General features: G+C 68.7%; 435 protein-coding genes, 3 pseudogenes and 1 riboswitch (2 of these 439 only partly in view). Of the genes and pseudogenes, 273 read left to right on the forward strand and 165 right to left on the reverse strand.

The features are described from left to right. From JNB_RS13250 to JNB_RS13260, 3 genes are all read left to right on the forward strand, one after another. Positions 1-2,192, forward strand: partial view of a transglutaminase-like domain-containing protein gene (locus JNB_RS13250; RefSeq protein ID WP_085942701.1) — the 3' portion only. Its footprint begins 220 nt before the window's first position; only the last 2,192 of its 2,412 coding nucleotides appear in the window; its start codon lies beyond the left edge, outside the window; its stop codon occupies positions 2,190-2,192. Continuing rightward, positions 2,189-8,542: an Ig-like domain-containing protein gene (locus tag JNB_RS13255; RefSeq protein ID WP_148232425.1), complete on the forward strand. Its 6,354-nt coding sequence runs from the start codon at positions 2,189-2,191 to the stop codon at positions 8,540-8,542. The genes JNB_RS13250 and JNB_RS13255 overlap by 4 nt, the downstream gene beginning before the upstream one ends. A gap of 111 nt (positions 8,543-8,653) precedes the next feature. Then, a complete protein-coding gene (locus JNB_RS13260) occupies positions 8,654-14,986 on the forward strand; it encodes an Ig-like domain-containing protein (protein WP_148232426.1) in 6,333 nt (2,110 codons plus the stop codon). Positions 14,987-15,010: 24 nt separating this feature from the next. Here JNB_RS13260 and JNB_RS13265 read toward each other — a convergent pair whose 3' ends face one another. Continuing rightward, on the reverse strand, positions 15,011-15,226 hold the full coding sequence (locus JNB_RS13265; protein WP_009777001.1) for a biotin/lipoyl-binding carrier protein: 216 nt from the start codon (positions 15,224-15,226) through the stop codon (positions 15,011-15,013). Between the two features lie 205 nt (positions 15,227-15,431). Here JNB_RS13265 and JNB_RS13270 point away from each other — a divergent pair, with 205 nt between their 5' ends. Continuing rightward, positions 15,432-16,286 (forward strand): hypothetical protein, encoded by an 855-nt coding sequence (locus JNB_RS13270; protein ID WP_009777002.1) that lies wholly within the window; start codon positions 15,432-15,434, stop codon positions 16,284-16,286. 17 nt (positions 16,287-16,303) lie between these two features. After that, a complete protein-coding gene (locus JNB_RS20580) occupies positions 16,304-17,014 on the forward strand; it encodes a zinc ribbon domain-containing protein (RefSeq protein ID WP_050766621.1) in 711 nt (236 codons plus the stop codon). Positions 17,015-17,128: 114 nt separating this feature from the next. Here JNB_RS20580 and JNB_RS13285 read toward each other — a convergent pair whose 3' ends face one another. From JNB_RS13285 to JNB_RS13295, 3 genes are all read right to left on the reverse strand, one after another. Next, on the reverse strand, positions 17,129-18,220 hold the full coding sequence (locus JNB_RS13285) for an inositol-3-phosphate synthase (protein ID WP_009777003.1): 1,092 nt from the start codon (positions 18,218-18,220) through the stop codon (positions 17,129-17,131). 88 nt (positions 18,221-18,308) lie between these two features. After that, complete coding sequence (locus tag JNB_RS13290; RefSeq protein ID WP_009777004.1) at positions 18,309-18,887, reverse strand: PadR family transcriptional regulator; 579 nt, start codon at positions 18,885-18,887, stop codon at positions 18,309-18,311. Positions 18,888-19,115: 228 nt separating this feature from the next. After that, positions 19,116-19,805 carry an alpha/beta fold hydrolase gene (locus JNB_RS13295; protein ID WP_040884828.1) on the reverse strand — a complete coding sequence of 230 codons (690 nt, stop codon included), beginning with the start codon at positions 19,803-19,805 and terminating at the stop codon, positions 19,116-19,118. A 108-nt stretch (positions 19,806-19,913) separates the two neighbouring features. Here JNB_RS13295 and JNB_RS13300 point away from each other — a divergent pair, with 108 nt between their 5' ends. From JNB_RS13300 to JNB_RS13360, 13 genes are all read left to right on the forward strand, one after another. Beyond that, complete coding sequence (locus JNB_RS13300) at positions 19,914-20,912, forward strand: YafY family protein (protein ID WP_009777006.1); 999 nt, start codon at positions 19,914-19,916, stop codon at positions 20,910-20,912. A 121-nt stretch (positions 20,913-21,033) separates the two neighbouring features. After that, a complete protein-coding gene (locus JNB_RS13305) occupies positions 21,034-23,259 on the forward strand; it encodes a transglycosylase domain-containing protein (RefSeq protein WP_009777007.1) in 2,226 nt (741 codons plus the stop codon). Between the two features lie 45 nt (positions 23,260-23,304). Further along, entirely contained in the window at positions 23,305-24,522 is a 1,218-nt protein-coding gene (locus tag JNB_RS13310; RefSeq protein WP_009777008.1) for a putative transmembrane protein, read from the forward strand. Positions 24,523-24,660: 138 nt separating this feature from the next. Continuing rightward, entirely contained in the window at positions 24,661-24,948 is a 288-nt protein-coding gene (rpsF, locus tag JNB_RS13315; RefSeq protein ID WP_009777009.1) for a 30S ribosomal protein S6, read from the forward strand. Positions 24,949-25,067: 119 nt separating this feature from the next. After that, entirely contained in the window at positions 25,068-25,685 is a 618-nt protein-coding gene (locus JNB_RS13320) for a single-stranded DNA-binding protein (protein ID WP_009777010.1), read from the forward strand. A 94-nt stretch (positions 25,686-25,779) separates the two neighbouring features. Beyond that, complete coding sequence (gene rpsR, locus JNB_RS13325; protein WP_035904052.1) at positions 25,780-26,016, forward strand: 30S ribosomal protein S18; 237 nt, start codon at positions 25,780-25,782, stop codon at positions 26,014-26,016. 32 nt (positions 26,017-26,048) lie between these two features. After that, positions 26,049-26,495, forward strand: a complete 447-nt coding sequence (gene rplI / locus JNB_RS13330; protein WP_009777012.1) for a 50S ribosomal protein L9 — start codon at positions 26,049-26,051, stop codon at positions 26,493-26,495. Positions 26,496-26,712: 217 nt separating this feature from the next. Beyond that, positions 26,713-27,423 carry an HAD family phosphatase gene (locus JNB_RS13335; protein ID WP_009777013.1) on the forward strand — a complete coding sequence of 237 codons (711 nt, stop codon included), beginning with the start codon at positions 26,713-26,715 and terminating at the stop codon, positions 27,421-27,423. 5 nt (positions 27,424-27,428) lie between these two features. Continuing rightward, positions 27,429-29,951 (forward strand): glycoside hydrolase family 65 protein, encoded by a 2,523-nt coding sequence (locus tag JNB_RS13340; protein WP_040884833.1) that lies wholly within the window; start codon positions 27,429-27,431, stop codon positions 29,949-29,951. A gap of 122 nt (positions 29,952-30,073) precedes the next feature. Further along, entirely contained in the window at positions 30,074-31,465 is a 1,392-nt protein-coding gene (gene radA, locus JNB_RS13345) for a DNA repair protein RadA (protein ID WP_009777015.1), read from the forward strand. A 185-nt stretch (positions 31,466-31,650) separates the two neighbouring features. Then, positions 31,651-32,703 carry a DNA integrity scanning diadenylate cyclase DisA gene (disA, locus tag JNB_RS13350; RefSeq protein WP_040884835.1) on the forward strand — a complete coding sequence of 351 codons (1,053 nt, stop codon included), beginning with the start codon at positions 31,651-31,653 and terminating at the stop codon, positions 32,701-32,703. A 17-nt stretch (positions 32,704-32,720) separates the two neighbouring features. Continuing rightward, entirely contained in the window at positions 32,721-33,635 is a 915-nt protein-coding gene (locus JNB_RS13355; RefSeq protein WP_009777017.1) for an A/G-specific adenine glycosylase, read from the forward strand. Continuing rightward, entirely contained in the window at positions 33,632-35,182 is a 1,551-nt protein-coding gene (locus JNB_RS13360; protein WP_009777018.1) for an MFS transporter, read from the forward strand. Before JNB_RS13355 ends, JNB_RS13360 begins: the two co-directional genes overlap by 4 nt. Before the next feature lie 55 nt (positions 35,183-35,237). Here the strand turns inward: JNB_RS13360 and JNB_RS13365 are convergent, their stop codons facing one another. Next, complete coding sequence (locus JNB_RS13365; protein WP_040883806.1) at positions 35,238-35,768, reverse strand: amino-acid N-acetyltransferase; 531 nt, start codon at positions 35,766-35,768, stop codon at positions 35,238-35,240. Positions 35,769-35,867: 99 nt separating this feature from the next. Then, positions 35,868-37,277: an LVIVD repeat-containing protein gene (locus JNB_RS13370; protein ID WP_009777020.1), complete on the reverse strand. Its 1,410-nt coding sequence runs from the start codon at positions 37,275-37,277 to the stop codon at positions 35,868-35,870. A 175-nt stretch (positions 37,278-37,452) separates the two neighbouring features. Here JNB_RS13370 and JNB_RS13375 point away from each other — a divergent pair, with 175 nt between their 5' ends. Continuing rightward, the gene (locus JNB_RS13375; RefSeq protein ID WP_009777021.1) at positions 37,453-38,133 is read left to right on the forward strand and encodes a DUF305 domain-containing protein; all 681 of its coding nucleotides are present in this window, start codon (positions 37,453-37,455) and stop codon (positions 38,131-38,133) included. 98 nt (positions 38,134-38,231) lie between these two features. Here the strand turns inward: JNB_RS13375 and JNB_RS13380 are convergent, their stop codons facing one another. Then, entirely contained in the window at positions 38,232-40,778 is a 2,547-nt protein-coding gene (locus tag JNB_RS13380) for an ATP-dependent Clp protease ATP-binding subunit (protein ID WP_009777022.1), read from the reverse strand. A gap of 209 nt (positions 40,779-40,987) precedes the next feature. Then, positions 40,988-41,725: a hypothetical protein gene (locus JNB_RS20585; protein ID WP_148232428.1), complete on the reverse strand. Its 738-nt coding sequence runs from the start codon at positions 41,723-41,725 to the stop codon at positions 40,988-40,990. 222 nt (positions 41,726-41,947) lie between these two features. Here JNB_RS20585 and JNB_RS20590 point away from each other — a divergent pair, with 222 nt between their 5' ends. The 5 genes from JNB_RS20590 to JNB_RS20600 all read left to right on the forward strand — a co-directional run bounded on the left by JNB_RS20590 (position 41,948) and on the right by JNB_RS20600 (position 45,670). Next, complete coding sequence (locus JNB_RS20590; RefSeq protein ID WP_009777024.1) at positions 41,948-42,691, forward strand: TetR/AcrR family transcriptional regulator; 744 nt, start codon at positions 41,948-41,950, stop codon at positions 42,689-42,691. A gap of 134 nt (positions 42,692-42,825) precedes the next feature. Continuing rightward, positions 42,826-43,335 carry a hypothetical protein gene (locus JNB_RS13395; protein ID WP_009777025.1) on the forward strand — a complete coding sequence of 170 codons (510 nt, stop codon included), beginning with the start codon at positions 42,826-42,828 and terminating at the stop codon, positions 43,333-43,335. Positions 43,336-43,518: 183 nt separating this feature from the next. Beyond that, positions 43,519-44,562 carry a glycosyltransferase family 2 protein gene (locus JNB_RS13400; RefSeq protein ID WP_009777026.1) on the forward strand — a complete coding sequence of 348 codons (1,044 nt, stop codon included), beginning with the start codon at positions 43,519-43,521 and terminating at the stop codon, positions 44,560-44,562. 8 nt (positions 44,563-44,570) lie between these two features. Continuing rightward, positions 44,571-44,795, forward strand: coding sequence for a hypothetical protein (locus tag JNB_RS20595; RefSeq protein WP_009777027.1), 225 nt, complete (start codon positions 44,571-44,573; stop codon positions 44,793-44,795). After that, a complete protein-coding gene (locus JNB_RS20600; RefSeq protein ID WP_009777028.1) occupies positions 44,792-45,670 on the forward strand; it encodes a polysaccharide deacetylase family protein in 879 nt (292 codons plus the stop codon). The genes JNB_RS20595 and JNB_RS20600 overlap by 4 nt, the downstream gene beginning before the upstream one ends. A gap of 71 nt (positions 45,671-45,741) precedes the next feature. Here the strand turns inward: JNB_RS20600 and JNB_RS13415 are convergent, their stop codons facing one another. Further along, complete coding sequence (locus tag JNB_RS13415) at positions 45,742-46,578, reverse strand: Fpg/Nei family DNA glycosylase (RefSeq protein WP_040883809.1); 837 nt, start codon at positions 46,576-46,578, stop codon at positions 45,742-45,744. Positions 46,579-47,062: 484 nt separating this feature from the next. Here JNB_RS13415 and JNB_RS22175 point away from each other — a divergent pair, with 484 nt between their 5' ends. Beyond that, a complete protein-coding gene (locus JNB_RS22175; protein ID WP_009777031.1) occupies positions 47,063-47,188 on the forward strand; it encodes a hypothetical protein in 126 nt (41 codons plus the stop codon). Positions 47,189-47,341: 153 nt separating this feature from the next. On the opposite strand, the gene JNB_RS13425 is transcribed toward JNB_RS22175, so the two are convergent. From JNB_RS13425 to JNB_RS13435, 3 genes are all read right to left on the reverse strand, one after another. Beyond that, a complete protein-coding gene (locus JNB_RS13425; RefSeq protein WP_009777032.1) occupies positions 47,342-48,226 on the reverse strand; it encodes a Ku protein in 885 nt (294 codons plus the stop codon). 116 nt (positions 48,227-48,342) lie between these two features. Continuing rightward, complete coding sequence (locus tag JNB_RS13430) at positions 48,343-53,658, reverse strand: ExeM/NucH family extracellular endonuclease (RefSeq protein ID WP_009777033.1); 5,316 nt, start codon at positions 53,656-53,658, stop codon at positions 48,343-48,345. A 232-nt stretch (positions 53,659-53,890) separates the two neighbouring features. Then, complete coding sequence (locus JNB_RS13435) at positions 53,891-55,150, reverse strand: low temperature requirement protein A (protein WP_040883811.1); 1,260 nt, start codon at positions 55,148-55,150, stop codon at positions 53,891-53,893. Positions 55,151-55,194: 44 nt separating this feature from the next. On the opposite strand from JNB_RS13435, the gene ligD (JNB_RS13440) reads away from it, so the two are divergent. The 3 genes from ligD (JNB_RS13440) to JNB_RS13450 all read left to right on the forward strand — a co-directional run bounded on the left by ligD (JNB_RS13440) (position 55,195) and on the right by JNB_RS13450 (position 57,343). Beyond that, positions 55,195-56,136 carry a non-homologous end-joining DNA ligase gene (ligD, locus tag JNB_RS13440; RefSeq protein WP_040883813.1) on the forward strand — a complete coding sequence of 314 codons (942 nt, stop codon included), beginning with the start codon at positions 55,195-55,197 and terminating at the stop codon, positions 56,134-56,136. After that, the gene (gene ligD, locus JNB_RS13445) at positions 56,129-57,010 is read left to right on the forward strand and encodes a non-homologous end-joining DNA ligase (RefSeq protein WP_009777036.1); all 882 of its coding nucleotides are present in this window, start codon (positions 56,129-56,131) and stop codon (positions 57,008-57,010) included. Before ligD (JNB_RS13440) ends, ligD (JNB_RS13445) begins: the two co-directional genes overlap by 8 nt. 75 nt (positions 57,011-57,085) lie before the next feature. Continuing rightward, positions 57,086-57,343 carry a hypothetical protein gene (locus JNB_RS13450; RefSeq protein WP_009777037.1) on the forward strand — a complete coding sequence of 86 codons (258 nt, stop codon included), beginning with the start codon at positions 57,086-57,088 and terminating at the stop codon, positions 57,341-57,343. Here JNB_RS13450 and JNB_RS13455 read toward each other — a convergent pair. From JNB_RS13455 to JNB_RS13480, 6 genes are all read right to left on the reverse strand, one after another. Then, complete coding sequence (locus JNB_RS13455; RefSeq protein WP_009777038.1) at positions 57,325-57,747, reverse strand: hypothetical protein; 423 nt, start codon at positions 57,745-57,747, stop codon at positions 57,325-57,327. The genes JNB_RS13450 and JNB_RS13455 overlap by 19 nt on opposite strands. 48 nt (positions 57,748-57,795) lie before the next feature. After that, complete coding sequence (locus JNB_RS13460) at positions 57,796-58,251, reverse strand: (2Fe-2S)-binding protein (RefSeq protein WP_009777039.1); 456 nt, start codon at positions 58,249-58,251, stop codon at positions 57,796-57,798. Between the two features lie 203 nt (positions 58,252-58,454). Continuing rightward, the gene (locus tag JNB_RS13465; RefSeq protein ID WP_040883814.1) at positions 58,455-58,778 is read right to left on the reverse strand and encodes an Lsr2 family protein; all 324 of its coding nucleotides are present in this window, start codon (positions 58,776-58,778) and stop codon (positions 58,455-58,457) included. A 47-nt stretch (positions 58,779-58,825) separates the two neighbouring features. Further along, entirely contained in the window at positions 58,826-58,996 is a 171-nt protein-coding gene (locus tag JNB_RS13470) for a hypothetical protein (protein ID WP_009777041.1), read from the reverse strand. Then, positions 58,993-60,522 carry a lysine--tRNA ligase gene (lysS, locus tag JNB_RS13475; RefSeq protein ID WP_009777042.1) on the reverse strand — a complete coding sequence of 510 codons (1,530 nt, stop codon included), beginning with the start codon at positions 60,520-60,522 and terminating at the stop codon, positions 58,993-58,995. The genes JNB_RS13470 and lysS overlap by 4 nt, the downstream gene beginning before the upstream one ends. A 43-nt stretch (positions 60,523-60,565) precedes the next feature. Next, complete coding sequence (locus tag JNB_RS13480; protein ID WP_202795232.1) at positions 60,566-61,087, reverse strand: OsmC family protein; 522 nt, start codon at positions 61,085-61,087, stop codon at positions 60,566-60,568. 289 nt (positions 61,088-61,376) lie between these two features. Here JNB_RS13480 and JNB_RS13485 point away from each other — a divergent pair, with 289 nt between their 5' ends. Then, positions 61,377-62,552 carry an IS30 family transposase gene (locus tag JNB_RS13485; RefSeq protein WP_085942696.1) on the forward strand — a complete coding sequence of 392 codons (1,176 nt, stop codon included), beginning with the start codon at positions 61,377-61,379 and terminating at the stop codon, positions 62,550-62,552. Positions 62,553-62,705: 153 nt separating this feature from the next. Here the strand turns inward: JNB_RS13485 and JNB_RS13490 are convergent, their stop codons facing one another. Then, positions 62,706-63,446: a GntR family transcriptional regulator gene (locus JNB_RS13490; protein ID WP_009777044.1), complete on the reverse strand. Its 741-nt coding sequence runs from the start codon at positions 63,444-63,446 to the stop codon at positions 62,706-62,708. Positions 63,447-63,535: 89 nt separating this feature from the next. Here JNB_RS13490 and JNB_RS13495 point away from each other — a divergent pair, with 89 nt between their 5' ends. The 8 genes from JNB_RS13495 (at position 63,536) to JNB_RS13530 (ending at position 72,896) form a co-directional block, all read left to right on the forward strand. Continuing rightward, the gene (locus JNB_RS13495) at positions 63,536-64,573 is read left to right on the forward strand and encodes a Gfo/Idh/MocA family oxidoreductase (protein ID WP_009777045.1); all 1,038 of its coding nucleotides are present in this window, start codon (positions 63,536-63,538) and stop codon (positions 64,571-64,573) included. Further along, positions 64,570-65,484 carry a TIM barrel protein gene (locus tag JNB_RS13500; RefSeq protein WP_009777046.1) on the forward strand — a complete coding sequence of 305 codons (915 nt, stop codon included), beginning with the start codon at positions 64,570-64,572 and terminating at the stop codon, positions 65,482-65,484. Before JNB_RS13495 ends, JNB_RS13500 begins: the two co-directional genes overlap by 4 nt. Next, positions 65,484-66,458 carry a 5-dehydro-2-deoxygluconokinase gene (gene iolC, locus JNB_RS13505; RefSeq protein WP_009777047.1) on the forward strand — a complete coding sequence of 325 codons (975 nt, stop codon included), beginning with the start codon at positions 65,484-65,486 and terminating at the stop codon, positions 66,456-66,458. The genes JNB_RS13500 and iolC overlap by 1 nt, the downstream gene beginning before the upstream one ends. Beyond that, the gene (locus JNB_RS13510; protein ID WP_009777048.1) at positions 66,458-67,336 is read left to right on the forward strand and encodes a hypothetical protein; all 879 of its coding nucleotides are present in this window, start codon (positions 66,458-66,460) and stop codon (positions 67,334-67,336) included. Before iolC ends, JNB_RS13510 begins: the two co-directional genes overlap by 1 nt. Positions 67,337-67,569: 233 nt before the next feature. Further along, entirely contained in the window at positions 67,570-68,397 is an 828-nt protein-coding gene (iolB, locus tag JNB_RS13515; protein WP_009777049.1) for a 5-deoxy-glucuronate isomerase, read from the forward strand. Further along, positions 68,390-70,333: a 3D-(3,5/4)-trihydroxycyclohexane-1,2-dione acylhydrolase (decyclizing) gene (iolD, locus tag JNB_RS13520; protein ID WP_009777050.1), complete on the forward strand. Its 1,944-nt coding sequence runs from the start codon at positions 68,390-68,392 to the stop codon at positions 70,331-70,333. Before iolB ends, iolD begins: the two co-directional genes overlap by 8 nt. Beyond that, a complete protein-coding gene (locus JNB_RS13525; RefSeq protein WP_009777051.1) occupies positions 70,330-71,397 on the forward strand; it encodes a Gfo/Idh/MocA family protein in 1,068 nt (355 codons plus the stop codon). Before iolD ends, JNB_RS13525 begins: the two co-directional genes overlap by 4 nt. After that, positions 71,394-72,896 (forward strand): CoA-acylating methylmalonate-semialdehyde dehydrogenase, encoded by a 1,503-nt coding sequence (locus JNB_RS13530; RefSeq protein ID WP_009777052.1) that lies wholly within the window; start codon positions 71,394-71,396, stop codon positions 72,894-72,896. The genes JNB_RS13525 and JNB_RS13530 overlap by 4 nt, the downstream gene beginning before the upstream one ends. Positions 72,897-72,914: 18 nt before the next feature. Here the strand turns inward: JNB_RS13530 and JNB_RS13535 are convergent, their stop codons facing one another. From JNB_RS13535 to JNB_RS13575, 9 genes are all read right to left on the reverse strand, one after another. Beyond that, positions 72,915-73,421, reverse strand: a complete 507-nt coding sequence (locus JNB_RS13535; RefSeq protein WP_009777053.1) for a DUF427 domain-containing protein — start codon at positions 73,419-73,421, stop codon at positions 72,915-72,917. Between the two features lie 76 nt (positions 73,422-73,497). Further along, the gene (locus tag JNB_RS13540; protein ID WP_009777054.1) at positions 73,498-74,688 is read right to left on the reverse strand and encodes a Gfo/Idh/MocA family protein; all 1,191 of its coding nucleotides are present in this window, start codon (positions 74,686-74,688) and stop codon (positions 73,498-73,500) included. 78 nt (positions 74,689-74,766) lie between these two features. After that, positions 74,767-75,783, reverse strand: a complete 1,017-nt coding sequence (locus tag JNB_RS13545) for a LacI family DNA-binding transcriptional regulator (RefSeq protein WP_040883819.1) — start codon at positions 75,781-75,783, stop codon at positions 74,767-74,769. A gap of 112 nt (positions 75,784-75,895) precedes the next feature. Next, a complete protein-coding gene (locus tag JNB_RS13550; RefSeq protein WP_009777056.1) occupies positions 75,896-77,554 on the reverse strand; it encodes an extracellular solute-binding protein in 1,659 nt (552 codons plus the stop codon). Between the two features lie 64 nt (positions 77,555-77,618). Beyond that, a complete protein-coding gene (locus JNB_RS13555; protein ID WP_009777057.1) occupies positions 77,619-78,542 on the reverse strand; it encodes a carbohydrate ABC transporter permease in 924 nt (307 codons plus the stop codon). A 7-nt stretch (positions 78,543-78,549) separates the two neighbouring features. Then, positions 78,550-79,596, reverse strand: a complete 1,047-nt coding sequence (locus JNB_RS13560) for a sugar ABC transporter permease (RefSeq protein WP_009777058.1) — start codon at positions 79,594-79,596, stop codon at positions 78,550-78,552. Between the two features lie 270 nt (positions 79,597-79,866). Then, entirely contained in the window at positions 79,867-81,201 is a 1,335-nt protein-coding gene (locus JNB_RS13565) for an acyl-CoA desaturase (RefSeq protein WP_009777059.1), read from the reverse strand. A 26-nt stretch (positions 81,202-81,227) separates the two neighbouring features. Continuing rightward, on the reverse strand, positions 81,228-82,337 hold the full coding sequence (locus JNB_RS13570; RefSeq protein WP_009777060.1) for a ferredoxin reductase: 1,110 nt from the start codon (positions 82,335-82,337) through the stop codon (positions 81,228-81,230). Positions 82,338-82,394: 57 nt separating this feature from the next. Next, positions 82,395-83,291: an alpha/beta fold hydrolase gene (locus tag JNB_RS13575; protein ID WP_040883821.1), complete on the reverse strand. Its 897-nt coding sequence runs from the start codon at positions 83,289-83,291 to the stop codon at positions 82,395-82,397. Between the two features lie 95 nt (positions 83,292-83,386). Here JNB_RS13575 and JNB_RS13580 point away from each other — a divergent pair, with 95 nt between their 5' ends. Then, positions 83,387-83,716, forward strand: coding sequence for a hypothetical protein (locus JNB_RS13580; RefSeq protein WP_148232433.1), 330 nt, complete (start codon positions 83,387-83,389; stop codon positions 83,714-83,716). A gap of 106 nt (positions 83,717-83,822) precedes the next feature. Here the strand turns inward: JNB_RS13580 and JNB_RS13585 are convergent, their stop codons facing one another. From JNB_RS13585 to JNB_RS13615, 7 genes are all read right to left on the reverse strand, one after another. Next, entirely contained in the window at positions 83,823-85,454 is a 1,632-nt protein-coding gene (locus JNB_RS13585; protein WP_009777063.1) for an ABC transporter ATP-binding protein, read from the reverse strand. A gap of 1 nt (position 85,455) precedes the next feature. Beyond that, positions 85,456-86,445 carry an ABC transporter permease gene (locus JNB_RS13590; protein ID WP_040883823.1) on the reverse strand — a complete coding sequence of 330 codons (990 nt, stop codon included), beginning with the start codon at positions 86,443-86,445 and terminating at the stop codon, positions 85,456-85,458. 1 nt (position 86,446) lies between these two features. Beyond that, positions 86,447-87,640: an ABC transporter permease gene (locus tag JNB_RS13595; RefSeq protein WP_009777065.1), complete on the reverse strand. Its 1,194-nt coding sequence runs from the start codon at positions 87,638-87,640 to the stop codon at positions 86,447-86,449. 170 nt (positions 87,641-87,810) lie between these two features. Then, a complete protein-coding gene (locus tag JNB_RS13600) occupies positions 87,811-88,860 on the reverse strand; it encodes a BMP family ABC transporter substrate-binding protein (protein WP_009777066.1) in 1,050 nt (349 codons plus the stop codon). A 180-nt stretch (positions 88,861-89,040) separates the two neighbouring features. Next, positions 89,041-89,490 (reverse strand): cupin domain-containing protein, encoded by a 450-nt coding sequence (locus JNB_RS13605; RefSeq protein WP_009777067.1) that lies wholly within the window; start codon positions 89,488-89,490, stop codon positions 89,041-89,043. Between the two features lie 3 nt (positions 89,491-89,493). Continuing rightward, entirely contained in the window at positions 89,494-90,831 is a 1,338-nt protein-coding gene (locus JNB_RS13610; RefSeq protein WP_009777068.1) for an amidohydrolase family protein, read from the reverse strand. Next, on the reverse strand, positions 90,828-91,637 hold the full coding sequence (locus tag JNB_RS13615) for an S-methyl-5'-thioinosine phosphorylase (RefSeq protein ID WP_148232434.1): 810 nt from the start codon (positions 91,635-91,637) through the stop codon (positions 90,828-90,830). The genes JNB_RS13610 and JNB_RS13615 overlap by 4 nt, the downstream gene beginning before the upstream one ends. Positions 91,638-91,673: 36 nt before the next feature. On the opposite strand from JNB_RS13615, the gene JNB_RS13620 reads away from it, so the two are divergent. Next, positions 91,674-93,245 (forward strand): gamma-glutamyltransferase, encoded by a 1,572-nt coding sequence (locus JNB_RS13620; RefSeq protein WP_040883825.1) that lies wholly within the window; start codon positions 91,674-91,676, stop codon positions 93,243-93,245. A 19-nt stretch (positions 93,246-93,264) separates the two neighbouring features. Here JNB_RS13620 and JNB_RS13625 read toward each other — a convergent pair whose 3' ends face one another. After that, a complete protein-coding gene (locus tag JNB_RS13625; RefSeq protein ID WP_009777071.1) occupies positions 93,265-94,626 on the reverse strand; it encodes an MATE family efflux transporter in 1,362 nt (453 codons plus the stop codon). A gap of 61 nt (positions 94,627-94,687) precedes the next feature. Between JNB_RS13625 and JNB_RS13630 the strand changes: the two genes are divergently transcribed. Then, positions 94,688-96,415 (forward strand): Coagulation factor 5/8 type domain-containing protein, encoded by a 1,728-nt coding sequence (locus tag JNB_RS13630; protein WP_083784488.1) that lies wholly within the window; start codon positions 94,688-94,690, stop codon positions 96,413-96,415. Here the strand turns inward: JNB_RS13630 and JNB_RS20605 are convergent. Together JNB_RS20605 and JNB_RS13640 are read right to left on the reverse strand one after the other, a co-directional pair. Next, positions 96,412-96,741, reverse strand: a complete 330-nt coding sequence (locus JNB_RS20605; RefSeq protein WP_050766623.1) for a DUF202 domain-containing protein — start codon at positions 96,739-96,741, stop codon at positions 96,412-96,414. The genes JNB_RS13630 and JNB_RS20605 overlap by 4 nt on opposite strands. Positions 96,742-96,743: 2 nt before the next feature. Next, positions 96,744-97,097 (reverse strand): YidH family protein, encoded by a 354-nt coding sequence (locus JNB_RS13640; RefSeq protein WP_040883827.1) that lies wholly within the window; start codon positions 97,095-97,097, stop codon positions 96,744-96,746. A 69-nt stretch (positions 97,098-97,166) separates the two neighbouring features. Here JNB_RS13640 and JNB_RS13645 point away from each other — a divergent pair, with 69 nt between their 5' ends. Then, a complete protein-coding gene (locus tag JNB_RS13645; protein WP_009777075.1) occupies positions 97,167-97,442 on the forward strand; it encodes a DUF2277 domain-containing protein in 276 nt (91 codons plus the stop codon). Here JNB_RS13645 and JNB_RS13650 read toward each other — a convergent pair. Further along, positions 97,439-98,224, reverse strand: coding sequence for a thioesterase family protein (locus JNB_RS13650; protein WP_009777076.1), 786 nt, complete (start codon positions 98,222-98,224; stop codon positions 97,439-97,441). The genes JNB_RS13645 and JNB_RS13650 overlap by 4 nt on opposite strands. A 415-nt stretch (positions 98,225-98,639) precedes the next feature. Here JNB_RS13650 and dnaB point away from each other — a divergent pair, with 415 nt between their 5' ends. The 5 genes from dnaB to JNB_RS13675 all read left to right on the forward strand — a co-directional run bounded on the left by dnaB (position 98,640) and on the right by JNB_RS13675 (position 102,045). After that, entirely contained in the window at positions 98,640-100,013 is a 1,374-nt protein-coding gene (gene dnaB / locus JNB_RS13655) for a replicative DNA helicase (protein ID WP_009777077.1), read from the forward strand. Positions 100,014-100,224: 211 nt separating this feature from the next. Next, on the forward strand, positions 100,225-100,902 hold the full coding sequence (locus JNB_RS13660) for a hypothetical protein (RefSeq protein ID WP_148232435.1): 678 nt from the start codon (positions 100,225-100,227) through the stop codon (positions 100,900-100,902). A gap of 146 nt (positions 100,903-101,048) precedes the next feature. Beyond that, positions 101,049-101,321, forward strand: a complete 273-nt coding sequence (locus tag JNB_RS13665; RefSeq protein ID WP_009777079.1) for a hypothetical protein — start codon at positions 101,049-101,051, stop codon at positions 101,319-101,321. After that, positions 101,318-101,662, forward strand: coding sequence for a hypothetical protein (locus tag JNB_RS13670; RefSeq protein ID WP_009777080.1), 345 nt, complete (start codon positions 101,318-101,320; stop codon positions 101,660-101,662). Before JNB_RS13665 ends, JNB_RS13670 begins: the two co-directional genes overlap by 4 nt. Next, a complete protein-coding gene (locus tag JNB_RS13675) occupies positions 101,659-102,045 on the forward strand; it encodes a hypothetical protein (RefSeq protein WP_009777081.1) in 387 nt (128 codons plus the stop codon). Before JNB_RS13670 ends, JNB_RS13675 begins: the two co-directional genes overlap by 4 nt. A 436-nt stretch (positions 102,046-102,481) precedes the next feature. On the opposite strand, the gene JNB_RS13680 is transcribed toward JNB_RS13675, so the two are convergent. From JNB_RS13680 to JNB_RS13715, 8 genes are all read right to left on the reverse strand, one after another. Further along, a complete protein-coding gene (locus tag JNB_RS13680; RefSeq protein ID WP_009777083.1) occupies positions 102,482-102,814 on the reverse strand; it encodes a LuxR family transcriptional regulator in 333 nt (110 codons plus the stop codon). 93 nt (positions 102,815-102,907) lie between these two features. After that, positions 102,908-103,636: a respiratory nitrate reductase subunit gamma gene (gene narI, locus JNB_RS13685; protein ID WP_009777084.1), complete on the reverse strand. Its 729-nt coding sequence runs from the start codon at positions 103,634-103,636 to the stop codon at positions 102,908-102,910. Continuing rightward, the gene (narJ, locus tag JNB_RS13690) at positions 103,633-104,358 is read right to left on the reverse strand and encodes a nitrate reductase molybdenum cofactor assembly chaperone (RefSeq protein ID WP_009777085.1); all 726 of its coding nucleotides are present in this window, start codon (positions 104,356-104,358) and stop codon (positions 103,633-103,635) included. The genes narI and narJ overlap by 4 nt, the downstream gene beginning before the upstream one ends. Next, positions 104,355-106,004, reverse strand: coding sequence for a nitrate reductase subunit beta (gene narH, locus JNB_RS13695; RefSeq protein WP_009777086.1), 1,650 nt, complete (start codon positions 106,002-106,004; stop codon positions 104,355-104,357). The genes narJ and narH overlap by 4 nt, the downstream gene beginning before the upstream one ends. Beyond that, positions 106,004-109,735: a nitrate reductase subunit alpha gene (locus tag JNB_RS13700; protein ID WP_009777087.1), complete on the reverse strand. Its 3,732-nt coding sequence runs from the start codon at positions 109,733-109,735 to the stop codon at positions 106,004-106,006. Before JNB_RS13700 ends, narH begins: the two co-directional genes overlap by 1 nt. A gap of 20 nt (positions 109,736-109,755) precedes the next feature. After that, positions 109,756-111,063 carry a NarK/NasA family nitrate transporter gene (locus JNB_RS13705; RefSeq protein ID WP_148232436.1) on the reverse strand — a complete coding sequence of 436 codons (1,308 nt, stop codon included), beginning with the start codon at positions 111,061-111,063 and terminating at the stop codon, positions 109,756-109,758. Between the two features lie 306 nt (positions 111,064-111,369). Then, positions 111,370-111,885: an FMN-binding protein gene (locus JNB_RS13710; RefSeq protein WP_009777089.1), complete on the reverse strand. Its 516-nt coding sequence runs from the start codon at positions 111,883-111,885 to the stop codon at positions 111,370-111,372. Beyond that, on the reverse strand, positions 111,882-113,348 hold the full coding sequence (locus JNB_RS13715) for a ferric reductase-like transmembrane domain-containing protein (RefSeq protein ID WP_009777090.1): 1,467 nt from the start codon (positions 113,346-113,348) through the stop codon (positions 111,882-111,884). Before JNB_RS13715 ends, JNB_RS13710 begins: the two co-directional genes overlap by 4 nt. A gap of 61 nt (positions 113,349-113,409) precedes the next feature. On the opposite strand from JNB_RS13715, the gene JNB_RS13720 reads away from it, so the two are divergent. From JNB_RS13720 to eda, 7 genes are all read left to right on the forward strand, one after another. Next, the gene (locus JNB_RS13720; protein WP_009777091.1) at positions 113,410-114,087 is read left to right on the forward strand and encodes a response regulator transcription factor; all 678 of its coding nucleotides are present in this window, start codon (positions 113,410-113,412) and stop codon (positions 114,085-114,087) included. After that, complete coding sequence (locus tag JNB_RS13725) at positions 114,084-115,292, forward strand: cell wall metabolism sensor histidine kinase WalK (RefSeq protein WP_083784489.1); 1,209 nt, start codon at positions 114,084-114,086, stop codon at positions 115,290-115,292. Before JNB_RS13720 ends, JNB_RS13725 begins: the two co-directional genes overlap by 4 nt. Positions 115,293-115,346: 54 nt before the next feature. Further along, positions 115,347-116,294, forward strand: a complete 948-nt coding sequence (locus JNB_RS13730; RefSeq protein WP_009777093.1) for an aldo/keto reductase — start codon at positions 115,347-115,349, stop codon at positions 116,292-116,294. A 45-nt stretch (positions 116,295-116,339) separates the two neighbouring features. Continuing rightward, positions 116,340-117,662: an AAA family ATPase gene (locus tag JNB_RS13735; RefSeq protein ID WP_009777094.1), complete on the forward strand. Its 1,323-nt coding sequence runs from the start codon at positions 116,340-116,342 to the stop codon at positions 117,660-117,662. A gap of 276 nt (positions 117,663-117,938) precedes the next feature. Continuing rightward, a complete protein-coding gene (locus tag JNB_RS13740) occupies positions 117,939-118,433 on the forward strand; it encodes a M23 family metallopeptidase (protein WP_009777095.1) in 495 nt (164 codons plus the stop codon). Between the two features lie 232 nt (positions 118,434-118,665). Then, a complete protein-coding gene (gene edd, locus JNB_RS13745; protein ID WP_009777096.1) occupies positions 118,666-120,552 on the forward strand; it encodes a phosphogluconate dehydratase in 1,887 nt (628 codons plus the stop codon). Beyond that, positions 120,549-121,235 (forward strand): bifunctional 4-hydroxy-2-oxoglutarate aldolase/2-dehydro-3-deoxy-phosphogluconate aldolase, encoded by a 687-nt coding sequence (gene eda / locus JNB_RS13750; protein ID WP_009777097.1) that lies wholly within the window; start codon positions 120,549-120,551, stop codon positions 121,233-121,235. Before edd ends, eda begins: the two co-directional genes overlap by 4 nt. Before the next feature lie 41 nt (positions 121,236-121,276). Here eda and JNB_RS13755 read toward each other — a convergent pair whose 3' ends face one another. The 3 genes from JNB_RS13755 to JNB_RS13765 are packed head-to-tail and all read right to left on the reverse strand — an operon-like array spanning position 121,277 to position 123,233. Beyond that, the gene (locus tag JNB_RS13755) at positions 121,277-121,765 is read right to left on the reverse strand and encodes a hypothetical protein (RefSeq protein ID WP_148232438.1); all 489 of its coding nucleotides are present in this window, start codon (positions 121,763-121,765) and stop codon (positions 121,277-121,279) included. Positions 121,766-121,823: 58 nt separating this feature from the next. Continuing rightward, positions 121,824-122,399: a GNAT family N-acetyltransferase gene (locus tag JNB_RS13760; protein WP_009777099.1), complete on the reverse strand. Its 576-nt coding sequence runs from the start codon at positions 122,397-122,399 to the stop codon at positions 121,824-121,826. Positions 122,400-122,411: 12 nt separating this feature from the next. Next, positions 122,412-123,233, reverse strand: coding sequence for an SDR family NAD(P)-dependent oxidoreductase (locus tag JNB_RS13765; RefSeq protein WP_009777100.1), 822 nt, complete (start codon positions 123,231-123,233; stop codon positions 122,412-122,414). A 63-nt stretch (positions 123,234-123,296) separates the two neighbouring features. Here JNB_RS13765 and JNB_RS13770 point away from each other — a divergent pair, with 63 nt between their 5' ends. The 8 genes and pseudogenes from JNB_RS13770 to ppsA all read left to right on the forward strand — a co-directional run bounded on the left by JNB_RS13770 (position 123,297) and on the right by ppsA (position 131,130). Beyond that, positions 123,297-123,812 (forward strand): putative immunity protein, encoded by a 516-nt coding sequence (locus JNB_RS13770; RefSeq protein ID WP_040884874.1) that lies wholly within the window; start codon positions 123,297-123,299, stop codon positions 123,810-123,812. 131 nt (positions 123,813-123,943) lie between these two features. After that, positions 123,944-124,216 (forward strand): annotated as a pseudogene (locus tag JNB_RS22300) (alcohol dehydrogenase catalytic domain-containing protein); the annotation flags it as partial. A gap of 154 nt (positions 124,217-124,370) precedes the next feature. Continuing rightward, a complete protein-coding gene (locus JNB_RS22305) occupies positions 124,371-124,547 on the forward strand; it encodes a zinc-binding dehydrogenase (protein ID WP_083784588.1) in 177 nt (58 codons plus the stop codon). Between the two features lie 253 nt (positions 124,548-124,800). Next, positions 124,801-125,571 (forward strand): (Fe-S)-binding protein, encoded by a 771-nt coding sequence (locus tag JNB_RS13780; protein WP_009777103.1) that lies wholly within the window; start codon positions 124,801-124,803, stop codon positions 125,569-125,571. Positions 125,572-125,650: 79 nt separating this feature from the next. Then, complete coding sequence (locus JNB_RS13785; protein ID WP_009777104.1) at positions 125,651-127,168, forward strand: LutB/LldF family L-lactate oxidation iron-sulfur protein; 1,518 nt, start codon at positions 125,651-125,653, stop codon at positions 127,166-127,168. Continuing rightward, positions 127,165-127,869 (forward strand): lactate utilization protein C, encoded by a 705-nt coding sequence (locus JNB_RS13790; protein ID WP_009777105.1) that lies wholly within the window; start codon positions 127,165-127,167, stop codon positions 127,867-127,869. Before JNB_RS13785 ends, JNB_RS13790 begins: the two co-directional genes overlap by 4 nt. Continuing rightward, entirely contained in the window at positions 127,866-128,693 is an 828-nt protein-coding gene (locus JNB_RS13795; protein WP_009777106.1) for a pyruvate, water dikinase regulatory protein, read from the forward strand. Before JNB_RS13790 ends, JNB_RS13795 begins: the two co-directional genes overlap by 4 nt. Before the next feature lie 37 nt (positions 128,694-128,730). Then, positions 128,731-131,130, forward strand: coding sequence for a phosphoenolpyruvate synthase (gene ppsA, locus JNB_RS13800; RefSeq protein ID WP_009777107.1), 2,400 nt, complete (start codon positions 128,731-128,733; stop codon positions 131,128-131,130). 88 nt (positions 131,131-131,218) lie between these two features. Here ppsA and JNB_RS13805 read toward each other — a convergent pair whose 3' ends face one another. Then, entirely contained in the window at positions 131,219-132,334 is a 1,116-nt protein-coding gene (locus JNB_RS13805) for an epoxide hydrolase family protein (protein ID WP_009777108.1), read from the reverse strand. Positions 132,335-132,415: 81 nt separating this feature from the next. On the opposite strand from JNB_RS13805, the gene JNB_RS13810 reads away from it, so the two are divergent. After that, entirely contained in the window at positions 132,416-133,390 is a 975-nt protein-coding gene (locus JNB_RS13810; protein WP_009777109.1) for a YafY family protein, read from the forward strand. Here the strand turns inward: JNB_RS13810 and JNB_RS13815 are convergent. Continuing rightward, entirely contained in the window at positions 133,377-135,575 is a 2,199-nt protein-coding gene (locus JNB_RS13815) for a CHAT domain-containing protein (RefSeq protein WP_009777110.1), read from the reverse strand. The two genes, JNB_RS13810 and JNB_RS13815, sit on opposite strands and share 14 nt — an antisense overlap. A gap of 125 nt (positions 135,576-135,700) precedes the next feature. On the opposite strand from JNB_RS13815, the gene JNB_RS13820 reads away from it, so the two are divergent. The 4 genes from JNB_RS13820 (at position 135,701) to JNB_RS13835 (ending at position 141,319) form a co-directional block, all read left to right on the forward strand. Further along, a complete protein-coding gene (locus tag JNB_RS13820) occupies positions 135,701-138,172 on the forward strand; it encodes a CHAT domain-containing protein (RefSeq protein WP_009777111.1) in 2,472 nt (823 codons plus the stop codon). A gap of 32 nt (positions 138,173-138,204) precedes the next feature. Further along, entirely contained in the window at positions 138,205-139,719 is a 1,515-nt protein-coding gene (locus JNB_RS13825) for a triacylglycerol lipase (protein ID WP_009777112.1), read from the forward strand. Between the two features lie 28 nt (positions 139,720-139,747). Next, positions 139,748-140,590, forward strand: a complete 843-nt coding sequence (locus JNB_RS13830; RefSeq protein WP_009777113.1) for a helix-turn-helix domain-containing protein — start codon at positions 139,748-139,750, stop codon at positions 140,588-140,590. A 90-nt stretch (positions 140,591-140,680) separates the two neighbouring features. After that, positions 140,681-141,319 carry a dihydrofolate reductase family protein gene (locus JNB_RS13835; protein WP_040883831.1) on the forward strand — a complete coding sequence of 213 codons (639 nt, stop codon included), beginning with the start codon at positions 140,681-140,683 and terminating at the stop codon, positions 141,317-141,319. A 55-nt stretch (positions 141,320-141,374) separates the two neighbouring features. On the opposite strand, the gene JNB_RS13840 is transcribed toward JNB_RS13835, so the two are convergent. Continuing rightward, the gene (locus JNB_RS13840) at positions 141,375-142,238 is read right to left on the reverse strand and encodes an alpha/beta fold hydrolase (protein WP_009777115.1); all 864 of its coding nucleotides are present in this window, start codon (positions 142,236-142,238) and stop codon (positions 141,375-141,377) included. Between the two features lie 83 nt (positions 142,239-142,321). Then, positions 142,322-144,424 carry a hypothetical protein gene (locus JNB_RS13845; RefSeq protein ID WP_148232439.1) on the reverse strand — a complete coding sequence of 701 codons (2,103 nt, stop codon included), beginning with the start codon at positions 144,422-144,424 and terminating at the stop codon, positions 142,322-142,324. A 155-nt stretch (positions 144,425-144,579) separates the two neighbouring features. Between JNB_RS13845 and JNB_RS13850 the strand changes: the two genes are divergently transcribed. From JNB_RS13850 to JNB_RS13860, 3 genes are all read left to right on the forward strand, one after another. Next, a complete protein-coding gene (locus JNB_RS13850) occupies positions 144,580-145,209 on the forward strand; it encodes a DUF1345 domain-containing protein (RefSeq protein ID WP_009777117.1) in 630 nt (209 codons plus the stop codon). Positions 145,210-145,241: 32 nt separating this feature from the next. Next, the gene (locus JNB_RS13855; RefSeq protein WP_009777118.1) at positions 145,242-145,781 is read left to right on the forward strand and encodes a glycine cleavage system protein R; all 540 of its coding nucleotides are present in this window, start codon (positions 145,242-145,244) and stop codon (positions 145,779-145,781) included. Between the two features lie 199 nt (positions 145,782-145,980). Continuing rightward, positions 145,981-146,658, forward strand: a complete 678-nt coding sequence (locus tag JNB_RS13860) for an FMN-dependent NADH-azoreductase (protein WP_009777119.1) — start codon at positions 145,981-145,983, stop codon at positions 146,656-146,658. Between the two features lie 92 nt (positions 146,659-146,750). Here JNB_RS13860 and JNB_RS13865 read toward each other — a convergent pair whose 3' ends face one another. Further along, on the reverse strand, positions 146,751-146,954 hold the full coding sequence (locus JNB_RS13865) for a cold-shock protein (protein ID WP_009777120.1): 204 nt from the start codon (positions 146,952-146,954) through the stop codon (positions 146,751-146,753). A 302-nt stretch (positions 146,955-147,256) separates the two neighbouring features. Between JNB_RS13865 and JNB_RS13870 the strand changes: the two genes are divergently transcribed. The 3 genes from JNB_RS13870 (at position 147,257) to JNB_RS13880 (ending at position 149,378) form a co-directional block, all read left to right on the forward strand. Continuing rightward, positions 147,257-147,622, forward strand: a complete 366-nt coding sequence (locus JNB_RS13870) for a helix-turn-helix transcriptional regulator (RefSeq protein WP_009777121.1) — start codon at positions 147,257-147,259, stop codon at positions 147,620-147,622. 2 nt (positions 147,623-147,624) lie between these two features. Continuing rightward, entirely contained in the window at positions 147,625-148,284 is a 660-nt protein-coding gene (locus JNB_RS13875) for an SRPBCC domain-containing protein (RefSeq protein WP_009777122.1), read from the forward strand. Positions 148,285-148,376: 92 nt separating this feature from the next. Then, positions 148,377-149,378, forward strand: coding sequence for a formylglycine-generating enzyme family protein (locus JNB_RS13880; RefSeq protein ID WP_009777123.1), 1,002 nt, complete (start codon positions 148,377-148,379; stop codon positions 149,376-149,378). On the opposite strand, the gene JNB_RS13885 is transcribed toward JNB_RS13880, so the two are convergent. Beyond that, entirely contained in the window at positions 149,339-150,046 is a 708-nt protein-coding gene (locus JNB_RS13885) for a GntR family transcriptional regulator (RefSeq protein WP_009777124.1), read from the reverse strand. The genes JNB_RS13880 and JNB_RS13885 overlap by 40 nt on opposite strands. A 126-nt stretch (positions 150,047-150,172) precedes the next feature. Between JNB_RS13885 and JNB_RS13890 the strand changes: the two genes are divergently transcribed. The 10 genes from JNB_RS13890 to idi all read left to right on the forward strand — a co-directional run bounded on the left by JNB_RS13890 (position 150,173) and on the right by idi (position 159,087). Then, on the forward strand, positions 150,173-151,561 hold the full coding sequence (locus JNB_RS13890) for an MFS transporter (protein ID WP_009777125.1): 1,389 nt from the start codon (positions 150,173-150,175) through the stop codon (positions 151,559-151,561). Further along, entirely contained in the window at positions 151,558-152,331 is a 774-nt protein-coding gene (locus JNB_RS13895; RefSeq protein ID WP_009777126.1) for a LamB/YcsF family protein, read from the forward strand. The genes JNB_RS13890 and JNB_RS13895 overlap by 4 nt, the downstream gene beginning before the upstream one ends. Beyond that, positions 152,328-152,945 carry an allophanate hydrolase subunit 1 gene (locus tag JNB_RS13900; protein WP_040883832.1) on the forward strand — a complete coding sequence of 206 codons (618 nt, stop codon included), beginning with the start codon at positions 152,328-152,330 and terminating at the stop codon, positions 152,943-152,945. Before JNB_RS13895 ends, JNB_RS13900 begins: the two co-directional genes overlap by 4 nt. Beyond that, positions 152,942-153,799, forward strand: coding sequence for a biotin-dependent carboxyltransferase family protein (locus JNB_RS13905; protein WP_009777128.1), 858 nt, complete (start codon positions 152,942-152,944; stop codon positions 153,797-153,799). The genes JNB_RS13900 and JNB_RS13905 overlap by 4 nt, the downstream gene beginning before the upstream one ends. 72 nt (positions 153,800-153,871) lie before the next feature. Continuing rightward, positions 153,872-154,705 carry a UbiA family prenyltransferase gene (locus tag JNB_RS13910; protein WP_009777129.1) on the forward strand — a complete coding sequence of 278 codons (834 nt, stop codon included), beginning with the start codon at positions 153,872-153,874 and terminating at the stop codon, positions 154,703-154,705. Further along, positions 154,702-155,886, forward strand: coding sequence for an NAD(P)/FAD-dependent oxidoreductase (locus JNB_RS13915; RefSeq protein ID WP_009777130.1), 1,185 nt, complete (start codon positions 154,702-154,704; stop codon positions 155,884-155,886). The genes JNB_RS13910 and JNB_RS13915 overlap by 4 nt, the downstream gene beginning before the upstream one ends. 1 nt (position 155,887) lies before the next feature. After that, positions 155,888-156,958, forward strand: coding sequence for a type III polyketide synthase (locus JNB_RS13920; RefSeq protein WP_009777131.1), 1,071 nt, complete (start codon positions 155,888-155,890; stop codon positions 156,956-156,958). Beyond that, a complete protein-coding gene (locus JNB_RS13925) occupies positions 156,958-157,515 on the forward strand; it encodes an isoprenylcysteine carboxyl methyltransferase family protein (protein ID WP_009777132.1) in 558 nt (185 codons plus the stop codon). Before JNB_RS13920 ends, JNB_RS13925 begins: the two co-directional genes overlap by 1 nt. Next, on the forward strand, positions 157,508-158,530 hold the full coding sequence (locus JNB_RS13930) for an NAD(P)/FAD-dependent oxidoreductase (RefSeq protein WP_009777133.1): 1,023 nt from the start codon (positions 157,508-157,510) through the stop codon (positions 158,528-158,530). The genes JNB_RS13925 and JNB_RS13930 overlap by 8 nt, the downstream gene beginning before the upstream one ends. After that, entirely contained in the window at positions 158,527-159,087 is a 561-nt protein-coding gene (gene idi, locus JNB_RS13935) for an isopentenyl-diphosphate Delta-isomerase (RefSeq protein ID WP_009777134.1), read from the forward strand. Before JNB_RS13930 ends, idi begins: the two co-directional genes overlap by 4 nt. 7 nt (positions 159,088-159,094) lie before the next feature. Here the strand turns inward: idi and JNB_RS13940 are convergent, their stop codons facing one another. Then, entirely contained in the window at positions 159,095-159,709 is a 615-nt protein-coding gene (locus JNB_RS13940; RefSeq protein WP_009777135.1) for a DUF1989 domain-containing protein, read from the reverse strand. Next, positions 159,706-160,419, reverse strand: a complete 714-nt coding sequence (gene gntA, locus JNB_RS13945) for a guanitoxin biosynthesis heme-dependent pre-guanitoxin N-hydroxylase GntA (RefSeq protein WP_009777136.1) — start codon at positions 160,417-160,419, stop codon at positions 159,706-159,708. Before gntA ends, JNB_RS13940 begins: the two co-directional genes overlap by 4 nt. A 110-nt stretch (positions 160,420-160,529) precedes the next feature. Between gntA and JNB_RS13950 the strand changes: the two genes are divergently transcribed. From JNB_RS13950 to JNB_RS13990, 9 genes are read left to right on the forward strand one after another with little or no spacing between them, the layout of a single operon-like run. After that, positions 160,530-161,072: a hypothetical protein gene (locus JNB_RS13950; RefSeq protein ID WP_009777137.1), complete on the forward strand. Its 543-nt coding sequence runs from the start codon at positions 160,530-160,532 to the stop codon at positions 161,070-161,072. Continuing rightward, positions 161,069-161,449 carry a hypothetical protein gene (locus JNB_RS13955; RefSeq protein WP_009777138.1) on the forward strand — a complete coding sequence of 127 codons (381 nt, stop codon included), beginning with the start codon at positions 161,069-161,071 and terminating at the stop codon, positions 161,447-161,449. Before JNB_RS13950 ends, JNB_RS13955 begins: the two co-directional genes overlap by 4 nt. Positions 161,450-161,479: 30 nt before the next feature. Further along, positions 161,480-162,568 carry a hypothetical protein gene (locus tag JNB_RS13960; protein ID WP_009777139.1) on the forward strand — a complete coding sequence of 363 codons (1,089 nt, stop codon included), beginning with the start codon at positions 161,480-161,482 and terminating at the stop codon, positions 162,566-162,568. Then, on the forward strand, positions 162,565-163,983 hold the full coding sequence (locus JNB_RS13965) for a bifunctional PIG-L family deacetylase/class I SAM-dependent methyltransferase (protein ID WP_009777140.1): 1,419 nt from the start codon (positions 162,565-162,567) through the stop codon (positions 163,981-163,983). Before JNB_RS13960 ends, JNB_RS13965 begins: the two co-directional genes overlap by 4 nt. Further along, a complete protein-coding gene (locus tag JNB_RS13970) occupies positions 163,983-164,678 on the forward strand; it encodes a glycosyltransferase family 2 protein (RefSeq protein WP_009777141.1) in 696 nt (231 codons plus the stop codon). The genes JNB_RS13965 and JNB_RS13970 overlap by 1 nt, the downstream gene beginning before the upstream one ends. After that, a complete protein-coding gene (locus tag JNB_RS13975; RefSeq protein ID WP_009777142.1) occupies positions 164,679-165,764 on the forward strand; it encodes a glycosyltransferase in 1,086 nt (361 codons plus the stop codon). Continuing rightward, positions 165,761-166,819: a glycosyltransferase gene (locus tag JNB_RS13980; protein WP_009777143.1), complete on the forward strand. Its 1,059-nt coding sequence runs from the start codon at positions 165,761-165,763 to the stop codon at positions 166,817-166,819. The genes JNB_RS13975 and JNB_RS13980 overlap by 4 nt, the downstream gene beginning before the upstream one ends. Then, the gene (locus JNB_RS13985) at positions 166,812-167,678 is read left to right on the forward strand and encodes a glycosyltransferase family 2 protein (RefSeq protein ID WP_009777144.1); all 867 of its coding nucleotides are present in this window, start codon (positions 166,812-166,814) and stop codon (positions 167,676-167,678) included. Before JNB_RS13980 ends, JNB_RS13985 begins: the two co-directional genes overlap by 8 nt. A gap of 5 nt (positions 167,679-167,683) precedes the next feature. Then, on the forward strand, positions 167,684-168,412 hold the full coding sequence (locus JNB_RS13990; RefSeq protein WP_148232441.1) for a response regulator transcription factor: 729 nt from the start codon (positions 167,684-167,686) through the stop codon (positions 168,410-168,412). A gap of 93 nt (positions 168,413-168,505) precedes the next feature. Here JNB_RS13990 and JNB_RS13995 read toward each other — a convergent pair whose 3' ends face one another. Then, entirely contained in the window at positions 168,506-170,623 is a 2,118-nt protein-coding gene (locus tag JNB_RS13995) for a catalase (RefSeq protein WP_009777146.1), read from the reverse strand. A 206-nt stretch (positions 170,624-170,829) separates the two neighbouring features. Here JNB_RS13995 and JNB_RS14000 point away from each other — a divergent pair, with 206 nt between their 5' ends. From JNB_RS14000 to JNB_RS14020, 5 genes are all read left to right on the forward strand, one after another. Then, on the forward strand, positions 170,830-171,723 hold the full coding sequence (locus JNB_RS14000) for an Fpg/Nei family DNA glycosylase (protein ID WP_009777147.1): 894 nt from the start codon (positions 170,830-170,832) through the stop codon (positions 171,721-171,723). Beyond that, positions 171,723-172,229: a 2'-5' RNA ligase family protein gene (locus JNB_RS14005; RefSeq protein WP_009777148.1), complete on the forward strand. Its 507-nt coding sequence runs from the start codon at positions 171,723-171,725 to the stop codon at positions 172,227-172,229. The genes JNB_RS14000 and JNB_RS14005 overlap by 1 nt, the downstream gene beginning before the upstream one ends. Before the next feature lie 87 nt (positions 172,230-172,316). Beyond that, positions 172,317-172,763: an SRPBCC family protein gene (locus JNB_RS14010; protein WP_040883834.1), complete on the forward strand. Its 447-nt coding sequence runs from the start codon at positions 172,317-172,319 to the stop codon at positions 172,761-172,763. Then, positions 172,760-173,227: a PPOX class F420-dependent oxidoreductase gene (locus tag JNB_RS20610; protein WP_009777150.1), complete on the forward strand. Its 468-nt coding sequence runs from the start codon at positions 172,760-172,762 to the stop codon at positions 173,225-173,227. Before JNB_RS14010 ends, JNB_RS20610 begins: the two co-directional genes overlap by 4 nt. Then, entirely contained in the window at positions 173,220-173,708 is a 489-nt protein-coding gene (locus JNB_RS14020; RefSeq protein WP_009777151.1) for a pyridoxamine 5'-phosphate oxidase family protein, read from the forward strand. Before JNB_RS20610 ends, JNB_RS14020 begins: the two co-directional genes overlap by 8 nt. A gap of 10 nt (positions 173,709-173,718) precedes the next feature. Here the strand turns inward: JNB_RS14020 and JNB_RS14025 are convergent, their stop codons facing one another. Both JNB_RS14025 and JNB_RS14030 read right to left on the reverse strand, forming a co-directional pair. After that, a complete protein-coding gene (locus JNB_RS14025) occupies positions 173,719-174,240 on the reverse strand; it encodes an SRPBCC family protein (RefSeq protein WP_009777152.1) in 522 nt (173 codons plus the stop codon). Next, on the reverse strand, positions 174,237-174,641 hold the full coding sequence (locus JNB_RS14030) for a helix-turn-helix transcriptional regulator (protein ID WP_009777153.1): 405 nt from the start codon (positions 174,639-174,641) through the stop codon (positions 174,237-174,239). Before JNB_RS14030 ends, JNB_RS14025 begins: the two co-directional genes overlap by 4 nt. A gap of 136 nt (positions 174,642-174,777) precedes the next feature. Here JNB_RS14030 and JNB_RS14035 point away from each other — a divergent pair, with 136 nt between their 5' ends. The 4 genes from JNB_RS14035 (at position 174,778) to JNB_RS14050 (ending at position 178,033) form a co-directional block, all read left to right on the forward strand. Then, positions 174,778-175,317, forward strand: coding sequence for a dihydrofolate reductase family protein (locus tag JNB_RS14035; RefSeq protein ID WP_040883836.1), 540 nt, complete (start codon positions 174,778-174,780; stop codon positions 175,315-175,317). An 85-nt stretch (positions 175,318-175,402) separates the two neighbouring features. Next, on the forward strand, positions 175,403-175,759 hold the full coding sequence (locus JNB_RS14040) for a YciI family protein (protein ID WP_009777155.1): 357 nt from the start codon (positions 175,403-175,405) through the stop codon (positions 175,757-175,759). Positions 175,760-175,768: 9 nt separating this feature from the next. Next, positions 175,769-177,031, forward strand: coding sequence for an RNA polymerase sigma factor (locus tag JNB_RS14045; RefSeq protein ID WP_009777156.1), 1,263 nt, complete (start codon positions 175,769-175,771; stop codon positions 177,029-177,031). A gap of 36 nt (positions 177,032-177,067) precedes the next feature. Then, complete coding sequence (locus tag JNB_RS14050; protein WP_040883839.1) at positions 177,068-178,033, forward strand: hypothetical protein; 966 nt, start codon at positions 177,068-177,070, stop codon at positions 178,031-178,033. Here JNB_RS14050 and JNB_RS14055 read toward each other — a convergent pair. Continuing rightward, positions 178,005-178,460: a pyridoxamine 5'-phosphate oxidase gene (locus tag JNB_RS14055; protein WP_009777158.1), complete on the reverse strand. Its 456-nt coding sequence runs from the start codon at positions 178,458-178,460 to the stop codon at positions 178,005-178,007. The genes JNB_RS14050 and JNB_RS14055 overlap by 29 nt on opposite strands. Positions 178,461-178,656: 196 nt before the next feature. Between JNB_RS14055 and JNB_RS20615 the strand changes: the two genes are divergently transcribed. The 4 genes from JNB_RS20615 to JNB_RS14075 all read left to right on the forward strand — a co-directional run bounded on the left by JNB_RS20615 (position 178,657) and on the right by JNB_RS14075 (position 181,626). Further along, on the forward strand, positions 178,657-180,324 hold the full coding sequence (locus tag JNB_RS20615; RefSeq protein ID WP_009777159.1) for an HNH endonuclease signature motif containing protein: 1,668 nt from the start codon (positions 178,657-178,659) through the stop codon (positions 180,322-180,324). Positions 180,325-180,401: 77 nt separating this feature from the next. Then, a complete protein-coding gene (locus JNB_RS14065; protein WP_009777160.1) occupies positions 180,402-180,779 on the forward strand; it encodes a DUF1304 domain-containing protein in 378 nt (125 codons plus the stop codon). Positions 180,780-180,823: 44 nt separating this feature from the next. Continuing rightward, the gene (locus JNB_RS14070; protein WP_009777161.1) at positions 180,824-181,192 is read left to right on the forward strand and encodes a UBP-type zinc finger domain-containing protein; all 369 of its coding nucleotides are present in this window, start codon (positions 180,824-180,826) and stop codon (positions 181,190-181,192) included. A gap of 20 nt (positions 181,193-181,212) precedes the next feature. Beyond that, positions 181,213-181,626, forward strand: coding sequence for a PPOX class F420-dependent oxidoreductase (locus JNB_RS14075; protein WP_009777162.1), 414 nt, complete (start codon positions 181,213-181,215; stop codon positions 181,624-181,626). Here JNB_RS14075 and JNB_RS14080 read toward each other — a convergent pair. Genes JNB_RS14080 through JNB_RS14100 form a run of 5 tightly spaced genes read right to left on the reverse strand, consistent with a single transcriptional unit; the run spans position 181,598 to position 185,148 of the window. After that, positions 181,598-182,083 carry an SRPBCC family protein gene (locus JNB_RS14080; RefSeq protein WP_009777163.1) on the reverse strand — a complete coding sequence of 162 codons (486 nt, stop codon included), beginning with the start codon at positions 182,081-182,083 and terminating at the stop codon, positions 181,598-181,600. The two genes, JNB_RS14075 and JNB_RS14080, sit on opposite strands and share 29 nt — an antisense overlap. 2 nt (positions 182,084-182,085) lie before the next feature. Further along, positions 182,086-182,499: a hypothetical protein gene (locus tag JNB_RS21685; protein ID WP_148232442.1), complete on the reverse strand. Its 414-nt coding sequence runs from the start codon at positions 182,497-182,499 to the stop codon at positions 182,086-182,088. Beyond that, positions 182,496-182,801 carry a hypothetical protein gene (locus JNB_RS14090; protein WP_009777165.1) on the reverse strand — a complete coding sequence of 102 codons (306 nt, stop codon included), beginning with the start codon at positions 182,799-182,801 and terminating at the stop codon, positions 182,496-182,498. Before JNB_RS14090 ends, JNB_RS21685 begins: the two co-directional genes overlap by 4 nt. After that, the gene (locus tag JNB_RS14095) at positions 182,798-184,345 is read right to left on the reverse strand and encodes a radical SAM protein (RefSeq protein ID WP_009777166.1); all 1,548 of its coding nucleotides are present in this window, start codon (positions 184,343-184,345) and stop codon (positions 182,798-182,800) included. The genes JNB_RS14090 and JNB_RS14095 overlap by 4 nt, the downstream gene beginning before the upstream one ends. A 20-nt stretch (positions 184,346-184,365) precedes the next feature. Next, the gene (locus tag JNB_RS14100; protein WP_009777167.1) at positions 184,366-185,148 is read right to left on the reverse strand and encodes a prolipoprotein diacylglyceryl transferase; all 783 of its coding nucleotides are present in this window, start codon (positions 185,146-185,148) and stop codon (positions 184,366-184,368) included. 190 nt (positions 185,149-185,338) lie between these two features. Here JNB_RS14100 and JNB_RS14105 point away from each other — a divergent pair, with 190 nt between their 5' ends. Beyond that, positions 185,339-187,363 (forward strand): phosphocholine-specific phospholipase C, encoded by a 2,025-nt coding sequence (locus tag JNB_RS14105; RefSeq protein ID WP_009777168.1) that lies wholly within the window; start codon positions 185,339-185,341, stop codon positions 187,361-187,363. A 126-nt stretch (positions 187,364-187,489) separates the two neighbouring features. Beyond that, complete coding sequence (locus tag JNB_RS14110) at positions 187,490-189,439, forward strand: amino acid transporter (RefSeq protein ID WP_040883841.1); 1,950 nt, start codon at positions 187,490-187,492, stop codon at positions 189,437-189,439. Between the two features lie 82 nt (positions 189,440-189,521). Here JNB_RS14110 and JNB_RS22230 read toward each other — a convergent pair whose 3' ends face one another. Both JNB_RS22230 and JNB_RS21565 read right to left on the reverse strand, forming a co-directional pair. After that, the gene (locus tag JNB_RS22230) at positions 189,522-192,440 is read right to left on the reverse strand and encodes a helix-turn-helix transcriptional regulator (RefSeq protein ID WP_009777170.1); all 2,919 of its coding nucleotides are present in this window, start codon (positions 192,438-192,440) and stop codon (positions 189,522-189,524) included. 65 nt (positions 192,441-192,505) lie between these two features. Then, on the reverse strand, positions 192,506-192,658 hold the full coding sequence (locus JNB_RS21565; RefSeq protein WP_009777171.1) for a hypothetical protein: 153 nt from the start codon (positions 192,656-192,658) through the stop codon (positions 192,506-192,508). 305 nt (positions 192,659-192,963) lie between these two features. Between JNB_RS21565 and JNB_RS14120 the strand changes: the two genes are divergently transcribed. The 12 genes from JNB_RS14120 to JNB_RS14175 all read left to right on the forward strand — a co-directional run bounded on the left by JNB_RS14120 (position 192,964) and on the right by JNB_RS14175 (position 202,594). Continuing rightward, positions 192,964-193,500 (forward strand): TasA family protein, encoded by a 537-nt coding sequence (locus tag JNB_RS14120; protein WP_009777172.1) that lies wholly within the window; start codon positions 192,964-192,966, stop codon positions 193,498-193,500. A 14-nt stretch (positions 193,501-193,514) separates the two neighbouring features. Next, positions 193,515-194,075 (forward strand): signal peptidase I, encoded by a 561-nt coding sequence (locus tag JNB_RS14125; protein ID WP_237700660.1) that lies wholly within the window; start codon positions 193,515-193,517, stop codon positions 194,073-194,075. 86 nt (positions 194,076-194,161) lie between these two features. Further along, entirely contained in the window at positions 194,162-195,970 is a 1,809-nt protein-coding gene (locus JNB_RS14130; protein ID WP_009777174.1) for an Ig-like domain-containing protein, read from the forward strand. Continuing rightward, on the forward strand, positions 195,970-196,335 hold the full coding sequence (locus tag JNB_RS14135) for a hypothetical protein (protein ID WP_009777175.1): 366 nt from the start codon (positions 195,970-195,972) through the stop codon (positions 196,333-196,335). Before JNB_RS14130 ends, JNB_RS14135 begins: the two co-directional genes overlap by 1 nt. Positions 196,336-196,384: 49 nt before the next feature. Continuing rightward, entirely contained in the window at positions 196,385-197,125 is a 741-nt protein-coding gene (locus tag JNB_RS14140) for a response regulator transcription factor (RefSeq protein ID WP_009777176.1), read from the forward strand. Then, positions 197,118-198,458 carry a HAMP domain-containing sensor histidine kinase gene (locus JNB_RS14145; protein ID WP_009777177.1) on the forward strand — a complete coding sequence of 447 codons (1,341 nt, stop codon included), beginning with the start codon at positions 197,118-197,120 and terminating at the stop codon, positions 198,456-198,458. Before JNB_RS14140 ends, JNB_RS14145 begins: the two co-directional genes overlap by 8 nt. Further along, entirely contained in the window at positions 198,458-199,009 is a 552-nt protein-coding gene (locus tag JNB_RS14150; protein ID WP_009777178.1) for a dienelactone hydrolase family protein, read from the forward strand. Before JNB_RS14145 ends, JNB_RS14150 begins: the two co-directional genes overlap by 1 nt. A gap of 26 nt (positions 199,010-199,035) precedes the next feature. Beyond that, positions 199,036-199,602, forward strand: coding sequence for an NADPH-dependent FMN reductase (locus JNB_RS14155; protein WP_009777179.1), 567 nt, complete (start codon positions 199,036-199,038; stop codon positions 199,600-199,602). 4 nt (positions 199,603-199,606) lie between these two features. Further along, complete coding sequence (locus JNB_RS14160; protein WP_009777180.1) at positions 199,607-201,091, forward strand: LLM class flavin-dependent oxidoreductase; 1,485 nt, start codon at positions 199,607-199,609, stop codon at positions 201,089-201,091. Next, a complete protein-coding gene (locus JNB_RS14165; protein ID WP_009777181.1) occupies positions 201,060-201,764 on the forward strand; it encodes a DUF2461 domain-containing protein in 705 nt (234 codons plus the stop codon). Before JNB_RS14160 ends, JNB_RS14165 begins: the two co-directional genes overlap by 32 nt. Further along, entirely contained in the window at positions 201,764-202,177 is a 414-nt protein-coding gene (locus JNB_RS14170; protein WP_009777182.1) for an MmcQ/YjbR family DNA-binding protein, read from the forward strand. Before JNB_RS14165 ends, JNB_RS14170 begins: the two co-directional genes overlap by 1 nt. Positions 202,178-202,189: 12 nt before the next feature. Beyond that, positions 202,190-202,594, forward strand: coding sequence for a DUF6855 family protein (locus tag JNB_RS14175; protein ID WP_009777183.1), 405 nt, complete (start codon positions 202,190-202,192; stop codon positions 202,592-202,594). Between the two features lie 17 nt (positions 202,595-202,611). Here JNB_RS14175 and kynA read toward each other — a convergent pair whose 3' ends face one another. Together kynA and JNB_RS14185 are read right to left on the reverse strand one after the other, a co-directional pair. After that, positions 202,612-203,412 (reverse strand): tryptophan 2,3-dioxygenase, encoded by an 801-nt coding sequence (kynA, locus tag JNB_RS14180; protein ID WP_202795281.1) that lies wholly within the window; start codon positions 203,410-203,412, stop codon positions 202,612-202,614. Positions 203,413-203,501: 89 nt separating this feature from the next. Continuing rightward, positions 203,502-204,698, reverse strand: a complete 1,197-nt coding sequence (locus JNB_RS14185) for a thiolase family protein (protein WP_009777185.1) — start codon at positions 204,696-204,698, stop codon at positions 203,502-203,504. A gap of 71 nt (positions 204,699-204,769) precedes the next feature. On the opposite strand from JNB_RS14185, the gene JNB_RS14190 reads away from it, so the two are divergent. Beyond that, entirely contained in the window at positions 204,770-205,438 is a 669-nt protein-coding gene (locus JNB_RS14190) for a sirohydrochlorin chelatase (RefSeq protein ID WP_009777186.1), read from the forward strand. On the opposite strand, the gene JNB_RS14195 is transcribed toward JNB_RS14190, so the two are convergent. Both JNB_RS14195 and JNB_RS14200 read right to left on the reverse strand, forming a co-directional pair. Next, positions 205,425-206,513, reverse strand: a complete 1,089-nt coding sequence (locus JNB_RS14195; RefSeq protein WP_148232443.1) for a GNAT family N-acetyltransferase — start codon at positions 206,511-206,513, stop codon at positions 205,425-205,427. The genes JNB_RS14190 and JNB_RS14195 overlap by 14 nt on opposite strands. Next, positions 206,510-207,310 (reverse strand): HAD-IIA family hydrolase, encoded by an 801-nt coding sequence (locus JNB_RS14200; protein WP_009777188.1) that lies wholly within the window; start codon positions 207,308-207,310, stop codon positions 206,510-206,512. The genes JNB_RS14195 and JNB_RS14200 overlap by 4 nt, the downstream gene beginning before the upstream one ends. 58 nt (positions 207,311-207,368) lie before the next feature. Between JNB_RS14200 and fumC the strand changes: the two genes are divergently transcribed. Continuing rightward, on the forward strand, positions 207,369-208,787 hold the full coding sequence (gene fumC, locus JNB_RS14205) for a class II fumarate hydratase (protein ID WP_009777189.1): 1,419 nt from the start codon (positions 207,369-207,371) through the stop codon (positions 208,785-208,787). A 277-nt stretch (positions 208,788-209,064) separates the two neighbouring features. On the opposite strand, the gene JNB_RS14210 is transcribed toward fumC, so the two are convergent. The 3 genes from JNB_RS14210 to JNB_RS20620 all read right to left on the reverse strand — a co-directional run bounded on the left by JNB_RS14210 (position 209,065) and on the right by JNB_RS20620 (position 210,999). Beyond that, positions 209,065-209,769: a LuxR C-terminal-related transcriptional regulator gene (locus tag JNB_RS14210; RefSeq protein WP_148232444.1), complete on the reverse strand. Its 705-nt coding sequence runs from the start codon at positions 209,767-209,769 to the stop codon at positions 209,065-209,067. A 15-nt stretch (positions 209,770-209,784) separates the two neighbouring features. Next, a complete protein-coding gene (locus JNB_RS14215; RefSeq protein ID WP_009777191.1) occupies positions 209,785-210,489 on the reverse strand; it encodes a response regulator transcription factor in 705 nt (234 codons plus the stop codon). A gap of 84 nt (positions 210,490-210,573) precedes the next feature. Continuing rightward, positions 210,574-210,999 carry a DUF5990 family protein gene (locus tag JNB_RS20620; protein ID WP_009777192.1) on the reverse strand — a complete coding sequence of 142 codons (426 nt, stop codon included), beginning with the start codon at positions 210,997-210,999 and terminating at the stop codon, positions 210,574-210,576. 62 nt (positions 211,000-211,061) lie between these two features. Here JNB_RS20620 and JNB_RS14225 point away from each other — a divergent pair, with 62 nt between their 5' ends. After that, positions 211,062-212,879: an alpha-amylase family glycosyl hydrolase gene (locus JNB_RS14225; protein ID WP_009777193.1), complete on the forward strand. Its 1,818-nt coding sequence runs from the start codon at positions 211,062-211,064 to the stop codon at positions 212,877-212,879. Between the two features lie 125 nt (positions 212,880-213,004). Here the strand turns inward: JNB_RS14225 and JNB_RS14230 are convergent, their stop codons facing one another. After that, a complete protein-coding gene (locus tag JNB_RS14230; protein WP_009777194.1) occupies positions 213,005-214,375 on the reverse strand; it encodes an aspartate aminotransferase family protein in 1,371 nt (456 codons plus the stop codon). Positions 214,376-214,647: 272 nt separating this feature from the next. On the opposite strand from JNB_RS14230, the gene trxA reads away from it, so the two are divergent. Together trxA and JNB_RS14240 are read left to right on the forward strand one after the other, a co-directional pair. After that, positions 214,648-215,034, forward strand: coding sequence for a thioredoxin (trxA, locus tag JNB_RS14235; protein ID WP_009777195.1), 387 nt, complete (start codon positions 214,648-214,650; stop codon positions 215,032-215,034). A 27-nt stretch (positions 215,035-215,061) separates the two neighbouring features. Continuing rightward, positions 215,062-215,997, forward strand: a complete 936-nt coding sequence (locus JNB_RS14240) for an SGNH/GDSL hydrolase family protein (protein WP_009777196.1) — start codon at positions 215,062-215,064, stop codon at positions 215,995-215,997. Positions 215,998-216,066: 69 nt separating this feature from the next. On the opposite strand, the gene JNB_RS21570 is transcribed toward JNB_RS14240, so the two are convergent. Next, a complete protein-coding gene (locus JNB_RS21570; protein WP_009777197.1) occupies positions 216,067-216,237 on the reverse strand; it encodes a hypothetical protein in 171 nt (56 codons plus the stop codon). 82 nt (positions 216,238-216,319) lie between these two features. Between JNB_RS21570 and JNB_RS14245 the strand changes: the two genes are divergently transcribed. From JNB_RS14245 to JNB_RS14260, 4 genes are read left to right on the forward strand one after another with little or no spacing between them, the layout of a single operon-like run. Beyond that, positions 216,320-217,231: a LysR family transcriptional regulator gene (locus JNB_RS14245; protein WP_009777198.1), complete on the forward strand. Its 912-nt coding sequence runs from the start codon at positions 216,320-216,322 to the stop codon at positions 217,229-217,231. 59 nt (positions 217,232-217,290) lie between these two features. Continuing rightward, positions 217,291-217,629, forward strand: a complete 339-nt coding sequence (locus tag JNB_RS14250) for a PadR family transcriptional regulator (protein ID WP_009777199.1) — start codon at positions 217,291-217,293, stop codon at positions 217,627-217,629. Continuing rightward, positions 217,626-218,600 carry a permease prefix domain 1-containing protein gene (locus JNB_RS14255; RefSeq protein ID WP_009777200.1) on the forward strand — a complete coding sequence of 325 codons (975 nt, stop codon included), beginning with the start codon at positions 217,626-217,628 and terminating at the stop codon, positions 218,598-218,600. Before JNB_RS14250 ends, JNB_RS14255 begins: the two co-directional genes overlap by 4 nt. Before the next feature lie 21 nt (positions 218,601-218,621). After that, positions 218,622-219,593, forward strand: coding sequence for a phosphotransferase (locus tag JNB_RS14260; protein ID WP_148232445.1), 972 nt, complete (start codon positions 218,622-218,624; stop codon positions 219,591-219,593). Here the strand turns inward: JNB_RS14260 and JNB_RS14265 are convergent. Both JNB_RS14265 and JNB_RS14270 read right to left on the reverse strand, forming a co-directional pair. Then, the gene (locus JNB_RS14265; RefSeq protein ID WP_009777202.1) at positions 219,569-219,919 is read right to left on the reverse strand and encodes a DUF952 domain-containing protein; all 351 of its coding nucleotides are present in this window, start codon (positions 219,917-219,919) and stop codon (positions 219,569-219,571) included. The genes JNB_RS14260 and JNB_RS14265 overlap by 25 nt on opposite strands. Then, on the reverse strand, positions 219,916-220,311 hold the full coding sequence (locus JNB_RS14270) for a PPOX class F420-dependent oxidoreductase (protein WP_009777203.1): 396 nt from the start codon (positions 220,309-220,311) through the stop codon (positions 219,916-219,918). The genes JNB_RS14265 and JNB_RS14270 overlap by 4 nt, the downstream gene beginning before the upstream one ends. 36 nt (positions 220,312-220,347) lie before the next feature. Between JNB_RS14270 and JNB_RS14275 the strand changes: the two genes are divergently transcribed. After that, a complete protein-coding gene (locus JNB_RS14275) occupies positions 220,348-220,824 on the forward strand; it encodes a GNAT family N-acetyltransferase (RefSeq protein WP_009777204.1) in 477 nt (158 codons plus the stop codon). A gap of 90 nt (positions 220,825-220,914) precedes the next feature. On the opposite strand, the gene JNB_RS14280 is transcribed toward JNB_RS14275, so the two are convergent. Next, on the reverse strand, positions 220,915-222,138 hold the full coding sequence (locus JNB_RS14280) for an endonuclease (RefSeq protein ID WP_009777205.1): 1,224 nt from the start codon (positions 222,136-222,138) through the stop codon (positions 220,915-220,917). Between the two features lie 180 nt (positions 222,139-222,318). Between JNB_RS14280 and JNB_RS14285 the strand changes: the two genes are divergently transcribed. The 4 genes from JNB_RS14285 to JNB_RS14300 all read left to right on the forward strand — a co-directional run bounded on the left by JNB_RS14285 (position 222,319) and on the right by JNB_RS14300 (position 225,750). Further along, positions 222,319-223,248 (forward strand): ABC transporter ATP-binding protein, encoded by a 930-nt coding sequence (locus JNB_RS14285; RefSeq protein ID WP_009777206.1) that lies wholly within the window; start codon positions 222,319-222,321, stop codon positions 223,246-223,248. Beyond that, positions 223,245-224,078 (forward strand): ABC transporter permease, encoded by an 834-nt coding sequence (locus JNB_RS14290; RefSeq protein WP_009777207.1) that lies wholly within the window; start codon positions 223,245-223,247, stop codon positions 224,076-224,078. Before JNB_RS14285 ends, JNB_RS14290 begins: the two co-directional genes overlap by 4 nt. Positions 224,079-224,254: 176 nt before the next feature. After that, the gene (locus JNB_RS14295; RefSeq protein ID WP_009777208.1) at positions 224,255-224,860 is read left to right on the forward strand and encodes a carboxymuconolactone decarboxylase family protein; all 606 of its coding nucleotides are present in this window, start codon (positions 224,255-224,257) and stop codon (positions 224,858-224,860) included. Then, positions 224,857-225,750, forward strand: a complete 894-nt coding sequence (locus tag JNB_RS14300) for an RNA polymerase sigma-70 factor (protein WP_009777209.1) — start codon at positions 224,857-224,859, stop codon at positions 225,748-225,750. Before JNB_RS14295 ends, JNB_RS14300 begins: the two co-directional genes overlap by 4 nt. Positions 225,751-225,810: 60 nt before the next feature. Here the strand turns inward: JNB_RS14300 and JNB_RS14305 are convergent, their stop codons facing one another. After that, the gene (locus JNB_RS14305) at positions 225,811-227,883 is read right to left on the reverse strand and encodes an NAD(+) synthase (protein ID WP_009777210.1); all 2,073 of its coding nucleotides are present in this window, start codon (positions 227,881-227,883) and stop codon (positions 225,811-225,813) included. A gap of 83 nt (positions 227,884-227,966) precedes the next feature. Here JNB_RS14305 and JNB_RS20625 point away from each other — a divergent pair, with 83 nt between their 5' ends. Genes JNB_RS20625 through JNB_RS14320 form a run of 3 tightly spaced genes read left to right on the forward strand, consistent with a single transcriptional unit; the run spans position 227,967 to position 229,729 of the window. Then, positions 227,967-228,257, forward strand: coding sequence for a type II toxin-antitoxin system Phd/YefM family antitoxin (locus JNB_RS20625; RefSeq protein WP_009777211.1), 291 nt, complete (start codon positions 227,967-227,969; stop codon positions 228,255-228,257). Then, positions 228,254-228,661: a type II toxin-antitoxin system VapC family toxin gene (locus tag JNB_RS14315; RefSeq protein WP_040884905.1), complete on the forward strand. Its 408-nt coding sequence runs from the start codon at positions 228,254-228,256 to the stop codon at positions 228,659-228,661. The genes JNB_RS20625 and JNB_RS14315 overlap by 4 nt, the downstream gene beginning before the upstream one ends. A gap of 24 nt (positions 228,662-228,685) precedes the next feature. After that, positions 228,686-229,729, forward strand: a complete 1,044-nt coding sequence (locus JNB_RS14320) for a DNA polymerase IV (protein ID WP_009777213.1) — start codon at positions 228,686-228,688, stop codon at positions 229,727-229,729. Positions 229,730-229,738: 9 nt separating this feature from the next. Here JNB_RS14320 and JNB_RS14325 read toward each other — a convergent pair whose 3' ends face one another. Continuing rightward, positions 229,739-230,404, reverse strand: a complete 666-nt coding sequence (locus tag JNB_RS14325) for a hypothetical protein (protein ID WP_009777214.1) — start codon at positions 230,402-230,404, stop codon at positions 229,739-229,741. A 131-nt stretch (positions 230,405-230,535) separates the two neighbouring features. Between JNB_RS14325 and JNB_RS14330 the strand changes: the two genes are divergently transcribed. Further along, positions 230,536-231,570, forward strand: a complete 1,035-nt coding sequence (locus JNB_RS14330) for a helix-turn-helix transcriptional regulator (RefSeq protein ID WP_158306144.1) — start codon at positions 230,536-230,538, stop codon at positions 231,568-231,570. 6 nt (positions 231,571-231,576) lie between these two features. Here the strand turns inward: JNB_RS14330 and JNB_RS14335 are convergent, their stop codons facing one another. After that, a complete protein-coding gene (locus tag JNB_RS14335) occupies positions 231,577-232,158 on the reverse strand; it encodes a TetR/AcrR family transcriptional regulator (RefSeq protein WP_009777216.1) in 582 nt (193 codons plus the stop codon). Between the two features lie 79 nt (positions 232,159-232,237). On the opposite strand from JNB_RS14335, the gene JNB_RS14340 reads away from it, so the two are divergent. Together JNB_RS14340 and JNB_RS14345 are read left to right on the forward strand one after the other, a co-directional pair. After that, positions 232,238-234,217, forward strand: coding sequence for a YhgE/Pip family protein (locus JNB_RS14340; protein WP_009777217.1), 1,980 nt, complete (start codon positions 232,238-232,240; stop codon positions 234,215-234,217). Next, positions 234,214-235,395, forward strand: a complete 1,182-nt coding sequence (locus tag JNB_RS14345) for a DUF4185 domain-containing protein (protein ID WP_009777218.1) — start codon at positions 234,214-234,216, stop codon at positions 235,393-235,395. The genes JNB_RS14340 and JNB_RS14345 overlap by 4 nt, the downstream gene beginning before the upstream one ends. 88 nt (positions 235,396-235,483) lie before the next feature. Here the strand turns inward: JNB_RS14345 and JNB_RS14350 are convergent, their stop codons facing one another. Beyond that, positions 235,484-236,449, reverse strand: a complete 966-nt coding sequence (locus JNB_RS14350; RefSeq protein ID WP_009777219.1) for an NADPH:quinone oxidoreductase family protein — start codon at positions 236,447-236,449, stop codon at positions 235,484-235,486. A 206-nt stretch (positions 236,450-236,655) separates the two neighbouring features. Here JNB_RS14350 and JNB_RS14355 point away from each other — a divergent pair, with 206 nt between their 5' ends. The 10 genes and pseudogenes from JNB_RS14355 (at position 236,656) to JNB_RS14400 (ending at position 247,451) form a co-directional block, all read left to right on the forward strand. Next, positions 236,656-237,597 (forward strand): ArgP/LysG family DNA-binding transcriptional regulator, encoded by a 942-nt coding sequence (locus JNB_RS14355; RefSeq protein WP_009777220.1) that lies wholly within the window; start codon positions 236,656-236,658, stop codon positions 237,595-237,597. 25 nt (positions 237,598-237,622) lie between these two features. Beyond that, a complete protein-coding gene (locus tag JNB_RS14360) occupies positions 237,623-238,804 on the forward strand; it encodes an MFS transporter (protein ID WP_009777221.1) in 1,182 nt (393 codons plus the stop codon). A 4-nt stretch (positions 238,805-238,808) separates the two neighbouring features. Beyond that, positions 238,809-239,681, forward strand: a complete 873-nt coding sequence (locus JNB_RS14365) for a cobalamin-binding protein (RefSeq protein ID WP_009777222.1) — start codon at positions 238,809-238,811, stop codon at positions 239,679-239,681. Then, positions 239,678-240,490, forward strand: a complete 813-nt coding sequence (locus JNB_RS14370; RefSeq protein ID WP_009777223.1) for a crotonase/enoyl-CoA hydratase family protein — start codon at positions 239,678-239,680, stop codon at positions 240,488-240,490. Before JNB_RS14365 ends, JNB_RS14370 begins: the two co-directional genes overlap by 4 nt. Before the next feature lie 3 nt (positions 240,491-240,493). Beyond that, positions 240,494-242,626 carry a molybdopterin-dependent oxidoreductase gene (locus JNB_RS14375; protein ID WP_009777224.1) on the forward strand — a complete coding sequence of 711 codons (2,133 nt, stop codon included), beginning with the start codon at positions 240,494-240,496 and terminating at the stop codon, positions 242,624-242,626. A 207-nt stretch (positions 242,627-242,833) separates the two neighbouring features. Beyond that, positions 242,834-244,102 carry an acyl-CoA dehydrogenase family protein gene (locus JNB_RS14380; RefSeq protein WP_009777225.1) on the forward strand — a complete coding sequence of 423 codons (1,269 nt, stop codon included), beginning with the start codon at positions 242,834-242,836 and terminating at the stop codon, positions 244,100-244,102. Beyond that, the gene (locus JNB_RS14385; protein ID WP_009777226.1) at positions 244,099-244,890 is read left to right on the forward strand and encodes an SDR family NAD(P)-dependent oxidoreductase; all 792 of its coding nucleotides are present in this window, start codon (positions 244,099-244,101) and stop codon (positions 244,888-244,890) included. The genes JNB_RS14380 and JNB_RS14385 overlap by 4 nt, the downstream gene beginning before the upstream one ends. Beyond that, positions 244,883-245,995: pseudogene (locus JNB_RS14390) on the forward strand (phosphotransferase family protein). Before JNB_RS14385 ends, JNB_RS14390 begins: the two are co-directional and overlap by 8 nt. Beyond that, a complete protein-coding gene (locus JNB_RS14395; RefSeq protein ID WP_009777229.1) occupies positions 245,992-246,681 on the forward strand; it encodes a histidine phosphatase family protein in 690 nt (229 codons plus the stop codon). The pseudogene JNB_RS14390 and the gene JNB_RS14395 overlap by 4 nt, the downstream one beginning before the upstream one ends. A gap of 14 nt (positions 246,682-246,695) precedes the next feature. After that, complete coding sequence (locus tag JNB_RS14400; RefSeq protein ID WP_009777230.1) at positions 246,696-247,451, forward strand: SDR family oxidoreductase; 756 nt, start codon at positions 246,696-246,698, stop codon at positions 247,449-247,451. Here JNB_RS14400 and JNB_RS14405 read toward each other — a convergent pair. Further along, positions 247,444-248,109: a class I SAM-dependent methyltransferase gene (locus JNB_RS14405; RefSeq protein ID WP_237700661.1), complete on the reverse strand. Its 666-nt coding sequence runs from the start codon at positions 248,107-248,109 to the stop codon at positions 247,444-247,446. The genes JNB_RS14400 and JNB_RS14405 overlap by 8 nt on opposite strands. A gap of 29 nt (positions 248,110-248,138) precedes the next feature. On the opposite strand from JNB_RS14405, the gene JNB_RS14410 reads away from it, so the two are divergent. Next, the gene (locus JNB_RS14410; RefSeq protein WP_009777232.1) at positions 248,139-248,441 is read left to right on the forward strand and encodes a hypothetical protein; all 303 of its coding nucleotides are present in this window, start codon (positions 248,139-248,141) and stop codon (positions 248,439-248,441) included. Between the two features lie 8 nt (positions 248,442-248,449). Here JNB_RS14410 and JNB_RS14415 read toward each other — a convergent pair whose 3' ends face one another. The 5 genes from JNB_RS14415 to JNB_RS14435 all read right to left on the reverse strand — a co-directional run bounded on the left by JNB_RS14415 (position 248,450) and on the right by JNB_RS14435 (position 252,468). Further along, entirely contained in the window at positions 248,450-249,460 is a 1,011-nt protein-coding gene (locus JNB_RS14415; RefSeq protein WP_009777233.1) for an aldo/keto reductase, read from the reverse strand. A gap of 73 nt (positions 249,461-249,533) precedes the next feature. Further along, positions 249,534-249,932, reverse strand: a complete 399-nt coding sequence (locus tag JNB_RS14420; protein ID WP_050766625.1) for a MerR family transcriptional regulator — start codon at positions 249,930-249,932, stop codon at positions 249,534-249,536. 42 nt (positions 249,933-249,974) lie between these two features. Next, entirely contained in the window at positions 249,975-250,481 is a 507-nt protein-coding gene (locus JNB_RS14425) for a GNAT family N-acetyltransferase (protein ID WP_009777235.1), read from the reverse strand. Then, positions 250,478-251,197 (reverse strand): lysoplasmalogenase family protein, encoded by a 720-nt coding sequence (locus JNB_RS14430; RefSeq protein ID WP_009777236.1) that lies wholly within the window; start codon positions 251,195-251,197, stop codon positions 250,478-250,480. Before JNB_RS14430 ends, JNB_RS14425 begins: the two co-directional genes overlap by 4 nt. Beyond that, positions 251,194-252,468, reverse strand: coding sequence for a trans-acting enoyl reductase family protein (locus JNB_RS14435; protein ID WP_009777237.1), 1,275 nt, complete (start codon positions 252,466-252,468; stop codon positions 251,194-251,196). The genes JNB_RS14430 and JNB_RS14435 overlap by 4 nt, the downstream gene beginning before the upstream one ends. Positions 252,469-252,630: 162 nt before the next feature. On the opposite strand from JNB_RS14435, the gene JNB_RS14440 reads away from it, so the two are divergent. The 3 genes from JNB_RS14440 to JNB_RS14450 are packed head-to-tail and all read left to right on the forward strand — an operon-like array spanning position 252,631 to position 255,276. Next, entirely contained in the window at positions 252,631-252,891 is a 261-nt protein-coding gene (locus JNB_RS14440) for a hypothetical protein (protein ID WP_009777238.1), read from the forward strand. Further along, positions 252,888-254,159 (forward strand): cupin domain-containing protein, encoded by a 1,272-nt coding sequence (locus tag JNB_RS14445; protein ID WP_237700662.1) that lies wholly within the window; start codon positions 252,888-252,890, stop codon positions 254,157-254,159. Before JNB_RS14440 ends, JNB_RS14445 begins: the two co-directional genes overlap by 4 nt. A 58-nt stretch (positions 254,160-254,217) precedes the next feature. Further along, a complete protein-coding gene (locus JNB_RS14450; protein WP_009777240.1) occupies positions 254,218-255,276 on the forward strand; it encodes an NAD(P)-dependent oxidoreductase in 1,059 nt (352 codons plus the stop codon). Here the strand turns inward: JNB_RS14450 and JNB_RS14455 are convergent. Continuing rightward, entirely contained in the window at positions 255,269-256,411 is a 1,143-nt protein-coding gene (locus tag JNB_RS14455) for a cell wall metabolism sensor histidine kinase WalK (protein WP_009777241.1), read from the reverse strand. The genes JNB_RS14450 and JNB_RS14455 overlap by 8 nt on opposite strands. Beyond that, the gene (locus JNB_RS14460) at positions 256,408-257,172 is read right to left on the reverse strand and encodes a response regulator transcription factor (RefSeq protein ID WP_009777242.1); all 765 of its coding nucleotides are present in this window, start codon (positions 257,170-257,172) and stop codon (positions 256,408-256,410) included. Before JNB_RS14460 ends, JNB_RS14455 begins: the two co-directional genes overlap by 4 nt. A 62-nt stretch (positions 257,173-257,234) precedes the next feature. Here JNB_RS14460 and JNB_RS14465 point away from each other — a divergent pair, with 62 nt between their 5' ends. Beyond that, complete coding sequence (locus tag JNB_RS14465) at positions 257,235-257,912, forward strand: glycosyltransferase family 2 protein (protein ID WP_009777243.1); 678 nt, start codon at positions 257,235-257,237, stop codon at positions 257,910-257,912. Beyond that, positions 257,909-259,213: a TIGR04282 family arsenosugar biosynthesis glycosyltransferase gene (locus tag JNB_RS21735; RefSeq protein ID WP_009777244.1), complete on the forward strand. Its 1,305-nt coding sequence runs from the start codon at positions 257,909-257,911 to the stop codon at positions 259,211-259,213. The genes JNB_RS14465 and JNB_RS21735 overlap by 4 nt, the downstream gene beginning before the upstream one ends. 62 nt (positions 259,214-259,275) lie before the next feature. On the opposite strand, the gene JNB_RS14475 is transcribed toward JNB_RS21735, so the two are convergent. After that, positions 259,276-259,614 carry a hypothetical protein gene (locus JNB_RS14475; RefSeq protein WP_009777245.1) on the reverse strand — a complete coding sequence of 113 codons (339 nt, stop codon included), beginning with the start codon at positions 259,612-259,614 and terminating at the stop codon, positions 259,276-259,278. Next, positions 259,611-260,759 carry a molybdopterin-dependent oxidoreductase gene (locus JNB_RS14480; RefSeq protein ID WP_009777246.1) on the reverse strand — a complete coding sequence of 383 codons (1,149 nt, stop codon included), beginning with the start codon at positions 260,757-260,759 and terminating at the stop codon, positions 259,611-259,613. The genes JNB_RS14475 and JNB_RS14480 overlap by 4 nt, the downstream gene beginning before the upstream one ends. 122 nt (positions 260,760-260,881) lie before the next feature. On the opposite strand from JNB_RS14480, the gene JNB_RS14485 reads away from it, so the two are divergent. After that, positions 260,882-262,321 carry a glycosyltransferase 87 family protein gene (locus JNB_RS14485; RefSeq protein ID WP_009777247.1) on the forward strand — a complete coding sequence of 480 codons (1,440 nt, stop codon included), beginning with the start codon at positions 260,882-260,884 and terminating at the stop codon, positions 262,319-262,321. On the opposite strand, the gene JNB_RS14490 is transcribed toward JNB_RS14485, so the two are convergent. After that, positions 262,302-263,945 carry an ABC-F family ATP-binding cassette domain-containing protein gene (locus JNB_RS14490; protein WP_040884927.1) on the reverse strand — a complete coding sequence of 548 codons (1,644 nt, stop codon included), beginning with the start codon at positions 263,943-263,945 and terminating at the stop codon, positions 262,302-262,304. The genes JNB_RS14485 and JNB_RS14490 overlap by 20 nt on opposite strands. Positions 263,946-263,954: 9 nt before the next feature. Beyond that, complete coding sequence (gene xylB / locus JNB_RS14495) at positions 263,955-265,382, reverse strand: xylulokinase (RefSeq protein ID WP_009777249.1); 1,428 nt, start codon at positions 265,380-265,382, stop codon at positions 263,955-263,957. A 162-nt stretch (positions 265,383-265,544) separates the two neighbouring features. On the opposite strand from xylB, the gene JNB_RS14500 reads away from it, so the two are divergent. Next, positions 265,545-267,257, forward strand: a complete 1,713-nt coding sequence (locus JNB_RS14500; protein ID WP_009777250.1) for a hypothetical protein — start codon at positions 265,545-265,547, stop codon at positions 267,255-267,257. On the opposite strand, the gene JNB_RS14505 is transcribed toward JNB_RS14500, so the two are convergent. From JNB_RS14505 to JNB_RS14530, 6 genes are read right to left on the reverse strand one after another with little or no spacing between them, the layout of a single operon-like run. Beyond that, positions 267,258-268,307 carry a zinc-binding dehydrogenase gene (locus tag JNB_RS14505; protein ID WP_009777251.1) on the reverse strand — a complete coding sequence of 350 codons (1,050 nt, stop codon included), beginning with the start codon at positions 268,305-268,307 and terminating at the stop codon, positions 267,258-267,260. Next, entirely contained in the window at positions 268,307-269,374 is a 1,068-nt protein-coding gene (locus JNB_RS14510; RefSeq protein WP_009777252.1) for an NAD(P)-dependent alcohol dehydrogenase, read from the reverse strand. Before JNB_RS14510 ends, JNB_RS14505 begins: the two co-directional genes overlap by 1 nt. Further along, entirely contained in the window at positions 269,371-270,867 is a 1,497-nt protein-coding gene (locus JNB_RS14515) for a mannitol dehydrogenase family protein (RefSeq protein ID WP_009777253.1), read from the reverse strand. Before JNB_RS14515 ends, JNB_RS14510 begins: the two co-directional genes overlap by 4 nt. Continuing rightward, on the reverse strand, positions 270,864-271,763 hold the full coding sequence (locus JNB_RS14520) for a carbohydrate ABC transporter permease (RefSeq protein ID WP_083784496.1): 900 nt from the start codon (positions 271,761-271,763) through the stop codon (positions 270,864-270,866). The genes JNB_RS14515 and JNB_RS14520 overlap by 4 nt, the downstream gene beginning before the upstream one ends. Then, complete coding sequence (locus JNB_RS14525) at positions 271,763-272,719, reverse strand: carbohydrate ABC transporter permease (protein ID WP_009777255.1); 957 nt, start codon at positions 272,717-272,719, stop codon at positions 271,763-271,765. Before JNB_RS14525 ends, JNB_RS14520 begins: the two co-directional genes overlap by 1 nt. 32 nt (positions 272,720-272,751) lie before the next feature. Next, a complete protein-coding gene (locus JNB_RS14530) occupies positions 272,752-274,161 on the reverse strand; it encodes a sugar ABC transporter substrate-binding protein (protein ID WP_083784497.1) in 1,410 nt (469 codons plus the stop codon). A 174-nt stretch (positions 274,162-274,335) separates the two neighbouring features. On the opposite strand from JNB_RS14530, the gene JNB_RS14535 reads away from it, so the two are divergent. Next, positions 274,336-275,274, forward strand: a complete 939-nt coding sequence (locus JNB_RS14535; protein ID WP_158306145.1) for a sugar-binding transcriptional regulator — start codon at positions 274,336-274,338, stop codon at positions 275,272-275,274. A gap of 43 nt (positions 275,275-275,317) precedes the next feature. Here JNB_RS14535 and JNB_RS14540 read toward each other — a convergent pair whose 3' ends face one another. Further along, positions 275,318-276,262, reverse strand: a complete 945-nt coding sequence (locus JNB_RS14540; protein ID WP_040884932.1) for a hypothetical protein — start codon at positions 276,260-276,262, stop codon at positions 275,318-275,320. A gap of 139 nt (positions 276,263-276,401) precedes the next feature. Here JNB_RS14540 and JNB_RS14545 point away from each other — a divergent pair, with 139 nt between their 5' ends. The 4 genes from JNB_RS14545 to JNB_RS14560 are packed head-to-tail and all read left to right on the forward strand — an operon-like array spanning position 276,402 to position 280,196. Next, positions 276,402-277,124: a TetR/AcrR family transcriptional regulator gene (locus tag JNB_RS14545; RefSeq protein WP_040884934.1), complete on the forward strand. Its 723-nt coding sequence runs from the start codon at positions 276,402-276,404 to the stop codon at positions 277,122-277,124. 10 nt (positions 277,125-277,134) lie between these two features. Continuing rightward, entirely contained in the window at positions 277,135-278,031 is an 897-nt protein-coding gene (locus JNB_RS14550; RefSeq protein WP_009777260.1) for a sucrase ferredoxin, read from the forward strand. 45 nt (positions 278,032-278,076) lie between these two features. Beyond that, positions 278,077-279,801 carry an AMP-binding protein gene (locus JNB_RS14555; RefSeq protein WP_009777261.1) on the forward strand — a complete coding sequence of 575 codons (1,725 nt, stop codon included), beginning with the start codon at positions 278,077-278,079 and terminating at the stop codon, positions 279,799-279,801. A gap of 5 nt (positions 279,802-279,806) precedes the next feature. After that, positions 279,807-280,196: a nuclear transport factor 2 family protein gene (locus JNB_RS14560; protein ID WP_009777262.1), complete on the forward strand. Its 390-nt coding sequence runs from the start codon at positions 279,807-279,809 to the stop codon at positions 280,194-280,196. A gap of 28 nt (positions 280,197-280,224) precedes the next feature. Here the strand turns inward: JNB_RS14560 and JNB_RS14565 are convergent, their stop codons facing one another. Then, positions 280,225-282,393, reverse strand: coding sequence for a DUF998 domain-containing protein (locus JNB_RS14565; protein WP_009777263.1), 2,169 nt, complete (start codon positions 282,391-282,393; stop codon positions 280,225-280,227). A gap of 22 nt (positions 282,394-282,415) precedes the next feature. On the opposite strand from JNB_RS14565, the gene JNB_RS14575 reads away from it, so the two are divergent. Further along, positions 282,416-283,093 (forward strand): HAD-IA family hydrolase, encoded by a 678-nt coding sequence (locus JNB_RS14575; protein WP_009777264.1) that lies wholly within the window; start codon positions 282,416-282,418, stop codon positions 283,091-283,093. A gap of 77 nt (positions 283,094-283,170) precedes the next feature. Here JNB_RS14575 and JNB_RS14580 read toward each other — a convergent pair whose 3' ends face one another. Beyond that, on the reverse strand, positions 283,171-283,947 hold the full coding sequence (locus tag JNB_RS14580; RefSeq protein WP_009777265.1) for a peptidylprolyl isomerase: 777 nt from the start codon (positions 283,945-283,947) through the stop codon (positions 283,171-283,173). 137 nt (positions 283,948-284,084) lie between these two features. On the opposite strand from JNB_RS14580, the gene JNB_RS14585 reads away from it, so the two are divergent. Next, complete coding sequence (locus JNB_RS14585; RefSeq protein WP_009777266.1) at positions 284,085-285,737, forward strand: FAD-binding dehydrogenase; 1,653 nt, start codon at positions 284,085-284,087, stop codon at positions 285,735-285,737. A gap of 103 nt (positions 285,738-285,840) precedes the next feature. Here JNB_RS14585 and JNB_RS14590 read toward each other — a convergent pair whose 3' ends face one another. The 8 genes from JNB_RS14590 to JNB_RS14625 all read right to left on the reverse strand — a co-directional run bounded on the left by JNB_RS14590 (position 285,841) and on the right by JNB_RS14625 (position 294,743). Next, entirely contained in the window at positions 285,841-286,776 is a 936-nt protein-coding gene (locus tag JNB_RS14590) for an acyl-ACP desaturase (RefSeq protein ID WP_009777267.1), read from the reverse strand. A 63-nt stretch (positions 286,777-286,839) separates the two neighbouring features. After that, a complete protein-coding gene (locus JNB_RS14595) occupies positions 286,840-287,919 on the reverse strand; it encodes a hypothetical protein (RefSeq protein ID WP_050766627.1) in 1,080 nt (359 codons plus the stop codon). 37 nt (positions 287,920-287,956) lie between these two features. Continuing rightward, positions 287,957-288,595 (reverse strand): bacterial proteasome activator family protein, encoded by a 639-nt coding sequence (locus JNB_RS14600; RefSeq protein WP_009777269.1) that lies wholly within the window; start codon positions 288,593-288,595, stop codon positions 287,957-287,959. Positions 288,596-288,619: 24 nt separating this feature from the next. Further along, on the reverse strand, positions 288,620-289,195 hold the full coding sequence (locus JNB_RS14605; protein WP_009777270.1) for a TIGR03086 family metal-binding protein: 576 nt from the start codon (positions 289,193-289,195) through the stop codon (positions 288,620-288,622). A gap of 29 nt (positions 289,196-289,224) precedes the next feature. Beyond that, a complete protein-coding gene (locus tag JNB_RS14610) occupies positions 289,225-292,089 on the reverse strand; it encodes an ABC transporter permease (RefSeq protein WP_009777271.1) in 2,865 nt (954 codons plus the stop codon). After that, on the reverse strand, positions 292,086-292,817 hold the full coding sequence (locus JNB_RS14615) for an ABC transporter ATP-binding protein (protein WP_009777272.1): 732 nt from the start codon (positions 292,815-292,817) through the stop codon (positions 292,086-292,088). Before JNB_RS14615 ends, JNB_RS14610 begins: the two co-directional genes overlap by 4 nt. Further along, positions 292,814-293,527 carry a PadR family transcriptional regulator gene (locus tag JNB_RS14620; protein WP_009777273.1) on the reverse strand — a complete coding sequence of 238 codons (714 nt, stop codon included), beginning with the start codon at positions 293,525-293,527 and terminating at the stop codon, positions 292,814-292,816. Before JNB_RS14620 ends, JNB_RS14615 begins: the two co-directional genes overlap by 4 nt. A gap of 235 nt (positions 293,528-293,762) precedes the next feature. Beyond that, positions 293,763-294,743, reverse strand: coding sequence for an NAD(P)H-quinone oxidoreductase (locus JNB_RS14625; RefSeq protein ID WP_009777274.1), 981 nt, complete (start codon positions 294,741-294,743; stop codon positions 293,763-293,765). Between the two features lie 104 nt (positions 294,744-294,847). Here JNB_RS14625 and JNB_RS14630 point away from each other — a divergent pair, with 104 nt between their 5' ends. Further along, positions 294,848-295,468, forward strand: coding sequence for a DUF305 domain-containing protein (locus JNB_RS14630; protein WP_009777275.1), 621 nt, complete (start codon positions 294,848-294,850; stop codon positions 295,466-295,468). A 219-nt stretch (positions 295,469-295,687) separates the two neighbouring features. On the opposite strand, the gene JNB_RS14635 is transcribed toward JNB_RS14630, so the two are convergent. Then, positions 295,688-296,575 (reverse strand): helix-turn-helix transcriptional regulator, encoded by an 888-nt coding sequence (locus JNB_RS14635; protein ID WP_009777276.1) that lies wholly within the window; start codon positions 296,573-296,575, stop codon positions 295,688-295,690. Between the two features lie 110 nt (positions 296,576-296,685). On the opposite strand from JNB_RS14635, the gene JNB_RS14640 reads away from it, so the two are divergent. From JNB_RS14640 to JNB_RS14650, 3 genes are read left to right on the forward strand one after another with little or no spacing between them, the layout of a single operon-like run. Beyond that, a complete protein-coding gene (locus JNB_RS14640; RefSeq protein WP_040884947.1) occupies positions 296,686-297,732 on the forward strand; it encodes an alcohol dehydrogenase catalytic domain-containing protein in 1,047 nt (348 codons plus the stop codon). After that, on the forward strand, positions 297,729-299,183 hold the full coding sequence (locus JNB_RS14645; protein ID WP_009777278.1) for an MFS transporter: 1,455 nt from the start codon (positions 297,729-297,731) through the stop codon (positions 299,181-299,183). The genes JNB_RS14640 and JNB_RS14645 overlap by 4 nt, the downstream gene beginning before the upstream one ends. Next, on the forward strand, positions 299,180-299,821 hold the full coding sequence (locus JNB_RS14650) for a flavodoxin (RefSeq protein ID WP_237700663.1): 642 nt from the start codon (positions 299,180-299,182) through the stop codon (positions 299,819-299,821). Before JNB_RS14645 ends, JNB_RS14650 begins: the two co-directional genes overlap by 4 nt. Positions 299,822-299,854: 33 nt before the next feature. On the opposite strand, the gene JNB_RS14655 is transcribed toward JNB_RS14650, so the two are convergent. Next, positions 299,855-300,232 (reverse strand): DUF2255 family protein, encoded by a 378-nt coding sequence (locus JNB_RS14655; protein WP_009777280.1) that lies wholly within the window; start codon positions 300,230-300,232, stop codon positions 299,855-299,857. Between the two features lie 125 nt (positions 300,233-300,357). On the opposite strand from JNB_RS14655, the gene JNB_RS14660 reads away from it, so the two are divergent. The 4 genes from JNB_RS14660 to JNB_RS21010 all read left to right on the forward strand — a co-directional run bounded on the left by JNB_RS14660 (position 300,358) and on the right by JNB_RS21010 (position 304,779). Continuing rightward, on the forward strand, positions 300,358-301,242 hold the full coding sequence (locus JNB_RS14660) for an aldo/keto reductase (RefSeq protein ID WP_009777281.1): 885 nt from the start codon (positions 300,358-300,360) through the stop codon (positions 301,240-301,242). 27 nt (positions 301,243-301,269) lie between these two features. Further along, the gene (locus JNB_RS14665; RefSeq protein ID WP_009777282.1) at positions 301,270-301,686 is read left to right on the forward strand and encodes a cupin domain-containing protein; all 417 of its coding nucleotides are present in this window, start codon (positions 301,270-301,272) and stop codon (positions 301,684-301,686) included. 292 nt (positions 301,687-301,978) lie between these two features. Beyond that, complete coding sequence (locus JNB_RS21005) at positions 301,979-303,544, forward strand: DUF262 domain-containing protein (RefSeq protein WP_009777284.1); 1,566 nt, start codon at positions 301,979-301,981, stop codon at positions 303,542-303,544. Next, on the forward strand, positions 303,541-304,779 hold the full coding sequence (locus JNB_RS21010; protein WP_083784499.1) for a type II toxin-antitoxin system HipA family toxin: 1,239 nt from the start codon (positions 303,541-303,543) through the stop codon (positions 304,777-304,779). Before JNB_RS21005 ends, JNB_RS21010 begins: the two co-directional genes overlap by 4 nt. Here the strand turns inward: JNB_RS21010 and JNB_RS14675 are convergent. From JNB_RS14675 to JNB_RS14695, 5 genes are all read right to left on the reverse strand, one after another. After that, the gene (locus JNB_RS14675) at positions 304,736-305,524 is read right to left on the reverse strand and encodes a DUF6069 family protein (protein ID WP_009777286.1); all 789 of its coding nucleotides are present in this window, start codon (positions 305,522-305,524) and stop codon (positions 304,736-304,738) included. The two genes, JNB_RS21010 and JNB_RS14675, sit on opposite strands and share 44 nt — an antisense overlap. A gap of 5 nt (positions 305,525-305,529) precedes the next feature. Then, positions 305,530-306,552 carry an RNA polymerase subunit sigma-70 gene (locus JNB_RS14680; RefSeq protein ID WP_040884951.1) on the reverse strand — a complete coding sequence of 341 codons (1,023 nt, stop codon included), beginning with the start codon at positions 306,550-306,552 and terminating at the stop codon, positions 305,530-305,532. A gap of 82 nt (positions 306,553-306,634) precedes the next feature. After that, complete coding sequence (locus JNB_RS14685) at positions 306,635-307,570, reverse strand: aminoglycoside phosphotransferase family protein (RefSeq protein ID WP_040883853.1); 936 nt, start codon at positions 307,568-307,570, stop codon at positions 306,635-306,637. A 345-nt stretch (positions 307,571-307,915) separates the two neighbouring features. Beyond that, the gene (locus JNB_RS14690; RefSeq protein WP_009777290.1) at positions 307,916-308,440 is read right to left on the reverse strand and encodes a helix-turn-helix domain-containing protein; all 525 of its coding nucleotides are present in this window, start codon (positions 308,438-308,440) and stop codon (positions 307,916-307,918) included. Positions 308,441-308,488: 48 nt separating this feature from the next. After that, the gene (locus JNB_RS14695) at positions 308,489-309,073 is read right to left on the reverse strand and encodes a molybdenum cofactor guanylyltransferase (protein ID WP_040883856.1); all 585 of its coding nucleotides are present in this window, start codon (positions 309,071-309,073) and stop codon (positions 308,489-308,491) included. Positions 309,074-309,142: 69 nt separating this feature from the next. Between JNB_RS14695 and JNB_RS14700 the strand changes: the two genes are divergently transcribed. The 8 genes from JNB_RS14700 to JNB_RS14735 all read left to right on the forward strand — a co-directional run bounded on the left by JNB_RS14700 (position 309,143) and on the right by JNB_RS14735 (position 317,086). Then, entirely contained in the window at positions 309,143-310,621 is a 1,479-nt protein-coding gene (locus tag JNB_RS14700; RefSeq protein WP_009777292.1) for a PhoX family phosphatase, read from the forward strand. Positions 310,622-310,742: 121 nt separating this feature from the next. Next, entirely contained in the window at positions 310,743-311,114 is a 372-nt protein-coding gene (locus tag JNB_RS14705; protein WP_148232448.1) for a hypothetical protein, read from the forward strand. Positions 311,115-311,204: 90 nt separating this feature from the next. Then, the gene (locus tag JNB_RS14710; RefSeq protein ID WP_009777294.1) at positions 311,205-311,672 is read left to right on the forward strand and encodes an SRPBCC family protein; all 468 of its coding nucleotides are present in this window, start codon (positions 311,205-311,207) and stop codon (positions 311,670-311,672) included. 27 nt (positions 311,673-311,699) lie between these two features. After that, on the forward strand, positions 311,700-312,743 hold the full coding sequence (locus JNB_RS14715; RefSeq protein ID WP_009777295.1) for a DUF695 domain-containing protein: 1,044 nt from the start codon (positions 311,700-311,702) through the stop codon (positions 312,741-312,743). Positions 312,744-312,955: 212 nt separating this feature from the next. Continuing rightward, the gene (locus tag JNB_RS14720; protein WP_009777296.1) at positions 312,956-313,456 is read left to right on the forward strand and encodes a pyridoxamine 5'-phosphate oxidase family protein; all 501 of its coding nucleotides are present in this window, start codon (positions 312,956-312,958) and stop codon (positions 313,454-313,456) included. A gap of 139 nt (positions 313,457-313,595) precedes the next feature. Then, positions 313,596-314,921: an MFS transporter gene (locus JNB_RS14725; protein WP_009777297.1), complete on the forward strand. Its 1,326-nt coding sequence runs from the start codon at positions 313,596-313,598 to the stop codon at positions 314,919-314,921. A gap of 106 nt (positions 314,922-315,027) precedes the next feature. Next, positions 315,028-316,515: an MFS transporter gene (locus tag JNB_RS14730; RefSeq protein ID WP_009777298.1), complete on the forward strand. Its 1,488-nt coding sequence runs from the start codon at positions 315,028-315,030 to the stop codon at positions 316,513-316,515. A gap of 10 nt (positions 316,516-316,525) precedes the next feature. Beyond that, on the forward strand, positions 316,526-317,086 hold the full coding sequence (locus JNB_RS14735) for a universal stress protein (RefSeq protein ID WP_009777299.1): 561 nt from the start codon (positions 316,526-316,528) through the stop codon (positions 317,084-317,086). Positions 317,087-317,185: 99 nt separating this feature from the next. Here the strand turns inward: JNB_RS14735 and JNB_RS14740 are convergent, their stop codons facing one another. After that, on the reverse strand, positions 317,186-317,965 hold the full coding sequence (locus JNB_RS14740; RefSeq protein WP_009777300.1) for an IclR family transcriptional regulator: 780 nt from the start codon (positions 317,963-317,965) through the stop codon (positions 317,186-317,188). After that, positions 317,966-318,403, reverse strand: coding sequence for a MarR family winged helix-turn-helix transcriptional regulator (locus JNB_RS14745; protein WP_009777301.1), 438 nt, complete (start codon positions 318,401-318,403; stop codon positions 317,966-317,968). Positions 318,404-318,570: 167 nt separating this feature from the next. Between JNB_RS14745 and JNB_RS14750 the strand changes: the two genes are divergently transcribed. Beyond that, the gene (locus JNB_RS14750) at positions 318,571-320,394 is read left to right on the forward strand and encodes an ABC transporter ATP-binding protein (RefSeq protein WP_009777302.1); all 1,824 of its coding nucleotides are present in this window, start codon (positions 318,571-318,573) and stop codon (positions 320,392-320,394) included. Between the two features lie 69 nt (positions 320,395-320,463). On the opposite strand, the gene JNB_RS14755 is transcribed toward JNB_RS14750, so the two are convergent. From JNB_RS14755 to JNB_RS20630, 3 genes are all read right to left on the reverse strand, one after another. Beyond that, a complete protein-coding gene (locus tag JNB_RS14755) occupies positions 320,464-320,733 on the reverse strand; it encodes a hypothetical protein (RefSeq protein ID WP_009777303.1) in 270 nt (89 codons plus the stop codon). Positions 320,734-320,819: 86 nt separating this feature from the next. Next, positions 320,820-323,387 carry an MMPL family transporter gene (locus JNB_RS14760; protein ID WP_009777304.1) on the reverse strand — a complete coding sequence of 856 codons (2,568 nt, stop codon included), beginning with the start codon at positions 323,385-323,387 and terminating at the stop codon, positions 320,820-320,822. Positions 323,388-323,389: 2 nt separating this feature from the next. Beyond that, positions 323,390-324,043, reverse strand: a complete 654-nt coding sequence (locus JNB_RS20630; RefSeq protein ID WP_050766628.1) for a TetR/AcrR family transcriptional regulator — start codon at positions 324,041-324,043, stop codon at positions 323,390-323,392. Between the two features lie 231 nt (positions 324,044-324,274). Between JNB_RS20630 and JNB_RS14770 the strand changes: the two genes are divergently transcribed. From JNB_RS14770 to JNB_RS22315, 5 genes and pseudogenes are all read left to right on the forward strand, one after another. Next, positions 324,275-324,556: a helix-turn-helix transcriptional regulator gene (locus JNB_RS14770; protein WP_009777306.1), complete on the forward strand. Its 282-nt coding sequence runs from the start codon at positions 324,275-324,277 to the stop codon at positions 324,554-324,556. Positions 324,557-324,570: 14 nt separating this feature from the next. Continuing rightward, a pseudogene (locus tag JNB_RS22310) lies at positions 324,571-324,804 on the forward strand (HipA N-terminal domain-containing protein); the annotation flags it as partial. Between the two features lie 210 nt (positions 324,805-325,014). Further along, positions 325,015-325,887, forward strand: a complete 873-nt coding sequence (locus tag JNB_RS14775; RefSeq protein ID WP_237700665.1) for a type II toxin-antitoxin system HipA family toxin — start codon at positions 325,015-325,017, stop codon at positions 325,885-325,887. An 87-nt stretch (positions 325,888-325,974) separates the two neighbouring features. Then, positions 325,975-326,514: a DUF1990 family protein gene (locus JNB_RS14780; RefSeq protein WP_009777308.1), complete on the forward strand. Its 540-nt coding sequence runs from the start codon at positions 325,975-325,977 to the stop codon at positions 326,512-326,514. Positions 326,515-327,367: 853 nt separating this feature from the next. Then, positions 327,368-328,312, forward strand: coding sequence for a cold-shock protein (locus JNB_RS22315; protein ID WP_009777310.1), 945 nt, complete (start codon positions 327,368-327,370; stop codon positions 328,310-328,312). A 241-nt stretch (positions 328,313-328,553) separates the two neighbouring features. On the opposite strand, the gene JNB_RS14795 is transcribed toward JNB_RS22315, so the two are convergent. The 3 genes from JNB_RS14795 to JNB_RS14805 all read right to left on the reverse strand — a co-directional run bounded on the left by JNB_RS14795 (position 328,554) and on the right by JNB_RS14805 (position 331,283). Then, positions 328,554-328,856, reverse strand: a complete 303-nt coding sequence (locus JNB_RS14795) for a hypothetical protein (protein ID WP_237700666.1) — start codon at positions 328,854-328,856, stop codon at positions 328,554-328,556. A 76-nt stretch (positions 328,857-328,932) separates the two neighbouring features. Beyond that, positions 328,933-329,616, reverse strand: a complete 684-nt coding sequence (locus JNB_RS14800) for a response regulator (protein WP_009777313.1) — start codon at positions 329,614-329,616, stop codon at positions 328,933-328,935. Continuing rightward, entirely contained in the window at positions 329,613-331,283 is a 1,671-nt protein-coding gene (locus JNB_RS14805) for an ATP-binding protein (protein ID WP_237700667.1), read from the reverse strand. The genes JNB_RS14800 and JNB_RS14805 overlap by 4 nt, the downstream gene beginning before the upstream one ends. 115 nt (positions 331,284-331,398) lie before the next feature. Here JNB_RS14805 and JNB_RS14810 point away from each other — a divergent pair, with 115 nt between their 5' ends. From JNB_RS14810 to JNB_RS14855, 10 genes are all read left to right on the forward strand, one after another. Then, a complete protein-coding gene (locus tag JNB_RS14810) occupies positions 331,399-332,415 on the forward strand; it encodes a tripartite tricarboxylate transporter substrate binding protein (protein WP_009777315.1) in 1,017 nt (338 codons plus the stop codon). Continuing rightward, positions 332,412-332,927 carry a tripartite tricarboxylate transporter TctB family protein gene (locus JNB_RS14815; protein WP_009777316.1) on the forward strand — a complete coding sequence of 172 codons (516 nt, stop codon included), beginning with the start codon at positions 332,412-332,414 and terminating at the stop codon, positions 332,925-332,927. The genes JNB_RS14810 and JNB_RS14815 overlap by 4 nt, the downstream gene beginning before the upstream one ends. Beyond that, positions 332,927-334,522, forward strand: coding sequence for a tripartite tricarboxylate transporter permease (locus JNB_RS14820; RefSeq protein WP_009777317.1), 1,596 nt, complete (start codon positions 332,927-332,929; stop codon positions 334,520-334,522). The genes JNB_RS14815 and JNB_RS14820 overlap by 1 nt, the downstream gene beginning before the upstream one ends. A 1-nt stretch (position 334,523) precedes the next feature. Beyond that, positions 334,524-334,922: a universal stress protein gene (locus JNB_RS14825; RefSeq protein ID WP_009777318.1), complete on the forward strand. Its 399-nt coding sequence runs from the start codon at positions 334,524-334,526 to the stop codon at positions 334,920-334,922. After that, positions 334,919-335,389, forward strand: coding sequence for a ribonuclease E activity regulator RraA (rraA, locus tag JNB_RS14830; RefSeq protein WP_009777319.1), 471 nt, complete (start codon positions 334,919-334,921; stop codon positions 335,387-335,389). The genes JNB_RS14825 and rraA overlap by 4 nt, the downstream gene beginning before the upstream one ends. A gap of 57 nt (positions 335,390-335,446) precedes the next feature. Further along, positions 335,447-336,844, forward strand: a complete 1,398-nt coding sequence (locus JNB_RS14835; RefSeq protein ID WP_009777320.1) for a D-alanyl-D-alanine carboxypeptidase/D-alanyl-D-alanine-endopeptidase — start codon at positions 335,447-335,449, stop codon at positions 336,842-336,844. A gap of 81 nt (positions 336,845-336,925) precedes the next feature. Then, complete coding sequence (hutH, locus tag JNB_RS14840; protein ID WP_009777321.1) at positions 336,926-338,491, forward strand: histidine ammonia-lyase; 1,566 nt, start codon at positions 336,926-336,928, stop codon at positions 338,489-338,491. 37 nt (positions 338,492-338,528) lie between these two features. Further along, a complete protein-coding gene (hutU, locus tag JNB_RS14845) occupies positions 338,529-340,187 on the forward strand; it encodes a urocanate hydratase (RefSeq protein ID WP_040883861.1) in 1,659 nt (552 codons plus the stop codon). 197 nt (positions 340,188-340,384) lie between these two features. After that, on the forward strand, positions 340,385-341,272 hold the full coding sequence (locus tag JNB_RS14850) for a S1 family peptidase (protein WP_009777323.1): 888 nt from the start codon (positions 340,385-340,387) through the stop codon (positions 341,270-341,272). Positions 341,273-341,380: 108 nt separating this feature from the next. Beyond that, the gene (locus JNB_RS14855; protein ID WP_009777324.1) at positions 341,381-343,438 is read left to right on the forward strand and encodes an elongation factor G-like protein EF-G2; all 2,058 of its coding nucleotides are present in this window, start codon (positions 341,381-341,383) and stop codon (positions 343,436-343,438) included. A gap of 21 nt (positions 343,439-343,459) precedes the next feature. Here JNB_RS14855 and JNB_RS14860 read toward each other — a convergent pair whose 3' ends face one another. Then, positions 343,460-343,948, reverse strand: a complete 489-nt coding sequence (locus tag JNB_RS14860; RefSeq protein WP_009777325.1) for an aminoacyl-tRNA deacylase — start codon at positions 343,946-343,948, stop codon at positions 343,460-343,462. 164 nt (positions 343,949-344,112) lie between these two features. On the opposite strand from JNB_RS14860, the gene JNB_RS14865 reads away from it, so the two are divergent. The 3 genes from JNB_RS14865 to hutI all read left to right on the forward strand — a co-directional run bounded on the left by JNB_RS14865 (position 344,113) and on the right by hutI (position 347,863). Next, entirely contained in the window at positions 344,113-345,312 is a 1,200-nt protein-coding gene (locus JNB_RS14865) for an allantoate amidohydrolase (RefSeq protein ID WP_009777327.1), read from the forward strand. Further along, a complete protein-coding gene (locus tag JNB_RS14870; protein ID WP_009777328.1) occupies positions 345,309-346,631 on the forward strand; it encodes a formimidoylglutamate deiminase in 1,323 nt (440 codons plus the stop codon). The genes JNB_RS14865 and JNB_RS14870 overlap by 4 nt, the downstream gene beginning before the upstream one ends. A gap of 80 nt (positions 346,632-346,711) precedes the next feature. Next, entirely contained in the window at positions 346,712-347,863 is a 1,152-nt protein-coding gene (gene hutI / locus JNB_RS14875) for an imidazolonepropionase (RefSeq protein ID WP_009777329.1), read from the forward strand. Between the two features lie 22 nt (positions 347,864-347,885). On the opposite strand, the gene JNB_RS14880 is transcribed toward hutI, so the two are convergent. Next, entirely contained in the window at positions 347,886-348,164 is a 279-nt protein-coding gene (locus JNB_RS14880; protein WP_040883863.1) for a DUF4235 domain-containing protein, read from the reverse strand. An 87-nt stretch (positions 348,165-348,251) separates the two neighbouring features. Next, positions 348,252-348,355, forward strand: a riboswitch (TPP riboswitch). A gap of 87 nt (positions 348,356-348,442) precedes the next feature. Between JNB_RS14880 and JNB_RS14885 the strand changes: the two genes are divergently transcribed. The 4 genes from JNB_RS14885 (at position 348,443) to JNB_RS14900 (ending at position 355,246) form a co-directional block, all read left to right on the forward strand. Continuing rightward, the gene (locus tag JNB_RS14885) at positions 348,443-349,114 is read left to right on the forward strand and encodes an ECF transporter S component (protein ID WP_009777331.1); all 672 of its coding nucleotides are present in this window, start codon (positions 348,443-348,445) and stop codon (positions 349,112-349,114) included. Positions 349,115-349,166: 52 nt separating this feature from the next. After that, positions 349,167-351,347, forward strand: a complete 2,181-nt coding sequence (locus JNB_RS14890; RefSeq protein ID WP_009777332.1) for an ATP-binding cassette domain-containing protein — start codon at positions 349,167-349,169, stop codon at positions 351,345-351,347. Between the two features lie 117 nt (positions 351,348-351,464). Next, on the forward strand, positions 351,465-352,682 hold the full coding sequence (locus tag JNB_RS14895) for an MFS transporter (RefSeq protein ID WP_009777333.1): 1,218 nt from the start codon (positions 351,465-351,467) through the stop codon (positions 352,680-352,682). Positions 352,683-352,810: 128 nt separating this feature from the next. Beyond that, on the forward strand, positions 352,811-355,246 hold the full coding sequence (locus tag JNB_RS14900) for a GH92 family glycosyl hydrolase (RefSeq protein ID WP_009777334.1): 2,436 nt from the start codon (positions 352,811-352,813) through the stop codon (positions 355,244-355,246). Between the two features lie 80 nt (positions 355,247-355,326). Here JNB_RS14900 and JNB_RS14905 read toward each other — a convergent pair whose 3' ends face one another. Further along, complete coding sequence (locus tag JNB_RS14905) at positions 355,327-355,908, reverse strand: L,D-transpeptidase family protein (protein ID WP_009777335.1); 582 nt, start codon at positions 355,906-355,908, stop codon at positions 355,327-355,329. Between the two features lie 70 nt (positions 355,909-355,978). Between JNB_RS14905 and JNB_RS21575 the strand changes: the two genes are divergently transcribed. The 3 genes from JNB_RS21575 (at position 355,979) to JNB_RS14920 (ending at position 358,880) form a co-directional block, all read left to right on the forward strand. Next, the gene (locus JNB_RS21575) at positions 355,979-356,311 is read left to right on the forward strand and encodes a hypothetical protein (RefSeq protein WP_158306146.1); all 333 of its coding nucleotides are present in this window, start codon (positions 355,979-355,981) and stop codon (positions 356,309-356,311) included. Between the two features lie 166 nt (positions 356,312-356,477). Continuing rightward, positions 356,478-358,001: a multicopper oxidase family protein gene (locus tag JNB_RS14915; RefSeq protein WP_009777337.1), complete on the forward strand. Its 1,524-nt coding sequence runs from the start codon at positions 356,478-356,480 to the stop codon at positions 357,999-358,001. 24 nt (positions 358,002-358,025) lie between these two features. Next, the gene (locus JNB_RS14920) at positions 358,026-358,880 is read left to right on the forward strand and encodes an alpha/beta fold hydrolase (protein ID WP_009777338.1); all 855 of its coding nucleotides are present in this window, start codon (positions 358,026-358,028) and stop codon (positions 358,878-358,880) included. 116 nt (positions 358,881-358,996) lie between these two features. Here the strand turns inward: JNB_RS14920 and JNB_RS14925 are convergent, their stop codons facing one another. Beyond that, positions 358,997-359,518 carry a MarR family winged helix-turn-helix transcriptional regulator gene (locus JNB_RS14925; protein ID WP_009777339.1) on the reverse strand — a complete coding sequence of 174 codons (522 nt, stop codon included), beginning with the start codon at positions 359,516-359,518 and terminating at the stop codon, positions 358,997-358,999. Between the two features lie 56 nt (positions 359,519-359,574). On the opposite strand from JNB_RS14925, the gene JNB_RS14930 reads away from it, so the two are divergent. Next, a complete protein-coding gene (locus JNB_RS14930) occupies positions 359,575-360,825 on the forward strand; it encodes an MFS transporter (protein ID WP_009777340.1) in 1,251 nt (416 codons plus the stop codon). On the opposite strand, the gene JNB_RS14935 is transcribed toward JNB_RS14930, so the two are convergent. Genes JNB_RS14935 through JNB_RS14945 form a run of 3 tightly spaced genes read right to left on the reverse strand, consistent with a single transcriptional unit; the run spans position 360,812 to position 363,570 of the window. Beyond that, positions 360,812-361,906: an SLC13 family permease gene (locus tag JNB_RS14935; RefSeq protein ID WP_009777341.1), complete on the reverse strand. Its 1,095-nt coding sequence runs from the start codon at positions 361,904-361,906 to the stop codon at positions 360,812-360,814. The two genes, JNB_RS14930 and JNB_RS14935, sit on opposite strands and share 14 nt — an antisense overlap. Then, positions 361,903-363,114 (reverse strand): L-2-hydroxyglutarate oxidase, encoded by a 1,212-nt coding sequence (gene lhgO / locus JNB_RS14940; protein ID WP_040884972.1) that lies wholly within the window; start codon positions 363,112-363,114, stop codon positions 361,903-361,905. The genes JNB_RS14935 and lhgO overlap by 4 nt, the downstream gene beginning before the upstream one ends. 27 nt (positions 363,115-363,141) lie before the next feature. Continuing rightward, positions 363,142-363,570, reverse strand: coding sequence for a MerR family transcriptional regulator (locus tag JNB_RS14945; protein ID WP_009777343.1), 429 nt, complete (start codon positions 363,568-363,570; stop codon positions 363,142-363,144). Positions 363,571-363,640: 70 nt separating this feature from the next. Between JNB_RS14945 and JNB_RS14950 the strand changes: the two genes are divergently transcribed. Then, positions 363,641-364,756, forward strand: a complete 1,116-nt coding sequence (locus JNB_RS14950; protein ID WP_009777344.1) for a DNA polymerase IV — start codon at positions 363,641-363,643, stop codon at positions 364,754-364,756. On the opposite strand, the gene JNB_RS14955 is transcribed toward JNB_RS14950, so the two are convergent. Further along, positions 364,690-366,003, reverse strand: coding sequence for an MFS transporter (locus JNB_RS14955; RefSeq protein WP_009777345.1), 1,314 nt, complete (start codon positions 366,001-366,003; stop codon positions 364,690-364,692). The two genes, JNB_RS14950 and JNB_RS14955, sit on opposite strands and share 67 nt — an antisense overlap. A gap of 110 nt (positions 366,004-366,113) precedes the next feature. Between JNB_RS14955 and JNB_RS14960 the strand changes: the two genes are divergently transcribed. The 3 genes from JNB_RS14960 to JNB_RS14970 are packed head-to-tail and all read left to right on the forward strand — an operon-like array spanning position 366,114 to position 369,115. Then, positions 366,114-367,016: an NAD(P)/FAD-dependent oxidoreductase gene (locus JNB_RS14960; protein ID WP_040884976.1), complete on the forward strand. Its 903-nt coding sequence runs from the start codon at positions 366,114-366,116 to the stop codon at positions 367,014-367,016. 42 nt (positions 367,017-367,058) lie between these two features. After that, positions 367,059-367,760 carry an alpha/beta fold hydrolase gene (locus JNB_RS14965; protein ID WP_040883866.1) on the forward strand — a complete coding sequence of 234 codons (702 nt, stop codon included), beginning with the start codon at positions 367,059-367,061 and terminating at the stop codon, positions 367,758-367,760. Positions 367,761-367,819: 59 nt separating this feature from the next. Beyond that, positions 367,820-369,115, forward strand: coding sequence for a hypothetical protein (locus tag JNB_RS14970; RefSeq protein ID WP_148232451.1), 1,296 nt, complete (start codon positions 367,820-367,822; stop codon positions 369,113-369,115). Here JNB_RS14970 and JNB_RS14975 read toward each other — a convergent pair. Genes JNB_RS14975 through JNB_RS14990 form a run of 4 tightly spaced genes read right to left on the reverse strand, consistent with a single transcriptional unit; the run spans position 369,093 to position 371,486 of the window. Next, complete coding sequence (locus JNB_RS14975) at positions 369,093-369,770, reverse strand: hypothetical protein (protein WP_009777349.1); 678 nt, start codon at positions 369,768-369,770, stop codon at positions 369,093-369,095. The two genes, JNB_RS14970 and JNB_RS14975, sit on opposite strands and share 23 nt — an antisense overlap. Then, positions 369,767-370,369, reverse strand: coding sequence for a hypothetical protein (locus JNB_RS14980; RefSeq protein ID WP_009777350.1), 603 nt, complete (start codon positions 370,367-370,369; stop codon positions 369,767-369,769). The genes JNB_RS14975 and JNB_RS14980 overlap by 4 nt, the downstream gene beginning before the upstream one ends. Continuing rightward, positions 370,366-370,989: a hypothetical protein gene (locus tag JNB_RS14985; RefSeq protein WP_009777351.1), complete on the reverse strand. Its 624-nt coding sequence runs from the start codon at positions 370,987-370,989 to the stop codon at positions 370,366-370,368. Before JNB_RS14985 ends, JNB_RS14980 begins: the two co-directional genes overlap by 4 nt. Before the next feature lie 59 nt (positions 370,990-371,048). Further along, on the reverse strand, positions 371,049-371,486 hold the full coding sequence (locus JNB_RS14990) for a MarR family winged helix-turn-helix transcriptional regulator (protein WP_009777352.1): 438 nt from the start codon (positions 371,484-371,486) through the stop codon (positions 371,049-371,051). A gap of 98 nt (positions 371,487-371,584) precedes the next feature. Here JNB_RS14990 and JNB_RS14995 point away from each other — a divergent pair, with 98 nt between their 5' ends. Further along, a complete protein-coding gene (locus JNB_RS14995) occupies positions 371,585-372,604 on the forward strand; it encodes an NADP-dependent oxidoreductase (protein WP_009777353.1) in 1,020 nt (339 codons plus the stop codon). Between the two features lie 128 nt (positions 372,605-372,732). Beyond that, a complete protein-coding gene (locus JNB_RS15000; protein WP_009777354.1) occupies positions 372,733-373,356 on the forward strand; it encodes a TetR/AcrR family transcriptional regulator in 624 nt (207 codons plus the stop codon). Positions 373,357-373,452: 96 nt separating this feature from the next. Here JNB_RS15000 and JNB_RS15005 read toward each other — a convergent pair whose 3' ends face one another. From JNB_RS15005 to JNB_RS15015, 3 genes are all read right to left on the reverse strand, one after another. Then, entirely contained in the window at positions 373,453-374,562 is a 1,110-nt protein-coding gene (locus JNB_RS15005; RefSeq protein ID WP_009777355.1) for a beta-propeller fold lactonase family protein, read from the reverse strand. 148 nt (positions 374,563-374,710) lie between these two features. Continuing rightward, on the reverse strand, positions 374,711-375,151 hold the full coding sequence (locus tag JNB_RS15010) for a hypothetical protein (RefSeq protein ID WP_009777356.1): 441 nt from the start codon (positions 375,149-375,151) through the stop codon (positions 374,711-374,713). After that, complete coding sequence (locus JNB_RS15015; RefSeq protein WP_009777357.1) at positions 375,148-375,588, reverse strand: cupredoxin domain-containing protein; 441 nt, start codon at positions 375,586-375,588, stop codon at positions 375,148-375,150. The genes JNB_RS15010 and JNB_RS15015 overlap by 4 nt, the downstream gene beginning before the upstream one ends. Positions 375,589-375,799: 211 nt before the next feature. Here JNB_RS15015 and JNB_RS15020 point away from each other — a divergent pair, with 211 nt between their 5' ends. Both JNB_RS15020 and JNB_RS15025 read left to right on the forward strand, forming a co-directional pair. Then, the gene (locus tag JNB_RS15020) at positions 375,800-376,570 is read left to right on the forward strand and encodes a CHRD domain-containing protein (RefSeq protein WP_009777358.1); all 771 of its coding nucleotides are present in this window, start codon (positions 375,800-375,802) and stop codon (positions 376,568-376,570) included. After that, positions 376,570-377,277, forward strand: coding sequence for a class F sortase (locus tag JNB_RS15025; protein ID WP_009777359.1), 708 nt, complete (start codon positions 376,570-376,572; stop codon positions 377,275-377,277). The genes JNB_RS15020 and JNB_RS15025 overlap by 1 nt, the downstream gene beginning before the upstream one ends. Before the next feature lie 26 nt (positions 377,278-377,303). Here JNB_RS15025 and JNB_RS15030 read toward each other — a convergent pair whose 3' ends face one another. Next, the gene (locus tag JNB_RS15030; protein ID WP_148232452.1) at positions 377,304-378,773 is read right to left on the reverse strand and encodes an MFS transporter; all 1,470 of its coding nucleotides are present in this window, start codon (positions 378,771-378,773) and stop codon (positions 377,304-377,306) included. A gap of 103 nt (positions 378,774-378,876) precedes the next feature. Here JNB_RS15030 and JNB_RS15035 point away from each other — a divergent pair, with 103 nt between their 5' ends. The 10 genes from JNB_RS15035 to JNB_RS15080 all read left to right on the forward strand — a co-directional run bounded on the left by JNB_RS15035 (position 378,877) and on the right by JNB_RS15080 (position 389,507). Continuing rightward, entirely contained in the window at positions 378,877-379,740 is an 864-nt protein-coding gene (locus tag JNB_RS15035) for a helix-turn-helix transcriptional regulator (RefSeq protein WP_009777361.1), read from the forward strand. A 266-nt stretch (positions 379,741-380,006) separates the two neighbouring features. Continuing rightward, entirely contained in the window at positions 380,007-381,917 is a 1,911-nt protein-coding gene (dnaK, locus tag JNB_RS15040; protein ID WP_009777362.1) for a molecular chaperone DnaK, read from the forward strand. 11 nt (positions 381,918-381,928) lie between these two features. Next, positions 381,929-382,576, forward strand: a complete 648-nt coding sequence (grpE, locus tag JNB_RS15045) for a nucleotide exchange factor GrpE (RefSeq protein ID WP_009777363.1) — start codon at positions 381,929-381,931, stop codon at positions 382,574-382,576. 37 nt (positions 382,577-382,613) lie between these two features. Then, the gene (locus tag JNB_RS15050; RefSeq protein ID WP_009777364.1) at positions 382,614-383,660 is read left to right on the forward strand and encodes a DnaJ C-terminal domain-containing protein; all 1,047 of its coding nucleotides are present in this window, start codon (positions 382,614-382,616) and stop codon (positions 383,658-383,660) included. 2 nt (positions 383,661-383,662) lie between these two features. Further along, positions 383,663-384,121, forward strand: a complete 459-nt coding sequence (locus JNB_RS15055) for a heat shock protein transcriptional repressor HspR (RefSeq protein WP_009777365.1) — start codon at positions 383,663-383,665, stop codon at positions 384,119-384,121. A 43-nt stretch (positions 384,122-384,164) separates the two neighbouring features. Then, the gene (locus tag JNB_RS15060; protein ID WP_009777366.1) at positions 384,165-384,926 is read left to right on the forward strand and encodes a GntR family transcriptional regulator; all 762 of its coding nucleotides are present in this window, start codon (positions 384,165-384,167) and stop codon (positions 384,924-384,926) included. An 18-nt stretch (positions 384,927-384,944) separates the two neighbouring features. Beyond that, positions 384,945-385,211, forward strand: coding sequence for a hypothetical protein (locus JNB_RS15065; protein WP_009777367.1), 267 nt, complete (start codon positions 384,945-384,947; stop codon positions 385,209-385,211). Between the two features lie 293 nt (positions 385,212-385,504). Next, the gene (gene mmsA / locus JNB_RS15070) at positions 385,505-387,037 is read left to right on the forward strand and encodes a multiple monosaccharide ABC transporter ATP-binding protein (RefSeq protein WP_050766722.1); all 1,533 of its coding nucleotides are present in this window, start codon (positions 385,505-385,507) and stop codon (positions 387,035-387,037) included. Continuing rightward, on the forward strand, positions 387,034-388,326 hold the full coding sequence (gene mmsB, locus JNB_RS15075) for a multiple monosaccharide ABC transporter permease (protein WP_009777369.1): 1,293 nt from the start codon (positions 387,034-387,036) through the stop codon (positions 388,324-388,326). Before mmsA ends, mmsB begins: the two co-directional genes overlap by 4 nt. 74 nt (positions 388,327-388,400) lie before the next feature. Continuing rightward, positions 388,401-389,507, forward strand: coding sequence for a sugar-binding protein (locus tag JNB_RS15080; protein ID WP_009777370.1), 1,107 nt, complete (start codon positions 388,401-388,403; stop codon positions 389,505-389,507). Between the two features lie 111 nt (positions 389,508-389,618). Here JNB_RS15080 and JNB_RS15085 read toward each other — a convergent pair whose 3' ends face one another. Continuing rightward, complete coding sequence (locus JNB_RS15085; protein ID WP_009777371.1) at positions 389,619-390,368, reverse strand: FadR/GntR family transcriptional regulator; 750 nt, start codon at positions 390,366-390,368, stop codon at positions 389,619-389,621. A gap of 81 nt (positions 390,369-390,449) precedes the next feature. Between JNB_RS15085 and JNB_RS15090 the strand changes: the two genes are divergently transcribed. From JNB_RS15090 to JNB_RS15125, 8 genes are all read left to right on the forward strand, one after another. Then, the gene (locus JNB_RS15090; RefSeq protein ID WP_009777372.1) at positions 390,450-391,802 is read left to right on the forward strand and encodes a sugar ABC transporter substrate-binding protein; all 1,353 of its coding nucleotides are present in this window, start codon (positions 390,450-390,452) and stop codon (positions 391,800-391,802) included. A gap of 120 nt (positions 391,803-391,922) precedes the next feature. Next, a complete protein-coding gene (locus JNB_RS15095) occupies positions 391,923-392,840 on the forward strand; it encodes a carbohydrate ABC transporter permease (protein WP_050766630.1) in 918 nt (305 codons plus the stop codon). Further along, the gene (locus JNB_RS15100; protein WP_009777374.1) at positions 392,840-393,655 is read left to right on the forward strand and encodes a carbohydrate ABC transporter permease; all 816 of its coding nucleotides are present in this window, start codon (positions 392,840-392,842) and stop codon (positions 393,653-393,655) included. Before JNB_RS15095 ends, JNB_RS15100 begins: the two co-directional genes overlap by 1 nt. A gap of 6 nt (positions 393,656-393,661) precedes the next feature. Then, positions 393,662-394,813: a galactonate dehydratase gene (gene dgoD / locus JNB_RS15105; protein ID WP_009777375.1), complete on the forward strand. Its 1,152-nt coding sequence runs from the start codon at positions 393,662-393,664 to the stop codon at positions 394,811-394,813. Next, a complete protein-coding gene (locus JNB_RS15110) occupies positions 394,813-395,457 on the forward strand; it encodes a bifunctional 4-hydroxy-2-oxoglutarate aldolase/2-dehydro-3-deoxy-phosphogluconate aldolase (RefSeq protein WP_040884985.1) in 645 nt (214 codons plus the stop codon). Before dgoD ends, JNB_RS15110 begins: the two co-directional genes overlap by 1 nt. Then, positions 395,454-396,398 carry a sugar kinase gene (locus JNB_RS15115; RefSeq protein ID WP_009777377.1) on the forward strand — a complete coding sequence of 315 codons (945 nt, stop codon included), beginning with the start codon at positions 395,454-395,456 and terminating at the stop codon, positions 396,396-396,398. The genes JNB_RS15110 and JNB_RS15115 overlap by 4 nt, the downstream gene beginning before the upstream one ends. A 64-nt stretch (positions 396,399-396,462) precedes the next feature. Beyond that, entirely contained in the window at positions 396,463-397,692 is a 1,230-nt protein-coding gene (gene manD, locus JNB_RS15120) for a D-mannonate dehydratase ManD (protein WP_009777378.1), read from the forward strand. After that, entirely contained in the window at positions 397,682-398,215 is a 534-nt protein-coding gene (locus JNB_RS15125; RefSeq protein WP_009777379.1) for a gluconokinase, read from the forward strand. The genes manD and JNB_RS15125 overlap by 11 nt, the downstream gene beginning before the upstream one ends. 11 nt (positions 398,216-398,226) lie before the next feature. Here the strand turns inward: JNB_RS15125 and JNB_RS15130 are convergent, their stop codons facing one another. After that, positions 398,227-399,075: an SGNH/GDSL hydrolase family protein gene (locus JNB_RS15130; RefSeq protein WP_009777380.1), complete on the reverse strand. Its 849-nt coding sequence runs from the start codon at positions 399,073-399,075 to the stop codon at positions 398,227-398,229. Between the two features lie 132 nt (positions 399,076-399,207). Here JNB_RS15130 and JNB_RS15135 point away from each other — a divergent pair, with 132 nt between their 5' ends. The 7 genes from JNB_RS15135 to JNB_RS15165 all read left to right on the forward strand — a co-directional run bounded on the left by JNB_RS15135 (position 399,208) and on the right by JNB_RS15165 (position 408,782). Further along, on the forward strand, positions 399,208-400,023 hold the full coding sequence (locus JNB_RS15135) for an SGNH/GDSL hydrolase family protein (RefSeq protein ID WP_009777381.1): 816 nt from the start codon (positions 399,208-399,210) through the stop codon (positions 400,021-400,023). Between the two features lie 30 nt (positions 400,024-400,053). Continuing rightward, positions 400,054-401,583 carry an LCP family protein gene (locus JNB_RS15140; protein ID WP_009777382.1) on the forward strand — a complete coding sequence of 510 codons (1,530 nt, stop codon included), beginning with the start codon at positions 400,054-400,056 and terminating at the stop codon, positions 401,581-401,583. 95 nt (positions 401,584-401,678) lie between these two features. Beyond that, positions 401,679-404,246, forward strand: a complete 2,568-nt coding sequence (gene clpB / locus JNB_RS15145) for an ATP-dependent chaperone ClpB (RefSeq protein ID WP_009777383.1) — start codon at positions 401,679-401,681, stop codon at positions 404,244-404,246. A gap of 133 nt (positions 404,247-404,379) precedes the next feature. Further along, complete coding sequence (locus JNB_RS15150) at positions 404,380-405,324, forward strand: tachylectin-related carbohydrate-binding protein (protein WP_009777384.1); 945 nt, start codon at positions 404,380-404,382, stop codon at positions 405,322-405,324. A 446-nt stretch (positions 405,325-405,770) separates the two neighbouring features. Further along, on the forward strand, positions 405,771-406,418 hold the full coding sequence (locus JNB_RS15155) for a hypothetical protein (protein ID WP_009777385.1): 648 nt from the start codon (positions 405,771-405,773) through the stop codon (positions 406,416-406,418). A 41-nt stretch (positions 406,419-406,459) separates the two neighbouring features. Continuing rightward, positions 406,460-407,158 (forward strand): LppX_LprAFG lipoprotein, encoded by a 699-nt coding sequence (locus JNB_RS15160; protein ID WP_040883871.1) that lies wholly within the window; start codon positions 406,460-406,462, stop codon positions 407,156-407,158. Continuing rightward, positions 407,139-408,782 (forward strand): MFS transporter, encoded by a 1,644-nt coding sequence (locus JNB_RS15165; RefSeq protein ID WP_040883873.1) that lies wholly within the window; start codon positions 407,139-407,141, stop codon positions 408,780-408,782. Before JNB_RS15160 ends, JNB_RS15165 begins: the two co-directional genes overlap by 20 nt. A 78-nt stretch (positions 408,783-408,860) precedes the next feature. On the opposite strand, the gene JNB_RS15170 is transcribed toward JNB_RS15165, so the two are convergent. Together JNB_RS15170 and JNB_RS20635 are read right to left on the reverse strand one after the other, a co-directional pair. Further along, positions 408,861-409,400, reverse strand: a complete 540-nt coding sequence (locus tag JNB_RS15170; RefSeq protein WP_148232455.1) for a hypothetical protein — start codon at positions 409,398-409,400, stop codon at positions 408,861-408,863. Then, complete coding sequence (locus JNB_RS20635; RefSeq protein WP_009777389.1) at positions 409,397-409,921, reverse strand: superoxide dismutase family protein; 525 nt, start codon at positions 409,919-409,921, stop codon at positions 409,397-409,399. Before JNB_RS20635 ends, JNB_RS15170 begins: the two co-directional genes overlap by 4 nt. Before the next feature lie 145 nt (positions 409,922-410,066). On the opposite strand from JNB_RS20635, the gene JNB_RS15180 reads away from it, so the two are divergent. Genes JNB_RS15180 through JNB_RS15190 form a run of 3 tightly spaced genes read left to right on the forward strand, consistent with a single transcriptional unit; the run spans position 410,067 to position 413,099 of the window. Beyond that, entirely contained in the window at positions 410,067-410,597 is a 531-nt protein-coding gene (locus JNB_RS15180; protein WP_009777390.1) for an RNA polymerase sigma factor, read from the forward strand. Then, entirely contained in the window at positions 410,594-411,226 is a 633-nt protein-coding gene (locus JNB_RS15185) for a hypothetical protein (RefSeq protein WP_009777391.1), read from the forward strand. Before JNB_RS15180 ends, JNB_RS15185 begins: the two co-directional genes overlap by 4 nt. A 28-nt stretch (positions 411,227-411,254) precedes the next feature. After that, on the forward strand, positions 411,255-413,099 hold the full coding sequence (locus tag JNB_RS15190) for a hypothetical protein (protein WP_009777392.1): 1,845 nt from the start codon (positions 411,255-411,257) through the stop codon (positions 413,097-413,099). A 1-nt stretch (position 413,100) separates the two neighbouring features. On the opposite strand, the gene JNB_RS15195 is transcribed toward JNB_RS15190, so the two are convergent. After that, the gene (locus tag JNB_RS15195; protein WP_009777393.1) at positions 413,101-413,976 is read right to left on the reverse strand and encodes an alpha/beta fold hydrolase; all 876 of its coding nucleotides are present in this window, start codon (positions 413,974-413,976) and stop codon (positions 413,101-413,103) included. 1 nt (position 413,977) lies between these two features. Continuing rightward, the gene (locus tag JNB_RS15200; protein ID WP_040884997.1) at positions 413,978-414,763 is read right to left on the reverse strand and encodes an exodeoxyribonuclease III; all 786 of its coding nucleotides are present in this window, start codon (positions 414,761-414,763) and stop codon (positions 413,978-413,980) included. A 46-nt stretch (positions 414,764-414,809) separates the two neighbouring features. Between JNB_RS15200 and JNB_RS15205 the strand changes: the two genes are divergently transcribed. From JNB_RS15205 to JNB_RS15220, 4 genes are all read left to right on the forward strand, one after another. After that, on the forward strand, positions 414,810-415,580 hold the full coding sequence (locus JNB_RS15205; RefSeq protein WP_009777395.1) for an SDR family oxidoreductase: 771 nt from the start codon (positions 414,810-414,812) through the stop codon (positions 415,578-415,580). Positions 415,581-415,615: 35 nt separating this feature from the next. Next, on the forward strand, positions 415,616-416,170 hold the full coding sequence (gene pyrE, locus JNB_RS15210; protein ID WP_009777396.1) for an orotate phosphoribosyltransferase: 555 nt from the start codon (positions 415,616-415,618) through the stop codon (positions 416,168-416,170). Between the two features lie 81 nt (positions 416,171-416,251). Beyond that, positions 416,252-417,004, forward strand: coding sequence for a LemA family protein (locus tag JNB_RS15215; protein ID WP_009777397.1), 753 nt, complete (start codon positions 416,252-416,254; stop codon positions 417,002-417,004). Between the two features lie 7 nt (positions 417,005-417,011). Next, positions 417,012-417,440, forward strand: coding sequence for an FHA domain-containing protein (locus tag JNB_RS15220; protein ID WP_009777398.1), 429 nt, complete (start codon positions 417,012-417,014; stop codon positions 417,438-417,440). A gap of 68 nt (positions 417,441-417,508) precedes the next feature. Here JNB_RS15220 and JNB_RS15225 read toward each other — a convergent pair whose 3' ends face one another. Together JNB_RS15225 and JNB_RS20640 are read right to left on the reverse strand one after the other, a co-directional pair. Then, complete coding sequence (locus JNB_RS15225) at positions 417,509-417,949, reverse strand: META domain-containing protein (protein WP_158306147.1); 441 nt, start codon at positions 417,947-417,949, stop codon at positions 417,509-417,511. 73 nt (positions 417,950-418,022) lie between these two features. Then, complete coding sequence (locus JNB_RS20640; protein WP_009777400.1) at positions 418,023-418,580, reverse strand: helix-turn-helix transcriptional regulator; 558 nt, start codon at positions 418,578-418,580, stop codon at positions 418,023-418,025. Positions 418,581-418,633: 53 nt separating this feature from the next. Here JNB_RS20640 and JNB_RS15235 point away from each other — a divergent pair, with 53 nt between their 5' ends. From JNB_RS15235 to JNB_RS15255, 5 genes are all read left to right on the forward strand, one after another. Then, positions 418,634-420,031, forward strand: a complete 1,398-nt coding sequence (locus JNB_RS15235) for an MFS transporter (RefSeq protein WP_009777401.1) — start codon at positions 418,634-418,636, stop codon at positions 420,029-420,031. Positions 420,032-420,265: 234 nt separating this feature from the next. Beyond that, the gene (locus tag JNB_RS15240; RefSeq protein ID WP_009777402.1) at positions 420,266-421,135 is read left to right on the forward strand and encodes an ABC transporter ATP-binding protein; all 870 of its coding nucleotides are present in this window, start codon (positions 420,266-420,268) and stop codon (positions 421,133-421,135) included. Further along, entirely contained in the window at positions 421,132-421,929 is a 798-nt protein-coding gene (locus JNB_RS15245) for an ABC transporter permease (protein WP_009777403.1), read from the forward strand. Before JNB_RS15240 ends, JNB_RS15245 begins: the two co-directional genes overlap by 4 nt. Positions 421,930-421,936: 7 nt before the next feature. Then, positions 421,937-423,151, forward strand: a complete 1,215-nt coding sequence (locus JNB_RS15250; protein WP_009777404.1) for a sensor histidine kinase — start codon at positions 421,937-421,939, stop codon at positions 423,149-423,151. After that, a complete protein-coding gene (locus JNB_RS15255; RefSeq protein WP_009777405.1) occupies positions 423,148-423,780 on the forward strand; it encodes a response regulator transcription factor in 633 nt (210 codons plus the stop codon). Before JNB_RS15250 ends, JNB_RS15255 begins: the two co-directional genes overlap by 4 nt. A 9-nt stretch (positions 423,781-423,789) precedes the next feature. Here JNB_RS15255 and JNB_RS15260 read toward each other — a convergent pair whose 3' ends face one another. Beyond that, positions 423,790-424,524, reverse strand: a complete 735-nt coding sequence (locus tag JNB_RS15260; RefSeq protein ID WP_009777406.1) for an AIM24 family protein — start codon at positions 424,522-424,524, stop codon at positions 423,790-423,792. Between the two features lie 131 nt (positions 424,525-424,655). Here JNB_RS15260 and JNB_RS15265 point away from each other — a divergent pair, with 131 nt between their 5' ends. Beyond that, complete coding sequence (locus tag JNB_RS15265; protein WP_040883877.1) at positions 424,656-425,141, forward strand: hypothetical protein; 486 nt, start codon at positions 424,656-424,658, stop codon at positions 425,139-425,141. A 6-nt stretch (positions 425,142-425,147) separates the two neighbouring features. Here the strand turns inward: JNB_RS15265 and JNB_RS15270 are convergent, their stop codons facing one another. Beyond that, on the reverse strand, positions 425,148-425,777 hold the full coding sequence (locus JNB_RS15270; RefSeq protein WP_050766631.1) for a DedA family protein: 630 nt from the start codon (positions 425,775-425,777) through the stop codon (positions 425,148-425,150). A gap of 49 nt (positions 425,778-425,826) precedes the next feature. Further along, positions 425,827-426,375 carry a DinB family protein gene (locus tag JNB_RS15275; RefSeq protein ID WP_148232457.1) on the reverse strand — a complete coding sequence of 183 codons (549 nt, stop codon included), beginning with the start codon at positions 426,373-426,375 and terminating at the stop codon, positions 425,827-425,829. Here JNB_RS15275 and JNB_RS15280 point away from each other — a divergent pair. Together JNB_RS15280 and JNB_RS15285 are read left to right on the forward strand one after the other, a co-directional pair. Continuing rightward, positions 426,374-427,036: a TrmH family RNA methyltransferase gene (locus JNB_RS15280; RefSeq protein ID WP_050766632.1), complete on the forward strand. Its 663-nt coding sequence runs from the start codon at positions 426,374-426,376 to the stop codon at positions 427,034-427,036. The genes JNB_RS15275 and JNB_RS15280 overlap by 2 nt on opposite strands. Before the next feature lie 54 nt (positions 427,037-427,090). Then, positions 427,091-429,094, forward strand: coding sequence for an ATPase AAA (locus JNB_RS15285; protein ID WP_009777411.1), 2,004 nt, complete (start codon positions 427,091-427,093; stop codon positions 429,092-429,094). A 127-nt stretch (positions 429,095-429,221) separates the two neighbouring features. Here the strand turns inward: JNB_RS15285 and JNB_RS21985 are convergent, their stop codons facing one another. After that, positions 429,222-429,482, reverse strand: coding sequence for a hypothetical protein (locus JNB_RS21985; RefSeq protein ID WP_237700669.1), 261 nt, complete (start codon positions 429,480-429,482; stop codon positions 429,222-429,224). Between the two features lie 46 nt (positions 429,483-429,528). Between JNB_RS21985 and JNB_RS21990 the strand changes: the two genes are divergently transcribed. After that, positions 429,529-430,089: a DUF222 domain-containing protein gene (locus tag JNB_RS21990; RefSeq protein ID WP_237700670.1), complete on the forward strand. Its 561-nt coding sequence runs from the start codon at positions 429,529-429,531 to the stop codon at positions 430,087-430,089. A 13-nt stretch (positions 430,090-430,102) separates the two neighbouring features. Here JNB_RS21990 and JNB_RS21995 read toward each other — a convergent pair whose 3' ends face one another. Further along, positions 430,103-430,348, reverse strand: coding sequence for a hypothetical protein (locus tag JNB_RS21995; RefSeq protein ID WP_237700671.1), 246 nt, complete (start codon positions 430,346-430,348; stop codon positions 430,103-430,105). A gap of 60 nt (positions 430,349-430,408) precedes the next feature. Here JNB_RS21995 and JNB_RS22000 point away from each other — a divergent pair, with 60 nt between their 5' ends. From JNB_RS22000 to JNB_RS15345, 10 genes are all read left to right on the forward strand, one after another. Further along, complete coding sequence (locus JNB_RS22000) at positions 430,409-430,924, forward strand: HNH endonuclease signature motif containing protein (RefSeq protein WP_237700672.1); 516 nt, start codon at positions 430,409-430,411, stop codon at positions 430,922-430,924. A gap of 100 nt (positions 430,925-431,024) precedes the next feature. Beyond that, entirely contained in the window at positions 431,025-431,375 is a 351-nt protein-coding gene (locus JNB_RS15305) for a YciI family protein (protein WP_009777415.1), read from the forward strand. Positions 431,376-431,390: 15 nt separating this feature from the next. Next, the gene (locus JNB_RS15310) at positions 431,391-431,756 is read left to right on the forward strand and encodes a YciI family protein (RefSeq protein WP_009777416.1); all 366 of its coding nucleotides are present in this window, start codon (positions 431,391-431,393) and stop codon (positions 431,754-431,756) included. Then, positions 431,753-432,115, forward strand: coding sequence for a YciI family protein (locus JNB_RS15315; protein WP_009777417.1), 363 nt, complete (start codon positions 431,753-431,755; stop codon positions 432,113-432,115). The genes JNB_RS15310 and JNB_RS15315 overlap by 4 nt, the downstream gene beginning before the upstream one ends. Further along, positions 432,112-433,368, forward strand: a complete 1,257-nt coding sequence (locus JNB_RS15320; RefSeq protein ID WP_009777418.1) for an RNA polymerase sigma factor — start codon at positions 432,112-432,114, stop codon at positions 433,366-433,368. Before JNB_RS15315 ends, JNB_RS15320 begins: the two co-directional genes overlap by 4 nt. A gap of 128 nt (positions 433,369-433,496) precedes the next feature. Continuing rightward, on the forward strand, positions 433,497-433,691 hold the full coding sequence (locus tag JNB_RS21580; protein ID WP_009777419.1) for an alpha/beta fold hydrolase: 195 nt from the start codon (positions 433,497-433,499) through the stop codon (positions 433,689-433,691). A 92-nt stretch (positions 433,692-433,783) separates the two neighbouring features. Further along, complete coding sequence (fbaA, locus tag JNB_RS15330) at positions 433,784-434,815, forward strand: class II fructose-bisphosphate aldolase (RefSeq protein WP_009777420.1); 1,032 nt, start codon at positions 433,784-433,786, stop codon at positions 434,813-434,815. A 9-nt stretch (positions 434,816-434,824) separates the two neighbouring features. Next, entirely contained in the window at positions 434,825-435,229 is a 405-nt protein-coding gene (locus tag JNB_RS15335) for a DUF3151 domain-containing protein (RefSeq protein WP_009777421.1), read from the forward strand. Between the two features lie 245 nt (positions 435,230-435,474). After that, positions 435,475-436,260, forward strand: a complete 786-nt coding sequence (locus JNB_RS15340; RefSeq protein ID WP_009777422.1) for a transcriptional regulator — start codon at positions 435,475-435,477, stop codon at positions 436,258-436,260. 133 nt (positions 436,261-436,393) lie between these two features. Continuing rightward, positions 436,394-437,695 carry an adenylosuccinate synthase gene (locus JNB_RS15345; protein WP_009777423.1) on the forward strand — a complete coding sequence of 434 codons (1,302 nt, stop codon included), beginning with the start codon at positions 436,394-436,396 and terminating at the stop codon, positions 437,693-437,695. Between the two features lie 78 nt (positions 437,696-437,773). Here the strand turns inward: JNB_RS15345 and JNB_RS15350 are convergent, their stop codons facing one another. After that, positions 437,774-439,993, reverse strand: a complete 2,220-nt coding sequence (locus JNB_RS15350) for an AAA family ATPase (protein WP_009777424.1) — start codon at positions 439,991-439,993, stop codon at positions 437,774-437,776. 118 nt (positions 439,994-440,111) lie between these two features. Then, positions 440,112-441,104: a helix-turn-helix transcriptional regulator gene (locus JNB_RS15355; RefSeq protein WP_009777425.1), complete on the reverse strand. Its 993-nt coding sequence runs from the start codon at positions 441,102-441,104 to the stop codon at positions 440,112-440,114. A 308-nt stretch (positions 441,105-441,412) separates the two neighbouring features. Between JNB_RS15355 and purD the strand changes: the two genes are divergently transcribed. Together purD and JNB_RS15365 are read left to right on the forward strand one after the other, a co-directional pair. After that, entirely contained in the window at positions 441,413-442,693 is a 1,281-nt protein-coding gene (purD, locus tag JNB_RS15360) for a phosphoribosylamine--glycine ligase (protein WP_009777426.1), read from the forward strand. Positions 442,694-442,901: 208 nt separating this feature from the next. Then, positions 442,902-443,369 (forward strand): hypothetical protein, encoded by a 468-nt coding sequence (locus JNB_RS15365; RefSeq protein ID WP_148232458.1) that lies wholly within the window; start codon positions 442,902-442,904, stop codon positions 443,367-443,369. An 84-nt stretch (positions 443,370-443,453) separates the two neighbouring features. Here JNB_RS15365 and JNB_RS15370 read toward each other — a convergent pair whose 3' ends face one another. Next, positions 443,454-444,383: an LLM class F420-dependent oxidoreductase gene (locus JNB_RS15370; protein ID WP_009777429.1), complete on the reverse strand. Its 930-nt coding sequence runs from the start codon at positions 444,381-444,383 to the stop codon at positions 443,454-443,456. 45 nt (positions 444,384-444,428) lie between these two features. On the opposite strand from JNB_RS15370, the gene JNB_RS15375 reads away from it, so the two are divergent. Further along, on the forward strand, positions 444,429-444,872 hold the full coding sequence (locus JNB_RS15375; RefSeq protein ID WP_009777430.1) for a VOC family protein: 444 nt from the start codon (positions 444,429-444,431) through the stop codon (positions 444,870-444,872). 18 nt (positions 444,873-444,890) lie between these two features. Here the strand turns inward: JNB_RS15375 and JNB_RS15380 are convergent, their stop codons facing one another. The 4 genes from JNB_RS15380 to JNB_RS15395 form a co-directional block, all read right to left on the reverse strand. Then, the gene (locus JNB_RS15380; protein WP_009777431.1) at positions 444,891-445,496 is read right to left on the reverse strand and encodes an energy-coupling factor transporter transmembrane protein EcfT; all 606 of its coding nucleotides are present in this window, start codon (positions 445,494-445,496) and stop codon (positions 444,891-444,893) included. After that, complete coding sequence (locus JNB_RS15385) at positions 445,496-446,191, reverse strand: energy-coupling factor ABC transporter ATP-binding protein (protein ID WP_009777432.1); 696 nt, start codon at positions 446,189-446,191, stop codon at positions 445,496-445,498. Before JNB_RS15385 ends, JNB_RS15380 begins: the two co-directional genes overlap by 1 nt. Positions 446,192-446,198: 7 nt before the next feature. After that, on the reverse strand, positions 446,199-446,786 hold the full coding sequence (locus JNB_RS15390) for a biotin transporter BioY (RefSeq protein WP_009777433.1): 588 nt from the start codon (positions 446,784-446,786) through the stop codon (positions 446,199-446,201). Positions 446,787-446,847: 61 nt separating this feature from the next. Continuing rightward, positions 446,848-448,272 carry an MFS transporter gene (locus tag JNB_RS15395; RefSeq protein ID WP_050766724.1) on the reverse strand — a complete coding sequence of 475 codons (1,425 nt, stop codon included), beginning with the start codon at positions 448,270-448,272 and terminating at the stop codon, positions 446,848-446,850. 54 nt (positions 448,273-448,326) lie between these two features. Here JNB_RS15395 and soxR point away from each other — a divergent pair, with 54 nt between their 5' ends. From soxR to purL, 5 genes are all read left to right on the forward strand, one after another. After that, entirely contained in the window at positions 448,327-448,779 is a 453-nt protein-coding gene (gene soxR, locus JNB_RS15400) for a redox-sensitive transcriptional activator SoxR (protein ID WP_009777435.1), read from the forward strand. A 34-nt stretch (positions 448,780-448,813) separates the two neighbouring features. Beyond that, a complete protein-coding gene (locus tag JNB_RS15405; RefSeq protein WP_040885014.1) occupies positions 448,814-449,704 on the forward strand; it encodes a phosphoribosylaminoimidazolesuccinocarboxamide synthase in 891 nt (296 codons plus the stop codon). Positions 449,705-449,811: 107 nt separating this feature from the next. Beyond that, positions 449,812-450,477, forward strand: coding sequence for a bifunctional 2-polyprenyl-6-hydroxyphenol methylase/3-demethylubiquinol 3-O-methyltransferase UbiG (locus JNB_RS15410; RefSeq protein WP_050766633.1), 666 nt, complete (start codon positions 449,812-449,814; stop codon positions 450,475-450,477). A 41-nt stretch (positions 450,478-450,518) separates the two neighbouring features. Continuing rightward, a complete protein-coding gene (locus JNB_RS15415) occupies positions 450,519-450,749 on the forward strand; it encodes a hypothetical protein (RefSeq protein WP_009777438.1) in 231 nt (76 codons plus the stop codon). A gap of 86 nt (positions 450,750-450,835) precedes the next feature. Next, positions 450,836-453,876 carry the 5' portion of a phosphoribosylformylglycinamidine synthase gene (gene purL / locus JNB_RS15420; RefSeq protein WP_040885019.1) on the forward strand. Its footprint extends 862 nt past the window's final position, so only the first 3,041 of its 3,903 coding nucleotides appear in the window; it begins with the start codon at positions 450,836-450,838; its stop codon lies off the right edge, out of view.

A 453,876-nucleotide genomic window follows, 5' to 3' on the forward strand; every position in this document is an offset into this window, starting at 1 on the left:
CGCTCGTCGCCCACGTCGCCCTCATCCGGTCCTGGCCCCTGATCGTCACGGCGCTCGTCCTCGTCGCGATCCACTTCGTCCTCGGTGGGCCCGTGGCCGTGCGCGGCGACCTGCTCGGGGGAGTGGTGCCGACGCTCCAGACCTTCCGCGACCTTGCCGTGGCACCGGTGACCGGGTGGAAGGAATGGCTCACCCTGCTCCCGCCGGTCGACGCCCGCGGCCCTCTCGTGGCGCTGCCCTGGCTCACCGGTCTGCTCGGGTCGGCCATCACCTACGGCGTCGCCCGCCGGTTCGCGAGCGTCGGTGCCGCGGCCGTGGCTCCGGTCGTCCTGCTCATCGGCAGCATCGCCCTCGGCACGCAGCAACCCGCAGCCAAGCTCGTCCAGGGCGTGCTCTTCGCGCTGGTCCTCATCCTCTGGCTCGTCGCCCGGGCGGCGCGCACCCGCGCGGCCATGCAGAACGGCGCCGGCCGCCAGGCCCGCACCATCACCGGCGTCGTCCTGCTCACCGTCGCGGCCCTCGCGGGTTCGTTGCTCGGACAGTTCCTGCCCGGCACCGACGAAGGGTCCGCGCGCGCCGTCGTGCGCAACGAGCTGACCCCTCCCTACGACGTCGCGCAGTTCACGAGCCCGCTCTCGGGTTTCCGCCAGTACACCGAGCCCAACTCCTCGAAGCTCTTCGACACCGAGATCCTCAAGGTCACGGGCCTTCCTGCTGGCGCGCCCGTGCGGTTCGCCACCCTGGACAACTACGACGGCCTCGTCTGGGGTGCCGCCGACCGCGCGATGGACGGCACGCCGTTCCAGCAGGTCGGGTCCCGCATCGCAGCGCGTTCCACCGGCGAGAAGGTGACGGCGACGGTGACCGTCCCGGAGGGCGGGTATGCCGGTGCGTGGCTTCCCGTGGCCGGCTCCACCACCGGGGTGCGTTTCACCGGGGCCCGCGGCGACGACCTCGCCGACGCCCTCTGGCTCAACACCGCCACCGAGACCGCGGTCGTCCCGGCGCTCGTGCAGCCCGGCGACAGCTACACCTTCGACGCGATCCTCGACCCCAAGAACTGGTCGACCAAGCTCCCCGCCGAGCTCGACGTCGCCGGCGGCGGCCAGATCAGCGAGGACACGACGTTCCTCGACGCCAAGCTCGACGCGTGGACCGGTCAGGCCAGCGGTTCGTGGGAGAAGTTCGTGGCGGTTGCCAAGACCATGACGCAGGACGGCGCCTACACCGACGGTGGCACGCCGAACTCCTACGAGAAGGTCTACCTCCCCGGCCACGGCCTCGGCCGCCTCGGCCGGTTCGTGGGCTCGACGCAGCTCGCGGGCAACGACGAGCAGTACGCCTCCACCCTGGCCCTCGTCGGCAACCGCCTCGGCATCCCGAGCCGCGTCGTCATGGGCGCCATCCCCGAAGCCGGGGGCACGATCAAGGGCAAGGACGTCCACGCCTGGGTCGAGGTCCAGGAGAGCAACGGCACGTGGCACGCGCTGCTGCCGACGACGTTCCTCCCCGACCGCAACAAGAAGCCCAATGAGCAGCAGCTCAAGTCCGAGGAGCAGAAGGTTGGCGCCCAGGTTCCTCCTCCGGCAGGCGTGAACCCGCCGTCCGTGCTCCAGGGGCCGGACCAGGCCCAGAACGCCACGGACATCAAGAAGAAGAAGCGCAACCCGCTCGACTTCGGGGCGTGGCCGCTCTGGCTCAAGATCCTCGTGCTCGCACTGGTGCTGCCGATCCTCCTGGCGCTCGCGGCATACACCGTCATTCGCTGGCTCAAGGCCCGTCGCCGTCGCAAGCACGCGACGACCGGACCGACTCCCTCGCGGGTGGCATGGGTGTGGCGTGACCTCGTCACCGACGCGCGGAGCCTGGGCATCGCGGTGCCCAAGGGTGCGACCCGCCTCGAGCAGGCGACCACCTTCCCCGAGAACGTCGCTGCCGAGCCCATTGCGACCGGTGCCAACCTCGCGGTCTTCGGACCGGGCGACCCTGAGCCCGAGATGGCGACGAACCTCCTCGACGACGCCGACAGCGTGCGCAAGGAGCTGCGCGGGTCGGTGTCGACGTGGCGCCGACTGCGTTCCGACATCAGCATCCGACCGCTCCTCGAGCGGGACGGCTCGCCCCGCCCCAAGCGAGGTCTCCCCAGCCTGCCGACGCTGCGCCGTGCCCGCGGAGCCGAAGGGGCGTTGTGAGTCTGTTCCGCCGCTCTTCCCGCAGCACCCCGGCGACGCGATCCTCACGTCGGGAGCGCAGCCGTGCGCGCATCGCGTCGACCGCGGTGGTCGTCATCGCCGCGTCGACGATGGGCTACGCCGCTGTGACGTCGCAGGGCGCGACGGTGCACGAGGCTGATGTCGGTGACGGTGGGGTGTGGATCACCTCGGACGTGCAGGCGAAGTTCGGTCGGCTCAACAAGGCCGCAGCCCAGCTCGACGCGGGGGTCGCTGCCGATGTGGCGCCCGGTTCGGGCCTTGACGTGTTGCAGGACGGGTCGGCGGTCATCGCGTGGTCCAAGGCCACGGCGCAGCTGCAGCCGATCGACGTGCGGACGGCGCAGTTCCGCGAGGAGGTGGCGACGGCTCCGGCTTCCCCGCCGCGCGAACCAGGGCGCATCTCGCCCACGCTCGTGGACCTGCGTGGGGGCACGATCGCGGCTGTCGACCCAAAGTCCGGCAAGGTCTGGGCGCAGCGCCTCGACGCCCGCAAGGGCGTGGAGAACCTCTCTGGTCTGGGCACAGGTGCCAAGCCGTTGGCCACCGTAGGGGCCAACGCCGTCCTGGCCGTCGGTGAGGACGGCGCGATCCATGTTGCGTCCGGTGCCAAGGGGACGGTCACGACGATCCGCCCGTCGGGCCGGGCCTTCGCCAAACCCGTTACCGAGCCCAGTGGAGCCAAGGGGAACCTGCTGCAGGTCACGGCCCTCGGATCCACGTGGGCGGTCTATGACCCCGGGCACGACGCCGTCCACAGCAGCGGTCACACCGACGGTGTCGCTGCCGGGATCGCTTCTGCCGAGGGCGAATCGGCGTATGCCGCAGTGCAACTTCCCGGGCCGAAAGCCAGTGCCGTGGCCGTCTCGGGTGGCAACGGCCTGAGGATGGTGCCTCTCGGTGGTGGCAACGGCACCGGTGGCATCGAGGTTTCCGAGCAGATGAACCGCAGTGGCACCGTGCCGCTGCCAGCGCACCCGGTGGTGCTGGCTGGCTGTGTCCACGGTGCGTGGTCCGAGCCCGGCAAGGTCTTCTACGGCGCCAACTGTGGTCGTGAGCTGCCGGTGCCCACGGGCACCATCGGCAATGTCAGCGAGACACCCCTGCGCGACGGTGTGGCGTTCCGCGTCAACCGCGGCGTGATCGTCCTCAACGACCTCGACAACGGCTCGGCCTGGGATGTCCAGAGCGACAAGCAGAAGATCGACAACTGGGACGCCCTCATCCCGCCGCCGCAGCGCGACGAGGACAACAAGAAGAAGGACAAGAACCTTGTCGACGACGCGGTGGCCCAGCAGCCGCCGACGGCCAAGCCCGACAACCTCACGGTCCGGGCAGGGCGCACGAGCAAGCTGCACGTCCTCGACAACGACACCGACGCCGCTGGATCCGTGCTGGCAATAGATCCCCGCGATGTCAGCGCCACCTCGAACCCCGACATCCGCCCCTCCGTCTCCGCCGACGGGCAGAGCATCGATGTCACGGTGCCGGCAGGCACCGACACGCCGTTCCAGTTCACCTATCTCGTGGGCAACGGCAAGGTGAAGGCCAAGGCGCGCGCGGCCGTCAAGGTGAGCATCGCCCCCGAGACGACGAACAATGCGCCCTTCGTGCGCGAGGGGCAGGCCAAGCTGGCGAAGACGGCATACCCCGTCCTGGCCGGCAAACGTCTGGCGGTTCCGGTGATCGCCGACTGGCGTGACCCCGAGTCCGATCCGGTCATCGCGACCGTCGAGGGTGACTCGTTGAGCATCGATGGGCAGGGGCGCCTCGCGTACCTCGCTCCGCCCACCCCCGGCAAGGCCCAGATCGCCTACGTTGCCGAGGACGGTCGTGGCGGTCGCACCAAGGGCGCCGTGTCGGTCGACGTCATCGCCCTCACCGAGACCCGGGCCCGACCGCCGGTGACCCAGCCCGACGTGATCCGCGGCGTCGTGGGGAAGTCACTGCAGATCGAGCCGCTCGGCAACGACATCGCCGGCGCCGACCCGGGCGACCCGGACGACAAGATGCACCTGGCCGGTGAGGTTCGGGCGGCTGGCGCACTCACCGTCGACACCAACCTCGACACCAACGTCGTCACGGTCACTCCTTCCGGTGCGGGCACCTTTGAGCTCTCGTATGCCGCCCAGGTCGGCGGCGGTGTCACTCCCGGTCGCATCCGCGTCGACGTCATCGAAGCGGCCGACCCTGAGGCGCCACCAGTCGCGGTGGGAGACACGGCGACCCTGCGCGACCAGTCGCCGACGCTCGTTGACCCGCTCGCCAACGACTACAGCCCTCGCGCGGACGTCCTCGTGACGCAGGGCGCCACGGCCGCGACGAGCGACGACTCGTGGCTGCAGGCCTCCATCTACCAGGGACGCTGGATCCGTGTCGTCGCGCTGGAGCCGGCCGGATCGGCGCCCGACGCCATCCGGCGCGGGACCATTCGCTACACCGTGAGCGACGGGTCGAAGTCGGCGACCGGTGAACTCACCGTCACCCAGAAGCCTTCTCTCGACCTCAATCCCGTGGTGGAGGACGACACGGCCATCGTGCGTGAAGGGGACACCGTCGCCGTCTCCGTCCTCGACAACGACACGATGGCCGACGGCATCCCCCTGAAGATCGACCCCAACAGCGTCAAGGTCCTCGGCAAGGGCGTCCAGCAGACGGCGTTCGCGTCGGGCAACGTCGTCCGGTTCGTGCCGTGGGCCACCAAGCTCACGGCCGAACAACCCGTCACGGTTGAATATGCGGCCTATCCCGAGGGTATGCCGGAGCGGGCCCAGACCGGTCGGGTCGCCATCCGCGTCCGACCGCTCCCGACCAGGGGGAACCCCAACCAGGTGCCGGTCGCGCGCAGCTTCTCGTCCTCGGTGACTGCCGGTGACCCGCTCACCATCACCGTGCCGACCTCAGGGGTCGACCCCGACGGTGACACGGTCGGCGTGACCGGTGTGGTCGGCACGAACGGCGGCCCGGTCAACCTCACCCTTGGTCGGGTGGTGTCGACCGGCCCGTCGACGATCCGCTACGAGTCCTTCCCGACCGCGTCGGGCACGGAGGTCATCAACTATGAGGTCATCGACCGGTTCGGCGGCGTAAGCCGCGCGTTCGTGCGTATCGGCGTCGTGGCGCCTGGCGACGCCCAGCCGCCCGTGGCCATCGACGACACGGTGACGGCCGCGCCCGGCAAGACCGTCACGGTCCCGATCACTGCCAACGACCTCATCGCCCGCGGCGACTCGGTCGAGCTCGAGTACGACAAGCTCAACCCCAGCTCCGAGAAGGGCCAGTGGAAGGTCGACCCTGACGACCAGACCGTGGCCACGAAGGTCCCGGACGAAGGCGCGCCGGTCCATGACTTCATCTACGGCATCACCAACGGTCTGTTCGACCCCTCGCGGGCCAGCCTGCTCGTGCGTGGGCAGAAGGACTACCTCAACCCCCCGACCGCCATCGATGATGTCGCCAAGCCCAAGCCGGGCGAGGCCTCCACGGTGGTGGACGTGTTGGCGAACGACACCGACGTCGACTCCGACCCCACGACCCTCAAGGTCGTCGAGGTGCTGTCGCCGAACGCGAAGATCGTCGGCTCCAAGGTTCAGGTGTCGATCCTCGACCACCCCTACACCGCGCCCTACGTCATCGAGGACGAGGACGGCGCGAGAGCCATGGCCGTCATCCATGTTCCACGTGGAACGGGTGGCACGCCCTTCGTCGTCGAGGGTGCCCTCATCGAGATGGACAAGGACGCGACCAGGACGGTCCAGCTCGGTGACTACGTGAAGTCACCTCAGTCACGCACCTTGGGCATCACCTCCGCGAGCACCATCTCCGCCGCTCCGGGCAAGAACCTCCGCCTGACCGCTGACTCCGACGGCACGCTGAACCTCACGTCGTCGGGTGGCTACGTCGGCCCCGCCTCGGTGATGTTCGAGGTGACCGACCAGATGAGTGATGACCAGAAGGACGTCCACACGGCATACGTCTCGGTTCCGGTCCAGATCGGACCGAAGGTTCCGCTCCTGCGCTGCCCGACCACGGCCGTGACCGTGCTGGCCGGCGGACTTCCTCGCGCTCTCGACATTCCCACCCTGTGTCGGGCCTGGCTCCCCGTCGGGATGACGATGGATGACATCGTCTTCACCTCCGACTGGGAACGCGAGCCGGCCGATGTCGAGCTCAAGCGCAGTGGTGACGGCGAACGCGTCGTCACGGTGAGTGCGGGGTCGGGTGCGCGCTCAGGCAAGGGCGTCCTGCGGGTGGGCGTCCGAGGGTCCGACGTGACTGCCGTCGTCAATGTGACCGTCCTCGGCAACAGCGAGCAGGCCAACGCCACGGATCCCTACGCCAACCAGCCTCCCCCTCGACTGCGACCGATCACGATCAACGGTCTCCAGGAAGGTGAGAGCCAGCAGGTCGACCTCCGCTCCTACCTCGACTCGCCCCTCAAGGACGCGAAGTGTTCGGTGGACGCGGCCTCGGTGACGAGCGGCCGGAGCCTCACGGTCACCCGCAGCGGATGCTCGATCACCGTGTCGGCCGGACCCAAGCCGAGTCCCACGGGTCGCGTGGCGATCAGTGTGAGCGATGCTCCGGGACGCATGGCCAATGGCGCGGTCAGCGTGACGATGCTCGGTCGCCCCGATCCTCCGACTTCTGTTGCGGCACAGGCGGATCGTGATGCTGGTGGCCGCGCGCGGGTGAGCTGGTCTGCCCCGGCCTACGACGGTGGCGCCCCGATCCGGAAGTACACCGTGAAGTGGGCTGGCGGGTCCCTCGACTGCACGGCTTCGCCCTGCACCGTTGATGGCCTGACGAACGGCAAGGACTACTTCTTCACCGTCACCGCGACCAACGTCGTCGGTGAAGGGGACCCCGGTGGCCCGAGCACCGCCGCCCGGCCTGACACCAAGCCGGGACCCGTCAACGGGGTGACGATGGCCAGCCGCGGCGACGGTTCGTTGACGATCACCTGGACCCCACCCGAGAACAAGGGCTCGGCCGTGTCCAAGTACGTCCTCCGGCTGGTGCCCACCGGCGGTGGCACGCCTCGCACGGCCGAGGTCGCTGCGCCGGGGACGTCGACGACGGTGACCGGGCTCAACAACATGAGCGAGTACTCCGTGGCAGCCCAGGCCTACAACGAGGCCGGCCCCGGTCCGTTCGGCACGGCGACGACGATGCAGTCGGCGGGCACCCCACCCGCGCCGGCGGGGTTCAAGGCCACACCTGATGGACCCGGTGCCAACAAGGACCTCGCGGCGATCTCGTTGACCTGGAACACGACCAGCCCCAACGGTCCGCCGCTGAAGAACTACACGGTCAAGCGCCGCGTCAACGGTGGCGCGTGGGCCCTGCTCAAGACGGTGCCGGCCTCGTCGACCCAGGCCACCGACCAGGTCCAGTACGACGGCCGGGTCTACGACTACGTCGTCACGGCCACCAACGGCGCCGACCTCGAGTCGCCCAACAGCGCCGTGCAGTCGTTCACCTCGATCGGCATCCCATCCAACCCTTCGGTGACGGCATCGACCCCTTCGAACAACGAGAAGGTCCGCCTCGTCGTCAACCTCGGCCAGCCTCGAGCTGGAGGTTTCACGGCAGTTCGATGGCAGTCCTCTGACGGCCCATCGGGCACGTTCTCCTGCGGCAGCTGCCCCGCTGGCGGACAGGTCACCATCACGACGAGTGTCCTGCGGACCGTGGACCAGTCGTTCACCGTGACGACCGACAACGGGACGCACTCGTCCAACCCGGCGCGCAGCAACTCGGTCCAGCCCTACGGCGCCACGCCCCGACCCAACCCCAACGGCGGGTCGACGTCGGGAAAGAACGTCACCTTCAACTGGACGCTTCCCACGAATGGCCGACCCATCACCCGGGTCAGGGTCACCGGCGCGGCATCGCACGACGGCGGGCCCATCACCTCCATCTCGGCGAGCGGCAACTACTCGCAGAACCTCACCATCTCCATCACCGCCTGGTCGGAAGGTGGCCAGTCCCCGACGCTGGACATGACCAGAACGACCGACAACCCGCCGCAGCCCCAGGTGACGAACCTTCGCTATGGCACGAACTATGTCGATCCCGGTGGTACGGGATCGTGCCGCTACTCCCCGGGTTGTCCGCGGGTCAGATTCGACTACTCCCAGTTCCCGTCGGGCTCAGGCTCCTACACCTGTGAGGACCAACAGGGTTCCATCGGCCCGTACTCGTTCACGAGCACGGGCAGCGGGACGGTCGAGGGATGGTGCATCTACGCCAGGAACAGCAACAACCGGATCCGGATCGTCGCGACCGTGAATGGCCAGACCGGCGCGTCAGATTGGGTGAACTGGTAGCCATGGCTGGATTCGCGGGGAGTTCTCCCCATGCCCAGACGGTGGAGCTCGTGGGATGCTTCACTGGATCAGAAGGGGATGCTCACCCGCGCGGGTGAGTGAGGTCAGCACATGAAACGCACTTCACGTCGGGTGGCGGGGTCGCCGCGGGGGCGCCGGGGGATTGCTTCCATCGGTGTCGTCGCCGTGGCGGCGTCGATGCTCACGTATGCCGCCGTGACCAGCCAGGGCTCGACCGTTCACGAGGCCGACGTGGGCGATGGCGGAGTGTGGGTCTCCTCGTCGGCGCAGGCGAAGTTCGCGCGACTGAACACCCAGGCCCGTCAGCTCGACGCCGGCGTCTCGACCGCTCTCGCGGACGGCTCCAAGGTCGACATCCTCCAGGACGGTGCCGCCGTCGTCGGCGTCGCAACCGGCAACACCTTGCTGCCGATCGACGTCCGGACGGCCACCTCCGGAGAGTCCGGTGCGTCGGCCCCCGTGCGGCCCTCGAGTGACGCGCCGACGTTCTCCCCGCCGACCGTGGACCTGCGGGGCGGCACGATCGCCACGGTTGACCCCAAGACCGGCAAGGTGTGGGCCCAGCGCGTCGACACCAAGGACGGCATCGAGTCGCTGCAGGACATCACGACGACGGCCAAGCCCTTGGCCACCATCGGCGGCAACGCCTCGGTCGCGGTCGACCTGTCCGGCAACGTCATTGCGGCATCGGGCAAGACCGGTCGCGTCGTGACGATCGCACCGCGCGGCAAGGCCATGGCCAAGCCCGTGACCGTGACCACGAGCGTGCGGGCCCCCCTTCTCGACATCACTGCGGTCGGCGACACGTGGGTCCTCTACGACCCCACCAAGGACGAGCTCCACGTCGAAGGACGTGACGAGCCGATCAGTGCCGGTGCAGCGCTCGGTGCGGGTGCGGCATACGCGGCACTCCAGCAACCCGGCCCGGAATCCGACTCGGTGATCATCGCCAACATCGCCGCTGCCCGCCCCGTCAAGCTCAGTGGCGGCGCCGGAGTCGGTGGCGTCGAGGTCCAGGAGCAGGGCAACCGTTCGGTCGACCCGCCCCTCGTGACGCGTCCTGTCGTCCTACGCGGGTGCGTTCATGCTGCGTGGGCCGAAACGGGCAACGTCTTCTATGGCGCGAACTGCGGCCGCAGCACCCCCGTCGCGGCGGGCACCCTCGCCGGTGGCGGAAAGGGCGTCGTCCGTGACGGCGTCGCGCTCCGCGTCAACCGCGGCAACATCGTCCTCAACCACCTCGACACGGGTGACGTGTGGGACCTCGACTCGACGAAGCAGAAGATTGACAACTGGGATGCGCTGATCCCGCCGACCAAGAAGGACGACGACAACGACAAGAAGGACGAGAACGTCGTTGACGACCAACAGGTGAGTCAGCCGCCCAAGGCCATCGACGACCCGCTGCGGGTCCGCCCCGGTCGCACGAGCAAGATCCACCCGCTCGACAACGACACCGACGCCAAGGGTTCCATCCTGGCGATCGACCCCAAGGACCTCACCGCGCCGAGCGCGACGGATGTCACGGCCACGGTGTCGAGCGACGGCCAGACCGTCGACGTCAATGTGCCGCCCAACCCGTCGGCGTCGACGATCACGCTCTCCTACAAGGTGAGCAACGGCAAGGCCAAGGAGAAGTCCGGCGCCAAGATCATCCTCACCGTCGTCGGCGACGACATCAACACTCCGCCGAAGCTGCGTGAGGGCCAGGCCGAGCTCGCCAAGACGACCTATCCGGTGGTCTCCGGTGGACGTGTCGCAGCGTCCGTCCTCGGCGACTGGCGGGACGGGGAGAACGATCCGCTCACCGTCGACGGCATCGACCCCAAGACGGTCATCGACGGGCAGAACCGGGTCGGGATCACCGCGCCCAACGAGGCCGGCCCGGCGAGCGTCGAGTACGCCATCAACGACGGACGCCAGAGCACCAAGGGCAAGGTCGACCTCACCGTCCTCGACCTCTCGGACCCCAAGGCGGTGCCGCCCAAGACCCAGCCCGACGTCGTGCGCGCCGTCCTGGGCAAGCCGGTCCAGCTCGAGCCCCTCGGCAACGACATCCCCGGTGCCGACCCCGGCGATCCCGACGCGCGCCTGCGGCTCGCCGGCGAGGTCGCACCGTCCGGCCCTCTCGACGTCGACACCAACCTCACCACCGGCGTGGTCACGATCACCCCGAACGGGCTCGGGACAACCGAACTGGCGTATGCCGCCCAGTCCGGCGGGACGGTGGCTCCCGGTCGCATTCGGATCGACACCGTCGAGCCCGCGGACCCCGAAGCCCCGCCCGTGGCCGTTCCCGACGGTGCGACGCTGCGTGACCAGTCGCCGACGATGGTCGACGTCCTCGCCAACGACTACAGCCCGCGCGCGGACGTCGTCGTCACCCAGAGCGCCACGGTCAGCGGCGACAACACCTGGCTGCGACCGACGATCTATCAGGGTCGATGGGTGCGCATCGAGGCCCTCGAGCCGTCGCCCATCAGCGGCGAGGGAAGTCGCCAGGGCACGGTCGAGTACACGATCAGCGACGGCAGCAAGCGCACGACAGGACGGATCAACGTCGTCCAGCGTCCACCGCTTCCGGGCGCGTCCCCGACCGTCGAGGACGACCGTGCCAACGTGCGTGAGGGCGACAGCGTCTCGGTCGGCGTTCTCGACAACGACACCATGGCCGACGGCATCCCCCTGGTCCTCGACCCGGGCAGCGTCAAGGTCATCGGCGGTGGCGAGGCGCGGGCGTTCGCGTCGGGCAACCTCATCCGCTACGTGCCGGAGTTCAAGGCCCTGGTTGCGCCCAAGGACGTCGTCATCGAATACGCGGCGTATGCCGAGGGCTCACCCGAGCGCGCGAAGACCGGCCGGTTGACGGTCACCGTCAACCCCCTCCCGACCAAGGCGACGCCCAACCAGGCGCCGATCGCCCGCAGCTTCTCAGGGTCCGTGACCGCCGGCGAATCCGTCACCCTGACCATCCCGTCGACAGGGGTCGACCCCGACGGTGACACGGTGACGATGCGCGGCATCGTCGGCAAGGACGCCGACGCTCTCGACCTCAAGTTCGGTCGCGTCGTCTCGATCGGTCCGTCGACCATTCGCTACGAGGGTTATCCGAACGCTGCCGGGACCGAGCTCATCCGCTACGAGGTGCAGGACCGCTTCGGCGCCACGAGCCAGGCGTTCGTGCGGGTGGGTGTGGTGCGCCCCGGCGACCCGCAGCCGCCGGTCGCCGTCGAGGACGAGGTCGTCGCGGCACCGGGCAAGAAGGTCACCGCCCACGTCCTGCGCAACGACCTCATCGCCCGCGGCGACGCCGTGCGCATGGAATACAAGGACCTCAACCCCAGCGACGTCCAGCGGCAGTGGACCGTCAACGAGGACGAGGACTCGATCTCGACGATCGCGCCCGAGCCGACCGCACCGACGCACGAGTTCGTCTACGGCATCGACAACGGCATCTTCGACCCGTCGCGCACGACCGTCCTCGTGCGTGGGGTCAAGGGCTACATCAACCCGCCCATCGCGCAGGACGACGTCGCCAAGGCCACGCCGGGCGAGACGACCTCGCTCGTCGACGTCCTCGCCAACGACACGGACATCGACTCCGACCCGGCCACCCTCAAGATCGTCGAGGTCCTCTCACCCCAGGGCAAGATCGAGAACGGCAAGGTCCGCGTCACCCTGCTCGACCACCCGCAGACCGTTCCCTACGTCATCGAGGACGACGACGAGGCCCGCGCCCTGGCCCTCATCTACGTGCCCGCGGGCGACAACGGTGTCCCGTTCGTCGTCGAGGGCACGCTCATCGAGATGGACAAGGACTCGACCACGTCGGTCAAGCTCGCCGACCACGTGAAGTCCCCGCGTGGCAAGGCCATCAGCATCACTGCCGCGGCCACGGTGTCGGCGTCGCCCGGCGAGTCCGTGTCCGCCCAGGCCAATGGTCGCGCCGAGGTCACCCTGACGTCCCGCGGCGGCTACATCGGCCCCGGCGCCCTGATGCTCGAGGTCAGCGACGCGGAGAACGCGAACGACAAGGACGCGCGGACGGCATACGTGTCGATTCCGATCCAGGTGGGACCCAAGGTCCCGCTCCTGCGGTGCCCCGACGCGGCCCTCGTCCTCGCCGCCGGTGGACGTGCGCGCGAAGTCGACATCCCCACCTACTGCCGTGCCTGGCTGCCCGTCGGCATGAACCTCGACGAGGTGAAGTTCGAGGCGAAGTGGGACCCGCAGGCCAAGGGTGCCAACCTCGAGCAGGCCGAGACCGGTGGTCGACTCGTCAGCCTCAGCGCCGGTGAGCGCGCCCCGAGCGGCACCGGTTCGGTGACCGTGACGTCGAAGGGTATGCCGCCCGTCAAGTTCGCCGTTCGTGTCCTGGGCCGTGAGTCGGACGCTGACGCAGCGGCAGCTGCTGCGGCCGCCGGCAAGGATGCGGCCGCCGCCGCTCTGGGCCCGCCGCGCCTGCGACCCATCAAGGTCGACGGCCTCAACGAGGGCGAGTCGGAGTCGGTGGACGTGAGTCGCTACCTCGACTCTCCGCTCGAGAAGCCGTCCTGCTCCATCATGGCCGCCGCGCTCGAGAGCGGCACCGGCATCGAGGTCTCGCGCAGTGGGTGCACCCTGACGTTGAAGGCGACGAAGCAGCCGAGCCCCACCGCCACGATCTCGCTGCTCGTGTCCGACGGTCCGGGTCGCCAGGCCGCGGGTCGCGTCACCGTGACGATGCGCGGCATACCCACCGCGCCAACCAACGTGAGTGCCGTGGCCGACCGCATCGCCGGCGGCCAGGCTCGCGTGTCCTGGGTTGCGCCGAACTATGACGGTGGCGTCACCATCTCCAACTACAAGATCAGGTGGAGCGGTGGCAGCACCGGGACCCTCGACTGTTCCGCCTCTCCGTGCACCGTGACGGGCCTGAAGAACGGTCTGGACTACACGTTCACCGTCATCGCGACCAACGCGGTCGGCGACAGCCCCCCGAGCGCGGGGAGCAACACGGTCCGGCCCGACACCAAGCCCGAAGCCACCTCTGGTGTGCGGATGGTGTCTCGCGGTGACGGGACGCTCAACATCGCCTGGTCGCCCGCCCCCAACAAGGGCTCGCCGATCACCAAGTACATCGTTCGCCTCATCCCGACGAGCTCGGGTTCTGCGCCACGCACTGTTCAGGCAGCCGGTGGGGCGACGAACACCACGGCCAGCGGACTCACGAACAACACGCCCTACTCCGTCGCGGTCCAGGCGTGGAACGGCGCGGGTGCCGGACCCTTCGGGCCCGCGGTGGAGATGCAGTCCGCGGGCATCCCGCCGGCGGTCACCGGCGTCAACGGTGCGACCCGAGGACCGGGAGCGGGCTACGACTCCGAGTCGGTCACGGTCTCCTGGAACCAGCAGACCAACCCCAACGGTCCGCCGCTGAAGGGCTACACGATCTATCGCAACGGGGCCCGGATCGGCAACGTCGGTGCCCAGACGCGCACCTTCGCCGACACCATCCCCTACGACGGCAACCGTTACAGCTACACCGTCACGGCCACGAATGGCGCCGACCTCGAGTCGCCCCAGGGCAACCCCTGGACCTACACGTCCATCGGAGTGCCGAGCAACCCGTCGGTGAGTGCCGAGACGCCGGATGCGGACAAGTCGGTCGTCATCCACGTCGCCGTCGGCCAGCCGCGCGCGGGTGCCTTCCAGTCCATTCAATGGCGCGGTGGCGGCAGATCAGGGACGCACGCGTGTGGCTGCACCCCGGGGACCACGGTGACGTTCAAGGTGGCGAACATGGGCATCGACCCCCTGACGATCAAGGCCAAGACCGTCAACACCGGCGGTCGCGAGTCCGCCGAGGGTGAGAGTGGCAGTGTCACCCCCTATGGCGACACCCTCACCCCGACGGGCCTCAGCGCTTCGGTGAGCGGACGGACCATCACGTGGCGCTGGGACCTCCGGACCAACGGACGCCCCATCGACGACGTGCAGGTCAGCATCGATGGCGGTGGGTGGCGCGCCCCCGACAACCGGCAGAGTCACGCCCAGACCTTCGACTGGTCCGAGTCCCACCAGCTCAGGGTTCGCGCACACGCCACACCCACCGGATGGAGCGACCCGGTCGGCCCGCGCGCCGCGACGACCGAGGACCAGCCACGCAAGCTCACCAACGTGCACACCAAGGCTGGGTGCTCGGGACCGAGCGGTCAGCCCTGTGTCGCCTTCTCGGTGACCGGGTTCACTCCCGGCTCCTACACGGTGACGTTCAACCACAGTTCGGTGGGCGGAAACTTCACCAGCGCGACGCCACTCAACGTGGGCGGCGGGGGGAACGGCTCGTGGAACGGCGAGTACTACGTGAACAAGTACGGCACGGACCTTGCCATCACCTTCAACGGACCAGGAGCCGCGTTCACTCTCCACACGAAGTGGTAGCGGCCGCGTCGGGCCCGAGGCGGGTCACTCGATGATGGCGAGGATGTCGCCCTCCTGGACGACATCACCGACCTCGACCTTGACCTCGGTGACGGTTCCTGCCTGCTCGGTGAGGACGGGGATCTCCATCTTCATCGACTCGAGGAGCGCGATCTCGGCGCCCACCTCGACGGTGTCGCCCGCGTGGACGGCGATGGTGAGGACATTGGCGACGAGGTCTGAGACGACGTGGTGCGGCATACCCGCGACCGTATCCATTACGCGCCAGTAACCCCGCCTTGGCGCATCCCAGCCCACGAGCGAACCTCGTGGAGGTGGTGGGCGCCCGTTAGTGTTGAAGGCCGGAGCGTCCCAGAAAGTTCTTCGACCCCCCAACGCATCGTTGCTTTCCGGGCTCGCTCTGAACGGGCACCGCAAGGTGCCACCCCTGCCTGAAGGACACGCCATGCATTGCCGCTCCTGCGGAGTCGACCTGCCTCGCGACGCCGTCTACTGCCTGCGGTGTGGCGCGCGCGTCGAGCTCGGATCCGTCCTCGGCGTCGGCACTGACCTGCCCCCCGTGCCCCCGCGCAACCAGCCTGCACCCGCCCCGGAACCCGTCGACGAGCCACTCGCCGATCCGGTCACCGAGTCACGGTCCGCGCCGGCACGAGCTCACGAACCAACGCCCCCGGAAGACCTCACCAAGACCGCGGAGCTGCCGCGACCCCAGGCGCCGCCGGTTGCGCCGCCACCAGCACCATCAGCGCAGTCGTCCCCGCCGCAGGCCCCACCCGCTCAGCCGGCGACCGGCACCACCACCGGTGGATCCGGACACTCACGCACCAGCATCATGGCGATGGTGGCGACCTTCGTCCTGTTGACCATCATCGGGACCTTCGCGCTGACCCGCATCTTCGGCTCCGACGACCCCGAGCCCACCGCCGTGGCTCCCCCGGTCACCAGCGAAGAGGGTGACCCCTCGCCGTCGGCCTCGGCCGCTGAGCCCAGTGCCTCGACCACGCCAGAGGCACCGCCGAGCCCGAAGACGAGCGCTGCCTCCATCCCCGCCGGCGCACGCCAGTGCTCCACGAGCGGAAGCGACTCCGTCGCCACGGCGTATGCCGCGACCGAACGGACGTCCTGCGAGTTCGCCGCCGCTGTGCGTGAGGCCTACCGCAAGGCCGGCACCCCCGACGGTGCGACGACGTTGCGCGCCTTCAGCCCGGTGACGAAGAAGTGGTACTCGCTGTCCTGCGACGGCGGGGCGCCGGTGCGTTGCACCTCGACGACGAACGCCGTCGTCCTCCTTGCCCCCTGATTCAGGAGAACGCAGACATGCACTGCGGATCGTGTGGAGCCGATCTGATCCCGGACGCGCGCTTCTGCACGCGCTGCGGCGCCAGGGTCGAGCTCGGCTCGCTCCTCGGTGTCGGCACGGACCTTCCGCCGGTGCCCGCCCAACCTCCCGTGGCGACTGAGCCCCAGCCGGTCGCGCCGACCGAGGGCCACCACGGTCCCGGCGGCAACTTCACGCCGGGTCGCATCGCCGCCATGGTCGCGACCTTCGTCGTGCTCACCATCCTCGGAACGTTCGTCCTGAGTCAGCTCTTCGGCTCCGACGTGGCTGACGCACCGAACTCTGCCGCCACCTCCGCGAGCACCAGCGCGGGCCCGGACACCGCGAGCCCGTCAGGTGAGCCGTCGCCCGAGCCGAGCCCTTCGGAGTCGAGCACGCCAGAGCCGAGCACCCCAGAGCCGAGCGCGTCACCCACCTCGACCACGGCGTTACCCGCGGGTGCCCGGCGATGTTCCCAGGGCGGCAACGATCCGGTCGCGACGGCATACTCCGGCAACAAGGACACGTCCTGCGCGTTCAGCAACGCGGTCCGCAAGGCCTACCGCGAGGCGGGCGCGGCGACCGACCCCAAGCCGTTCCGCACCTACAGCACCGTGACCAAGCGCTGGTACGACGTCACCTGTGACACGGCCAGCCCGGTCCGGTGCCAGAGCGCCGACGGTGCCGCCGTGGTGTTTCTTGGTCCCTAGATCGGGTCAAGACCCATGAAGAGACCCCCCGGAAGTTCCCTTCCAGGGGGTCTCTCGTTGTGATCAAAGCACAAGCGCGCTGCGTCTAGTGTGAGCGCTTCCTCGCTTCGCTCGTCACCGCTCTTCGGTACCAGCGATGAACGCCTCGAGCTTCTCGCGACCGAGGTCGTCGGGACGCTGCTCCGGCGGGGACTTCATCAGGTAGGACGAGGCGGACAGCAGGGCGCCACCGACGCCGCGGTCCTTGGCGATCTTCGCCGCACGGATGGCGTCGATGATGATGCCGGCCGAGTTGGGGGAGTCCCAGACCTCGAGCTTGTACTCCAGGTTCAACGGCACGTCACCGAAGGCGCGACCCTCGAGGCGGACGTAGGCCCACTTGCGGTCATCGAGCCACGCGACGTAGTCCGACGGGCCGATGTGCACGTTGCGGCTGTCGGTCAGACCCGCGAGCGAACCGGTGAGGTTCGACGTGACTGCCTGCGTCTTGGAGACCTTCTTGGACTCGAGGCGCTCGCGCTCGAGCATGTTCTTGAAGTCCATGTTGCCGCCGACGTTGAGCTGGTACGTGCGGTCGAGCGTGACACCACGGTCTTCGAACAGCTTGGCCATGACGCGGTGCGTGATGGTCGCGCCGACCTGGCTCTTGATGTCGTCACCGATGACGGGGACGCCGGCGTCCTCGAACTTCTTGGCCCACACGGGGTCGGAGGCGATGAAGACGGGGAGGGCGTTGACGAAGGCGACCTTCGCGTCGATGGCGCACTGGGCGTAGAACTTGTCGGCCTGCTCCGAACCCACCGGGAGGTAGGAGACGAGCACGTCGACCTTGGCGTCCTTGAGGGCCTGGACGACGTCGACCGGCTCGGCGCCCGAGAGCTCGATGGTCTGGGCGTAGTACTTGCCGATGCCATCGAGGGTGTGACCGCGCTGGACCTCGACACCCGTGGTGGGGACGTCCGCGATCTTGATCGTGTTGTTCTCCGAGGCGTTGATCGCCTCGGACAGGTCCTTGCCGACCTTCTTGTCGTCGACGTCGAACGCTGCGACGAACTCGACGTCGTTGACGTGGTAGTCGCCGAACGTGACGTGCATGAGGCCGGGCACCGACGCGGTGGCGTCAGCATCCTTGTAGTACTCGACTCCCTGGACGAGCGAGCTCGCACAGTTGCCGACGCCAACGATGGCGACGCGAATCGAACCCATGATGGTGTTCTCCTTCTTCTTGTGTGTGCCGTCAATCGGCGTATGCCGTGTGGCTCGGTTGGTCTTGCGGGGCAGGTCCGTCAGCCGGTCAGGGTTGCGGGCCGGGGTCTGTGGGGTGGCGCCGCTCGGCGTCGATGAGCTCGGTGAGCCACCGGACCTCGCGTTCGGTGCTCTCCTCGCCGTGGCGCTGGAGGGCGGCGGTCCAGGAGTCCAGGCGCTCGCGGCTGCGGCTGGAGTTGGCGCGGACCGTCTCGAGCTGCTCCTCGACGCGGGAGCGGCGGCCTTCGAGGATGCGGAGCCGGACGTCGGCCTCGGTGCGGCCGAAGAAGGCCAGGCGCACGCCGAACCCGTCGTCCTCGTAGGCCGCGGTGTCGATCCGGCGGGCGGCGTCCTCGAAGGTCTCCTTGCCGGCGGCCGTGATCTCGTAGACGATCCGGTTGCGACCGGCCGACTTGGCGGCCGACACGGGCTTGCCGGTCGAGGTCGACTGGGCGATGAGGCCGCGGTCGAGGAGTCCGGACAGCGCCGGGTAGAGCGTCCCGTAGGACAACGCCCGGAAAGCGCCCAGTGCTTCATTGAGGCGGCTGCGCAGCTGGTAGCCGTGCGCCGGACCCTCGTGGAGCAGCCCGAGGAGAGCGAAGTCGAGCAGCTCGGAACGCTTGCTCATATCTCCACCTCCTGCTGCTGCCGCCTCCCCTCAGCGGAACCAGGGGTGACAAACTCGGACCTTGTCAGCAGGACTGTACCCGACAGTTATATCGGCGCGATACATCGTGGGGACGCGGCGCCCACCACAATCGTCCAATAGGGCACGAATGGCGGCAGGAGCCAGAACCATTCGTGCCCTATTGGACGATTTGTGTCGGGGGGAGGGGCGGGTCGGGCAGGGGTGGGGTCAGGTGGTGGTGGGGGCTGCTGCAGCCAGGAGCTGGGCGAGCGCTGCGGGCTGGGTGAACATCGGCCAGTGGCCGGAGTCGATGTCGACCAGCTCCAGCTTCTCGAGCTTCGCGAGCTCCGGGGTGTCACCGCCGTCGATCCACTCCTTTGCCTGCGCCGGCGAGAACTCCGGGCAGATCAGCACCCCCGGAACGGTGAATCGCCGCTCGTCCTGCAGGTGCACGACCCCTCGGGTCACGCCCACCGGCACGGGAACCATGTCATCGGCGATGGAGGCCTTGAGCTCGTCGTCGATGTCGTCCGAGTCCGGTCCTGCGAACTTCTCCCACCCCGGGAACCCCATGAGTCCGTCGACCGGCTCGAAGAAGTCGGCATGGGTCGCGCCGTCCTCCTCGGGGAACCCACCGATGAACACGACCGATGCGACCTTGTCGGGCCGGGCGTCGGCGGCGAGCCAGGCAAGGCTGCAGGCGGCCGAATGGCCGACGACGACGGCAGGCTCGGGAGCTGCGTCGACCGCGGCGAGCACCGCTGCCACCTGGTCCTCGAGCGTCGCGCTCGCGTCGCCATCGCCCTGACCGGGCAGTGACACGGGCACCGCGGTGTGGCCCAGCGCGGTGAGTTCCGGCGCGACGGCGTCCCACGCCGATGAGGTGAGCCAGAGTCCGCCGATGAGGACGATGTGCATGGTCAGGTCTCCTTGGGTCGGGGAAGTGTCGTGCTCGGTCCGACCACCGTAGGTCGCGTTGCGGACGAAACACTTCCGGTATGCCGTCCGGCGTGCCATCGTTTCGTCGTGCCCTTCGATTCCGCCACGTCCGCAGAGTTGAGCCCCACCGCCCGCGCCCTGCTCACCCTCGAGGTGCTGCAGAACCGGCCCGGGGTCACGGCCGGCGAGCTGGCTCGCCGGTTGGGGGTGACCGAACGCGCGACGCGACGACACATCGCGATCCTGCGTGAGGCCGGCATACCCGTCGAGTCGATGCGCGGACCGCACGGCGGCTACACGTTGGGTCGCGGCGCGGCCCTCGCCCCCGTCGTCTTCACCGAGACCGAAGCGCTCAGCCTCGTCATGGCCGTCATCGACAGCCACCCCAGTGCCGCGAGCGCGACCGGCGCCGACGGTGAGGCCGACGCGGTGGGCTCCGCGCTCGACAAAGTCGTCCGGGCCCTGCCCCGGGCCGCCGGTCGAGAAGCCGCCGCCTTGCGCGAGCACGCCTGCGCCACACCGGATCGCTACCCGAGGCGGCCGGACCCGGCCACGACGAGCGCCCTCGTGGCCGCGAGCGCCGACCGCCACCAGGTGCGCATCACCTACGGCAGCGAGTCCGGCAAGACCTGGGAGGACGTCACCGATCCGTGGGCGGTCGTCGTCCGGCACACCCGCTGGTACCTCCTGTGTCGCTCGCACCGGGCCGACGCCGTGCGCACCTATCGGATCGACCGGATCCGCGAGGTCGTCGACCTCGACGAGAGCTTCACGCCGCCGGCCGACCTCGACCCCGTCAGCTCCCTCGAGGAGCACCTCGGGATCGGCTGGGAGTTCGAGACGCGGGTCGTGTTCGACGTGTCTCTCACGGAGGCACAGCGGTGGGTGCACCCGGCCATGGGAGTCCTCGAACGGCATACCGACGGCTGTGTTCTCGTGGGCAGCACGAGCAACCCGACGATGTACGCCAGGGAGTGGCTGGCCCGCATTCCGCTGCCCCTGCGGGTCGAGGGCGGGCCGGAACTGGTCGACGCCATGAGGTTGGTTGCCGCGCAGTTGCAGGCCGCTGTGGCCCCCACCACCTGAGCGTGGGGGCGCGACTTCCTGAATGTGGCACTCAGGTTCGGGGCGTCATACTGGATCAGGCGCCCCCTGCCCAGTGGGTGGTGTGCGCCCTTGTCCGCATCGTCTGCCCCGAAAGTTCTTCATGAGCAACGCACCCCGCTCGCGCGCCGAGGCCCGCCGTCTCAATGAGGCCTCCCCACGCCGGTCGAGCAAGGGCGCCCGCAGGGCGTGGCCGCGCCGGATCCTCTACACGCTGATCGGCCTGTTCGTCCTCGGTGTCGCCGGTGTCGGGGTCGCCTACACCCTGACCGACGTGCCCAAGCCCAACGATCTCGCGGTGGCGCAGACCAACGTCTTCTACTACGCCGACGGCAAGACCGAGATCGGTCGCATCTCCGACCAGAACCGCGAGAACGTCGAGCTCAAGCAGATCCCGTTGCCGGTGCAGCACGCGATGATCGCCGCGGAGGACCGCAACTTCTACAAGAACAACGGCATCTCACCGACCGGCATCGCTCGCGCCGTGTGGGTTGCGGTCAAGGGTGGTGCGGCGACGCAGGGTGGCTCGACGATCACCCAGCAGTACGTCAAGAACTACTTCCTCAGCCAGGACCGCACGCTGTCGCGCAAGGCCCGCGAGATCCTCATCTCGGTCAAGATCGACGGGCAGCAGTCCAAGGACGAGATCCTCCAGAACTACTTCAACACCATCTACTACGGGCGCGGCGCCTACGGCATCCAGACCGCCGCGAAGGCCTACTTCGGCAAGGACGTCTCCAAGCTGACCCCGGCCGAGGGCGCCTTCCTCGCCGCCGCGATCCGTGGCCCCTCGTTCTACGACCCGCGCCTGGGTGCGGATCAGAAGAAGAACGCCCAGAACCGGTCGGCCTACATCCTCGACGCGATGGTGACGGAGGGCTGGCTGACGCCGGAGCAGCGTGCCGCCGCGACCTTCCCCACCGACAAGGAGTTCATCCCCTACAAGGCGCCGTCGGCCACCGGCACCAAGGGCTACGTCATGGAGCTGGTCAAGTCCGAGTTGGCCAAGAAGCTCAAGCTGACCGAGGCGGATCTCTCCCGTGGCGGGCTGCGGGTCGTCACGACGATCGACAAGAAGAAGCAGGACGCCGCCGAGGAGGCGGTCAAGGACCGCATCCCCAAGGAGTCCAAGGACCTCCACGTCGGCCTCGCGTCGATCAAGCCCGGCGACGGCGCCGTGGAGGCGCTCTACGGTGGCGCGGACTATGCCAAGAACCAGTTCAACACCGCGACCGACGCCACGATGCAGGCCGGGTCGACGTTCAAGGTCTTCGCCCTCATCGCCGCCCTCCAAAGTGGTGACCTGAGCATCCGCAACTCGTTCAACGGATCCAGCCCGCAGTACTTCGAGAAGTTCTCGAACCCCGGTGGGGCGACCGACTTCAACCGGCGCGGTGGGGTGAAGAACTTCAACAACACGGACTGGGGTCGGATCACGGTTCCCACGGCCACGGCGAACTCGGTCAACACCGTCTACGCCCAGATCAACATCCTCGCCGGCCCCAAGAACACGGCGGCCGCTGCGACCAAGGCTGGCGTCACGGCCAAGCTCGATGTCAACTACGCCAACGTGCTCGGCACCGACAACGTCAAGGTCATCGACATGGCCAATGCCTACGCGACGCTCGCGGCCAAGGGCAGGAAGGCGACTCCGTACTACGTGAAGTCCGTGACGTCCACCGACGGCTCGTTCAACTACAAGGCCAAGCCCGTCACGACCGAGGTCTTCGACCCCAAGCTCGTGTCGGACGTCGTCTACTGCATGCAGCAGGTCATCGAGCGGGGCAGCGGCGAGTACGCCGGAGGCCGCCTCGACCGTGAGGCAGCGGGCAAGACCGGCACCTCGAGCGACAACTACTCCGCGTGGTTCGACGGCTTCACGCCGCAGCTCGCGACCGCCGTCGGGATGTACAAGGGTGACGGCAAGCAGGTCGAGGCGAACCAGATGAACGACGTCCCCGGCTATGGCGCCATCACGGGCGCCACGATCCCGGTGCGCATCTGGACCGACTTCATGACCTCGGCGACCGAGGGCATGGAGAAGCTGAAGTTCCCGGAGCCGTCCTACATCAACAAGAACGCCGCCCCCAAGCAGACGCAGAAGCCGTCGAACACGGGCGGCAACACCGGTGGCAACACGGGCAGCACCCCGCGGCCGACGACCCAGGCACCGTCGTCGACCACGCCGCCGCCCACGCCCACGCCGACTCCCAGCCCCACGGAAACGACGAAGACTCCGAAGCCGACGAAGTCGCCGAGGCCGACGGTGCCGTTACCGACCTTGACTCCGCAGACCGCGCCAGCGGGCACCAACGAGCAAACCGGCTGACCCGTGGCCGTTCCCGCTGCAGTTCGTCAACGGGATCGGCCTCGCTTGGCCGACGCGAGCCTTGCCCCGGTCGCGCTCCTGGCGATGCTGCCGGTTCTTGCATCCCTGTGGAAGCAGGGGCCGTGCCTCCAACAGGGTTGGGGTGGAACGGAGCCGTTCTGGCGGTTCTGCTACTCCGACCTGGCCGTCGGGGTCCAGACGGCCGACGCGGAACGCGGGATCACGGCATACCTGTCGGGTGACGTCCCTCTCGACCAACCGCCGCTGACGGGTTCGGTCGTCTCGCTCATCGCGGGACTCGGGCCGGGCACCGGTGCTCTCGCGACCCAACGGTGGGTTCTTGGTGTGTGGGCCGTCCTGGCACTCGTGGCGCTGGTCCTCATGGCGTGGTGGGTCCGGACGACGCCCGACCATCGCGGGGACGCCCTCCAGGTCGCCCTCGCCCCGGTCGCGGCCCTGACGATCCTGCTGTCACCCGACCTGCTCGGAGTCGTCCTCGCGACCGGCGGGCTGTGGGCGTGGAGCCGGCGACATCCCGCCCTGGCCGGTGCCCTGCTCGGAGCCGGGCTCATGGCGCGGACCTATCCCGCCTTGCTGCTCCTCGTCGTCGCCGTCCAGGCGTGGCGCACCGGACGAGAGCGCGAGCTGCCCCGGTTCGGTGGGGCGGCACTCGCGGCCGCCGCCGTCATCGCCCTGCCGTTCCTCATCCTGTCGCCGGGGACGATCACCCGGTCCTGGTCCGCGTGGTTCGACGCACCTGCCGGTCTGGGGTCGGTCTGGTACCTCCCGACCCTCGCGGGTAGCCCGTGGCCGGCGTCCGTCCTCACCGCCGTGGCGGTGCTCGGCGTCCTCGTCGCCGTCGTGCTCGCTGCCCTGCTCGTCCTCGGCGCTCCGTGGGCCCCGCGCCTGGGAGCCGTGGCCCTGCTCGCGGTTGCCGTGGTCCTCATCAGCGGCAAGTCGTTCCCCGTCCAGACCTCCCTGTGGCTCGTGCCGCTCGTGGCGCTCGCCGGGTTGCGCTGGCGCGACCACCTCGTGTGGGCGCTTGCGGAGGCGGTGCACTTCATGGCGGTCTGGCTCTATCTGAGCGGCCTGCAGAACCCCGACAAGTCCCTTCCACCCGGGTGGTATGCCGTGGCGCTCCTCCTGCGCGTCGGGGCCGTCGGCTTCCTGGCCGTGCGTGCGTGGCAGACCGCCACCGGGCCCGGCGACGACACCGATGACCTGGAGACGTCCGAGCGGCAGGCGTTCGACGCGCTGATTTAGTTGTATGCCGTCCAGCCCGGTACCCTTGCCCAGTTACCAGTGCCCTGTGGACAACTCCACAGCCGTGTCGGTAGCGATGCATACCCTCCTGTCACGGAGAGACCGTGACCGTTCAGACCGAAGGAGGCGGGTTAACGCATGCGTCAGTACGAACTCATGGTCATCCTCGACCCAGAACTCGACGACCGCACGGTTCAGCCGTCGCTCGACAAGTTCCTCACCGTCATCACCAAGGACGGTGGCACCGTCGACAACGTCGACATCTGGGGCCGCCGTCGCCTGGCCTACGAGATCAAGAAGAAGGCCGAGGGCATCTACGCCATCGTCGACTTCACCTCGGAGCCGGCAACCGCCAAGGAGCTGGACCGTCAGCTCGGGCTCAACGAGTCGATCATGCGGACCAAGCTCCTGCGCCCCGGCGCCTGAGCCTCGTCTTCACCGACTCAACAGCGCAACCCAGCGACTCGTCGCTGACCCAGCTGCACGGCATACCTGAATTGCCCGTACCGCGTCACACTGCACCCAGACCAAAGGGGATCTGATCCATGGCAGGCGAGACCGTCATCACGATTGTCGGGAACCTCACCGGTGACCCCGAGCTGCGCTTCACTCCGTCCGGCGCTGCCGTCGCGAACTTCACCGTGGCCTCCACGCCGCGCACGTTCGACCGTCAGTCCAACGAGTGGAAGGACGGCGAAACGCTGTTCATGCGTTGCTCGGTCTGGCGTGACGCGGCGGAGAACGTCGCCGAGTCCCTTGCCCGGGGCACGCGCGTCATCGTCACCGGCCGTCTGAAGTCTCGTTCTTACGACACCAAGGAAGGCGAGAAGCGCACAGTCATCGAACTGGACGTCGACGAAGTCGGCCCCTCGATGAAGTACGCGACCGCCAAGGTCAACAAGACCACCCGCGGCGGAAGCGGCGGCGGTTTTGGTGGTGGCGACGGCGGCTCAGGTGGCGCTGGCGGTCAGGACCCGTGGGCCACCGGTGGCACCGCACCTCAGGGTGGGGCTTCGCAGGGTCAGGGTCAGGGCGGTTGGGGTGCACCCGGTGGCGGTCAGCCCGCAGCCGGTCAGCCCGCACCGCAGGGTCAGCCGGGTCAGCAAGGTGGAGCTCAGGGTGGGTGGGGCAACGCCCCGTCCTACGACGAGCCCCCCTTCTGAGCCGAAACGCTCTGCACCACACTCAGATTCACACCATCCCTGGGAGACCAGGGCTCATCCGCTGAGTCATCTCAGCGAAAAGGAGAGCACCACGATGGCTAAGCCAGTTGTGCGCAAGCCCAAGAAGAAGGCCAACCCGCTCAAGGCGGCGAAGGTCGAGAACATTGACTACAAGGACACTGCGCTGCTGCGCAAGTTCATCTCCGACCGCGGCAAGATCCGCGCTCGTCGGGTGACCGGCGTGTCCGTCCAGGAGCAGCGTCTGATCGCCAACGCGGTCAAGAACGCCCGTGAGATGGCGCTCCTTCCCTACTCCAGCTCGTCCCGCTGACGCGCGACCCAGCCCAGAAGGAGAGCTGAACAATGAAGGTGATTCTCACGCACGAGGTCTCGAGCCTCGGCACCGCCGGTGACATCGTCGAGGTCAAGGACGGCTACGCCCGCAACTTCCTCTTCCGTCGCGGTCTCGCGACGCAGTGGACCAAGGGTGGACAGAAGCAGGTCGACTCGATCGCCAAGGGCCGCGAGGTCCGCGAGGTCAAGTCGCTCGAGGAGGCCCAGTCGATCAAGGGCAACCTGGAGTCCAAGGCCGTGACCGTCCCCGCGCACGCCGGCAAGGAGGGACGTCTCTTCGGTGCCGTCTCGTCCGCCGACATCGCCGCCGCGGTCAAGGCAGCCATTGGCACCGACCTCGACAAGCGCAAGATCGAGGTTCCGACCCCGATCAAGTCCACGGGTACCCACGAGGCCCTCGTGCGTCTGCACCCCGAGGTGCAGGCCAAGGTCTCGCTCAACGTCGTCGCTGGCTGACACAGCCCCTGACTGACTGAGCACCAGCAGCGCCCGATCCCCGCGAGGGGGTCGGGCGCTGCTGCGTGCTCGGGGCACGAGTCGGGGCCTGTGTGACGAGTCGCCACCTCGCGGCACCCCGACTCGTCACAGAACCCCCGACTGGTCGCGTTGCGCGGCCACCCGGCGGGTGGTCACGATTCACTGCGCATGCCACTGCGCCTCTACGCTCTCGGACATGAACTGGGACGACTACGCGGCTGCGCTCTTTGACCTCGACGGGGTCGTCACTCCGACGGCGGAGGTCCACATGCGGGCCTGGTCGGCGATGTTCAACGAGTTCCTCACGGCGCGGGGTGTCACCGAGCCCTACACGGACGAGGACTACTTCGCCCACGTCGACGGCAAGCCGCGCTATGAGGGCGTCGCGGCCTTCCTCGCCTCGCGCGACATCGAGCTGCCGCAGGGTGACCCGTCCGATCCCACCTCGGCCGACACCGTCTGTGGTCTCGGCAACCGCAAGAACGACGCCTTCAACGAGGTGCTCGAGTCCGATGGTGTCGAGGCCTACCCCGGCTCGGTGCGCCTGCTCGAGGCGCTCGCCGCCCGCAACTTCCCGATGGCGATCGTGTCGTCGTCCAAGAACGCCCCCGCCGTCCTCAAGGCTGCTGGCGTCGACCACTTCTTCCCGTTCGTCATGCACGGTGGCCTCGCAGCCGAGCGCGGCATCGCCGGGAAGCCGGCTCCTGACACCTTTGTCGCAGCAGCCGAGGCCCTTGGGGTGACGCCCGCACAGTCGGTCGTTCTCGAGGACGCGCTCAGCGGCGTGCAGGCCGGCGCTGCAGGCGGCTTCGGCCTCGTCATCGGTGTCGACCGAGGCGCGGGCTCCGCGGCCCTCACCGACGCCGGCGCCACGCTCGTCGTCACGGACCTCGAGGAGCTGCTGTGAACGCGATGCCGCTCGACATCAATGACGACCCGCTGGACCGCAGCCGGTTCCCGCTCGACGAGTGGGCCCTGACCGAGACCCGCTTCAACGCCGACGACCTCGGTGTCACCGAGTCGCTGTTCAGCGTCGGCAACGGCTACCTCGGACTGCGCGGCAACTACGAGGAGAGCCGCGACGCCCACGTGGACGGTTCCTACATCAACGGTTTCCACGAGACCTGGCCGATCACCCACGCCGAAGAGGCCTACGGCTTCGCCCGGGTCGGTCAGACCATCGTCAACATTCCCGACGCCAAAGTCATCCGCCTCTACGTCAACGACGAGCCGCTCCAGCTCTCGACCGCGGACCTCCTCGACTACAACCGCACGCTCGACTTCCGCACCGGCGTCCTGTCTCGCACCCTCCTGTGGCGCACGCCGAGTGGGACGCGGGTCGAGGTCAAGAGCACCCGCATGGTCTCGCTCAGCCAGCGCCACCTTGCCGTGATGACGTTCGAGGTCACCCTGCTCGACGGCAACGGTCCCGTGCAGATCTCCTCGCAGGTCCTCAACCGTCAGGACCTCCCCAAGGAGGGCCCCGAAGCCAAGAAGGGTGGCATCGCCGACCCGCGCAAGGCCGAGGCCTTCCGTGGACGCGTCCTCCTGCCCAAGGTCAGCGAGGGCGATCTCGAGACCGGTCGGCTGTGGTTGGGCTACCAGTGCGCCGACAGCGGCATGACCCTCGGACTCGTCACCGACCACACCCTCGAGACCGCGAACCCCTACCGCGCCACCGTCCACACCGACGACGACTCGGTCAAGATGATCTACCGCATCCAGGCGCAGCAGGGCACGCCCATCACGCTGACCAAGCTCGTCTCGGCGCACACGGCCGACAGCGTCCCGCCGCGTGAGCTCCTCGACCGGTGCGAGCGCACCCTCGACCGGGTCACGGAGGAGGGTCTGCAGCACCAGTACGCCGAGCAGCGCTCCTGGCTCGACGGCTTCTGGCAGCGCGCCGACATCGAGATCCCGGGCCACCCCGCGATCCAGCAGGCGACGCGCTGGAACCTCCTGGCGCTCGCCCAGGCGTCCGCGCGCGCCGAGACCTACGGCATCCCCGCGAAGGGAGTGACCGGCTCCGGCTACGGCGGTCACTACTTCTGGGACACCGAGATCTACGTGATGCCGTTCCTCACCTACACGATGCCGTATGCCGCCCGCAACGCCATGCGCTTTCGTCTCTCGTTGCTCGACTCGGCTCGGACCCGTGCGGGTGAGCTCTCGCAGAAGGGTGCGCTCTTCCCGTGGCGCACCATCAACGGCCACGAGGCCTCGGCGTACTACGCAGCCGGCACCGCGCAGTACCACATCGATGCCGACATCGCGTATGCCCTGAGCCAGTACGTCGGGGCCACCGGGGACACCGAGTTCCTCGACCGTGAGGCCGTCGACATCTTCGTGGAGACCGCGCGCCTGTGGGCCGACCTCGGGTTCTGGCGCATGCACCCGAACAAGGAGCGGACCTTCCACATCCATGGCGTGACCGGCCCGGATGAGTACACAGCGGTCGTCAACGACAACCTCTACACGAACGTCCTGGCCCGCTTCAACCTGCGGCGAGCCGTCGAGGCGGTGGAGGCGCTCGCGGAAGGCGACCCTGCGGCATACGCCCAAATGGTCCGAAGGACCGATCTGGAAGCCGACGAGATCACCGAGTGGAGCGACTGCGCCAAGGGCATGTTCATCCCGTTCGACGAGCACCTGGGCATCCACCCGCAGGACGACCACTTCCTCGAACGGGAGATGTGGGACCTCGCGAACACGCCGTCGTCGGTGCGGCCGCTGCTGCTGCACCACCACCCGCTCGTGATCTATCGCTTCCAGGTGCTCAAGCAGGCCGACGTCGTGCTGGCCCTCTTCCTGCAGGGGGAGGACTTCACGCCGGAGGAGAAGCTCGCGGACTTCGAGTACTACGACCCGATCACCACGGGCGACTCGACGCTGTCGGCGGTCGTGCAGTCGATCATCGCGGCGGAGGTGGGCTACCAGGACCTGGCCTACCGCTACTTCCTGGCGGCGCTCTTCGTCGACCTCGCCGACCGTCACTCCAACACCGCCGACGGCGTGCACGTCGCCTCGACCGGTGGCGTGTGGAGCGCGTTGGTGTCGGGCTTCGGTGGGTTCCGTGACCTCGGCAGCGACGAGCACGAGGGTCAGTTCACGATCGACCCGCGGCTGCCGGTTGGGTGGGAGTCCCTGACCTATCGGTTGTGCCTGCGTGGGACTCGCGTGCGGGTCACCGTGCGGGCGAACGCGCTCGAGCTCGTCATCGAGGACGGCGACGAACCGCTGACGTTCTCGGTGCGAGGCACGTCGATCACGGTGACGGCGGCTGAGCCGGTGACGGTGGCGCTGGCCGATCAGGGGCCGCGCATCGCCGGGTCGCCGAAGGCTCCGAGCGAGATCGTCCGCGAGGACGGCACCGTGATCTCGAGCGTCGTTCCGACCGGAGACACCCGGCGTATGCCGGTTCCCACCGGCCACTGAGTCCTCCCACGATCGACTTCGTGCCCCTGACGGACACGCTGATGGGGCCTTCGGCCGTGAGACCGCGTCCGTCAGGGGCACGAAGTCGAGGTGTGTCAGGGGGGTCGTTTAGGTTGGCGCGCATGGCAGCGAAGACGACCCGCCCGGCATACCGGTGCACCGAGTGTGGGTGGACAACGGTCAAGTGGGTCGGTCGTTGCGGTGAGTGCCAGGCCTGGGGCTCCGTGGCAGAGGTCGGTGCCGTCGCGGCCCGGACGGCGGCGGCGAAGTCGGTCGAGCGACCGGCCGTGCCCATCGGCGAGGTCGACGTCAGTCGGGCCGAAGCCCGGGGGACCGGCGTGCCCGAGTTCGACCGAGTCCTCGGTGGTGGGCTCGTGCCCGGTGCCGTCGTGCTCGTCGCGGGCGAACCCGGCATTGGCAAGTCGACGTTGCTCCTGGACGTGGCGGGGCGCGCTGCTCGTGGTGGCGAGCCTGGTCAGGAGCGACGCGTCCTCTACGTCAGTGGCGAGGAGTCGGCCGCCCAGGTGCGCAGCCGGGCCGAACGCATCGAGGCGATGGCCCGCACCCTCTTCCTCGCGTCCGAGACCGACCTCGCGACCGTGCTCGGCCAGATCGACCAGGTCGAGCCCGAGCTCGTCATCGTCGACTCCGTCCAGACGATCAGCAGCGCAGAGGTGGAGGGAGCGGCTGGCAACGTCTCGCAGGTGCGGGAGGTGGCCGCGAGTCTCATCGCGGTGGCCAAGGCGCGCGGCATCGCGGTGCTGCTCGTCGGACACGTCACCAAGGACGGCTCCATCGCGGGACCGCGCGTCCTCGAGCACCTCGTCGACGTCGTCGTGCAGTTCGAGGGCGACCGGCACAGCCGGCTCCGGCTCGTGCGCGCGGTGAAGAACCGCTACGGCCCCACCGACGAGGTCGGTTGTTTCGACCTGTCCGACATCGGCATCACCGGGCTCGCCGACCCCAGTGGGTTGTTCCTGTCCAACCGCACCGCGGCCGTGCCCGGCACCTGCGTCACGGTGACCCTGGAAGGCCGGCGCCCGCTCGTCACCGAGGTCCAGGCGCTCGTCGACCAGACCGAGATGCCCAACCCGCGCCGCGCCACCAGTGGGCTCGACTCCTCGCGCGTCGGCATGATCCTCGCCGTGCTGGGGACCCGGGCCAAGGCGCCCATCGGCCGCAAGGACGTGTTCGTCTCGACCGTGGGTGGCGTGCGCATCACCGAGCCCGCCGCCGACCTCGCCCTGACGCTCGCGCTCGCGAGTGCCATCAACGACCAGCCCCTGCCCGTCGGCACGGTGGCGTTTGGCGAGGTGGGTCTCGCGGGTGAACTGCGGCCCGTCACCGGGGCGCATCGCCGCCTGGCCGAGGCGTCGCGACTGGGCTTCACGACGGCGATCGTGCCGCCCGGGGTCCTGGGCGGTGGGCCCGTGCCCGACGGGCTGCGCGTCATCGAGGTCTCGACGGTCCTCGAGGCCGTGACCATGACCGTCGTGCCTGTCGTCGCCCGCTGACCGGCGCCAACCGCTGACCCAGCCACAAGGTGACCTGGCTGTGATTTGGTCACGCAACCGGACGGCATACCCGCGCCGTTAGACTCGCCCAAAGCACCGGAGCACCTTGCCTGTGCTTCGGGGACGCCAAGTGCAACGAGATCGAAGGGACACACGTGGCCACGCCGCTGGTGGATGACGAGCTGATGCGGACGACGCTCGCTGCCGTCGCGCCCGGGACCGAGCTGCGCGACGGACTCGAGCGCATCCTGCGTGGCCGCACCGGAGCCCTCATCGTGCTCGGAACCGACAAGGTCATCGACGAGATCGCGACGGGTGGCTTCCCGCTGGACGTCGAGTTCTCCGCGACCAGGTTGCGCGAGCTGGCCAAGATGGACGGCGCCATCGTGTGCGACCGCGACGTCACCAAGATCCTGCGGGCCGCCACCCAGCTGGTCCCCGACTCGAGCATCGAGACGAGTGAGTCCGGCACCCGACACCGCACCGCCGAGCGCGTCGCCAAGCAGACCGGCTTCCCCGTCGTCTCGGTGAGCCAGTCCATGCGCATCGTCGCCCTCTACGTCGGGGGCAACCGCTTCGTCGTCGAGGACTCCAGCGCCATCCTGTCGCGCGGCAACCAGGCCCTGCAGACCCTCGAGCGCTACAAGCAGCGACTCGACGAGGTCACGGGAACCCTGTCAGCCCTCGAGATCGAGGACCTCGTCACCGTCCGCGACGTGGCCAACGTCCTCCAGCGCCTCGAGATGGTGCGGCGGATCAAGGACGAGATCGGCGACTACGTCCTGCAACTCGGCACCGACGGTCGCCTCCTCAGCCTTCAGCTCGAAGAGCTGACCGGCGGCCTGTCCGACGACCTCGGGCTCGTCATCCGCGACTACCTCCACGAGTCGCGCGGCGAGCACGACCTCGACCAGGCCATCGCCAACCTCACCGGCATCGACGCCACCGAGCTGCTCGACCCGGCCGCCGGCGCCAAGGCGTTGGGCTTCACCGTCGTCGGCGACGCGCTCGACTCGTCGGTGAGCCCGCTCGGTTTCCGCATGCTGAGCAAGGTGCCGCGTCTGCCGGGAGCCATCGTCGACCGTCTCGTCGAGCACTTCGGCAGCCTCCAGAAGCTCCTCGCTGCCGGCGTCGACGACCTCATGGGTGTCGAGGGTGTCGGCGAAGGCCGCGCCCGACTCGTGCGCGAAGGCCTGTCGCGTCTTGCCGAGAGCAGCATCCTCGAGCGCTACGTCTGACGTAGGCCCTGATCATCGTGAGCGTCTCGCTCCCGTCCGCCGTCGACGTGCAGTCCCTGCACGAGGCCGTTTTCGACTGGTATGCCGTGCACTCCCGTCCGCTTCCGTGGCGCGACCCGTCGTGCTCGCCGTGGGGTGTGCTCCTGTCCGAGGTGATGGCGCAACAGACGCCGCTGGCCCGGGTCGAACCTGCGTGGCACGAGTGGATGTCGCGTTGGCCGACGCCGGCCGACCTGGCGCGCGAGTCTCCGGGTGAGGTCGTGCGGGCGTGGGGGCGGTTGGGCTACCCGCGACGAGCCCTGAGGCTGCGCGAGGCAGCGGTCGCGATCGTCGAGCGGCACGGCGGTGCGGTGCCGCGCGACCAGGGCCAGCTGCTGGCCCTGCCCGGCATCGGCGACTACACGGCAGCAGCGGTCGCCGCGTTCGCGTTCGGCGACCGGTCGGTCGTCGTCGACACCAACGTGCGTCGGGTGGAGGCCCGCATCGTCTCCGGACTGGCGCAGGCGGCGCCGTCGCTGACCCGGGCCGAGGTCGACCTGGCCCGCGACCTGCTGCCGGTCGTTGATCAGGACGCAGCAGTGTGGAACGTTGCAGTCATGGAGCTCGGTGCCCTCGTCTGCACGGCTCGGGCCCCTCGGTGTGAGGAGTGTCCGGTCCGCTCACGGTGCGCGTGGAACGTGGCTGGGCGGCCGGCGTACGACGGTCCGGTCCGTCGAGGGCAGAGGTGGCACGGCACCGATCGGCAGGTTCGCGGCATCATCGTGCAGGCACTGCGTGAGGTCCCAGCTGCGTTGGGGCGGGGCGATCTTGCCCCCGGTCAGGACGCGCAACAGGTCGACCGCTGCCTCGCGGGGCTGATCGAGGACGGTCTCATCGAGCCCCTCAGCGATGACCGGTTCGCCCTGCCGGGTCATGCGGAGGTGACGCGATGAGTGCTCACGACGAGCCGACCGAGCCGTTGCCCACGGCCGATCCGACCGAGCCCATCCGGCACTCACCGGAGGTCGGCGGTGCGAGTCGCCGAACGCCGCCCGACCCCTACGGCGTACGCGCCGGGGCCACGAAGGTGTTCAAGGTGCTCGGCCGCGGAACGGTGGGTGGCGCCCGGGTCGCGAGTCGAGGAAGTCGTGCCGGCACCCAGAAGGCCCGCTCCTACGTCCAGTCCGCCGGCGCTGGTGAGAGCGGCCTGGCTCGCCTCGTCGAGCTGCACTTCGTCAACATCTGCGGCGACGCCGCCTTGACCGTCAGCCTCGCGGGCACGATCTTCGCCATCCCCACCGACGAGGCCCGCGCCCAGGTGGCGCAGTTCCTCCTGCTCACGATGGCGCCCTTCGCGCTGCTGGCGCCCTTCCTCGGACCACTGCTCGATCGCTTCAGTCATGGACGGCGTTGGGCCATCGGCACGACCCTGGCCCTGCGCGCCTTCCTCTGCTGGGTGCTCGCCGGTGCCGTGGCGACCGGCTCGGTGTGGCTCTTCCCTGCAGCCCTGGGGTGCCTCGTCGCCTCCAAGGCTTACGGGGTCACGCGGTCGGCCGCGATCCCACGCCTGCTCCCACCCGGGTTCACGCTCGTCAGCGCCAACTCCCGCATGGCTCTCGCTGGCGTGGCGGCCATGGCGGTTGGCGGCGGGCTTGCGGGGGCGGTGTCGCGCATCGGTCCCGACTGGTCGTTGCGGTTGGCGTTCGCCGTCTATGTGGTCGGCACCGTGCTCGCCATCCGACTCCCCAGTCGTGTGGACTCCTCGGTGGGCGAGTTCGACATCGAGGACACCACCCCCGCTCCGGGCTCCGACGTCGTGGCCCGCACGGACAGCCGCGAGTGGCCTTCGGCGCAGAGCGCGCGTCCGTCCGGGGCACGAAGTCGCCTCGGGATCGGGGCACGACTGCGGGCTCGCATCCTGGCGTTGCCGGTCGCCGTGCGGGCCACCCTCGTCAGCGCCATGGGCGCGCGACTGCTCACCGGGTTCCTCACCCTCTTCATGGCCTTCCTCATGCGCGAACACCCCATCCCCGGCTACAGCGGCACGTTGGTCCTCGCCCTGGTGGTCGGCGCCGCAGGTGCCGGCAATGCGCTCGGCACCGTCGTCGGCAATGCAGCCAGGAAGTTGCGACCCGACCGCCTCGTGGCCACCGCGCTCGTCGTCATCGTGGTCGCGGCCCTCGCGACGGCCTTGGCCTACTCGCTGCTGACCCTGCTCATCCTCGGACTGTCGGCGGGACTGTGCGCCCAGGTCATCAAGCTCAGCACCGACGCGATCATCCAGCGCGACGTCGCCGAGAACGTCCGGACCCAGATGTTCGGGTGGTCCGAGACGGTGCTGCAGATCGCCTGGGTCATCGGCGGTGGGCTCGGCATCGCACTGCCCCTCATCCCGCAGCTCGGCTTCGGGGTCATCAGCGGCCTGCTCGTCGTGGTGCTGCTGATCTCGATCCAGGTCCGGCGCACCGGGCCACGACCTCGGGACACCTTCGTCCAATAGGACACGAATGGCTGGACGGACCGGTGACCATTCGCGTCCTATTGGACGATTTTGGTCAGAGGACGCGGAGCATCCTCGTGTTGCCCAGGGTGTTGGGCTTGACCCGCTCGAGGTCGAGGAACTCCGCGACACCTTCGTCATAGGACCGCAGCAGCTCGGCGTAGACCTCGGGCTCGACGGCCTGTCCTTCGATCGGCGCGAACCCGTGACGCTCGAAGAACGCGGTCTCGAAGGTCAGGCAGAACAGCCGGTCCACCCCGAGATCCCGCGCTCGCGAGATGAGCTGCGTGAGGATCTTCGTCCCGACGCCGTGCCCCAGCGCGGACGACGCCACGGCAAGCGTGCGGATCTCGGCGAGGTCCTCCCAGAGGACGTGCACCGCGCCGCACCCGATGACCTCGCCGTCACGCTCGGCGACGACGAAGTCCCCGATGGCCTCGTAGTACGCCACCGACTCCTTCTGCAGGAGGACGCGCTGCGCAGCGAGGGGCGCGACGAGCGCGCGCATCGGGCGCACGTCGGCGGTGCGGGCAGAACGGATGAGTATGCCGTCGGACTCGGTTAGGCGCTCAGGTGCGGTAGGCATGGGACCCAGTATCCCGGCATACGCAAGAACCGGCCGCCCGTGCACGAAGCACGGACGGCCGGTCCTCTGAGCGTCCCGACTGACGCTCCGGTCCTCGAGTCAGCGGGTCTGGTAGACCGGCTGACTCTGCGGGTTGAGCTCGTTCATCTTCACGTCCGCAGCCTTCTTGAGGCTGGGGTCGGTGATCTTGAGGACGTCGAAGCCCTTGCCGAGGTCGGAGCTGTAGACGTGACCGTTGTAGTAGTACGACGACCAGGTGCCGCCGCCACCTCCGCCGGCCCCACCGTTGGGGCCGCGCTCGAAGTAGCCGATCTCGCGCGGGTTCTCGGAGTCGGTGAAGTCCCAGAAGGACGTCCCACCCATGTACCAGGACTGGACCATGACGTCACGTCCGTTGACGGGGATGAGCGAGCCGTTGTGAGCGACGCAGTTCTCGCTGTCGAACTGGTGGCGCTGGATCTTGTAGTACGACTTGAAGGTCAGCTGGTTGTCGGACGACAGGTCGAAGATCGCGTTCGCGCCACGGTTGGGGCCGACCGTCGTGTTGCAGGTCGCCCGACCGCCGCCGCCGAGCTCGTCGGTGAAGACGACCTTGGTGCCCTTGTTGTTGAACGTCGCCGAGTGCCAGAACGCGAAGTTCGTCGTGTCCTGAACGGTCTCGATCACCTTGGGCGCAACCGGGTTGGAGATGTCGAAGATGACACCGTCACCCATGCAGGCACCGGCCGCGATCTTCTTGGACGGGTAGGCCGTGATGTCGTGGCAGCCGGTCGTCGCCGAGTAGCTGTCACCGGACGGCTGCGTGCCGCCGGGGTTGCCACCATCGGGGAAGAGGTTGGGCTCGGCCACGACCTTGGCGGCGGTGGGGTTGGCCTTGGGGACCTCGATGATGCTGATCGAGTCGTGCGGCGGCTGGCAGTCGGGGTACTCCGCGCGCGGGGAGTAGGAGGACACGTAGATGTAGTCGGTGTCCTTCCCTCCGGGGACGAGCGTGTTGGTGTGCGATCCGCACGATGTCTCGACCGCCTTGAGGTACTTCGGGTTCGTCGGGTCGGACACGTCAAAGATCTTGATGCCCTCCCAGGACGCCTTCTCCGTCACCGGCGCCGCCGTCGAGGCGCACGACGTGTCGCTGCGTGAGGAGTCGGTCGACAGGTAGAGCAGATTGCCCGAGATGGTGATGTCGTTCTGCGAACCGGGGCAGCTCACGGTCGCCAGCTTCGTCGGCGAGGCGGGCTTGGTGACGTCGTAGATGACGAAGCCGTTGTAGTTGCCGACGAAGGCCTTGTTGCCCGAGAAGGCGATGTCGGAGCCGGTGGCACCAGCCAGTGGCCCGGCATGGGGGGTGTTGAACAGGTGCTGGACGTTGGCGCTGCGGCCGATCTGGTCGGCGGCCAGCTGCGTGCCGGACAGACCGACACCATCTCCGGCCTGGGCCACGGCAGCGCCGGTGCCCGTCGCGGCGAGGGCGGCGACGGCCGCCACCCCCAGGGAGCGCAGGATCCTCATGATTCCTCCTCCATGACGCAACCCCCGCGGCTGCGTCCAAGTGAATGTGCGGTGCCGACAACCCTTGCGCATAAGTTCCGAAGGTGGGGTAAAGGTTTGGTAAGAAGTGCCTACTCACGAGTTCTGTCCGATGGCAGGACAGCAGCATTCACGAGACGCAACTACAGTGCGGCACATGGCTTTTCGTCCCCACCCCCGTCATGTCGCCACCGTCGCGGTCGTTCTCGCGCTCGGGCTGAGCGGGTGCAGCGGGGGCGATGAACCCCTTCCGGCTCAGACCGGGCCCACCGCGAGCGGACCCGTGATCCAGCCCGGCAATCCCGGTGAACCCAACGCCACCCTGACCGGCACCGCGGCCGCGCCGGTGCGGACGCCGACCACCCGCCCGGGTGACGCGAAGTTCTATCAGGACATGATCGTCCACCACGCGCAGGCGATCGTCATGGTCGAGACGGTGTTGCCGCGCCTGTCCGATCCACAGGTGAAGGCGCTGGCCGACCGCATGGCCGCCGAGCAGAAGCCCGAGATCCTGGCCATGAAGACCTGGCTCGAGACGAACAAGCAAGAGGTCCCGCCCCAGGCCACCAACCCCCGGCTCGGTGACCACGACCATGGCGGTATGCCGGGCATGGCCTCCCCGGCCCAGCTGACTGCTCTCGGCAAGGCCTCCGGGGTGGAGGCCGACCGGTTGTTCCTCACCCTCATGACCGCGCACCACCAGGGCGCTCTCACGATGGTCGGTGAGCACGGCAAGGCTGCGTCGGACGAGTTCGTCAGCGAGATGGCCGACGACATCAACGTGAGTCAGTCCAAGCAGATCCAACAGATGCAGACGATGCTCGCCCGCCTCAGCTGACGCGAATACGGCTGCGGGACAACGCAAAGGCGGGGTATGCCGGGAACGTGCGTTCCGGCATACCCCGCCTGTGTCGTCTGGCTGGGTGAGACCTGTGGCTACTCGCCGGAGGCGGCTGAGGGCTCACTGCCGACGGAACCACTGGTGGCAGCAGCGACGACGGGGACGTCGACGATCTCGGCCTTGCGGGCACCCGCGAAGGTGAACGTGTCGTCCTTGCCCTCGCCGGTCGCGTCGACCGCGACGATCTCGCCGGCCTTGAGCTCGCCGAACAGGATCTTCTCGGACAGCACGTCCTCGATCTCGCGCTGGATGGTGCGACGCAACGGTCGCGCACCGAGCACGGGGTCGTAGCCGCGCTTGGCAAGCAGCGTCTTGGCCGCGGGCGTGAGCTCCATGCCCATGTCCTTGTCCTTGAGGCGCTTGTCGAGCTTGGCGATCTCGAGGTCGACGATCTGGATGATCTCGTCCTGCGTGAGCTGCGGGAAGACGATCGTGTCGTCGACGCGGTTGAGGAACTCGGGGCGGAAGTGCTGCTTGAGCTCGTCCACCACCTTGGCCTTCATCCGGTCGTAGTCCGAGCGCGTCTCCGGGCCGGCCGAGAAGCCGAGGGAGGCCTTGGAGATGTCACGCGTACCGAGGTTGGTCGTCATGATGATGACGGTGTTCTTGAAGTCGACGACCCGACCCTGGGAGTCGGTGAGGCGACCGTCCTCGAGAACCTGCAACAGGGAGTTGAAGATCTCGGGGTGGGCCTTCTCGACCTCGTCGAACAGGACGACCGAGAACGGCTTGCGCCGGACCTTCTCGGTGAGCTGGCCACCCTCTTCGTAGCCGACGTAGCCGGGAGGTGAACCGAAAAGCCTTGAGACAGTGTGCTTTTCGGAGTACTCCGACATGTCGAGCTGGATGAGGCTGTCCTCGTCACCGAAGAGGAAGGCCGCGAGCGTCTTGGCGAGCTCGGTCTTACCCACACCGGTCGGGCCGGCGAAGATGAACGAGCCACCGGGACGACGCGGGTCCTTCAGGCCGGCGCGCGTGCGACGGATCGCCTGCGAGAGAGCCTTGATGGCGTCGTCCATGCCGACGACGCGCTTGTGCAGCTCGTCCTCCATGTGGAGCAGTCGGCTCGACTCCTCCTCGGTCAGCTTGAAGACCGGGATGCCGGTGCTCGCCGCCAGAACCTCGGCGATGAGCTCCTCGTCGACCTCGGCGACGACGTCGAGGTCACCGCTCTTCCACTCCGTCTCGCGCTGGGACTTCTCGTTGCGCAGGTTCTTCTCGTCGTCGCGCAGACGCGCGGCCTTCTCGAAGTCCTGCCCGTCGATCGCCGACTCCTTCTCGCGCACGACGGCCTGGATCTTCTCGTCGAACTCGCGCAGGTCCGGCGGTGCGGTCATGCGACGGATGCGCAATCGGGCGCCGGCCTCGTCGATGAGGTCGATGGCCTTGTCCGGCAGGAAGCGGTCGTTGATGTAGCGGTCGGCCATGTTGGCGGCCGCGACGAGCGCACTGTCGGTGATCGAGACGCGGTGGTGCGCCTCGTAGCGGTCGCGCAGACCCTTGAGGATCTCGATGGTGTGGGCCAGCGTCGGCTCGGCCACCTGGATCGGCTGGAAGCGGCGCTCGAGGGCGGCGTCCTTCTCGATGTGCTTGCGGTACTCGTCCAGGGTCGTCGCACCGACGACCTGGAGCTCGCCACGAGCCAGCATCGGCTTGAGGATGGACGCAGCGTCGATCGCGCCTTCGGCCGCACCGGCACCGACGAGGGTGTGGATCTCGTCGATGAACAGCACGATGTCGCCGCGGGTGCGGATCTCCTTGAGGACCTTCTTGAGGCGCTCCTCGAAGTCACCGCGGTAGCGGCTGCCGGCCACGAGCGCGCCGAGGTCGAGCGTGTAGAGCTGCTTGTCCTTGAGCGTCTCGGGAACCTCGCCGCGCACGATGTCCTGGGCGAGGCCCTCGACGACGGCGGTCTTGCCGACGCCGGGCTCACCGATGAGCACCGGGTTGTTCTTGGTGCGTCGGGACAGCACCTGCATGACCCGCTCGATCTCCTTCTCACGCCCGATGACCGGGTCGAGCTTGCCCTCGCGGGCAGCCACGGTGAGGTTGCGACCGAACTGGTCGAGCACGAGCGAACCGGCGGGGGTGCCCTCGGCGGGGCCGCCCTGACCGACTCCGGCCGCGGCGCCCTCCTTGCCACCCTGGTAGCCCGAGATGAGCTGGATGACCTGCTGGCGAACGCGACCGAGGTCGGCGCCGAGCTTGACGAGGACCTGGGCGGCAACGCCCTCGCCCTCGCGGATGAGGCCGAGCAGGATGTGCTCGGTGCCGATGTAGTTGTGGCCGAGCTGAAGGGCCTCGCGCAGCGAGAGCTCGAGAACCTTCTTGGCGCGGGGCGTGAACGGGATGTGACCGGTCGGGGCCTGCTGGCCCTGGCCGATGATCTCCTGCACCTGCTCGCGAACGGCGTCGAGAGAGATCCCCAGGCTCTCGAGGGCCTTGCTGGCAACACCCTCACCCTCGTGGATGAGGCCGAGCAGGATGTGCTCGGTGCCGATGTAGTTGTGGTTGAGGAGGCGCGCCTCTTCCTGGGCGAGGACGACCACCCGGCGGGCGCGGTCTGTGAACCGTTCGAACATGGTGCTGGCTCCTGACTATTCGAGTCACCTCGATGCTATCCCCGCTCCCTGTATGCCGTGGTGGCCTGTTCACATGGACCGTCACGAAATGAGGAAGGGCGAGGTGTGTCAAGGCGTCCAACGCGGCATACGCGCGCGGTGTTCCTTGACGTGAGCGCAGCCGACTCATGTTCGCTCAGGGCGGACTTTTTGCCGGGTATGCCGGGTGCTCAGCTGTCGGCGCCGGTCCGCTCACCCTTGAGGATCCGCAGGGTCTCCTTGCTGTCCTTGGACGCCATCACGGTGACCACGTCGCCCTTGGCCAGGGTGGACACCTTGTTCTTGAGGCGATCACGGCTGTCGGCACCGATCGTGTAGGTCGCGGTGAAGCCGTCCGTGCTCTTCACGGTGAGCTTGTCGGCGGTCACCTCCGTCACTTCGCCTCGCTGGAAGAGGATCGCCGTCGTGGCCGTGCCTTCGCCGGGGATCACGGCCTCACCGTGCAGCGAGCCACCGGCCCCGGGGAGCCCCAGGTTGGGGAGGTCGCCCGCGCCCGGCGGTGCCTGACGTGGTGCCTGGTCGCGCGGGAGCTGCTCGGGCCCCCGCTGGCCGGGTCCCATCTGGTCGGGCATGGGCATCTGACGCGAGTCCCCGGCCCAGGGCCCACGGCGCTCGTCGCCGAAGTGGCGGGCGAAGGCGCCGATCACGAGGCCCACCGACAGCACGGCGATCAGGCCCAGGCTCGCGCCCGCAACGATGACGGCGAGCTTGCCGCCAGTGGTCGACATGGCCTCGCCCCAGAGCGAGCGTCGAGCTGCAGCTGGAACCGCGCCTGCCCACTGCTGCGTCGGTACGGGTCCCTGGGGAGGGGCCGCCGGAGTGGCTGGCGCTGGCGAGATCGACTGCTCAGGGCTGGGTGGGGTCTGCGGGCTCGCTGGGGTGCCCGGTTCGTCAGGGGTCTGGCTCATGGAAGGTCCTTCCGCTCGGGGTCAGGATGGCCCTGCAACCTGTGACTCCGCCGAAAGTTCCCTCCGAAAGGGATGCGCGGGACCACGGCTTTGCCATCCCGATGGATGGCTGTCGAGGGGCCAGCACCCGAGTACCCTTGCCGCCAAGAGTGACCGAGGCGCGCGAGGTCATGACCCAGTGCCAACACGTCCGGTGGACCACTCTGATGGAGGAATTCGGCGATGGTGAGTGAGCAAGGGTCTGCTCCTGCCGGGGTCGCCAGACGCGAACGACAGCGACTCAGGGTCCTTGAGGAGATCAAAGCGGCCGCTTTCGGCGAGCTGCGCGAGCGTGGGACCGCAGGCGTCACCATGCGAGCAGTGGCCCGGGCCATCGAGATCACCCCGTCCGGGCTCTATCGCTACGTCGACGGCCACGACGCCCTGCTCGGACTGCTGGCCTCCGATGCGTTGGGAGATCTCGCGGACCGGATCGAGTCGGCACAGGCCGGTGTCGCGCAGGACACCCATGCCACGCGGTGGTTCGTCGGTTGCCTTGCCATGCGCCAGTGGTCGCTGGAACACCCGGCCGAGTACGGCCTCATCTTCGACACGGAGGCGACTCGGGGACGACCCAGGATTGTTGCCCAGAGCGGCAACCGAGCCTTCCTCGCCTTCCGCAGCGTCTGTGCCGACGCGCTCGCGGATCGTGAGATCGAGCCAGACCGGACCTTGCTCGGCGAGCTGGGAACGAGGGTGGGGGACGACCCGGTCAGTGCCGCCGACCTGCTGGCAGCGACCGGCATCGCCTGCCTCGTGGGCCACTTGTCGATCGAGATCGGTGGTCGGATCGGTTCACCGCTGACCACGCAGGAGCGGTATCCGATCTTCGTGCGCGCGGTGATGCGACTCCTGGGCTTCACTGCCGAGGAACTCCCGGACGTGAATCCACCCAGGGGTGAATCGCAACACGTTCGTGGCTTATAGCCGACCGCTTTACGCCTGTCTAGATACTCACCAGTAAAAGTTTCTCCATTTTTCAACGATGACGACCGTTCTTGGGTACCGTCGAGAACGAGATGGGGGAACGAACCGTAGACGCGACCACGCCCGACTCCCGTATGAGGGAGGTCGGCGAGCTTGCTGGTCCCCTCGACGCGGACACGGCCCTGCGCGAGCTGACGCAGGCCGCGCTGTTCGAGCGCCAGGTCGTGCGGCTCGTCCAGGAGGTGCTCAACACTCTCGACGGCATGCTCGACGCACCGATCGAGGCGCGGCTGACCGTCGTGGCAGACCGTGCGTCGGAGTGTGTGGGTGCTGCGGCGTCGTCGGTCAGGCGAGTGCGCGATGAGACGCTGCGGCCCTGTGTCGCTGAGGCGGCCGAAGGCTCCGCATTTCGGGTGACTCTCGCCACAGGCGACCCCGTCGAGCGGGCCGCTCTCCGTGCCACCGGTTTCACCAGCGCTGTGGTGGCCGGCGGCTACGACCCGGACGCACGCCAATGGTTGGTCGAACTCTTCGGCGATGAATTCTCTTGCGAGACACCGCTTTTCACGGCAATCCTGTTCGCCCTCACGCAGGCCGCCCTCGGTTTCCCCCGGGCCGTCGCGCCCGCTCGCTCAATGGCCTGAGTGCTCCACCGACTGGTCGCGGGGCGAGGTCAACCCACACCTGGTTGATTTATCAACTTGACGCGCCTTGTCGAATGCGAACACTGTTCTCATATGAGACACCCCTTAACTGTGGGTGGCGACGCAGCAGGTTCGGGGAATGACATCGTGCGACAGAGGGGTCGCTCGGACGATGGGCACGTAGTGGTCGCCTTCGTTCCGGCACACAACGAGGCAGACCAGATCCAGAGCACCATCGCCTCCCTCCAGTCCCAGACCAGGCCGCCCGAGCTCATCGTCGTGGCCGCCGACAACTGCACCGACAGCACGGTGGAGCTTGCGGCCATGCCCGGCGTCGTCGTCTTCGAGACCGTCGACAACGCCGCCCGCAAGGCCGGCGCCCTCAACCAGGCGTGGCAGAAGTTCGCGATCGGCTCCACCCACATCCTCACGATGGACGCCGACACCTCCCTGACGCCCAGCGCGATCGAGAACATGCTGCACGCCTTCGCGTTCCGCACCCGAGTCGCGCGCCGCGGCCGCCCCTTGGGTGCTGCCTGCGCGCGCTACTGGGCCAAGGACGGCTCCGGCTTGGCCTGGAGGTTGCAGCGACTCGAGTACGCCCGCTACGACGACTCCCGCGAGATGCGCGGCTGGGCCGTCCAGGTCGCCTCGGGTGCCGCCACGCTCTACCGGTCCGACGCCCTCGACGACGTCGTGCGCGACAGCGAGCGCGATGTCCCGTGGGACAGCGCCAGCCTCATCGAGGACTACGGACTCACCCTCGACCTCAAGACCGCCGGGTATGCCGTGAGCGCGGCACCGGGTGCCCAGGTCCTCACGGACACACCGGCCACCTTCGGTGACCTCTGGCAGCAGCGTCTTCGCTGGGGCCGGGGCGGCATCGACGAGTGCCGCAAGCGCGGGTGGATCCCGGCAACGCGACGGGACATCGCGGCATACGGACTCTTTGGTCTGTCGTCGTTCATGCGGTTGCTCTGGGTCTTCTATGTCATCGCGCTGTTCAAGCTCGGCATGGGACTCACGTATTCACTCATCGGGATGATACCGCTCGTGCTCATGTGGCTCGACCGCGTCACCTCGGCCTGGCGGGTGCCCGGACGCACCTGGCAGGACGTCACTCTCAGCGCGACCATGCTCGTCGAGGACTTCTACGGACTGTTCCTCGAGGCCTGCACGGCGACCGCGTTGGTCCACAGCGTTCGACGCACATCACAGGCTTGGTAGGGGAAAGCATGTACTTCAACAGTTCCGGCAGTCACACGATGCAGGCGGCGACGTTGACGTCGGGGACGCTCGCGATGAGCGCCTTCGCTTTCGCGCACGCAGCACTGCTCTTCTTCGCGCTCGCGTTCGCCGGCTTCGTCGTCTTCCGCCTCGTGCGGCGTTCGCAGGTCGTCGGCACTCGCCGGCTCGCAGCGCGACGCTTGCCCGGTCGAGTTCTCGAGGAGGCCCGATGACCGGCAAGCGTCTGCTCGGTGCACTCGCGGCCGGAAGCGCCGTCGTCGTGGCGTTCGGCCTCGGCGGCGGCTTCTCGGCGTCCTCGTCGTGGGCCGGTGGCAAGCACGACCCCGATGCGGGTGGCCAGACCCAGACCCAGAGCCAGGCTCAGGCACAGGCACAGGCCAAGACTCAGCCCCAGGCCAAGGCGTCCCCGGTCGCCACCGTGGCGCCGGGATCGATGGGACTCATCGCCCTGACCTTTGATGACGGTCCTTCGGAGATCACGCCCCAGCTGCTCGAGGTCCTCAAGAAGAAGAACGTCAAGGCGACGTTCTTCCTCCAGGGCGACCATGTCGCGGCCCATCCCGAACTGGTGCGCCGGATCCACGACGAGGGTCACGTCATCGGCAACCACAGCTGGTCGCACCGACCGTTCGATGGCCTGAGCGACGCCGAGGCCCTGCGCGAGATCACCCGCACCAACGAGGCGATCCGCAAGATCACCGGAGTCACCCCCGAGCTCTTCCGCTACCCCCAGGGTGTCGAGAGCGAGTCGGGCAACAGGGCCATCCGCTCGCTCGGCATGTGGGGTGGTGTCCTGTGGCACTGGGAGACCGACGCGGGCGACTACAGCTGCCCCGGTGCCGACGGCGTGCAGCGCTACCTCAACGACAACGCCACGGACCAGGCGTTGCTGCTCCTCCATGACGGCAACGAGGTCGTGGACTGTGCGCAGAACCAGCCGAAGTACCTGCCGAGGGCGATCGACTCGTTGCGTGAGCGCGGCTTCGAGTTCGGTGTCGTCGCCAGCGCCGGCGGGCCGAGCTGGGTCAACCAGTACTCCTGGGTGAGGGTCATCCCCGCCGACGCGACGGTACCAAGCCGCCGCTGACACCCTGACACCCTGACGTCCGCGCGGATGGTCGAGAAGGTGACCATCCGCGCGGACGCAAAGGCAGGGGCTCACCCGCGGCGCTGGCAGTTGCCGCACCAGAAGAGGTTGCGGCCGGCCATGATCTGCGTCTTGATCTTCGAGCCGCAGACGTGGCACGCCTCACCCTGGCGCTTGTAGACGTAGGAGTCGCGCGTCGTCATCCGTACGTCCTCGCCGGCCTCGAGGGCCTGCGCGACGGCGTCGACCTGTTCGTGGATCGTGACGATCTTGCTCGTGGCGACACCGATGGGGAGGAGGGTCACGAGGTCCTCCCAGATGGCTCGCCAGGTCTTGCGCTGCAGCTTGTTGCCGGGCCGAAAAGGGTTGACCCGCAACCGAAACAGCACTTCCGAGCGATAGACGTTGCCCACGCCGGCGAGCACGGCCTGGTCCATGAGGAGTTCGGCGATCGGCTTGCTCGACCGCTGGATCCGCTTCCATGCCAGGTCGGGGTCAGAGCGAACATCGCTGGGGCGCAACGGATCTGGCCCGAGTCGCGCCAGGATCTCATCCACCTTCTCCGGCGTCACCACGTCGCACACCATCGGGCCACGCAGGTCGGCGACGTGGTCGGAGGTCGCGAAGCGGCACCGGACCTGACCGACAACCGGCACCTCACCGGCATACGACGTCGTGTCGATCGTGAAGGTGCCGATGAGACCAAGGTGAACCCACAGGATCCGGTCGCCGGCGAACTCGACGAACAGGTGCTTGCCCCACGACGTCGCCTCGAGCACCTCGTGCCCGGACAGCAGGGCAGCGCCGCCGCCGAACTTCCCCTGCGGGCTCGACACCGTCGGGGAGGTGCCGCGGAACGCGATGTCGAGGTCGCGGGCGAGCGCATGGAGAGTGTGGCCTTCGGGCATGGCCCCATCATCGGCCACCCTGTGAGCGTTCGTGTATCGGCCTCGACTGCTGCGCGCCTCACCACGGGCGCCTCCGTCGACTCCGATACGCGAACACTCCTAGACTCCGCCACATGGCAGCCACCGAGACCCGACTGCTGCTGCTCGGCACCGTGATGCTCTTCGAGCCGGTGAACGGGTACCAGCTGCGGCGCGAGCTCGTGTCCTGGCAGGTCTAGGACTGGGCGCACGTGAACCCCGGGTCGATCTATTCGGGCCTGACGACGCTGACCAAGCAGGGCAACCTCGAGCGACACGATCTCGTCGACGGCACGCGCGACGTCGCGGTCTACACCAGCACGACCCAAGGGCGGGAGGAGTTCGCCCGACTGTGGCGTTCGGCCGTCGAGACTGTCGACGTCCTCTCGCCGCTGCCCTTCCACACGGCGATGGCGCTCATGCCGCTGGTGGGGCGCGAAACCGTGCGCGGTGGGTCACCGACGCGGTGCGCACCTCCTTCTCGGGGGACTTCGCGCACGATCCGATGCTCTACGGCACCCTCTGGGCGGCGGTGCTCTTCGTCGCGGCGCTCTGGTGGGGGACGGCCACCTTCCGCAAGGAGAACGCCTGACCACCCAGCCACGTTGGGACGGAGAAGAACGCCGGGTATGCCGTCACACGGCATACCCGGCGTTCTTGCGTTTGGCTCCACCGCGGCACCTACTGCACAGGAAGGTGCGCGATCGCCCCGCTCACTGTGCAGTAGCGCGATCGGAAGCTGTGGTCAGGAGGCCTTCTTGGCAGCCTTTTTCGCGGTGGTCTTCTTTGCTGCGGCCTTCTTGGCCGGCTTGGCCTCGGTCTTCTTGGCGGCCGGCTTCGACGGCGCCTCGCCGCGGGAGGCCTTGGCCTTCTCGACCGACTTGGCCAGGGCCGCGAGCAGGTCGACGACCTCACCGGACTCCTCGGCCTCGGCGGCGGGGGCCTGGACCTCTCCGCCCTCGACCTTGGCCTTGACGAGCGACTGCAGCGCGATGGCGTAGTCGTCCTCGTAGTCGTCGGCCTCGAAGTCCCCGGCGAGCTGCTCGATGAGGAGCTTGGCCATCGCCATCTCCTTGTCAGTCGCGTCACCGGCCTCGTCGATGCTGGCGAAGTCGGGCTTGCGGATCTCGTCGGGCCACAACATCGTCTGCATGACGATGACGCCTTCGCGCACCCGCAGCACAGCCATCGTCATCCGGGTGCGGATCGACACCGTGACGACGGCCATCCGGCCCTCGGACTCGAGTGCCTCGCGCAGCAGGATGTAGGGCTTGGTCGCCGTCTTGTCGGGCTCGAGGTAGTAGCTCTTGTCGAGGAGCATCGGGTCGATCTGGTCCGAGGGGACGAACTTCTCGACGTTGATCTCCTTGGAGGACTTGCTCGGCAGGTCCTTGAAGTCCTCGTCGGTGAGGACGACCATGTCGCCGTCCTCGGTCTCGTAGCCCTTGGCGATGTCGTCGAACGCGACCTCTTCGCCGTCGATGCTGCACGTGCGCTTGTACTTGATCCGGCCGCCGTCCTCACGGTGCACCTGCCGGAACTGCACGTCATGATTCTCGGTCGCCGAGTAGAGCCGCACGGGGACGTTGACCAGCCCGAACGAGACCGCACCCTTCCAGATCGCACGCATGAATCCATCGTATGCCGCTCGCGGCCCACGCGGTCCGGGTCGGCTGACCCTCCTTGGGGCCAAAAGCGAGGGGGCCCGGCTCTCGCCGGACCCCCTCGTCGTACTCAGGCTGACGCCTACTTGGGCTTGCCGTTCACCACCGTCACCGAGGTGGTGAAGGTGTCGGATGCGACTCGTGCGTCACCGGTGTAGGTGAGCAGGATCGACTTGGTGCCGATCGATCCGAACGGTCCCAGGACGATCGTGCCTGTCCCGCTGGCGTTCAGCGTGACCGTCCTCGTCACACCGTCAACCAGGACGGTGACCGTGCCGGTCGGCGTCACGTTGATGGCCGCCACCGTGATGGTGAGGGTCGTCGTGTCCTTGTTCTTCTGCAGGGTGGTCTTGCTCGCTGTTGCCGTGACGGTCGAGACCGCCTTGACCACAGTGACACTCACCGTCGTGCTCGACCCCACGTGCGACGCGTCGCCCGAGTAGTCGACGGTCAGCACGTAGGTGCCGGGCTCGAGAGACTTGGCCGCCAGGGCGACGTTCGCCGTCCCACCCGACACCGGAGCCGAGCCGAGCACGTTCGCACCGAGAGAGACCATCACGCTTCCGGTGGCATCCGACGGAGTCACATGAGCAACCACCGAACCCGATGCACCGTAGGTGATCTGGGCTGCCGTCGCGCTCACGCTCGAGGTTCCCTGAATCACCGTGATCGGCACCGAGGTCTGCGTGCCCGTCTGCACGCCGACGATGTCGAGCCGCTTGGCGCCAGGACTCGTGGAGGCCGGGACGACCACGTCGACCGAGGCCGTTCCGTATTCGTCGAAGATCGCCGTGCCGATGGTGTTGTTCACCGGGAACGTCCCGAGGGGCGCTCCGTTCAACGACACCGCGACCTGCGTGTCCTTCAGGTCCGGCGCAGTGGAGAACGCCAGCGACGACAGGTTGAACTGCACGTGCTCACCCGGTGCGTAGGTGCTCGCCGTCCCGGTGAAGTGCACGCCGACCGAGCGCTGGGTGTAGTCCGGCTGCAGGGGCGGGTCGTCGTCGCCGGCGAACTCCGCCAGGTAGTCGACCATCGCCTGCAGGTCGGTCACGCCCGTGTCCTGCTTGTTGGTGCCCGAGGAGAAGGCGTTGAAGTTGTCGCCGCCTGCGGCGAGGAACGAGTTCGCGGTCACGGCATACGTCGTGGTCGGAACAATCGCCTGCCCGTTGAGCCACATGTCCTTGATCCGGGAGCCCTGGGCGGCGTCCGGGTCATAGGTGTAGGTGAAGCCCTTGGAGAGGCCGAGCCGCAGGAACGGCCTGGCCGCGCCACCCGGCTGCCACTGCTGCTCGAGCACTGACTTGACCTGTGCACCGGTGAGGTCCAGGTTCACCAACGTGTTGGCGAAGGGCTGCACATCAGCGGCCTGTCGGTAGGACACCACCCGCGGGTAGTCCGTGCCCGTGCCGAGCATGTCGGCCCGCAGTCCACCGGGGTTCATGAACCCGATCTGTGCGCCACCGACGGTTGCGGGGGTCGCCCAGCGCTGGACCTCGGCGACCAGGTTGCCCAGGGTGGACTCCTGACCGCGGTTCTCGGTCGTCCCGTTGGCCAGCTTGCCCCGGTTGAACGGAGCAGCGATGTCACCCAGCGGCACCGCACCGAGCGGTCCGGCCTTGGTGACGGCCGCGTCGACGATCGCCTTGGTGGCGGCGTCGACCGGGTACAGAGCTGCACCAGCCGCGTCCTCGAGAGGCAGGAGCGTCTGCGTCTTGGCCTGGACCTGACCCGTGCCGTTGTCCACCGTGAACACCAGCTTGTTGAGGTTCACGCCGTACTGGCCCGCCGAGACGACGGGACGGTCGGTGACCGGTCGACCCGCCCAACCGGCAACCGGGAAGGAGCAGTTGTAGGCGAGGTGCGTGTGTCCGGAGACGATCGCATCCACCTTGTCGTTGACTCCCGTGATGATCGAACCGAAGTCCGAGGTCGGGTCGTCGTCCATGGTGTCGCAGGTGGTGGTCGGTGCACCCTCGTGGACGAGGAGCACGATCACGTCGACGCCAGCCGCCTTGAGGGCGTCGGCCTCGGCGTTGGTCGCGGCGACGACGTCGCTGATCTCCACGCCCTGGATGCCGGCGGGAGAGACCAGCTCGTCAAGGTGCTCGGTGACGGCGCCGATGAAGCCGACCTGGACTCCGTTCATGTCCTTGACCCAGCTCGGGTCGAGGAGCTCACTTGCCGGAGCGCCAGCCTTGTGGACGTTGGCACCGAGGTACTTCCAGGCGGCACCACCGTAGGGGTTGGTCGTCGCGTCGTAGGGCGCCATGACCCGCTTGAGCAGGTCGTCGTAGCCCTGGTCGAACTCGTGGTTGCCCACGGCCGAGACCTCGAGGCCGGCTTCGTTGAGCGCGTCGATGGTCGGCTTGTCCTTCTGGATGAAGGACTCGAAGGTCGACGCACCGATCAGGTCACCCGCGGCCGCGAACACCGTGTTGGGGTTCGTCACACGCAGCTGCTTGACGGCGCCCGCGAGGACGGCGGCGCCGGCCTCGTTCGGGAACGGTGCCCCGGTGTTGTTGAGCAGACGACCGTGGAAGTCGTTCGTCCCCAGGATCTGGACGTCCACCGGACCCGAGGCGGGCGCGGTGTTGATCCCGATGATCTCCGGACTGTGGTCGGAGGACCGGAACTGGTTGGGGGCGTACAGGTTGGTCGCGTTGGTGTTGAAGCGGGAGTACTCGTAGTAGACCGACTCGTAGCCGTTGATGTCCCAGATGTCGACTGCGTTGACATCCGCCAGGGCAGGCGCGTTGGCCAGCACGTGGTCGAGGGAGCCGATCTGGCCGTCGAAGTTGTAGGTCTCCTCGCCCGGCTTGCTGCTGGACTCCAGGTTGGTGTAGCCGGCCGCCTCGAGGACCTGGATCGGGTCCTCCTCGGAGTAGGCGTTGAAGTCACCGGCGAGGAACATGCGGCTGATGCCACGTGTCGTCTTGAAGTCGTTGGCGAAGGTCACCAGGGCGTTGGCCTGGAGGATCCGCCGGTCATTGGCGTTGCCCTGACCATCGGGGTCCGGGGTGCCGGAGCCCTTGGACTTGAAGTGGTTGACGACCACGCCGAAGGCGTTGGCATCCGGCGAACCGACCTTCTTGAACGCCTGCGCGAGCGGCTCGCGAGCATCCGCGAAGGGCTCGGTGCCCGTTGACTGGTCGGCAAGCACGACCGACTCACCGACGAGCGCGACCTGGGCCGGCTTGTAGATGAAGCCGGTGCGGATGACGTCCTGCTCGGCGAGCGGCGGAAGGACGCTGGCCGACGGCGCGAACGCCCACGTGCCCGCGCCGGCGTCGGCGTTGAGCGCGGTGACGAGCTCACCGATGGCGAAGTCGCGGTTCTTGCCGAACTGCACCGAGTTCTCGAGCTCCTCCAGGGAGACGATGTCGGCGCCGGCCGTGTTGATGGCCGCGACGATCTTGGCCCGCTGACGGGTCAGGTTGGCGTCGTTGGCCGCGCCGCGGGGACCGTTGTTGGTGCAGCTGTTGTTGGTGATGTGGTTGCCATCACGGTCGTTGAAGTAGGTGCAGGTGCCAAGACCCGAGGTCACGAACTCCTCACCCGTGGTCGGGAAGAAGTTCAGGACGTTGAACGTCGCGAGCTTCACGTCGCCGCCCACGTCCTCCGGGGTCGCCGGCCGGGTCTGCGCGAAGTCGACCGTGCCGGTGGAGTCCCCGACGATCTGGGACTGCGGCAGGATCCGCCAGGCGTTGAAGCCGAACGTGAAGACGACCGGCTTGGGGAACGTGATCGCAGCCCCGACGCGCAGCGTGTGTGTTGCGGTGAACCAGGGGAACGGCAAGCCGCTGTTCTGGGTCGTGGAGTAGGTCAGGCTGGAGGCGTCGTCGAGGATGATCCGGTGCGCGTCGTTGTACTTCTTGCGCTCGGCAACGAGCGCAGTGGCCTGCGCGTCGATGACCTCGGTCGGGGAGACCAGTGCCATGTCGGTGTTGGCAGCGACGCCGATCTCGCCGCGGAAGGCGGACGAGTTGGTGCCGTCGCTGTAGTAGGGACCACCGTCGTAGACGTCGGTGGCGGTCCAGGGAGCCGTCGGCTTGAAGAGCTCGCCCTCGGCGACCTCACGGGCCGTGTCGAGCGCCGCGCCGGAAAGGCAGTCGGTGCCGGGCAGCGCGCAGTCGGTGCCGGGGACGACGGTCTTCGGGGTCACGGTGCCGAGACCGGCAACGGGGGTCACAGCGGATGCCACGATCTGGGTGGCGCCGGAGAACTCGGCGGCCTGGCCCGAGACCTCGACCGAGTCACCAACGGCCGGGTAGGTGGCGAAGCCGTTGACTCCGCCGTAGACGAAGATCGCGTCCGAGGCATCGGGGGTGTCCGCGCCAGGGGTCTGCAGGTAGAAGCCGTTGAGTCCACCGGTGGGGTAGGACGCCGTGACGACGCCCTGGGTCTTGACGTTCTGGCCGGCCAGCGGCGAGGTCGCCCCGGTGCCCTGGACGTCAGCGATCGTCACCAGGGAGGCGGGTGCGGTGATCGTGTACGTGAACGTCACGTCGTCGGTCGCGGGCGTGCCCGCTGAGTCAGTGACCGTCGCGGTGACGGGGTAGGTGCCTGCGGTGGTCGGTGTGCCGGAGACGGCGCCGTTCGCGGCGACGGTGACACCGTCGGGCAGCCCGGTGGCCGACCAGGAGTACGGCGCGGTGCCGCCCGTGGCGGCCAGCGTGAAGCCGGCGACGGGCGAGTCCACCTGGCCGGCCTTGTCGCCCGGTGCCGTCGCCTCCAGTGCCACGGGGGCAACGGGGCCGGAGTTCTCCGGCGTCGGGGCGGCGGTGCCGAACTCGGTCGAGTTGTTGTCCGCGTCGGCCGCGATGCGGTTCACCGAGACAGCGGCGGTACCGATGACGGTCGTGGCCGCCGTCTCAAAGCTGGTGGCGCCTGTCACGCCGACCATGTCGATGATTCCGGCGATGCCGGCCTGGTTGCCCGCGGTCGTGATCGCCGTCGAGCTGCTCAGGAGGTAGACCTGCCCGCCGGCCGCGGCCATGGCGAAGGTCCCGGGAGCCGCATCGGGCGTCGGGAGGGCCACGCCGTTGGCGCCGGTCGCGCTCATCCGGATCAAGTACTTGCCGTTTGCCGGGATCGAGCCGGTCAGTGCGAACGGCGTCCCACCCGAGCCGCCGGTCCCCGCGCGGTAGTGGATGTACTTGCCTGCGAGGCTCACAGGGCTGCCCGTGGGGTTGGAGAGCTCGACGAAGTCGGCGTTGTACACCGCTCCGGAGTTCCCGCCAGCGCCGTACACCTCGGAGATGACGATGTTGGGGCTGACGGCGTTCGCCGCCGGCATGGGGGCGAGTGGAGCGACGAACAGGCCGAGCAGGGCCGCGGCGATGCCGGTGCGACGTCCACGACCCCCTCTCGACACCAGGGCAGACGGACGGAGCACAGGGATACCTTTCGACAGGGCGCTGGAACACGAGGCAGGGACGTTCCACAGCGATTGCAGGGGTCACCCTAGGGTCTTGCGCCCCCGCGGATGAGCCGGAAAGTCAACGTAGAGGCAAACATCGACGGAACGTAAGGGCGAGAGTTGCCAAGAGCGGCCGGTGGTACTCCGCGGCTTGGTCGGCGGTTGTCGACGAAGAGGAGCGCACGCCGGTGCCTGCCATACCTGCAGGTCAGAGCGCTGTGCGCTCTTCTCGGATGCGGTCGAGGACGCGCTCGACATGGCCATGGCCGCGTGTCTCGTACCCCACGACAGAGATCCAGGGCACGACCATGAGCACGATGACGCACACCCCGAGTGGTGCCCCGGCCAGCGCGAGTCCGACCCCGACCGCGATGACGATCGCACTCGCGAGGAGCAGCACAGTATGGAACCCGTCGCGACCGGGCAGCAGCAGGTGGGCGAGCCAGTAGGTGACCCCTGTGCACAGGGCCAGGGGGACGGCGATGGACAAGACGGTGCCGAGCAGGCCGACCGTCGTGCCGTTCTCGTGCTCGACGAAGTAGGCCGCGACGTGCAGCCCGGCGCCCACCGCCGCGATGGACCCGTAGAGCGCGACGTGGCCGAGCCCGAACCGGATGCCCCTCTCGGGCTGCAGCGCCAGGGCCTGACCGAACGGGAGGCCGAAGTAGACCCACCACAGTCCGAAGGCGATTGAGATCCCGGCAGCCACGACGAGCACCGCGTCCGACGACCACCCTTGGCTCTCGACGAGAGCCTGCACGGCAACCGTGGTGCCGAGCACGATCTCGCCCAGGCTGATGATCACCAGCAGGCCGTATCGCTCGGCAATGTGGTGCGGGTGCCACGGGATGGGCTGCCCTCGCTCCGAGAACCAGACGGCACCGATCTCCAACGCGTAGAGGACGAGCAGGACAGGCAGCAGCACGATCCACGGCAGGTGGGTGAGGCAGACGATCACCCACCCGACCTGCGCGAGCAGGGTGAGCCAGACGTAGCGGCGCAAGGTCACGCGGTGGGTCGGATCGTCCTTCGACGCGCGCCACCACAACGTGGCCATCGAGACGCGCATCGTGACGTAGCCCGCCACCATGATCTGGTTGTGCAGCTCCCACTTCTCGAAGCCGTGGAACACCTGGGGCAGGCCGAGTGAGATGACGACGATGCCCACCATCTGCACGAGCGTCCCGAGCCGCATGAGCCAGTCGTCGGTGTCGTAGGCGGAGGCGAACCACGTGTAGCTGATCCAGGCCCACACGATCGCGAAGCAGGAGAATGCGAACGCCACGACCCCTTGGACCGGGTGGCCGAACGCAACGGCGTGCGCGAAGAGTCCGCCGGACACCGAGAAAGCCACCACCACGGTGAGGTCGTAGAGCAGCTCGAGCGGTGTGGCGGCCCTCTCCGGTTCGTGGATGTCGCGACCGGTCATGCGGCGCAGACCGTGGGGGAGCGAGCGGGGTTTCGGCATCGTCACGTCGTCAGGCTAGGGCTTGGGTGCGTCAGGATGGGTTCATGCAGCCCATGCTCGCCGCCGTCGCCGATGGCATCCCGCGCGGCCCCGAGTGGGTGCACGAGGTGAAGTGGGATGGCATGCGTGTGCTCGCCGACGTGCGTGACGGCCGCCTCGTCCTGTCGAGCCGCACCGGTCGCGACGTCTCGGTGAGCTTCCCGGAGCTGGCGGGTCTCGCGGACACCTACGACGACCTCCTCCTCGACGGCGAGGTCGTGGCCCTCGACGGTGGGCTGCCGTCGTTCGCGGCGCTCGCGGAACGCATGCACGTCACCTCGGCGCGCAAGGCGGCCCAGCTCGCGATCACGCGACCAGTCACGTTCATGGCGTTCGACCTGTTGCGGCTCTTCGGTTCCGATCTCTCGAAGCAGCCATGGTCGGCCCGCCGCGAACTGTTGGAACGCCTCGAGCTGAGCAGCTCCGCCTGGCAGGTGCCGCCCACCTATGACGACGGCGAGGAGCTCTTCGAAGCCACCCGCGACCAAGGTCTCGAAGGTGTGGTGAGCAAACGACGAACCTCCCTGTATGCCGCTGGCCGCCGCTCCCCGGACTGGCGCAAGTCCCCGCACCGCGCCACGCTCTCCGTCGTCATCGGAGGGTGGCGTCCCGAAGTGGGCACCACCAACCGGTTGGGTGCGGTCCTCGTCGGAACGCCTGACGGCGAAGGCGGTTGGGAGTATGCCGGCCGGGTCGGTGCCGGACTTGCCGGCACCGCGGGTGCCCGGGTCGGAAAACTCCTGGAACCGTTGTCGCGCAACACATCTCCGTTCTCGAACGCCGTCCCCAAAGAGGACGCGGTCGGCGCGACGTGGGTCGAGCCGACGGTCGTCGTGGAGGTGCAGTCGCTGGGACGTGGGTCGACAGGGAAACTGCGGCAACCGGCATACCTTGGGGTTCGTTCTGATCTCAGGCCCGCCGATCTGCATGAGGTGACCGATGCCTGAGAAGTACGTCCCCGAGATCACCAGGGTCGAGGTCGAGGGCCGCACCCTCAAGTTGTCGAGCCTGGGCAAGATCATGTTCCCGGCGACCGAGACGACCAAGGGTGAGGTGCTCAACTACTTTGCGACGGTCGCGCCAATTCTGTTGCAGCACATCGCTTCTCGTCCGGTGACGCGGGTGCGCTGGCCACACGGTGTCTCGGACCAGAGCTTCTTCGAGAAGAACCTGCCGAGCGGTGCGCCGACGTGGTTGCCGCGGGTCAAGATCGACGACGTGACCTATCCGTTGGTCCGAGATATGGCAGATCTCGCGTACCTCGTGAACCTCAACTCGCTCGAGATCCACGTGCCGCAATGGACCGTGACCGAGGACGGTGAGCGCACCAACCCCAACCGACTCGTCATCGACCTCGACCCCGGCAGTCCGGCAGGCCTCAAGGAGTGCGCCCAGGTCGGGCTCGTCCTGCGTGAGCGACTCGAGGCCCTGGGACTGGAGCTGTATCCGGTGACGTCGGGGTCCAAGGGGATGCAGCTCTATGCCTCGCTCGGTGGCGACCTCACGAGCGACCAAGTGCGTGACCTCACCCAGCAGCTCGCGCGGGAGATGACGAAGAAGCATCCCGACCTGGTGCTGTGGAAGATGACCAAGTCCTTGCGGCCCGGCAAGATCTTCCTCGACTGGAGCCAGAACGTCGCGGCCAAGACGACGATCAGCCCCTACTCCCTGCGCGGCAAGGAGCTGCCCTGTGTCGCAGCGCCCCGCACGTGGCACGAGGTCGAGCAGGGCGCCGCGGGCAAGCGGTTCGAGCAGGTCATGTTCGACGACATGCTCGAGCGGCTGGAGACCCACGGCGACCTCATCGCGGACCTCCTCTAGCGTCCGATCCGGCTCATCGCGCTCGCACAACGGCCTCACAGCCAGGGCATGGGAGGGGCCAGCAGGGTTCAGGGCATGGAGACGAACCAGCCCCGCATCCCCGCCCGCGCCCTCCGTATCGTCGGAGCCCTCACCTCTGCCGCCGCCGTCGCGGTCATCGGCACCGGAGCCATGACACCGGCTGCGGCGCAGGCCGCAGGGGTCGCCACCGGCCATCGAGTCCCGGTGCCTGCTGCGGTACCGCTCGCCAGCCCGTCAGCAATCACCACGACGTCGGCGACCGGTGCGGTCGTGACCTATCGGGTCCGGGCCGGTCAGCTCGAACGCGTGTGACCTGAAGGGTTCCCAGAAGTGCCGCGGGCCGAATAGCCGATGAGGGCTCCGACCATGGCCGGACCGAGAACGAGGACCCAGAGGAAGACCGCCGACGAAGCGTCGAGGTCGAGCCGCTCCGCACCGTAGCGCGCCACCAACACCGCCACGATGATCGCGACCGCGAGCACCGACACGATGACCCAGCGCACCAGGATCTCTCTGAGCCCCACACGAACCGCACGGGAGCCTCGCCGGTCCATCCCGTCGAACAGAGCCCAGGTGAAACCACCGAGGGCGAGCACGGCAAAGACCGCGAGACCGGCGCCGATGTTGGCGTCGCCCTGCGTCTCACCGAGGGTCAGCAGCAGGTAGGCGGCCGTGGCCGCGAGCCCGATTCCGAGCGCTCTCACGAAGACTGCCATCACTCCACGGTCCTGCTTCCTGGTCGGCCCAGCCATGAGGACAACTACTCAGTCCTGCGACGATAGCCGCGGGCAGCCCGCGCACTCGTGGCAACCCGGCAGGGCGTAGATGAAGCAGCAGGACTGCCGCTCGACCGCCGGGCCCACTCCCTGTCCCAGGGACCCACGTGCTTCCCGCACCGCCAGCGCCCACAGGTCGTCAACCATGCCGAGCCGTTGCTGGCTCGACACCTTCACGCCACCGTCATAGCGGTCGGCGATCTCCAGCCCCACAATCCGGTATGCCGTCCGCGCGGCGACGAGGCGTTCCTCAAGATCCGGGGCGGCTGAGGTGACCCGAAGGAAGCCGAGGCGCTGCGGATAAAGCCCCGGGGCGAGATCGCAGGACAGGCCCGAATCGTCGATGGTGCCGAGATCTGCGAGCCATGGGCCGGTGACTGCTGCGAATGCGGACACCTGCGCAGGAATGCTCAAGAGGTGCTGAAGGACAAAGGCCGAAGCCACCTGGGGAGGTGAGGGAACGGCATACAGACGGGTGTTCAGTTCTGTGAGTTTTGTGCGCCACTCTCCCGAGAATGCAAAGGCGCTGGTCAGTGGCCTGCTGAGGTGTCGTCCGCCAACAAATGCGAGATATCCGTGGTGTCGTGACATGAGTGAGGCGACGGCACCCGCATCGGGTGCCGTCGCCTCAGTGAGATCTCTCGAGGTCAGTTGTTGGCCTTGTCATAGGCCTCTTGGATCGTCGCTGGAATGCGACCACGTTCGCTCACGTCGTGGCCGTTCTTGCGAGCCCACTCGCGCACGGCGGAGACGTCCTTGCGACGTGCACCCGCGCTGCGGCCCGTGGCCTTGCGGCCTCCCGAGCGACGTGCGTGGCCGACCCACGGGGCGAACGCGTCGCGCAACTTGCTCGCGTTGCCTTCGTTGAGGTCGATCTCGTAGGTGACGCCGTCCAGTGCGAACGTCACGGTCTCATCAGCATCGCTGTTGTCGAGGTCGTCGACGAGCAACACCTGCACACGCTGTGCCATCTGGATTCCCTTCACATGTCGAACAAGACTTGCAAAGGTTATCAGTGCTAATTGTCGTCAGGGGTTTTGTGTTGTTCTTTTTCCCACTGGGTCTGGGCGAGTCGTTCGCGACGGTCGCCCTCGAGGATGCTCTTCATGAGGAAATAAAAGAGAATGGCCACGATGATCGTGGGCAGGATGGCTGCAAGATATGGCCAGATCGCGTCCCACATGATCATGCCTCCGGCTTGAGGTGGGGGAAGAGAATCGTCTCGCGAATGTTCACGTCCGTGAAGAGCATGACGAGTCGGTCGACGCCAAAGCCGATGCCACCCATGGGTGGTGCGCCATATTCGAGGGCGCGCAGGAAGTCCTCGTCGAGTTGCATTGCCTCGGGGTCACCGCCGGCGGCCTTGAGGGACTGGTCCTCGAGGACCTTGCGCTGGATCACCGGGTCGATGAGCTCCGAGAATCCGGTGCCGCGCTCGACGCCGCCGATGATGAGGTCCCACGCCTCGATGAGCCCGGGCTCGCTGCGGTGCGGACGGGCCAGCGGCTGGGCGATGGCGGGGTAGTCACACAGGAAGGTCGGCTGGAGCAGGCCCGGCTCGACGAGCTCACCGAGGAGCTCGAGGAAGACCTTGTCCTTGTCCCAGGCCGGGTCGATCGTGACCTCGTGCTTGGCGGCGTGGGCCCGCAGGGTCTCGAGGTCGGTGTCGACGTTGACGGTCTCGCCGACTGCCTCGCTCACGGCGTCGTAGACCGGCAGCCAGCGCCATTCGCCGTCGAGGTCGATCGTGCCCTTGTCGGTCTCGATCTGACGCGAGCCGATCGCGTCGGCGGCGGCGAGGTAGACGTCCTTGAGGAGCTGGGCGATCGTGGTCTGGTCACCCCACGCCTGGTAGGCCTCGAGCATCGTGAACTCGGGGGAGTGGGTCGCGTCGACACCTTCGTTGCGGAAGATGCGGCCCATCTCGTAGACCCGGTCGACGCCACCGACGACGGCCTTCTTGAGGTTGAGCTCGAGCGCGATCCGGAGCGTCATCTCCTGGTCGAACGCGTTGAGGTGCGTCTTGAACGGTCGCGCCGCAGCGCCGCCGTGGATGAGCTGGAGGATCGGGGTCTCGACCTCGAGGTAGCCCTGGCGCTCGAGCTCGTGGCGCATGGCGCTGTAGATCTTGGCCTTGGTGCGGACCATGTCGCGCGCTTCCTGGCGCACGATGAGGTCGGCGTAGCGCTGGCGCACGCGGCTCTCCTCGGAGAGCTCCTTGTGCAGGACCGGCATGGGGCGCAGCGCCTTGGAGGCCATCGTCCAGCTCGTGGCCATGACGGAGAGCTCACCGCGCCGGCTGCTGATGACGCGCCCGGTGACGGACACGTGGTCGCCGAGGTCGACGTCGGACTTCCAGGCGGCGAGGGCGTCCTCACCCACCTCCGCGAGGCTGAGCATGATCTGGAGCCGGATGCCTTCGCCCTCCTGCAGCGTGGCGAAGGCGAGCTTGCCGGTGTTGCGGATGAAGACGACGCGGCCGGCGACGGAGACGACGTCGTCGGTCTCCTGCCCGGTCTCGAGGTGTCCCCACTGCGACCGCACCTCGGCGAGGCTGTGGGTCCGGTCGACAACCACGGGGTATGCCGGTCTGCCGGCTTCCAGGAGCCGCTCGCGCTTCTCGCGGCGGATGCGCTGCTGCTCGGACAGGTCGATCTCGGGGGCTGCAGTCGTCGTGGCAGCCGTGTCGGCAATGCCTGCGGGGGTCTCGCTCACACGCTCAAGGGTACGAGGGTTGCCTGAGTGCTCTGGACGTGTGTCAGCGCGTGGCTCGTCGGATCGTCAGTGTGGGTGGGGTGGACAGGGTCTGGCCAACGACGCAGTAGCGCTCCGTGGACTTCGCGAGCCGGGCCAGCTCCTCGTCCGTCGCGTCGGTGTCGAGAGTTGCCGTGATGGTGATGGGGGTGATGCCGACGGGGGCGTCACGGTCGATGCCGAGGGTGCCGCGGGCGTCGAACTCGGCCTCGGCGTCCAGTTCGGCGCGGCGAATCGTCAGGCCCATGGACGTGGCGACGGATCGCATCGTCACACCTGCACAGGCAAGGACCGCCTCGAGGAGCATGTCGCCGGAGCACGCGTCGTAGCCATCGCCTCCCGTCGCGCGGTGCAGTCCGGCCCGAACCCTGCCCGACCAGGCGTCGACGCTCGTGGTGACGCCCGGGTCGCGCCAGTCGGCCCGGGCGGAGACGGAGACGACCGCCTCGTCGGGGTCGTCACGGTAGAGCTCCTTGAACGGTGCCTGCAGGGCGTGCAGGGCGGCGGCGTCGATGGGTGCGTGCATGGGGAGAGTGTCCCCTCCCGACTTCGACTTCGTGCCCTGTACGGACACGATCCATCGGCCGAAGGCCTCTGTCTTCGTGTCCGTACGGGGCACGAAGTCGGTGAGCGGACGGCATACGTGGTGGTCAGGCGTCTTCGTGTCCGGGACGGACAGCGAGCCGGGTGGTCCGTGCGGGGCACGAAGTCGGTGGGCGGACGGCATACGTGGTGGTCAGGCGTCTTTGTGCCCGGGACGGACAGCTTGGGCTCAAGTGATCGGTGCAACGTCCTGATTTTCTGGAGGTTGTCTGATGATGGGTCGTCCGCCGCTGCCTTGGGCAGTGCGTTCAGTGTTTTGGGATGGCATTTCGAGGGGTTGGTCGATCAAGGCTTCGGCTCGTGCTGCGGGGTGTAGCCCGGCGGCTGGGCGGAAGTGGATGAAGCAGGCTGGTGGTGTGAAGCCGCGTTTGGTCAAACACCGTCCTGGGATGTTGTCGTTCATTGATCGGGTTCGGATCGCGGAACTTGAGGAAGCTCGGTACAGCGCTGCCGCGATCGGTCGGGTGTTGGGGCGCCCGACGTCGACGATCACGCGTGAGCTGGCGCGTGGGTGTGATCGTCGCGGTGGGTATGACCCGGTGCGGGCTCAGGACGCGGTCGATGCGGCGATGAGGCGCCCGAAGGCGCGTAGGTTCGAGCTGAACCAGCGCTTGCACGTGGAGGTTCAGAAGCGTTTGGACCTTAGGAACAGTCCGGAGCAGATCTCGGGAAGGCTGCGTGTGGATTTTCCTGACGAACCGGAGATGTGGGTGTCACCAGAGACGATCTATCAGGCCTTGTACGTCCAGGGCCGTGGCGCGCTCAAGCGTGAGGTGGCGGCCACGCTGCGCACGGGGCGTGTGCACCGCAAGCCTCGCACCGCTGCGACCCGTAAGCCTGGCGCGGTCAAAGACATGATCAACATCAGCGAGCGCCCCGCCGAAGCCCGGGACCGGGCTGTGCCTGGCCATTGGGAAGGGGACCTGATCATGGGCGCGAACAACGCCTCCGCGGTCGGGACCCTGGTCGAACGGTCCACCGGGTTCGTGATGCTGCTGCACCTGCCCGATGACCACACCGCCGCGACGGTCGCTGCCGCGATGCAGGCCGCGGTCCCGAAGATCCCCGAAGTCCTGCGCCGCTCCCTGACCTGGGACCAGGGATCCGAGATGGCGTTGCACACCCAGATCACTCAAGCGACCGGGTTACCGATCTACTTCTGCGACCCGCACTCGCCGTGGCAGCGCGGCAGCAACGAGAACACCAACGGGCTCCTACGGCAGTACCTACCCAAGGGCAGCGACCTGTCTATCCACGGACCGGGGATCCTCGACAACATTGCCGCCGAACTCAACGCCCGCCCCCGTAAACGCTTCGACTGGGCCACCCCTGCCGAAGTACTCAACGCGTTCCTCACCAAACAAGGGCGCGTTGCGCCCACCGCTTGACGTTGCACCGACCGCTTGAATCCACCCAGTGGGCCGGGTGGTCCGTGCGGGGCACGAAGTCGGTGTGCGGACGGCATACGTGGTGGTCAGGCGTCTTTGTGCCCGGGACGGACAGCGGGCCGGGTGGTCCGTGCGGGGCACGAAGACGGTCTCTCAGCGCTCGTCGACCATGAGGTCGATCGTGTAGTCCTCGGCGCGATAGCTGTGGTCGCCGTACTCGACCGCGGTGCCGGAACCGTCGAAGGCCATGCGGGTCATCGTCAGCACGGGCGAGGCCCCGCGAATCCTCAGGTGCTTGCGCTCGGCGGGCGTCGGCATGCGCGCGGCGATCGACTGGTGGGCCACGACCGCATGGACACCTCGGGCGCGCAACGCGGCATACAGGCCGGTCGCCTCGAGTTCGTCGCGCGAGATGTCTCCGTATGCCGGGGGCAGCCAGTTGCGCATCACCGCGAGGGGGGCGTCCCCGGCCAGTCGCAGGCGCACAATGGCGAGCAGGGGGGTGTCGGCGGGCAGGTCGAGGGCGGTCGCGGCGCTCTGGTCGGTGACGGTCTCGTGCTCGAGAAGGATGGTGCGCGGCACTCGACCCTCGCGCTGCAGGTCGTCGAAGAGGCTGCTCAGAGCCACCCGTCGATGCACCTTGCGGTTGGCGACGGTCGTGCCGAGGCCACGCCGACGGACGAGGAGGCCCTTGTCGACCATCTCCTGGATGGCCCGTCGCACGGTCGGTCGCGAGAGCGAAAGACGCTGTGCCAGAGCCACTTCGTTCTCGAACGGGTCGCCCGGTTGGAGGCGCCCGTCGTTGATCGCGGCGCACAGCTGCTCGGAGAGCTGGTGATAGAGCGGGACCGGTGAGGTCCGGTCGATGCTCACGTTCACGAGCTGTGCGGTCATGTCCGGCACAGTAGCGAAAGGACGAGCAAATGACCATATGTCCTAACAAAGGTTGACACGGGTGGCATCGGAGCGGAACAGTTCTCGTCATGAGGATCGGACTGGCCGGTGTGGGCCGCATCGGCGCCTTCCACGCGAGCACTCTCGCGGGGCTGGACGCCGTCGAGGAAGTCGTCGTCGCCGACCTCGATGCAGGTCTCGCTGCGCAGGTTGCCGCCGAACAGGGGCTCACCGCGGCCCCGGACATCGAGGCGCTGCTGGCCTCCGGCATCGATGCGTTCGTCATCACCACCGCCACCACAGCGCATGCCGCGCTGCTCCGCCAAGCCCTTGGGGCCGGCATACCCACGTTCTGTGAGAAGCCCGTCGCCGCGACGCTCGACGAGACGATCTCGCTCACCGAGCTCGCCGAGAGCAGCGACACTCCCGTGCACATCGGCTTCCAGCGACGCTTCGATTCGGGCTACCGACGAGCCAAGGCCGCCGTCGAGGCGGGTGAGCTCGGCACGGTCCATGCGATCCGCGCGCTCACCCACGACCAGGAACCGCCGCACGCGGCCTACATCCCCACCAGCGGCGGCATCTTCCGCGACTGCTCGGTCCACGACTTCGACATCGTCCGCTTCGTCACCGGCCGTGAGATCGACACCGTCTATGCCACGGGCGAGAACAAGGGCGCGGACTTCTTCGCGGCGGCCGGCGACGTCGACACGGGCGCGGCGATCCTCACCCTCGACGACGGCACGCTCGTCACAGCGACCTCGACGCGCTACAGCGGCGGCGGCCACGACGTGCGCATGGAGCTCATGGGTTCGGTCGCGAACATCGCCGTGGGCCTCGACGACTCACTCGCCCTGCGTTCGGCCGAGGAGGGTGTGGCGTTCCCGGCCGGGCCTGCGCACCAGTCCTTCATGCAGCGCTTCATGGCGGCCTATCGCGCCGAGCTCACCGCCTTCTGCGACGTCGCAGCCGGCCGCATCCCCAGCCCGTGCACGATCCGCGACGCCCTCCAGGCCTTCCGGGTCGCCGAGGCCTGTGAGCTCTCCCGCGCCCAGCGCCGACTCGTGTCGATGTTCGAGATCCCCGACGCACCCGCACTCACCACCACCACGAAGGCCACCGCATGAGCGTGCCCGCCCGCCCACCCCTGACCGAGCGCATCGCCGGCGCCCCCATCTCGTGGGGGGTGTGCGAAGTCCCTGGCTGGGGCTTCCAGCTCGACGTCGACACCGTGCTGGACCAGATGCGTGAGGTGGGCATCGTCGCGACCGAGTTCGGGCCCGACGGTTTCCTCCCCGACGCACCCGCGGCCAAGGCGGCGAAGCTGTCCGAGGCCGGCCTGCGCGCCGTGGGCCAGTTCGTCCCGGCCATGCTCCACGACTCCGAGCACGACCCGCTGCCCGAGGTCGAGGTCGCCATGGCAGGGCTCGTCGCGGCCGGCGCCTCCACCGTCGTCATCGCAGCCGCCACCGGCGTCGAGGGCTATGACGCCCGGCCCGACCTCAGCGACGCCCAGTGGGCCACGCTCCTCGCCAACCTCGACCGCATCACCGACGCCGCCGCGCGACACGGACTCATCGCCACGCTCCACCCCCACGTCGGCACGCTGGTCGAGTCCGGCACCGAGGCCGAGCGTGTCCTCGCCGGATCGCGCATCGGACTCTGCCTCGACACCGGCCACCTCCTCATCGGCGGCGGCGACCCGGTCGGGCTCGCTCGGCTCCACCCGGAGCGCATCGCCCACGTGCACCTCAAGGACGTGCGACTCGACCTCGCCAAGGGAGTCCAGGAGGGCCGCCAGAGCTACACCGGCGCGGTCGCCGACGGCATGTACGTCCCCCTCGGCGAGGGTGACGTCGACATCGCCGCGATCGTCGGCTCGCTGGAAGACGCCGGGTATGCCGGGTGGTACGTCCTCGAGCAGGACACCATCCTGACGGGGTCACCTTCCGAAACCGGCGTGGACCCGGCAGCCGACGTGCGGGCCTCGATCGCGCACATCACGGCCATCGCGGAGCGCGTCGAGAGCGGCCTGTGATGGGTGAGCGCACGGCATACGATCTCGTCGCCATCGGGCGCACGGGAGTCGACATCTACCCCCTCCAGCACGGCGTGGGCCTCGAGGACGTCACGACCTTTGAGAAGTTCCTCGGCGGCAGTGCCACCAACGTCGCCGTCGCAGCCGCTCGTCATGGTCGTCGGGTCAGCCTCGTGACCAGGGTCGGGGGCGACGCGTTCGGGCGCTACGTCCAGCGCGAGGCAGAGCGGCTCGGCGTCGACCCGGTCCACATCACCGCGATCGAGGGCGAGCAGGGGAGGGTCCCGCCGACACCCGTCACGTTCTGCGAGGTGCATCCGCCGGACGACTTCCCGCTGTCGTTCTACCGCTACCCCATCGCGCCGGACCTCATGGTGGAGCCGACCGACGCGATCCTCGCGGACGTTCGCGCCGCACGGGTCCACTGGTCGACGGTCACTGGCCTGTCGCAGGAGCCCTCTCGCGCAACACATTTCGCGCTGTGGGAAGCCCGGGGCAGGGTTGAGCACACGATCCTCGACCTCGACTACCGCCCGATGTTCTGGGGCGCCCCCGCCGAGGCGAGCGAGCAGGTGGGGCGCGCCCTCGACCACGTGACGATCGCGGTCGGCAACCGTGAGGAGTGCGAGGTCGCTGTGGGCGAGACCGACCCGCATCGTGCGGCCGATGCGCTGCTCGAGCGCGGTCTCGAGCTTGCCGTCGTCAAGCAGGGTCCGCGCGGGGTGCTCGCCGCGACCCGGGACGAGCGCGTGGAGGTGGGGCCGTTCCCCGTCGATGTCATCAATGGGCTCGGCGCGGGTGACGCCTTCGGCGGAGCCCTCGTCCACGGCCTGCTCGCGGGCTGGGACCTCCGCCGCACGATCGAGTTCGCGAACGTCGCCGGCGCGATCGTCGCCGGCCGACTCGAATGCTCCACCGCCATGCCGACGACCGCTGACGTCGAGACGGCGCTCGCGGGCGCGGGGAGGAACTGATGGAGCTCGACGGCCTCACCCGGATCCGCGTCACCGACCCCGGTCGCATCGCCACCGCGTGGGCCGCGCGACGTCGTCGCCCCCTCGTCGGCGACGACGGTCGGATGCTGCTCATCGCGGCGGACCACCCCGCTCGCGGCGCTCTCGGGGTCCGCGGCAACGCGTCGGCGATGGCCAACCGGCGCGACCTGCTCGACCGCCTCGTGACTGCTCTGGCCCGGCCGGGTGTGGACGGGGTGCTCGGCACGCCCGACGTCCTCGACGACCTCGTCCTGCTGGGTGCCCTCGATGGCAAGGTCGCCATCGGGTCGATGAACCGTGGCGGCCTCCAGGGCGCGGTGTTCGAACTGGACGACCGCTTCACGGCGTACACGGCCGACGAGATCGCGACGCGGGGACTCGACGGCGGCAAGATGCTCACCCGCATCTGCCTCGGGGACCCCGGCACCGTCTCGACCCTCGAAGCCAGCGCCCACGCCGTCACCGGTCTCGCGCAGCGCGGGCTCATGGCGATGGTCGAACCCTTCCTCTCCGTCGTCGAGGACGGCCGCGTCCGCAATCTCCTCGACGCCGACTCGACGATCGCGTCGATCGGCATCGCGAGCGGACTCGGAGCGAGCAGCGCCCACACCTGGCTCAAGCTCCCCGTCGTCGACGACCTCGCCCGGGTCATGGAGGCGACCATGCTGCCCACCCTCTTGCTCGGCGGAGATCCCCAGGGGGATCCCCACGACACGTATGCCGCGTGGTCCGATGCGCTCACCCTCCCGTCCGTGACCGGTCTCGTCGTCGGACGCGCCCTGCTCTATCCGCCGGACGGTGACGTGGCCGCAGCCGTCGACATCGCCTCCGGCCTCGTCCACGGTGGTGCCTCATGACGGGCCCAGACGGCACACCCTCTGCCCAGCCAGTCGAGTGGAGAGAACACGCCGTTGGGGCAGGTGCACGCGCGGCGCGTTCTCTCCACTCGACCGGTGGGGTGGGAGCGGACAACTCTCGGTGGGTTCGCGCCCTGGGTGAAGCCGCTTCTGGCGACTTCGCTGTCGCCATCGCCCCGACTCCTCCCGCTGCGTCTGCGGATGCGGCGGTTCCAGCCACTGGATCCGCAGACGTGACGGGGTGGCGGCACTGCTCCTTGCGCGTCGCCGACCTCGCCCCCGACGCCACCCTCGCCCACGAGACCGGGGATGAGGAGATCGTCGTCGTGCCCCTGGCGGGCTCGGTGACGATCGACATCGTGGGCGCCGACTCGATCTCCCTCGACGGACGAGCGAGCGTCTTCGAGGGACCCAGCGACACGGCATACCTGCCTCGTCGGTGCACGATCACGGTGCGTGCGAGCGGAACTGGCGCACGCGTGGCCCTGTGTGGTGCCCGCGCGACGACCGATCGCGAGCCGCGACGGATCGCCGCCGAGGTGGCGCAACCCGAGCTGCGTGGTGCCGGCAGCGCGAGTCGTGAGGTGAGGGCCTTCGGGCTGCCACCCGTCCTCGATGCCGACGCGATCCTCGTTTGCGAGGTCATCACCCCCGCGGGGAACTGGAGCTCGTGGCCGCCGCACAAGCACGACCAGGACCACCCGGGCGTCGAGTCCGAGCTGGAGGAGATCTACTACTTCGAGACGCGCTCGACCGACCCACGCGGCACGGATCCGGTGGGCTACCAACGGGTCTACGGCACCGGCGACCGCCCGATCGACGTCCTCGCCGAGGTCCGAACCGGCGATGTCGTGCTCGTTCCCCACGGCTGGCACGGGCCCGCGATGGCCGCGCCGGACGCCGACCTCTACTACCTCAACGTCATGGCTGGCCCGGGCGCCGAGCGCGTCTGGCTCATCGCCGACGACCCCGCGCATGCCTGGGTCCGCGAGGGCTGGACGGACACGCCTGTGGACCCGAGACTTCCTTTCAGCAGCGATGGAGGTGCGAGCAATGAGTGAGACCGTGCGACTCACGGTGGCCCAGGCGACGATCCGCTTCCTCGGACAACAGTGGTCCGAGCGGGACGGGGATCGCCAGCGGCTCTTCGCCGGTTGCTTCGGCATCTTCGGCCACGGCAACGTCGCGGGCATCGGGCAGGCGCTCCTGCAGGAGGAGCTGCGCGCTGCGGATCGCGAAGAGGTCGCCGACCTGCCCTACGTGCTCGTCCGCAACGAGCAGGCGATGGTGCACACCGCCGTCGGCTACGCCAAGCAGAAGGACCGGCTCCAGACGTGGGTGTGCACCGCCTCGGTCGGACCCGGCTCCACGAACATGCTCACCGGCGCCGCGCTCGCGACGATCAACCGGATCCCGGTGCTGCTCCTGCCTTCTGGCACCTTCGCGACCCGGGTCTCGTCCCCGGTGCTCCAGGAACTCGAGACGGCGTATGCCGGTGACGTGACCGTCAATGACGCCTTCCGTCCGCTGTCGCGCTACTTCGACGAGGTCATGCGGCCCGAACAGCTGCCGTCGGCGCTCCTGTCGGCGATGCGCGTCCTCACCGACCCCGTCGAGACGGGCGCAGTGACGATCTCGCTGCCCCAGGACGTGCAGGCCGAGGCCTTCGACTGGCCGGTCGAGCTCTTCGACGAGCGCGTCTGGCACGTGGCCCGGCCAGTGCCCGAGGCGTCACGGATCGCCGCAGCCACCGAACTCATCCGGACGGCGAAGAAGCCGCTCATCGTGGCCGGGGGCGGGGTGCACTACTCGGGCGCCGAGGACGCGCTGGCCGCGTTCGCCTCAGTGACCGGCGTCCCCGTGGCCGAGACCCAGGCCGGCAAGGGGTCCTTGCTGCACGGCCACCCACAGCTGGTCGGGGCGATCGGCTCGACCGGCACGACCGCCGCCAATGCCCTCGCGGCCGAGGCCGACGTCGTCATCGGCATTGGCACGCGCTGGGGCGACTTCACCACGGCATCGCGAACGGCCTTTGCCCGCAATGGTGTTCGCTTCATCAACCTCAACATCGCGTCGTTCGACGCGGGCAAGCAAGCCGGCCTGTCCGTTGTCGGCGACGCCCGCGAGTCCCTGTTCGCACTCGCCGAGGCCCTCGAGGGCTGGTCCGTGTCCGACACGTATCGCAAACGGCAGGGCACCCTGTGGCGCCGATGGGACAAGGCCGTTGCCACGGCATACTCGCCGCCTGTGTCGGTCACCGAGGCACTGGCCGACGGACTGCTCACCCAGTCGTCGGTCGTCGGTGCCGTCAACGAGCTGAGCGACCCTCGCGACGTCGTGCTGTGCGCGGCTGGGTCGATGCCCGGTGACCTCCACAAGCTGTGGCGGGTGCGTGACCGCAAGGGCTATCACGTCGAGTACGGCTACTCCTGCATGGGCTACGAGGTGCCCGCGTCGATCGGGATCCGGCTCGCCGACCCCACGCGCGACGTCTTCGCGATGGTCGGCGACGGCGGCTACCTCATGATGCCGACCGAGCTCGTCACCGCGGTGCAGGAGCGGGTCAAGGTCATCGTCGTGCTCGTGCAGAACCACGGGTTCCACTCCATCGGGTCGCTCTCTGAGGGGCTTGGCTCGCAACGGTTCGGGACGGCCTACCGGAGTCGGGGAGAGGGTTCGCACCGGCTCGACGGAGACGTCCTGCCCGTTGACCTCGCCGCCAACGCCCGCAGCCTCGGCGCCCACGTCATCGAGGTGCACTCGCGTGCCGAGCTCACCGACGCCATCGCGGCCGCCAAGGCCTGGCCGAGCGACGGTGGGCCGGTCGTCATCCACGTCGAGACCGACCCGAGGGTCTTCTCGCCCGACAGCGAGAGCTGGTGGGACGTGCCCGTTGCCCAGGTCAGTGGGCTCGAGACGACCCAGAGCGCCTTCGACTCCTATGTCGTGCACAAGCAGGGCCAGCGCCCCCTCGTCGGTCCGGCGGAGAAGTCATGAGCGAGGTCCTGCGCGTTGGCGTCGTGGGTGTCGGGATCATGGGCGCCGACCACGCGGAGCGCCTCGTCCGACGGACCGCTCACGCGCGTCTCGTTGCGGTCGCCGATCCGGACGAGGCTCGCGCCAAGGAGCTGGCCGGGCAGTTCGCCGGGGTGCGCGCAGTCGGTGACGCGCTCGAGCTCATCGGTGCCGACGACGTCGACGCCGTGATCCTGGCGTCGCCGGGCTTCGTGCACGAGGAGCAGGTGCTCGCCTGCCTCGCAGCCGGCAAGCCGGTGCTGTGCGAGAAGCCCTTGACCATGGACTCGGAGTCGTCGCTGCGCCTTGTCCGGGCCGAACGAGACCTCGGGCGCCGGCTCATCCAGGTCGGGTTCATGCGCCGCTTCGACCCCGAGTACGCCCAGCTCCGATCCGTGCTGGCGGGCGGGAGTCTCGGCCGAACTCTGCTGCTGCACAACGTCCATCGCAACGCGTCTGTCCCGAACACCGACTTCCGCTCCGAGATGATCGTGCGCGACAGCCTCGTCCACGAGGTCGACGTCGCCCGCTTCCTCTTCGGCGAGGAGGTTGCGGCCGTCCAGGTGTTGTCGCCCGCGTCGACGTCACACGCGTCGGCCGGTGTCGTCGACCCACAGGTCGCGATCTTCACGATGGCCGGCGGCGGCATCGTCACGAACGAGGTCTTCGTGAACAGCCAGGTCGGCTACGAGGTGAGGTGTGAGGCGGTGGCGGAGCGTGGCTCCGTCATCATCGGTCAGCCCTCGACCGGCCTCTACTCGACCGCACTCGCCGTCGACGGCCTCGGCCGCTGGGGTGGCTCGGTCCCGGCGGACTACCGGACGAGGTTCGCCACGGCATACGACCTCGAAGTCCAGGCGTGGGTCGACTCGGCCCTCCAAGGCGAGTCCGTCGGACCTTCCGTCTGGGACGGGTATGCCGCCACGGCAGTCTCGACCGCCGGCATGGCCTCGCTCGCCAGCGGCGAGCGCGTCACCGTCGACCTCGTCGACAGACCCGGACCCACAACCCCTGCCTCCAGAACCCCCACGAAGGAACAATCATGAGCGCACCCACCCGCATCACCCACCTCATCGCCGGCCAGTCCTGGGACGGCACTGCGGAGCGGACCAGCGCCGTCTACAACCCCGCCACGGGCGAAGAGACCGGTGCCCTCGACCTGGCCTCGGCCGAGCTCGTCGGTGAGGCGGTCGCGAAGGCCAAGGAGGCGTGGGCCTCGGAGTGGGGCAGCTCCTCGCTCGCCAAGCGCACCCAGGTGCTGTTCCGCTTCCGCGAGCTCCTCAACGAGAAGAAGGAGGACATTGCTGCCCTCATCACCGCCGAACACGGCAAGGTCCTCTCCGACGCTCTGGGCGAGGTGACTCGAGGTCTCGAGGTTGCCGAATTCGCCTGCGGCATACCGCATCTCCTCAAGGGCGGCTACACCGAGAACGCTTCCACGAAGGTTGACGTCTATTCGATCCGCCAGTCGCTCGGCGTCGTCGCCGTCATCTCGCCGTTCAACTTCCCGGCCATGGTGCCGTTGTGGTTCGTGCCCGTCGCGATCGCCTGTGGCAACGCCGTCGTCCTCAAGCCCAGCGAGAAGGACCCGTCGGCAGTCGTCGCCGTGGCCGAGCTGTGGCGCGAGGCCGGGCTGCCCGACGGGGTCATGAACGTCGTCCACGGTGACAAGGAAGCCGTCGACGCCCTGCTCACCCACTTTGATGTGCGCGCCGTTTCCTTCGTCGGGTCGACGCCGATCGCGCGCTACGTCTACGAGACGGGCACGGCTCACGGCAAGCGGGTCCAGGCACTCGGCGGGGCCAAGAACCACATGCTCGTTCTCCCCGACGCCGACCTCGACCTCGCGGCCGATGCTGCCGTCAACGCCGGCTTCGGCTCGGCCGGCGAGCGGTGCATGGCGATCTCGGCCCTCGTCGCGGTCGAGCCGATCGCCGACGAGCTCATCGAGAAGATCAAGGACCGCGTCGGCAAGCTCGTCACCGGCGACGGCACGCGCGGCACCGACATGGGGCCGCTCGTGACCAAGCAGCACCGCGACAAGGTGGCGTCCTACCTCGACGCCGGGGTCGAGTCCGGGGCCGAGCTCGTCGTCGACGGGCGCGACGTCGACATCGACGCCGACGGGGAGGGCTTCTTCCTCGCCCCCACCCTGTTCGACAAGGTCTCGAGCGACATGTCGATCTACACGGATGAGATCTTCGGGCCGGTGCTCTCCGTCCTGCGGGTCCAGTCCTACGACGAGGGACTCGAGCTCATCAACTCCAACCCCTATGGCAACGGCACCGCGATCTTCACCAACGACGGTGGGGCCGCCCGGCGCTTCCAGAACGAGGTCGAGGTCGGCATGGTCGGCATCAACGTCCCGATCCCGGTGCCGATGGCCTACTACTCCTTCGGCGGGTGGAAGAACTCCCTCTTCGGCGACAGCCACGCCCACGGCATGGAGGGCGTCAACTTCTTCACCCGCGGCAAGGTCGTCACGTCCCGCTGGCTCGACCCGTCACACGGTGGCCTCAACCTCGGCTTCCCCCAGAACACCTGAGGTTCGGCACGTCCTGGCTCACCAGAACCGAGAACCCGGCCCACCCTTGAACGGGCCGACGACCCGGCTCGTGATCCATCCGCCATAGAAGCCGCCCTCCTGGGGGCGGACCACCTCGTCGTCGACGCGGCACTCGTCCATCGCCGCAGGCATGACGGCCACGTGGTCAAAGATGGCCTCGAACCCGGGTGTCGGGTCGGGGTAGGTCCACGCCGCTCCCGCGGCAGTGACCTCACCACCGGCAACGTCGAAATACTTTGCGGCGCCCTTGAACTCGCACCAACTCGAGCCCGGGGCACGACGAAGTGCCCCGTCCGCGAAGTCGGCCAACGGCACGTAGTAGGCCGGCGGGTGGCTGGTCTCCAGGACGCGCAGGGTGCGGGTCGAGCTGGCGACCAGCACGCCACCCAGCTGGATCTGCACCAGCTCGTGCGAGGGCTCGACCCGGGGCGGGCGCGGGTAGTCCCACACCGACTCCTGCCCCGGACCGGGGACCTCGGGAACGGGTCGTGAACTCACATCCACTCCTCGGACACCATCGTCATCGTGCTCTCCTGCCGCTGGGCGTCAATTCGCTCAGGATAGGTGCCCGCCGATCGGCTCAGCCGCGGCTGCCTGCCGCGTCACGCGCCGGCTGGCCCGCGTCGAAGTAGGCGACGACCTCGGCCGGGAGCTCGGGCACCCGCAGCGCCGAACCGTCACCGCGCAGCGACTGGGTGGCGATGACGCCTGCGGCCACGGCCTCACGCGCTGCCACCGGACTCGTGTCGGTCAGGCCACCCTCGACGGCGAACCGCAGGAACTCGGCGATGAGCTTGGGGTCGGCACCACCGTGGCCGCCCTCGCCGTCAGCGATCGTGATGACCTGGTCGGGCTCGGCGCGCCCCTCGGAGCGCTTGGTCCACACGTGGATCTCCTCGCCGGGGCCGTCGCCGAGGTTCTCGATCCGACCGGCCGTCCCGATGACGGTGTAGTTGCGCCAGTAGTCGGGCGTGAAGTGGCACTGCTGGTAGGACGCGAGCACTCCGTTGTCGAGGCGCATCTGCATCATCGAGATGTCCTCGACGTCGACGATCGGGTTGAGCCCCTTCTGTTCCAGCGGCGGCCAGTTGTCGAGCGAGAACCAGTCGAACATCCGCTGGTCGGAGTTGTCGCGACGGTCGGTCACCTGGCCATAGACGGCGAGATCGCCGATCGCTGACACCGTTCGGGTGTAGCCGCCAGCGAGCCAATGAACGACGTCGATGTCGTGAGCACCCTTCTGCAACAGCAGACTTGTTGAGTTGGCGCGCTCGGCGTGCCAGTCCTTGAAGTAGTAGTCGCCACCGTGTCCGACGAAGTGACGGCACCAGACCGCCTTCACCTCGCCGATGGTGCCGGCCTCGATGACCTCACGCATCTGGCGGATGACGGGCATGTGCCGCATGTTGTGCCCGACGTAGAGACGCGTTCCGGTCTCGTATGCCGTGGTCAACAGTGCGTCGGTCGCGTCCAGTGTGACGTCGAGAGGCTTCTCGCAGAACGTGGGTATGCCGGCCCGCAGCGTTGCGATGCCGACGCTCGCGTGCTGGTTGTCCGGGGTGAGGACGAGCACGGCGTCGGGTCGGCTGGCGATGAGCTCGTCGAGGCTTTCGGTGACGACGGCGTCGGGGAGCCGGGTGGCCGCATCGGCTCGACCCTTCTCGCTCGTGTCGCACACGATGCTGACCCGGGCACCCGTGGTGTTCTCGACGTGGCGGTAGAGGCCTGCCCGGAGTCCGAAACCGACGATTCCGACGTTGAGCTGTTGCATGGTGTGCCCTTTCGTGAGCGAGTTAATCGATTCAAGTCGTGGGTGTGCTGGTGGGGTTGGAGTCATGCGGGGGAGGGATCAGATCCCCAGGGTCGTCTCGCGGTCGAAGACCTGCCAGGCGAAGGCGTGCGCCCGCCGCGGCGAGGTGTCCGTGCCTGTCGCGCGGCCGACGATGAGGTCGGCGACTGCCTCGAAGAAGCCCTCCGGACCGACGCTGGTGAGGCCCACGCCCCCGGTGCGGTCGTCAAAGGCGTTGCCGACTCCGGCGATGCCGATGTCCACGCCCGGGCGCAGGCCGAGGACCGCGGCCGCGCCGAGGGCGGCCTGGGCGATGAACTCCGAGGTCGCCATGACGGCTCGCGGCCGGTCGGGGCTCCGGAGCAGGTCGAGTGCAGCCTGGAAGGCCGAGGTCTCGTCGTCGCCGGTGGGAGGGCACCATTCGGGGCGGACCGAGAGGCCACGCGCCTCGAGCGCGTCCACGTAGGCACTGGCCCGCCGTCCGAGGTTCGTCGGGTCGAGACCCCGCGGAGCCAGCAGCCCGACCGTCGAGAACTGGTCGAGCAGTCGGTCCGCGAGGAGCTTGCACCCGGCGTACTCCTCACTGCGCACGACGTCGAACCCAGCGGGCTCCATCTCGGGGTGCAGCACGATGAGGTTGTGGCCCGCTGCCGCGAGTGACGCGAAGAGGTCCTCCTGCCCCTTGGCGGGAGCATCGATGAAGATCGCGTCGGTCTGGACCTTGTGGATGAGGGGTCGCCAGTCGGTGTCGGCGGCAATGAGCGGCGTGAGGCCCGCCCCGGCGCCGGCACGTGAGACAGCCCGCACGATCGACAGGCTCCACGGGTCCGACAGCATCGTGAGGGACAGCAGGATCGTCCCGGTGCGCCCGGTCCGGACGGCCCGGGCCGATGAGTTCGGGACATAACCGAGCTCCTCGGCGGCCGACCGGACCCGGACCTCGGTGTCCTCACGGACTCCCGAGGCCTGCGCACCGGGCCGGCCGGAGAGGACGTAGGACACGGTGGCGGCGGAGACACCGGCACGTTCGGCGACCATGCGGATGGTCGGTCGTCGTGTCGTGGATTCCTGTGCCACTGCGTCCTCCTCGTCGTTGTGTCCAGTGTCGCGCTTCGGTCATGCTGCCCTGCTCCCGAGGTGAGGTGTGCCGAAACGGTGAGTCACGGCATACCCCACGTCTTGTGGTTCGTCAGAGTTTGAAGATCTTGACGTCGCTCGGGAGGACGGCCTCGTACTCCTTGCGGATCGTGTCGCCGGCGTCCTTGCGCCAGCGGGCGACTGCCGCATCGAGGTCCGTGAGTGGTGCGCGCCCGGTGACGATGTCGATGACCTTGTCGTCGAGCGCGGTCCGTGCGGGAGGGCCGAGCTTGGTGTTGGCGTCGGAGTACGTCCCGGCCGTCGCGTTGCGCCAACCCATCTCGATCAGCTTCTCCTCCTGCTGGTGGACGTACTCGATCGAGTCGGCGTGGCCCGGGAAGAACAGGACGTTCTCCGGCGAGCTCATGATGTTGAGCGCGCTGCGGACGCCCGGGATGTTCTTGAGTCCGGCCGCGTTGAGGACCGGGCTGCCGTCCGCGTCGGGGGCGAAGTCCTGGGCCTGGGTGCCGAAGTTCTTCTTGAGGTACTCGGTCGTGCCGAACGGTGCTGACAGCCAGTCCATGAGCGCGAGCAGCTCGCGGATCTTGGCCTCGTTCGTGGTCTTGAAGGCGGTGAAGCCGACCGTGCCGTAGCCCATGTTGTGGATCGGGGTGATCCCGGACTCGAAGGCGAACGGGATGAGGAGCTCGGTCTCGGCGTCCGGCTTGGCGTCCCAGAACTTGGAGGCTGCGTGCGGACCGACCTCGACCAGGGCGCCGAGGCTTCCGTTGGCGACGCGCGGCACCGCGTCGGTGATGTTGGCATCGGGATAGAACGCGCCCGCCTTGAAGAGCTGCGCGGCGAAGTCGACGGACGCCTTGAACTGCTCGGTCTCGTAGCGGTGGACGAGCTTGCCGTTTCCGGTGGCCATCCAGTTGCCGAGGACACCGTGCCACTGCGAAATCATGTGGACGACGTTGATGTATGCCGGTTCGAGGGCGTAGCGGTTGCCCTTGGGGTTGTTGATCTCCTTGACCTTGTCGAGGAACTCGGCGCCCGAGGTGCACTGGAGGCCGTCGACCTGGGCCCACACGGCCTTGTTGCCGAACATGACCTGACCAAAGGGCGTCGACGGAATCGGTGCACCCCAGATCTTGCCGTTGACGACCGACGTCTTCCACGACTCCGACTTCAGCGCCGCGAGGTTGGGGTACTCGAGCACCGCGTCACCGCTGAGGTACTTCGTGAGGTCCTGGAACTTTGCCTCGAGCATCGCGCCGACGTTGGGGATCCCCTGGTTCGGGGGAACCCACATGAGGTCGGGCAGGTCGTTCGAGGCGAGGACGGTCGCGAACTTGGCGGGGTAGGTGTCGTCGACGACGATCTGCACGTCGAGCTCGCCGCCGAGGGCCTTGTTGAGGCGGCCCCAGTAGGGGTTGTCCTTCATGCCCGGAGCCACGGCGTCGAAGGTCTGCGACAGCGCTGTGACGCGGCCCTTGAGCGGCGGACCCTTCGTTGACGCGACGGGGCTGGGCATCTTGCGGAAGCCGGCCTGGAGGCCCTCGGCGTTGCCCGGGAAGTCGGCCTTCGCGCCGGTGAACTCCTTGTAGGTGGGGAGCTTGAGCGCCGCCGAGTCGGACGCGCCTCCGGCGCTGCCGGGCTTGGGTCCGCGGCTGCAGGAGGCGAGGCTCACGCCGGCGGTGGCCAGTCCCATGGCGCCGAGGAAGTTCCGGCGGTTGAGGCTGGATGAGGGGGTGGATGAACTCGACATGGAGAGGACCTCTCGTGTGGATGTGACGCGACGGGATGGGCAGGGCAGGGGGTGCGAGGGGGCGTCAGCCCTTGACTGCTCCGGTGATGACGCCCTTGGTGAAGTGGCGCTGGAGGAACGGATAGAGCAGGCAGATGGGGATGAGAGCGATGACGACGACGGCCATCTTGAGCGACTGCGGGGGCGCCGTGGATCCGACGCCGAGCTGGTCGGCGGCGACCGATGAGCCCTGGATGACATAGCTGCGCAGGATGAGCTGGACCGGCCAGAGGTTCTGGTCGTTCACGTAGAGCAGGGCGTTGAAGAAGGAGTTCCAGAAGCCGACGGCATAGAACAGACCGACGACGGCGACGACGGCCTTGGACAGCGGCAGCACGATCTTCCAGAGGATCTGCCAGTCGGAGGCGCCGTCCATCTGGGCGCTCTCGATGAGCTCCTTGGGGATGTTCATGAAGAACGCGCGCATGACGACGAAGTTGAACGCCGCGAACACTCCCGGGAGGATCAGCGACCACACCGTGTCGAGCAGACCGAGCTGACGCACCATGAGGAACGACGGGATGAGCCCCGGCGCGAAGAGCAGGGTGAAGAGCACGCCCATGACCACGGGCCGACCGAAGAGCACCTTGCGACTCGTGGCGTAGGCCATCGTGATCGTGACGAACAGTGCGATGAGAGTGCCGACGACGGTGATGAAGAGACTGACTCCCAACGCCCGGAACATCAGTGGTCCGGTGAGCAGTGCCTTGTATGCCGCGAGCGTGGGGTGCGTGGGCCACAGGACGTAGCCGCCGGCCTCGACGAGCTCCTTGTCGTCAGCGAGCGAGGTCGAGACGACGACGAGGATCGGGATGATGATGGCGACCGCGAAGAGGCCGAGGAAGATGCTCTTGAAGGTCTGAAGGCCCGGCGAGGCCTTCTCCTTCCAGACGGGTCGCCTGCTGTCACGGCTGAGCTTGCGTTCGATGGTTGCTGAGGGAACGGTCATGGTGGTCTCAGCCCTTCTGGTAGATGCCGGCTTCGCCGAACTTGTGGGCGAGCTTGTTGGCTCCGACGATGAGGATCAGTCCGATGACGCCCTTGAACAGGCCGGCGGCGGCTCCGACGCTCCACCCGCCACCGACGACGCCGGTGAAGTAGGTGAAGGTGTCGAGGACCTCGGCGGCGTGGGGCCCGACGGCGTCTCGCTGGAGGATGAACTGCTCGAAGCCGACCGACAGGATGTCGCCGATGCGCAGGATGAGCAGCAGGATGATGACCGGCCGCAGGGCCGGGAGGGTGATGTGCCAGAGGCGACGCCAGCGCCCGGCACCATCGGCCGCAGCCGCCTCGTAGAGCGAGGTGTCGATGCTCGCCAGGGCCGCGAGGAAGATGATCATGGCCCAGCCGGCGTCCTTCCAGACGAGCTGCGCGACGACGAGCATCGGGAACGTGTCGGGGTTGGTCATGAAGGGGATCGCGTCGGCGCCGAGGTCACGCATGGCGTTGTTGACGAGGCCGGCCCCGCCGAGCACCTGCTGGAAGAGCGCGACGACGAGCACCCAGGACAGGAAGTGCGGCAGGTAGACGATGCTCTGGAACCAGCGCCGAGCTCGCTGGCTGACGAGCGAGTCGACCGCGACGGCGAGCACGAGTGGCACCGGGAAGAAGAAGATCAGCTGCCAGCCCGCGAGGTAGAGCGTGTTGGTGAACGCGTTGATGAAGTCGGGGTTGCTGTAGAGCCCGATGAAGTTGTCGAGGCCGACGAAGTCGGACCAGCTGATACCGAGGTAGGGCTGGTAGTCCTGGAACGCGATGACGTTGCCGAGGATCGGGACGTAGAAGAACAGCAGCAGGAAGAGCACTCCCGGCACCATCATGAGGAGCATCTGCCGGTCGTTGCGCAGTCGCGTCCGGAAGGACGGGGTGGTGCGAGCGGGCTGGGCGCCCTCCTTGCGCCGACTGCGACCGATCCGGCTCTTGCGGTGATCGCTCGGGGCAGGGGTGGGAGTGCTCTCGAGGGACTCGACCGAACCCTGGGTGGGTGGCGTCAACACGGCCATGCGATCACTCCTTCGTGATTCCGGTGGATCGGGATACGACCGCTGTGACGGTCACTTAATCGATTCACCGGAGACTAGAGGCGCGTCCGCAAGAGTGCAATAGTTTGATCACTATCTGTTTGAAATGATCAGATTCAATCACCGGCAAGCTCGTGCTCGGCTCATGCTCAGCCCGTGCTCAGCCGCGCAGCGTCCGGATGCCCACAAAAAAATCCCGCACCACACGGCATACGCCGGGGTGCGGGACCTTCGTGAAGCGGAACGCGAGGGTCAGTAGCGGCGACCCGCGCCACCCTTGCCCTTGAGTGCCTTCTTGGCCGCCCGCAGGACCGTGGCGCGACGCGTCGTGCCCTCGCGCTTCGGCGGGAGCGACAGCTCGACGACCTTCCAGTAGACGCCGCCGACCTGCTTGGCCAGCGAGCCACTGACGTACTTGAGGTCGTTGCGCTGCATGAGGTCGCGGATCTTCGGCGCGATCTCGGAGTAGCGGTTGCTCGGCATGTCCGGGAAGAGGTGGTGCTCGATCTGGTGGCTCAGGTTGCCCGACATGAGGTGCATGGCCTTCGAGCCGTGGATGTTGCCCGACCCGAGCATCTGGCGGAGGTACCACTCACCGCGGGTCTCGCCCTCGATCGACGCCTTCTCGAACGTCTCGATGCCGGGCGGGAAGTGGCCGCAGATGATGACCGTGTTGCTCCACACGTTGCGGACGAGGTTCGCGACGATGTTGGCGGAGAGCGTGTGCGGGGCAGAGCCGGTGAACGTCGCCGCGGCCATCGCCGGGTGGACGACATAGTCCTTGGTCATCTGCGCCTTGATCTTGGCGATCGTCTGCTTGGCGTTCGCGTGGAACTCGGCCTTCTCCTCCTCGCTCATGCGCTTCTTCTTGGCGAGGTAGCCACCGAGCTCGAGGTCGTAGGCCGCGATGGAGTACTCGAACAGGAGCGCGTTGGCGACGTGCCAAACCGGCTGGAACAGGTAGAACAGGCTCCACCGCTGGTCCTGGTCGACGCGCAGGATGCCGTAGCCGAGGTCATTGTCGCGACCGAGCACGTTGGTGAAGGTGTGGTGGATCTGGTTGTGGCTGTGCTTCCACTGCTCGGCCGGGCTGGCGTGGTCCCATTCCCAGGCGGTCGAGTGGATCTTGGGGTCACGCATCCAGTCCCACTGGCCGTGCATGATGTTGTGCCCGAGCTCCATGTTCTCGAGGATCTTGGCGACGGAGAGGCCGGCCGTGCCGAGCCACCACATCGGGCGCACGCCCTTGACCTTGACGCCGGAGAAGAGGAGCGCAGCTCGGCTGCCCATCTCCAGGTAGCGCTGGGCCTTGATGACCTTGCGGATGTATGCCGCGTCGGCAGCTCCGCGTGAATCCATCACTTCCGCACGGATCGCGTCGAGCTCGCGCCCGATCTCCTCGATCTGCTCGGGGGAGAGGTGCGAGGCGGGGTTCGGGCTGCCCGACTTCTTGAACTCGGGGCGCTGCGGGCGCGGCTCGGCACTCGTGACGCTGAGGCGCGAATTCATGCTGGGCGCAGGCATGTTGGGGTTCTCGGTGCTGGGTGCAGTCGTGCGGTTCTGGATGCGTTCAGGGGCGAGGGTCATGGTGATCTCCTTGGTCTCTCGCGGGGTCAGAGTTCGATGTCGCAGCGACCGGCGACGGCGGTGACGCAGGTCTGGATCTTCACGTTCTCGCCGTCTTCGCCACTCGTGATCTCGCCGTTGCGCAGGTCGCGCACGGACCCTTCACGCATGGTGACGACGCAGCCGAAACAGATGCCCATGCGGCAACCACTCGGCATGAGGACACCGGCCGCTTCTCCGGCGTCGAGGATCGGGGTGCCACCGTCGGCCTCGAGGGTGACCTTGGTCTTGGTGAAGGTGACGGTGCCACCCTCGCCGGGCTCGACCACGCTGGGTCGGAAGCGTTCGACGTGCAGCCGGTCGGCGAGTCCCGCTGTCTCCCAATGGGATTCAGCAGCATCGAGCAACCCAGTCGGGCCACAGACCCAGACCTCGCGCTCGCGCCAGTCCGGCACGAGCCGGTCCAGGGAGGCGAGGTCGAGGACCCCGGCCACGTCGTCGTGGTTCTCGTGCAGCGCAAGGCGGCTCGCGGCGGCATACCCGCGAAGTTCGTCACGGAAGATGACGTCCGCCTCGGTGGGGGCGCAGTGGATGTGCGCGACGTCGGCGAGGTCACCCAGGTGGTTGCGCAACATGCCGATGACGGGCGTGATGCCCGAGCCGGCGGTGATGAACAGCGCCTTGGCGGGCAGCGTCTCGGGGAGGGTGAACTCACCGGTCGCCTGGTCGAGCATGACGAGGGTGCCGGGGGCGATGGCGCGCACGAGCTGGTTGCTCACCTTGCCGTCGGGGATGGCCTTGGTGGTGAAGCTGATGAGGCCATCGCCGGTGTCGGCACGGTGGGTGAGGGAGTAGGCACGCCAGAGGCGGACGCCGTCGACGTCGATGCCGACGCGGATGTACTGGCCCGGGCGGTGGCCGGCCCAACCGCGACCCGGACGGATCGTGATGGTGGCGGCGTCAGCGGTCTCGGGCGTGATGGACACGATGCGACCGCGCAGGTCGGCGCCGGCGCGCATCGGGTCGATGAGGTCGAGGTAGTCGGAGGGCACGAGCGGGGTGGCCAGTGCGTGGGCGACCTTGCGTGCGCCGTCGAGGAGACCGGCGAGACGAGGCGTATGCCGGGTCGCGGGGTTTCGGTTCAGGGTTGCGGTCACATACGGAAGCGTAACCTACGCAAACGTAACTTACTAGTCCGTAGGTAGCGCCGTGCGTCACATGGACGGGTCGCCGGCGAGGACCTCGGCGAGACGTGCACCGAACTCGACCGACTTGCCCGGCCACGGACCCTCGGCGCTCGCGAATCCACCGTGGCCACCGGGGAAGGTCGTCACCGTGATCCCGAGTTCGGCAGCAACACCGCGGGTGGTGCGGCCCGTGATCGCGTCGCCGGTCTCCTCACCGACGCCGAGCACGATGGGCGGAGTTCCGGTGTTCAGGGCAACGACGTCGGGACGGGTCGACGTGACCGTCGCCGAGCGTTCGGAGAGGAGCGGATCGTCGCGGGACCCGTCGTCCTCGGTGGGCAGGCCGAACTGCGCCGGGTCGGGCAGGGGCTGCGCGAAGTACTCGTCGGTGAACTCGCCCTGCCAGCTGGTCAGCCCGATGAACGCCGCCATCCCCGCGCCGAACCCGCGCTCGGCATAGGCAGCAGCAACCTCCGCTGAAGCGCGTGCGACCGCCTCGGCATCGGGCAGGGCCCACATCGCCGGAGGCTCGTGGGCGACGACCGTGACGAGGTCCTCGGGGTGGGTCGCGGCCCAGGTGAGCGCGGTGACCGCACCCCCGCTGCTGGCGAACAGGTCCACGGGCCCGGCGCCCAAGTGCTCGACGAGGGCGTGCAGGTCTGCGGCCTGGTCGACGGGGTTCTGGTCAACCCGCCCGTCTCGCCTCGTCGTGCTGCGCCCGAGGCCGCGCGGGTCATAGGTGACGACGGTCCGGTCCGGGAACTCGGCGGCCAGCGCCGCGAAGCCGTCGGCGCACATCGGCTGCCCGATCATGAGGAGCGGTGGTCGCCCATCGGCGGTCGGGAGTGGACCCCGCACGTCGTGGACAAGATCCACGTCGGGGAGTTCCAGGGTCTGCGTCTCAACCGTGCGGTCCTGTGCCATGACACCCACCCTGTCAGTGATGGCCTCGCACGAGAGGGTTATGACGCATCGCGACGTCCAGCCCCGGCTCAGGAAACGCTGGAATGCTGGCGCCCATGACCCGTCATCTCGCCGTCGCCGTCCTTGCCAGCGCCGCCCTGCTCGGCGGTTGCCAGGCGGCAGAGAACGTCGCCTCCGACGCGGCGTCCGCAGCCGCGTCCCAGGCCAAGGAGTCGGCCCTGGGCCAGCTCCGTGGCACGGTGTGTCCGCTCGTCGCCGACAACGACCTGAGCGACGCCGACCGGGCCACCCTCGGCTCCGCCATCGACCTCGCGCAGGGCCTGGGCGTGAAGTCCGAGCTGCTCACCGCCGCAGAGGACATCGCTGCCTCTGACGGCACCCCACCGGAGTCTGCGCTCGCCGCGCTTGCCGAGGAGTGCCGCTGACCATGGGGACCGGTCGCTCGCGCGACCAGGGGCGCAGAACGTGACGAGGGGCGCAGCCATCGCTGCGCCCCTCGTCAACCTCTGCGCCTCTGGCGCGCCCAAGCCGTCAGTGGTCGGAGTCGCCGGCCATGAGTCGACCGATCTGGGTGCGGTCGGCGTCCTTGCCATCGATCTCGGCGACGACCTTGCCGCCATGGATCACGGCGATGCGGTCCGACAGCGACAGGATCTCGTCGAGCTCGGCCGACACGAGCAGCACCGCAGCGCCTTCGTCGCGGGCGTCGACGATGCGCCGGTGGATGAACTCGATCGAGCCGACGTCGACACCACGCGTGGGCTGAGCAGCCATGAGGAGCCGCGGCTTGGCCGACATCTCGCGAGCGACGACGACCTTCTGCTTGTTGCCACCCGACAGCGCACCAGCCGGGACGTCGACATTGGGTGAGCGGATGTCGAACTCCTCGCGCAGCTCGACGGCGTGCTTGCGCACCGCGCCGAAGTCACGGATGAAGCCCTTGGCGAACGGCGCCTCGTCGTAGCGGTTGAGCACGAGGTTGTCGGCGATGGAGTAGCCACCGACGATGCCGTGCTTCTCGCGGTCCTCGGGCACGTGGCCGACACCGGCGTTGTTGGTGTCGCGCGCACCTGCACGAGTGATGTCGACCGAGTCCGATCCTGAACCGAGGTGCACCGACCCGGCGATCGAGGGCCGCATACCGGCAATCGACTCGACGAGCTCACGCTGACCGTTGCCCTCGATACCGGCGAGGCCGACGATCTCACCGGCTCGCACGTCAAGGTCGAGGCCGTTGACGGCACCGAGCCCGCGGTCGTCCTTGACCTGGAGACCCTTGATCGACAGGACGGTGTCACCCGGGGTGGCCTCGGCCTTGTCGATGCGCAGGACCACGTCGCGCCCGACCATCATCGAGGCGAGGTCGCTCGTCGTGGTGTTGGAGAGGTCATCGACCCCGCCGACGACCTGGCCCTGGCGCAGCACGTAGCACCGGTCCGCCGCGGCCAGCACCTCACGCAGCTTGTGCGTGATGAAGACGATCGAGGTGCCACCCGCGGCGAGCTCCTTCATGACACCGAGCAGCTCGTCGGTCTCCTGAGGGGTGAGCACCGCGGTGGGCTCGTCGAGGATGAGCAGGTCGACCTTGCGCGAGAGCGCCTTGAGGATCTCGACGCGCTGCTGGGTGCCGACGGGGAGGTCCTCGACGTCGGCGTCCGGGTCGACAGCGAGCTTGTGCTTGGCCGACAGCTCACGAACCATGTCGCGGGCGCCGTCGAGGTCGAGCACCCCACCCTTGGTGGTCTCGTGGCCGAGCATGAGGTTCTCGGCGACGGTCATGACGGGCACGAGCTGGAAGTGCTGGTGCACCATGCCGATGCCGCGGCGGATGGCGTCCTTGGGGTCCTTGATCCGGCTCGAGTCGCCCTTGATGGTGATCGTCCCGGCGTCGGGCGTCATGAGTCCGAAGATCTGCTTCACGAGCGTCGACTTGCCGGCGCCGTTCTCGCCGAGGAGGGCGACGATCTCGCCCCGGTCGACGCGCAACGAGATGTCGCGGTTGGCGTGGACCGTGCCGAACGACTTGGACAGACCCTCGATCTCGAGGAGAGTCTCGCGGTCGACTGCGGCGGTTTTTGCGTATGCCGCCCGCTCGCCGCCGTTCTCGGCTGCGCCTGTCGCTTCCGCGCCAGTGTGTTCTGGGCCGGGGGTTGTGGTCGCCATGTCAGTCGCCCTTCACGAACGGTTGGCCCGCAGCTGCTGGCCCACGCACTCGACCCGCGGCAGCCGCGAGCACGACGAGGGTCAGGATGTAGGGGAGCAGGTTGATGAACTGCTGGGGGATGTTGACGACGTCGCTGGCCTGCAGCTGCGAGGCCGAGGCCGACATGAAGCCGAAGAAGAGCGCTGCCGCGAGGGCCCGCAGCGGACGCCACGCACCGAAGATGAGGATCGCGAGGGCGAGGAAGCCTCGACCCGAGCTCATGTTGCGCTCGAACGTGCTCGTCGCCTCCATGGAGAGGTAGGTCCCGGCGAGACCCGCGAGGGTGCCGGCCACCGTGACGTTGAACAGGCGCAGCGCGATGACGTTGATGCCAGCCGTGTCAGCGGCGGACGGGTACTCACCGACAGCACGGGTGCGCAGACCCCACCGCGTCTTGAAGAGCAGGAAGTGCAGGACGAACGCGATGATCAGGGCGAAGAGCGCGATCGGCCCGTCCGAGAAGAACACCGGCCCGATGAGCGGGATCTTGGACAGCAGCGGCACGTCGAAGTTCGGCAGACCGCGCGGGATCGTCTTGCCCGACTCGTAGTAGAACGACGTGATGCCGGTGGCGACGATGTTGATGACGACACCGGCGATGATCTGGTCGAGACCACCCTTGACCGTCGTGAACGCGAGGAACGCGCCCATCGCGATGCCCGACAGGGCGCCGGCGATGACACCGACGACGACCGACTGGGTGGCGGCCGCGGCGAAGAACCCGGCGAACGCACCCACGAGCATCTGGCCCTCGATGCCGATGTTGACGACGCCTGAGCGCTCGCCGATGACACCGACCATGGCGCCGAGCACGAGGGGCACCGCGAGGAACCAGGCGTTGGAGAACATCGACACGGCGATGTTCTGGTTGGCGAAGTAGAAGGCGTATGCCGCGACGAGGACGACCGCAGCCGTGCTCACCCACACCTTGTTGCGCGAGAACCACTGCATGTCAGGCACCCCAGCTTCCGGCGAGCTGGGTCTGCTTGGCCGCGTGTCGTCGGAAGATCCACTTCGCGATGACCGGGAGCGAGACCATCAGCAAGGTGATGGCGAGGAGGACGTCGACCACTTCGGGTCGGATGCCGAGCTGGAACTGCAGCGTCGGCGCACCGGCGCGCATGGCGCCGACGAGGACCGCGGCGGGGATCGTGCCGAGCGGGTTGCCACGGGCGAGGAGCGCGATGGTGATGCCGTCGAAGCCGAGCGAGCCGGCGATGCCGTTCTGGTAGCGGTAGGGCTCGATCTGCAGGAGCTCGAACACCCCCGCGAGACCAGCGAGACCACCGGACATGGCCATCGCGACGAGAGTCGCCTTGGTCGTCCCGATACCGGCATACGTGGCGGCGAACTTGTTGCGGCCCACGGTCTGGAGCTCGAAACCCAAGGTGGTGCGCTTGAGCATCCACGCGACGATGACCGCGAGGATCAGGGCCACGGGCAGGCCCCACGGGATGACGCCGAGCGGAGTGAGTCGGGCTCCCTCGGGGACGGCGTGCGAGGTGGGGAACGGCTGGTTCTTGTCGGACAGGGGCCCGCCGTTGATGAACCAGTCGATGAGGCCCACGGCGATCGAGTTGAGCATGATCGTCGAGATGACCTCGTGGACACCGCGGGTGGTCTTGAGCAGGGCGGCGATCGAGGCCCACATCGCACCGAAGAGCACGGCCACGACGACCGCGACGATGACGAGCAGGGCGGGCGACGAGTCACGCATCGCGTAGCTGACCCAGGCGGCACCGATACCGCCGGCCATGAGCTGTCCCTGGCCACCGATGTTGAAGAGCCCGACCTTGAGCGGGATCGCCACGGCGAGGCCGACGAGGATCAGTGGGGTCGTCTTCTGCAGGGTGGCGAGGAGCCCGCCCTCGGTGAGGAACGAGTGCTCGAAGAGCACGCGGTAGGCGTACGTCGGGTTGAACCCCTGGGCCCGGATGAGTATGGCGCCGATGGCGAACGCCAGGACCACCGCGATGAGCGGGACGAAGATCGCCTGGTGCCGCACGAGGAAGCCGAGCACCCCCGTGGGGGGCGGGGGTGCGCCGCGTTCGGCGACGACGGGAACGGCCTTCGCGGTGTCGGCAGGGACGGGCTCCGCGGCGGGCGCGGGAGCGTCCTTGGCCGGCGGGAGTTGGGGGTCAGCCATGACTCTCCGGGGGTGTCGTGACAGGTGTCTGAACGGAGGAACGGGCGCCCTCCGGGGAGGGCGCCCGTTCCGTGGAAAGCATGCTCGGACTGTAGCCGACCGGCGGCTCTCAGACACAGGTTCTGGGAGCGCGGCCGACAGCCTGAAACAGGCTCAGGTGGTGCGTGAGGTCAGGCGACCTTGATGGACCCGTCTTCGAGGCCCTTGACGACGGTCTCGACCTTGGTCTTGACCTCGGCCGGGATCTTGGAGTCGAAGTCGTGGTACTCCGCAAGACCGGTCTTGCCGAGGAAGTTGCCACCCTTGATGGAGCCGTCCTTGGCCTGCTTGAGCAGGTCGGAGGTGCCGTCGGTGAGCTTCTTCTCAGCGGAGGTGATGAGGCACGGGTGCGACTCGGGAACGGTGTTCCACTGGTCGAGGTCGACGCCGACGCAGAAGAGCGTCGTGCCGGCACCGGAGGACTTGGCGACCTCGTTGAGGGCACCGTTGCCCGTGCCACCACCGGCACCGAAGATGATGTCCGCGCCCTGCGCGAGCATCTTCTTGGCCTCGCCGGCGCCCCACGGGGAGTCGGAGAAGGCGTTGTCGCCGGCGGGGTGGTAGACCTTCGCGACGGTGGTCTGGGGGTTGGCGGCCTTGGAGCCCTGCTCGTAACCCTTGGCGTAGTTCTGGGTCGGGGGGATCTCCGCACCGAGGACGACACCGAGCTTGTTGGTCTTGGTCATGAGACCGGCGAGGTAGCCAGCGGCGTAGCCGGCGTTGGCCTCGGGGAAGATCAGGCCGGTGACGTTGGGGGCCGTGGCCTTCTCGTCCTGGAACTGGTCGACACCGATGAACTTGATGTTCGGGTTCGCCTTGGCTGCGGTGACGGTGGCCTCGGTCATGAGGAAGCCGACCGTGACGATGGCGTCGTACTTCTGGTCGGTGAACTGCTTGAGGTTGCTGGCGTAGTCCTTGGCGTCCTTGGTCTCGACGTACTTGGTCTGGACGCCGGAACCCTCGAGGGCCTTGACGCCCTCCCAGGCAGCCTGGTTGAACGACTTGTCGTCCACGGAGCCGGTGTCGGTCACGAGACCGATGCAGAACACGTCCGCCGAGGAGCAGTCCTTGGGGGCTGCCGACGCGCCATCGGTGCTGTCGCCTCCGGTGCTACCGCCACAGCCGGCGAGAACGAGGGCGAGCGCGGCAGGAACCGCGACGAGGAAAGGCTTGGCCTTCATAGGGATACTCCTTGGGGGTGTGCAGGATGCTCCCGAATGGTAACGGCACGGATCGCCTGTTGAGACCGGGTTGCGAAGGCCGTTGCACGGTCGTTACTGGCGGGTCCGTCACACGCTCGGGGCCGCGTGCGTGGCGGCGAACACCGGGCCCGGAAGCAATGGCAAAACCTGACGACGACGTCAGGGGCGCGTCAGCGCTGCGATCTCGGCGGCATACTCCGGAAATTTGCCGGTGAGGTCGTCTCGCTCGCCGAGGGTGAAGTGCTGGGGGCGGTAGGCCGGACTGCACCAGCAGGACAGCAGGGTCCAGTCGCCCATGGTCGCGGCGCCCTGCCAGACGCCTCGCCGCACGAGCATCTGCCGGCGCTGCGCACTCAGGAGCGTCAGGGTCCCGTGGTTGCGGCGCGGGCTCTCCTTGAGACGGAGCAGCGCGGCGGGTGCGCCTTCGAGCCACTGCCAACCCTCGTCGATCTCGAGCTGGTGCATCGCGGAGAACCCGTCGGCGGCCGAGGTCAGCAGGACGAGGATCGAGGAGAGCTCCTGGGTGCGCGGGCCCTCGACGAACCAGGCTCCCTCGCCGGGGATGGGCTTCATCTTGAGCTCGGCGATGATCTGCTCGGCTGTGCGCATGAATCAGGCTTCCTGGACTGCGAGAGCGGCGGCGGCGGCTGCGTCGCGAGCTCGGGTGCGACTTCGGTCGAGGAGGTCGCGGGTGTCCACCTGCGTGCTGCGGTGCTCGCTGACGACAATCCTGCCATCCACCAGAACGTCGGTGACATCGCCCCTCCCGGCCGCATGGACGAGCAGGGCCGGGACATCGTGCACGGGTGTGAGGTGTGGCTGGTCGAGGTCGAGCAGGACGATGTCGGCTCGCTTGCCGACTTCGAGGCTGCCGATGAGGTCGTCCAGGCCGAGCGCGTGGGCGCCGTCGATGGTGGCGGCGCGCACGATCTGCTCGGCGTCGATGGCCGGGTCGCCCGACGTGAGGGCCGCGAGATGGGCGGCCTGGCGCATGGCCTGCCACATGTCGAGGTCGTTGCTGCTGGCGCAGCCGTCGGTGCCGATACCGAGGGGTATGCCGTGTGCTCGCCAGCGCTTCCAGTCCAGTGCGCCGGACGCGAGCTTGAGGTTCGAGCCCGGGCAGTGGGCCACCGTGACTCCCGCGGCTGCGGCCAGGTCCCGGTCGGTCTCGGTGAGGTGGACGCCGTGCCCGAACACCACGTGGGCCGGCCCCTCGAGGGCCCCGGCGTTCGCGAGGAGCTCGGTGGGGGTGGCGTCGAAGCGGGCCCGGGTGTCGGCGTTCTCGGCCGCGTTCTCGGAGACGTGGGTGTGCAGGACTCCGGCTGGAGCGATCTCCTTCAGGATCGAGGCGACCTCGGTGAGGTGCTCGACCGAACACGTATAAGTACTGTGCGGCATCGCCGCCACGGGCACCTCGGGACCGCCGATTGCACGCAGCACCTCCGGCCAGGCGCGCAGCCCGGCCATCCGCTCCTCCCAGGCGAGCCCGTCGGGCCCGGGACCGTCGAAGAAGGTCGGCCCACCCACGTGCCGCGAGCCGGCCGCCACGGCGCCTCGGTGGGCGGCCTCGTGGTGGAAGTACATGTCGAGCTGGGTCGTGCACCCGCCCAGCAGGGACTCGAGGGCCCCGAGCGTGGCGCCGAGCTCGACCGTTGCTGGGTCCATCACGGCGCCCTCGGCCGCCCACACTCGCGTGAGGAACTGTTGGAGGTCGACTCCCTCGGCGATCCCGCGCAGCAGGGTCATCGACAGATGGGTGTGCAGGTTGACGAGTCCGGGCAGGGCGAGCCGGGCCCGGCCGTCGACCACCGTGTCGCCGTCGGTCTCCGCAACAGCGCCGATCTCGGTGATGACACCGTCCTCGATGGCGATCGAGACGTCGCGCAGCACGGTGTCGTCGGCGTCCACCGTGACGGCGATCGCGAGGTCCCGCAGGACGATGCGGTTCATCCGTCACCTTCTGAATCCAGGGAGTCGGCATCGACCTCGAAGTCGTCGGCCGCGAACACCGACCGCGTGTGGACGAGCTCGTCGATGACGGCGAGCACCTTGGGCGCGCCCGTCTCGAGCACCGCCGAGATCTCGTCCATCGTGATCGGCTCACCCGGCCGGACGCCCGCCGCAGGGTTCACGACCAGGCTGAGGGCGGCATACCGAAGTCCTGCCTCAGCGGCGAGGGTCACCTCGGGGACGCCGGTCATCCCGGCGACGGTGCCGCCAGCCAGGGCGGCGAGGCGGATCTCGGCCGGTGACTCGAAGCGCGGCCCGTCGAAGCAGACGTAGACGCCACCGTCGATGACGGACTGGCCGATCGCGCTGGCAGCGTCGAGGAGCTCGCGGCGCAGGACCGGGTCGTAGGCCGTCGTCATGTCCGTGTGGACGACTCCCTCGGGTCCGTCGCCGTCGTGGAAGGTCGCGCTGCGCTGCCGGGTGAAGTCGAGGAAGTCGTCGATGACGACGATCTCGCCGGCCTCGAGGTCGGGGTCGATGCCACCGGTGACGTTGACCGCGATGACGTCGTGCACCCCGAGGTCGGCGAGGGCTCGGACGATCGCGCGGTAGTTGACCATGTGCGGCGGCACCTCGTGCCCGGCTCCGTGCCGCGTGACGAAGACGACGGGCTGACCGTGCCAGGACCCTTGGGTCACCGACGTAGGCCCGTATGCCGTGTCAACCGTTTCGCTGCGGGCGTCGTCGAGCGCGTCGAGGTCGTAGAAGCCGGTGCCGGCGATGATTCCCAGAGGGTGGCGAGTCACGAGCGCCACGCTACCCGTGGTGCGAGGATGCCTCGCATGAGCAGGCAAGTGGCGATCGCGGCGACGGGGCCGGCGTCGCTCGGTGCCGGGCAGGCAGTCATCGCCGACGGGGGCAACGCGGTGGATGCCGCCATCGGTGCAGCCATCACGGCCATGAGCAGCGAACCGGGGATCGTCAGCCTCGCGGGTGGCGCCTTTGTGTCGGTGTGGCCGGCGTCGGGTTCGCCGGTCGTCATCGACGGCAACGTCGCCATGCCGGGGCGCGGGCTGCCGCGCTCGGCCTTTGGTGGGGGAGTTCGCGAGGTCGTCACGGAGTACGGCGGCGGCGTGACCATGTATGCCGGCCACGGCTCGGTCGCGGTGCCAGGCGCCCTGTCGGCGTGTGAGGCGGCGGTGGCTGGCTTCGGCTCCCTGCCCTGGGCTTCGCTAGTCGATCCGGCGGTCGGTGTCTGCCGCGATGGCTACCCGATCGGTGGAGCTGCTGCGCGATACCTCGCGCTCGTCGCGGACCCGCTCTTCGGGCACGACTCCGGTGCTCGTCGGTTGACTCGCCGCGACGACGGATCTCCTTTTGTTGCAGGGGACCTCGCGCGCAACCCCGAGCTGGCACGGGTGTTGGAGGCCGTTGCTCGTGAAGGGTCGTCGCTCCTCACCACCGGGGAGCTGGGCCGCGCGCTCGCGGCCGACATGGCCGCCCAAGGTGGGCTGCTCACGGAGGCCGACTTCGCGGCATACACAGTCGTTGTTCGTGAACCGGTGCGCCGCACCGTCGGTGACTGGGACGTCGCCGTGAACCCCCCGCCCTCGGTCGGGGGACCGTTGCTCGCCGTGATGCTCGCGGAGCTCGCGCGCTCGTCCCACCTCGACACCATCGGACGCTCGGGAACGAATCGGGGTGCAGACGGGGTCTCGTGGGAGGACATCCTGCGGATCCAGCGCGCGGTGCTGGCCTATCGACTCAAGGTGCACGACCTCTCGCGCGATCTCGACGCCGACGGCCACGCACTGCTCGCGGCTGTCGATCGGCACGGGCTCGCGGGGTTGCCGACGTCGGCGTCGACGGCGCACATCTCCGCGGTCGACAGCGACGGGCTGGCGTGCGCCGTGACGATGTCGAGTGGGTATGGGTCAGGCGTGACGATCCCCGGAACAGGGCTGCTGCTCAACAACGCTTTGGGTGAACCGGAACTCAACCGGCTGGGGCTGCACGCTCTCGAGCCCGGGACGCGACTGGCGTCCAACATGGCGCCGACCGTGGCTCGCACTGCTGACGGTCGGGTGCTGGCCGTGGGTTCGCCCGGTGCGGACCGGATCACGACGGCGCTCATGCAGGTGCTCGCGCAGCTGTGTCTGGGAGGGGTCGACCTCGACGTCGCGATCCAGGCGCCGCGGATGCACGTGCGGTTCGAGGCGTCTGGGGAGCCGGTGGTCGAGCACGAGGCGAGCGTCGACATCGAGACAGCGGTGCGCAAGGCGGGGCTGAGCGGACTCGACCACGGCGATCTGTCGATGTACTTCGGAGGTGTGGGGGCGGCATACCTCAGCGGTGAGGGTGAGCTGCGAGCTGCGGGCGACCCCAGGCGCGAAGCCGCCGTCGGCGTCTCCTGACCCCACCCGAAGTCGCACCTCAGCGGGTGGCGCCGGTGACCATCCACTTGTCGGTGCGGACGCGGGCCCACATGAGGACGCCGCGGATGGCCATGAACGCGGTGAACGCGAGCCACAGCCAGGTGACCGCGTTGTTGGATCCGCGAACGCTGCCGTCCTCGAGGAGCCAGTCGCCCATGAGGTGCACGCCGAGGATGAGCGGCAGGTAGGCGAGGAAGTTCGCGAGCATCGCGCGGGCCAGCCACGGCCCGTCCCCGGCGCCGATGAGGACACCGTCGATGACGAACGCGAAACCGCTCAAGGGCTGCGACAACGCGACGATGATGAGCGCCGCCGCGATGGCCGACTGCACCGCTGGGTCGCTCGTGAACAGACGCGGCAGGGTGGTGTGGAGCAGCAGCAGGAGAATGCCGAGGACGACGCCGCCGATGACGCCCCAGCGGATCATCAACGTTGTGGCAGAACGGGTTCGGGCGAGGTCGCCCGCGCCCAGAGCCTTGCCCGTGATGGCCTGCGCGGCGATGGCGATGGCATCGAGGGCGAAGACGAGGAAGCTCCAGATGACCGCCGAGACCTGGTAGGCGGCGAGCGGCACGTCACCGAGTCCGGCCGCGACCCAGGTCGTCGTGAGCAGCACGGCGCGCAGGGCCAGGGTGCGGATGAGGAGCGGCACGCCGGTGCGGGCGGCTCCGAGGATCCGGCCCGGGTGGGCGCGCAGCGTGACGTGGTTGCGGGCTGCCTCACGCATGAGGACGGCGACGAGGGCGACCGCCATGCCGGTCTGGGCGATGACCGTGCCGAGCGCGGATCCGCCTATGCCCCAATGGAATCCGTAGACGAAGAGGAAGTTCAGGGCGATGTTGCTGGTGAACCCGAGTGCGCTCGCGAGCAGCGGCGTCTTGGTGTCCTGGAGGCCGCGCAGCACCCCGGTCGTGGCGAGGACGACGAGCATCGCGGGGATGGAGATGGCCGAGATCCGCAGATAGGTGACCGCGTGTCCGAGTGCCTCGGGCGAAGCCCCGAACAGTCGACAGATCGGGCCGGCAAAGACGGCGACGAGCACTGCCGTGACGGCACCGAGGCCGACGGCGAGCCAGGTGCCGTCGATACCCGCGGCGATCGCGCCGTTGCGGTTGCCGGCGCCCAGCTGGCGTGCGACCACGGACGTCGTGCCGTAGGCGAGGAACACGAAGATGTTGGCCGCGGTCAGCAGCATCGCGCTCGCGACCCCGAGGCCGGCGAGCTGTGGGGTACCGAGGTGGCCGACGATCGCGGAGTCCGCGAGGAGGAACAGGGGTTCGGCGACGAGGGCCAGGAACGCGGGGAGCGCGAGTCGCAGGACCTCCCGATGCTGGCTCGGGGTCTCTTCGGTCGGGCTCACACCGCGACGCTAGCCGCACAAGTGGCTACGCTTCAGTAACCACCGTCAGCTGGAGGTCTCAATGTCGAGGTTCCGCCCCGTTGTCCCGTCTCGTTCTCGTCGCCTGCGGCGCAGTGGGTATGCCGTCCTCGCGGCGGTGCTCGCAACTCTCGTCGCGCTCATGGGAGCCTCCACCGCGGCCACGTCCGCCACGGCTGCCGGCCCGGCGTGGTGGGAGCCGGTCAACCCGCAGACACCCGACTCGCAGGTCAACGTGACCGGCGCGCCCTTCAAGGGCAGTCGCGGCGGGGAGGTCCGAGGCCTCGTCGACGCCCACACGCACATGTTCAGTGACGAGGGCTTCGGTGGAAACGTGGTGTGCGGCAGGACGTTCAGCGTCGACGGCATCGCATCGGCACTCCAGGACTGCCCGGCCCACCAGCCCAACGGCAACCTTGCGCTCATCGAGAACCTCACCAACGCGCGACTTGGCGGCAACCCGTTCGCGAGTCACGACACGGTGGGCTGGCCGACGTTCAACTTCTGGCCGGCATACGACTCCTTCACGCACCAGCAGATGTACTACAAGTGGGTCGAGCGGGCCTGGCGCGGAGGGCAGCGGGTCCTCGTCAACGACCTCGTGTCCAACTCCGGGCTCTGCCTCATCAACGGCGTCGTCAACCCGCCCAACAAGAGCTCGTGCAACGACATGGACGCGGTGCGGCGGGAGGCCGCCAGGACCCGGCAGCTCGAGGCGTTCATCGATGGGCAGTACGGCGGCACCGGTAAGGGCTGGTTCCGTGTGGTGACGAACCCGGAGCAGGCGCGGTCGGTCATCGAACAGGGCAAGCTCGCGGTCGTCCTCGGGGTCGAGACGTCGGAACCGTTCGGGTGCAAGCAGTTCCTCACGATCCCCGGATGCACCAAGGCGCAGATCGACCGGGGACTCGACGAACTCCAGGCGCTCGGCGTCTCCTCGATGTTCCTGTGCCACAAGTTCGACAACGCGCTCTGTGGGGTGCGCTACGACGAGGGCACGACGGGGCTCATCGTCAACCTCGGGCAGTTCCTCACGACCGGCACGTGGTGGAACCCGCGCACGTGCAAGGCCGGTGAGGTGCCGGACCACACGGTCATCGGCGGGGTTCTGCCCAAGGAGCTCGCGATCGCCTTCCCGTTGGCTGTGGTGCCGGTGTATCCCGCTGGGCCGCACTGCAATCCGCGGGGGTTGTCGTCGCTCGGTGAGTACGCCCTGCGCGGCATGATCTCGCGCAACATGATGGTCGAGCTCGACCACATGTCGGCCAAGGCCGCTGAGCGCAGCCTTCAGATCCTGGAGGAGAACCGGTATGCCGGTGCCCTCAGCTCGCACTCGTGGATGGACACCTCCTACGTGGAGCGGCTGTACTCGCTCGGCGGGTTCGCGACCCAGTACGGGCACGACACAACGCAGTTCGTCGCCGACTGGCGCGCCACCAAGGCGCAGCGCGACCGGTTCGGTGTCGGCTACGGGTTCGGGATGGACATGAATGGGTTCGGTGGGACTCCCGCACCGCGAGCCGGGGCTGCGACGTCGGCAGCCGGGCCGGTGGTCTATCCGTTCCGCTCGGTCGATGGTGGGTCGGTGCTGTCGCGCCAGACGACCGGAGAGCGCACGTGGGACGTCAACGTCGACGGGGTCGCGCACTACGGACAGGTACCCGACTGGGTGGAGGACCTGCGCCTCGTCGGAGGCCAGGAGCTCGTCGACGACCTCATGGCCGGCGCCGAGTCCTACCTCGACACGTGGGCGGCCACCGCCGGGCACTAGGCCGTCAGCGTGATCCAGAGGGCGGCGACGGCGAGGGCTGCCGTCGCCGCGCACACGACGAGGACCTCGGTCGTCGCGGGCTCGAGTCCCGGGGCAGGGAAGAAGCGACCGATCCGTCGCAGTCGGGTCCGGGTGTGGAAGAACATCCACGTCGCGGTGACAGCGGCGATGGCCACAACGATGGCGACCGTGGGTCCTTGGTGTGTCGCCCAGCGCAGGAACAACAACGACGCACCGACGAACGAGATGGCCGTGCGCTGCCAGGCGAGTGAGGTGCGCTCGGGCTGCAGGCCGTCGTCGGTGCGCGGCGTCGTCGGGTCGGACATCGTCACTTCACGATGAGCACGAGCAGGACGATCGTGGCGACGACGGTCCCGATGATGAGGAACGGGATGAGGGTCGGGAAGGGGAGCGGCCGACCCTGACGCATGGCTTGCTCGACTCGCAGCCAACGCACTCCCGCCCCGATGGCCACCGTGGCGCCGACGAGGATGAGGAGGATCGCGAGGATGCCGCGCACGGTCTCGTCGAGGTTGATGCTGAACCCCTCGATCGCGACGGCCCCGGCGATGAGGGCGAGGCCGGTGCGGATCCACGCGAGGAACGTGCGTTCGTTGGCCAGCGTGAACCGGGGGTCGGGTTCGGTGCCAGGGCCGAGCACGCGCCGGGGAGTTTCTGCCATGCCCTGACCCTAGCGACAGCGGAAGGTGAGGTCCTTTTGGTCGTCAGCAGACCGGCATACGCTGAAGGCATGTGCCGAAACATCCGTCAGTTGCACAACTTCGAGCCCCCCGCCACGGACAGCGAGGTGTATGCCGCAGCGCTCCAGTACGTGCGCAAGGTGAGTGGGTCGACCAAGCCTTCGCAGGCGAACCAGGAGGCGTTCGACGCTGCGGTGCGTGAGGTCGCCGATGCGACCCAGCACCTGTTGAACCACCTCGTCACCGCTGCACCGCCCAAGGACCGTGAGGTCGAGGCGGCGAAGGCGAGGGCGCGCTCGGCGGAGAGGTACGGCCGCGCCGGTTAGGAGTTCGGGCGGACGGTGAGGATCTGGTTGAGCGAACCGATCGGGCCGTCCTCGTCGTGCAGGACGCTGCTCGTGAGTCCGATGCCGTCATCGCCGAACGTGACGGTGGTGTCGAAGCCGGCCCAGCCAGCGCGGGGTGCCCGGACGAGGTGAGCCGTGAGGTCGAGGTTGGGGAACGCGACCTTCGTGGGGTCCTCGCGCACGGTCATCCCATTGGCGATGTCGAGGACACCGATGAACGCGGAGGTCGATGAGACGGGTTCGTCGGCGACGAGGGGCTCGTCGGTGCGGACCCAGAAGCGGGCCCGGCCGGGTTCGGTCTGTCGGCGGCGCAGGTGAGCGGTCTTGATGAAGCCGCCGGGCCAGACCGTGGTGGGGTCCCAGGGTGGGGTGTCCTCGGGGCTGGGGATGCTCGGGGTGGCGGAGCCGGCGACGGCGCTGGTGTCGCGGGGCTGGAGGAGCCAGGCGCGCAGGATGACGGCCGGTCGAGCACCGTGGCTGAGAATGGCTTCGACGAGCTCGATGGTGCGACCCGGGCGGCGAACGGTGACGGTGGTCTCGACCTCGCCGATGGGCAGGGTGCCGAGGATGTCGTAGGAGAGGCGCGCGAGGGGGAGGGCGTTCGCCGGATTCTCGTCGCGTCGCTCGTCCCGGTCGATCTCGACGACGTGGGCGAGCAGTCCGAGGGCTGGTGCGATGTGTTGCTCGTCCAGGGTCCAGGCGCCGCCGGTGTGTTCGGTGGCTCGGAATGTGGTGGGGCCGGTGCGTTCGAAATAGGCCATGTGTCGATCTTGCTGCACGTGGGGTACGGCATCACGGCTGGTCGGGGCTACTGGAGGGTAGGGGGGGCCAGAAACCGCTGGTTAGGCCGGGTGGGGGGCGGGCTACGTGACGCGGCTCATGTGGATGAGACACGCCCGAAAGTTTCTTTTGCTCACACCCCGTGCACGACAAAACCGCAGGTCAGAGGGCTGCGAGGGGACTAGCCCAAGGACTATCCACAGGACTGTCCACGGGCTGTGCACAACGTCCTCGGGCGTTTTCCACCCTCTGTCCACAGGTTGTCCACACCGTCGGTTCGTGCTGTCGGACATTGGGCCATACGGTGTGCAGATCGTGGGATCGTGGCCTGTGTCAGAGGTCGCTGATACCAAGGGTCTTGGCAGCAATTCACGTGTGGGATGAGAGGGGCGGCGGGTGTCGATCGCAGAGCTCAGCAGCAGCTACACCGGCTCGAGCGACGGTCCTCCCGACGACAGGCTCCCTCCCCAGGACCTCGGCGCCGAGCAGTCCGTGCTCGGCTCGATGCTCCTCAACAAGGACGCGATCGCCGACTGCCTCGAGGTCACGAAGTCCACGGACTTCTACCGCCCGGCCCACGAGCTCATCTATGACGCGGTCCTCGACCTCTATGGCCGCGGTGAGCCCGCCGACGCCATCACCGTCGCCGATGAGCTCAACAAGCGTGGCGACCTCACGCGCGTTGGTGGGCAGGCCTACCTCCACCAGCTGATCCAGTCGGTGCCGACCGCGGCGAACGCCGGCTACTACGCCGAGATCGTCCACGAGCGTGCCGTCCTGCGCCGGCTCGTCGAGGCCGGGACACGCATCGTCCAGATGGGCTACGGGCAGGGCGAAGGTGACGTCGACGAGATCGTCAACCGTGCCCAGGCCGAGGTCTACTCCGTCGCCGAGAAGCGCGGCGGTGAGGACTACCACCAGCTCGGCGAACTCCTCAACGCGACGATGGAGGAGATCGAGGCCGCTGCTGGACGCACCGACGACCTGACTGGTGTGCCGACCGGCTTCCTCGAGCTCGACACGCTGACCAATGGCCTCCACCCGGGCCAGATGATCGTCATCGCGGCCAGGCCAGCCGTAGGAAAATCGACCCTGGGAATCGACATCGCTCGCGCGGCCGCGATCAAGCACAACATGGCGACCGCCGTGTTCTCGCTCGAGATGAGCCGCACCGAGATCACGATGCGCATCCTGTCGGCCGAAGCCACCATCCAGCTCCAGGACCTCCGCAAGGGTCTCAAGGGTCAGGAGCAGTGGAACAAGCTGGCGCGCGTCATGGGCAAGATCTCGGACGCCCCTCTCTTCATTGACGATTCGCCCAACATGTCGCTCATGGAGATCCGTTCCAAGTGCCGCCGCCTCAAGCAGCAGCACAACCTGCGGATGGTGATCATCGACTACCTCCAGCTGATGAGCTCCGGCAAGAAGGTCGAGTCGCGCCAGCAGGAGGTCGCCGAGTTCTCGCGTGCGCTCAAGCTCCTGGCCAAGGAGCTCGAGGTCCCCGTGATCGCGATCTCCCAGCTGAACCGTGGCCCTGAGCAGCGCACCGACAAGCGCCCCCAGATGAGCGACCTTCGCGAGTCAGGCTCGATCGAGCAGGATGCCGACATGGTGATCCTGCTCCACCGCGACCGCTCCGACCCCGAGCGTGACGGTGAGGCCGACGTCATCGTGGCCAAGCACCGAAACGGCCCGACCGCCGACATCGTTCTGGCCTTCCAGGGCCACTACAGCCGCTTCAGCAACATGGCCCGCGACGGCGGCTTCTGACCCACGTGTGTAGCGACACCGGAGTGTCACCGCTCGCGACATCGAGTGTCACCAGTGACGACACGGAAGTGTCACCGGTTGCGACGTATGAGTGTCACCGCTGATTGTGGATAAGTGACATGAGGTGTCACCGGTGACACCTCGTGTCGTTTGTCCACAGGGACAACAAGGAACGCCTCATGTGTCCGGCCATATCGCTGACAATGTTCGGGTGACCGCTGATCGTCGCCCGCGCCGAACCCAGTCCATGCCGGGTTGGGCTGCCAGGGCCGGGGAGTGGGTTGCGGACGCCACGGAAGGGATTTCGTGGCTGATCGGCTTGTGCGTGTTCGTGGCAGGTTTCGGATTCGTGTTCTTCCCGATCGACCTGCACGACCGGAATCAGGCGCGAGCCCTCCAGCCGCACGGCGAATGGGTGACCGCTCAGGAAGTGCAGGTCCGCATCGACTACGTCAGCGGCAAAGGCGGCGGCTACTCCGAAGTGGATGGTGTCCGGGTGCGCCTGGACGGCACTCGCGACCAGGTTGATCTTGAGAACGTCAACGCAGAATCGGACTCGATCTACGAAGACATCCGGAATGGATGGCAGGACCCGACATCGGTCACTGGCTACGAACCGCCACTGACCGTTCGAGTCCAGCGCAGCGACGACGGCGCAATCGTCAGCGCGATGGCCAAGGACGACTACGACTACTGGACCGGGGACAACAACGACCCTGAGATTGGGCTCACGCTCGGCATTGGCGGGCTCACCGCATTGGGTGTTCTCCTGATCTTGAACGGGGTGCGCCTCAGTTGGCAGATCAGGCGGGGACGCGTACGCCGCGCTCAGCACGAGGCTGGGCACCGGGAACGCGTTGCCACTACCGGCAAGCGGAGTCGTTCATGAGCGCTGAACCCGAACGCATTCCCAAGGGCGAGCATGGACCGGGAGGGCCCAACCGGGACAGCAGAGCGTCGCGGCATGAGCGCCCCTCGTCGCGAATAACGCCGTCGAGCCTGTACTGGCAACTGACCGAAGCCCCACGCCGCAGGTTGACCGACTCGAACCATGACCCGATCAGGCCAAGCCTCCTCATCCTCATCGGGATCCTCTACGGGTTCGGCCAAGCCGCTCACGACTTCACGACGGCAACCCCCTGGTGGGTGCTCCTGCGCGGGCTCGCCGCGCTCGCCGGAGCGTTCCTCCTGATCTGGCTCACCATCGCCTACCTCGGGCGCCCGCCGACCGCCTCCAAACCGTCGCTGGTCAGCAAGATCCGCGGCAAGCACCACGACCGTAAGAAGGAAAGGCAGGCAGACCGGTGACCACGGAGACGCCCATTGAGTCGAGTGGCTGGATCGCGGTCCGCTGCATCTTCCGGTCGACCGCAGGGGACGGGGCGCAGGTCTACGAGGAGCGCGTCACGATCTGGCAAGAAACCGACGCCGACCGCGCCATCGAGGCAGCCGAACGTGAAGCCGACACGCACGCGACCGATGGTGACGCCGAGTTCGTCGGCCTCGCTCAGGCATACGTCCTCGCCGACCCGCCGGGTCATGGAGCGGAGATCTTTAGCCTGATGCGAGACAGCGACCTCCACCCCGACGCGTACGTCGACCGGTTCTTCGATACCGGCACAGAACGACAAGGAACAGCACACCCATGAGCAAGCCCAAAGGCCGGGCCCGCCCGACCAAGGCGACGGGTCAGCGCAAGGCGCCGCGCCTGCTCTGGGGTCCCGGCGGCGGTCGACTCTTCGACCCAGATGGCACCGAATACGAGCGCGTGGAATGGGACATGCCAGCGAAGGAGGTCAAGCGCTTCGTCCGACGCGGCCAGATCCCGTTCGCGGTCAAGCCATGTGGGTGCGGCGTCGAATGGGTGGACCCGGCCAACACTGCGGCAGTGTGGGAACGGGTCCGCTTCGACTTCGAAGACGCCGACGACTGGAAGGCTCCCGCCGACGCTCCAGGCGCCCAGCCCTACCGTGCAACCCTGTGGAAGGCCTTGACCGGGCGCCACCACGTGCTACTCCTCAGTGACGAATGACGGCTCCTGTCAGCCCGCGCAGGGCCTCCTACCTCTTCGACCAGGACGCGGTCGGCCGCAACGAGGCGACCCTGGTCTGCTCGGTGATCTTGGTCGTTCTCCGAACGGACCTGAGAACCGCTCACGTCGATGCCTACTAGGACTACGAAATCGACGTGTACGACAGGGTCATAGCGTCCGAATCAGACCTGACGGCTTCCGTTTCGGCTCCCACGAATTCGGACTGGGGCCAAGCGAACAAGCCATCGACCCAACGGTGAGCAGCGCCGCCACCATCGACGTGTTCCGGGTCCCGGAGATCTCCATCGGACGGCCAGCGCCACGGCAGGCCCTGTGGACAAGCGTCAGGAGGTGTCACCGGTGACACCCCGCGACGCGAGCGGTAACAGTGACATGTCGCTTCACGAATTGCGCGCCCCGCGCGCAGGGGCAGTCTTCAGATGCGCATGGCCACCGTCAGGAGCACGGCGGAGTCCTCGATGGCCTCCAGGGCGTGACGCGAGTCGGGGATGGTCATCAGGTCGCCCGGTGTGCCGTCGCACTTGGTGTCCACGGCGACCAGCGCGACCCGTCCGTGCAGGACGTGCAGGGTCGCCTCGCCCGGGTTCTCGTGCTCGTCCAGCCTCGACCCGGCACGAAGCGCGATGAGAGTCTGCCGAAGGCTGCGGTCGTGTCCTCCGTAGATCGTGTGGGCGCTGCGACCGCTCGACGCGGTCGCAGCGATCTCAAGGTGCTCTCGCACCAGGGCGCTCAGCGATTCCTTGTGCATGGGTCTCCTCGTTCGTGGATGGTCAATGCGTGGGTGCGGACGAGGGGTTCGGCGGTTGACGCTCGCCCCCGGCACCAGCTGCCCTGTCGCACTTCAGCGCACGCGGTCCCAGCCGCGTCGTGGCCGGTGGCTTCCGAGCTGGGTGTCGTCGCGGCTGCGGTAGACGATGTAGGGGCGGGTGAGGTACCCGACTGGCGCGCTGAACACGTGCACCAGGCGGGTGAAGGGCCACAGGGCAAACAGCCCGAAGGCGACGAGGGCGTGCAGCTGGAATCCCAGGGGTGCAGCCGCCATCAGGTCGGCGTCGGGTTGGAAGGCCAGGAAGGACCGGTACCAGACGGACACGCCCTCGCGGTAGTTGTACTCGCCGCCGATCGTCAGGATCGAACCGGCGATGGTGTTCCACATACCCAGCACGATGACGACTGCGAGGAAGGCGTACATCACCTTGTCCATCACCGTGGTGGCCGAGAAGACCGGGCCGACGGTGCGTCGTCGGTAGATCAGGATGACCATGCCGACCACGGTCATCACTCCGGCAAGGAGGCCGCCACCGACGGCGACCACGTGGTAGGCGTGCTCGCTGATGCCGGCCCAGTCCGTCCACGACTGAGGCACGAGCAGGCCGATGATGTGGCCGGCAACGACCCCGAGCATCCCGAAGTGGAAGAGGGGACTGCCGATCCGCAGCAGCCGGTTCTCATAGAGCTGGGAGGACCTTGTGGTCCAGCCGAACTTGTCGTACCGGTAGCGCCACAGGTGCCCGACCACGAAGGTCGTCAGGCAGAGATACGGGAAGATGACGAAGAGGAAGTCGTTCATGAGCGGGCTCCCGGGAACGACGGCATGGGCAGCGAGATGGAGGAGGGTGCAGCAGCAGCTGGTGGGCCACCCGTGGGCGTGCCGGGGCTGAACTGCGGGTTGGCAAAGGGGGCGAGCCCGACCTCTTCCTCCGGCGGGCCCTCGGCCGCGAGCCGCCGGACTGCATCCCGCTCCTCACCGCGAAGTGGCGGCAGCGTTGCCGTCACCGCGTCGATCAGGCCGGCCCAGGGGGAAGCCAGGTCCCGCAGTGAGATGCGCAGGAGCTCCAGGCCCGCTCGGTGGTCGAGCATGAGGTCGCGGCCGAGCCCTTGGTCGACGGTGGCGGCGAACTCGAGCACCACACAGAGGTGGTCGGGCAGCTCTGCATCGTCGAGCTCGAAGCCGGCGCCCAGGTAGACCTGCTTGAAGCGCAGCAACGCCATCCCGCGTTTGCGGGTGTCCCCGTGCGCGAAGTAGGTCAGGAAGAGGTTGCAGCGTCGCCGGTTGTCGAAGGTCTCGACGTAGTCGGCCTGGAGTTCGGCAAGCGGTGTGGACTCGAGGTGGTCGAGGTAGGCCCGGATGGAGTCCCCGATGCTGAGCGGCGCCCCGTGGGAAGCCGACCTGAGCAGGTCCGCCCGGCCGAGCAGACTCTGGTCCGGGTAGTCCAGGAGGAGGGAGACCGACTGCCACACGATGGTGAGCTGGTCCGGTGTCAGGGTCGGGTCCGGTCGTCGGCCGCTCATGAGTCGAAGCCGGTCGGAGGGAACATCCCGGGAGGTGAGCCCTTGCCATCCCAGTTGAGCAGGTTCACTCGGCTGGCCCTGTTCGCGGGGCCGGTCAGGGAGTCCGAGGTCTGCCGAGCCTGAAGCATCTCGAAGTTCTCGACCGCGATCGGCGTCGGCTTGCCGGAGCCCTCGCCCAACAGGTCCTGCTGCCCGCCGCCGTACTCCGAGACGGAGCACTCCGTGGACAGCTCCTCCAGCGAGTGCGCCTGCTCGGCGTGCGCAGCCGGAATGACGTAACGCTCGTCGTACTTGGCGATCGCGAGGAGGCGGTACATGTCGTACATCTCCTCCTCGCTCATCCCGACCGCGGCAGGGATGGAGGCGTCTGGGTCGCGTCCCATGTTGATGTCGCGCATGTAGCAACGCATCGCCGCGAGCTTCTTGAGCACGGCGTCGACCGGTGCGACGTCGCCCGCCGTGAAGAGCTCGGCGAGGTACTCGACGGGGATCCGGAGTGCGTCGATTGCAGCGAAGAGGTTGCCCTTGTCCTCGGCGTCCTCTCCGGTCTCGGCGACGACGTCGACGACCGGCGACAGCGGCGGGATGTACCAGACCATGGGCATGGTGCGGTACTCCGGGTGCAGCGGCAACGCGACCTTGAACGTGTTGATGAGGGCGTAGATGGGGGAGCGCTGGGCCGCGTCGATCCAGTCACGGGCGATGCCGGCCTTCTCCGCCTCGCGGATCACCTCTGGGTCGAACGGGTCGAGGAAGACGTCGCGCTGGGCCTCATAGAGCCCGTGGTCGTCGGTGGTCGAGGCTGCGGCGAGCACCTTGTCGGCGTCGTAGAGCATCAGGCCGATGTAGCGCAGCCGGCCCACGCAGGTCTCGGCACACACCGTCGGGAGGCCGACCTCGATGCGCGGGAAGCAGAACGTGCACTTCTCGGCCTTGCCGGTTCGGTGGTTGAAGTAGATCTTCTTGTAGGGGCAGCCCGAGACGCACTTGCGCCAGCCACGGCACTTGTCCTGGTCGACCAGGACGATGCCGTCCTCCTCGCGCTTGTAGATCGCGCCGCTGGGGCACGACGCAGCGCACGAAGGGTTGAGGCAGTGCTCGCAGATCCGCGGCAGGTAGAACATGAAGGTCTGCTCGAACTCGAACTTCACCCTGTCGGCGATCTTCGCGAGCATCGGGTCACGGTGAGCCGTGGTGGTGGAGCCACCGAGGTCGTCGTCCCAGTTCGCCGACCACTCGATCTTCATGTTCTTGCCACTGATCAGCGACTTCGGTCGAGCCACCGGGGTGTGCTCCTGGGCCGGCGCGTCCGTGAGGGTGGAGTAGTCGTAGGTCCACGGCTCGTAGTACTCACCGATCGAGGGCAGCTTGGGGTTGGAGAAGATCGTCATGAGGTTCTTCAGGCGTCCGCCGCCCTTGAGCTTCATGCGGCCGCCCTTGGTGAGCTCCCAGCCGCCCTTCCACTTCTCCTGGTCCTCGTACGTGCGCGGGTAGCCGAGACCTGGCCGGGTCTCGACGTTGTTGAACCAGATGTACTCGGTGCCCGAGCGGTTCGTCCACGCCTGCTTGCACGTGACCGAGCACGTGTGGCAACCGATGCACTTGTCGAGGTTCATGACCATCGCCATCTGCGCCATGACCTTCATCAGTACGTCACGTCCTGGCTTCGCTTGCGAATGATGGTGACCTCGTCACGTTGGTTGCCGGTGGGGCCGAGATAGTTGAAGGCAAAGGTCAGCTGGGCGTAGCCCCCGATCAGGTGGGACGGCTTCACGAGCAGCCGTGTCAGTGAGTTGTGTATGCCGCCCCGCTTGCCTGACGTTTCGGCCAGCGGTACGTCGATCAGCCGGTCCTGCGCGTGGTACATGTACACCGTGCCTTCGGGCATGCGGTGCGAGACGATCGCCCGGGCCACCACGACGCCGTTGCGGTTGACCGCCTCGATCCAGTCGTTGTCCGCGATGCCGACCTTGGCGGCGTCCCGGTCGCTCATCCAGATGTTCTGCCCGCCGCGCGACAGCGAGAGCATGAAGAGGTTGTCCTGGTACTCCGAGTGGATCGACCACTTGTTGTGCGGTGTCAGGTAGCGCACGGTCAGCCCCTCGACCTGTCCGGCCGATCCGTCGGACACGGTGCCGAGAGCGGGCTCAGCGAACAGTGCCGCCATGTTCAGCGGAGGTCGGTACACCGGCAGGCCCTCACCGAGCTCGGTCATCCAGTCGTGGTCCAGGTAGAAGTGCATCCGCCCGCTCAGGGTGTGCCAAGGCTTTTTGCGCTCGACGTTGATGGTGAACGGGGAGTAGCGCCGCCCACCCGTTTCCGAGCCCGACCATTCCGGCGAGGTGATGACCGGGACAGGCGGCCCCTGGGTGTCGGCGAAGGTGATCTGCTTGCCCTCGTGCTCCTGCGCGAGGTCGGCGAGCTGGACGCCGGTGCGCTTCTCGAGGGTCCTGAAACCCTGGGTCGCCAGGTGCCCGTTGGTCGTTCCGGACAGGGCGAGGATCGCCTCGCAGACGTTGACGTCCTTCTTGAGCGACGGTCGGCCGTCGGCCACCCCGCCACGCACGGTCCCGTTCTTGGCCCGGAGGTAGTCGACCTGCTTGCTCAGCTCGAAGGTGACGCCCTTGGTGGTTGCGCCGAGGGTGTCCACCAGTGGCCCGAGCGCGTTCATCTTCTGCGCCACCGCGGCGTAGTCGCGCTCGACCTCGACCAGCTTGGGCATGGTGACCCCCGGGATCGGCTCGCACTCGCCCTTCTTCCAGTCGCGCACGACGCCGTGCGGGTTGGCCATCGCGTCCGGGGTGTCATGTGTGAGCGGCACCGCCACCACGTCCTTGCGGACACCGAGATGGGTGGCGGCGAGCTCGCTGAACTTCTCGGCGATCGTCTGCCAGGCGTCCCAGTCGGTGCGGGTCTGCCAGGGCGGCGCGATGGCGGGGTTGAAGGAGTGCACGAACGGGTGCATGTCCGTGGTGTTGAGGTCGTGCTTCTCGTACCAGGTGGCCGCCGGGAGGACGACGTCGGAGAAGATCGTCGTGCTCGTCTGGCGGAAGTCGATCGTCATCAGCAGGTCGAGCTTGCCCTCGGGTGCCTCGTCGCGCCAGGTGACGTCGACGGGACGCTGTGCCTCGGGTGTCTCGGTGGCACGGACCGAGGAGTCGGTTCCGAGCAGGTGCTTGAGGAAGTACTCGTTGCCCTTCCCGGACGAGCCGAGCAGGTTGGCCCGCCAGATCGACAGGATCCGCGGGTAGTTGGTGGGTGCGTCGGGGTCCTCGCCGGCGAAGTCCAGCTCGCCCGACTTGAGCTGCTCGACGACGTACTCACCGACGGGTTTGCCTGCGGCCGCGGCGTCGTCACTGAGGTCGAGGGGGTTGCGGTCGAACGTGGGATACGACGGCATCCACCCCATGCGCGCGCTCTGGGCGATGACGTCGGCGGTGGACCTGCCCGCGAGCTGGCCCTTGCCGGTGGTGGCGGAGAGTGTGTCGGCGCCGAACTGGTCGTAGCGGAACTGGTTGGTGTGGAGATACCAGTAGGCGGTCTGGATCATGTTGCGCGGCGGACGGTTCCAGTCAAGAGCATTGGCGATCTGGGTGTAGCCCGTGATCGGGCGGACCTTCTCCTGACCGACGTAGTGCGCCCAGCCGCCGCCGTTCACTCCTTGGCAACCCGTGAGGTTGGTGAGGGTGAGGAAGGCGCGGTAGATCGTGTCGGAGTGGAACCAGTGGTTGGTTCCGGCGCCCATGACGATCATGGATCGGCCCTTGGACTCCTCGGCGTTCTGCGCGAACTCACGCCCGATCCGGGCGGCAGTTGCCGCCGGCACACCGGTGATCGCCTCCTGCCACGCGGGGGTGTAGGGCGCCTGCGCGTCGTCGTACCCCTTGTTGTCCCCCGTGGGCCAGGCCCCCGGGAGCGGCTGGCCATGGTGCGATCGACCGACGCCGTACTGCGCGAGCAGGAGGTCGAAGACCGTGGTGACCAGGTGACCATCCACAAGGCGCACCGGCACCCCTCGGGGCAGATCGGCGGCTGCACCATCAGGGGTGTCGAAGCGCGGCATGCGCACGACGACCGATTCGGAGGCGGAGTCCAGAAGCGAGAGAACAGGGCTGACCTCGCCGAGGTCAAGATTCCACTTGCCCACCCCGGCCTCGCCATAGCGGTGACCCAGGGATCCGTTGGGCACGACAGCCTCACCGGTGGTGGAGTCGATGAGCACGGTCTTGAAGGCAGCGTTCTCCTCGTCGCAGTGGTCGACGAGGTCTGCGGCGGTGAGGAACTTGCCAGCGGTGTACTCGCCGTCAGCCGACTGCTCGAGGCGCACCAGGTGAGGGAGGTCGGTGAAGGACTTCACGTACTCGGTGAAGTAGGGCGTCTGTCGGTCGACGAAGAACTCCCTGAGCACGACATGACCCATGGCCATGGCCAGGGCCGCGTCGGTGCCGGGTTTCGCGGCCAGCCACTCGTCCGCGAACTTCACGTTGTCCGCGTAGTCGGGGGCGACGGCGATGACCTTCTGGCCGCGGTAGCGGGCCTCGACCATCCAGTGCGCGTCCGGTGTGCGGGTGACCGGGAGGTTGGACCCCCACATGATGAGGTAGCCGGCATTCCACCAGTCACCGGACTCGGGGACGTCAGTCTGGTCGCCGAAGACCTGCGGCGACGCGACAGGCAGGTCTGCGTACCAGTCATAGAAGCTGAGCATGGAACCGCCGATGAGGTTCACGAACCGGGCACCGGAGGCGTGGGAGACCATCGACATCGCGGGGATGGGCGAGAAGCCGGCGATCCGGTCCGGGCCGTACTTCTTGATCGTGTGGACGTGCGCCGCGGCGATGATCTCGCTGGCCTCGTCCCAGGTCGCCCGGACCAGGCCTCCCTTGCCGCGCGCTGACTTGTAGGCCTTGGCCCGCAGCGGGTTCTCGACGATGTGCTCCCACGCCCGGACTGGATCGCCATCGTGCTGGGCCTTTGCCTCACGAAACATCTGGAGCAGGACGCCGCGGACGTAGGGGTAGCGAACCCGAGTGGGGGAGTAGGTGTACCAGGAGAACGCCGCGCCACGCGGGCAACCGCGCGGCTCGTACTCGGGCGAGTCCGGGCCGACGGAGGGATAGTCGGTCTGCTGGGTCTCCCAGGTGATGATCCCGTCCTTGACGTAGACCTTCCACGAGCACGAGCCGGTGCAGTTCACGCCGTGGGTGGACCGCACGACCTTGTCGTGGCTCCACCGGTCACGGTAGAAGTCGTCGGCCTCCCGCCCCCCGACCTGCGAGATGGTCCGAAGGTCGTCTGACACCGTCCCCTTGGTGAAGAACCTCCTGCTGCGGACGAGTGACTCCGTGAAGGAGCCGTCCATTGCGATGCCGGACATGGAGTTCTTCTGGGAGGGGCTCACTGAGTTTCCTGTTCCTGGACGGTTCGTCGGACGACGGTGACGGTGAGGACCAGGGCGAGAGCAGCGGTGACGCACAGCATCCAGAGACCGATGGCGTAGGAGTCCGTGCGGCCGTAGACATATCCCATGATCAGCGGCGGGACGAAGCCACCGAGGCCTCCGGCGGCGCCCACGAGTCCGGTCACACCTCCGACGCGGGAGGGCTCTGTGACCTTGGCGATGAGGGCAAAAGTGGCGCCGCTCCCGGAGCCGAGGGCGGCGGCCATGGCCAGGAACGCGATCGTGCCGATCCCCTGAAGTGGTGGTGTGCCCGCTGAGATGCCTGCGCCCACGACCACGACGCCGAAACCGGTGGCCAGCACCGGGATCGCACCGAACCTGTCAGCGAGCCAACCTCCGACGGGACGCATGAGGACGGCAACCAGGACGAAGCCGGCCATGCGGTTGGCCGCGCTTGCCGGGGTGAGCTGATGAGCGGTCTTGAGGTATGCCGGCAGATAGACCGAGAACGCGACGTAACCACCGAAGGCAACGGCATACAGCAGGCAGGCCTGCCAGGTGATGGGGAGCCGGGAGTTGGCCGAGATCCGCGACGCCAACGACGTGGTGGGCACGACCCGACCCGGTGCATCGCGAAGGACGAGCCAAGCCGTCACGGCATACACGGCAAGGACGACCGAGGTGATGAGGAAGGGTGACTTCCCGCCCAGCCCCTCCGTGAGCTTGACGGTGGTCAGGGCACTGATCGCGGTGCCGCCCATGCCAGCGCCGAAGATGCCGATGGCGAGGCCGCGCTTCTCGGGCGGGAACCAGGCATTGACGAAGGGGACGCCGACAGCGAAGGCGGTCCCGGCGATCCCGAGGAAGAACCCGCCCACGAGGAGCAGGGCGTAGGAGTCGAGGGCGAAGAACGCGATGAACAGGGTGGGGACGATGGTCACCCCCGAGATGATGGGAAACATGACCCGGCCGCCGAGCCGATCGGTCAGTCCCCCGACGATGATGCGGCCGAGGGAGCCCACGATCACCGGGACGGCGACGAGGAGTGCCACGTCGGACTCGGTGAGGTTGCCCAGGGCTCCGGTGGTCCGGAAGAGCGGGCCGAGCGGACTGACCAGGGCCCAGGCCCAGAAGTTCACCGCAAAGCCGATGGTCGCCATGGCCAGCATGACCCAAGGCGATCTGGTGGCCGTCGGAGTCTTCGTGACGGGCGCCAAGACGTTCGTCACGATCGTCGCCTCCCGTCCGGGCTCTCCCGGCCCACCATGGACTCCTGCGTCCGGTTTGGCAATGTGCGGGCTCATCGGTTGCGGCCTTTCGGGCGTGGGTCGGACCCCATCCGGCGCTCGTGACCGAACACCCGGTGGGGAGGTGCCGTGCGCAACCAAGGCAATCGTGTTCAGGGAGATGCCGTCAGGGCCAAAGGTCCCGACCCCCATGAGGTCGTCGGGGGTTCGCCGGTCTCGTCCTTGGTCCGGTGAGACGACGCCTGCTGGCTCGCTCCGCGAAAACCTTGTCGGTATGCCGTCCGCCCACCTCTGTGCCCACGAGCCGAAGGTGCGTGGGCGGCATACCGAAAGTCTCTGCGTGACGGCAGGAGCTGTGGGGGCTCAGCCGAGGTGGGCGGCGTCGATGGCCGACTGCAGGCTCTGCAGGTAGGCCGAGCTCGTGTACGACGCTCCGGACACCATGTCGACCTGGGCCGACTGAGCGGCCAGGGCCTTGCGGCGAAGGATCGGCGCGGCCCGGTTGCTGATCCGCACAGAGGTCCCCGAGCTGTCGGTGAGCTGCAGCGGCTGGATGTCCGTGATCCGCTTGCCCGAATAGCTGAGTCGAATCTGCACCGGGCCGTACTGGGTGCGGATGACGGCACCCTTCACCGTGCCCGAGACGACCTTGGGTGCGGAGGGAGGAGCCGAGGCGGAGGGCCGCGTTGACGTGCGTGACCGGGTGGGCGGGGCGGAGCTCGACGGGGTAGCAGGGCTGGCCGGGACGACCACGGCCGACTGCTCCACCTGCGCGCCAGCCGTGATGGGGAGCTGCCGCGGCTCCAACCCGGAGACCCAGGACAGGCCGACGACCGCGGCACTTCCCAGACCGACGGCGACCCCGGTGCGAATCCTCACCAGCCGAACCTTTCGTCGTGGACCTGGCCTCGCCGAAGCCCTGCCTTGCGCAGTGAGTGGTGCACGAGCGTCATCCACGGCGGGGGCCCGCACACATAGACGTCGTGCAGGTAGAGGTCCGGAACCAGCTCGCGAACGCGCGCGGCGTCATCACCACCCGGCAGATCCGACGGCAGCCACGAACCAGCCACCGGTGGACCCGCCAGGAGGTGCAGCTGGTGTCCGCCGACCGACGTCAGGTGCTCCAGTTCCTCCCGCAGAGGGATGAGGTCGACGTCGTCGACGCGGACGATGACGGTGACATGGCCGGGCGCGGCGGTGTGGTGCCGCACGAGTTCCTCGAGGACCGCCCGAACCGGTGTCACCCCGATGCCGGCCGCGACGAGCAGGACCCGGTGATGGGTGCGGACAGCGGTCGTGAAGGCGCCATAGGGCCCTTCGACGGCGACCCGGGTCCCGGGCTGCAGGTCGGCGAGCAGGCGCGAGTGGTCGCCGAGGTCGCGCACCGTGATCCGGAGGTGGCGCCCATCCGGCATCGACGACAACGACCACGGGTGGGCCGTGGTCCACAGTCCGCGGCTGAGGAAGCGCCAGCCGAGGAACTGCCCGGACCGTGCCGGCAGCCGATCCAGGTTCCGGCCGGTGATCCGCACCGACCACGTGCCCGGCAGCTCCTCCGTGACGGACTCGACCCGCATCCCGTGCCAGAGCGTGCGGATCGTCGGGACGAGGATCCGCCACCAGACGACGCTCGCCGCGACGAGGACATAGAGCGCGATCCAGTACGCCTTCACCGCACCGTTGCGCGTGAGGTCCGACCCGATCGACAGCTGGTGCGGGATGGACAGACCCACCGCTGCGTATGCCGTGAGGTGCACCAGGTGCCACCGTTCGTACGACATCCTGCGCCGGGCAATGCGCACGGACGTGACGGCGACCGCGACGATCAGCACCGTGCCGGCAAACGCGGTGAGCATGTCGGGCACCTCGGACAGCATCCGGAAGGGCTCCACAGCCCAACCCAGCCACGGCGAAAGGTGCGCCTGGACGGCATACGCAAGGACCAAGGTCTCCATGTGGATGAGGACGAGTGGAAGACTGATCCGCCCGAGGACTCGGTGTGCTTTCAGGGCGCGGTCGATGCCGTAGGCGCGGTCGATCCACGGCACCCGGGCAGCGAGCAGGAACTGGAGGAGGAGCAGGTCGACGACGACGAGTCCGGTGAGCCGACCACACGCCGTGAGGACGGTGGCGGTGTCGCCGCTGAGCAGGTCCGCGCTCCCGCCGTCGCGCAGGAACACCGCGACGATCGCGACGAGGCTGACGACGGCGACGGTCTCGAGGAGGTCTGCGGTGCGTCGTTGCCACTGTCGGTGGCGGACGCCGCGGCGCAGGGCCGCGCGAACCGTCGCGCCGGAACGCCGCCCCGTCTGGGGACTGGGTGCAACTGCACGGATCGTCATGGCAGTGATGCTTCCTGCGCCATCTCAGAAAGTTCTGAGGCCCGACTGGCAGGCTGACAGCGTGACCACGCCGCCGATCGGTTCCCGGGTCCTCCTCGTCGAGGACGACCCCGACCTGTCCGGCATGCTCCGCGACCTTCTGGAGGAGGAGGGGTATGCCGTGACCGTCGCCGACGATGGTCAGGCTGGCCTCCACCTGGGTCTCGTGCGTTCGTGGGATGCGCTGGTCGTGGACCGCGGGCTGCCGGCGATCGAAGGGGTGGACCTCGTGCGCCGACTGCGGCGCCAGGGCATCGCCACCCCGGTGCTCGTCCTCACCGCGCGGGGCACGCTCACGGATCGGGTGGAGGGTCTGGATGCGGGGGCGCAGGACTACCTCGTCAAACCGTTCGAGGTCGAGGAGCTGCTCGCCCGGCTGCGCGCGCTGTTGCGACGCACGGCGACGAGTGAGGACGCGGTGGAGCTGCCGGTCGGGTCGCGTCGTCTCATCGTCGGCGAGAGCCGGGTCCTCGACGGCGACTCGGAGGTCCTCCTGTCCCGTCGCGAGGCACTGCTCCTGGAGACCTTGGCGCGCCGGCCGAAGCAGGTGTTCAGCCGGGAGGACCTCCTGGGCATGGCCTTCGACAATGCCGAGACGGAGGGGGCGGTCGACACCTACGTCTACTACCTGCGGCGCAAGCTTGGCAAGGAGACCATCGAGACCGTCCATGGTGTCGGCTATCGGCTGGGCCGAGCATGACGGACCCGAAAGTCGTTGGTACGCAACGTGATCCGGTGCGGCGGGCGGCTCGGTCTGTCGCCCTGACCGTGGGGGCGGCATCGCTCGTCCTTGTCGTTCTCGTCACGGTGGGGGCGATCCTGCTCTTCGACCGGGAGCAGTCGGCGGAGACGCGCGCACGGGTGCAGGCGTCGGCCCTGGCCGCGGACGACACCGCCGATGCTCCACCCGGCATCTGGCTCATCGAGATCGGCACGAAGGGTCGGGCAGCCACTCCGGGCACGCCCGACTTCATCCTCGACGCCCCCGAGCTGGTCACGCCGAGGTCGACCACCACCCGGGTCAAGACCTCGTCCGGTGCCTATCCCGTGGCGGTGTCGGAGCACTCCGGCAGCACCTTCGTCGCGGTCTACGACATTGCCCTGCACCGCGAGGAGGAGTCGCGGTTGATCCGCTCGGCCCTCCTCGCGGGAGGCTTCGGGATCCTTCTCGCGGGAGGCGTCGGTCTCATCGCCGGTCGCCGCGCGGTGCGTCCTCTCGCAACCGCCCTCGAGCTGCAGCGGCAGTTCGTCGCGGACGCCAGCCACGAGCTGAGGACCCCCCTCGCCGTCGTCAGCACCCGCGCCCAGATGGTCCAGCGGCACCTCTCTGCCGAGGCGAACCCCGCCCATCGTCGTGAGGTGGACCAGCTCGTCGACGACACGCGTGCCATGGGTGAGGTCGTCTCGGACCTCCTGCTGTCCGCTCAGCTGGAGCACGCGCCCATCGCTGCAGAGTCGGTGGACCTGACCGCTCTGGCCGCCGAAGTCGTGCAGAGCCTTGAGGCGTATGCCGTGAGTCAGTCCGTGACCCTGTCCAGCCAACTGCCGGGAGACGCGGTGCGCGTCCTTGGTGTGCGCACCAGCTTGCGCCGCGCTCTCGTGGCGCTCATCGACAACGCGATCGCCCACTCGCCCCAGTTGGGGGAGGTCCTCGTGAGGGTCGAGAACTCAGTCGACGGGCCCCGCCTCGCGATCATCGACCACGGTCAGGGAGTGGGAGCCGAGGACCTCACCCGCATCACCCAGCGGTTCGCCCGTTCCCGCCCCGGAGAGGGTGGACGCCGGGTCGGGCTCGGACTGGCGCTCGTGACGCAGATCGTCCGTTCGCACGGCGGGAGACTGCTCGTGGATGAGACGCCCGGCGGTGGCGCCACGTTCATCATCGCCCTGCCCGCCGAAGCCTGACTCTCCGGCTCGCGACTCGCGGGCGCTGTCGCACGGCTGTGGCAGCCTCGGCCCATGTCGAGCATCGCCCCAGACCCTGAACCCGTCCACGCCCCCATCTGGGGTCACGACCTCACTCTCCCCATCGGTTTGGGGACGAATGTCTTCGGACGCACGATTGATGAGCCCACGGCATACCGGATCCTCGATGCGTTCCTTGACGCCGGCGGCACCCTGATCGACACCGCTGACACCTACTCCGACGGAGCGGCGGAAACCGTTCTCGGCAAATGGATGCGTGACCGAGGCACCCGCGACCAGGTGGTCATCGCGACGAAGATGGGCAACCACCCTCGCTTCGAGGGCCTGTCGGCCGCCGCCGTGAGCGGTGCGATCGAGGAGTCGTTGCGCCGACTGGGCACCGATCACGTCGACCTCTACTTCGCCCACTACGAGGACCCGCAGACATCCGTCGACGAAAGCGCCGCGGCGTTCGACGCCCTGGTCCACGCCGGCAAGATCGGTGCGGTCGGGCTGTCGAACTTCTCGGCCAACACGGTGCAGGACTGGATCGGTGCCGCACAGGCGGGTGGACACGTGGCCCCGGTCGCCCTTCAACCCCACTACAGCCTCGCGCATCGGGAACCGTTCGAGACCGACTTCGTGCCGATCGCGACCGCCGAGCAACTGGCGGTCCTGCCCTACCGGGCTCTCGGCGGCGGCTTCCTGTCCGGCAAGTACCGCACCGAGGCCAGCACCGAGGGCCGAGCCCGAGGGGCCGGAGTGCTGCCGATGCTGAACCCCGCCGGCCAGGGACTCCTCGACACGCTTGAGGCCATCGCAGTCTCCCAAGACGCCCGACCGGCCACCGTGGCGCTGGCCTGGTTGATGCAACAGCCGACGGTCACCGCCCCACTGGTCTCGGCCACGTCGACGGACCAACTCGACGAGCTCCTCGCAGCGCCCTCGGTGGTGCTCAGCCAGGACGAGCAGGCCCAGCTGGCTGCACTCCCCGCGCCCTAGCGATGATCCACCCGGGTGTCAGTGGCGCAGCCTACGTTCGGGTTCGTGCTCACCGCCGTCGCCGTCTCGGGATATCGCTCGCTGCGTGACGTCGTCGTGCCGCTGCACGGCCTCGACGTCGTCACCGGCGCCAACGGGGCGGGCAAGTCGAGCCTCTATCGCAGCCTCCGACTGCTCGCCGGCTGCGGGCGCGGCGACGCCGTCGGCACGCTGGCGCGCGAGGGTGGCCTGCAGTCAGCACTGTGGGCGGGTCCGGCCACGCTGAGTGGAGCCCGAAAGCAGGGCCACGCCGTTGAGGGGACCGTGCGCAAGGGTCCTGTCAGTCTTCGGCTGGGCTTTGCGAGCGAGGACATCGGCTACCTGGTCGACCTGGGTCTTCCCGTGCAGGAGTCCGGGGCGCAGGGTTCGGCGTTCCTGCGCGATCCGGAGATCAAGCGCGAGATCGTGTGGGCTGGTCCGGTGATGCGGCCCAACACCGTTCTCGTGCGCCGACGTTGGGGCAGCGTTGAGGTCCGCGGCGAGACTGGCATCGGGCAGGGTGGCGGGGGAACTGACGACTGGGACATCGGCCGAGAGGCCGGCTGGGAGTCCGACCCCGAACCCTCCGAGTCAACGCCGGGGCGCACGCGCGGGTGGACACCATTGACGCGCTCGTTGCGACCGTGGGAGTCGATGCTGACCGAGCTCGCCGACCCTGACCGTGCTCCGGAGCTGTTGCAGGTGCGGCGACTCATCCAGGGGTGGAGGTTCTACGACGGGTTCCGAGCCGACGCTGCCGCGCCGGCACGACAGTCGCACATCGGCACCCGGACGCCAGTGCTCGCGGACGACGGCTCAGACCTCGCGGCTGCGCTGCAGACCATCCGCGAGAACGGCCGGTCAGGCCTCGATGCCGCCGTGGCCGACGCCTTCCAGGGGGCGACCCTCGACGTGCCCGTGGTCGACGGGCGCTTCGACGTCCACCTCCACCAGCCGGGGATGTTGCGACCGCTCGCCGCGGCCGAGCTGTCCGACGGAACGCTGCGCTACCTCTGCCTCGCCGCCGCGCTCCTCACGGTCGACCCGCCGCCACTCATGGTGCTCAACGAGCCAGAGACCTCACTCCACCCAGACCTCCTGCCGCCGCTGGCTCGCCTCATCACGGCTGCCGCGGACCGCAGCCAGATCATGGTCGTGTCGCACTCGGAAGCGCTCGCGCAGCTGCTGCGGGTGAGCGACGACGACGGCGGTGATGACGACGAGTCGTCCGCGATCGGCCTGGGCTCGCCGGCTCGCCGGGTGACCCTCGTCAAGGACCTCGGGGAGACCTTTGTCGAGGGTCAGGGGCTGCTCACGACCCCGACCTGGAACTGGGGCAGTCGCCGCTAGTGATCTGGCCCCCTTGCCCCGTCGGAGGCGCGTGCTGCGTTCACCCCGGCGGCCTTCATCAGGCGAGATGGGCCGAGTTCTGTTTGACTCGAGTCACTCGCAGCAGTCACGCGGCGGGGTTTGGGCCGTTGGGTGCCGAGCAGTCTGGTTGGGGCGCGAGATGACCCAGACAAGCGAGCGGGGGGCTGATGAGCATGAGCGTTGTTTCAGGTTCCTCACACCCCGATCATGAGCAGAACCGGGAGAACTGACATGACAGATCATCAAGAATCGTCCATGCCCAGTCGACGGATCATCCTCGGAGGGGGCGCAACGGTCGCCGGGCTTGCCATCGGTGGAATCGTCGGAGCACCAGCAGCTCAGGCCGCGTCGTACGTGCGGCCCGTGAAGAACCCGACCGCGCACCCGATCACGGCCGCCTGGCGCATCCCCGGCGACTGGCAGGCCGGCTACCACACCGGTGTCGACATCGGCTGCCCGATCGGCACTCCGGTCTACGCGACCATCGCCGGTGACTGCCGCACCGGACGGGCGAACTGGGGTTCCGCCTACGGCACCATGATCTTGATCAACGACAACGTGGACGGCTCGGACTGGGGCTACTGCCACCTGTCGAAGCGGGTGGTGAGCGACGGTCAGGCTGTTGCGACCAACCAGCTGATCGGCTACTCGGGCAACACGGGGAACACCACCGGCCCGCACCTGCACCTCGAGCGACGCCCCCGCTATGGCGGCTACGGATCGGACAAGAACCCCAACCTGTGGCCGTGACCCAGTCGAAGTGAGCTGACCCGCGGTAGGTGGAGACCTCCGGGTGACGTGCGGACTGTCGAAAGTCCACGTCCCCCGGAGGTCTTTGCTTTGAGCCACTACCGGTCCGTATCGCGGAACGCCCGTTGACCTGCCAGCCCTGGCCGCCATGCTTGTGATCTGGATCACAAGTGCGCAGCGCCAATGTCGCCGTTTGCGCGGTCCTTCCCCGACCGCCGAACCCAGGAGCCTCATGGCGCCCGCCCTCAACCCTGCCGTCGCCCAGGTCACCGCCGCGGTGACCGAACGCAGTCGTGCCAGCCGCACGGCATACCTTCAACGTCTTTCCCGCGCGGCCTCCGAGCTGAGCCTGCGCCCCGCGCGCACCGACCTCGGGTGCTCGAACCTCGCGCACGCCGTCGCCTCGTGCGGTGGCGCCGACCGCACCACGATGGCCGCCGACACCGGCGTGAGCCTCGGGATCATCACCTCCTACAACGACATGCTGTCGGCCCACGCGCCGTTCGAGCACTACCCGAGCGCCATGAAGCAGACGGCCCGCGAGGTCGGCGCCGTCGCGCGGGTGGCCGGTGGTGTGCCCGCGATGTGTGACGGCATCACGCAGGGACGAGCCGGCATGGAGCTCAGCCTCTTCAGCCGCGACGTCATCGCCATGTCGACGGCGATTGCCCTGTCGCACGACGTCTTCGACGGCGTCCTCATGCTCGGGGTCTGCGACAAGATCGTGCCCGGACTCGTCGCCGGCGCGCTCTCGTTCGGTCACCTCCCCACCGCGCTCATTCCCGCCGGCCCGATGTCGAGCGGACGGTCCAACGCCGACAAGGCCGAGACCCGCAAGGCGTTCGCCGCAGGCGAGGTCGGGCGTGACGAGCTGCTGCAGAGCGAGGTCGCGTCCTACCACTCGCCCGGCACCTGCACGTTCTATGGCACGGCCAACTCCAACCAGATGCTCATGGACGTCATGGGGCTGCACCTGCCCGGCGCTGCCTTCGTCCACCCGGACGAGCCGCTGCGTGACGCGCTCACCGCCGCGACCACCGTCCGCATCGCCGAGATCGCCGCGTCCGACACCCCCTACGGCATCGGCCAGATCGTCGACGAGAAGGCGGTCATCAACGGGGTCGTCGCCCTCCTCGCGACCGGCGGCTCGACGAACCACACGATGCACCTCATCTCCATGGCTGCGGCCGCCGGGATCGATCTCACGTGGGAGGACTTCGACGTCCTCTCGTCAGCCGTCCCCTCGATCGCCCGGATCTATCCCAACGGCCCCGCCGACGTGAACCACTTCCACGCCGCTGGCGGCACCCCGTTCCTCGTGCGCACCCTGCTCGACAACGGCCTGCTCCACGAGGACGTCCTCACGGTCGCGGGCCCCGGTCTGCGCCGCTACACCCAGCGCCCGCAGATCACCGACGGTCAGCTCGAATTCGTCGACATCGGGGCGGAATCCGGCGACCCGGCGGTCCTTCGCGAGGCCGACAACCCGTTCACCGTCGACGGCGGACTGCGCGTCCTCGGCGGAACGCTGGGTCACGCCGTCATCAAGGTGTCGGCCGTCAAGGACGAGCACCGGATCATCGAGGCGCCAGCACGTGTCTTCACCGACCAGGTCGGCTTCCTCCAGGCCTTCTCCCGCCGCGAGCTCGACCGCGACGTCATCGTCGTGATCCGCGAGCAGGGCCCCAGCGCCAACGGCATGCCCGAACTCCACGCCCTCACGCCGTCACTCGGTGTCCTTCAAAAGCGTGGGTATGCCGTGGCTCTCGTGACCGATGGACGCATGAGTGGCGCTTCGGGAGCCATTCCGGCTGCCATCCACGTCAACCCCGAGTCGGTGCACGCCGGGCCGATCTCGAAGATCCACGACGGCGACATCATCCGCGTCGACTCCCTCACCGGGCGGCTCGACGTGCTTGTCGACGAGCACGAGTTCGCGGCGCGCATCCCGTCACCCCGGGTGAGCGAGGAGGGCGTCGGCACCGGTCGAGAACTGTTCGCTCCGATGCGTGCTGCCGTGGGTCGTGCCGACGAAGGGGCGCACATCTTCGGCAACCTAGGTCACGTCTGGGACCAGAGCGATGTCGCACCGCTGGTGAGCCAGGAGGAGAACCGATGACCGCCACCTCAGCCCTGACGTCCGCCACAACCTCTCCGTCCACGAGGCCGGTCATCACGAGTGAGGCCGACATCCTCGACCTCGCGCCGGTCATCCCGGTCGTCGTCGTGGACTCGGTCGAGCAGGCGGTGCCGCTGGCCCGCGCACTGGTGCGCGGCGGCATACCCGTCATTGAGATCACGCTGCGCAGCGCGGCCGGGCTCGGTGCCATCGAGGCCGTTGCCTCCCAGGTGGAGGGCATGGTCGTCGGTGCCGGCACTGTTGTGACCCCCGAGCAGGTGCAGCAGGTCAAGGACGCCGGCGCGCAGTTCATCGTCACGCCCGGGTCGCCGCCACGGTTGCTCGACGCCGCGATCGCGAGCGGCCTGCCTCTGCTTGCCGGCGCGGGCACGCTGACCGAGATGCTCACGCTGGCCGAAGCCGGGCTCAGCGCCATGAAGTTCTTCCCGGCAGAGGCGAGTGGCGGGCGTCCCTACCTGTCCGCGGTGAGTGGGCCGTGCCCGCAGCTGCGCTTCTGCCCGACGGGCGGCATCACGCCCGAGACGGCGGCTGCCTGGCTCGCTCTGCCCAACGTCGGCTGCGTCGGCGGATCGTGGCTCACGCCGAAGGACGCTGTGGGGCAGGGAGACTGGGCACGAATCGAGGCAATTGCAGCCGAGGCTGCGGCTCTACGTCAGTCCTGACAGCGTCGTCAGGTTCGGGGGTCCTCCCTCGGCGCGTGCGCTCAGCGCCGCGGCGGGAGGTGGGCTCCGCGGGCCACGGCGAGGACCGCGACGATCTCCACTGCTTCGGGGTCCAGGTGTTTGATCTCCTCCGGTGGAATCCCGGCGGCATGGAAGACCCACGCCCCCTCTGCCGCGCCGTACCTCTCGATGACATCGGTCGTCGTCTCGCCCGGAGCCCGGGGAACCGTCGACCACGTGGCGCAGACCCAACCGATCGCGTCGTGCACGGTCAGCTCCTCGGGGAGCGTGAGGAGGACGTCGACGAGGTGGTCCAGGCTTGCGTGGGGGTCTGCGGTCAGGGGTGCTCCCGCCCACATGCTGCGGAGGGCCTCAAAGGCCGCGAGGTCCGCGCGGGGGATGTCATAGCCGTCGACGAGGTCGTCAAGGGATGTCGTGGAGTCGCCGTGAACATGCGCAGCCAGGTCGTCCAAGTGATCTCGAAGGAGACTTCCGCCCGGCAGGCTTGGTTCCACCTCGCTGTCACGCATGAGGAGCGAGTGTGCCAAACAAGTGGGTCGGGCGCGACACGGGCCACAGCCACGAGCATCAGGGCGTGAGAGAGAGCCTCATGACCCAGCGCCATTTCGCGATCTTGCGGTCACGCTCGAACCCGAACTCCTCGAACAGGGTCTCGGGCCCCGTGTGGAAGAAGGCACCGCGCTGCGGTCCGCGCATCTCGACCTGCTCCGGATAGGCCTCGACGACCCCACCGCCAGCTGCACGGATCTCGACCAGCACAGCTTCGACCGCCGCCCGGGCCACACCACGGCCCCGGTGCTTGCTCCCCGTGAAGATGCACCCGATCCGCCAGTCCGGAAGGTCCGCGGCGTCCTTCTCGTAGGCCCTGGAGTTCTTGATGTTGGGTAGTTCGACCGGGCTCCCGAACTGGCACCAACCCACGCACTGCTCGCCGGCATACACGAGCATCTGGTGCACGGTCCCGGCCCTCGTGTGTGCTTCCTTGGCCGCCCGGTTGCCGCTGACGCTGGGCGTCGTGCCGAACCCCTCGGGGTGGAAGTTCATGCACCAACAGCCGCCCCACACACCGTTGTTCGCCTCGACGAGGGTCGCGAAGGCGTCCCACGTCTCGGGGGTCAGCAGCCGCGTCGAGTAGTCGTCCACGGTGGGTCCGTCTCAGAGGCCGAGGAGCGCTTCGCTGCGCTCCCACAGGCCCTGCGCCAGTGCGGCGTCCTTGACCTGGGGGTTGATCTTGGCGGGCTTGTTGTTCTCGTAGTAGCGACCCGGCTCCCACGTCTCACCCGGTATGCCGGCCGCGAGCCACGTGAGTCGCCCGCCGCCCGACTCGACTCCGGTCAGGAGCCTCGCCAGCGGGGTGCGATAGACGAACCGCATCAGGCTGGGCGTGTCATTGGCGAAGTTGGTGCGGATGACGCCCGGGTGGAAAGCGACCGCGTTGACGCCCCGGTCGTGGAAGCGGCGATGCAGCTCGCGGGTGAAGAGCACGTTGGCGAGCTTGCCGTCGCCGTAGGCCTTGTTGGCGCTCCAGTTGCGGGCGTTGTCCAGGTCATCGAGGTCGATGTTGCCGAAGAGGCGGTGCGCGGCGCTGGCGGTCTGGATGACGCTCGCGTCGGACTCGACGAGGCGGTCCATGAGGAGGTGAGTGAGCAGGAAGGGAGCGAGGTGGTTGACCTGGAAGGTCTTGTCGAAGCCGTCCTTCGTGCTCTCCTGAGCGAAGACGCCGCCTGCATTGTTGGCGAGCACGTCGATGCGCGGATGGGCAGCCAACAGGTCGGCAGCGAGGGCGCGCACCTGGTCGAGGTCGGCGAAGTCCGCGACGTGCGACGGTGCGTTGAGCCGGGAGGCGACGGCGGCGGTCTTCTCGGGCGAACGGCCCACGAGGACGACCTCGTGGCCGAGGGCCTGGAGCTGCCCGGCCGCGGCTGCGCCGATCCCGTCGCTGGCTCCAGTGATGACGATGGTCCGTGGCTCAGCCATGGGGGACCTTTCCGTGTGGTCGTGGGTCGGGCCGTGAGTGCCGACTGTTCCACAATGGCAACCATGATCCTGCCGAAGGTCCGAGACCCACGACTCGTGACGGTCCGTCGCGGCGGCACTCTCACCGACGCCGATCACCACCTTCTCGCGCTGTGGGCCGCCACCTGCGCCGAACACGTCCTCAGCCTCTTCGAGTCAGAGGTTCCCGGCGATGACCGGCCGCGCCAGGCGATCGAGCACGCCCGCTCCTGGGTGCGCGGTGAGGTCCCGATGATGGTGGCGCGAGCCGCGGGTGGCCACGCCATGGGTGCCGCGCGACCCCTGCGTGGTGCGGCACGCTTCGCGGCGTATGCCGCCGGGCAGGCTGGCTGCGTCGCTCACGTTCCCGAGCACGACCTGGGCGCTGCGGCCTACGCCATCAAGGCGGTGGGGGAGGCAGCGCCATCGGACGAGAGGACCGACGCGATGCGGCGTGAATGCCAGTGGCAGCGTGACCGGCTACCCGCCCCCGTCCTTGACCTTGTCCTTGAGGACCAGAGCCGTCGCAATGCCATCTGCTGGTCGGTCTTCGACGTCTGACCGATCGCCCACGCCGGGCTCCGGCCACGACTAGCGTCGCGAACGTGAGAGCTGTCGTGCAGGACCGCTATGGGTCTGTGTCGGACCTGCGGTGCGTCGATGTCCCCGTGCCTGTGCCCGGGCCCGACGAGGTGCTGGTGCAGGTGCGTGCGGCGTCGGTGCACCCGGACGTGTGGCTCGTCGTCACGGGGCGGCCGGCGGTGCTGCGGCTCATGGGGTCAGGGATCCGCGCGCCCAAACAGAGCGTGCCCGGCTCCGACTTTGCCGGCACGGTCGCAGCCACCGGTGCCAACGTGAGGTCGGTAGCGGTGGGCGACGACGCTTTTGGTGAGTCCCTACCGAGCATGCAATGGGTCAACGGCGCAACCTGGGCGGAGTTCGTCGCCGTCCATCAGGACCGGTTGCTCACCATGCCGGGGGGCCTGACCTTCGAGGAGGCCAGCACCCTCCCCACGGCCGGCATCATCGCGCTGCAGACCGTGCGCGCGTGCTCGGCAGCCTCCCCAAGGTCCTCGCGCTCCTGGCCCGGGCCCCCTTCAACCCCCAGATCCCGAGGCAATCTTCCAGCCCCGCCCCAAGCTCGACCACCTCCGGGCCCTCAAGGAGCTCGTCGACGCCGGACACCTCCACCCGGTTGTCGACCGCACCTTCCCCCTCGAGGAGGCGGCTGCTGCCCTCGCCCTCTTGGCCTCCGGCCGCGCTCGCGGCCGGGTCGTCCTGACGACGGTCAGCTGAGCCGGCCCCGCAGACGCGACCGGACGGCATACGAGAGGTGACGTCCCCTCCCGGGCGGATCAGGGATCGAGCGCTTCGCGCAGCCACTCCTGGATGCACGTGCGCCACTGCGGTCGCCCACCTCGCCTCGCCACGGTCCGGCTCGATGAATGCGGCCTGCCTCGCGGTGGATGGTGGCATGGACAACCTCGTGCCCCGGCCTCGAACCTGACCTGCGTGCGCAGGACTCCCCCTTTCCTGATCTGATGAGGACATGACGGCAACGACGCCTCGCCCCACCGACCTCCGGGTCGCCCTCTTCGCGACCTGCTTCAACGACACGATGTGGCCCGAGACCCCCAAGGCCGCGGTCCGCCTCCTCGAGCGTCTGGGTGTCACGGTCGAGTTCCCGATGGGGCAGACCTGCTGCGGTCAGATGATGACGAACACGGGGTATGCCGCCGAGGCCGTTCCGCTCGTGCGTCGCTTTGTCGACGTGTTCGCGGACTACGACGCCGTCGTCGCCCCCTCGGGGTCGTGCGTCGGGTCGGTCCGGGACCAGCACCCGATGATCGCCCACCTCGCCGGCGACCCGGGGCTGGCCTCCGAGGTCGAGCGGGTCTCGCCCAAGGTCTTCGAGCTGTCGGAGTTCCTCGTCGACGTTCTCGGGGTGACCGACGTGGGGGCCTGGTTCCCGCACCGTGTCACCTATCACCCGACCTGCCACTCGTTGCGGATGCTGCGCGTCGGTGACAAGCCGTTGCAGCTCCTGCGGGCTGTCGAGGGGATCGACCTCGTGGAGCTGCCCGGCGCCGAGGAATGTTGCGGATTCGGCGGCACCTTCGCCATGAAGAACGCCGACGTGTCCGTCGCGATGGGCACCGACAAGGCTGCCCACGTGACCGAGACGGGCGCCGACGTCCTCGTCGCGGGCGACAACTCCTGCCTGGCACACATCGGTGGCATCCTCGGAAGGCAACGGTCCGGCATACGCCGCCTGCATCTTGCAGAGATCCTGGCCTCGACCAAGGAGAGCCCCGCGTGAACACCCCACGAAGTTCTGCCCACGCAAAGCGTGGGACCCGCCCCGCTGCGCTCCTCCAGATACTTCGCGGGGACCCCGCATGAGCACCCCACCGGTCCAGAAGACGTCGCCGACCTTCGTCGGGATGCCGAAGTTCCCGACGGCCGCTCGCGAGGCGCTCGCCAACACGCAGCAACGGAGCAACCTGCGCAACGCCACCCACACGATCCGCGAGAAGCGCGCTGCAGTCGTTGCAGAGGTGCCCGAGTGGGAGGCCCTGCGGCTCGCCGGGGCGGCGGCCAAGGACGAGGCGCTGCACCACCTGGGTGACTACCTCGAGCAGGTCGAGGCATCGCTCACCGCCAATGGCGCGACTGTCCACTGGGCCAGGGATGCCGACGAGGCGAACCAGATCGTGGTCGACATCGCGCGCTCCAAGGGCGTCGACGAGGTCGTCAAGGTCAAGTCCATGGCGACCCAGGAGATCGAGCTCAACGAGGCCCTGGAGGCGGCCGGGATCAGCGCCTGGGAGACCGACCTCGCCGAGCTCATCGTCCAGCTCTTCGGTGACCGCCCGAGCCACATCCTCGTGCCGGCCATCCACCGCAACCGCACCGAGATTCGCGATGTGTTCCTGCGCGAGATGGCCACCTTCGGGCGACCGGCACCCGAGGACCTCACCGACGACCCGGCCCGGCTGGCCGAGGCTGCGCGGCTGCACCTGCGCGAGAAGTTCCTGCGTGCCAAGGTCGCGGTGTCAGGTGCCAACTTCGCCATCGCGGACACCGGGACGCTCGTCGTCGTCGAGTCCGAGGGCAACGGCCGCATGTGCCTCACGCTCCCGGAGACCCTCATCTCCGTCGTCGGGATCGAGAAGGTCCTGCCCACCTGGGACGACCTCGCGCCCATGCTCCAGCTGCTGCCGCGCTCGAGCACGGGGGAGCGGATGAATCCGTACACGACCATGTGGTCAGGCGTGCACGACGACGATGGCCCACAAGAGGTGCACGTCATCCTCCTCGACAACGGACGAAGTCACGTTCTCGCGGATTCTGTGGGGAGGCAGGCGCTCCGGTGCATCCGATGCTCGGCCTGCCTCAACGTCTGCCCCGTCTATGAGCGCACCGGTGGCCACGCCTACGGGTCGGTCTATCCGGGGCCGATCGGTGCCGTGCTCAACCCGCAGCTGCGCGGGACGGCGAGCGAGGTCGACCAGTCCCTGCCCTATGCCTCGAGTCTGTGCGGCGCCTGTTTCGACGCCTGCCCGGTGCGGATCAACATCCCCGAACTGCTCGTCGAGCTGCGTGGCACCGTCGCCCAGCAGGGCGGGCACCGCGCCGAGTCCGCCGCCATGAAGGCTGCCGCCTGGGTGCTGTCCGATCCTCGGCGGCTGGCGGTTGCCCAGAAGGGCGCGACCACTGCGGGTCGACTCATCGGCAAGCGCACGGTCCGGTCCGTCCCGGGCCTGGGAGCGTGGACCGATGCTCGTGATGTGCCGACCCCACCGAAGGAGACCTTCCGTCAGTGGTGGGTCCGCGAGCACGATGGACGCGAAGGCGAGCGGCCCGGCCCCGGGCGAGCGGACGGCATACCCGGCAAGGAAGGCGAGACGCGATGAGCGCACGCGACGAGATCCTTGCCCGCGTCCGCTCCGCGACCGCCGACATCACGACCGAACCCCGACTTCGTGCCCCGGACGGACACGACGATCCGCGCGAAGCGCGTCCGCACGTGTCCGTCCGGGGCACGAAGGCGGTTGCCAGCGACGAGACTCTGGAACTGCTGGCAGAGAACGTGGCGGACTACCGGGCCACCGTCCTGCGCGTCCCCGAGGCAGGGGTGGGTGCCGCGATCGTGGGCGCGCTGCGGGACGCCGGAGCCTCTTCCGTGGTCCTGCCCACCGGGCTCGACACCGAGTGGCAGCGGGCCATCGGCGAGGCGTTCGACGTGGTCGCCGAGTCGGCGTCGACGACGCTGGTCCTCGACTCCGTCGACGCCGTGGTGACGGGGTCTGCGGTCGGCATCGCCACCACGGGCACCATCGTGCTCGACCACGGACCGGACCAGGGCCGTCGCGCGCTGACCCTGGTCCCCGACACCCACGTCTGCGTCATCCGCGCCGACCACGTGGTCCATGACGTTCCCGAAGCAGTGGCGCGACTGCGCACCGCGACAGGTCAGCAGCGGGCCCTCACCTGGATCAGTGGTCCGAGCGCCACGAGCGACATCGAGCTGCAACGCGTCGAAGGCGTTCATGGCCCTCGCAACCTCGTGGTCATCATCGTCGCGAGTGACAACGCCATGGGCGAGTCGGCATGACCACCGTCCCGGAGACCACACCCGTCTTCTTCGTCGCGGGAGGCACGGGCATCTCGGCCGAGACCCTCGGCAACCTCATGCTCGCGCAGTTCCCGGGGCTGACGTTCACCCGGCGCAAGATCCCGTTCATCACGACGATCGAGCACGCCCGGACCGTGCTGTCCCAGATCGACGGGGCGATGACGGAGACGGTGACGCCTCTCGTCTTCTCGACTGTGACCGACAGTGAGATCCGCCAGGAGCTGCAGAAGACGAAGGCCGCCTTCATCGACCTCTTCGGGTCGCACCTCGACACGGTCGAGCGCGTGCTCCACGTCAACGCGACCCACAATGCCGTGGCCCTGCACGGGGTCGGTGACACCGGCCGCTACGACCTGCGCATGAAGGCCATCGAGTTCGCGATGGAGCACGACGACGGTGCCAGCCTGCGCAACCTCGAGCAGTCCGACCTCATCCTCGTCGCTCCGTCGCGGTGCGGGAAGACGCCCACCTCGATGTACCTCGCGCTCCAGCACGGGCTCAAGGTCGCGAACTATCCCCTGGTGCCCGAGGACTTCGAGACCGAAGCCCTGCCCCGACCGATCGCCCAGCTCGCCGACAAGTGTTTTGGTCTGCTCTCCACCCCGGTCCGCCTCAGCCAGGTGAGAAACGAACGCAGACCCGGTTCGACCTATGCCACCCTCGCCCAATGCAGCTTCGAGCTGCGGCGGGCCGAGACGATGTACAGGGCGCATCGCATCCCTTCGATCAACTCGGCCAAGATGTCCGTTGAGGAGATGGCTGCCGTGATCATGCAGAGCAGCCGTCTGCCTGACCTCGGCTGACGAACAGCTGCTTGCCGTATCGACGAAAGGGACCCTCATGACCGCCACCCAGGACGGCACCAGCAGCGCGAACATCGCGTGGTTCGCAGAGCTGGGCCTCGGCGACGTCGAGCACGTCGGGGGCAAGAACGCCTCCCTCGGCGAGATGGTCCAGCACCTGTCCAAGGCGGGAGTCCGCGTGCCCGACGGCTTCGCGACGACCGCCGACGCCTACCGCCGATTCCTCTCCCACGAGGGGCTCGCCGACCGCATCAACGCCATCCTCGATGAGCTCGACGTCGAGGACACCCGGGCGCTCGCCGCGGCCGGCGCCGAGATTCGCCACGCGGTCGAGGAGCAGCCGTTCCCGGACGACCTCGAGAACGAGATCCGCACGGCATACACGAAGCTCGTCGGTGACACGGGTGACGAGGTGAGCTGGGCGGTGCGTTCGAGCGCGACGGCCGAGGACCTGCCCGATGCGAGCTTCGCCGGGCAGCAGGAGACCTTCCTCAACGTGCGTGGCATCGACAACATCCTGCTGGCGATCAAGCGCGTCTTCGCCTCGCTCTACAACGACCGTGCGATCTCCTACCGCGTCCACAGCAACTTCGACCACGAGTCGGTCGCGCTCTCGGCCGGGATCCAGCGCATGGTGCGCTCCGACATCGGCGCGTCCGGCGTGATGTTCACGATCGACACCGAGTCCGGCTTCTCCGACGCCGTGTTCATCACGAGCAGCTACGGCCTCGGCGAGGCGGTCGTCCAGGGCGCCGTGAACCCGGACGAGTTCTACGTCTACAAGCCGGCGCTGCGTGCCGGCCGCCCGGCGATCCTCAAGCGCGGCGTCGGCAGCAAGGCCACCAAGATGGTCTACACCGATGACTCCGAGGTCGGTCGCTCGATCGACTTCGTCGACGTCGACCCGGCCGACAGCGCGCGGCTCAGCCTCACCGACGCCGAGGTCACCGAGCTCGCCGAACACGCCCTCAAGATCGAGGAGCACTACGGGCGCCCGATGGACATCGAGTGGGGCAAGGACGGCGTCGACGGCGGCATCTACATCCTCCAGGCACGTCCCGAGACGGTGAAGTCACGCCAGTCCGGCTCCACCCTGCGGCGCTTCCGGATGGACGAGGGCGGCGGCGACGTCGTCGTCGAGGGCCGCGCGATCGGCCAGAAGATCGGCGCCGGGGCCGTGCGCGTGCTCGCCACCCCCGAGGCCATGCACGACTTCCAGGCCGGCGAGGTCCTCGTCGCCGACATGACCGATCCCGACTGGGAACCGGTCATGAAGCGCGCCAGCGCCATCGTCACCAACCGCGGCGGCCGCACCTGCCACGCCGCGATCATCGCCCGCGAGCTCGGCATCCCCGCCGTTGTCGGCACCGGCAACGCGACCCGCGAGCTCGCCGACGGACGCGAGGTCACGGTGTCGTGCGCCGAGGGTGACACGGGCTACGTCTACGACGGCCTGCGCGAGTTCTCGGTGACCGAGACCGAGCTCGACGACATGCCCGAGGTGCCGGTCAAGATCATGATGAACGTCGGCACACCCGAGCAGGCCTTCGAGTTCTCTCGCCTGCCGCACAAGGGAATTGGCCTCGCGCGCCTCGAGTTCATCATCAACCGTCAGATCGGCATCCACCCGCGGGCGCTGCTCGAGCTCGACGACCAGGAGCCCGAGCTCAAGGCCGAGATCGAGAGTCTCATCGCGGCATACGCCTCGCCTCGCGACTTCTTCGTCAAGCGCGTCGCCGAAGGCATCTCGATGCTCGCCGCGGCCTTCGCGCCGGAGCCGGTCATCGTGCGCATGAGCGACTTCAAATCGAACGAGTATGCCGGCCTGCTCGGTGGCGCTCGCTACGAACCTCACGAGGAGAACCCGATGATCGGGTACCGCGGGGCGGCGCGCTACCTGTCGGCGGACTTTGCGGAGTGCTTCGCCATGGAGGCCGAAGCATTGAAGCTGGTGCGCGACGACATGGGCCTCACCAACGTCAAGGTGATGATCCCGTTCGTGCGGACCATCGCTGAGGCCGAGGGTGTCATCGACCTCCTCGGGCAGCACGGCCTCGTGCGCGGCGAGAACGACCTGCAGGTCGTCATGATGTGCGAGGTTCCGTCCAATGCCGTTCTGGCGGATGAGTTCCTCAACCACTTCGACGGGTTCTCGATCGGGTCCAACGACCTCACCCAGCTCACGCTCGGTCTCGACCGCGACTCGTCCCTCGTGGCCGGCAGCTTCGACGAGCGCGATCCTGCGGTCAAGAAGATGCTGAGCATGGCGATCGAGGCCTGCAAGGCGCGGGGCAAGTACGTCGGCATCTGTGGTCAGGGCCCCTCTGACCACCCCGACCTCGCCGACTGGCTGCTCGACCAGGGCATCGAGTCGATGTCGCTCAACCCGGACACGGTCGTCGACACCTGGTTGCGTCTGGCCAAGCACGCCGGCTGACTCGTCCCCTGCCCGTCTTCGTGCCCCGCACGGACAAGCTCGCCGGGGCTCGCCTGTCCGTGCGGGGCTTGAAGTCGGGGGTGGGGGGTCAGGCGTAGAAGGCGCGGATCGCGCCGGCCAGCTCCTCGGGAACCTCCATGGAGGCGAAGTGGCCGCCGTGTTCGTGCTCGGTCCACGACACGATGTTGGTGTTGTCGCGCTCGGCGAAGGGACGCATCGATCGGAAGTCGTCGGCGAAGACCGCGACCCCGATCTTGCCGTCGTTGACGCGGGCCTCGACCGACTTCTCGGTGAAGTAGTAGTTGGCGGCGGCTGCGCTGCTGTTGGTGAACCAGTAGAGGCTGACCTGGGTGAGGACCTGGTCCTTGGTCAGGGTCGCCGTGCCGTTGCCGAAGTTCTCGAAGAGCTCGTTGTAGGCCAGTTGCCCGACGGGGGAGTCGCTGAGCGCGGCTGCGATCGTCTGCGGTCGGGACGCATTCATCTGCGCGAAGCCGTTCACGGTCTGGAACCAGCCGGCGAACTCGAGGGCGCCGTAGTCGTCCGGCGTCATCATCTCGAACTCCGCCGGGTCGCCGGAGGGGAAGGAGAAGAGCTGCAGGACGTGGGCCCCCAGGAACCCAGCGGGCGCCTGCATCGCCAGCTCGCGCGCGACCATCGCGCCGTTGTCGGAGCCGTGGGCGCCATAGGACTCGTAGCCGAGACCGCGCATGAGCCTGTCCCAGGTGCGGGCGACGCGGGCGGTGTCCCACTCGCCGTCGGAGAGCGGCTGACTGAAGCCGATGCCGGGCAGGCTCGGGATGACGAGGTGGAAGGCCTCGGTGAGGTGCGGGACGAGGTCGAGGAAGTCGATGAACGAGCCGGGGTAGGTGTGGAGCAACAGCAGGGGCGTCGCGCCCTCGTTGGCCGAGCGGACGTGGGCGAAGTGGATCGTCTGGCCGTCGATCTCTGTGAGGAACTGCGGGAGGGCGTTCATTGCCTTCTCCTGGTCGCGCCAGTCGAACCCGTTCTGCCAGTGGTCGACCATGTCGCGCAGGTAGGAGACCGGAGCCCCGTGCGTCCAGTCGGTGGTACCGGTCTCGGTGGCGGGCTCGGCGGCGTAGCGGGTGCTCGCGAGGCGGGCCCGGAGGTCGTCGAGCTCGCTCTGCGGGATCGCGACGGTGAAGGGTCGAAGGGACAGGGCCTGGGGGTTCTCGTGGGTGTTCATGAAAGGAAGGTATGAGGGGTTCCGGCACGTTTCGTGCCTGATTAAAGTGGGCTCGGAAGAAACTTTTCGTAGGAGGTTCTCTTGCTCCAGACCTCGGCCCGACTGCTCGCGATGCTCGGTCAGCTGCAGGCACGGGACATCGTGTCGGGGACCGAGCTCGCGGCCCGGCTCGACGTCGGCGAACGCACGATCCGCAAGGACATCGAGCGGCTGCGCGAGCTCGGCTACCCGATCGACTCGGTGCGAGGACCGGCCGGCGGCTACCGCTTCGGCGACCACGGGCGGCTGCCGCCACTGCTGCTCGAGCCGGACGAGGCGGTGGCCGTGGCCGTCGGCCTGGGATCGGTCGCGGCGGTGCGCGGGATCGAGGAGTCGAGTGCCCTGGCGCTCACGAAGCTCGAGCACGTCCTGCCGGACCGGCTGCGGCGACGCGTGAGGGCACTGCACGAGAGCACCGACATCGGCCTGGTCGACACCGCCACCAACGTCCAGGCGCCGGCCGTCGACGTCGCGGTCCTCGCCGAGCTGGCCTCGGCGGTCCGCGACGGCGAGGGGCTGCGGTTCTTCTATCGACCGGGCGGGCGCGACGAGGAGGAGCGGGTCGAGGCCGACCCCTATCGGCTCGTGAGCTGGCACGAACGGTGGTTCGTCGTGGCCCGGCGTCGTCCCACGGGGGAGTGGCAGGTCTTCCGCGTCGACTGGATGACGTTGCGCACGCCGGGCGCTGGGCGCTTCACCGCCAATCCCCTTGAGGGAGGCGACTATTCGGCCTTCGTGCTGCGCGAAGTCGCCTTCTCGGCGTGGAACTTCCACTGCCGCATCGCCGTCGACGCCCCCGCCGCCGAGGTCCTGTCCCGCATCCATGCCGCAGTGGGTGTCGTGGAGTCGGTCGATGACACGCACTGCGTCCTCGTCACGGGCGGTGACAGCCTCGAGGTCGTCGCCGTCTACATCGGCATGCTCGGTCTCGACTTCCACGTCACCGACCCACCCGAGCTCGTCGAGCACCTGAAGGTCCTCGGGCGTCGCTACGCGCGGGCGGTCACTTCAGCGTGAGCTGGCCCCAGCGATAGCGGCCCGTGGCGTCGTTCCTCGTCCGCAGTGGGTTGTTGCTCGCCATGGTGCGCAGGCCCGCGGTGTCCGCGTTGCCGTCGCTCACGGTCAGGTTCATCGTCAGCTGGAGCCCGCGCTTGATACCGGTCACGTTGAGCCGTTCCCACGGAATCGCGGCCTCGATGCGGTAGCCGTCACCGGAGATGACACCGACGCCGTTGACGGTGAGGTCGGTCTGTCGCACGAAGTCCGTGCCCTTCGCGGCGTTGATCCCGCCAAGGACGGTGGGGCGCTCGACACCGTCGGTGATGCCGAAGAGGACATTGAGGTCACGCGTGGGCAGAGTCGTGGTGCTGACCCTGGCCACCCAGGCCCCGATCTCGAACCCGACGCCGTCTCCCTTGTAGAGCTGGCTGTTGTCGGAGAGGTTGAGCTGCTCGACCTGGGGATCCGTGACCTCCACGAAGAAGTAGAGCGAGTCGCGGTCCCAGCCGAGCTGCCAGCGGCCAGAGATCGGTGAGGTGCCACCACGCGCGGGAAAGACCACCTTGTCGGCCACGATCACCGGCACGCTCGCCCACTCGGTCGGGTCGCCGTCCAGCTTCGGTGGCGCATCGAACTGCTGGGCCGTCACCCGGACCGCGGGCTCGCTGAGACGTGGCGTCGCCGTGGGTGTGGGCGTCGGCGTGGGGGTCGGTGTCGTGGTCGTGGGGGTGGGGGTGGGTCGCGGCTCGTCCGTACGGTGCGTGACCCACCAGCCACCGCCGGCGACAAGGGCGACCACGAGAGCACCACCTCCGAGGAGCACACCCAAGGGTGGTTTGCGCGCAGGCACTCGGGTGTCGACGACGGGCAGGGGCCGGTTGTCCGGTGGGGGCTCCTCGGGGGCCGGCTGGGGCACCGGGTCGGCCCGAGTCACGAGCTCGACCTCTGGCACCCCGGACGGCTCGGCTTCGTCAACGTGCACGGGTTCAGGCACCGGCACCGGCACCGGCACCGGCACCGGCACCGGCACCGGCACGGGCTCGGGTTGGGCGTCGGACTCGGAATCGGGATCGGGCACGGCGACCGGCGGGACCGGGATGATGTCGGCGAAGACCTTGCCGTCCGGGGCGCGCAGGAACAGCACGGGCGTCGCCCACTCGGTGGCGAAGTCCGCGATGAGGCCCTTGCGTGCGGCGGTCGCGGCCTGGTCGATCGGCAGCCCGTCGGCGAGGGCGCCGTAGAAGCCGCCACTGAAGGCCGCCGCCGCGTCATCACTGATGGGGAACTGCATCGCCACCACGGCCGTCGTGTCCTGGCGGACGAGGCTCTGCGCCATCCCGCTGAACGGGTCGTGGCTGCCGGTGCGCGCCGTGTGGCAGGCGTTGAGCACGATGAGCCGCAGCGGGTCGTGGTCTCGGCTGTAGGGCCCGAGCACCGCGGACGACACCGCCGAGCTCCGTCCATACTTGTCGCACATGTAGATGACGCCGTCCTGGTGCTGCACGTCGTAGGCGCCGTGGCCGACGAAGTGCAGCACGTGAACTGCGTTGGTGCGCAACCATTTCGCCAGCTCTGACATCATCGGCTGCTCGAGCCGGTCGAGCTGCACCGTGCCCGTCGCGATGGGGTCCGCGAGTGCAAGTTTCAGCGCGGTCCACTCCGTCTCGACCTCGAGCGGAGGCAGGTCGGTCGGCGACGCGATGACCGCGAGGACCCGCAGCGCCCCGCCGACGGTGAGTGGCCGTGGGGTTTGTGGCAGGTCGATGAAACGCACGACCGGGGTCTGCTCCGACTGCGCGAGATAGCCCCGACCGCGGGTGTCGTGCAGCAGTTCCCAGGGCAACCCCGCCAGGGCCGGCGCGTCGTTGAGCCGCAGCCGGAGGCGCAGCCCGCCTTCTCGGCCGACCGCGTCGAGACTGCGCTCCCACGCGAGCCGGATGTCCTCGTCGAACACGGCCTCGAAGAGCCCCACCCCGAACTCCTGTGCCGCCTTGCTCTGGGGGTCGGTGGCAACCCGTCGAGTCCCCGAGCGACCTGGGTCGAGCTTGAGGAGGAGGTTCTCCAGGCGCGTCTCGTCGAACGGCATCGCGAACCGAACGCTCGGGCTCTCGTCGAGTGGGGACTGGGTCACCAGGGCTCGATAGTCCCCACCGTCGGCGGATTCCACGAGCAGGTCGAAGTTTGCGTACTGGCGTGGGCTCACGTCTGGCCTCCTTCCGGTGGACCCTGACGTCTCAAAGGAGCGTTCTGGCCGCTCGCTGATACATGGCCGACGCGAATTGTTTTGCGGGTCGGTATCAGGGCGGCGTCCACGGACTCCTCTGAGTCATGGGTGACTTCCCGAATGTCGCGGCGTGGCACGACCTCACCGACGCCACCGTTGCCGCCGCCCCTGACCTCGGACAGCAGCTCGGCCACGCGCTGGCGACCCTGGGGGTGGCTGCGACTGAGCGCGACGAGCTCCTCGCCAGCCTCGCCGGGCGACGGGACCCCGCCGCCGCGGTCTTGAACCGGGTTGCCGTCCAGGCAGGCCCGTCCACTGAACCTCCGACGTCCAGCACCCGGCCCACCGACGCCGAGATGGACGAGGCCATCGCGGTGGTCGACGAGTTCCGCCGCGAACCGGTCAATGCTGCCTCCGTGGCCCGGGTGGCCAGCGCGCTCCCGCCGGACCGGGCCGGCGAGTTCGCCGTGGAGCTCCTTGGTGTGTGCCCCGCGGACGGCAGCGACCAGGACCGGCTGGCGGCCCTGGAGGCGTTCGTGTCACAGACCAAAGACCTTCAGACGACGCGTATGCCGGTCGTTCGCCTCGCGCAGCTCGGTCTCGCCGTGGAGCGGGGGTTGCCTTCCGACCACGCGGGCGTGGCCGACCTGCTGGCGCGGGTCCCCACCGCATCGCTGCTCGCCGGCCTGGCCCGGGCCATCGGCGAAGGGAGCGACCCGGCGGCGATCGTCACGTTGCTGGAGCGAGTCGCTCGCCTGCGTCACCAGACCTTGGTTCAGCCCCCAGCTCAGCAACAGCAACAGCAACAGCAACAGCAACCGGCACCAGCGCCGCCCAGCAGGGGAGGCGTGATCGGTCGGATCGTCAAGCGGTGGCGCTCTGCTCCGGCGCCGGGAGGCGGCCAGCACGCTGAACCCCCTGCCGCCGCGCCCCCCGACGTTCCTCCGACGGCGGGCGAGGGAGGCGCGGAAGCCAGCCATCCGGCATACCCACGCATTGATGTCTCGACGGGAACGGCACGCGACGACGTCGTCGTCGTCGAGCAGGAGTTCTCGGTGACGGTCGGGCTGAGGCAGCGGCAGGACCACACGCTCATCGGCACCGTGGCGATCGCCGTGGCGGCGGGCGAAACCATCGATGTGGTGCTCGTCTTCGACCCCGAATCGCTCGCGACGACCGCGCCGACCCGGCAGACGCTCACGGTCACGGCGGACGATCCCTACCCGAGTGTCGTCATCCCGTTCGTGGCGAAGTACCTCGACGCGCAGGTCCCCGTCGAGCGCCGGATCGGGGTCCACTACGTGCGACAGGGGCAGGTGGTCGGGCTGGCGTGGCGCACCTTCGTCGCCGTCGACGAACCCGGGCAGGTCCCCAGTGCCCCGGCGGTGGCGACCAGTGAAGGTCGACTCATCAACCTCAGTCCGCTGCTCGACGAGACACCCCCTGACCTCGTCATCGGCATCTGCAGCTCCGACAACCCCGACGGCACACGCCTGGTCTGGACGGTCTATCCCGCTGTCGGGGGCGGCGCGGCGCTGGACGGGCCGCGGACGGCGCCGATGGACGACACTGCGGCCGGGTTCGCCAAGGCGCTGCGCTTCAAGATCCAGTTCGGCAGCGACCCCGACGCGCTCTTCCAGGACCTGGCAGGGGCGGGTGCGGTCCTCGGACGGATCGTCCCCGCGAGTGTCCGGACGGTGATCCGCGCAGTCGTCGAGGATCCCGCCCGCACCACGGCGGCCACGATCCTGCTCCTCACCGAGGAGCTGCACCTGCCCTGGGAGCTCGCGACCTTCCAACCGCCGCTGGCGTCGCACTTTGGTGGTGCTGCGCCGTTCCTCGGAGCGCACGCCGCGATCGGGCGATGGCCGCTGTCGGAGGGTGACCCCCGGCCGGTCCCGAGGCCCAGGGTCGAGGTGGCCAAGGCCGCCGTGCTCAGCGCGAAGTACGACGGCGTCACCAAGTGGGGCAAGCTCGACCAGGCCGAGGCAGAGGCCGCCGAGGTGACCACCCTCTTCGGTGCCGAGTCCGTGCTGCCGACGATCCGGGCAGTCGCCGACCTCTTTGCCGGGACGCCGACGGTCCAGCTCGTCCACGTCGCCCTGCACGGCCAGTTCGACACCGAGGGCGCGGCCGAGGGGCTGGTGCTGCTCGCTGTTGACGCCGCGGGTGCGCAGACCGCCAAGGCCACCTTCTTCAGTCCGCTGGCCGCCGAGAACGGACACCTCGCTGCCGGTCCGTTCATCTTCCTCAACGCCTGCCAGGTCGGAGCCGACCGGTCGGTGCTCGGCGACTACGGCGGCTTTGCGAGCACCCTGCTGCGCATCGGCGCGGCGGGTGTCGTCGCCCCACTGTGGAACGTCGACGACGACGTCGCGGCCGCGATGGCGCGCGAGTTCTATGCGGCGACGTGGTCCGCGGCCCCTGCGGACCGGGTCTCGGTCGCGGAGGCGATGCGTCGGGCGCGGGCCCGCTACACCCTCGACGGCGTCAGCCAACGCACTCCCGGTGTGTCGCCCACACTCATCGCCTTCCAGTGCCTGGCCCACCCCCAGCTGCGCCTCACCACAGCCTGATCACCGCTCACGAACCGACCGAGAGGAACGCCATGTCCGAGCAGCTGCGACCCGAGGGGATCCCCGTCGTCGTCGACGATGTCATCCTCACCACCCCCGGTCTCACGGGAACCGCCACCGTCCACCCACCCGCGTCCGACGGGATGCGAGCGGCGGAGGACAGCACCGAGCAGTTCCGCCAGGCCCTCGCCGACGCCGACCTGACCGAGCAGCTCACCATCGAGATCGCCTCGCCCGAGGAGCTCGACGACGCCGGCGGCACGCGCGCCTCGGGAGGCGACGGCGACATCACGGTCGAGGTGCCCGCGCCGGGGACCGGTATGGGCCAGTTGCTTCTGTATGCCGCGGAGGACGGCTCGTTGACCTGGCACCTCCCTGACGACATCGATCCGGACCAGGTGCCTTCGCGCGGCGGCGAACGGCGGACCTATCGCGTGCCCCGCGCCGTCGTGACGGGGGCGCCCACCGACTCGCAGACGAGCGGGCAGCGCGGCATCCTCGGCGCGCTCGGCTCCAAGCTGCTCAAGGTGCTCGTCTTCCCCCTCATCGACCCTGTGCTCGGCAAGGTCGGGGACCACTTCGCCTCCCGGTGGGAGGAGAAGAACCGGCGCAACCTCGTCCGGTGGTTCAGCCCCGTCGGCTTCCGGGCGCTCGAGGCATCTGCTTTCGCCTCGACGGACTGGGATCGAGTGCGCGGTGGGACGGCGTTGCTGTTCGTCCACGGGACGTTCTCCCAGGCCCACTGGGCCTTCCCCGGCCTGCCGGACGACACGATGGCCGAGCTGCACCGGCGCTATGAGGGGCGGGTCTTCGCCCTCGACCACCACACCGTCTCCAAGACGCCCGACGAGAACATCGCCTGGTTCGCGGAGCAGCTAATGGGCGGGCTCACGGACGGCGACGCGGGTGTCGGCCCGGGCCCCGTCACGGTCGACGTGGTGTGCCACTCGCGAGGCGGCCTCGTGGGTCGAGCGCTCGCGGCCCGGGGAGCCGAGCTCGGTCTGGGAGATCACCTCAAGGTCCGCACTCTCGTCATGGTGGGCGCGCCGAACGCCGGGACTGCCCTGGCCCACAAGGAGCACCTGTCCAAGCTGCTCGACCGCATCACCGACTTGGTGCAGTTCGCTCCCGGCGGCCCGGTGACCGACGTCGTGGGCGTGGTGCTGGCGGTCCTCAAGCAAGTGGCCGTCGGCGCCTTCGGGGGGCTCGAGGGGATCATGTCCATGAACCCCGACGGCCCCTACCTGCCGGCGCTCAACACCGCCCCGCTCGCGGACGTCCGGCTCTGCGCCATCGCCTCCAACTATGAACCGGCCAAGGGCAGTCCCTTGATCCGTTTGGCCAAGGACAAGGGCCTCGACATCGTCTTCGGCAATGAACGCAACGACCTCGTCGTCCCCACCGCCAGCGTCTTCGAGGTGGTGGGTGCCCCTGGCTTCCCGATCGAGGGCGGGGACCGGCTGGTCCTCGAGGGTGAGGTCACCCACGGCGGCTACTTCCGTGAGCCGGCCGTCAACGCCAAGCTCCTCGAGTGGCTTCCCGGCTGAGCCTTGACTCGTCCGCCACGATGAAGGAGTGAAGTACGTCGGCCGTGTCCCCGCTCCGCCACTGGACAGGTACATCGACGACCTCTACTGCATGGACGGTGTGCCGCAGCATCGCCGCATGGACGTCCCGCCGCTGCCGTCGGCGCACCTCATCGCCAACCTCGGCGAGCCGGTCCGGCTGTTCGACTCGCTTCCCGGGGTCGAGCCGACCGTGATCACGGACGGCTGCTTCATGGGGGTGTGGACCCGACGCTTCCGCATCGAGTTCCCGTCGCCCGTGCGCGTCGTCGGTGTGCACTTCAAGCCGTGGGGGATGGCGCCCTTCATCGACGTTCCCTCGTCGGACCTGCGGGACCTGTGCGTTCCCGCGGACGCGGTGTGGGGGTCCGCCTGGTCCGGGGTCCATGAGCGCCTGGCCGCCGCGGCATCGACCGAAGAGCTCCTCGACGTCCTCGACGGCGAGCTCCGATCACGACTCGCCGAGACCCCGTCGCGTGGGCTCGACCTCGTCCACCACACCGCCTCCCGGCTGGAGACGTCGTGGGGAGACGTGTCGGTCTCGGACCTCACGGGGGACGCCGGAGTGAGTGGCAACCATCTCGCGACGCAATTCACGTCCCATGTCGGTGTCACGCCGAAGCGGGTCGCGCGGATCTATCGCTTCGCGCGGCTGATCCTCAACCTCGACGCCACCCAGCCGGTCGACTGGGCCGGGCTGGCGCACGAGGCCGGCTACTTCGACCAGGCCCACCTGAGCAAGGAGTTCAAGGACTTCACGGGCTACACCCCGACCGGCTATCTCGAGCTGCGGCGCCGCTTCCCGGCGGAGCAGGGATTCCCACCGGACAGCGGACCGATGCCAGCGAAGTGATGCTCTCGCCAGGGATTTTCTACAAGACCGGGCAGCTGGCGCCGCAACACCATGGAGGCTCACGCAGTTTCGAACCTCCAGGAGAGCGCCATGAGCACAGTGATCATGCACAACGGGATGTCGGTGGACGGCTTCATCGCCGACGACCAGGACGGTGTCGAACCGCTCCACGAGTGGTACTTCAACGGCGACACCCCGATCAGCCCGGACTCGCCGACCCCCGCCGAGGGTGAGGACGAGGCCTTCGACCACTCCGGCGTCGGGAGCCCCTTCCGCGTCCCGAAGGCCTCGGCGGGCTACCTCAAGGACATGTGGGCCTCGATCGGCACGATCATCATGGGCCGCCACCTGTTCGACCTGGTCAACGGTTGGGAGGGTGACCCTCCTGCCGGGGACCACGTCGTGGTGGTGTCGCACCGGCCGAAGCCCGAGGGCTGGCACCCCGAGGCGTCCTATCACTTCACCGAGGACGTCACGGCTGCCGTCGCCAAGGCCAAGGAGTTGGCCGGGGACCGCATCGTCGTCGTGTGCGCGGGAGATGTCGGCGGCCAGGTCCTGGAGGCCGGCCTCGTCGACGAGGTCGCGATGGACGTGGTGCCGGTGGTCTTCGGGTCGGGGAAGCGCTACTTCGGAAGGGTCGAGGGGCAGCACCTGCTCGAGAACCCGCACACGGTGATCCAGAGTGAGCGAGTGCTCCACCTGCGGTTCGCGGTCCGTCGCACCACGTGAGCGGGTATGCCGTGGTGCGCCACGGCATACCCGCTCACGTTTGGTCCGTGGAGACTCAGCGGTGGGCATCGAGCCAGCCGATGACATCCGCGGTGATCTCGTCGCGGTTGGTCTCGTTGAAGATCTCGTGCCGGGCTTCGGGATGGATCGTGACGGTCACGTCGGCGATGCCGGCATCGCGGTAGCGCTGGCCGAGCAGCTCGACGAGCTGGCCGTCACCGGAGAGCGGATCGGCCTGGCCCGAGGCCAGGAGGAGCGGGAGGTGCTTGCGGATCGTGGCGAGCTCGGCCGGGTCGGCAAGCGTGCCGGCCGCACCGAAGAGGGCGGGCACGGTCTCGTCCGGCAGGTCGAAGCCGCACAGCGGATCGGCGACGTAGAGGTCGACCTCGGCCTCGTCGCGGGACAGCCACTCGTAGCCGGTGCGGTGCTCGAACCCGGCGTTGAACGCCTCGAGCCCGACGGGTCCCTGCGACTGAGCAAGGTTCGCGGCCAACACGTCGAGGGCAGTGGTCCCGGAAAGGACGACACCGGCATACCCGTCGGAGTGGGTGAGCAGCACGGATTGCGCGGCGAACGATCCCATCGAGTGCGCGATGAGGAAGAGCGGCAGGCCGGGGTTGGCGGCCGCGATGGACTCACCGAACGCGGCGACGTCGGAGATCAGTCCCGCGAAGCCGGGAGCGCCGAAGTCGCCGGGCACGTCCGTGATCGACCGGCCATGGCCACGATGGTCGCTCGCGTGGACGAGGTAGCCAGCAGCATTGAGGGCCTGGGCGAGGCGGTCATAGCGGGCTGAGTGCTCGGCCAGTCCATGCGAGATCTGCACGACACCCACGGGATTCGGCACGTCGGTCCACTGGTAGGTGGCGATCGAGAGGGCATCGGTCGGCGACGTCATTGTCGCGTTCGTGAAGGTCATGAAACGCACAGTGCCACAGGGATGCGGGGCGGGTGCTCCCGTTGCCGAGAACACCCGCCCCGCATCGTGGGACCCCTGTCGGGCTAGAGGCCCAGGCAGAAGCCGACGTCGTCGTAGCCGTAGTTCTTGCTCCACGGGACGCTGTCCACGATCGAACGGTCATAGACGTGGAGCTGCACGACGTAGCCGCACATCGGCCAGTTGCCGTCGGTGACGAGCTGCCACGTCCCGGACGACACCGGCGAGGTGGTCGACACCGGCGTGTGGGTCGGGTTGGGCGGCGACAGGCTGGCCGGCAGGGTCACCAGGCTGTAGGAACCGAAGTACGGATCCGTTGCCGTGAAGGTGCCCTGGACGACATCGCCCGGGTTGGCCTTGTTGCACGCTGTCCCGCTGGTGAACGTGATGTCCGCGTCGGGCTTGGTGTTGTCGACGCGGAGGGTGTGCCAGTCCGTGACCCCGATCGGGTTGAGGGCAGCGTCCACCATCTCCAGGCGGATCTCGTAGAGCCCGTCGACGACGACACCTCTCGTCTGCCAGGCGGCGAGCTGTCCGAACGGGTTGAGGGCCGTGGGCAGGTAGGGCGTGTAGCCGGTGACCGGGTCCGGCGTGCGGGTGACGACCGGCCAGAAGCCGGTGACGAAGTCACCCGTGACCGGGCTGCCGCTCGACGAGCTGCCCGCCGGCCGCCACATCGCGCGGTACTGACGTCCGGCCGCGGCGAACGCGTCGTTCGCGTAGGCGTGGACGGTGACGACGCCACCGAACGGGCAGGGCCGACCGAGCGAGTCCGCGGGTGAGCCGAACTCGACGAAGACTGCACCGGAGGTGGTGAGCCCCGTCGTGGTCGTGTCGATCGACTCGACCGGGATGCGTCCGAGGGCCCGGATCTCAGGCGTGTCGGTCGGAGGCCGGCGACGCGACGGGATCTCGATGTGGGTCTCGACCGCGTTGCCCCACCGAGGCAGGTCGAACGGGTCCGTGCTCGAGGGTGGTGTGCCCCAGGAGAGGACGGCTCGGATGCGACCGACCTTGGGCTCCTTGCAGCTGGTTGCGTGCTTGGCCGTCTGCGCCGGCACGCCGACCCAGTAGTTGAGTCCGTCCGCGGGGAGCTTGGCGTAGTCGTGGACGACGACCTTGGCCGTGTCGAGGTAGGTCCAGTCGCAGGTGTTGTCGTAGTCGACCCAGAACGCGACGTACTCGACCGAGCCCGCGCTGCACGGCGGTCCGGAGAACCCGGACGACTGCTTGATCTGCAGCGTCGAGACGAGCAGGTCACGGTTGTAGTCCAGTCCGAGACAGTTGATCTGCTCGTATGCCGTGTCGCCCTTGTCGTTGTTGAACGCACCGACGATCTCGGTCAGGTCGATCTTGAGGGAGCTCAGCTCGTCCGACTGTGCGAGCAGGAAGGACTGGTCCTGGAAGCCGACCTTCTGGGCCGCCGCGAGCATCGGTGTCGCGAAGCGGTGGGCCGGAACCTTGTCGGCTCGCGCCACCTTTGCCGCGGCGGCGATCGAGAACGGCGCCGGGTCGGGCTCCGGGATCGGCAGGGGCAGGACGGTCTCCCACCAGTCCGGGATCTTCTTGAGGTCGATGTCGAAGTCCTCGATGAAGTCGTGGAAGATCCGGCGGGTCGGCCGCAGCTGGATGTGTCGGTCGAGGGCGTTGCCCCAGATCGGGTTCCAGTTGGGCTGGCCGGCGGGCGGCTGCAGCTGCCAGGACAGGATCGCGCGGACGAGTGGCAGCACCGGACTCGTGCACCGACGCCGCTTCTGGTCGTTGAGCGGGAAGGCGACCGTGTAGATCAGCGGCTTCGTCCTGTCCTTGTGGCAGTCGACGGAATCGGGGACGTCGTGGGCCTTGAACGAGCCCAGCCCGACGTCCTCCCATGTCGCTCCGTCGTCGTAGGACAGGTAGAACCGGACCCACTCCGTGCTGCCCGGGCTGCACAGGTCGCCGCCGTAACCGTTGGCGCGCTTGACCTGGATGGTGGCTTCGAGGACGTCCGTGTCCGGGTTGAAGCCGACACACGACACCTCCTCGAAGATGGTGTCGTGGACGATCTCGAGCTGTGCCGCGAACTTCGTGTCCTTGAGGTTGCCGAAGTGGTTCGGGTTCTGGGCAAGGAGCTGGTGCAGCTCGCTGCGCAGCCGCAAGGCTCGCTCGACGTTCCTGTCGTCAGGCATGGTGCCCCTCCAGTTCCAGCGGAGGCGGTCGATGCTGACCATCGAGATGGAGTTCCCCCAGCTGTCATCCATGAGGAGGGCGACGGCTTGCCGGAGATACATCTCGTCGCGCGTCCTGAGGAGACTGGCCGAGCTCCGCGAGTAGCGTCACCGGCGTGGACCGGATCACGTGGCGACTCCTCATCGGTGTGCTCGTCGGCATCCCGCTCGGCCTGCTCGTCCCTCTCGGCGGCGGCGATGACCCGCTCATCCGCGTCCTGGCCTGCTACGCCCTCAGTGGGATCGCCTTCGTGGGGCCGCTCGGCTACACGATCCTCACCGAGGACCCGGCCCACACGCGCTCGCGGATGGAGGGCGGCGACGGCGAGCGCCGGCTCAGCGACGTCGCCGTCGTGGTCGTCGGACTGGCCAGCCTGCTCGGCGTCGCCCTGCTCCTCGTCGGCAGCGGGTCCAACGGTGACGCCAAGGTGGCCGCGGCGATCGTCGGGCTCGGCAGTGTTGCCGTCGGGTGGCTCTGCGTGCAGTCGATCTACACGGTGCGCTACGCCCGCATCTACTACGCGACGGACAAGCCGCCGATCGACTTCAACGACGACGAGGATCCGGGGCTGTCGGACTTCGCCTACTTCTCGATCAACCTCGGCATGACCTACCAGGTCTCGGACACCGATGTCCGGACGCGCTCACTGCGCAAGGTGATCCTTGCCCACACGATGCTGTCCTACCTCTACGGAACGGTCGTCATCGCGACCACGGTCAACCTCGTCGCCGGCTTCACGACCTGAGCGCCCTTGACGCGGCTGGCTACGATCAAGAGGTGACCACCACCCTCGTCCTCACCGTCATCGGCGACGACCGCGCCGGACTCGTCAAGGCCCTCGCCGACGTCATCGAGAGCGGTGGCGGCAACTGGGAGCGCAGCCACCTCAGCGAGCTCGCCGGCAAGTTCGCCGGCATCGTCACCGTGACCGTCCCCGAAGATCGCGCGGACGCCCTGCGAGACGCCCTCGCCCCCCTCGACGGACTGCTCGCCGTGGCGGTCCACGACACCGCCGCGGCTGGCTCCGACGCCGAGCCACGGGAGGCACGCCAGGAGTTGCGCATCGACCTCCTCGGCAACGACCGTCCCGGCATCGTCGGTGCAGTCTCCGGCGTCCTCGCGAAGCACGACCTCAGCGTTGTCGAGCTCCAGAGCTCGACCCGGGACGCACCGATGGCGGGTGGGCGCCTCTTCGAGGCCACGGCCCTCGTCACCGTCCCTGCCGGTGCCGACGTCGCCGCCCTCCAGGCTGACCTCGAGGAGCTCGCGACCGAGATCATGGTCGACGTCGCCGTCTCGCCGGACCCCGCGAACTGACCCTCTGCATCAGCCCGGGCCGAACGCGAGGTGGCCCCCGAATGATCCACTGTGACCACGCGATCTGATCCGGCGGCAGTGGCTCGTCGTGACTGGAGACGGGGCTGAGTCGACGGGTATACCTTCCAATCAATGTGCGCGACGCGACGCCACCCCCGACGCCTCTCCGGGCTGCGCACCATGGTGATCTGGAGCGCCCATGAAACTGTTGCACCTGGTGGCCTCGCCCCGCGGCGAGCAGTCGAACACGATGAAGATCTCGCAGTCGTTCCTCGACGGCCTCACGGCGAGTCATCCTGACGTCGAGGTCGAGACGGTCGACCTCTACCACCACGACCTGCCGGCTGTCGCCGGCCTCAACATCGAGGCGAAGTACACGCTCATGATGGGTCAGCCCATCAGTCGCGACCACGCCGAGTCCTGGTCCCACATCGAGCGCGCCATCGCGCAGTTCCTGGCGGCCGACGCCTACCTCGTGACGTCACCGATGTGGAACTTCACCATCCCCTACGTCCTCAAGTACTACATCGACTGCATCGTCCAGCCGGGCTACGTCTTCCGCTACGACGAGATGGGTCGACCGGTGCCTCTGGTGCACGGCAAGAAGATGCTCTGTGTGACCTCACGCGGTGGGGACTACTCACCGGGTTCGCCGTTCCACGCCTATGACTTCCAGGAGCCCTACCTCCGGGCGATCTTCGGGTTCATCGGCATCACCGACGTCGACTTCGTCAACGCCCAGCCCATGGACATCACCCCCGACCTGCGGGAGATAGCGACTGTCAAGGCCTCCCAGCAGGCCGCCGCCCTCGCGGCGGATCCGGGCTGGGGCGACCTCACCGCCGATCGTCTGGGGCGCGTGCCCGAAAACGCCTGACCGAGAACTGCAGGACCACAGACGAAGGCCCCCCGACCACAAGGGTCAGGGGGCCTTCGTTTGAGATCAGATGTCTCGAAGGTGGTGAAGGGTCAGATGCCCTTGACCTTCTCAGCCTGCGGGCCCTTGGGGCCCTGCGTGACGTCGAACTCGACCTTCTGGCCTTCCTGGAGCTCGCGGTAGCCGCCGCTCTCGATGGCCGAGTAGTGAACGAAGACGTCAGCGCCGCCGCCGTCCTGCTCGATGAAGCCGAAGCCCTTTTCGCTGTTGAACCACTTCACGGTGCCGGTTGCCACTTGGTGTTGCCTTTTCTGTAGTGCGAGTACTCCCGTGTGGAGCACTCATGCTGCCGATGCTCACACCCGTAGGACCCACGCGAACCTTCGCGTAACTACTCGGTCGTGTCGGCCACGCGGACGTGGACTGGAAAGGCAACAGTGATGACGGTAGCAGTCTTCGTGCCCCGTGGCCTATTGAGCGTGCGGATGCCTGACACGACTTCTCACCGGCCGGACGAGGACCGCCGGCCGGTGACGGTCAGTAGCCTGCGGCATACATGGCTCTTGACTTATATAAGTTTGGACGCAACTATTGGCGCATGCACGCGCTCGACGTCCTCGGAGACCCGGTCCGCCGGCGCATCCTCGAGCTCCTCGTCGCTGGCGAGGCCAGCGCCGGCACCGTCGGAGCCACGATCGGCGATGAGTTCGGCATCAGTCAGCCGGCAGTGTCGCAACATCTGAAAGTGTTGCGGGACAACGGTTTTGCGACAGTTCGACCCGAAGGAACAAAGCGCCTGTATGCCGTTGACTCACGTGGGCCGAGCGAGGCTCGTGAGTGGTTGTCGGCCTTCGAGCGCTTCTGGCTCCCCAGGCTGGCGGCCCTCGACACCGAGCTCGCCCGGGGACGACGCCAGCGCCGTCTCACCAACACGACCCCCAAGAACACGAAGAAGGAGACCTGACCATGGTCGATGTCCTGTCCCAGCTCGGAGCCGTCACCCGCGAGCTCCGGATCAATGACGTGGATGGCGAGAGGTTCCATGTCCAGTCCTTGGAGCAGTTCTACTTCTCCACGATCGACGACGTGTGGGACGCGGTGACGAGTCCGGAGCGGATCCAGCGCTGGTTCCTGCCCGTCTCCGGTGACTTCCGTGTGGGTGGGCGCTACCAGTTCGAGGGTCAGGCCGGAGGCGAGGTGCTCGAGTGCGCGCCACCGGTCGGTGCCCAGGCCGAAGCGGCCAAGGTCTTCGTGACGTGGGAGTTCGGTGGGGGAGTCACCTGGCTGGCGGTTCGCCTCACGGCCGAGGGTGACGGCACCAGGCTCCGGCTCGAGCACGTGGCCAAGGCGTCGGAGGTGCCGGCCGAGATGTGGGAGGCGTTCGGGCCGGGAGCGACGGGCGTCGGCTGGGACGGCGGACTGCTCGGGCTCTCGCTCCACCTCGGTGCCGTCGAGGGTTCACTCGCGCCGAGCGAGGCGGAGGCCTGGGCCGCGACCGACGAGGGTCGACAGTTCTATCGCGGTGCCGCTGACGCGTGGGGTGCGGCGCACGAGGCGTCCGGCGCGGACGCGGCCGTGGCAGCGAAGGCAGCCGACGCGACCTACGGGTTCTACACCGGCACCTGACTCCCACCTGAACCCGACTTCGTGCCCCGCACGGACACGAAACGGAGGCCTGCGGCCGACGACGTGTCCGTGCGGGGCACGAAGTCGGCGTCGTGAGTGACCAGATCTGGGCAACCCGCGGCTGGTCGGCGTCGGCGGGGCGGGTCACACTGACTGACGTGACTCGCAGCGCTGTCCTCACCGAGCTCGTCGACCTGCCCGGCGGGCCGCTGCGCATGGGCTCGGACGAGCACTATCTCGAGGAGGCCCCGGCGCGTGACATGGTCGTGGCGCCGTTCGCGATGGAGCGGCATCCGGTCACCAACGCGCAGTTCGCGGCGTTCGTGGCCGACACCGGCTACGTCACCGTCGCCGAGCAGGCGCTGGACCCGGAGGCCTATCCCGGAGCCGACCCCTCCCTGCTCGTCCCCGGTGGTCTCGTCTTCACCCCCACGCCCGGACCCGTCCCGCTCGACCGTTGGGACCAGTGGTGGCGGTGGGTGCCGGGTGCGTCGTGGCGTCACCCGCGCGGGCCGGGCAGTGACGTGTCCGATGACGACGACCACCCTGTCGTGATGGTTGCCTACGACGACACGTTGGCGTATGCCGCGTGGGCCGGTCGGCGTCTGCCGACCGAGCCCGAGTTCGAGTTCGCCGCAGGGGCGTTCGCGTCGACGGAGTTCGCGTGGGGTGACGAGCTGTCACCTGGCGGTGAGCTCATGGCGAACACGTGGCAGGGGCAGTTCCCCTGGCGCAACACCGGGGCCAACGGCTGGGTCGGCACCTCTCCGGTCGGGAGCTTCCCGGCCAACCAGTGGGGACTCGTCGACCTCATCGGCAACGTGTGGGAGTGGACGAGCACCTACTACGTCACGAACGCCGAGGATCGCGTCCGGGCCGAGGAGATCGACGAGACCTCGTGCTGTGCGCCCCGGATCCGCGACCTGTCGGTCGCCCCCGGCGAGCTGCATCCGCGACGGGTGCTCAAGGGTGGTTCACACCTGTGCGCCCCGGAGTACTGCCGCCGCTACCGACCTGCCGCACGCTCCGGGCAGTCAGTGGACTCGGCGACGAGTCACGTGGGGTTCCGGTTGGTGGCGGCGGCGAGCAGCTGAGTCTCGGCGGCCACGAGGTAGTCGTCGAGCTCGGCGAGGGCGGCCTCGGTGTCGCCGGCCTCGATGAGGTCGAGCAGGCGGACGTTGCGCGCCAGGAAGGGCTCGTGCAGCGCCTTCCGGTCGGGCAGGCGAAGGAAGGCGAGGCGCAGCTCGGCGAGCAGCCCCTCGAACATCGAGGACAGGTGGACGCTGTCGCTCGCGCCGACGAGGAGTCGGTGGAAGTCGATGTCAGCGGTGCCGACACCTTCCCAGTCGCCGGCGTCGGCGGCGGCGGTGCCTCGGGTGACGACGTCGCGCAGGGCGCTCACCTGATCGGGTCCGGTGATGCCCCGGACACCGATCGGCTCGACGAGTCGTCGCGTCCGATACATCTCGCGTATGCCGTCCGGTCCGACCGTGCGCACGAACACCCCTCTGTGGAGGGCGTGTTCGACGAGCCGCTCGTGAGCCAGGAGCCGGAACGCCTCACGCACCGTGTTGCGTGAGACCTCGAGGGCGGCGGCGAGGTGTTCCTCGCGCAGCTGGGCCCCGGGGAGGATTCGGCCCTCGGAGATCTGCCCGCGCAGCACCCCCGCGACGGCCTCGGCCGTGCTGGCGCGCCGGGGGAGCGAGGGCAGGGCCGCGAGGTCCGCATCGGTGCGGTGGGCGCGGTCTGGGGCGGGCGGCATACGCAGAGCATAGGCACCCCTCGCAAAGTTCGTCCCCCAAACCTCTTGTTGAATTGCTCAACAATCCGCTACGTTCGACGGAACCCGCCGACACCGCTGTCGGTCCTCGGACGTCAGGAGCACCCCGTGAGCAACACGCTCGAGAGCTTTGGTTCACCGCCGGCCCCCAAGGTGTCGTCGGTCCGCCGCGTCATCGCGGCCAGCCTCGTCGGCACGTCACTGGAGTGGTACGACTTCTTCATCTACGGCACCGCCGCGGCGCTCGTGTTCAACAAGCTCTTCTTCCCCGACTTCGACCCGCTCGTCGGAACGCTCCTCGCGTTCGCAACGTTTGCGGTCGGCTTCATCTCCCGCCCCCTCGGCGGCATCATCTTCGGCCACTACGGCGACAAGCTCGGCCGCAAGAACGTCCTCGTCGTCACCCTCCTGCTCATGGGCCTGGCGACGTTCGCGATCGGCCTCCTCCCGACCTACGGCACCATCGGCGCCTGGGCACCGGCGCTCCTCGTCATCCTGCGCTTCCTGCAGGGCCTCGGCCTCGGCGGCGAGTGGGGCGGTGCCGTCCTCATGACCCTCGAGAGCGGCGACCCGAAGCGACGCGGGCTCAACGCCAGCTGGCCCCAGGTCGGTGTCCCCGTCGGGCTGCTCCTCGCCAACGGCATCCTCTCCCTCATGGGTGGCGCGACCTCGGAGTCGGCCTTCCTCTCGTGGGGTTGGCGGATCCCGTTCCTGCTCAGCGGTCTGCTCGTCATCGTCGGCCTCGTCATCCGGCTGACCATCGCGGAGAGCCCTCTCTTTGCCGAGACCGAGAAGGCGGGCGACAAGACGAAGATGCCCATCGTCGAGGTCTTCCGGCGCTACCCCAAGCAGGTCGCGCTCGCCATCGGCGCCCGCGTCGGGGTGGATGTCGCCTTCTACACGTTCGTCCTCTTCATCACGACCTACGTCACGACCTACCTCGACCTGCCCAAGAGCTATGCCCTCAACGCTGTGCTCATCGCGGCCGCGTGCCAGGTCGTCTTCATCCCCCTCTTCGGTCACCTGTCCGACGTCCACGGACGTCGACCGGTCTACCTCTTCGGCGCGATCGCCGCGGCCGTGTGGGTGTTCGTCTTCTTCAAGCTCCTCGACACCGGCAACCTGGCGCTCATCATCCTGGCTGCGGTCGTCGCGCTGTTCTTCCACGCCGCGATGTACGGACCCCAGGCCGCGTTCATCAGCGAGATGTTCCCGACGCGGGTGCGCTACACCGGGGCGTCGATGGGCTACCAGCTCGCCGGCATCGTCGGCGGCGCGCTGGCCCCGATCATCTCGACCTGGCTGCTCGACACCTACGACAGCTCGCTGGCCGTGTGCGCCTACGTCGTCGGGATGCTCGCCATCACCGTCATCTGCGTCCTCCTCGCGCCGGAGACCTCGAAGGCCGACCTCAACGACGACCCGGCAGAGCTGGCCGAGCCGACCCCGCCAGACGTGCCGACGGGCAAGGGGCGGCACGCTGCGAGGCACGCATGAGTGCAGTCGTCGACCTCAACAGCGACCTCGGCGAGGGCTTCGGACGGTGGACCCTCGGTGACGACGAGGCCATGCTCGGGCTCGTCACCAGCGCCAACGTCGCGTGCGGCTTCCACGCCGGTGACCCGAGCATCCTGCGCAGGGTCTGCGCGCAGGCGGCCGAGCGAGGCGTGGCCATCGGCGCCCAGGTCGGCTACCGCGACCTCGCCGGGTTCGGGCGACGGCACATCGACGTCGACCCGGCCGAGCTCGTCAACGAGGTCATCTATCAGCTCGGTGCCCTCGACGGCATCGCGCGCGTCGAGGGCAGTCGGGTCACCTACGTCAAACCGCACGGCGCGCTCTACAACGACGCGGCGAGCAACCCGGTGACGGCTGCTGCCGTGGCGGAGGCCATCGCTCTGTATGACGGCTCGCTCCCACTCGTGGGGCTGGCCGGCTCCGAGCTGCTCGTCGCCGCCGAGAACGCCGCGCTCGTCGGGGTGGCCGAGGCGTTCGCGGACCGGGCCTACACGGCGAAAGGGTTGCTCGTGTCGCGTCGCGAGGAAGGCGCGGTCCTGCACGATCCCGCCACCATCGCCGCGCGGTGCGTGCGCCTCGCGACCGAGGGCACCATCGAAGCCATTGACGGCTCGACCGTTTCGGTTGCGGCACAGTCGATCTGCGTTCACGGAGACACCGAGGGTGCCGTCGCGATCGCCATCGCGGTCCGGGAGGCGCTCGAGGGCTCCGGTGTCGCGATCCAACCCTTCACGTCACCCCTGTCATGAGGCGGATGCTGCCCGCGGGCCACAACGGCCTCCTCGTCGAGTGCGATGACCTCGCCGACGTCATGTCCCTGCACCGAGCCGTCGAGGCATCGCGCCCCACCGGCGTCATCGACCTCGTGCCGGCAGCACGCACCCTGCTGCTCACCTTCGACGACACCACCACTCGCAGCGACCTCACCGCAGCCGTCGCGAACGTCGGGACGGCCGAGGCGATCGCGCCCCTGGACCGGCCAGAGGTGGTCATTCCGGTGACCTACGACGGAGGTGACCTCGCAGAGGTCGCCGAGCTGACCGGCATACCCGTCGACGAAGTCGTTCGACGTCACCAGGCCGCGGACCACATCGTCGCCTTCACGGGCTTTGCCCCCGGGTTCGCCTACATCGCCGGCGGCGACTCGGCCCTGAACGTCCCTCGCCGGCCGACCCCTCGCACCCGGGTCCCCGCCGGATCGGTCTCTCTCGCAGGCGAATTCACCGGAATCTATCCTCGTGAGGGTCCTGGCGGATGGCAGCTCATCGGCCGCACGGATGCGGTCCTGTGGGACCTGCGACGCGAGACGCCGGCCCTGCTCACACCGGGCACCCGGGTGCGGTTCAGCGAGGTCGGCTCATGATCGAGGTGCTGCGCTCCGGACCCCTCACGACGATCCAGGACCTCGGGCGACCGGGCTACGCGCACCTGGGCGTGGGGCGCTCGGGCGCGGTTGACCGGCCCAGCCTGAGGCTCGCCAACCGCCTCGTCGGCAACCTCGAGGATGCCGCAGGTCTGGAGCTCACGTTTGGTGGACTCGCCCTGCGCGCAACGGAATCCATCACCGTCGCCCTCACGGGCGCGCCCTGCGAGGCGATGGCAGGCGGTCGCGGTCGGGACCTGTTCGCGCCGCTCGCCCTGGCCGCTGGGGACATCCTGGAGATCGGTATGCCGTCTCGCGGGGTCCGCACCTATCTCGCCGTCCGCGGCGGCATCGACTGCGAGCCAGTGCTCGGTTCACGATCCACGGACCTGCTCTCGCACCTCGGCCCCGACCGACTGCGTGACGGTGATGAGCTGTCCATCGGGCGCCCCAACGGCGACGCACCGGGCGTCGACGTGGCTCCTGTGCGCCGGCTGCCCGACGAGCCGGTGCTGCGGGTGGTGCCGGGCCCACGTGCCGACTGGTTCGCGCCCGACGCGTTGACCGTGCTCGGTCACACGCGCTACGAGGTGACGTCGTCGTCGGACCGCGTCGGGGTGCGGCTCGATGGTCCGCCCCTGGAGCGAGCCCGCACCGACGAGCTCCCCTCCGAGGGCATGGTCGAGGGCGCGGTGCAGGTGCCTCCCGACGGTCATCCGGTGATCTTCCTCGCCGACCACCCCGTGACGGGTGGCTATCCGGTCATCGCCGTCGTCCACCCGGAGGACGTCGCCGCGGCGGCCCAGCTGCGACCCGGTCAGCCGGTTCGCTTCGAGTGCGTTCGCCTGGGGTGAGGCGAAGGTCTGTCGCTGCGCCTATGTTGAGGCCATGACCTGCAACTTCGCCCCGCCCCAGGCTTCGGCGTGATGGGGCGACCTGGCGACGCGCAGACATCGACCACGTCCCGGCTCACGGGGCTGGCGCGGTCCTGTCACCCCGGTCCGTCCGCGGCGGTCACGGCGTTGTCGGTCGCGTTCGCGATCTCCGCGGGACTCACGACCGCCCGCATCGTTCTGGTGGCTCTGGCCGTGCTGGCCGGGCAGCTGTCGATCGGCTGGGCCAACGACCTCATCGACGTCGACCGGGACCGTGTCGTCGGACGGTTCGACAAGCCGCTGGCGCGCGGCGACGTGTCCCTCGAGACGGCCCGGGTGGCATGCGGTCTCGCGTTGCTGGCCACCGTCGCGCTCTCCCTCGCCTGCGGCCTCGTCGCGGGCCTGATCCACCTGGGTTGCGTGGCCGCTGGCTGGTCCTACAACCTCGGGGTCAAGGCGACCGTCCTCTCGTGGGCTCCGTATGCCGTGGCGTTCGCCGGGCTGCCGGTCTTCATCGCGCTCGCCGCTCCGGGCGCCGACGCACCAGCGTGGTGGGTGCCCACGGCGGGTGCCCTGCTCGGCGTGGGTGCCCACCTGCTCAACGTCCTGCCCGACCTGGCCGACGACGAGGCCACCGATGTCCGTGGCCTGGCCCACCGACTGGGTCACCGCTTCGCGTCGGTGCTCGCGGTGGTCTGCCTCGTGGCCGCGAGCGTGCTGCTCGCTGTCGGTGCGCGCGACGAGTCCCTGATGACGTCGGCCGTGGTGCTCGTCGTGGTCGCACTCCTCGCGGTCCTCGCCCTCCGCGGGCGCGGCAAGGTCCCCTTCCGTGCCGCCATCGGGATCGCCCTGGCCGACGTCATCCTCCTGGTGGTCTCCGGATGAGCGACTCGACGGCCGGGGTCTGGGATGTCGCGATCGTCGGTGCGGGTCCGGCCGGCGCCGCCGCGGCACTCGCCGCACTCTCTGAGCGGCCGACAGCGAGGGTGCTGCTCCTCGACCGCGACGACTTCCCCCGGGACAAGAGCTGCGGGGACGGCATCGCACCGCACGTCCTGGACGTGCTCGAGCCGTTGGGCGCCGCCGACGTCGTCGACGGGTGGGAGCCACTCCAGGAGCTGGAGCTCTCCCGCGGGGTCAACGTGGTCCGGGGGCGGATGGCCCGGCCCGTCCACGTCATTCCGCGTGAGGTCTTCGATGCCCGGCTCGTCGAGCGGGCTGTCGCCGCGGGCGCCTGCCTGGTGAGACATCGAGTTCGCAAGGTCCAGGTCGAGGGGGCGGTCGTCGTCCTCGATGGTGAGGTCAGGGCGCGCACGGTCATCGGCGCCGACGGAGCCCAGTCCGCGGTGCGTGCTGCGCTCTCCGCGCCGACCCGGGGTCGGGTGGCCCTGGCCATCCGCGGCTACGCCCCCACCCCGCCCGAACGCGCGGGCAGCCAGGTCATCCGCTATGGCCTGGGTCCTTCCCAGCCGTCCTACGCCTGGGCCTTCGACCGGGGCGACGGCCTGTCCAACGTCGGCTATGGCGAACTGGTCGGCGACGACCGGGCACTCACCCGGCAGCTGCTGCTGGACCGTCTCGAGGAGCTGCTGCCCGGCACCGTCGAGCACGGCACCCGTTGGCGCGCCCACCACCTGCCCCTGTCCGGTCGCGGGTGGAGGCGAGAGCAGCCCGACGGGCCCGTCCTCTTCGCGGGTGATGCCGCAGGCCTGATCAACCCCATGACGGGCGAGGGCATCTACTACGCGGTCGCCACCGGCGCGCTGGCCGGTGCCACTGCCGTGACCGCGACGTTCGGCAGTGGACGGGACAGCGCGGGCGCGCAGTACCGAGCCACGGTGCGCGCGCTCCTCAACCGTCACCTCCAGCACACCTGGGTCGCTGCCGGCCTGACCACGCGACCAGCCGTCGTCGACGCCGGCATCACGGGAGCCCGGCGGAACCATCGCACCTTCGACGACCTCGTCGAGCTCGGGCTGGGTGACGGCCGGCTCACCCCGCGCCTGGTCGCATCGCTCGCCACGTCCCTGGCACGCAACCAACTCATCCGAACCGGAGGTCGATGACGTGGAGATCCTCGCGGTCAGGGGCGCACTGGCGCCACACCGCTACACCCAGGCCGAGATCACGGACACTTTCGCCGGCGTCATCGCCCGCGGCGGCGTCGACGAGAAGGTGCTGCGTCGGCTCCACGGCAATGCCGGGGTGGAGCACCGCAACCTCGTGATCCCCATCGAGGACTACGCCGGGCTGGAGGACTTCGGTCAGGCCAACGACCTCTTCATCGAGCACGCCACTGCCCTCGGCGCCCAGGCCCTCGAGGACACGCTCAAGGCCGCCAACCTGACCCCCAGTGACGTCGACGAGCTGATCTGCGCCACGGTCACCGGCCTGGCGATCCCCTCGCTCGACGCCCGCATCGTCTCCGCGCTGGGTCTGCGCCCGGACGTGCGACGGGTGCCTCTGGTCGGGCTCGGCTGCGTCGCCGGCGCCGCCGGGGTGGCCCGCCTGCACGACTACCTCGGCGACCGGCCAGACCGGGTCGCGGCCCTCGTCACCGTCGAGCTCTGCTCCCTGACCGTGCAGCGCGACGACACCTCCGTGCCCAACCTCGTCGCGAGCGGGCTGTTCGGCGACGGGGCTGCCGCGGTGGTCGCCCGCGGCGGCACCGGACACGGTGGTCCCGTCGAGGTGCTCGACAGCCGCAGCCGGCTCTACCCCGACTCCGAACGGACCATGGGCTTCGACGTCAGCCACCGAGGACTGCGCATCGTGCTCGACGCCCAGGTGCCGACGATCGTCCGGCGATACATCCGTGACGACGTCGACGCGTTCCTGGCCGACCACGGTCTCAGTCGTGCCGACATCGGCTGGTGGGTCTGCCACCCGGGTGGCCCCAAGGTCATCGACGCCGTCATCGACGCGCTGGAGCTCACCGAACACGACCTCGCGCTGACCCGCGCATCCCTGGCGCGCATCGGGAACCTCTCGTCGGCGTCGGTCCTGCACGTCCTCGAGGACACGCTGCGCGAGCGGCCCCCAGAACCCGGCACCCACGGTGTGATGCTGGCGATGGGTCCGGGCTTCTGCTCCGAGATCGTCCTGCTGCGGGCCACCGACCCGGACCCGCAACCGTGATGGACGGCGCCGCGCTCACCGGTCTCACCGGCTTCGTCATCGTGGTCGCGCTGGTCGCCGTCGAGCGGCTGGCCGAGCTCGTGGTGTCCCAGCGCAACGCGTCCTGGAGCTTCGCCCGCGGCGGCATCGAGACCGGCCGGGAGCACTACCCGTTCATGGTCGTCCTCCACACCGGCTTCCTCGCCGCGATGCTGGTCGAGGCCTTCGTGCGCCGGCCCGAGGTCCCCGCTGCCCTGGCCTGGTCGATGCTCGCGCTCGTCGTCGCTTCCCAGGTGCTGCGCTGGTGGTGCATCACCGTCCTGGGGCAGCGGTGGAACACCCGGGTCATCGTCGTGCCGGGGCTCGCCCCTGTGCGTTCTGGCCCCTACCGCTTCCTCTCCCATCCCAACTACGTCGCCGTCGTGGTCGAGGGCGCCGCCCTGCCGCTCGTGCACGCGTCGTGGATCACGGCCGTCACGTTCACCGTCCTCAATGCCGCCCTGCTGAGGGAGCGGTTGCGCGTGGAGAACGCCGCACTGGCGGCGCTGCCGACGGCGAAGGTGCCGGACGATGCGTGATCTCATCGTGGCCGGTGGCGGACCGGTCGGGCTGTCCACTGCCCTGTATGCCGTCCGTGCCGGTCTCGATGTCGGCGTGCGTGAGCCTCGGGTCGGTGTCGTCGACAAGGCCTGCGGAGAAGGACTCATGCCGGGTGCCGTCGCGGCCCTGCGCGACCTCGACGTGGACCTCGACGGACACCCGATCACCGGCATCCGCTACGTCGACGGGACCCGGAGTGCCCAGGCACGGTTCCGGTACGGGCAGGGCCTCGGGGTCCGACGCACGGTCCTGCACGATGCCCTCACGCGCCGGGCCGAGGCCGTCGGCATCGTTCCCGAACAGCGCCCGGTGCGTGAGGTCCTCGAACGCGGCGACCACCTGCTCGTCGACGGCGAGCCGACCCGCTACCTCATCGCGGCTGACGGGCTGCACTCTCCGGTGCGGCGGCTGCTCGACCTCTCCGGCACGCCTTCGCGCCGCCGCCGCTACGGCCAGCGGGCCCACGTCGAGATGGAGCCGTGGACGTCCTGCGTCGAGGTGCACTGGTCCTCCATCGGCGAGGCCTACGTCACCCCGGTCGCCGCTCGCGAGGTGGGCATCGCCGTCCTCACCACCGAACGGCGGTCCTGGGACGACCTGCTCACGCACTTCCCGCTGCTCGTGGGTCGGCTCGAGGGCAGGCCGCACTCGCGCCCGCTCGGCGCCGGTCCGCTCCGCCAGCGCAGCCGCCAGCGCGTGCGGGGACGCGTGCTCCTGGTCGGCGACGCGTCGGGCTATGTCGACGCGCTCACCGGCGAGGGCATCGCCCTCGGGTTGGCGCAGGCAAAGGCCGCCGTCGAGGCCGTGGCCGGCAACCGACCCGCGGACTACGCCCGGGACTGGCGACGTCTCGGCTGGCGCCACGACCTGCTCACGCACGGCCTCGTCTCCGCAACCAGCCTCTCGCCGGTCCGTCACCGCATCGTCCACGCCGCTGCGGTCCTGCCCGGTGTCTTCGATGCCGCGGTCAACCAGCTCGCGAGGCCGGCGTGACCGCCGGGCGCGATGAGCTCGTGGTCCTGCTCGGCGACGACGGACGGCCGATCGGGACCGCCCCCAAGGCGACGGTGCACCACAGCGAGACGCCGCTGCACCTGGCCTTCTCGTGCTACGTGTTCGACCCCGCCGGTCGCTTCCTCCTCACCCGCCGGGCCCTGACCAAGAAGACGTGGCCGGGGGTGTGGACCAACAGCTGTTGTGGACATCCCGGCCCGGGCGAGCCGGTCGAGGAGGCCGTGCAGCGGCGGGTGAGGCAAGAACTCGGAACCGAGCTGACCGGCATACGCCTGGTTCTTCCCGACTTCCGCTACCGCGCCATCATGGACGACGGCACGGTCGAGAACGAACTCTGTCCGGTGTATGCCGCGACCTGTCCTGATCCCCGCGCGCTCGTCCTCGACCCGGCCGAGGTGGCCGAGGTGGAGTGGGTGGACTGGGCTGCCTTCCGCCGCGACGTCCTGGTCTCCGGCCGCGACGTGAGCCCGTGGTGCGGTCTGCAGGTGGCCGCCCTGGACGAGGATCCGCGCTCCACCGAGGACGGCGTGGCGTGAGCGCCGGTCAGCCCTTGCGCACCACGGAGTAGTCGATCGGCTTGCAGGTCCCACCGTTCGACTTCTCCGCCGAGCAGGCCGTGATGGCAACGTGCAGGTCCATCTCGGCCCGGACCGAGAACCGGTCACCCGCGACACTCTGCGGTGCGTCGATGTGGAGCTCGCCCGACTCGTCGGCCCAGACGTTCATGAAGGTGTTGAAGGTCGTGCCGATGCGGTCCGGGTCGACGCCGTGGGGAGCGAGCGCCTCGACGAGGTTCGCGAAGCAGCTCGGGTGCGGTGCCCCGCCGAAGTCGGGATAGAGGATGTCGAACGTCTGCTGGCTGCACGGCGTCAGCAGGAAGTCGTGGCTGCGGCAGGTGTCCTCGACGATCGTCAGCATCGGCCGGCTGCGGTTGCTCCACAAGCGTCGTCCCGTCGTGAACCTCACCGTGTTCTCGAAGTCGATCGAGCGCCCCGACGACAACACCTCGGCGACGTCGTCGGTGCTGACACAGAAGAGATCGCTCACCTGCACGCCCGTCGGGTCCACGACCGTGAGGACGTCGCCGGGGGCGAGGTGCACGTAGGCACCGGTCTGTGGGGCGATCCGGGTCGTGTCCACGGTGGGTGCTGAGCTCATGAGTTCTCCTGTCGGTGGCGAGCCAGCGGCGTCGCCGAGGCCTGCTCCAGAGGAGCCTGCCACTCCGCAGACACGGCCCGACCGGAGTACTGCCGTGCCTCCGAGATCACACCGTGGTCGGCAACCATGGGATTGACCGAACCCTGGAGGTGGAGGTCTCGTCCGCGGATGAGGTCACGCATCCGGTCGTAGCGTCCCGAGGCCTTCAGCTCCTCGAACTGCGAGTGGAGGTTGAAGACGAGCACGGGCCAGGGCGTCCGTCGGGCGTCGCGGGAGGCGTGCGGGTGCAGCCCGATGACGAAATAGGCGACGCCGCCGACGCTGAAGGAGAAGTCGACGTCCGCGGGATCGTCGGACACCTCCGAGTTCCACGGGGTGTCGTCGAAGTCGTGCAGGTGCTGCAGGGTGGTCCAGAGCCGGTCCTCGAAGGTGAACTCCGTGAGGGGCGGCTCACCCCCGAAGGCGGCGATGAGGGAGGTGAAGCCCTGGCTCGGATCCGCTTCCTCACCGAAGTCGCGCAAGGCCCGGTAGACGTCGAAACTGCTGCTCGCGCTGCCGAGACGCCCGGTCGTCACGACGTGCGCCCGTTCCCGGCTGAAGACGGCGCGGGCTCCGAGGCAGGGGTACTCGGGGTCGAGCACCCACGGCGCGAGCTGGGCCAGGACGTCGTCCTCGGTCGGGACGGTTGACGGGTTCTTCGTCTGCTTCATCACAGGGGCCTCCTAGGCTGATTGGCCTTCAGCCTCTCCGGATCCCCTGGGTCCCCGGTACCCCCTTTGGGGTGAGCCGGTGGGGTGGCCCCCGAACCTACGGTCAAGTCATGACCGCATACAGCACTGCCGTTCGAGCCCTCCACCTCGTGACCAACTCAGCCTGGTTCGGTGGCTCACTCATGGGGGCCGTGGGACTCAACCCCGCCTCCCACGAGGGCGACACCGCCAAGGAGCGCTCAGAAATCGCGGATGCAGGCTGGACGAAATGGGGTCCGGTCCAGGGAGCCGCCATCGGCGGGCACCTCCTCAGCGGCCTGGCGATCGTGGCTGACAACCGTCGACGAACTCTCACCCACCCGCCGACCACTGCCGCTGTGGTGCTCAAGACCACCCTGACGGGAGCCGCGCTCGCAGCCAGTGGAGCGGCATACCTGTATGGCGCGAAGCTCGGCGACGCGGCTGAGCAGGCCCAGCACGATGTCGGCGCACGACGCCGGGCGCAGGAGCTGTCGCAGCGCATGAGGTGGTTGCAGTGGGCCACCCCCATGACCACCGGAGCCCTGCTGGTGCTCGACGCCTACCTCGGAGAACAGCAGCGCGGTGTCGCCGGGCTGCTCGACCGCCCGACGTCCCTGCTGCACCGCACGTGAACCGCCGATTCGAGTTCGCCTTCGCGCCGGCCTACCGGCTCCCGGCCCTCATCCTCGGCATCCGCCCGCGCACGGCCCACGTGACCGTCACCGCTGACGAGTTGCGGGTGCGCTTCGGGCCGTGGCGTCTCGTCACTCCTCTCACCAACATCGCCACCACCGAGATCACCGGCAACTTCGGTTGGCTCAAGACGGCCGGGCCACCGCACCTGTCCTTCGCCGACCGAGGTGTCACGTTCGCGACAAATGGGGAGCGGGCGCTCTGCGTGCGGTTCCTCGAGCCGGTCGCCGGTATCGATCCCACCCGCACCATCAAGCACCCGGGAGCAACCCTCACTGTCGCGGACCCGGAATCGCTCCAGCGCGCACTGGCCTGAGCGCAGACCACTGCCAATGAAGGAACCCACATGAGCGACACCCACGTCGGCACGCATTCGGCCGAGCCCCAGACAGGTCGCTCCTCCGGACCCAGCTTCCTGCGATGGGCCGACCACGACCTCGTGGACGTGGCCCGCTCTGCCGGCCCGGACATCGACGCGGCCGTCACCCTTGCCCGCACCCTCGGCCCCACGAGCGAGACCCTCGGACGGTCCACGTGGACCTACCTGCAGACCTTGGGTTCCCTCGGAGCCGGAGATCTCACGGTTGCGCGGGTCCTGGAACCGCACCTGGACGCGCTCGCGATCCTCGACCAGGCAGCCCACCGAGATCGTGGAGTCGATGGCAGCTGGCCCAGCGCCACTGCGCCACGAGGGAGCACGTGGGGCGTGTATGCCGCCCACGCTCCCGGAGCGCATCTCGACGCCCATGCCGTCGGTGGCGAGTGGATGCTGTCCGGGGTCAAACCATGGTGTTCCCTCGCCGGCCGACTCACACACGCCCTCATCACCGCGCACATCGACCGGTCGCGCCGGCAGCTCTTCGCCGTGGACCTGGCGCACCCGGGAGTGCGAGTCAGCGACGACCCCTGGGTGTCGCGTGGCCTGGCCGCCGTGCGCAGCACAGCCCTCGAGCTCGACGCCGTCCCTGCCACACCCGTGGGTCCGCCCGGGTGGTACCTCGAGCGCCCCGGCTTCTCCTGGGGCGGCGTGGGAGTGGCCGCCGTCTGGTTCGGCGGCGCCTGTGCGCTGGCTCAGAGCGTCCTCGAGGCCGCGCGTCGTCGCGATCCGGACCAGCTCGCCCTGCTCCACGTCGGTCGCCTCGATCTGGCCCTGCAGGGCGCGGAGCTCGCCCTGCGTGCGGCCGCGGACCTCATCGACTCGGGTGAGGCGACCGGTGCCGTCGGTGAGCTGGTGGCTGCTCGCACCCGAGCCACCGTTGCCGGGGCGACCGAACTCGCCCTCGCGCAGACGGCGCGCGCCCTGGGACCGGGGCCGCTGACCAGCGACGAGGAGCACGCGCGACGTGTCGCCGACCTGACCGTCTACGTCCGGCAGCATCACGGCGAACGTGACGTGGCCCGGCTCGGATCCCTGCTGGTGGGGCGAACGCCATGAGTCCCAGAGCTGGCACCATCCATCACCCCGAGGGCGAGCCGCGGTGGGTGCGCGACGAGCGCTGGTCCGCCCTCGCGCGCCCGACCACGGCAGCCCTGCTCGCGGACTACGACCACTTGCTCGTCGTGGCGGCTCACCCGGACGACGAGTGCCTGGGCGCAGGAGCCTTCATCGCTGATGCTGCCTCCCTCGGCGTCGACGTCACCGTCCTGCTCCTCACCGACGGGGAGGGCTCGCACCCGCGGTCGCCCACGGTTCGGCCCGCACAGATGGCAGAGCTGCGCCGCGTCGAGGCAGACCGTGCGGCGGCAGTCCTCGCGCCGGTCGCGCGCATCGTGCATGCCGGCCTCGCCGACGGCGGGTTGTCGACCTCCCACAGCGACGTGGTCGTCGCGATCCAGGACCTCACCCGTCCGGGGACCCTCGTCATCGCGCCATGGACCGCTGACGGTCACCCCGACCATGAGGTTGCTGGTCGGGCCGCGGCGGAGGCGGTCGCCTCGACACCGCACGGTCACGACGGCCCGGTCGGCCTGGCCCACTACTTCGTCTGGCTCTGGCACTGGGGTGACCCGGATGACCTTCCGTGGGCGACCTCTGTCGTGGTGGATGCCACTCTCGAGGGCCTGTCCAGGAGCGAGCAGGCGCTGGGTGAGCACCGCAGCCAACGACTGCCTCTCTCCTCCGCCCCGGGGGACGAGCAGCTGCTCACCGCACCGGTGCTCGCGCCGTTCCGCCGGGGGTTCACGACTCTGACGCTCGCTGGCGCGGGCGGACGCGTCGACCCAGCGGCGGCCCGCGAGGCCGAGACGGATTCTCCGGTCGCCGACCAGGGCGGGACCGTGGGGGAGACCTTCGACGCGATGTTCGCCGACGGGGATGACCCATGGTCCAGCGAGAGCTGGTACGAACGGCGCAAGCGCGACGTCACCCTGGCCGCGCTGGGCCGCGAGCGCTACGACCGAGTGCTCGACATCGGCTGCTCGACGGGTGCGCTCACCACCGCACTCGCCGGCCGTTCCGGCGCGGTTGTGGCGGTGGACGCGAGCGCTCGCGCGCTGGACATCGCCCGATGTGGTCGGACCCACGGCATCTCCTGGGTCCAGGGTGTGGCACCCCACGTGCTCCGGGACATCGAGGGCACGTTCGACCTCGTCGTGCTCTCGGAGATCGCCTACTTCCTCACGCCGTTCGACCTGTGGCTGACCCTTGGGGCGGTCCTGGCCCGACTCTCGCCGGGTGGCGAGCTTCTGTTGGTGCACTGGCGCCACCCGACGAAGCACATCCCCTCCGACGGACCGACGGCTCACGCGCAGGTCCGGGCGGTCTGCGAGCGATGGGCGGCCGCGGCCCTTGTCGAGCCCGACCTTCTGCTCGACGTCTACGTGGTCGACTCCAACACGGTGACGACGTGATGGGCGCCGTGCACGTCGTCATCCCCGCTCGCGACGAGGAGCTGCTCCTCCCGCGCTGCCTCGAGAGTGTCGAACAGGCCCGTCGCGCGTTGCGAGCGGCCCGACCTGATCTGCTCGTCGACGTCACGGTCGTTCTCGACAGGTGTCGTGATCGCACGGCCCTGGTCGTGGATGCAGCCCGGGTGCATCGCCACACGGTCGACTTCGGGATGGTCGGTGCCACGCGGGACGCCGGAGTCCGCTGGGCGCTGGCATCGAGTGCCCGCAACGGGATCGCCCCCGAAGACCTCTGGATCGCCTGCACCGATGCTGACACGGTGGTGCCGCCACACTGGCTCACTCGCCAGCTGGAGCTGGCGCAGGACCACGACGCCGTCATCGGCACGGTGGAACCGTTCGGCCTCACGGACACGGCCGTGCTGGCGCGGTGGCGTGCGCGTCATCACCTCGTCGAGGGTCACCCGCACGTGCATGGGGCAAACCTGGGAGTGCGCGGCAGCACCTATCTCGAGGTTGGCGGATTCCTGCCCGTGGCACTGGACGAGGACGTCGACCTGGTGCGGCGGATCCGCTCCCACACGAGCCGGTGGGTCGCGACGGACGCTGTACGCGTGGCGTCCTCCGCGCGACGGGTCAGCCGGTGCCGCGGTGGTTTCGCGGATGCCATCCTCGCCCTCGAGGACGAGGTGGGCTGAGTGCGGATCGCCATGTTCGCGACCTCCCGACAACCGATCGTGGAGCCGTATGCCGGTGGGCAGGAGGCGCACACCGCGTCCCTCGTGCGCGGGTTGCGTGGGCTCGGGCACCACGTCCTTCTGTATGCCACCGAGGGGACCGACTCGTCGCTGGCAGACGAGCTCGTCCCCTATCCGCAGCTGCCGGCGCTCAGTGCGGTCGCCGCGCTCGATCACCAGCTCCCCGAGCCCGAGTTCCTCCACGACCACGCGGCGATGACGAGCGCGGTCGTCGACCTCCTGGCTCGATCCGACGTCGACATCGTGCACAACCAGAGCCTGCACTTCCTGCCGTTGGCCTTCAGCGCAGTGCTCCCCGCACCCTTGGTCACGACCCTGCACACGCCACCCTTCCCGTGGATGGAACTGGGGGTCGCGCTCGCAGGCGAGCACACGGCATACGCCTGCGTGTCGCGAGCGAACGCTCGGGACTGGACCACGCTCCCGTCGCCGCCACGGGTCATCCTCAACGGTGTCCGGGACGACGGTGTCGGCCCCGGCGTGGGCGGTCCCGACCTCGTGTGGATGGGACGACTCACCCCGGAGAAGGGCGCCGACCTCGCGATCCGGGTCGCTCGGCGCGTCGGTCGCTCGTTGCGTCTGGCCGGTCCCATCAGCGACCGCCCCTGGTTCGAGGACGTCATCGCACCAGAGCTCGACGACACCATCGAGTACGCCGGTCACCTGTCGCACGCGGATCTCGCTGCGCTGGTGCGGACCAGCGCTGTCGCTCTGGTCACGCCCCGTTGGGAGGAGCCCTTCGGCCTGGTCGCTGCCGAAGCTGCCATGTGGGGGACGCCGGTCGTCGCGCTGGCCCGGGGCGGCTTGGGCGAGGTGGTCTCTCCTGACATCGGGGTTCTCGTGGACGCCCGAGGTGACGAGGAGCAGCAGGTCGCCGGCCTTGCCGACGCCCTGGACGCCGCGTCCGCCCTGCGGCGCGTGGACGTTCGCCGGTGTGCACGTCGCGACCTCGGCGTCGAGCGCATGGTCGCGGACTACGTCGATCTGTATCGCAACTGTGTTCTCACAAGGGAGGAACGGCCATGAAGGTGGGTTGGTACGTGCATCACCACGGAGCCGGTCACCGCACCCGGGCGGCTGTCGTCGGTGCCGAGCTCGTGAACCGTGGCGCCGATGTCACTCTCCTCGGCTCCGACCTCGACCGACAAGGAGCGCACGACAGATCCCTGCACACCGTCCTCCTCGCCATGGACGCGCCGCTGGCAGAAGGAGCCACCGAGTCCGACTGCGACGTCACCGTGCGCGGGACCATGCACTGGGCGCCCCTGTGGCACAACGGCTTTCAGGAGCGCATGACGACGATCGCGCGGTGGATCCAGGTGGAGGAGCCAGATGTCTTCGTCGTTGACGTGTCGTGCGAGGTCGCGGTCCTGGTGCGTCTCCTGGGCGTCCCCGTGGTGATCGTGGCGCAGCCCGGCGACCGCCGCGACGGTGCGCACTCGGCCGCCCTGGATGCCGCATCGGCAGTGCTCGCTCCGTGGCCCTCCTGGGCAACGGACCAGCTCTGGCGGCGACCCGAGACGGCGAGTGCGGATCCAAGGATCCACTCCGTGGTGGCCGTCGGTGGGATCAGTGGTCGCGCGGACCACGGCCCTGCGCCCGACGGCGATCTCTCCTCCCCGGCATCGGGCCGGGAGCGCCCACGCGGCCTCATGCTCACCGGGTCCGAGGGATTCGATGACCCGGACCTTCCCGCGGTCATCGCCCGAGCGGTCCCCGAAGTCGACTGGACCGTTGCGGGAGCCGGCGTCTGGGTCCCTGACGTCCACAAGGAACTGGCCGACTCGGCGATCGTGGTGACCCACGCCGGTCAGAACGCGATCGCCGACGTCGCAGGTTCGCGGACCCCCGCAGTGGTGGTTCCCCAGAGGCGCCCCTTCGACGAGCAGGCGCACATGGGGAACCTGCTCGGCAGCTCCGGTATGGCTCACGTCGTCGGGGCGGACGACCTCGAGGGCGCCGACTGGCGAGAGCTCGTGCACCAGGCACGCGCCGCTGGGGGACAGGGCTGGGAGAAGTGGGGCTGCCACGGCGCCTCGGCACGAGCAGCGTCACTCATCGAGGTGGTGGCCGGTGGCTGACTCGACCACCGTGGTGACGATCGTTCATCGACGCCACGACCACCTGCGCCAACAGCGCCGTGGCCTCCGGACGTTCTCACCCGAGACGTCGCACATCGTGGTCGCGATGGACGACCCCGAGATCGACGACGTGGTTGGTGGCGAGGACGGCACGACCGTGCTCCATGTCGAGGCCGACCCGCTCGGTCTCCCGCTGTCGCGGGCTCGCAACGTCGGGGTCGAGGCGGCCCTCGCCCGCGGCGCCGAGCTCGTCATCCTGCTCGATGTCGACTGTGTGCCGGGGCCCCGACTCGTCGCTGGCTACGAGAAGGCATCGTCCTGGGCCCCGGGCACGCTCCTTGCGGGACCCGTCACCTATCTCGGTGAGGGTGTCGACGTCCCACTGGACCTGGCGCTGCTCGACCGTCTCCGAGCTCCCCACGAGGTGCGGCCGGACCCTCCCGTCGGGGCGATCGAACGAGGCGGCAACCACGATCTCTTCTGGTCACTGAGCTGTGCGATGACCCCGTCGACGTGGCGTCTGGTCGGCGGTTTCAGCGAGGAGTACGTCGGCTACGGCGCCGAGGACACCGACTACGGCTGGTCAGCACGCTCGCGCGGCGTCGACCTCGTGTGGGTGGGTGGTGCCGACGCCTTCCACCAGTTCCACCCCGTCTCGCGCCCGCCCATTGAGCACCTGACCGACATCGTGCGCAACGCGACGACCTTCCACCGACGATGGGGGCTCTGGCCCATGCGGGGATGGCTCGAGGAGTTCGCTCGTCAGGACCTCGTGAGGTTCGACGCGGACTCGCTCGTCCTCCTGCGACCTCCCGTCAACGCCAGGGTTCCAGGACCCTTGCGGCGAGACGTACTGTGAACGCCATGAGCGCAGCTCCACGTCTGACCGCAGTACCGTCCGGCCAGCCCCTCACCCTCGCCGTGGTCAACGACCACGAGCTCATCGTGCGTGGAGTGGCCGCCATGCTCGAGCCGTTCAAGGACGTCATCCAGGTGGTCGAGCTCGACCTCGACGTGCCGGTGACCCGACCGGTCGACATCGCGCTCTATGACACCTTCACCCGCGCGAACCTCGGTTCGGACGACCTGGACGACCTGTGCGAGAACCCGGGCATCGGCCGGGTCGTCCTCTATGCCTGGCAGCTCAACGAGGACCTCGTCGCGTCGGCCCTGCGCCGGGGCGTCCACGGCGCGCTGCCCAAGTCTCTCGATGGCGAAGCCCTCGTTGCGGCCCTCCTCGCGGTCCACGAGCAGGCGATCGAGGTCATCCCGTTCGTCGACGACCCGGACCTGGCAAGCAACTCGTGGCCGGGGCGCGAGTTCGGTCTGACACCTCGGGAGTCCGAGATCATCGCCCTCGTGACCGCTGGTCTCAGCAACTTGGAGATCGCCGAACGCACCTACCTCAGCATCAACTCGGTGAAGTCCTACATCCGTTCGGCCTACCGCACGATGGACGTGACGAGCCGGAGCAAGGCCGTCCTCTGGGGCATCGACCACGGGATGGCCACGTCGAGGATGCGGGTGCTCATGCCCAGCGCCCAGGCCGAGGGGCACCGGACTCCGCTGGCCCAGGTCCGAGAGACCCCGTAACCGTCACGGACGGGCACCACACAAGCACAACAATGTCCTGCGGAACGCGGCCCAGAGCACGCGTTCCGCAGGACATTGCCTTGCGCCGACGGGTCAGGCGGTGAGGTCTCGTTCCCAGTGACGTGGACCGGCAATCCGAGCGACGTATGCCGTGGTGTCCTTCGCGGTGTCGACTGCCAGACAGGCGTCGTCGAGCTTGCCGGTCAGGCCCGCGGCCGCGACGAGCGCGTCCGTGCCGGAGCCCAGGCCGATGACCTTGAAGTGGGCGAAGGCGTCGGTGAGGAAGTCCCGGGCGGGCGGCTCGTCGGCCAGGGCCTGCTCGCCCTCGACGCCCGCGAGGACCGCGACGGTGTCATAGAGCACGGAGGGTGCACCGGCGACCGCCTGCTTCGCCGCGAGCAGTGATCCGTCGGAGAGGGTGGCCCCGCCGACCTTGACCGCGATGACCTCGACCGTGCCACCGGCCTTCTCCACGGCTTTGGTGAGTCGCTTGACCGCGGTTGCCTTGGCGCCGTCGCCGACGAGGAGCCCGAGCTTGCGGCCCTGGAACGTCTCCTTCGCGTTGCCCAACAGGCTCAGTGCAGGCGATGGCTCCGTCTGCACGACCGGCGCGGCGGGCTTGGAAGCCGCGGGAAGCGGCATACCCAGCTTGTCGGCAATCCCCGACGCGAGCGCCTCGTCGACATTGCGCAGGTTGGCAACCATCCGCTCGCGGATCGCGGGTACCTCGCACTTGCCGAGCTCGAACGCGTAGGACGCGACGATGTGGTCCTGCTCGACCGGTGTCTGGCTGATCCAGAACTGGCGGGCCTGGCTGTAGTGGTCGGCGAAGGACGCGGCTCGGATGCGGCGGGTCTCGCCCGAGACCTCGGCGGCGAACGGCACCTGTCCCTCCGGGCCGGCTTCACGCGGACCGCGATCCGCTCCGGTGAACGAGTTCGGCTCGTAGGCCGCGCGCCCGGCCTGTGGAGACGTCTGCATGTGGCCGTCGCGCTGGAAGTGCGCCACCGGGCACTTCGGTGCGTTGACCGGGAGCTGGCTGAAGTTCGTGCTGCCGAGCCGCTTGAGCTGGGTGTCGAGGTAGGAGAAGTTGCGGCCCTGGAGCAGGGGGTCGTTGCTGAAGTCGATGCCCGGCGGGACGTTCTGGGTCATGAACGCGACCTGCTCGATCTCGGCAAAAACGTTGTCCACCAACCGGTTCAGCGTCATCTTGCCGATCGGGCGGACGGGGATGAGCTCCTCGGGGATGAGCTTGGTCGCGTCGAGGACATCGAACTCGAACGAGTCGGCAAACGCGTCGTCGAAGACCTGGACGCCGAGCTCCCACGCGGGGAGGTCACCGGCCGAGATGGCGTCGAAGAGATCACGCCGGTGGAAGTCGGGGTCGGCGCCGTTGATCTTCACGGCTTCGTTCCAGACGACCGACTGCATGCCGAGCACCGGCTTCCAGTGGAACTTCACGAACGAGCTCACCCCGGCCGCGTTGATGAAGCGGAAGGTGTGGACACCGAAGCCCTCCATCATCCGCAGTGACCGGGGGATCGCGCGATCCGACATCTGCCACAGCGTCATGTGGGTGGACTCGGGCATGAGGGAGGCGAAGTCCCAGAAGGTGTCGTGGGCCGACTGGGCCTGCGGGAAGCCGCGATCCGGCTCCTCCTTGACGGAGTGGACGAGGTCGGGGAACTTCACCGCGTCCTGGATGAAGAAGACGGGCATGTTGTTGCCGACGAGGTCCCAGTTGCCCTCGTCCGTGTAGAACTTCGTCGCGAACCCACGGACATCACGGGCCAGGTCGGGTGAGCCCAGGTTGCCGGCCACGGTGGAGAAGCGGACGAAGGTCTCGGTCTTCTTGCCCTTGGTGGCGAAGATGCTCGCCCGGGTGATGTCGGCGAGGGACTCGTAGGCCTCGAAGACGCCGTGCGCGCCGTAGCCGCGGGCGTGGACCACGCGCTCCGGAATGCGCTCGTGGTCGAAGTGGAAGATCTTCTCGCGGAAGGCATGGTCGGCCATGAGGGTGGGGCCGCGATCGCCCGCGCGCAGCGAGTTGTTGTCGTCCTCGACGGGGGCGCCCTGTGCGGTCGTCATCGGCGGGCTGTCACCGCCCGCGCGCTGGTGCAGCTCGCCGCCGTTGCCGATCTCGTCGCGGGGGCTGGCCGAGGTGGCGGTCTTCTTGGTCTTGGCTCGGGCAGCGGGCTTCTTGGTCGCCATGGTGTGGGTGCGCCTCTCGCGGGTGGGTGCTCGGGAACAACCGCTCCGCGAGTCTGCGTACGTCCCTCGACACTAGGTCGAGCTGCGGCAGCGCACCACCTCCCTTGGGGTGTAGCAGGTGGTGCCCCTGTCGGTGCGGTGCACCATGCTGGAGTCATGGCGATCCGGAGCGGAACGAGGGTGACGAGAGCGGACGGGGGCTGAGAGTGGCCGAAGGGCATGCCGTCCACGGGATCGCACAGAGGCTGCAACAGTTCGTCGAACAGCCGGTGCGCTCCAGCTCGCCCAACGGCGAGTTCGACGCCACCGTCTTCGACGGGCGCGTGTTCGCGGACGCTCAGGCGGTCGGCAAACACCTGCTCGTCACCGCCCATGACGTCGGGCTCACGGCCCACCTCCACCTCGCGATGGACGGTGCCTTCTCGGTGCGACGGCATCACCGTGCCCTTCACGGGGACTTCCCCCGCACCGAGCCGCCCGTGCACGGCAATGTCGCGTGGCGACTGCTCTCCGCGACCCACCACGGCGAGCTCACCGACCCTGCCGTCTGCGAGCTCCTCGACGAGGACGGCGTGCTCGCCCTGCGCGCCCGGCTCGGCCCCGACCCGCTGCGTGACGATGCGGAGCCCGATGTTGCTCGCCGGCGGATCCAGAACTCCCGCAGGCCGATCGGCGCGCTCATCATCGACCAGAAGGTCATCGCCGGCATCGGTAACGTCTATCGTGCCGAGATCCTCCACCGCGCGAGGCTCGACCCCTTCACTCCCGGCCGCGAGATCGACGACGAGACCTTCGGCGCCCTGTGGCAGGACACCGTCGACCTCATGATCCTGGGGCTCGGCGCAGGCTGGATCGTCACCGACGAGGCCCAGATGGCCGCGGCCCGCGAGGCACTCGTGCGCGGGGAGCGCGTGCCGCGCTGGCCCAAGAGGTATGCCGTCTACGGCCGCGCCGGCACACCGTGCTCCGTGTGTGGGACCACCGTTCGAGCCCAGCGGGTCGGCCTGCAACGGCTCTTCTGGTGCCCGGGGTGCCAGGCAGCCGGGCCCACGTCCACCGGGGCCACGTCCGCCGACCCCGCGACCGTCGGCGAGGGCTGATGGAGGCACTCGAGCTGCTCCTCGACAACGGGATGAGCCAAGCCGTGCGTCTCGAGTGGGAGGCCCTGCGCGCGGCTGGCCTGCCCAGCCAGGCCAACCACCGGGGCGAAACCAACGCCCCTCACATCACCCTGCTCGCCACTGACGTCCTGCAGGCCACCGACGGCGAGCTGACCTCCGGGCTGTCCGGTCTGCTGCCCGTCGGCATCCGGCTCGGCCCGGTCGTCACCTTCCCGGGGCGTCGGCTCGTCCTGGCCCGACTCGTCGTCGTGAGCGCCGACCTGCTCGCGTTCCACGCCGTGGCGGTGCGCGCCAGTGACGCGGAGCCGACCCCGTTCACCCGGCCCGGTGCGTGGACTCCCCACGTGACGTTGGCACGCGGTCTGTCGGCGGAGGAAGCAGGTCGGGCACTGTCCCTGTTCGGGCCCGAAGCCGTCGACGGTTCTGCCGTGATCCTGCGTCGGTGGAACTCGGTGACACGGCAGGTGAGCCACGTCGTGGGGTGAGCACCCGGCATACTCGGCGGCATTCCCGCAGGTCAGCGGTCTGTGCGTGGCCTAGGGTGGTGGGACGCCTACCTGGAGGAGGACCTCGTGGTCCACATCGTCCGAGAGTTCGAGGTGCCCTGTCCGCAGGACGCCGCCGTCGCCTACCTGGCCGACTTCGCCCACGCCGTCGAGTGGGATCCAGGGACGGTTTCGTGCGTCCGCAACGGTGACCCCTCGGAGCCTGCCCTGCCGGGTGCGACGTGGACGAACACGAGCAAGGTGCTCGGCCGTGAGACCGAGCTGCAGTACACCTTGGTGACGCTCCAGCCGGATCACGTCGTCCTCGAAGGCAGCAACAACACTGCCGACTCGACCGACGACATCCGCGTCACCTCCCTCGATGGGGGCCGCAGCCGGATCCGCTACGAGGCGACCATCACCTTCAAGGCTGTGGCCCGGCTGGCCGACCCGCTCATGGGTCTCGTCTTCCGCAAGATCGCCGACGACACAGTGCGCGACATGACGGCCGCGCTCACGCGCGTCGGCCATTGACCACCGGGTCCGACGCGTCGATCGCAGCGCAGGCCGCCATGCTGGGCGCCGAGGACTTCGTGCTCCTCACGACGTTCCGGCGCAACGGTGAGGGCGTGCCGACCGCGGTATGGGTCTCCCCGCTCGCCGATCAGGCGCGGGTCGGCTTCTACACGACGATGGGGACCGGCAAGACCAAGAGGCTGCGACACACCCCTCGCGTGACCGTGCAGCCGTGCAGCCGGACCGGCACCCCGACTCCGGGGACGGAGCCGGTGGAGGCGACGGCGCAGATGGTGCAGTCCGGGCGGGACTTCGACGAGGTCCAGGCCGCCATCCGCGCGAAGTACGGCTGGCAGTGCACCCTCTTCGCCGTCATCGGGGGCCTGGCCGTCCGACGCAAGGGCCTGACCTACCGCGACACCGTCGTGCTCATCACCCCCGCTCCCCACAACTCCGAGAGAGAAGAGGCCCACGATGGCTGACCACGATCCCAGGGACCTGACCGCCGAGATCATGAAGGAGACCCGGATCGCGACGCTGACCTACGTCGACGACGCCGGCCGCCTCGTGTCGACCCCGATGGGGACGCAGGACTTCGAGGACCCGAGCACGGTGTGGTTCATCACCGAGCTCGACACGGACAAGGTGGCAGCCATTCGACAGCGGCCCAACGTCAACGTCGCCTACGCCAGTGACAAGGGCTGGGTCTCGCTGGCCGGGACTGCGGTCGTGAGTGAGGACCGGGCCAAGCTCGAGGAGCTCTGGGATCCGTCGGTGTCAGCGTTCATGAAGGGCGATGCCCAGGACCCCAACAACGGGCTCCTCGAAGTCACGGCCGACACCGCCGAGTTCTGGGAGTCACCCGGCAAGGCTGCGTTCCTCGTCCAGCTCGTCAAGGGGGTCCTCACGGACAACAAGGCGGCCGACGAGGACGACGACAGCAGCGGAGTCGTCCAGCTCTGAGCGCCTCGCCCTAGGCCAGGACCCGGCGGTAGTGCTCCACGAAGGCCGGGTAGTAGTCGTCGAAGTCGATGAGGCCGAGGTCCTCGCCGTTCTCGGCGGCGACCATGCGGTCGAGGTAGTAGTCCCATCCCGGTCCGACGCTCTCCGCGAGGACGCTGTCACCCACCTCCTGCGCGAACGTCAGCGTCGTCACCCCGTCGGCTTCGGCCAGGTCGATCTCCCAGCGCCACTCGAGTGCGTGGTCGTCCGGTCGCGCCGAGCGCATCACGACGCGTCGGGGCGCGTCGCACTCGTCGATGTGGATTGTCTCGGCGGGAGCGTCCGCGGCTTCCGCGGTCATGTAGAACGTCACGGCGCCGGTCGTCGGGTCGCCGTTCCAGTGACCGATCCAGCGCACGAGCCGGTCGGATTCCGTCACCGCCGCCCAGACATCCGCGATGGGTGCGCGGAAGGTGCGTTCGAAGACGAGGTATGCCGTCCCCTCCCGTTCCTGCACTCGGCCGGTCGCCTTGGGGGTGGGTGTCGTCGTCATGCCGTCTCCTCGGTCTGTGGCTGCGTGCTGCTGGTCTGCGGTGTGGCTGTCTGAGTCGGGGCGGGCTTGCTGGTGCGTTCGCGGACGGTCCGGCGGACCTCGAGGTCGAGACCGTCGAGCACGGACTCGGCGAAGCGGGGCGTGGGCGGGACGGCGGACAGGGTGGCCAGGAGCTCGGCCACGGGAGCGAGTCCGCCGCGCTCGAGTCGGTAGTGACGCTCGCGCCCGATGTCGTCAGCCGCCACGAGCCCGGCCTCACCGAGCACGCGCAGGTGGCGACTGATGGCCGGCCGGCTGATGGAGTGCTCGCCCGCCAGGTCGACGACCCGGGCCGGGCCGTTGGCCAGCCGGCGCACGAGGTCCCGGCGAACCGGGTCCGAGAGTGCGGCGAAAGCGTCCATGGTTATTGGTAACGCCTCAGTTACCAATAAGTCAAGGAAAGAAAGTTGGGAACGTGTGTCGAAAACGGTGGGGGCCGTCCGGCATACAGGTCAGAAGGCACCACACCGGGGCCTCGCAAACGAAGGAGTGGTCGTCATGGGTTCCATCACCAGCAGCCTGTTCATCTCTCTCGACGGCGTCATCGAGTCGCCCGACAAGTGGCACTTCCCGTACTTCAACGACGAGATGGGCGCGGTCGTCGGCGAGCAGATGGGCAAGGCCGACGCCACGCTCCTCGGCCGCCAGACGTACGACGAGTTCGCGAGCTACTGGCCGTCCGCCGACCCGGCCGACCCATTCACGCAGGCGATGAACGGCGGGCGCAAGTACGTCGTCTCGAGCACCCTCGAGAGCGCCGACTGGGAGAACTCCAGCGTCGTGAACGGTGATGTGGCGGCCGAGCTGACCACGCTCAAGGCCGACCACAACCTCGGCACCACGGGCAGTGCCACGCTGGTCCGGTGGATGCTCGAGCAGGGTCTCGTCGACGAGCTGCACCTGCTCGTCCACCCCATCGTCGTCGGCTCCGGCAAGAAGCTCTTTGCCGACGGGGCGAGCGTGCCCCTGAGCCTCGTCTCGTCCACTACCTTCAGCACCGGGGTGCTGCACTTGGTCTACGCCCCCGCGCAGGCCTGACCCGAGAATCACTGACCCACGAAGCACTGACCCACGAAGCACTGACCCACGAAGCACTGACCGAAAACCACCGAGGAGAACCGCAATGCGCTACATGGTCATGCACTACCAGACCCAGGCCAACGAGGACGGCGTCATGCCCTCGCCCGAGGAGCAGGTCGCGATCGGTGAATACATGCGCGAGGCGCAGCTGTCCGGCGTCCTGCTCGGCGGCGAGGGTGTCCACAGCAGCAGCAAGGGCGCCCGCGTCGAGGTGACCGACGGCTCCGTCCGCGTCATCGACGGACCCTTCGCCGAGGCCAAAGAACTCATCGCCGGCTTCGCGATCCTCGACGTGTCCTCGCTCGAGGAGGCCATCGAGCACGCTCGCAAGTTCGCGCTCGTCGTCGGCACCCACCGCGTCGACGTCCGCCAGGTCGTCGAGTACTCCGACCTCGCCTGAGCGTCTGACATGAGCACCGCAGCCGTCGACTCGACCATCGCCACCCTGTGGCGGGTCGAGTCGCCGCGGCTCATTGCTCGCCTGGGCCGGCTCGTCGGCGACCTCGACACCGCCGAGGAGCTGGCCCAGGACACGTTCGCCGCAGCCGTCGAGAAGTGGCGAGCGGACGGCATACCCGACAATCCGGCGGCGTGGCTGACGACGACGTCGCGCTACCTCGCCATCGACCGAATTCGCCGTCGGGACACCGGTCGTGACAAGTTGCGGACCGTCGCCGCGACCACTGCGGAGACGACCGAGCTGGACGTGGACCGCATCGTCGACGGCGATCTGGCGGATGACCTTCTTGGCCTGATCTTCATGTCGTGCCACCCGTTGCTCGCCCCTGATGCCCGGTCGGCACTGGTGCTCAAACTCGTCTGCGGCCTCACGACGGCCGAGGTGGCTCGGGCCTTCCTCACGCCGGAATCGACTGTCGCACAACGGATTGTGCGCGCCAAGCGGACTCTGGCTGCGGCAAACATCCGCTTCGAACTGCCCGGAGAAGGTGAGCGACCCAAGCGTCTCGATGCCGTCCGCGAGGTCGTCTATCTCGTCTTCAACGAGGGGTATGCCGCGTCGTCCGGTGATGCTTGGGTGCGCACCGATCTGTGCCACGAAGCGTTGCGGTTGGGGCGGATGCTCGTGGCGCTCACCCCGAAGGATCCCGAGTCGCTCGGGCTGCTCGCGCTCATGGAGATCCAGACGTCGCGACTCGCGGCTCGAGTCGGCGCGGACGGCGAGGCAGTGCTGCTGCTCGACCAGGATCGTTCGCGCTGGGACCGGTTGCTCATCCGCCGCGGGTTGGAGCTGATCGACCGGATCGATGCCCTGCGTGGGACGGCCGGGCCCTATGCGCTCCAGGCGGCGATCGCGGCGTGCCACGCGCGTGCTGCGACAGCGGAGGAGACCGACTGGGTGCGTATTGCTGCTCTCTATGACGGGCTGGTGCAGGTCGTGCCCTCGCCTGTCGTCGAGCTCAACCGGGCGGTGGCGGTGGGGCGGGCGTTCGGTGCCGAGGCGGGGCTCGAGATCATCGCACCGCTGCGGAGTCTGCCGGCGCTGGAGAGCTATCACCTGCTGCCCGCTGTCGCTGGCGATCTCGAATGCACGGCCGGGCTGCACGAGCAGGCGCGCGAGGACTTCCTGCGCGCTGCGTCACTGGCAGGCAACGCCCAGGACAGGGCGACGATGCAGCAACGCGCCGCAGAATGCGCAGTCCACTCGACCTGAATGTGTGAACCTTGCGCCATGACTGAGGTGGGGGAAATGACGCAGGTGGGGAACACGAGCGAGGCGGGGCAGCCGGGGAAGTCGGGGGCGTCTGTCGGGGCGGACCGTTGGCGGGTGCTGCCCGGGTGGGCAGTGTTCGTCGCGAGCGGGGTGGCGTTCTGGGTGGTGGGCTACCTGCCCTGGATCGTCGAGGGGATGCACGTGGAGGTCTCATCCGCGTGGCCCCGATTCGACACCCTCAAGGGGCCCGTGGTTGGACTGCCGTTCGGTGAGTACGCCTTCCAGGCACTGCTCGTCGGCGGTGTCATCGGCGGCGCGGCGGCACTTGCCGTGTCACGGTTGGCGTCGCCGGGTGTGAGGTTCCCACGGGCCATCGCCTCGACCGGGGCCGTCATCGCGCTGGTGGCGGCGCTGGGCCAGACCCTCGTCACTGTCAGGCCGGCACTCGTGGACACGGACGAGGCCCGTCTCCTCATCGGCGCGTTGATCCTCACTTCGCTCGGCTCGGGGCTCTTGGGAGTCGTGGTCGGTGCCGGTGTCGCCCGAGCGAAGGGGTGGCCGTGGCTCCTTGGCGGGGCCATGGTCGCGTCGCTCCTGGGGCCCTGGCTCGTGGACGTGATTGCGCGCAATCCTGCCGATGACCCGCAGTGGCTGATGCGCATCGCTAGGTGGCACCCCTGGGTCGGCGGTATCGCCCTCGGTGTCGTCCTCGCGGTCTTCGGCTACCGTCCTGCCGCGCGACTTGTCGGCTGGCTGGTCGCGCTCGCCATCGCGTGGGTCCTGCCCTCGGCCCTGACGGCCATGTCGTACGTGACCTACTACGGCAAGCAGGGCACCTTGAGCCGCGACCGGATCCTTGAGGTCGCCGATGCCGGCCGGGATGTCTTCGTGCAGTCGCTCCAGCCGAGCAACCACCACATCGGGCCGCTCGTCCTGGCCGTGGTCATCGGAATCGCTGGCGCGACGTCGAAGCTCAGGGGAGCCACCGACCTTCCCGCATGAGCATGCGGTCGACGAGTTCGGGGTACTCACGCCAGGCCTGGATCGTCACCGGAGTCACGACGTATGCCGCATGGTCCGGACCCGCTTCGCGCGGGTCCCAACCGGTGCGGGCGGCATACGCCTCCCAGCGTGCCGAGGGCACGGACGACAGTGGCACCTCGACGACGGTGGCATCGACCATGATCACGTCGCGCAGCTCGCCGAGCGAGAGGCGAACGAGTCCGCTGGCGCGCATGTTGCGTCCCGCGGGGGTGCTGCGACCGGTCGCGAGGAGCAGGTCGCGGCCATCCCAGTCGAAAGAGAGTGGGACGAGCCCCGGCGCGCCGCCGTCGGGGTGCGCGGTCGCGACCCAGAGATCGATGTCGCTCTCGAGGTGGTGGCGGGTGTCGGCGAGGCGCACATCGCGGGGTCGGGGAGCTGCGTCCATGGCTCACATCCTGCCCTGTCAGCGGCTCGCGAAGGCATTGTCGGCGGTCGTTGTTAGCGTGGTTTCGGTCGGGGTTGCGCCTCGGTCAGGTGTGGGGTGCCTTCGCGTGAATTCGACTGTGGCAGTGGCGAATTCAGCCCAGAGCGTAGCCGCAAACACTTGACAGTCGAACGTGAGTTCTAGGACAATTGGGGGCATGGACGAGACACCCGGAACCGACATTGCGCGACTGCGCGCAGCGTTGGAGGGTGCCCGTGACGCGTTGGTTTCGGACGGCTCGGGGGCGGGTCCGTTGGGGGATGTGTTGACCCGGCTGAGCGGCCCGGAGCTGGCGGAGTTCATGCGTCTGGCCGATGAGGTCAAAGCACGTGCGGGGGCCGCGCAGGTGCGCGTCACCGCGGAGGCGGCGCATCGGGGTGAGTTCACGTCCGCTCGTCGCGGGGAGGGGTCGGTGCATGCCTGGGTGCGTGAGCATGCGCCGTCGTTGTGTCAGGACGGGGCGGGTCAGGTCGCGCAGTTGGCGCAGGATGTGGCGTGTTCGGTGCCGGGCGGGTTGTGGTCGACGGCGGGTCCTGGGGCGGGGGCGTACGCGGACCCGGAGAAGCCTGAAGGGATTGTGTGGGCACGGGTGCTCACCGGCGAGGTGGGGGCGAAGCTGGCGCTCAAGGTGTTGCGGGAGGCTGCCCGGTTGGGGGAGATGTTGGAGCCGGAGGCGGTGCCCACGGTCGCGAAGGCGATGTGCGACTTCGGGGTGGCCTGGGGTGCGGGCGAAGTGCCGAAGCTGCGTCATGAGCTGATTGCCCGGTTCGGGCGTGAAGGGGAGTTCGATGACGTGCAGGACCGGTTGCGGTCCGGGGCGTACCTGTCCAGTCCTCGTATCCAGGATGGGGATGTCACGGCGTACGAGTTGGCTTTGACTCCGGAGCAGGCGGCGATGTTGGAGGCCGCGATCGGGCCCCTGTCCAAGCCCGTACCCAACGATGAAACAGGTGAGAAGGATCTTCGCCCGGCGGGGCAGCGTCGTGCGGAGGCATTGGCTGCGGTGTGTGGGCGGGTCGCGGGGGAAGACGCTGCGGCGCAGGATTCACCGGGTGGTGCGGGCACGACGGTGCACGTGAACATTGACTTCGATGACCTCCTGGCCCACTTCCCCGACCACGAAGACACTGACACTGCGCCTGACCTCGACCGTGAAACTGAGGGTTCCGGGTGTGGACGGGTGATGGTGTCGCGGGCTCAGGCCACGATGCTGGCCCCGGCGGTCGTGCGCCAGCTCGCGTGCGACGCCGACATCATCCCGGTCGTGTTCGGCTCGAACGGGGAGTTGCTCGACCTGGGGCGGGCCGTGCGGTTGTTCGCGAAGAAGCAACGCCGGGCGCTGTGGCACCGGGACAAGACGTGTACGTACCCGGGCTGTGACATGCCCGCGGGGTGGGTCAAGATTCATCACCTCATCCACTGGGTCGATGGTGGGGATTCCGACCTGGCCAACGCGGCCCTGCTCTGTCAACGCCACCACACCCACGTCCACGACAAGCGCTTCATCGCGACCGTGCACCCACCCGATGAACACGGCCGATCCGTGACGTGGGACCTCAGCCCGGGCTCGTACGACCGGGACCTCCCGGCCCGCCTCAATCAGATCCGGCGGGAGCGCGCGAAGCAACGTGCCACCGCGGAGCGGGGGGCGGCCGAACGCGCCCGCCTCGACACCGGACCCCCCGATCCCTGGGCCAACGAGCCACCGGATGACCTCCTCATCCAGTGGGCTGACGAGTTCCTCGCCGAACAGCAGGCCGCTGAAGCCTGGGCGGCGCAGAACGATCACTGGGACGATATTCGCGAGTTCGACCTCACCGCGTGAGCAGGCATGGCCGCCTGCCTGGGTGAGGTGAGCCCGTACCCCGCTCGTGCACTGGCGTGAGGCCCTAGTCTCACGCCATGACCACCGTCGCGTTCGTCCTCGCCGGCATCGCAGCTCTCATCCACGTCTACATCTTCCGACTCGAGTCGCTCGCCTGGACCGACCCCAAAACGCGGGCCGCGTTCGGCACCACAGCGGAGACCGCCGAGGTGACCAAGCCACTGGCCTACAACCAGGGCTTCTACAACCTCTTCCTCGCAGTCATCGCCGTCATCGGCATCGTCCTTGCTGCCGGTGACTCGGACAGTGCAGGCAAGGCGCTCATCTATGCGGCGTGCGGCTCCATGGTCGCCGCCGCCCTCGTCCTCGTGACGAGCGATGGCAGCAAGTTGCGCGCCGCTCTCATCCAGGGCCTGGCGCCGGTCCTTGCGGTCATCGCCCTCCTCCTCAGTTGATCAGTTGATCTGTTCAACGGTGGGGGCGGAGTAGCGTCACTGGCATGGCAGCACCCGCAACCTTTTCCGAGTCCGATGACCTCGACCCGGCGGTCCCCCCGTCCGGTCCGGGATGCGTCGAATGCACTGCGGCACAGGGATGGTGGGTGCACCTGCGCCGCTGCACCGCCTGCGGGCACGTCGGCTGCTGCGACTCCTCACCCGCCCAGCACGCGAGCAAACACGCTCGCGAGAGCGGCCACCAGATCATCGCGAGCTACGAGCCCGGTGAGGTCTGGTTCTGGAACTACAGCACCGAGGAGATGGGGCGGGGCCCGGCACTGGCCGAACCATCCGCCCACCCCGAGGACCAGCCGACGCCCGGCCCCGAAGGTTCAGTCCCCGACAACTGGCGCCATCTCATCCACCCCTGAGCGGACGGCATACCCAACGCATGAATGACGCAACGAGGCTGCTCGGCGAGCAGCAGTATGTCGAGCTGACCACGTTCCGCCGCAACGGAACTCCCGTCGCGACGCCGGTGTGGATCGCACCCGACGGTGACGACCTGCTCATCGTCACCGTGGACGACACCGGCAAGACCAAGCGCCTCGCACACACCGCGCGCGTCGAACTGCGCCCGTGCGACATGCGCGGCCGGGTGGACACAGACGCTCCGCGGTATGCCGCCCGCGCGCGAGTTGAGCGTGGCGAAGCAGCGGTGGCCCGGGTGAAGAAGGCTGTGGGTGCGAAGTACGGCTGGTGGTATCGCGCGCTGACCCTCTTCGAACCGGTCCTCGATCGGCTGCCCGGGCGCAAGGTCCGGGCAGCGATCATCGTCACCGACGTGGAGCTGCTCGAGTCCTGAGCTCCTTCTCGATCGAGCGTCCGAAGCCTGAGCCCATCGCTGCGAGGACGCCCTGCATCGTCGCCTGGATCGCTGGCTTGGCAAGGCGCGGGAACGGCAGGTCCACGGTGACGGTCAGCTCGATCCGCAGGTGGGTCGACCCCTTGCCCGCGTCCGTGAGGTCGTAGCGGCCGTCGGTCCCGGCGCGCTCCGAACCCTTGCTCGGTGGTGCGTGGGTGAAGGTGATCGTCGACTTCGGGTCGTGGGTCATGGCCTCGGTGAAGCCGATCTCGAACGACTGCCCCAGCACCGGGATGTTGACGAGCTGCCAGTGCCAGAGGTCGCCCTTGGCCGTGATGGACCGGACCATCGGCGTCAGCCGGGCAATGGCCTCCGGGTCGGTGAGGACGTCCCAGACGAGTTCACGCGGATGCCCCACGGTGGCCTCGGACGTCTTGGTCGCGGAGAAGGTCGCCACGGTCAGTACCCCGAGGACCCATTGATGATCGACACGCACGCGCCGCCGAGGACGAAGCTCCCGATGGCCAGGCCGATCATGAGGCCGACGCCCCACGGTCGGGTGCTCTTGCCGAAGAGGAGGGGAACGCCCAGCAGCGTCGGGATGACGGTCACGAGGAAGACCTTGAGCTCGATGGGGATCTCGAGATTGACGAGGGCGAAGGCCAGGATCGGCGCACAGATCGAGACGACCCCGCCGATGAGGAACCCGAAGAGGGTCTTGGCCCACGACGGCAACCCGGACGCAGCCGGTGGTCGGCCGTAGGGGTTGGGCGGGCCGTAGGGCGGAGGCGGCCCCTGCGGCGGCGGCCCCTGCGGAGGTGGACCTTGCGGGGGTGGACCCTGTGGGGGTGGGCCCGGTGGCGGCTGGGTCATGTGAGCTCCCATGGTCCGAATCCGATGACGAGGGCGGCTGCCCCCAGGATGCCGAGCAGGCCGAGGTAGGCCAGGACGATGCGGGTGTCGCCGAGCAGGCACTTCGACTTCAGCAGCCCGGCCCGTCGAGCCTTGCTGTAGCCGACGACTCCGAGCCCGGCGAAGAAGACGAGGGCGATCGGCCCGAGAAGCCAGCCGAGGAGGGCGATCGTCGCGAAGATGCACAGCCGCAACGGATCGAAGACTTCTGGCTCGGCAACAGGGAGAGCCGGATCCGTGGGGACGATGCGCGGGTCAGTCACGATGGCCGTCCGGTTGCTGTGGAGATCCGGGTGCGGGACAACGGTGCCCACGCCTGAACTGCGCAGAACGGAGCGCACTGGTGGGCGTCGGTCTCGGCGTTGACGGTCGCGACGTGGACGCAGCACTGGGTGAGCCGCTCCTCGATCATCGTGTTCATGTCCATGAACGGCTTCACGGTCACGCGGAGCACTCGTTCGCCGAGCATCGTCCGTAGTCGCTCGTGCTGGCCCGGCAGCTTCGAGGACGCCAGGGTCGCGAGGGTGCCGATGCCGATGTCGCAATTGGCGCAGATGTCCTTCCAGATCGAGGCCATCGACGGGTGCGACAGGGACGACTGCTCGCTCAGCAGGTCGAGCAGCGAGCCCTTGACGATGGCCTTCATCGTCGCGGGGATGGTGTCGTCGGCGATGCGGTTGGCGAGCAGGTCGGGCTCGAGGTCGAGCCATTCCTTGAGGCGGTCGTGCCCGATGAGGCTCGTGAGTGACTTCCACGATCCGGAGTCGTCCTTGAGCATGTAGCCGACCGAGCAGCAGTGCGGGTGGCTGCAGGGGAGCGCGGTGAGGTCACGCCACGTCACCTGGCCCGCCGTCTGGCCCTCGAGCCGGGCGAGCACCCCGGTGTGGGTCAGACGGTTGAGCGGGTCGACCCCCGAGCCGCGGCCACTGCCGAAGACGGGCTGGATCGTCACACCGCCGACATAGGGCGTGTCGAGGGCCCGCTTGATGACGTAGCCGATCTCGTCGTCGTTGACCCCGAGCGATGCCGTCATCGTCAACGTGGTGAAAACCCCTGCGGCAGAGAGGCGTTCGATCGCTCGCTCCTTGAAGCGTCGGATGTCCGCGCCACGGTGGGCGATCGAGGCCTCTGCGGACTCCCCGTCGTACTGGAGGTAGACCTCGACGCGCTCCCGGTGCCGCCGCAGCAGTGCCACGAGTTCGTCGTCCTGCGCGACCCGCAACCCGTTGGTGTTGATGAGGATCCGCACGATGGGTCGCGCGATGACCGCTTCGAGCAGCTCCTCGAGCTGCGGATACAGCATCGGCTCACCGCCCGACAGCATGAGCACGTCGATCCGGCCGTTCTCTCGCGAGAGCCGGGTGTCGATCGACGCGAGCACCTGCTCCAGCGGCGCAACCGACGCCAGGGCCGGTGAGGACTCGGCAAAGCAGGTCGGGCACTTGAGGTTGCAGTGGTCGAGCAGGTCCTCCAGGAGGATGCAGGTGTGCTGGGTCTGCATCTGCGGCAGCCCGTCCTCGTAGGCGCTCGGCACCGGTTTGAAGTTGCCCGTCAGGTCCGGCTGGTGGACCTTGGTGGGGGCCGTCCACTGCTCGAGGTAGCTCAGGATCTCGGGTGACTCGTCATAGAGCGTGCGGACCAATCCGTGGTCGGGACAGCCGCGCTCGAGCCAGACCCGGTCGTCGCGCACCGCGAGCCAGCCACTGAGTCGCCGGACCTCAGCCAGGGGCCGGTCGGGCTGCTCCTCGTGACACAACGGGCAGAACGCGTTGACGTAACGGTGCACGCGATAGTCGCGCAACGGCATACCCGCTCCTCGTTCTGCACTCATGCGTTCACCTCCGTGAGTTGTCGTTCGGGTGTCGGGGCGTAGGCGCCGGAGCGCCAGCGCCAGGCAATGCGGGCCAGGAGGAGCGGCACGGTCACCGCGAGGAAGAGCTGCGGCCGGGTCAGCCCCCACCACGCGACCTCGTTGCCGCGCACGAACTCGACGAGAAAACGGAAGACGCCGTATGCCGCGACGAACCAGACGAACGTCTCTCCCGGTGGGAGGTCGCGATGACGCAGCCAGAACCACAGCACCGTGAACGCCGCCAGATGGAACGCGATCTCGTAGACGAACGAGGGGTGCAGCGGCACTCCCGCAACACTGCCCGTGGCCGCCGCCTCGGTCGGGTCGAGGGTGATTCCCCACCCACCACCGGTGGGCGTGCCCGGCTTCTCGGTGAGCAGACAGCCGATGCGACCGACGGCCATGCCGAGGGCCACCGCGGGAGCGAAGAGGTCGCCGGTGCGCAGCCGGTAGCCGGTGAGTCGCTTGGCGATGTGGACTCCGAGCCACGCACCGACGAGTCCGCCGAGGATGGATCGGTTGCCATAGAGCCACTGCTCGGCCAGCGACGCGTTGTCCCGGAGGTCGATGTGCTGGAGCCACGTGCCCAGTCGCATGAAGAGGGCCCCGCCCGTCACGGCACCCAGGACGACGTGGAGGAGTCGCTCGTCCGACTGACCTCGCCGGCGTGCTTCCACGAAGAACACCACGGCGGCCGCCAGGACACCAAGACCCACGAACAGCTCGTGGGTCGGGATCGGGCCGATGTGTGGGATCACCCGTTCACCCTCTCACCAGCGCTGCTGCATCGCTCGTCATTCGGGACACGGCGAGTACGCGTACCCAGACGATGACGCAGACGACGACGCAGACGATCTGTTCGCCGGGACGTCACTTCGAGCACCCATGGATTTCGCCCGCGGCCGACACGGTGGAGCCGTTCTGACGACTCGACGAGGAGAACCCCGAATGGTCAACATCGACCGCCGCCGCTTCCTGCAGCTCGCCGGTGGCGCCACCGCCCTGACGATGCTCGACCAGAGCATTGCCCGCGCCGCCAGCATCCCGGCCAACCGCACGACGGGTTCGCTCAAGGACGTCGAGCACATCGTCGTGCTCATGCAGGAGAACCGGAGCTTCGAGCACTACCTCGGCACGTTGCGCGGAGTTCGTGGCTTCGGCGACCCGCACCCGGTGATCCTCCCGAGCGGCAAGAACGTCTGGCACCAGAGCGACGGCGTGCGCGACGTCCTCCCGTTCCACCCCACCGTCGACGATCTCGGCGGGGCGTTCCTCGAGGGCCTGGCGCACAGCTGGACCGACGGGCAACAGGCCATCAACAAGGGTCACTACAACCAGTGGGTTCCGGCCAAGGGCACGACGACGATGGCCTACCTCGAGCGCCAGGACGCGGCCTTCCACTTCGCGCTCGCCGACGCGTTCACGGTGTGCGACGCCTACCACTGCTCGTTTATCGGCAACACCGACCCGAACCGCTACTACCTGTGGAGCGGATGGACGGGCAACGACGGCAAGGGCGGCGGGCCGGTCCTCTACAACGACGAGCTCGGCTATGACTGGACGACCTACCCGGAGCGGCTCGAGGCGGCCGGCGTGAGCTGGAAGGTCTATCAGGATGAGGGCACCGGTCTCGACGCCGCGGGTTCGTGGGGCTGGACCTCGGACGCCTACATCGGCAACTACGGCGACAACTCGCTCCTCTACTTCAACTCCTACCGCGACGCCGAGGCCGGCGACCCCCTCTTCGAGAAGGCCCGACGGGGCACGAAGGCCCGCGACGGCGAGGGCTACTTCACGCAGCTCCAGGCCGACGTCACCGCCGACACGCTCCCCTCGGTCTCGTGGATCGCTGCGCCCGAGGCCTTCTCCGAGCACTCGAACTGGCCGACCAACTACGGCGCCTGGTACATCTCGCAGGTCCTCGACACCCTCACCTCGAACCCCGACGTGTGGAGCAGGACCGCGCTGGTCATCACCTACGACGAGAACGACGGCTTCTTCGACCACGTCGTCCCACCGCACGCCAACAACCCGCAGATCCCGGGCGCCTCGACCGTCCCGACCGACCACGAGTTCTACGCGGGCACCCACGGCGACGGCGCCTATGGCCTGGCTCCCCGCGTTCCCACCTTCGTCGTCTCGCCGTGGAGTACCGGCGGGTGGGTCTGCTCCGAGGTCTTCGACCACACCTCCGTCATCCGCCTCATGGAGGCGCGCTTCGGCGTCGAGGAGCCCAACATCACGCCCTGGCGCCGCGCCGTCTGTGGCGACCTCACCTCGGCCTTCGACTTCTCCAGGACCGCGGTCGAGGTCCCGGAGCTCCCGAACACGTCGGCCTGGGCGCCCAAGGACAGGAAGCGTCACCCGAGCTACCAACCGGTGCCGCCCGCGAGCGGCGAGCTCCCGTCGCAGGAGTCGGGCACCCGTCCGTCGCGGGCCATCGACTACCGGCTCGAGGTCGTCGAGACCACCGTCGCCGGGCGCGTCAGCATCGAGGTCACGAACCACGGCTCCCTCGGAGCCCACCTCCAGGCCCGGCTCATCGCTCCGGCCGGACAGCCGCACAGCTACACGATCGGCGCGGGCGACCGCCTCTCGGCGCAGTGGCCGGTCACCGGCGGCTACGACGTCCAGGTCCACGGACCGCACGGTTTCTTCCGCCGGTATGCCGGCCAGGCCGACCGCGCGGACGTCACCGCCCGCTTCTCCGCCCAGGTGGCGAAGGGCACGGTGCGTCTCGCGATGGACGCACCTCGCGGGGTCGAGCTCGTCGTCACCGATGCGTATGCCGGCGACGCACCCGTCAAGGGCGGGCGCGGCAAGGGTCGTGGTCACGTCTCGGTCGACACGGCCGAGACCGGTGGGTGGTACGACCTGACCGTCACCGCAGTGGGGACGACGTGGTCACGCACCTTCGCCGGCCACGTCGACAACGGCAAGCCGTCGCTGAGTGACCCTGCCCTGGGGAAGTGATCGACGAGCGTCTCCTCGAAAGGTGAGCGCGCGGCATACCCCCTGGCTCGGCTTCGCCGAAACGAGCCGTCAAGGTTGCGTCAAGAAGAGCGAAACCTGCCGGAAATCGCCCTACCGTGGTCCATCGTGACGACACCTCTGACTCCCGGGCCGGTCAAGAAATGGCTCCTCGAGGTGGAGGACGCAGACCCGGGCGGTTACTACGAGGGTGAGCGCGAGGCGGTCAAGAAGGAACACGTCCAGCCCTGGTGGCGGGTCATGTGCCTCACGGGTGTCGACTACTTCTCGACCCTGGGCTACCAGCCGGGCATCGCAGCGCTCGCGGCCGGCGCCCTCGCACCCGTCGCAACCCTCGTCCTGGTGCTCGTGACGCTCTTCGCAGCCCTGCCGATGTATCGACGCGTCGCCGTCGAGAGCCCGCACGGGGACGGCAGCCTGTCGATGCTGCAACGGCTCCTGTCCTACTGGCCGAGCAAGCTTCTCGTCCTGTCGCTCCTCGGCTTCGTCGCCACCGGCTTCATCGTGACGATCACGCTGTCGGGTGCGGACGCTGCGGCCCACCTCACCGAGAACCCGTTCCTCAAGGACGCGCTCCACGGCAAGGAGGTGCTGATCACCCTGATCCTCATCGCCCTGCTGGCCGCCGTGTTCCTCAAGGGGTTCAGCGAGGCGATCGGGGTGGCCGTCGTTCTCGTCGTGGCGTATCTGGGCCTGAGCACCGTCGTCCTCGTGCGCGGAGTCTTCGAGGTCCTCCAGCACCCGACCGCCTTCGGTGACTGGACCGACAGCATGACCGCGACCCACTCGATGCCCTTCGGGATCATCGGTGCCTCCCTCCTCGTCTTCCCCGCTCTGGCCCTGGGCCTGTCCGGGTTCGAGACCGGCGTCGTCGTCATGCCGCTCGTCAAGGGCGACCCGACCGACACCCACGAGGCGCCCCTCGGGCGGATCCGCAACGCCAAGAAGCTCCTGACCTCGGCGGCGCTCATCATGAGCGTCCTGCTCGTCGGCTCGTCCCTCGTGACGACCCTGCTCATCCCCGCCGAGTCATTCCAGCCGGGGGGCGAGGCCAACGGTCGCGCCCTGGCCTACCTCGCCCACGACCTGTTCGGCGACGGGTTCGGCACGGCCTACGACGCCGCGACGATCGGGATCCTGTGGTTCGCCGGTGCGAGTGCCATGGCCGGGCTGCTCAACATCGTCCCGCGCTACCTGCCGAAGTACGGCATGGCGCCGGACTGGGCGAACTCGACACGGCCCCTCGTCCTCGTGCTCTCCTTCATCGCCGCGATCGTCACCATCGCGTTCAAGGCCGACGTCGACAAGCAGGCCGGTGCCTACGCCACCGGGGTCCTGGCCCTGATGACGTCGGCAGCCATCGCGGTCTTCCTCACCGAGCTGCGGCGCGGGCATCGCGGGCCCGCGGGCTTCTTTGCCGTGGTGAGCGCGATCTTCGTCTACACGTTCGTCGTGACGATCCTCGAACGCCCCGAGGGCCTGATCATCGCGCTCCTCTTCATCGCGATGATCCTCACGGTGTCCGTGGCATCACGCATCTCGCGCAGCACCGAGCTCCGGGTGCGGGACGTCGTCTACGACGACGGTGCGACGGCCCTGATCACCCGGACGAGCGACGGGAAGAACCCGCTCCGCTTCATCGCCAACAAGCTGGACGCCGGCGATGGCGCCGAGTACGACGGGAAGTCACTCGAGGTCCGCGTCGACAACCACCTCAAGGGCTGGCAGAAGGCGCTGTTCATCGAGGTCGAGATCACCGACGCGAGCGACTTCGACTCACCGGTCTCCGTCCGGGCGGTCAAGGTCGGGCAGCACGAGATCCTGCGGGCGACGGGTACCTCCGTGCCCAACGTCCTCGCTGCGGTGTTCCTCGACATCCGCGACCGCACGGGCATCCCGCCGCACGGCTACTTCGAGTGGAGCGACCGGGCCCCCGGCGCGAACGTGCTGCGCTTCCTGCTCGCCGGTGAGGGCGATGTTCCGCCGCTCACGCACGAGATCCTGCGTCGCGCGGAACCGGATGAGGCACGCCGACCCAAGGTCCACGTCGGCGGCTGACCCCCGCGGCTGGCCACATTCGTCCAATAGGGCACGAATGGCGGTGACCAAACGTGCCCTATTGGGCGATTGTGGTCGGTGCTCAGGGGACGAGGCCTCGGTCTCGGGCGATCGCAGCAGCCTGCGTGCGTGAGGCCGCGCCCAGCTTGGCCAGGATCCGCGACACGTGGACGCTCGCCGTCTTCGTCGAGATGAACAGCTGCTGCCCGACCTGACCGTTGCTCAGGCCGCGCGCGACGAGCTCAAGGACCTCCTGCTCACGACGCGTCAGGTGGTCGGGCGAGGCGGCGGTCGCCGCGGAGGGTGCGGTGAGATCGTCGAGCTCGGCGAGGAGGGGGGCTGCGCCGAGACGGGTGGCGACCGCACGCGCCAGTTCGGCCTCGTGTCGTGACCCCGCTGCATCACCGGATGCCCTGAGGGCTGCGGCGAGGCGGGCTCGCGAGCGCGCTGTCTCGTAGACGTGGCCGTAGCGCTCGAACGCCGCCACCGACTCCTGCCACGCCTGCACCATGGCCTCGGTGGTCGGCGGTTCCACGTCGTTGGTGCGCCACTGCAACCGCAGCAGCTCCGCTCGCAGTCGGAGGTCCCACGCCCATGTCTCGGTGTTGGTCTCTTCGATCTGCTCCGTCGTGGGTTCGCGCACCCCCTTCTGCGGCTCCGCGACGATGTTGTGGACCTTGCTGGTCATCGCATCGAGGTCAGTGTTGGCGCGGCCGAGCAGCGTGCGGTCCAGGGTCGGTGCATGCGTCCCCACCTGTCCGGCGACGAGTGCGGCCAGGCGGACGACGGCGTGGAACCGTCCCCAGGTCCGGTCGAGGAAGTCGACCGCGTCCTCGGTGATGTCGAGTGCCCGGGCGACGTCGCCATGGTTGCCGTAGTGCTCGACCGCGGGCATGACGAGCAGCACCGTGGCCAGTCCGTCGACGTGCCACCAGTCCCGGATGGCGGTGACCTCGGACTCGTTGATCGGCTCACCGCGGCTGGCGCGCACGAGCATCGCTGAGGCGTCGAAGAAGGCCCGACCCGGTTGCGCCAGAACGGAGTCCTTGACGACGAGCCGTCGCTGCGCTCCGTCCCAGTCACCGATCTCGTATGCCGTGAGCCCACCGATGAGTCTCGACTCCATCGCCCAGGGGGCCCAGTCGAGGTGCATCTCGCGCGCCAGTGCAGCGCCCCGGTCGTAGGCCGCGAGCGCCTGGTCGAGACGACCCCGGCGGTGGTGCATGGTCGCGGCCTGGTGGTGGAGGCGGATCCGCAGCGGGTCGGGCCGGTCACCGAGGTCCTTGAGCAGCTGGGTGATGTGCACCTCGAGGGCATCGAGGTCGTCGTGGATCTCGATGACGCGGGACAGGACCGTTCGGACCTCGGTGAGCGCGGTCGGCAGGTCGAGGCGCTCGGCGAGAGCGACGGCCCCCTCGCCCAGGGCCGACGCCTCGGTGTAGTGGCGGGTGTCGACGAGCTGCTGCAGGTGCGCGGTGAGGACGAAGAGTCGAACCTCGCTGTCCTCGTCCGGGACGATCGCCATGGCTTCGGCCGTCATGCCGGGCCCGGTGTCGGCGAAGGTGAGGTCGATGAGGCGGAGGCGGTTGGCGCACGTCGCGAGCAGGCGCGCCCGGATCGCAGGCGTCTGCCCGGGTCCGGGGTGCTCGATGCGGTCCCGGAGCAGCTGCACCGAGCGGACGATGTCGCCCGCGGTGAGGGCCGCTTCGGAGGCCTCGAGGCTCACCTGGTCGCGGTCCTCGGAGTCCTCGGGCAACCATCCCAGGGCATGTTCGAGGTGCTGCAGCGCGTTGACCGGTCCGCCCATGGACAGGGCGGAACGGGCTGCCTCCCGAGCCGCGCGAACGGCCGTGGTGAGGTCGCCGGCGGCGGCGGCGTGGCGAGCCAGCTCGGACGCGCGGCCGAGCGTGGGATCGGAAGCCAGCGCACCGGCATACGCACGGTGGAGGCGAAGCCTCTCTCCCGGAAGGAGGTCGTCGGTGATCGTCTCGCCGAGCAGGGCGTGGCGGAAGGCGTAGGCCGGTGGCCAGCGGGCCTCGATGACGTGGTGCTCGACGGCGTTGGCGACGGCGGCCTCGAGCTCGGCCTCGGGGAGCCCGGTCACCTGTTGGAGGAGGTCGTGGCCGACGGTGCGGCCGGCGATCGCCATCGTCCGGACGACCTGTTGGGCTGGGCCGTTGAGCTGCTCGACCCGCGCCCCGAGGACTCGCCCCAGGCCACCCGTCATCGGCCGACCCGAGACGGCGCTCGCGGTGAGCTCCTCGGCGAAGAACGGGTTGCCCTCGGCCCGACGAGCGATCTCGCCGACGGTGCGGTCCGGGATGGGCGCCGCGGTCGAACCCTCGCTCGCGCTGACGATCTCGCGAATGGCGGTGTCGTCCAACGGTTGCAGGTCGTGGCGCTCGACGCCTGCGATGCGCGCCCACACGGCGAGGGTCTCGTGGAGCGGGTGGCGGCGGTGGAGGTCATCGGAGCGGTAGGTGATGACGAGCGCGACGGGCGAGGCGAACCCTCGCGTCAGCAGCAGTGTCATGAGGTCGCGCGACGACGGGTCGGCCCAGTGTGCGTCCTCGATGATGACGAGCAGCGGGGCGATCTCGCCGACGGCGGTCAGGAGGGCGTGGACGCTCTCGGCTACCTGGCCGGGGGAGTGGGTTGCGCCGGCGTCGCGTCGACCGGGCAGGAGCACGGCGAGGGCGGGTCGCGTGGCGACGACCTGGTCGATGGCCTCGGGCGCGAGGATCTCGAGGCGGGCGAGGAGCTCGGTGAAGGGGAGGTAGGCGACGCCGCTGCCGGACTGCCCCACGCAATGCCCCCAGGCGACGTTCCAGTGCGCGGCCTCGGCGTCGGCGCCCACCCGGGCGAGCAGGCTCGACTTCCCGATCCCCGCGTCCCCGGACACGACGATGCCGACCCCACGAGGAGCGTCGAGGTCCATGATCTCGGCGATCCGGGAGAGGTCGGCATCACGTCCGACGAGCTCGCGGGCGGGGAAGGTCATGAGTCGAAGTATTGACGACTCGAGGCCTTCCCGTGGCGCGGGCTCCACTGCGATGGACACCCGACTCAGCGGGCGTTGCGTGCGGCCTGGACGCGAGCCCGGACCCTGCGGATGACGTGGAGCGAGGATCCGGGGCGCTCGTGCGTCTGCGTGAACTGTCCGTAGCGAGCGAGCATCTCGGCGTGGACGGCTTCGGGGGTGATGAACGAGGGGTTCATGGTGTGCCTTCCGACTGGTGCTGTGGTTGTCGGCTCGTGCCGACAGGTCAACAGTCGTCGGGTGAGGTAGCGGGCCACATCGGTCAGGTGCCGTATTTCGTGCCTGGCGGCTACCTCAGGCGGTCGCCTCTGCCTACCTCAGGTGTGGGCACCCAGTTCCGAACCGTGGTGAACAGTTCCGAACCGGGGAGATCCGGGGGATCTCGTGTGGACGTCCTGTGGAACGCCGCCTCATAGCGTTTTCAACAACAACCACGGCCCATCGGCAACGCAGCGGATGGCCCCACACTCCAGGAGCAACAGACATGAGCGTCACTCGTACCCAGAAGGTTCTCGTCCCTCTCGCCACGCTGCTCGTGGCCGGCGCCATCGCCGTGGGCTCGGGTGCCACGTTCAGCTCGACCACGGGCAACACCATCAGCGCCGTGACCTCGGGTTCGCTCGAGCACACGAACTCCAAGAATGGTGCGGCGATCTTCAACCTCACCAACGTCAAGCCGGGCGACACCCTCAACGGCACCCTGACGATCAAGAACACGGGCTCCCTCCCGGCCGCGTTCGGCCTGACCGAGACCACCTCGTCCAACGCGTTCGGTGATGGCCTCCTCAAGCTCGTCGTCACCAACGTCACGACCGGCGCGCAGGTCTACTCGGGCAACTTTGGTGGCCTCGTCGACGGCGCCAAGACCAGCCTCGGCGAGATCGCCCCGGCCGCGACCAACGAGTTCCGCTTCACCGTCACGCTCGACCAGGACGCCACCAACACCGAGCAGGGCAAGACCGCCAGCGCCGTCTACGCCTGGGACTCCGTGCAGCTGGCCGGCACCACCACCAACCAGTGACCATCGTGCGGCGGGTGTTGCGGCTGACCAGCAGCGTGCTCCTGCTCGTCGTCACGGTCGGGTGCGCGGCATACATCGTTCCGGGTCTGCTCGGCTACGAGCGCTACGTCATCACCGGCGGTTCGATGACGGGGTCCATCGACAAGGGATCGATCGCCTTCGAGAAGGCGGTGCCCGTCGCGGATCTCGCCGTGGGTGACGTCATCACCTACCTGCCGCCACCGGACAGTGGCGTCAGCACCTTGGTCACGCACCGCATCATCGCGATCGGCCCGGGTGCCGGGGGGACGTCGATCCTGCACACGCAGGGCGACGCCAACCCGGACCCGGACCCGTGGGTGTTCAGCCTCACCTCGGGCACCCAGCCGGTCGTCGAGCACGCCGTGCCCTGGGTCGGTTATGTCTTCGTCGGTCTGGCCGATCCGCAGGTGCGTTTGCTCGTCGTCGGCATCCCGGCCGGCCTCATCGCACTCATCGCTCTGCGGGACCTCGTGATGGCGCTGCGCCCACGTCGTAGCAAACCGGGGAAGTCCTGGGGCACTTCTGTGGAACAACAGCAGCCCGCCGCTCTCTAGCGTTGGGACCACGGCGAACGACCCGCTGACCCGCGCCCGCGCAAGCACCCGTCGACTCAGCCACAGACACCGAGGAGGAGGACCACATGAGGAACTTTCGCTCCCTGCAGCTCCTCTCGCTGGTCCTCCTCCTCGGCATGCTGGGCTTCGCCTTCCCGACCTTCTCCTCGGCCTCCTTCACCGCGCGCACCCAGGCCACCGGCTCCGTGAGCGCGGCCGCCGACTGGACGCCGCCCAGCGTCGCGGTCGTGAGTCCCGGCAGCACGGTCAAGGACATCCCCACGATCAACGTGACGGCGACCGACGGCGAGTCGGCCATCGCCTCGGTCACGCTCGAGCAGCTCCCCCCGGGCGGCAGCGACTGGACGGTCGTCTGCACCGACACCGTCGCGCCCTACGCCTGTGCCTGGGACACCCGCGCTCTCGTCGACGGGGTGCACTCACTGCGCGCCCGCGCGAGCGACTCGGCCGGCTACGAGTCGACCTCTGAGGTTGTGCGCACGACCGTGGCCAACAAGCTCTTCGTCGTCCTGGCCTCGCCGGGCGACGCCGTGCGCGGCACTGTCCCGCTCACCACCACCGTCTACAACGCCGGGTCGCTCACCCACACCGTGCGGCTCGAGTACGCCGCCACCGGCACCACGAGCTGGAAGACCATCTGCACCGGCCTCACCAGCCCCTACGCCTGCAGCTGGAACACCGCGAGCATCGTCGCCGGCGAGTACGACCTGCGCGCCGTGCTCACCGCCGGTGCCACGACGACCCTGTCCGCCGTGGTCGACGCCGTCATGGTCGACAACATCAGCCCCACGGTGACCATGCTCGACCCGGGCACTCCGCTCAGTGGCAACAAGACCTTCACGGCGACGGCATCCGACGCGAACTCAGGTGTCAGCCAGGTCGTCATCCAGTCGTCCCTCAATGGCGGCACGTGGACCCAGCTGTGCACCATCACCCAGGAGCCCTGGAGCTGCCGGGTCGCCACGTCATCGCTGCCCGACGGCGCCTACTCCTTCCGCGCCGTCGCCACTGATGCTGCCGGCAACAGCACCGTCTCGGTCCCCACGGGCACTCGCTCGGTCGACAACACCATCGCGTCGATCACGGTCGACGCGCCCGCCTCGTTGACCGGCACGGTCAGCGTCGGAGCCACCGCGAGCTCGACCGCGGGGGTGGCCTCGGTCCGGATCCAGTCGGCACCCACGGGGACGAGCACGTGGACCGACCTCTGCACCGACACCTCGGCCCCCTACGCCTGCACCTGGAACACCACGGCGGTCGTCGACGGCCTCTATGACCTTCGCGCAGTCATGACCGATGCGGTCGGTGCCACCACGACCTCACCCGTCGTCAGCGCGCAGCGGGTGGACAACGCGCCCCTGCGAGGTGTCGACGTCCAGAGCGCCAACGGTGGCTCGGCGATCGGCCGGGTCGAGGCCGGTGACACCGTGACCTTCACCTACAGCGGCCAGATCGACCTCACCAAGGTCGTCGCCGGATGGACCGGCGCGAGCAAGGCCGTCACCGTGAGGCTGCGCGACGGGAGCCTGCTGTCCAAGACCGCCACCGACGACACCCTCGACGTCCTCTCCGGCACGACCGCGGTGAACCTCGGCTCCCTCAACCTGCGCCAGGACTACGCGAAGACGGGGCGCACGGTGCAGTTCAACGCCACGATGACGGCAGCGACGGTCACGACGAGCGGCGGTGTCATGCGGTCCACGGTGACCCTTCGCCTCGGGACGTTCTCGTCGGGGTCGAGCAGCTACCTGCGCACCGTCAGCTCTGTGGCGGCCATGATCTGGTCTCCGTCGGCCGCCGTGACGGACCTCCAAGGGCGGGCCTGCTCCATCGCTTCGGTCACCGAGACCGGCACGTCCGACAGGGACTTCTGATGCCGCGCACGCGAACGCGTGCCTCGCGGTGGGCCGCCGTCGCGACCTGGCTCCTCGCCCTGGTGCTTCTCGGCCAGGCCCTTCGCGCGGAGTCGACCGGCGCGATCGTTCTGGAGGGCTCTGTTGCCGCTGCGGCTGCTCTCGGCGCGACGAAGATGTGGATCCACAACTGCTTCGAGTCGCATCTCGTCGTGGTGCTGGCCGTGGGCGCGACCCTGATCGGCTCCGTTCTCAGTCTGACCCTGGGTATGCCGGGTGGTCCCGTCACGCCGCTGACGCCCTTCCACGTGGTCGTCCTTGCGCTCGGAATCGCCATCGGGACACTGCTGTTCGCCGACGCGCGGGCTCGTCGCCCGAGCGGGTGAGGACCCCTCGCCGCGCCAAGTCGGGCAACTCTCCGTACGCTGTGTGCACATGGTCGCCCACGTGCTCCTTGTCGAGGACGACGACAAGATTGCCGCTCCCTTGGTCCGAACTCTCGAACGTGAGGGCTATCAGGTCGAGCGGCTCGCCGAGGGCCTCCCTGCCCTGGAGCGACTGTCGACCGGTTCGGTCGACCTGCTCCTGCTCGACCTCGGACTGCCGGACGTCGATGGACTCGACGTGTGCCGTCGGGCTCGTGAGGAGGGGTTCACGGGCGGCATCATCATCCTGACCGCGCGCGACGGTGAACTCGATCGGGTCGTCGGCCTGGATGTGGGTGCCGATGACTACCTCGCCAAACCGTTCGGCCTGTCCGAGCTCCTCGCCCGAGCCCGGGCACTGCTTCGGCGCAGTGCCATCCGGGCAGGAGCCGGCACTGGAACGGTCCCGGGTTCAGCCGCCCGGCCGGCCCCCGCTGAGGTGCCGGCCGAGGTGACCAACGACCTCCGGGTCGACGTCCAGGCCCGGCGCATCTGGGTCGGTGGCACAGAGGTGGCAGCGACGTCGAAGGAGTTCGACGTCCTTGCCCTGCTCGATGCCACCCGTGGTGCCGTGGTCAGCCGCGATCGGCTGATCAGCGAGGTGTGGGACGAGAACTGGTACGGCTCGACGAAGACCCTGGACGCCACCATCGGGCGCCTGCGACAGAAGCTCGACGAGGCCGATGCGCCGGCTCAGGTCACCACCGTGCGCGGCGTGGGCTTCCGCCTCGAGGACGCGACCCATGCGTGATCGGCTCGTTGCCGCACTGGTCGGGATGACCATCACGATGATCGCGCTCTACGGCGTCCCGCGCGCCTATCAGCTCGCGGATCTCGTCACCACCCAGGAGAACGCGAAGATCACGCGGTCGGCGAACCTGCTCACCGTCGTGATCACCGAACGCAACAGCGCTGCGGCGCCCGTGACCTCCGACTTCCTCGCGGGCCTGCTCAACACCGGCGAGAGCATCGAGTACGTCGCCGCCGACGCGTCGGTCGTGCGCGCAGGAGCACCGGCGACGGGCGAGGACGACATCGTCCAGAGGAGGTCACTGCCCGGAGGCGGCACGGTGACGATCACCCGGTCGGGCGACGTGGTCGATGAGCGCGTCTCCAAGGCCCTGCTGCCCCTGATCCTCATCGGTCTGGGCCTTGTCGCGGTGGCCGCCTGCATCGGGTACGTGCTTGCCCGACGCCTTGCACGACCCTTCGGTGAGCTGGCCGAAGCCGCCGATCACCTCGGTCGGGGGCGGTTCGACGTGGAGCTCCCGCACTATGCGATTCCCGAGGCCGAGCGGATCGGTGCGGCGTTGCGGCGGGCGTCGGCAAAGCTCGACGGCCTCGTGGAGCGCGAGCGCGAGTTCGCCGCCAACGTGTCCCACCAGCTGCGCACTCCCGTCACCTCGCTGCGGTTGACCCTCGAGGACCTCTCGATGTGGCCCGAGACGCCTGCGTCCGTCGCCTCCGAGCTCACCAGCAGCATGTCGGAGCTCGACCGGTTGAACGCCGCGATCACCGAGATCCTCGAGCTCTCGCGGGGCCAGCGACTGGGCGACGCGGTCGACGTCGACCTGTCCGAACTCGTCGGCGACACCGTCGACCGCTGGAAGCAGCAGTACGCGGACTCCGGTCGGGTGCTCGTCCACGACCCGACGGAGCCGGTCCTCGCTCACGTGGTGCCTGGTCCCGTCGTCCAGGTCATCGACGTGCTGCTCGAGAACGCGCGCGCCCACGGCACGGGACGTGTCGTCGCCGGAGCCCGCGAACGCGGTCGCTACCTCCACGTGATTGTCGCGGACGAGGGTCTGCGCACCGTCGGCGACGAGGTCTTCCAGCGCGGCACGGGCGATCGGGACAGTGACGGGCACGGGTTGGGTCTGACGATCGCCTCCCAGCTGGCCACCTCGCTGGACGGGTACCTCGTGCTGGCCGAGGCGGCCACGACGACGTTCGTGCTCATCCTCCCTGCGCCCGGAGTCCATGACGTCATCCTCGGGACGGTCCCGCACGTGACCGTCGACGTCGCCCGCGATGGGACAGCCGACGTGACACCTGATGTGGCCGCCCGGCAGAGTGGCCCCTGATGGCTCGGATCCTGCTGCTCCACTCGGCTCTCGGCCTGCGACCCGCAGTGTCGGACTTCGCCGAGCGCCTGCGCGATCGGGGGCACCAGGTCGAGGCACCCGACTTCTACGAGGGGCACGTCTTCGATGACGAGGCCGAGGGCATCGCCCACCGTGACGCCCACCCCGAGTACTTCGACCACGTCCGCGCCCTCGCCGCCGACCTGCCGCCCGACACCGCCTTCGCGGGATTCTCCCTGGGCTCGTGGTTCGCGCAACGACTCGCGGCCAAGCGACCCGAGGCGCAGGCGGCGATCCTCCTGCACTCGGCAGGGGCTCCCCGTGGTGACTGGTCGGGCGTGCCGGTGCAGGTGCACCGCTACGCCGTGGATCCGTGGATCGAACCCGCCGAGGTGATGGCGCTCGGCGAGGCCGTCACGGCCAGCGGGGCAGCCTTCGAGGACCACGTCACACCCGGCCGCGGCCACCTCTTCACGGACCTCGACGGCTCCGACGCCGACGCGATGGCCACGGCCGTGACCCTCGACCGGATCGACCTCTTCCTCCGCTGAGCTGACTGTCGGGACAGACTGGGGCCATGTCCACCCCCCTCAAGATCGCCGTCGTCATCGCTTCCTCACGCCCCGAACGGTCCGGTCCAACTGTCGCTGCGTGGGTCATGGCCGGGACCCGCAACCGCAAGGACGCGTCGTACGACCTCGTGGACCTCGCCGCGCAGGACCTGCCCAACCTCGACGAGCCGGAGCCGGCGAGCTCGGGCAACTACACCCAGGCGCACACCCAGGCCTGGGCCAGGAAGGTCGCGGGCTACGACGCGTTCGTCTTCGTCACGCCGGAGTACAACCACGGCATCCCCGGCCAGCTCAAGAACGCCCTCGACTTCGTCTATGCCGAGTGGAACGACAAGGTCGCGGGCATCGTCTGCTACGGCAGCAGCGGCGGCTTTCGCGCTGCCGAACAGCTCAAGCTGACTCTCAACGAGCTGCAGGTCGCCGTGGTCCGCGCGCAGGTGGAGCTCTCCACGTTCGACGACATGGACCCGTCGGGCGCGATGACGCCGCGCGACTACCAGCCGGCCAAACGCAAGGCGATGCTCACCGCTGTCGAGCGCTGGGCAGGGGCGCTGCGGACGCTGCGAGACTGACCTCATGCCCGACTACGGCCTCGACCTGGAGTTCGGCATCTTCCCGAGCCCTGATGCGACTCGGCACCACGAGATCCTTGAGCTCGCGCAGCTCGCCGACGTGCTCGGGCTCGATCACGTCAGCATCCAGGACCACCCCTACCAGGCGGCGCACCTCGACACGTGGACCCTGCTGTGCGCGATCGGCGCCCGCACGAGCCAGATCCGGCTCTCCACCAACGTCGCGAACCTGCCGTTGCGTCCGCCGGTCGTGCTCGCCAAGGCGGCCGCGAGTCTCGACGTCCTCACGGGTGGGCGGGTCGAGCTGGGGCTCGGTGCCGGCGCCTTCTGGGACGGGATCGAGGCGGCCGGTGGTGGGCGCAAGTCGCCCAAGGAGGCGGTCGATGCCCTCGTCGAGGCGATCACGATCATCCGGTCCTTCTGGGCGGGGGAGCCGGGGCGGTTCGAGGGCGAGCACTACTCGACGCGCGGCCTCAGGCCCGGGCCGGCGCCGGCGCACGACATCCCCATCTGGCTCGGCGCCTACAAGCCACGGATGATCCGGATCACCGGCCAGCTCGCGAACGGCTGGGTCCCGTCGATGGGCTATGCCGATCCGCCTGCGCTGCCCGACCTCAACGCCCGGCTCGACGAGGCCGCGGTCGCCGCGGGACGCGCCCCCCAGGACATCCGTCGGATCTACAACATCTTCGGCCAGTTCGGCACCGGGTCCGGGCTCTTGCGAGGCACGCCCCAGGACTGGGCCGAGCAGCTCACCGACCTCGCCGTGGGCATCGGGATGAGCACCTTCATCGTCGGCGCGGACGACCCCGACTTCCTTCGGCGCTTCGCTGCCGAGGTCGTGCCGCTCACGCGTGAGCTGGTCGCCGCCGAGCGCGAGGGTGGCGCGTCCAAGGGGGTGGGGTCCGAGGCGCCGGAGGCCACGTCGCCGCAGGCTGAGGCCGCGCGTGAATCGGTTGCGACACAGGCCAGTTCGGCCTTCACCGCCGCGCAGCTGGCCATCCCGGCGCACCTCGTCGAGGTCCACGACTACCTGCGCTCCGAGCTCGACCAGGTGCGCGACATCGTCCGTCAGGTGCGCGAGGGTCACACGAGCGTCGGCCAGGCCCGCTCCGTCATCAACACGATGACGATGCGCCAGAACAACTGGACACTCGGCGCCTACTGCGAGTCCTACTGCCGGATCGTCACGGGTCACCACACCAACGAGGACCGCGGCATGTTCCCGCACCTCCTGCGCGCGGATCCTTCGCTGGAGCCGGTGGTCACCAAACTGGAGGATGACCACGCGGTGATTGCCGGCCTGCTCGACGCCCTCGACCGTGCGCTCGTGGGGCTCGTCGCCGAACCCGGCTACGGCTCCGAGGGTCAACGTGCCCTCGACGCCTTGTCGGACGCCCTCGACCAGCTCACCGAATCGCTCCTGACCCACCTGTCCTACGAAGAGGAGGCCCTCCATGACCCGCTCGCCATCCACGGATTCGGCTGACCCGAGCCCTGCCGACGCAGCCGACGTCCCAGGCATCCCGCTCGACGCCGTCGAGTTCTATCGCGAGCTCGAGGAGTCGAACTCACGCGAGTGGTGGGCCGCCAACAAGCTCCGGTATGCCGTGAGCGTCCAGGAGCCGTTGGCTCACCTTGGCGACGTGCTCACCGAGGAGTTCGGCGAGCCCAAGATGTTCCGGCCCAACCGCGACGTGCGCTTCAGCAAGGACAAGTCGCCCTACAAGACCCACCAGGGCCTCTTCGTCCCCACGTTGTCGGCCATGGGCTGGTACGTCCAGGTCGGTGCCGATGGGTTGCGCACCGCTGGCGGCTTCTATGCCTCGCAGTCAGACCAGGTGGCTCGCTACCGTGCCAGCGTCCAGAACGATGTGGCCGGTCAGCAGTTGGTGGACCTGGTGGACACGTTGTTGGACAGCGGTTTTGACATCGGAGGTGACCTGCTCGCGACGCGGCCACGCGGCATACCGGCAGATCATCCGCGACTCGAGCTGCTCCGCCACCGGACCCTCACCGCGGCACGGGACCACGGCACCCCGGACTGGTTCGAGTCCGACGAGGTCGTCGAGCGGGTGCGCGAGGACTGGGTCGCCATGCGGCCGCTCATCGAGTGGTGCGAGCAGTACGTCGGGGCGAGCGAGAAGCCCGGACGGTTCTGATGGCCCCGCGCGGCGCGCCCCGGAAGGCTCGAGCCAGTGACGTCGACGAGATCGCCGCGTCGCTGCCCGAAGCCGAGCTCGGGATCTCGTGGGGTGACCGGCCGACGTGGAAGGTGCGTGGCAAGGGATTCCTCATCTACCGGATGCCGCACAAGACCGCCGTCGATCCCGTGACCGGGGAGATGTGGGATGACCTCCTCGTCGTCATCACCCCCGACATGGGCGCCAAGCAGGCCCTCGTCGAGGCGGACAACCCGTTCTTCGACATCGACCACTTCCGCAACCACAACGGGGTGCTCGTGCGGCTGTCGCGGCTTGGTGAGATCGGGCGGGACGAGCTCGTCGAGATCATCACCGACGCCTGGGCCTCGCGTGCTCCGAAGAAACTCGTCCGCGAGCACCTCGGCGACTGACACACTGCCGACATGAGCGGCGACGGAACCAAGGAGTCCCCCTGGGAGCTGACGACGGCACCGGGGACGTCGGCCTACACGATGTATCGCGATGAGGCCGGTGACCCGCCCGCACTCGTGTGCCAGGTCGGGTCGACGACCCTCACGTACCACCTCAGCGCCATCGAGGACCTCCACGCGATGCTCAGGGAGCGCGGCGACTGGGTCGACCTCGGTGCGGCCGACGAGAAGAAGGATGCCAAGGACGGGACCGTCGAGGCATGGGGCCGGGCGCAGGACAACCCGGTGGGCGGTTGGTACGGCCTGCGCAAGGGCTACCGAGGTCGCTTCGGGATGTACGTCCCGCCGTTGCTCGAGGAGCTCGGACTCATCGAGCTCGAGCACCACCCCCGCAACAACCGCGCCCGCGCCCTCTGAGGGTCCGGCGAACGTGCTTACGCGGGGGGTGCGCCGATCGAGGTGCGGACTGAGAAGAGCTCGGGGAAGAAGGTGAGCTCGAGCGCGCGCTGCAGGAAGCCGACCCCGCTCGATCCGCCCGTCCCGGTCTTCATGCCGATGACGCGCTGCACCGTCTTGAGGTGCCGGAAGCGCCACAGCTGGAAGTTGTCCTCGAGGTCGACGAGCTCCTCGCACGCCTCGTAGATGTCCCAGTGGTTCTCGGCGTCCTCGTAGATGCCGGTGAACACCTGGACGAGCTCGGCGTTCGGGACGTGCGCGATGCTCACGTCACGGTTCAGGATCTCCTGCGGCACGGCATACCCACGTCGTGCCAGGTAGCGCAGGAACTCGTCATAGATGCTCGGGGCCTCGAGGAGCTGCTCGAGGATCGCGTGCGCCGCGGGGTCGGCCTCGTGGACCTTGAGCATCCCGCGGTGCTTGTTGCCGAGCATGAACTCGACGGCGCGGTACTGCCACGACTGGAAGCCCGACGCGTGACCGAGGAAGCCGCGGAACTGGCTGTACTCGGTCGGGGTCAGCGTCGCGAGGACGGACCACTGGTCGGTGAGGGTGCGCTGGATGTGCTTGACGCGGGCGATGCGCTTGAGGGCCATGCGCATCTCGTCGTGCGCGAGCAGGTCTGCGGCAGAACGGAGCTCGTGCAGGACGAGCTTGAGCCACAGCTCCGACGTCTGGTGCTGGATGATGAAGAGCAGCTCGTCGTGGTGCTCCGGGTTGCTCGCCGGGTGCTGGGCGCTCAGGAGCTCGTCGAGCGAGAGATATGAGCCGTAGCTCATCTCCTTGGCGAAGTCCGTGTGGATCCCCGCCTCGATCGGCCGGGTGTTGCCCTTCGAGGTCTCAGTCACGTCAGCAACAGTACGGCCACTCAGACGCGGCGGAAGAGGGCGGCGAGGGCCTGGCCACCGCCGATGCACATCGTCACGACGCCGGTCTCGAGGTCGCGGCGGTGCAGGTCCTTGGCCACGCGCAGCGACAGGATCGCGCCCGTCGCGCCGACGGGGTGACCGAGGGCGATCGCCCCGCCGTAGGGGTTGACCTTGTCGGGGTTGAGCTTGGCGTCGCGCACCACGGCGACGGCCTGGGACGCGAACGCCTCGTTGACCTCGAAGGTGTCGATGTCGTCGGGGCTCAGGCCGGTCTGGGCAAAGAGTTTCTCGAGCGCGATGACCGGGGCGTAGCCCATGAGCTCGGGCTCCATCGCGCCCGTCGTGACGGCCTCGAGGGTGACGAGACCTGTGAGGCCGCGGTCGGCGGCGACGGACTCCCGGGCCAGGACGACCGCAGCCGCACCGTCGTTGATGCCGGACGCGTTGCCGGCCGTGACCGTGCCGTTCTTGTCGAACGCGGGGCGCAGGCCCGCAAGGATCTCCAGCGTCGTCTCGGGCTTGGGGTGCTCGTCCTCAGTGGCGGTGAACGGCTTGCGTCCGCCCACCTCGACCGGCGTGATCTCCTGCGCAAACGCCGCGCGACCGGCCTCGCTCGCGGCCAGCTGCTGGCTCCGGAGCGCGAACTCGTCCTGCTGCTCGCGGCTCACGCCATAGCGCTTGGCGACGTTCTCGGCGGTGACGCCCATGCCGATGTCGTGGAACGGGTCGGTCAGCATCATCATCGTGCCGTCGACGAGCTCACGGTTCCCGAGGCGATAGCCCGCGCGGGCACCGAAGTCGTAGAACGGCATACGCGACATCGACTCGTCACCACCGGCGAGCGCGAAATCGACCCCACCCCACCGCATCTGCATCGCGGCCGACCAGATCGCCTGCAGTCCAGAACCGCACAGACGATTGACCGTGTATGCCGGTGCCGACTTTGGAAGTCCGGCTGCCAGTGCCACTCGGCGGGCGTTGTAGGCATCGGGTCCGACCTGGCCGATGCAGCCCATGACGACCTCGTCGATGTCCTCGGGCGCGACGCCGGAGCGGACCAGGGCCTCGCGAGCGGCGGTCGCGCCGAGCTCGTGGGCGGGCACGTCCTTGAACATCCCACCGAAGCTGCCGATCGGGGTGCGGGCGCCCTCGAGCAGGACGATCTTCTCTGCGTTGCCTGAGCTGCCTGAAGTCATTCCCTCATCGTAGGAACCTCATGGCGGACGGGACAGGGCGCCGGGGTGTGACCTGTGCTGGACTTCAGTCCATGGAGCACACTGCGGTTGTCCTCGTCGCCCACGGCACCCGTGACGAGCGTGGCGCCGAGACGGTGCGGCGGCTCGCCCGGCGGGTGGCGGAGTCGCTGCCCACCCAGGAGGTGACCCTCGCCTACGTCGACGTGCAGGAGCCCCTTGTCGGCGAGCTGCTCGATGACGTCATGACCCGCCACGCGTCCGTGGTCGTGGTGCCCCTGCTCCTCAGCCGAGGCTTCCACGTCGATGTCGACATCGCCAACGCCGTGGCGGAGCACCGCGGATCACGTGCCGTGGCGCCGCTCGGCCCCGACCCGTTGCTTGCGGCGCTCATGGTCGAGCACCTGCGGGCGAGCAACGTGGCCCCCGGTACGCACGTCGTCATGGCAGCGGCCGGGTCCAGCCGGGCCGTGGCTGCCGAGGACGTCGAGACGGCAGCCGACCAGCTGGCGACCGAGTGGGGTGGCCCCGTCACGGTCGCGTATGCCGCGGGCACCCAGCCGTCCGTGCCCGACGCCGTCGCATCCGCTCGAGCTGCCGGCGCCTCCACGGTCGCGATCGCGTCCTACCTGTTGGCCGAGGGCTTCTTCCACGACCGGCTGTCGGACGCCGGCGCCGACATCGTGACGCCACCCCTCGGGGACGACGACGCGGTGGTCGCCGTCATCCTCAGTCGTTGGTGATGTCGCGGTGCCAGGACTCGGTCTTGTATGCCGTGACCCACCCGAGCGAGACATAGAGGCCATCCGCTCCGGTGGGGGAGTCGTCGTCGACCTCGAGCCCGACGCGGTTGTTGCCGCGCTCCGCCGCATCACGAATCACCGTGTGCAGCAACGCCTTTGCAACACCCCGACCACGAGCCAGCCGGTGCACCCCGATGTAGTCGACGTAGGTGCCGAAAGCACCCGACGCATCCGGAGGAACGACGGTCGCCACGAGAGCCCCGCCGGGCACCAGCTCTCCATCGACCTCGATCTCCGCGATCCACCAGTGGTCCCACCGGTGGCCCGGGTCCTCGCGCAGGCGCGACAGGAACTCGGGGAAGGACTCGCGATAGCTGTTGAAGTGGTCGGTGAACGACTCCTCGAGCATGCGGTGCACGGTCTGGAGGTCGGCGGCAACCGGGAGGCCGGTGTCGTGCTTGGCGACCTGGCGGATCGTCACACCCTCACGGACGGCGGGGAGGACGCCGTCCTCGGCCTCCTTCGGCGTCACGGGTCGTGACATCTGCAGCCAAGTGCGGGTCTGGCGGTAGCCAGCGGCCGCGAGCCATCGCCGCTGGCGCTGGTCGTCGGCATACGCACCGGAGTCGAGTTGGGTGCCGGGCAGCTCACGACCGGAGGCGATGACGCGTCCGGCTTCCTCAGCCCACGTGAACAACGCCGCCGCGAGGGCGTCCGCGTCACTGTCAGCAATGCCCTCGACGGCCACCGTCACCTCGACGAGGGTGCGGCCACCTGCCCGGTCGTGGGTCGTTGCCCAACCGAGGACCGACCCCTCGGCGTCGGTCACCAACGACTGGTGGCGGGTCCAGGACCCCTTGCCGGCGACGTTGCTCTCGATGACATCGGTGTCGACCGAACCCGAGCCCTTGGCCATCTGCTGATGCGCCTCGGACAACGACACCAGGGCGTCCACGTCCTCACGGGTGGGAACGCGCACGACCCAGCCGGACGGCATACCCGACAGGTCCGGCAGGCCAGATTGGGCCGGCGGAATCTCTGTCTCGGACAACGGATCTGGCGTCGGTGACGTCATGCGATGGGTCCTCCGGACTGGACGATCGGGACAAGGTCGGCGATCGAGTCCACCACGGCGGTGGGTCGATACGGAAACAGCTCGACCTGGTCCGGGCGCGTCGAACCGGTGAGGACGAGCACGGTCCGGAGCCCTGCCTCGAGCCCGGACACGACGTCTGTGTCCATGCGATCCCCGATCATCGCGGTGGTCTCGGAGTGGGCGTCGAGCCGGTTGAGGGCGCTGCGCATCATGAGCGGGTTGGGCTTGCCGACGTAGTAGGGCTGACGACCCGTGGCAGCAGTGATGAGCGCGGCGACAGAGCCGGTCGCGGGGAGGATCCCCTCGGGCGACGGGCCGCTCACGTCGGGGTTGGTCGCGATGAAGCGAGCGCCCTTGTCGATGAGCCGGATGGCCTGGGTGATCTGCTCGAACGAGTAGGTGCGCGTCTCGCCGAGGACGACGTAGTCGGGTTTGCGGCTCGTGAGGATGTAGCCGACGTCGTGCAGTGCGGTGGTGAGACCGGCTTCGCCGACGACGTAGGCCGTGCCGCTCGGTCGCTGGTCGGCGAGGAACTGCGCCGTCGCCATGGCCGAGGTCCAGATGGAGTCCTCGGGCACGTCGATGCCACTGGCGAGCAGGCGGGCCCGCAGATCGCGTGCCGTGTAGATCGAGTTGTTGGTGAGGACGAGGAAGGGACGGCCCGCGGCCTTGAGCGCCTCGATGAAGTCTGCGGCTCCGGGGATCGCGTGCTCCTCGTGCACGAGGACGCCATCCATGTCGGTCAGCCAGGTCTCGATCGGTTGCGGGTGAGTCATCCTGCAGTCTCAATCCATCGGTCTGTCATGTGGTCATTGTCGCGCCTACGGTGGAGTCATGGCGCAACGTGACGACAACCAAGACCGGGCACACCGCAGCGAGTCCGACACGATGGGCTCCATCGACGTTCCCGCTGACGCCTATTGGGGTGCGCAGACGCAGCGCAGCATCGAGAACTTCGACATCGGGCGCGACACGTTCGTGTGGGGCCGGCCGATGATCCGGGCGCTGGGCATCCTCAAGAAGGCTGCGGCACAGGCCAATGGCGAGCTGGCCGAGCTGCCGAGCGATGTCGCCGACCTCATCGTGCGCGCTGCGGACGACGTCATCTCGGGTTCGCTCGACGCGCAGTTCCCCCTCGTCGTCTTCCAGACCGGGTCCGGCACGCAGTCCAACATGAACGCCAACGAGGTCGTGTCCAACCGCGCCATCGAGCTCGCCGGTGGGGTGCGCGGCTCCAAGACGCCCGTCCACCCCAACGACCACGTCAACCGCGGCCAGTCGAGCAATGACACCTTCCCGACGGCCATGCACATCGCCGTCGTCCTCGAGGTCGTCGAACGTCTGGAGCCCGCCGTCGCGGAGCTGCGCGGCGTCCTCGACGCCAAGGCCACGGCATACAAGGACGTCGTCATGGTCGGCCGCACGCACCTCCAGGACGCCACCCCCGTGACGCTCGGACAGGTCTTCGGTGGCTGGGTCGCGCAGATCGACGAAGCCATGAAGGCTCTGGGGTATGCCGTGGAGTCGGCTCGCGCTCTGGCCATCGGTGGCACTGCAGTCGGGACGGGGCTCAACGCCCACCCGAGGTTCGGTGCGCTGGCGGCGGAGAAGATCGCGGCGGAGACGGGTCAGGCGTTCCGGCAGGCGCCGGATCTCTTTGCCGCGCTGTCTGCCCACGATGCGCTGGTGGGAGTCAGCGCCGGGCTGCGGACCCTTGGCGGTGTCCTCATGAAGGTCGCCAACGACGTCCGCTGGTATGCGTCCGGCCCGCGAAATGGCTTGGGGGAGCTGCGGATTCCCGAGAACGAGCCCGGGTCGTCGATCATGCCGGGCAAGGTCAACCCGACCCAGGCGGAGGCGCTGACGATGGTGGCGACGCGAGTCTTCGGCAATGACGCGACGGTCGCGTTCGCCGGGTCGCAGGGCAACTTCCAGCTCAATGTCTACAAGCCGGTCATGGCGCACGCCGTGCTCGAGTCCATCCGGCTGCTGGCCGACGGGTGCCGGTCGTTCACCGCGCACTGCGCCCGCGGCATTGAGCCCAACACGGAGCGGATCGAGGCCAACCTCGCGAGCAACCTCATGCTCGTCACGGCGCTCAACCGGCACATCGGCTATGACAAGGCCGCGGCGATCGCGAAGCACGCGCACCGTGAGGGTCTGTCGCTGCGCGACGCGGCCCTGGCCTCGGGTGACGTGACGGGAGAGCAGTTCGACGAGTGGGTCGTCCCCGAGGACATGACCCACAACTGAGGCGTGGACCACGGCGTCGTCAGCCGATCCGACGCCCAGTCATTACCAACGACTGCCCCTCTGCGTCAAGGTCACGGCGAGTTGTCGCCACGGGCTCGACTCACGGGGGCTTGGGCCGTCATCCTCTGAGGGTCACGGGCCAGCAGGGGGGTCCGTGAACGGTCCGTTGCGCGGAAACCCGTAGCGCTGGTCGCAGGGGAGTGGTCGCGTCAAAGGGAGTCGCCATCACTCCTCTGGCGTTCGCCCGGACGTCGCCCGGTCGGCGCTCGTTGCGAGGTCAGGTGCGGCTGTGTCGTCCTCGGCCCAGCATGTTGAGCACGGCCTCGGACCGAGAACTTGCCCCTGTGGCGTCAAGGATGGCGGCCACGTGCCGTGCGATCGTCCGCTCGGACGTCCCGAGCTGTCGGGCGATGGCGGCGTCAGTCCGGCCCAGGCACACTGCGCGTGCCACATCGAGTTGGCGTGGAGTGAGGGGCGGCGTGCTGCCCTCAGGTAGCGCAGTCCGAGACTCGGCGAACGTGGCGTGCCACATGCCAAGTGCGCTTGCGAGGAACTCGCCGCTGGTCGCGAGCCAGGCAGTGGTGGCGCCGTCGGCCGTGTCGGGTCCCGCGATGACGGCCATCTGTGAGTCGATGATGATGCAGTTGAACAGGACCGGCCCCAGCCGAAGGTTGGTGTTGAGGGAAGACAGCAGCGGGTGGAAACGCAGGGTTCGCGGCAGGGTGATCGTCTGCAGGTCGATGCCCCGATCTCGGGACCGGGCGTCCAGGGTGTACGAGAAATCCTCAGGGTCGAAGATCAGCGTCGGGATGATGTTCCAGACGCTCGTGCGGGTCCGGGGCTCCAGGGTGGACAGTCGCTCCATCACTTCGGCCTGTCCCACACCGAAGGAGCTGAGACCCGGGGGGTGTGGGCGACCGGGGTGTGCGAGCTCGTTCATGCGGCCCATCAACGCGAGAGCAAGACGTTGTGCTTCGGACATGCGTTGACACCCTCCTCAGGTCCGGCTCTGTCGCCCACGACCCAACATGTTGAGGATCGCCTCACTGCGAGAGTGTGCCTCGGTGACGTCGCAGATGGCGGCGACGTCTCGCGCCACGCTGCGCTCGGAGATGCCGAGCTGACGGGCGATGGCTGCGTCGGTCCTCCCCAGGCACAGGGCCCTGGCGACCGAGAGCTGGCGCGAGTTGAGGGGCGGCTCGGCTCCGTCGGGCAGCGCTGGTCGCGACTCCGCAACCGTGGCGTGCCACAGTCCCACTGCACTCTCGAGGAACTCGCCGCTGGTCGCGAGCCAGGCGGTGGTGGCACCGTCGACCGTGTCCGGACCTGCGATGACGGCGATGTGCTCGTCGACGATGATCGTCCGGAAGAGCACCGGACCGATCAGAGCGGTGGGCGTGAACGATGTGAGCAGCGGGTGGAAGCGGAGCGTGCGCGGGGAGACGATCAAGCGCAGCGTGACCCCACGGGACATCGATCGCTCACCCAGCTCGTAGGCCGCGTCCTCGGGATCGAACGTGAGCGTCGGCACCAGGTTGCGCACCGTCTGACGCGTTCTCATCTCGAGTGCGGCCAGGCGCCGCATCACGTCGCCCTGGCCGACCCCGAAGGGAGTCAAGCCGGGCGGCAGTGGCCCTCCCGGTTGGGCCACCTCGTTCATCCGGCCCATGAGAGTGAGGGCGAACTGGTGAGCCTCGGACATCCTGCTGCACCCCCCTGGGTGGTCGTTGTCCGGTCAAGTATCGGCGATTGTCCGGTCAGACGTCCGGTTGCTGTCCAGAAGTGGTCATTCCGTGCGCAGTGACCACCGGATCACGGGCGGTCGAACTGCCGCGCACACCGGCCCGCCGCGCGCGTCCACGAGAGGCAGGTGGCCCTGGAGGATCGCGCCCTCCGGTGCCGATGCCATCTCGGCGGGGTCGAGCACTCCCAGCATGAGCTTGGCGCGACGGAAGCCGTCGAACCCGTGCGTCGAGTCGTGGCCCCAGCACAGGTAGAGGAAGCGGTCGCCGCGCTTTCCCTGCACCCACGGCCCGCGGTAGTCGACGCCGGCCGGGGTCACGACGACGTCCAGCTCCGCGTCGAAGGTCATCGTCGACCCAGCGACCGGCCGAGCCGACACGACATCTCGACCACGCTGCATACCCACGAAAACGGCTCGCCCCTCGATGACGGGAGGCGGCAGCGACACCCCGACGATGTGCACGTCCATGTGCCCATCGTCGCAAGAGCACCGCCACCGTGCCGAAACATCGCCGGACTAGGTTGAGCGCCATGGACTTCACCGCACCTTCACCCCATGGCGGCATGGGCGCCACACCGGTCGACGACGGTGTGACCTTCCGCGTCTGGGCGCCCCATGCCCAGCACGTGTGGGTCATCGGCGACTTCAACGGGTGGGACAGCGGCAACAACCCGCAGTTCGAGCGTGACGGCGACGGCGCCCCTGGCATGTGGTCCGTGCACGTCCCCGGGGTGCGGGCCGGGCAGGAGTACCAGTTCCAGGTCGACACGGGCTCCGAGGTCGTGTGGCGGGCCGACCCGTATGCCCGCCAGATGACGAACTCCGTGGGCAACTGCGTTGTCTACGAACCGAATTCGTTCGACTGGGGTGACAACGGATTCCGTATGCCGTCCTGGGACGACGTGGTCATCTACGAGATGCACGTGGGCACGTTCGGGAGGGACAAGGGCGCGCGCGGGAGCTTCGAGTCGGCGATTGCCGGGCTCGACCACTTGCGTGACCTCGGCGTCTCGGTGATCCAGGTGATGCCGCCGTTCGAGTACGCCGGCGACATCTCGTGGGGCTACAACCCCAGCCACCTGTTCGCCGTCGAGTCGACCTATGGCGGTCCGGACGCGTTCAAGCGATTCATCAAGGCGGCTCACGAGCACGGCATGGCCGTGATCGTCGACGTCGTGCACAACCACATCGGACCCTCTGACCTCGACCTGTGGCGCTTCGACGGCTGGTCCGAGGGTGATGGCGGAGGCATCTACTTCTACAACGACTGGCGCGCGGCGACGCCGTGGGGCGCCACCCGTCCCGACTACGGTCGGCTGGAGGTGCGCAGCTACCTGCGCGACAGCGCCCTGCTCTGGCTCGAGGAATTCCGTTGCGATGGGCTGCGATTCGACGCAACCAACTACATTCGCTCGGTCACGGGCGGGACGTGGGACGGGGGAGCTGCCATCCCCGACGGCGCCGACTACCTGTCGTGGCTCACGTCCGAGATCACGGCGCGCCAGCCGTGGAAGCTCCTCATCGCCGAGGACCTCCAGAACGACCCGGCGGTCACGACCATGAGCGGGCAGGGTGGCCTCGGCTTCCACGCCCAGTGGGACGCCGGCTTCGTCCACCCCGTCCGCAAGGCCCTCACCGAGCTCAGTGACGAGAACCGGGACGTGGAGTCGGTGGCCAGCGCCGTGCTCGGCGAAGGGCGTGGCCCGGCCGGGACCCGCGTCATCTACACGGAGTCGCACGACGAGGTGGCCAACGGCAAGACCCGTCTGCCCGAAGCCGTGGCCCCCGGCGACGCCGACTCCTGGGCCGCCAAGAAGCGGGCTGCCCTCGGCTTCGTCACCGTCATGTTCGCGCCGGGTCTGCCGATGCTCTTCCAGGGGCAGGAGTTCCTCGAGGACCGGTGGTTCGACGACTCGGTGCAGCTCGACTGGGGCAAGTCCGAGTCGAACGCCGGGATCGTGGCCCTGCACCGCGACCTGATCCGGTTGCGCCGCAACGCCGATGGCGTGAGCCACGGTCTTCGTGGCGCGGGTATCAACGCGCTTCGCATCGACAACTCGGCCAAGATCCTCGCGTTCCACCGGTGGGCCGAGGGGGGAGTGCATGACGACACCGTCGTCGTCCTCAACTACTCGACCCAGGTGCTGGGTGAGCTGCCCGTCGGTCTGCCAGCGCCGGGCCTCTGGAAGGTGCGGTTCAACTCCGACTCGTCGGTCTACGCGCCGGACTTCGCCGGCACTGATGCCTTCGACGTCGAGGCGAGCGGCCCGGCCCTGGACGGTTGCGAGCAGAGCGCAGTCCTCGCCCTCGGCCCCTACAGCGCGGTCGTCCTCACCCGGGAGACCTGACCACAATCGTCCAATAGGGCGCAAATGGCTGGGAGCGCCCCCGCCATTCGTACCCTATTGGACGATTGTGGCGGCCGAGGGCCAGCTTCTGCGTGTCCGTCTGGGGCACGAAGTCGAAAGTGAGGTCAGGCGGTGACGTAGGTGTCTGCGACGTTCAACGCGGCGTCGAGCTTCTCGAGGCCTTCACGCATCTCCGCAGCCGTCGTCGTGCACGGCGGCGCGACGTGGGTGCGGTTGAAGTGGATGAAGGGCCACAGGCCGTTCTTCTTGCACTCGGCGGCGAACGCGCCCATGGGAGCGGCAGCCGCGCCGGATGCATTGAACGGGACCAGCGGCTCGCGGGTCTCGCGGGAGCGGACGAGCTCCACGGCATACATGAATCCGACTCCGCGGACGTCGCCGACGGACGGGTGCCGCTCGGCGATCGCCTCGAGACCGGGCCGCAGGACGGTCTCCTCGACGCCGCGGACGTGCTCGAGGATGCCTTCCTCCTTGAAGATCCCGATGGAGGCGACGGCCGAGGCGCACGCGAGCGGGTGCCCCGAGTAGGTCAGCCCGCCCGGGTAGGCGCGGTCGGCGAACGTCGCCGCGATCGCCGCCGAGATGACGACGCCGCCCAGCGGCACATAGCCCGAGTTCACGCCCTTCGCGAAGCAGATGAGGTCCGGAGTGACGCCCCAGCGGTCGATGGCGAACCATTCGCCGCACCGCCCGAACCCGGCCATGACCTCGTCGGCGATGAAGACGATGCCGTTCTCGTCGCAGATCTCGCGCACGCCGGCGAGGTAGCGGTCCGGCGGCACGAGGACGCCGTTGGTGCCCACGACCGTCTCGAGCATGATCGCGGCGATCGTCGACGCGCCCTCGACCATGACCGTGTCCCGCAGGTGCTGCAGGGCGCGCTCGCACTCCTGCGCCTCCGAGGTCGCGTGGAACGCCGAGCGATAGAGGTAGGGACCCCAGAAGTGCACGATCCCCGGCACCGACGGCTCCGACGCCCAACGGCGCGGCTCGCCCGTCGCGGCGATCGCGCCCGCCGTCGCCCCGTGATAGCTGCGATAGGTCGTCAGGACCTTCTGGCGGCCGGTGTGCAGGCGCGCCATGCGCATCGCGTTCTCGGTCGCCTCGGCGCCACCGTTGGTGAAGAACACCGAGTCGAGGTCCCCGGGCGCGAGTTCGGCGATGAGTCGCGCGGCCTCGGACCGGGCGTCGTTCGCGAAGGCCGGCGAGACAGTGAGCAGCTTCCCGGCCTGTTCCTGGATGGCGGCGACGAGCTTCGGGTGCTGGTAGCCGATGTTGACGTTGACGAGCTGGCTCGAGAAGTCGAGGTACTTCGAGCCGTCGGCCGTCCAGAAGTGCGACCCGAGCGCCTTGGTCACCTCGGCGGGCGAGATCTGGGCCTGTGCCGACCACGAATGGAAGACGTGCGCGCGGTCAGCGTCGGTGGTCGAGGTCGTCTGGTGGGTCGGGTTCGTCGTCGTCACCCTCGGCAGCATATGGGCGTGGAGCCGAGGGCGTCACGAGTCACATGGTTGAACCCTGTTCAATCACCCCGTTTTGTCGCTACTCTGGGAAAAGCCGGGCGCGCGTCGTGAACCCCTGTACCGACGCGCGCCCTTGGCGTGTCCCGGGGTCGTCCACAGCCCCCGTGCATGCCGTCGGTGGCTGTCGGTGCGCCTTCGGATGATCTGCGCACCTCTCGGTGTTGACCCATCTGATCAGGCACCTCTGACACCCGCCTGACATCCCTGACACCAAGGAGTTCTGCATGGCCACCGTCGAGCTGACCGCCGACACGTTCGAGAAGACCGTCACGAGCAACGACATCGTCCTCGTCGACTTCTGGGCCGAATGGTGTGGTCCGTGCAAGCGCTTCGGCCCCGTCTTCGAGGAGTCCTCGCAGCGGCACCCCGACGTCGTCTTCGGCAAGATCGACACCGAGGCCGAGCAGCAGCTGGCCGCAGCTGCGCAGATCACCTCGATCCCCACGCTCATGGCGTTCCGCGACTCGATCCTCGTGTTCTCCCAGCCCGGCGCCCTCCCCGGCCCGGCGCTCGAGGGGATCATCGAGAAGATCAAGGAGCTCGACATGGACGAGGTCCGCGCCAAGGTCGCCCAGGAGCAGCAGGCCCAGGCCGCCACCCCGGAGGCCTGACCAGCTGCACCCTGCTTGGATGGCGGTGTGCCTTCGCCACCGCCGTTCGTCGCCCTCGGGGACTCGTATGCCGCGGGCGTCGGCGGTGGGGCCAAGCGCAACGAGTGCTGGCGCGCGGTTGAGGGATATCCCGTTCTCGTCGCCCGGACGCTCGGTCTCCACCTCGCCTACCAGGCGTGCCTCGGCGCGACCATCGACAACGTCGAGCGCGACCAGGCGCAGGCTCTCGGCCCCGAGACGACGCACGTCTCACTGACCGTCGGCGGCAACGACATCGGGTTCGTCCCCGTCCTCATCGAGTGCGCCAAGCCGTCCTGGGTGTCCGACTCGGACCCGGTCATCGACGATGCGCTCGCGATCCTGCGAACCCAGCTGCCGGAGCGTCTCGCGGGGCTTCTGGCGACGATCGGGGAACGTGCGCCGAATGCGGAACTGGTCGTCACGGCATACCCCGTGTTGTTCAACGGCGAGGACTGCAACGCCCTGACGTTCTTCAGCCCTCACGAGATGGGGCGCATCAAGGATGGCGTGGACGAGCTGGCCGGCGTCATCGGCGCGGCGACGCACGACGCGGGCGCTGACTTCGTCGACCCGCGCGGTCCCTTTACCGGGCACGCGATCTGCGACGACCCGGAGTGGCTCAACGGCGCGTCCCTGCCGCTGGAGCAGTCCTTCCACCCGAACGCGGACGGTCATGCGGCCTATGCGCGGCTCGTCACCACGGCATTCGATGCGGAGAGTGCCGACCTTCGGCCCGAGCGCGATGTGCGCGTCGTCGAGGGCCCGGCGCGTCGTGGAGACGCCCCGACGTTCCGCCTTCCCGACCTGTTGTCACCTCAGAGCCTCGACGGCGCCCGACGGCACGGGCTTGATCCGAGCCGGGTCGAGGCGCTGGTGCGCGAGGGGCGGCACGACGTCCTCCACGACCTCGATCGTGAACTGCGTCTGGCTCTGGGGAAGTGAAACCCCCGGGGAAATGAAACAGCGCCGAGCCGCCATTGGCTCAGCGCTGGACAACAGCGTGCAGGTCGGTCAGACGTTGCGGTGCTGCTGGTACTGCGAGGCCACCATGAGCTCGTGGTTGGCGCGGGTGTAGTCCATGTCGACGGTGTTGGACCAGCCGGAGTTGCCCTGGCGACGGAAGTTGCGGAGGCGGTCGGCGATGCGGTGGGCGGTGTTGAGGGTCTGGGTGCGGGGGATCATGAAGACAATGATCCAGCGTTCAACTCCTTAGCACAACGTGACTTTGCTTAGGAGTTGTTAAGCAGCGCTGTAGAATCAGGACATGCTCGATCCCCACCGCCTCACCGTCTTTCGGGCCGTCGTCAGCAGCGGCTCCGTGCAGGCGGCCGCCGACAACCTCGGGCTCACGTCGAGTGCGGTGAGCCAGCACCTGAGCGCCCTCGCCCGCGAGACGGGGCTCGTCCTGTTCCAGCGCCAGGGGCGTGGCATCACGCCGACCCCGGCCGGTCTGGAGCTCGCCGCCCAGAGCGAGGAGGCGATGAGCCAGTGGGGCCGACTCGACTCCGTCGTCACCGACCTGCGCGAAGGGCGCAGCGGTCGGTTGGTCGTGGGCTACTTCGCGTCGGCGGGCTCGGCGTGGATGCCCAACCTCGTCAAGCGGCTCACCTTCGAGGAGCCGGACCTCACCGTCGACCTCGTCCTCACTGAGGCGACCAACCGCAACATCACTCCCGACATCGACATCGTCATCGACCCGCCTGATGGTGGCGGCCGTTCGGGCTATCGGCAGGTGCCCCTGTCGACCGATCCCTTCGTGGCCGTCGTGCCGAGCACTCACGAGCTGGCGAAGTCGCGCACCGTGCGGCTCGCCGACCTGCGTGGCGAGACGTGGGTGTCCAATGACTTCATCGGCAGTCTGTGTCATCGCATCGTCGTGTCCGCCTGTGCTGCAGCCGGTTTCACGCCGAGGTTCACGGTGCAGGCCCAGGAGCACCACTCCGCGATCCAGTTCGTCGCCGCCGGCGTCGGCATCTCGGTCATGCCGCGTCTGGCCGCCCGCGCGCTGCCCTCTGAGGTCACCAGGCTGCGGATCACCGACCCCACTCCGATCCGCGAGATCTCCGCGCTGGTCCGTGAGACGGGTCGCCCCAACCCGGCGGCTGCTCGGCTCCTCGAGATGCTGCTGGAGCTCAACGCCCACCCCACCCGCCGGGGCCGCTCCGCCACCCCCTGACGGCTCGGCACTGCATGTGTCGTTGACGATGATGTGTGACACACACTATGGTGTGACGCATGGACGACGACCTCATCGCAGGACACCTGCAGGAACTGCGCAGAGGCACGGTGGTGCTCGCGTGCCTCACGACGCTCGCGCAGCCCCGCTACGGCTACGCCCTCCTCGAGACCCTCGCGCAGGCCGGCTTTGCCGTCGACGGCAACACGCTCTACCCGTTGCTCCGCCGCCTCGAGAAGCAGGGACTGCTCACGAGTGAGTGGAACACCGACGACGCGCGACCGCGCAAGTTCTACCGGGTCAGCCCCGACGGCGCCCGAGTGCTGGACCAGTTGATGACCGAATGGCGCACGCTCGACACCGCGATCGGCGCCCTCGATGGAGGAGACCCGCGATGACCACGAAGACGACGCTCACCGACCGCTACGTGTGGACCGTGACCCGGCATCTCCCCGACGACGTCGGCCCCGATGTGGCGCAGGAACTGCGGGGGACGATCGCCGACGCCGTCGACGGCAAGGTTGACGCCGGTGCCGACCCGGCAGCGGCCGAGCAGGAGGCCATCGCCGAACTGGGCGACCCCGACGCTCTCGCCCGCCACTACGGCGGCCGCCCCAACTACCTCATCGGACCCGGCTTGTACCCCGACTACCTCCGACTCATGCGGCTCCTGCCGCCCATCGTCCTGCCGATCGTCCTCGTCGCGAACCTCATCGGGCGGCTCACGGCCAGCGATGACAACTGGGGCTCGATCCTCCTCGACTCCTGGGTCGTGGTCCTCACCGTGGGAGTGCATCTCGGCTTCTGGGTCACGTTGACCTTCGCCCTCATCGAGTGGCACCGGCCCGAGACCGACCGCGACCGACCGCTCAGCGACTGGAAGCCCGACCAGCTGAGCACCGAAGTGCCCTGGCGCGCGGTGGGGCTGACCGAGACGGCCTTCTCCGCGGGCTTCGCTTTCGTCCTGGCCGCCGTCGTGGCGTGGCAGTTCACCGGGGTGTCCGGCGACGCCATCCAGGTGCTCAACCCCCATCTCGCGCTCGTCTGGGAGATCGCCCTCGTGGCCCTGCTCGCCCTCGACGGAGTGCTGGCCCTGATGGTCTGGCAGTCCGGTCGCTGGACCCCCGTGCTGGCCGCTCTCAACGTCGCCACCAACGCCGCGAGCGCCACCCTCCTCGTCTGGCTCCTGTCGCGCGGCGAGCTCCTCACCGACCTGCCGACCGTCCTCGGTGAGAGGTTCGGCTGGTCGACCGACTGGGCGATCCCGACCGCACTCGTGGCCGCCGGCATCGTCCTCGTCAGCCTGTGGGAGTGCGTCGAGTCCGTGGTCAAGGCCCGCCGGTCCATGAAGGGCCAGCGCGTCGCCTGACCGCACGCCTACGCTGGGTCCGTGCAGGATCTCGTTGCGCTGTGGCGCTCACCGGAGTGGTTGTCCGAGGCCAACGACTGGGTATGCCGTTCGCTCGCCTCCCGCGGCGTCCACACCTCAGGAGCGTTGTCCGAGAACCGAATGCGCTTCTGGTCGGCCGTCTTCACGATCGAGACCGACCGCGGGCGGCACTGGTTCAAGGTCGCCAACCCCGGGCAGGGGTTCGAGGCGGCACTCGCGTCAGTGCTGGCTTCGCTGGTGCCGGACCACGTCGTCGCACCAGTTGCCGTCGACGTGGGCCGCGCGTGGATCCTCACGGCCGACCAGGGGCCCACGCTGCGCGACAGCGGCCCGGCCACCATCGAGCAGTGGGAGCTCGTCGGTCGCGAGACCGCCCGGATGCAGCAGGCTCTCGTGCCACACGCTGCGGAGGTGATCGGTGCGGGAGTGAGCACGCTCGCGGCGAGCGACGTGCCGGCATACGTGATGGCCGCCGTGCACGAGCTGGAGCACCTGCCGAGCGACCACCCGCAGCACGTCACGGCCGAGGTGGCCGATCGCGTCCTCGCCACCATCCCGCAGCGGCAGGACGACGCGACCCTCCTCGACGCCTCGGGCCTGCCGGACACGTTGCAGCACAATGACCTTGGCGATGCCAACGCCTTCGTCGACGGGGAGCGGGTTCGGCTGCTCGACCTCGGCGACTCGTTCTGGTCGCACCCGCTACCGGTGATGGAGATCCCCCTTGCCAAGGCGGTGGGATGGCCCCTCCCGGGACTCGATGACGAACGGGTCCGGCGCGTCCTCCTGGCCTACCTTGCCGAGTGGCGTGACGAGCCCGAGTCCTTGCTGGACCTCTGGCCCGCCGCCCGACGTCTGGCCCGGGTGCACCGCTTCGCGTCGTGGACGCGCGTGTGTGCCGAGGTCCCACCCGAGTTCGCCCTGGAGGACGATCTCAGGCTGATCGACTACCTGGACCCGACGTTCCCCTGACCTGTGTGGGGTGGGTGGAGCAGCTCGGTCGCCACAACGGCAGACGGGTTGAGCGCTCCGTAGATGTGCGGGAACTGCTCACCCGTCTCCGGGTTGCCGACCTCGCGGACCAGCGGCGCCGTGAGCAGTGCCGGGTCGATCGTCAGCAGCACCAAGTCGTGATCGACCCCGGCGTAGAAGTTCGTGAGCACGAAGCCGAGCTGGTCCTCCTCGCAGCAGTGGATGAACCCTTCGTCCTCGAGAGACCGGCCCAGCGTCGACTCGGTGAAGGTGTCGTCCTCGACCGCCTTGGCCCAGGTTTCGGGCGCGGTGACGTGGTGGATCACTTCTGGGTGACCTTGTCGATCGACATCACGAGGATGACGCGGTCGGCCTTGTCCGGCGGGATGGGCGTCTCGGGGTTGCCGTAGCGCGCACCCAGCACCGGATAGAACTCGCCCTCGGGGTCGGGAATGACCTCGACGAGACGACCGCGCAGCTCGACGAAGCGGTAGGCGTTGTCGGGGTCGATGACCTCCATCGCCATCGCCGGGTTCACCTGGAGGTTGCGGAACTTCGCTCGCTTGGTGGTGTGCGTGAAGCGGAGCGTGTCGCTGTCCGCGTCGAAGAGGAACCACATCGGGTTGACCTGCGGTGAGCCGTCGGGCCGCACCGTCGCGAGGTGACCGTAGTTCGGGTCGGTGAGGAGGTGGACGAATTCGTCGGGAACAGTCGCCATGGCACCCAACCTACGCCGCGGCATACGCTCCCGTTCATGACGATTCGCGAGGCCACGCCCGACGATGTCCCGGCCATCCTGCAGCTGGTCCGCGACCTCGCGGTCTACGAGAAGGAGCCGGACGCGGCCAAGGCGACGGAGGAGCAGTTCCACGCCGCGCTCTTCCCCGGGACGGGCACGCCCACGACCTTCGCGCACGTGGCCGAGGTCGACGGCGAGATCGTCGGGATGGCGGTCTGGTATCTCACCTTCTCGACCTGGACCGGCGTCAACGGCATCTGGCTCGAGGACCTCTTCGTCCAGCCCGAGCAGCGCGGCAGCGGCATCGGCCGCGACCTGCTCGCGACGCTGGCCCGCACGTGCGTCGAGCGCGGCTACACCCGCCTCGAGTGGTGGGTCCTCAACTGGAACGAGCCGTCGATCGGCTTCTACAAGAGCCTCGGCGCCCTGCCACAGGACGAGTGGACCGTCTTCCGCATGGACGGCTCGGCGCTCAGCGAACTCGGCGGCTGACGCCGCACGACACCCAAGCCACACGACAACAGATGGGTATGCCGGCCGCTCTCGGTGAGCGGCCGGCATACCTTCTGCGTTCTGGTCCGGTCAGGGCCAGATCGACGTGACCCATTCGGGGTGGTCGATGAACGGGTTCCGGTTGTGCTGCCACTGGGCGTAGATGCGGTCGTTGCGGCGCTTCTCGAAGGTGTCCGGCGGGTCGCCCGCGCTCCAGGCCTTGAGCACGGTCAGCTTGCCGATGTAGGGCGCGCTGCCGTTGGCCACGGAGTTGTTCGGCTCGAGGTTGGGCCAGCCGTCGTCTCCCTCGTAGCGGATGGCCATGTAGAGGATCATCCGGGCCACGTCTCCCTTGACGGCGTCGCGCGGCTCGAAGGAGTCACTGTCGCGCCAGCAGTCGGAGCACTGGTTGACGGCCGAGCCGCCGTTGTCGAAGTCGAGGCTGCCGCGGTCGGAGTTGACGGTGACGTCCTCGGGGCGGAGGTGGTGCACGTCGGTGCCGGGTCCGTTGGCCGTGCCGAAGTCGCCGTGGCTCTTGGCCCAGACGTGCTCACGATTCCACTGGTCGACGCCACCACCGTTGTTGGACTTGGCGATCGAGCGGCCCGAGTAGATCTCGATGACGTTGGCGCTGTTGCCCGGGTCCTGGTCGGTGTCCTTGAGCGCGTCCCAGACCTGGTCGTAGGTGAGGACGGTCTGGTTCTTGATGATGCTGTGCAGCGACGTCCTCAGTGCGGAGCCGGTCTTGCCGAGCGCGCTGGCGTAGTAGGTGTCGGTGTCACCGCCACCCGTTGACGTGGGGGTCGGCGTCGGCGTGGGGGTCGCGGTCCCTGTGGGGGTCGGCGTGGTCCCGACGGAGGAGATGGCGGTCGGGGACTTCAGGCCGGCGTGGGCGAAGTACGCCTCGAGCGGGCCCGTGACGTCGATGACCTTGCCGAGGAGCGAGGGATTCGTCTTGAGGCCCCACGCACTGCGCCACTGCGTCGTCAGCTGGACGTAGACCATCTTGGTCGTGTCGGTCTGGCCGGCGGTGTCGGCGAGCGCGATGGCCAGGTCGCCGGTGAACGAGCTGCGGTTGACCGTCGTCGTCGCGACCGGCTCACCGACGACGTAGCCACGGACCGTCTGCGACGTCCCGTTCTGGGTGGCGATCGCCTGGGTCACGGTCAGGGGGGTGGCAGCGGTGGCGGTGCGTGCCGTGAAGGCGGTGAGCGCCATGGCGCTGATGAGGGCGACGAGCAGGAGCGCGGCAAGGGTGGCGACGCGCGTCTGGCTGCGAGACGAGAGTGGCGCGCGGGGCGCGGTGGTGAGCATGACGCTCAGCCTGCTGCCGGCATACGCCGCATGGGGCAAAGCGCAGGTGAGGGTTCGGCAAGGGTTCGGCAAAGAGGGTGGCTCGGGGGGCAACCCTGAGTCGGCTCAGGGTGATCCAAGGGGCTGGTCGGGTCCCGTCCCCGATGTGGGCGACCGGTGCCCGACGCGAGGGTTGCCCCCATGATCACCATTGGCTCGCTCACCAGGAAGTACGGCGACCACCTCGCCGTCGACGACATCTCCTTCACTGCCCGCCCAGGTCGGGTCACCGGCTTCCTCGGCCCCAACGGCGCGGGAAAGTCCACGACGATGCGCGTGATGGTCGGGCTCACCCCGCCCACGAGCGGATCGGCCACCATCGACGGCAAGCGGTTCGTCGACCTGCCCAACCCGGGCCTCGAGGTCGGCGTCCTGCTCGACGCCTCTGCTCAGCATGCCGGCCGCACCGGCCGCGAGATCCTCACGGTCGCCGCCATGACGATGGGCCTGCCCGGCTCGCGCGTCGACGAGATGCTCGAGCGGGTCAGCCTCACCCCGACCGAGGCCGGTCGGCGGGTGCGCAACTACTCGCTCGGCATGCGCCAGCGACTGGGCATCGCCACCGCCCTCATCGGTGACCCCCACGTCCTGATCCTCGACGAGCCGGCCAATGGCCTCGACCCCGCGGGCATCCGCTGGATGCGCGACCTCCTGCGCGGCTATGCCAATGCCGGAGGCACTGTCCTGCTCTCCTCCCACCTGCTCCACGAGATCGAGGTCATTGCCGACGACATCGTCGTCATCGGCAACGGCCGCATCGTCGCCCAGGGCACCAAGGACGAGCTCCTCGCCGCCGCCGGCACCGTCGTGCGCACGCCCGATCGCACCCAGCTCGCGGACGCCCTCACCCGCGGTGGGGTGGAGTTCACCGTCGCCGACGACGGGGCCTTGCGCACCGTCGCCGACCCCACGCTCGTCGGCCAGATCGCCCGGGATGCCGGGTGTGCCCTGACCGAGCTCAAGTCAGCAGACGGCGCCGGCCTCGAGGAGATGTTCCTCGAGCTCACCGCCGACACACAGCGTGAAGGAACCCAGCGTGAAGGAACCCAGACCGAAGGAGTAGCGGCATGACCGCCACGACCGCAACCACGACCCTGGCTCCGGCCAACGACACGACCAGTCCGGTTGCCGCACAGCGGCGCTCGGCAGCCTCCCCGATCCCAACATCGCGTCTGCTCAAGGTCGAGCTGCGCAAGATGTTCAACACCCGCTCCGGGATGTGGCTGATGTGCAGCATCGGCATCCTCGCCCTGCTGGCCACCGGCGCCGTCATGATCTTCTCTGCCGATGCGGACCTGACCTACGACAACTTCGGTGCCGCCGTCGGCATCCCGATGGTGATCATCCTCCCGATCATCGCGACCCTCTCCGTGACCAGCGAGTGGAGCCAGCGAAGCGGCCTCACGACCTTCACCCTCGTGCCTCACCGCGGTCGGGTCATCGGCGCCAAGCTGGCGGTCGCGGTGCTCGTGGGTGTCGCAGCGATGGTCCTTGCCCTGAGCGTCGGGGCCCTGGGCAACCTGGTCGGCGCCTCGGTCGCCGGGATCGACCCGGTCTGGAACCTCTCCGTCAGCCACATGCTCACGATCACCCTCGCCACGGTGCTCAACATGCTGATCGGCTTCATGCTCGGCGTCCTCATCCGCAACTCCCCGGGCGCGATCGTCGGCTACTTCGTCTACAACTTCGTCCTCCCGCCGCTGACCATGCTGCTGGCCACGAGCCAGTCGTGGTGGCGGGACCTGCAGCCGTGGATGGACTTCAACTTCACCCAGGGATTCCTCTTCAACGGTGACCTGACGACCAGGCAGTGGTCCCAGCTGGGAGTCACCGGACTGTTCTGGCTCGCCATCCCGCTCGCGATCGGGCTGTTCCTCGTCCGCCGCTCCGAGGTCAAGTAGCCACAAATCGTCCAATAGGGCACGAATGGCGTCGTCAACCATTCGTGCCCTATTGGACGATTCTGGTGGGGACAGGGCAAGGAGTTGACGGCACGTGTCACAGAACCCGACCGGGCGGCGTCTTCATGTCGAGGGCATCACACGGAGGCCCTCATCGACGACGAGGAGAGAGAACCTTGAGCACCGACACCGCCAGGATCCCCGCAGCCGAGGTCAACGGCATCCAGGGTCGCCTCATCACGACGATGGCCCGCCGCATGCTCGGCAAGGTCCCCGACTCGCTCGGGGTCATGTGGCACCACCCCAGGGTCATGAAGGACGCGATGGGGTTCGGCCGCAAGGTCGAGGCCTGGGACGAGCTCGACAAGAACCTCGCGTCCTTCGCCTCGATGGCGGCGGCTGCCGAGATCGGGTGCAGCTTCTGCCTCGACCTCGGCTACTTCATGGCCCACAACCACGGACTGGACGAAGCCAAGGCGCGCGAGGTCCCGCGGTGGCGCGAGTCGACGGTCTTCACGCCGGCCGAGCGTCGCGTCATGGAGTACGCCGAGGCGATGTGCCAGACGCCGGTTGCCGTCACCGATGAGCTGTCGACCGCGCTGCTGGAGGACCTCGGCGCCGCCGGACTTCTCGAGCTCACCGCCCGGGTCGGCTTCATGAACTACAGCGCTCGCGGCAACATCGCACTGGGGATCGGCTCGGACGAGTTCGCGGACGCGTGCGGTCTCGCGCCCTTGGCGGCGCCCTCCAAGGCCGCGCCGAAAGTACCCTCGGTCGCATGAGTGTTGACGCCGAGAAGGCCGGGGCGGGTGACCCGTTCACCACTCACCGCAGCCTGCTCTTCACGGTGGCCTACGAGATGCTCGGGTCCGCGGCGGATGCCGAGGACGTCGTCCAGGACGCGTGGCTCAAGTGGGACGCGGTGGACCAGCGCGAGGTGCGCGACCCGCGTGCCTTCCTCGTGCGCGTGGTGAGCCGGACGGCGCTCGACCGGCTGCGGACCGTGTCACGCCGACGTGAGGACTACGTCGGACCGTGGCTTCCCGAGCCGCTCGTCACGGCCCGCGACGTTGCCGAGGACGTCGAGCTCGCCGACAGCGTGTCGATCGCGATGATGCTCGTCCTCGAGACGTTGACGCCGACCGAGCGGGCGGTCTTCGTGCTGCGCGAGGTGTTCGGGCTCGACTACGACGAGCTCGCCGAGGCCGTCGACAAGAGTCCGGCGAGCGTGCGCCAGATCGCCCATCGGGCCCGCTCGCACGTCGCTGCCCGCCGCCCTCGCGGAGACGTCGAACCCGGGCAGGCGCGTGGCGTCTTCGAGGCGTTCCAGCGAGCCGTCACGACGGGCGATCTGCAGGGGCTCGTCGACGTGCTCGCACCCGACGTCGTCATGCTCGGTGACGGCGGTGGCATCAAGCAGGCCCTGGCCCACCCGGTCCTCGGCGCCGACAAGGTGTCGCGCCTGCTGCTGGGTGGCTTCAGCAGGTTCGGAGCCATCACGTTCTCGCCGGTCGACATCAACGGCCGCCCGGCGCTCATCGTCCATCTCGACGGCGAGGTCGACAGCATCCTCACGGTCGAGGTCGAGGACGGTCTCATCACCGGCGTCTACGCGGTGCGCAACCCCGAGAAGCTGGGGCGCATCGGCACCGAGACCGACGTCAGCCGCTGACCCTCCTCGTTGCGTCTGCGGATGCGGCGGCCAGAACGGCCACCTCCGCAGACGCAAGGGTCAGGCCTTGGGGACGTTGCGCTCGATCTCGGCCAGCCAGGCAGCGGACGAGACGTCGGACGGCATACGCCAGTCGCCGCGAGGCGACATCGTCCCGCCGGAGACGACCTTGGGACCGTTGGGGAGTGCGCTGCGCTTGAACTGGTTGTTGAAGTAGCGCTTGACGAAGACTTCCAGCCAGTGCCGGATCGTTGCGAGGTCGTATGCCGTCCGGTCGCCTTCGGGGTAGCCCGCCGGCCAGTCGCCGGTCGCCTTGTCGGACCAGGCGTGCTGGGCGAGGAAGGCGATCTTGCTGGGCCGATAGCCCCTGCGGAGAACGTGGTAGAGCGTGAAGTCCTGCAGCGAGTAGGGGCCGACGGAGTCCTCGGTCGACTGGATCTTCTCGCCCTTCTTGGTGGGGACGAGCTCGGGGCTGATCTCCTGGTCGAGGATCTCGACGAGTGTCTCGTTGACTCCACCCTCGAACTGCTTGGACGAGACCACCCATCGGATGAGGTGCTGCATGAGCGTCTTGGGGACGCCCGTGTTGACGCCGTAGTGGCTCATCTGGTCGCCGACACCGTAGGTGCACCAGCCCAGCGCCAGCTCCGACAGGTCGCCTGTGCCGAGGACGATGCCGCCTCGCTGGTTGGCCGCGCGGAAGAGGTAGTCGGTGCGCAGGCCGGCCTGCACGTTCTCGAACGTGACGTCGTAGACCTCCTCGCCGTTGCCCGCGGGGTGGCCGAGGTCCTTGAGCATCTGCGTGGCGGCCGGCTTGATGTCGAGGGTCTCGAAGGTGATGCCGAGCGACTCCATGAGGTGGATCGCGTTGCTCTTGGTGCCGTCGCTCGTCGCGAACCCGGGCATTGTGAAGCCGATGATGTCGGTGCGCGGGCGCCTGAGTCGGTCCATGGCCTTGGCCGCGACGATGAGGGCGTGGGTGGAGTCGAGGCCACCCGAGACGCCGATGACGATCTTGGGCTGGCCGATGGCGCGCAGCCGCTGCTCGAGTCCGGACACCTGGATGTTGTAGGCCTCGTAGCAGTCCTGGGCCAGGCGCGCCTCGTCGTCGGGGACGAAGGGGAAGCGGTCGACCTTGCGGCGCAGTCCGATGTCGCCGGTGGGCGGGTCGAGCTCGAAGGCGACGACGCGGAACGACTCCCCGCCGGGCTCACCGATGCCCTCGACGCGGCGGTTGTCGTCGAAGCTGCCCTGGCGGATTCGCTCCTGCCGCAACCGATCCAGGTCCACGTCCACGACGGTGGCCTGGGGTCCGCTGGGGAAGCGCTCGGATTCGCCGAGGAGGTCACCCATCTCGTAGACCATGGTCATCCCGTCCCACGACAGGTCGGTGGACGACTCACCTTCGCTCGCGGCGGCATACAGGTATGCCGCGTTGCAGCGTGCGCTCGCAGAGCGCGCCAGCAGGTGGCGGTCGTCGGCGCGGCCGACGGTGATGGGGGAGGCGCTGAGGTTGAGCAGGACGGTCGCTCCCGCGAGGGCGGCGCGGTGGCTCGGTGGCACCGGCACCCACATGTCCTCGCAGATCTCGACGTGGACGACGAGTCCGGGGACGTCGGTTGCCTCGAAGAGGAGATCCGTGCCGTAGGCGATGTCGCCGTCCTCGTCGGCGCCCGGCCAGTGCGGGCGGTTGATGAGGGTGTCGACCGCGTCGTCGCCGGGAGCGAACCAGCGCTTCTCGTAGAACTCGCGGTAGTTCGGCAGATAGGACTTGGGCGCGACACCGATGACCTCGCCGCCCTGGATCACGACCGCGCAGTTGTAGAGGCGGTTGCCGATGAGCAGGGGAGCGCCGACGACGACGATGGGCGTGAGCTTCGCAGTGGCCTCGGCGACGGCGACGATCGCCCTGTCGACCTCCTCGAGGAGGACGTCCTGCATGAAGAGGTCGTCGATGGCATAGCCGGACAGCCCGAGCTCGGGGAAGAGTGCGACGGCAACCCCGTCCTCGTGGAGGGCGCGCACCTGCTCGATCGTGGCCGCCGCGTTCTTGGCGGGGTCGGCCATCGTCACGGGGAGCGTGCAGGCGGCGACACGGGCGAATCCGTGCGCGTAGGCGTTGCGAAAGTCCATGCGCCTGAGTCTGTCAGGTGGGTGAGGTCTGCCCTCGTGTCCAGCCCGCGCTTTGCTGTAGCACCTTGGTGCTACATTTGAGCATGACCGAGATCAGCCAGCGCCAGTTGCGCAACGACAGTGGCGAGATGCTCCGTCGTGTGGAGGCGGGTGAGGTGCTGGTCGTGACCCGACGCGGAGTTCCGGTGGCCGACCTCGTGCCGCATCGCGAGCCCGTCGTCAAAGGTCCGAGGCGTTGGGTCCCGGCTGCCGACTTCCACTTCGCCGTGGCCGATCTGCCGCCATGGAGCGTCGCTGAGTTCGAGACTGAGCAGAAGCAGCTCGATGACGCCGTCTCTGACGAGCTGCGGGACGTGTGGGAGCCGCGTTCGTGACCGCCTCCACGCAGGTCGAGCGGGCCCTCCTCGACACGTCGGTCCTGATCGACCCGCCTCATGGGCTCGCCTCGCTCGCGACGGAAGTGGTGGTGAGCACCATCAGCCTGGCCGAGCTCGCCCACGGACTCCACGTCCCTGATGCTGTCGAGTCGGCCGCCCGGCAACTGAGATATCAGCGCATCCTCGACGTCTTCGAGCCTTTGCCGTACTCAGTGGCGGCCGCCCGCACGTACGGCGCCCTTGCTGACGTGGTGCGCTCAGCGGGCCGGAGCCCACGACAACGACGCTTCGACCTGCTGCTGGCCTCGGTCGCGGTCTCCCAGGGCGTCGCGATCCTGACGCGCAATCCCCGTGACTTCTCCGGCCTTCACCACACGCTTCAGGTGGTTGACGCCAGCTGACCTCGAGGCCCTTCCCTGTCGGGGGTGGGTGGCAGCGTGGAGCGCGTGCTCATCCATGCCGACGCCGACGCGTTCTTCGCCTCGGTCGAGCAACGCGATCACCCGCACCTGCGCGGGCGGCCGATGGTCGTCGGTCCGCAGGTGGTCGCCTGTGCGTCCTACGAGGCGCGAGCGCTCGGCGTCCATGCGGGTATGCCGCTGTTCCAGGCCGTGCGTCGCTGGCCCGAGCTGCTCGTGGCACCGTTCAGGGCGCAGGCGTACGAGTCGGCGAGCGCCGACCTCATGGCGCTGTTCCGGGAGCTCACGCCCCTCGTCGAGCCGGGGTCGATGGAGGAGGCCTTCCTCGACGTGTCCGCCCTCGATGGCGGGTCGGTCGAGGAGGCCGGCCGCCTGGCGGGGGAGCTGCGGGCGCGGGCGCATCGAGAGCTGGGTCTGCCGGTGTCGTGTGGCGTGGCGCGGGCCAAACTCTTCGCCAAGCTCGCGAGCCGACGAGCCAAGCCCGATGGCCTCGTCGTCGTCGATGCCGAGACGGAGGCGCGGGTGCGGCCACGCCTGCCCGTCGCTGACCTGTGGGGTGTGGGGCCGATGACGACCGACAAGCTCCACGACGCCGGGGTGGTGCTCGTGGCTGACCTGGCCGGCTGGACCGTGGACGGCCTCGTCGAGCGACGGGTGGCCAAGGCGATGGCCAAGAACCTCATCGCCATCCGGGACGGCGTCGACGACGCGACGATCAAGCTCCCCACGGCGCGCAAGTCGATCTCGTCCCAACGCTCGTTGGGCCGCTCGACCCGGCAGCGGTCGACCGTGCAGGAGGCGTTGCGCGACAACGTGATTCGCGCCCTGAACCGGCTCGGCGACGACCCGCGACCCGCCACTCGCCTCGACGTCCACCTCCGCTACGACGACGACCACGCCGTGGTGGTGCCTGGCGCGCTCGGGGAGCCCACACGGGACCCGGCCACCCTCATCGGCGCCGCGCTCGCGGCACTGGAGCGGACGGCATACGAAGAAGATGGCCGGGGCGTGACGATGGTCGGCGTGACGTTCGGACTGCCGGCCCCCTGACCTGACCCGTCAGGCGCGCCAGACCTCGGCCTTGCTCAGGTAGGCAGAGGTCCACGGCTTGGCAGGCGTGTTGTAGTTGACGACCGCTCCGGGCAGGCGGTGCCCGGCCACCGAGATCGACCCGTCGCCGCAGGGCGCGACGACGAAGTTCAGCGACTCGATCCGGCCGCCGAGCTCGAACTCGGGCACGTCCACCCAGCGGCGGTCGAGGACGCCGTTCATCCGCACGGTGATGTCGCCGGCGCGGGCCACGAGGCCGGTCGCGAGGTCGATGTCGATGCCCACGTGCTGGCGACGGAACTTCGGCTCGGGCAGGGGCGGGAGCTCGCCGATCTCGCCGAAGTAGCGCGTGTAGTCGCTCCACAACCACTGCGCGAGCTCGCGCTGCTCCGACACGATCGTCAGGCTGTCCGTCGTGGCCAGGATGAGCGCAGCACCTGATCCGTGGGTGGACCAGTCGACCTTCCAGACCGAGGCGTATGCCGTGCACGCACCTTCGGCGTCGTAGTGCTGGATTCCCGGGTTGGCACCGACGAGCACCGGCTGACGCGTGGTCGCGGCGTGGGCTGGTGCGCCGGCGACGGTCCCCAGGGTGGCGACGGTCCCCAGGGCGGCACCGCCGCGCAGCAGGGCGCGGCGGCCCGGAGCGAAGGAAGGGCTGGGCTTCTCGGACATGACGTTCTCCTCTCGTGGGGCAGCGACCGCTGCCGATGCGACCTTCGCCCCGTGTCTCCGCAGGGGGCGAACGATTCGAACGCCGTCGAATTCATCGGGCGCACTCGACAGCCGGTGCGAGACTGCGGGACGTGGCAATCCGGATCCCGATGAGTGCAGAACTGTTGGGACGCACCCGATTTGCGGTGTCGCCCGCCCCGGAGATCCTCTCGGCGCTCGCGTGGCAGGTGAGGCCACGACCACCCCGGCACGTGACTCGGTGGCTGGAGCGGGCAGCGGACGGCGTCGACCCGGCCCTGCTCACCCTGCTCACCGATCTCGCCGGATCGAGCCGTGCCTATGCGCCGGACTTCCTCACGCCCGCTCCGGCTGGGCGGTCGGTCGGCATCGATGAGCTCGTCGACGCCATTGCCGCGACCGATGCCGACACGGTCGACTACCACCTCGACATCGGCTTCAACGGACGGCCCGTGCGCCCTGACGTCGTTGTGCAGTTCGCGAGTGAAGAGGCATACGTGCAGTGGCGTCGGCCGCTGCCGGCCAGCGTCTCCCACCTCCTCCGCCAGGGCCATGGCGTGCTCGCAGAGGCCGCGGCGGAAGCCATGCGGGCCTGGTTCGACGTCGCCCTGGCGACGGACTGGCCGGACGTGCGGGCCGTGCTCGATGACGACATCGCCTATCGCGGCGATCGCATGGTCCGGGAAGGGTCGACGGCCCTGCTCGACGACCTCGACCCGTCGATGGCGTGGGACGGCAACGGGGTCGTCCTCGACCGACCGTTCGACGGGGACATCGACTGGGAGCACGACGGGTTGCTGCTCCTGCCCTGCTCGAGCCAGCGCGGCGTGATCTTCTCGGCCGAGGATCCCGACCCGCCGCGCGTCACGTATCCCGCGCGGGGCACGGCGTCGTTGAGCGGTCCGCCCACGGTGTCCGCGCCGCCGGAGCTGCGCGAGCTCATCGGCGAGACGAGGGCCGTCCTGCTCTCCCTGCTCGCCGAGCCCGGGCCGACGTCACGGCTGGCACGCGCCTCGGGCTGGTCGCAGGCGACGGTGTCCTACCACCTCGGGATCCTGGCGCGATCAGGTCTCGTGGAGGGGCGTCGGCGCGGTCGCTCGGTGGTCTACTCGCGCACCCAGCGCGGCGACCAGCTCGTCGGGTCCTGAGCCGGCTCAGAGGCGAGGCGCGACGAACGCGGTGACGAAGGCGACGGCAGCGCGGACGTGCTTGGGTGCGTCGAGCCGGTCATCGTCGAGCGCTGCCCGCAGGGTGAGCTCAGTGAGCCCGGCGACGACTCCCACCGAGTCGGCCACGCTGAGCTCGCGCAGGTGGGGTGTGTTCTCCCGGGCCCTGGCCACGACACTTCGCAGGTAGGCCGCGTGGTGGTCCATGAGCTCTCGGCGCGCCTCGAGGCCGAGTCGCCCGAGGGAGTGCGCCTCGAGCATGTGGGCGCGGGCGAGCGCCGGAGTGGCCGCGAGGTGGCTCAGGTAGGCCCGGACGCCGGCCCGGATCTGGTCCCCGATCGGTGCCGATGGGTCGGTGACCACGGCACTGATGGCGGCGAGGAGATCACTGGAGCGGGCGGCATACAGGGCAAGGAACGCCTCGTCCTTGGTCGCGAAGTGCTCGTAGAAGGTGCGCTTGCTCGTCCCGGCGATGCGGGCGATGTCGGCGACCGTGGTGTTGGCCAGACCCTGTTCGACGATGGCTTCACCAAGGGCGTCGAGCAGTCGAGTGGCGGCGGGGGAGGTCATGCTGGTACGGTAACGTACCACAATGGTACGCACAAGTACCACGCCAGCATGGACACCATCGTCAACGTCTGAGGACCCCATGACCGCACTCCGCGTCGCACTGACCGAGCTCCGTCGACTCACCGACACGACCTTCGCCAAGGTCGCGCTCGCGGCGATGCTCATCGTGCCGTCCCTGTATGCCGGGTTGTACCTCTACGCCAACAAGGACCCCTACGCGAACCTCGAGGGGCTGCCCGCCGCGGTCGTCGTCGAGGACCGCGGCACCACGCTGGCCGATGGCGAGAAGCTGCAGGTCGGCGACGAGGTGGCCGCCACCCTGCTCAAGGCCCACGACCTCGACTGGCACCAGGTCGACCAGGCCGACGCCAAGCACGGCCTCGCCGAGGGCGACTACGCCTTCATCCTCACCGTCCCCGCGACCTTCTCCTCCGACCTTGCCTCGAGCGCCGACTTCACCCCGCGCCGCGCCAACCTCCAGATCGAGACCAACGACGCGACCAACTACCTCGCCGGCACCATCGCCGAGCGCGTCGTCGACCAGGTGCAGGTCTCGGTGGCCGAGCAGGTCAGTCGCACGGCGGCGAGCGAGATGCTCGGTGGGCTCACGACGATCCACGCCCAGATCACCGAAGCAGCCACCGGCGCCGGGCAGCTGGCCACCGGGATCCACGACGCCCACGTCGGGTCGGGCAAGCTCCGCTCCGGCAGCACGGAGCTCGCCGCCGGCCAGGAACAGCTCGCTGACGGCACTGCCCAGCTGGCCTCTGGTGCAGGCGACCTGAGCAGCGGGCTCGCGACCCTCGACACCAAGACCGACGCCTTGCCCGGGCAGACCGCCAAGCTCGCCGACGGCGCCCAGCAGGTCGCCGACGGCAACGCCAAGGTCGCTGCCGCCGGTCAGAAGGCTGCTGCGGCCGGCACCCAGCTCACGAGTGACCTGAGTGCGTTCGACAAGACCCTGCCGGCCCGGCTCTCTGCCGCAGGCCTGACCGACGAGCAGATCCAGTCCGTCCTTGCCGAGACCGCCAAGCTCCGCACCCCCGTGGCCGAGGCCAACGCCACGCTCCAGTCGGCGTCCAAGGACCTGACCCGGCTCTCGGCCGGCGCCAACCAGGTTGCGACCGGCGCCGCCCAGCTCGCCTCGGCATCAACCGAGCTCGAGACCGCCATCGACTCGGCTGCCGCTGGCAGCAAGAAGGTTGCCACCGGAGCCTCCGACCTCAACACCGGCCAGCAGAAGGCCCTCGCCGGAGCCAACGAGCTTGCCAAGGGTGCAGGCGCACTCGACGACGGGCTCGCCAAGCTCGACACCGGCGCGACCGAGCTGAGCACGTCGCTGGCCGCCGGCGCGAAACAGATCCCCAACCCGACCGCCGCCCAGCGCAAGGCGGTCGCCCAGACCATCGGCGCTCCCGTCGGCATCACGTCCGAGGCGCTCGCGAAGGCCGGCTCCTACGGCGCCGGACTCGCTCCCTTCTTCCTCTCACTCGCCCTCTGGATCGGCGGCTTCACCCTCTTCACGCGGGCCCGGCCACTCGTCGAGGAGGCCATCACCACCAAGTGGGCCGTCGTTCCCGTGGCCTTCGGTGGTTGGCTGGCTCCCGCGATCATCGGCGTCGGCCAGGCCATCCTCACGTGGGGCATCGTCCGCTTCGCCGTCGGCATCGACCTCGCCCACCCGTGGTGGATGCTCGCCTTCATGGTCCTGGTCTCGATGAGCTTCATGGCGATCATCCACGGCCTCATGGCCCGACTCGGCGACAGTGGCCAGTTCATCGCGCTCATCCTCATGGTGCTCCAGCTCGTGAGCGCCGGCGGCACGTTCCCGTGGGAGACGCTGCCCGGGCCGCTGAAGTCGCTCCACCACGTGCTGCCCATGTCGTACTCCGTCGACGGGCTCCGAGCCCTCGCCTATGGCGGACCGGGCATGCACCTCGGCGTCGACGTGGCTGTGCTCCTCGCCTGGGGTGGCGGGGCGCTGCTCCTCTCCACCGCGGCTGCCCGACGCATCCACCTCCGCAACCGCTCGTTGCCGGCTGAACCCGTCCCCGCATGAGACGACGCCGGTATGCCGCCGCTGCCGCGACTGCCGCTGTCACCTCCGCGGCGCTCGTCGTCGGCGGATGCTCCGCCCTGCCCGGCCGGTCGAGCAGCGGGACGGGAGAGGACTCGGAAGGCGAGCGGGCGGCATACACGATGTCGGTGGACTGTCCCGCTCCTCCGGCGGAGGGGGCGATCAAGCCGACGGTCGCCCAGCTGAATTCTGTTGTGTCGCAGGCGGATCTGACCTACTGGCAGGCGGGCGACATCGGCGCGAGTGCCCGCCTCAAGGACGGGCGGCTGGTGTGGATCTTCGGTGACACGATCCGGCGCTCGGGTGTCGGGCCGGGCCTGGTCGCCAACTCGATGCTCGTCACGTCGGGGCTGTGCCTCAGCCAGCTCATGGCGACGGCGCGCGGCCCGATCATCCCCGACGTCGCACCAGGGATCGTGCGCTGGCCGATGTCGGTGACCGTCGTCGAGGACGCCGGCGTCGAGAAGATCGTCATCTTCACCGCTCGGATTCGCAGGAGCACCACCGCCGACACGTGGGACTTCCGCTATCTCGGATCTGATGCCGTGACGTTCACCGTCGAGTCGGGGAGGGCGCCGCAGCTCGACGAGATCCTGACCCTCACGCCCGACGTCGAGAGCGCGAGCCAGGTCAACTGGGGTTCGGCGTCGATGGTGTCTGGCGGCTACATCTACGTCTACGGGACCGAGCTGCCGAAGGGGTCGGCATTCGGGCGCTCGCTCCGGGTCGGTCGCAGTGCCGTCGCGACCGCGGACGACAGGGGCACGTGGCAGTTCTGGAACGGCTCGATCTGGCAGGCCGACCCGGGCAAGGCGACGCCGGTCATCGCCGCCGACGGTGGGGTGTCACAGACCCTGTCGGTGGACGAGATCGACGGGGAGTTCGTGGCGGTGTCGAAGAAGGACGGCGACCTCGGTTCGACGGTCGCGACCTGGACTGCTCCGACGCCGATCGGGCCGTGGGAGCGCAGTGCTGCCCTGGAGGCTCCGTTCCTCACGGGCAAGGACGAGTTCGCCTATGCGCCGCTCGCGCACCCGGAGGTCCCCCTGGCCGACGGCAAGCTGCTCGTGTCGATCTCGCGCAACACGACCGACCTGGCCCGGCTCAGGAAGAACCCGGTCATCGGCCGGCCGAAGTTCGCCGAGATCACCCGACCCTGAAACCGACTTCGTGCCCCAAACGGACACGTCCGTCGGCCGCACCTCCTTCGACGTGTCCGTTTGGGGCACGAAGTCGAAAATTGGGGGGTCAGGGGGTGAGGAGGATCTTGCCGGTGGCGCGGCGCTCGTCGATGTCGAGCAGGGCGGCGCCGATCTCGCCGAGGTCACGCACCTCGCCGATCACCGGGTCGAGCTGGCCCGCCTCGAGGAGCGGAACGAGGTCGTCCCACTGCTTGCGGATGTAGCCGGGTCGCCCCGTCCAGAACGCGCCCCAGCCGACACCGACCACGTCAATGTTGTTGAGCAGCAACCGATTGACCTTGACCTCGGGGATCGATCCCGCGGTGAAGCCGATGACGAGCAGCCGTCCCAAGGGCGCCAGAGATCGCAGCGAGTCCGTGAAGCGGTCGCCGCCGACCGGGTCCACGACGATGTCGACGCCATGCCCTGAGGTGAGCTCGGCGACCGCGTTCTTGAAGCCCTCGGCGAGCACGACCTCGTCCGCCCCCGCCTGACGCGCGACGTCCGCCTTCGCGTCATCCGACACCACGGCATACACGGTGGCACCCCACGCCTTGGCGAGCTGGATCGCGGCGGTGCCGATGCCGCCGGCGGCGCCGTGGACGAGGACCTTCTCACCCTCGGCGAGGCGTCCACGCTGGCGCAGCGCGAAGTGGCAGGTGAGGTAGTTCATCGGCAAGGCCGCGCCCTGCTCGAAGGTCACGTTCTCGGGCAGGGGGAAGACGAAGGCCGGATCGCACACGACCTGTTCGGCGAACCCGCCGAGGAACGGGAAGGCGGCCACGCGGTCACCGACCTCAAGTCCGCTTCCAGCCGGCGCGACCCGCACCACACCCGCGACCTCGGCGCCCGGGACGAAGGGCGGGGGAGGCTTCATCTGGTACTCGCCGCGGGAGAGCAACACGTCCGGGAACGAGACACCGGCCGCTGCGACATCGATCAGGACCTGCCCGTCCGGCACGTCGGGGGAGGGGACGTCGACGACCTCCACGGCGTCGGGTCCGTCGAGCCGGGTCACCTGGGCTGCACGCATGCTGGCGATCCTAGGGCGACAGCCAACCTGTGGGGAGACGACGAGGGCTCACCGTCAGCCGGAGCGGTGAGCCCTCGCCGGTCTTCCCTGGCATCGGCCTCGAGGCCCGTTGGTGCAGGTCACGAGGCTTGCGATCGTCACCGAACGTAAGGCCGGGTTCCCCGAACCGTCCAACGAAACTTGCTGAACGGTGGTGAGATGCATTCATGAACCTCGATCAGGTTCGCGCTCTTGCAGCCATCGTGGACTCCGGCAGCTTCGAATCGGCCGCCCGGACGCTGCACCTCACCCCTTCGGCGGTCAGCCAGCGGGTTCGAGCGCTCGAGTCGAGCGTGGGTCAGGTCGTCGTGCGTCGCGCGCACCCGTGCACCGCGACCGAGGCCGGGGCCGTGCTGGTGCGCCTCGCCCGCCAGGTCGAGCTGCTCGAGGAGGAGTCGCACGACCTCCTCGGGATGACGCGCGAGGCGCCCGTTGCCCTCCGCATGGCCATCAACGCCGACTCCCTCGACACCTGGCTCGTGAGGCTGCTCGAGGCCGCTGCCGGTTGGACCGACACGCGGCTGCGCTTCTCCATCGCCGACGAGCACCACACCCTGGCCCTGCTTCGCGAGGGCGAGGTCGCCGCCGTGGTCGCCGCCGAGTCTGAACCGGTCCCCGGGTGTCGGTCGTTCCCCCTCGGCGTCATGCGCTACCTCCCGGTCGCGTCGCCGTCGCTGGCCGCCCGGTTCACCCTGCCCGGTGGGGCCATCGACTGGGAGGAGATGCCCGTCCTGGGCTATGGCGACCATGACGACGCGCAGGGTCAGTTCCTGGCAGCGCGTGGTTGGTCGACGGCATCCCCGGCCTCGCAGATTCCGTCTGCGATGGGGCTGAGGGCAGCACTCCTTGCCGGGATGGGATGGCTGCTCGTCCCCGAGTCGAGCGTGGGGGATGACCTCGCGGAGGGCCGGGTCGTCACCCTCACCGACGAGGTCGTTGATGTCGGCCTGCACTGGCACGTCTGGAAGGTCCCGTCGCACCGCCTCGAACGCCTCAACGACGCCGTCGTCGAGGCCGCCAGGGTGGGCCTGCGTCCCCTCCGGGCAGGGGTCCACGCTCCCCCTTCCCTGCCCTCCCGTCCGCTCGTCGGCGCGCATGAGGGAATGTGACGCCCGCCTCGTAGATTGAGTCTTCGTGCCCCCTCCTCGTCATGCCCTCCTTGCCACCATCGCGCTCGTCGTCGGTGGCTTCGCCATCGGCACGACCGAGTTCGTCACGATGGGCCTGTTGCCCGACATCGCCGAAGGCGTCTCCGTCTCGATCCCGACGGCGGGCCACAGCATTTCGGCGTATGCCGCGGGCGTCGTCGTGGGTGCCCCGCTCCTCGCGATGCTCGGGGCCACATGGCCGCGCAAGGCCCTGCTCATCGGGCTCACCGTCGCCTTCGTCATCGGCAACATCGGGACCGCCCTGGCCCCGGACTACAACTGGCTCCTCGTGGCTCGTTTCGTTGCAGGTATGCCGCACGGGGCCTTTTTCGGAGTGGCCGCACTTGTCGCTGTGGACCTGGCCGCGAAGGGTCAGGCGGGGCGCGCCGTCAGTCGCGTCATGCTCGGCATCCCGATCGCCAACGTTGCCGGCGTGCCGGGCGCGACCTGGCTCGGGCAGAACTATGGCTGGCGCACGGCCTACTGGCTCGTGGCCGTGCTCGGCCTCGTGACGATCGGCCTGCTCATCGCCTACATCCCGCACATCGAGCGCAACCTCGCGAGCACGATCAAGAGCGAGCTCAAGGGCTTCGCGACGACCCAGGTGGCGCTCACCCTCCTCGTCGGGGCGATCGGCTTCGGCGGCATGTTCGCGATGGCGAGCTACATCGCGCCGACGGTCACCGACGTCACCGGGCTCGACGCCAGCGCGGTCCCGATCTTCCTGCTTGCGGCCGGCATCGGTGGGCTCGTCGGCACCCCGCTCGCCGGTCGGTTGGCGGAGTGGTCGGTCCTGCGCTCCATCACCATCGGCTGCGTCGGCATGGGGATCAACCTCGTCGCGTTCGCCCTCACCGCCCAGTGGTGGCCGACGGCGATCTTCTTCTACTTCCTCTCGTCGGTGCTCGCCGGAATCCTCGTTGTCAACCTCCAGCTGCGGCTCATGCAGGTCGCCGGCCAGGCGCAGACCCTCGCCGCCGCCAGCAACCACGCCGCCCTCAACACCGCCAACGCACTCGGTGCGTGGCTCGGTGGCATCGTCATCGCCAACGGACTGGGCTACACCGCACCGAGCTGGGTGGGTGCCGGTCTGTCCGTCCTGGGCGCTGGCGTCCTCGGCCTGAGCCTGCTCAAGCACCGCGCCGACACCCGCCCTGCCACCGCCTGAGTCGATGACTCCCGTGCAGCCGAGTCGAATCGTGTCGTTGCTGCCGTCGACGACGGAGATCCTCTTCGCCATCGGCGCGGGTGACGCCGTCGTCGGGGTGACGTTCGAGTGTGACTACCCGGAGCAGGCTCGAAGCCGTCGGATCGTGTCGACATCGGCCATGCCAGAGGGGCTGTCGCCGGCTGGGATTGACGCGTTCGTCGTCGATGCGGTCACCCGTGGTGAGGACCTGTACCACCTGGACGCCGGAGCCCTGGCGGACCTCGATGCCGACCTCGTCGTGACCCAGGACCTGTGCGCGGTGTGTGCGATCGACGTGACGCTGGTGGACGAGGCTCTCGCCCATCTGGGGTGCACCGCGGACGTCCTGACCTTCGACCCACACACTCTCGATGAGGTGTTCGCCTCGATCGTGGAGCTGGGTCGGGCGACCGGCCACGAGGCGTCAGCGCAGGCGTTGGTCAGCGGGCAGCGCACGCGCCTCGACGCAGTGCGCTCGCGGGTGGCCGGGCGGCGCCGGCCCAGGGTGATGTTCCTCGAGTGGACCGACCCGCCGTATGCGCCGGGCCACTGGATCCCCGAGATGATCTCGATCGCTGGTGGTGAACCCGTGCTCGCCCGGCCGGGCGCGAAGTCGACCCGGGTGACGTGGGAGTCGATCGAGGCCGCCGCACCCGAGGTGTTCGTGGTCGCTCCCTGCGGATTCGACCGGTCGGGCGCCCAGGGCATCGCTGACGCGCTTGATCTGCCCGGGCTCGTGCACGCGGTCGACGCCGACGCGTCGTGGGCTCGGCCGGGCACCCGCCTCGTGGATGGTGTCGAGGAACTGGCGGCCCTCCTCCACGGTCCGGCCTCGGGCCTAGAGTTCGGGGCATGAGCGAACTCGTCACCACCCGCATCGAGAACGGCGTCGCCCACGTCGCCCTCAACCGTCCCGACAAGCTCAACGCGCTCACGCTCGACACCCTTGGCGAGCTCATCTCGACGGCGCAGCGGCTGAAGTCCGACCGCACCCTGCGCGCCGTGATCCTGTCCGGTGAGGGCGACGCGTTCTGCGCGGGCCTCGACTTCGGAACGGTCATGCGCGAGCCGAAGCGGGTCGCCGCGGCCTTCGCGCCCCGTCCGTGGCGCGGCACCAACCTCTTCCAGGAGGCCTGCTGGACCTGGCGCCGCCTGCCGGTCCCGGTCATCGCTGCGGTCCAGGGCCACTGCCTCGGCGGAGGCGTCCAGATCGCGCTCGCGGCGGACTTCCGCATCACCACCCCCGACGCCCGGTGGAGCGTCCTTGAGGCCAAGTGGGGCATCGTCCCCGACATGACCGGCATCAAGTCGCTCTCGCAGCAGGTCGGGATGGACGTGGCGAAGCGCCTCACGATGACGGGCGAGATGATCTCGGGCACCGAAGCGGTCCGGCTCGGCCTCGCGACGCAGGAGAACATCGACCCGTATGCCGGTGCGCTGGCTCTCGCGTCCGCCATCGCCGAGCGCTCCCCGGATTCCGTCGCCGCCACGAAGCGCCTCTTCAACCGGACCTGGTCCGCCAGTGACCGCCGCACCTTCCTGTGGGAGCGGCTCGAGCAGGCCCGCCTCCTCATGGGCGCCAACCACGCCGAGGCCCAGCGCGCGAACGCGGAACGTGAGGCACCGGCATACCAGCCTCGTGCCGGAATCAACCCGAGAGGCTGAGCGATGGCCAACGACGGCACGAAGACCCGGCACATCACCTGTGTGCTGTGCGAGGCGTCGTGTGGTCTCGAGGTGCAGGTGCGGGGGTCCGAGATCGTCAGCATCAAGGGCCATGCCGAGGACCCGCTGTCGCGCGGGCACATCTGCCCCAAGGGCGTTGCGCTGCAGGACCTCCACAACGATCCGGACCGGTTGCGTCGACCGGTCAAGCGCGTGGGCGACGACTGGGTGGAGGTCGAGTGGCCCGAGGCCATCGACCTGGCGGCCGAGCTGCTGGGCGGTGTGCAGGAGCGGCACGGTCGTGACGCCGTCGCGACCTATCTCGGCAATCCCAACGTGCACAGCATCGGTGCGCTGACTCACGGGACCGCGATCCCGCGGGCGCTGGGGAGCAAGCACGTCTTCAGTGCCACGAGTGTCGACCAGCTGCCGCACCACCTCGTGGCGTGGGCGATGTACGGCCACCAGTTCCTCCTGCCCGTGCCCGACATCGACCGCACGCGCCTGCTCGTCCTCGTCGGTACCAACCCGATGGCGTCGAACGGATCGCTGTGGACCGTGCCTGACTTCCCGGGGCGTTTGCGTGAGCTGCGTTCTCGCGGAGGGCGACTCGTCGTCCTCGATCCGCGTCGCACCGAGACGGCAGCCATGGCCGATGAACACCACTTCGTGCGGCCGGGGACCGACGCGACGCTGCTCCTGGCCCTCGTGCACGTGGTGCTCACCGAGGGACTGGCCCGGCCTGCTGCCTATGTCGATGACCTCAACGAGCTGGGGGTTGCGGTCGCGGACTTCACGCCCGAGCTCGCCGAGTCCGTGAGCGGCGTTGCGGCGAAGGCCATCCGCGATCTGGCGCGAGACGTTGCCGTGGGAAGGGCAGCAGTTCACGGGCGCATGGGGGTCTCGACCCAGGAGTTCGGGGTCGTGTGCCAGTGGGCGATCCAGTGCCTCATGGCGATCACCGGCAACCTCGACCGGCCCGGCGGAACGATGTTCACGTCCCCAGCGATCGACATCATCGAGCGTGGTCTCGTCGGTCGCGGACACCGTGGACGGACGACCTCCGGTGTTCGGGGACTGCCGGAGTTTGGCGGAGAGCTGCCGGTGTCGGTGCTCGCGGAGGAGATGGCAGGGCCGGCCCCCGCGATCCGCGGAATCATCACGGTGGCTGGCAACCCGGTGTCGTCGACCCCAGCAGGTGCCCGGCTCGCGGATCGTCTGGCCGAGCTCGAGGCCGTCGTGGCGATCGACCCCTACATCAACGAGACCACCCGGAACGCGCACGTCATCCTGCCGCCGACCGGACCACTCGAGCGCGACCACTACGACCTGATCTTCCACACGCTCGCCGTGCGCAACACCACTCGGTGGTCCTCGGCCCTCTTCCCTCGAGGCGCCGACCAACGGCACGACTGGGAGATCGCCCGCGACCTCGTGCTCGCGCTGGCGCGTCGCCGTGGTCGCCGACTCCCGCTCAAGCAGAGGATCCGCCTGGCGGCATCCCCGCGGCTGTCGATCGATGTCCTGCTCCGCAGCACCCGACGCGGGTTGTCGGTCCGCAAGCTGGCGCGCACTCCGGGTGGCGTGGACCTCGGACCCCTGGAACCACGCTTCCCCGATCGCCTTCGGACGCAGGACCATCGCATTGCCCTCACCCCGACCGTCCTCACCTCCGGGCTCGCCGCCCTGCGTGCCCGGCTGCCGGAGATGCGCGCCGCCGCATTGAGCGACGACCTCCTGCTCATCGGGCGGCGCCACCAACGCGACAACAACTCGTGGATGCACAACACGACGCGCCTCACCCGCGGCCGGCCGCGTCACCAGCTGCTCATGCACCCCGACGACCTTGCCGCCCGCGGCATCACGGACGGGTCGCTCGTCACGGTCGCCTCCGAGGTCTCGTCGCTCCAGGTCGAGGTCAAGTCCAGCGACGAGGTCATGCCGGGTGTCGTGTCACTGCCCCACGGCTACGGTCATCGCCGTCCCGGCGTGCGCCTGTCCAACGCCGTCGAGGTCCCCGGCGTGACGATGAATGACCTCACCGACCCGGCCCGAGTCGAAGGTGTGTCGGGCAACGCCGTGCTCAACGGCATACCCGTCGTTGTCACCCCGGCTGCGATGTCGGCGAAGCACTGACCTTCGCCCCTTCTTCGTTCCCCGCACGGACAAGGACGGGTGCATCTTCGTGCCCCGCACGGACATCGCGAACGGCTGACCGTCTCGGGCACAAAGACGCCGGACCTGCACGTACGCCATGCACCTTCGTCTTCGTGCCCCGCACGGACACAACCTCCGAGAGGGTCCCCTCTTCCGGCTAAGCGGACGCTCACCTAGGTTGGGGTCATGGACTTCTCATCGTCGGAGCGTTCTCTCGACCTGGCCCAACGCGTCAGGGACTTCATCGACACGGAGATCGAGCCGGCCGAGCGAGTCATCGCCGCCGACATCGCCGCCCGCCGAGCTGCCGGTGAGGACCCCTGGCCCGCGCACCCGCTCCTCGCGGAGCTGCAGGGCAAGGCGCGCGCACAGGGCCTGTGGAACCTTTTCCTCCCTGCCGGCCACGAGGGCCCGTATGCCGCGCAGTTCGGCACCGATGGCGGCACCGGTCTGTCGAACTCGGACTACGCACCCATCGCCGAGGCCATGGGCCGCTCGTTCTCGGCGCCGCTCGTCTTCAACTGCAATGCGCCCGACACCGGCAACATGGAGGTGCTGCTCAAGTACGGCACCGAGGAGCAGAAGTCGGAGTGGCTGGAACCGTTGCTGGACGGGCGGATCCGCAGCGCGTTCCTCATGACGGAGCCCGGCGTGGCGTCCTCCGACGCGACCAACATGGAGGCGACGGCCACCATCGACGGCGACGAAGTCGTCCTCAACGGCCGCAAGTGGTGGTCCACCGGAGTGGGCAACCCCGACTGCAAGGTCGCGATCTTCATGGGCGTCACCGACCCCGAGGCGTCGCGGCACGCACGCCACTCCATGGTCGTTGTCCCCTTCGACCACCCGGGGGTCAAGGTCGAGCGGATGCTGTCGGCGCTCGGCCACTACGACGAGCCGATCGGGCACGGCGAGGTCTCCCTCACCGACGTGCGACTCCCGGTCACCAACATCATTGCCGGACCCGGGCGAGCCTTCGAGATTGCCCAGGGACGGTTGGGGCCTGGGCGCGTCCACCACTGCATGCGCCTCATCGGGCTCGCCGAGCGCGCCCTGGAGCTGGCCTGCGAACGCGCCACGTCGCGCACGGCCTTCGGCAAGCCCATCGCCAACCTCGGCGGCAACCGCGAACGTCTCGCCCACGCGCGCATCGCCATCAACCAGGCCCGGCTGCTGGTGCTCCACGCCGCCTGGAAGCTCGACACGGTCGGCGGCCTCGGCGCGATGAGCGAGGTCAGCGAGATCAAGGTCGCTGTCCCGCAGATGGCGTGCGATGTCATCGACATGGCGATCCAGATCCACGGCGGCGCCGGCATGTCCGAGGACTTCCCGCTGTCGGCGGCCTACGCCAACGCCCGCTCACTGCGCCTCGCCGACGGCCCGGACGAGGTCCACCTCGGCGTCATCGCGCGCATCCTCCTTCACCCCTACGCAGAGAAGGCCAGCCGTTCATGAGCAGTCGCGTCCTCATCACCGGCGGGGCCTCTGGCCTCGGTCTGGCCCTGGCCAAGGCGTTCGCGGGTCGCGGGGACCAGGTCCTCGTCGTCGACCTCGCCGACACCAAGCCCGACTCCGTGCCCGGCGACATCGGCTACTTCCGGGTCGACGTCCGCAGCCAGCAGGACTGGGACGCCGCCCTCACCCACGTCCGTGACCTCTGGGGCGGGCTCGACGTCCTCGTCAACAACGCCGGGGTTGCCACCGGTGGGCGCATCGACGTCGAATCGATCTCCGACTGGGAGCGGGTCCTCGACATCAACCTGCTCGGTGTGGTCCGGGGCTGCCAGACGTTCACGCCGCTCTTCAAGGACCAGAAGTCCGGCCACATCGTCAACACTGCCTCGCTGGCCGGGCTCGTCCACGGCCCCGGCATGTCTTCCTACAATGCCGCCAAAGCCGCCGTGGTCGCGTTGTCCGAGACGCTCGGCTACGAGCTCGCACCGTGGAACATCCACGTCTCGGCCATCTGCCCTGCGTTCTTCAAGACCAACCTGCACGAGTCCCTGCAGGGCAAGGACACGGCGATGGAGGAGACGGCTCTCAAGCTCATCACCAAGGCCACCGCGACGGCAGACGAGATCGCGGCCATCGTGCTCAAGGGCATCGACAGCCACAAACGGATCATCCTCACCGACCGGTTGGGCCACCAGGCCTTCTGGACCAAGCGACTGGTGCGGCCGGCATACGACACAGCAATGAAGAAGGCCGGCCAACGGTTGGCGCGCAAGGTCCGAGATGCCTGACGCCTCGGCGCCATCGACCCCGAGCAACGCCGTCCCCGTTCGGGACGAAGACGCCTTCGACGTCGAGGCCCTCGCTGCCTGGCTGCGCGAGCACACGACCGACGAGCCCGGGCTCGACGCGACACCGCAGGTGCGGCAGTTCAAGGGTGGTGCGTCCAACCTCACCTACCTGCTGCGCTACCCGACCCGCGACCTCATCCTGCGACGCCCGCCCGGCGGGACCAAGGCCAAGGGCGCTCATGACATGCGCCGCGAGAGCGACATCCAGGCGTCGCTCGGTCACGTCTACGACCAGGTGCCGACGATCGTGGCCTACTGCGGTGACGAGTCGGTCATCGGCTCCGAGTTCTATGTCATGGAGCGACTCGTCGGGACGATCCTGCGTCGCGACATCCCGGCCTCACTGGGTCTGTCGCAGTGACGGACGTGAACCTGCTGTGCCACAACGGCTCTCGACACTCTCGTCGACCTTCACCGGGTCGATGTCGCAGCCGCTGGTCTCGACGGGTTGGGCAAGGGCGACGGCTACGTCGACCGTCAGGTCAAGGGCTGGTCGGCTCGCTACCGCAAGGCGCGCACCCCCAACGTCGGGTCCTTCGAGTCGGTCATGGAGTGGCTCGAGGCCAACCGCCCCGCCGACTCCGGCCAGGTCCTCATCCACAACGACTTCCGCTTCGACAACCTCGTCCTGGCCGAGGGCGACCCGACTCGCATCGTCGGTGTCCTCGACTGGGAGATGGCGACAGTCGGCGACCCGCTCATGGACCTCGGGGGAGCCATGGCCTACTGGGTCCAGGCGAGCGACGACCCGGTGGCCAGGGCGCTGCGGCTCCAGCCGACCCACACACCGGGGATGCTCACGCGCATCGAGGCGGTCCGTTACTACTGCGACCGCATGGGCATCCCGATGGACGCGGAGCGGTGGGCGTTCTACGAGGTGTTCGGGCTCTTCCGCCTCGCCGTCATCGCCCAGCAGATCTACCTGCGCACCTATCGCGGGGAGACGACGAACCCGCAGGCCAAGCGGATGCGCTGGTTCGTCCTCTACCTCGACCTGCGGTGTCGCGTGCTGCTGCGTCAGCACCGTCGAGCCGGTCGCCGATGAGCCGGATCATCCTCGTCCGCCACGGCCAGGCGTCATGGGGCAAGAAGGACTACGACAAGCTGTCGGACCTCGGGCACGAGCAGGCCAAGGTCGTGGGGCGTGAGCTCGCCGAACGCGGCATCGTCCCGACGCGAGTCATCAGCGGGTCGATGCGCCGTCAGCGTGACACGGCGGCCGACGTCGTCGCCGGCGCTGGGTGGGAGATCGAACCGGCGACCGACAGTGCGTGGAACGAGTACGGACACGCGGCGATCCTCACGGCATACAAACCGGCTTATCGGTCCCTCACGCTCATGAAGGCGGACCTGGCGCGAACTCTGCGCCCGCACAAGGCTTTTGACGAGATGTATGCCGTGGCCACCGAACGTTGGGTCGCGGGGGAGCACGCCGAGGAGTACGACGAACCGTTTGCCGACTTCGGTGAACGCGTCCTGTCCGGGCTGCCGCCTGTCGAGGAGAACCTCGGGCGCGGAGAGACCGTCGTCGTCGTCAGCTCCGCCGGAGCGATCTCCTGGGTGGCGGCGTCGTTGCTCGGTGGGGGCGCGCCCGTCTGGACGCAGCTGCAGCGAGTCATTGCGAACGCCTCGCTGACCACTCTGTCCGTGGGTGCGACTGGTCCCACCCTGCGCACGTTCAACGACACCTCCCACCTCGAACGCACCCCTGACCTGCTCACCACTCGCTGAGGAGAACCCTTTTCATGACCACCACCCTCATCACGGGCGCCAGCTCGGGCATCGGCGCCGAGATGGCCCGACAGCTCGCCGCCGCCGGCAACGACCTCGCGCTCTGTGCCCGTCGCACCGAGCGGCTGGACGAGCTCGCCGCAGAGATCACCGCTGCGCACCCCGGTCGCAAGGTCGCGGTCAAGGCGCTCGACGTCACCGACGACGACGCGGTCTTCCGCGTCTTCCGCGAGTTCGAGGATGAGCTCGGCGGCGTCGATCGCATCGTCGTCAACGCCGGTCTCGGCAAGGGAGCGCCCATCGGCGTCGGTGGCTATGCCGCCAACAAGGCAACCGCCATGACGAACTTCATCGGCGCGCTCGCCCAGTGCGAGGCGGCCATGGAGATCTTCCGCGCCAAGAAGCGCGGCCACCTCGTCGTCATCTCCTCGATGTCGGCCATGCGCGGGATGCCGAAGACCATCACGACGTATGCCGCGACCAAGGCCGGCGTTGCCGCCCTCGCCGAAGGGATCCGCTCCGAGATGCTCGGCAAGCCCGACCTCGACATCACCGTCACGACGATCTACCCCGGCTACATCCGTTCGGAGATGAACGAGAAGGTCGAGCAGCAGACCAAGTTCATGGTCGACACCGAGACGGGGGTGCGTGGCATCGTCGAGGCCATCGAGAAGGGCGTCGACTCGGCACGCGTCCCGGCCTGGCCGTGGAAGCCGCTCGGCACCGCCATGCGTCACCTGCCGCTGGGTGTCGTCCGCAAGCTCACCTGAGCTGGGCGAGGAGGGCGGCCTGGTCGTCGCGCTCTCCTTCTCGTGGGCGGCGGACCATGCGGGCGACCTCGGTGAGCCCGACGTCCGCGGCGAGGGCAGCGACCTCGTCGGCCGTGTAGAGGTAGCGCTCGAGTTCGATGTCGTGACCGAACTTGGCGTATGCCGCGGAGACGTCCTGCGTGCCCTGTCCCGACTGCAGCCCAATCACCAAGTGGCCGCCGGGCCTGAGGACGCGCGCGACCTCCGCAAAGATCTGTGGCTGGCCCTGCGGGGGCGTGTGGATCGCGGAGTACCAGACCATGACGCCGGCGAAGGTGTCGTCGGGGAAGGGGAGATCGGTGAGCGAGGCCACCGAGAACCCCAGGTCCGGGTGGTCGCGCCGGGCCATCTCCACCATGCCGGGCGAGAGGTCGACGCCTTGGACCTCGCACCCACGGTCGGCGAGATAGCGGCTCATCCGCCCGGCGCCACAGCCCGCATCGAGCACCGGCCCCGGATCGCCCGTGTCGGTCACCGCAGCCGCGAAGGCATCGACCATGGCGCGGTCCAGCGGTGACTCAGCGCTGGCGTCGGTGAAGTGGCCGGCATAGGTCCCCGCCACCGTGTCGTAGGCACGCTGCACGCCGGGCTGGCCGAGGTCATCAGAGAGAGAAGGCACGGGCCCGATGCTGCCACTACCGTGGATCGATGACGCTGGACGAGATCGACGCCTTCGCCACCTCACTGCCGGGGTGCAAACGCAAGGGCCATCCGGGGCGCGTGGCCTGGTATGTCGATGACCGGCTCGTCGTGCGCCAGGACGAGCCGGGCACAGTCCTCGTCCGTGTCGGGTTCGACGACCGCGAAAGGCTGCTCGCGGCATACCCGGAAACGTTTGGAGTCCCGCCGCGCTGGGAGGCGCACCTGAAGGTCCAGGCCGACCTCGACGGCGACAGCGCCGCCATCTGTGAGGCGATCCGGCTTGCGTGGGCCTCCCAGCGCCGCGGCTGAGACTCTCGTCAGGCGTCGATCGTCGACATGTCGCCGTAGCGCGCGCCGACGACGGCGTCACGCGGCACGGCCGTCGCGAGGGCCTCGAGGTCGGCGGCGGTCAGCTCGATCGACGCGGCGCCGACGTTCTCCTCGAGATAGCTGATCCGCTTGGTCCCGGGGATCGGCGCAATGTCGTTGCCCTGAGCCAGAACCCACGCGAGGGCGAGCTGCCCGGCGGTCACGCCCTTGCTCTCGGCGAGTTCGCGCACCTTCGCGACGAGCGCGAGGTTGGCCTTGAGGGCTTCGCCCTGAAAACGCGGGAAGTATGCCGTGAGTCGCGAGTCGTTCGCCTCGAGGTCCGCTTCGGCCGTGATCGCACCCGTGAGGATGCCTCGACCGAGCGGCGAGTAGGGGACGAGGCCGATGCCGAGCTCACGGATCGTCGGCAGGATCTCGTCCTCGACGTCGCGGGTGAAGAGCGAGTACTCGGTCTGGAGTGCGGTGATCGGGTGGACGGCGTGGGCCCGACGGATGGTCTCGGGCGACGCCTCGGAGAGGCCGAGGTGGCGGACCTTGCCCGCCGCGACGAGCTCGGCCATGGCGCCGACGGTCTCCTCGATGGGGACGCTCTTGTCGACGCGGTGCTGGTAGTAGAGGTCGAGGTGGTCGACGCCCAGACGCTGGAGCGACGCGTCGGCGGCACTGTGCACGTAGTCGGGCCGACCGTTGACGCCGATCCGGGTGCCGTCCTCGGCGCGCTCGTTGCCGAACTTCGTCGCAAGGACGACCTCGTCCCGACGGTCGGCGATGGCCTTGCCGACGAGCCGCTCGTTGGTGAACGGGCCGTACATGTCGGCGGTGTCGAGGAAGGTGACGCCGAGGTCGAGGGCGCGGTGGATGGTCGCGATGCCCGTCGCTTCGTCGCCGGTGCCGTAGAACTCGGACATGCCCATGCAGCCCAGCCCGAGGGCTGAGACGGAGAGGGCGGCAGGGCCGGTGCCGAGGGTTCGGGTGGGGATCTTCTCGTTCGTGGTCATGACATCGAGTGAACGTCTTCGAGTGCGCTCGAAGTCAAGACTCATCCAAGGACAGACGACTCTTCGCGCGCTGCTACTGGTCGATGCCTTCAAGTGCGCACTGCCGGTAGAGGCCGATCTTGTGGTCGATGGCGCCCAGGTGCTCGGTCACCTCGGTCAGCTGGGCCAGGACGCGGGCGCGGTGGGCCTGCAGGAGCTCCAACCGGGCGGCCTCGTTGCCGGGACCGGCCTGGCACAGCTCGGCGTACTCCTTGACCTCCCGGATCGACATGCCGGTGGCGCGAAGCCGCGTCAGCATCGTCACCCAGCGCAGGTCGGCCTCGGCGTAGACCCGGTGGCCCGAGCTCGAACGCGGCACCTCGCGCAGCATCAGGCCATCGCGTTCGTAGTAGCGCAAGGTGTGGGCCGTGAGCCCCGTCTGCTCCGAGGCCTCGGCGATCGTCAGTCCGGCAGGTGGTGCGGTGATGGTCACCCGGCCATCATCAGCCTTCGAGTGCACTCCACGTCAAGGCGCTCAGAGGTGCTGGTGCATGACGTGCAGGCCGACGCGCCCGTGGCCGCGGCTGTCGAACGCCTCGGGCACGGTCCCGATGATGGTGAAGCCCAGGTCCTGCCACAGGGCCACGGCCGCGACGTTGGTCTCGACGACGGCGTTGAACTGCATCGCGGCGTAGCCCTGTTCGCGAGCCCAGGCGAGCACCCACTCGCCGAGCGCGCGCCCCACACCGTGTCCGCGCGCGGCCGACGACACCATGAACGACGCAGTCGCCACGTGCGACCCGCGACCGGGTCGGTTGGGTCCGCTCTTCGCCGACCCGAGGACCACACCCGACTCGTCGACCGCCACGACGGTCACACCGGGCGGGGACTCGAGCCACCAGCCCCGGGCCTCGTCGATCGAGAGTCCGACGGGAAAGGCGTAGGTCTCACCAGCCTCGATGACCTCGGTGAACGTCGGGAAGAACTCGACCCAGTCGTCCTCGGCGATCTCGCGGATGACCGTGCGACTCGTGCGACTCATGCGGCTCCAGCTGTCACGGTTCGTGGCTCGTCGCGCAGCCCGTGGACCAGCAGGGCGAGGGCGGCGGTGTAGGTCGACAACACGATGCCGGAGACGACGGCTCGCTGTCGCGGGGATTTCGCCACGTGCTCACCGACGATGATGGCCGCGTCGGACATGAGGAAGAGCCCTCCGCCCAGGGCCACGGACCGGCGCCGGCGCGGACTGCCGCCGTCGCTCATCGACAGGGTGGCCATCGACCCGAGCAGCAGCCCGTAGCCGGTGAGCACGGGGTCCGGCTCACCCATCGCGCTCAGCTCCAGTGCCGCGAGCCCGGCCATGACACCGCCCGCGGCTGCCGTGGCCCTGGCGCGAGGGCGCACCCCGTCCGTGAGCAGCAGCTTGATCAGTCCGGTCTGTTGGACCGCGAAGGCACTGGCACCGACGCGCATCAGCTGCCGGCGGGCATCGCTGTGGGGCGGCGCGACGTCGGAGCGGTTCATGAACCAGTCGCCCACCGCCGAACCGAACAGTGCCATGGCGAGAGTGGCCGTGCGGGCGGTGGAACGGTCCGTGCGAGTGGCGACCACACCTCCGGCGAGGGTGGGAGCGAGCAACATCTTGGTCACGAGGTGGGCCCGTGGTCGTCCCGTCACCGCCGCAGCAGTCGTCGTCACCGCGAGGGGAACGTAGGCGAGCAGGTCAGCCCGTCGACGCACCCTCGCGGCCAAGGTCATCGACGCGTGGTCGTGAACTCGAAGTCGAAGCCTTCCAAGCGGGAGACCAGGGCATCGCCGAGTGCGACCGACGGCGTGAGCACGCCAGCGCGAGAAGGCAGTTCGTCGAGCACCAGGGCCAGGCCCGTCTGGCCCAGCATGATGGCGGTGCCCGAGTAGCCGGGGTCGTAGGGCGCCGCGACCTTGGCGCGGTAGTCGGCACCGGTCGTCGTGGTCGTCACGATCTCGAACGCGAAACGACCCTTGGCCATCGACTCCTCGGACGGACCTTCGCCGGGCTTGGGCAGAACCCGGTCGAGCACCGAGCGGGTCGGAGCCGTCGACATGCCGGCGAAGAGACCGCCCAGGACCGCGGAGGTCAGACCGGCCTTGACCGCGCCCATGGGGCCGCGCCCGGTGTCCATGACCTCGTCGTAGCGGAACTCGCGACCATAGGAGTAGTCGCTCAAAGCGTTGCTGCGACGCACGATGCGCGTGTTGAACGACGCCATGAAGAACGGCGCGACCCAACGCTTCGTGACCTCGTCGAAGCGCGTGCCCGACGCCGCCTGCACCTTGGCGACGGCGCCCGCGACACCGGTGGGCTGCGCGCCGGCGGGGCGGTTGCGCGACGGCGGCTCGGCGTCACGGTCAGGGCTGAGGCCATAGGGGTCGGTCACGGCGCGGCGCCGCGTCTTGTCGGCGCCGGACTCGATCGCCTGCTGGCGCATGGAGTCGATGGTCCCGCCGCTGACGCCACCGCGAAGGGTGCGCACGTGGGTCAGGGTCTCGCCCAGGGTGCCCTCGCCGTCAGCAGCCACACCCTGCGCGAGCTTCCACACGCCGAGGTCCGACGGGATGGAGTCGAAGCCGCACGAGTGGACGATCTTGGCGCCGGTCCGCTCCGCCTCGGCGTGGTTGGCATCGATGCTGTCCCGGACGAAGAGGACCTCGCCGGTCAGGTCCGCGTAGTGGGTGCCGGCGGCAGCGCAAGCGGAGGCGAGCGGCATACCCAATTTTGCGTAGGGACCCACGGTGGTGACCACGACGTGGGTGCGGCCGGCGAGGTCGACGACGGCGGCCGAGTCGGTCGTGTCGACGACCACGAGCGGCCAGTCGGCGGCAGCCCCCGGCAGGGAAGCGCGCACCTGCGCCAGACGGGACTCGGAGCGGCCAGCGAGGGCGATCCGCACCGTGGGTGGCGCGTGCTCCGCGAGGTGGGCGGCGGTCAGGCGGCCGACGAAACCGGTGGCGCCGACAAGGACGAGGTCGAACTCACGCGTGGTGCTCATCCACCGAATCTAGGCGATGACGCACACCCTCCGGTGACGGGTGCGGATCGCGACGACCCACGGTGCTGAGTTCACCCTTTGGGGTGTGCCCGGCTCTGGACGCAGTGGTTAGACAGGACCTACCGGCTCCGACAGGCGCCAGCACACACATGGAGGTACGCGATGACGCAGAACCCGACCAGTGGCACCAACCCCGAAGAGAACCTCTCCGACCTCGGACAGGCACCCGTGGGCACCTCGGGCGAGACGGAAGGCCCCGCCGACAGTGGCGCGGACCAGCCGGCCGTTCCCGGTGAGCACGATGGCGGCGCTGATGGTGGCGCCGATGACGCAGAGGGCCCGGCCGACAGTGGCGCGGACCAGCCGGCTGTTCCCGGTGAGCACGATGGTGGCGCCGACGGCGGGGCCGACGGCTCTCAGTGACCGCATCGCCTGAGAACCCGCGGTCGCAGAGTGATCTCTCGACCGCGGGTTCTCCTGCGCTGACGCGGCTCGTGGGTATGCCGGCCGCAGACTTCGCGTCCGACGTCTGGTCGCGCTCGCCCCACCTGGCCCGCGCGGGGAGGCTGCCGCGTGACTTCGCCGACCTCTTCAGCGCGGACGCCGTGGATGAGCTCGTGGCTCACCGTGGGCTGCGGACTCCCTTTGCGCGGATGGCCCGAGACGGGACGACGCTGCCGGATGGGCAGTTCACCCTCGGTGGTGGGGTGGGCGCAGGGATCACGGACCAGCTGAGTGAGGACCGCATCCTGCGTGAGTTCGCCGCGGGCGCGACGCTGGTGCTCCAGGCGCTCCACCGGACCTGGGCACCGATCCAGACCTTCGCGGCCGACCTGTCCGATGACCTCGGTCACCCGGTCCAGGTCAATGCCTATGTCACCCCACCGCAGAACCAGGGCTTCGCCGATCACTACGACGTCCACGACGTCTTCGTCCTGCAGATCGCCGGGGAAAAGCGGTGGCGCATCCGGCCCCCCGTCCTTGAGGCACCACTGCGTGACCAGCCGTGGGAGCAGCACCGCGCCGCCGTTGAGCAGGCGGCCACAGCCGAGCCACTCCTCGAGGAGACCCTGCGCCCCGGCGACTGCCTCTATCTCCCACGCGGCTACCTCCACTCGGCCACCGCCCTCGGCGGGACGAGCATCCACCTGACCATGGGGGTCCACACCTGGACCCGGCGTCACCTCGTGGATGCCCTGCTCGCGGGCATCGGTGCTCGGGTCAGCGACGACGTCGAGGCGCGGCGGTCCCTGCCGCTGCGTGCCGGGACCGGCCAGTCGTCCGAGCTCGCGATCGACGACGACGCCGAGATCGTCCGGTCGCTGGTGGCCAAGGCGCTCAGCGACCTCAGCATGGGCGAGCTGCTCGACACCCTCCGGCCCGCTGTTCGCGGCGCCCGTCGGGCCGAGCCCTTCGCGGTGCTCCGTCAGGCCGAGAGGGTGGGCGATGACCGGACGACGTGGCGGGCTCGTCGGGGCCTGGCCGCCCACTGGGAGGACGACCTCGACGGGGCCGTGCTGGTCAGCCGGGTGGGCCGCCTGCGCGTGACGAACGACGAACGGGACGCGGTCGCGGAGGTGCTGGACGGCATACGCCATCCGGCAGACCTCGACGAGGAGCTGAGGCGCCGACTCGCCGTCGCAGGCCTGCTGGTCCCGGCCGATGGCCCCGCCGAGGCCGAGCGACCGTAAGCGCACCGCAAGGTCCACGCGAGACACGGTGCCCCCGAACGCTGGCAGGGTCGACGGCATGAGGATCGTCGTCACGGGTGGGGCTGGGTTCATTGGTGGCGCCGTCGTGCGTGCCCTCCTCGAGGAGTCGCACGACGTGGTCGTCCTCGACTCGCTGCGGCCCGACGTCCACCGGGACGGGGGAGACGCGGCACGCGCCCGACTGGGGGCGCAGGGCGTCCGGATCGTCGAGGGCGATGTCCGCGACGTGACCCTGGTGCGGCAGCACGTCCACGGGGCAGACGCCGTGGTCCACCTCGCCGCCAAGGTGGGGCTCGGGGTGGACCTTGACGACATGGACGACTACGTCTCGTGCAATGCGGTGGGCACGGCCATGGTCCTGCGCGCCTGTCACGACGCCGGGGTGACGCGCCTCGTGCAGGCGAGCTCGATGGTCGTCTACGGCGAGGGTGCCTACGAGTGCGAGGAGCACGGGCCGGTGGCGCCGCCGCCGCGCGATGAGCAGCGCCTCGCCGCAGGGCTGTTCGAGCCTGACTGCCCCCACTGTGGGGCTGACCTCGTGCCGCATCTCGTCGCCGAGGACGCCGTGATGGACCCACGCAACACGTATGCCGCGACGAAGGTCACCCAGGAGCAGCTCGCCGCGGTATGGGCGCGCGAGACGGGGGCGAGCGCCACGTCCCTGCGACTGCACAACGTCTACGGACCGGGTATGCCGCGGTCCACTCCCTATGCCGGCGTCGCCGCAATCTTCTGGTCGGCCTCCACGAGCGGGCAGCCGCCGCAGGTGTTCGAGGACGGCGGCCAGCGCCGTGACTTCGTGCACGTCGACGACATCGCCTCGGCCTTCGTTGCGGCAGTGCAGAGCGAAGGTGCCTCGGGCGCGGCAGGTGAGCACACGGCATACAACGTGGGGTCCGGAGTCGTGCACACCGTCGGTGACCTCGCCACGGAACTGGCCCTGCTCGCGGGTGGTCCGTCGCCCGTGGTGACCGGCCGCTACCGACTCGGCGACGTCCGCCACATCACGGCCTCGAGCGACCGCGCCCGGCGTGAGCTGGGCTGGACCGCAACGGTTCCCTTCACCCAGGGTCTGAGCGGGCTCTCGTTCAGCTGACCCGCTCGGCAGCAGGCAGGGCCACCTCGAAGCAGCACCCGCCCTCGACGTTGACGACCGAGATCGACCCGGCGTGCGACTCGGCGATGCCCTTGGCGATGGCGAGTCCCAGTCCAGCGCCGGCGTCGGCGCCACTGCGTTCGGGGTCGGCTCGCCACCCTGCCTCAAAGACACGGTGCAGGTCGGGCTCGGCGATCCCGCCGCACTCGTCGAGCACCGAGACCTGGGTGCGGCCGTCAGGGCTGCGCTCGGCCCGGACGATGACCGAACCTCCCGGGGCGGTGTGGCGGACGGCGTTGCCGACGAGGTTGCCCAGCAGGCGGGTGAGCTCGTCCCCGTTGCCGGTGACGGCGAGCCGGTCGTCGTCGCCGCGGGTCTGGAGCCGGAGGTCGACCTCGCGCTGTTGGGCGTGCTGCTCGAGCTCACCGACGACGTCGTGGGCCACCTCGACGAGACTGACGAGCGCGGTGTCGTCCTGGGTGCGTGCCTCGGCCGAGCTCACCCGGGACAGCTCGAAGAGGTCGCCGACGAGGCCGTCGAGCCGGGTCACCGTCTGACGCATCTGGCGCAGGGCGGGTTCGGGTTCGATGACCTTGTCCTCGAGGCCCTCCGCCAGGGCGCGCAGGCCAGCCAAAGGCGTGCGCAGGTCATGGGACATGAAGGCGACGAGCTCGCGCCGGGAGCGTTCCAGGGCGCGTTCGCGTTGCTCGGACGCGGCGAGGCGGCCGCGGGTGGTGTCGAGCTCGCGCCACAGGTCGGAGAGCTCGGACGAGACCGAAGCGCCCCTGCTGGCGTCCAGGCCCGAGACTCCGTCGCCGAGGGTGCGCAGGGAGTCGACGAGGGCCGTTGAACCCGCGGCCACCTGACGACCGAGGACGAGCGAGAGCAGGATGCCGATGAGCCCGGCGAGGCCCAGCGCCACGAGGACCACCGTCGAGTCGTGGGTGGAGATGAACATGCGCTGCACGTTGACGAAGACCGCGAGCGAGACCGCGACCAACGGGACGAGCGACGCGACGACGACGAGGACCATCGTGGACCGACCGCGCAGTCCCGACAGGGCCATTGCCCCCGCACCTCCTGCAATCAGGCAGACGAGGGTGGTGACGGCGATGATCTGCTGCATGTCGCTCATGGCTGCTCCTCGGGGTCCCCGAACCGGTAACCAGCGCCACGCACGGTGACGATGCGCTGCGGGTCGGACGGGTCGGTCTCGATCTTCTCTCGCACGCGGCGCACGTGGACGGTGACCGTCGAGGTGTCGCCGAAGTCCCAGCCCCAGACGCGCCGCATGAGCTGTTCCTTGGTGAACGTCAGGCCCGGATGGGCGATGAGATAGGCGAGCAGGTCGAACTCGCGGGTCGTCAGCTCCACGCCGCGACCATCGACGGTGGCGGTGCGAGACCCGGTGTCGACGCGCACGCCCAGACGCTCGGTGACCTTGGGCAGCAGGGTGACGGCGCCGAGTCGCTCGGCCCGTCGGAGCAGCGCCTCGACGCGGCCGAGGGCTTCGCGCGGACTGAACGGCTTGACCATGTAGTCGTCGGCGCCCAGCTCCAGCCCGAGGAGCCGGTCGTCCTCCTCGCCTCGCGCACTCAGCACGATGACGGCAGCGTGGTCGTCCTCCGCGCGGCGGCGTCGCAGCACCTCGAGGCCGGACATGAGGGGAAGCATGACGTCGAGGATGACGACGTCGGGCCGGCGCTCCCGCCAGGCCTGCAGGGCGGTCAAGCCGTCGGCGGCGAGCACCGGCTCGAATCCGGCCCGCCGCAGATAGGCGGACAGGACGCTCGAGACGGTGGGATCGTCCTCGACGACCAGCACGGTTGCGACCACCTTCGCAGCGTATGCCGGTGAGTCGCCCCGGGCGCCCGTCTTGCCCTCTCGTGGGGTCACCGTAAGGGTCTCGTCATCTGCAGGCGGCTCGGGGCGGGGGCGGTGAGCCCTAGCGTCGGACCATGGCTTCCGCTGAGGTGTTGGTTGATGTGGTGCTCCCGTGTCTGGACGAGGCGGAGGCGTTGCCGCGGCTGTTCGCCCGCATGCCCGACTGGGCCCGCCCGATCCTCGCGGACAACGGTTCGACGGACGGCTCGATCGACCTCGCCCGGCAGCGGGGCATCGAGGTGGTGGAGGTGGCGCAGCGTGGGTATGGGTCCGCCTGCCATGCGGGGCTCCTGGCGGCGACTGCGCCCCTCGTGGCCTTCATGGATGCTGACGCCAGCCTCGACCCGCTGTCGCTCGAACTGCTGCTCGCCGAGCACCGCCGCCTGCTGCCCGAGCAGCGCTCCCACCTCGTCGTGGGAGCCCGGCAACCAGAGAGTCGTGAGGCATGGCCGTGGCGCCTCAGGGTCGCCAACCGCGTGCTCGCGCAGCGTGTGCGAAGCGCCACCGGAGTGGGGCTCGAGGACATCGGCCCGCTGCGGCTGGCGCCCACGAAACCCCTGCAGGACCTGCCCATCGAGGATCGCCGCTCGGGCTATCCGGTGGAGACCGTCGTGCGCGCCGCCGAGGCCGGGTGGACCATCACCGGCGTGCCCGTCCCGTACCTCGCGCGCACGGGTCGGTCCAAGGTCACCGGCACCTGGCTGGGAGCGGCCCGAGCGGTGCAGGACATGAGCCGGGTGCTGGCCTCATGACCGCGACGACGGCCCTCGATCCCACGTGTCGCGACCTGCACACCGTGATCATCCTGGCCAAGTCCCCGCAGCCCGGTCGGGTCAAGACCCGGCTCACTCCCGACTTCTCACCCAGTGAGGCCGCAGCACTCGCGGCGGCAGCGATCCGCGACACCCTCGCTGCAGCGCGGGCCACCGGCGCGCGGACGGTCCTGGCCTGGGACGGCCCGCCGACGCGCTGGCTGCCCGAGGACGTCCCCGTCCATCCCCAACGAGGCAACGGCCTCGACGAGCGCCTGGACCACGCCTTCCGGGACGCGCTCGCGGACCACGGCGATCGGCCCACTCTCCTCGTCGGCATGGACACCCCCCAGGTCGGATCCGAGGAGCTGCTCGCGGACTGGCACGGTGCCGACGCCGTGCTCGGGCTCTGTGAGGACGGCGGCTACTGGGCGATCGGGTTGCGTCGATACCAACCAGGACTGTTCGTCGGGGTCCCGATGTCCACGGCGCACACGGGTGCTGCACAGCTCGAACGCCTTCTCTCTGAGGGCCTTTCGGTGCACCTGCTGCCGATGCAGCGTGACGTGGATGAACCCGCCGACGCGGCAGCCGCAGCAGCGCGCGCTCCGGGGACCCGGTTTGCCAAGACCTTCAGGCGCCTCGTGGCCACCCCCTGTGACCCCACCCTGATGTTCGACATCGCGCTCACGCGAGGAGGGGTCCACCTCGAATGGGGGGTCCCGGTGGACGGGCGGCCCGCTCCCCGTCAGCTGCTCGATGTGGGGGCGTGGCTGACGATGTCGGGTGTCGATGAACTCATCGTCAGCCGCTGCTCCGGCCCCGTCATCGACATCGGCTGCGGTCCGGGCAGGTTCGTCGAGGCGTTGTCTGCCCGCGGCCTCCCCGCGCTGGGCATCGACGTGTCGGGTGCCTCCATCGTCCAGACCCGAGCCCGCGGCGGGAATGCCCTGCTGCGCGATGTCTTCAAGCCCATTCCCGGCGAAGGGCGTTGGCAGACGCTGCTCCTCGCCGACGGCAACGTCGGCATCGGTGGGGATCCCCTCCTCCTCCTGCACCGGTGCAGCCAGCTGCTCAGCCCCGAAGGTTGGGCCCTCGTGGAGGTGGACCCCGACGACGGCGTCGATCTGCGCACCGAGGTGACCCTGACCGGACCGTGGGGCCGACGGTCGCTCCCGATCCCGTGGGCCCGAGTGGGAGCCACGGCCCTTCTCCGGTATGCCGCCCAGGCCGGCCTGCTTGCCGTCGAGGACTGGCGCGTTGACGGGCGCGCATTCGTCACCCTCCGCCAGGCGGCCTGAAACCCGCCTCGTGTGCCTGGGCCCCCGCTGTGGCGGGGGCTCAGGCACGCAAGGCGAGGTGTTCAGGTGCGTAGTCCGCCGGTGGCGAGGAGGGGTACGGCGATGATCACGAGGGTGAGCACGGCCAAACCGAGGACTCTCACGACGGGACGTGCCCGCTCCGGAGCACGACGGGCAACCAGCCACCCGGTGACCACACCGAGGGGCGCCAGGACCCCGTCGTGGACGGCGATGCCGGCACCGATCCAGAGGCCGACCCGCAGCCACCCACTCGTGGGCACGTGGGCGAGGAACTGCCACACCCCCACGGCGAGGAAGACGAGCCCTGCCGCACCGAGCAGGAGGCGAGTCGGCCCGATCTCGCGGGCCCCGGCATACAGGGTCGTCCTGATGGTCTTCATGAACGCACCTCCAGGTCGGTGACCCATTTGGTCTGCAGGACGCCCGGACGGTTCGGCGCGATGAGACGCACCGGGAACCCGTGATCCCGGGTGAGCCGAGAACCGTTGAGCCGCAGGGCAAGCAGCGTGCTCGGGTGGTCTGCGTAGGCGCGGGGAAGCAGGCTCTCGCGATAGGTGCCGCTGGCCTCGGCCGAGCGGACCGCGACATCGCCGCCGACGCCGCCCACGAGGTCCAGCACGTCGCGCAACCGCACGCCCTGCCACGTGGCGTCCGCGCTCCAACCCTCGACGCAGGCGATCGGGAGGGACACGGTCCGCTGGGGCAGGGCGCGCAGCTCGGCGGCGGTGACGACGCGTTCGCCGGTGGTTCCCCTGACGGACAGCTGCCAACTGTCGTCGCCTGTCGCCGGATCGAGGTCCGGACTGATGCGTGCCTGGGCAGCCGTTCTGTTGACCGGGACACCCAGCGGGCTGTTGCGGGGCCGTCGGGACCGAAGCACCGAGACCTTGTCCAGAGCAGGGATGGTCGACCCGACCGTGAGGACCACCGCCCCGGTGGCCACGGCAAGCGCGCCGAGGATGAAGCCACGCCGGCCATTGCTCTTGGACCGGGCCACGCCGGCAGGGGTGAGTGCGTCGCGGATGGCTGGCAGCTTCACGGCGATGTGGACCGCCAGTGCCCCGATGGCCACCCACGCGAACGCCCAGTGGACCTTGGTGAAACCGAAGCCGAAGACGTACCAACCGGCGACGTTGGCGATGCCCGTCGAGACCATCATCAGCGACGATCCGACGAGGACGGCGATGGACGCGCGCTCGAGCATCTGCACCGGTGAACCGACGACAGGGCGCGTGAACAAACGCGGGTACGCGGCATACAGCTTGGCCAGAAGGAGGGGGACGGACGCAGTGCCCGACGCCACGTGCAGGCCCTGGGTGACGCGATAACCCCACGCCGGACCGGTGGGGATCGGCAGCCACGAGATGGGGTACTGGTGGAGGTGGCTGAGGATTCCGGTGAGGAAGCAGATGGTGAACGCGACGCCGAGGAGGGCACCCATGCGGGCCACCACGGTGCGGTCATGCACCGGCGACGTGAAGTCCTCGGGTGTCGGCGGCGCCGGTGGAGCGGGCAGTTTGCGCATGCTTCGACCGTAGGGACGCGGCGCCCCAATGAACCCGTCGCAGCGCTTACGGGGCGATGACGGATGGCCGGTCCGAGCCCTTGTGGACCCCGTCGGGGCCTGGCGTCGGACACAGTGGGCACATGCGCAGAATCCTCATCGGCACGGCGATCATGGCCGCCTGCTCCGCGGGCTTTGCGCTGTCCGGCGACCTCGACACCAACCGGGTGCGGCTGGCCGTGGTGATGGTCGTCTGGTGGGTGATCGCCGTCGCCACGATCCGTTGGGTGGTGGGCCGGCGCGGGACAGACAGCGCGGCGTCACTGGCTGACGGCTCGGTGCGGCGCACGGCCTTGTTGGTCTTCGTCGTGGCGCTCGTCGTGCAGCTCCCGGGGCTGTTGACGTCCCCGCGGTCGAGCTCCGACGCCTACCGGTATGTCTGGGACGGGCGGGTCCAGCTGAGCGGCACCTCGCCCTATCGCTACGCGCCACTCGATGACCGGCTCGCCGACCTGCGCGACCCGGTCCTCTTTCCCGGACTCGGGTCGGGCGATCGCTCGGGCTACGTGACTCAACCCCTCCCGACCGATCGCTCCGGAGTGCGGGACCGAGCCACGAACGACCCGCGCACCGTCATCAACCGCCCGCAGGTTCCGACGATCTATCCACCCGTGGCGCAGGCGTGGTTCACCGCGGTGGCCGCCGTGACACCGTGGTCCTGGGGCACCCGTGGCCTGCAGGCTGGGTCGGCGATGCTCGCGGCCGGTGTGGCGGCTGCCCTCGCGGCGCTGCTTCGACGGCGCGGGAGCGATCCCGGTCGGGCTCTCTGGTGGGCATGGTGCCCGGCCGTGGTGGCCGAAGCGGGCAACGGGGCACACGTCGACGTCCTCGCTGCGGCGTTCGTCGTGGTGGCACTGGCGGTCGTGTCACCGGCCGTGGGAGGTGCTCGTCGGGGGCGTGGCGCGGCCGTCCTGGCCGGGGTTATGACCGGTCTGGCAACGCTCGTGAAGCTCTATCCGGCAGTGGTGCTGAGTTCGCTCTTCTCATTGCGCCACAACGCCGCTCGCGCCCTGGCCGCGGTGGCGGCAGCGGTTCTCACCGTGCTGTTGGCCTATCTGCCGCACTGGCTCGCCGCGGGTGACCTTGTCCTCGGCTATCTCCCGGCCTACGTCGTCGAGGAGTCCGGGGCGAACCGGTCGGGCATCGTCCAGCTCCTCGTCCCGGACGCCGCTGTGACTCCGGTGACCATCCTGCTGCTCGCGGTCGTGGCCGGCGCCGTCGCCTGGAGCCGGGTGCGCGATCCGGCGTTGGGGGCCACGCTCATCCTCGGCTCGCTGCTCCTCCTCACGACACCGAGCTATCCGTGGTACGCCCTGCCGATGCTCGCCTGCGCGGTGCTCGCCGGCCGGCTCGAGTGGCTCGCCGTGGCCCTCGCGGCCGTGCTCGCCTACGCGTCGGCGTCGGTGCCACCCGTGCCGACGATGGCGTATGCCGTGTCGGCCGCGTTCGTGCTGGCGGCCGGTTGGCGTCGTGCTCCCTTCACCGCAGGGTTGGTGACGCGGTTCAGCCGGCGCTTCGGGTGACCTGTCCGGCGTCGACGTGCCAGCGCTGGTCGAGGTGGACGTTCTCGAGGAGTCGGCGGTCGTGTGAGACGAGCAGCAGAGCGCCCTCATAGGTGTCGAGGGCCTCTTCGAGCTGCTCGATGGCTGGCAGGTCGAGGTGGTTGGTCGGCTCGTCGAGGACGAGGAGGTTGACGCCGCGAGCCTGGAGCAGCGCCATGGCAGCGCGCGTGCGCTCACCCGGAGACAGCCGTGAGATCAGGCTCGTCACCTGGTCGGCGCGCAACCCGAACTTGGCGAGCAGGGTGCGGCGCTCGGCCGGTTCGAGGTCGGGCACGGCCTCGCCGAACGCGTCGGCGAGCGACAGGTCCTCGCGCAGACCGCTGCGGGCCTGGTCGATCTCACCGATGGCGACGCTGGCACCGAGGCTGGAGCTGCCGCTGTCAGGTGCGAGTCGGCCGAGGAGGACGTTGAGGAGGGTGGTCTTGCCGGCACCGTTGGGTCCAGTGATGCCGATGCGGGTGCGGGCGTCGACCTGGAGTGAGACCGGGCCGAGGGTGAAGTCGCCGCGGCTGAGGGTCGCCTCATTGAGGGTGGCCACGACCGAGCTCGACCGGGGTGCCTCGCCGATCGTGAACTGCAGGACCCATTCCTTGCGTGGCTCCTCGACCTCTTCGAGTCGCGAGATGCGTGACTCCATCTGGCGCACCTTGCGGGCCTGCTTCTCGGAGGAGTCGATGCTCGCGGCCCGACGGATCTTGTCGTTGTCGGGGCTCTTCTTCATCGCGTTGCGGACGCCCTTGCTGCTCCACTCGCGCTGGGTGCGCGCTCGCGACTCGAGGTCGGCCTTCGTCCCGGCGAACTCCTCATACGCCTCGCGCACGTGCCGTCGGGCGATCTCGCGCTCCTCGAGGAAGGAGTCGTAGCCGCCGTCGTGGACCGAGACCTGGTTCTGGGCGAGGTCGAGCTCGACGATGCGGGTGACACAGCGGGCCAGGAACTCGCGGTCGTGCGAGACGAGGACGACTCCTCCGCGCAGCCCGGTGACGAAGGCCTCCAGGCGAGCCAACCCGGCGAGGTCGAGGTCGTTGGTCGGCTCGTCGAGCAGGACGATGTCGAACCGGCTGAGGAGCAAGGCAGCCAACGCGGCTCGCGCGGCCTGGCCACCCGAGAGCGAGGTCATCAGGGCGTCGCGGGCGACGTCGAGCCCCAGCTCGGCGAGCATCGCGGGGATGCGGTCCTCGAGATCAGCGGCACCGGAGGCCAACCACCGATCGAGAGACACGGCATACGCGTCGTCTGCGTTTTGGTCGTCGCTGCCGAGGGCGGCCGCGGCCGCCTCCATCGCCTCGGTCGCGGCCGTGGCTCCGGTGCGGCGGGCGATGTAGTCGGTGACCGTCTCGTCCGGAAGGCGCTCGTGCTCCTGTGGCAACCAGCCCACGAACGCGTCGGACGGGGCGGTCGTGACGGTGCCGTCGAGGGGCGCGGACTCGCCGGCGAGCAGTCGCAGCAGCGTCGTTTTGCCCGCACCGTTGGCACCGACGACCCCGACGACGTCGCCGGGCGCGACCGTCAGGTCGAGGTGCTCGAAGAGGGTGCGGTGGGCGTGCCCTCCGGACAGGTCCTTCGCCACGAGGGTTGCACTCACGAGCACAGACTAGGCGGAGGGGCCGTGGAGCTGGTTTCGCAGGTTGGCGTACCTGCCGCGGAGGTCGGAAGTGCGTTCACTGGACTGGGCGTCCGGCTCGAGGACGGCGTCGGTGCTGACCTCCCAGTCGGGCAGGTCGGTGCGCAGGAGAGTGGCCGCGGCCTGGCGGGCAGCACCGAGAGCGACGTACTCACCGGACACGGGCACGCGGACCTCGGCGCCGAAGAGGTCGGCAGCGATGGAACGCACCGCCTTGGACGCGGACGCTCCGCCGATGAGGAGGACCCGTTCGACCCGAACTCCCTGTCCCCGCAACGAGTCCAGGGCCTCCGCGAGGTTCGTCAGCATGCCTTCGACGACGGCGCGGGCAAGGTTCTCGGGGGTGGCGTTGCTCCGGGTCAGGCCGGACAAGGTGCCGGTGGCCGTCGGCAGGTTGGGCGTGCGCTCGCCGTCGAGGTACGGCAGGAGGGTGAGTCCGCCTGCGCCGGGTTCGGCGGCCAGGGCCAGGCGGTCGAGGTCGGCCAGCTCGACTCCGAGCATGGATGCGCCGGCCGTCATGACCCGGGCCGCATTGAGAGTGGCGAGCAGGGGGAGGAAGCCGCCGGTCGCGTCGGCGAAGGACGCCACCGCTCCGCTCGGGTCGGCGATGGCCGCGTCGTGTCGAGCGAAGGCGGTGCCGCTCGTGCCGAGAGAGATGACGGCGTCGCCGGGGCGCAGCCCGAGTCCGAGGGCGGCGCCCATGTTGTCACCAGTTCCGGGTGCCACGACCAGTCCGGACTCGGTGCGCCCGGCCACCTCGGTCGGCCCCAGGACGCGCGGCAGCTCGATCTGCCGGCCGATGGCGAGGTCGACCACCTCCGGCAGGTAGTCGCCAGAACCCGCCGACCAGTAGCCGGTCCCCGAGGCGTCGCCGCGGTCCGTCGTCCACGACTCGAATCCGCTGCCCTGCTTGAGGATCTGGCCGGTCAGCCAGTCGTGGGGGAGGACGCAGGTGCGTGTGCGGTCCAACGACGCAGGCTCTGAGCGGAGCAGCCACCGCAGCTTCGTCACGGTGAACGACGCGACCGGGACGATGCCGACCTCGCGCGCCCAACGCTCCGCGCCGCCGAACTCCTCGATGAGGTCGGTCGCGTCCTGCGCGGACCGGGTGTCGTTCCACAGCAGGGCCGGACGGACGATCTCGTCGGACTCATCCAGGGTGACCATGCCGTGCTGCTGCCCGCCCACGGCGATCGCGGAGACGCCGTCGAGCAGGCCGTCAGCGGTGGCCGACTCGTAGGCCTTCCACCACTCACTCGGGTGGATCTCGGTCCCGTCGGGGTGTGACGCGCGGCCCTGTCGGACGACCTCACCTGTCTCGGCGTCACAGACGAGCACTTTGCACGACTGGGTGGACGAGTCGACTCCGGCGACAAGGTGGTTCTGCGTCTGGGCCATACCTGCATCCTTGCCGAACGGCCGGTGCGTTGCACGTGGCCGCTTCGACGGGGAGTGCTCCCCACAGACGGGGCGACGGATCCGTGCTTGGATTCGGGAAGAGTGGACTGGTCACTGCGCTGTGGCCGTCGTCGAAGGACGTTGTGAGGGAGGGGAGTGCGGATGGTCGATCCCGAGGATCTGTACGGCAAGCTCGTCTCCGGCAACTCCGCGACCGTTCGGGGTCAGGCGGACACCGTCGGGGACGCGATCAAGAAGGTCGAGGAGTCAGCCATCCGCGTCGAGGAGGCGGCGGACCGCCCCAAGTGGACCAGCGCTGCCTCCGCCGGCTATCGCGTTCGGACCGCCGGGGTGAGCCAGGGCATCCAGGTCAACCGGTTCGCGCTTGGTCGCCTCCGGACCGCTCTCACCACCGGGGCCAACGCGTACGACGTCATGGAGGGCCAGGCCGGGACGGCCATCGGGCACTGGCGCAACCGACCCTCCGGACTGAACCCCGTGGCAAAGGACCTCCTCGCGCTGCTGGTGCATCTGCAGCTCGTGGCCGTGTCCGCGAACTACAGCGGGCGACTGAAGACGATCGCCGCCTTCGCCTCCGGCGAGAAGATCGACCGCAGCGAGCTCGACGCCGAGACCTTGAAGTGGTTGGCGAACGGCATGGACAAGACCGCCGAGTGGCTCGAAGCCCACAAGGGCAGCAGCCTCGGGCCGCTGATCCCGAATCTTGGGCTGACGGGCGACACCCGCGGGCTGACCCCGCAGGGGCTGGGCCTCGACCCCAAGACGGGTTTCATCATGCAGACGAGCTACTCCAAGGACGGCGGGAACTCGGTGCTGTCGATGATCGACCCGGCCACCGGGAAGGAGGTGGTCGACGTCGAGCTGGGCGGCTATGGCGACATCAAGACCCCCGACCACGCCGGCGGCGTGGCCTCCGACGGCAAGTACACCTACGTGACGTCGAGCGGGAACCCGTCACACGTGTTCACCTATCTCACCTCGGACCTGATGGACGGTGGCAAGCACGTCGACCCGATCGGGCCGCCGACTGAGCTCCCCGCTGGCGCCGGCGCCTACGGAACGATCAAGGACGGCAACCTCTATGTCGGCACCCACAACGGCGACATCGGGGGCGGTGGCAACCAGTACGACGGCGCCGACGACGACGGCAAGCTGTACCGCTACACCCCCGATGGTCATGGCGGCTGGACGCAGGACACGAGTTTCGGCGGCGGATCCGGCTACGTGCAGACACCGCCACAGGCCCAGGGGGTCGTCGTGCGTGATGGCGAGTACGTCTTCAGCACCTCGCTCGGCCGCGACAAGGCCGGGCGGCTGATCACACAGGAGCGACAGGACGACGAGTCCGGCAACGGCGATCGCGGCCCCGCCTACGAACTGCCCTACATGTCCGAGGGGATCATTGAGCTCGACGGGCAGATCGTCGCGACCTATGAGTCGGGGTCCGACGCCTACGGCCCGGACGGGTCCGATGACGAGGACCTGTGGGCCAGTCCCTACATGACGCAGACGTCGCTTGCTGACCTCGGGCTCAGCGAGGACATCGACGTCTCCCCGGAGTCGTTGCGGGGCGCGGCCGCGGACCTCGACACTGCGGCGCGACCGCTGACGGGGGCTGCCAATCTCCTCGGCGGCATCACCGTCACCGCGGGCAACTTCGGGGAGGTCCCTGCCGCGACCACCCTGACGACGGTGCTCAACGCAGAGCTGGGCAAGGGCGAGCGCAGCCTGGACGTGGGTGCACGCGCCGTCCACCGGACGTCGGCGAGCCTGTCGAGCAACGCTCGCATCTACACCGGCACGGACGACCTGGCCGCCGAAGGCATCGGTCGCTTCGGACCCAAGTACTCGTGATCATTCGTCCCAGGTGATGACGGCCTTGCCGGACGCACCGGCGTCAGCCACGGCATACGCGTCCTGGGCGTCAGCCAGCGCGAAGCGGTGGGTGACGATCCGCTCGGGATGCTCACCCCAGCGCGACAGCAGGTCGAGCAGCTCGGCCATGTGACCGAGCGACGTCACCCACGACCCGTGCAACGACACCTGCTTGTGGATCAACAGGTCGGAGACGGCGAAGTCGATCTGTCCACCTTCGCCCACCATGACGCAGTTCCCGCGCGCGGCAGTGTGGGTGAGGGCAGCGACCCGGGCCCGGGCGTTGCCGCTGCAGTCGATCGTGACCTCGCACCCGCGTCCGTCGGTGGCGTCGCCCACGGCATCGGCAAGCTCGGCGGGGTCGGTGACGATGATGTCGACGAGGCCGAGCTCGCGAGCGAGGGCGGCGCGCCCGGCGTGGGGTTCGAGGCCGATGACGGTGGCGGCGCCGAGGTGGCGCCCGAGCATCGCGGCGGCGAGGCCCACCGGGCCGAGGCCCGTGACCAGCAGCCGGTCACGTCCGCTGACGCCACCTCTCAACAAGCCTTCGTATGCCGTTCCGAACCCACACGAGACCAGCGCACCATCGACATGGGTCACGCCTTCGGGCAGGCGCAGGCAGGACACGGCCTCGGCGACCATGAACTCCGCATGCCCACCGTCGCGCTGCCAGCCGTGCGCAGCGCGCGTCGGTGCGGTGCAGCCGATGGGGTAGCCGATCCGGCATTCGGCGCAGGACCCGCACCCGGTGATGTGATAGACCGCGACGCCTTCGCCGACCTCGAGGGTCGTCACCCCGGGGCCGAGTTCGACGACGTCGCCGCAGGGCTCGTGGCCCGCGATCACGCCCTGGTACGCCTCGGCTCCGTGGCCAAGGTGCTCGCGGTAGATCGCCCGAATGTCGCTGCCACAGATACCCGAAGCGCGCATCCGCAGCAGCACCTGCCCCGGCCCGGGCGTCGGAACATCGACGGTCACATGCTCCACGGTGCTGTCACCCGGCAGCCGCACGGCCTTCATCGTCGCCATCAGGGGGCGCGGTCAGGACTGGGCACTGGATGGATGATCGACTTGATGGCCTTGGGGTCGGTGCGAGCGGCGGTGAGGGCGCCCTCCGTGCCCTCGAGGTCGAAGTGGCCGGTCGCCAGCGGTGTGAGGTTCACGCGACCTGATGCCACGAGGTCGATCGCGGTCGGCCAGGTGTTGGCGTACCGGAAGACTCCGGTCACCCACAGTTCGCGGTTCTGCACGTCACCCAGCGGCAGGGCCAACGTGTCGCCACCCATGCCGATGAGCACGACTCGTCCTGCCGGTGCCGCCACGCGGATCGCGGCCTGCGTCGAACCCTCGTGTCCCGAGCACTCGAGGACGACATCGGGACCTGGGCGGCCGGCATACGCATCGGCCAGGGACTTCGACGAGACGTCCACCGTCTTGGTCGCCCCCAGCGAGGAGGCCACAGACAACCGGTGCGCGTTGACGTCAGCCACGACGACTTCTGAAGCACCGAAGGCAACAGCGACCTGCGCGGCCAGCTGACCCACTGGGCCGGCGCCGGTCACGAGGACCCGCACCCCCGGCGCGACACCAGCGCGCCGACAGGCCCAGATCCCGACCGACAGGGGCTCGAGCATGGCGCCCTCGTCGAGCGACACCGAGTCGGGCAGGGCGAAGGCGAACGACGACGGGTGCACGACGTACTCCGCGAGTGTCCCGTCGATCGGCGGCGTCGCGTGGAAGACCATGTCGGGGCAGAGGTTGTAGTGACCGGCGAGGCACTGGGCGCACGAGCGACAGGGCACCCCCGGCTCGATCGCGACCCGCTCACCGATGCGCGCCGGGTCCACGCCCGACCCGACACCCACGATGACGCCGGCGCTCTCGTGCCCCAGCACCATCGGGCCGGTGACGATGTGCTCGCCGATCCGGCCATGGTCGAAGTAGTGCGTGTCCGAGCCGCACACCCCGACCGAGCGCACCTCGATGAGCACCTCATCGGCCGCGGGCGAGGGCACCGGTCGGGTCTCCATGACGATCGATCCCGGCTCGGCCAGGACAGCCACCCGCATCGTGTCGGGCAGCGCTTCAGTCGTCATCGATTGGACTCCAGGTCTTCGAGGGTGGTGCGAGCACCATTGTCGTGCAACGACTTCAAGAACGCGGCGTATGCCGTGGTGAACGGTTCGTTGTCGACGAGACTTCCGAAGAAGTCCCGGTCGCGCAGGAACGCGAGCTCGTCGTCCTCGTAGGCGCGGGCCGCGGCCATGACCTTGTCGCGGTGTCGGTCGACGACCTCGATGGGTTCGCCCTTCTCATCGACACCTTCGGCGTAGCGGGCCCACGACGCGACGATGAGCGCCGACCGCTCGAACGATCCGCCCGACTCGAGGTTCGCCTGGATCACCGGGACGAGCCACTTCGGGATGCGGTCCGAGCTCTCGGCGCACAGCCGCGCCAATGTGTCGCGCACCTCGGGGTTGGCGAAGCGCTCGATGAGCTGACGCCGATAGACGTTGAGGTCGACACCCGGCACCTGCGGCAGCGTCGGCGTCCCCTCCTCCTTCATGTAGCCCAGGAGGAACTCGGCGAACAGCGGGTCCTGCGCGACCTCGTGCGCATAGCGATGGCCCGACAGGTAGCCGAGGTAGCACAGGGCCTGGTGGCTCGCATTGAGCAGCCGCAGCTTCATCAGCTCATAGGGCACGACGTCATCGACGATCTGCACTCCCACGTCCTCGAACGGTGGTCTGCCCGAGGGGAAGTGGTCCTCGAGCACCCACTGCGTGAAGGGCTCGCACACCACGGGCCACGCATCCTCGACTCCGAAGTTCTCCTTCAGCGCCGCGATGTCCTCCGGGGAGGTGACAGGCGTGATCCGGTCGACCATGCAGTTGGGGAAGGCGACGTTCTCCTCCATCCAGGCGCCGAGCTCAGGATCCTTGAGGCGCGCGAACGCCACGATCATCTTCTTCGCGACATCGCCGTTGCCGGGAAGGTTGTCGCACGACATGACCGTGAAGGGCTCGACGCCCGCTTCTCGGCGACGCCGCGCGGCCTCGACGACGAAACCGAACATGCTCTGCGGCATACCCTCGTCGTCGTTCTTGAGCGACAGATCCGACTGCAGGACAGGGTCATTCGCGTCGAACTCACCCGTCACCTGGTTGACGTGGTAGCCGCCCTCGGTGACCGTCAGCGACACGATGCGCGTCGCCTGGTCAATGAGTCGGTCGAGGACCGCACCGGGGTCGTCGGGGGCAAAGAGGTAGCCGACCATCGACCCGATGACGCGCGGCTCGAGCCGCCCATCGGGATGCTTGACGACGAGCGTGAAGAGGTTGTCCTGGGCGGCCATGGCGTCGCGCATCCGCGCGTCGCCGGGCATGAGCCCGACGCCGACGATGCCCCAGTCGAGAGCCTCGCCGTTGTTCATGAGGGCGTCGAGATACATCGCCTGGTGCGCCCGGTGGAAGCCGCCGACCCCGAAGTGGACGATGCCCGGGGTCACGGCAGAGCGGTCGTAGGCCGGCCGCCCCACCTCCTGCGGCAGGTCACCCAACGTGGCCGACGAGAGCCTGGCACCTGTCACTTGACGGCGCCCATGGAGAGGCCCTGGACGAGCTTGTCCTGCGCGGCGAACCCGGCGGCGAGCACCGGCAATGAGACGACGAAGGACGCCGCACACACCTTCGCGAGGAACAGGCCCTGGCTGGTCACGAACCCAGTCAAGAACACTGGGGCCGTTCCCGCAACGGTCCCGGTGAGGACGCGGGCCAGGAGCAGCTCGTTCCAGCTGAAGATGAAGCAGATCAGTGCTGCTGCGGCGATGCCCGGCATGACGACGGGCGCGATGACCTTGCGCAGCGTCACGGTGAGCGAGGCGCCGTCGACCTGGGCGGCCTCGAGCATCTCGACCGGAACCTCCGCGAGGAAGGAGCGCAACATCCACACGGCGATCGGCAGGTTCATCGACGTGTACAGGATGATGAGCAGCCAGATGTTGTCGAGCAGGTTGACCTTCTGCGCGAACAGGTAGATCGGCAGGATGCCCGCGACGATCGGCAGCATCTTGGTCGACAGGAAGAAGAAGAGGACATCGGTCCATTTCTTCACCGGCCGGATCGACAGGGCGTAGGCCGCGGGGAACGCCAGCAGGAGCACGAGGAGCGTCGACAGGACGCTGGCCGTCAGCGAGTTGAGCAACGGCGGCCACGGCCCGGCGGCGAAGAACGACCGGTAGCCGTCGAGGCTCAGGGGTGCGAACAGGCTGGGCGGGTTCGTCGCCGCGTCCTCCTCCTTGTGGAACGACGTGAGGATCATCCACACGACGGGCAGCGCGAACGCCAGCCCACAGAACCACGCCGCCATGGTGAGGAGGATGTGCGACTTCGGCGACTTGTGGTGGTTGATCGCCTGAGCCTCGCGGTCCGAGGACGCCACCTCCGCGCCGTCCTTGAACTCTCGCTCGTCAGTAGTTGTAGCCATCAGTTCTCATCCTTGAAGAGGCTGAACGCGGTTCGCAACGCCAGCGTCGCGATGATGATGGTGCCGACCACGACGACCACGCCTGCGGCAGAGGCCCGTCCGTAGTCCTGGGCGGTGTAGAAGGTCTGGTAGATGAAGTACGGCAGGTTCGCCGTGCCCAGGCCACCGGACGTGATCGTGAAGACGTGGTCGAAGTTCTGCACGACATAGATCGCGCCGAGCAGTCCGCTCAGCTCGATGTACTGCCTCATGTGCGGCAGCGTCATCGTGCGGAAGATCTGCCACGCACTCGCACCATCGATGCGCGCCGCCTCGACGACATCGAGCGGTCGGGACTGCAACCCGGCCAGCAGGATGAGCATCATGAACGGCGTCCACTGCCACACGAGCGCGGCGACGATGGAGATGAGCGGGTTGTTGCTGATCCAGTCGGGCTGCGGCGCGTTCTCACCGAACACCGCCTTGAGCAGCCCGTTGAACAGCCCGTACTCGGGGTTGTAGAGGGCGTGCTTCCAGAGCAGGGCCGCAGCGACCGGGACGACGAGGAACGGCGTGATCATCAGCGTGCGGACGATCCCGCGACCCATGAACTTGCGGTCGAGCAGCAGCGCGATGGCCATGCCCAGGACGAGGCTGATGCCGACGACGAGCACCGTGAGCATGACCGTCACGATGACCGCGTTGCGGGTGTTGCTGTCGGTGAAGACGCGGGCGAAGTTGTCGAAGCCCGCGAAACCCCGCTCGTCCGGGTAGTAGGCGTTCCAGTTCATGAACGACACGACGATCGTCGCGACGAACGGCAGCTGGGTGAGGATGATGACGAAGATCAGCGCCGGCAGCAGGGGTGCTCGCCGCGACCAGTCACCGGCCTTGGCCAGCTTCGTGGCGCGGGCCGCATTCTCCTTCGGGCTCCGTCCGGAACTGTCGGTCGACGACGGGACGGGACTGTCCGGCATACCCGATTCACCTGTCACAGAGACGTCGGAACTCATTTCCCACTCCTCGTCTGGTAGCGCTCCGCGACATCCTCGGCGAGGTCCTGCCCTCGATCGAGGGCCTCCTGGACGGTCTTCTGGCCCGCGATGGCCGAGCTGACGTCCTGGCTGACCTGCGTGCCGAGATCGGGGAACTCGGGGATGTCGACGAACTGGATGCCGATCGCGGGGCGCTTCTGCACACCGGGATTCGTCGGATCGGCGTTCTCGATCGCGGACTTCGTCGGCTCAGCGAAGGCCGAGGCGACCTTGAGGTAGTCGGCGTTCTCGTAGGTCGAGGCGCGCTTGCCGGCGGGGACCCGGGTCCAGCCGAGCTCCTGGCCGACGAGCTGCTCGTACTCCTTGCTCGACGCCCAGGACACGAACTTCCAGGCGTTGTCCTTCTTCTGGCTGGCCTGCTGGATGCTCCACGACCACGCGTAGAGCCAGCCGGCGGAGTCGGTCTTGACGACCGGCGCGGGGGCGTAGCCGAACTTGCCCTTGTTGGGTGAGTCGTCGGCTTCGAGGGTGCCGGCGGCGGAGGTGGCGTCGTACCACATGGCCACGTTGCCCTGGACGAGGTTGTTGAGGCATTCGGTGAATCCAGCCTGAGGAGCGCCGTTTTCGCCGTGCTTGCGGACGAGGTCGACATAGAACTGGACGGCCGCGACGAACTCGGGGGAGTTGACCCCGGGGGTCCAGTCCTCGTTGAACCAGGTGCCGCCGAAGGTGTTGACGACGGTCGTCAGCGGGGCGAAGATCTGGCCCCAGCCGGGCTGGCCGCGCAGGCAGATGCCCTTCATGCCGGGCTCGGCGCCATCGACCTTGGCCGCGATGTCGGCGACCTCGTCCCACGTCGGCTTGTCCGGCATCGTCACGCCCTTGGCCGCGAGGACGTCCTTGCGATACATGAGGAACGAGGACTCGCCGTAGAACGGCTCCCCGTAGACCTTGCCCTCGCTCGACAGGGACGTCGTCATCGGACCGAGGATGTCGTCCTGGTCGAACTCGGGGTCCTTGGCGATGAAGTCGTCGAGCGGCGCGATCCACTTGGCCTTGGCATAGATCGGGATCTCGAAGTTCGACAGCGTCGCCACGTCGTACTGACCGGCCTGGCTCGAGAACTCCTGGCTGATCTTGTCGCGCACGTCGTTCTCGGGGAGGACGGTGAAGTTGACCCGGATCCCCGTCTCGGCCGTGAAGTGCTTGGCCGTGAGCTGTTGGAGGTCGACCATCTGCGGGTTGTTGACCATGAGGACGTCGATCGAGTCGGCGCCGCCACCGCCCACTCCGCCGCCGCCCCAGCCGGCGCAACCGGTGAGCGCGACGGAAATCAAGGCTGCCGTGGCGACCGCGGTCGGCCGGCGCTTTTGATGGCCGCGCCGCTGGTCCAGTGCTGGGGTATGCCGTGTGCTCCCGGGCATCGTTGCCCTCCTGTTCGCCGCGTCGCCCGTTGCTGTTGAGAGCTTGGGCTGTTCAGATCATGGTCGCTCAAATGAGCGCGTATGCTGCACACATGAGCCTGTATGACCCGCGTCACGTTGTCAACAGGTCTGTTCGAAACCAGACGGATTTCGGTCCGGGGGAGGATGTGGCTCGTGCCTGAGGTTCTTGGTCCATCGGAGGCGGTGCTCGCCGCGGCTGTCGCGCGCCGTCATCTCCTCGACGGGGAGTCCAAGGTCGACCTCGCGACCTCCCTGGGGATCAGCCGTTTCAAGGTCGCTCGCTTGTTGGAAGCGGCCCGGGAGAGCGGCATGGTGAAGATCGAGATCGTGTCGCCACTCGGCATCGACACGGACCGTTCAGGGGCCCTGCGTGAGGCCCTCGGGCTCCAACACTGTGTCGTCGTTCCGGGGTCGGGCGCGCAGGCCGACCCGGGCGTATCCGTCGCTGCCGCAGCCCTGCTCACCGAAATCGTCACCGACCGCGACGTACTCGGACTGCCGTGGAGCCGGTCCGTGAGCCGCATGGTCGACGTGCTCCAGAGCCTGCCCAAGATCCCCGTCGTCCAGCTCAGTGGCGCGATGGTCACGCCCGAGGAGGACAGCAGCTCCGTCGACGTCGTGCGCCGGGCCGGTCGCATCGCCGGGGGTGGGCGACACGTCTTCTATTCACCCCTGCTCCTCGACGACGCCGCCAGCGCCGAGGTCATGCGCCGTCAGCCACCGGTGCGCAAGGCCCTCGACCACGTGGCCGACGTGACCCTGGCCGTCATCGGCCTTGGCGCCTGGGCGCCCGACGTCTCGACGATCCACGGAGTCCTCAGCCCGGCCGAGCGCAGGGCCGTGACGAAGGCCGGCGCGGTCGGCGAGGCGGCGGGAGTCTTCTTCGACGCCAACGGCGTCGTCGTCGACACCCCGCTCACAGCGAGAATCGTCGGTCTCACCGGAACCCAGCTGCACGGCATACGCCATGTCATCGCGATCGCCCACGGACCCCAGAAGGTCGAGGCGATCGGAGCGGCCGTGAGGGGCGGTCTCATCGACTCCCTCGTGACCACCGCCGAAACCGCCGACGCCCTCCTCGCGAGCCACTGACCCGCCGACAACTTTCGACCAATAGGTCACGAATTGCCGGGCGTCAGTGGGAGGGTGCGGGTGGCTCCGGGACGAAGCCGGCGTCGGCGAGGTTCTGGCGCAGGGACTCGTCGAGCGGCGTGAACTCGCCACCGAAGCGCGCCTCCGTCTCCGTGGTGTCGAGGAGGAATGGACGCCGGAACTGGTAGGCCATCTCGAGCGTGGCGCGCGCGGTGGAGTTGAAGAGGCCGGCGATCTGCATCACGGTGCCGGGCAGCGGGCTGACCCTGACCGGCGGCCAGCCAGCGATCTCGCCGGCGCGGGCCGCGAGGTCTCGGATCGAGACGGCTGGCGGGCTCGGCACCATCCAGTAGCGACCGTGCGCGCTCGGGTCGAGCGCGGCCTTGACGAGGAGGCGTCCGGCATCGCCCGGGTTGGTCCACGTGTGGGGGACGTCGAGGTCGCCGGGGATGAAGGCGCGTTGGCCCTTGGCGGTCCGGCCGTAGGCGATCATGCTCAGCAACGATGGCCCGTGGCCGACGTAGTCGGAGCCGCGCACGGCCACCGCGCCCCCGATGCGACCGGCGTCGGCGGCGGCGAGCAGGTCCTGCCACATCTTCATCCGGATCGCGCCCTTCTTGCTGCTGGGGCGGTCGGGGAGGGCGGCCGACATGGGGACGTCGACGGGGCCGAATGGGTAGAGGTTGTCGACCACTGCGACGACGGCGCCGGAGCGCTCGGCCGCGGCGAGGATCGACGCGGCCAGCGGGGGCCAGGTCGTCGCCCACGCGTTGTAGTTGGCCGGGTTGAGGGCGTTGTGGATGACGTCGGCGCCCTTGGCGATGGCCGACAGGGCGTCGGGGTCGGCGACATCGGCGCGCACCTTCTCGGCGCCGTCGGGTCCACCGCCGGAACGGGTCACGACGACGACGTCCTCCCCACGCTCGTGGAGGTCGGACGCGATCGCCGTCCCCACCGGACCTGCACCCAGCACCACGTGTCGTCCCATGACCATCCTCCAGCTCGAACCCGGCTCGCTGCCATTCAGAGAGCACCGCTCTCACAATGTAGAACCATGGCGCAGTGGTGCGCAAGAGCAGTGCTCTCTTTTGTGAGCAATGCTCGCCGAGTCGTGCCAGAATCGGGCCATGACGACGACGCGTGAGCGACTCCGGGCCCAGACCCTCGAGGAGATCAAGGCCGCTGCCAAGGCCCGGCTCGCCGTCGACGGCGCCAACCTCTCGCTGCGTGCTGTGGCGCGTGACGTCGGCCTGGTGTCGTCCGCGGTCTATCGCTACTTCCCCTCTCGCGACGCGCTGCTCACCGCGCTCATCATCGACTCCTACAACGAGATGGGGGCGGCTGTGGAGGCGGCCGAGGCTGCTCAGCCGCGCGACGACCTCCACGCGCGCTTCATGGCGGTGGCCCACGGGATCCGCGACTGGGCGCTGTCGGCGCCGAGCGAGTACGCCCTCATCTATGGCAGCCCCGTCCCCGGCTATGAAGCCCCTCAGGACACCATCGCCCCCGCCGCTCGGGTCATCACCGTGCTCGCCGGACTCCTCACGGACGGTCTGCGCGACGGCACGCTCCACGACCCGGGGGACGCGATCAGCAAGCCGCTCGCCAAGGACCTCGCCGAGTTCACCTCGCAGCCGCCGTTCGTCGGAGTGCCACCTGCCCTGATGGCGCGTGGCGTCGCTGCGTGGTCGGGCGTCCACGGGTTGGTGAGCTTCGAGCTGTTCGGCGCCTACGGTCCGCTCGGCGACCCGCGCGCCCTCTTCGAGCACCAGGTGCTGGCCATCGCGCGCACCCTCGGGCTCGAGCCAGCCCCCGGACAGACCCGGCGGCCGCGCAAGCGATCCACGTAGCATCGGGCGCGTGGCACCCGACTCCGTCCGCTGTTCCAACGCCTTCCGTGAACGCGGCGAACCCATGCTCGGGTCCGCGCCCGTCGCCCGTCGCTGGCTGCTCATCGAGCACCCCGGGCCGTGGACCAAGGACCACCTCGAGACGCCGGGCATCGCCGGCCCGGTCGCCCGCGCCATCGAGACGGCATGCGCCGAACTCCAGGGCCGCTCACTCCTCATGCGCCGCCCCGGCCGCCAGAACCCCGGGCAGGCACCTGCCTGGTATGCCGTGGACACCGCCCACGGGACGTCCGTCACCGGGACGTGGCGCACCAGTGACGACCTGCTCGCGGCGGTGGCCGCCCTCGGCGCACCCCTCGCCCAGTCCGAGACACTGGCCGAGCCGATGCTGCTCGTCTGCACCCAGGGCACCCGCGACGCCTGCTGCGCACTGCGCGGGCGCCCCGTCACCGCGGCGCTCGCCAAGGTCTGGCCGGACGAGGTCTGGGAGTGCACCCACCTCGGCGGCCACCGCTTCGCCGGGACCTTCATCTCCATGCCCGACGGCACGTGCTTTGGCACGGTCGACCTGCCCAACGCCGTCGACGTCGTGCGCGCCCACAAGTCCGGCGAGGTCGACTCCACCCACCTGCGCGGACTCGCGCGCTACTCACCCGCAGTGCAGGCCGCGACCGGTTCGGTCCTCGCCGCCCACGGGCCCGCGCCCATCTCCGCCGCCCGCCCCGGCACCGTCGAGGTCGTGTCCGAGACGGTCACCCACGTCGAGGTCATCGGCGACGAGCCCCTGCCCGACACGACGTGGGTCGAGGTCCGCGCCGAAGCGCTCCCGCCCGCCCCGCTGTCATGCGGCAAGGGCCCTGGGGAGCACACGGCATACCGGACGTCTGTCCTCCCTGACCCGCGCTGACCTCACCCCGTCCGGTCGCTCACGCCGAGTGGCAGAGTGCGGGGTATGACAACGACGTCGACGACTGCCTCCGAGGCCACCCAGCGTTATCGCGCGGCGCGCGACCAGATTCTGGGCTGGCGGGGCAAGCACGAGGAGGCCGTCCGGGAGTTCACCTTCCCCGACCTCGGTGAGCGGTTCAACTGGGGCATCGACTGGTTCGACGTCATCGCACGTGACAACTCCACCAACGCCCTCGTGGTCATCGAGGAGGACGGGTCCTCGCGCGAGATCACCTTCGATGCGATGGCGAACAGGTCCGATCGCGTCGGTCGCTGGCTTGTGGATCGCGGTGTGGCACAGGGCGATCCAGTCATCATCATGCTCGACAACCAGGTCGAGCTCTGGGACTGCATGCTTGCGGTGATGAAGCTCGGCGCGATCATCATGCCGACGACGTCGGCCGCCGGTGCAGCCGATCTCGAGGACCGCGTGGCCCGCGGTGGCGCCAAGCACGTCATCACGAACGCGTCGCAGGTCGACAAGCTCGCGGGCCTGCCCGGCGACATCACTCGAATCAGCGTCGGCGCCGTGGACGGCTGGCACGACCTCCATGACGCGTATGCCGTGGACTCACCTCCGCTGCCCCATCCAGGCACCGCGCCCGGTGATCCGCTCCTGCTGTATTTCACGTCCGGGACGACGAGCAAGCCCAAGCTCGTCGAGCACACCCAGGTGTCGTACCCGCTCGGCCACCTCTCGACGGTGTTCTGGCTCGGGCTGCGGCCGGGCGACGTCCACCTCAACATCTCCTCGCCCGGCTGGGCGAAGCACGCGTGGTCCTGCTTCTTCGCCCCGTGGATCGCGGAGGCAACCATCCTCGTCTACAACTACGCGCGTTTCGATGCCCCGAAGTTGCTGGAAGTGTTGCGGGACAATGAAGTCACGACGTTCTGCGCGCCGCCGACGGTGTGGCGCATGCTCATCAACGCCGACCTGTCCGATGGGCCCGGCTCGTTGCGTGAGGTCATCGGTGCCGGTGAACCCCTCAACCCCGAGGTGATCTCGCAGGTGCAGGACAAGTGGGGCCTGGCCCTGCGGGACGGCTACGGCCAGACCGAGATGACGGCGGCTGTCGGCAACACCCCCGGCTCGCCGCTCAAGCCCGGGTCCATGGGTCGGCCACTGCCCGGCTGCCCGGTGGTGCTGGTGGATCCGGCGACGGGCGCTCGTGTCGAGGGGGTCGGTGAGGGCGAGCTGTGCCTGGACCTGGCTGCGTCGCCGTTGCCGCTCATGACCGGCTATCAGGGCGACCCCGAACGCAACGCCGAGGCCATGGCCGACGGTTTCTATCACACGGGCGACGTGGCCTCCGTGGACGAGGACGGCTACATCACCTACGTCGGACGCACCGATGACGTCTTCAAGGCGAGCGACTACAAGATCAGCCCGTTCGAGCTGGAGTCGGTGCTGATCGAGCACCCGGCCGTCGCCGAGGCGGCGATCGTGCCGGCGCCCGACGAGGTGCGGCTCGCGGTGCCCAAGGCCTATGTCGTCCTGGCGCCGGGTCACGAACCCACCGAGGAGACGGCCCGCTCGATCCTCGCCTACGCCCGCGAGCACCTGCAGCCGTGGCAGCGCGTGCGCCGACTCGAGTTCGGCGAGCTGCCCAAGACGATCTCGGGCAAGATCCGCCGGGTCGAGCTGCGCGGTCGCGAGGAGCAGGTGGCCAGCGGTGAGGTCGAGCCGCCTGAGAACGAATACCGCGACGACATCCTCAAGGGCGACTGACCGGCATGGACGCACCCGCAGTTCTCGCCCGCTGGCACACCGTCGTCGACTCGCTCGACCCTGCTGGCCTTCCTGCGTTGGTCGCGGAGGGAGCGGTCTTCCGCAGCCCCGCCGTGCACGCGCCGCAGGAGGGACGGCCGCTCGTGGTGGCCTACCTGACGGCGGCGGTCAGGGTGCTCGGTCCGCACTTGGCCTATCAGCGGGAATGGGTCGGCGAGGACTCGGCGGTCCTGGAGTTCACCACCCGGCTCGGCGACGTCGAGGTGCACGGCATCGACATGATCACCTGGGACGACGCCGGTCTCATCCTGGAATTCGCCGTGATGGTGCGACCCAAGAAGGGGCTCGACGCAGTCATTGAACAGATGGGCGCCGAGCTGCAGCGCATGCGTTGATCGGGCCGGCCCTGTTGCCGGGGTCGGGTCAGTTTGCCTCGCTCGGCGCCGGCTCGGTCGATGGAGCGGGCACCTGTCGGATCGTGAGCGCGCCGAGGGGACCGGTGCCGGGTTCCGGTTCCGCGCAGGTGCGGTCCGGGTCAACGACGGTGTCGATGCGACTGCCATTGACGAGGCTGACGTCGTCATAGGCCGGTCGCCCCTCGATGACGTTGCGGTAGCGGTAGCGCGTCACCGAGGTCAGGCGGCACGTCTCGCCGAAGGTCAGCACGTCGAAGGCCGACGGTTGGCCGACCAGCTCCTCGCCGTCCTCCTCGCCGACGAAGTGGCTGAGCGGGCCGCCGCCGGTGAACGTGCCGGCCTGGATCCGGTTCCCCTCGAGGTCGGGCGTGTGCATGTGCCCGTTGACGGCGACGTCGGCTCGTGGCACGTCCTGGACGGCCCACGGCTCGTGCGACACGAGGAGGTCGAGCGGGTCCTGCTCTGCGAACGCGTCGATGAACGCCTTCTTGGCAGGCTGCTGCTTGTCCTTGCTGCGCTTGCCATCGTCGCCGAACCACCGGGGATCGTTGAAACCACCGATGCGTATGCCGCCCGCATCCACGACGTTGTACGTCGCCGAATCGGGCTGCAACAGAACGACGTTGGGGATGCGCTTCAGGCGGTCGAGGATGGCGCCATCGGTGGCCGACGTGGCGTCGTGGTTGCCTCGGGTGAAAAGGTAGGGGACGGGGAGTGAGGCGATGCCAGCGAACATCCCGGAGGCGTCACCCTCGGTCACCGTCCCGAAGTTCACGAGGTCGCCGGTGTCGATGACGAGGTCGATGCGCTCCTCCTCAACGATGGTGCGCATGAGGGCGTACTCGTTGCCGGCATGGAGGTCGGACACGAGCAGGATGCGCAGGGCGGTCGGCTGGGTGAGCTCCGTGGGTGAGTACTTGTCCTGCAACGCAGACGACAGGGCGATGAGGTTGCGCAGGTAGGGCGAGACCTGGGCCGTGCGCGCCTCGACATCCGACAGGAGGGACTGGTTGCGTTGCACGGTGCCGAGGACGCCGGTCGACGTGAAGTCGTGCTGGCGATCGGGTTGGTAGGTCTGCCAGATGCCCAGACCCGTTGCGCCACAGGCGATCACCCACGCGAGTGACGCTCCGACGACCGTTCGTGCCCGAGGTCGCCGACGACGCACGAGCGCGCCGACACCCAGCGACAGGGCCACGACGACGAAGGCGCCGCCGCCAAACCGCAACCCAACGTCGCGGGCGGCGGTGCGGATGGCGGCGTTGAGCTCAAGGGGACCCGGCTGCAGGCTCGAGACGGTGACGCCCGGTCGGCTGAGGACGTCGGCGATCGAGGACTTGACCTGCGGCGTGGCTTCGATGCCCGGGGCGAATCCGGTGAAGCTGACGTTGATGTCGCCGAAGAGGGTGCGGGCGCTCAGGTGGCTCGAGGCCCGCGGGTCCATCGAGAGCTGCACCTGAGCCGAGTAGTTCAAGGTCTGTGCTGTGGCCGGCGCCAGTCGCGTCGCGGCGGTCCCGCCCGCGGCACAGGCGACGGTGAGTGCCGCGACCGCGAGGAGCCCGCGCAGCCTGCGGCCGCCCACCCGGTGGCCGAGGGCCCACCACGCCGCGGCCGCCGTGGCGAGGGGCCAGAGCGCGAGCAGCGCGGCGACGACGCGCTCGTGTGCACCGAACGGCATACCCGCTCGTGCTCCCACGGTGAGGGACGCGACGAGGAGGAGCATCAGGGCGGCCGCAGGCCGAGCGACGCGACGCCGCACCAGGGGAGTGCCCGAGTCGTCCGCGGCGAACCACGGCCAGATCGCGAGCAGCACGAAGCTCACCGAGGCGACGATCGTGTGGGCGAGCGAGCCGTCGGAGCGTGACGGCAGGGGCAGGAGGGCGACGCCGATCGTGGCGATGCCGGCCGCGCCGAGCACCCAGCGCCCGGGACGTCGGAGTCCGGGCAGCAGGAGGGCCGAACCGATGTGGGCCAGTCCGGTGAGGACGAGCGCGACCGTCATGATCCAGCGGTGGGGCGTCTCCACGGCAGCGAGGGCGCTGATCGACTCGCGCACGGAGTCGAAGCCCGCGGGTTGCTGTGTCGCCGCGACTGTCCAGCCGCCGACGAGCGCGACGAACGCGGTGGTCGCACTCAGCAGGGCGCCACGGGGACGTCCTCCAGCAAGGCGAGCCATGCCTCCACCCTAAGGTGGCCGCATGGTCGCACCCCTTGCCGGGCAGTTCCTGGAGCGTTCTTTCGCCGGAGTCCTCTTCGACATGGACGGCACTCTCATCGACTCCTTGGCGGCGGTCGAACGCTCGTGGCTGCTGTGGTGTGAGGAGTTCGGGATCGAGCCGGCGGCGCTTGCGGGCGCACACGGTCGGACGAGCGCCAACACGATTGCGATCGTCATGGCGGAGCGCACCGAGGCCGAACGCCTGGCCGCTCACGCTCGGATCGGTCAGATCGAGGTGGAGGACACCGAAGGGATCGTCGTCCTGCCCGGTGCGATCGAGGCTCTGGAGGCGCTCGACTGGCTCGGGGTGCCGCACGCGATCGTGACGTCCTGCGAGCGAGACCTCGCCGAAGCGCGCCTTGCAGCGACCGGTCTGCCGCGACCCTCGGTCGTCGTGACCGCCAGCGATGTCTCGCACGGCAAGCCCGGACCCGAGCCGTATGAACGTGGTGCCGCGATGTTGGGCGTGCCGGTCGGTGACTGTGTCGTCGTCGAGGACGCAACCGCCGGACTCGTGTCGGGTCGAGCCGCAGGAGCCGGGCTGATGGTGGCCGTCCTCGGCACGACGACGGTTGAGATTCTGGCTCGCGATGCCGACGTCGTGGTGCCGTCAGTGGCCGACATCCCCTGGCAAGCCCTCGTCAGCTCACCTTCCTGACTGAACGACTTCGTGCCCGAAACGGACCGACTCGCTGGAGCTCGCCGGTCCGTTTCGGGCACCAAGTCGCCCTGGGGTCAGTTGGGGCTGGTGCGGTGGGCTCGGTTGATGGTGGCGCCGATGGCGGGGGCGCCGTCCTCGGGAGTGCCCTCGGTGCCGGGGTCGATGCCGCCGGCGGCGATGGTGTCGAGGACCTTCATGCCTGCCTCGCTCACGTGCCCGAAGACCGTGTAGTCCGGGCGCAGCCGCGAGTCCTCGTAGACGAGGAAGAACTGGCTGCCGTTGGTGTCGGGACCGCCGTTGGCCATCGCGAGGGTGCCGCGCGGGTAGACCTTGCGGCTGCCGTCGGGGAATCCGGGCCAGTTCTCGAGAGCCTTGGCCGAGTCGAGCTCGTCCTTGAACGAGTAGCCCGGGTCGCCCCAGCCGGTCCCGAGCGGGTCACCGCACTGGAGGACGGACAGTGCCGCAGGCGGAGTCGTGTATGCCGTGAGCCGGTGACAGTTGGTGCCGTCGAAGTACTTCTTGCGTGCCAAGAACTCGAAGCTGAGCACCGTGCACGGAGCCTTCGCCCGCTCGAGCACGACCGGGATGTCGCCGTGGTTGGTCTCGAGGACCACACCCGAGTCGCCGCGGCTCGGGGTGCGCGCCGGGTCGTTCGGCAGGCCGATGAAGGTGGAGTACGTCTGGTCCTCCAGCGGCGCGAAACCGCAGGCTCCAGACGTCGGCTCGGTGGGGACGTCGGCGCCAGGGGCAGCAGCGGACGCGGCGCTCGCGGTCGACAGTCCGGCGACGAGCAGCGCACCGGCCAGGGCGACGGATGCAGCCGAGGTGGAGCGGGTGAGGTGACGGGTCATCGTTGACCTCCTGTGGGGGAGTGGGGTGCTTGCGACGATAGGGGCGTCGAGCGCGCGGCGCCTGTTGAGCGGAACGGGACTGACCGGCATACCCATGTCTGCGTGGTCAGCCACGAGCGGGCGATAGGTTGGCCCGCATGGACGCTGACGCCCTCGTCGTCGGGGCCGGCCTCGCCGGTCTCGTCGCAGCCAATGAGCTCGCTGATGCCGGACGCTCCGTCGTCCTCCTCGACCAGGAGAGCGAGGCGAACTTCGGCGGGCAGGCGTGGTGGAGCTTCGGTGGGCTGTTCCTCGTCGACAGTCCCGAGCAGCGGCGGATGGGGATCAAGGACAACTTCGACCTCGCCTGGCAGGACTGGGAGGGCAGTGCCGGCTGGGACCGCGATGAGGACTACTGGCCGCGCCAGTGGGGCCGCGCCTATGTCGAGTGGGCGGCCGGCGAGAAGCGTTCGTGGCTGCGCGAGTTCGGCATCAGCTTCTTCCCCGTCGTCGGGTGGGCCGAGCGTGGCGATGGTCGCGCGGGCGGGCACGGCAACTCCGTGCCGCGGTTCCACATCCCGTGGGGGACGGGCACGGGTGTGGTCTCGCCGTTCATCGACCGCGTCCGGGCGCACATCGCCGGCGGCCGCATCATCTATCGCCCGCGCCACCGCGTCGACGAGGTCATCACGACCGATGGCGCTGTCACGGGGGTGCGTGGATCCGTTCTGGCAGAGGACAATTCGGCGCGCGGCGTGGCCACCAACCGTGACGTCGTCGGCGACTTCGAGTTCGGTGCGCACGCGGTCCTCGTCACCAGTGGCGGCATCGGCGGCAACCACGACCTTGTCCGCGCCAACTGGCCCGATCGCCTCGGCGCCGCACCCGAGCACATGATCACGGGCGTCCCGGCCTACGTCGATGGGCGGATGCTCGCCATCACCGAGAGCGCCGGCGGCACAGTCATCAACCGCGACCGCATGTGGCACTACGTCGAGGGCATCAACAACTGGGACCCGGTGTGGCCCCAGCACGCGATCCGCATCCTGCCCGGCCCGTCGTCGCTGTGGTTCGACGGCAACGGTGACCGCCTGCCGCCGCCGAACTTCCCCGGTTTCGACACCCTCGGCACGCTGGAGCACCTGCGCACGACCGGGCACGACCACTCGTGGTTCATCACCAACCGCACCCTGGTCGGCAAGGAGTTCGCTCTCTCGGGCAGCGAGCAGAACCTCGACCTCACCGACCGCAACTACCGCGACATCGCCAAGCGCCCGATCACGGCGGTGCAGCCGTCGATGCAGAAGTTCCTCGACCACGGCATCGACTTCGTCCAGGCCGACACCCTGCGTGAGCTCGTCGCCAAGATGAACGCGCTGACCCCAGACGCCCCGGTCGACTTCGCGCACATCGAACGCCAGGTGCTCGAGCGCGACCGCCAGCTCGACAACGGGTTCACCAAGGACGCGCAGATCGCGGCGATCCACGTCGCCCGTGAGTATCGCGGCGACAAGCTCACCAAGCGCGCGTTCCCGCCGCACCGGATCCTCGACCCCAAGCGCGGCCCGCTCGTCGCAGTGCGCCTCAACATCCTCACCCGCAAGTCACTCGGCGGGCTGCAGACCAATCTCGACTCCCAGGTCATCGGGGCCGATGGAGATCCGGTCAAGGGCCTGTATGCCGCCGGCGAAGTTGCCGGGTTCGGCGGCGGTGGGGTGCATGGTTATCGCTCGCTCGAGGGCACGTTCGTGGGCGGGTGCCTGTTCTCGGGCCGCGCTGCCGGACGTGCCGCAGCCCGCGACATCGCCTGACTGCGGCCTGAGACCGACTTCGTGCCCCATACGGACACGCTTCGTCGGCCGTAGGCCTCCTTCTTCGTGTCCGTATGGGGCACGAAGTCGAGGTGGTGCTTGGTCAGAGGTTCATGCGGGCGGCGAGGGTGTCGCGCTTGTCCTCGAACCGCGTGGCCTTCGTGTCGAGTCCGGCCATGAAGTCGGCGAGCTCCAGGCGCGCCTGCTCACCCTCGGCCGAGAGGTTCTCGAGGTCCCAGACCTTCCAGAAGCGGAGCACCGGCGCGACGACGTCGTCGGCGTGCTGGCGCAGGTCGTAGATCCCGGCGACGGCCATCTCGACCGCCTTGCGCTGGAACCCGGGGATGTCGGTGCCGGGCATCGCGAAGTCACGCACGACGTCGCGGATCGCCTGCATCGCACTGCTCGGGTCGAGCTCGAGCGCCGCACCCATGAGGTTGCGGTAGAAGATCATGTGGAGGTTCTCGTCGGCCGCGATCCGCTGCAGCAGCTGGTCGGCCATCGGGTCGTTGGTGAAGCGACCGGTGTTGCGGTGCGAGACCCGGGTCGCGAGCTCCTGGAACGACACGTAGGCGAGCGAGTGCATCAGCTCGCCACTGTGCGCGGACTCGTAGCCCTGCGACATGTGCGTCATGCGGAAGTCTTCGAGCGCATTCGGGTCAACCATGCGCTTGACGAGCATGTAGTCGCGCATCGCGATGCCGTGGCGACCTTCCTCGGCCGTCCAGCGGTGGACCCACTCGCCCCACGCGTCGTCGCGCCCGAAGATCAGCGCGATCTCGTGGTGGTAGCTCGGGAGGTTGTCCTCGGTGAGGAGGTTGACGATGAGCGCCGAGCGCGCGACGTCGGAGATCCCGGCGTCGTCGGGGCTCCAGGGGTCGCCACCCATGAGGCCGTCGAAGTTGCGGCCGTCGCTCCACGGGATGAAGTCGTGGGGGTACCAGGTCTTGGCGACGCCGATGTGCCGGTTGAGGTTCGCCTCGACGACGGGGCTGAGCTCGCGCAGCAGGTCGGTCTGAGTCCACGTCGTAGCGGTCATGCTCGCCAACCTACGCTCCCGTAGGTTCGCCCCGCTAGTTACTCGTGAGTTCGGTTCTGTGGGTCAGAGCGTGCCGACTCGACCCTTGCCACCGGCGGCCCAGCAGGCGCCGTCGTCCGTGCAGTCGAGCGTGTGGAAGCCGACTTCGCTGAACTGCGTCCAGGTCTGTCCGCCGTCGGTCGAGGCGCTGCTCCCGGCGATCGGTCCGCTCTCGCCGACGACGACAACCGCACGACGCAGGTATGCCGCGTCCTCACCCAGGTGCGCGAGGTCGCCCCCGTTGGTCCAGGACTTTCCGTCCCGGGTCGTCGCCGAGGCGTCGACCCCGTTGGCCGCCGCGGCGAAGTCGCCACCGACCGCGATGCCCTGACGCGGGTTCTTGAAGACGAGCCCGAAGACACCGGCAGCCTCACCTGCGGGCAGGGTCGAGTCGGTCGCCGTCCAGGTGAGGCCCTGGTCGGTCGAGTGGAAGATCCGCGCCTTCGCACCGCCGGACCCGAACCACGCGTCACGCCCTGAGATCGTCAGACAGTCGCCACTGGCCGAGAAGTTCGCCTCACCGGTGGAGTCGGGCATCCCCGCAGTGGGGAGCACCGACCACGACTTGCCGCCGTCCTGGGTCGAGATGATCCGGAACTTGCCGGCCACCGGGTCGCTCACCGCGAGCCCGCGCTTGCCGCCCGGGTAGAAGTCCATGCAGTTGAAGAACGCCGTCGGCTCGGTGTTGCGGAAGGTCTCCGTCCAGTTCGCGCCACCGTCGGTGGTGCGATAGATCCGCGACGCTTCACCCTCGCCGATTGCGAGAACTGTTGCGGTCAGGGCGTCTTCGGCCTCGACGTCACGGAAGTTCAGGCCGGCACTCCCCGCCGGGCTGACGTCCTGCCAGCTCTCTCCGCCGTTTGACGTGCGATAGACCTTCGCATCCCCACCGCTCACACTCGCCCCGCTCACCCAGGCGGTGTCGCGGTCCACGGCGTCGAGCCCGCGGAAGCTCTGGTCGGCGTCGACCGTCGTGACATCCCACGACAACGAGGCCGGGCCACCCGGAGGTGCCGCACTCGCGGACATCGCGAGCGGAGCCGACAGCGCGACGAGCGCGACGGCATACAGAGGAGCAGTGAAGGTCTTCCGGGAGAGGCGCATGTCCAGCACCCTGCCCGAAATCTGCGGGCGTGTGGGGTTAGAGGTACTGCCCGGTGCCCTCGGCGGGGCCGCTGTCCGGTCCGCTCGGCATGGTGGGCATCCCCATCGGGTTGCCCATCTGCCCCGGTGCCGGAGCGTGCCCGGGTGGCAGCTGGCGCATCTGCTGGAGCTGCGCCTGGGCCGCCATCTGCTGGGCGACGAGCGCGGTCTGGATCCCGTGGAAGAGGCCTTCGAGCCAGCCGACGAGCTGCGCCTGGGCGATGCGGAGCTCGGCGTCGGAGGGCGCGTCGTCGCTGAACGGCAGGGAGATGCGCTCGAGCTCTTCGACGAGTTCGGGGGCGAGGCCGTCCTTGAGCTCGGCCAGCGAACGCTCATGGACGTCGGCGAGGCGGGCGCGACCGGCCTCGTCGAGGGGCGCGTTGCGGACCTCCTCGAGGAGCTGCTTGATCATCGAGCCGATGCGCATGACCTTGGCCGGCTGCTCGACGAGGTCGGCGGGGTTCTGGGTCGGCTTGCCCTGCGGGTCGCGCTCGGCGACACCCATGCCGTCCGGCGTCACCACCACGACCTTGTCGTCGTCGATGGTCGCTGTGCCGTGCACCTCGCGCGGCTCCTGCTCGCCGGCGGGCTCGCTCGATTCCGGCTGCGTGGGCTGCTGGTCGCTCATGTCATCCATCCTGCCCCACGCGACGCGTCACCCTCAGGCGGGCGGGGTCCACGACGGGTCGCGACCGATGAACCCGACGAGCTTGTCGGTGATGTCGGCCGTCTCGGGCACGGGCACGCGCGGGCCGTACTGACCCGAGCTCCGCAGCATCTCGTCGAACTGCTCCATCCCGCCGAACAGCTGGTTCGCGAAGTCGGAGTCGAGCCGGTCGGGCTGGCCGCTCGAGCGCGCGAGGTCCCACGTGTGCATGAAGACGTCGGCTGTGTAGAACTGGTCGATCGCCTGCGGCAGGGGCACGTCTCCCGTGTGCGGGTTGCTCAGCACCTTGGCCTCGGTCTCCGGGTCGTCGAGCAGCGCCTGGACCGCGTCGGCGTGGGTGGTCCACGCACCGACCGGGTCCTCCTCCACCGACGGCCCAGCGGGCAGCTCGATCCCCGTCCCGCCCTTGAGGAACGCCGGGAACCACTCCACGAGGTGCCGCACGACATCGCGCGTCGCCCACCCCTCGACGGGCGCCGGGGCGTTCCAGTCGCTCACCCCGCGTGCACGCTCGGTGAAGGTCTCGGCGATCGCACGGTGACGACCGGCTGGGTCGGTGGGAAGCGGCATACGCAAAGTCTGTCAGGTCGGTCTGACAGTCACGCGGTTCTGTGGGTGGCGTCCGGAGCCTTGCGTATGCCGGCCGCGGCCAGTCCCGCTGACACCGCCGGGACGGCGATGGCGAACCCGATGAGGATGAGCCAGGGGAAGACGAGGATCGGGTCGCCGTTGATCTGTTCGCCGGTGATCGGGTTCCACGACTGTGCCGTCAGTGGATAGGCAAGCGCAATGCCGGGGACGATTCCCACGGCAACCCCGAGGACGGCGCCGATGATGCAGAGCGTGAACGCCTGCGCCGCCGCCATGACCCGTCGCGTGCCTCGCCCGGAGCCGAGGGCCGCGAGGGTCGCCTGGTCGTTCTCCTGCTCGGCGAGGGTGAGGGCCGTCGACGTCAGGGTGATGACGAGAAGCAGGAGCGAGAAGATCCCGATGAGGACGAGGATGATCCACTTCAGTGGCGACTGGTAGCCGCGTTCGGTCTGGATGTAGACCTCGTCGCTCACGGCTCCACCCAGACGCTCGGTGAGGTCCTGGGTGATCGGTCCGGACGGGTCGTGGACGGTCAGCTGGTCGATGTAGCCGGGCCACCCCTGAGCCTTCGCGACCTCGGTCGGGACGAGCATCCCCCGTGAGAGGAGGGTGCCGACGTTCTCCTTGCTCAGCTCGACCTCGACCGCGGGAAGAGTCACCGTCTTGATGTCGTGCAGGCCCGCGGCGGGGTCGGGCTGGTCCTGGTCGTTGGGGTCGATCGTCTGGGTCGCCGTCATCACGGTGACCTTGCCGTCGGCGAGGAGGGTCTTCGTTCCCGGCGGGCGGCTCACGACGACACCGCCTGCCGCGATCGTCTGGGCGTCATCCTCGCGACCGAGCAGGGTCAACCGGCGGACGATCTCAGCCGCGGGCGTGAAGGCGATGCTTGCGATGTTGCCAGTTCCTTGGGTGCCGACGCGCTGGCACGGTGGCTGGGGGTTGCTCTGCGACTCCTCCATCGAGATCGTGAACTCCGTGTCGGAGACGGTCCGCGTCGGCGTGCAACCCGGCGGCACGACGTTGATGGCCCGGGCGTCATAGGGCTTGGTTGGCGGGGAGTTGGACGTCATCCACGGGTCGCCCGTGTTCACAGAACCGACTGGGGAGACCTCGAGGCCGGGGTGGATCGCGGCGAACGAGGTCGTGATGCCCTCGACGTCCATGCCGTCCGACAGCGATCCCTGACCGAAGACCTTGGCATCTCCCGGAACGTTCTGGGCGGTGTATTCACGCCGACCCTGTTCGTTGTCGCTGCCGCTGGCGATGAGGGTCATCGTGAGGACGGCGACTCCGGCGAGGATCGCGGCGATGGCAGGGACGCTGCGGCTGCGTTGACGGCCGGCGTCGCGGGTCGCCATGCGAAGTGACACGGGCAGGCGTGAGCTGACCCGGGCGATGCCCACGAGGATCATCGGCGCCAGCATGATGGCGCCGACGACCAGGGCCACCGTCGCGGCGACGACCTTGACCTCGCCGCCCTCGGCCGACGTGGCTTGGTTCGCGGCAAGGGAGATGACCCAGAAGCCACCCAGGGCAGCGAGAGCGGCGCCGACCAGGAACACGACCTTGCTCGGTCGGGGCGAGACGTTCTGCCCCTTCATCACGCCGACGATGTCGAGCCGGCCGAGCCGACGGGCGGGCAGGAGCGCGGCGATGACAGAACTGGCCATGGCAGCCAGGGTGACCAGGGCCACCGCGACCCACGGCAACTCGAACGGCCCACCCATGCCGAGGAACTGGGTGACCCGGTCATTGCGCATCAAGGCCCACGCGAGGGCAACGCCCAGCGCCGAACCAGCGACTGCGGCGATGACCCCGAGCACGACAGCCTGGGCCAGGACGCTGTGGCGCAGCTGGGCCGTCGTCGCGCCGTTGCTTGCCGACAAGGCCAGGGTGCGCCGCTGCCGCGCGGCGCTCACGGCGAAGGCAGGACCCACGAGGAGGGTGGTGATGATGAGCAGGAGCGCGCCGCCGATGGCGATGAACGTGGAGGTGCGGTCATTGTTGCTTGCGAGCATCTCGCGGTTGCTGGCGGAGAGCTCGCTGGTCGGCGGCGGGTTCTCGAGGACCTCGGCCGAGTAGACGAGGAATCCATGGGTGTTGAGGCGTTCAACCTCGGGCCACCTCACCGGCTCTGAGCCGAGCAGGATCCAACCGCCACCGCCCTGGCCCTTGACGAAGGGCTGCGGCACGACGAGATCGGGCGTGCCCCGGTCGCCGGAGGCAACTTTGGCGATGCCGACGATGTCGACCTCGACGTCCTGCCCGTTCGAGCGCAGGGTGAGGGTCCCCGTCGTGGGCAGTCCGCGCGACTCGGCGGTCTGCGACACCATGGCTTCACCGGCACGCTGGGGGAGTCGTCCGTCGGTGACCTCGACCATGCCCTTGAGTCCTGGGCGTGGGTCGACCGCGAAGCTCGTCAGGTTGAGTCGACGGTCGCCGAGTCGGGTGGAGACGGACTCGGAGACATAGGGGATGGCTGTGGTCTTGGTCAGGGAGCCGACGGCTTGGGCGTTGTCGAACGCCGAACCGCCCTCGACCCAGCCCGGCACGGGGATGCGCGCACCGTCGGATCCCCACGACGAGCTGGGGTCGAACGGTTGGTCGACCTTGCCGCCCTGCGGGTAGTCAAGGCTGGCGACCCCGTTGCCCATGCGGCTGGGGATCTGCTCGGGCCCGGTCACCTGACTCGTGGCGGCCGAGACGATCGCGAAGACCAGGAGGAGGGTGGGCAGGGCGACCATGATGACGATGAGCGCGCTGCGTCCCTTGTGGCGACGGACGTCACGGCGGGCCATGCGCAGGGCGATGCCCCAGCTTCCGGTGAATCGGCCCCACGCCGAACGCTTTCCGGCGTTGGCGTCGGCCGTCATCGGTTCGCGCTCGCGGAGTCGAGGAGGTCCTCGGCGGAGCTGGCGCGCCCGGTGGAGTCGACGACGACGCCGTCGCGCAGGAACACGACGCGGTCGGCCCAGGCAGCGTGCCGGGCTTCATGGGTGACGAGGAGTCCCGCGACCCCGTCGTCGCAGCGCTCGCGGAGGACCCGGAGCACGTCCTCTCCGGTGTGGCTGTCGAGGGCGCCGGTGGGTTCGTCGGCGAGGACGAGGCGACGGCTGCCGACGAGCGCGCGGGCGATGGCGACGCGCTGCTGCTGCCCGCCGGACATCTGGTCGGGGAAGCGGTCGGACAGTTCACGCAGGCCCATGAGGTCGAGGCTCTGGCGGGCGTGGCGCCGGGCCTGGCTGGCGCGTTCGCCGTCGAGCTCGAGGGGGAGGGCGACGTTCTCGGCAGCGGTGAGGCTGGGGATGAGGTTGTAGTCCTGGAAGACGAATCCCACTCTCCTGCGCCGCAACTGGGCGATGCCCTTGGCGTTGAGGCCAGTGAGGTCCTCGCCCTCGATGACGACGCGTCCGCTGGTGGCCTTGTCGAGTCCTCCGGCGAGGTTGAGGAGGGTCGACTTGCCGGATCCGCTCGGGCCCATGACGGCGACGAGTTCGCCGGGCATGACTTCGAGGCTCACGCCGTCGAGGGCACGGACCGCGGTGTCACCGGTGCCGTGGATACGCGTGACGTTGTCGAGGAGCAGGCTCGGGGCGGTCATCGACGTGCCTCCGTCGCGTTGCGCTCCTGCTGGGTTTGTTCACGCCGGTATGCCGTCTCCTCGGCTGCCGCTCGTGCCGCCCCCGCGGCCCCCGTACGAGGAAAAGGGCGCAGCGACTCCCGGTGCAGCCGGGTCTCGACGTGGTCGAGCCAGCGGACCTCTGCCTCAGCCGTGAAGATGAGGTTCTCGAGGACGAGGAGCCAGGCGAGGTCGTGGTTGGCTGCGCCCTCTGTCGGGGCGTCGCGCTCGGTGTCGCCACTGCGCTCGGCGTCGCCACTGCGCTCGGCGTCGCGCTGCTTGCGCATCACCTGCTGCTTGAGCCGGGTGAGGTCGTGGAGGTGCTTGAGCGTCGAGGTGCGCTGGGTCTGGGCGACGGCCTGGACGTCGACGCCCGGGACGGTCACGGCCAGCGCGAGCTTGATCGTCAGCTCGTTGCGCGGCGTCGTGTCACGGTCAACGGGCGTGGTCCACCAGGTGCTCACCTCGGTCCGGCCCGCGTCGGTGAGGCGGTAGGAGATGCGCCCCTCGTGGTCGGCCACACCGGTCGGCTCGACGAGTCCGTCGCGCTCGAGGCGATTCAGCGTCGTGTAGACCTGCCCGACGTTGAGCGGCCACGTGCCACCGGTGCGCTCCTCGAACTCGACTCGCAGCTGCGCGCCATACATGGGCCCCTCGGCGAGGAGCGCCATGAGCCCTTGCTTGACCGACATCGGTGTCTCCTTCAACGTTTGACGCGGGAACCCCTGCGCTCCCGCGTACGGTGCCGAGCCGGCATACCGAGTGGTTCCAGTTGGCCCCTGATCCGACTGAATACTCGGTATGCCGTGCTCGGACAGGACATGTATACCGAGTATTCAGCCGCTTGGCAACCACCGACTCATTGCGCATTCCGACGGGAGGAGGCCGGCGACGAGCGTCGGAATGCGCAATGAGTCGGAGCTGAAGTCAGTCGGTGAGCAGGAGGATCTTGCCGATGTGCTGGCTGGCTTCCATCTCGGCATGGGCGTCGCTGGCGTTGGCCAAGGGGTGACGCGAGTGGACGATCGGGCGGACGCGACCGTCGGCGATCATCGGCCAGACGTGTTCGCGGACAGCAGCCACGATGGTGGCCTTCTCGGCGACGGGACGGGCGCGCAGGCTCGTGGCGATGACGGCGCCGCGCTTGCGGAGGAGCTTGCCGAGGTCGAGTTCACCCTTGACTCCGCCCTGCATGCCGATGACGACGAGACGGCCTGCGGTGGCGAGGGCGTCGACGTTGCGGGGGAGGTACTTCGCGCCCATGTTGTCGAGGATGACGTCGGCGCCGTGGCCGTTCGTGGCCTTGGCCAGTTCTTCGACGAAGTCTTGGTCCCGATAGTTGATGAGGATCTCGGCGCCGAGCTCACGGCATACATCGAGCTTTTCCTGGGAACCGGCGGTGACGGCGACGCGGGCACCCACCTCGCGGGCGAGCTGGATCGCCATGGTGCCGATGCCGGACGAACCGCCGTGGACGAGGAAGGTCTCGCCCGGCTGGAGGTTCGCGGTGAGGAAGACGTTGGACCAGACGGTCGAGGCGACCTCGGGAAGGGCGGCGGCGTCGATGAGGTCGACTCCGGCGGGGATCGGGAGGACCTGGCCGGCGGGGACGGTGACCTGCTCGGCGTAACCGCCACCGACGAGCAGAGCGCACACCTCATCACCGACCACCCACTCGGTGACACCTTCGCCGACGGCGTCGATGACACCCGAGACCTCGAGGCCGGGGATGTCGGTCTCACCGGCAGGCGGGTTGTAGAAGCCCTGTCGCTGGAGGGTGTCCGCGCGATTGACGCCCGCTGCGGCGACCTTGATGCGGACCTCGCCGGACTTGGGCTCGGGGGTGTCGACGTCGGTGAGGACGAGGGCCTCAGGGCCGCCCGGCTCGGAGATGGTGATGGCCTTCATGAGTCCCAACGTACGACCGGACCCGGCGGCGGGACCAACGGCCCTGTCCGCGCTGCTCGTGGAACCGCAGTCTGGACTCAGGAACTTCAGGAAGGAGGTGTCCGGTGAAAGGTCGCATCGTTGCTCTGCTGGGCGCGCTCGTACTGGTCGTCGCCGTCGCGGCAGCCGCTGCTGGTGGCGCCCTGGCCGGAGGTCATCGGAACACCTGGATGTCCGGCCACTCGCCGATGATGTCCGGCTCCTCGCTGACAGAGCGGGACTTCCTCATCGAGATGGTGGCGCACCACGAGGAGGCCATCGTCGCGGCGGGGCAGCTCGCCCGCTCAACGCGCCCGGAGATGAGGGCGTTCGGTGATGCCGTCATCGCCACCCAGTCTGCGCAGGTTGAACAGATGCAGGGCTGGTTGAAGCAGTGGTATCCCGGCCAGAGCCGCAGCGCGAGCCATCAGCCGATGATGCGCGACCTCACCGGCCAGAGCGGCGACGCACTCGACCGGGCGTTCCTCAAGGACATGATTCCGCACCACATGACGGCCGTGATGATGTCCCAACGACTCCTCGTCGCTCCCGCTGCCGCCTCGGGCTCAAGTTCTGCCGTGCACGCCGAGACTCGCGCGCTTGCTGTCGACATCCGCGAAGGACAGTCCGCCGAGATCGTCCAGATGCGCCAGTGGCTGGTGGACTGGTTCGGCGTCCGCTGGGCCGGGATGCCGATGATGCGCTGAGCGGGGCGCGTACATAGGTCTGCACGGCCTCGTCACTCGCGCTGGCCGAGGCTGCACTCGTTGCGACTTCGTTGCCGAACGTGGTCCACCGACGGCTCAGGGGCGGTGTTGGGCCTACCGGCGCACTATCAGCGGACCACCCGGGCTGTCGTGCTGAGCACGGAGGTTCGTCAGCCGCGAACTAGCTGATAGTCGGCCGGTAGACCCACGCTCCGCAGCTCAGGTGCGGGCGGGGGCTTCTTCGGTGAGGAGCTCATCCTGGTCGGCGACCCACGAGGCCAGCAGCTTGAGGGCATCGGACGTCGGCGTCCCCTCGGCCGCGGTGTAGATGTTGAGGTTCAAGCCAGGTTCGGATGGCAGCTCCATCCCCTCGAAGTCGAGGTCGAGCAGACCCACGACCGGGTGCCGGAGGCGCTTGCGACCGCTGCGGTGATAGCGCACGTCCTGCGACGCCCACCTCTGTCGGAAGAGCTCGCTCTGTGTCGACAGCTCACCGACGAGGGTGATGAGCTCCTGGTCGTGCGGGTTGCGGCCAGCCTCCAAACGCAGCATCGCGGCGGCGTCCTGGGCGATCCGGTCGTAATCGACGAACAGCTCGCGCGCCGCCTCCGGGTGCTGATAGATGAAGCGGGTCGTGTTCGCCGGTCGCCGCGGATCCGAGGCGAGCACCGGCGCATACAGCGCTCGCGCCAACGTGTTCATCGCGAGGATGTCGTGCCGCCCGTTGCGCACCCACGCGGGCGCATCGCCAATGGCGTCGAGCACCTGTCGCACCCCCGGCCGCACGGTCGGTGGCGCAGCCTTGCGTCGCCGCCCCTTGCTGACACCAGATTCACGAGCCAGCGCATATAGGTGGTCGCGCTCGGCGTCCTCGAGGTGCAGCGCGTTGGCCAGCGCATCGAGCACTCCCTCGGACGCGCCGGCGAGACTGCCGCGCTCCATCCGCACGTAGTAGTCAACCGAGACTCCCGCGAGCATTGCCACTTCTTCGCGGCGCAGCCCCGCGACCCGACGATTGCCTCCGTATGCCGGGAGGCCGGCTTCCTGGGGCGTGATGCGGGCGCGTCGTGAGCGCAGGAACTCACGGATCTCGGCGCGCAGGTCCATCGATGTCATTCCTTCACGGTAGGTCCCGGGCCACCTCGAAGGGAGGCCCTGCCGGTACCTGTAACGAGCGGGACTCCCGCAGAACGGCATACAGGGATGTAGTGGTTGTCATGCGAGCTACCTACATCTACGGCCTTGGCGACGTCCGCGTGATCGACGCGCCCAACCCGACCATCGAGCAGCCCACCGACGCTCTGGTGCGCGTGACCCGCGCCTGCGTCTGCGGCAGCGACCTCCACCCCTATCACTCGGCCCCGGTCAACGAGGCTGGTGAATCCATGGGCCACGAGTTCATCGGTGTCGTCGAAGATGTGGGCGCCGACGTCACGACCGTGAAGCCGGGTGACTTCGTCATCGCGCCGTTCGCGGTGTCGTGCGGCACCTGCGAGTTCTGCCTCGCCGGTCTCCAGACGTCCTGTGTCCGTGGCGGGTTCTGGAACGACGCCCACCTCGGCACCACCGGCGGCCAGGCCGAAGCCGTGCGCGTCCCCCTCGCCGACGGCACCCTCGTGCCCGTCCCCGGCGTGGACGAGAACGCCGACGAGGCCCTGCTGGCAAGCCTGCTCACGCTTTCGGATGTCTACGGCACCGGCTGGCACGCGGCCCTGCGCGGTGGCGTGACGAAGGGCAGCACTGTCACCGTCATTGGCGATGGCGCGGTCGGACTGCTCGCGGTTCTGTCCGCCAAGCAGCTCGGCGCCGAGAAGATCATCCTCATGGGTCGCCACACAGCGCGCACCGACCTCGGTCGCGAGTTCGGTGCCACGGACGTCGTCGCCGAGCGCGGCGCGGAGGGCATCGCCAAGGTCCGCGAGCTCACCGATGGTGGCAGCCCGATCGTCCTCGAAGCGGTCGGCCACCTGCCGGCCTACGAGCAGGCGATCGGCGTCGTCCGCGCTGGTGGCACCATCAGCCGTGTCGGCGTCCCGCAGTACGACGAGGCGCCCGTCGGTTGGTCCGTGTTCGGTCCCAACGTCACGCTCACCGGCGGACCCGCCCCCGTGCGCGCCTACATCGAGCAGCTGCTCCCCGCAGTCCTCGACGGCACCGTGAACCCCGGTCGCGTCTTCGACCGAACCGTCTCGCTCGACGACACTGCCGCCGGGTATGCCGCGATGGACGCCCGCGAAGCCCTCAAGGTCATGGTCCGACCGTGACCCAGACGCCCTCGGGTCGCGCCGGCGCCGTGCCCGGCAAGGTGTGGCCGGTGCTCGCGATCATCCTCACGAGCTACTTCATGATCCTGCTCGACAACTCGGTCGTCTTCACCGGACTGCCGAGCATCCGCACCGACCTCGACCTCTCGAGCACCGAGCTGTCGTGGGTGCAGAACGCCTACACGCTGGTCTTCGGCGGGCTGCTGTTGTTGGGCGCCCGCGCTGGCGACATCGTCGGCCGGGTACGGCTCTTCGTCGTGGGTCTCGCGATCTTCGGCCTCGCCTCAGCCCTCATCGGCGTCGCACCCGAGGGCTGGTGGATCATCTCGGCCCGCGCGCTCCAGGGCATCGGCGCGGCGATCGTCGCGCCCACGTCCCTGACGCTCATCACGTCGTACTTCGACGGTGAAATGCGGACCAAAGCTGTTTCGATGTATGCCGCCACGGCCGGTATCGGGGCGTCTCTCGGTCTGCTCGTGGGCGGGACCCTGACGGACCTCGCCTCGTGGCGGGCCGCCTTCCTCGTCAACGTGCCCATCGCCATCGCGATGATCATTGGCGCGCGCCGGGTGCTCGTCGAGACTCCGCGCCAACAGGGCCGCTTCGACCTGGTCGGGGCACTCACGGCAACGCTCGGTGTGGGTGCGCTGGTCTTCGGGATCATCGAGTCGGCGGAGACCGGGTGGGCGTCGACGCGCGTCATCGTGTCTCTGGCGGTGGGTGTCGTCCTGCTCGTCGCACTTGTGGTGAACGAGGCCAAGGCGGAGCAGCCGATCATGCCGCTGCGGCTCTTCGCGAGTCGCGAACGCAGCGGTGCCTATGCCGTCCGGTTCCTCTATCTCGGCGCAATGATCGGGTTCTTCTTCTTCACGACTCAGCTCATGCAGGACGGCCTCGGGTTCACTCCGCTGCAGGCTGGGCTCGGGTTCCTGCCCATGACGATCGTGAATTTCGCTGTGGCACTCGCTGTTCCGCGACTGGGTCGCTGGGTGCCGTCGGCCGTGCTGATGTCGACCGGAGTCGCCCTGACCCTCATCGGGATGGTGTGGCTGAGTCGTGCCGGCGTCGATGGCTCGTATGTCGTGGCCGTTGCGGTGCCGATGGCGATCATCGGAATCGGACAGGGGCTGACCTTTGCTCCGCTGACGAGCTCGGGCATTGCCGGTGTCGATGGTGCGGACGCGGGGGCGGCCTCCGGGCTGCTCAACACGTTCCACCAACTCGGAATGGCGCTGGGCCTCGGCATCCTCGTCTCCGTCGCGGCTCGCGCGGGCCGAGATGCGAGCGGCCCTGCGACAGTTGCGGATCACGTCGGTGCAGCCTTGACCGGGAGCAGCGTCCTTCTGGGCCTTGCCCTTGTGGTGGTGCTGGCCGTGATCCTGCCGGGACGTCGTGCCGTCGCGGCCCCTGTGGCGAAGCCACCCGTCGCCCTCGGTGAGGCGGCCTCGTGACCGAGCGCACGGCATACCCACACCTTGGTCGGCGAGGAGTGCTGCACGGGGGAACAGCGGCAGCGGCGCTCGACCTCCTCGGTTGCTCGGAACCCGGGGAACCGGCCAAGCCGAAAAAGGTTCTGCTCGCGTACTTTTCGCGCGCTGGGGAGAACTACTTCAACGGTGGCCGCACGAAGCTGGAGGTCGGCAAAACAGCGGTGCTCGCGCGGATGATCGCGGAGCTCGTGGACGTCGACCGGCTCGAGATCCGGGCGGCTGATCCCTACCCCGAGGCGTATGACCCGACGGTCGCGCGCAACAAGCGCGAGCAGGAGACCGACGAGCGGCCGCCGATCGTGGGCGCGCTGCCGGACCTGGCGGGCTACGACACGGTGATGCTCGGGAGTCCGATCTGGAACGTGCGGGCGCCGATGATCATGCGCACCTTCGTGGAGTCCGTGGACCTGGCGGGGCGGACCGTTCTGCCGTTCGTCACGTACGCCGTGAGCGGGCTTGGCGGGATCGTCGACGACTACCGAGAGTGGTTGCCGGACAACACAATTGGCGAGGGTCTGTCCGTGCGCGGCGAGGACGTCGCTGGTGCTCGACCGGACGTCGAGGAGTGGCTGCGCGCAGCCATCCTGCTCGGCAGGTGAGCCGGTTGCGCAGGGGCGCACACGGCATACGCCTCAGTTGTGGGGGAGGAGGCGCAGCGTCTCGCCGACGGCGTGCGAGCCGGTGACGGAGCCGACGATGGCGGGGCCGTAGCGGTCGTACTTCTGGTGGTAGGCCGCGTCGAGGTCTGCGTGGACGTCTTGGCTGGGTTCGTCGAAGGTGACGTCCTTCTCGACTCCGCCGGCGCGGATCCGGCCGGTGCCGCTGGCCAAGGCGCGCTTGAACCAGCCGTTGGCGCGGCCGTGGGCGGAGCGGATGAAGATGTCGTCGCCGGAGCGCGCGGTCCAGATCGTGACGTAGGAGCGGAGCGTGCCGTCCTTGCGGTAGGAGGAGACCTGGAGTTCCTCGGCGCGGCCGATGCGGGTGAGTTCGTCGTCGGTCCAGGTGGTCATGGCGGTCCTTCTGGTGAGGGTGGGGACTCCAACGTAGGACGTGCGCAAGGGGTGAGGGAGGGTCTGCCAGTGCCCCGATCAGCAGGGACTCCCATGATGGGTGGGTGAGGTCTAGCGTCGAAGACATGAAGGTTCCCACTGTGAAGCTGAACAACGACGTCGAGATGCCGGCCCTGGGTTTTGGGGTCTTCCAGACGCCGCCCGACGAGACCATCACTGCAGTGGAGGTGGCGCTGGAGACGGGCTACCGCCACATCGACACGGCCGCGGCGTACGGCAATGAGCGCGAGGTCGGTGAGGGTCTGCGCCGGTCGGGGGTTGCGCGCAACGAAGTGTTCGTCGAGACGAAGGTGTGGATCAGCGACTACGGCTACGACGAGACGCTGCACGCGTTCGACAAGAGCGCGGGGAAGCTGGGGCTCGAGCAGCTCGACCTCTTCATCCTTCACCAGGCGCTGCCGGGTGAGTTCGGGAAGACGCTGGAGGCGTACCGGGCTCTGGAGCAGCTGTTGGCCGACGGGAAGGTGCGGGCGATCGGCGTCAGCAACTTCATGGAGTCGCACCTGACGCAGCTGCTCGAGGTGGCGTCGGTGGTGCCGGCGGTGAACCAGATCGAGGTGCACCCGTACTTCCGCCAGCCGGGGGTGATTGCTGCTGATGCTGCTGCTGGCGTTGTGACGCAGGCGTGGTCGCCGATCGGTGGAATCACGTTCTATCGCGATGGTTCGCACGGTTCGACGCTGCAGGACCCGGTGATCGGCGCGATTGCATTGGCTCATGGGAAGTCGGCGGCTCAGGTGATGCTGCGGTGGCACGTGCAGGAGGGGCGTCAGGTCATCCCCAAGTCGGTCACGCCTTCGCGCATCGCGGAGAACTTCGACATCTTTGACTTCGAGCTCAGTGGCGAGGAGATCGCGGCGATCGACGCTCTGGACACCGGAGTTCGTGGTGGGGCCGAGCCCGAGGCCATCACTCTCGAGGCCTTTGGTCGCGAGATCCCCGAAGCCTGAACTGAACATCTGAAGGAAGGCAGCCTCATGCAGATTGATCCCCGCACGCCCACGACGAAGAACCCGCCTGAGCAGTTCACGGGCGACGTCTGGCTTGATCCGATTGCTTCTCCTCGTGATGAGGGCCAACGGATGATCGTAGCCAAGGTGCGGTTCGCGCCTGGTGCACGGACCGCTTGGCACTCGCACGCGCTCGGCCAGACGCTGCACATCACGCAAGGCGTGGCGTGGGTGCAGCCCCGCGGCCAGGAGAAGGTCGAGGCGACCGCTGGCCAGACGCTGTACTGCCCACCGGGGGAGGAGCACTGGCACGGCGCGACTCCTGACTCGTTCATGGAGCACATCGCCATGCTTGATGCCGCAGACGACCCGGCCACCACGACCACCTGGCTGGAGCACGTCAACGACGAGGATTACCGCGCCGTACTTCGCCCACCCGGATAGTCCGTGACGAGTCTGAGCAGACTGATCGCTACCCGGTGCCTATGTCGTCCACATCCTTCGGTTGGGGGTGTGGCCCGAAGGGTCGCGTGGCAGGGAGTGCGTCAGTGACGCAGTCGGTCAGTCAGATCACGCGGTGATAGTTCCAGAGACGCGTCGTCGCAGATGCTCGTGGTGTCACGGTTGAACCCAATGTCACAGACTCATGGAACACTCAGACTCGAACCAATAGCACCGGAGGGACAAAGCGATGAACGCGTCAACGCCACCTTTGGATCGGTCGACGTCGAGCTCGGTGACATACGACATTCCAAGATTGCTGACATTGGCCTCTGCGGGCAAGTTGCGTGTCCCACGCTTTCAACGGTCATTTGTGTGGGATGCGTCGGATGTCCGCCGCTTGTTTGACAGCATCTACCGAGGATTCCCAATCGGCACGCTGCTGCTGTGGCGTCAGGATGTACCCGCGCAAGCAGTCACGTTTGGCAGCGTAGAATTCAATGCGCCTGCCACGACTGATGCTCTAATGGTCGTGGATGGGCAGCAGCGATTGACTGCCCTGGTTGCCTCGCTGTCGCCACGTAACGGACCGATGGACGAGCGCTTCGAAGTCTTCTTCGACCTGTCGCGCGGACGATTCGTAGGCCTGAACCGCGGGATGCCGCCTCCTCGGTCGATCCCGGTTCGCGAAACTCTGGAGTCTCGCAATCTGCTCTCATGGCTGAGGGAGCATGGTGAGGACTTGGAGGACAGTGACCTTGAGGTTGCGGACGCGCTAGGTGGGGCTCTGCGTGACTACCGGGTTCCGGCCTATATTGTCGAGGGGAACGATGAACGCCTTTTGCGGGAGGTCTTCGACCGAGTGAATAGCGCTGGGAAACCAATCACCCGAGCCCAAGTCTTTCACGCGCTGTTCGCCAACGAGTCCGAGCCCGGAAGCCCTGCTACCGTCGTCGCAGAATTGCGCCGTATCGGATTTGGGGAAATACCTGAGAACCGGGTCGTGCAGAGTTTGCTGGCAATGCGGGGCGGAGACGTTCAACGGGATATTCACGACGAGTTCTCGGAAGATGAAGATCCGGCGGACTGGTACGAGCAGACCGAGCGTGCACTCGACAAGAGCCTCCGGTTCCTTCAGGGAGAAGGAATTGTGCATCAACTCCTGCTCCCCTCGAGTTTCCCCTTGCCGGTTCTGGCGGCCTTCTTTCACCTTCACTCCGACCCCGAGCCATCCATTGAGCGTCTAATCTCTCGCTGGCTTTGGCGCGGATGGGTTCACGGTTTCGGACGTGAAGGTGGACAAACGCCGGCTCTCAGGAGGGCTGTAAGAAGCGTCAACCCGCGGAAGAAGCGACCTGAAGAAGCCCCCGGAGAGTTCGCGGCATTGAAGGCACTTCTAGAGCCAGTCCGGGATCAGGAATTGACGGATCTAGGAATTGGCAATTTCAGAACCGACAATGCGAATGCCCGGCTAGTGCTTGTTGCCCTCGCGGCCCTAAAGCCACTTTCGCCTACTGGAGAAAGTCTCGACCTTGGGGATGTGCTAGGCCGATTTGGAGCCGATGCTATTGGGGATCTCGTTCCCAAGCATCGGTCCCGGATCGGCGCGCGCGGCTTCTGGCTAAGAGAATGGCCGGATCTTACGGGCCATGAGGACTCGGCCATCTTGGCCAGCCACGCAGTCTCCCCGATCGCAGCAGCAGCTCTACGAGCGGGTGATATTGAAGCCTTCTTGGCCGAGCGAGCGAAGCACGTGGAGGCTGTCACCTTAAACATGGTGAACAGCAAGTTGGCCACAGGAATGCGCGTCCGTCCGCCCTTGAATTCGCTTCTGGTCCCCGACCCTGAGGTGGCGTCGTGAACGAAGCCCCGCTTCTAGTCCAGTTGCAGCGCATTGACGGAAATTGGGTGGATGTCGGCGTTCTGCGAACTCGCTACGACACTAATTGGTTCGAAACTTTCGAGGGTTACTGGTCGCTAGCGCGAAGGCCCGTCTTGGGGCAGGTGTTTGAAGATCATCGCCAGGACTGGAAACCGAGCACAAAGGTGGCGATTCCTCGGTGGTTCTCGCACCTTCTTCCGGAGGGAAGCTTGCGCAATGCAGTTGCGAACGCCGCCGGAATAAATAGAGTTCGCGAGTTGCCGCTTTTGTCTGCGTTGGGAGCCGAGGATCTGCCTGGGGCCCTTCGGGTATTCCCATGGGATGGCGAGTCCGACAGTGAGCCTCCGACTGATCCGGATGACGATGATTCCGCACAATTTCTCGATCCCGTTCTTAAGTTTAGTTTAGCCGGATTGCAGATGAAGTTCTCCATCCACAGTTCTGACCGGGGGCTCACTGTTCCTGTGTCGGGGGCGGCGGGGAACATGATCCTGAAACTTCCAGACCGCAGGGCAGGATTCGAGGGAGTGCCTGAGGCCGAGTTCGCAGCCATGACCCTTGCTTCAAGGGCGGGCCTGCGCGTTCCTCGTGTGGCCATGGTTGACGCTCGAACGGTGGATGGATTGGGCAAATGGGCTGAATCGGGTGGGAGGCAGTCTTTTGCGATCGAGAGATTCGATCGCCGGGCCGATGGACAGAGGATTCATGTTGAGGAGTTCGCTCAAATCTTCGATATTGCAACTGCGCGAGAGCAAGCTAAGTATCGATATACCAATTTTGAGGCGGTCGCCAACGTTTCCGCCCGTCTCACTGGGATCGATTCAGTCGGAGAAGTGATTGACCGCATCGTCTTCAACGTTTTGATAGGCAACGGTGATGCTCACCTTAAGAACTGGGCGGTTGAGTATCCTGATGGCATAAATCCCGAGTTGAGCCCCCTTTATGATGTCGTCCCTACAGTGCTATATGTGGACGAAGACGACCTAGGTCTCAATTTGAACGGATCCAAAAGGTTTGTGGATGTGCTACCTGATAGTTTCGGGCGCATTGGAAAGGTCACCGAGTTCGGTGAATCTCAGGCCATTGCCAGAGCCACGGAAGCAGTCCATCGTGTGCGTGAAGTATGGCCGGAATTGAAGGAGATGCTGCCTTCTGATCAATTCGAGCGGCTCACCCAGCGCATGGGCGAGCTGCCTTTGAGCGCCTCAGTCTGACCAAGGGCATGCGGTTGGCGTAGCGACGTTTCCGTCCGCGGAGAACGCTTCGGGTCAGGGTAGGGATCATCACTGTTGCGGCGACGAGGTAGAGGGCGACGAGGGCTGCAACTGTCCTGGCGGCTGCGCCTGAGAGGAAGGGTGGGATCAGGGAGAGGGTGGTCAGGGTCATCGCTACCTGGGCCCATCGCTTGGCTGGGTGGTCGCTCCAGCGAACGAGGGCGGCGGCGATGAGGACGCCCGCGATGGAGAAGACGAACGTCACGAAGGCGATGCCGGACAGCGGGATCGTCTCCCCGCCATCGGGGATTTCGAAATCGACACCAGCCGCCTTGGCCACGGCAGCAACGAGGGTGGTTGTAACTGCCGCTCCGACCGCTGCAAGCAAGCCCTTGCCGACGAGTTGGCGGATTCGAGGCTTCTGACTGGAGCCCGCCAGGCTTGAGGCCGGGCCAGCGTTGGTTTGGGTGTTCTTGAAATTGCTCATGTCATTCCTCCGTCGATCGTTCGTGGGTATTCGGGGTGTGGCGATGTGGACCATTGCCGTGTGAGGGCCGGGGTTGAGCAGGGCGCGTACGCCGGTGCCCTGGAGCCAGAACCCGGCGTCTTGTCCAAGGACTGGACCGGGCGAGCCGTCGCGCAGCTCCAACTGGACCTGCCCGTGGGTGACGACGGCGAACGCGTCACGCCATTCGGCGTCGTCGACCTCGACCCGCTCGCCACCGTGCAGCGCGAGCGTTCGCACGGGGACTACTCCGTGCCGTCAGCCGGGAGGCTCTCCGGCAGTCCGAGCCGCGGGAACTGGTCGTCGTGGAACGTGGTGATCTCGGTGATCGCCCCGCCGGTGAAGCGCAGGACGTCGATCGTCAGCGGCAAGTGGGCGCCCTGCGCCGCCTCCCACTGGTAGAAGGCCACGGCAGGCTGCCGGTTCACGTACGTCGGGACAGTGCGCAGACCTGTCGAGCCCTCGAAGCCGCTCTCGATCCAGTAGGTCACGACCTCATGGCGGCCGATCTGCAGAGCCGGGGTGGGCGGCATCGAGGTGCGGATGTCCTCGCGAATCATGGCTGCCAGCACGTCGATGTCCGTGGCCACGCTGGCCTCGGTGTAGCGACGCACGAACTCGCGCAGGTCGGCGTCCTCCTCGGCAGCCACTCCGCCAGTCCAGTCCTGTCGCTCCTCGGGCAGGTGTTCACGCATCCCAGCCCGCGCCCGTTGAAGTGCGCTGTTCACGGAGTTGACCGAATCGCCGAGCAGTTCCGCGACCTCCTTGGCCGGCCAGCTGAGCACGTCCCGCAGGATCAGTACGGCCCGTGGGCGAGGCGCAAGATGCTGCACCGCAACGACATACGCCAGCTCGATCGTCTCCCGCGCCACGGCAATCGCCTCCGGCTCGTCCGCGTCCGTCGCAGCCACCTCGTCGAGCATCGAGTCCGGGTAGGGCTGCAACCACAGCACCTCACCACCAGACGCTGGCTCAGGCCGACGCTTGGCCAGCAAGTCGAGGCAGGCATTCGTGGCGATCTTGTAGAGCCAGGCCCGGAACGTCGACCGACCCTCGAAGGTCTCCCGACGCTTCCACGCACGCAGGAACGTCTCCTGCACCGCGTCCTCGGCATCCTCGAACGACCCGAGCATCCGATAGCAGTGCACGTGCAGCTCCCGCCGGTGCTTCTCGGCGAGCCCCGTGAACGCGGTCTCGCCGACCTCGCCCAGCCCATTCACGCCGAGCCCACTCAGGCCCAGCCCCTCAAGTCCGGTCTTCGCACTCATCACCGTCATCCTTCCGCTTGTCGTGTCCTGTCGATAGGTATGACGGAAACGGCCGCGAAAACTCATCACTCGTGCTCAGGACTCAGGCGCCGACGGCGCGACCTCCCGATCCAAACGCTGCGTACTCCGCGAAGATCTCCTCCAGAACCCGCCGGTCGTTCACCGCGTCATCGTCCGACTCGCCAAGGCTGCCGGCGCGCATGGTGAGCGTCTTCCAGAGGGCCCAGCCGCGACCGCGCGCCCACGTTGCATCGTCAATGCCCAGCCGCTCGCGAAAGACCTCCCGCCCGTCCGGAGTCAACAGCGTCCACGCGATCGCCAGGTCACATGCCGGGTCGCCCACACCACAGGTCCCGAAGTCGATCACGGCCGCCAGCTCCCCGCCCGCGAGCAAGAGGTTGCCCTGCGCGAGGTCGCCATGGAACCAGACATCCACACCGTCCCAGGTCGCGCCCAGCGAGTCCGCCCAGATCTCGCGCGCCAGGTCCGTGTCGACGTGCCCGGCCAAATCGCGAAGAGCCCTCTGCGCCAACGGCTCAAAGGTCTTCAGCGTCCCGCCACGGAACCAGTTGTGCTTCCCAGGCCGGGGCCCGCCAGCCACGTCGACGCTCCGCAGCGCAGCGACAAAATCGGCAAGGTCATCCGCGAACCCCACCGGATCCGCGATCTCGTCAAAGCTCGCCGTCTCCCCATCGAGCCACGAATAGATCGACCACGGGAACGGATAGCCCGCCCCCGGTTCGCCCTTCGCCAGCGGAGTCGGGATGGGCAGCGGCAGCTGCGACGCCAGAACGGGAAGCCACTCGTGCTCTTTCGCCACAGCCAGCGAATACTCACTCGCCGTGGGCAATCGGACCACCATGTCGTCGCCCAGATGGAATGTCGCGTTGTCCCACCCTCCGACGTCCACCGGCCTGATCGGGAGCGCCGCCCACTGCGGGAACTGCTCCGTGATGAGCCGCTGGACCTGCTCCGCATCCACAGTGATGCGCTCCGGCGCTGGGCCAAGGCTCGGCACAGGAAGCGCTCCAAATCCTCGGGGGTGTCGATGTCGTGAACTTCGACTTCAGCCTGCACCAACACGTGGGGGAGGGCCAGCCACTTTCGGGCTGACATCCGGGCTAGCGACTGTTGTGGCGCAGCGTGTAGGAGCTGAGCCGCTCGACGATGCGTCGGATGCGCAGAGGCCCGATGGGCAACAGCTGCGCGGTGAAGGAGGACGTCAGGCCGCACAAGCCCAGCCTCGAGCAGCGCCGTCACGAACTCGTAGTCCTTCATCCGCCCGGCGACGAGCTTGGACAGAACCAGATCGTGAGGTTCAAGGCAAGGCCAGTGGCCCAGTTCGCGCCTGCAGGCGCGAACCTCACGAGCCGCTCCCGCCACCCATCTGTTGGGCCTGGAACGCGTGGAGCACCTCGTCGCGATCCTTAACGCTGAGCACACCAGCGAAGGGCGAGTTCGCCCGCAACTCACGCGCCCGCGGCGTCTGCGAAGTCAACACGTCGAGTACTTCCTCGACCGGACCGTTGAGCAACTTCTCCCACTGGCGCAACCACATCGCGCCCTGGCCGCGCGGGTGCTTCTCCTGCAGCCGCTCAAGGTTCCCGCGCGCACGGTTCAGCACCGTGTCCGGATCGCGCACCAATTCGCCTGCAACCGCGATGTTCAGCCAACGGCTGCGTCGGTCGGAGCGGTTCGCTCGTGAGGTCCGCTGCTGCGCCTCCTCCACGTCTGCCCGTCGAATGCGGCGATGAGTGCCCACCGTCAGGTACGGAAGGTCACCGGACTCGCACAGGTCAACGACGTGCTGGCGTGAGGAACCGAGGAGCTGTGCCGCCTGGCCTGTGGTCAACAGCTGCTCCGGGTCCGTCTGGGGCACGGTCAACATGCACTCATGATCGCATCCCAAACACCAAAAACACAACAACCAAGCAGACTAGTGGCGTTTCTGGTGTTTCATCGATGAGAACCGGTTCAGATCGTCAGGGGTGTCGATGTCAGTGACGTCGACACCCAGCCGCACCAAACGGTGCGCCAAAGACAGCAGTTTTCGGGCGGGCAGGTTCGCGGGGGAGCCCGGCATCGCGTCCCGCAAAGCATTGACTCGGTATGCTGCGAGCAACGGATTTGCCTGTCCCTCACCGTCGCTCAGCACGGCAGCGTCCACCGACGAATCACCTTCCAGCGCAGTCACCAACAAGGGCAGCACCGAACCAGCCAACGGCGCATCCCCCGCAGCCACACACACCACGTCGCCCCTGACCAGAGACAACCCAGCCGCCACCCCAGCCAGCGGCCCACCACCCACAGGCGACTCCTGCACGAACCGCACCCGCCCCGCCACAGCTGACGGAACCACTCGCGAAGGCCCGACGACCACGACACCCCAAGCGGGCGGCATACCCAAGAGGCAGTGATCCAAAACGGACACACCATCGGGCAGCAACGCAGCGAGTTTGTCGGAACCAAAGCGGCGCGAGGTGCCCCCGGCCAGCACGATCACGCTCACAGAAGACGCCACGTGACCATTGTCGCCGCCCAGCGCACGGGCATACGTTGGGGGATTCCCTGCTCACAAAGGAGTGACGACATGGCAGTTGAGAGACGCACCGTACTCAAGGGTGCGGCGGCCGCCGCGGGTGCCACCGCGCTCGCCGGCCCGTTCGCAGGACTCGTGGCCGGACCGGCCGGAGCCGCGCCCGTCGGCGCGCTCGGCGGACCAGCGTTCCGCGGACTGCGCCCCATCCCCGACGAACGTGACGGCAAGGTGAGACTCCACCTTCCCGAGGGGTTCAGCTACCGCTCGTTCCACGACACCGAAACTCCGATCACCCTCGACGACGGCACCGTGCTGCCCGGCCGCCACGACGGCATGGCCGCCTTCGCCGGACCCGATGGCAACGTCACGCTCATCCGCAACCACGAGGTTGCCGGCACAGGCGCCGCGTTCGGTCCCCAGGGGGCGTGGACCTACGACCCCGGTGCCAAGGGTGGCTGCACCCACATCGACGTCAGCGACGACGGCCAGGTCGCGAACGCCTTCACCGCCATCAACGGCACGGCCAACAACTGCTCCGGTGGGCCGATGCCGTGGGGTGCCTGGGTGACGTGCGAGGAGACCGTCAACGGGCCCGACGTCGGACCGGACTTCACGGGTGCCCCCAACACCGGGTTCACCAAGAAGCACGGCTACGTCTTCGAGGTCCCCGTCGACGGCAGGGCGACGGCCATGCCGATCACGCAGGCCGGTCGCTTCCCCCACGAGGCCGTGTCGTTCGACCCGCGCGAGGGTCGGCTCTATCTCACGGAGGACAACTTCGCCTTCCCGTCGGGCTTCTACCGCTACACGCCGGCGACCAACCCCATGGAGTCCGGCCACCTCGACAACGACGGCACCCTCCAGATGCTCGCGATCAAGGGCCAGCCGAACGCCCACCTCGAAGGTCACCAGAACAAGGGCGTCGTCTACGACGTCGAATGGGTCGACATCGCCGACCCTGACCCGACGTTCGCGCCGGGGCCGGGTGGCGCCCTGCCCAGCAACGACTCGTGCCTTCAGGCGGTCGGCAACCAGGGCCGGGCTCTCGGTGCAGCTGGCTTCTCTCGCCTCGAGGGCCAGATCTTCGACAACGGCGTCGTCTACTTCACCTCCACCCAGGCCGGCGGCGCACAGGAGACCGGCGACGAGCTGATCAACGGTTATGGCAACGGTTTTGGGCAGGTCTGGGCCTACGACACCCGCTCCCAGAAGCTCCGCCTCGTCTACCAGTCACCGGGCAAACAGACCTTCGACTTCCCCGACAACATCACCGTCAGCAACCGCGGCACGCTCGTCGTCTGCGAGGACAGCAACCAGGACAACTACGTCCGCGGTCTCAGCCGTGGCGGCCAGCTCTGGGACATCGCCCTCAACCGCGCCGAGTCCGCCCGCACCGGATTGCCGCGCTACGACGACGAGTTCGCCGGCTCGACGTTCAGCCCCGACGGCCAGACGCTCTTCGTCAACATCCAGGCGAGCGCGGGCATGACCTTCGCCATCTGGGGCCCGTGGGAGCGCATCGGCGTCTGACGCTGTTTGTCCTGTCCCACAACGGAACTCGGCGTATGCCGGTCAGTCAGCTGACCGGCATACGCTGGCTTTGTCTGTCTCAACAGGCGCGGGAGGCGACGGTTCACTACGCTCCTGCCCCATGAGAGCTATGAAGATCCTGGTGGGGGCCGCGGCGATGACCGCGTCCATGATTCTGGTGGCGCCTTCTGCGATGGCAGGTGACATGTTCGGATACTCGGGCTTGGGGGCGACCACGGGGCGGTATGACGACTCGACCGACACGGTCACCGCGTGTGGAAATGACTACCACGGCGGGTACGCCCAGTTGAAGGTTCAGCAGGCGGACGGCTCCTGGGCTGAGAAGGCGCCCGTCAGGACCGGTGCACGGACGTGCTACTCCGAGCGACGCGACGTGCAGCGCGAGAACGCGATGCTCAAGCTCGTGATCTGTCAGCTCGGCGACTGGGGTCAGACCCAGTACTGCGAGACGAAGACCTTCTCGGGCGCCTGAGTCCAGACCACACCACAGCGCGCGTATGCCGGTCAGCTGGCTTCCCGGCATACGCGCGCCTTTGCGTTGTCGTCGTGTCACGCTGACTGCATGGCCACCCTGAAGCTGTCGCAGTCCCGTGCCGTCCCCGTCCCGGTCGAGGAGGCGTTCGACCGCGTCCTGCCGTACCCGCTGCCCGAGATCTTCCGGCGCCGCAGTGTGGCGATCCCTCCGATCAAGGAGGTTCGCGACCAGGTGGGGGAGTGGGGTTCCGTCGGCCAGACGCGGACGATCGTGACCACCGACGGCGGGACTCTGCGTGAGACGTTGACGTCGCTGGACCGGCCCGGGTCGTTCGGCTACACGATCTCGCCGCTGTCCGGACCGATGAAGCCGCTCATCGCGAGTGCCATCGGTCGGTGGTCGTTCGATTCGGCGGGGACGGGCACGCGGATCACGTGGGCGTGGGACATCACACCGACGACGGCGGGGCGGCTGCTCATGCCGGCGTTCGGCGCGATGTGGAACAGCTATGCGCGCAAGGCCCTCGAAGAGGTTGAAGCCATCCTCCTGAAGTGAGCCGAGTCGGGTGCGAGGATCTGCGGCATGGGGATCTTCCGTCGCAAGGCGCAGCCCGGCCCGGGTGTGGTGCAGCAGCAGGGCATCGACGAGTTCTGGGCATGGTGGACGGCTGAAGGTGCCGGGCGCACTGCCCAGGGCATCGCCGACCGCGACCCGTCGCCCATGGTCGAACCCATCTCGGCGCGGGTGAAGGCGATCGACCCCGGGCTGGCGTGGGAGCTCGGGCCTGGTCGGGATGCCGCGCACATGCTCGTGGTCTCGCCCGAGGGCAACCCGGACATTCGTGCGGCGGCTCGCCGGTGGCTGCGGAGCGCGCCTCCTGCTGACGCGACGTGGGAGTACGCCGACAGTCGGCAGCGTGGCTCCTGCGACGGGTCCCTCGAGATCGGCCCGCACCGAATTGGGTTCTCCGAAGTGGTGATTGGTGCACGGCGCGAGGGCGCGCACCTCGACGTGACCGTCCACCACCCGAGCTTTCGTGACCTGCCTGAGGACGTGCGCCAGCAGGTCACCTGGCTCGCTCTTGACGAAGCCGTGGGCGAGAACGACGTCGAGACCTGGCTCGGCCAGATCGCTCCCGCGGTGGAGGCGCCGCTTGATGGCTTCCCGCTGGTGCACCTCGCTGCGGTCGTCGACGGGCTGGCTACCGAGCATCGTGACGACGATGGCGAACCGACGTGGGTCCTCATGGAGGGCGAGCGGCCCTCTGGGAGGGTCATCGCCATGGCCCAGGTGCCACTGCGCGCGACCAGCGCGCCCGAGCTCGACCAACACGTGACGGTGTCGGTGGCCTACACGGATCGCACCGATGAAGGGCTGCCCGGCGACGGGTCACTGTCGGCCCTGCGAGCATTCGAGGACCACGTCGCCGAGCGGCTCGGTGGGGCTGGGCGCATCGTCGCCCACGAGACGGGTGCTGGCGTGCGGACGCTGCACTTCTACGTCGACTCGACCGGGCCTGGGGCGTCGGTGGTGCGCGCGGCCGTGGCCGGTTGGGACCAAGGCAGGTGCGAGGTCACGGACCAGCCCGACCCCGCCTGGAACGGCGTCGCCCACTTGCGCAGTTAGGTCGCGGCGCTCGGGCGAAGTCCCGTTGAAGTCGAGATAGACCGACACGCGGGGCCGAGGACGGTGCGTGCGGCGTGTTGCTGTATCTCGACTTGTGAATCGGGGGAGATCTCGCAAATTGGCCGCCTGGTGATGTCGAGAATGGCCTGGTGGTTCCGTCTCTGGTGCATGAGCGGCCGACTCGGGCCGCGCGACCAGAGGGAGGACGCAGCATGGACACCCAGGAGATCACCGAGATTCTCAACCGGCCGTACAGCCAGGAGTTGTTGGCTCGCGACTTGACCCGGCTGGCCTATGTGGCCAAGGACGGCACGCCCCGCACCATCCCCATCGCGTTCGCGTGGCACGGCTCGACGGTCGTCATGTGCACCACGAAGAACGCGCCCAAGATTCACGCCCTGCGCGCCAACCCGATGGTGGCGCTGACCATCGACACCGAGGTGCACCCGCCCAAGATCCTGCTCATCCGCGGTCGGGCGGAACTCGACTTCACCGACGGCATCCCCGACGAGTATCTCGAGGCGAACAGCACCTACGAGATGAGTGCCGATCAGCGCGTGGAGTGGGAGAAGGAGATTCGGTCGCTCTACGTCGACGGCATGGTCCGGATCGTCGTGACCCCTACATGGGCGAAGCTCATCGACTTCGAGACGACGATCCCGAGCGCTGTGGAGGAACTCGTCCAACAGCGCGAAGCTCGCCAACGCGCCTGAGCCGCTCCTGCTCATGGCCCGAAATCTGGTGGCGCGGTGTCAGTGCTCGGGTGGAGGCTGGACCCCAACGTCGAGCCAACGGCCGCGCCCAACCCGGGGCCTTGACCTCAAGCCGACGTGAGGTATGAGGATTCGAACCATGGCGCGCCCGGACAGCGACACCACCAGCAACACCAGCCCGCCCGCGTCGGCAGAGCCGACCGAGCGGAAGCTGCCGCGCGCCCTCACCCCCTTCCGCGGGGCGGCATACCGGCGTCTTGCCGTTGCTTTGGTCTTTTCGACCTTCGCCACCGGTGTGTGGGCCATCGCCCAGGTCTGGGAGGTCGTCCGCATCGGCGGAGGTGCGTCGCAGCTGAGTGTCGTCGCCACGGCGGCGGCGCTCGGCGTGATCATCCCCGCGCTGCTCGCCGGTGTCGTCGCCGACCGCGTGCCGCAGAAGCGCATCCTGCTCGTCGTGGCCGGCGTTGAGCTCCTCTGCATGGCGCTGGTGGCGACGCTCTCGCTCCTCGACATCACCCAGCTGTGGATGCTCGCGACGGTGGCCTTCGTCAACGGGATGGCGATGGCGTTCTACTACCCGGCCTACACCGCGTGGCTGCCCGCTCTCGTCGAACCGCAGGACCTCATGGCGGTCAACGGCTTCGAGGGCATGGTGCGGCCGACGATCGGTCAGGCCATCGGACCAGCCGTGGCTGGTGCCGCGATCGCCGCTGCGAACCCCGGCACGGCCATCGTCATCGCCGCATGCTCCGTCCTGCTCGGACTCCTCGCCCTCATGTCCGTCCCCGAGACACCGCTGCGTCGCCAGCTCGATGAGGGTCACGCCCAGCACCCCATCGCCTCCGCCTACAGCGACATGCGTGAGGGCTTCTCCTACATGGTGCGCACCCCGTGGCTGCTCGCGACGCTCCTCTTCGCCAGCCTCATGATCCTCGTGATGATGGGGCCGTTCGAGGTGCTCGTTCCGTTCCTCATCAAGGACCGTCTCGGCGGTGGCCCGCGTGAACACGCCTGGGTGCTGGCCGCGTTCGGTGTCGGTGGTGCGATCGGTTCGCTCGCCATGGCGTCGTTGCGGATGCCGCGCCGCTACCTCACCTGGATGAACCTCCTGTGGGGCGTGGGCTCGCTGCCGCTCGCCGTGATCGGGTATGCCGGCCACATCTGGATCGTCATTGCTGCGGCTTTCGTGTTGGGCATGACCTTCTCCGCGCCGATGGTCATCTGGGGCACCCTGCTGCAGCGACGGGTGCCACCGCACCTCATGGGCAGGGTGTCGAGCCTCGACTTCTTCGTCTCGATCTCGCTCATGCCCGTGTCGATGGCGCTCGCGGGCCCGGTGTCCCACGCGATCGGGATCCGACCGACGTTCCTCATCGCGGGCATTGTTCCGGGCATCATCGCGGTCATCGCCATTCTCTGCGCCAGACTGCCCGCCGACGAGATCGCCAACCCCCTCCGCGACTGACCTGGATTGCCCGGGGTCTAAACCTGCAGGTCAGGGACATGCGGCGTACCGTGCAAAGGAGTGCCCGGCCACCGTCAGGCGCTCCGTTTCACCCGAGGGAGTACGGATGTCGACAGCTGACGTCGCCGAGAACAAGCTCGAAGAGAAGCCCACCCGGAGCATGATTCCGGCGCGAATGCATGACATGCCATGGACGAAGTTCCATTGGATGGTCATCTTCGGACTGGGCACCGCCTGGATCCTTGACGGGCTCGAGGTCCAGATCGTCGCAGCGGGTGGATTCGAGAAATCTCTCTCGATGAGCACCGCCCAGATCGGGTTGGCCGGTTCGGTCTATCTCGTCGGACAGGTCGTCGGAGCACTGTTCTTCGGTCGCCTCACCGACTCGCTGGGGCGCAAGAAGCTCTTCACGATGACCCTGGCGCTCTATCTCGTCGCGTCCGGACTGGCGGCGTTCTCTCCGAACATGTTCGTCTTCCTCGCGCTGCGTTTCGTCGCGGGCATGGGCATCGGTGGTGAGTACTCCGCGGTGAACTCGGCCGTCGACGAACTCATCCCCGGGCGCTTCCGTGGACGAGTCGACCTGGCCATCAACGGCACGTACTGGTTCGGCGCCGGCATCGGTGCCTTCGCCAGCCTCTTCCTGCTCGACACCGACCGCTTCGGCGAGAACGTCGGCTGGCGTCTGGCCTTCCTCATCGGCCCCATCCTGGGTCTCGCGATCATCTACCTGCGCCGCCACATCCCCGAGAGCCCGCGCTGGATGGTCACCCACGGCAAGGGTGACGAGGCCGAGCGCATCGTCTCCGGCATCGAGGCAGAGGTCGTCGCTGCGGGCAAGAAGCTGCCCAAGCTCGACGAGGAGAAGGACGGCATGTGGGTCAAGCCGCGCGAGGGCCTCACGCCCAAGCAGCTCGCCTACGTCTTCTTCAAGCTCTACCCCAAGCGGACCGTGCTCGGCGCGACGCTGATGATCACGCAGTCGTTCCTCTACAACGCGATCTTCTTCACGTACTCGCTCGTGCTGCAGAACTTCTACGACAAGACGGCGTCCAGTGCAGCCGTCTACTTCTTCCCGTTCGCCATCGGGAACCTGCTCGGGCCACTGCTCCTCGGTCCGCTCTTCGACACCGTCGGTCGGCGCAAGATGATCGGCGGCTGCTACGCCTTCGCGGCGATCGTCCTGGCGATCTCGGCCTTCCTCTTCAACGCCGGCACCCTGTCGGCGGGAACCCACACGGCCTTCTGGTGCGTCGCGTTCTTCTTCGCGTCGGCGGGTGCGTCGGCCGGCTATCTCACCGTGTCCGAGATCTTCCCGCAGGAGGCGCGAGGTCAGGCGATCTCCTACTTCTTCGCCATCGCCCAGGTCTTCGGCGCTCTCGGCCCGGTCTTCTACGGCTGGCTCATCGGTGAGGGCGAGGACCGCACCCCGATGTTCTGGGGCTACCTCATCGCCTCCGGCATCATGCTCATCGGTGCAGCCGTTGCAGCCATCTGGGGTGTCGACGCCGAGGGCAAGTCGCTCGAGGAGATCGCACCTCCGCTGAGCAGCTATGACAAGGACGGCAACGAGACCGTCCACCTTCCGGTCTGAGGAGGCTGCCGTGACTGACGAAGCGCAGGACCCACGTCCCTACACCGTCGTCGTCGGTGTCAGTGCCACGTCGATGTCGCCGACCGCCCTCACCTGGGCGGCGGCTCAGGCCGCCCAGAACCATGGTCGGCTCATTGCGATCCGTGCCTGGCGACCCTCTGTCCCACCGGGGACGACGTCGGGTGGGATTGCCGCGCGCGTGACGGACGAGCCCGCCACCGACCGCGCCCAGCAGTTGGCCCTTGACGCCGATGTCGCCGCAGTCCTGGGTGACGACCACACCGCCGAGGTCCGAGCCGTCCGCGGAGGCAAGCGCAAGGTGCTGCTCGCCGCTGCCGTCGATGCGGACCTGCTCGTGGTCGACGCGCCGCGCTCGTTCACCGGGGCTCCGCTGTTCGCCCAGCGGCTGGTGGATTCGGCGACGTGCCCCGTGGTGGTCATGCCGCCTCGGGTCTCGCAGGAGCCGCCGAGCCCGATCGAGCGCGCGAGTCGTGCGGTGGGCCGGGCGGCGGTGAAGTCGGCCGCGCTCGCGGGTCGGCCGGGTTATCGCCCGCCCATGGCTCGCGGCTGACGACCAGAATTCCACTTCGTGCCCCGCACGGACACGATCCGTCGGCCGTAGGCCGCCGATTTCGTGTCCGTGCGGGGCACGAAGTCGGTCAGTCCGGCCTCAGGGTTTGCGCGGGGCACGCGGCTGCCGGTGCAGTCGCGTGGACAGGTCGTCGGCGGCATGTCCGACGGCGGAGACGAGCTGGTTGAGCTCTGCGTCGTCGACCCGTTCGCTCGGGAAGGTCACCGCCACCGATGCCACCGGGTGGTCGCTGTGGTCGAGAACGGCCACGGCCACGGACTTCAGTCCGCTCGTGATGTGACCGTCCTCCACGGCATACCCGCGTTGTCTGACGGCCTGGAGAAGCGAGCGCAACTGGCCCGGCGTCGAGGGGCCATGCCCGTCTCGCTGCACCAAGGCATTGGCATGCGGGAAGAGTGCGCGGATCTGACCCGCGGGCAGTGACGCCAGGAGGGCGAGGCCGGTCGCGGTGAGGGTTGCGGGCAGTCGGACGCCGACGTCCGAGACGAGGACCGGACCCTTGGGCGCGCGCTGCTCGATGACATAGAGGACATCGCGCCCGTGCAGCACGGCGAGGTGGGCGTTGTGCCCGGTCGCGTCGACGAGCCTGTCGAGGGTGCTGCGCGCGATGCGCTGCAGAGGTGCCTGCCGCTGATAGGCAGAACCCAGCTCGTATGCCGCGACGCCCAGTCCGTAGCGCCGCTCACCTTCGAGGTGCGAGACATAACCGCGATCCCGCAGCACCGAGAGCAGGTGATAGGTGCTGGACCGGGGGAGTCCGAGCTCGCGCGCGATCGTCGCCGCAGGCAGAGGTTCGCCGCGACGCCCGAGCAGCTCCAGGACGTCGAGCGCATTCTCGGCACCGGGGACGCTGGCCAACTAGGCCCCCTCGATGAGACCGTTGAGGATGCGGGCCAGGGTTGCGCGGTCGCGGTCGCTGAGGTCGGCGAAGTAGCTCTCGTGGTCAGCCCGGCGCGCGGTGTCGAGCTCGTCGAGCACCTTGCGCCCGTCGGCGGTGAGCGAGACCTGGGTGGCGCGACGGTCGGTCGGATCCGGCTCGCGCACCACGAAGCCACGCTTCTCGAGGGAGTCGACGACGTCGGTCACCGAGCGAGGCGCGATCCGCAGGTGTTGGGCAACAACCCCGAGCCGGGTGGGCTCGTGCGACCCGATGACCCGCAGCGCTCGCGACTCGTGCGGCGTCACACCCCAGGGCTCGAGCGTCTCCGCGAACCGACGGCGCAGCCCCCGGGCCACCTGCATGACGAGCTCGCCCAGAGCGGGTTCGGAGGTGGACGAGGAGGGGGCGGGCGGCATACGGGAATAGTAGTCGTCTTTACTCCGTTTGACTCATTGTGAGTTAACCTCACCAATTACTCTTCAACTGCAGGACTTCAGCACCAACAGAAGGGAGAGCCTCCATGACAGTCACAACTCATGAAGCTCCCAAGGACACATCGACCCGCCTCCCCGGCGGCAAAGGCATGGGCGTCGGCGGCGGCCGTGGCGGCGGAGGTGGGCCGATGAAGATCGACCCGCGCGACCGAGCCCAGCTCGAGTTCGCCCCCGTCCCGCTCAAGCGGGTCACCAACCTCTTCCGCGGCTTCGGCCGCCCCATCGGCATCGTCACCGCAATCATCGTGGCGACGTCCGTGGTCTCCATGGCCCAGCCGTTCCTCGTCCGCGAGGTCGTCGACACGGCCATCCCCCAGCAGGACGTGCGCCTGCTCATCCTCTCCGTCGCCGCGATGGTCGCCGTCGCCGCGACCACCCAGCTCCTCGGTGTCGTTCAGACCTGGATGTCCACCGGTGTGGGCCAGCGCGTCATGCACCGCCTGCGCACCGACCTCTTCGCCCACCTGCAGCAGCAGTCGCTGGGCTTCTTCACCCGCACCCGGGCAGGCGAGGTCCAGTCGCGCCTCACCAACGACATCAACGGCATGCAGGGCGTCGTCACCACGACCGCGACCTCCATCGCCTCCAACCTCACGACCGCGATCGCCACGTCCGTCGCGATGGTCGCCCTCTCCTGGCGCCTGAGCCTCCTCTCGCTCATCGTCATCCCGCCGGCCGTGTGGATGACCCGACGCGTCGCGCTCATTCGCCGCGAGGTGACCGCGCGCCAGCAGGCTCGTCGCGCCGACCTCAACGTGCAGATCGAGGAGGGCCTGTCCGTCTCGGGTGTGCGCCTCTCCAAGACGCTCGGCGCCGGTCGTCGTCAAGCCGAACGCTTCGCCGACACCTCGTCCGAACTCGTCGAGCTCGAGCTCCGCAGTCAGCTCGCCGGTCGCTGGCGCATGGCCACGATGCAGATCATCTTCTCGGCCATCCCCGCCCTCATCTACCTGGTGGCCGGGCTCCCCGCGACCTCCGGTGGCATGACCATCGGAACCCTCATCGCCTTCACCACCCTCCAGGCCGGCATCTTCCGCCCGCTCATGGGACTGCTCAACGTCGGCGCCCAGTGGGTGTCCTCGATGGCCCTGTTCTCAAGGGTTTTCGAGTACCTCGACCTCATCCCCGACGTCGCAGCCCCTGTCGCGCCCGTCGCCCTCGACCCCGCGAACGTGCGCGGCGAGGTGCGCTTCGAGAACGTCAACTTTGCGTATGCCGCTGACTCACCTCTCGCTGTGGCCGACGTCAACGCTGTGGTCCCGTCCGGTGGCTCGCTCGCGCTCGTCGGCCACACCGGCTCGGGGAAGTCGACCATCGCCTCGCTCGTCGCCCGGCTCCACGACCCGACCTCGGGTCGCGTGACCATCGACGGTGTCGACCTGCGCGACCTCGACCCCGAGGTCCTCGCCCGCATCGTCGGTGTCGTGTCGCAGGAGACCTATCTGGTGCATGCCTCGATCCGCGAGAACCTGCTCCTCGCAGCGCCCGACGCGACCGAAGCCGAACTCTGGCGGGCCCTCGGCGCCGCCCAGATCGCCGACCTCGTCGGCACTCTGCCCGACGGACTCGACACCCTCGTCGGCGCTCGCGGACACCGGTTCTCAGGTGGCGAGCAGCAGCGCATCGCCATCGCTCGCACCATCCTGCGCAACCCGCGCGTCCTCGTCCTCGACGAAGCCACGAGTGCCCTCGACAACGACACCGAGCGGGCCGTGCAGAAGGCTCTCGACGAGCTGGTTCGCGGCCGCACGACGATCACCATCGCTCACCGCCTCTCAACGATCGAGGACGCCGACGAGATCGCGGTCCTCGACCACGGCCACATCGTCGAGCGGGGCACCCACCGCGAACTCCTCGCGCTGGGAGGCCGCTACGCAGCGCTCGCCGGCACCCCGGCATACGCCACTGTCTGAAAGCCCAACCCCCGCTCAACGCAACACAATTCGTCCAATAGGGCACGAATGGCGGGCGCCAAACGTGTCCTATTGGACGATTAATGCTGGCGGGTCCGGCCGGGCTATACGCTTCGACTGGGTGGAGAGCGCCGACAGGTCGCTCTGGTGCGAGAGCACCGATGCCCGCGACTGGTGTGACAGGGCGGAGAACAGGCTCATCGCCGAGCCGATCGACCCCAGGGACGCGAACGATCCGACGCTCCCGATCGACAGGACCGAGCCCACGCTGCCGATCGAGAGAATCGAGTGTGAGGACCCGATCGACAGGATCGAGCGGTGCGACTTCCACGAGAGCATTGCTGAATCCTCCTGTGCCACAGCAAAACTGAAGGTATGCCGCAGAGCCCAGCTCTGCGGCATACCTTCAGTTTGTCATCTGTGGACTAGGCGCGACCGGCTGAGACCAGTTCGTCGGCGCGCTCGTCCTCATGGTCCGTGCTCTCGGCCGCTTCGGCGTCGGCTTCGTGCTGGAGGTGGGTGCGCAGCTTCGTGCCCTCGACGTCGAGGTCGGGGAGCAGGCGATCGAGCCAGCGCGGGATCCACCAGGCCTTGTCGCCGAGCAGGTGAAGCACCGCCGGGGTGAGGGTCATGCGCACGAGGAAGGCGTCGACGGCCACACCGATCGCGAGGCCCAGACCCATCGGCCGGATCATCGTGAGGTGGGCGAAGATGAAGCCCGCGAAGACCGCAATCATGATGAGCGCGGCTGCGGCGACGACCTTGTAGCCGTGGCGGAAGCCGGTGCGGATGGCCGTGCGGCTGTCCTCTCCATGGGCGCGGGCTTCGTGCATGCCGGACACGAGGAACATCTGGTAGTCCATCGCCAGACCGAAGAGCACGCCGATGAGCAGCGTCGGCATGAAGGGCATGATCGGCCCCGGTCGACTCACCTGCAGCAGGTCACCGAGCCAACCCCACTGGTAGACCGCGACGACGGCGCCGAAGCTCGCGGCCACCGAGAGCAGGAAGCCGGCGGTTGCCATGAGCGGCACGAGGACCGAGCGGAACACCGCCATGAGCAGCAGCAGTGACAACCCGACGACGAGGGCGACGTAGAGGGGGAGGGCACCGGCGAGGCGCTGCGAGATCTCGATGTTGGCGACCGTCTGGCCCGTGATGCCGAGCTTGGTGCCGGCGGGCAGGTGCTCCGCGAGGTCATCGATTTCGTGGACGAGAGCGGTGGTGGATTCGCTCGTCGGGCCTTCGAGGGGGACGACCTGGAAAGCGAGGGTGTCGCGGTCCGCGCTGACTCCGAACGGGACAACCCGCTCGACGCCGGGGAGATTGAACAGGGCGCGGCCGTTGCGGTTCTGCATGCCCGCGACCTCGGCCTTGTCGAGCGGCTCGTCGAAGGAGACGACGGCGATGATCGGCCCGTTGGCTCCGGCACCGAAGTCCTTCTCGATGGTCGTGTAGGAGTGGAAGGCGCTGGAGTCCTTGGGTTCGCTGCTGCCGTCGGGGAGGCCGAGGCGCAGTGAGAGAGCCGGCACCGCGAGCAGTCCGATGGCCACGACGGTGAGGACGATGGCGCGCCACGGGCGGTTGGTGACGAGGACGGCCCAGCGGCCGGAGCCTCGGCCGGACGGTCGGGCAGCCTCAGCGGTCGCGGCCTCGCGCCGGCGCCAGGTGCGCTTTGACACGACGCGGCGACCCATGAGGCTGAGCACTGCGGGTGTGATCGTCAGGGCGACGAGCACCGTCATTGCGACGGTGGCGGCAGCGACGAGGCCCATCTGGGCGAGGATCGGCAGGCCCGACACGGTGAGTGCACCGAGGGCAATGACGACGGTGGTGCCCGCGACGACGACGGCGTTGCCGGCCGTCCCCGTGGCCAGGCCGATCGAGTGCTGCAGGGCGACGCCGTCGAGCAGCTGCTGCCGGTGGCGGTTGACGATGAAGAGCGCGTAGTCGATGCCGACCGCGAGGCCGAGCATGAGCGCCAGCGCCGGTGTCATCGAGTTCATCTCGAAGAACGCGGTCGCAGCCATCGCGCCGAGCAGCCCGGCACCGACGCCGATGAGGGCGACGAGCAGGGGGAGGCCGGCGGCGATGAGGCTGCCGAGCATCACGAGGAGGACGGCGGCGGCGATGCCGAAGCCGATGACCTCACCGATGCCGACGATGCTGCGGGTCTGGAGGATGTCGGCGCTGTAGTCGACGCGCAGTCCGTCCTTGGCCAGCGCCTCGCCGATCTCGGGCACGTGGAGGCGGATCGCGGGGTCGAGTTGGGCGATGGCCGTGTCGAACTGGATCTGCAGCATGGCGGTGCTGCCGTCCGCGTTGATGAAGCGCGCCCCGTTGGTCACGCCCAAGAGCCCCTGGCCCTCGGCGAGCTGGACGCGCGCGGCGGCGAGTTTCGGCTCAGCAGCGTTGAGCTGAGCCAGAATTCCCGCGTTCCCCTTCTCGCGGGCGGGGATCTCGTAGCGCAGCACCCGAGCCTGTTCGCTCTGGCCCTGGCCGGATTTCTCGAGGTTCGCTAGCTCGGTGCGGGCGGCGGCGAGGTCCTTCTGGCCCTCGGCATAGAGCCACTGACCCTGCTGGAACTTCCAGTCCTGGTCCTTGTACTCCTTTTGGCCGGCCGTCACCTTGGCCTGGGAGTCGTCGAGCTGCTTCTGGGTGGCGAAAGGGTTCATCACGGACTTGACGTGGGGAGCCTTCTCCCAGTCCGCGAGGGTGCGTTCGATGGCGACACGTTGGGCTGCGGTGATCGGGCCGTTCTCGTTCTCGATGGTGATGGTGCCGATGCCGCCCGCAGCGGCCGGAATCTCTTGGCCGAGCTGCGACAGCACGGACTGGAACTTCGCGCCGGGGATGCTGATGGCGGACGTCGGGGGCGTGGAAACAGTCGCCATGGCGCCGCCGAGTCCGGCGAGCACGAGCACCCACGCGACGATGGTGAGCCAGGCGTGGCGGGCGGTGGATCGCCCGACGCGGTAGAGGAAAAGTGCCATGGTCAGGACTCCTGGTCCGGATCGGTGGGCTGGGGGAGGGAGAAGGCGGTGAACAGGTGCACGAATGCCTGTTGGAGGAGGTGGAGGTGCAGTTGCCGCGTGCGGTCGTTGACGACGCCGCGCGACTGGTCGACCCAGGCCGTGGTCGCGGCATATCCCGCAGACATCACGGCGCCGGCGACGACGCGTGCGTAGAGCGCGTCCATCGACGGGTCGCGGTCCATGACGGCTCGCGCGATCTGGTCGACCTCGGCGGCTTGGGCCTCCATGAGGAAGAACCTCGCGGCCGAGGACGTCGACGCCTGGCCGAAGCAGGTGACAGCCTTCTCAAGGACGACCGCGTCGAGCGGCTCCGTGAGGATGGCGGCGAGCGAGTCGCTGATGTTCTCGTCTCCGGGACGGGCGATGAAGCGATCGACGAGGCCTGCGATGGCCTGGCGCATCGGCTCCTGGAGCACGAGCTCGACCCGCGGGAAGTAGTTGAAGAACGTGCGGCGCGAGACCCCGGCCCGATCGGCGACGGCGTCGGCGGTGACCGCTTCGAAGCCGTGCTCCGCGACGAGCTCCCACGCAGCCTGTTCGAGGCTCTGGACCGTGCGCTCGCGGTTGCGGGCACGCAGCCCGTCGGTCGCCGCAGCGGCTGGAGTCTCACTCATGACCGACACGCTAACCACTAAGTGCACGACAGTGCAAGTTTGCTCTGTCGTGCACAAATCCGTCCGGTATGCCGGCCGCGCACCTTTGCGCCCCGGCATACCTGACGCTTGGGGGTTTCGGTACGGCAGGCCTCGGCTATGCGAGGTTATCCTCGCATTTCAACAATGGGAGGATATGCTCCCATTTGAGCATTGCGAGAATAATCTCGCAATGAAGAAACCGGAGGAACCATGGAAGGTCGCACAGTCGCACGCTCGCAGGCGGCTCTGGGCAAGGAACTGGCTCGGCTGCGGTTTGAGCGTGATCTGACCCAGGAGGACCTTGCACACGCTTTGGGCGTCTCCCGTCGATACATCTACGAGCTGGAGACGGCTCGCCCCAACCTGTTCGCCACTCGCTTGTTCGAGCTCTTGCGCGAACTCGGCGCCCATCTCGAAGTCGTCTCGCAGACGGCCTCGGTCCCGCCTGTTGATCCGAACCCGCGGGGCAACCCTCTGGAACAGGACCACTGATGGCCCGCGAACCGATGGACGTGTGGCTGTACGGCACTCACATCGCGACGGTGACCGAGGCATCGCGCCAGCGCGTGTCCTTGCGCTGGACCGAGCAGGCACTGGAGCGCTGGGGACATGGCGCGAACGTGCTCTCAGCGAAGTTGGACATCGGCACCACGCCGCCGGATGTCACGGTGAGGGCATACATCGACGGGCTTCTGCCCGAAGGAAGCGCACGTGTCAACCAGGCGATGTCAGTTGGCGTGGCTCCTGACGACACGTACGCCCTCATCGGCGCGCTGGGGCGTGACACGCCTGGCGCAGCCATCTTTGTTCGGGCCGGGGCTGGCGACCCGACCCGGGCCGGCCACTACGAACCGCTCACTGACGACGAGGTGGGCGAGCGACTCCGTCGCGCCGACGAGTACGCGCCGGCGCAGCCCGGTGTCGTCCATGAGTCCTCCACTCTGCCGGGCATGGTCCCCAAGATCACGCTGCACCGCGAGCGGGGGTCATGGCAGGCGTGCAAGGACGGTGCCCCGTCGACGTGGATTCTGAAGCGCGGCGGGCAACTCACCGAAATCGGTGGCGACATCATCGACACGGAGGTGGCGTGCTTGGCCTTGGCGCGCGCCGTCGAGCTCACGACCGTTGACGCCGAAGTGGTCACATACGGAGAGGTTCGCGGAATCGCCGTGTCGCGATACGACCGCAACGGGCAGCTCGGGCGTGAACACCAAGAGGACCTCGCCCAGGCCATCGGCCTCAACACCAGCGACCCCAACCGCAAGTTCCAGTGGGGCTCGGCCATGCCATCGCTGCGCGACGCGGCGAACGTGCTGCGCGACGGCGGCGCGAACCAGGACCCCCTCTTGCGGCTCGTCACGTTCTCCCTGCTGATCGGGAACACAGACCTGCATGCCAAGAACATCTCCTACCTCCGTCATGCCGACGGAAGCGTGGAACTCTCGCCCGCATACGACGTGGCGATGCATCTGCACCACCGGCCCGACGATCGACGCAACGCGCTCGACATCAACGGAAAGTTCTTGATCGACGCGCTCACGATTGACGACGTCGTGGCGGAAGGCATGAGTTGGGGACTCCCGGCCGTGCGAGCACGTCGTGTCGTTGCCGACACCGTCGAGGCGGTACGTGCAGCCCTGGCAGGCATCGATCGCTCGACACATCCCAACGTGAGTGCGGAGGCATGGGCCGTGGTCGACCGGCGCGTACAGGAGGCGACCGATCGGCTGCCTGTCTCGACCGCTGCCACGAAAAACAGGGCACACCCCCGTGAACGCCTCGCGGGCGGGCGGCGAGGGCCAAAGCGACCGAAGTCGACCTGACCGGGCGGTCGTGCTGTTGACTGAACACCCCGCCAGGTCGGAAGCCCGGACTCTGGTGAATTGGGGCTGGGCGACTGAGGTGGAGATGTGAGCAAGTCGGTGCGTCCCCTGGGCGAGCAGCAGGCGTCCGTCCTGCGCGCGGCCCCGCTGTCGTTCACGCCGTTCAACGACTCGGGTGGGGCGGCATCCTCCGGCTATCACCACGTCAACGAATCCATCACGCTCACTCGTCGCGACTTCGATGGCGCCGCCCGTGACCTCTTCGCATGGCAGGTGCATTCCAGGGCTGGGCTCCGGGTGCAGGCCTCGGACGTTCCGCTGCGCAAGGGCACCGTCGTCCTGATGCGGTGGGGACTGGGCGCACTGTCGTTGAAGATCCCGTGTCGGGTTCTCGATGTCGTCGACGAGACGCGGCGACGGGGATTCAGCTACGGCACATTGCCCGGTCACCCGGAGGTCGGCGCAGAACAATTCATGCTCGAACGCCTCGACGGCGGTCGCATCGTGTTCACCATCACTGCGTACTCGCGGCCCGGATCGGCACTTGCCAAGCTCGGGGGACCGATGGGCCGAGCCGCTCAGCGCCTCATGACTGAGCGCTACCTCCGGGCGCTGGATCGCCAGTAGCCCATCCGGATGCCCAGCCTTGGCCCCTTGCACTGTGGGTGGCGCCGCTGGTCAAGGACCCCTACTGTGGCTCCATGTTCGGGCGCCGAGGGAAAAATCAACCCCTCAAGGATCCAGCAGTTGGTCCTATTGAAGAGCTCCTTGCTCGCGCGGAGGCGCACCGCCCCGCCGGTGAGTGGCGGGGGCGCGCCAACCATGTCTTGTTGATCTGCGCATGCGTCACCTTGGACGCCTCCCCGGACTGGATCGTTTATGACACGGACGACGGCATCGGCTGGTGCCGGTGGCCGGACGGACTGCCCGAGGCTGAGATGGTCCACGCTCCGTTGGACTCGGGCGGCCATGCCAACCCGTCTGAGGTCCTTGCTTGGCTCCAAGGCAACGCGGAGGATCCATGGGGGGCGGGCGGAGAGGGCTCTGGCGACCCAGAGGTGCTCATTGAATTGCAGCGCCAAATCAGTTGGTCGTGAGCTTTGCAGAAAGGTTTGCTGCCACCATCCGGCACCCGTCGTTTTGATTCTGAATGACAACCGCCGGGCCGTGCCGGCGCTTGATGAGGGAACTTGCGAGTTCCACGCAACTGCCGGCGGCGGCAGGCAATTCCAGGACCGTTCGTGCTCGTGTGGCACAACGCGGAGCGAGACCCGGACAGCGAGGCATTGCAACTGCTGCTACGACGCTCGGACGAGGGGCGGTTCCCCCGCTCCCGGGCGTGTAGGGGCCTCCCCTATTGCTGCATATCGTTGGGGTCGTGCCACGACCTTGTGAGCACTTGTCCGGCGCCGGGCGCTTGCCGTAGTCCCGTCGGGGACACTGGGGGAACACCGACCGTAGCTTTGACAAGGAGTCAGCCGTGACCGAGGGAACCGTCCGCTGGTTCGACACCGACCGGGGGTTCGGCTTCATCGCCCTCGGCCAGGATGCAGAGGACCTGTACGTCCATGCGTCCGAGATCGTCAGCGCCGACGCGATGAAGGTGCTCCGCGAGGGTCAGGTGGTCGAGTTCGAGGTCGGCGAGGGGGACCGCGGCCCGCAGGCACGCCGCGTCCGGGTCACGGCCGACCAAGCCGCTGACACACCGCTGGGCGTGCTCGGCACCGTCTCCTGGTACGAGCCCTCCAAGGGATACGGCTTCATCACGCCCGACGGCGGCGGAACCGAAATCTTCGTGCACAGCTCGGCCATCGTGGGGGGCGGCGTGCTGTCGGAGGCGCAGCGCGTGGCGTTCCTCGTCGTCGACGGGGAGAGGGGGCCGCAGGCCGAGCACCTGCTGCCTTTGGGAACGCAGGCCGCCCAGCAGGCTGTGGTGTCCGACGGGGCTGACGGCACCGTGTCCTGGTATGACGGGGGCAAGGGCTTCGGGTTCATCACCTCCGATTCGGGCGGCCCTGATGTCTTCGTCCACGTCCGGGAGCTCGCCGACGGACTCACCGAGCTGGGCGAGGGCGACCGCGTGACGTACGACGTCGTCGTGAGCGAGAAGGGCCCACAGGCTCGCGACGTGCGCCTTGCTCGCGGCTCGGCACCGCGGGGCGCACCCGCGACGTCGACGCCCCGGGCTCGGTCGGGACATCGGGAGGCTTCCAACGTCCCGGCGCGCGGTGGCGAGGGAGTGGTTGAGCGCTACGACGCGGAGCGCGGATTCGGCTTCATCGCACCGGACGCGGGCGGCGCAGACCTGTTCGTGCACGTGTCGGTTCTTCGAGGCGCTGAGGCCCTAGAGCCGGGCGATCGGGTCCGGTACCAGGTGCGACAGAGCGATCGGGGACCACAGGCCGATCGCGTCGAACGGCTTTGAGCGAGACGGCGATTCGGGCAGAGCCAACGCTCAGTCGTGTCCTGATCCCCATCGCCTGCTCATGCAGCGAATGGTTCGGTTAGTCAGCGCTCTTCAACCTGAGGCGACGGACCTCGGCCAGCAGCGCAGGGAGGTCCGTTCGAGCGTGAGCGATGAAGTCGACGGGTCTCATACGGCGATTATCGCCACCGAAACCCGAGTGCGGGGCGCGGCTCGTGCCGGCACGGGACTGGGAGGCGGGTCAGAGGGCGTGGACGTCGATGATCTCTATCTGGCCTGTCTTGCTCAGCTCGCATTCGGCACTCAGGTCGCTGGGGGCCTCATCGCTGGTCCAGAGCGGAAGGACGATGTATGCCGTTCCGTCATCGCGAGGAACGAAATCCGTGAGCCGGTGCTCCCAGATGTCGTCCGGCTGTGGAATCAGCTCGGCGCCAGCAGCGCCGTAGTTGTCGACCCAGGTCATCAGTTCCGGTCGCCGACCAGCGACAAGCTCGTCCAGCGCCGCGCGTACAGCTTCTCGGTGCTTCTCAGGAATCCGGCCCATGGCTCCCGATCATGCCGCGACACGGACGTGCTTGCGACGTGTGGGTGCCGTGTCCCTCACCGTCCTCTTGGGTGGGCTAGGGGCGGGCGATGGGGCGGTAGCGGCGTTCGGGGCGGCCGGTGTTGCCGTAGCGGAGGGAGACCTCGGCCTCGCCCTTGCTCGTGAAGTACTCGAGGTAGCGGCGGGCGCTCACTCGCGAGATGCCGATGGCCTCGGCCGTCTCCGAGGCGGAGAGACCAGTGGCGGCGGATCGCAGCGTCGCTTCGACGAGCTGGGCCGTCTCGGGGCTGAGGCCCTTCGGCATCGCCGCCGCGACGTCGGGGCGCGACTGGGCCGAGCGCGCAAAGAGCCGGTCCACCCCGGCCTGGTCCTCGGGTGAGGCGGCCAGCAGAGCCCGCTGGGCGGCATACCCCTCGAGTCTTTCGCGGAGGTCCTCGAACGCGAAGGGCTTGAGGAGATAGTCGGAGACGCCGTGACGGACGGCGGCGCGCACCGCGTCGACTTCCTTGGCGGCGGAGATGACGATGACGTCGCTGTGGGATCCGGTGTGCCGTAGTTCGGCGACGATGTCGAGGCCGAATCGGTCCGGGAGATAGAGGTCGAGGAGCAGTAGGTCGGGGGTGAGGTCGTGCGCCATCGTCAGGGCGTCGGCCCCGGAGTGGGCCACGCCGACGACCTCGAATCCGTCGGTGCGCTCGACGAAAGCACGGTGCACCCGAGCGACCATGAAGTCGTCGTCGACGATGAGGACGGAGATCACGAGGGCACTCCTTCGGGAAGAGACGCGGTGACACCCAGGCGAGCCGTGAACCGGGCGCCGGTGTCCGTGGGCGTCATGATGATCTCGCCTCCGCGCTGCTCGCAGAGCATTCGGGTGAGGGCCAATCCGATCCCGCGAGTCCCATCGCCCCCGGGCTTCGTCGTGAAGCCCTGGTCGAAGACCTCGTCAGCGATCTCGTCGGGTACGCCGGGACCCGAGTCGGACACGACGATCTCGACGCTCGACTGGTCCTGGGTGATCGTGACCTCCACCCACTGCGCGGTCGATGCTGTGCGTGACTGGGCTGGCGACGCTTTTGGCCCCGCGCTCGTCACCGCATCGAGTGCGTTGTCCACGAGGTTGCCGATGACGGTGCCGACGTCGGCAGAGTCCTCGGGCTGCAACCGTTGCAACGAGGTCGTATCCGTGATGCGCAGGTCGATTCGACGCTCTGACGCAAGACTCGCCTTGGCCATCAACAGGGCAGCAACGGCGGGGTCGCCCACTCGGCTGTTGATGCTCAGGTCGAGGGAGTGGCGGCGCTGGCTCACGGTGTCGACATAGCTGACGACCTCGTCGTACTCACCGATCTGGATGAGGCCACTGATCGTGTGCAGCTGGTTGGCGAACTCGTGCGCCTGGGCCCGCAGCAGCTGGGTGGTGCTGCGGAAGGTGCCGAGCTGGCGCTCCATGTCCGCGAGCGCAGTCCGGTCGCGCAGGGTCGTCACCGTGCCTAGGGGGCGGCCGTCGCGTTCGACGTGCATCCGGTTCATGACGAGGACGTGCCCCCGGCGAACGACGACCCGGTCGCGCGCGTTGTCGTCGTCGGAGCCAGAGAGCACCTCGAGGAGTCGACCGCGCACCCTGAGGTCGGCCAGGGTCAGGCCCTCTGCGTGGTCCGGCAGGTCGAGCAGACGCCGTGCCACGTCGTTGACGAGAGTGACCCGGCCCTGTGGGTCGAGGGCGATGACCCCCTCGGCGATGCCGTGCAACAGGGCCTCGCGGTGCTCAGCGAGACCCGCGATCTCGCTCGGCTCCATGCCCAGGGTCTGGCGCTTGATCCGGCGGGCGAGCAACCACGACCCGAGCAGGCCGATGAGCAGCGCTCCGCCGACATAGGTGAGGAGATAGGACGACGCGCCCCGTGCCCGCTCCCATGCCGACGGGAACGGCTCGGTGATCATCACGGTGCCAAGGTGTTCGCCAACTCGCCCATCGGTCACCGAGAAGACGGGAACCTGGGACACGAGGTCCCTCTGGCCGTCGAGCGTGAGGGTTCCAGACCAGCTCGCTCCCTCACCAACAGCCTCTCGTGGCAACGGTATTCGCATGTCCTCCAACGATGGGTTCGTGGAGACGCGAACGTCCTCGTCGGCGTCGGCGAACGTCACCGATCCCACCGAGGACTGCGTGGCGAAGGACTGCGCGAGGGTGGCGAGGCCCGTGCGGGTCTCCGGGATCTCGAGGTTGCTGCGCACGAGAGGATTGCCCCCGAGCTGCTCCGCCAGCGCCGAGACCCTGCGGCCCTCGACGCGGGTGAAGGTCGCCTCGGACTGGGCCAAGGACAACGCACCCACGAGGACGAGGACGACGAGGATCACGGCGACCTGCAGCACGAGCAGCTGGCCGGCCAACGTCGTGCGGCGGGCCCGAGGGCGTGTGACCACTATGTTCTCAACCTTCAGTGCGGACAGAAGCGGGACATCGGTGTCGCCGACAGACAGCATCGTCGGCGACCCACTTGATGGGACAGTGTCCCCCCTGATCCGAAAGGTCTCAACGATGAGATCACGCCCCACCGCCCTCCTCGGCGCTGCACTCGCCGCCGCGGCTCTCACCCTCAGCGCCTGCGGTGCCACCGCCGACAAGAGCGCCGACACCGGCTCGTCCGCCACAGCCGACGCCAAGCCCGCCACCGGTCTCCAGCTCATGGTGCCGAACGCACCGGGTGGTGGCTACGACACGACGGCCCGCACCGCGGCCAAGGTCCTCGAAGCCGGGAAGATCACGAACCAGATCCAGGTCTTCAACCTCCCCGGAGCGGGCGGCACCGTTGGTCTCCAGCGGATCGTCAACGAAAAGGGCAACGGCAAGCTCGCGATGCAGATGGGGCTGGGAGTCGTGGGAGCGGCATACACCCAGAAGTCCAAGGCCACGCTCGCCGAGACGACCCCGATCGCCAAGCTGATCGAGGAGGCCGGCGCGATCGTCGTGCCCAAGGACTCGCCCTACAAGGACATCAACGCGCTCGTCGCAGCGTGGAAGGCCGACCCGAAGAAGTTCGCCGTCGGCGGCGGCTCCTCGCCGGGCGGACCTGACCACCTGCTTCCGATGCAGCTCGCCAAGGCCGTCGGGATCGACCCGAAGGACGTCAACTTCGTGACCTACGACGGTGGCGGTGAGCTCCTCCCCGCCCTGCTCGGCAACAAGATCGCCTTCGGTGCCAGTGGCTTCGGCGAGTTCCTCGACCAGGTCGAGGCCGGCGCAGTCCGCGTCCTCGCCGTGACCAGCGCCGAGCCGGTCCCCGCGCTCAAGGACGCCCCGACCCTCAAGTCCGCGGGCATCGACCTCGTCTTCACCAACTGGCGCGGCATCGTGGCCCCTCCCGGCATCTCCGCCGAGGACAAGAAGGTCTGGGTCGACGCGCTCACCAAGATGCACGACAGCCAGGCCTGGAAGGACGAGGAAGCCAAGCGCGGCTGGACCGACGCCTTCCAGACCGGTGACGAGTTCGGCACCTTCCTCAAGGAGCAGGACGCGTCCGTCGCCGAGATTCTCAAGCAGCTCGGCCTCGCATGACCGACGCCTCACTTGAGGCTTCGGGAGGGACCAAGGACCGCGCACAGTACGGACTGTGCGCGGCCCTGGGCCTCCTCGGAGTGCTCGTCCTCTTCGACGCGAGCCGCATCGGTGCCGCGTCCTCGAGCAACGACCCGATCGGGCCCAAGCCCATGCCGATCCTGCTCGGCGCGTTGCTCATCATCATCGCGATCTTCTATGCGATCGACATCTCCCGTGGCGGTCAGGGCGAGGCCGAGGAGGGGGAGGACATTGACCTCACCACGGGTGTCGACTGGCGCACCATCGGCCTCCTCATCGCCGCGTTCTCCCTGAACGCCGTCCTCATCGAGCCGCTCGGTTGGGTGATCAGCGGCGCGCTGCTCTTCGCTGGTTCGGCCTACGCGCTCGGCAACCGGCACCACGTCCGCGGCCTCGTCTTCGGCGTGATCCTCTCGCTCGCGACGTTCTATGCGTTCGCGATCGGGCTCGGGGTCAACCTGCCGGCCGGCATCCTCCAAGGAATCCTCTGATGGACAACCTCAACTCCCTCATGGGGGGTTTCGGCGACGTCCTGTCGCCGATCAACCTCCTCATCGCCCTGCTGGGTGTCACGGTCGGCACGGCCGTCGGCGTCCTGCCCGGCATCGGTCCGGCCATGACCGTCGCGCTCCTGCTGCCGATCACCTACGGCCTCGAGCCGGTCCAGGGCCTCATCCTGTTCGCCGGCATCTTCTACGGCGGCATGTACGGCGGGTCCACGACCTCGATCCTGCTCAACACACCAGGTGAGTCCTCGTCGGTGGTCACCGCCATCGAGGGCAACAAGATGGCCAAGGCGGGACGTGCCTCACAGGCCCTCGCCACGTCAGCCATCGGGTCCTTCGTCGCCGGCACCATTGGCACGCTCGGCATCGTCTTCCTCATGCCGCAGGTCGTGAAGTTCGCGATCAGCCTCGGCGCCCCCGAGTACCTCGCCATCATCCTGCTCACCTTCACCGGTGTGACGGCCGTGCTCGGTGCGTCTCGCATCCGCGGCCTCGCGGCGCTCGTCCTCGGCCTGACCATCGGCGTCGTCGGTATCGACTTCGTCACCGGCCAACAGCGCCTCACCGGCGGGATCCCGCAGCTCGCGGACGGCATCGACGTCGTCGTTGTCGCGGTCGGCATCTTCGCCGTCGGCGAGGCCCTCTGGGTTGCTGCCCACCTCCGCCGCAAGGCCGCCGAAGTCATCCCGGTCGGTCGCCCGTGGATGGGCAAGAGCGACTGGAAGCGGTCCTGGAAGCCATGGCTTCGTGGCACCGCCCTCGGCTTCCCGTTCGGCGCGCTGCCGGCCGGTGGCGCCGAGATCCCGACCCTGTTGTCCTACACCGCCGAGAAGAAGCTCACCAAGCACCCGGAGGAGTTCGGGCACGGCGCCATCGAAGGCGTCGCCGGACCAGAGGCAGCCAACAACGCCTCTGCCGCAGGCACCCTCGTCCCGATGCTCGCCCTCGGCCTCCCGACGAACGCGACCGCAGCGATCATGCTCGCGGCACTCCAGGGCTGGGGCATCGAGCCGGGACCGCTGCTGCTGACGAAGGAACCCGCCCTCGTGTGGGCCCTCATCGCCAGCCTGTTCATCGGCAACACGATGCTGCTCCTGCTCAACCTCCCGCTGGCTCCGGCCTGGGCGAAGCTGCTGCAGATCCCGCGTCCCTATCTGTATGCCGGCATCCTCTTCTTTGCGTCCATGGGTGCGTATGCCGTGAACTCCCAGCCGTTCGACCTGTGGCTGTTGCTCGGGCTGGGTCTGCTCGGCTTCGCGATGCGTCGGTTCGGCCTCCCGGTCCTGCCGCTCATCGTCGGTGTCATCCTCGGCCCGCTGGCCGAGAAGCAGGGGCGTCGTTCGCTCCAGCTCACCGGCGGCGAGATCGACGGGCTCATCGGCGGACCGATTGCCTGGTTCTGCTACGCCCTCATCGTCGTCGCAATCGCGTGGCCGCTCATCAATGTCGTCCGTAGCCGTTTCGGCAAGGGTGGCAAGGGTGGCGACGGCGGCAAGGGCGGCGACGGCGGCGACGGTGTCGGTCCGGAGCCGTTGGCCAACGCCAAGGCCGGCTACTCCTACAACTCCTCGGAGGCCTGACATGACCGTTCTCGTGGGTTACGTGCCCAATGGCTATGGCGAAGCAGCCCTCACGGCGGCTGTGGGTGAGGCTCGGCGTCGTCGTGAACACCTGCTCGTCGTCAACATGTCGCGCGACGACGTGCTGGCGGATGCTCGTCGCGCCGACGAGGAGCAGCTCGCCCGTCTCCGGCGCGACCTCGACGAGCTCGGTCTCGACGCCGAGGTCCGGCGGATCGAGCAGGGCAACGACCCGGCCGAGGCGATCCTCGGGGTTGCCGCCGAGGTCGACGCGAGCGTCATCGTCATCGGCCTGCGCCACCGCACCCCGGTCGGCAAGCTCATCATGGGCTCGGTCGCGCAGCGGATCCTGCTCGACGCCCAGTGCCCCGTCCTTGCCGTGAAGGGAGATGCCGCATGAGCGTCTCGACCGCGGACCTGTGGGACGAGCGCGGTGAAACTCTCCAGTCGTGTTCGGTGCAGCTGCGTCACTACGGCGGGCACACGGCATACACCGGGGTGATCAGCACGGTGCGCTGTCACCGCGACAACGCCCTCGTGAAGGCGGCACTGGGCGAGCCCGGCAACGGACGAGTACTCGTCGTCGACGGCGGCGGGTCACTCGAGTCGGCCCTCATGGGCGACCTCATCGCGGCCTCCGCGGTGGCCCAGGGATGGGCGGGAGTCGTCATCCACGGCGCCGTGCGTGACGTCGTGGCGCTGCGGGACCTCCCGCTCGGTGCCGTGGCGCTCGGATCCAACCCGCGCAAGAGCGCCAAGGACGGTGTCGGGGAGCGCGACGTCCCCGTGTCCTTCGGTGGTGTGGACTTCGTTCCGGGACAGCAGGTCTGGGTTGACGAGGACGGAGTCGTCGCCTCGCTGGTGTGAGCCCGGTGGCGGCCGCTCGCCGCGCGGACTAGTCATTCTCGTGCCACCCTCATAGTCATGAGCCAGCGTCGGGCGCCCAGGTCAGCTCTCATCGGGGCGGCGACCACGGCCGCCGCCCTCGCCCTGTTCGGTGCGGGATCGGCACCTCCGGCAAGTGCGGCCGGCTCGGCGCGAACCGCTGCCGTGCGAGGGCCAGCGCCGGCGCCCGTTCCGATCGCCGGCGACAGCGATGTCGGCCCCTGGACGACCAGCATCCCCCAGGTCACCTCCGCGCTCTCGGCGTTGCGATCGCCCACCCAGACGGCCACCTCGACCAGCGACCTCACGTGGACGATCCGAGCGCGACTCTCGAGCAGGGGGAGCGTGGCCCAGATCGGCGACTACGCGAGCGGTCAGGTCGTCGAGGTTGCCACCGGCCGGATCCTGTGGGCCAAGAACCCCACGGTTGCCCGGGTACCGGCCTCCAACGAGAAGCTGGTGACGGCCTTCGTGGCTCTCGTATCGATGGGTGAGTCGACGCGGTTCACGACCCCGGTCCTGCAGGTGGCCGCGCAGCCAGCAACCGTCTATCTCAAGGGTTCTGGCGACCCCGCCCTCTCGTCCAGCCAGCTCACGGCGATGGCGTCGGCCGTCGCCACGAAGGTCAAGAGCCAGGGGCGGACCTCTGTCGCTGTCGTCGTGGACGACTCGCTCTTCCCGGCGCCGACCAACGCCACCGGGTGGAAGGCCGAGTGGATCCCGGGCACCGTGGCGCCCGTGCGCGCTCTCGTCGTCGACCAGGTCAACGTGGTCGACACCTCGATCAATGCGGGCCAGGTGTTTGCGGCCAAGCTCAAGGCCGCTGGCGTGACCGCGACCTCGGTGGCTCGCGGTGTCGCCCCTGCGGGGGCCGCGACGATCGCCAGCACCTCGTCGCCCACCGTCGGCCAGCTCGTGCAGACCATGCTCAACGCCAGCCAGAACGACTACGCGGAGGGGCTCCACCGGCTCTCAGCACTGCGCCGCGGTCACAACGCCGACTGGGCCGGCGCCCGGGCCAACGCCCTCGAAGTCCTGGCCTCACGAGGCATCGACAGCACGAGCCTGGTCATCAATGACGGATCCGGGCTCTCGCAGACCGGTCGCCTCACCCCACTCACGGCGATCGACGTCCTCTCGACCATCCGGATGACACCCGCCCTCAACTCCGTCGTCTTTGCCGCCGCGGCACTGCCGACGGCCGGCGTCTCGGGCACGCTCGCTGACCGCTTCGACACCGCGCCGACCAACTGCGCCAGGTCCATCGTCCGCGCCAAGACCGGCACGCTGGCCACGGCCACGGCGCTGTCCGGGGTCGCGTCCGGAGTCGACGGCCGCGAGCGCATCTTCTCGGTGATCATCAACGGCGTGACCTCGACCGCGGAGTCCCGGGCCGACGTCGATGCCCTCGCCGCCACGGCCACCGGCTGCTACTGAGGTCGTCTTACGTCTGGGATGCGAGACGGTATGCCGGGTGCGCGGCTGTTGCTCCCGGCATACCCACGGTTTGCTTGAGACATGACGGACACCCAGACGCAGCAGCACCCGGTCGCCCTCGGCGGCGAGCACCTCAGCATCGATGACGTCGTCCGGGTGGCACGTCACGGTGCACCGGTCGAGCTCAGCCCGACGGCGCTCGCTGCGGTCCGCGCGACCCGCGGCACGATCGAGGGACTGGCGAACGACACGGTGGCGCACTACGGCGTCTCGACGGGGTTCGGGGCGCTCGCGACGCGGCACATCCCGGTGGAGCTGCGCGCTCAGCTGCAGCGCTCCCTCGTCCGGTCCCACGCCGCTGGTGCCGGGCCCGAGGTCGAGCGCGAGGTCGTGCGGGCGCTGATGCTGCTGCGCATCGCGACACTGGCCACCGGCCGCACGGGGATTCGGGCCGAGACCCTCGAGACCTACATCGCGATGCTCAATGCGGGGATCACGCCCGTGGTGCACGAGTACGGCTCGCTCGGCTGCTCCGGTGACCTCGCGCCCCTGTCACACTGCGCGCTCGCGCTCATGGGTGAGGGGCTCGTGCGCGACGACGACGGCGACGTCATGGACGCTGCCGAGGCGTTGGAGGCCGCCGGGATCACGCCGGTCGTGCTCGCCGAGAAGGAGGGCCTCGCCCTCATCAACGGCACCGACGGCATGCTCGGAATGCTCTGCCTCGCCATCGCCGACCTGCGGCTGCTCGTCACCACCGCCGACATTGCTGCGGCCATGAGCGTCGAGGGGCTGCTCGGGACGGACGACGTCTTCGCCGCCGACCTGCACGCCCTGCGCCCGCAGCCCGGCCAGGCCATGTCGGCCGAGAACATGCGAAAGATGCTGGCGGACAGCCCGATTCGCGAGTCTCATCGCGACCCCGAGGCGTGCACCCGCGTCCAGGACGCCTATTCACTGCGCTGCGCTCCGCAGGTGGCCGGTGGAGTGCGCGACACCATCGACCACGCCGCCCGCGTCGCCGGGTGGGAGCTCGCGTCGGCCATCGACAACCCCGTCGTCACGCTCGACGGTCGCGTTGAGTCCAACGGCAACTTCCACGGGGCGCCGGTCGCCTACGTGCTCGACTTCCTCGCCATCGTCGCCGCCGACCTCGCCTCGATCTCGGAGCGACGGACCGACCGCTTCCTCGACAAGTCACGCAACAACGGGCTCCCGCCGTTCCTCGCCGACGACCCCGGTGTCGACTCCGGGCTGATGATCGCGCAGTACACCCAGGCCGCGATGGTCTCGGAGATGAAGCGCCTGGCCGTCCCGGCGAGTGTCGACTCGATCCCCAGCAGCGCCATGCAGGAGGACCACGTCTCCATGGGTTGGTCCGCCGCCCGCAAGCTGCGCCGCTCCGTCGACGCCCTGACCCGGGTCATCGCCATCGAGCTCGTCGCCGCCGCGCGGGGCATCCAGCTGCGCGCGCCACTCGCCCCGGCACCCGCGACCGGTGCCGTCATCGCTGGCATGGCCGAGTTCGGAAACGTCGCACCCGGCCCGGACCGCTTCCTCGCGCCGGACCTCGAAGCGGCCTATGAAGCAGTCCTCGACGGCGCCGTCGTCGCCGCGGCAGAGACCGTCACCGGCCGACTCAACTGACCACCCGGCATACCCAAGAGCAGTGAAGGAGAACGTCATGGAAGGTGCTCGTCCCGTCCGCGCCCCTCGCGGCACGTCGCTGACCCACGCCACCCACTGGGGCGCCGAGGCGCCGCTGCGGATGCTCATGAACAACCTCGACCCCGAGGTCGCCGAGCGTCCCGACGACCTCGTCGTCTACGGCGGCACCGGTCGCGCCGCTCGTGACTGGAAGTCGTTCGACGCCATGGTCCGCACGCTGAGCACGCTCAAGCAGGACGAGACCATGCTCGTGCAGTCGGGCAAGCCCGTCGGCGTCATGCAGACCCACGAGTGGGCACCCCGCGTGCTCATCGCGAACTCCAACCTCGTCGGCGACTGGGCGAACTGGCCCGAGTTCCGCCGGCTTGAGCAGCTCGGTCTCACGATGTACGGCCAGATGACGGCCGGTTCGTGGATCTACATCGGCACCCAAGGGATCGTCCAAGGGACCTACGAGACCTTCGGTGCGATCGCCGAAAAGCGTTACGGCGGAACCCTGGCCGGCACGTTGACCCTCACCGGGGGCTGTGGCGGCATGGGTGGCGCCCAGCCGCTGGCCGTCACCATGAACGAGGGTGCCTGCCTCATCGTCGACGTGGACGAGGCGCGCCTGCGTCGTCGGGTCGAGCACCGCTACCTCGATGAGGTCGCCGACAACCTGGACCAGGCCATCGAGAAGGCCCTCAAGGCCAAGGACGACAAGCGCGGCTGGTCCGTCGGTGTCGTCGGCAACGCAGCGGAGGTCTTCCCCGAGCTGCTCCGTCGCGGCGTTCCCATCGACATCGTCACCGACCAGACGTCCGCCCACGACCCGCTGTCCTACCTCCCCGAGGGGATCTCGCTCGAGGACTGGCCGGAGTATGCCGCGAAGAAGCCCGAGGAGTTCACCGACCGCGCGCGTGCCTCGATGGCCAAGCAGGTCCAGGCGATGGTCGAGTTCCAGGACGCCGGCGCCGAGGTCTTCGACTATGGCAACTCCATCCGCGACGAGGCGCGCCAAGGCGGCTACAGCCGGGCGTTCGAGTTCCCCGGTTTTGTCCCGGCCTACATCCGTCCGCTGTTCTGCGAGGGCAAGGGCCCGTTCCGCTGGGCGGCACTCTCCGGTGACCCCAAGGACATCGCCGCCACCGACCGCGCCGTGCTCGACCTCTTCCCGGACAACGAGCGCCTGCACAAGTGGATCAAGGGCGCGCAGGACCGGATTGCGTTCCAGGGCTTGCCTGCTCGCATCTGTTGGCTCGGTCAGGGTGAGCGAGAGAAGGCGGGCGCCGCGTTCAACGAGCTCGTCCGCAAGGGCGACGTGAGTGCACCGCTCGTCATCGGTCGCGACCACCTCGACACCGGCTCCGTTGCCTCTCCCTATCGCGAGACCGAGTCCATGGCCGACGGCTCCGACGCCATCGCCGACTGGCCTCTGCTCAACGCCCTCGTCAACACGTCGTCCGGTGCGAGCTGGGTCTCGATCCACCACGGTGGCGGAGTCGGCATGGGCCGCTCGCTCCACGCGGGTCAGGTCTCCCTCGCCGACGGCACCGAGCTGGCCGCGCAGAAGCTCGCGCGGGTCCTCCGCAACGACCCCGCCATGGGCGTCATCCGCCACGTCGACGCCGGCTACGACATCGCCGACCAGACCGCCGACGAGCACGGCATCCGTATCCCGATGCGCGAGGGCTGACCTCGTCCGGAGAGGTGTGACTCGCATCGATAACCATGAGGTTTTTGCCGAACACCTCTTGGTTGTCGATGCGGACGAGCACCCCTTGAGCTCGGGACGCTGATGGCGGCCGCGAGACCGGTGCTTTCAAGATGCGAGCCGGCCCGGGCAGGGCCAGAGTGTTGAGCGTCCGGATCAACTCTCCAGGAGGACTCGTGATGTCAGGAAAGCAGCACCACCCCCGCACCCCTGCCCGCAAAGTCGTCGGACTGCTCGCCACCGCGACCAGTCTCATCGCAGCCGTCGCGCTGTCACAGCCCATCGCCGCAGCCGCTGCACCCGCCGGCTCGGACAACTCCGCCCAGCGCCTCGCCGCCATCTCATCGAGCATCGACCAGTCCGGTGTCGACGGCATCAGCTGGCACACCGACACGGTCTCCAAGCGGGTCGTCGTGACCGCTGACGAGTCCGTCTCCGCCGCGGACCTCGCGTCCCTCCGGCGCACAGCGGGTTCGGACGCAGGCTCTCTGCGGGTCGAACGCACCCACGGTGTCTTCCGTGCGCTCGGCTCTGCCGGAAGCGCGATCTACGGTGGCGGCTACCGCTGCTCGCTCGGCTTCAACGTCGTCAAGGGCGGTGTCTACTACTTCCTCACCGCCGGCCACTGCGGCAAGGTCGCGAACACCTGGTACGCGAACTCGAGCCAGTCGACGCTCATCGGCCCGACCGAGGGCTACAGCTTCCCCGGCAACGACTACTCCCTCGTGCGCTACGCCAACACGTCGCTGTCGCACCCCGGTGGCTACACGGTCGGCGACGCCTTCGTCGGTGAGTCGGTCAAGCGCACCGGCTCGACGACGGGCACTCGCTCCGGCACGGTGACGGCGCTCAACGTGACCGTGAAGTACCAGGGCGGCGGACGCGTCTCCGGCATGATCCAGACGACCGTGTGCGCCGAACCCGGTGACTCCGGCGGCGCGATGTACGACGGCACCAAGGCCCTCGGACTCACCTCCGGCGGCAGCGGCGACTGCAGCCGCGGTGGCACGACGTTCTTCCAGCCCGTGCGCGAGGCAGCGAACGCGTACGGCGTCACCGTCTTCTGAGGCAACCGAACAACACAGCCGGCGTATGCCGGGTGCTCGCCACCCGGCATACGCCGCCTTTCGTTCTGGCCCTTGTGCGACAGCGCGAGCGAAGGCAAGGTGTGACACGTGAACCGCTCGTCCGGCTCCGACAACGCACCCGCCCCCGCCAGCCCGCGGGAGATTCGCAACGTGGTCCTCGTCGGACCAGCGGGTGCGGGCAAGAGCACGCTCTTCGAGCACCTCGTCGCGGCCCGGGTCGAGGGGCGGCGCCCCAGGGATGACGACCGACAGTCGTCGACCGGCCTCGTGGCCGCGAGTTTTGCCAGCGGCGAGGTGGTGGTCAACCTCCTCGACACACCGGGCAGCCCCGACTTCGTCGGCGATGTGCGAGCAGGACTGAGGGCGGCGGATGCCGCCCTCTTCGTCATTTCGGGGGCCGACGGGCTCGATGACGCCACCCGAATGCTGTGGCGCGAGTGCGGAGCGACGGGTATGCCGCGTGCCATCGCCGTGACCCGTCTCGAGCAGGCGCGCGCAGACTTCGATGAGACGGTCGCGACCTGTCGGCGCGTGTTCGGCGAGGCCCAGCCGGTCGCGGTGCCGGTGCAACCGGGCGGACCCGGGACGACGGTGACCGGGTTGGTGGATCTGCTGACGTCGGGGGAGGACACAGAGGGTCGCAGCGCGCTCGTCGAGGCGATCATCGAGGAGTCCGAGGACGAGACGCTGCTCGAGCGCTATCTCGAGGGCGAGGAGGTCGACGTCGCCACGCTTCGGGCCGACCTGCACACGGCAGTCGCCACGGCCCGTTTCTTCCCGGTGCTGCCGACGAACGCGACGAACGGGGTGGGCCTCGAGGAGTTGCTGGCCCTCATCGAGCAGGGACTGCCCTCGCCCGAGGACGTCACGTTGCCCCGCATCTGGCGGACCAACGGCGGCGACTTCGGTGCCGTGACGTGCGACCCCGCCGGGCCCCTCGTGGCCGAGGTCGTGCGGACGACGACCGACCAGTTCGTCGGGCGGCAGTCGCTCGTGCGGGTCTTCTCCGGGACGCTGCGGCCCGACGATCCGGTGCACGTGTCCGGGCACCTGCAGCAGTTCGCGACGGGGCAGCTCGCCGGTCACGACGACCACGACCAGGATCTCGACCGGGTGGGTGGGCTCACCGCTCCGCTGGGCGACGAGTCCCGGCCCAAGGCTCACGGGATCGCGGGTGAGCTCGTCCTCGTGTCGCGGCTCGCTGGTGCCGAGACGACGGACACCCTGTCGTCGCCGAAGCAGCCAGCGCTCGTCGAGCCGTGGGTGCTGCCGGAACCGTTGCTACCAGTGGCGATTCACGCTCGCAGCAAAGGCGACGAGGACAAGCTCGCCTCGGTGCTCCAGACGTTGGTGTCCGAGGACGTCACGATGCGACTCGACCTCAACGCCGAGACCCACCAAGTCGTGCTCTGGACCATGGGGCCAGCGCACCTGGCCCTGCTGACCAAGGCTCTCGAGGAGCATCACCACGTCGCGGTTGAGGCCGAGCCGTTGCGAACGGCCTTGCGTGAGACCTTCATCAGCCCCTGCGAGGTGCAGGGACGACTCGTCAAGCAGTCGGGCGGGCACGGGCAATATGCGGTGTGTCGCTTGCGAATCGAGCCGTTGCCGCGGGGTGGTGGCTTTGAGTTCGTCAACAAGGTCGTGGGTGGCTCCGTGCCCAAGCAGTTCATCGCGTCGGTGGAGAAGGGCGCGCAGGCGCAGCTCGAGAAGGGCGTGCTCAATGGGTATCCCGCGGTCGACGTGCGGGTGACCCTGCTCGATGGCAAGGCGCACGCGGTCGACTCGTCCGACATGGCGTTCCAGACGGCGGCGGGGCAGGCGCTGCGCGAAGCCGCGAACGAGAGCACCGTGTCAATGCTCGAACCCATCGACACCGTGGACATCGAGGTGGGCGACGAGTCCGTGGGGTCTGCGCTCGCGGACCTGCGCGGACGACGCGGCCAGGTGCACGGGACCGAACCCGCGGCCCACGAGGGGCGCACCCTCATCCATGCCGAGATCCCGGCGCTGGAGCTGTCGCGCTACCCGATCGACCTGCGCTCGGTGTCGCACGGCACGGGCACCTTCACCCGGACGTTCGCGCGCTACGACTACCTCCCGCCCCAGCTCGCCAAGGACGTTCTCCACGGCGGCGGCGGCTGAAACTTTCGGGGTCAGGCGGGGTCAGGCAGGGTCGGTGACGTCGGCGACCTCACCGGCGAGGGCTCGCACCAGGTCATCGGCGGCCAGGGATGCCGAGGTCCCGTGGGCCCCTGCGCCCATCGAGATCGTCCGGCCGGACACGGTGGCGTCCACGATGACCGGCCACGCTGTTGTCGACCCGAAGGGCGTGATCGTCCCGCGCTCGTAGCCCGTCGCATCCCGAGCCTTGTCGGCCGGCGGCATGGACAACCGGTTGACGCCGAGGTGGGCGCGCAGCTTGGGCCACGAGATCTCGCGGTCGCCGGGCACCAGCACGAACACGTAGTCGCCCGACCCACGTCGCACCACGAGCGACTTCACGATGTCGCGCGGCTCGATCCCGCGCTGTTCGGCGGCTTCGGCGAGCGATGACGCGCGCTGGGTCGAGACGCTGATCGTGTGTTGGATCCCGCTGGCTTCAAGGGCCTCGCGTGCCCGCCGGGCTCCGTCCGTCTCCGTCGCTTCGGTCATGGAATCACTCTAGGCGCGCCTTCTGGTCTGGGATTTCAGACGGGTATGCCGTGGCGCCGCAGCGCGTGACCACCTCCGGGGTGTGGAATGGCCGGGTGAGTCCCAGCGAAGCGAGCGCCCACGTCCCGGCCATCCCTGACCCGGCGGGGGCAACCTTCGGCTCCATGTGGCGCGACCTCACGCCGATCGGGCGCGATGGCGGGACCAACGGCTACCACCGCTTCGCGTGGACCCGCGAGGACCACACGCTGCGCGAGTGGTTCGTCGCCCAGGCGGAGGCGCGCGGGCTCGACGTGACCGTGGACCGGGTCGGCAACCAGTGGGCGTGGTGGGGAGACCCGGACGCTGCGTTGGCGGCAGGGCGTCCCGGAATCGTCACCGGATCACACCTCGACTCCGTGCCTGATGGCGGCGCTTTCGACGGGCCCCTGGGGGTCGTTTCGGCATTTGCTGCGCTGGATGCGCTGCGCGACAGGGGGTTTGAGCCCGACCGGCCCATCGGCGTCGTGAACTTCATTGACGAGGAGGGGGCTCGCTTCGGGGTGGCGTGTGCTGGATCGCGAGTCCTCACCGGCGCCATGACGGCTGACCGGGCCCGTTCGCTCACCGACGGCGACGGAGTGTCGATGGCCGAGGCGCTGCGTTCCGCCGGCCGTGACCCCGATTCGCTGGGGCCCGACTCCGAGACCGTCCGGCGGGTGGGCACCTTCGTCGAGCTCCACGTCGAGCAGGGCCGGCACCTGTCCGACCTCGAGGTCGACACCCCCGTCGCCGTGGGCAGTGACATCTGGCCGCACGGTCGCTGGCGGATCCGCACCCTCGGCGAGGCCAACCACGCCGGCACGACCCGACTCGAGGACCGCGACGACGCGATGCTCGGCTTCGCGGCCGCCGTCATCGCCGCCCGCCGCGCCGCCGCGACCCACGGCTGCGTCGCCACCATCGGCAAGGTCGCCGTCACCCCCGGCGGGGTCAACGCCATCGCCAGCGAGGTCACCGGCTGGCTCGACGCGCGCGGGTCCGACGAGGCAGCTGTGCGCCGGGTCGTCGCGGACGTCACCGAGGTCGTGAACGACTTCGAAGGACTCGTCATCGAGGACTCCTGGACCGGCACGACCCCCTTCGACCCGGCGTTGGTGAGGCGCCTCTCCACCCGGCTGGGCGGCATACCCGTCATCGGGACGGGAGCGGGACACGACGCCGGAATCCTGGCCAACGCCGGCGTTCCCACCGCCATGCTCTTCGTCCGCAACCCCACCGGCATCTCGCACTCACCCGAGGAGTTCGCGACCTCGCAGGACTGCCTCGCGGGCGTCGAGGCGCTCACCACCGTCCTCACCGACCTGGCCGGGGTGCCCGCATGACGACCTACTGGTGTGAACACGCGCAGCTGCCCGACAAGGTCCACCGCGGCGTGCGGCTCACCGTCGTCGACGGGCGGTTCAGCGAGATCGCCACGGACACCAAGCCGCGCGATGCCGACGTGCGACTGGGCGGGGTCGTCCTGCCCGGCTTCGCCAACGCGCACAGTCACGCGTTCCACCGGATGCTGCGTGGACGGACCCATGGTGACGGCGGCAACTTCTGGACGTGGCGCGAGCAGATGTATGCCGTGACCGCCCGTCTCGATCCCGACACCTACTTCGCACTCGCGAGAGGGGTTTTCACCGAGATGGTGGCGTCGGGCTACACGGTGGTCGGCGAGTTCCACTACCTCCACCACGGGCCCGGTGGGAAGCCCTACGACGATCCCAACGCCATGGGTTCGGCTCTCGTCGCCGCCGCCGAGGAGGCCGGGATCCGCCTCACCCTGCTCGACACCTGCTACCTGTCCGGCGGGCTCGACTCGGCCGGACACCTGCCACTCGACGAGGTGCAGACGCGATTCTCCGACGGGTCCGTGCAGGCCTGGGCCGAGCGCGTGGATGCGTTGCAGGACAGTGCCATGGTGCGCATCGGGGCGGCGGCCCACTCGGTGCGGGCCCTGACCGGGGAGCAGCTCGCCGAGTTCGCCACGGTCGTCGGAGACCGACCCGTCCATGCCCACGTGAGCGAGCAGATGGGCGAGAACCTCACGACCCAGCTCGTCTATGGCGCCAGCCCGGTCGAGCACCTCACCGACGCCGGGCTGCTCGGGGAGGGCTTCACCGCCGTCCACGCGACCCACCTGTCCGACGTGGACCTCGACCTCATGGGGCGATCCGGCGCCGGTGCCTGCTTCTGCCCGACGACCGAACGCGACCTCGCCGACGGCATCGGCCCGGGGTGCGAGCTGGCCGAGCGCGAGGTGCCGATCTGTCTCGGCTCGGACCAGCACGCCGTCATCGACCCCTTCGAGGAGATCCGCGGCATCGAGATGCACGAGCGGCTCAAGAGCCATGAGCGCGGACGTTTCGGCGTGGCCCAGCTGCTCGAGATGGGGACGTCCGCGGGCTATCGCAGCCTGGGCTGGGACGGCGGCCGCATTGCCGTCGGAGCGCTCGCCGACCTCGTCGCGGTGCGCATCGACAGTCGTCGAACCGGTGGCGTCGCCCCGGCGCAGATCATCTCCGGTGCGACGGGGGCGGATGTCACCGATGTCGTCGTCGGCGGTCGACGGATCGTGTCCAGCGGGGTCCACCCCCTCGGCCCCGTTGACGATGTTGTCGCCGAGGCGATCGTCGCCGTGAGGAGCGCCCCGTGAGCCCAACCCCCAACTCCCGAGCCGCCTCCCCCCTTGCGTCTGCGGATGCGGTCGCCAGAACCACCACATCCGCAGACGCAGTGGTGATCACGGGGATCGGTGAGCTCGTCACCTGCGACGGCACCGGCGAGGCCGGTCTCGGGCTGCGCCACGACGCCGCTCTCGTCATCGAGGACGGTCGCATTGCCTGGATCGGCGATGCGGCAGATGCCCCCGACGCCGACCGCCGGGTCGACCTCGAGGGCCGAGCGGTCCTTCCCGGCTTCGTCGACAGTCACAGTCACCTCGTCTTCGACGGCGACCGGTCGGCGGAGTTCGCCGCGCGGATGACGGGGGAGCGCTACGACGGGGGAGGCATCGGCGTCTCGGTGGCCGCCACCCGCGCAGCCTCCGATGAGCGCCTCCGCGAGCTCGTCGGCCAACGTGTCCGCGAGATGCGCGACCAGGGCACGACGACGGTCGAGATCAAGAGCGGCTACGGCCTCACCGTCGAGGACGAAGCCCGAGCCCTCAGCATCGCGAGCGAGTTCACCACGGAGACAACGTTTCTCGGCGCGCACGTCGTGCCACCGGAAGCGCGCGGCGAGCGGGCGGCATACCTCGATCTCGTCACGGGGCCGATGCTGGAAGCCTGCGCGCCCTACGCGAAGTGGGCCGATGTCTTCTGCGAACCAAACTCGCCACACGCCTTCACCGAGGACGAGTCCCGCGCCGTCATGGCCGCTGCGCGCGAGGCCGGCCTGGGGTTGCGGGTGCATGGCAACCAGCTCGGCCACGGCCCGGGCGTTCAGCTCGCAGTCGAGCTGCGCGCGGCCAGCGTCGACCACTGCACCTACCTGTCCGACGCCGACATCGATGCCTTGGTGGGGGCCGCCGAGACCACGGTCGCGACCCTGCTCCCGGGCGTGGAGTTCTCGACCCGCTCGCCCTACCCGGACGCCCGCACCCTCCTCGACGCCGGCGTCTCCATCGCCCTGGCGACCGACTGCAACCCGGGCACCTGCTACTCGAGCTCGATGCCGTTCGTCATCGCGCTGGCCGTGCGCGAGATGGGGATGACGCCGAGCGAGGCCGTGTGGGCCGCGACCGCCGGGTCGGCGAAGGCGCTGCGTCGCACCGACATCGGTCGCGTCGCCGTCGGCGGAGCTGCGGACCTCGCCGTGCTGGACGCGCCGAGCCACCTCCACCTGGCCTACCGCGCCGGCGTCCCCATCGCCCGCGCCCTCACCTGACCCGCTCCGTCGAACGTTGAGGTCAGAGGTTGCCGGGGCGCACAGCCTCCGGCTTGTGGCCGGACGACTTGGCGTAGTACTGCGCGGCCTTGCGGGTCGCCAGCGTCTTCGCGACACCGGCAGCGAGACCGGTGAGGGCGGCATACGCCAACGCCGCAGCGAAGGGCGAGTCGGGATCCTTGGGGTTGATCATGCGGTCCTGCCCGGCCTTCTCCCAGACCTTGTCGGCCACCTTGGTCGCGGCCAGTCCGGCCAGAATCGCCGAGCCGGTTCCGAGGATCTTCCACACAGTGCTGCCCACGGTCACTCCTTCAGGGTTGCGATGCCCGCACAAAAAGTCGGGCCTTCTCCCGTTCCACCCTGCCACAGCCTGGGAGTAGGGTGACCACGTCAATGACAGGGGAGCGCACCTAGCGCTGAGAGTGCGGGCAACCGCAGACCCTCACACCTGATCCGGTTCGCACCGGCGTAGGGAGTCTGAGTTCTCAGGTGACTGAGCGGCATACGACGTGTATGCCGAGTGGTCACCTCCCCGAGGTATCCATCGGCCCTGCGCCGGAGACCACGGGAGAAAAGTTCATGGCTACACACACCACGGAGCCGGCCACCACCGACTCCACCTCGGGCGGCTTCCTGCGCGCCCCAAGCATCCTCGCGACCCGTCCCCTCATGGGGTGGCGGACCGTCGACATCCTCACGATCGCCTTCCTCGGTGCCGCGTTCGGCGTCGCCTACTGGGCCTGGGGGCAGGCGTACGTCGCGCCCTCGAACGCCCTCAGCGCGCTGTATGCCCCGCTGTCCGGAATCACGGCGGCGCCGTGGCTCATGGCAGGGGTGGTCGGCGGGCTCGTCGTGCGTCGGCCCGGCGCGGCCCTGATGTGCGAGGTCGTCGCGGCCCTCGTCTCGATGCTCCCCGGCACGCAGTGGGGGGCCTCCACCCTCGTGGCCGGCATCCTGCAGGGTCTGGGCGCCGAGCTCGCCTTCGCTGTCCTCGGCTACGCCTCGTTCCGCCTGGGAGCGGCCCTGCTCGCGGGCGCCCTCTCGGCGCCGTTCGAGGTCGTCTATGAGTGGTTCACCTACTACCCGGACTGGGCGTGGAGCCACAAGATCGTCTACCTCTTCATCATGAGCGCTGCTGGCGCCGTGATCGCCGGAGGACTGGCGTGGCTGCTCACCCGGGCCCTGGCAGCGGCCGGTGCGCTGAACGCGTTCCCGCCCGGCCAGGAGCACCGCGAGAACCGCGCTGTCTGAGATCAGGCGCTCGGCTGGTCCGGTTGCGGGCGGCCACGTCACCCTCGAGGGGGTGACGTGGCGCCCGTACGGTCGGCGCGAACCCGTCCTGCGCGACATCTCGGTGTCACTGGCGCCCGGCGAGCGCGTGCTTCTCGTCGGCCCGAGTGGTTCCGGCAAGTCGACGCTGCTCCGGGCGATCGCCGGGCTCCTCGAGACCGCGGACGCCGGCGACCTCTCGGGGTCCGTCGTCCTCGACGGTCACGCCCCCGGGTCGCGCGCCGGCGAGGTCGGACTCGTCCTCCAGGAGCCGGGTGCCGGTGTGGTCGCCTCGTCGATCGGGCGCGACGTCGCGTTCGGACTCGAGAACGTGGGTATGCCGCGTGCCGACATGCCGCCCGCCATCAGTGCCGCTGTGGCTGCGGTCGGACTGACCATGCCGCTCGACACCCCGACCGGTGCGCTGTCCGGCGGAGAGACCCAACGGCTCGCGCTCGCGGGGGCGCTGGCCCTCGCGCCCAGCGTGTTGTTGCTCGACGAACCCACGGCCATGCTCGATCCCGGCCACGCTGCCCAGGTGAGGGCCAGTGTGGAAGGTGCGCTCGCGGCATACCCGATTACGACCGTGGTCGTCGAGCATGTCCTGGGACCGTGGGTCGATCTCGTCGACCGGATGCTCGTCCTCGACGCTGACGGTGTCCTCGTCGCCGACGGGTTGGTGCACGACCTGCTCTCTCGCGAGCGGGAGCGGCTGCTCGACATGGGCATCTGGGTGCCTGATGCGCCGCCGCCCACCCCGGTTGCGTCGGGCGCCCTGGTGGAGCGGGTGTCCCATCGCCGGGCGCAGGAGGTCGCGGCGACTGCGCTGACCATCGACCGCACGACGCGGCTCCTCGACGGTTCGGCACGCACCCAGACCGCGGCTCTCCTCGACTCGCCCTTGAGGCCGTCCGCTGGCACGGCCACCGCCCTCGTCGGGCCGAGCGGTTCGGGCAAGTCGACAGTGCTGCTCGGCTTTGCGGGTGCGTTGACTCCGAGCGCCGGTTCGATCGATGCCGCGGGGGAGCCCGTCGCCGATCTCTCGACCCGCGAGCTCGCCGCCCACGTCGGCTGGGTGCCGCAGTGGTCCAGCTCGACGCTCATCGGGCGCACCGTCCTCGACGAGGTCCTCGTCGCGAGCCACGCGCTGGGCGAGGAGTCGGGCGAACGCGTCGTCGAGGCCCACGCCCTGCTGACCGCACTCGGCCTCAGCCACCTCGAGGGCGCCGACCCGCGTGAGCTCTCCGGTGGGGAGCAGCGCCGCCTGGCCATCGCGTCGGCGATCCTGCACCAGCCGCCGCTGTTGCTGGCCGACGAACCCACGGTCGGGCAGGACCGGCACACCTGGGCCGCCGTCGTCGGACTGCTCGACTCCTATCGCGCGGCCGGGGGAGCGGTGCTCGTCTCGACGCACGACGACGCGCTCATCCAGCGCTCGGACCACGTCGTCGAGCTCGCCACCCCGCCCAAGGAGCCGCCGACCCCGGAGCCACGGCGCGTCCTCGCCGGGCGGGCCGGGCCCCTGGCGCTGATGCTTGGAGCGTTCCTCGCGATCCCGGCGGGCATCATCCCGGGGCACTGGCGGACGTCCCTCGTCGTGTTGGCCGTCCAGGTGGTGCTGGCATGTGTGGCTCTCTGGGCGCCCGGGGCTGGTGCTGGCCCGACGGGCCGTCTGCGACGAGTGGTCCTCCGGCTCCTGCCCGGGATGCTCGGCGGCCTCTCGGTCGGCTGGTCGACGTGGCTGCTCGGCGGGCACGACACGACGACAGCGTTCACGGCCGCGCTGCGCGTGCTCATCATCGTGCTGCCGTCGGCGGTGCTCCTGCCGCTCGTCGACCCCGATCGGCTCGGCGACCAACTCGCCCAACGCCTGCGGATGCCGGCCCGTCCCGTCGTCGCGCTCGCGGCCGCCCTGCAGCGGGTGCACACGTTCGGCGCGGTGTGGTCGGAGATCTCGCTGGCCCGGCGAGTGCGGGGACTCGGTCTGGATGCGCGGCGGCCCGTGGCGATGGTGCGCGACCTCGGGACCGTGACGTTCGGGCTGCTGGTGCGGACGCTGCGGATGGCGGCGGACCTCGCCGTGGCGATGGATGCGCGCGGCTTCGCGTCGGCGTCGAAGCGCACCTGGTTCGCGACCGCACCGTGGCGTCTGGCCGACACGTTGGTCGTCCTCGGCGCCATGGTCCCCATCGCCGCCGCCACCCTGCTCGTCTGACAACTTTCGTCCAATAGGACGCGAATGGTTGCGCACCCCGGACAGCCATTCGTGCCCTATTGGACGAAAGTTGGGGGTCGGGGAATGTCGGAGGGGCGCGACATACTTGTTTCTGCCATGACCACCCCCACTTCCGCGCCGGTCGAGCGTGCCCGCATCCCGCGCGAGATCTGGGTGCTCGTGGCCTCCGCGTTCGTCATTGCGCTCGGCTTCGGCCTCATCACGCCCGTCCTGCCGCAGTTCGCGCAGAGCTTCGGCGTGGGCGCGACGGCCAGTGCCGTCGTGGTCAGCGTCTTCGCGTTCTTCCGGTTGGTCTTCGCTCCCGCCGGTGGCGCCCTCATCGTCCGCCTCGGCGAGCGCCCGATCTATCTCGCAGGCCTCCTCATCGTTGCCGCCTCGACCGCAGCGACGGCTTTCGCGCACTCCTACTGGCAGCTCGTCGTCTTCCGCGGTCTCGGCGGCATCGGCTCGGTGATGTTCACCGTCTCGGCCACGGCGCTCATGGTGCGTCTCGCTCCGCCGTCGATCCGTGGTCGGGTGTCCTCGGCCTACGGTTCTGCGTTCCTCATCGGCGGCATCGGTGGTCCCGCAGTCGGTGGCGCCCTCGGTGGTCTTGGCTTGCGTGTGCCCTTCCTTGCGTATGCCGCCGCGCTCGTTCTCGCTGCGGCTCTCGTCGCGATCTTCATCAACGGGCACGCCCTGCGTCCTGCCCCCGACGCACCCGTGCTCCCGGTCATGACCGCGCGAGAAGGGCTGCAGGACACCGCCTATCGCGCTGGCCTGGTCTCCGGCTTCGCCAACGGGTGGGCCAACTTCGGGGTGCGCAACGCGATCATCCCGCTCTTCGTCGCGGCCAACATCGGCAAGGAGCCGTGGCTCGCCGGTGCCGTCCTCGCGATCTATGCCGGAGGCAACGCCATCGGCATGAATGTCGCCGGACGCCTCAGCGACACCGTCGGTCGGCGGCCCTTCATCATCGGGGGCCTGGCAGTGGCCGGGGTCGCGACCATCGCCACCGGCTTCGCGACGACCTTCCCGGTGCTCGTCGCCCTGTCGATCGTCGCCGGGGTCGGCTCCGGCGCGCTCAACCCGTCGCAGCAGGCCAGCATGGCGGACATCATCGGACGCGACCGCAACGGTGGGCCCGCGCTTGCGGCCTTCCAGATGTCCGCCGACGCGGGCGCGATCATCGGGCCGATCATCGCCGGCGCCCTCGTCGACTCCGGTAGTTTCGCCCTGGCCTTCGGCGTCACCGGACTGCTGAGCCTGCTCGCGACGATCCCGTGGTCGCGAGCCCGCGAGACCCTGCCGCGTGAGGCCGCTCTGTCTCGTTGAGTGTCGGATCGGACGTCATCTTGTCCGATGTCCCGTCGTTTTTGTCGTGTCTGCTCCCCGCCTTGTGTTCCTGCGGGGTAGCCAGTGGGCTGGACCAATCCGCTGTCCCACGACCAAGGAACTCTGCAATGACGCAGCTACCTCGCACCCTCGCCAGACTCACGGCCGCCAGCGCCGTGATCGGCGCCCTCATCGTCGGGGGTGGGTCCGCGCCGGCATCGGCAAAGCCCCAGCCCGTCCCTGACCCCACCACCCTCGTCAACACGTCCATCGGAAACAACGGCGACGGCACGACGTTCCCGGGAGCCACCGTGCCCTTCGGCATGGTGCAGAACAGCCCGGACACCCAGCTCAAGAAGTACGCGTCCTACGACTACGCCCAGAACTCGTTGCTCGGCTTCAGCCAGATCCACCTGTCGGGCGTGGGCTGCCAGACGACGGGTCTCGTGCGGCTCATGCCGACGACGGGAGCGGTCTCGAGCTCGACCGCCACCAGCTATGCCTCGACGTTCAGCCACGCCAACGAGAAGGCCTCGCCCGGTCGATATGCCGTGAAGCTCGACAAGTACGACGTCGACGCCGAGCTCTCCGCCACCGAGCGCACCGGTCTGCACCGCTACACCTACCCGAAGTCCTCGGCCCAGAACAATGTCATGGTTGAGGTCGGCGAGGGCAACGGTCACTCGTTCGGGTCCTGGGTGAAGGTCGTCGGTGATGACACCATCGAGGGCTACGTCAAGGGCGGCAACTTCTGCTGGGAGACGCAGAGCGAGCGCTACGACATCTACTTCTCCGCGAAGTTCGACAAGAAGTTCACCTCCTTCGGCAGCTGGGCGCCCGACGCGCTCACCCCGACCGCGGACGTGCGCGACCGGAGCACGACGAGGGGCGACCGCCCCCTGGGTGCCTACGCCAGCTTCGGCGAGGGCGCGGGTGAGGTCGGCGTCAACGTCGGTATCTCCTACGTCTCCGCCGACGGTGCCCGCGCCAACCGCGAGACCGAGACAGGTGACGGCTCGACGACCGGTGCCGCGACGAAGCCCGCGAGCTTCGACACCCTGCGCGATCAGGCTCGCGACACCTGGCGCGGCGCCCTCAACCGGATGTCCGTGGCAGGCGGGACCGACGAGGACCAGCGCACCTACTACAGCGCGCTCTACCGCTCCCTCCTCCACCCGTCGGTCGGCTCCGACGTCGACGGGCAGTACCGCGGCCTCGACAAGTTGGTCCACCACGGCGACCGGCCGTACTACCAGATGTTCTCCCTGTGGGACACGTACCGATCCCAGAACCAGCTCGTGTCCCTGCTCTACCCGGAGCGGGCCGCCGACATGACCGCCTCCATCCTGCGCATCTACGAGCAGGGCGGCTGGGTGCCACGGTGGTCGCTCGGCAACGGCGAGACCAACGTGATGTCCGGTGACCCCGTGACCGCCTGGGTCGTCACGAACTGGTCCCGCGGCATACTCGACAAGGAGACGTCCCGGGGACTGTTCGACGCATTGTGGAAGAACGTCAACGAGCTTCCGAAGGACCAGTCCACGATCCGTGGACGTGACGGCAACCCGAGCTACGTGAAGAACGGCTGGATCGGCTACCGCGATGTTCCCGGCTTCCAGTTCGGCGACACCCGCCAGTCGGCCTCGGCCACGCTCGAGTACGCCTACTCCGACTGCCTGCTCGCGACGATGGCCGACGGGCTCGGTGAGAAGGCCAAGGCGGACACCCTGCGCGACCGGTGCGACAACTACGCCACCGCCTGGGACTCGCAGGGCACGTCCAAGGGCTTCACCGGCTTCCCGCGAGCCCGCGCCGAGGACGGCACCTGGATCGGCAGCGCCGACCCGGCCGACTCGACGGGGTTCCACGAGGGCACGGCGTGGCAGTACCAGTGGCTCGCCCAGCAGGACCCGCAGGGGCTCTTCACCCTCATGGGCGGTGCCGACAAGGCGGAGCAGCGTCTCGACACGTTCTTCGACTTCCCCAAGGTCCTCAGCGACACCGCGAACGTCGCCAAGGACTCGTGGGTCGTCGGGGCGTACGACTACCACAACAACTTCGCCTTCAACCCGAACAACGAGCCGGACCTCCACGCCCCGTGGATGTACGCGTGGACCGGCAGCCCGTGGAAGACGTCTGCCGTCCTTCGCGCTGCCCGACCCCTGTTCAGCAACGACGCCTACGGCATGCCCGGCAACGACGACCTCGGGACGATCTCGTCCTGGCTCGTCTTCGGGATGGCCGGCATCTTCGAGCCGCAGCCCGGCAGTGGCAACTGGCTGATCTCGGCGCCGATGTTCGACTCGGTGCACATCACGCCGGACTCCGGCGCGGCCAAGGAGCACACGACGACGATCGAGTCGCCGGGTGGAACCTCGGGCACGTTGCAGTACGTCGACACCGTGCGGGTCAAGGGTCACGGCAAGCCGATCAACCTCACCAAGAGCTTCCTGACCCACGACCAGCTCCTGGGTGCGGACTCGATCAGGATCGGCCTGTCGACCTCACCGACGGCGTGGGGCACCGGAGCCGCAGCGCAGCCGGCCAGCCTGGCCGGCAAGTAGCCATCAGCCAGCAGGAATCGTCCAATAGGGCACGAACGGCTCGCGCCATTCGTGCCCTATTGGACGATTGAGGTCCGAGGTCAGCGCACGAGCACGGTGGCGCCCTTGGGCATGAAGTCGCGCGCCCAGATCATGTTCATCGCGGCGTTGCTCACGCGAGCGCAGCCGTGCGAGGCCGGGTAGGCCGGGATCGACGGCGAGCCGTGCACGGCATACCCGCCGTGGAAGTAGCGCGGCCGCCACATGGTCCCGAGGAAACCTTCGTCGGAGCCGTCGACCGTGTAGTAGACCTTGAACGTCCCCTTGGGCGTCCGCGCGGTGGCGGTGTTGCCCTTCTTGGTCTCGTACTTGTAGCCACCACCGGTGCTGGTGTTGAGGATGTACGTGACCTCGCCGCCCCGCACGATCATGAGGATCTGCCGGCTGAGGTTGATGTCGATCCCGTCGCCCGACAGCTGCGTGCTCGGGCGGACGCCATTGGCCAGGGCCTTCTGGGTCGCCGAGCCGACGTTGCCGTCGCGGGACAGGCCGGCGCTCTTCTGCAGAGCCCACACCGCCTGTCGCGTGAGCGATCCGTAGTGCCCGTCGGGCTCCCCGAGCCAGTAGCCCAGGTTGCTCAGTCGCTGCTGGAGCGCGAGCACCTTGGGTCCTCGATCACCCATCCGGATGTCATCACGCGGCGCGGGCTTGGGCTGGGCAGGCTTGGCCGGCGTCGTCTTCGTAGGTGCCGGCGTGGTCTTCGTCGGCTTCGGCGTCGATGTCGGCGTGGGTGTGGGCTTGGCCGCGGCCGGTGGCGTGCTGACCGGTGCCGTGGCCGCAGTGGTCGGCACGCTCGTGGGCGTTTCCGCCGGGAGGGCCGTGGAGGTCTTGGGCGTGGCCGGGCTCGGGGCGGTCGTCGGTCGTGTCCCCGCTGACACCGACAACCCCTCCTGGTCGCCGGGCTGCCCGCAGGCACTCAACCCCAACACCAACGTTGCGGCCGCCCCCGCGGCCGCCACGTTCGTCATTCTCGAACGGATGCTCCCTGACATGTCGTTCCCCTCTGTCGTGTCGACGTGCCCTTGACGATCATGACGCGCTGGGAGCCCTCGAGGTTGCGTGTGTTGCCGTTTCGTGACCGGCGAGTCGGAACTCCGAGTCTCGGGGTGGCCCCGGAGTTGGCCCTGAGCGCAGCCCTGAGGGCACCCCGAAAACCCTGTTCACCACCTGATTCAGCCGCGACGGTGAGGACATGCGCACCGCTCTCAAGCTCTTTGCCGCCGTCGTGACCACGGTGGTCCTCTTCCTTGGCGGGTTCGCGGCCTACATCGCCTGGTCGTTCTCGAAGGCGAGCATCGACACCATCGGCAAGGTGGACTTCGACCGCCCGCTCGTGATCCCACCGCTGGCGCCGTCCAGCGTCGACACCCAGGGCGTGCGCACCTTCAACCTCTCGATGCAGGCGGGCGAGACCGACCTCGGCCGCGGCGGCCCCACCCGCACGTGGGGCTTCAACGGGGCTTTCCTCGGCCCCACGCTCCGCGCAACCAGGGGCGAGCAGGTCAGGGTCAACGTCACCAACCGAGTCGGCGAGACGTCAACGGTGCACTGGCACGGCATGCACCTCCCGGCGGCCATGGACGGCGGACCCCACCAGCCGATCGCACCCGGCGCCACCTGGTCACCGCACTGGCAGGTGGACCAGCCGGCCGCGACCCTCTGGTACCACCCTCACCCGCACGGCGAGACCGCCAAGCACGTCTATCGCGGGCTGGCCGGCCTGTTCATCATCGACGAAGCCAACGAGGTCGCGCTCCCGAAGACCTACGGCGTCGATGACTTCCCGGTCCTGGTGCAGGACAAGGCATTTGACGGCAACCAGCTCGATGACACCCACGGGCTCTTCCAGTCCGCAGGCATCCTCGGCGACACCGTCCTCGTCAACGGCACGCCCGGCCCGTTCCTCGACGTGACGACCCAGCGTGTGCGTCTGCGCGTGGTCAACGGCTCGAACGCCCGCGTCTATCGCTTCCACTTCGACGACAAGCGGGCGTATGCCGTCGTCGCGAGTGACGGTGGTCTCCTCCCGAATCCTGTGGAGACGAACGAGTTGCTCCTCTCACCGGGGGAGCGCGCCGAGATCGTCGTGGCCGTGCGCCCGGGTGAGCGGACGGTTCTGCAGAGCACCCCGCCCTTCGCCGACAGCAACCGCTTCACCGGGGACACCGACCGGCTCGACATCCTCGAGCTGCGCGGTGCCGCTGCCCTGCGCCCGAGCCCGGCCATTCCCGCGGTCCTGGCTCCCGCCCCCGATCTTGCCGACGACCCGGTCGCGGCCACCCGCCAGATCACCCTCAACGGCAGCAGCACGAACTTCGGCAAGATGGACATGGGCCGGGTCGACATCGTCGCTCGCCTCGACACGACCGAGGTCTGGGCCGTCACCAACTCCGACGGCCAGGTCCACAACTTCCACATCCACGACGTCCAGTTCCAGGTGATCCGGTATGCCGGGGCCTCACCTCCGCCGGTCCTCGCCGGATGGAAGGACACCGTCCTCATCCGCCCGGGCGAGAGCGTGGAGCTGCGGATGCGCTTCACCGACTTCGCCGACGCCGACAGCCCCTACATGTTCCACTGCCACTTGTTGCGGCACGAGGACCAGGGCCTGATGGGCCAGTTCGTCGTCGCCCGCCAGGGTGAGGCCGTCGGCGGGCTCCACGTCGACCACCCGGACGACGCAGCGACGCAGGTGACGACCGGGCACGCCCACTGATCACACGCGGCATACGGTTCAGTCGTGGATCACGTGACTGACCTGGACCTGCCCGGTGGGGGACACACCGCGATCGTCGGCGTCGACGGTGGAGGCCCGGGTGACCCGGTCGTCATCCTGCTGCCGGCCCTCGGCGTGGCTGCCGGCTACTACGGACCGTTCGCCGCGGCCCTCGCCGCCGAGGGTGTCGCCGTCCTCTCGGCCGACTTCCCGGGGCAGGGTGTCAGCCGTCCACTCGCGAGCCGCAAGAACGACTTCGGGTATGCCGCAGTGTCCGACGACGTTGTCGCCGCCACTGTCGCTGTGGCCCAGGAGCGTCATGCCGGAAGGCCGCTCGCGTTCCTCGGCCACTCGTTCGGTGGTCAGGTCGCACTGGTGCATCTCGCCACGCACGCCTCACCGGTGAGTGCTCTGGTGCTCATCGGGTCGGGCTCGCCCTACTGGCGCGGCTTCCCGAATCGGCTCAAGCTCCTCGTGCAGACGCAGACGCTGGGTGCCATCGCGAGCGTCCGTGGGCACTGGCCCGGTGACCGGGTCGGCTTCGGCGGTCGCCAGCCGCGCAAGCTGATGCGCGAGTGGGCGCGGTTCGCCCGGCGCGGCGATCTCGCCGTGGAGCGCGGTGAAGTGGTGGGTGAGCCGGACTTCTCCGGCGTGGGGCTGCCGGTTCTCGCGATCACTCTGGACAACGACGCGCTGGCTCCGCAGGGGTCGGTCGACAACCTGGCCGGCAAGCTCACGGGTGCGCGGGTCGAGCACCGTTTCGTGACCCGGGCGGCGGGCGAGGACGGCCCGGCCTTCGACCACTTCACCTGGGTGCGCCACCCGGGCAGCTTCGCCGCCGAGGTCGCCGTCTGGTTGCGCGACGCCGTCAGCCGCTGATCCGCGGAACGCCCAGGATCGCGGCCACTGCGCCACCAGTCGGGGCCCCTGTGACGAGTCGGGCCCTGTGCGACCCCCGACTGGTCACACAACCCCCGACTGGTCGGCGCGCCCCCTCAGTGGTCGCGGCCCTCCTCGATGTGGAGGGTGACTCGCTTGAGCAGGGCGCTGAGGGTCTCGCGCTCCTTGGCGCTGAGGACGCCCAGGATCTCGTCCTCCTCGTTGCCGCGAAGCGTCATGGTGGCTCGCCAGATCTCGATGCCGGCAGGAGTGGCTTCGACGCCGAGGCGGCGACGGTCGGCCGGGTCGGTCGTGCGGGTGATCCAGCCGGCCTTCTCCATGCTCTCGAGGCGGCCCGACATGCCTGCGGGCGAGACGTGGAGGTCGGTGGCGAGCGCCGTGGGCGAGGCGATCCCGGGGGTGTCCCGGATCATCAGGGAGTGCAGGGTGTCGTACTCGAAGTCCTGCAGGCCGGCCTCGGTGGCCGCGACCTTCTTGTGCTCACGCAGGTGCCGCATGATCAGGCCGATGCGGGTCGTGATCGCCTCGACGGTGTCGTCGTAGGGGGCGGACTCGAGGACCCAGTGGCCGCGCCACCGTGCAACGTGTCGATCCGCGCTGTCCTCGCCTGCCGCCATGGATCCACTCTAGCAATTCGTTGACGAATAGTTCGCTAGCGAAGTAGTTTGGAGCCATGACGCAGATCGGGACACGACCCTCGACGGTCCGCGACGTCCTTCGCCACCGGCCTTATCGGTTCCTGGTCGCGGGCACGGGCGTCACCTCGTTGGGCAACGCCATCACGCCGGTGGCTCTGGCCTTCGCTGTCCTCGAGCTCGGCGGCACGGCCACGGAGCTGGGGGTCGTCGTCGCGGTGTTCGCGGCTGCCGAGGTCATCACCATCATGTTCGGCGGCGTGCTCGGGGACAGGGTGTCGCGACGGCTGATGATGCAGGGATCGGCCGCAGCCACCGCGGTCACCCAGACCGTGATGGCGGTGAGTCTCATCGCTGGCTGGGCCACGATCCCGATGATCGCCGCCATCGGGATGCTCAATGGATGCCTCGGCGCCCTGAGCGGCCCTTCGTCCCAGGCGATGACCCGGCAGACCGTCCCGGCGCCCGACCTCGCCGACGCGGTCACGGTGCGCCGGCTGACCTCGCAGGCGGCGCAGGTCCTGGGGTTTGCCTCCGCCGGAATGATCGTCGCCGCGTTCGGCTCGGGGTGGGCCATTGCCGTGGACGCCCTCACCTTCGCGTTGGCAGCGGTCTTCTTCAGCCTCATCGACGTGCCCGGGGCGGCCGTTGCGGCTGCGGGCTCGAAGGCTCGCCGGACCCTGCTCGGTGACCTCCGCGAGGGAGCGGCCGAGGTTTTCCGGCACACCTGGTTGTGGCTCCTGATCAGCCAGGCGCTGCTCTATCACCTGTTCTATGGCGGGGTTCAGGGCGTGCTCGGCCCCATCGTCGCCAAGGACACCTGGACCGAGTCGGCCTGGGGTTGGGCCCTGTCCGCCCTCATGGGCGGCTTCATCCTCGGCGGGTTGACCTCGCTGCGGTGGCGGCCCCGCCGGGGGTTGCTCATCGGCACCCTCATGCTGTCGCTGACCGCGGCCTTCCCGATCGCCATGGCCCTCTCGGACAGCATCGTCGTCCTCCTCGCCGGAGCGGCTCTCCACGGCTTCGGGCTCGAGATCTTCAGCGTCAACTGGGACCTGTCCATCCAGCAGAACGTCTCCGAGGACAAGCTCGCCCGGGTCTACGCGTTCGACATGGTGGGCTCGTTCGTGGCCCGGCCGCTGGGGCTCGTGGTTGCCGGACCGATCAGCGCTCTCGTCGGCATGACCCCGTGGCTCATCGTGGTGGGTTGCATCATGGGCGGGACCGCGTTGCTCTCGACCTTGCTCCCGTCGGTGCGTGGCCTCGAGCGCCACGTCACCCCAGGCTGAGCGCCAGGAGCGCGGCCGACACGGCCGCGGCCGCGCACAGAAGGCTGCGGACGGCATACGGCCACGCATCGATCGTGAGCCCAGCGCGACGGCACCGGTCACGCCAGAGCAAGGTCGCCAGGGAACCCCAGACGGTCACGATGGAGCCGGCATTGACACCGATGAGGAGCGCCATGAGCCGGGCCGGTGAGTCATCGGCGACGGGTTCGAGCGCGAGGTAGGCCGGCAGGTTGTTGACGACGTTGGCGCTCACCGCACCCACGGCGCCCACCCGCCACAGGCTTCCGTCGCCGCCACTGCTGCCCACGAGTGATGACAGGGCGGGCTCCAGGCCGTGGCGCATCGCGATGTCGACCACGACGAAGAGGGCGCAGACGGCGAGCACCATGAGCCACGGCACCTGGATGGATCGAACCTTCGGGCGCCAGCGCCACGCGAGGGTCGCGACGAGGGCGACAGCGGCAATGACGGCGGGGATGGCGGGCGTGACTCCGCTGACGAAGGCCGGCCCGAGGGCCACGCAGACCCCGCCGGAGACCCAGAGCAGGACTCGGTCGTGCGGGTCGGCCGGTGACTCGACCGTGTAGCGCGTGAGCAGGTCGCGCCGGTGGAGGAAGAAGAGGACAACGACCGTGGCGAGGATTGCGGCGATCGCGGGCTTCCAGGCGAGGGCGATGTATTCGTGCGTGCCCGCGCCGAGCTGCGAAAACTTGTGCAGGGCAATGAGGTTGGACAGGTTCGACACGGGAAGCAGCAAGGACGCGGTGTTGGCCAGCCAGACCGTCGTCAACGCGAACGGCATCGCCGCGATCCCCAGCTGACGAGCCATGGCGATGACCACCGGTGTGAGAAGCACGGCCGTCGTGTCGATGCTCAGGACGATCGTGCACGCCACAGCGAGGGCGACGACGAGGATCCAGAGCAGCCAGGTGCGATGGCGCCCGGCGTGCGCGGTCCAGTGCGCCGCGACATCGAAGACCCCGGCAATCTCGGCCACCTCGGCCACGACCGTCATCGCCACGAGGAAGACCATGACCGGGCCGATGCGGGCGGCGAGGTCGAGCAGCTCCTGGCTGTTCACGTGGCGACCTCTGCGAGATCGACGATGTGCTCGGCGATGGGGAAGGCCGAGGTCGCGGCGGGGGAGGGCGCGTTGCACACGTGGGTGGTCCGGTCCGTTCTGCGAATGAGGAAGTCGTGGACGAGGGTGCCGTCGCGCAGAACGGCCTGAGCGCGTATGCCGGCCGGCTCGGGGAGGAGGTCGTCGACCGTCAGCTCAGGGCAGTAGCGGCGGACGAGATCGAGGTAGCCCTGCGAACGCAGGGAGTCGCGCTGCTCGGCGAGGCCGGTGCGCCAGTGGGTGCGGGCGACCTGCCACATCCCGGGGAAGCGGGCGAGGCTCGCGACGTCGCGCAGGCTGATCGAGCCCTTGCGGTAGCCCTCGCGGCTGAAGCCGAGGACGGCATTGGGGCCAACGGTGATGCCGCCGTCGATGGTGCGGGTGAGGTGCACCCCGAGGAAGGGCATCTCCGGATCGGGCACGGGATAGATGAGCGCGTCGATCAGGTCGTGACGAGTGTCGGGCAGTCGGTAGTACTCGCCACGGAACGGCACGATCTGGAAGGCGTTGGCGCCCTGGTTGAGCCCGGACATCGCCGCGAGCCGATCGGCCTGCAACCCTGCGCAGACGATGACCTTGCGGGCGGATTCGACTGTCTCCCAACCGTTCTCAGCGAGGGTGAGGGTGACCGAGGCGGCGGACTCGGCGATCGCAGTGACCGCGGTGGAGGTGCGGACCACGCCACCGGCGGCCGAGATGTCCGAGGCGAGCGCACGGCATACAGCGGGGTAGTCCGTGATTCCAGTTGCCGCCACGTGGAGGGCGGCCAAGCCGGTGATGTGCGGCTCGCGTTCCCGCAGGGCGTCGGCGGTGAGGGGAGTGACCGTCAGGCCATTGGTGCGGGCTCGTTCGGTGAGTTCGTCGAGCCACTGGACCTCTGCGGGGTTCGTCGCCACGACGAGCTTCCCGGTGTCGGAGAACGGGATTCGCTTCTCGGTGCAGTAGTCGCGAGTCCTCGCGGCGCCCTCGCGACAGAAGCGGGCCTTGAGGCTGCCGGGCGCGTAGTAGACGCCAGCGTGGATCACGCCGCTGTTGTGGCCACTCTGGTGCTGGGCGACCTCGACCTCCTTCTCGACAAGGAGGACGTCCGTGCCCGGTCGCCGGTGCAGGATTTCGCGTGCCGTCGCGAGACCGACGATCCCGCCTCCGACGACCACGACATCATGCATGTGCTCATCCAAGCCCATGACCCTGAGTCAGGAGGTGGTGACCTCGAAGTGGGCCCGGCCGTCGATGACGTCCTGGACCGCGGCGACAAAACGGGGGCAGGCCGTGATGTCGTGGGCGCGGCAACGAAGGGCGTGTTCGGTCATCTCCCGGGAGCGTTCGAGCGCGAGCATGCGCTCCTCGAGGTCGCGAAGGTGTCCCTCGAGCACCTCGTGCCGGTCCTTCGCCTCGGCGTCGAGGAGTACCCGGATCTGCTCGAGCGTCATGCCCGCGAGCTTGTTGCGCTGGATGATCGCGATCCGCACGAGGTCGTCCTGCCCGTAGCGGCGATAGCCGGAGGTGTCGCGTCGCGGCTCGAGCAGGCCGATCGACTCCCAGTGGCGCAGGACGTGGGTTGGCAGGTCGAAGCGGCTGGCGAGGTCGCTGATGGTCCAGTTCTCGTCCGGCGCACGCTTCATGTGCACCTCAACGTTTGGGCGCGCGTCCTTGTGCCCTGCCAGTGTCGGGACTGCACGGCACACTGGATCCATGGCCCGATGGGTGCTTCACGTCGACCTCGACCAGTTCATCGCGGCGGTCGAGATCCTGCGCCGCCCGGAGCTGGCCGGGTTGCCCGTCGTCGTCGGCGGCCGTGGCGACCCGACCGAGCGTGCGGTCGTCTCGACGGCGTCCTACGAGGCGCGCGCCTTCGGCGTCCATTCGGGTATGCCGCTCAAGCTCGCCGTCCGCAAGATCCCCGACGCCGTGTTCCTCCCGGTCGACGGGCCCGCCTATGACGCCGCCTCGGCCGTCGTCATGGAGACGCTGCGTGCGCACGACGGCGCGGTCGTCCAGGTGCTCGGTTGGGACGAGGCATTCGTCGGCATCTCGACGCCGGGTGACGACGTGGCTGAGGCCGTGGCCCACGCGGACGCCATCCGCGCCGAGGTGCTCGAGGCCTCGGAGCTCCACTGCTCCGTCGGGGTGGGTGACACCACCGTGCGCGCCAAGATCGCGACGGACTTCGGCAAACCTCAGGGCACGTTCGTCCTGACCCGCGACAACTGGTTCGAGGTGATGGGGGAGCGGCCCACGACCGCGCTCTGGGGCGTCGGCAACCGCATCGCTGCCCGCCTCGCGGAGCACGGCTATGAGTCGGTGCAGCAGCTCGCCGATGCCGATGACGAGGTGCTCACCGCCGAGTTCGGGCCACGCATGGGGCCGCACTACGGTCGGCTGGGGCGGGGGCTCGGGGCGACCGTCATCGACGACACGCCCTGGATCGCTCGGGCCCATGGGCGGGAGACGACCTACCAGTCCAACCTCGTCGAGCCGGACGACATCGAGGCGGCGATCGGGACGCTGGCAGATCAGGTCGTCGAGGACATTCGGCGCGAGGAGCGGGCCTGCGCACGGGTCCACCTCAAGGTCAGGTTCGCGCCGTTCTTCACGACGACGCGGATCCGCAAGCTGCCCGAGCCGACCTACGACCCTGCGGTCATCGCGGCCACGGCGATGGAACTCCTGCACGGGCTGGACGACGCCCGGCCGATCCGACTGCTCGGTGTGAGAGCCGAGATGGTCCCGCCCGAAGGTGGCTACGTACAGCCCCGCACCACCGGAAGAGGTGGCCCCGCCGCCGCCGACCCGGGCGATCCCGCGTGACCCCACCTATCTGGGGCGGCGTGGCGTTCGAGGTGGCGTTCGGCTGCCCGGGCGGCGGGGTGGGAGAGCGCCGCTGCCGTCACGGCGATGACCGCGATGACAGCCCACCCAGCCGGCCCCCACGTCAGCGCCAGGAACGTGTAGAGCGCCGGAAAGATGATCGGCTCGATCTGGTACCCCAGACCCCACACGCCCTGGTAGTCACCGAGGCGACGCGGATCGGACAGCTCCGAGGTGAAGCCCCAGTCGGCCGCCGACTGCCACAGCTCGGCTCCGGTGATGGTGATGTGGCCGATCCAGATGAGCACGATCGAGACCCAGCCGATCGTCTCGTGGGTCACGCTGATGACGGCACAGGACAGGACGAAAGCCAGACCCGACAACCGCACCGCGCGCAATGACCCGTTGACGGTCTCCGCGCCACGTGAGGCCCGCACCTGCAGGAGCACGGCCAGCACGGTGTTGGTGCCGAACAGCCACGCGAGCAGGGCCCGAGGAGCGTCGGTCTGCTCGACGAGCCACAGCGGCACGACGACGTTGAGCAACACTTGGTTGGACTGGAGCACGCCGTTGCAAAGTGCCAAGCCGACGAACCCAACGTTCTTGAGCGCGGCCGGCGAGACGTGCCCCTCTGCTCCCGAAGTCACGTGCGCCGTGCGCTGGATCGCGGGCAGGAACGAGACCATGACCGCGTTGACGACGAGCAGCCCGGCTGTGATGAGCGGGACGGCGATGATCGCCTCGCGGGTCCCGATGCCGAGCGCCACCCCAGCGGTCCCGGCCCCGAGTGTGTAGCCGACGTTGCGGGCCGCGCGCTGATACGCCATGGCTCGCACGCGGGTCTCGCGCGGGAAGACCTCGATGCGATAGACGTTGCGCGCCGAGCGACCTGCGTTCTCCACGCAGGCAAGCACCGCCAACAGCACGACGAACGCGACGAACCCACTCGCGAGCGGCCACGCGAGATAGAGCAACGCCTCGACAGCGGCGCTCGCCACCCAGAGCTTCTTGGCTCCGACGACGTCCGTCAGTCGCCCGAGGGGCATCGACAGGGCCAGCGTCACGGCCGCGGCAATCGACATCCCGAGCCCCACCTGCGCACCCGTGAGCCCCACGATCTGGGTGAAGAACACCGCGGTACCTGTGAGGAACGACCCCGTCGCGAACGCCGACAGCATGCTCTGCAACGCCAGGTCGCGCTCGAGTTTCGTCGGCGGAACGATCGACCGCCACCATCTGCTCAGCACAGGTACCCCTCCCAAAGTGTCTTGACGTCAAGATACATGTGGACCACTTCAGCCGCATCTCAATGTTCAGCGCTTGCCTTCAGGTCAACCTGAAGGTTCAGCATCGGACCATGACGACTTCACCAGAGCACACCGACATCGCGATCATCGGCGGCGGCCCCGCAGGTCTCCAGGCCGCCCTCACTGCCGGCCGGGTCCGCCGGCAGGTCACCCTCTTCGACGACGGCACCTACCGCAACGCCACGGTGAGCCACATGCACAACGTGCTCACCCACGACGGCACGCCACCCGCAGACTTCCGCGCGGCAGCGCGAGCCGAGCTCACGGCATACGACACGGTTTCGGTTCGTGAAGAACGCGTCGAGACGATCGAGCGCGACGGCGACGCCTTCCGGCTCACCCTCAAGAGCGGTTCCGTCCTTTCGGCGTATGCCGTCGTGCTCGCCACCGGGGTCCGCGACGAGCTGCCGCTCATCCCGGGTCTGCAGGACGTGTGGGGAGACCTCGCGGCACAGTGCCCGTTCTGCCACGCGTTCGAGTTCGCGGGCAAGCGGATCGGCATCATCGGTGCGGCTGGGGCCGGCCACTACACCGCCCTGATGGGCCCGATCGCGGGCGAGTTCGTCGTCTTCGCCGAGGGCCAGGAACTGCCCGAGGGTGCGACCACCGACGCGCCGATCATCGAGGCGAGGATGACGGGCATCGATCGCGTCGGTGACGGTTTGCGCGTCGCTCTCGACGACGGCTCGACGGAGGACGTGGCGGTGCTGTTCGTCGTCCCGACCCTGCACCAATCAGCCCCCTTTGCAACGCAACTGGGTCTCGAGCTCAACCCGTCGGGCGCTGTCCGCATTGACGAGTTCGGCCGCACGAATGTGCCCGGGGTGACGGCGGGTGGCGACCTCGCCCACCTCGCCGCATTCCCGATGCCGATGGCCTCCGTCGTCATGGCCACCGCCGCCGGGCAGATGGCCGGCCACTCCGCCATCGCCGGCCTGCTTGCCCGAAGCTGAGTCGTGGGGCCCCGCGGGGTGGGCTGGGCGCAGACTGGTGTCATGGCTGAGGTCCAACGCTTCGAGGTCGGTGGGGTGAGCCTGGCCGTGCGCGTGTGGACGTGCAGCCACCCGGTGCAGCGCGGCGTCGTCCTGCTGCCCGGCACCGGCCTGACAGCGGGGGACTGGGACGTCGTCGCGCAAGACCTCTCGCAGGACCGAAACGTGTATGCCGTGGACCTGCGCGGCCACGGGGAGAGCGACTGGCCGGGCACCTACTCGATCGAGCTCATGGCCTCCGACGTCGAGGGCCTGTTGTCCCAGCTGGGTGAGGAGCTTGACCTCCTCGGCCACTCGCTCGGCGGACTGGTGGCCTGCCGGGTTGCGGCTCGCGGCAACGGGATTCGCAACGTCGTGCTCGAGGACGTCGGACTCATCCGCCCACGCCGGCCCTTGATGCCCTCTCGCCCGCGAACGGAGCTGCCCTTCGACTGGTCGATGGTCGAACAGGTGCGACCCGAGATCGACGCCCCGACGCCGGACTGGGCCGACGTGTTGCGTCGGATCGCCGTGCCCGTCCTGGCCATCGGCGGCGGGCCGAGGAGCTTCGTCCCGCAGGAGTGGGTGGCGGACCTGGTGCGCACGGTCCCGTCGGGCAGCCTCACCACCATCGACACCGGCCACGAGATCCATGCGACCAGGCCAACGGAGTTCCTCGCCGCTGTCCGCAGATTCCTCGACGTCTCCGGGTCTCAGGCACCCTGACTCGATATGCTCCGCTCGTCAGGTTGGGTCCGGTGGGGGCGACGGCGCGAGGGGTGTTCATGAACGACGAGATGCGGGTCAGGGACATCCCTGCCGTTCTGGTGTCGGCGGCGCGGATCCTGCGCACCTACTGGGCGCCCTTCATCGTCATCGCCTGTCTCGGGCTCGCCGTGCGCAGCGGTGCGCTGTGGGTCGCGATCGTCGTCAGTGACCACAACGCCTTCATCGCCCAGCTCATCCTCATCATCGCGCCGCTCGGGTTCCTCCTGGCGATGATCGCGATGCTCTACATGACGCGTGGGTCATTGCCCAACGTCGCTGCGCTGTCTCATCGTGAGGCCCGCCAGGCGAGCACGGAGAAGCGCGAGATGCGCCTCGTTGACGTGGCAGTCTCGGTGCTGGTGCCGTTCCTCGCCGTCTACGTGTCGTACGGGCTGCTGCAGGAGGACCTCTACCGCTTCACCAACGAGGCCGCCTACGCCGAGTTCAACCAGTTCAGCATCGACAACCCGCCCGACTATGACTTCGCCGGCCGACTGGCGCTCTATGACTGGCAGATCGTCCTGGCCATCGTCGTCATCGCCTGGGTGCTGCGCTTCGCCCTGGGCAAGATCGAGAGCGTGACCCGCTTCCTGTGGCTCGCCTTCCTCGGAGCACTCGTCGAGGTCTACTACACCTCGCAGGTGGCACAGAAGGTCGCCGACTTCCGCGAGACCGGGATGTCGTGGGTCGAAAGCCGGCGGGCCTCGGACGTGGTGCTCGATCGCTACGACCAAGTCGTCTCATCACTCGGCCCGCTGGCCAATCCCGTCGATACCGTCACGACCTGGCTCTTCGGACTGTTGGGAGCGATCGACGCGGTCGTCGTCGTTCCCCTTGCCTGGCTCACCGTGGGCGCTGTCGTGCTGGGGCACAAGCTCTCACCACCGGAGTCGCCGCAGAAGGCCCCGAACCCTCGCTGGGAGCGGATCCCCGCCCCGGTCCGTCGCTATGGTGGCGGGCTCGTGGGTGACGTCCGAGAGCGTTGGTCGGCGTTCTGGAACGGCCTGCGGATGATGGCCACAGCTGGCCTGCTGCCGATGCTGACCTTCTGTCTCGCCTTCCTCATCGTCATCCGCATCCCGTGGCTCGTGGGTCAGCTCCTGCGGCTGGCCATCGGCCCGATCGAGACCAAGACCTGGCTGGCCTTCTCGCCGATGGAAAAAGCCGTGGGCCTGGCCATCACGATGGTGCTCGCTGCAGCCTTGCTCGCGGCCGCCATCGACTGGCTGCTCGGCCCGAAGCTCGCAGCCGACCCTGCGGGCGACCCGTCGCCGGCGGATCGACGCGAGGTCAGCGCGGAAGTCGGAGCGTGACGTAGTCCGGATACTCGAACGAGATCCGCATCTCGACGAACCTGGCATCCTCGGGGACGGCAACGGCGGGGGATGCCGACCACTCTCGTGGTCGGGGCTCCTCACCCTTGTCCACCACGCCGCGACGTTGTGTGGACACGATGGGGAGCGAGGGTCCCGGGGTCTCCTCGGGGACGCACACGGTCGTGGTCGGCCCGATGTCGTCAAAGATGGTTCCCACGCGGTACTCGCGACCCTGGTCGTCGATCAGTGTGAGGGCGCAGTTCTTGAGCGGCTGGGTCGGGTCCGCCGAGAAGTCGAGGTTGACGGTGCGTGCCACCATCCCGTCCTTGAGCGTGAAGTCGTCACCGAACTTCTGCGTGTATGCCGTGTCCGCACCTCCCAGGCCCACCAGCCTGACCGAGTACGCGCGGGTGGTGTCACCGTGGGCGTCGGTGTAGTTCTCGGAGACCTGCACCCAGGTGTTGGCATCGCCACTGGCGATCTCGTGGTGCAGGCCGGACTGGTACCAGAACACCGGTGCCCGGTAGCCGTTGGCTGCGAGCATCGCCACGATGGCGACCGGGACAGCTGCCATCCACCATCGGCTGGGTCGGCGAGGGCTCGGCGGTGGCGTGCTGCTCGGCTCGGTCGCGTCGATCGTGGGCGTCGTCATCGGCGGGCCTCCTGCGGCGTGAGCGGCCCGCTCTGCTTGACGTTGACGGCAGCGGTCAGCGCCCACAGACCGTCCACCTCGGATGCGGCGATGCCGAGGTCGATGTCGGCGAGGTCGTCACGGCGGAACTCCGACTCGTGCGACGTCCAGGGTCCGCGGGTCGCGATGAGCCGCGCACCCTCGAGCCCGTGCTTGGGGATGTCGAAGCAGAAGCTCGCGTAGGCGCGCACCCCGGCCGACAGGTTGACGCTCTGCTCGCACTCCTGGGCGCGGGTGGACGGGATCCAGCGATGGTCCTTGGCATCGATGAGGAAGAAGCCGGCCATCGTCACCGGTGCGCGCCCGGCGAGCAACTCGGTGTCGACGACGAGCCAGCGCCCGCCAGCCGCGGAGGCGGTCGGTGATCCCATGATGGTCGGGGTGACGTGGACGTCAGTGACAGTGACGTCGGCGTAGTCCAGGGCTACCCGCTCATCGACCGCAGCGTGGTGCACGAAGGGCTTGTCGGCGCTCTCTTCGAGCGGCACGTGGTCGGTGATGAGGCGCCCCAGACCCATGGCAGCGATGACGAAGGCCCCCATGGCGATGGTGCGCCTCATGGCCGCCTCACGATGGGAAGGGTGCTCTCGCGATCGACCTCGCCCAGCCCGACCCAGGCGTTGGGATCGAGGGTCTGCTTGTCCTCCACACGGAACTCCGTGCGCTCCGTGGCGATGACGGCGGTCTCGTTCTCCCAGCGACCGGTCGTGGTGAACGTGATGGCCACCTGGTAGGTGATGCCCGGGTTGAACGACATGAGTTTGGTGGCGTCGTCGATGGAGTAGAGGTCAGGCCGGCCCGTGGTCTTGACGTCACCACCGCCCCTGGCGCGGATGTGACTGGTCAGGGCGCCGGCATACTCCGGACGATCGCCAGTCAGAGTGACCTCGGCGTCGAGGACGAGGAGGCGCTGAGGTGCTGAGGGCGTGATCGCCGGTGCGAGGTCGGGGATCTCCACGATCTTGTCGATGACGACCTTGTAGGGCCCGACCATGATCGGCTGGTCGAGCGCCAGGGGTTCGGGGGCCGGCTCGGCCACTGCCGCCAGGCCACCGAAGGGCGCGCTGGCGAGCAGTGCTGCGGCGACCCCGCCTCCGACCTTCTGCGTCGTCGGGCGTCCCTTGACGAACGCGCCCGCTCGCCCCAGAACCCCGCGCCGCGCGCTGGTGACTTCCCCCATGGGCGCGATTCTAGGGACTGTTGGGGCCAGTTGGGGCCACACCGGGCGAGGCGCTGGAGTCAGGCATCGCTGTGCTCGCCGATCATTCGCTGCAGGAGGTCGCGCAGGGTCGTGCGGTCGGCCCGGGAGAGCGCGGCCAAGGGTTCACGGGCGAAGTCGAGCGAGTCCCGCAGCTGCTCCGCCGTCCGGGTGCCGTCCGCGGTGGCCGCGGCGACCTTGACCCGGCGGTCGCTCGGGTCCGGCCGGCGCTCGACGAGGCCGCGAGCCTCGAGTCGGTCGACGATGCCGGTGACGTTGGACGGTTCGCAGCGCAGGGCCCGGGCGATCTGGCGCATGGGGAGCGGGTCGAGTGCGATGAGGGCGAGCACGCGCGCCTGGGCTCCGGTGAGCGAGTGCGTGGCTGCGGCCCGGTCGTACTCCTCGTGGTAGCGGGCCACGACGGACCCGATGAGGTCGACGACCTCATGGGTCAGTGGGTCGCGGGAGGCACGGGGCATGGGTCCACGATAGCCAGATATTTGACAACATGAAACATCACGGAGGATGGTGTTTCACGTACTGAAGTATTTGCCGCACGTCTGAGGAGACCTTGCCCATGTCTGCCGCCCTGCCCACGACCAGCCGTGAATGGCACCTCGTCGCCCGCCCCCACGGGTGGCCAACGGCGCAGGACTTCGCCCTGCGTGAGGCACCGGTGACCGCACCCGCGGACGGCCGGGTGCTCGTGCGCAACCTGCACTTCTCGGTCGACCCCTACATGCGCGGCCGGATGAACGACGTGAAGTCCTACGCCCCGCCGTTCCAGCTGGACCAGCCCATGGAGGGTGGTGCAGTCGGTGAGGTCATCGCTTCCGCAGCCGAGGGCATCGAGGTGGGCGACCACGTCCTGCACGGCCTCGGTTGGCGCGAGTACGCCGACGTCGCCGGCTCGGCCGTCGTCAAGGTCGACCCTGCTGTCGCGCCGCTGTCCGCCTACCTGGGCGTTCTGGGGATGACGGGACTCACGGCATACGCGGGTCTGCTCGACGTTGCGTCCTTCCAGCCCGGCGACGCAGTCTTCGTCTCGGGTGCTGCCGGTGCCGTCGGCAGCCAGGTGGGCCAGATCGCCCGGCTCAAGGGCGCCTCGCGGGTCATCGGCTCGGCCGGCTCCGACGAGAAGGTCGCTCTGCTCGTCGACGAGTACGGCTTCGACGCCGCGTTCAACTACAAGAACGGTCCGGTGGCCGAGCAGCTGCGCGAGGCCGCACCCGACGGCATCGACGTCTACTTCGACAATGTCGGCGGCGAGCACCTCGAGGCGGCCATCGGCTCACTCAAGGTCCACGGCCGCGCGGCCATCTGCGGGATGATTGCGCAGTACAACGCGACCGAACCGACTCCCGGCCCGCGCAACCTCGCCCTCGTCATCGGCAAGCGGCTGCGTCTGCAGGGCATGCTCGTCGGCGACCACTCGGCCCTCCAGCCGCAGTTCGTGCAGGAGGTTGGCGGGTGGCTGGCCTCGGGAGAGCTCAAGTACGCCGAGACCGCGATCGAGGGCATGGAGAACGGTGTCGAGGCGTTCCTCGGACTGCTCCGCGGTGAGAACACCGGCAAGATGATCGTCTCCCTCGGCTGATCCCGGCTCGTCTGGACGTCGATCGACTTGGCGCGGACGCCGATCGCGAGCCGCAATCCCTCCGGTGGCCGAAGTCCTTGCGCCGCCAGAATGGACCGTACGGTCCAGTGCGGCTCTAGACTGCCCACGTGATTGACAACGCGCCTCGCCCCAGCCCGCAGACCTCGCGAGGTCGGGCCACCCGAGCGCGCATCGTCGAGGAGGCAGCTGCGCTGATGTACGAACGCGGGATCGCGGCGACCTCGATGGAGGACGTGATGCGAGCGACGGCGACGAGCAAGTCGCAGCTCTATCACTACTTCGCCGACAAGTCGGCGCTGGTCTGCGCGGTCATCGAGCACCAACGCAACGCTGTGCTGGCTGGTCAGCAGCCCTTCCTTGACGACCTGGCCGATCTCGACGGTCTGCGTGCCTGGCGTGACCTGCTGGTCACGGGAAATCGTGAAGCCGCGACCTTCGGTGGTTGTCCGGTGGGGAGCCTCGCCGCCGAAGCGGCCACGGAGGTCCTCGCGCGCGAGACAACAGCTGCGGCGTATGCCGCGTGGCAGGGCCGGTTGGCGGCCGGACTGACGCGGATGCGTGATTCGGGTGAACTCAGTGAAGATGCCGACGTCGATGCGCTCGCGCTCGGCCTCCTGACCGCAGTTCAGGGCGGGCTACTGGTGTCCCAGATACTCCGCAGCGTCGCCCCGCTGGAGGTGGCGCTCGACCAAGCAATCGCCACGGTTCACGCCGCACAAAGGGGTTCGTGAAGGCCCTCATGACTCGCAAGCCAGAACGGACGCCCGACGCGGGTCGCAGTGTCCTTCGCGAACCGGGTCGGGCGTCCGAACCGTGTGCTGTCGGGATCAGTGGGCGGCGATGCCCACTGCACCCGCCGGAAGGCCACCGATGGTCGAGAGCGCGCTCAGGGAGCCATCGCCCCGAACCGCGTAGCCGCCGACGGTGCCGTTGCCGAGCCGTGCGTAGAGGAAGCCACTGCCGTCGCTGAGGGCGATGTCGCTGACCCCGGCGGCAGCCGTGCCGGTCCGACCGTCCGCGTCGAGGCGCGAGAGCGAGTCGTGTCGGCCGAGGCGGTAGCCGCTGATCGACTGTGACCCGCCTCCGTTGCCGGTGTAGGCATAGCGGCCGTTGTCGGTCACCGCCACCCAGCAGGCGGCGGCCTGGTTGTTGCCGACCGAGGCGCTGATCGCGGTGAGCTCTCCGGCCTGCACGTCGTAGGTCGTGGCGGCGCTCGGGCCGGCTTCGGACACTGCGAGGGAGCCCGCAGGGGTGAAGGCGAATCCGAACGGGGTGGACCCGGATGACGGCGTGGTCGTCGTGGCGAAGGCGCTGCCGTCGCCGCGGAGCTGGAAGACATCGATGAGGCTGGTTGCCTTCTCGGTGACGACAGCCGAGTCGCCGTCGGGGCTGATCGACACCTGGGCGGCGCCGACTCCGTCAGCGCTCAGCGGTCGTGTCGAGCCCGCGATCCGGGTGAGCCGACCACCGAGGACGCGGAAGGCGGTGACGTTGTTGCCGGCTCCAGCGTTGAGCGCGTAGAGCAGGTCGCCGCGCACGCTGACGCTGACGGGCAGGTCGCCGCCTGACGGAACGGTCGAGATCAAGTGCAGGCCCTTGCGGTCGACCCGGAACGACGAGATGGTGTCGGACCCGGCGTTGACGGCGTAGACGTGCTGTCCCGTGTCGTCCACGACCAGCGCGTTCTGGGATCCCAGCCCTGCGCCGGTCCCATTGCCGCCGGTGGCGTAGGAGCCGGACGGGGTGAGGGTGCCGTTCGAGGCTCGGCGGTAGGCGATGACGGCGTTGCCGGCGACCTGGTTGCTCAGCACGTAGACGGCGGCGCCGCTGGGGGCCGATGAAGAGGGGAGTGCATTGGCGACCGCGGGGGTCGCTGCGAGGAGGGCGACGGCGGAGCCGAGGGCCATCCGGGTGAGGGTGGGGACGAGCTTGTGCATCTGGGTCTCCTTGGTGGGGCCGGCGACTCGCGGTCAGCCGAGAGTGGATGTGACTCGCGGTCCGAGATACCCAAACAAGAAGTGGACCGTTCGGTCCAGTGTTGCCCTGGGTGGGCCATTGCAACAGGCTCGCGCGGTTACGGGCGCCTTACCGGGTCCGCGAGGACCGAAGGGTCAGGGCAGCCAGTGCGGCGAGAGCCGCCAACCCCTCGAAGACGGCGCTCAACGACTTCTCGAAGAACCACACCGGCTCGTACATGGCCGGCAGTGGTCCCAGGGCGGGGATGTCGACATAGCGATAGAGGACCACCGCAGCCAGAGCGCTGAGGCCGATGGCGAAGGCGGAGATGAGAGCCGGACGACCGCCCCGCAAGAGCACCCATGCAGCAACGGCCAGCGCCAGCACGGCTTGGATCCGGAACAGGTTTCCCGCGCCGATGCCGCTCGGTGCAGATTGCTGATAGCCATGCGCCAGCCGCAGGTGGACGGCGGCATCCACCAACAGCGACAGGGCGACGACCACGCGCAGGGTCAGCGGCACCAGGGTCGACGTGGTGCGGTGCCGAGGGCGGGTCGAGGCGGTGGTCACTTCACGACCAGCGTGCTGGTCATGTTCCCGTGGAACGTGCAGACGAACGGGTAGCTCCCGGGCTTGCTCGGTGCGGTCAGCGTGGCCGTGCCGTTCGGGTCCACCTTGACGTCGAACCCGCCCTCCTTGGACGTGACCGTGTGGGCCTGTGAGTCGGAGTTCATGATCGTGATCGTGGCGCCGGGCGCGACCGAGGCGGGCACCTTGAAGGTGAAGTCGGCAATCGAGATGACCGCCTTCTCGGCGTCGGTCGTTGCTGGTGTGGATGGAGCCGCAGTCTGGGACGACGACGGTGAGGGCATGTCCGACATCGACATCGACGCGGACGGAGACGAGGACGGGGACGGTGCAGTGGGGCCGTCGTCGGACGAGCCGCAGGCCGTCAGGCCCAGAGCCAGTGCTGGGGCGAGCATGAGGAGTGCGATCTTGCGGGTCATGGTGATGCCTCCAGGATCAGGCGGCCGAGACAAGAGCCGCACTCAGCCATTCGGTGTGGGACCCGCTCCGGATTGCTCAACAGGGCGCGATCGGACCTCTTTGTGCGCAGATCCAAGCGGATCCAATCCGTCAGCCGCTCTGTGTCGAACCCTGACTGTCCAAAGCACGCGACAGGCCCACCTCTGGGCCCACCAACAAGGGAGTTCACGCATGCGAACCACATTGAAGCTTGGCACCGCCACCCTGGGGTCGGCGCTCCTGCTCACCCTCGGCGCCGGCATGGCACAGGCCGCCTCCGCGTCCGACGGCAACACCATGGCGAAGCTGCGACCGGTGGCCCTCAATGGGGTTGACGCCAGCGGAACTGCGATGGTCACCGTCACGGGCAACCGCATCGACGTCACCATGGCCGCCTCCGGCCTGCTTCCCGACAGCCCGCACGCTGCACACATCCACTTCGCGGAGGAGGCACGTCACGAGTGCCCCACTGCCGCCGACGACAAGGATGGTGGCGGCACGCTGAACACGACCGAGGGTGGACCGGCATACGGCGGCATCGTGGTGTCGCTCACCAAGACCGGTGACACCTCCCCCAACAGCGGACTCGCCATCGACCGCTTCGACACCGCTCCGGGCGGCAAGATCAGCTACGAGCGTGGCAGCATCAACGTCTCCTCCGAGGTCGCCGCCGCGATCTCCGCCGGCAAGAGCGTGGTCGTCGTGCACGGCGTGGACCACAACGACAACGGCAAGTACGACGGCGACGCCAAGAGCGACCTCGACCCGAAGCTTCCGACCGAGGCCACGGACCCGGCCATCTGCGGCGTTCTCGCCTCGGCTCCCTCCGGCGGCGTCCAGACCGGTGGCGGTGGCACGGCCGACAACAACCAGGCTCTCGGCCTGGCCCTCGGTGGCGGCTTCCTCCTCGCCGCCATGGGCACCGGTGCGTTCGCCACCCGCAAGGCGACCAACCGCATCTGATGTCTCTCTCCACGAAGTTCGGTGACCGCCGCGGTGCTCTTGCCGCGGTGGTCACCGTGGTGCTTCTCGTGCTCGGTGGCGGGATCATGGCGAGGGCACTCACCACTCCCGGCCCGCCACCGCAGCCCGACAGCAGCCAGGCGCTGCCCGCGACACCGAGTCCGTCCGCATCGGACGCTGTGCCGGGCGAGCCAACTGCGCCATCGGCGACTCCGAAAGCAGCGGCGCCCGCAGTCAACTTTGGTGCTCTCATGTCGCCCAGTGAGCCGGTGGCACTGCGCATTCCCGCCATCAAGGTCACCACCAAGGGACTTGTCGATCTGAACCTGGACGCCAAGGGCGAGCTCGAGGCGCCCAAGAACGCCCAGCAAGCCGGTTGGTATGCCGGCGGTCCGACTCCCGGTGAGTTCGGCCCTGCGGTCATTGCCGCCCATGTGGACAGCAGCCGCATCCCAGCGGTCTTCTACAACCTCGGGAAGCTGAAGAAGGGCGACAAAGCCATGGTCGACCGCAAGGACGGCACCACCGCCACCTTCGTCGTGGATCGCGTGGCGCGCTATCCCAAGGCGAAGTTCCCGACGTCGGAGGTCTACGCCGACACCGGCGGCCGCGCGGAACTCAGGCTGATCACGTGCGGCGGAGACATCGACCCCAAGACCGGGCACTACGCGGACAACGTGGTGGCCTACGCCCACCTCGTCAGCTGAGGCCGACCCACGGTTGACGAGCGTGTTCAGCAGTTCGTGATGTGTGGATGCCCCTGTGCGGGGGCATCCACACCTTTTTGGGTGTCGGTGACCTGACGCGGACGCAGTGCTGCGGCCACGAGCCCGGCTGTGAGGAGGGCGACGGCCGCGTTGACGCCGATCGCGAGCCGTAGGCCGGGGACGCTCGTCGTAGCGGCCTGGCTGGCGACGATGGCCGCCATGACGGGAGTCCCCAGGGTGATGCCGACCTGTTGGCTCATCGTGATGAGCCCCGTGGCCAGACCCTGCTGCCCCACGGGGACGCCATTGGTCGCGGTCACGACGTAGCCGACGATCGCCACAAGGTTCGCCACGCCACCGATGAACGTCGCGACGAGAAGGGGGATGAGCCAGGTTCGGTTGTCTCCCACGAAGGCCAGTGGAGCGGTGGCGGCGCCCTGAAGGAGGAAGCCGGCGATGATCGCGTTCTTCGAACCGACCCGCGCGATGACTCGAGGTGCGGCCAGCCCTCCGAGGACCGTGCCGACTCCCAGGACCGCAAGGCTGAGTCCTGCGCTGATGGCGGTGTAGCCAAGGACGTCCTGGAGGTAGAGCGTGAGGAGGAAGACGAGCGAGGTCTCGATGGCGAACGCGAGCAGTCCCGCGACGTTGCCCCAGGCGACGTTGCTCCGTCGAAGAAGGGCTGGCTGGATGAGTGGTTCGGTGACGCGCGACTCGATCTTCCAGAACCAGCCGAACAGGACGATCGATCCAGTGATCGGCAGCCACGACCCGGTGGCCGCCCAACCGGACTGACCGGCGGTAGTGATGCCATGGACGAGAGATACGAGGGCAAGGGTCACTGTGATGGCACCCGGCAGGTCGAGCCGTGGGCGGTGATCGGCCCGGACATCGGTGAGCGCCCGGGGTGCCAGGACCAGGACGACCAACGCGATGAGGACGTTGATGAAGAACGCCCAACGCCAGCTGACGACGCCGGTGAGCAGGCCACCGAGGACGGCGCCGGTCGTGAAGCCTGCCGCCATGAGGGCGCCGTTGAGGCCCAATGCTCGAGAGCGGGCGCGGCCCTCGGGGAACATCGAGGTCAGGAGTGACAGGGCGGCGGGCGTGACCATGGCGGTGGCCGTGCCCTGGGCGACCCGCGCCGCAAGCAGCAGGACGGATTCCTGGGCCAGGCCGCCGACCATCGAAGACGCGCCCAGCAGGGCGATGCCGACGATGAACAGACGCTTGCGTCCGAGGACATCGGCTACCCGGCCGAAGAACAGGGTGAACCCCGCTGCGCACAGGGCGAAGGCGGTGACGATCCACTGCAGGTTGGCGGTCGCGAAGCCCAGATCGGCCCCGATGTGGGGGAGTGCGACGTTGAGGATGGAGAAGTCGACGGCCAGGGTGAAGTTGGCGGTGAGCAGGACGGTGAGGCCGACGCGTTGGTGCGTGCTCAGTCGCTCGTCGGGCAGGGGGTCGATGCGGTCGGACAGGTGTGGGTGACTCATGCGGCCCACGTTCACAGCCTGCGGACGCGGCAGCCAGACCTCTGGCTTGCCTACCCCCGACAGGAGCAGGCACGCGCGGGAGCGATCGAGGACACTGGTCGACATGGAGTCCTCGCTGCGCGCTGCTGGCTCTCCGGTCACCGAGCTGGGGGAGTTCCTGCGTTCTCGGCGCGACGCCCTGTCGCCGGTCGACGCGGGTGTGCGCGGCTACGGCCGGCGACGGGTGCCGGGTCTGCGGCGCGAGGAGTTGGCTCAGCTCGCCGGTGTCTCCGTGACCTACCTGACCAGGTTGGAGCAAGGCCAGTCGCAGAACGCCTCTGACGCAGTGATCGACGCGTTGGCCCGGGCGTTGCAGCTCGACGGCGACGAGCGTGCCCACCTCCTCGCGCTCGCCCACCCTGCCCCGGCCAGACCTCGCCGCGCGACCAGGCCCGAGGCTGCCAGGGCCGGAGCCCAACAGCTGCTGCACTCGATGACGGAGACGCCGGCTCTGCTCCTCGGTCGGTTCAACGACATCCTCGCGTGGAACCGGCTCGGCCACCTGCTCCTCGCGGGTCACCTCGACTTCGCAGCGCCGGCACGAGCAACGCTGCGCCCCAACCAGATTCGCCTCCTGTTCTTGGACTCCCACACCCGCGAGCTGCATCGTGACTGGGCCACCGAGACGGCGCTGGCGGTCTCGTCGATCCGCTTCGTCGCAGCGCAGTTCCCTGACGACCGCCGCTTGGCCGAGCTCATCGGCGAGCTGAGCCTCAAGAGCCCCGAGTTCGCCTCGTTGTGGGCCAAGCACGCCGTGAAGCTCTGCACGAGTGGCACCAAGGCCTTTCATCACCCCCACGTCAGCGACCTCGACCTCGACTACGAGGTCCTCCACCTTCCCGAAGGCAATGGGCAGCGGCTGCTCACCTACACGGCTCCTGCGGGCAGCGCATCGTCAGCCGGGCTGCGCCTGCTCGCGTCCCGCTGACCCCGTGCCTTCGGACCTACACAACGGGCGTCGAGCTGCCCTGCCCATGCGGGGCCGAGCCCCAGAGGCTGCCCTTGTGTATGTCCATCGGGACCGTGGCGCGTCCGTTCGGGTGGTGTCGAGACTGTTCGATGGGGAACAAGGGGGCCAACCCAAGAGTTGAGTCGAGTGAACGCAAGTTTTGGAACCTGAATTTGCCACACGGCATACACCGTCCTAACTTGAGTGCAAGCAACTCAACCAGCACAACACGCAAGGAGATCCACATGGCCCGCGCAGTCGGAATCGACCTCGGAACCACGAACTCAGCCGTCGCCGTCCTCGAGGGCGGCGAGCCCACGATCATCGCGAACTCCGAGGGTGGACGCACCACCCCGTCGGTCGTCGCGTTCACCAAGGGCGGTGAGGTCCTCGTCGGTGAGATCGCGAAGCGCCAGGCCGTGACCAACGCCGACCGCACCCTCCGCTCCGTCAAGCGCCACATCGGCACCGACTGGACGAGCGAGGACATCGACGGCAAGAAGTACAACTCGCAGGAGATCAGCGCGCGCACGCTCCAGAAGCTCAAGCGCGACGCGGAGGCCTACCTCGGTGAGCCCGTCACCGACGCCGTCATCACCGTCCCCGCCTACTTCGACGACGCCGAGCGTCAGGCCACCAAGGAAGCCGGTGAGATCGCCGGCCTCAACGTCCTGCGCATCGTCAACGAGCCCACCGCTGCGGCCCTCGCCTACGGCCTCGACAAGGGCAAGGAGGACGAGCTCATCCTCGTCTTCGACCTTGGTGGTGGCACGTTCGACGTGTCCCTCCTCGAGGTCGGCAAGGACCCGGAGGACGGCTTCGCCACCATCCAGGTCCGTGCGACCAGCGGTGACAACCAGCTCGGTGGGGACGACTGGGACGACCGCGTCGTCCAGCACCTCCTCACCACGGTGAAGAACAACACCGGCGTCGACCTCGCCAAGGACAAGATCGCGATGCAGCGTCTGCGCGACGCCGCCGAGCAGGCCAAGAAGGAGCTCTCCTCGGCCAGCTCGACCAACATCTCGATGCAGTACCTCTCCATGAGCGAGAACGGCCCCATCCACCTCGACGAGACGCTGACCCGCGCCCAGTTCGAGCAGATGACCAAGGACCTGCTTGACCGCACCAAGCAGCCGTTCCAGAACGTCATCAAGGACGCCGGCATCAACGTCGCCGACATCGACCACGTGGTCCTCGTCGGTGGCTCGACCCGCATGCCGTCCGTGAGTGCGCTCGTCACGGAGCTCACCGGTGGCAAGGCTCCCAACAAGGGCGTCAACCCCGACGAGGTCGTTGCCCTCGGTGCCGCCCTCCAGGCCGGTGTCCTCAAGGGTGAGCGCAAGGACGTCCTCCTCATCGACGTCACGCCGCTCTCTCTCGGCATCGAGACCAAGGGTGGGCTCTTCACCAAGCTCATCGAGCGCAACACCGCCATCCCGACGAAGCGCTCCGAGGTGTTCTCCACCGCTGAGGACAACCAGCCCAGCGTTCTCATCCAGGTCTTCCAGGGTGAGCGCGAGATCGCGCAGCAGAACAAGGCGCTCGGCACGTTCGAGCTCTCCGGCATCGCGCCCGCCCCGCGTGGCGTCCCGCAGGTCGAGGTCACCTTCGACATCGACGCCAACGGCATCGTCCACGTGACGGCCAAGGACCGCGGCACCGGCAAGGAGCAGAAGATCACCATCTCGGGCGGCAGCGCGCTGTCCAAGGAGGAGATCGAGCGCATGGTCAAGGACGCCGAGGCCCACGCCGACGAGGACAAGCTGCGTCGCGAGGAGACCGAGACCCGCAACCAGGCCGAGTCGCTCGTGTTCTCGACCGAGAAGTTCCTCGCCGAGTCCGGTGACAAGCTCAGCGACGACGCGCGCAAGCCTGTCGATGAGGCGCTCGTCGCCCTCAAGGACGCCCTCAAGCCCGAGGCCGAGACGTCCCGCGAGGGCATCCAGTCCAAGATCGACACCCTCAACGAGGAGTCCCAGAAGATGGGCGCCGCGATGTACGCCGCAGCGGCCGAGCAGGGCGAGTCCGGTGACGTCCCTGGTGGCGAGGCGTCTGACGCCTCCACCCCGGGACACGACGACGCCTCCGCTGATGAGGATGTCGTCGACGCCGAGGTCGTCGAGGACGACGACACCGCAGAGGACAAGAAGTGACGGACCCGCGTATGCCGGGTGACGACGAGGTCTTCGACGGCGAGATCGTGGATGAGGAGTCCTCGGACGCAATCAACACCGAGTCGGCCAATGACGGCGAGGAGGTGGCTCCGGCGCAGGCCGGGGCCACCGCCTCGGTGGCGGACCAGATCGACGCCATCGACGTGGGTGACACCGACCTTGGTGACGCTGGCGTGACCGGCGACGCGCACCCCGACACGGCACTCGCGGCCCAGCGGCTCGACGACCTCCAGCGGCTCAACGCGGAGTACGTCAACTACAAGCGTCGCGTCGACCGTGACCGGGCGAGTGTCCAGGAGCGTGCCGTGCGCGACGTCCTCGAGTCGGTGCTGCCGGTCCTCGATGACATCCAGCTCGCGCGCGACCACGGTGACCTCACCGACGGCCCGTTCGCGGCGATCGCCGACAAGCTCGAGACCAGTCTCGGTAAGTTCGGGCTGACCCGCTTCGGTGGCGTCGGCGAGGTCTTCGACCCGATGCAGCACGAGGCCCTCATGCACGCCGCCTGGGATGCCTCCAACCCGGAGCTGCCGACCGACGCGACGGCCACCACCGTCGTCCAGGTGCTCCAGCCCGGCTACCGGACCGGTGACCAGGTCCTGCGCCCCGCGCGCGTGGCCGTCGCTGACCCTGAATGATGCAGTGTGAATCGTCGTCTCTTGAGGGAAGGCGCTGATGGCCAGTCAGGACTGGTTCGAGAAGGACTTCTACGCGATCCTCGGCGTCTCGAAGGACGCTGACGCGACCGCGATCAAGAAGGCCTACCGCAAGCTCGCCCGCACGCATCACCCGGACAAGAACCCGGGCGATGCGGGCGCCGAGCAGAAGTTCAAGGACATCGGCGAGGCCAACGCGGTGCTGTCCGACCCCAAGCAGCGCGAGGAGTACGACGCGGTCCGCCAGATGGCGCACGGCGGCGCTCGCTTCACCGCTGGTGGTCCGGGTGGCAACGGTGGCTTCGACGACGTCTTCAGCGCCTTCGGCGGTGGCGGCGGTTCGCGCATGCGCTTCGACACCGGTGGTGGGTCGTCCTACGGCGGCTACCCCGGTGGGGGTGGTGGCGAGGACATCAACGACCTGCTGTCGCAGATGTTCGGTGGCGCGGCCGGCGGTGCCGCTGGTCGCGGTGGACAACCGGGGTATGCCGGTTACGGCGCCCCTCGCGGTCCCCGCAAGGGTGCCGATGTCCAGGCTTCCACGACCCTGCCGTTCCGCGACGCAGTCGAGGGTTCGACGGTCACGTTGCGCACTGCTGAGGGGCGCACCATCACGGCGCGCATCCCGGCCGGCGTCAAGGACGGTCAGAAGATCCGTCTGCGTGGCAAGGGTCAGCCCGGCGAGCCCGGTGCTGCGGCGGGTGACCTCATGCTCGCCGTCTCCGTCGAGAAGCACCCTGTCTTCGGACGCGAGGGTGACAACCTGACGATCGACCTGCCGGTGACCTTCGCCGAGGCTGCCCTCGGTGCGACTGTTGCGGTGCCCACCCTCGACGGCCACAACGTCAAGGTGCGCATCGCTCCCGGCACGCCCTCTGGTCGCGTCCTGCGCGTCAAGGGTCGCGGTGTCGTGGGCAAGAACTCGACCGGCGACCTGCTCGCCAAGGTCCACGTCGTCGTGCCGGAGGCGTTGTCCGACGAGGCTCGTGAAGCCATTGAGGTCCTGCAGGCCGAGGCCGAAGGTGTCGACCCGCGGGCCGAGCTCGTCGAGAAGGCCAAGGCCTGACCATGGCCTCGCGCCAGCGCGTGCCGCGACCGGATGACGAAGCACCCGTCTTCGTCATCTCGGTCGCGGCCGAACTCGCGGGCATGCACGCCCAGACGTTGCGTCAGTACGACCGGATCGGACTCGTCACTCCGTCGCGCACCAGGGGTGGCGGTCGCCGCTACTCGGCGCGCGACGTCGAGCTCCTCCGTGAGGTGCAGCGTCTTTCGCAGGAGGAAGGCATCAGCCTCCCCGGCATCGCTCGTATCCTCGAGCTCGAGAACCACGTCGATGCCCTGCAGTCCCGGGTCGCCGAGCTGACCCTCGAGGCCGAGCGGCTGCGCATCGCCGCGTCCGGCGGGTCGCGGATCTTCTCCGTGGGCCCCGGCGGCGAGATTCTCGCCAGCCGCCTGGGAGAGCGCCCACGCCGCCGCCCCGGTGGCGGGTCGGCGTCGCAGGCGCTCGTCCTCTGGCGCCCCTGAGTCCTCATCACTGCGTGATGGGAGGCGGGCTACTGTCGCGGTCATGGCAGGACAACCCGAGGTCGAGGACAGCCGTCCGACCAAGCAGTCGCAGGTCGTCTCGCGTCTTCGAACCCTGGCGGACACCCTGGGTTCGGGGGCGATGCTCCCGACCGAGCGGACGCTCGCCGAAGAGTGGGGCGTTGCGCGCATGACCGTGCGTGGCGCCATTGCCGTTCTCACGCGCGAGGGAAGGTTGCGTGCCGAGCAGGGGCGTGGGACCTTCGTGCGGCCACCGGCCATCGCCCTGAGGGTGAGGTTGGGGTCGTTCGCCGATGAGGTCAAGCGGGCCCAGCTCAACCCCACGACGCGAACCCTCGAGCGGTCACTTGACGATGCTCCACCCGAGGCGGTGCGGGCCCACCTGCGTCTGAGGGCCGGGGCTGCGGCCGTGCGGCTGGACCGACTCCGCCTCGGCGACGGCAATCCCCTTGCGCTGGAACGCGTTTGGCTCCCCGCCAGTCTCGCCCGTCCGCTGCTCAAGGGCGAGCCGCCGGCCAGTTTGTATGGCTGGCTCGGCGATCGCGGCCACCTGCCGGACGCGGGTGAGGAAAGCGTGGTCGTGGGCTTCCCGACGGCCCCCGAGCAGCACCACCTGGCCATCTCGTCGGCGGCCCCGATCGTGCGGCTCACCCGTCGGGCCACGGCCGCCGGCGTCCCCGTCGAGTACGCGGAGGCGGTCCTCCCTGCCGATCGCTACGAGTTGTGGTTCCCGCTCGCTGCCGGACCGGATGGACGACTGACGGCTGCACCGGAAGCCCGCTGAGCGGCATACTCACGATTCATGACAGAGCACCTACTCCTCTTCCCCGACCGCGACGTGGCGCAGGAGATCGCCGCCGACCTCGCTGACGAGGGCTTCAGCGAGGTTCGGGTCCTGCGTGTGGCCCTTGCGGGTGAGGACGACGCCGAGGACCACGAGTGGGGCGTCCACGTGCGCGAGGACGCGGTCACCGACGAATCGGGCCCGGTGGAGAGCGGCTTGCGTGACCGCTTCAGGGCCCTCGCGGAGGAGCATCACGGCTGGTACGACCCCGAGCCGAACGCCTGAACCGGACAACGCGGGGCCACGACTGGCGGGGCGGACGTCCGCGGCGACTCGCTCTGACCGGTTCGGCTGTCGGGTCGGCCTGCCGTGTCATGTGGTGGATCCCACGATCTGGAGGTCCAGCTCCCGAAAATGTCCGATTGTCCTTGTCCGCCGGACAAGGACGGGCGTCCCGCCGCCAAGGTGGACGTCAAGGACAGGTGACGGGTCTAGCATCGGCTCACCGAGGCCAGCGAGGTCCTCGGTGAGTGACTCGATGAGGAGACGATGTGGCCGGTTCGGCACCCATCCTGGAGATGACGGGCATCACCAAGACTTTTCCTGGTGTGAAGGCCCTCTCCGACGTCACCCTGACGGTGCGCCGCGGTGACGTCCACGCGATCTGCGGTGAGAACGGCGCGGGCAAGTCGACCTTGATGAAGGTCCTGTCCGGCGTCCACCCGAGTGGCACCTATGACGGCACGATCCGCTTCAACGGAGCCGAGGTGACCTTCAACAACATCCGCGACTCCGAGCACGCCGGCATCGTGATCATCCACCAGGAACTGGCGCTCATCCCCGAGCTCTCCATCGCCGAGAACATCTTCCTCGGCAACGAGGAGACCAAGCGCGGCGCCATCGACTGGGTCAAGACCAACAACCGCGCCCGTGACCTCCTGGCCCGTGTCGGCCTCGCGGAGGATCCCGAGACGCCGATCAAGAACATCGGCGTCGGCAAGCAGCAGCTCGTCGAGATCGCCAAGGCTCTCGCCAAGGACGTCCAGCTGCTCATCCTCGACGAGCCCACGGCGGCGCTCAACGAGGAGGACTCGCGCCACCTGCTCGACCTCATCCGTGGGCTGCAGGGCAAGGGCATCACCTCGATCATGATCAGCCACAAGCTCAACGAGATCGAAGCCATCTCCAACGCGATCACGATCATCCGCGACGGCGAGACGGTGGAGACCCTCGACGTCCGCGAAGGCGCCGTCGACGAGGACCGCATCATCCGCGGCATGGTCGGACGCTCGCTCGAGTCGCGCTTCCCCGACCACACGCCGGAGATCGGCGAGGTCATGTTCGAGATCAAGAACTGGACCGTTGCCCACCCCCAGGTGGCCGACCGACTGGTCGCCAAGCAGTCCGAGTTCTTCGTGCGCCGCGGTGAGATCGTCGGCTTCGCCGGGCTCATGGGTTCGGGCCGCACCGAGCTGATGCGCTCGATCTTCGGTCACTCCTACGGCACGTGGGTGAGTGGTGAGATGACGCTCAACGGCAAGCGGGTCGACCTGCGCAGCGTCCCGGCCGCCATCGACGCGGGGATCGGCTACCTCACCGAGGACCGCAAGAGCCTGGGGCTCAATCTTCTGGACGACATCAAGACCACGACGGTCTCGGCCAAGCTCAAGAAGATCTCGCACAACTTCGTCATCGACCGGCGTGCCGAGCACTCCGCGGCTGATGACTACCGCAAGGCGCTGCGCACCAAGACCCCGTCGGTGGACTACGGCGTGGCCAAGCTCTCGGGCGGCAACCAGCAGAAGGTCGTCCTGGCCAAGTGGCTGTTCACCGACCCGGACCTGCTCATCCTCGATGAACCCACCCGTGGCATCGACGTCGGCGCCAAGTTCGAGATCTACGGGATCATCCAGCGCCTCGCGAGCGAGGGCAAGGGCGTCATCGTGGTCAGCTCCGAGCTGCCCGAGCTGCTCGGTCTGAGCGACCGGATCTACACGATCAGCGAGGGCCGGATCACTGGTGTCCTCGACAAGGGCGCGGCGGACCAGGAGTCCCTCATGCGCCTCATGACAAAGACCTCGCACACCTCCACCCCGAAGGACGCTGCATGAACAAGCTCAAGGAGATCTTCGGAGGCGACACCCGCCAGTTCGGGATGATCTTTGCCCTGGTCGCCCTCATCGTGTTCTTCCAGTGGAAGACGGGCGGGCTGACCCTCGACCCCGGCAACGTCATCAACATCTTCCAGGGCAACAGCTACATCCTCGTCATGGCGATCGGGATGGTCCTCGTGATCATCGCGGGTCACATCGACCTGTCCGTCGGGTCGATCGCCGCGTTCGCGGGCATCTGCGTCGCCATCGCCATGCGCGACTGGGGCATCCCCTGGTGGCTCGGCATCCTGCTCGGCCTCGGCATCGGTGCACTCGCCGGTGCATGGCAGGGCTTCTGGGTTGCCGTCGTCGGCATCCCGGCGTTCATCGTGACGCTCGCGGGCATGCTCATCTTCCGAGGCGCCAACCAGTGGGTCGGCCAGTCCAACACCGTCCCGGTCGGCGAGGGCTTCCAGAAGATCGGAGCCGGCTACCTCCCTGAGGTCGGGCCCAACACCGGCTACAACAACCTGACGATCATCATCGGTCTGCTCGTCTGCGCAGCGATCGTCGGCGGCACCCTGTGGAACCGCCGCAACCAGGCCAAGATCGGCGCCGTGCTCGAGGACGTCACGGTGATGGCGATCCGTCTCCTCCTGATCTGCGTCGCCATCCTGGCCGTCGCCTTCCTCATGGCCTCCGGTCGCCGGGGGACCTCGCTCCCGATCTCGGCCCTCATCCTTGGCGGGCTCGTCCTGATCTACGGCTTCATCTCGACGCGCACGATCATCGGCCGCCATGTCTACGCCGTCGGCGGCAACCGCCACGCCGCCGAGCTCTCGGGTGTGCGCTCCAAGCGGGTCAACTTCTTCGTGATGATGAACATGTCGGTCCTCGCGGCACTCGCCGGAATGATGTTCGTCGCCCGCTCCAACGCGTCCGGTCCGTTCGACGGTGTCGGCTGGGAGCTCGAGGCCATCGCCGCCGTCTTCATCGGTGGTGCAGCCGTCACGGGCGGCGTCGGCACCGTGGTCGGAGCCGTCATCGGTGGTCTCGTCATGGCCGTCCTCAACAACGGCCTCCAGCTCATGGGCATCGGCGCCGACTGGACCCAGATCATCAAGGGCCTCGTCCTGCTCGCGGCCGTCGCCTTCGACGTCTACAACAAGTCCCAGGGTCGGCGCTCCCTCATCGGCCTCATGATGCAGAACTTCGGCGGTCGCAAGACCGATCAGGCCGACGCGACGGTGGCGCCCACCAACTCCGTCACGGCGGAGACCGGACCCACGCTCAACGAGCAGCCCTGACCCACAACTCAATACGCACCACAGGTGACGTTTCCGCCCCGGGTCCGTCACGGCATACGAAAGAAAGAGACGACATGCGCTCCCTCACCAAGTTGATGGCGGTTTCCGCCGTCGCAGCTCTCGCGCTGACCGGTTGCGGTCGGGCTGACGAGGACACCCCCGCCGCCACGTCGAGCGGCGGTGCCACCGGCGCGACCGGTGGCTTCGCTGCCGACTCGCTGATCGGTGTTTCCCTCCCCCAGAAGACCTCCGAGAACTGGGTCCTCGCCGAGAGCCTGTTCAAGGACGGCCTCGCCGCAGCCGGCTTCAAGGCCGACGTGCAGTTCGCCAACGGCGGTGTCGGCGAGCAGCAGAACCAGCTCCAGTCCATGGTCACCAAGGGCGCCAAGGTCGTCGTCGTCGGCGCCATCGACGGTGCGCAGCTCGGCACCCAGGTCAAGGCAGCCAAGGACTCCGGCGCCACGGTCATCGCCTACGACCGCCTGCTGCTCAACACGGCCGCTGTTGACTACTACGTCGCCTACGACAACTTCAAGGTCGGTGTGCTGCAGGGCAACGCGCTCCTCGAGGGCATGGCCGCCAAGAAGCCGGCCGGTCCCTACAACATCGAGCTCTTCGCCGGTTCGCCCGACGACGCCAACGCCAAGGTCTTCTTCGACGGCGCGATGAGCGTCCTCCAGCCGAAGATCACCGACGGCACGCTCAAGGTCGTCTCCGGTCAGACGCAGTTCACCCAGGCCGTCACCCAGGGCTGGAAGGCCGAGAACGCGCAGAAGCGCGCCGACACCCTCCTCTCCGCGAACTACTCGTCGGCCACGCTCGATGGCGTTCTCTCCCCGAATGACACCCTCGCCCGCGCGGTCATCACGTCGGTCAAGGCTGCTGGCAAGCCGATCCCGGTCATCACCGGTCAGGACTCCGAGGTCGAGTCGGTGAAGTCGATCATGGCTGGCGAGCAGTACTCCACGATCAACAAGGACACCCGCGCTCTCGTCGCCGAGACGATCAAGATGGTCCAGGCCCTCCAGAAGGGCGAGAAGCCGACCGTCAACGACGACAAGTCCTACAACAACACCGTGAAGGTCGTCCCGGCCAACCTGCTGGCGCCGCACATCGTCACGAAGGCGAACGCCAAGGAGGAGTACGCCAACGACCCGACCCTGTCCAAGCTCACCAACTGAGCTGACAGCGGCAGGTCCACACGCACTCGACCCCGTCACCCCCTCCCGGTGGCGGGGTCGAGGCACGTCTGCGTGGCGTGGTGAAACGGCACAGCGGCGTATGCCGCCCGCTCATCCCCGCGTCTTGGGTGCCTGTGTCTGCTCGGCCCAGAGTTGTTTGGTCTCGCCCATGGTGCGGCTCATGATCGCGACCATCGCGGCATGGGCCATGTCGCCGTCACCCCGCTGGATCGAGGAGGCGACGTCGGTATGGAGCTGGAGGGCATCGACATGGGGGTGGTGGGGCATGAGGCCGTAGGCGTGCCGACCCGTGAGGACCTCGGCCACCTGACGGTGCAGGTGCTCGAACATCTCGTTGCCCGAGGCGGCGAGGACGCGTCGGTGGAACTCGATGTCGAGCGCGAGGAAGTCATCCATCCGTCCGTCCTGACCGGCGGCCCAGAGCTGGCCGGCGAGGGTGACGAGGCCGCTCGCCTCGAGGGGGAGCGCACGCTCGGCCGCCAACCGCGCGGCCTGAGGCTCGACGGCGGTGCGGAGCTCGGTGATGGACCTGAGCTGGATGAGACGCCCGTCGGTCGCGAGGCGCCAGCGGATGACCAGCGGGTCGTAGACGTTCCAGGAGCCGGCATCGAGGACGACGGTGCCGACCTTGCGTCGGGATGCGACCAGACCCATGGAGGACAGGACTCGCAGGGCTTCGCGCACCACGGAGCGTGAGACGGCGTGCTCGGACACGAGGTCGTCGATGAACAGGACGGTCCGGGGCGCAAGGGTCCCGCCACAGATGGCCAGTCCAAGACTCTCGACGAGGCGCCCGTGCAGACCGGTGACCTGGTCGACGGGTCGGGGGGCAGCGGCCATGCGTCAAAGCATACGCATTCTGGTCAAGGTCTTGCTCAAGTCATACTTATAGATCTAACATCCCCTGATTAGACGGACGTAGTGGTCCGACGCGGCGACGGCTCCAACGACGGGGCGGCCTCGACACTCAAGGAGATCGACGTGTTGCGACGCACAGCAGCCGGATCCGCTCTCGCCCTCGCCGCGGCACTCAGCCTGTCGGCCTGCGGCGGCGGCGGCGATGATGAAGGCACCGGTTCCAAGACCATCCAGGTCACTCTCGCCAACCACGTGTGGACCGAGAACCTCAAGGCCGCCCTGCCCGAGTTCGAGAAGTCCACGGGACTCAAGGTCGAGCTCACCCAGCTCGGCGAGGACCAGCTCTCGGACCAGTACAACGTCAAGCTCAACGCAGGCACGAGCGACCTCGACGTGATGATGTACCGCCCTCTGCAGGAGGGCAAGCTCTTCGGCAAGAACGGCTACCTGTCCGACCTCACGGAGGACGTCAAGGGCGCCACGGACTGGAACTGGGGCGACTTCCAGCCGGGACCGGTCGAGGCCGCCACCTATGACGACAAGGTCGTGGGCGTGCCGCTCATCACCGAGACCGAGGTCCTCTACTACCGCAAGGACCTCCTGGCGAAGGCCGGCTACTCCGCGCCTCCCAAGACGCTCGACGAGCTCAAGGAGGCGGCCGCCAAGGTGCAGGCTGCCAACCCCGGCGTCGCCGGGTTCGTCGCTCGCACCGGAAAGTCCGCGGCCGTCACGCAGTTCTCGAGCTACCTCTACAGCTTCGGCGGCAACTGGGTCGACGAGAGTGGCAAGGCGTCGGTCAACTCGGCCGAGGCCAAGCAGGCGTACGCGTACTACGGCGGGCTCCTCCACGACCACGGCCCCAAGAACGTCAGCACGGACATGAGCTGGCCCGAGGCCATGGCGATCTTCACCCAGGGCCAGGCCGCCTTCTACACCGAGGCGAGCTCGCTCTACAAGAACGCCACCGACCCGGCCAAGTCCAAGGTTTCCGAGACGGTCGGCTTCGCTCCCTTCCCGGAGGGCCCCGCCGGCTCCAAGCCCTACAACGTCCCGTCGTGGGCGCTGGGCATCAACGAGGCCTCCGAGAACAAGGCCAACGCGTGGAAGTTCATCGAGTGGGCCACCACCAAGGAACAGACCCTCGCCAACCAGAAGGCCGGCGTTCCCGGCGCACGCACCTCGGTCTCGAGTGACGCGGACGCGACGTCGACCTACCCGAAGGACCTCGTCGAGGCGTCCACCGCCGGCGCCAAGAACGGTGTCGGTTTCGACCGACCCCAGGTCGTCAAGGTCCCCGAGGCTCGCGAGCTCGTCGGACTCCCGATCGTCGATGCGATCACCGGCAAGGACTCGGGCGCAGCAGCGGACGAGGCTGCCAAGGCCTTCCAGGCCCTGCTCGACGACGAAGCGAAGTGACGGGCTGACTCAAGCCCTCGTCACGACCCGCGGGACCTGGTGCCGAGCGCCGCAGTGCACTCGGCACCAGGACCCGGGCCAGATCCACCCGACACCCACAGCAGCGAAGGTGAACCATCCATGTCAGCTGACGCGCTCCCCGTGACGGGAACCTCAGGGTTCTCGCGCTGGGCGAACAATCACCGCAAGTGGCTCTTTGCCTCTCCTGCCATGGCGTTCGTCGCCGTGCTCATCATCTTCCCGGTTGCCTGGACCCTCTTTCTCAGCCTCACCGACGCCGAAGGGTCGGTGCGCGCGGAAAAGGAGTTCGTCGGGGCTCAGAACTACCTCGACGTGCTCACCGACACCGCGCGTTTCTGGCCCGCGGTGTGGCGCACCGTGCAGTTCACGGGTGTCGTGCTCCTCGTCGAGGTCGTCCTCGGCATGGCCATCGCTCTGCTCCTGTGGCGTCCGTTCAGGGGAGAGAAGTGGGTGAGGGTCGCGATCCTCATGCCCCTCGTCGCAACCCCGGTCGCCGTCGGCATGATGTGGCGGCTGATCTTCGACCCCAACATCGGCCTGGCCAACCAGGCCCTCGGCTGGGTCGGGATCCCCGCGCAGCCGTGGCTGGCCGGTGAGAACTCGGCCCTGTGGACGACGATGTTCATCGACATCTGGCAGTGGACCCCGATGGTGGTGCTCATCCTCCTCGCCGGCCTGACGTCCCTCTCGGACGAGCCGCAGGAGGCCGCCCTCATCGACGGTGCCAACGGCTGGCAGCGCTTCCGCTACATCACGCTCCCGCTGCTGAAGTCGACGGTGATCGTCGCGATCCTGCTCCGCGGCATCGACGCGCTCAAGACCTTCGACATCCTCTATGCCACCAAGGGCAAGGGCGGTGGCAGCTACCACGAGGTCGAGACGCTCAACGTCTACGCCTACGGCCTGAGCTTCGACTACAACGAGTACGGCACGAGCTCAACGGTCCTCATCATCTTCTTCCTCCTCATCATCGGCTCCATGTGGGTCCTCACCTCACGTCGGAAGGCGGACTACTGATGCGCAGCGGATCTGCATACAAGGTCTTTCGGATCGCCGCCCTGGTCCTCGTCGTCATCGGGCTCCTCCTGCCCCTCATCTGGATGGTGGCGGCGTCACTCAAGACGAACGTCGACATCTACGACACGAGCAAGGCGTTGCTCTTCTCGCCCACCGTCGAGAACTACAAGACCGTCCTCGACCAGGCCAACTACGTCACCTTCATCATCAACAGCCTCTGGGTTGCGTTCGCCTCGACCGTGCTGTCGCTCCTGCTCGGCGTCCCGGCTGCCTACTCCATGAGCCGGTTCGCGATGAAGCGCTCGGCTCTCGTCGTCCTCATGGCCCGAGTCATCCCCGGCGTCTCGCTCCTCGTGCCGTGGTTCTACGTCTTCAGCAACCTCAAGCTCGTCGGCGGCTTCACGGTCCTCGTCCTCAGCCACATGTTCGTGTCGCTGCCGCTCGTCGTCTACATCATGATGGGGTTCTTCGACGGCATGCCGCTCGAGCTGGAGGAGTCGGGCCAGGTCGACGGACTGACCCCGATCGGCGCGTTCCGCCTGATCACCCTGCCACTGTCGACGCCCGGGATCGCGACGGCCGGGATCCTGGCCTTCATCTTCTCGTGGAACAACTTCATGTTCGCGCTGGTGCTCTCGGGTGCCAAGACGAAGACCCTGCCGGTCGCGATCTTCGACTTCGTCGGGTATGCCGCGATCGACTGGGGTGGCCTCATGGCCGCCGCGACCGTCGTCACGGTGCCGATCATGGTCATCGCCCTCCTCGCCCAGAAGTACGTCGTCTCCGGCCTCACCGCCGGTGCGACCAAGGGCTGATCGCGGATGGCATCCACGATCGAGCGGGTCGAGACCTTCCTCGTCGCACCCCGGTGGCTCTTCGTGCGGATCGAGACCTCTGACGGGATCGTCGGCTGGGGCGAGGCCACGTGCGAGGGCCGGTCCGAGACCGTGCGCACCGCAGTGGAGCAGCTCGCCGAGATGGTCATCGGTGGCGATCCGGAACGGATCGAGGACCACTGGGCGGTCATGACCAAGGGGTCGTTCTATCGCGGCGGCCCGATCCTGGGCAGTGCCGTCTCCGGTATTGACCAGGCGCTCTGGGACATCAAGGGCAAGAGGTATGCCGTTCCCGTGCACCAGCTGCTCGGCGGGGCCGTGCGTGACCGGGTGCGGGTGTACGGCTGGGTCGGGGGCGACGAGCCCAACGAGGTCCGTGACCACATCGCCGAGCAGATGGCGGCTGGCCTCACGGCCGTGAAGATGAACGCGAGCGGACGCATGTCCCCACTGGGGACGGTGGCCGAGATCGACGGTGTCGTCGCTCGTGTCGCTGCCGCTCGTGAGGTGCTCGGAGACCACGGCGACGTGGCCGTGGACTTCCACGGCCGCTTCACCCTCGCCAACGCACGCCGGGTCGCACCTCTGCTCGAGCCCTACCGACCGATGTTCCTCGAGGAGCCGGTGACCCCGGAGAACTCGCACCTCATCGGTGAGTTCGTCCGCTCGACGACGACTCCGGTGTCGACGGGGGAGCGGCTCTACGGCCGCCAGGAGTTCCTTCCCGTGCTCCAGGCCGGGGTGGCCGTGGTCCAGCCTGACCTCTCACACGCTGGCGGGATCACCGAGGTCCGCAAGATCGCCTCGCTCGCCGAGACCTTCGACGCGGCCCTGGCGCCGCACTGCCCGCTGGGGCCACTCGCCCTCGCGTCCTCCCTGCAGGTGGCCTTCGCGACGTCGAACCACCTCATCCAGGAGCAGAGCATCGGCATCCACTACAACCAGACAGCGGACGTCCTCGACTACCTCGTGGACACCAAACCGCTGGAGTTCGTCGACGGCCACATCGCTCGGCTCACGGGTCCCGGGCTCGGCATCGAGATCGACGAGGCCGCCGTGCGTGCCGCAGACAAGGCGGGTCACGCGTGGCGCGGCCCGGTGTGGCGTCAGCCCGACGGCACGTTCGCGGAGTGGTGATGCAACCCGGACAGCTGCCTGCGCTCGTGCGGGCCCACCGCATCATGGCCATCATTCGCGGCACATCGCAGGAGGCTGCGCTCGACACCGGCCGGGTGCTGATCGAGGAGGGGATTCGCCTCGTCGAGATCACCCTCACGACGCCGGGGGCACTGGCCACGATCGAGGCCCTTCGCGCCCTGACCCCAGAGGGGTCCTTCGTCGGGGCCGGGACCGTGCTCACCGAGGATGACGTTGCCGCGGCCCAGAGCGCTGGCGCCGAGTTCGTCGTCACCCCAGCCGTGACGCCCTCGGTCGCCGAGGCCGCGCGACGCGGGATGCCCTGTGCTGCAGGGGCATTCACGGCAAGCGAGGCCTATCTGGCGTTCACGGCGGGCGCGGAGCTCATCAAGCTCTTCCCGGCCTCGACCGGCGGCCCTGCCTACCTCAAGGCCCTGCGGGACCCCTTCCCGCAGATTCCCTTCATGGCCGTTGGCGGTGTCGGCATCTCCGAGGCCCGGGCCTACCTCACGGCCGGCGCCATCGGTGCCGGTGTGGGTGGACCGCTCGTCGGGGACGCCGCCAACGGGGGGTCGCTCGACGCGCTGCGCCACCGCGCCCGGGCCTTCGCCTCGTGGGCGGGGGATGCGGGGGAGTCGTCGTGACCGTGGACGTCCTCACCATCGGCGAAGCCCTCGTCTCGTTCCGCTCACCGGGCCCACTCGCGTTCGGTGCCGCCATCACCCCGGGACTGGCGGGAGCAGAGTCCAACGTTGCCATCGGGTTGGCCCGCCTCGGGCACTCGGTGCAGTGGCTCGGCCGGGTCGGCGACGACGCCTTCGGTGGTGAGATCGTGCGAACCCTGCGCGGCGAGGGTGTGGAGGTCGACCGGGTCGTCGTCGACGGCACCGCCCCCACGGGACTCATGCTCCTCGAGCAGCGCACCGCTGATCTCACGCGCGTCGAGTACCACCGCGCTGGTTCAGCCGGCTCGCGGCTGTCACCGGAGGACCTTGATCCGATCGCCTTCGAGGACGTCCGCTCCCTCCACGTCACGGGCATCACCACGGCGATCTCTGCATCGGCAGCCGCCACCGTGCAGGCCGCCGTCGAACGCGCCTCTGCCGCGGGCGCTTTCGTCTCCCTCGACGTCAACCACCGCGCCCGGCTCTGGGCCAGGGGCGACGCGACGGCCACCCTGCGCCCCTTGCTCCCTCACGTGTCCCTCCTCATCGCCAGTGAGGACGAGCTCGACCTCGTGGCCCCCGGCCCTGAGGACGAAGCCGTGGCCTCCCTCCTGGGCGGGCGCGTCGAGCAGGTCGCCATCAAGCGCGGCTCCGACGGCGCCTCCCTGCTCACGTCCGACGGACGGGTGGACGCAGCCGCCCGGGCCGTCACGGCGATCGACACGGTCGGGGCCGGTGACGCGTTCTGCGCCGGCCTGATCAGCGGCCACCTCGACGGGCTCGATCCCGTGGGCCGGCTCGACCGGGCGGTCCAGCTGGGGGCCTGGGCCGTGAGCACCTTCGGGGACTGGCAGGGGCTCCCGCGTCGCCACGACCTGGTCGACCTTGCGACGCACCGCCCCGGCGAGACGATCCGCTGACCCACGCACCCGGCATACGCCGCTGAATGTCACCTGACCACAACGCAACTCGAGAGGACAGCTCGTGAAGATCGTCGCCGCAGACGTCATCGTCTCCAGCCCCGACCGCAACTTCGTGACGCTCCAGATCACGACCGACGAAGGCATCACGGGCCTCGGCGACGCCACCCTCAACGGGCGTGAGCTCGCCGTCGCGTCCTACCTCAAGGACCACGTCGTCCCGCTCCTGATCGGCCGTGACCCGCACCGGATCGAGGACGCCTGGCAGTTCCTCTACCGCTCGGCCTACTGGCGCCGCGGGCCCGTGACCATGGCTGCCATCGCCGCGGTCGATGTCGCGCTGTGGGACATCAAGGCCAAGGCGGCGGGGATGCCGCTCTACCAGCTCCTCGGGGGTGCCTCGCGCACCGGGATCATGGCCTACGGTCACGCGTCGGGTCGCGACACGGAGGAGCTCTTCGACTCCATCCGCAAGCACCTCGACCTCGGCTACCGGTCGATCCGCGTGCAGACGGCCGTGCCGGGGATCAACGCCGTATACGGGGTGGCGGCCCAGCCCAGCGCCGACGGGAAGCGCTATGACTACGAGCCGGCGCAGCGCACCCCGCTCCCGGCCGAGGAGGACTGGGACACGCGGGCCTACCTGCGGCACATCCCCGCGGTGTTCGAGGCCGTCCGCTCCGAGTTCGGTCCCGAGCTGCCGCTGCTGCACGACGGACACCACCGGATGACACCGATCCAGGCCGCGAAGCTCGGGAAGTCCCTCGAGCCCTACGACCTCTTCTGGCTCGAGGACTGCACACCGGCCGAGAACCAGGACGCCTTGCGGCTCGTGCGCCAGCACACGACGACCCCGCTCGCGATCGGCGAGATCTTCAACACCGTGTGGGACTACCAGACGCTCATCCAGGAACAGCTCATCGACTATGTGCGCTCGGCTGTCACTCACACCGGTGGCATCACGGCGCTCAAGAAGATCCTCGACTTCGCGGCGCAGTACCAGGTGAAGTCCGGCATCCACGGGCCCACCGACATCTCACCGGTCGGCATGGCGGCGGCGCTGCACCTCGACCTCGCGATCCACAACTTCGGGATCCAGGAGTACATGCAGCACGGCGCCCTCACCAACGAGGTGTTCCAGCAGTCGTTCAGCTTCGAGGACGGGTACCTTCACCCGGGGGAGCAGCCGGGCCTCGGGGTCGAGCTCGACCTGACGGCCGCGGCAGCGCACCCTTACCAAGCGGCGTACCTGCCGTTCAACCGACTGAAGGACGGAACCGTCCATGACTGGTGAGCCGACCCGGCACGTCGTCGTCATGGGGGTGTCGGGCAGTGGGAAGACGACCATCGCGCACGGAGTCGCCGACGAGACCGGGCTCGAGTTCGCGGAGGCTGATGCGTTCCACTCGCCCGAGAACATCGCCACAATGCAGCGCGGGATCCCGCTGACCGACGAGGACCGCTGGCCGTGGCTGCGCTCGCTGGCCGAGTGGATGGACGCCAGGGCGGACGCCGGGGTCTCGACGATCATCACGTGTTCGGCGCTCAAGCGGACCTACCGAGACGTGCTGCGCGAGGGGCCGCCGTCGGTCGACTTCCTCCACCTCGACGGGCCGGCCGAGGTCATCAAGGGCCGGATGTCGAAGCGTGAGGGCCACTTCATGCCGGCCAGCCTGCTCCAGTCGCAGCTCGCGACCCTGGAGGCGCTTGAGCCCGACGAGAGCGGCATCGTCCTCGACCTGCGCCAGCCCCCGGAGCAGCTCATCGAGCGCGCGCTCACCTGGCTCGACATCGCACCGGCGGTTGCCACCCACTGACGTCGAGTCGATCAACGACGGCGTATGCCGCCCGCTCGCCCGGACGTCTCGAGTTCCGTTCTCGCGAGGGCGCGTTCGCGAGCGAGGCGCTTCATGCCGTCGGCTGGTCGGATCGGCTCGGGCCACTTGGGCAGGGCGTGGTCGCCCTCCGACCGACCGGTCAGCCGACGGCGCACCAGCGGCGCCACCTCGGTGCGCAGGAACCGGCCCTCGTCGCGCACTGCCCGGCGCCACCCACGAGGCTCCCACTCGTCGAGCTCACGCACCTTGAGGGTGTGGGGGACCCCGAGCTCGCGCAGGACGAACGCCGCCATGCGCTTGTGCCCCAACCGGTTCATGTGGATCTTGTCGGGCGCCCAGAGGCGGCGGTCGTCGTACTCCCGCATCAGGGAGTGGTCGAGCAACGTCGCGCCATGGGTCGACGCGAGGTCGCGCACCGCGTCGTTGAAGGTGAGGACCCGGCGCCGCAACGGTTCGAGCAGCGCGGTCGTGCGCATGTCGAAGGCCGTGAAGACGAGGACGTGGGCGCCGCTCTCCGTGAGTCGCGTCAACGCTTCCTCGTAGCGACCCATCAACGCCTCGAGATCCGAACGCAGCGAGAGCAGGTCGTTGCCTCCGGCGTAGAACGAGATGTGCGTCGGTGCCAGCGCCAAAGCATCGTCGAACTGGTCCTCGACGATCTGGTCGAGCACCTTGCTACGGATGGCGAAGTTCGCGTACTCCCACCGGCGATCGGCTCGGCCCAGCTGTCGAGCCATCCGGTCGGCCCACCCGCGAAACCCGTTGGGGTAGTGCAGGTTCGGATCGCCCACGCCCTCGGTGAAGGAGTCTCCGAGCGCGACGAACCGACCTGGCTGCATACGCCATGCCTTTCACGAATCTCGTCCCGTCTCAATGCCCTGCGGGCCCTGTCGGCAGGTGTTCTTCGAGATGTCCCCTTCCCGTCAACGGGACGACACGGGGTATGCCGCGGCACGGCATACCGTCCGCTCGTGGCCAGGTTCGTCGCTCTGGGCGACTCACTCACGGAAGGGGTCGGCGACCCCCACCCTGCCTGGCCCAACGGGCTGCGGGGCTGGGCGGATCTCGTCGCGGCTCTGCTCGCAGCGCACGACCCCGCCTCGGACTACGCGAACCTCGCGCTGCGCGGCAAGACCGCGCGCGACGTTGCGGCCGAACAGCTGCCTGCCGCCGTGGAGCTCCAGCCCGACATCGTGACGATCTGGGCCGGCGGCAACGACATCCTGCGTCCGAGGCTGCGGCTCGACAACGTGTTGGCACCTCTCGACCATGCCCTCGCGCAGTTCGCGGCGACGACCACGGTCATCGTCTTCACCGGCTTCGAGATCAGCGGGTCGCCGGTCCTCACGCCTCTGCGCGCACGCGTCCGGGCCCTCAACACCGGCTTGCGCGAGATCGCCGGGGATCGTGGTGCCCTCGTCGCGGACGTGTCGGAGCGTGGCGCCTGGGCGGATCGGCGGCTCTGGGCGGGGGACCGGGTCCATCCGTCGCCGCTGGGCCACCAACGTCTGGCGGCCCAGGTCGCACACCTCCTTGGACTCGGTGCCCACGCCGCTGAGGCGCCGGCGCTGGATCCGCCGCGCCCGTCCCGGTTCGGCCAGACCCTCGCTGCCGAGGTCGAGTGGTGGCGCGTCCACGCTGCTCCGCACATCGCGCGCTGGGCCACCGGCGCCTCCCGGCGCGAGCTCGTCGTGCCCAAGTGGTCGGTACCGGTGAGGCCGGCCGGGACCTTCCCGTGGTTCGACATCGACAACGATCTGGGGGCAAGTTCCGCGCCGTCGCAGTGAAGTCCCAGCCTTGGGCGGCATGATGGCGGGGTGCCCTTCCACGACGACGACGTCCACGACGTCCACGATGCCGATGGCGACGAGTGGGACGACGACTATGACGAGTACGACACGCGAGGTGCCCGCCGCCGCCGCGTCATGGGTGGGCCGGGTCGTTTCTTCGGCCTGACCGCCCTGAGCACGCTTTTCCCCGGGGCCGGGCTCATCCCGACCCGACGTCGAAGCCTTGGCCTGGCGCTGACCCTCGGTGCGGTACTCCTCGGTTCGCTCTTCCTCTTCTATGCCTGGCGCAAGGGTTTCGTCGTGGCCGCCCTCGACCTTGCCGTCCGTCCGCGTGTCCTGGTGGGGCTCGTCGTCGCGACGGTCGTGGTGGCCCTGCTCTGGTGTGCGGGGATCGTCGCCACCGCACGCGAGACCTCACCGAGGGGTCCGGGTAGCGCTTGGCGCGTGGCCTTCGCCATGGTCTGCTGCCTCCTCGTGATCGGTCCCGCCGCGACCGCGGTGCGCTACCTGACGATCCAACGCGATGTCATCACGGCCCTCACGGGCGACACCGGCAGTGGCAGTGGTGGCGCAGCCAAGGCCAACGCCTGGGCGGACAAGCCACGGGTCAACGTGCTCCTTCTCGGCTCCGACGCGGGTGACGACCGCATCGGCGTGCGCACCGACTCGATGATGGTCGCGAGCATCGACACCGAGACCGGTGACACCGTCCTCTTCGGTCTCCCGCGCAACCTCGAGCACGTGCCGATCCCGTCGTCGAACCCGCTCTCGAAGCTCTATCCCAACGGTTATGACTGCGGCGACGCCTGCCTGCTCAACGGGGTCTGGACACTCGCCACCGACCATCTGGACCTGTTTCCCGGCGTCGACAATCCCGGGCTCATGACGACCCGAGACGTCATCGGCGACATCCTCGGCCTCGAGATCGACCGCAGCCTCGTCGTCAACCTGCGCGGCTTCCAGGCGCTCGTCAACGCGATGGGTGGCGTGGACATCGACGTCAAGGAGCGGGTCTGCGTCAGTTGCAAGAACGTCAACGGTCGGATCGTCTTCACCGGAGGTGAGGAGCGCTGGATCGAACCCGGCGTCCAGCACCTCGACGGCTACCACGCCCTCTGGTATGCCCGTTCGCGTGCCGGCAGCGACGACTTCAGTCGCATGCGGCGCCAGCGCTGCGTGACCGGAGCGATCCTCGACCAGGCGAACCCGGTCGAGCTGTTGCGCAACTACCCGGCCCTGGCCGACGTCGTCAAGGACAACGTCACGATTGACATCCCCCAGACCGAGCTGCCCGCCTGGGCCGAGCTCATCGGAACCCTTCAGAGCAAGGGGTCCATCAAGAGCCTGCCGATCACCAACAAGGTCGTGAAGGTCACCGACCCCGACTTCGACAAGATCCGCGAGCTGGTGAAGTCCGCGATCGACCCGTCGTCGGCGCCCAAGCCGAGCACGACGACGCCGAAGCCGAGCCTGACCCCCAGCAGGTCCGTGCCCGGCAGCACCCCGAGCCCGAGCGAGCCGACCGACCAGGTGGAGGATCTGGCGGCAACCTGCTGATCGGAGGTCAAAGTTGAGTGGAATCAACTCAACTTTGTGGGCGTTGGAACTCATGAACACCTGACCCGACGTCTGACCCCCAGGAGGTCCTGCCGATGGAACTGAACCCGACGACCAAGGTTGCCGAGGCGCTCGCGCTGGCCCAACGGACAGCGCAGACCGCCGGGAACCCCGAGATCACGCCCGACCACCTCGTCCTGGCACTGGCCGAGCAGCCGGAAACGTCGACGCCCGCCCTGCTCGAGGCGGCCGGCGCGACCGCAGGGGCGGTCACTTCCCAAGCTCGCTCCGCGCTGTCGCGTCTGCCGGTGAGCTCCGGTCCCAGCACCGCCACACCTGCGCTCGGGCAGGCGGCGCTCGCGGTGCTCCAGCAGGCGGGCACGCTCATGTCCGCGAAGGGCGACACCCACCTCGCCACGGACCTGCTCGTCCTCGCCCTCATCGAGAAGGGCGCCATCTCGGGAGTCGACCGGTCGGCGGCCAAGGCCGTCGAGGCACGTCTGGACGAGCTGCGCGCGGGCCGCAAGGTCACGTCCGAGGCGCAGGAGAGTGGCAGCGAGTCCCTCGAGAAGTACGGCACCGACCTCACGGCCCAGGCTCGTGACGGCAAGCTCGACCCGGTCATCGGCCGCGACTCCGAGATCCGTCGGGTCGTGCAGGTGCTGTCGCGGCGCACCAAGAACAACCCCGTCCTCATCGGCGAGCCCGGCGTCGGCAAGACCGCCGTCGTCGAAGGCCTTGCGCAGCGCATCGTCGACGGCGACGTGCCCGAGTCCCTGCGCGACAAGCGACTCATCAGCCTCGACCTCGGCGCCATGGTCGCCGGGGCGAAGTTCCGTGGCGAGTTCGAGGAGCGGCTCAAGGCCGTGCTCGAGGAGATCAAGGCGAGCAACGGCCAGATCGTCACCTTCATCGACGAGCTGCACACGGTCGTCGGCGCCGGCGCCACCGGCGAGGGCGCGATGGACGCCAGCAACATGCTCAAGCCCATGCTGGCCCGAGGCGAGCTGCGGCTCGTCGGCGCGACGACGCTGGACGAGTTCCGCCAGCATGTCGAGAAGGACCCGGCGCTCGAGCGTCGCTTCCAGCAGGTCTTCGTCGGCGAACCCTCTGTCGAGGACACCATCGCGATCCTGCGCGGCCTCAAGGAGCGCTACGAGGCCCACCACAAGGTCGAGATCGAGGACGCCGCGCTCGTCGCGGCGGCCACCCTCAGTGACCGCTACATCACGGGTCGCCAGCTGCCAGACAAGGCGATCGACCTCGTCGACGAGGCAGCCTCCCGGCTGCGCATGGAGATCGACTCGAGTCCCGTGGAGATCGACGAGCTCCGTCGTGCCGTCGACCGCCTCAAGATGGAGGAGCTCCACCTCGAGCGCGAGACCGACGACGCGAGTGTCGAGCGGCTGGCCCGCCTGCGGGCCGACCTCGCCGACAAGTCCGAGGAGCTCGCGGGCCTCAACGCCCGCTGGGATGCCGAGAAGTCCGGCCTCAACCGCGTCGGTGACATCAAGGCCCAGGTCGACGAGGCCCGCACCCGCCTCGAGAAGGCCCGCCGCGAATACGACTTCGAGACGGCCAGCCGGATCGAGTTCGGTGAGATCCCCGAGCTCGAGAAGCAGCTCGCCGCCGCAGACCGTGAGGCTGCGGCCAGCACCGACCAGAGCGACCTCATGGTCAAGGAACGGGTCGGCGCCGACGACATCGCCGAGGTCATCTCGGCGTGGACCGGCATCCCGGCCGGCCGGCTCCTCCAGGGCGAGACCGAGAAGCTCCTGTCGATGGAGGCCATCATCGGCTCGCGGCTCATTGGTCAGGCCAGCGCCGTGCAGGCCGTGTCCGATGCGGTGCGACGCAGTCGCGCCGGCATCGCCGACCCCGATCGGCCGACCGGCAGCTTCCTCTTCCTCGGCCCGACCGGTGTGGGCAAGACCGAGCTGGCGAAGTCGCTCGCCGACTTCCTCTTCGACGACGAGCGGGCCATGGTCCGCATCGACATGAGCGAGTACTCCGAGCGTCACGCCGTCGCCCGCCTTATCGGTGCGCCCCCCGGCTACGTCGGCTACGACGAGGGCGGTCAGCTCACCGAGGCCGTCCGTCGCCGCCCATACTCCGTCGTGCTCCTCGACGAGGTCGAGAAGGCGCACCCCGAGACCTTCGACATCCTCCTGCAGGTCCTCGACGACGGACGCCTCACCGACGGCCAGGGTCGCACGGTCGACTTCCGCAACGTCATCCTCGTCATGACGAGCAACCTCGGCAGCCAGTTCCTCATCGACCCGACGATGGAGCCGGCGGCCAAGCGCGAGGCCGTCATGGCCGCAGTACGCAAGGCGTTCAAGCCCGAGTTCCTCAACCGGCTCGACGAGGTCGTCATCTTCGACCCGCTGAGCCGCGACGAGCTCGCGCACATCGTCGAGCTCCAGGTCCGTTCTCTCGCAACGCGACTCAGCGATCGGCGCATCTCACTCGAGGTGACCGACGCGGCACGCGAGTGGCTCGCGGACACCGGCTACGACCCGGCATACGGTGCTCGTCCGCTTCGTCGGCTCGTCCAGAAGGAGATCGGTGACCGCCTGGCGCGGGCCCTGCTGGCCGGCGACGTTCGCGACGGCCAGACCGTCACCGTCGACACGGATGGCGACGGCCTGACGCTCTCCTGATCCTCGCCCTTGCCTGGGTGGAGGTCTCGAGTGGATGGCGAACTCTCGCCAAACCCTTGCGGGTGTCGGCGTGGGCCATTACGGTGCGAGCGTGCCGCGCTGTGCGGCCCCACTCAGTCAGGGGAAATCACCTATGAATCTCGCCTCCACGCTGCGCGTCCGCACCCGCCGGGTCGCGCTCGTTGCGGTCACCGCAGCCTCGGTCGTCACCCTCGGCGCCTCGGTCGCCGCGGCGGCTCCGTCGCCCACGCCCAAGGCCACCGCTCACCACACGACCAAGCAGGGCCCCCTCGGCACCCTCACCGCGGTGCCGTCCGCCGGTGCGCGCACCTCGGACGTCGCCATCCCGACGACCTGCGCCGGCATCGTCCACCGCACGGTGAACGGGAACCTCGACCGCTACATCTACCGCGGTGAGCGGTTCACCCGCGTTCCCCTGGGCACCCTGTCGTTCGACGGTGTCGTCCAGACCCCGAAGACCCTGGCCCTCGCGGTGCAGACCGAGGAGTTCGACGTCTTCTTCGCGATCCTCAACGACGGGTCGCTCTGGCGCGTCACCGGCGACAACAGTGGCCTCCACTCCGAGCAGCTGAGCGCGCGTGGCTGGGGCGGGGTCCGCCACATCACGGCGTCCCCGACCGGGACCCGTCTCTACGCCCTCACGAACGACGGCGGCCTCTACCGTTACGCCATCACGTCGGCTCTCGGCATCAAGAGCATGGGTGCACTCGCGACCTCCGGCTGGGGCGCCGTGAAGTTCCTCAGCCCGCTTCCCGCGGACAACACCTATGACGCGTTCGTCGGAGTCATCTCCACCACCGGTGGCGTCAACGAGTACCTCACCGACCGCGCCGCCGGCACGGTCTCGAGCACACGCCTCTTCGCCTCCGGCTGGGGCACGATGCGTCACCTCTCCGTCGGCAGCTGCTCTGACTCGCTGGCCGTCCCGATCATCGGTTTCAACTCCAGCAACAACGCCTACGCCTACTACGACACCAACGTCTTCAACAGCAGCGGTGCTGACTGGCGCAGCGCCGGCCAGGTCGGAAGCGGCTTCAGCGGTCTGCTCAGCGACTGACCGATCGACCTGACCCACCAACAGGGCGGGGTATGCCGTGAACGACTTCACGGCATACCCCGCCTGTTGTTTTCTTTCGAAAGTTTCCGGGTCACCGAGACAACCTTGCGGGCTCCGTCCGCGTAGTGATGGGTGTCAGCTCACACCGTCGTCCGGGGGACGACTCACTCAGGGGGTTCCACATCATGTCCATCGCCACCACCGTTCGCCGCTCCAGCCGGCGACTCGGTCTCACTCTTGTCGCCGTCGCGTCAGTCACCGGTGGGGCGGTTTTCGCCGCAACTCCATCCACGGCGGGGACTGGCTCGACAGCAGTGACCGCACCATCCTTGGCCGCATCGGCCCTGCCTCTGCCGGGAGACTGCAATGCAGCATTCCAGGAGGCCACCGGTGAAGGAACGTTGTCGACAGTCACGCGGGTCCCTCGCGGATTGTCCCGAAGCGTCATGTACGAGATGCCCGACTACGGCAACGGCCCGGAGCGACCCAAGGCGATGGCTGGGGTCGGGACCTCCGGAGGGCCCATTCTCATCAGCGTCCGAGAGGACGGCACGCTCTGGTCGCACAGACCATTCAAGACGGGTAAGCCCGTGCAGGTGGGCAAGGGCTGGGGTGCCATCCGGCAGATGACCGGTTTTGCCACCGGGAAGGTCTATGCACTCACCACTTATGGCGGCCTGGTGCGCTACGACGTCCGGCTCAGCCGGGCGGGGAACGCCGTCGTGACCAGTGCGGGTGCCGTCAGTGGACGTGGATGGAACGGGATCGCGTTCCTCACGGCGGTTGAGACGACGAGGCAGGCCGAGGTCCTCATGGGTGTCAGCACCAGCTCTGGTGAGCTCATGGAGTACTGGGTCAACCTGGGTGGGCTTGGCGCGCGCGGATATGCCCTCCGACCGAGCTGGGGTGGCATGAAGCACGTGTCCGTCGGGGGGTGCCGGACGTCCGGGGCGCGGACCATCCTCGGCGTGCACGAGAACGGCAACGTCTACTCGTACGTCGACCAGGTGAACGACAGGTCGGGCGCGGACATCAAGGGCTACGGCGTCCTGTCCGAAGGGTTCGCCGCGCCGACTTCGCTGTACTCCGACTGACCACCGGGGGACGAAGGGAACCGGCCAGTAGGGTGGGCGTCATGCGACGACGTGCTCTGCTGGCCGGTTCAGTCACGGTGGCCGCCTCCCTTGTTCTCATGGGTTGTTCGGGTGGTGACGCCCCCGAGGCCAAGGCGGACCCCAAGGCCCAGCTCGCAGCGGCCAAGAAGGTGTTCGACGAGGCGAAGTTCGTCGGCCTCACGCTGTCGAGCAAGAACGTCCCCAAGACCGAGAACGGCGTCACGGGCGCCATCGGCACGGGAGCCATCAGCGCCACCGAGCCGAAGTTCAAGGGCAACGTGACCGCGACGATCAAGGGCGTCAGCGGGGCGGCCGAGGTCATCACGATCGGCGACGCGGCCTACATGAAGTTCTTCACGCCGACCTACAACCCGGCCAACCTTGCCGACCTCGGTGCGCCGAACCCGTCGGACTTCTTCGACCCGGCCAAGGGGATCTCGCAACTGCTCGTCGAGACGGGCAACCCGGTCGCCGGCGAGAAGGTTCGCGACGGTGCGACGGTCCTCGAGCAGGTCTCCGGCACGCTCCCCGGCTCGCAGATCAAGGCGCTGTTCAACCTCGGCGACGGCCAGGGCGAGTTCAAGGTCACCTACGGCATCGGCGAGGGCGACAAGCTCCAGCTCGCCACGATGACCGGACCGTTCTTCGCGGGCGCCAGCTCGACCTACACGCTGCGCCTCAAGAACTACGGGACCCCGGTTGAGATCACCCGCCCCTAGGGCGCTGCTCGCGACGGCGTCCGTCGCGGTGGCTCTTGCGGCCGCCGACACCTACGTCGTCGTGCTCGCCCTCACCGACATGATGTCCGGCGTGGGCATCGGCATCGACGCCCTGCAACGCGCGACGCCGATCATCTCGGGCTTCCTCCTGGGCTACATCGCAGTGCTGCCGCTCATCGGTCGGCTCGCGGATCTCACCGAGAGACAACGGGTTCTGCTCGGGTGTCTCGCGATCTTCGTCGTCGGCTCGGCCATCACCGCGCTCGCCGTGGAGCTGCCGGTGCTGGTGGCTGGCCGCGTCATCCAGGGCATCGGCGGCGGTGGGCTCGTGCCCGCCACCCTGGCGATCGTCGCGCAGCTGTGGGACCGCGACCGCCGCGGGACACCCCTCGGTGTCGTGGGTGCGGTGCAGGAGCTCGGCTCCGTCGTGGGGCCGGTGCTCGGTGCCGCGGTTCTCGCCATCGCGGACTGGCGCGCGATCTTCTGGCTCAATGCCCTGCTCGGTGTCCTGCTCGCCGGCGCCGTGGTCGTCGTCGGAGGGGGTATGCCGTCCCGCCCCCGTGCGCTTCCCGTCGCTGTCTCGCTCGTCGCGGGAGTCGTCGGCTGGCTCGCGCTGGCCGCTCCCGAATCGCTCGTGACGTCGGTGTCGCTGGGCGTGCCGTTCGTGCCGTTCGGTGGGTCGACCTCACGCGTGATGACACCGATGGGTGTCGTTGCACTGGTCCTCGCCGTCGCTGCCGTGGGGTTGTGGGTGCGTGGTGCCTGGCCGGTCCTGCGTCGCGCTGACCTCTTGGGGGCGCTGTTGCTCGGTGGTGCTCTGGGCTGCGTCGTCCTGACCTTCGCGGCGGCCAACCCGGAGAAGGAGATCGTCGGCCCGCTCGGCTTCGCCCTCCTGCCCGTGGCCGCCGTGCTGGCCGGTCTCTATCTCCTGCACCACCGCCGTGCTGCTCAGCCGCTGGTGCCTCGAGGGGTCGTCGTCGGCCGCGCGCGGTGGGCGCTGCTCGTCTCGCTGTGTGTCGGTGTCGCCCTCGTCGCGGTCATCGTCGACGTGCCGCTGCTGGCCCGGTTGGTCCACACCGAGAGCGAGACGGTGGCGGCGTTCGTCCTCGTCCGCTTCCTCATCGCCGTGCCCGTGGGTGCCCTGGTCGGTGGCTGGTCGCTCCGTTGGCTGGGCGACGGGCTCGTGAGCGGAGCCGGGCTGGCCCTGGCTGCAGTGGGGCTGGTCATCATGTCGACGTGGGGCCGAGGGTCGCTGGCCGAGATCTCGTCGACCGTCGTCCTCGCCCTCGTCGGGCTCGGCATCGGTCTGGCCCTCGCCCCCGTCAACAACGCTGCGCTCGCCGACTCACCCGATGACGCGCACGGGACGGCGAGCGCGCTCGTCGTCGTCGCCCGGATGATCGGCATGGTCGTCGGACTCGCCCTGCTCACCGCGATCGGCCTGCACCAGTACTACGCCGCCGTCGCCGCGTTGCCCGACCAGACCGACGGGCAGGCGCTGCTCGATGCCGCTGTCGTGCAGGTCGAGTGGGTCTTCCGTGGAGCCGCGATCGCGGCCGTCGTCGGAGCCCTGTCCTCGGTCGCGCTCGGCCTCACCCGCAAGCTTCCCGCCTCGACCCCCTGACACCTTTCGACCTATTGGGCACGAAATGCGCACCGACACTCCGTGACAACGTTCGACCAAGAGGTCACGAAATGTGGGTCACGAGATGCGCGCCGACATTCTTCGACCAATTGGGCGAACAATGTCGGCCCGGGCGGGTGCTCGCCAGCCCGTGAGGGCGGCGCGGGCGGCGGCTGCCACTGCGGCGCAGCAACCGAGCAGGACGACGACCCCAGCCGGCATTCGCCAGGTGATCGGCTCACCCGACGTCCCGACGAGGATCGGGAGCCCGACCGCGTAGGCGATGAGGATGGCCAGGCCGACGAGGCGAACCCTGGGCCGTCGGGACATCGCCAGACTCATGCCGAGCAATCCGGGGATGAGGAGCATCCCCTGCCCCAGACCCACCCCGATGGCGGGGAGTGCGAGCAGCTTCCACCAGCGTGACCGGTGACGCAGCTTCAGGTCGCGCGCCGCCGAGAACGCCAAGCCCGCGACGGTGAAGATCGCGAGGATCAGGCTCGTGCCCTCCCAGGTGAAGGAGGGGTCCGCCGCGAACAGAGCCATGAAGCCTCGGGCCACGGCACCCGTCAGCGCCCCGAGGACGAGCCCGGCACCGAGGTGGCGGAGCAAAGTCACCACGCCACCGTGAGGCAGGCGAGCCGAGCACCGGCGGTGCCGGTCTGCGGGTTCGTCGGGAGCGCGTGGATGACGACCGAGCGTGAGCCCGACTCAGGGACGAAGGGCACATTCGCGTTGCCGGTGCCCTCGCCGTTCGAGACGGTGAAGTCGAGCCAGACCTCGGTCTGGTCGCTGATCTCCGCGGGGAGGCCAGCGTGGACGTGGGAGTTGTAGTGGCCCAGGGCCGAGGCTCCGTCCCCGGCGATGCACGGTCCGTCGTGGACGTGTGCGCCGAAGGTCTGCCCCTCGGCCGTCGCGCCGATGCCCTTCACCGTGAGGACGGCATGGCTCGCCCCTGAGGACTCGACCAGCTGCACACGCGCACTCGCCCCGTCGAAGGGCCCCGAGGCGGCGGGCGCCAGGTCACTGAGCACTCCGGAGGAGCGGGCGAATGGCCCAAGGGCCAGCGCCGGGCCGGCCGTGAGGAGGACGATGGCGGTGGCGCCGACTGCGGTCCGCAGCTTCGTGGAGGTGATCATCGAGGTGTCCTTTCTCCGAGGTCGACGAGGTGCCGACACAGAAGCAGACGGCGACCGGCGCCCGCCGGGTGACAGCGCGAACACCCCTGAAATACCTGCCTTTTCGAGTCACCCGGATGCCACTTCTCGCGCGTCTGTCAGGGCGATGGAGACCGTCGCCGAGTTCGTTCTCGACCCGATCGACGTCGGGGCCGCCCCCGACGTCATGGCGCTGTTTGCCCGGGAGGGGGCCTCGCTCACCCGGCTGGCCCGCTTCTACCTTGACGACCGGACAGCAGCCGAGGACCTCGTGCAGGAGGCCTTCATCCGGCTGTCTCGGTCGGCGAGCCGCATTCGCAAAGGTGGCAGCGCGGCGGCATACCTGCGTTCGATCGTCATCAACCTGGCCCGTGACCACAACCGTCGCGGACTGGTGTCCCTGCGGCACCGTCCGTCCGCGGTGCCGGACTCACCGTCGGCCGAGGAGGACGCCTCCGCCCGAGCAGAACGGCAGGCGGTCATCGATGCGTTGCGGACCCTGCCGCGCCGCCAGCGCGACTGCGTCACTCTCCGCTACTACCTCGACCTGTCGATCCCGGACATCGCCGAGACCCTCGGCCTCTCGGCCAACACCGTCAAGACCCATCTCCAACGCGGGCTCGCCAGCCTTGCCCAGACCCTGGAGGCCAACCGATGAGCAATCTCGAGGACCGGCTCACACATGCCCTGTCCGACTACCCGATGGAGCCCTCGCCCGACCTCTTCGAGCGGGTCGTCGAGGGGATCGCCGCGGACCGGGTCCGTCGCCGCTCGATCCTGCGCTGGTCGCTCGCTGCCGTGCTCGTCGTCACCCTGGCCACCACGGCCGTCCTCAGCCTCACCCCCCGAGTGAACGGAGCTCTCGCCATGCCCTGGTGGATCCTCGAAATCGCCACCAACCTCGTGCTCGTCGCCATCGCCCTCTGGCTCGGGCCCTTCATCAAGCGGTTCGGTCGGGCCTACGCCGCCGACGTCTTCCACGACAACCCGCTGACGGGCAAGAGCTACATCGTCCTCACGGACATCGTCTACTACCTGATCTTCACGGCCTACATCCTCTTCTCGATCCTGATCGTGCCGCACGACGAGTGGTCGTCGGTGAACCCGATCACGACGGTGACGGCTGGGCAGGTCACCTACGAGCTGTCCCGGATCGGCGGGATCCTGCTCATCATCGGGATCCTCCACGGACTCAACATCGTCCTCATGCCGGTCCTTGGTCGACTGTTCTCACTCAACCGTCGGCTGCCCGATCCCTCAGCACGGGAGCGCACTACCCGGGCGTAACTTCGCCTTGCCGACCTAGGTTGGGTCCATGGCCCCTTCGCGCCCTCGCGCCACCCGTGTCCTTGCCCTCGCCACTGTCGCCGTGTGCGGCGTCGGACTCGGGGGAGGTGCAGCCCGTGCCGCAGACCCGACGACGATGACGCCGATCGGTGGCGGCTACACCGTCGAGACGTTGCAGGGCTTCGGCCGGGCCGCAGCCAACGGGGCAACCGGTCCCACGGTGGACATCGTCGTCGTGCCGTCGTCATATGGCGATGCCCCCGCCGACCGGGCCGAGAACCTCGTCCTCGCGCAGCAACGCACCAACGAGGTCGACGCCGCGTGCGACGCCGTCGTCACAGCACCCTTCACCGGCTGCACGGCCGTCCTCGCGCCCCTGCTCAACCGGGCCGATGCCGACGACCCCGCCAACTCGGCGATGATCACCGACCAGACCGACGGCTTCTTCATCCTCGGCGGCGACCAGGGCCTGGCGATGTCGATCCTTGCGGACTCACCCGCCGAGACGAGGATGGCGGCAGCCTTCGCTCGCGGCGCGGCCGTGGGTGGCACGAGCGCGGGTGCGGCCGTCGAGTCGAAGACCATGATCAACGGCTACGTCGGCGCCCTCGGGCCGGCCGAGGGCCTGCGACAGGGGAGTTCGATCATCTGGTGGGGCGATGACGCCGACCGCGAGCGGGGCCTGAGCTTTGCGTCGCAGCGGGCGATCTTCGACCAGCACTTCTATCAGCGCGGGCGCTTCGGCCGCCTCCTCTCCACCCTGGCCACGTCCGACGCGCACTTCGGAGGCGTGAGCAAGGTCGGCGTCGGCGTCGACTACGCGACCGGCGTCCACAACACGGCCGACACCACCATCACCCAGACCTTCGGTGCATCCTCGGCTGCCGTCCTCGACCTCGAGTCGCTGTCATCACCCATCGCCTGGGTCGGCCCCAACAAGGTGCTCTCGACCCGCAACGTCGTCACGCACCTCCTGCCGCCCGACAGCGCAGGCAGCCCGACGGCATACGACCTCACGACGCGCACGGTGACCCGAGCGGGAGCAGCCGTGGCAGCACCGACCCCGGCCGCAGCGGCTGGACCGGCGGTTCCCGGAGCAACGGGCAAGGTCTATCTCGGCGGTGACGTGGTCGGCGGTGGTTCCTCAACCGTGGTGAGCCAGGTCGTCGCAGACGCCAAGGCTGCTGTCACGGGGGGAGCGCAGGCGCGGATCGTCATGCTCGCGGCCTCCTCGAAGGACAAGAAGGCGATCAATGCCTACTCGGGCGCGCTCAAGTCTGCGGGCTGGAGCGGCAAGGTCGACGTCGTCGAGCAGGGCAAGAACTCCAAGGTCGTCACCAACGGCGCCGCGGGTGTCGTCCTCATCGGCGAGACGCCCGCTGCCGTGGTCACTGCCCTGGCCGACCCGGCGTTCGCCGGGCTCGTGCGCTCGGCCGTCCTCACCACGCCCGTCGTCCTCGCCGACCGACACCTGACCGCCGCTCTGGGCACGTGGTTCTCGACGAAGGCCGATCCGACGGCGACGAACTACGAGGAAGAGAGCGTCGAGAACTTCCGGGCCGGTGACGGCGCCTGGCAGCGTGGACTGGGCCTCGTCACAGGCTCTCTCGTCCCGTCGCTCACGGCCGACTACCGCTGGGGCAAGCTCTATGACCTCGGCGCTCTGGAGCCGGGCCAGGTCGTCTGGGGCCTCGGCGAGGACACCGCGGTGCGTGTGACTCCCGGTGCGGCGGCGACCGTGGTCGGCGACGGATCGGTCGTCGGACTCGACCCGCGAGGAGCCCAGTTCTGGACCGGACCCAATAGTGCGATCGGTGCGATCAACGTCCTGCTCAACACCTTCGGCGCGGGCGAAGCTGTCCGGGTCGGCTGAGTCAGCGCTGGTCGACGAGCTCGATGATCGCGTCGCCCACGACCTCGGTCGCCTCGTGCATGAGCATGTGTCCCTTGCCGGGCAGGACCGTCAACTGTGAACCGGGTATGCCGTCGTGCAGGCTGCGTGCCCACCTCACCGGTGTGAGCCTGTCCTTGGTGCCGACGAGGACGTGGGTGGGGATGTCGGCGAACTCGGCCAGCGCCTCGGTCTCGTCGTGGTCGCGGATCGAGGCGAAGTAGCGGCCCAGCGTCGCCAGTGAGGTCTGGCCGATGAGTCGGGTCATGTCGCGCACGCTGCCCTTGTCAGGGTTCTCGCCGAAGTTGAGGTCGCGCAGGACACGGCTGGGCACGAACATTCCGGTGCGCAACAACGGAACTCGCGCCGCGACGGCCATGGCGAGGGCCTCGCCCCGTGCCTCCGTGCGGCCGTCGATCGAGGCCGTCGTCGACACCAAGGCGACTCCACGGACACGGTCACGGAAGTCGGAACTGTGGGACCCGGCATACGCGAGGATCGTCATTCCGCCCATCGAGTGGCCGCCGAGGACGAGCGGTCCGGTGGGTGCGGTGGCCGCGATGACGGTGGTGAGGTCGTCGGCCAGGCCCTTGATCGACTGCGATGTCAACGAGCCCCAGGTGGAGCGTCCGTGACCCCTCTGGTCGTAGGTGATGACGCGAACAGCCCTGTGCGACTGGACTTCTCGCACGACGGGCTCCCAGCTGGCGCGGGTGAGCGTCCAGCCGTGGGAGAGGATCAGCGTGGGGGCGTCGGCGTCCGGAGTGGTCGACGGGAGGAACTCGGTCGCCGTGAGGGTTCCGCCGTTCGCTGCCGGGATCGACAGCGTCCGGGTGTTCAGGGTCGTCGTGCTGCTCATGTCAGTTCTCCACTTCGATGACGACGGGCGCATGGTCGCTCGCACCCTTGCCCTTGCGTTCTTCACGGTCGATGGCCGCGCCACGAACCCGCTGTGCCAGTGGGTCGCTCGCGAGGATGAAGTCGATCCGCATGCCACGCCGCTTCTGGAAGGCGAGGCGCTGGTAGTCCCAGTAGGTGAAGGTGCCCGGCTCCGGCGTGTGCGGGCGGACGACGTCGCTCACGCCGGCGTCGAGCACGGCCTGGAAGGCGGCGCGCTCGGGCGGGCTGACGTGGCTCTTGTCGAGGTAGTAGTCCATCGACCAGACGTCCTCGTCCTGGGGCGCGATGTTCCAGTCGCCCATGAGCGCAAAGGGCTGGCCCTCGGCGGCCCACGCGGCGGTCTGGACGCGCAGCTGCTCGAGCCACGCGAGCTTGTAGTGCATGTGCGGGTCCTCGAGCGCGCGCCCGTTGGGGACGTAGAGGGACCAGAGACGGATGCCGTTGCACGTGGCCCCGATGGCCCGCGCCTCCGCGACGGCCGGCTCACCCCAGTGCGGCACGTCCGGGAAGCCGCGGCTGACGTCGTCGAGACCCACGCGGGAGGCGATCGCGACGCCGTTCCACTGGCTCAGCCCGTGGTGGGCCACGGCATACCCCAGGGCCTCGAAGCGGTCGAACGGGAACTGCTCCTCGCGGCATTTCGTCTCCTGGATCGCCAGGACGTCGACGTCGGTGCGCTCGAGCCACGCCTCGACGCGGTCGATGCGTGAACGGATGGAGTTGACGTTCCAGGTGGCGATGCGCACCACTGCACCCTACCCACGGGTATGCGCAGTGCTTAGGGTCGTCACCATGACCACCGCACTTGTCACGGGCGCCACCGCCGGCATCGGCCGCGAATTCGCCCTCCAGCTCGCCGCCCGCGGCGACAACCTCGTCCTCGTCGCCCGTGACGTCGCCCGGCTCGAGGCCTTTGCGCAGGAGCTGCGTGCCGCTCACGGGGTGGAGGTCGAGGTCCTCGGGGCCGACCTGAGCGACCGGGAGCAGCTGGGGCGCGTCGCCGATCGGGTCGCCTCGACCGACAGGTCGGTCGATGTCCTCGTCAACAACGCGGGCTACTCGCTCAAGAAGCGCTTCCTCGACAACGACGTCTCCGCCGAGGAGGCCGTGTTCGACGTGCTCACCCGTGCGGTGCTCGTGCTCTCTCACGCTGCCGGTAATGCCATGCGGGTGCGGGGGCGCGGCGCGATCATCAACGTGTCGTCCGTGGCGTCGTTCATGGCGGCTGGCCCCTACAGCGCCAACAAGTCGTTCGTGACCGTCTTCAGTGAGGGTCTTGCGGCCGAGCTGACCGGGACCGGGGTGACGGTGACGGCGCTCTGCCCCGGCTTCACCCACACCGAGTTCCACGAGCGGGCCAACCTCGACATGTCCAAGATGCCCGAGTTCATGTGGCTCGACGCTCCTCGGCTCGTCCGTGATGCCCTCGCCGACGTCGACAAGGGCAAGGTCGTGTCCGTTCCGGGTCGCCAGTACAAGGCGATCGTCACAGCCCTGCGGATCCTCCCTCGCCCGCTCGTCCGCAGGCAGTCGCGCGGAGCCCATCGCCCCAGCAGCCCCTGACGCGAGATCACCGTCGAGTCGGTAGCCTCGGGGCCGTGACTGACATTGCCGCCGACCGCGCCCGCCTGCTCGAGATCATCAAGGACAAGGCCATCGTTCACGGCCGCGTCACCCTGTCCTCCGGCAAGGAGGCCGACTACTACGTCGACCTGCGCCGCATCACGCTCGATGGTGAGGCCAGCCCACTTGTCGGCCGCGTCATGCGCGACCTCGCCGCCGACCTCGAGTTCGACGCCGTCGGCGGACTGACCCTGGGCGCCGACCCGGTCGCCACGTCCATGCTCCACGCCGCCGCCGCTGCCGGTGAGCGCCTCGACGCGTTCGTCGTCCGCAAGGCCGGCAAGGCGCACGGCCTCCAGCAGCGGATCGAGGGTCCGTCGATCGAGGGCCGCCGCGTCCTCATCGTCGAGGACACCTCAACCACGGGCGCCTCGCCGCTCGATGCCGCGAAGGCCGCGCAGGAGGCTGGCGCGATCGTCGTCGGTGTCGCGACCATCGCCGACCGGGCCACCGGTGCCGCTGAGGTCTTCGCCGACGCCGGCCTCGAGTACCGCCATGCGTTCGGGCTGACGGACCTCGGCCTCGCCTGACCTGACCTCTCCCGCATCCCCGGCCACGCGGCACGCAGGCTCTAGGATCGCGAGCGAGACGCCACCAACAGGGGAGTTCCCATGATCACCGCCATCGTCATCATCGTCGTCCTACTGCTGCTCGTCGGCATCGTCGTCGGGATGTACAACGGCCTCATCAAGCTGCGCAACCTCGTGCAGGAGGCCTGGCGCCAGATCGATGTCGAGCTGACCCGTCGCCACGATCTCATCGGCAACCTCGTCGAGACGGTCAAGGGCTATGCGGCGCACGAGCGCGGCACCCTCGAGGACGTCGTCAAGGCGCGCAGCCAGGCGATGGCGCCGAACCAGTCTCCGGCTCAGCAGGCCGAGAGCGAGAACATGCTGAGCCAGGCGCTCGGCCGCCTGCTGGCGATTGCTGAGGCCTACCCGGACCTGAAGGCCAACCAGAACTTCATGGCCCTGCAGCAGGAGCTGACCAGCACCGAGGACCGCATCGCGTCTGCGCGGCGCTACTACAACGCGACCGTGCGTGACCTCAACACCAAGGTCGAGACCGTCCCCACGAACTTCGTCGCCGGCATGTTCGGCATCAAGACGGCTGAGTACTTCGAGGCTGTCGGCGAGCAGCGCGAGGCCCCCAAGGTCGACTTCGGTCAGCGCGACGCGACGATCCCGCCGCCCAGCTCGTATGCCGCTCCGTCGCCTTCCGCGTCCACCCCGCCTGCTGCTGCGTCTCCGGCGACGACGCCCGCGGCGCCGGTGGATCCGACGACGCCGATCGCGCAGACCCAGCCGATCGAGCCCACCAACCCGGGAGACGTCCCGCCCGCACCTCCGGCGCCACAGGCCTGAGCTGGTCATGTCCGTTCTGGGGGGAATTCGCAACACCGTCGCTGCGCCCTGGGTGGCCGAGGTCTGGGTCGACCCTCAGTGGTACGAGTGCCAGAGCAGCCCTGACCGGCTCCCTGACCCGGGGCCTCCGACGATCGTGACGTTGCGCGGGAGCCAGGTCCTCATCGGCCGCCACAGCGAGGTGAAGTCGGTGGTGCCGCACATCGACTGTGACGGTGACGCTGGAGTGAGCCGGCGTCATGCCCAGCTCACCCGCCACAACCTCGGCTGGGTCGTCGAGGATCTCGGCTCGGCCAACGGCACCTATGTCAGCTCGATGATCGGCGACATCCCCGACGACCCCATCGACGCCGGCCACCCGATCGCGTCGGGTCACGTGCTCTACCTCGGATCGTGGACCCGGATCGTCCTCCGCCAGGAGTCCGTCCCCGCCTGACTGTGAATCAGGACTCGAGGCGACCACCTCTTGGTGAGCCGACCAGTCCCGCGTGGTCGGCTCGTCAACTACTGGTCGCCTCGGATGAAGCCGATCCAGCCTGCATCAGTGTCGAACGCGAGCATCGACCCCTCCGTCGAACCCTTGAGCGCGACGGTCGCGTGGTTGTCGATGAGGGCAGCCAGCCAGGCGTCCACGGCGGCTGGTTCCTCGGGGCAGCCGATCTGCGTCATCCCGACACCGCCGTTCGCGAAGACCCGGTGATCCTCGACGGCGACCTTGGCGCCCAGGTGGTTGCACGCGGCATACAAGCTGAGAACGTCGTCCCTGATGGTGAGTCGCACCGGCGTGGTCCACGGCTTCGTCCCGTCGGAGGCGAAGCCGGCGTTCGAGACCCAGGAGCCCTGGACGCCATCGAGGGAGTCGAGCCAGCCCGCGTCGTTCCGGGGCGAGTCACCGCGAGCCGACCACACGGCATACCCACCTCCCAAGAGCAGTGCGGCGACCACGCCGATCACGGTCCAGGAGCGCCAACCGCGAGGTCTCATGAGACTTGGACCGCGTCGCGCACGGTTCGGTTCCCTACTTCTCCGCGGGCAGCACGAGGGCGTAGACGTCCCACGGCCGCGCGTCGGCGGGGTGGTCGCGCCGCGTCCGCCCGCGGTGTGCGCGGAACACCTCGTGCAGCTGCTCCTTGAGTACCTCGAGCTCGGCGTCGGTGACCCACAGGCGTCCTCGCGAGGTCATGCCGACCTCATCACCGGTCTCGAGCGACTCCGCCAGCCGATCCAGGCCCGCATCCAGACCGACGAACCACTTCGCCAGCGACGTCCGACTCAGATCCCGCCCGGCCGCCCGGTGCGCTTCCGGCAGGATCGAGATCGTCGTCGCGGTCGATCGCCAGGGCCGTTCGCGTCCGTCGGTGGAGGTGTCGCGCTCGACGACACCCCACTTCTCGAGCGCCCGCAGGTGATAGCTCGTCGCGGAGGGGGTGAGGTCCACGAGTGAGGCAGCCTCGGTCGCGGTGAGCACCTCGCCCGAGAAGAGCTCGGTGATGAGGCGCTGCCGGGCCGGATGAGCGAGGGCGCGCAGGGCCCGCGGGTCGGTGATGCGCAGCTCGTCGGGACGCTTCTTCGCCATGGATCCCACCTTAGTGTTGACGCGCCAATTCGTGAAGCGTTACCTTCATAACTATGAAACGACTGCTTCACGAGTATGCCGGTGTGCTGGCTGTGCCGCAGGCTCGCCTTGTCCTCGGGGCAGGTCTGGCATCCGTGGTCGGCGACGTTCTGGCCATGGTGGCCCTCCTCCTGCGCCTCCACGACGAGGGCCACGGCCCGTACGCCGTGTCCGCGCTGCTCGTCTGTTTCGCCCTGCCGTTGGTGCTCACGATGGGGATCGCGGGCTCGGTCGCGGATGCCCACGACCCGCGTCGCGTCCTCGTCGCCGCGACCCTGGTCCAGGCGCTCGGAGCCGTCGGCCTCGTCGTCGCGCCCTCCTTGGCATGGACCTGCGTCTCAGTACTCGTGCTCCAGACCGGGTTCGCCTTCGCCAACCCGGTCTGGAGCGCCGTGATGCCGCTCGTCGTCGGCGAGGACCTCTCCGGCACCTATGTCTCGCTGTCGCAAGGGCTGCGATCCATCGCGTCGCCCATCGGTGCCGCCCTCGCCGGTGTCCTCGTCCAGCACTGGGGGAGCCAAGTGGCCCTGGGCATCAACGCGGCCAGCTTTGTCGGACTCCTCGCTGCCGCCCTCGCCCTGCGCGTCACCCGCACGCCAGCAACGCGCCCTGCGACATCGTTCCTCCCACGTGACGGGCTCCTGGCTCTGCGCGCCAACCCGGTCATCGCCGCCCTCGTCTTCGGCGTCGTGCCGATCATCCTCACCGTCGAGGCCGTCAACGCCGTCGAGGTCTTCCTCGTACGGGGTGAACTCGGCGCCTCGCCCGCCCAGTTCGGACTCGCCGAGGCGTGCGGCGGCGTCGGTGCCGTGGTCGGCTCGTTCGCGGCCGCCGCGGTGAGGACTCGCGACCGCCGCATCCTCGGCCTTCTCATCGGTATCACTGCCACGCCCATCGTCCAGATCGCACAGGGGATGGCTCCCCATCTCGGTGTGTATGCCGTGTGCACCATGGCCATTGGTCTCGCCCTGGGCGTCGTGAACGCGTTGATCTTCGCCCTCCTGCTGCACGAGATCACCGAGGGTGATCGCGGCAAGGTCGTCGCCCTCGTGAGTGGTCTCTCGAGAACGACGACCATCGCGGCCCTGGCCATCGGGGGAGCGCTGGGTACGCAGTTGGGCGCGCGGACGGCATACGTCGTCTGCGGTTCTGTTGGGCTGCTCATCGCGGTGACCGCCGCGCTCCGGGTCCGCTCCGCGCTACGCAAGCCAGGTGGTGACGATCTCCCTGCCTGCGTCCGTTCCTGGAAGGACGATGAATCCGCCGAATGCCAGGATGCCGAGCAACAGGTAGAGGGCGGAACGTCGCACGCGATGCGACGTCCAGGCGTCCGGTCCGCGCAGCCCCATCAGGAGCGTCCCGACCGCGACAGCGGGCGCCAACACGAGGACGAGGGCGGTCTTCAGCGGTGACACCGCCGCGAGATCCGTGACCGAGGCCCACCACGTGGCGGCCGTCCAAACGCCCACGAGAGTCAGTACGAGCAGGACCGCGAGTCCGACGAGGAGCATCCAACCAAGATCGCGACCCACGGTGTCGTGCTTCGCCACGCCGTCATCCATGGCGAGAGTATCCACCGGTCGGTGGATGCCGTCTCCACCGCTCAGTCGGCGCGACGCCTGCGTTGAGGAGAGCACTCTGAACGTATGACAGCGATCAGCATCCGCGGGCTCGTCAAGGGCTATGGCGACAAACGAGCCGTTGATGGGCTCGACCTGGACATCGAATCCGGCGAGGTCTTCTCGCTCCTCGGTCCCAACGGCGCCGGCAAGACGACGACCGTGGAGATCCTTGAGGGGTTCCGTACCCGTGACGCCGGCGAGGTGAGCGTCCTCGGGCAGGACCCAGCATCCGCAGATCGCCTGTGGCGCAACCGGATCGGCATCGTCCTGCAGAGCTCGTCGGGCCTCGACCTCCTCACGCCGCGCGAGATCCTTCGGTCGACGGGTCGTGCCTATGCCAATCCTCGGGACATTGATGACGTCATCGCCTCGGTCGGGCTCGAGGAGAAGGCCGACGTGCGCATCGCTGGGCTCTCGGGGGGACAGCGTCGCCGCCTCGACGTCGGACTGGGCATCGTCGGTCGACCCGAGCTGCTCTTCCTCGATGAGCCCACGACCGGCTTCGACCCGCAGGCCCGCCGCGACTTCTGGGGGCTCATCCGCAGCCTCGCCGCGGAGGGCACGACGATCCTCCTCACGACCCACTACCTCGACGAGGCCGAGCAGCTCGCGGACCGCGTCGGAGTCATCGCGGCCGGCAAGCTGCTCGCACTCGACACCCCGGCCAACCTCGGCGGCCGCGCCTCCGAGGAGGCCACCGTCTCGTGGACCGAAGGCGGCCAACGGCAGACGCTGCGGTCGGCCACCCCGACCCTTGAGGTGACTCGTCTCGCCCAGCGGCTCGGCGGCGAGATCCCCGAGCTCGTCGTCAGTCGCCCCTCGCTCGAGGACACCTACCTGACGCTCATCGCACCGCACATCGAAGCTGTCCAGACAGAAGAGGTCATGGCATGAACGCCCTCGCACTCGGAGTCGACCGCACGGTCCTCGAGCTCAAGATGTACTCCCGCGAGAAGGAGGCAGTCTTCTTCTCGTTCCTCTTCCCCATCCTCATGCTCGGCCTCTTCTCGGTGATCTTCGGTGACCAGATGGAGGCGGGTGGCTCGCAGATGAGTGCTGCCGAGTACTTCCTGCCCGGCATGATCTCGGCCGGCATCCTGCTCACGTCATTCCAGACGATGGCGATGTCGGTGACGGCCGAGCGCGACGACGGCACGCTCAAGCGACTGCGCAGCACCCCGATGCCGCCGGTCTCCTACTTCCTCGGCAAGGTCGGGTTGGTCGTCGTCACCGCGCTTGCCCAGCAGGTGCTGCTCCTCGCCGTGGCCAGGTTCGCCTTCGGGGTGGACCTGCCCGACACGGCCGACCGCTGGTTCACTTTCGCATGGGTCTTCGGGCTGGGGGCGTTCGCCGGCACCGTCCTCGGCACGGCCTACAGCTCGCTCGCCTCGGCGCGCTCGGTCGGCGCCATCGTCATCGCGCCGATGCTCATCCTGCAGTTCATCTCGGGCGTCTACTTCGCCTTCACCGACATCCCGTCGTGGCTGCAGCAGATTGCCTCGGTCTTCCCACTCAAGTGGATCGCCCAGGGTATGCGCTCGGTCTTCTTCCCCGACTCCATGGCATCCCTGGAGATGGGCGGAGCCTGGGAGCCCGGACGCACCGCCATGGTCCTCGGGGTCTGGGCCGTCGCCGGCCTGGTCCTGTGTGTCCTCACCTTCCGCTGGTTCAAGCGCGGCACGACATGATGGCCCGGTGACCGCTTCACCGACCCCGTCCGCAGAGCTCTCGAGCGACCAGCTCGCGGCCATGTGGCGCGGGCAGGCGAAGTGGTGGCACCTCAGCTGCTACGCGATCATCGCGACGGCCTGCGCCATCGCTCTCGTGGACGCGCCGGGCGAGCACGGCCGCCTGCCGACCCTGCTCCTCCTGCTGGGGATCGCGCTCGCCTACACGCTCTTCGGTCGCCGTGCGATCCAGCGCGAGGGAACGGTGTATGCCGTTCTGTATCAGCTGAGTGCCTGGGCCTGCGTCCTCGCCGTCATCCTCATCGACCCCGACTTCGAGTCGTGGTTGCTGTTCTTCTGTCTCTTTCCCCAGATCTGGGCGACGTTCGAGAAGCGCCACGCCCTCATCGGAACGGGTCTTGCCCTCCTGGCCCTCTTCACAGCCACGGTTCTGCCCTCGGACGACCCGGCAGACATGGTGCCGGCAGCCCTCGTCTCCGTGCTCATCTCGTTCGTCCTGTCGGCCACGCTCGGCCTCTTCATCCACCGCATCATCAGAGAGGCGGAGGAGCGTGCCCTGGTCATCGACGAGCTCCAGTCGACCCGCGCGCAGCTCGCCGCCGTCGAGCACGCCCAAGGAGTGCAGGACGAGCGGAGCCGCCTCTCCCGCGAGATCCACGACACCCTGGCGCAAGGCTTCACGTCGGTCATCGCGCTCTCTCGCGCCGCCAGCTCCGCCCTCGAGCGTGACGACGTCGACAAGGCCCGCGAGCGGCTCGCGATGATCGAGAGCACAGCCGTCGACAACCTCGCCGAGGCCCGGGTCATCGTCGCCGAGCTCACGCCCGGACACCTTCAGTCGCGCACTCTCGTCGAGGCGCTCGCACGGCTCGCCGAGACGATGACGCGAGAGACCGGCATACAGGTGTCGTCGTCGGTCGCCGGGGAACCGGCGCCGCTCGGGGGCAACGCCGAGGTCGTCGTCCTACGCGGGGCACAGGAGGCCCTGTCCAACGTCCGACGCCACTCGGGCGCCAAGGCCGCCGCGGTGACGCTCACCTATGAAGCCGAGCGCGTTGCCCTCGAGGTCAAGGACGACGGCGCTGGGTTCGATCCCACGACTGCCCAGATGGGCTTCGGACTCGACGGATTGCGCTCTCGCGCAACCGAACTCGGGGGAGAGGTCAGCATCGCTCGCGCCAAGCCGCGCGGAACCCGACTCGTCATGGAGCTGCCCCGATGATCCGCATCCTCGTCGTCGACGACCACCCCGTCGTACGCGCCGGCATGGTGGCCCTGCTCAGTGAGCTCGAGGACCTCGACGTCGTCGGCGAGGCCGGCAACGGTGCCGAGGCGCTCGCCCTCTCGCCCCGGCTCGCGCCCGACGTGGTCCTGATGGATCTGCGTATGCCGGTCATGGACGGTGCCGAGGCCACCGCTCGGCTGCGTGCCCAACCCGACCCGCCCGAGGTCCTCGTCCTCACGACCTACGACACCGACGCCGACATCGTGCGAGCCGTCGAGTCCGGAGCGCGCGGCTACCTGCTCAAGGACACGCCGCCAGCCGTCCTCGCCGACGCCATCCGACGGGCCGCACTGGGTGAGACCGTCCTGGCCCCGCCCGTGGCAGCCCGGCTCGCCGAACGGTTGCGCGCCCCCGCACAGGTCGAGCTGACCCCGCGTGAACTCGACGTCCTTCAGGCCGTCGCCCGGGGACTGTCCAACGGTGAGGTGGGACGAGAACTCTTCATCGGCGAGGCGACGGTCAAGACCCACCTGCTGCGGATCTTCGCCAAGCTCGAAGTGACGGACAGGACGGCCGCGGTCACGGCGGCATACAAGATCGGTCTGATCTCCCTGCCCCGCAACTGATCCGAGCGCCTAGCCGAGGACCTGCCCGAGGAGGCCGCCCGCGCCCCCACCTCCGCCGCCACCATGCTGCTGGTGGCTGCCGTCGACGACCGACTCACTGGGCTGGACGAGGACGTAGCCCTGACCGCTGAAGGCCATCTGCAACGTCTCGCCGGTCCCACCGCGCACGAGCGAGCCGATGCCACCCGTGTCCACGCGGACGTCCATGTGGACTCCGGCCGTCCACAGGACCACCGCCTGGGCGTCACCGAACGTGGGGGCGCTCGCGACATCGAGGGCCACGGGGTCGCCCTTGGTGGTCACGGCGACATAGCCGGTGCCCTGCAGTGACACGTTGTAGAGACCGCCGGTCATGGCCGCCCCACGAGCCTGGATCCGGTGGATGTCCCACGTGATCGAGCTGCTGAACGCGAGGACGTTGTTGCCGTTGACCGAGATGGCGTCGTTCTCCAGATACATGATCTGAACCTCGGCGGCGGACTCGGCGAGGAACAGGTCGCCCTGCCCGGAGCAGGTCATCATCGTGATGCCCTCGCCCGTGACCGCGGACTTGAGGAACTTCCCCATGCCCGAGCCCTTCTTGGCGAAGCGCACGTCGCCCTGATAGGCGACCATCGAACCGGCCCGAGCCATGACCTCGCCGTAGCGCATGTCGACACGGAGCAGCTTCTTGTTCTGCAGGGAGAACGGGTCGGCCGTCTCCTTCTCCTTGAAGTCCTGGAACAGCGAGCCGTGAATCGTCATCGTCAGTACCCCTCGCGGGTGTGATGTCGCACGCCCGAGACGGCGGCGAACTCCTGCTCCGAACCTAGGCCTCAGCCTCACCGCGGGACTAAGGTTTCGACAGACTCGTCACGACGATGCAGGAGGCATTCATGGGGTTCCTCGACAAGGCCACCGCCGCGGCCAAGCAGGCCGCGACCGACGCGAAGAAGGCGGCGGCCGACTTCCAGGCCGCCAACCCCAACCTGATGAGCGGCAACCTCGGGGGCGGGGGCGGCGGCGGTGCGCAGGCCGACCGGCTGCTGCGCGACCTCGGGGCCCTCACCTATCTCAGCGCGCAGGGCCGTCCCGGATCGGCGGAGGAGCACCAGCGGATCATGGGAGAGCTGCAGCGTCTGGAGTCCACGGGTGGACTCAACCTCACGCTGACTTCGGCGTATGCCGCGCCCGGAGCTCCGCCGCCGCCTCCCGGTGCCGTGCGCAGCGCCCATGAAGCCACTCAGGCTGCGCCTCCTCCGCCCGGAAGCGTGCCTCCGCCGCCACCGCCCTCGGCCGCGCCCGCCCAGCAGGTCCAGGACGAGGACCTCGGTGGGGGGCAGGGGACTGGCGCTCCGCCTCCGCCGCCCAGCTGGAGCTGACTTCGCTCAGGCGCTCTGGCGGGCCTTGCTGCGGTGCCGGAGGTACTCGAAGACCATGGGCAGGACGGACACCAGGACGATGAGCAGGACGGCGGCCTCGAGGTTGTCCTGGATGAACTTGATGCCACCGAGGAAGTAGCCGAGGAGCGTGATGGTCGTCGCCCACAGGACGGCGCCGACGGCGCTCCACACGAAGAAGTGGCGGCGATCCATCTTGCCGACGCCGGCAACGACGGTGATGAAGGTGCGCACGATCGGCACGAACCGGCCGATGACGAGGGCCTTGGCGCCGTACTTCTCGAAGAAGGCGTGGGTCTGGTCGAAGTACTTCTTGTTGATGAAGCGACCCTCGCGCTCATACAGCGGGGTGCCGATGGCTCGTCCGATCTCGTAGCCGGCGACGTTGCCGAGGAACGCGGCGATGCTGAGGATGACGCACGCCAAGACAATGTTGATGCTGATTTCGCCGCCGTGGATGAACAGGCCGATCGCAAAGAGCAGTGAGTCACCGGGGAGGATCGGGAAGAGCAGCCCACACTCGACGAAGACGATGAGGACACTGACCCAGAAGAACTGGGAGCCGAAGCGGTCGAGGAGCCACTGAGGATCCATGAAGTCGGGGCCGAGCGAGGGCATCATCACGGGCGCAAGCGTATGCCGTGTCGCTGAGCGACCGCTGAAAGGTTCACTGCCCGGTGCTGCCGTCGATGCACTCGCGCAGCAGGTCGGCGTGCCCGAGGTGCTGGGCGTACTCCTCGATGAGGTGGACGACGACGTCGCGAACGTTGAGTTCGCCGTGGTGGCCCGCGTCGATGACCTCGCCCATGTCGTCGTGCGCGGCGAGCCACGCCTCGGCGTAGGCGACCTCCTCGCGCCATGCCGCCCAAGCGTCGTCGACCGCCGCTTGGTCACCGACCACATTGTTGAAGTCCGCGTCGGCGCGCGGCGGACCCCAGAGTCGGTCCGCCTCCTCCCCAGCGAGGGTGCGACGCCACCAGCCGCGCTCGACCTCGGCGAGGTGTCGCACGAGCCCGAGGAGGGACATCGACGACGGCGGGACGGAACGCTGCGCCATCTGCTCGGGGGTGAGCCCGTCGCACTTCAGCTCGAGCGTCTGCCGACGATGACGCAGGTATGCCGCGTAGTTGTCGCGTTCCCCCATGGGCGGGCTGTCGCTCTCGCGGGGGTCCTCGTCGGGCGCCACCCACATGTCGTCGTACGTCTGGTCGGTCATGCCTGACATTGTTGGCCCCGTGAGTGACGAGCGCGACCGGATTCCCGGCGAGACCGTTGGCGTGGGCCCCTGGGAGGGGCCGCTGCCCGACGACGACCGGCTCGACCCAGACCTCCTGCGCGACGGCGACCGACGCAACGTCGTGGACGGCTACCGCTACTGGCGGCACGACGCGATCGTCGCCGACCTCGACACCCGCCGCCACGACTTCCACATCGCGATCGAGAACTGGGAGCACGACTTCAACATCGGCTCCGTCGTCCGCACCGCCAACGCCATGGGCGCGGCCGCCTTCCACATCGTCGGCAAACGCCGATGGAACCGGCGCGGTGCGATGGTCACGGACCGCTACCAGCACGAACACCACCACCCCACACCAGGTGACCTGGCCACGTGGGCCGCTGCGAACGGCATACGCCTCATCGGGATCGACAACCTCCCCGGCAGCCGCCCGCTCGAGACGTTCGACCTGCCGAGGAACGCGATGCTCGTCTTCGGGCAGGAGGGGCCGGGGCTGTCGGAGGCGATGCGCGCCGAGTGCGAGGCGACGCTGCACATCGAGCAGTTCGGGTCGACCCGTTCCATCAACGCCGGCGCTGCCGCCGCCATCGCCATGCACGCCTGGGTGCGACGGCACGTCTTCGACCAGCCGATCACCTAGGCTGTCTCTTCCCCCCAACACACCTGAGCTCAGGAGAGGCACTTCGTCATGCCCATGAACGAGGAGCTCACGGAAGAACAGCACCACCTCGCGAACGCCCGCGCCGAGCTGGGTCGCATGCGCGAACGCACCCTCTCGCTCGACATCCAGGGCGGTGACGCCGTCTCGTCGGAGCGGCTCGCCGAGACCCTGTGGCGCCGGGCCCGATCCCTTGAGGACGACCCGACGACCGCGCTCTTCTTCGGCCGCGTCGACCTCGACACGGACGAGCGCTGGTACATCGGCCGCCGTCACGTCACCGACGACGCCGGCGATCCCTTGGTCATCGACTGGCGGGCGCCGGTGTCGACGACGTTCTATCGGGCGTCGCACACGGAGCCGATGGGCGTGCGGCTGCGGCGACGCTTCGGCTACGACCACGGCTCGATCACTGCGATGGAGGACGAGCACCTGCTCGATGTCCGTGAGCCGGAGGCGCGCTCGCAGATCCTCGCCAGTGAGATCGAGCGTCCGCGCGTCGGCCCCATGCGAGACATCGTGGCCACGATCCAGCCCGAGCAGGACGCGTTGGTTCGAGTCGACGCGACGACGACGGTCTGCATCCAGGGTGCGCCGGGCACGGGCAAGACGGCCGTGGGTCTGCACCGTGCGGCGTGGCTGCTCTACGCCTATCGTGCGCGGCTCGGTCGGAGTGGCGTCCTCGTCATCGGACCCAACGACGCCTTCCTCGACCACATCGGCGCGGTCCTGCCCACGCTCGGTGAGGTCGAGGTCCGGCACACGAGTATCGAGGCGCTCACGGCATCGGTGCCGATCCGTGCGACCGAGGCGACTGCCGTTGCCCAACTCAAGGGTGACGCGCGGATGGCGGCGGTGCTGCATCGGGCTGTGTGGTCGCATCTCGTGCCGCCGAGTGAGGCGATGGTCGTGCCGCGAGGGGCGCGGCGGTGGCGCGTGGCGGCATACGACATTGCTCCTCTGGTCGATGGGCTCGCGGGACGCGAGATCCGCTATGACGCGGCCCGGTTTCTGTTGCCGCAGAGGCTTGCTCACGCGGTGTTGGTCAAGATGGAGGCTCTGGGGGAGTACCCGGACGACCGCGTCCAGGACGCCATCGCGCGCAGCGCTCCGGTCAAGGCGTATGCCGCATCGCTCTGGCCCAAGGTCGACGCCCGTGCGCTGTTGCACAGGTTGTTGTCGGATCCGGTCGTGCTCGCCGCTGCCGCGGATGGGGTCTTGAGCGACGACGAACAGCAGCTGCTGCTGTGGGAGAAGCCCTCTCGCACAGCGGGATCCACGAAGTGGTCGTTGGCTGACACGGTGCTGCTCGACGAGTTGGCCGACCTGCTCAACCGGACGCCGAGCCTGGGCCACGTGGTGTTGGACGAGGCGCAGGATCTCTCGCCGATGCAGCTGCGGGCGGTCGGGCGTCGGTGCTCGACCGGGGCGGCGACAGTGCTGGGTGACATTGCGCAGGGGACCACCCCGTGGTCGACGGCGTCATGGGCGGAGAGTCTCGAACACCTCGGCAAACCCGACGGAATCGTGTCGGAACTGCGGCGTGGCTTCCGTGTGCCGGCATCGGTGATCGAGTTCGCGGCGCGGTTGCTGCCTCAGGCTGCGCCCGGCCTCGCGGCTCCGGAATCGGTGCGAGACAATCCTGGTCGGTTGGACCTGGTGTCCGTGGAGATGGCCGAACTCGTTGCTGGTGCGGTGATCGAGGTGGATCGGTTGCGGATGCTCGCGGGGAGCATCGGCGTCATCGTTCCCGACGCACGGGTGTCCGAGGTGTCCCGCGCGCTGGATTCGGGTGGGATCGAGCACGGCACTCTCGGTGCCACTCATGGGGACGTGGACCACCAGGTCGATGTTGTGCCAGCGACGGTGGCCAAGGGGCTCGAGTTCGACCACGTCCTCGTGGTGGAACCGGCCGAGATCGCGGCCGCGGAGCCCGACGAACGAACGGGTCTGCGGCGCCTGTATGTCGTCCTCACCCGAGCCGTCTCGGATCTCACCGTCGTCCACTCCGCGCCCCTGCCGGACGCTTTGCGCGACTGAGGCTGGGGTCGTTGTCAGTGTGCATTGCTAGCGTGGTTGACGAGGGCCTGACGTGGGTTGCCCAATTGCTGAATTGTGTTGTGGGAGTGAGGAATTCAGCCCAGGGCGTATCTCGAAATCCTTGACTCTAGAACTCACGTTCGAGTAAAATCAGGTCATGGAAAGCACCTCCGCGACCGCCGCCCTTGAGGGCCGGTATGCCGCGTTGCGTGCTTCCGCTCACCAGTTGAGTTCCGAGGAGCTCCTGGATGTCATCGAGCTCGCGCAGCGGGAGAAGGACGCGGCGTCGGCCCGGCAGGCGGTCGCGTTGGCGCACCTGTCCGCGCGTGATGTCCACCGTCAGGAGGACGGCACCAGCGTGGAGGTCCATCACGGGTTGGGGCACCAACGCCAGGACGGTCCCGAGCTGGCGGCGCCCCGGTTGGGGGGTGTCGGTGCATGTCGCGACGAACCGGATCCTCGATGCGATCCGTCAGCTGACCCGCACCCCGGTCGTGGTCGATGCCATGGCCTCAGGGGATTTGGATGAGCAGCGTGCCCGGGTCGTCACGGAGGAGACGGAGTTCCTGTCTCCGGAGTCCGCGGCTGAGGTTGTGGAGCGGGTCAAGGACGTGTGGGGACAACTGACCACGGGGCCGCTGCGCCGGCTCCTGGCGCGCACCGCGGCGCAGGTCGACCCGGACGCGGTCGCCCAGGAAGCCGAGGACGAGCGGGCCCGGCGTGGGTTGACCCGCCGAACCGGGGAGCACGGCACCGATCACTGGCGTGGTGACTTCCGCGTCGAAGACGCCCGAGGTGCGTGGGCTGCTGTCACCGAACGCGCCCGTCAGCTGGTGCGCGACAAGAAAGCCAGCAACCTGGAGATGGCTCGGTCTGACGCGATGATGGAACTCATCCTCGAACACTCCGACGTCAAGGTCATCATCCACGCCACCCGCGCCGCCGACGACGAAGCGACCCACCGACACCACCGCCGACGAGACCACCACTGCTGACGAGACCACCAGATCACGGGAGGCCCCTGCACCTTCTGGTGCGGCCGAGGACCTCGTCGAAGTGGGCGGGCTTGGGCAGGGTGGGACGACGTTCGTCCGCCGTGAATGGCTCGACCAAGCCGGCACCTCGAACCCCGACCGCGACCTGACTTGCGACAACGACACCGGTGCGCTCTTGCGCGGTGACGTCCCAGCCGCGTACGCCCGCGGTCAGGCCCGAGCCCGGCACGCTCACCGCAAAGCCGAACGCTGCGGGCAAGACCTCGAAGACTTCAGCCAGTCCTACCGGGTCCCCGATCCCATGGCCAGACTCATCAGGTTGCGCGACGGATCCTGCCGCTTCCCCGCCTGCGGTGTGCCCTCACGCCAGTGCGACCTCGACCACGTCCGACCCTGGCCCGTCGGTCCCACCACACCCTCAAACCTCATGTGCCTGTGCCGACGCCACCACCAGATCAAGCAACGCGACGGCTGGAGCGTGAAGCTCCACCCCGACGGCACCGTCACCTGGAGCGACCCCACCGGACTGCAACGCACCACCTGGCCTGTGGACCACCTCCACCTCATCACCGCTGGCACCACCACGTCGGGACGCGCCACAACCGACCCCGTCGAGATCTCGACGACCTTCGAGGAAGAACTCATCGAACTCCTCGGCGGCCCCGCCAACGCCCAACCCCGCGCCCACCCGATCACCTTCGACGTTCGCGGCAACACCTACGGCGGCCCACCGCACCCCATCGAGCTCGACCGCACCCTCGAGAACGGCGTGGGGTTCTGGGACGAGATCCTGCTCGACTTCCCACCGCCACCACCCGAAGTCATCCCGTTCTGAGCGAGCTTGGGGTCGAGTTGTCGATTCGCCTGTGGTTCGCTCGTCAGGGGAGTGAGGTCGCACTCGCGCCCTCACTCACCACAACCATCAGGAGAACTCGATGAGTCGCTTTCTCATCCTGCTGCCGGCACCCGAGGCCGAGTGGGCAGAGCTGCCACCCGAGGAGCACGAGAAGGGGATGCGTTCGCACGAGCAGTTCCACCGCGACCTCGCCGCAGGTCAGCACGAGATCGTCGCCGCCGGACCGTTGGAGCCGTCGGCGCACGCTGTCTCGATGCGCCCCGGCGAGAACGGCGGGAAGGCTCTCGTCACCGAGGGCCCGTTCACCGAATGCGTCGAGCAGATCGTCGGTTTCTACCTCGTCGACTCCGATGACGGCCCGGGCCTGCGTCGCATCTGCGAGGAGTTCGCCGGACGTGGCGAACACATCGAGTTCCGCCAGATGGTCTGAGACAAGGAGAGCGCCATGAAGGAATACGTCGTCCTCATCATCGGAGACGCCGACCGTTGGTGGATCACGATGACCGACGAGGAACGCAAGGCAGGGTATGCCGTCTACGGCCGGTTCGGTGAAGAGCTCGCCAAGCGCGGTCACCAGGTCACAGGCGGCGCGGAGCTGCACCGCCCCACAACCGCGAAGACCGTCCGCGCCGGAGGTGGCCCGGTCACCGACGGCCCGTTCGCCGAGTCTGCCGAACAGGTTGGCGGCTTCTACCAGGTCAAGACCGAGAACCTCGATGACCTCCTCGAGTGCTGCCGCCTGCTCGCCGAACTCGGTGACGTGATCGAGGTCCGCCCGGTCGTCACCGACGAGGAGCGGGCGGCGTCATGAAGCGCTACGTCTTCCTCCTCGCCTACCGCGAGAGCATCTGGGGTGAGGCGACAGTCGAGCAGCAGCAGTCGTGGATGGATGATCACGAGCGCTTCCATGCGTTCATCGCCCAGCGTGGGCGCACGATCGCGACGGCTCCGTTGGCCGGCGTCAGCGATGCGACCACCGTCCGCCACGTCGAGGGTGAACGAGTGGTCACCGACGGCCCGTTCGTCGAGACGGCGGAGACCATCGGCGGCTACTACGACGTTGAGCTCCCGAGCCTCGACGTCGCCATCGAAGGGGCGGCACTGCTGCCGTCCGACTACGCCATCGAGATCCGACCGACCATCTCGACGGGCGAGGTCGCGCCCGCGTGACCGCCCTCGAGCGCGTCGTGCGCGAGGAGTGGGGTCGTCTGGTGGCCCTCCTCCTCGCGCAGTTCCGACGCCTCGATCTCGTCGAGGATGCCCTCGCCGAAGCCGTTGCGACGGCTCAGGCCCGCTGGCCAAAAGACGGCGAACCCGACAATCCCAGTGCCTGGCTCGTCACTGCGGCCCGGCGCCGCATCCTCGACCGGCTTCGCGCCGAAGCCATGGCCGCCCGCAAGGAACCACTCCTGCTCGTCGAGGCGACCCACCGTCAACCCCAGGAGGGAGTCATGGTCGATGACGGCTCTGTCGTCAACGACGACCTCCTGCGGCTCGTCCTCATGTGTGCCCACCCCGCTCTGCCGGCAGAGGGCGCTGCCGCCCTGTCGCTCCGCCTCGTCATGGGCATCTCGACCGCCGACGTCGCGCGCCTCTTCCTCGTCCCCGAACCAACGATGGCGGCGCGCATCACCCGGGCCAAGAAGAAGATCGTCAGTGCGGGCATCCCGTTCGCCATCCCCGGGACCGAAGCGATCGGTGGGCGGCTCGACATCGTGGCGCACACGGCATACCTGGCCTTCACGGCCGGCTACGCGCCGGGGAGCGGACCCGACCTCCTGCGCGCCGAGCTCGCAGGCGAGGCGATCCGACTCGCCCGCGTCGCCCACGCCCTTCGCCCGACCGACGCGCTCGCCCACCTCATCGCCCTCATGTCGCTCCAGCACTCGCGACGCGATGCCCGGGTGAGTCCCGACGGGTCGCTCGTCCTCCTCCCCGACCAGGACCGCACCCGCTGGCACCACGACGAGATCGCCGAGGCGGTGGCACTCCTCGACGTCACGGGATCCGGGTCGTCGCCGCAGTCCGAGAGCTATCGCCTGCAGGCGCGCATCGCCGCCGAGCACGCAACGGCACCGTCGCCCGAAGCCACGCGTTGGGATCGCATCACCACCCTGTATGCCGCACTCGAGCAGGTCTCCCCGTCACCGGCCGTGCGCGTCGCCAGGGCAGTCGCTGTGGCGGAGTTCGACGGGCCGCGGGCAGGGTTGGCACTGCTCGACGACCTCGACCTCCCGGGGCACCGACTGCCCGCTGTCCGAGGCGAGCTCCTCGCCCGTGCCGGGGACGTCGAGGGTGCCAGGAGCGCGCTCGACACGGCGATTTCTCTGTGTGACAACGAGATCGAACGACGGCATCTGGAGCGCCGACGTGGTGAGGTTCGCCACGATGGGGCACCAACTCCCTCGATTCCCAAGACCTGACCCCCACACCCTTCCTGGGATCCGGCACGACGTCATCGGGAACTTGCTCGGCGGCGCCATCGCGCTGGAGCTCGCGGCCCGGGGCCGAGTCGCATCCGCCACGGCGATCTCGCCGGCCGGCTTCGACGATGATCCTCTGGGGCGATCGCGACCGCGTCCTCCTCCCGACCCAGGCCAAGGTGGCCAGGCGTCGACTTCCCGACGCCACCCATGCGTCGTTGGGCCACGCCGGGCACTGTGCCCAGCACGACGTCCCGGAGCTCGTGATCGAGCACGCGGTCGCGACCTTCGCCAAGGCCGGCCCCGCACGCATCACCGCCTGACGGCGGTCGGTGGTTGGGACTTGCCTGTTGTCGCGGAGGCCCTCGTGGAAGGATCGGTGGGAGATCCTGCTCACCGTTGACAAGGAGACCCCATGCCCATCGCCACACCTGAGATCTATGCCGACATGCTCGACCGGGCCAAGAACGGCTCGTTCGCCTACCCGGCCATCAACATCACGTCGAGCCAGACCATCACTGCGGCGATCCGCGGCTTCGCCGAGGCCGGCAGCGACGGCATCATCCAGGTCTCCACGGGTGGCGGTGAGTACGCGTCCGGCTCGACGATCAAGGACATGGTGACGGGCTCGCTCGCACTCGCGGCCTACGCCGAGGTCGTGGCCAAGAACTACCCGGTCAACATCGCGCTCCACACGGACCACTGCCCCAAGGACAAGCTCGACGGATTCGTCCGGCCCCTCCTCGCGGCCAGCACTGAGCGGGTCAAGGCCGGCGGCCTCCCGATCTTCCAGAGCCACATGTGGGACGGCTCGGCCGTGCCGCTCGAGGAGAACCTCGACCTCGCCGAGGAGCTGCTTGCCGCCTGCCACGCCGCCAACGTCATCCTCGAGATCGAGGTCGGCGTCGTCGGTGGCGAGGAGGACGGCGTCGAGGGTGCGATCGACGAGAAGCTCTACTCGACCCCCGAGGACGCCATTGCCACGGCCAAGAAGCTCGGTCTCGGCGAGAACGGTTACTACATGACCGCGCTGACGTTCGGCAACGTGCACGGCGTCTACAAGCCGGGCAACGTCAAGCTCCGCCCCGAGGTGCTCCAGGCCGCCCAGGCTGCGGTCGCCAAGGAGTTCGGCCTCGCCGAGGGTGCCAAGCCGTTCCACCTCGTCTTCCACGGCGGGTCCGGTTCGCTGCCCGAGGAGATCTCGGCCGCGGTCGACTACGGCGTCGTCAAGATGAACGTCGACACCGACACCCAGTACGCGTTCACCCGTCCGGTCGCCGACTGGATGCTCAAGAACTACGACGGCGTGCTCAAGATCGACGGTGAGGTCGGCAACAAGAAGCAGTACGACCCCCGCGCCTGGGGCAAGGAGGCCGAGGCCGGCCTGGCCAAGCGCGTCGTCGAGGCGTGCCAGAACCTCCGCTCCGCCGGCACCCACCAGAACTGACAGGACTCCATGACAGAGAACCTCCTCGGCATCCCCGAGACCCGCCTCCCGCAGGATCCCGCAGCGCGACTGCTCGACGAGGGTGTGGCGGCCGACCAGGTCGCCGCGGCCCACCCGACGTCGTCGCTCGCCTGGGCCACGCTCGCCGAGGACGCGCTCGCCGACGGTCGCACGGTCGAGGGCTACGCCTACGCGCGCACCGGCTACCACCGTGCCCTCGACTCGCTGCGCAAGAACGGCTGGCGTGGTCAGGGCCCGGTCCCGTGGGAGCACGAACCCAACCGCGGCTTCCTGCGCGCCCTCGCCGCACTCTCCAAGGCAGCCGGCGCCATCGGCGAGACCGATGAGGAACGTCGCTGCGCCGACTTCCTGCGTGACTCCTCGGCCGCTGGCGCGCGCGAGCTGGGACTGTAACCGCACGACACCAGCCAGCCGGACGGCATACCCGTCAGTGAAAAGGCACGCGAGAGGGGCTCGGACCTTGGTCCGAGCCCCTCTTCCCCTGCCAGGGAGCGCCGCGCCGAAGCGCGTACCCGTCCGCGAGTGTCCCCTGCCACCTTGGGACGAGCGTGCAGCCATCATGCACTCCGCACAGACTTTTCTGCGACACTTACATGCCAATGGCAGCAACCTGCCATCTCGCACGTGCTGGAGGCCCCATGTCAGTGAACTCCCCGGACATCACCTCGCCGGGTCGACTGCTCGAGGAGTACTTCGACCGCGAGGACGCGCGGATCGAGGAGCGACTGCGCGACCTCGGCCAGGTGCGAGGCCTGCTCGACCGGCTGCGTGAAACCGACCCTGCCCATCCGACGCCCGGCGTCGAGCCGATCAGCGACGAGATGGCGCCGACGGTCGTGCAGCGGCTCATCCACGACTCGAGCGGGATCCTGCGCAATCTGGTGATGGTCGTCGATGCCGGTCCTGCGCTGGACGACGCCACGATGCGGCACAACCAGCAGTGGGTCGCCGACGGCAACATCCAGCGGACGATCTATCCCGCGAAGGCGCTCGACACCCCGCAGGGGCTCCAGTGGCTTCGATCGTGGTCGACGGTCGGCGAGGCGCAGCGACTCCTGCCCGAGGTCGGGTCGGAGTATGCCGTGTTCGGTGACGTCGGCGCCGTGGCCCTGCGGCAGTGGGGCGACATCAGCTCCGGCTACGTGGTCATCCGAGACCCCTTGCTCATCTCGACTCTCGCGGCCCACTTCGATCTCGCGTGGGAGCACGCGCACGCCGTGCCGTTCGCGGCCAGCCTGCCCGGCGACGAGCGACTCCTCGAGCTGCTCGGCATGGGTCTCAAGGACGAGGCGATCGCGCGCTTCCTCGGTATCGGGTTGCGTACCGTGCGTCGGCGGATCGCGGCGCTCATGTCGGTCCACGGAGTCGACACCCGCTTCCAGCTCGGCGCCGCCCTCTCATCCAAGCGACCGAGGATCCGTTAGGCAGTCATCGGACGAGGCGTGACCGGCGCCACGCTAGTCTTGGCCTCATCGGGGGCCCGCCGCGTCACCACGCGCCGGGTCCCTCGCATGTCACGCACGCGCGGGCCTTCCGCGCAAGGAAGGACAGAACCAAATGCCGGCAATCGTGCTCGTCGGAGCCCAGTGGGGCGACGAAGGCAAGGGCAAGGCCACCGACCTCATGGGCGAGGACGTCGACTACGTCGTCAAGTTCAACGGGGGCAACAACGCGGGACACACGGTCGTCATCGAGGGGGAGGACGGCACGCGCGAGAAGTACGCCCTCCACCTCCTGCCCTCCGGCATCCTCACGCCGAGCGTCACGCCGATCATCGGCAACGGCGTCGTCGTCGACCTCGAGGTGCTCTTCGAGGAGCTCGACGGCCTGAACGCGCGCGGCGTCGACACGAGCAAGCTGCTCATCAGCGCCAACGCGCACGTCATCGCGCCCTACAACCGCACCCTCGACAAGGTGACCGAGCGCTTCCTCGGGGCCCGGAAGATCGGCACGACCGGCCGCGGCATCGGCCCGACCTACGCCGACAAGATGAACCGCGTCGGCATCCGGATCCAGGACATCTTCGACGAGGGCATTCTGCGCCAGAAGGTCGAGGCGGCACTGTCGCTCAAGAACCAGGTGCTCGTCAAGATCTACAACACGCGTGCTGCCGACGCCGATCGCGTCGTGGAAGAACTGCTGTCGTATGCCGACCGGTTGCGTCCCATGGTCGCTGACACTGCGCTCGTGCTCGAGCAGGCGCTCAACGCCGGCAAGAACGTCCTTCTCGAGGCAGGCCAGGCCACGCTGCTCGACGTCGACCACGGCACCTACCCGTTCGTGACGTCCTCATCGGCGACGGCGGGTGGCGCGTGCACCGGCTCCGGCATCCCGCCGACCCGGGTCTCGCGCGTCATCGCGATCCTCAAGGCCTACACGACCCGAGTCGGTGAGGGCCCGTTCCCGACCGAGCTCGACGACGACAACGGCGAGTTCCTGCGCAAGACCGGCGCTGAGTACGGCACGACCACCGGCCGTCCGCGTCGCTGCGGCTGGCTCGACGTCGTCATCGGCCGCTACGCCACCCGCATCAATGGCGTCACCGACTTCGTCATCACCAAGCTCGACGTGCTCACGGGCCTGGACACCGTCCCGATCTGTGTCGCCTACGAGGTCGATGGCGTCCGTCACGACGAGATGCCCGTCGGGCAGAGCGACTTCCACCACGCGAAGCCGATCTACGAGGAGCTCCCCGGTTGGTGGGAGGACATCTCCGAGTGCCGCACCTTCGAGTCGCTCCCGGCCAACGCGCAGGCCTATGTGCTGCGCGTCGAGGAGCTCATCGGGGCCCGCGTCTCGGCCATCGGTGTCGGCCCCGGCCGCCACGAGATCATCGAGCGCCACGCCCTCCTCGACTGACGGAACCCCGCTTGCGTCCGCGCGGATGGCTGGGTTCGCGACCATTGGCGCGGACGCAAAGGGGGGAAGTGCGGCGGGTCAGACGGTATTCGGGCGGAGGACCGTCATGCGGTGTGCGGCTCGGGTGAGCACCACGTAGAGGACGCGCACCCCGCCGGGTGACTCGTCGATGATCGCGTCGGGGTCGATGACCACGGTCGCATCCCATTCCAGGCCCTTGGTCGACAGCGGGTCGATGACCTGGACCCGCCCGTTGCCGGCGCCGTCGAGGTGTGCGAGCCGGTCGGCCCAGCGCGCCGGTGTGATGACCGCGATCGAGCCCTCGACCTCGGTGAGGAGCTCGTCGACTGCGGCCTCTGCAGACGCGATCGGCGGTGCCTCGACGACACGGTCGATCGGGTCAATTCCGGTCTCGCGCACCGCCACTGGGATGTCGGCGTCGGGGACGAGGGGCAGGATGACGTCGCGGGCGTAGTCGAAGATCTCGGTGGCGTTGCGATAGTTCGTGTCCATGTGGAAGTCGCGCAGCTGGTGCGACCCGTAGGCCTCGAGGCGAGCGGCGCGCGCTTCCTCGAGGTCTCCCCAGGAAGCCTGTGCGGCGTCGCCGACGACGGTCCACGAGGCGTTGCGTCCGCGGCGGGCCAGCATGCGCCACTGCATCGGTGAGAGGTCCTGTGCCTCGTCGACGAGGACGTGGGCGCTGCTGGACGGGCGGTCGATGCGCCCGTGGAGCAGGCGCTCGCGGGCGTCGGTCGGAGTGACGACGCTGCGGTTGTCGTCGTCTCGGACTCGACGGTCGACACCGGCCCGGACGTCGAGGACGCCGTAGGACGAGAGGTCGTCGTACTCCTCGATGTCATAGAAGCCGCGCTCCTCGGCCTCGGGCTCCTGGACCTGGCCGAGCTTGGCCGAGAGGTCGTCGATGAGCGCGATGTCGGACACGGACCACGAGCCGAGTTCGAGGGCCTCGCGCATCGAGTGGGCCAGTGCCGCGGCCTCTTCGTGGTCGAGCACGCCCCTGGCGAGGCCGTAGACGTGGTCCGTGTCGGCCAGGGTCAGCAGGACCTCGCGTGGGTCGAGCTGGCGCCACCAGGCCCGCATGAACTCGTCGATGTCGCGAGAGGAGTCGAAGGCGTCGAAGAACTCGTCGCGCTCACCCTGGCGGATCGACTTCCAGGCCGCCTGGACAAGCTCCTCGCGGGCGTGCTTCGTGGCGACGTTGTGCTGGCTCGAGCGGAGCACCTGGCGCCGAATGCGGTGCAGGACAGCCTCATCGAGCCGCACGGCGTGGCCGTTGATGAAGGCGCGCAGCTGGGTCGGGGCGCCCTCAGGCGGTCGGGTGGCGGCGCGGGACAGCAGGCGCCGGATGCGCAGCGAGCCCTTGACCGCAGCGACCTCGGGCTGGTCCAGGCGCGTCGCCGTGACACCGTCGACGAGGTCGCCGAGGGCGCGGAGCGAGACGCTGTCCTCGCCCAGTGAGGGCAGGACCCGCTCGATGTAGGCGGTGTAGGCGGACGAGGGTCCGACGACGAGGATGCCGCCCGATTCGAAGCGTCGCCGCTCGGAATAGAGCAGGTAGGCCGCGCGGTGCAGGGCGACGACCGTCTTGCCGGTGCCTGGCCCGCCGGTGATCTCGGTGACGCCACGAGAAGGCGCGCGGATCGCCTCGTCCTGGTGGCGCTGGATGGTGGCGACGATGTCGCGCATCTGCCGCCCGCGGCTGCGGGTCAGAGCAGCGATGAGGGCGCCGTCGCCGAGGACCACAAGGCCTTCGGGGGCTTCGGGGACCATGAGGTCGTCCTCGGCTCCGATGACGGTGGCGCCGCTGCAGCGCAGCACCCGGCGGCGGAGCACGCCCATCGGGTCCACCGGCGTGGCGCGATAGAAGGCGGCAGCAGCGGGCGCGCGCCAGTCGATGACGAGCGGCTCGTAGTCGTCGTCCCGCACGCCGAGCCGGCCGATGTGGCGGACGTCCCGGTCGCCCGGAGCGGTCTCCATGTCGCCGAGGTCGAGGCGCCCGAAGACGAGGCCTTCGTATTGCTTCTCGATCGCGGCACGGCGCTTCGCGGCGGCATACACAAGCGCATCGCGTTCGAAGAGTCCGGTCATCTCCTCGTCGCGGACGTTGCCGGTGCGCATCGTCTTGCCGCGCGCCATGCCGTCGGCCTCGACGTCGTTCGCGCGACGCGACGCCTTCTCGAGCTCGGCGTAGACGCGATCGACATGAGCCTGTTCGATCTCGATCTCACGGGCGACATCAGCCGAGGTGTCAGTGGCACCGGGGCGCGTGGTCGTCACGTTCGAGGCCCTCCCTGCAGTGCTGCGGATGTGCCGTGCGCCCAGCGCACGGAAACAACGAGTCTACGCGCGCGCAGGACCCTTCGTGACCGGGTCGCCATGACGCCCAGGAGCCCGCTCAGAGGAAGCCGCGGCGCACGGCGATGGTGCCGGCCTGGAAGCGCGTCGTGGCGCCGAGCTCCTCCAGGATCGTGCGGACCCGTCGCTCGACCGTGCGCTGCGAGATGCTCAGCTGACGGGCGATCGTGAGGTCGCTCGCGCCCGCGGCGAGCATGGCGATGATCTGCCCGTCGCGGTCGGTGAGGCGCCTCAGGGTCGGTCCCCGGGGGGTGCGCGGCAGAGGCGTGCTCAGGGAGTACAGGCCGATGCACATGTCCATGAGCGCGCTGGCGAGCTGGCGTTGCTGGACGTAGAGGGAGCCGCCGCCGCCTGGCTCGAGGTGGCTGATGTCGATGACGGAGGCGGTGCGGTCGACGGCGAGCACGGAGAACGCGAGGTGCGGTGTGAGTCGCACGTCGATGCCGTCGGCGCGCATGGTCTCGAGCGCGCTGAAGGCCCCTTCGACCTCGAGGATCGACTGCTCGAAGACGACCATGCGTTCCAGGCTCGGCCGCGTCGTCGTGGGACGGGCCGCGATGATCGACTCGGCGTGCCGGATGACGACCTTGTCCATGCGGTCGCTGCGGGCGACGAGGCGCACGATGCGGCTCTCGGCCCGGCTGGCCGCGCGGAAGAACGCGGCCTCGATGTCCTCGACCGTGTCCAGCAGGGAGACCTCGGGGCTCGTGCGGCCGCCGCCGCCCTCGCTGCGGGCCTCGTAGTACATGTGGGCAAGGCCGTCGATCGCCGATCGCGTGGCCCGGGCCTGGCGTTCGAGGTCGGCCGCGTAGGCCGGGAGGGTCGTGTCGGGCGGATAGACGTGGATGACGTCGCGCCGGGCCGAGTCGACCATGCCGCGTTCGTGGAGGTTGGCCAGGGCGGTGGCGACTTCCTCGCCGGTGAATCCCTCCTGGAGCAGTGCTGTCCGCCGGGGGGAGGGCAGACGCAGCAGGAGGAGGTAGATCCGAGTGGTCAACTCGTCTTCCAGCGGGCGGGAATGGGCCTCGGTCACACGCTCACACTAATGGCGGGAAAGCGACATTGTCAGGAATCCGCCGCCGTTCGGTTTGAATGAAGGGTGAACGACGTGTCATGGTTGTTCACGTCGACCTCGTCGACGTTCACGCAGAGCCTCCAGTTCCCCCCAACTGTGAGTGCCGCGTGAACGGGCGCGGCGCACCCGGGGGTACCCCCCTGCTCCCCGGGCGCGTCGCGCCCACACCTTTGTCCGGGTGTGGGCAAGACCAAGAACCAGCCGCGTATGCCGTGTTGCGGACTGCCGTCCCGGCCGCACCGTCCTCGCCCCTAGGCTTGGCGCCCATGAAGGTCCTTGTCGTCGGCTCCGGTGCTCGTGAGCACGCCATCGTTCGCAGCCTCGTGGCGGATCAGGTCGTCGACGCGGTCATCGCCGCGCCCGGCAACCCGGGTATCGACGCGCTCGCCCTGTGCGAGCCCCTGCGTGATGCGACCGACGGAGGCGCGATCCTGGCGATCGCCCAGCGGCACGCGGTGGACCTCGTGGTCATCGGCCCGGAGGCTCCCCTCGTCGCCGGTGTGGCGGATGTCCTGCGCGAGAACGGGTTTGATGTCTTCGGCCCCTCGGCCGAGGCGGCTCGCCTCGAGGGCAGCAAGTCCTTCGCCAAGGACGTCATGTCGGCCGCTGATGTGCCGACCGGTCTGGCGCACGTGTGCACCACCATCGAGCAGGTCGCGGATGCGATGGATGCGCTGGGTGCCCCTCACGTCATCAAGGAGGACGGCCTCGCGGCAGGCAAGGGCGTCGTCGTCACCGAGAACCGTGACGCGGCCCTGGCTCATGCCGAGGCCTGCCTGGCCAAGGAGGGTGGCAGCGTCGTCGTCGAGGAGTTCCTCGACGGTCCGGAGGTCTCGCTGTTCGTCCTCAGCGACGGTGTGACTGTCCTTCCGCTGTCGCCCGCCCAGGACTTCAAGCGCGTTGGCGACGACGACCAGGGCCCCAACACCGGTGGCATGGGTGCCTACAGCCCGCTGGGCTGGGCCCCCGACAGCCTCACGGCTGATCTCGTGGCTCGGGTGGCGCAGCCGACGATCGACGAGATGCGGCGCCGCGGGGCCCCGTTCGTCGGCGTGCTCTTCATCGGTCTGGCCATCACGTCGAGGGGGCCGCGTGTGATCGAGTTCAACGCGCGCTTCGGTGATCCCGAGACGCAGGTCGTCCTGGCCCGCCTCCTGACTCCTCTGGGTGGCCTGCTCAAGGCCGCAGCAACCCATCGGCTCGACGACTACGAGGTCCTGCGCTGGTCACCGGATCACGCCGTGACCGTCGTCGTCGCTTCCCACAACTACCCGGGGACGCCGCGCACGGGTGACCCCATTGCCGGGCTGGAGGAGGTCGAAGGTGTGCCGACGGCATACGTTCTCCACGCCGGCACGACCCTCGACAGTGATGGTGCGCTCGTCTCGTCTGGAGGTCGGGTGCTGTCCGTCGTCGCCACGGGGGCCGACCTCGCGGAGGCTCGGGATCGCGCCTACGCCGCTGTGGAGCTCGTTGAGCTCGACGGATCGCACCACCGCAGCGACATCGCGCTCAAGGCTTCACGAGACGAGATCTCGATCGGCTGACCGAGCCGCCAGATTCGGTGAGTTGCGTTGCGCGACAGGGGAACTGAGCGTAGCCGGGGGTTCTTGCAGCGCTCGATCCGGGCCTTGTTCGGCATGCCCGTCGTGGGGTTGGATCTCCTCGACATGCGGGCGGTGGAGTTCACTGGTAAACCTTTGACGCACAGGGGGGAAGCAATGGGGCTTTTTCCCGGACACTGAGGAGGCTCACGTGGGAACTCTGAGGAAAGCTCGGCGGGCAGCGGTCGGAATGGCGTTGGCCAGTCTGATCACCACACCTGTGGTGCTGGGCGCTGGGATGGGGTCGGCAGCAGCCGTCGACGGAGACGTCTATTCGCACTACACGGCGATGGGCGGGGGCGGGTCCACGGCCACGGCCTACGTGAACTGGTCCAGCTCGACCAAGGTGGTGTGGCAGGACATCTACGTCAACGACACCTGCCCGGGCGACGGCCACGTGGCCATCCTGAAGTTCCAGGTCCGCTACGAGGGCGACTCCGGGTGGACCACGGTGGGGACCCGCCGGGACGAGGGAACCTGCGAGTCCGCGCCCTACACGGAGTCGTCGGCGTCGTGGTCCTCGTCGCGGCGCATCAATGACGCCACGGTCGTTGCCTGCGTGGAGTCCGTGGGCTGTGCGGCTGCCGGCAGCGACTACCGGGACAACCCCTACTGGTGAGCCTCGTGGGTCTCACTGGGGCCCTCGACCTGTGACACCGAAGTGCCCCGCCCCTCAGCGTCGAGGGGCGGGGCACTTCGCTGGTCAGGGCAGCTGCGGCACGACGGTGGCCGCGAACTCCTCGATGTGGTCGAGGTCTCCGAGGTCGAGAACCTGGAGGTAGAAGCGGGTCGTTCCGACCTCGGTGAACCGGCCGATCTTGTCGACGATCTCGTCGCTCGAGCCAGCAAAACCGCTGGCGCGCAGCTCATCGACGTCGCGCGAGATCGCCTCGGCGCGACGGCGCAGAGTGGCATCGTCGTTGCCGAGGCAGACGACGTTGGCGGCAGAGAGGGTGAGCTCGTCGGGGTCGCGGTGCCGGTCCTCGCAGGCGGCGCGGACCCGGGCGTAGAGGTCGCGGGTCTCGTCGGCGGGCCGGAAGACGGAGTTGAACTCGCTGGCGTAGCGGGCCGCGAGCTCCGGAGTGCGGCGCTTGCCGGTGCCCCCGATGATGATCGGGATGCCACCGCGGTGATCGGGCGCACCGAGACCAGGTGCGTCGACGATGGGGTAGTGCGAGCCGTCGTGGTCGAAGGTCTCGCCCCGAGGTGTCGTCCACAGCCCCGTGATGACGGCCAGCTGCTCCTCGAACCGGTCGAAGCGTTCCTTCACGTCAGGAAAAGGAATCCCGTATGCCGTGTGCTCGGCTTCGAACCACCCCGCACCGAGTCCCATCTCGACTCGACCACCGGACATCTGGTCGACGCCCGCGACCTGGATGGCGAGCGGTGCCGGGAGGCGGAAGGTGGCTGCCGTGACGAGGGTGCCGAGGCGGATCCGAGAGGTGTCGCGGGCCAGGCCGGCGAGCGTGATCCAGGCATCGGTCGGGCCAGGGGCGCCGTCACCGCTCATGTGCAGGAAGTGGTCCGACCTGAAGAACCCATCGAACCCCGCGTCCTCGGTCGTGCGCGCGACAGCGAGCAGGTCGTCGTAGGTGGCGCCCTGCTGTGGCTCGGTGAAGATCCGGAAGTCCATGGCCACAACACTATGGGTGTCGGTGCTGCTCGCTAGTTTGGCCAGATGGATCGGACTCCGGGGCTGGGCATCACCTTCGACTGCCACGACGCTCAGGTGGTGGCCGCGTTCTGGCGCCACGCGCTGGGCTACGTCGAGTCGCCGCCTCCGTCGGGATGGGCGGACTGGGCGAGCTTCCTGACCGACCACGACGTGCCCGAGGAGGAGTGGGGTGACGGGGCCACGATCCGCGCGGCCTCGGGGGATGGGCCCTCCATCAGCTTCCTCAGGGTGCCCGAGGCCAAAACCATCAAGAACCGCGTCCATCTCGACGTCAAGGTGAGTGGTGGACGCGATGTCGAGCAGCCACTGCGCGAGTCCCGGATCCTCGCCACCGAGGCGGATCTCGTGGCCCACGGCGCCCGGCGGCAGGGTGAGAGCCGCGTCGACGAGCGGCTCGATCACCTCATCATGGAGGACCCCGAAGGCAACGAGTTCTGCATCGTCTGACCGGCTCCTCCCTGGAGTTCAGTCGTCGACGCCTCGCGCGGTCAGGGCCTCGCCCAGGCGGTCGGCATGACGCAACGACCGGACGATGAGCGGAACGGCGAACGCCCGCGGGCTCGCCCGCAGCCCTCGCGCGTGCTGGGCCTCACGGACCTCCTCGGCGAGCCCGATGACGACGTGCACAGACCGGATCCCGAGAGCGAGCATCAGCCCGACTCGTTCAGGGTCGACGCCGAACCGCCGCAGCCACCCACTCATGCGGACGACGATGTCGACCATGGCCGTGGTGCGTGTCGTCAGTGTCACGAGCCCGGCGAGCAGGACGAGCGACACGAACGAACCCACGACCCCGACCCCCGCCTGCCACGACGCGAAGATCCACTGGATCACCAACAACGGCACGGCAATCCACGCCAACTGCTTCACCTGACGAAGGAGAGCGCGAAGCGGCAGGCGCGCGACGGCATACCCGACAAGAACGAGCGCAAGGGCGAGCCCGACCTGCCACGGTGAGCGCCAGATCGCCAGGGCGATGCCGGAGGCCAACAGCACGAGGAGTTTCGTCCCGGCGCCGAGGCGGTGCACGACGGACGTGCCGGGGTGGAAGAGCGGGACGGCCTGAGCCATCAGCGAGTGGCGAGCGTGCGGTAGGCCGCCACGGCCCCGGCGGGCGCTCCGTCGTGGACGATCCGGCCGTCGTCGAAGACGAGCACACGGTCGAAGCCGTCGAGGAGGTCGAGGTGGTGGGTGACGAGGACGACCTGTTGCGGCAGGCCGTCGACGACCCGGCGGACCATGGCGGCGTTGCGGAGATCGAGCAGGGTCGTGGGTTCGTCGAGGACGAGCAGGTCGGGTTCGGTGACGAGGACGCTGGCGAGCGCGAGGAGCTGCTTCTGCCCGCCGGAGAGCAGGTGGGCGGGGTGGTCGGCGTGACCATCGAGCCCGTATGCCGTGAGCGCTGCCTGCGTGCGGGCGCGCATCTCGTCCTTGGAGAGACCGCGACGACGCAGCCCGAAGGCGATGTCCTCGCCGACGGTCGGCATGACGATCTGCGCGTCGGGGTCGGTGAAGCAGAAACCCACGCGGCGTCGGACCTCACGTCCGTCGCGCACGGTGTCGAGCCCGTCGATCGTCACGGCGCCCGAGTCGGGGTGGACGAGGCCGTTGAGGAGGCGGACGAAGGTGGACTTGCCCGAGCCGTTGGCCCCGACGATGCCGATGCGTGGCTCGGTGAGAGTGACGTCGAGGTCGACCAGGACGGGCCGCCGCGCCGCTCCGTCGCCGAATGAGTGGCTGACGGACGCGACGCGGATCTGTGGCATTCCTGGGTCAGACGGCGACGCGGTCGGCCGGCGCCGTCCGCGGGGCGCGCGCCGGGATGAGGCCGGGGTAGGCGGAGTGGACGCCCGCCGCGACGAACGCGGTGATGACGGCCTTGACGACGTCGCCGGGCATGAAGACCGCAGCCAGCGTCGTGGCCTTGACCAGCGAGACGTCGAGCATGATCGCCATGCCGATGATGCCAATGATGTTGAGCACGATGACGCCGCCCAGGATGTTGGCCATCACGCCGAGGGTCAGCTTGTAGGGGCGGCCGACCTTCTCGGTGAGCAGGCCGACGAGGAACGCCGCGACGGGGAAGCCGACGAGGTAGCCGACGCTCGGGCCGGCGAAGACGCCGAGGCCGCCGCGGCCGCCCGAGAGGAGCGGCAGGCCGATCGCGACGAGCGCGAGGAAGAGCAGGACCGACAGGGCGCCGCGCTTCGATCCGAGGATCGCGCCGGCGAGCATGATGCCCATCGACTGCGCGGTGATCGGCACGGAGCCGCCGAACGGGGCGATGGCCGGGATGAGGCCCAGGGCGGCGATGACGCCGGTGAAGATGGCGATGAGCGCGAGGTCGCGGGACTTGAGCATGGGAGGGAGTGTGCCAGTCCGACAGGGGGTTGCGGCACCCACGTCCGTGCCCGGAAATCTTCTACGGACGCATCCTGTGCGTGAGCGTGAGGGCAATCACGGCGGCGCCCAGGGAGATACCCATGAGTAGGGCGAAGACGGCCCCGTCGAGGGTGTCGTGACGGGCCGCGATGAGGGCTCCACCGCCGGCTGTCGTGAGGGCGCTGCCGAGGCTGGCGCCGATCTGGCTCGCCGCCGTGGCCTGCCCCTGCTCGTGCTCCGGGGCGAGGGTGAAGATCTCGGTGGACAGGCTCGGTGACGACAGACCCATGCCCGTGGCGGCGAGAGCCCAGCCCATGAGTCCGGGGACGAGGTCGACGATCTCGAGCGAGAGCAGGATGGGGCCGATCCCGCCGATGGCGATGAGGGAGAGGCCGAGACGGACGCGAGCGGCGGCGTCGAACCGGCGCTGCACCGCATCGAGGCTGTGGATGGCCGAGCCCGCCGCCCAGAACACGCCCGTGACGCTCAGGCTGATCCCGGCGAGGGCCGGCCCGACGTCGTGGGTGACGTCGAGCATGAGCGGCAGGTAGCCGCCGATGCCGCCGAAGGCGATGACGAGCAACGTGCGCAGAGCAACGACGGCGGGTATGCCGGGTGCTGCCGTGAGCGTTCCGGCTGGCAGTGCCGCTCGGATCGTGGCGACGAGGGCGATGGCGCCGACGACAAGGCTGGCGAGTCCGGCGATGCGGTGGTCGCCGCCGTCGAAGGCGAGGGGTCCGCCGATGCTGAGCAGGGCGACGGCGCTGGCGAGTCCGAGAGCGGGCAGGAGCGGCTTCTCGTGGCTCGGGTCCGCGGGTGTGGCGGCCGAGCCGGCATCGCGCGGACCGCTGACCCGGCGGAGCCCGGGGAGCAGCAGGAGGACGGCAGGGACGAGGAGCACGGTGGGCAGGAGGAAGACGAGCCGCCAACCCACGAGGGCCTCGGCAGCGCCGGCTGCTCCGGGGCCGAGGAGGCTGGGCAGGATCCAGGCCGCGGCGAAGGTCGCGAAGACCTTGGCCCGCAGGTGCTCGGGCAGGGCCCGGGCCGCGAAGACGAGGGTGGAGACGTCGATGAGCCCCTCGGCGATGCCCGACAGGCCGCGCCCGGCGATGAAGACCGCCATCGACGGGGCACTCGCTGTGACGACCTGGGCGGCCGCGAAGGTCGCGAGTCCGGTGAGCAGGACGGTCCGGGAGCCGAGGCGATCGACCCAACGTCCGGCGACGACGACGGCCACCATGAAGGTCACCATCGACGCGGCGTTGGCCGGTCCGAACCACGCGAGACCGTCGAGGGCGCGGGCCGCTGTCGGCATGATGCTGATCGTGGCGCGGTTCTCGAAGGCGCCGAGGGTGACGAGGGCGATGATGCCGATCGCCACGGGCAGGTGCTTGGCGCTGAAGAGCTTGTCCGGCGGGAGCTCTGTCTGGGTTGACGCGGTGGAGGCGTCGGCCGTCGAGGTCATGGGGAGCATCTTCATATCTCAAGCGCACTTGAGATCAAGCCCTACTCTGGAGTGGTGGACAAGAACGACGAACTGCCCATCGGTGAGGTCGCTGCCCGCAGCGGCGTCTCCGTCCCCACCGTCCGGTTCTACGAGGACCGCGGACTCATCCAGAGCGTGAGGAACGCCGGGAACCATCGCCGGTATCCACGGCATACGCTCCGCCGGATTGCGGTCGTGCGCGCGGGGCAACGGTTCGGGCTAAGCCTGGCCGAGATCGGGGAGGCGCTCGCGACCCTGCCGTCGGACCACCCGCCGACCAAGCGTGACTGGGCCCGGCTCTCGACCGTCTGGCACGACGCGCTGTCGGAGCGGATCGAGGCGCTCACCAAGGTTCGCGACGGGCTCACCGACTGCATCGGGTGCGGCTGCCTGTCGTTGACGTCATGCCCGATCTACAACGCCGACGATGGGCGCGCTGCCGATGGTCCGGGCGCCCAGCGTTGGCCAGCCGCCGCGAGGGCGTGACTCGTCCGTCGGTGCGGCTGACAGAATCGGCGGCATGACGACGCCCGCGACGCAGTCACCCCTCGAGGTCCCCGGCTTCACCCACGTCTACTCCGGCAAGGTCCGTGATCTCTATGAGCCGGACGGCCGCGACGACCAGCTGCTCCTCGTGGCGTCGGACCGGATCTCGGCGTTCGACTTCATCCTCGACCCGCCGATCCCCGACAAGGGTGCGGTGCTGACGCAGCTGTCGCTGTGGTGGTTCGACCAGCTGGCCGACCTCGTGCCCAACCACGTCGTGTCCGTTGACGTCCCCGAGGTGGTGGCCGGCCGCGCGGTGCTCGTGCGCAAGCTCGACATGGTGCCGGTCGAGTGTGTGGCCCGGGCCTATCTCACCGGTGGCGGACTGCGTGAGTATGCCGCCGACGGCACCGTGAGCGGGTTGTCCCTGCCTGGCGGGCTGCGGGACGGAGATCGGTTCGAGGCGCCACTGTTCACGCCGTCGACGAAGGCGCCGATGGGGGAGCATGACGAGCCGATGACCTATGAGGCGGTCGAGGCCGAGGTCGGGCCCGAGCTGGCCGCGACCCTGCGCGACCTCACGACGCGAATCCTGTCTCGTGGCAACGAGATCGCGGGGGAGCGGGGCATCCTCATCGCTGACACCAAGGTCGAGTTCGGCATCGATGGTGACGGGACGCTCATCCTCGCGGACGAAGTGCTGACGCCCGACTCGTCGCGCTTCTGGCCGGCCGACCAGTGGGAGCCCGGGCACACCCAGCCGAGCTTCGACAAGGAGTTCGTGCGCGAGTGGCTGCTGTCTCCGGAGAGCGGCTGGGACAAGTCGTCCGGCGAGGCGCCGCCGGCACTGCCCGCAGAGGTGGTCGAGCGGACGCGCGCGAAGTACGTCGAGGCCTACGAGCGCCTCACCGGCAAGACCTTCTGATCCAGCCGCCACCAGTCGGGGCTTCTGTGACGAGTCGGGGGTCGCGGATGCCCCGACCCGTCACACAACCCCCGACTCGCGAGCCTGGCTCGGGCTAACGTCGGAGGATGAGCACTGAGCCGAGGGGATGGCAGGCAGAGGCTGATCGACTGGCCAATGCGAGCGTGGGGCGGGGCGACCCGACGGGCTGGTTCGAGGAGCTCTATGCCGCAGGCGAGTCCGGCGAGGTGACGATGGCGTGGGACCACGACGACCCCCAGCCGCTGCTCGCGGACTGGACCCATGAGGGAGACGTCACAGGCGCGGGGCTCCGTGCACTCGTCGTCGGTTGTGGACTCGGCGCCGAGGCAGAGCACCTCGCAGCCCTGGGGTTCGCCACGACAGCGTTCGACCTCTCGCCGACGGCGATCCGCACGGCCCGCTCGAGGCACCCGGGCTCGAGCGTCGACTACCAGGTGGCTGACCTCCTCGATCCGCCGCGTGAGTGGCACCGGGCCTTCGACCTGGTCGTCGAGATCTACACCGTCCAGGCAGTGCCCCGCGACCTCCGCGACCGCATGATCTCGGCAGTGAGTGATCTGGTCGCGAGCGGAGGCACGCTGCTCGCCATCCAGGCGGTGCTCGACCCCGCCGACGACGGTTCGGGTCCGCCGTGGCCGCTCACGCGCGAGGAGATCGAGTCCTTCGTCCGGCACGGTCTCACCAAGGTTGCCGTCGAAGAGCTCCACCTCGCCGACACCAGCCCGCGTTGGAGGGCCGAGTTCGTCCGCTGAGGGTGGATCACCCTGTCGCCCACCTGGCATGCCATCGAAGCATGAGCACCCAGGTCTCCGTCCGCCTCGCTTGTCAAGTCCGCACTGGGACCTTGAGCGTCGAACTCCCCGTCGGCATCGGTGAAGGTCTTGATCGCGAGTCCGTTGCCAATCTCGACGAAGTCATGACCATTCGAGAAGAGGATCCTGGCCCCCAGATCGGTGTGTTGCCGCAGGTCAAGGAGACAGACCTTGCCGCCGCCGTGTTCCAGGCCTTCTCGCTCAGGTGGTGAGGGCCGAGGTCGCGGACCAACGCTGTTCGCCGGGCCAGTAGCCTGTGACTCGGCCCAGCCGCACCTCCCTGGAGATCGCCCACGTGATGGTTTCGACGCATGACCTCGCCCTGACCACTGTCGATGGAGGGTCTGCGCTCTCACCCTTTCGGGCCCGCGCCCTGCTCGCGAGGCTGCAACAGGTCGATCCCGCGATCGCAGGGGTCACGGCTCGCTTCGTCCACTGGGTCGCGAGCGAAGCGCCCCTCGACGACGCTGGGCGAGCCACGGTCGAGCGCCTCCTGACCTACGGCGATGCGTATGCCGGTCAGTCGCCTTCCGGTGATCCGCGGACTCTCGTCGTGGTTGCGCCGCGCCTGGGCACCATCTCGCCCTGGGCGAGCAAGGCCACCGACATCGCGCACAACTGCGGCATCGACATCCGACGCGTCGAGCGGGTCACGGAGTTCGTCGTCGAGGGCGTCGAGCTGACCAGCAGTGAGTCCGACGCAGAGCAGTGGGGCGCGATCGCAGCCGTCCTCCATGACCGGATGACCGAGACCGCGCTGCCCCTGCGTGAGGCCGCCGCCGCTCTCTTCGAGGAGCGCGAGGCCGAGCCGATGGAGCACGTCGACGTCCTCGGCGGAGGGCGCGAAGCGCTGGAAGGTGCGAACACGGCATACGGGCTGGCCTTGTCGGACGACGAGATCGACTATCTGGCGGCAGCGTTCACCGGACTGCAGCGCAACCCCACCGACGTCGAGCTGATGATGTTCGCGCAGGCCAACTCCGAGCACTGTCGGCACAAGATCTTCAATGCCGACTTCATCGTCGACGGCGAGCCGCAGGTGCGCAGCCTCTTCGGGATGATCCGGCACACCGAGAAAGTTGCCGGCGCGGGCACGATCGTGGCCTACAAGGACAACGCCAGCGTCATGGAAGGCGGGCGGATCGAGCGCTGGCTGCCCGGGCGCGGTGACGGCCCGACGGCCTACGCCGCTCGCGAGGAGGACGTCCACGTCCTCATGAAGGTCGAGACGCACAACCACCCGACCGCGATCTCACCCTTCCCGGGGGCCGCGACCGGCGCCGGTGGCGAGATCCGCGACGAGGGTGCGACGGGTCGGGGTTCGGCACCCAAGGCGGGGCTCACCGGGTTCGTCGTCTCGAACCTCCATCTCCCCGGGACCAACGAGCCGTGGGAGTCCGAGGTCTACGGCTCGCCCGACCACATCGCGACCCCCCTCGAGATCATGGTCGACGGCCCGATCGGTGCGGCGGCGTTCAACAACGAGTTCGGCCGGCCGGGGCTCGGCGGCTTCTTCCGGGTCTATGAGCAGACCGTCGACGGCGTGCGCCGCGGCTATCACAAGCCGATCATGAGCGCCGGTGGCCTCGGCTCGATCAGCGCCGACCAGACCGAGAAGGTCCTCTTCCCCGCCGGCACCCTGCTCGTCCAGATCGGTGGACCGGGCATGCGCATCGGCATGGGCGGTGGCGCCGCGTCGTCGATGGCCGCTGGTACCAACGCTGCTGACCTCGACTTCAACTCCGTGCAGCGTGGCAACCCCGAGATGGAGCGCCGCGCGCAGGAGGTCATCAACCACTGCTGGTCCCTCGGCGCCGACAACCCCGTGCTCGCGATCCACGACGTCGGTGCGGGCGGGCTGTCCAACGCCTTCCCCGAGCTCGTCAACGACGCTGGGCTCGGCGCGCGCTTCGACCTGTCCGCGATCCAGCTCGAGGAGTCCGGTCTCGCACCCAAGGAGATCTGGGTCAACGAGAGCCAGGAGCGCTATGTCATGGCGATCGCGCCGGAGTCGCTCGAGCTGCTCGAGTCGTTCGCCGCGCGTGAGCGTTGCCCGCTGGCCGTCATCGGTGTCGCCGCTGACGATGCGCAGCTGTTGGTGGCCGGTGACTCCGACGACGACGTGCCGATCGACATGCCCATGGAGGTTCTCCTCGGCAAGCCCCCGCGCATGACCCGCGACGCGACCCGGGTGTCCTGGACCGCTGACTCGCTCGACGTGAGCGACATCGATGTCCGCGACGCGGCATACGCCGTCCTTCGTCACCCCTCGGTTGCGAGCAAGCGCTTCCTCATCACCATCGGCGACCGCACGGTGGGCGGGTTCTCGCACCGCGACCAGCTCGTCGGTCCGTGGCAGGTTCCCGTGGCGGACGTTGCGGTCACCTTGGCCGACCACGTCGGCTTCGCGGGCGAGGCCATGGCCTCGGGGGAGCGTATGCCGCTCGCTTCCGTCAACGCTCCTGCCTCCGGTCGCATGGCGGTCGGGGAGGCGCTGACCAACCTCTTGGCGGCGCCGCTGCCCGCGCTGTCGGCCGTCAAGCTGTCGTGCAACTGGATGGCCGCGGCGGGCGAGGCCGGCGAGGACGCTGCGCTGTTCGACACGGTCGAGGCCGTGGCCATGGAGTTGTGCCCGGCCCTGGGGATCTCGGTCCCGGTCGGCAAGGACTCGATGTCGATGCGGACGAAGTGGACGGACCAGGCCTCGGGTGAGGGCCGCCAGGTGACGTCGCCGGTGTCGCTCGTCGTGTCGGCCTTTGCGGCCCTGCCCGACGTGCGCGGGACCCTCACACCTCAGCTCGAGCCTGACTCGGCCCTGGTGCTCGTGGACCTCGGGGCTGGTGCCAATCGTCTGGGGGGCTCGATGCTCGCTCAGGTGTCCGGCGTCTTTGGTGGCGCCGTGCCCGACCTCGACGACCCGTCGCGCCTGGTGGCATTTGCCGAGGCTGTGGGTGAGTTGCGTTCTCGTGGGCTGGTTTCGGCCTATCACGACCGCTCCGACGGTGGCCTCTGGGCGACCGTGTGCGAGATGGCGTTTGCCAGTGGGCTCGGGGTCGAGATCGCGGTTGACTCGGTCGAGGCCCTGTTCACCGAAGAGCTTGGCGCTGTGCTGGGCGTGCGCGCCGACTCGGTCAGCGAGGTCCGCGAGGTCCTCATCGCGTCTGGCGTCGGCGAGTTCTCGTCGATCATCGGCGGAACGCACCCGGAGCGTCGGGTCACCGTGTCCGTCGACGGTGAGGTGCCGCTCGACGAGTCCACCCAGGACCTTGCCCAGGCATGGGACGAGGTCTCCTGGCGGATCTCGTCGCTGCGTGACAACCCGGAGTGCGCCGACGAGGA

The organism is Janibacter sp. HTCC2649, from assembly GCF_000152705.1.
GTDB lineage: Bacteria > Actinomycetota > Actinomycetes > Actinomycetales > Dermatophilaceae > Knoellia.

Bases quoted from the DNA above. Each gene is read 5' to 3' on its own strand.
- JNB_RS13260 (WP_148232426.1), top strand. From the start codon at position 8,654: ATGAAACGCACTTCACGTCGGGTGGCGGGGTCGCCGCGGGGGCGCCGG.
- JNB_RS13265 (WP_009777001.1), bottom strand. From the start codon at position 15,226: ATGCCGCACCACGTCGTCTCAGACCTCGTCGCCAATGTCCTCACCATC.
- JNB_RS13270 (WP_009777002.1), top strand. From the start codon at position 15,432: ATGCATTGCCGCTCCTGCGGAGTCGACCTGCCTCGCGACGCCGTCTAC.
- JNB_RS20580 (WP_050766621.1), top strand. From the start codon at position 16,304: ATGCACTGCGGATCGTGTGGAGCCGATCTGATCCCGGACGCGCGCTTC.
- JNB_RS13285 (WP_009777003.1), bottom strand. From the start codon at position 18,220: ATGGGTTCGATTCGCGTCGCCATCGTTGGCGTCGGCAACTGTGCGAGC.
- JNB_RS13290 (WP_009777004.1), bottom strand. From the start codon at position 18,887: ATGAGCAAGCGTTCCGAGCTGCTCGACTTCGCTCTCCTCGGGCTGCTC.
- JNB_RS13295 (WP_040884828.1), bottom strand. From the start codon at position 19,805: ATGCACATCGTCCTCATCGGCGGACTCTGGCTCACCTCATCGGCGTGG.
- JNB_RS13305 (WP_009777007.1), top strand. From the start codon at position 21,034: ATGAGCAACGCACCCCGCTCGCGCGCCGAGGCCCGCCGTCTCAATGAG.
- rpsF (WP_009777009.1), top strand. From the start codon at position 24,661: ATGCGTCAGTACGAACTCATGGTCATCCTCGACCCAGAACTCGACGAC.
- JNB_RS13320 (WP_009777010.1), top strand. From the start codon at position 25,068: ATGGCAGGCGAGACCGTCATCACGATTGTCGGGAACCTCACCGGTGAC.
- rpsR (WP_035904052.1), top strand. From the start codon at position 25,780: ATGGCTAAGCCAGTTGTGCGCAAGCCCAAGAAGAAGGCCAACCCGCTC.
- rplI (WP_009777012.1), top strand. From the start codon at position 26,049: ATGAAGGTGATTCTCACGCACGAGGTCTCGAGCCTCGGCACCGCCGGT.
- JNB_RS13335 (WP_009777013.1), top strand. From the start codon at position 26,713: ATGAACTGGGACGACTACGCGGCTGCGCTCTTTGACCTCGACGGGGTC.
- JNB_RS13340 (WP_040884833.1), top strand. From the start codon at position 27,429: ATGCCGCTCGACATCAATGACGACCCGCTGGACCGCAGCCGGTTCCCG.
- radA (WP_009777015.1), top strand. From the start codon at position 30,074: ATGGCAGCGAAGACGACCCGCCCGGCATACCGGTGCACCGAGTGTGGG.
- disA (WP_040884835.1), top strand. From the start codon at position 31,651: ATGCGGACGACGCTCGCTGCCGTCGCGCCCGGGACCGAGCTGCGCGAC.
- JNB_RS13360 (WP_009777018.1), top strand. From the start codon at position 33,632: ATGAGTGCTCACGACGAGCCGACCGAGCCGTTGCCCACGGCCGATCCG.
- JNB_RS13365 (WP_040883806.1), bottom strand. From the start codon at position 35,768: ATGCCTACCGCACCTGAGCGCCTAACCGAGTCCGACGGCATACTCATC.
- JNB_RS13370 (WP_009777020.1), bottom strand. From the start codon at position 37,277: ATGAGGATCCTGCGCTCCCTGGGGGTGGCGGCCGTCGCCGCCCTCGCC.
- JNB_RS13375 (WP_009777021.1), top strand. From the start codon at position 37,453: ATGGCTTTTCGTCCCCACCCCCGTCATGTCGCCACCGTCGCGGTCGTT.
- JNB_RS13380 (WP_009777022.1), bottom strand. From the start codon at position 40,778: ATGTTCGAACGGTTCACAGACCGCGCCCGCCGGGTGGTCGTCCTCGCC.
- JNB_RS20585 (WP_148232428.1), bottom strand. From the start codon at position 41,725: ATGAGCCAGACCCCTGACGAACCGGGCACCCCAGCGAGCCCGCAGACC.
- JNB_RS20590 (WP_009777024.1), top strand. From the start codon at position 41,948: ATGGTGAGTGAGCAAGGGTCTGCTCCTGCCGGGGTCGCCAGACGCGAA.
- JNB_RS13395 (WP_009777025.1), top strand. From the start codon at position 42,826: ATGAGGGAGGTCGGCGAGCTTGCTGGTCCCCTCGACGCGGACACGGCC.
- JNB_RS20595 (WP_009777027.1), top strand. From the start codon at position 44,571: ATGTACTTCAACAGTTCCGGCAGTCACACGATGCAGGCGGCGACGTTG.
- JNB_RS20600 (WP_009777028.1), top strand. From the start codon at position 44,792: ATGACCGGCAAGCGTCTGCTCGGTGCACTCGCGGCCGGAAGCGCCGTC.
- JNB_RS13415 (WP_040883809.1), bottom strand. From the start codon at position 46,578: ATGCCCGAAGGCCACACTCTCCATGCGCTCGCCCGCGACCTCGACATC.
- JNB_RS13425 (WP_009777032.1), bottom strand. From the start codon at position 48,226: ATGCGTGCGATCTGGAAGGGTGCGGTCTCGTTCGGGCTGGTCAACGTC.
- JNB_RS13435 (WP_040883811.1), bottom strand. From the start codon at position 55,150: ATGCCGAAACCCCGCTCGCTCCCCCACGGTCTGCGCCGCATGACCGGT.
- ligD (WP_040883813.1), top strand. From the start codon at position 55,195: ATGCAGCCCATGCTCGCCGCCGTCGCCGATGGCATCCCGCGCGGCCCC.
- ligD (WP_009777036.1), top strand. From the start codon at position 56,129: ATGCCTGAGAAGTACGTCCCCGAGATCACCAGGGTCGAGGTCGAGGGC.
- JNB_RS13450 (WP_009777037.1), top strand. From the start codon at position 57,086: ATGGAGACGAACCAGCCCCGCATCCCCGCCCGCGCCCTCCGTATCGTC.
- JNB_RS13455 (WP_009777038.1), bottom strand. From the start codon at position 57,747: ATGGCAGTCTTCGTGAGAGCGCTCGGAATCGGGCTCGCGGCCACGGCC.
- JNB_RS13465 (WP_040883814.1), bottom strand. From the start codon at position 58,778: ATGGCACAGCGTGTGCAGGTGTTGCTCGTCGACGACCTCGACAACAGC.
- JNB_RS13470 (WP_009777041.1), bottom strand. From the start codon at position 58,996: ATGATCATGTGGGACGCGATCTGGCCATATCTTGCAGCCATCCTGCCC.
- JNB_RS13480 (WP_202795232.1), bottom strand. From the start codon at position 61,087: ATGCACGCACCCATCGACGCCGCCGCCCTGCACGCCCTGCAGGCACCG.
- JNB_RS13485 (WP_085942696.1), top strand. From the start codon at position 61,377: ATGATGGGTCGTCCGCCGCTGCCTTGGGCAGTGCGTTCAGTGTTTTGG.
- JNB_RS13490 (WP_009777044.1), bottom strand. From the start codon at position 63,446: ATGACCGCACAGCTCGTGAACGTGAGCATCGACCGGACCTCACCGGTC.
- JNB_RS13495 (WP_009777045.1), top strand. From the start codon at position 63,536: ATGAGGATCGGACTGGCCGGTGTGGGCCGCATCGGCGCCTTCCACGCG.
- JNB_RS13500 (WP_009777046.1), top strand. From the start codon at position 64,570: ATGAGCGTGCCCGCCCGCCCACCCCTGACCGAGCGCATCGCCGGCGCC.
- iolC (WP_009777047.1), top strand. From the start codon at position 65,484: ATGGGTGAGCGCACGGCATACGATCTCGTCGCCATCGGGCGCACGGGA.
- JNB_RS13510 (WP_009777048.1), top strand. From the start codon at position 66,458: ATGGAGCTCGACGGCCTCACCCGGATCCGCGTCACCGACCCCGGTCGC.
- iolD (WP_009777050.1), top strand. From the start codon at position 68,390: ATGAGTGAGACCGTGCGACTCACGGTGGCCCAGGCGACGATCCGCTTC.
- JNB_RS13525 (WP_009777051.1), top strand. From the start codon at position 70,330: ATGAGCGAGGTCCTGCGCGTTGGCGTCGTGGGTGTCGGGATCATGGGC.
- JNB_RS13530 (WP_009777052.1), top strand. From the start codon at position 71,394: ATGAGCGCACCCACCCGCATCACCCACCTCATCGCCGGCCAGTCCTGG.
- JNB_RS13540 (WP_009777054.1), bottom strand. From the start codon at position 74,688: ATGCAACAGCTCAACGTCGGAATCGTCGGTTTCGGACTCCGGGCAGGC.
- JNB_RS13550 (WP_009777056.1), bottom strand. From the start codon at position 77,554: ATGTCGAGTTCATCCACCCCCTCATCCAGCCTCAACCGCCGGAACTTC.
- JNB_RS13555 (WP_009777057.1), bottom strand. From the start codon at position 78,542: ATGACCGTTCCCTCAGCAACCATCGAACGCAAGCTCAGCCGTGACAGC.
- JNB_RS13560 (WP_009777058.1), bottom strand. From the start codon at position 79,596: ATGGCCGTGTTGACGCCACCCACCCAGGGTTCGGTCGAGTCCCTCGAG.
- JNB_RS13565 (WP_009777059.1), bottom strand. From the start codon at position 81,201: ATGACCCTCGCCCCTGAACGCATCCAGAACCGCACGACTGCACCCAGC.
- JNB_RS13575 (WP_040883821.1), bottom strand. From the start codon at position 83,291: ATGGCACAGGACCGCACGGTTGAGACGCAGACCCTGGAACTCCCCGAC.
- JNB_RS13580 (WP_148232433.1), top strand. From the start codon at position 83,387: ATGACCCGTCATCTCGCCGTCGCCGTCCTTGCCAGCGCCGCCCTGCTC.
- JNB_RS13585 (WP_009777063.1), bottom strand. From the start codon at position 85,454: ATGGCGACCACAACCCCCGGCCCAGAACACACTGGCGCGGAAGCGACA.
- JNB_RS13590 (WP_040883823.1), bottom strand. From the start codon at position 86,445: ATGCAGTGGTTCTCGCGCAACAAGGTGTGGGTGAGCACGGCTGCGGTC.
- JNB_RS13595 (WP_009777065.1), bottom strand. From the start codon at position 87,640: ATGGCTGACCCCCAACTCCCGCCGGCCAAGGACGCTCCCGCGCCCGCC.
- JNB_RS13600 (WP_009777066.1), bottom strand. From the start codon at position 88,860: ATGAAGGCCAAGCCTTTCCTCGTCGCGGTTCCTGCCGCGCTCGCCCTC.
- JNB_RS13605 (WP_009777067.1), bottom strand. From the start codon at position 89,490: ATGCGCACAGCCGAGCAGATCATCGCCGAGCTCAAGATGAAGCCCATC.
- JNB_RS13610 (WP_009777068.1), bottom strand. From the start codon at position 90,831: ATGAACCGCATCGTCCTGCGGGACCTCGCGATCGCCGTCACGGTGGAC.
- JNB_RS13620 (WP_040883825.1), top strand. From the start codon at position 91,674: ATGAGCAGGCAAGTGGCGATCGCGGCGACGGGGCCGGCGTCGCTCGGT.
- JNB_RS13630 (WP_083784488.1), top strand. From the start codon at position 94,688: ATGTCGAGGTTCCGCCCCGTTGTCCCGTCTCGTTCTCGTCGCCTGCGG.
- JNB_RS20605 (WP_050766623.1), bottom strand. From the start codon at position 96,741: ATGTCCGACCCGACGACGCCGCGCACCGACGACGGCCTGCAGCCCGAG.
- JNB_RS13640 (WP_040883827.1), bottom strand. From the start codon at position 97,097: ATGGCAGAAACTCCCCGGCGCGTGCTCGGCCCTGGCACCGAACCCGAC.
- JNB_RS13645 (WP_009777075.1), top strand. From the start codon at position 97,167: ATGTGCCGAAACATCCGTCAGTTGCACAACTTCGAGCCCCCCGCCACG.
- JNB_RS13650 (WP_009777076.1), bottom strand. From the start codon at position 98,224: ATGGCCTATTTCGAACGCACCGGCCCCACCACATTCCGAGCCACCGAA.
- JNB_RS13675 (WP_009777081.1), top strand. From the start codon at position 101,659: ATGAGCAAGCCCAAAGGCCGGGCCCGCCCGACCAAGGCGACGGGTCAG.
- JNB_RS13680 (WP_009777083.1), bottom strand. From the start codon at position 102,814: ATGCACAAGGAATCGCTGAGCGCCCTGGTGCGAGAGCACCTTGAGATC.
- narI (WP_009777084.1), bottom strand. From the start codon at position 103,636: ATGAACGACTTCCTCTTCGTCATCTTCCCGTATCTCTGCCTGACGACC.
- narJ (WP_009777085.1), bottom strand. From the start codon at position 104,358: ATGAGCGGCCGACGACCGGACCCGACCCTGACACCGGACCAGCTCACC.
- narH (WP_009777086.1), bottom strand. From the start codon at position 106,004: ATGAAGGTCATGGCGCAGATGGCGATGGTCATGAACCTCGACAAGTGC.
- JNB_RS13700 (WP_009777087.1), bottom strand. From the start codon at position 109,735: ATGTCCGGCATCGCAATGGACGGCTCCTTCACGGAGTCACTCGTCCGC.
- JNB_RS13705 (WP_148232436.1), bottom strand. From the start codon at position 111,063: ATGAGCCCGCACATTGCCAAACCGGACGCAGGAGTCCATGGTGGGCCG.
- JNB_RS13715 (WP_009777090.1), bottom strand. From the start codon at position 113,348: ATGACGATCCGTGCAGTTGCACCCAGTCCCCAGACGGGGCGGCGTTCC.
- JNB_RS13725 (WP_083784489.1), top strand. From the start codon at position 114,084: ATGACGGACCCGAAAGTCGTTGGTACGCAACGTGATCCGGTGCGGCGG.
- JNB_RS13730 (WP_009777093.1), top strand. From the start codon at position 115,347: ATGTCGAGCATCGCCCCAGACCCTGAACCCGTCCACGCCCCCATCTGG.
- JNB_RS13740 (WP_009777095.1), top strand. From the start codon at position 117,939: ATGCCCAGTCGACGGATCATCCTCGGAGGGGGCGCAACGGTCGCCGGG.
- edd (WP_009777096.1), top strand. From the start codon at position 118,666: ATGGCGCCCGCCCTCAACCCTGCCGTCGCCCAGGTCACCGCCGCGGTG.
- eda (WP_009777097.1), top strand. From the start codon at position 120,549: ATGACCGCCACCTCAGCCCTGACGTCCGCCACAACCTCTCCGTCCACG.
- JNB_RS13755 (WP_148232438.1), bottom strand. From the start codon at position 121,765: ATGCGTGACAGCGAGGTGGAACCAAGCCTGCCGGGCGGAAGTCTCCTT.
- JNB_RS13765 (WP_009777100.1), bottom strand. From the start codon at position 123,233: ATGGCTGAGCCACGGACCATCGTCATCACTGGAGCCAGCGACGGGATC.
- JNB_RS13770 (WP_040884874.1), top strand. From the start codon at position 123,297: ATGATCCTGCCGAAGGTCCGAGACCCACGACTCGTGACGGTCCGTCGC.
- JNB_RS13780 (WP_009777103.1), top strand. From the start codon at position 124,801: ATGACGGCAACGACGCCTCGCCCCACCGACCTCCGGGTCGCCCTCTTC.
- JNB_RS13785 (WP_009777104.1), top strand. From the start codon at position 125,651: ATGAGCACCCCACCGGTCCAGAAGACGTCGCCGACCTTCGTCGGGATG.
- JNB_RS13790 (WP_009777105.1), top strand. From the start codon at position 127,165: ATGAGCGCACGCGACGAGATCCTTGCCCGCGTCCGCTCCGCGACCGCC.
- JNB_RS13795 (WP_009777106.1), top strand. From the start codon at position 127,866: ATGACCACCGTCCCGGAGACCACACCCGTCTTCTTCGTCGCGGGAGGC.
- ppsA (WP_009777107.1), top strand. From the start codon at position 128,731: ATGACCGCCACCCAGGACGGCACCAGCAGCGCGAACATCGCGTGGTTC.
- JNB_RS13805 (WP_009777108.1), bottom strand. From the start codon at position 132,334: ATGAACACCCACGAGAACCCCCAGGCCCTGTCCCTTCGACCCTTCACC.
- JNB_RS13820 (WP_009777111.1), top strand. From the start codon at position 135,701: ATGGGTGACTTCCCGAATGTCGCGGCGTGGCACGACCTCACCGACGCC.
- JNB_RS13825 (WP_009777112.1), top strand. From the start codon at position 138,205: ATGTCCGAGCAGCTGCGACCCGAGGGGATCCCCGTCGTCGTCGACGAT.
- JNB_RS13835 (WP_040883831.1), top strand. From the start codon at position 140,681: ATGAGCACAGTGATCATGCACAACGGGATGTCGGTGGACGGCTTCATC.
- JNB_RS13840 (WP_009777115.1), bottom strand. From the start codon at position 142,238: ATGACCTTCACGAACGCGACAATGACGTCGCCGACCGATGCCCTCTCG.
- JNB_RS13845 (WP_148232439.1), bottom strand. From the start codon at position 144,424: ATGCCTGACGACAGGAACGTCGAGCGAGCCTTGCGGCTGCGCAGCGAG.
- JNB_RS13860 (WP_009777119.1), top strand. From the start codon at position 145,981: ATGAAACTGTTGCACCTGGTGGCCTCGCCCCGCGGCGAGCAGTCGAAC.
- JNB_RS13870 (WP_009777121.1), top strand. From the start codon at position 147,257: ATGCACGCGCTCGACGTCCTCGGAGACCCGGTCCGCCGGCGCATCCTC.
- JNB_RS13875 (WP_009777122.1), top strand. From the start codon at position 147,625: ATGGTCGATGTCCTGTCCCAGCTCGGAGCCGTCACCCGCGAGCTCCGG.
- JNB_RS13885 (WP_009777124.1), bottom strand. From the start codon at position 150,046: ATGCCGCCCGCCCCAGACCGCGCCCACCGCACCGATGCGGACCTCGCG.
- JNB_RS13895 (WP_009777126.1), top strand. From the start codon at position 151,558: ATGAGTGCAGTCGTCGACCTCAACAGCGACCTCGGCGAGGGCTTCGGA.
- JNB_RS13900 (WP_040883832.1), top strand. From the start codon at position 152,328: ATGAGGCGGATGCTGCCCGCGGGCCACAACGGCCTCCTCGTCGAGTGC.
- JNB_RS13905 (WP_009777128.1), top strand. From the start codon at position 152,942: ATGATCGAGGTGCTGCGCTCCGGACCCCTCACGACGATCCAGGACCTC.
- JNB_RS13910 (WP_009777129.1), top strand. From the start codon at position 153,872: ATGGGGCGACCTGGCGACGCGCAGACATCGACCACGTCCCGGCTCACG.
- JNB_RS13915 (WP_009777130.1), top strand. From the start codon at position 154,702: ATGAGCGACTCGACGGCCGGGGTCTGGGATGTCGCGATCGTCGGTGCG.
- JNB_RS13925 (WP_009777132.1), top strand. From the start codon at position 156,958: ATGGACGGCGCCGCGCTCACCGGTCTCACCGGCTTCGTCATCGTGGTC.
- JNB_RS13930 (WP_009777133.1), top strand. From the start codon at position 157,508: ATGCGTGATCTCATCGTGGCCGGTGGCGGACCGGTCGGGCTGTCCACT.
- JNB_RS13940 (WP_009777135.1), bottom strand. From the start codon at position 159,709: ATGAGCTCAGCACCCACCGTGGACACGACCCGGATCGCCCCACAGACC.
- gntA (WP_009777136.1), bottom strand. From the start codon at position 160,419: ATGAAGCAGACGAAGAACCCGTCAACCGTCCCGACCGAGGACGACGTC.
- JNB_RS13950 (WP_009777137.1), top strand. From the start codon at position 160,530: ATGACCGCATACAGCACTGCCGTTCGAGCCCTCCACCTCGTGACCAAC.
- JNB_RS13960 (WP_009777139.1), top strand. From the start codon at position 161,480: ATGAGCGACACCCACGTCGGCACGCATTCGGCCGAGCCCCAGACAGGT.
- JNB_RS13965 (WP_009777140.1), top strand. From the start codon at position 162,565: ATGAGTCCCAGAGCTGGCACCATCCATCACCCCGAGGGCGAGCCGCGG.
- JNB_RS13970 (WP_009777141.1), top strand. From the start codon at position 163,983: ATGGGCGCCGTGCACGTCGTCATCCCCGCTCGCGACGAGGAGCTGCTC.
- JNB_RS13980 (WP_009777143.1), top strand. From the start codon at position 165,761: ATGAAGGTGGGTTGGTACGTGCATCACCACGGAGCCGGTCACCGCACC.
- JNB_RS13990 (WP_148232441.1), top strand. From the start codon at position 167,684: ATGAGCGCAGCTCCACGTCTGACCGCAGTACCGTCCGGCCAGCCCCTC.
- JNB_RS13995 (WP_009777146.1), bottom strand. From the start codon at position 170,623: ATGGCGACCAAGAAGCCCGCTGCCCGAGCCAAGACCAAGAAGACCGCC.
- JNB_RS14005 (WP_009777148.1), top strand. From the start codon at position 171,723: ATGGAGGCACTCGAGCTGCTCCTCGACAACGGGATGAGCCAAGCCGTG.
- JNB_RS14020 (WP_009777151.1), top strand. From the start codon at position 173,220: ATGGCTGACCACGATCCCAGGGACCTGACCGCCGAGATCATGAAGGAG.
- JNB_RS14025 (WP_009777152.1), bottom strand. From the start codon at position 174,240: ATGACGACGACACCCACCCCCAAGGCGACCGGCCGAGTGCAGGAACGG.
- JNB_RS14030 (WP_009777153.1), bottom strand. From the start codon at position 174,641: ATGGACGCTTTCGCCGCACTCTCGGACCCGGTTCGCCGGGACCTCGTG.
- JNB_RS14035 (WP_040883836.1), top strand. From the start codon at position 174,778: ATGGGTTCCATCACCAGCAGCCTGTTCATCTCTCTCGACGGCGTCATC.
- JNB_RS14040 (WP_009777155.1), top strand. From the start codon at position 175,403: ATGCGCTACATGGTCATGCACTACCAGACCCAGGCCAACGAGGACGGC.
- JNB_RS14045 (WP_009777156.1), top strand. From the start codon at position 175,769: ATGAGCACCGCAGCCGTCGACTCGACCATCGCCACCCTGTGGCGGGTC.
- JNB_RS14050 (WP_040883839.1), top strand. From the start codon at position 177,068: ATGACGCAGGTGGGGAACACGAGCGAGGCGGGGCAGCCGGGGAAGTCG.
- JNB_RS14055 (WP_009777158.1), bottom strand. From the start codon at position 178,460: ATGGACGCAGCTCCCCGACCCCGCGATGTGCGCCTCGCCGACACCCGC.
- JNB_RS20615 (WP_009777159.1), top strand. From the start codon at position 178,657: ATGGACGAGACACCCGGAACCGACATTGCGCGACTGCGCGCAGCGTTG.
- JNB_RS14065 (WP_009777160.1), top strand. From the start codon at position 180,402: ATGACCACCGTCGCGTTCGTCCTCGCCGGCATCGCAGCTCTCATCCAC.
- JNB_RS14070 (WP_009777161.1), top strand. From the start codon at position 180,824: ATGGCAGCACCCGCAACCTTTTCCGAGTCCGATGACCTCGACCCGGCG.
- JNB_RS14075 (WP_009777162.1), top strand. From the start codon at position 181,213: ATGAATGACGCAACGAGGCTGCTCGGCGAGCAGCAGTATGTCGAGCTG.
- JNB_RS21685 (WP_148232442.1), bottom strand. From the start codon at position 182,499: ATGACCCAGCCGCCACCGGGCCCACCCCCACAGGGTCCACCCCCGCAA.
- JNB_RS14095 (WP_009777166.1), bottom strand. From the start codon at position 184,345: ATGCCGTTGCGCGACTATCGCGTGCACCGTTACGTCAACGCGTTCTGC.
- JNB_RS14105 (WP_009777168.1), top strand. From the start codon at position 185,339: ATGGTCAACATCGACCGCCGCCGCTTCCTGCAGCTCGCCGGTGGCGCC.
- JNB_RS22230 (WP_009777170.1), bottom strand. From the start codon at position 192,440: ATGACCTTCCCCGCCCGCGAGCTCGTCGGACGTGATGCCGACCTCTCC.
- JNB_RS21565 (WP_009777171.1), bottom strand. From the start codon at position 192,658: ATGAACCCCTCGTTCATCACCCCCGAAGCCGTCCACGCCGAGATGCTC.
- JNB_RS14120 (WP_009777172.1), top strand. From the start codon at position 192,964: ATGAGCGTCACTCGTACCCAGAAGGTTCTCGTCCCTCTCGCCACGCTG.
- JNB_RS14130 (WP_009777174.1), top strand. From the start codon at position 194,162: ATGAGGAACTTTCGCTCCCTGCAGCTCCTCTCGCTGGTCCTCCTCCTC.
- JNB_RS14135 (WP_009777175.1), top strand. From the start codon at position 195,970: ATGCCGCGCACGCGAACGCGTGCCTCGCGGTGGGCCGCCGTCGCGACC.
- JNB_RS14140 (WP_009777176.1), top strand. From the start codon at position 196,385: ATGGTCGCCCACGTGCTCCTTGTCGAGGACGACGACAAGATTGCCGCT.
- JNB_RS14145 (WP_009777177.1), top strand. From the start codon at position 197,118: ATGCGTGATCGGCTCGTTGCCGCACTGGTCGGGATGACCATCACGATG.
- JNB_RS14150 (WP_009777178.1), top strand. From the start codon at position 198,458: ATGGCTCGGATCCTGCTGCTCCACTCGGCTCTCGGCCTGCGACCCGCA.
- JNB_RS14155 (WP_009777179.1), top strand. From the start codon at position 199,036: ATGTCCACCCCCCTCAAGATCGCCGTCGTCATCGCTTCCTCACGCCCC.
- JNB_RS14160 (WP_009777180.1), top strand. From the start codon at position 199,607: ATGCCCGACTACGGCCTCGACCTGGAGTTCGGCATCTTCCCGAGCCCT.
- JNB_RS14165 (WP_009777181.1), top strand. From the start codon at position 201,060: ATGACCCGCTCGCCATCCACGGATTCGGCTGACCCGAGCCCTGCCGAC.
- JNB_RS14170 (WP_009777182.1), top strand. From the start codon at position 201,764: ATGGCCCCGCGCGGCGCGCCCCGGAAGGCTCGAGCCAGTGACGTCGAC.
- JNB_RS14175 (WP_009777183.1), top strand. From the start codon at position 202,190: ATGAGCGGCGACGGAACCAAGGAGTCCCCCTGGGAGCTGACGACGGCA.
- kynA (WP_202795281.1), bottom strand. From the start codon at position 203,412: ATGAGCTACGGCTCATATCTCTCGCTCGACGAGCTCCTGAGCGCCCAG.
- JNB_RS14185 (WP_009777185.1), bottom strand. From the start codon at position 204,698: ATGACTTCAGGCAGCTCAGGCAACGCAGAGAAGATCGTCCTGCTCGAG.
- JNB_RS14190 (WP_009777186.1), top strand. From the start codon at position 204,770: ATGGAGCACACTGCGGTTGTCCTCGTCGCCCACGGCACCCGTGACGAG.
- JNB_RS14195 (WP_148232443.1), bottom strand. From the start codon at position 206,513: ATGACGTCACCGACGCCAGATCCGTTGTCCGAGACAGAGATTCCGCCG.
- JNB_RS14200 (WP_009777188.1), bottom strand. From the start codon at position 207,310: ATGACTCACCCGCAACCGATCGAGACCTGGCTGACCGACATGGATGGC.
- fumC (WP_009777189.1), top strand. From the start codon at position 207,369: ATGGCGCAACGTGACGACAACCAAGACCGGGCACACCGCAGCGAGTCC.
- JNB_RS14210 (WP_148232444.1), bottom strand. From the start codon at position 209,769: ATGTCCGAAGCACAACGTCTTGCTCTCGCGTTGATGGGCCGCATGAAC.
- JNB_RS14215 (WP_009777191.1), bottom strand. From the start codon at position 210,489: ATGTCCGAGGCTCACCAGTTCGCCCTCACTCTCATGGGCCGGATGAAC.
- JNB_RS20620 (WP_009777192.1), bottom strand. From the start codon at position 210,999: ATGGACGTGCACATCGTCGGGGTGTCGCTGCCGCCTCCCGTCATCGAG.
- JNB_RS14225 (WP_009777193.1), top strand. From the start codon at position 211,062: ATGGACTTCACCGCACCTTCACCCCATGGCGGCATGGGCGCCACACCG.
- JNB_RS14230 (WP_009777194.1), bottom strand. From the start codon at position 214,375: ATGCTGCCGAGGGTGACGACGACGAACCCGACCCACCAGACGACCTCG.
- trxA (WP_009777195.1), top strand. From the start codon at position 214,648: ATGGCCACCGTCGAGCTGACCGCCGACACGTTCGAGAAGACCGTCACG.
- JNB_RS21570 (WP_009777197.1), bottom strand. From the start codon at position 216,237: ATGATCCCCCGCACCCAGACCCTCAACACCGCCCACCGCATCGCCGAC.
- JNB_RS14245 (WP_009777198.1), top strand. From the start codon at position 216,320: ATGCTCGATCCCCACCGCCTCACCGTCTTTCGGGCCGTCGTCAGCAGC.
- JNB_RS14250 (WP_009777199.1), top strand. From the start codon at position 217,291: ATGGACGACGACCTCATCGCAGGACACCTGCAGGAACTGCGCAGAGGC.
- JNB_RS14255 (WP_009777200.1), top strand. From the start codon at position 217,626: ATGACCACGAAGACGACGCTCACCGACCGCTACGTGTGGACCGTGACC.
- JNB_RS14270 (WP_009777203.1), bottom strand. From the start codon at position 220,311: ATGGCGACTGTTCCCGACGAATTCGTCCACCTCCTCACCGACCCGAAC.
- JNB_RS14275 (WP_009777204.1), top strand. From the start codon at position 220,348: ATGACGATTCGCGAGGCCACGCCCGACGATGTCCCGGCCATCCTGCAG.
- JNB_RS14280 (WP_009777205.1), bottom strand. From the start codon at position 222,138: ATGCTCACCACCGCGCCCCGCGCGCCACTCTCGTCTCGCAGCCAGACG.
- JNB_RS14285 (WP_009777206.1), top strand. From the start codon at position 222,319: ATGATCACCATTGGCTCGCTCACCAGGAAGTACGGCGACCACCTCGCC.
- JNB_RS14290 (WP_009777207.1), top strand. From the start codon at position 223,245: ATGACCGCCACGACCGCAACCACGACCCTGGCTCCGGCCAACGACACG.
- JNB_RS14300 (WP_009777209.1), top strand. From the start codon at position 224,857: ATGAGTGTTGACGCCGAGAAGGCCGGGGCGGGTGACCCGTTCACCACT.
- JNB_RS14305 (WP_009777210.1), bottom strand. From the start codon at position 227,883: ATGGACTTTCGCAACGCCTACGCGCACGGATTCGCCCGTGTCGCCGCC.
- JNB_RS20625 (WP_009777211.1), top strand. From the start codon at position 227,967: ATGACCGAGATCAGCCAGCGCCAGTTGCGCAACGACAGTGGCGAGATG.
- JNB_RS14325 (WP_009777214.1), bottom strand. From the start codon at position 230,404: ATGTCCGAGAAGCCCAGCCCTTCCTTCGCTCCGGGCCGCCGCGCCCTG.
- JNB_RS14335 (WP_009777216.1), bottom strand. From the start codon at position 232,158: ATGACCTCCCCCGCCGCCACTCGACTGCTCGACGCCCTTGGTGAAGCC.
- JNB_RS14340 (WP_009777217.1), top strand. From the start codon at position 232,238: ATGACCGCACTCCGCGTCGCACTGACCGAGCTCCGTCGACTCACCGAC.
- JNB_RS14345 (WP_009777218.1), top strand. From the start codon at position 234,214: ATGAGACGACGCCGGTATGCCGCCGCTGCCGCGACTGCCGCTGTCACC.
- JNB_RS14350 (WP_009777219.1), bottom strand. From the start codon at position 236,449: ATGCGTGCAGCCCAGGTGACCCGGCTCGACGGACCCGACGCCGTGGAG.
- JNB_RS14355 (WP_009777220.1), top strand. From the start codon at position 236,656: ATGAACCTCGATCAGGTTCGCGCTCTTGCAGCCATCGTGGACTCCGGC.
- JNB_RS14365 (WP_009777222.1), top strand. From the start codon at position 238,809: ATGACTCCCGTGCAGCCGAGTCGAATCGTGTCGTTGCTGCCGTCGACG.
- JNB_RS14370 (WP_009777223.1), top strand. From the start codon at position 239,678: ATGAGCGAACTCGTCACCACCCGCATCGAGAACGGCGTCGCCCACGTC.
- JNB_RS14375 (WP_009777224.1), top strand. From the start codon at position 240,494: ATGGCCAACGACGGCACGAAGACCCGGCACATCACCTGTGTGCTGTGC.
- JNB_RS14380 (WP_009777225.1), top strand. From the start codon at position 242,834: ATGGACTTCTCATCGTCGGAGCGTTCTCTCGACCTGGCCCAACGCGTC.
- JNB_RS14385 (WP_009777226.1), top strand. From the start codon at position 244,099: ATGAGCAGTCGCGTCCTCATCACCGGCGGGGCCTCTGGCCTCGGTCTG.
- JNB_RS14395 (WP_009777229.1), top strand. From the start codon at position 245,992: ATGAGCCGGATCATCCTCGTCCGCCACGGCCAGGCGTCATGGGGCAAG.
- JNB_RS14400 (WP_009777230.1), top strand. From the start codon at position 246,696: ATGACCACCACCCTCATCACGGGCGCCAGCTCGGGCATCGGCGCCGAG.
- JNB_RS14410 (WP_009777232.1), top strand. From the start codon at position 248,139: ATGACGCTGGACGAGATCGACGCCTTCGCCACCTCACTGCCGGGGTGC.
- JNB_RS14415 (WP_009777233.1), bottom strand. From the start codon at position 249,460: ATGACCACGAACGAGAAGATCCCCACCCGAACCCTCGGCACCGGCCCT.
- JNB_RS14425 (WP_009777235.1), bottom strand. From the start codon at position 250,481: ATGAGTCGCACGAGTCGCACGGTCATCCGCGAGATCGCCGAGGACGAC.
- JNB_RS14430 (WP_009777236.1), bottom strand. From the start codon at position 251,197: ATGACCTTGGCCGCGAGGGTGCGTCGACGGGCTGACCTGCTCGCCTAC.
- JNB_RS14435 (WP_009777237.1), bottom strand. From the start codon at position 252,468: ATGAGCACCACGCGTGAGTTCGACCTCGTCCTTGTCGGCGCCACCGGT.
- JNB_RS14440 (WP_009777238.1), top strand. From the start codon at position 252,631: ATGACGCAGAACCCGACCAGTGGCACCAACCCCGAAGAGAACCTCTCC.
- JNB_RS14450 (WP_009777240.1), top strand. From the start codon at position 254,218: ATGAGGATCGTCGTCACGGGTGGGGCTGGGTTCATTGGTGGCGCCGTC.
- JNB_RS14455 (WP_009777241.1), bottom strand. From the start codon at position 256,411: ATGAGCGACATGCAGCAGATCATCGCCGTCACCACCCTCGTCTGCCTG.
- JNB_RS14465 (WP_009777243.1), top strand. From the start codon at position 257,235: ATGGCTTCCGCTGAGGTGTTGGTTGATGTGGTGCTCCCGTGTCTGGAC.
- JNB_RS21735 (WP_009777244.1), top strand. From the start codon at position 257,909: ATGACCGCGACGACGGCCCTCGATCCCACGTGTCGCGACCTGCACACC.
- JNB_RS14475 (WP_009777245.1), bottom strand. From the start codon at position 259,614: ATGAAGACCATCAGGACGACCCTGTATGCCGGGGCCCGCGAGATCGGG.
- JNB_RS14480 (WP_009777246.1), bottom strand. From the start codon at position 260,759: ATGCGCAAACTGCCCGCTCCACCGGCGCCGCCGACACCCGAGGACTTC.
- JNB_RS14485 (WP_009777247.1), top strand. From the start codon at position 260,882: ATGCGCAGAATCCTCATCGGCACGGCGATCATGGCCGCCTGCTCCGCG.
- xylB (WP_009777249.1), bottom strand. From the start codon at position 265,382: ATGGCCCAGACGCAGAACCACCTTGTCGCCGGAGTCGACTCGTCCACC.
- JNB_RS14500 (WP_009777250.1), top strand. From the start codon at position 265,545: ATGGTCGATCCCGAGGATCTGTACGGCAAGCTCGTCTCCGGCAACTCC.
- JNB_RS14505 (WP_009777251.1), bottom strand. From the start codon at position 268,307: ATGGCGACGATGAAGGCCGTGCGGCTGCCGGGTGACAGCACCGTGGAG.
- JNB_RS14510 (WP_009777252.1), bottom strand. From the start codon at position 269,374: ATGACGACTGAAGCGCTGCCCGACACGATGCGGGTGGCTGTCCTGGCC.
- JNB_RS14520 (WP_083784496.1), bottom strand. From the start codon at position 271,763: ATGGCTACAACTACTGACGAGCGAGAGTTCAAGGACGGCGCGGAGGTG.
- JNB_RS14525 (WP_009777255.1), bottom strand. From the start codon at position 272,719: ATGCCGGACAGTCCCGTCCCGTCGTCGACCGACAGTTCCGGACGGAGC.
- JNB_RS14530 (WP_083784497.1), bottom strand. From the start codon at position 274,161: ATGCCCGGGAGCACACGGCATACCCCAGCACTGGACCAGCGGCGCGGC.
- JNB_RS14540 (WP_040884932.1), bottom strand. From the start codon at position 276,262: ATGGGACGACACGTGGTGCTGGGTGCAGGTCCGGTGGGGACGGCGATC.
- JNB_RS14545 (WP_040884934.1), top strand. From the start codon at position 276,402: ATGACGACGACGCGTGAGCGACTCCGGGCCCAGACCCTCGAGGAGATC.
- JNB_RS14555 (WP_009777261.1), top strand. From the start codon at position 278,077: ATGACAACGACGTCGACGACTGCCTCCGAGGCCACCCAGCGTTATCGC.
- JNB_RS14560 (WP_009777262.1), top strand. From the start codon at position 279,807: ATGGACGCACCCGCAGTTCTCGCCCGCTGGCACACCGTCGTCGACTCG.
- JNB_RS14565 (WP_009777263.1), bottom strand. From the start codon at position 282,393: ATGGCTCGCCTTGCTGGAGGACGTCCCCGTGGCGCCCTGCTGAGTGCG.
- JNB_RS14575 (WP_009777264.1), top strand. From the start codon at position 282,416: ATGGTCGCACCCCTTGCCGGGCAGTTCCTGGAGCGTTCTTTCGCCGGA.
- JNB_RS14580 (WP_009777265.1), bottom strand. From the start codon at position 283,947: ATGACCCGTCACCTCACCCGCTCCACCTCGGCTGCATCCGTCGCCCTG.
- JNB_RS14585 (WP_009777266.1), top strand. From the start codon at position 284,085: ATGGACGCTGACGCCCTCGTCGTCGGGGCCGGCCTCGCCGGTCTCGTC.
- JNB_RS14590 (WP_009777267.1), bottom strand. From the start codon at position 286,776: ATGACCGCTACGACGTGGACTCAGACCGACCTGCTGCGCGAGCTCAGC.
- JNB_RS14595 (WP_050766627.1), bottom strand. From the start codon at position 287,919: ATGCGCCTCTCCCGGAAGACCTTCACTGCTCCTCTGTATGCCGTCGCG.
- JNB_RS14600 (WP_009777269.1), bottom strand. From the start codon at position 288,595: ATGGATGACATGAGCGACCAGCAGCCCACGCAGCCGGAATCGAGCGAG.
- JNB_RS14605 (WP_009777270.1), bottom strand. From the start codon at position 289,195: ATGCCGCTTCCCACCGACCCAGCCGGTCGTCACCGTGCGATCGCCGAG.
- JNB_RS14610 (WP_009777271.1), bottom strand. From the start codon at position 292,089: ATGACGGCCGACGCCAACGCCGGAAAGCGTTCGGCGTGGGGCCGATTC.
- JNB_RS14615 (WP_009777272.1), bottom strand. From the start codon at position 292,817: ATGACCGCCCCGAGCCTGCTCCTCGACAACGTCACGCGTATCCACGGC.
- JNB_RS14620 (WP_009777273.1), bottom strand. From the start codon at position 293,527: ATGTCGGTCAAGCAAGGGCTCATGGCGCTCCTCGCCGAGGGGCCCATG.
- JNB_RS14625 (WP_009777274.1), bottom strand. From the start codon at position 294,743: ATGAAGGCCATCACCATCTCCGAGCCGGGCGGCCCTGAGGCCCTCGTC.
- JNB_RS14635 (WP_009777276.1), bottom strand. From the start codon at position 296,575: ATGGACCTGCGCGCCGAGATCCGTGAGTTCCTGCGCTCACGACGCGCC.
- JNB_RS14640 (WP_040884947.1), top strand. From the start codon at position 296,686: ATGCGAGCTACCTACATCTACGGCCTTGGCGACGTCCGCGTGATCGAC.
- JNB_RS14655 (WP_009777280.1), bottom strand. From the start codon at position 300,232: ATGACCACCTGGACCGACGACGAACTCACCCGCATCGGCCGCGCCGAG.
- JNB_RS14660 (WP_009777281.1), top strand. From the start codon at position 300,358: ATGAAGGTTCCCACTGTGAAGCTGAACAACGACGTCGAGATGCCGGCC.
- JNB_RS14665 (WP_009777282.1), top strand. From the start codon at position 301,270: ATGCAGATTGATCCCCGCACGCCCACGACGAAGAACCCGCCTGAGCAG.
- JNB_RS14680 (WP_040884951.1), bottom strand. From the start codon at position 306,552: ATGAGTGCGAAGACCGGACTTGAGGGGCTGGGCCTGAGTGGGCTCGGC.
- JNB_RS14690 (WP_009777290.1), bottom strand. From the start codon at position 308,440: ATGTTGACCGTGCCCCAGACGGACCCGGAGCAGCTGTTGACCACAGGC.
- JNB_RS14700 (WP_009777292.1), top strand. From the start codon at position 309,143: ATGGCAGTTGAGAGACGCACCGTACTCAAGGGTGCGGCGGCCGCCGCG.
- JNB_RS14705 (WP_148232448.1), top strand. From the start codon at position 310,743: ATGAGAGCTATGAAGATCCTGGTGGGGGCCGCGGCGATGACCGCGTCC.
- JNB_RS14710 (WP_009777294.1), top strand. From the start codon at position 311,205: ATGGCCACCCTGAAGCTGTCGCAGTCCCGTGCCGTCCCCGTCCCGGTC.
- JNB_RS14715 (WP_009777295.1), top strand. From the start codon at position 311,700: ATGGGGATCTTCCGTCGCAAGGCGCAGCCCGGCCCGGGTGTGGTGCAG.
- JNB_RS14720 (WP_009777296.1), top strand. From the start codon at position 312,956: ATGGACACCCAGGAGATCACCGAGATTCTCAACCGGCCGTACAGCCAG.
- JNB_RS14725 (WP_009777297.1), top strand. From the start codon at position 313,596: ATGGCGCGCCCGGACAGCGACACCACCAGCAACACCAGCCCGCCCGCG.
- JNB_RS14730 (WP_009777298.1), top strand. From the start codon at position 315,028: ATGTCGACAGCTGACGTCGCCGAGAACAAGCTCGAAGAGAAGCCCACC.
- JNB_RS14745 (WP_009777301.1), bottom strand. From the start codon at position 318,403: ATGCCGCCCGCCCCCTCCTCGTCCACCTCCGAACCCGCTCTGGGCGAG.
- JNB_RS14750 (WP_009777302.1), top strand. From the start codon at position 318,571: ATGGGCGTCGGCGGCGGCCGTGGCGGCGGAGGTGGGCCGATGAAGATC.
- JNB_RS14755 (WP_009777303.1), bottom strand. From the start codon at position 320,733: ATGCTCTCGTGGAAGTCGCACCGCTCGATCCTGTCGATCGGGTCCTCA.
- JNB_RS14760 (WP_009777304.1), bottom strand. From the start codon at position 323,387: ATGGCACTTTTCCTCTACCGCGTCGGGCGATCCACCGCCCGCCACGCC.
- JNB_RS20630 (WP_050766628.1), bottom strand. From the start codon at position 324,043: ATGAGTGAGACTCCAGCCGCTGCGGCGACCGACGGGCTGCGTGCCCGC.
- JNB_RS14770 (WP_009777306.1), top strand. From the start codon at position 324,275: ATGGAAGGTCGCACAGTCGCACGCTCGCAGGCGGCTCTGGGCAAGGAA.
- JNB_RS14775 (WP_237700665.1), top strand. From the start codon at position 325,015: ATGGTCCCCAAGATCACGCTGCACCGCGAGCGGGGGTCATGGCAGGCG.
- JNB_RS14795 (WP_237700666.1), bottom strand. From the start codon at position 328,856: ATGGGCCGGATTCCTGAGAAGCACCGAGAAGCTGTACGCGCGGCGCTG.
- JNB_RS14810 (WP_009777315.1), top strand. From the start codon at position 331,399: ATGAGATCACGCCCCACCGCCCTCCTCGGCGCTGCACTCGCCGCCGCG.
- JNB_RS14815 (WP_009777316.1), top strand. From the start codon at position 332,412: ATGACCGACGCCTCACTTGAGGCTTCGGGAGGGACCAAGGACCGCGCA.
- JNB_RS14820 (WP_009777317.1), top strand. From the start codon at position 332,927: ATGGACAACCTCAACTCCCTCATGGGGGGTTTCGGCGACGTCCTGTCG.
- JNB_RS14825 (WP_009777318.1), top strand. From the start codon at position 334,524: ATGACCGTTCTCGTGGGTTACGTGCCCAATGGCTATGGCGAAGCAGCC.
- rraA (WP_009777319.1), top strand. From the start codon at position 334,919: ATGAGCGTCTCGACCGCGGACCTGTGGGACGAGCGCGGTGAAACTCTC.
- JNB_RS14835 (WP_009777320.1), top strand. From the start codon at position 335,447: ATGAGCCAGCGTCGGGCGCCCAGGTCAGCTCTCATCGGGGCGGCGACC.
- hutH (WP_009777321.1), top strand. From the start codon at position 336,926: ATGACGGACACCCAGACGCAGCAGCACCCGGTCGCCCTCGGCGGCGAG.
- hutU (WP_040883861.1), top strand. From the start codon at position 338,529: ATGGAAGGTGCTCGTCCCGTCCGCGCCCCTCGCGGCACGTCGCTGACC.
- JNB_RS14850 (WP_009777323.1), top strand. From the start codon at position 340,385: ATGTCAGGAAAGCAGCACCACCCCCGCACCCCTGCCCGCAAAGTCGTC.
- JNB_RS14860 (WP_009777325.1), bottom strand. From the start codon at position 343,948: ATGACCGAAGCGACGGAGACGGACGGAGCCCGGCGGGCACGCGAGGCC.
- JNB_RS14865 (WP_009777327.1), top strand. From the start codon at position 344,113: ATGTGGCGCGACCTCACGCCGATCGGGCGCGATGGCGGGACCAACGGC.
- JNB_RS14870 (WP_009777328.1), top strand. From the start codon at position 345,309: ATGACGACCTACTGGTGTGAACACGCGCAGCTGCCCGACAAGGTCCAC.
- JNB_RS14885 (WP_009777331.1), top strand. From the start codon at position 348,443: ATGGCTACACACACCACGGAGCCGGCCACCACCGACTCCACCTCGGGC.
- JNB_RS14895 (WP_009777333.1), top strand. From the start codon at position 351,465: ATGACCACCCCCACTTCCGCGCCGGTCGAGCGTGCCCGCATCCCGCGC.
- JNB_RS14900 (WP_009777334.1), top strand. From the start codon at position 352,811: ATGACGCAGCTACCTCGCACCCTCGCCAGACTCACGGCCGCCAGCGCC.
- JNB_RS14905 (WP_009777335.1), bottom strand. From the start codon at position 355,908: ATGGGTGATCGAGGACCCAAGGTGCTCGCGCTCCAGCAGCGACTGAGC.
- JNB_RS14915 (WP_009777337.1), top strand. From the start codon at position 356,478: ATGCGCACCGCTCTCAAGCTCTTTGCCGCCGTCGTGACCACGGTGGTC.
- JNB_RS14925 (WP_009777339.1), bottom strand. From the start codon at position 359,518: ATGGCGGCAGGCGAGGACAGCGCGGATCGACACGTTGCACGGTGGCGC.
- JNB_RS14930 (WP_009777340.1), top strand. From the start codon at position 359,575: ATGACGCAGATCGGGACACGACCCTCGACGGTCCGCGACGTCCTTCGC.
- lhgO (WP_040884972.1), bottom strand. From the start codon at position 363,114: ATGCATGATGTCGTGGTCGTCGGAGGCGGGATCGTCGGTCTCGCGACG.
- JNB_RS14945 (WP_009777343.1), bottom strand. From the start codon at position 363,570: ATGAAGCGTGCGCCGGACGAGAACTGGACCATCAGCGACCTCGCCAGC.
- JNB_RS14950 (WP_009777344.1), top strand. From the start codon at position 363,641: ATGGCCCGATGGGTGCTTCACGTCGACCTCGACCAGTTCATCGCGGCG.
- JNB_RS14960 (WP_040884976.1), top strand. From the start codon at position 366,114: ATGACGACTTCACCAGAGCACACCGACATCGCGATCATCGGCGGCGGC.
- JNB_RS14965 (WP_040883866.1), top strand. From the start codon at position 367,059: ATGGCTGAGGTCCAACGCTTCGAGGTCGGTGGGGTGAGCCTGGCCGTG.
- JNB_RS14970 (WP_148232451.1), top strand. From the start codon at position 367,820: ATGAACGACGAGATGCGGGTCAGGGACATCCCTGCCGTTCTGGTGTCG.
- JNB_RS14975 (WP_009777349.1), bottom strand. From the start codon at position 369,770: ATGACGACGCCCACGATCGACGCGACCGAGCCGAGCAGCACGCCACCG.
- JNB_RS14980 (WP_009777350.1), bottom strand. From the start codon at position 370,369: ATGAGGCGCACCATCGCCATGGGGGCCTTCGTCATCGCTGCCATGGGT.
- JNB_RS14985 (WP_009777351.1), bottom strand. From the start codon at position 370,989: ATGGGGGAAGTCACCAGCGCGCGGCGCGGGGTTCTGGGGCGAGCGGGC.
- JNB_RS14990 (WP_009777352.1), bottom strand. From the start codon at position 371,486: ATGCCCCGTGCCTCCCGCGACCCACTGACCCATGAGGTCGTCGACCTC.
- JNB_RS14995 (WP_009777353.1), top strand. From the start codon at position 371,585: ATGTCTGCCGCCCTGCCCACGACCAGCCGTGAATGGCACCTCGTCGCC.
- JNB_RS15005 (WP_009777355.1), bottom strand. From the start codon at position 374,562: ATGCACAAGCTCGTCCCCACCCTCACCCGGATGGCCCTCGGCTCCGCC.
- JNB_RS15015 (WP_009777357.1), bottom strand. From the start codon at position 375,588: ATGACCCGCAAGATCGCACTCCTCATGCTCGCCCCAGCACTGGCTCTG.
- JNB_RS15020 (WP_009777358.1), top strand. From the start codon at position 375,800: ATGCGAACCACATTGAAGCTTGGCACCGCCACCCTGGGGTCGGCGCTC.
- JNB_RS15025 (WP_009777359.1), top strand. From the start codon at position 376,570: ATGTCTCTCTCCACGAAGTTCGGTGACCGCCGCGGTGCTCTTGCCGCG.
- JNB_RS15030 (WP_148232452.1), bottom strand. From the start codon at position 378,773: ATGAGTCACCCACACCTGTCCGACCGCATCGACCCCCTGCCCGACGAG.
- JNB_RS15035 (WP_009777361.1), top strand. From the start codon at position 378,877: ATGGAGTCCTCGCTGCGCGCTGCTGGCTCTCCGGTCACCGAGCTGGGG.
- dnaK (WP_009777362.1), top strand. From the start codon at position 380,007: ATGGCCCGCGCAGTCGGAATCGACCTCGGAACCACGAACTCAGCCGTC.
- grpE (WP_009777363.1), top strand. From the start codon at position 381,929: ATGCCGGGTGACGACGAGGTCTTCGACGGCGAGATCGTGGATGAGGAG.
- JNB_RS15050 (WP_009777364.1), top strand. From the start codon at position 382,614: ATGGCCAGTCAGGACTGGTTCGAGAAGGACTTCTACGCGATCCTCGGC.
- JNB_RS15055 (WP_009777365.1), top strand. From the start codon at position 383,663: ATGGCCTCGCGCCAGCGCGTGCCGCGACCGGATGACGAAGCACCCGTC.
- JNB_RS15060 (WP_009777366.1), top strand. From the start codon at position 384,165: ATGGCAGGACAACCCGAGGTCGAGGACAGCCGTCCGACCAAGCAGTCG.
- JNB_RS15065 (WP_009777367.1), top strand. From the start codon at position 384,945: ATGACAGAGCACCTACTCCTCTTCCCCGACCGCGACGTGGCGCAGGAG.
- mmsA (WP_050766722.1), top strand. From the start codon at position 385,505: ATGACGGGCATCACCAAGACTTTTCCTGGTGTGAAGGCCCTCTCCGAC.
- mmsB (WP_009777369.1), top strand. From the start codon at position 387,034: ATGAACAAGCTCAAGGAGATCTTCGGAGGCGACACCCGCCAGTTCGGG.
- JNB_RS15080 (WP_009777370.1), top strand. From the start codon at position 388,401: ATGCGCTCCCTCACCAAGTTGATGGCGGTTTCCGCCGTCGCAGCTCTC.
- JNB_RS15085 (WP_009777371.1), bottom strand. From the start codon at position 390,368: ATGGCCGCTGCCCCCCGACCCGTCGACCAGGTCACCGGTCTGCACGGG.
- JNB_RS15095 (WP_050766630.1), top strand. From the start codon at position 391,923: ATGTCAGCTGACGCGCTCCCCGTGACGGGAACCTCAGGGTTCTCGCGC.
- JNB_RS15100 (WP_009777374.1), top strand. From the start codon at position 392,840: ATGCGCAGCGGATCTGCATACAAGGTCTTTCGGATCGCCGCCCTGGTC.
- dgoD (WP_009777375.1), top strand. From the start codon at position 393,662: ATGGCATCCACGATCGAGCGGGTCGAGACCTTCCTCGTCGCACCCCGG.
- JNB_RS15110 (WP_040884985.1), top strand. From the start codon at position 394,813: ATGCAACCCGGACAGCTGCCTGCGCTCGTGCGGGCCCACCGCATCATG.
- JNB_RS15125 (WP_009777379.1), top strand. From the start codon at position 397,682: ATGACTGGTGAGCCGACCCGGCACGTCGTCGTCATGGGGGTGTCGGGC.
- JNB_RS15130 (WP_009777380.1), bottom strand. From the start codon at position 399,075: ATGCAGCCAGGTCGGTTCGTCGCGCTCGGAGACTCCTTCACCGAGGGC.
- clpB (WP_009777383.1), top strand. From the start codon at position 401,679: ATGGAACTGAACCCGACGACCAAGGTTGCCGAGGCGCTCGCGCTGGCC.
- JNB_RS15150 (WP_009777384.1), top strand. From the start codon at position 404,380: ATGAATCTCGCCTCCACGCTGCGCGTCCGCACCCGCCGGGTCGCGCTC.
- JNB_RS15155 (WP_009777385.1), top strand. From the start codon at position 405,771: ATGTACGAGATGCCCGACTACGGCAACGGCCCGGAGCGACCCAAGGCG.
- JNB_RS15160 (WP_040883871.1), top strand. From the start codon at position 406,460: ATGCGACGACGTGCTCTGCTGGCCGGTTCAGTCACGGTGGCCGCCTCC.
- JNB_RS20635 (WP_009777389.1), bottom strand. From the start codon at position 409,921: ATGATCACCTCCACGAAGCTGCGGACCGCAGTCGGCGCCACCGCCATC.
- JNB_RS15180 (WP_009777390.1), top strand. From the start codon at position 410,067: ATGGAGACCGTCGCCGAGTTCGTTCTCGACCCGATCGACGTCGGGGCC.
- JNB_RS15185 (WP_009777391.1), top strand. From the start codon at position 410,594: ATGAGCAATCTCGAGGACCGGCTCACACATGCCCTGTCCGACTACCCG.
- JNB_RS15190 (WP_009777392.1), top strand. From the start codon at position 411,255: ATGGCCCCTTCGCGCCCTCGCGCCACCCGTGTCCTTGCCCTCGCCACT.
- JNB_RS15195 (WP_009777393.1), bottom strand. From the start codon at position 413,976: ATGAGCAGCACGACGACCCTGAACACCCGGACGCTGTCGATCCCGGCA.
- JNB_RS15205 (WP_009777395.1), top strand. From the start codon at position 414,810: ATGACCACCGCACTTGTCACGGGCGCCACCGCCGGCATCGGCCGCGAA.
- JNB_RS15215 (WP_009777397.1), top strand. From the start codon at position 416,252: ATGATCACCGCCATCGTCATCATCGTCGTCCTACTGCTGCTCGTCGGC.
- JNB_RS15220 (WP_009777398.1), top strand. From the start codon at position 417,012: ATGTCCGTTCTGGGGGGAATTCGCAACACCGTCGCTGCGCCCTGGGTG.
- JNB_RS20640 (WP_009777400.1), bottom strand. From the start codon at position 418,580: ATGGCGAAGAAGCGTCCCGACGAGCTGCGCATCACCGACCCGCGGGCC.
- JNB_RS15235 (WP_009777401.1), top strand. From the start codon at position 418,634: ATGAAACGACTGCTTCACGAGTATGCCGGTGTGCTGGCTGTGCCGCAG.
- JNB_RS15240 (WP_009777402.1), top strand. From the start codon at position 420,266: ATGACAGCGATCAGCATCCGCGGGCTCGTCAAGGGCTATGGCGACAAA.
- JNB_RS15245 (WP_009777403.1), top strand. From the start codon at position 421,132: ATGAACGCCCTCGCACTCGGAGTCGACCGCACGGTCCTCGAGCTCAAG.
- JNB_RS15255 (WP_009777405.1), top strand. From the start codon at position 423,148: ATGATCCGCATCCTCGTCGTCGACGACCACCCCGTCGTACGCGCCGGC.
- JNB_RS15260 (WP_009777406.1), bottom strand. From the start codon at position 424,524: ATGACGATTCACGGCTCGCTGTTCCAGGACTTCAAGGAGAAGGAGACG.
- JNB_RS15265 (WP_040883877.1), top strand. From the start codon at position 424,656: ATGGGGTTCCTCGACAAGGCCACCGCCGCGGCCAAGCAGGCCGCGACC.
- JNB_RS15270 (WP_050766631.1), bottom strand. From the start codon at position 425,777: ATGCCCTCGCTCGGCCCCGACTTCATGGATCCTCAGTGGCTCCTCGAC.
- JNB_RS15280 (WP_050766632.1), top strand. From the start codon at position 426,374: ATGCCTGACATTGTTGGCCCCGTGAGTGACGAGCGCGACCGGATTCCC.
- JNB_RS15275 (WP_148232457.1), bottom strand. From the start codon at position 426,375: ATGACCGACCAGACGTACGACGACATGTGGGTGGCGCCCGACGAGGAC.
- JNB_RS15285 (WP_009777411.1), top strand. From the start codon at position 427,091: ATGAACGAGGAGCTCACGGAAGAACAGCACCACCTCGCGAACGCCCGC.
- JNB_RS15305 (WP_009777415.1), top strand. From the start codon at position 431,025: ATGAGTCGCTTTCTCATCCTGCTGCCGGCACCCGAGGCCGAGTGGGCA.
- JNB_RS15310 (WP_009777416.1), top strand. From the start codon at position 431,391: ATGAAGGAATACGTCGTCCTCATCATCGGAGACGCCGACCGTTGGTGG.
- JNB_RS15315 (WP_009777417.1), top strand. From the start codon at position 431,753: ATGAAGCGCTACGTCTTCCTCCTCGCCTACCGCGAGAGCATCTGGGGT.
- JNB_RS21580 (WP_009777419.1), top strand. From the start codon at position 433,497: ATGATCCTCTGGGGCGATCGCGACCGCGTCCTCCTCCCGACCCAGGCC.
- fbaA (WP_009777420.1), top strand. From the start codon at position 433,784: ATGCCCATCGCCACACCTGAGATCTATGCCGACATGCTCGACCGGGCC.
- JNB_RS15335 (WP_009777421.1), top strand. From the start codon at position 434,825: ATGACAGAGAACCTCCTCGGCATCCCCGAGACCCGCCTCCCGCAGGAT.
- JNB_RS15340 (WP_009777422.1), top strand. From the start codon at position 435,475: ATGTCAGTGAACTCCCCGGACATCACCTCGCCGGGTCGACTGCTCGAG.
- JNB_RS15345 (WP_009777423.1), top strand. From the start codon at position 436,394: ATGCCGGCAATCGTGCTCGTCGGAGCCCAGTGGGGCGACGAAGGCAAG.
- purD (WP_009777426.1), top strand. From the start codon at position 441,413: ATGAAGGTCCTTGTCGTCGGCTCCGGTGCTCGTGAGCACGCCATCGTT.
- JNB_RS15370 (WP_009777429.1), bottom strand. From the start codon at position 444,383: ATGGACTTCCGGATCTTCACCGAGCCACAGCAGGGCGCCACCTACGAC.
- JNB_RS15375 (WP_009777430.1), top strand. From the start codon at position 444,429: ATGGATCGGACTCCGGGGCTGGGCATCACCTTCGACTGCCACGACGCT.
- JNB_RS15380 (WP_009777431.1), bottom strand. From the start codon at position 445,496: ATGGCTCAGGCCGTCCCGCTCTTCCACCCCGGCACGTCCGTCGTGCAC.
- JNB_RS15385 (WP_009777432.1), bottom strand. From the start codon at position 446,191: ATGCCACAGATCCGCGTCGCGTCCGTCAGCCACTCATTCGGCGACGGA.
- JNB_RS15390 (WP_009777433.1), bottom strand. From the start codon at position 446,786: ATGCTCAAGTCCCGCGACCTCGCGCTCATCGCCATCTTCACCGGCGTC.
- JNB_RS15395 (WP_050766724.1), bottom strand. From the start codon at position 448,272: ATGACCTCGACGGCCGACGCCTCCACCGCGTCAACCCAGACAGAGCTC.
- JNB_RS15405 (WP_040885014.1), top strand. From the start codon at position 448,814: ATGACGACGCCCGCGACGCAGTCACCCCTCGAGGTCCCCGGCTTCACC.
- JNB_RS15410 (WP_050766633.1), top strand. From the start codon at position 449,812: ATGAGCACTGAGCCGAGGGGATGGCAGGCAGAGGCTGATCGACTGGCC.
- JNB_RS15415 (WP_009777438.1), top strand. From the start codon at position 450,519: ATGAGCACCCAGGTCTCCGTCCGCCTCGCTTGTCAAGTCCGCACTGGG.